The organism is Pseudomonas sp. LY-1, from assembly GCF_053502595.1.
Map to the genome: position 1 here is coordinate 2,792,762 of NZ_CP094353.1, position 461,373 is coordinate 3,254,134.

General features: G+C 62.4%; 378 protein-coding genes and 6 pseudogenes (2 of these 384 only partly in view). 214 read left to right on the plus strand and 170 right to left on the minus strand.

What is annotated here, in order from left to right:
- The 3 genes from MOQ67_RS12945 to MOQ67_RS12955 all read left to right on the plus strand — a co-directional run.
- A protein-coding gene (locus MOQ67_RS12945) for a benzaldehyde dehydrogenase (RefSeq protein ID WP_198718446.1) crosses the window boundary here: on the plus strand, window positions 1-936 show its 3' portion. It extends 540 nt beyond the left edge of the window; 936 of the gene's 1,476 nt are visible here — the last part of the coding sequence; its start codon lies off the left edge, out of view; the stop codon is at window positions 934-936.
- 57 nt (window positions 937-993) lie between these two features.
- Entirely contained in the window at window positions 994-1,761 is a 768-nt protein-coding gene (locus MOQ67_RS12950) for a coniferyl-alcohol dehydrogenase (protein ID WP_046383966.1), read from the plus strand.
- 81 nt (window positions 1,762-1,842) lie between these two features.
- Window positions 1,843-2,790: a SphA family protein gene (locus MOQ67_RS12955; RefSeq protein WP_104903483.1), complete on the plus strand. Its 948-nt coding sequence runs from the start codon at window positions 1,843-1,845 to the stop codon at window positions 2,788-2,790.
- On the opposite strand, the gene mhpT (MOQ67_RS12960) is transcribed toward MOQ67_RS12955, so the two are convergent.
- Complete coding sequence (mhpT, locus tag MOQ67_RS12960) at window positions 2,787-4,016, minus strand: 3-(3-hydroxy-phenyl)propionate transporter MhpT (protein WP_017847936.1); 1,230 nt, start codon at window positions 4,014-4,016, stop codon at window positions 2,787-2,789. The two genes, MOQ67_RS12955 and mhpT (MOQ67_RS12960), sit on opposite strands and share 4 nt — an antisense overlap.
- A 312-nt stretch (window positions 4,017-4,328) precedes the next feature.
- Here mhpT (MOQ67_RS12960) and MOQ67_RS12965 point away from each other — a divergent pair, with 312 nt between their 5' ends.
- Complete coding sequence (locus MOQ67_RS12965; RefSeq protein ID WP_057005581.1) at window positions 4,329-5,654, plus strand: OprD family porin; 1,326 nt, start codon at window positions 4,329-4,331, stop codon at window positions 5,652-5,654.
- A 4-nt stretch (window positions 5,655-5,658) separates the two neighbouring features.
- Here the strand turns inward: MOQ67_RS12965 and MOQ67_RS12970 are convergent, their stop codons facing one another.
- Entirely contained in the window at window positions 5,659-6,147 is a 489-nt protein-coding gene (locus MOQ67_RS12970; RefSeq protein ID WP_046483785.1) for a MarR family winged helix-turn-helix transcriptional regulator, read from the minus strand.
- A 213-nt stretch (window positions 6,148-6,360) separates the two neighbouring features.
- Between MOQ67_RS12970 and MOQ67_RS12975 the strand changes: the two genes are divergently transcribed.
- The 6 genes from MOQ67_RS12975 (at window position 6,361) to MOQ67_RS13000 (ending at window position 14,573) form a co-directional block, all read left to right on the plus strand.
- Window positions 6,361-7,191 carry a p-hydroxycinnamoyl CoA hydratase/lyase gene (locus MOQ67_RS12975; RefSeq protein ID WP_046483783.1) on the plus strand — a complete coding sequence of 277 codons (831 nt, stop codon included), beginning with the start codon at window positions 6,361-6,363 and terminating at the stop codon, window positions 7,189-7,191.
- Between the two features lie 108 nt (window positions 7,192-7,299).
- The gene (locus MOQ67_RS12980; protein ID WP_198717762.1) at window positions 7,300-8,748 is read left to right on the plus strand and encodes an aldehyde dehydrogenase; all 1,449 of its coding nucleotides are present in this window, start codon (window positions 7,300-7,302) and stop codon (window positions 8,746-8,748) included.
- 62 nt (window positions 8,749-8,810) lie between these two features.
- Window positions 8,811-10,685, plus strand: coding sequence for a feruloyl-CoA synthase (locus MOQ67_RS12985; protein ID WP_198717761.1), 1,875 nt, complete (start codon window positions 8,811-8,813; stop codon window positions 10,683-10,685).
- On the plus strand, window positions 10,682-11,923 hold the full coding sequence (locus tag MOQ67_RS12990) for a thiolase family protein (RefSeq protein WP_102617401.1): 1,242 nt from the start codon (window positions 10,682-10,684) through the stop codon (window positions 11,921-11,923). Before MOQ67_RS12985 ends, MOQ67_RS12990 begins: the two co-directional genes overlap by 4 nt.
- A 42-nt stretch (window positions 11,924-11,965) precedes the next feature.
- Complete coding sequence (locus tag MOQ67_RS12995; protein ID WP_198717760.1) at window positions 11,966-13,720, plus strand: acyl-CoA dehydrogenase family protein; 1,755 nt, start codon at window positions 11,966-11,968, stop codon at window positions 13,718-13,720.
- A gap of 139 nt (window positions 13,721-13,859) precedes the next feature.
- On the plus strand, window positions 13,860-14,573 hold the full coding sequence (locus MOQ67_RS13000) for a GntR family transcriptional regulator (RefSeq protein WP_046383958.1): 714 nt from the start codon (window positions 13,860-13,862) through the stop codon (window positions 14,571-14,573).
- 6 nt (window positions 14,574-14,579) lie between these two features.
- Here MOQ67_RS13000 and MOQ67_RS13005 read toward each other — a convergent pair whose 3' ends face one another.
- From MOQ67_RS13005 to MOQ67_RS13050, 10 genes are all read right to left on the minus strand, one after another.
- A complete protein-coding gene (locus MOQ67_RS13005; RefSeq protein WP_198717759.1) occupies window positions 14,580-15,530 on the minus strand; it encodes a PDR/VanB family oxidoreductase in 951 nt (316 codons plus the stop codon).
- Between the two features lie 29 nt (window positions 15,531-15,559).
- Window positions 15,560-16,621 carry an aromatic ring-hydroxylating oxygenase subunit alpha gene (locus tag MOQ67_RS13010; RefSeq protein WP_017847926.1) on the minus strand — a complete coding sequence of 354 codons (1,062 nt, stop codon included), beginning with the start codon at window positions 16,619-16,621 and terminating at the stop codon, window positions 15,560-15,562.
- A gap of 258 nt (window positions 16,622-16,879) precedes the next feature.
- Window positions 16,880-18,151 (minus strand): OprD family porin, encoded by a 1,272-nt coding sequence (locus MOQ67_RS13015; protein WP_046483770.1) that lies wholly within the window; start codon window positions 18,149-18,151, stop codon window positions 16,880-16,882.
- 75 nt (window positions 18,152-18,226) lie between these two features.
- Window positions 18,227-19,432, minus strand: a complete 1,206-nt coding sequence (gene mhpT, locus MOQ67_RS13020; protein WP_126586895.1) for a 3-(3-hydroxy-phenyl)propionate transporter MhpT — start codon at window positions 19,430-19,432, stop codon at window positions 18,227-18,229.
- An 84-nt stretch (window positions 19,433-19,516) separates the two neighbouring features.
- Window positions 19,517-20,527 carry a 4-hydroxy-2-oxovalerate aldolase gene (gene dmpG / locus MOQ67_RS13025; RefSeq protein ID WP_017847923.1) on the minus strand — a complete coding sequence of 337 codons (1,011 nt, stop codon included), beginning with the start codon at window positions 20,525-20,527 and terminating at the stop codon, window positions 19,517-19,519.
- Window positions 20,528-20,537: 10 nt separating this feature from the next.
- Window positions 20,538-21,473 carry an acetaldehyde dehydrogenase (acetylating) gene (locus MOQ67_RS13030; RefSeq protein WP_090234805.1) on the minus strand — a complete coding sequence of 312 codons (936 nt, stop codon included), beginning with the start codon at window positions 21,471-21,473 and terminating at the stop codon, window positions 20,538-20,540.
- A 32-nt stretch (window positions 21,474-21,505) separates the two neighbouring features.
- Entirely contained in the window at window positions 21,506-22,312 is an 807-nt protein-coding gene (gene mhpD, locus MOQ67_RS13035) for a 2-keto-4-pentenoate hydratase (RefSeq protein WP_079443509.1), read from the minus strand.
- Between the two features lie 14 nt (window positions 22,313-22,326).
- Window positions 22,327-23,190, minus strand: coding sequence for an alpha/beta fold hydrolase (locus tag MOQ67_RS13040; RefSeq protein ID WP_198717256.1), 864 nt, complete (start codon window positions 23,188-23,190; stop codon window positions 22,327-22,329).
- Between the two features lie 17 nt (window positions 23,191-23,207).
- Window positions 23,208-24,161 carry a 3-carboxyethylcatechol 2,3-dioxygenase gene (gene mhpB, locus MOQ67_RS13045; protein WP_046484029.1) on the minus strand — a complete coding sequence of 318 codons (954 nt, stop codon included), beginning with the start codon at window positions 24,159-24,161 and terminating at the stop codon, window positions 23,208-23,210.
- Between the two features lies 1 nt (window position 24,162).
- A complete protein-coding gene (locus MOQ67_RS13050) occupies window positions 24,163-25,821 on the minus strand; it encodes a bifunctional 3-(3-hydroxy-phenyl)propionate/3-hydroxycinnamic acid hydroxylase (protein ID WP_046383940.1) in 1,659 nt (552 codons plus the stop codon).
- Between the two features lie 133 nt (window positions 25,822-25,954).
- Between MOQ67_RS13050 and MOQ67_RS13055 the strand changes: the two genes are divergently transcribed.
- Window positions 25,955-26,737, plus strand: coding sequence for a DNA-binding transcriptional regulator (locus MOQ67_RS13055; RefSeq protein ID WP_017847917.1), 783 nt, complete (start codon window positions 25,955-25,957; stop codon window positions 26,735-26,737).
- A 19-nt stretch (window positions 26,738-26,756) separates the two neighbouring features.
- On the opposite strand, the gene MOQ67_RS13060 is transcribed toward MOQ67_RS13055, so the two are convergent.
- Window positions 26,757-29,156, minus strand: coding sequence for a DUF3772 domain-containing protein (locus tag MOQ67_RS13060; protein ID WP_198717255.1), 2,400 nt, complete (start codon window positions 29,154-29,156; stop codon window positions 26,757-26,759).
- Between the two features lie 199 nt (window positions 29,157-29,355).
- Between MOQ67_RS13060 and MOQ67_RS13065 the strand changes: the two genes are divergently transcribed.
- Window positions 29,356-30,042: a glycosyltransferase gene (locus MOQ67_RS13065; protein ID WP_046383938.1), complete on the plus strand. Its 687-nt coding sequence runs from the start codon at window positions 29,356-29,358 to the stop codon at window positions 30,040-30,042.
- A 134-nt stretch (window positions 30,043-30,176) separates the two neighbouring features.
- Window positions 30,177-30,953 (plus strand): ABC transporter substrate-binding protein, encoded by a 777-nt coding sequence (locus MOQ67_RS13070; protein WP_198717254.1) that lies wholly within the window; start codon window positions 30,177-30,179, stop codon window positions 30,951-30,953.
- 92 nt (window positions 30,954-31,045) lie between these two features.
- On the opposite strand, the gene MOQ67_RS13075 is transcribed toward MOQ67_RS13070, so the two are convergent.
- Genes MOQ67_RS13075 through MOQ67_RS13085 form a run of 3 tightly spaced genes read right to left on the minus strand, consistent with a single transcriptional unit; the run spans window position 31,046 to window position 33,774 of the window.
- Window positions 31,046-31,672, minus strand: a complete 627-nt coding sequence (locus MOQ67_RS13075; RefSeq protein ID WP_017847913.1) for a helix-turn-helix transcriptional regulator — start codon at window positions 31,670-31,672, stop codon at window positions 31,046-31,048.
- Window positions 31,672-32,805 (minus strand): NAD(P)/FAD-dependent oxidoreductase, encoded by a 1,134-nt coding sequence (locus MOQ67_RS13080; RefSeq protein ID WP_108525586.1) that lies wholly within the window; start codon window positions 32,803-32,805, stop codon window positions 31,672-31,674. Before MOQ67_RS13080 ends, MOQ67_RS13075 begins: the two co-directional genes overlap by 1 nt.
- Before the next feature lie 21 nt (window positions 32,806-32,826).
- Entirely contained in the window at window positions 32,827-33,774 is a 948-nt protein-coding gene (locus MOQ67_RS13085) for an ornithine cyclodeaminase family protein (protein ID WP_017847911.1), read from the minus strand.
- A gap of 174 nt (window positions 33,775-33,948) precedes the next feature.
- Here MOQ67_RS13085 and MOQ67_RS13090 point away from each other — a divergent pair, with 174 nt between their 5' ends.
- Entirely contained in the window at window positions 33,949-35,460 is a 1,512-nt protein-coding gene (locus tag MOQ67_RS13090) for a trypsin-like serine peptidase (protein ID WP_198717253.1), read from the plus strand.
- Between the two features lie 5 nt (window positions 35,461-35,465).
- On the opposite strand, the gene MOQ67_RS13095 is transcribed toward MOQ67_RS13090, so the two are convergent.
- Entirely contained in the window at window positions 35,466-36,404 is a 939-nt protein-coding gene (locus MOQ67_RS13095) for a LysR family transcriptional regulator (protein WP_102618279.1), read from the minus strand.
- 109 nt (window positions 36,405-36,513) lie between these two features.
- On the opposite strand from MOQ67_RS13095, the gene MOQ67_RS13100 reads away from it, so the two are divergent.
- Window positions 36,514-38,013, plus strand: coding sequence for a CoA-acylating methylmalonate-semialdehyde dehydrogenase (locus MOQ67_RS13100; RefSeq protein ID WP_198717252.1), 1,500 nt, complete (start codon window positions 36,514-36,516; stop codon window positions 38,011-38,013).
- A 129-nt stretch (window positions 38,014-38,142) separates the two neighbouring features.
- Here the strand turns inward: MOQ67_RS13100 and MOQ67_RS13105 are convergent, their stop codons facing one another.
- The 7 genes from MOQ67_RS13105 to xylA all read right to left on the minus strand — a co-directional run bounded on the left by MOQ67_RS13105 (window position 38,143) and on the right by xylA (window position 45,797).
- On the minus strand, window positions 38,143-38,451 hold the full coding sequence (locus MOQ67_RS13105; protein WP_057005912.1) for a DUF6124 family protein: 309 nt from the start codon (window positions 38,449-38,451) through the stop codon (window positions 38,143-38,145).
- Between the two features lie 448 nt (window positions 38,452-38,899).
- On the minus strand, window positions 38,900-39,208 hold the full coding sequence (locus MOQ67_RS13110) for a DUF6124 family protein (protein ID WP_448675933.1): 309 nt from the start codon (window positions 39,206-39,208) through the stop codon (window positions 38,900-38,902).
- A gap of 452 nt (window positions 39,209-39,660) precedes the next feature.
- Window positions 39,661-39,969, minus strand: coding sequence for a DUF6124 family protein (locus MOQ67_RS13115; protein WP_169881414.1), 309 nt, complete (start codon window positions 39,967-39,969; stop codon window positions 39,661-39,663).
- Window positions 39,970-40,432: 463 nt separating this feature from the next.
- The gene (locus tag MOQ67_RS13120) at window positions 40,433-41,569 is read right to left on the minus strand and encodes a sugar ABC transporter permease (RefSeq protein ID WP_198717251.1); all 1,137 of its coding nucleotides are present in this window, start codon (window positions 41,567-41,569) and stop codon (window positions 40,433-40,435) included.
- On the minus strand, window positions 41,570-43,114 hold the full coding sequence (gene xylG, locus MOQ67_RS13125; RefSeq protein ID WP_108526648.1) for a D-xylose ABC transporter ATP-binding protein: 1,545 nt from the start codon (window positions 43,112-43,114) through the stop codon (window positions 41,570-41,572).
- A gap of 135 nt (window positions 43,115-43,249) precedes the next feature.
- Window positions 43,250-44,248, minus strand: a complete 999-nt coding sequence (gene xylF / locus MOQ67_RS13130) for a D-xylose ABC transporter substrate-binding protein (protein WP_017847900.1) — start codon at window positions 44,246-44,248, stop codon at window positions 43,250-43,252.
- A gap of 232 nt (window positions 44,249-44,480) precedes the next feature.
- Window positions 44,481-45,797 carry a xylose isomerase gene (gene xylA / locus MOQ67_RS13135; protein ID WP_017847899.1) on the minus strand — a complete coding sequence of 439 codons (1,317 nt, stop codon included), beginning with the start codon at window positions 45,795-45,797 and terminating at the stop codon, window positions 44,481-44,483.
- A gap of 139 nt (window positions 45,798-45,936) precedes the next feature.
- Here xylA and MOQ67_RS13140 point away from each other — a divergent pair, with 139 nt between their 5' ends.
- The gene (locus tag MOQ67_RS13140; RefSeq protein ID WP_017847898.1) at window positions 45,937-47,112 is read left to right on the plus strand and encodes a XylR family transcriptional regulator; all 1,176 of its coding nucleotides are present in this window, start codon (window positions 45,937-45,939) and stop codon (window positions 47,110-47,112) included.
- Between the two features lie 50 nt (window positions 47,113-47,162).
- Here the strand turns inward: MOQ67_RS13140 and MOQ67_RS13145 are convergent, their stop codons facing one another.
- Window positions 47,163-48,206: an LLM class flavin-dependent oxidoreductase gene (locus MOQ67_RS13145; protein ID WP_198717250.1), complete on the minus strand. Its 1,044-nt coding sequence runs from the start codon at window positions 48,204-48,206 to the stop codon at window positions 47,163-47,165.
- 188 nt (window positions 48,207-48,394) lie between these two features.
- Between MOQ67_RS13145 and MOQ67_RS13150 the strand changes: the two genes are divergently transcribed.
- Window positions 48,395-48,670 carry a hypothetical protein gene (locus tag MOQ67_RS13150; protein WP_448675968.1) on the plus strand — a complete coding sequence of 92 codons (276 nt, stop codon included), beginning with the start codon at window positions 48,395-48,397 and terminating at the stop codon, window positions 48,668-48,670.
- Here MOQ67_RS13150 and MOQ67_RS13155 read toward each other — a convergent pair.
- From MOQ67_RS13155 to MOQ67_RS13195, 9 genes and pseudogenes are all read right to left on the minus strand, one after another.
- A pseudogene (locus MOQ67_RS13155) lies at window positions 48,667-48,750 on the minus strand (flavin reductase family protein); the annotation flags it as partial. The gene MOQ67_RS13150 and the pseudogene MOQ67_RS13155 overlap by 4 nt on opposite strands.
- A gap of 301 nt (window positions 48,751-49,051) precedes the next feature.
- Window positions 49,052-49,537 (minus strand): flavin reductase family protein, encoded by a 486-nt coding sequence (locus MOQ67_RS13160; RefSeq protein WP_448675934.1) that lies wholly within the window; start codon window positions 49,535-49,537, stop codon window positions 49,052-49,054.
- A gap of 595 nt (window positions 49,538-50,132) precedes the next feature.
- Entirely contained in the window at window positions 50,133-50,705 is a 573-nt protein-coding gene (locus MOQ67_RS13165) for a sarcosine oxidase subunit gamma (RefSeq protein WP_198718305.1), read from the minus strand.
- A gap of 3 nt (window positions 50,706-50,708) precedes the next feature.
- Entirely contained in the window at window positions 50,709-53,606 is a 2,898-nt protein-coding gene (locus MOQ67_RS13170) for a 2Fe-2S iron-sulfur cluster-binding protein (protein ID WP_448675935.1), read from the minus strand.
- On the minus strand, window positions 53,603-53,902 hold the full coding sequence (locus tag MOQ67_RS13175) for a sarcosine oxidase subunit delta (RefSeq protein WP_046383921.1): 300 nt from the start codon (window positions 53,900-53,902) through the stop codon (window positions 53,603-53,605). Before MOQ67_RS13175 ends, MOQ67_RS13170 begins: the two co-directional genes overlap by 4 nt.
- A gap of 13 nt (window positions 53,903-53,915) precedes the next feature.
- A complete protein-coding gene (locus MOQ67_RS13180) occupies window positions 53,916-55,157 on the minus strand; it encodes an FAD-dependent oxidoreductase (RefSeq protein WP_046383920.1) in 1,242 nt (413 codons plus the stop codon).
- Complete coding sequence (gene folD, locus MOQ67_RS13185) at window positions 55,139-56,044, minus strand: bifunctional methylenetetrahydrofolate dehydrogenase/methenyltetrahydrofolate cyclohydrolase FolD (protein ID WP_198718303.1); 906 nt, start codon at window positions 56,042-56,044, stop codon at window positions 55,139-55,141. The genes MOQ67_RS13180 and folD (MOQ67_RS13185) overlap by 19 nt, the downstream gene beginning before the upstream one ends.
- Entirely contained in the window at window positions 56,041-56,907 is an 867-nt protein-coding gene (gene purU, locus MOQ67_RS13190; protein ID WP_046383918.1) for a formyltetrahydrofolate deformylase, read from the minus strand. Before purU (MOQ67_RS13190) ends, folD (MOQ67_RS13185) begins: the two co-directional genes overlap by 4 nt.
- 343 nt (window positions 56,908-57,250) lie before the next feature.
- The gene (locus tag MOQ67_RS13195; protein WP_078834999.1) at window positions 57,251-57,850 is read right to left on the minus strand and encodes a helix-turn-helix domain-containing protein; all 600 of its coding nucleotides are present in this window, start codon (window positions 57,848-57,850) and stop codon (window positions 57,251-57,253) included.
- Between the two features lie 282 nt (window positions 57,851-58,132).
- On the opposite strand from MOQ67_RS13195, the gene glnT reads away from it, so the two are divergent.
- The 5 genes from glnT to MOQ67_RS13220 all read left to right on the plus strand — a co-directional run bounded on the left by glnT (window position 58,133) and on the right by MOQ67_RS13220 (window position 63,933).
- Window positions 58,133-59,467: a type III glutamate--ammonia ligase gene (glnT, locus tag MOQ67_RS13200; protein ID WP_104903461.1), complete on the plus strand. Its 1,335-nt coding sequence runs from the start codon at window positions 58,133-58,135 to the stop codon at window positions 59,465-59,467.
- A gap of 22 nt (window positions 59,468-59,489) precedes the next feature.
- Window positions 59,490-60,395 carry a class II glutamine amidotransferase gene (locus tag MOQ67_RS13205; RefSeq protein WP_198718302.1) on the plus strand — a complete coding sequence of 302 codons (906 nt, stop codon included), beginning with the start codon at window positions 59,490-59,492 and terminating at the stop codon, window positions 60,393-60,395.
- Window positions 60,396-60,406: 11 nt separating this feature from the next.
- Window positions 60,407-61,081, plus strand: coding sequence for a GltB/FmdC/FwdC-like GXGXG domain-containing protein (locus MOQ67_RS13210; RefSeq protein WP_046383914.1), 675 nt, complete (start codon window positions 60,407-60,409; stop codon window positions 61,079-61,081).
- A gap of 15 nt (window positions 61,082-61,096) precedes the next feature.
- Window positions 61,097-62,419 carry an FMN-binding glutamate synthase family protein gene (locus MOQ67_RS13215; RefSeq protein WP_102618270.1) on the plus strand — a complete coding sequence of 441 codons (1,323 nt, stop codon included), beginning with the start codon at window positions 61,097-61,099 and terminating at the stop codon, window positions 62,417-62,419.
- Between the two features lie 188 nt (window positions 62,420-62,607).
- Entirely contained in the window at window positions 62,608-63,933 is a 1,326-nt protein-coding gene (locus MOQ67_RS13220) for an ammonium transporter (protein ID WP_102618269.1), read from the plus strand.
- Between the two features lie 1,024 nt (window positions 63,934-64,957).
- Here the strand turns inward: MOQ67_RS13220 and folD (MOQ67_RS13225) are convergent.
- From folD (MOQ67_RS13225) to MOQ67_RS13265, 9 genes are all read right to left on the minus strand, one after another.
- On the minus strand, window positions 64,958-65,893 hold the full coding sequence (gene folD / locus MOQ67_RS13225; RefSeq protein WP_104903459.1) for a bifunctional methylenetetrahydrofolate dehydrogenase/methenyltetrahydrofolate cyclohydrolase FolD: 936 nt from the start codon (window positions 65,891-65,893) through the stop codon (window positions 64,958-64,960).
- Between the two features lie 63 nt (window positions 65,894-65,956).
- Complete coding sequence (locus MOQ67_RS13230) at window positions 65,957-67,636, minus strand: APC family permease (RefSeq protein ID WP_198718025.1); 1,680 nt, start codon at window positions 67,634-67,636, stop codon at window positions 65,957-65,959.
- A gap of 88 nt (window positions 67,637-67,724) precedes the next feature.
- Window positions 67,725-70,034: a DUF1989 domain-containing protein gene (locus MOQ67_RS13235; RefSeq protein ID WP_104904559.1), complete on the minus strand. Its 2,310-nt coding sequence runs from the start codon at window positions 70,032-70,034 to the stop codon at window positions 67,725-67,727.
- A gap of 13 nt (window positions 70,035-70,047) precedes the next feature.
- Window positions 70,048-71,415 (minus strand): NAD(P)-binding domain-containing protein, encoded by a 1,368-nt coding sequence (locus tag MOQ67_RS13240; protein ID WP_046383909.1) that lies wholly within the window; start codon window positions 71,413-71,415, stop codon window positions 70,048-70,050.
- A gap of 21 nt (window positions 71,416-71,436) precedes the next feature.
- Window positions 71,437-72,303, minus strand: coding sequence for a formyltetrahydrofolate deformylase (gene purU, locus MOQ67_RS13245; RefSeq protein WP_046383908.1), 867 nt, complete (start codon window positions 72,301-72,303; stop codon window positions 71,437-71,439).
- Window positions 72,304-72,333: 30 nt separating this feature from the next.
- Window positions 72,334-73,464 (minus strand): aminomethyltransferase family protein, encoded by a 1,131-nt coding sequence (locus tag MOQ67_RS13250; protein WP_104903457.1) that lies wholly within the window; start codon window positions 73,462-73,464, stop codon window positions 72,334-72,336.
- A gap of 40 nt (window positions 73,465-73,504) precedes the next feature.
- Window positions 73,505-74,521 (minus strand): heme-dependent oxidative N-demethylase family protein, encoded by a 1,017-nt coding sequence (locus tag MOQ67_RS13255; protein WP_198718026.1) that lies wholly within the window; start codon window positions 74,519-74,521, stop codon window positions 73,505-73,507.
- 11 nt (window positions 74,522-74,532) lie between these two features.
- Window positions 74,533-75,462, minus strand: coding sequence for a PDR/VanB family oxidoreductase (locus MOQ67_RS13260; protein WP_046383905.1), 930 nt, complete (start codon window positions 75,460-75,462; stop codon window positions 74,533-74,535).
- Window positions 75,459-75,905: a dimethylamine monooxygenase subunit DmmA family protein gene (locus MOQ67_RS13265; protein ID WP_102618262.1), complete on the minus strand. Its 447-nt coding sequence runs from the start codon at window positions 75,903-75,905 to the stop codon at window positions 75,459-75,461. The genes MOQ67_RS13260 and MOQ67_RS13265 overlap by 4 nt, the downstream gene beginning before the upstream one ends.
- A 182-nt stretch (window positions 75,906-76,087) precedes the next feature.
- Between MOQ67_RS13265 and MOQ67_RS13270 the strand changes: the two genes are divergently transcribed.
- Genes MOQ67_RS13270 through MOQ67_RS13280 form a run of 3 tightly spaced genes read left to right on the plus strand, consistent with a single transcriptional unit; the run spans window position 76,088 to window position 78,575 of the window.
- A complete protein-coding gene (locus tag MOQ67_RS13270) occupies window positions 76,088-77,200 on the plus strand; it encodes a sensor histidine kinase (RefSeq protein ID WP_307847655.1) in 1,113 nt (370 codons plus the stop codon).
- Window positions 77,169-77,828 (plus strand): response regulator, encoded by a 660-nt coding sequence (locus tag MOQ67_RS13275; RefSeq protein WP_046383903.1) that lies wholly within the window; start codon window positions 77,169-77,171, stop codon window positions 77,826-77,828. The genes MOQ67_RS13270 and MOQ67_RS13275 overlap by 32 nt, the downstream gene beginning before the upstream one ends.
- Window positions 77,829-78,575 (plus strand): PAS domain-containing protein, encoded by a 747-nt coding sequence (locus tag MOQ67_RS13280; protein WP_104903455.1) that lies wholly within the window; start codon window positions 77,829-77,831, stop codon window positions 78,573-78,575.
- Window positions 78,576-78,696: 121 nt separating this feature from the next.
- On the opposite strand, the gene MOQ67_RS13285 is transcribed toward MOQ67_RS13280, so the two are convergent.
- The 5 genes from MOQ67_RS13285 to ribBA all read right to left on the minus strand — a co-directional run bounded on the left by MOQ67_RS13285 (window position 78,697) and on the right by ribBA (window position 83,960).
- Entirely contained in the window at window positions 78,697-79,851 is a 1,155-nt protein-coding gene (locus tag MOQ67_RS13285) for an ABC transporter ATP-binding protein (protein WP_104903453.1), read from the minus strand.
- A 17-nt stretch (window positions 79,852-79,868) separates the two neighbouring features.
- A complete protein-coding gene (locus MOQ67_RS13290; RefSeq protein ID WP_046383898.1) occupies window positions 79,869-80,678 on the minus strand; it encodes an ABC transporter permease in 810 nt (269 codons plus the stop codon).
- A 6-nt stretch (window positions 80,679-80,684) separates the two neighbouring features.
- Window positions 80,685-81,602: an ABC transporter permease gene (locus tag MOQ67_RS13295; RefSeq protein ID WP_046383897.1), complete on the minus strand. Its 918-nt coding sequence runs from the start codon at window positions 81,600-81,602 to the stop codon at window positions 80,685-80,687.
- Window positions 81,599-82,624 (minus strand): ABC transporter substrate-binding protein, encoded by a 1,026-nt coding sequence (locus tag MOQ67_RS13300; protein ID WP_046383896.1) that lies wholly within the window; start codon window positions 82,622-82,624, stop codon window positions 81,599-81,601. The genes MOQ67_RS13295 and MOQ67_RS13300 overlap by 4 nt, the downstream gene beginning before the upstream one ends.
- Before the next feature lie 226 nt (window positions 82,625-82,850).
- Window positions 82,851-83,960 (minus strand): bifunctional 3,4-dihydroxy-2-butanone-4-phosphate synthase/GTP cyclohydrolase II, encoded by a 1,110-nt coding sequence (gene ribBA / locus MOQ67_RS13305; protein WP_079443541.1) that lies wholly within the window; start codon window positions 83,958-83,960, stop codon window positions 82,851-82,853.
- A 69-nt stretch (window positions 83,961-84,029) separates the two neighbouring features.
- On the opposite strand from ribBA, the gene MOQ67_RS13310 reads away from it, so the two are divergent.
- Window positions 84,030-84,323, plus strand: coding sequence for a DUF1330 domain-containing protein (locus tag MOQ67_RS13310; protein WP_104903452.1), 294 nt, complete (start codon window positions 84,030-84,032; stop codon window positions 84,321-84,323).
- Window positions 84,324-84,647: 324 nt separating this feature from the next.
- Here MOQ67_RS13310 and MOQ67_RS13315 read toward each other — a convergent pair whose 3' ends face one another.
- The 10 genes and pseudogenes from MOQ67_RS13315 to MOQ67_RS13360 all read right to left on the minus strand — a co-directional run bounded on the left by MOQ67_RS13315 (window position 84,648) and on the right by MOQ67_RS13360 (window position 93,067).
- Complete coding sequence (locus tag MOQ67_RS13315) at window positions 84,648-85,211, minus strand: NUDIX hydrolase (RefSeq protein ID WP_104903450.1); 564 nt, start codon at window positions 85,209-85,211, stop codon at window positions 84,648-84,650.
- A gap of 2 nt (window positions 85,212-85,213) precedes the next feature.
- Window positions 85,214-85,966, minus strand: a complete 753-nt coding sequence (locus MOQ67_RS13320; RefSeq protein WP_104903449.1) for a GntR family transcriptional regulator — start codon at window positions 85,964-85,966, stop codon at window positions 85,214-85,216.
- Between the two features lie 23 nt (window positions 85,967-85,989).
- Complete coding sequence (locus MOQ67_RS13325; protein WP_046383892.1) at window positions 85,990-86,379, minus strand: carboxymuconolactone decarboxylase family protein; 390 nt, start codon at window positions 86,377-86,379, stop codon at window positions 85,990-85,992.
- Between the two features lie 13 nt (window positions 86,380-86,392).
- On the minus strand, window positions 86,393-86,878 hold the full coding sequence (locus MOQ67_RS13330; RefSeq protein ID WP_104903448.1) for a flavin reductase family protein: 486 nt from the start codon (window positions 86,876-86,878) through the stop codon (window positions 86,393-86,395).
- A gap of 12 nt (window positions 86,879-86,890) precedes the next feature.
- On the minus strand, window positions 86,891-88,372 hold the full coding sequence (locus tag MOQ67_RS13335) for an aldehyde dehydrogenase (RefSeq protein WP_046383891.1): 1,482 nt from the start codon (window positions 88,370-88,372) through the stop codon (window positions 86,891-86,893).
- Window positions 88,369-89,202 (minus strand): alpha/beta fold hydrolase, encoded by an 834-nt coding sequence (locus MOQ67_RS13340; RefSeq protein WP_046383890.1) that lies wholly within the window; start codon window positions 89,200-89,202, stop codon window positions 88,369-88,371. Before MOQ67_RS13340 ends, MOQ67_RS13335 begins: the two co-directional genes overlap by 4 nt.
- Window positions 89,203-89,244: 42 nt before the next feature.
- Complete coding sequence (locus tag MOQ67_RS13345) at window positions 89,245-89,835, minus strand: amino acid synthesis family protein (protein WP_046383889.1); 591 nt, start codon at window positions 89,833-89,835, stop codon at window positions 89,245-89,247.
- 265 nt (window positions 89,836-90,100) lie between these two features.
- Window positions 90,101-90,643 (minus strand): annotated as a pseudogene (locus MOQ67_RS13350) (methyl-accepting chemotaxis protein); the annotation flags it as partial.
- Window positions 90,644-90,961: 318 nt separating this feature from the next.
- Window positions 90,962-92,044 (minus strand): annotated as a pseudogene (locus MOQ67_RS13355) (HAMP domain-containing protein); the annotation flags it as partial.
- A 132-nt stretch (window positions 92,045-92,176) separates the two neighbouring features.
- Entirely contained in the window at window positions 92,177-93,067 is an 891-nt protein-coding gene (locus MOQ67_RS13360) for a bestrophin family protein (RefSeq protein WP_104903446.1), read from the minus strand.
- A gap of 180 nt (window positions 93,068-93,247) precedes the next feature.
- Between MOQ67_RS13360 and MOQ67_RS13365 the strand changes: the two genes are divergently transcribed.
- Window positions 93,248-93,511 (plus strand): hypothetical protein, encoded by a 264-nt coding sequence (locus MOQ67_RS13365; protein WP_198718027.1) that lies wholly within the window; start codon window positions 93,248-93,250, stop codon window positions 93,509-93,511.
- The gene (locus tag MOQ67_RS13370; protein WP_104903445.1) at window positions 93,508-94,263 is read left to right on the plus strand and encodes a Fic family protein; all 756 of its coding nucleotides are present in this window, start codon (window positions 93,508-93,510) and stop codon (window positions 94,261-94,263) included. Before MOQ67_RS13365 ends, MOQ67_RS13370 begins: the two co-directional genes overlap by 4 nt.
- Window positions 94,264-94,307: 44 nt before the next feature.
- Here the strand turns inward: MOQ67_RS13370 and MOQ67_RS13375 are convergent, their stop codons facing one another.
- Window positions 94,308-94,607, minus strand: a complete 300-nt coding sequence (locus tag MOQ67_RS13375; protein ID WP_032804674.1) for an ArsR/SmtB family transcription factor — start codon at window positions 94,605-94,607, stop codon at window positions 94,308-94,310.
- 89 nt (window positions 94,608-94,696) lie between these two features.
- Here MOQ67_RS13375 and MOQ67_RS13380 point away from each other — a divergent pair, with 89 nt between their 5' ends.
- Window positions 94,697-95,788 carry an NADH:flavin oxidoreductase/NADH oxidase gene (locus tag MOQ67_RS13380; RefSeq protein WP_046383887.1) on the plus strand — a complete coding sequence of 364 codons (1,092 nt, stop codon included), beginning with the start codon at window positions 94,697-94,699 and terminating at the stop codon, window positions 95,786-95,788.
- A 181-nt stretch (window positions 95,789-95,969) separates the two neighbouring features.
- Here MOQ67_RS13380 and MOQ67_RS13385 read toward each other — a convergent pair whose 3' ends face one another.
- Both MOQ67_RS13385 and MOQ67_RS13390 read right to left on the minus strand, forming a co-directional pair.
- Window positions 95,970-96,692, minus strand: coding sequence for a FadR/GntR family transcriptional regulator (locus tag MOQ67_RS13385; protein WP_017847891.1), 723 nt, complete (start codon window positions 96,690-96,692; stop codon window positions 95,970-95,972).
- Window positions 96,693-96,739: 47 nt separating this feature from the next.
- Window positions 96,740-98,476 (minus strand): IlvD/Edd family dehydratase, encoded by a 1,737-nt coding sequence (locus tag MOQ67_RS13390; protein WP_017847890.1) that lies wholly within the window; start codon window positions 98,474-98,476, stop codon window positions 96,740-96,742.
- A gap of 193 nt (window positions 98,477-98,669) precedes the next feature.
- Here MOQ67_RS13390 and MOQ67_RS13395 point away from each other — a divergent pair, with 193 nt between their 5' ends.
- The 7 genes from MOQ67_RS13395 to araH all read left to right on the plus strand — a co-directional run bounded on the left by MOQ67_RS13395 (window position 98,670) and on the right by araH (window position 107,134).
- Window positions 98,670-99,992: an MFS transporter gene (locus tag MOQ67_RS13395; protein ID WP_017847889.1), complete on the plus strand. Its 1,323-nt coding sequence runs from the start codon at window positions 98,670-98,672 to the stop codon at window positions 99,990-99,992.
- A gap of 15 nt (window positions 99,993-100,007) precedes the next feature.
- Window positions 100,008-101,000, plus strand: coding sequence for an AraD1 family protein (araD1, locus tag MOQ67_RS13400; RefSeq protein WP_102618254.1), 993 nt, complete (start codon window positions 100,008-100,010; stop codon window positions 100,998-101,000).
- Between the two features lie 11 nt (window positions 101,001-101,011).
- Window positions 101,012-102,592, plus strand: coding sequence for an aldehyde dehydrogenase (NADP(+)) (locus tag MOQ67_RS13405; protein ID WP_198718028.1), 1,581 nt, complete (start codon window positions 101,012-101,014; stop codon window positions 102,590-102,592).
- A 36-nt stretch (window positions 102,593-102,628) separates the two neighbouring features.
- Window positions 102,629-103,492: an SMP-30/gluconolactonase/LRE family protein gene (locus MOQ67_RS13410; RefSeq protein WP_017847886.1), complete on the plus strand. Its 864-nt coding sequence runs from the start codon at window positions 102,629-102,631 to the stop codon at window positions 103,490-103,492.
- Between the two features lie 160 nt (window positions 103,493-103,652).
- Window positions 103,653-104,657: a substrate-binding domain-containing protein gene (locus MOQ67_RS13415; RefSeq protein WP_448675936.1), complete on the plus strand. Its 1,005-nt coding sequence runs from the start codon at window positions 103,653-103,655 to the stop codon at window positions 104,655-104,657.
- Window positions 104,654-106,156: an L-arabinose ABC transporter ATP-binding protein AraG gene (gene araG / locus MOQ67_RS13420; protein ID WP_090234823.1), complete on the plus strand. Its 1,503-nt coding sequence runs from the start codon at window positions 104,654-104,656 to the stop codon at window positions 106,154-106,156. Before MOQ67_RS13415 ends, araG begins: the two co-directional genes overlap by 4 nt.
- A gap of 9 nt (window positions 106,157-106,165) precedes the next feature.
- Window positions 106,166-107,134, plus strand: a complete 969-nt coding sequence (araH, locus tag MOQ67_RS13425) for an L-arabinose ABC transporter permease AraH (RefSeq protein ID WP_046489319.1) — start codon at window positions 106,166-106,168, stop codon at window positions 107,132-107,134.
- Between the two features lie 15 nt (window positions 107,135-107,149).
- Here araH and MOQ67_RS13430 read toward each other — a convergent pair whose 3' ends face one another.
- Window positions 107,150-107,938, minus strand: coding sequence for an AraC family transcriptional regulator (locus tag MOQ67_RS13430; protein ID WP_104903438.1), 789 nt, complete (start codon window positions 107,936-107,938; stop codon window positions 107,150-107,152).
- Window positions 107,939-108,023: 85 nt separating this feature from the next.
- On the opposite strand from MOQ67_RS13430, the gene MOQ67_RS13435 reads away from it, so the two are divergent.
- From MOQ67_RS13435 to MOQ67_RS13465, 7 genes are all read left to right on the plus strand, one after another.
- Complete coding sequence (locus tag MOQ67_RS13435; RefSeq protein ID WP_046488538.1) at window positions 108,024-109,022, plus strand: bile acid:sodium symporter family protein; 999 nt, start codon at window positions 108,024-108,026, stop codon at window positions 109,020-109,022.
- 95 nt (window positions 109,023-109,117) lie between these two features.
- Window positions 109,118-109,480 (plus strand): hypothetical protein, encoded by a 363-nt coding sequence (locus MOQ67_RS13440; RefSeq protein ID WP_102618585.1) that lies wholly within the window; start codon window positions 109,118-109,120, stop codon window positions 109,478-109,480.
- Window positions 109,481-109,603: 123 nt separating this feature from the next.
- A complete protein-coding gene (locus MOQ67_RS13445; protein ID WP_046488537.1) occupies window positions 109,604-110,788 on the plus strand; it encodes a sugar transporter in 1,185 nt (394 codons plus the stop codon).
- Window positions 110,789-110,909: 121 nt separating this feature from the next.
- Window positions 110,910-111,614, plus strand: a complete 705-nt coding sequence (gene aqpZ / locus MOQ67_RS13450; protein ID WP_046383876.1) for an aquaporin Z — start codon at window positions 110,910-110,912, stop codon at window positions 111,612-111,614.
- 377 nt (window positions 111,615-111,991) lie between these two features.
- Window positions 111,992-113,059 (plus strand): ABC transporter substrate-binding protein, encoded by a 1,068-nt coding sequence (locus tag MOQ67_RS13455; protein WP_169885458.1) that lies wholly within the window; start codon window positions 111,992-111,994, stop codon window positions 113,057-113,059.
- Window positions 113,046-114,035 (plus strand): ABC transporter permease, encoded by a 990-nt coding sequence (locus tag MOQ67_RS13460; protein WP_198718411.1) that lies wholly within the window; start codon window positions 113,046-113,048, stop codon window positions 114,033-114,035. Before MOQ67_RS13455 ends, MOQ67_RS13460 begins: the two co-directional genes overlap by 14 nt.
- Window positions 114,029-114,817, plus strand: a complete 789-nt coding sequence (locus MOQ67_RS13465; RefSeq protein ID WP_198718412.1) for an ABC transporter ATP-binding protein — start codon at window positions 114,029-114,031, stop codon at window positions 114,815-114,817. The genes MOQ67_RS13460 and MOQ67_RS13465 overlap by 7 nt, the downstream gene beginning before the upstream one ends.
- 433 nt (window positions 114,818-115,250) lie before the next feature.
- Here the strand turns inward: MOQ67_RS13465 and MOQ67_RS13470 are convergent, their stop codons facing one another.
- Window positions 115,251-115,793, minus strand: coding sequence for an acyl-CoA thioesterase (locus MOQ67_RS13470; RefSeq protein ID WP_079443558.1), 543 nt, complete (start codon window positions 115,791-115,793; stop codon window positions 115,251-115,253).
- A gap of 107 nt (window positions 115,794-115,900) precedes the next feature.
- Between MOQ67_RS13470 and MOQ67_RS13475 the strand changes: the two genes are divergently transcribed.
- Window positions 115,901-116,860: a GlxA family transcriptional regulator gene (locus tag MOQ67_RS13475; protein WP_046488531.1), complete on the plus strand. Its 960-nt coding sequence runs from the start codon at window positions 115,901-115,903 to the stop codon at window positions 116,858-116,860.
- Between the two features lie 60 nt (window positions 116,861-116,920).
- On the opposite strand, the gene MOQ67_RS13480 is transcribed toward MOQ67_RS13475, so the two are convergent.
- Both MOQ67_RS13480 and MOQ67_RS13485 read right to left on the minus strand, forming a co-directional pair.
- On the minus strand, window positions 116,921-117,385 hold the full coding sequence (locus MOQ67_RS13480) for a hypothetical protein (protein WP_169866090.1): 465 nt from the start codon (window positions 117,383-117,385) through the stop codon (window positions 116,921-116,923).
- A 144-nt stretch (window positions 117,386-117,529) separates the two neighbouring features.
- Entirely contained in the window at window positions 117,530-118,252 is a 723-nt protein-coding gene (locus tag MOQ67_RS13485) for a pirin family protein (RefSeq protein ID WP_198718413.1), read from the minus strand.
- Between the two features lie 180 nt (window positions 118,253-118,432).
- Between MOQ67_RS13485 and MOQ67_RS13490 the strand changes: the two genes are divergently transcribed.
- Both MOQ67_RS13490 and MOQ67_RS13495 read left to right on the plus strand, forming a co-directional pair.
- On the plus strand, window positions 118,433-119,383 hold the full coding sequence (locus MOQ67_RS13490) for a GlxA family transcriptional regulator (RefSeq protein WP_046383867.1): 951 nt from the start codon (window positions 118,433-118,435) through the stop codon (window positions 119,381-119,383).
- A gap of 150 nt (window positions 119,384-119,533) precedes the next feature.
- Window positions 119,534-120,985, plus strand: a complete 1,452-nt coding sequence (locus MOQ67_RS13495; protein WP_169885466.1) for a winged helix-turn-helix domain-containing protein — start codon at window positions 119,534-119,536, stop codon at window positions 120,983-120,985.
- On the opposite strand, the gene MOQ67_RS13500 is transcribed toward MOQ67_RS13495, so the two are convergent.
- Both MOQ67_RS13500 and MOQ67_RS13505 read right to left on the minus strand, forming a co-directional pair.
- Window positions 120,932-123,691 (minus strand): ATP-binding protein, encoded by a 2,760-nt coding sequence (locus tag MOQ67_RS13500; protein WP_198718414.1) that lies wholly within the window; start codon window positions 123,689-123,691, stop codon window positions 120,932-120,934. The two genes, MOQ67_RS13495 and MOQ67_RS13500, sit on opposite strands and share 54 nt — an antisense overlap.
- A 58-nt stretch (window positions 123,692-123,749) precedes the next feature.
- Window positions 123,750-124,145, minus strand: coding sequence for a helix-turn-helix domain-containing protein (locus MOQ67_RS13505; RefSeq protein WP_046383864.1), 396 nt, complete (start codon window positions 124,143-124,145; stop codon window positions 123,750-123,752).
- Window positions 124,146-124,351: 206 nt separating this feature from the next.
- Here MOQ67_RS13505 and MOQ67_RS13510 point away from each other — a divergent pair, with 206 nt between their 5' ends.
- The 5 genes from MOQ67_RS13510 to MOQ67_RS13530 all read left to right on the plus strand — a co-directional run bounded on the left by MOQ67_RS13510 (window position 124,352) and on the right by MOQ67_RS13530 (window position 129,528).
- Window positions 124,352-125,263 carry a LysR substrate-binding domain-containing protein gene (locus tag MOQ67_RS13510; RefSeq protein ID WP_046383863.1) on the plus strand — a complete coding sequence of 304 codons (912 nt, stop codon included), beginning with the start codon at window positions 124,352-124,354 and terminating at the stop codon, window positions 125,261-125,263.
- Window positions 125,264-125,371: 108 nt separating this feature from the next.
- Window positions 125,372-125,962, plus strand: coding sequence for an antibiotic biosynthesis monooxygenase (locus MOQ67_RS13515; RefSeq protein WP_057004840.1), 591 nt, complete (start codon window positions 125,372-125,374; stop codon window positions 125,960-125,962).
- Window positions 125,959-127,797, plus strand: a complete 1,839-nt coding sequence (locus tag MOQ67_RS13520) for an amidohydrolase (protein ID WP_448675937.1) — start codon at window positions 125,959-125,961, stop codon at window positions 127,795-127,797. Before MOQ67_RS13515 ends, MOQ67_RS13520 begins: the two co-directional genes overlap by 4 nt.
- Window positions 127,798-127,824: 27 nt before the next feature.
- Window positions 127,825-128,442, plus strand: a complete 618-nt coding sequence (gene ycaC, locus MOQ67_RS13525; RefSeq protein WP_198718415.1) for an isochorismate family cysteine hydrolase YcaC — start codon at window positions 127,825-127,827, stop codon at window positions 128,440-128,442.
- A 198-nt stretch (window positions 128,443-128,640) separates the two neighbouring features.
- Window positions 128,641-129,528 carry a LysR family transcriptional regulator gene (locus tag MOQ67_RS13530; protein ID WP_046488517.1) on the plus strand — a complete coding sequence of 296 codons (888 nt, stop codon included), beginning with the start codon at window positions 128,641-128,643 and terminating at the stop codon, window positions 129,526-129,528.
- On the opposite strand, the gene MOQ67_RS13535 is transcribed toward MOQ67_RS13530, so the two are convergent.
- A complete protein-coding gene (locus tag MOQ67_RS13535; protein WP_046383858.1) occupies window positions 129,515-130,552 on the minus strand; it encodes an AraC family transcriptional regulator in 1,038 nt (345 codons plus the stop codon). The genes MOQ67_RS13530 and MOQ67_RS13535 overlap by 14 nt on opposite strands.
- Before the next feature lies 1 nt (window position 130,553).
- Window positions 130,554-131,468, minus strand: coding sequence for a GGDEF domain-containing protein (locus tag MOQ67_RS13540; RefSeq protein ID WP_102618575.1), 915 nt, complete (start codon window positions 131,466-131,468; stop codon window positions 130,554-130,556).
- A 379-nt stretch (window positions 131,469-131,847) separates the two neighbouring features.
- Between MOQ67_RS13540 and MOQ67_RS13545 the strand changes: the two genes are divergently transcribed.
- The 5 genes from MOQ67_RS13545 (at window position 131,848) to MOQ67_RS13565 (ending at window position 138,344) form a co-directional block, all read left to right on the plus strand.
- Complete coding sequence (locus MOQ67_RS13545) at window positions 131,848-134,361, plus strand: TonB-dependent receptor (protein WP_102618574.1); 2,514 nt, start codon at window positions 131,848-131,850, stop codon at window positions 134,359-134,361.
- Between the two features lie 144 nt (window positions 134,362-134,505).
- Window positions 134,506-136,371 (plus strand): phytase, encoded by a 1,866-nt coding sequence (locus MOQ67_RS13550; protein ID WP_198718416.1) that lies wholly within the window; start codon window positions 134,506-134,508, stop codon window positions 136,369-136,371.
- A gap of 49 nt (window positions 136,372-136,420) precedes the next feature.
- Window positions 136,421-137,113, plus strand: coding sequence for a protein TolQ (gene tolQ, locus MOQ67_RS13555; protein WP_046383854.1), 693 nt, complete (start codon window positions 136,421-136,423; stop codon window positions 137,111-137,113).
- A gap of 14 nt (window positions 137,114-137,127) precedes the next feature.
- On the plus strand, window positions 137,128-137,574 hold the full coding sequence (gene tolR, locus MOQ67_RS13560) for a protein TolR (protein WP_046383853.1): 447 nt from the start codon (window positions 137,128-137,130) through the stop codon (window positions 137,572-137,574).
- Window positions 137,571-138,344, plus strand: a complete 774-nt coding sequence (locus MOQ67_RS13565) for a TonB family protein (protein ID WP_448675938.1) — start codon at window positions 137,571-137,573, stop codon at window positions 138,342-138,344. The genes tolR and MOQ67_RS13565 overlap by 4 nt, the downstream gene beginning before the upstream one ends.
- Before the next feature lie 100 nt (window positions 138,345-138,444).
- Here MOQ67_RS13565 and MOQ67_RS13570 read toward each other — a convergent pair whose 3' ends face one another.
- From MOQ67_RS13570 to MOQ67_RS13580, 3 genes are all read right to left on the minus strand, one after another.
- Window positions 138,445-139,623, minus strand: a complete 1,179-nt coding sequence (locus tag MOQ67_RS13570) for an acyl-CoA dehydrogenase family protein (protein ID WP_198718418.1) — start codon at window positions 139,621-139,623, stop codon at window positions 138,445-138,447.
- Between the two features lie 61 nt (window positions 139,624-139,684).
- Window positions 139,685-141,034, minus strand: coding sequence for an LLM class flavin-dependent oxidoreductase (locus MOQ67_RS13575; RefSeq protein ID WP_046383850.1), 1,350 nt, complete (start codon window positions 141,032-141,034; stop codon window positions 139,685-139,687).
- A gap of 12 nt (window positions 141,035-141,046) precedes the next feature.
- Window positions 141,047-142,021, minus strand: a complete 975-nt coding sequence (locus tag MOQ67_RS13580) for an ABC transporter substrate-binding protein (RefSeq protein ID WP_046488508.1) — start codon at window positions 142,019-142,021, stop codon at window positions 141,047-141,049.
- A gap of 286 nt (window positions 142,022-142,307) precedes the next feature.
- Here MOQ67_RS13580 and MOQ67_RS13585 point away from each other — a divergent pair, with 286 nt between their 5' ends.
- From MOQ67_RS13585 to MOQ67_RS13600, 4 genes and pseudogenes are all read left to right on the plus strand, one after another.
- Window positions 142,308-146,693: an RHS repeat-associated core domain-containing protein gene (locus tag MOQ67_RS13585; RefSeq protein ID WP_198718732.1), complete on the plus strand. Its 4,386-nt coding sequence runs from the start codon at window positions 142,308-142,310 to the stop codon at window positions 146,691-146,693.
- Window positions 146,694-147,155, plus strand: coding sequence for a hypothetical protein (locus MOQ67_RS13590; protein WP_198718733.1), 462 nt, complete (start codon window positions 146,694-146,696; stop codon window positions 147,153-147,155).
- Between the two features lie 37 nt (window positions 147,156-147,192).
- Window positions 147,193-147,298: pseudogene (locus tag MOQ67_RS13595) on the plus strand (RHS repeat-associated core domain-containing protein); the annotation flags it as partial.
- A gap of 838 nt (window positions 147,299-148,136) precedes the next feature.
- Complete coding sequence (locus MOQ67_RS13600; RefSeq protein ID WP_046488501.1) at window positions 148,137-148,562, plus strand: DcrB-related protein; 426 nt, start codon at window positions 148,137-148,139, stop codon at window positions 148,560-148,562.
- Between the two features lie 144 nt (window positions 148,563-148,706).
- Here MOQ67_RS13600 and MOQ67_RS13605 read toward each other — a convergent pair whose 3' ends face one another.
- Together MOQ67_RS13605 and MOQ67_RS13610 are read right to left on the minus strand one after the other, a co-directional pair.
- Complete coding sequence (locus MOQ67_RS13605) at window positions 148,707-150,290, minus strand: rhodanese homology domain-containing protein (RefSeq protein WP_198718109.1); 1,584 nt, start codon at window positions 150,288-150,290, stop codon at window positions 148,707-148,709.
- A complete protein-coding gene (locus MOQ67_RS13610) occupies window positions 150,287-150,898 on the minus strand; it encodes a cysteine dioxygenase family protein (protein WP_046383845.1) in 612 nt (203 codons plus the stop codon). The genes MOQ67_RS13605 and MOQ67_RS13610 overlap by 4 nt, the downstream gene beginning before the upstream one ends.
- 213 nt (window positions 150,899-151,111) lie before the next feature.
- Here MOQ67_RS13610 and MOQ67_RS13615 point away from each other — a divergent pair, with 213 nt between their 5' ends.
- On the plus strand, window positions 151,112-152,017 hold the full coding sequence (locus MOQ67_RS13615) for a LysR family transcriptional regulator (protein WP_198718110.1): 906 nt from the start codon (window positions 151,112-151,114) through the stop codon (window positions 152,015-152,017).
- Window positions 152,018-152,139: 122 nt separating this feature from the next.
- Window positions 152,140-152,760 carry a hypothetical protein gene (locus MOQ67_RS13620; RefSeq protein WP_046383843.1) on the plus strand — a complete coding sequence of 207 codons (621 nt, stop codon included), beginning with the start codon at window positions 152,140-152,142 and terminating at the stop codon, window positions 152,758-152,760.
- Here MOQ67_RS13620 and MOQ67_RS13625 read toward each other — a convergent pair.
- Window positions 152,747-153,100 carry a phosphomannomutase gene (locus MOQ67_RS13625; RefSeq protein ID WP_232591609.1) on the minus strand — a complete coding sequence of 118 codons (354 nt, stop codon included), beginning with the start codon at window positions 153,098-153,100 and terminating at the stop codon, window positions 152,747-152,749. The genes MOQ67_RS13620 and MOQ67_RS13625 overlap by 14 nt on opposite strands.
- A gap of 243 nt (window positions 153,101-153,343) precedes the next feature.
- On the opposite strand from MOQ67_RS13625, the gene MOQ67_RS13630 reads away from it, so the two are divergent.
- The 20 genes from MOQ67_RS13630 to MOQ67_RS13725 all read left to right on the plus strand — a co-directional run bounded on the left by MOQ67_RS13630 (window position 153,344) and on the right by MOQ67_RS13725 (window position 175,266).
- Window positions 153,344-153,784 (plus strand): low molecular weight protein-tyrosine-phosphatase, encoded by a 441-nt coding sequence (locus tag MOQ67_RS13630; RefSeq protein WP_173677819.1) that lies wholly within the window; start codon window positions 153,344-153,346, stop codon window positions 153,782-153,784.
- Window positions 153,785-154,004: 220 nt separating this feature from the next.
- A complete protein-coding gene (locus tag MOQ67_RS13635) occupies window positions 154,005-156,227 on the plus strand; it encodes a polysaccharide biosynthesis tyrosine autokinase (RefSeq protein ID WP_198718112.1) in 2,223 nt (740 codons plus the stop codon).
- Window positions 156,228-156,300: 73 nt separating this feature from the next.
- Complete coding sequence (locus MOQ67_RS13640; protein WP_046383840.1) at window positions 156,301-157,638, plus strand: UDP-glucose dehydrogenase family protein; 1,338 nt, start codon at window positions 156,301-156,303, stop codon at window positions 157,636-157,638.
- Between the two features lie 8 nt (window positions 157,639-157,646).
- Window positions 157,647-158,948: a lipopolysaccharide biosynthesis protein gene (locus MOQ67_RS13645; RefSeq protein WP_057004824.1), complete on the plus strand. Its 1,302-nt coding sequence runs from the start codon at window positions 157,647-157,649 to the stop codon at window positions 158,946-158,948.
- Window positions 158,938-159,531: an acyltransferase gene (locus MOQ67_RS13650; RefSeq protein WP_269432655.1), complete on the plus strand. Its 594-nt coding sequence runs from the start codon at window positions 158,938-158,940 to the stop codon at window positions 159,529-159,531. The genes MOQ67_RS13645 and MOQ67_RS13650 overlap by 11 nt, the downstream gene beginning before the upstream one ends.
- A gap of 1 nt (window position 159,532) precedes the next feature.
- A complete protein-coding gene (locus tag MOQ67_RS13655; protein ID WP_104903419.1) occupies window positions 159,533-160,765 on the plus strand; it encodes a glycosyltransferase family 4 protein in 1,233 nt (410 codons plus the stop codon).
- Window positions 160,743-162,065, plus strand: a complete 1,323-nt coding sequence (locus tag MOQ67_RS13660) for an O-antigen ligase family protein (RefSeq protein WP_046383837.1) — start codon at window positions 160,743-160,745, stop codon at window positions 162,063-162,065. The genes MOQ67_RS13655 and MOQ67_RS13660 overlap by 23 nt, the downstream gene beginning before the upstream one ends.
- 28 nt (window positions 162,066-162,093) lie before the next feature.
- The gene (locus MOQ67_RS13665; protein ID WP_102617947.1) at window positions 162,094-163,239 is read left to right on the plus strand and encodes a glycosyltransferase; all 1,146 of its coding nucleotides are present in this window, start codon (window positions 162,094-162,096) and stop codon (window positions 163,237-163,239) included.
- Window positions 163,236-163,823: an acetyltransferase gene (locus tag MOQ67_RS13670; RefSeq protein ID WP_046383836.1), complete on the plus strand. Its 588-nt coding sequence runs from the start codon at window positions 163,236-163,238 to the stop codon at window positions 163,821-163,823. The genes MOQ67_RS13665 and MOQ67_RS13670 overlap by 4 nt, the downstream gene beginning before the upstream one ends.
- 42 nt (window positions 163,824-163,865) lie before the next feature.
- Window positions 163,866-164,801 carry a glycosyltransferase family 2 protein gene (locus tag MOQ67_RS13675; protein ID WP_046488486.1) on the plus strand — a complete coding sequence of 312 codons (936 nt, stop codon included), beginning with the start codon at window positions 163,866-163,868 and terminating at the stop codon, window positions 164,799-164,801.
- Between the two features lie 69 nt (window positions 164,802-164,870).
- Entirely contained in the window at window positions 164,871-165,992 is a 1,122-nt protein-coding gene (gmd, locus tag MOQ67_RS13680) for a GDP-mannose 4,6-dehydratase (protein WP_046383834.1), read from the plus strand.
- Window positions 165,993-165,994: 2 nt separating this feature from the next.
- Window positions 165,995-166,972, plus strand: a complete 978-nt coding sequence (gene fcl / locus MOQ67_RS13685) for a GDP-L-fucose synthase (RefSeq protein WP_198718113.1) — start codon at window positions 165,995-165,997, stop codon at window positions 166,970-166,972.
- Complete coding sequence (locus tag MOQ67_RS13690) at window positions 166,972-168,180, plus strand: glycosyltransferase WbuB (RefSeq protein ID WP_198718114.1); 1,209 nt, start codon at window positions 166,972-166,974, stop codon at window positions 168,178-168,180. Before fcl ends, MOQ67_RS13690 begins: the two co-directional genes overlap by 1 nt.
- Window positions 168,181-168,185: 5 nt before the next feature.
- On the plus strand, window positions 168,186-168,644 hold the full coding sequence (locus MOQ67_RS13695; protein ID WP_046488483.1) for a GDP-mannose mannosyl hydrolase: 459 nt from the start codon (window positions 168,186-168,188) through the stop codon (window positions 168,642-168,644).
- Between the two features lie 22 nt (window positions 168,645-168,666).
- On the plus strand, window positions 168,667-170,076 hold the full coding sequence (locus tag MOQ67_RS13700; RefSeq protein WP_046383830.1) for a mannose-1-phosphate guanylyltransferase/mannose-6-phosphate isomerase: 1,410 nt from the start codon (window positions 168,667-168,669) through the stop codon (window positions 170,074-170,076).
- A gap of 240 nt (window positions 170,077-170,316) precedes the next feature.
- Window positions 170,317-170,556, plus strand: coding sequence for a hypothetical protein (locus tag MOQ67_RS13705; protein ID WP_046383829.1), 240 nt, complete (start codon window positions 170,317-170,319; stop codon window positions 170,554-170,556).
- Between the two features lie 88 nt (window positions 170,557-170,644).
- The gene (locus MOQ67_RS13710; protein WP_079443579.1) at window positions 170,645-171,757 is read left to right on the plus strand and encodes a polysaccharide biosynthesis/export family protein; all 1,113 of its coding nucleotides are present in this window, start codon (window positions 170,645-170,647) and stop codon (window positions 171,755-171,757) included.
- Window positions 171,758-171,770: 13 nt separating this feature from the next.
- Entirely contained in the window at window positions 171,771-172,430 is a 660-nt protein-coding gene (locus MOQ67_RS13715; protein ID WP_198718115.1) for a YjbF family lipoprotein, read from the plus strand.
- A complete protein-coding gene (locus MOQ67_RS13720) occupies window positions 172,427-173,194 on the plus strand; it encodes a capsule biosynthesis GfcC family protein (RefSeq protein WP_046383826.1) in 768 nt (255 codons plus the stop codon). Before MOQ67_RS13715 ends, MOQ67_RS13720 begins: the two co-directional genes overlap by 4 nt.
- A complete protein-coding gene (locus MOQ67_RS13725) occupies window positions 173,191-175,266 on the plus strand; it encodes a YjbH domain-containing protein (RefSeq protein ID WP_126586009.1) in 2,076 nt (691 codons plus the stop codon). Before MOQ67_RS13720 ends, MOQ67_RS13725 begins: the two co-directional genes overlap by 4 nt.
- A 38-nt stretch (window positions 175,267-175,304) precedes the next feature.
- Here the strand turns inward: MOQ67_RS13725 and MOQ67_RS13730 are convergent, their stop codons facing one another.
- From MOQ67_RS13730 to MOQ67_RS13745, 4 genes are all read right to left on the minus strand, one after another.
- Window positions 175,305-176,696, minus strand: a complete 1,392-nt coding sequence (locus MOQ67_RS13730; RefSeq protein WP_198718119.1) for an undecaprenyl-phosphate glucose phosphotransferase — start codon at window positions 176,694-176,696, stop codon at window positions 175,305-175,307.
- A gap of 254 nt (window positions 176,697-176,950) precedes the next feature.
- Window positions 176,951-177,622, minus strand: a complete 672-nt coding sequence (locus MOQ67_RS13735; RefSeq protein WP_198718121.1) for a winged helix-turn-helix domain-containing protein — start codon at window positions 177,620-177,622, stop codon at window positions 176,951-176,953.
- A 30-nt stretch (window positions 177,623-177,652) separates the two neighbouring features.
- Complete coding sequence (locus MOQ67_RS13740) at window positions 177,653-178,408, minus strand: hypothetical protein (RefSeq protein WP_198718123.1); 756 nt, start codon at window positions 178,406-178,408, stop codon at window positions 177,653-177,655.
- Window positions 178,401-179,129, minus strand: coding sequence for a winged helix-turn-helix domain-containing protein (locus tag MOQ67_RS13745; protein WP_046488460.1), 729 nt, complete (start codon window positions 179,127-179,129; stop codon window positions 178,401-178,403). The genes MOQ67_RS13740 and MOQ67_RS13745 overlap by 8 nt, the downstream gene beginning before the upstream one ends.
- Before the next feature lie 471 nt (window positions 179,130-179,600).
- On the opposite strand from MOQ67_RS13745, the gene MOQ67_RS13750 reads away from it, so the two are divergent.
- Genes MOQ67_RS13750 through MOQ67_RS13765 form a run of 4 tightly spaced genes read left to right on the plus strand, consistent with a single transcriptional unit; the run spans window position 179,601 to window position 182,845 of the window.
- Window positions 179,601-180,632 (plus strand): isopenicillin N synthase family dioxygenase, encoded by a 1,032-nt coding sequence (locus MOQ67_RS13750; RefSeq protein WP_198718125.1) that lies wholly within the window; start codon window positions 179,601-179,603, stop codon window positions 180,630-180,632.
- A 13-nt stretch (window positions 180,633-180,645) separates the two neighbouring features.
- A complete protein-coding gene (locus tag MOQ67_RS13755) occupies window positions 180,646-181,440 on the plus strand; it encodes a MetQ/NlpA family ABC transporter substrate-binding protein (RefSeq protein WP_198718150.1) in 795 nt (264 codons plus the stop codon).
- A complete protein-coding gene (locus MOQ67_RS13760; RefSeq protein WP_198718127.1) occupies window positions 181,437-182,183 on the plus strand; it encodes a methionine ABC transporter ATP-binding protein in 747 nt (248 codons plus the stop codon). Before MOQ67_RS13755 ends, MOQ67_RS13760 begins: the two co-directional genes overlap by 4 nt.
- Window positions 182,180-182,845, plus strand: coding sequence for a methionine ABC transporter permease (locus tag MOQ67_RS13765; RefSeq protein ID WP_046488453.1), 666 nt, complete (start codon window positions 182,180-182,182; stop codon window positions 182,843-182,845). Before MOQ67_RS13760 ends, MOQ67_RS13765 begins: the two co-directional genes overlap by 4 nt.
- 4 nt (window positions 182,846-182,849) lie before the next feature.
- Here the strand turns inward: MOQ67_RS13765 and MOQ67_RS13770 are convergent, their stop codons facing one another.
- Complete coding sequence (locus MOQ67_RS13770; RefSeq protein ID WP_198718129.1) at window positions 182,850-184,277, minus strand: aminotransferase-like domain-containing protein; 1,428 nt, start codon at window positions 184,275-184,277, stop codon at window positions 182,850-182,852.
- Window positions 184,278-184,419: 142 nt separating this feature from the next.
- Between MOQ67_RS13770 and MOQ67_RS13775 the strand changes: the two genes are divergently transcribed.
- The 3 genes from MOQ67_RS13775 to MOQ67_RS13785 all read left to right on the plus strand — a co-directional run bounded on the left by MOQ67_RS13775 (window position 184,420) and on the right by MOQ67_RS13785 (window position 187,197).
- Window positions 184,420-185,052: a LysE family translocator gene (locus tag MOQ67_RS13775; RefSeq protein ID WP_126586022.1), complete on the plus strand. Its 633-nt coding sequence runs from the start codon at window positions 184,420-184,422 to the stop codon at window positions 185,050-185,052.
- 82 nt (window positions 185,053-185,134) lie between these two features.
- Window positions 185,135-186,193, plus strand: a complete 1,059-nt coding sequence (locus MOQ67_RS13780; protein ID WP_198718131.1) for a diguanylate cyclase — start codon at window positions 185,135-185,137, stop codon at window positions 186,191-186,193.
- Window positions 186,194-186,330: 137 nt separating this feature from the next.
- Window positions 186,331-187,197 (plus strand): pirin family protein, encoded by an 867-nt coding sequence (locus MOQ67_RS13785; protein ID WP_198718132.1) that lies wholly within the window; start codon window positions 186,331-186,333, stop codon window positions 187,195-187,197.
- Window positions 187,198-187,397: 200 nt separating this feature from the next.
- On the opposite strand, the gene MOQ67_RS13790 is transcribed toward MOQ67_RS13785, so the two are convergent.
- Window positions 187,398-188,624: an MFS transporter gene (locus MOQ67_RS13790; protein WP_198718134.1), complete on the minus strand. Its 1,227-nt coding sequence runs from the start codon at window positions 188,622-188,624 to the stop codon at window positions 187,398-187,400.
- Between the two features lie 224 nt (window positions 188,625-188,848).
- On the opposite strand from MOQ67_RS13790, the gene MOQ67_RS13795 reads away from it, so the two are divergent.
- Window positions 188,849-190,294: a mechanosensitive ion channel domain-containing protein gene (locus tag MOQ67_RS13795; RefSeq protein WP_046488444.1), complete on the plus strand. Its 1,446-nt coding sequence runs from the start codon at window positions 188,849-188,851 to the stop codon at window positions 190,292-190,294.
- Window positions 190,295-190,299: 5 nt separating this feature from the next.
- Here the strand turns inward: MOQ67_RS13795 and MOQ67_RS13800 are convergent, their stop codons facing one another.
- The gene (locus MOQ67_RS13800; RefSeq protein ID WP_046383812.1) at window positions 190,300-190,737 is read right to left on the minus strand and encodes an Rrf2 family transcriptional regulator; all 438 of its coding nucleotides are present in this window, start codon (window positions 190,735-190,737) and stop codon (window positions 190,300-190,302) included.
- A gap of 143 nt (window positions 190,738-190,880) precedes the next feature.
- On the opposite strand from MOQ67_RS13800, the gene MOQ67_RS13805 reads away from it, so the two are divergent.
- On the plus strand, window positions 190,881-191,765 hold the full coding sequence (locus MOQ67_RS13805; RefSeq protein WP_198718137.1) for an NAD(P)/FAD-dependent oxidoreductase: 885 nt from the start codon (window positions 190,881-190,883) through the stop codon (window positions 191,763-191,765).
- 19 nt (window positions 191,766-191,784) lie between these two features.
- Here MOQ67_RS13805 and gudD read toward each other — a convergent pair whose 3' ends face one another.
- Both gudD and MOQ67_RS13815 read right to left on the minus strand, forming a co-directional pair.
- Window positions 191,785-193,134: a glucarate dehydratase gene (gudD, locus tag MOQ67_RS13810; RefSeq protein WP_198718138.1), complete on the minus strand. Its 1,350-nt coding sequence runs from the start codon at window positions 193,132-193,134 to the stop codon at window positions 191,785-191,787.
- 12 nt (window positions 193,135-193,146) lie between these two features.
- Entirely contained in the window at window positions 193,147-194,496 is a 1,350-nt protein-coding gene (locus tag MOQ67_RS13815; protein WP_046488440.1) for an MFS transporter, read from the minus strand.
- Window positions 194,497-194,814: 318 nt separating this feature from the next.
- On the opposite strand from MOQ67_RS13815, the gene MOQ67_RS13820 reads away from it, so the two are divergent.
- Both MOQ67_RS13820 and MOQ67_RS13825 read left to right on the plus strand, forming a co-directional pair.
- Window positions 194,815-195,516, plus strand: coding sequence for a FadR/GntR family transcriptional regulator (locus tag MOQ67_RS13820; protein WP_193039911.1), 702 nt, complete (start codon window positions 194,815-194,817; stop codon window positions 195,514-195,516).
- Window positions 195,517-195,594: 78 nt separating this feature from the next.
- The gene (locus tag MOQ67_RS13825) at window positions 195,595-196,182 is read left to right on the plus strand and encodes a LysE family translocator (RefSeq protein WP_046383807.1); all 588 of its coding nucleotides are present in this window, start codon (window positions 195,595-195,597) and stop codon (window positions 196,180-196,182) included.
- Here the strand turns inward: MOQ67_RS13825 and MOQ67_RS13830 are convergent.
- The 8 genes from MOQ67_RS13830 to MOQ67_RS13865 form a co-directional block, all read right to left on the minus strand.
- Window positions 196,124-197,017, minus strand: a complete 894-nt coding sequence (locus MOQ67_RS13830; RefSeq protein ID WP_198718139.1) for an AraC family transcriptional regulator — start codon at window positions 197,015-197,017, stop codon at window positions 196,124-196,126. The genes MOQ67_RS13825 and MOQ67_RS13830 overlap by 59 nt on opposite strands.
- 65 nt (window positions 197,018-197,082) lie before the next feature.
- Window positions 197,083-199,545, minus strand: a complete 2,463-nt coding sequence (locus MOQ67_RS13835; protein ID WP_198718140.1) for a TonB-dependent siderophore receptor — start codon at window positions 199,543-199,545, stop codon at window positions 197,083-197,085.
- A 97-nt stretch (window positions 199,546-199,642) separates the two neighbouring features.
- Window positions 199,643-200,593 (minus strand): FecR domain-containing protein, encoded by a 951-nt coding sequence (locus MOQ67_RS13840; RefSeq protein WP_104903401.1) that lies wholly within the window; start codon window positions 200,591-200,593, stop codon window positions 199,643-199,645.
- The gene (locus MOQ67_RS13845; protein ID WP_046383803.1) at window positions 200,590-201,111 is read right to left on the minus strand and encodes a sigma-70 family RNA polymerase sigma factor; all 522 of its coding nucleotides are present in this window, start codon (window positions 201,109-201,111) and stop codon (window positions 200,590-200,592) included. Before MOQ67_RS13845 ends, MOQ67_RS13840 begins: the two co-directional genes overlap by 4 nt.
- A gap of 209 nt (window positions 201,112-201,320) precedes the next feature.
- Window positions 201,321-201,746: a GNAT family N-acetyltransferase gene (locus MOQ67_RS13850; RefSeq protein ID WP_198718141.1), complete on the minus strand. Its 426-nt coding sequence runs from the start codon at window positions 201,744-201,746 to the stop codon at window positions 201,321-201,323.
- Between the two features lie 384 nt (window positions 201,747-202,130).
- A complete protein-coding gene (locus MOQ67_RS13855) occupies window positions 202,131-202,622 on the minus strand; it encodes a GNAT family N-acetyltransferase (RefSeq protein ID WP_102617916.1) in 492 nt (163 codons plus the stop codon).
- A gap of 297 nt (window positions 202,623-202,919) precedes the next feature.
- Window positions 202,920-203,213: a hypothetical protein gene (locus tag MOQ67_RS13860; protein WP_046383799.1), complete on the minus strand. Its 294-nt coding sequence runs from the start codon at window positions 203,211-203,213 to the stop codon at window positions 202,920-202,922.
- 288 nt (window positions 203,214-203,501) lie between these two features.
- Window positions 203,502-204,917: a purine-cytosine permease family protein gene (locus tag MOQ67_RS13865; protein WP_046488423.1), complete on the minus strand. Its 1,416-nt coding sequence runs from the start codon at window positions 204,915-204,917 to the stop codon at window positions 203,502-203,504.
- Between the two features lie 216 nt (window positions 204,918-205,133).
- On the opposite strand from MOQ67_RS13865, the gene MOQ67_RS13870 reads away from it, so the two are divergent.
- On the plus strand, window positions 205,134-206,045 hold the full coding sequence (locus MOQ67_RS13870; RefSeq protein ID WP_046383797.1) for a LysR substrate-binding domain-containing protein: 912 nt from the start codon (window positions 205,134-205,136) through the stop codon (window positions 206,043-206,045).
- Between the two features lie 83 nt (window positions 206,046-206,128).
- Here MOQ67_RS13870 and MOQ67_RS13875 read toward each other — a convergent pair whose 3' ends face one another.
- The 5 genes from MOQ67_RS13875 to MOQ67_RS13895 all read right to left on the minus strand — a co-directional run bounded on the left by MOQ67_RS13875 (window position 206,129) and on the right by MOQ67_RS13895 (window position 210,246).
- Entirely contained in the window at window positions 206,129-206,521 is a 393-nt protein-coding gene (locus MOQ67_RS13875; RefSeq protein ID WP_141123522.1) for a hypothetical protein, read from the minus strand.
- A gap of 133 nt (window positions 206,522-206,654) precedes the next feature.
- Window positions 206,655-207,797, minus strand: coding sequence for an acetylornithine deacetylase (gene argE / locus MOQ67_RS13880; protein WP_198718142.1), 1,143 nt, complete (start codon window positions 207,795-207,797; stop codon window positions 206,655-206,657).
- Window positions 207,794-208,471, minus strand: coding sequence for a DUF1028 domain-containing protein (locus tag MOQ67_RS13885; protein WP_198718143.1), 678 nt, complete (start codon window positions 208,469-208,471; stop codon window positions 207,794-207,796). Before MOQ67_RS13885 ends, argE begins: the two co-directional genes overlap by 4 nt.
- Before the next feature lie 10 nt (window positions 208,472-208,481).
- Window positions 208,482-208,892, minus strand: coding sequence for a RidA family protein (locus tag MOQ67_RS13890; RefSeq protein ID WP_046383793.1), 411 nt, complete (start codon window positions 208,890-208,892; stop codon window positions 208,482-208,484).
- Window positions 208,893-208,914: 22 nt separating this feature from the next.
- The gene (locus MOQ67_RS13895; protein ID WP_370737531.1) at window positions 208,915-210,246 is read right to left on the minus strand and encodes a flavin-containing monooxygenase; all 1,332 of its coding nucleotides are present in this window, start codon (window positions 210,244-210,246) and stop codon (window positions 208,915-208,917) included.
- A gap of 88 nt (window positions 210,247-210,334) precedes the next feature.
- On the opposite strand from MOQ67_RS13895, the pseudogene MOQ67_RS13900 reads away from it, so the two are divergent.
- Window positions 210,335-210,574, plus strand: a pseudogene (locus tag MOQ67_RS13900) (hypothetical protein); the annotation flags it as partial.
- An 18-nt stretch (window positions 210,575-210,592) separates the two neighbouring features.
- On the plus strand, window positions 210,593-210,922 hold the full coding sequence (locus MOQ67_RS13905; protein WP_046383791.1) for a DHCW motif cupin fold protein: 330 nt from the start codon (window positions 210,593-210,595) through the stop codon (window positions 210,920-210,922).
- Window positions 210,923-210,937: 15 nt separating this feature from the next.
- Here MOQ67_RS13905 and MOQ67_RS13910 read toward each other — a convergent pair whose 3' ends face one another.
- Window positions 210,938-211,405, minus strand: a complete 468-nt coding sequence (locus MOQ67_RS13910; RefSeq protein ID WP_046383790.1) for a copper chaperone PCu(A)C — start codon at window positions 211,403-211,405, stop codon at window positions 210,938-210,940.
- Entirely contained in the window at window positions 211,405-212,010 is a 606-nt protein-coding gene (locus MOQ67_RS13915) for an SCO family protein (RefSeq protein ID WP_046383789.1), read from the minus strand. Before MOQ67_RS13915 ends, MOQ67_RS13910 begins: the two co-directional genes overlap by 1 nt.
- A gap of 181 nt (window positions 212,011-212,191) precedes the next feature.
- Between MOQ67_RS13915 and MOQ67_RS13920 the strand changes: the two genes are divergently transcribed.
- The 6 genes from MOQ67_RS13920 (at window position 212,192) to hemN (ending at window position 218,045) form a co-directional block, all read left to right on the plus strand.
- Window positions 212,192-212,575: a DUF2946 domain-containing protein gene (locus MOQ67_RS13920; protein WP_198718144.1), complete on the plus strand. Its 384-nt coding sequence runs from the start codon at window positions 212,192-212,194 to the stop codon at window positions 212,573-212,575.
- A 62-nt stretch (window positions 212,576-212,637) separates the two neighbouring features.
- A complete protein-coding gene (locus MOQ67_RS13925) occupies window positions 212,638-213,183 on the plus strand; it encodes a putative natural product biosynthesis protein (protein ID WP_448675939.1) in 546 nt (181 codons plus the stop codon).
- Window positions 213,184-213,406: 223 nt separating this feature from the next.
- Window positions 213,407-214,723, plus strand: coding sequence for an OprD family porin (locus MOQ67_RS13930; protein ID WP_104903393.1), 1,317 nt, complete (start codon window positions 213,407-213,409; stop codon window positions 214,721-214,723).
- Window positions 214,724-214,818: 95 nt separating this feature from the next.
- A complete protein-coding gene (locus MOQ67_RS13935) occupies window positions 214,819-215,262 on the plus strand; it encodes a CopD family copper resistance protein (protein WP_108526471.1) in 444 nt (147 codons plus the stop codon).
- Between the two features lie 90 nt (window positions 215,263-215,352).
- Window positions 215,353-216,663: a coproporphyrinogen III oxidase gene (locus tag MOQ67_RS13940; protein ID WP_198718146.1), complete on the plus strand. Its 1,311-nt coding sequence runs from the start codon at window positions 215,353-215,355 to the stop codon at window positions 216,661-216,663.
- A complete protein-coding gene (hemN, locus tag MOQ67_RS13945; RefSeq protein ID WP_198718147.1) occupies window positions 216,660-218,045 on the plus strand; it encodes an oxygen-independent coproporphyrinogen III oxidase in 1,386 nt (461 codons plus the stop codon). The genes MOQ67_RS13940 and hemN overlap by 4 nt, the downstream gene beginning before the upstream one ends.
- Before the next feature lie 95 nt (window positions 218,046-218,140).
- On the opposite strand, the gene MOQ67_RS13950 is transcribed toward hemN, so the two are convergent.
- The gene (locus MOQ67_RS13950; protein WP_046488400.1) at window positions 218,141-218,833 is read right to left on the minus strand and encodes an NUDIX hydrolase; all 693 of its coding nucleotides are present in this window, start codon (window positions 218,831-218,833) and stop codon (window positions 218,141-218,143) included.
- Between the two features lie 145 nt (window positions 218,834-218,978).
- Here MOQ67_RS13950 and MOQ67_RS13955 point away from each other — a divergent pair, with 145 nt between their 5' ends.
- Genes MOQ67_RS13955 through nadE form a run of 3 tightly spaced genes read left to right on the plus strand, consistent with a single transcriptional unit; the run spans window position 218,979 to window position 221,669 of the window.
- The gene (locus tag MOQ67_RS13955; protein WP_104903391.1) at window positions 218,979-219,626 is read left to right on the plus strand and encodes a nicotinamidase; all 648 of its coding nucleotides are present in this window, start codon (window positions 218,979-218,981) and stop codon (window positions 219,624-219,626) included.
- A gap of 11 nt (window positions 219,627-219,637) precedes the next feature.
- Complete coding sequence (gene pncB, locus MOQ67_RS13960) at window positions 219,638-220,855, plus strand: nicotinate phosphoribosyltransferase (protein ID WP_198718148.1); 1,218 nt, start codon at window positions 219,638-219,640, stop codon at window positions 220,853-220,855.
- Between the two features lies 1 nt (window position 220,856).
- Window positions 220,857-221,669, plus strand: coding sequence for an ammonia-dependent NAD(+) synthetase (gene nadE, locus MOQ67_RS13965; protein WP_102617908.1), 813 nt, complete (start codon window positions 220,857-220,859; stop codon window positions 221,667-221,669).
- A gap of 186 nt (window positions 221,670-221,855) precedes the next feature.
- Here nadE and MOQ67_RS13970 read toward each other — a convergent pair whose 3' ends face one another.
- The 3 genes from MOQ67_RS13970 to MOQ67_RS13980 are packed head-to-tail and all read right to left on the minus strand — an operon-like array spanning window position 221,856 to window position 224,176.
- Window positions 221,856-222,944 (minus strand): DUF3396 domain-containing protein, encoded by a 1,089-nt coding sequence (locus tag MOQ67_RS13970; protein ID WP_193039900.1) that lies wholly within the window; start codon window positions 222,942-222,944, stop codon window positions 221,856-221,858.
- Window positions 222,945-222,959: 15 nt separating this feature from the next.
- Window positions 222,960-223,661 carry a VRR-NUC domain-containing protein gene (locus MOQ67_RS13975; protein WP_198717520.1) on the minus strand — a complete coding sequence of 234 codons (702 nt, stop codon included), beginning with the start codon at window positions 223,659-223,661 and terminating at the stop codon, window positions 222,960-222,962.
- Window positions 223,658-224,176, minus strand: a complete 519-nt coding sequence (locus MOQ67_RS13980; RefSeq protein ID WP_102617906.1) for a PAAR domain-containing protein — start codon at window positions 224,174-224,176, stop codon at window positions 223,658-223,660. Before MOQ67_RS13980 ends, MOQ67_RS13975 begins: the two co-directional genes overlap by 4 nt.
- 551 nt (window positions 224,177-224,727) lie before the next feature.
- Between MOQ67_RS13980 and MOQ67_RS13985 the strand changes: the two genes are divergently transcribed.
- The gene (locus MOQ67_RS13985; protein WP_226926238.1) at window positions 224,728-224,991 is read left to right on the plus strand and encodes a hypothetical protein; all 264 of its coding nucleotides are present in this window, start codon (window positions 224,728-224,730) and stop codon (window positions 224,989-224,991) included.
- A gap of 228 nt (window positions 224,992-225,219) precedes the next feature.
- Here MOQ67_RS13985 and MOQ67_RS13990 read toward each other — a convergent pair whose 3' ends face one another.
- The 7 genes from MOQ67_RS13990 to MOQ67_RS14020 are packed head-to-tail and all read right to left on the minus strand — an operon-like array spanning window position 225,220 to window position 231,659.
- Window positions 225,220-226,251: an ABC transporter substrate-binding protein gene (locus MOQ67_RS13990; protein WP_079443607.1), complete on the minus strand. Its 1,032-nt coding sequence runs from the start codon at window positions 226,249-226,251 to the stop codon at window positions 225,220-225,222.
- A 14-nt stretch (window positions 226,252-226,265) separates the two neighbouring features.
- A complete protein-coding gene (locus tag MOQ67_RS13995; protein ID WP_104903387.1) occupies window positions 226,266-227,363 on the minus strand; it encodes an NAD(P)/FAD-dependent oxidoreductase in 1,098 nt (365 codons plus the stop codon).
- Window positions 227,360-228,703: an FAD/NAD(P)-dependent oxidoreductase gene (locus tag MOQ67_RS14000; protein ID WP_198717519.1), complete on the minus strand. Its 1,344-nt coding sequence runs from the start codon at window positions 228,701-228,703 to the stop codon at window positions 227,360-227,362. Before MOQ67_RS14000 ends, MOQ67_RS13995 begins: the two co-directional genes overlap by 4 nt.
- Window positions 228,700-228,990: a (2Fe-2S)-binding protein gene (locus tag MOQ67_RS14005; protein ID WP_046383765.1), complete on the minus strand. Its 291-nt coding sequence runs from the start codon at window positions 228,988-228,990 to the stop codon at window positions 228,700-228,702. Before MOQ67_RS14005 ends, MOQ67_RS14000 begins: the two co-directional genes overlap by 4 nt.
- Window positions 228,990-229,784: an ABC transporter permease gene (locus MOQ67_RS14010; protein WP_198717518.1), complete on the minus strand. Its 795-nt coding sequence runs from the start codon at window positions 229,782-229,784 to the stop codon at window positions 228,990-228,992. The genes MOQ67_RS14005 and MOQ67_RS14010 overlap by 1 nt, the downstream gene beginning before the upstream one ends.
- A 4-nt stretch (window positions 229,785-229,788) precedes the next feature.
- Window positions 229,789-230,634 carry an ABC transporter permease gene (locus tag MOQ67_RS14015; RefSeq protein ID WP_046383763.1) on the minus strand — a complete coding sequence of 282 codons (846 nt, stop codon included), beginning with the start codon at window positions 230,632-230,634 and terminating at the stop codon, window positions 229,789-229,791.
- Window positions 230,631-231,659: an ABC transporter ATP-binding protein gene (locus MOQ67_RS14020; protein WP_102617901.1), complete on the minus strand. Its 1,029-nt coding sequence runs from the start codon at window positions 231,657-231,659 to the stop codon at window positions 230,631-230,633. The genes MOQ67_RS14015 and MOQ67_RS14020 overlap by 4 nt, the downstream gene beginning before the upstream one ends.
- 242 nt (window positions 231,660-231,901) lie before the next feature.
- Between MOQ67_RS14020 and MOQ67_RS14025 the strand changes: the two genes are divergently transcribed.
- The gene (locus MOQ67_RS14025) at window positions 231,902-232,732 is read left to right on the plus strand and encodes an IclR family transcriptional regulator (protein WP_046383761.1); all 831 of its coding nucleotides are present in this window, start codon (window positions 231,902-231,904) and stop codon (window positions 232,730-232,732) included.
- Window positions 232,733-233,004: 272 nt separating this feature from the next.
- Window positions 233,005-233,916 carry a DMT family transporter gene (locus MOQ67_RS14030; protein ID WP_198717517.1) on the plus strand — a complete coding sequence of 304 codons (912 nt, stop codon included), beginning with the start codon at window positions 233,005-233,007 and terminating at the stop codon, window positions 233,914-233,916.
- A 130-nt stretch (window positions 233,917-234,046) separates the two neighbouring features.
- Here MOQ67_RS14030 and MOQ67_RS14035 read toward each other — a convergent pair whose 3' ends face one another.
- Window positions 234,047-234,925: a GGDEF domain-containing protein gene (locus MOQ67_RS14035; RefSeq protein ID WP_057004789.1), complete on the minus strand. Its 879-nt coding sequence runs from the start codon at window positions 234,923-234,925 to the stop codon at window positions 234,047-234,049.
- A 396-nt stretch (window positions 234,926-235,321) separates the two neighbouring features.
- Between MOQ67_RS14035 and MOQ67_RS14040 the strand changes: the two genes are divergently transcribed.
- Together MOQ67_RS14040 and MOQ67_RS14045 are read left to right on the plus strand one after the other, a co-directional pair.
- Window positions 235,322-238,183 carry an ATP-binding protein gene (locus tag MOQ67_RS14040; protein WP_307847387.1) on the plus strand — a complete coding sequence of 954 codons (2,862 nt, stop codon included), beginning with the start codon at window positions 235,322-235,324 and terminating at the stop codon, window positions 238,181-238,183.
- Complete coding sequence (locus tag MOQ67_RS14045) at window positions 238,173-239,285, plus strand: HD domain-containing phosphohydrolase (RefSeq protein WP_079443613.1); 1,113 nt, start codon at window positions 238,173-238,175, stop codon at window positions 239,283-239,285. The genes MOQ67_RS14040 and MOQ67_RS14045 overlap by 11 nt, the downstream gene beginning before the upstream one ends.
- Here MOQ67_RS14045 and MOQ67_RS14050 read toward each other — a convergent pair.
- Window positions 239,282-239,980 (minus strand): response regulator, encoded by a 699-nt coding sequence (locus tag MOQ67_RS14050; protein WP_046383757.1) that lies wholly within the window; start codon window positions 239,978-239,980, stop codon window positions 239,282-239,284. The two genes, MOQ67_RS14045 and MOQ67_RS14050, sit on opposite strands and share 4 nt — an antisense overlap.
- Window positions 239,961-243,338 (minus strand): ATP-binding protein, encoded by a 3,378-nt coding sequence (locus tag MOQ67_RS14055; RefSeq protein ID WP_046488368.1) that lies wholly within the window; start codon window positions 243,336-243,338, stop codon window positions 239,961-239,963. The genes MOQ67_RS14050 and MOQ67_RS14055 overlap by 20 nt, the downstream gene beginning before the upstream one ends.
- A gap of 312 nt (window positions 243,339-243,650) precedes the next feature.
- Here MOQ67_RS14055 and urtA point away from each other — a divergent pair, with 312 nt between their 5' ends.
- From urtA to MOQ67_RS14110, 11 genes are all read left to right on the plus strand, one after another.
- Window positions 243,651-244,859, plus strand: coding sequence for an urea ABC transporter substrate-binding protein (gene urtA, locus MOQ67_RS14060; RefSeq protein WP_024074866.1), 1,209 nt, complete (start codon window positions 243,651-243,653; stop codon window positions 244,857-244,859).
- 169 nt (window positions 244,860-245,028) lie between these two features.
- Entirely contained in the window at window positions 245,029-245,946 is a 918-nt protein-coding gene (gene urtB / locus MOQ67_RS14065; RefSeq protein WP_010564283.1) for an urea ABC transporter permease subunit UrtB, read from the plus strand.
- A gap of 10 nt (window positions 245,947-245,956) precedes the next feature.
- Window positions 245,957-247,117 carry an urea ABC transporter permease subunit UrtC gene (gene urtC, locus MOQ67_RS14070; RefSeq protein WP_046488364.1) on the plus strand — a complete coding sequence of 387 codons (1,161 nt, stop codon included), beginning with the start codon at window positions 245,957-245,959 and terminating at the stop codon, window positions 247,115-247,117.
- Window positions 247,114-247,872, plus strand: a complete 759-nt coding sequence (gene urtD, locus MOQ67_RS14075; RefSeq protein ID WP_046383754.1) for an urea ABC transporter ATP-binding protein UrtD — start codon at window positions 247,114-247,116, stop codon at window positions 247,870-247,872. Before urtC ends, urtD begins: the two co-directional genes overlap by 4 nt.
- Before the next feature lie 10 nt (window positions 247,873-247,882).
- Window positions 247,883-248,572, plus strand: a complete 690-nt coding sequence (gene urtE / locus MOQ67_RS14080; protein WP_046383753.1) for an urea ABC transporter ATP-binding subunit UrtE — start codon at window positions 247,883-247,885, stop codon at window positions 248,570-248,572.
- A gap of 936 nt (window positions 248,573-249,508) precedes the next feature.
- On the plus strand, window positions 249,509-250,738 hold the full coding sequence (gene fmdA, locus MOQ67_RS14085) for a formamidase (protein WP_046383752.1): 1,230 nt from the start codon (window positions 249,509-249,511) through the stop codon (window positions 250,736-250,738).
- Between the two features lie 2 nt (window positions 250,739-250,740).
- Window positions 250,741-251,088, plus strand: coding sequence for an FmdB family zinc ribbon protein (locus MOQ67_RS14090; RefSeq protein ID WP_046383751.1), 348 nt, complete (start codon window positions 250,741-250,743; stop codon window positions 251,086-251,088).
- A gap of 15 nt (window positions 251,089-251,103) precedes the next feature.
- The gene (locus MOQ67_RS14095; protein WP_046488361.1) at window positions 251,104-252,147 is read left to right on the plus strand and encodes an aliphatic amidase; all 1,044 of its coding nucleotides are present in this window, start codon (window positions 251,104-251,106) and stop codon (window positions 252,145-252,147) included.
- 96 nt (window positions 252,148-252,243) lie between these two features.
- Window positions 252,244-252,816, plus strand: coding sequence for a DUF2239 family protein (locus tag MOQ67_RS14100; protein ID WP_198718773.1), 573 nt, complete (start codon window positions 252,244-252,246; stop codon window positions 252,814-252,816).
- Between the two features lie 25 nt (window positions 252,817-252,841).
- A complete protein-coding gene (locus MOQ67_RS14105; RefSeq protein ID WP_198718774.1) occupies window positions 252,842-254,197 on the plus strand; it encodes an MATE family efflux transporter in 1,356 nt (451 codons plus the stop codon).
- Between the two features lie 40 nt (window positions 254,198-254,237).
- Window positions 254,238-255,410 (plus strand): MFS transporter, encoded by a 1,173-nt coding sequence (locus MOQ67_RS14110; protein ID WP_046383747.1) that lies wholly within the window; start codon window positions 254,238-254,240, stop codon window positions 255,408-255,410.
- Here the strand turns inward: MOQ67_RS14110 and MOQ67_RS14115 are convergent, their stop codons facing one another.
- Window positions 255,411-255,776, minus strand: coding sequence for a type II toxin-antitoxin system HicB family antitoxin (locus tag MOQ67_RS14115; RefSeq protein ID WP_046488352.1), 366 nt, complete (start codon window positions 255,774-255,776; stop codon window positions 255,411-255,413).
- Window positions 255,773-256,024 (minus strand): type II toxin-antitoxin system HicA family toxin, encoded by a 252-nt coding sequence (locus tag MOQ67_RS14120; protein WP_027607491.1) that lies wholly within the window; start codon window positions 256,022-256,024, stop codon window positions 255,773-255,775. Before MOQ67_RS14120 ends, MOQ67_RS14115 begins: the two co-directional genes overlap by 4 nt.
- A 209-nt stretch (window positions 256,025-256,233) precedes the next feature.
- Here MOQ67_RS14120 and MOQ67_RS14125 point away from each other — a divergent pair, with 209 nt between their 5' ends.
- Together MOQ67_RS14125 and MOQ67_RS14130 are read left to right on the plus strand one after the other, a co-directional pair.
- Window positions 256,234-270,267: a non-ribosomal peptide synthase/polyketide synthase gene (locus tag MOQ67_RS14125; RefSeq protein ID WP_198718267.1), complete on the plus strand. Its 14,034-nt coding sequence runs from the start codon at window positions 256,234-256,236 to the stop codon at window positions 270,265-270,267.
- A gap of 3 nt (window positions 270,268-270,270) precedes the next feature.
- Window positions 270,271-280,758, plus strand: coding sequence for an amino acid adenylation domain-containing protein (locus MOQ67_RS14130; RefSeq protein ID WP_448675940.1), 10,488 nt, complete (start codon window positions 270,271-270,273; stop codon window positions 280,756-280,758).
- Window positions 280,759-280,922: 164 nt separating this feature from the next.
- On the opposite strand, the gene MOQ67_RS14135 is transcribed toward MOQ67_RS14130, so the two are convergent.
- A complete protein-coding gene (locus MOQ67_RS14135; protein WP_198718265.1) occupies window positions 280,923-283,355 on the minus strand; it encodes a TonB-dependent siderophore receptor in 2,433 nt (810 codons plus the stop codon).
- A gap of 109 nt (window positions 283,356-283,464) precedes the next feature.
- Window positions 283,465-285,117, minus strand: a complete 1,653-nt coding sequence (locus MOQ67_RS14140; protein WP_169885003.1) for a cyclic peptide export ABC transporter — start codon at window positions 285,115-285,117, stop codon at window positions 283,465-283,467.
- Window positions 285,118-285,316: 199 nt separating this feature from the next.
- Here MOQ67_RS14140 and MOQ67_RS14145 point away from each other — a divergent pair, with 199 nt between their 5' ends.
- Window positions 285,317-286,144, plus strand: coding sequence for a N(5)-hydroxyornithine transformylase PvdF (locus MOQ67_RS14145; RefSeq protein WP_104903373.1), 828 nt, complete (start codon window positions 285,317-285,319; stop codon window positions 286,142-286,144).
- 262 nt (window positions 286,145-286,406) lie between these two features.
- Here MOQ67_RS14145 and pvdO read toward each other — a convergent pair whose 3' ends face one another.
- Window positions 286,407-287,273 (minus strand): dihydropyoverdine dehydrogenase, encoded by an 867-nt coding sequence (gene pvdO / locus MOQ67_RS14150; protein ID WP_126587271.1) that lies wholly within the window; start codon window positions 287,271-287,273, stop codon window positions 286,407-286,409.
- A gap of 76 nt (window positions 287,274-287,349) precedes the next feature.
- Complete coding sequence (gene pvdM / locus MOQ67_RS14155; protein ID WP_448675941.1) at window positions 287,350-288,714, minus strand: pyoverdine-tailoring dipeptidase-like protein PvdM; 1,365 nt, start codon at window positions 288,712-288,714, stop codon at window positions 287,350-287,352.
- A gap of 142 nt (window positions 288,715-288,856) precedes the next feature.
- Between pvdM and pvdP the strand changes: the two genes are divergently transcribed.
- The 23 genes from pvdP to MOQ67_RS14270 all read left to right on the plus strand — a co-directional run bounded on the left by pvdP (window position 288,857) and on the right by MOQ67_RS14270 (window position 319,929).
- A complete protein-coding gene (pvdP, locus tag MOQ67_RS14160; protein WP_198718263.1) occupies window positions 288,857-290,485 on the plus strand; it encodes a pyoverdine maturation tyrosinase PvdP in 1,629 nt (542 codons plus the stop codon).
- A 474-nt stretch (window positions 290,486-290,959) separates the two neighbouring features.
- Window positions 290,960-291,463 (plus strand): type VI secretion system contractile sheath small subunit, encoded by a 504-nt coding sequence (gene tssB, locus MOQ67_RS14165; RefSeq protein WP_046487053.1) that lies wholly within the window; start codon window positions 290,960-290,962, stop codon window positions 291,461-291,463.
- A gap of 33 nt (window positions 291,464-291,496) precedes the next feature.
- Window positions 291,497-293,035: a type VI secretion system contractile sheath large subunit gene (gene tssC, locus MOQ67_RS14170; protein ID WP_198717707.1), complete on the plus strand. Its 1,539-nt coding sequence runs from the start codon at window positions 291,497-291,499 to the stop codon at window positions 293,033-293,035.
- A gap of 23 nt (window positions 293,036-293,058) precedes the next feature.
- Window positions 293,059-294,414 (plus strand): type VI secretion system baseplate subunit TssK, encoded by a 1,356-nt coding sequence (tssK, locus tag MOQ67_RS14175; RefSeq protein ID WP_198717708.1) that lies wholly within the window; start codon window positions 293,059-293,061, stop codon window positions 294,412-294,414.
- Entirely contained in the window at window positions 294,411-295,094 is a 684-nt protein-coding gene (gene tssL, locus MOQ67_RS14180; protein ID WP_198717709.1) for a type VI secretion system protein TssL, short form, read from the plus strand. The genes tssK and tssL overlap by 4 nt, the downstream gene beginning before the upstream one ends.
- Window positions 295,095-295,100: 6 nt before the next feature.
- Window positions 295,101-296,819 (plus strand): OmpA family protein, encoded by a 1,719-nt coding sequence (locus MOQ67_RS14185; protein ID WP_198717710.1) that lies wholly within the window; start codon window positions 295,101-295,103, stop codon window positions 296,817-296,819.
- Window positions 296,820-296,843: 24 nt separating this feature from the next.
- A complete protein-coding gene (locus tag MOQ67_RS14190; protein WP_046383733.1) occupies window positions 296,844-297,335 on the plus strand; it encodes an Hcp family type VI secretion system effector in 492 nt (163 codons plus the stop codon).
- Between the two features lie 155 nt (window positions 297,336-297,490).
- A complete protein-coding gene (gene tssH / locus MOQ67_RS14195; RefSeq protein ID WP_198717711.1) occupies window positions 297,491-300,145 on the plus strand; it encodes a type VI secretion system ATPase TssH in 2,655 nt (884 codons plus the stop codon).
- A complete protein-coding gene (locus tag MOQ67_RS14200; protein ID WP_448675942.1) occupies window positions 300,142-303,486 on the plus strand; it encodes a type VI secretion system Vgr family protein in 3,345 nt (1,114 codons plus the stop codon). Before tssH ends, MOQ67_RS14200 begins: the two co-directional genes overlap by 4 nt.
- A 13-nt stretch (window positions 303,487-303,499) precedes the next feature.
- Window positions 303,500-304,048, plus strand: a complete 549-nt coding sequence (locus MOQ67_RS14205; RefSeq protein WP_156176551.1) for a hypothetical protein — start codon at window positions 303,500-303,502, stop codon at window positions 304,046-304,048.
- Window positions 304,045-306,138: a lipase family protein gene (locus tag MOQ67_RS14210; protein WP_198718838.1), complete on the plus strand. Its 2,094-nt coding sequence runs from the start codon at window positions 304,045-304,047 to the stop codon at window positions 306,136-306,138. The genes MOQ67_RS14205 and MOQ67_RS14210 overlap by 4 nt, the downstream gene beginning before the upstream one ends.
- Window positions 306,139-306,365: 227 nt before the next feature.
- Entirely contained in the window at window positions 306,366-307,151 is a 786-nt protein-coding gene (locus MOQ67_RS14215) for a hypothetical protein (protein WP_232925716.1), read from the plus strand.
- 116 nt (window positions 307,152-307,267) lie between these two features.
- Entirely contained in the window at window positions 307,268-307,633 is a 366-nt protein-coding gene (locus tag MOQ67_RS14220; RefSeq protein WP_169883957.1) for a YceK/YidQ family lipoprotein, read from the plus strand.
- Window positions 307,634-307,689: 56 nt separating this feature from the next.
- Window positions 307,690-308,043, plus strand: coding sequence for a PAAR domain-containing protein (locus MOQ67_RS14225; protein ID WP_226926366.1), 354 nt, complete (start codon window positions 307,690-307,692; stop codon window positions 308,041-308,043).
- A gap of 2 nt (window positions 308,044-308,045) precedes the next feature.
- Window positions 308,046-309,206 (plus strand): hypothetical protein, encoded by a 1,161-nt coding sequence (locus MOQ67_RS14230; RefSeq protein WP_186357219.1) that lies wholly within the window; start codon window positions 308,046-308,048, stop codon window positions 309,204-309,206.
- Complete coding sequence (locus MOQ67_RS14235) at window positions 309,203-312,541, plus strand: ImcF-related family protein (RefSeq protein ID WP_448675943.1); 3,339 nt, start codon at window positions 309,203-309,205, stop codon at window positions 312,539-312,541. Before MOQ67_RS14230 ends, MOQ67_RS14235 begins: the two co-directional genes overlap by 4 nt.
- Before the next feature lie 73 nt (window positions 312,542-312,614).
- Window positions 312,615-313,394 (plus strand): sterol desaturase family protein, encoded by a 780-nt coding sequence (locus tag MOQ67_RS14240; protein WP_198717948.1) that lies wholly within the window; start codon window positions 312,615-312,617, stop codon window positions 313,392-313,394.
- The gene (gene tssA / locus MOQ67_RS14245) at window positions 313,391-314,977 is read left to right on the plus strand and encodes a type VI secretion system protein TssA (RefSeq protein ID WP_198717949.1); all 1,587 of its coding nucleotides are present in this window, start codon (window positions 313,391-313,393) and stop codon (window positions 314,975-314,977) included. Before MOQ67_RS14240 ends, tssA begins: the two co-directional genes overlap by 4 nt.
- 24 nt (window positions 314,978-315,001) lie before the next feature.
- Entirely contained in the window at window positions 315,002-316,771 is a 1,770-nt protein-coding gene (gene tssF / locus MOQ67_RS14250) for a type VI secretion system baseplate subunit TssF (protein ID WP_026139971.1), read from the plus strand.
- On the plus strand, window positions 316,735-317,832 hold the full coding sequence (tssG, locus tag MOQ67_RS14255) for a type VI secretion system baseplate subunit TssG (RefSeq protein ID WP_126585535.1): 1,098 nt from the start codon (window positions 316,735-316,737) through the stop codon (window positions 317,830-317,832). Before tssF ends, tssG begins: the two co-directional genes overlap by 37 nt.
- Window positions 317,813-318,349, plus strand: coding sequence for a type VI secretion system lipoprotein TssJ (gene tssJ, locus MOQ67_RS14260; protein WP_193040306.1), 537 nt, complete (start codon window positions 317,813-317,815; stop codon window positions 318,347-318,349). The genes tssG and tssJ overlap by 20 nt, the downstream gene beginning before the upstream one ends.
- Before the next feature lie 3 nt (window positions 318,350-318,352).
- Window positions 318,353-318,793: a type VI secretion system baseplate subunit TssE gene (gene tssE / locus MOQ67_RS14265; RefSeq protein WP_198717950.1), complete on the plus strand. Its 441-nt coding sequence runs from the start codon at window positions 318,353-318,355 to the stop codon at window positions 318,791-318,793.
- A 23-nt stretch (window positions 318,794-318,816) separates the two neighbouring features.
- Window positions 318,817-319,929 carry an OmpA family protein gene (locus tag MOQ67_RS14270; RefSeq protein ID WP_104903360.1) on the plus strand — a complete coding sequence of 371 codons (1,113 nt, stop codon included), beginning with the start codon at window positions 318,817-318,819 and terminating at the stop codon, window positions 319,927-319,929.
- A gap of 3 nt (window positions 319,930-319,932) precedes the next feature.
- On the opposite strand, the gene MOQ67_RS14275 is transcribed toward MOQ67_RS14270, so the two are convergent.
- Window positions 319,933-321,177: a methionine gamma-lyase gene (locus MOQ67_RS14275; protein WP_169884668.1), complete on the minus strand. Its 1,245-nt coding sequence runs from the start codon at window positions 321,175-321,177 to the stop codon at window positions 319,933-319,935.
- A gap of 123 nt (window positions 321,178-321,300) precedes the next feature.
- On the opposite strand from MOQ67_RS14275, the gene MOQ67_RS14280 reads away from it, so the two are divergent.
- Window positions 321,301-321,771 carry an Lrp/AsnC family transcriptional regulator gene (locus tag MOQ67_RS14280; protein ID WP_017846578.1) on the plus strand — a complete coding sequence of 157 codons (471 nt, stop codon included), beginning with the start codon at window positions 321,301-321,303 and terminating at the stop codon, window positions 321,769-321,771.
- A 114-nt stretch (window positions 321,772-321,885) separates the two neighbouring features.
- Window positions 321,886-322,323 (plus strand): carboxymuconolactone decarboxylase family protein, encoded by a 438-nt coding sequence (locus tag MOQ67_RS14285; RefSeq protein WP_046383718.1) that lies wholly within the window; start codon window positions 321,886-321,888, stop codon window positions 322,321-322,323.
- Window positions 322,324-322,341: 18 nt separating this feature from the next.
- On the opposite strand, the gene MOQ67_RS14290 is transcribed toward MOQ67_RS14285, so the two are convergent.
- A complete protein-coding gene (locus MOQ67_RS14290; protein WP_198717951.1) occupies window positions 322,342-324,486 on the minus strand; it encodes a TonB-dependent siderophore receptor in 2,145 nt (714 codons plus the stop codon).
- A 181-nt stretch (window positions 324,487-324,667) separates the two neighbouring features.
- Here MOQ67_RS14290 and MOQ67_RS14295 point away from each other — a divergent pair, with 181 nt between their 5' ends.
- Complete coding sequence (locus MOQ67_RS14295) at window positions 324,668-325,462, plus strand: acetoin reductase (protein ID WP_017846575.1); 795 nt, start codon at window positions 324,668-324,670, stop codon at window positions 325,460-325,462.
- Window positions 325,463-325,579: 117 nt separating this feature from the next.
- Here the strand turns inward: MOQ67_RS14295 and MOQ67_RS14300 are convergent, their stop codons facing one another.
- Window positions 325,580-327,448 carry a sigma-54-dependent Fis family transcriptional regulator gene (locus MOQ67_RS14300; RefSeq protein WP_198717952.1) on the minus strand — a complete coding sequence of 623 codons (1,869 nt, stop codon included), beginning with the start codon at window positions 327,446-327,448 and terminating at the stop codon, window positions 325,580-325,582.
- A 310-nt stretch (window positions 327,449-327,758) separates the two neighbouring features.
- Here MOQ67_RS14300 and MOQ67_RS14305 point away from each other — a divergent pair, with 310 nt between their 5' ends.
- From MOQ67_RS14305 to MOQ67_RS14315, 3 genes are read left to right on the plus strand one after another with little or no spacing between them, the layout of a single operon-like run.
- The gene (locus MOQ67_RS14305; protein ID WP_102618898.1) at window positions 327,759-328,736 is read left to right on the plus strand and encodes a thiamine pyrophosphate-dependent dehydrogenase E1 component subunit alpha; all 978 of its coding nucleotides are present in this window, start codon (window positions 327,759-327,761) and stop codon (window positions 328,734-328,736) included.
- A 39-nt stretch (window positions 328,737-328,775) separates the two neighbouring features.
- A complete protein-coding gene (locus MOQ67_RS14310; RefSeq protein WP_104903355.1) occupies window positions 328,776-329,795 on the plus strand; it encodes an alpha-ketoacid dehydrogenase subunit beta in 1,020 nt (339 codons plus the stop codon).
- Window positions 329,792-330,895, plus strand: a complete 1,104-nt coding sequence (locus tag MOQ67_RS14315; protein ID WP_046489018.1) for an acetoin dehydrogenase dihydrolipoyllysine-residue acetyltransferase subunit — start codon at window positions 329,792-329,794, stop codon at window positions 330,893-330,895. Before MOQ67_RS14310 ends, MOQ67_RS14315 begins: the two co-directional genes overlap by 4 nt.
- Before the next feature lie 1,094 nt (window positions 330,896-331,989).
- Here MOQ67_RS14315 and MOQ67_RS14320 read toward each other — a convergent pair.
- Window positions 331,990-332,886 (minus strand): helix-turn-helix domain-containing protein, encoded by an 897-nt coding sequence (locus MOQ67_RS14320; RefSeq protein ID WP_017846569.1) that lies wholly within the window; start codon window positions 332,884-332,886, stop codon window positions 331,990-331,992.
- A gap of 140 nt (window positions 332,887-333,026) precedes the next feature.
- Here MOQ67_RS14320 and MOQ67_RS14325 point away from each other — a divergent pair, with 140 nt between their 5' ends.
- From MOQ67_RS14325 to MOQ67_RS14335, 3 genes are read left to right on the plus strand one after another with little or no spacing between them, the layout of a single operon-like run.
- Window positions 333,027-334,385: a glutamine synthetase family protein gene (locus tag MOQ67_RS14325; protein ID WP_198717831.1), complete on the plus strand. Its 1,359-nt coding sequence runs from the start codon at window positions 333,027-333,029 to the stop codon at window positions 334,383-334,385.
- A 22-nt stretch (window positions 334,386-334,407) separates the two neighbouring features.
- On the plus strand, window positions 334,408-335,496 hold the full coding sequence (locus MOQ67_RS14330) for a polyamine ABC transporter substrate-binding protein (protein WP_017846567.1): 1,089 nt from the start codon (window positions 334,408-334,410) through the stop codon (window positions 335,494-335,496).
- Window positions 335,493-336,788, plus strand: a complete 1,296-nt coding sequence (locus MOQ67_RS14335) for an NAD(P)/FAD-dependent oxidoreductase (protein WP_198717830.1) — start codon at window positions 335,493-335,495, stop codon at window positions 336,786-336,788. The genes MOQ67_RS14330 and MOQ67_RS14335 overlap by 4 nt, the downstream gene beginning before the upstream one ends.
- A 71-nt stretch (window positions 336,789-336,859) precedes the next feature.
- On the opposite strand, the gene MOQ67_RS14340 is transcribed toward MOQ67_RS14335, so the two are convergent.
- The gene (locus MOQ67_RS14340) at window positions 336,860-338,116 is read right to left on the minus strand and encodes a hypothetical protein (RefSeq protein WP_198717829.1); all 1,257 of its coding nucleotides are present in this window, start codon (window positions 338,114-338,116) and stop codon (window positions 336,860-336,862) included.
- A 347-nt stretch (window positions 338,117-338,463) separates the two neighbouring features.
- Between MOQ67_RS14340 and MOQ67_RS14345 the strand changes: the two genes are divergently transcribed.
- Window positions 338,464-338,880: an SRPBCC family protein gene (locus MOQ67_RS14345; RefSeq protein WP_198717828.1), complete on the plus strand. Its 417-nt coding sequence runs from the start codon at window positions 338,464-338,466 to the stop codon at window positions 338,878-338,880.
- 81 nt (window positions 338,881-338,961) lie between these two features.
- Here MOQ67_RS14345 and MOQ67_RS14350 read toward each other — a convergent pair whose 3' ends face one another.
- From MOQ67_RS14350 to MOQ67_RS14360, 3 genes are all read right to left on the minus strand, one after another.
- The gene (locus MOQ67_RS14350) at window positions 338,962-340,353 is read right to left on the minus strand and encodes a sensor histidine kinase (RefSeq protein ID WP_104903351.1); all 1,392 of its coding nucleotides are present in this window, start codon (window positions 340,351-340,353) and stop codon (window positions 338,962-338,964) included.
- Window positions 340,331-341,014 (minus strand): response regulator transcription factor, encoded by a 684-nt coding sequence (locus tag MOQ67_RS14355; RefSeq protein WP_003219726.1) that lies wholly within the window; start codon window positions 341,012-341,014, stop codon window positions 340,331-340,333. Before MOQ67_RS14355 ends, MOQ67_RS14350 begins: the two co-directional genes overlap by 23 nt.
- A 187-nt stretch (window positions 341,015-341,201) precedes the next feature.
- Window positions 341,202-342,122: a MurR/RpiR family transcriptional regulator gene (locus MOQ67_RS14360; protein WP_017846562.1), complete on the minus strand. Its 921-nt coding sequence runs from the start codon at window positions 342,120-342,122 to the stop codon at window positions 341,202-341,204.
- A 284-nt stretch (window positions 342,123-342,406) separates the two neighbouring features.
- Here MOQ67_RS14360 and MOQ67_RS14365 point away from each other — a divergent pair, with 284 nt between their 5' ends.
- From MOQ67_RS14365 to MOQ67_RS14425, 13 genes are all read left to right on the plus strand, one after another.
- On the plus strand, window positions 342,407-344,344 hold the full coding sequence (locus MOQ67_RS14365; RefSeq protein WP_198717827.1) for a bifunctional 5-dehydro-2-deoxygluconokinase/5-dehydro-2-deoxyphosphogluconate aldolase: 1,938 nt from the start codon (window positions 342,407-342,409) through the stop codon (window positions 344,342-344,344).
- A 163-nt stretch (window positions 344,345-344,507) separates the two neighbouring features.
- The gene (iolE, locus tag MOQ67_RS14370) at window positions 344,508-345,401 is read left to right on the plus strand and encodes a myo-inosose-2 dehydratase (protein WP_046489005.1); all 894 of its coding nucleotides are present in this window, start codon (window positions 344,508-344,510) and stop codon (window positions 345,399-345,401) included.
- Window positions 345,398-346,186, plus strand: a complete 789-nt coding sequence (gene iolB / locus MOQ67_RS14375; RefSeq protein ID WP_046489003.1) for a 5-deoxy-glucuronate isomerase — start codon at window positions 345,398-345,400, stop codon at window positions 346,184-346,186. Before iolE ends, iolB begins: the two co-directional genes overlap by 4 nt.
- Window positions 346,187-346,196: 10 nt before the next feature.
- On the plus strand, window positions 346,197-348,128 hold the full coding sequence (iolD, locus tag MOQ67_RS14380; RefSeq protein ID WP_198717826.1) for a 3D-(3,5/4)-trihydroxycyclohexane-1,2-dione acylhydrolase (decyclizing): 1,932 nt from the start codon (window positions 346,197-346,199) through the stop codon (window positions 348,126-348,128).
- A 19-nt stretch (window positions 348,129-348,147) separates the two neighbouring features.
- Window positions 348,148-349,158: a Gfo/Idh/MocA family protein gene (locus tag MOQ67_RS14385; protein ID WP_198717825.1), complete on the plus strand. Its 1,011-nt coding sequence runs from the start codon at window positions 348,148-348,150 to the stop codon at window positions 349,156-349,158.
- Window positions 349,159-349,456: 298 nt separating this feature from the next.
- Window positions 349,457-350,485 carry a Gfo/Idh/MocA family protein gene (locus MOQ67_RS14390; protein WP_198717824.1) on the plus strand — a complete coding sequence of 343 codons (1,029 nt, stop codon included), beginning with the start codon at window positions 349,457-349,459 and terminating at the stop codon, window positions 350,483-350,485.
- Window positions 350,486-350,613: 128 nt separating this feature from the next.
- Window positions 350,614-350,793, plus strand: a complete 180-nt coding sequence (locus MOQ67_RS14395; RefSeq protein ID WP_079444050.1) for a hypothetical protein — start codon at window positions 350,614-350,616, stop codon at window positions 350,791-350,793.
- Window positions 350,794-350,841: 48 nt separating this feature from the next.
- Entirely contained in the window at window positions 350,842-351,777 is a 936-nt protein-coding gene (locus MOQ67_RS14400) for a sugar ABC transporter substrate-binding protein (protein ID WP_017846555.1), read from the plus strand.
- A gap of 65 nt (window positions 351,778-351,842) precedes the next feature.
- Window positions 351,843-353,396: a sugar ABC transporter ATP-binding protein gene (locus MOQ67_RS14405; RefSeq protein ID WP_017846554.1), complete on the plus strand. Its 1,554-nt coding sequence runs from the start codon at window positions 351,843-351,845 to the stop codon at window positions 353,394-353,396.
- Between the two features lie 58 nt (window positions 353,397-353,454).
- On the plus strand, window positions 353,455-354,477 hold the full coding sequence (locus MOQ67_RS14410; protein ID WP_017846553.1) for an ABC transporter permease: 1,023 nt from the start codon (window positions 353,455-353,457) through the stop codon (window positions 354,475-354,477).
- A gap of 345 nt (window positions 354,478-354,822) precedes the next feature.
- Window positions 354,823-355,227 carry a TraR/DksA family transcriptional regulator gene (locus tag MOQ67_RS14415; RefSeq protein WP_010564800.1) on the plus strand — a complete coding sequence of 135 codons (405 nt, stop codon included), beginning with the start codon at window positions 354,823-354,825 and terminating at the stop codon, window positions 355,225-355,227.
- A 546-nt stretch (window positions 355,228-355,773) separates the two neighbouring features.
- On the plus strand, window positions 355,774-357,006 hold the full coding sequence (locus tag MOQ67_RS14420; RefSeq protein WP_416146731.1) for a methyl-accepting chemotaxis protein: 1,233 nt from the start codon (window positions 355,774-355,776) through the stop codon (window positions 357,004-357,006).
- A 115-nt stretch (window positions 357,007-357,121) separates the two neighbouring features.
- Entirely contained in the window at window positions 357,122-357,325 is a 204-nt protein-coding gene (locus MOQ67_RS14425) for a hypothetical protein (protein ID WP_104903346.1), read from the plus strand.
- 6 nt (window positions 357,326-357,331) lie between these two features.
- Here the strand turns inward: MOQ67_RS14425 and MOQ67_RS14430 are convergent, their stop codons facing one another.
- From MOQ67_RS14430 to MOQ67_RS14440, 3 genes are all read right to left on the minus strand, one after another.
- The gene (locus tag MOQ67_RS14430) at window positions 357,332-357,568 is read right to left on the minus strand and encodes a DUF2789 domain-containing protein (protein WP_198717822.1); all 237 of its coding nucleotides are present in this window, start codon (window positions 357,566-357,568) and stop codon (window positions 357,332-357,334) included.
- A gap of 72 nt (window positions 357,569-357,640) precedes the next feature.
- Entirely contained in the window at window positions 357,641-357,871 is a 231-nt protein-coding gene (locus MOQ67_RS14435) for a hypothetical protein (protein WP_198717821.1), read from the minus strand.
- 110 nt (window positions 357,872-357,981) lie between these two features.
- The gene (locus tag MOQ67_RS14440; RefSeq protein ID WP_082118780.1) at window positions 357,982-358,257 is read right to left on the minus strand and encodes a hypothetical protein; all 276 of its coding nucleotides are present in this window, start codon (window positions 358,255-358,257) and stop codon (window positions 357,982-357,984) included.
- Window positions 358,258-358,671: 414 nt separating this feature from the next.
- On the opposite strand from MOQ67_RS14440, the gene MOQ67_RS14445 reads away from it, so the two are divergent.
- Both MOQ67_RS14445 and MOQ67_RS14450 read left to right on the plus strand, forming a co-directional pair.
- Window positions 358,672-359,121, plus strand: a complete 450-nt coding sequence (locus MOQ67_RS14445) for a hypothetical protein (protein ID WP_017846547.1) — start codon at window positions 358,672-358,674, stop codon at window positions 359,119-359,121.
- Window positions 359,122-359,253: 132 nt separating this feature from the next.
- Entirely contained in the window at window positions 359,254-360,270 is a 1,017-nt protein-coding gene (locus tag MOQ67_RS14450; protein ID WP_046383697.1) for an ABC transporter substrate-binding protein, read from the plus strand.
- An 89-nt stretch (window positions 360,271-360,359) separates the two neighbouring features.
- Here MOQ67_RS14450 and MOQ67_RS14455 read toward each other — a convergent pair whose 3' ends face one another.
- Both MOQ67_RS14455 and MOQ67_RS14460 read right to left on the minus strand, forming a co-directional pair.
- A complete protein-coding gene (locus MOQ67_RS14455; RefSeq protein WP_198717820.1) occupies window positions 360,360-362,486 on the minus strand; it encodes a TonB-dependent receptor in 2,127 nt (708 codons plus the stop codon).
- A 93-nt stretch (window positions 362,487-362,579) separates the two neighbouring features.
- Window positions 362,580-362,969 carry a DUF2946 domain-containing protein gene (locus MOQ67_RS14460; RefSeq protein WP_193040010.1) on the minus strand — a complete coding sequence of 130 codons (390 nt, stop codon included), beginning with the start codon at window positions 362,967-362,969 and terminating at the stop codon, window positions 362,580-362,582.
- A gap of 93 nt (window positions 362,970-363,062) precedes the next feature.
- On the opposite strand from MOQ67_RS14460, the gene MOQ67_RS14465 reads away from it, so the two are divergent.
- Window positions 363,063-363,500, plus strand: a complete 438-nt coding sequence (locus MOQ67_RS14465; protein ID WP_046383694.1) for a DUF3995 domain-containing protein — start codon at window positions 363,063-363,065, stop codon at window positions 363,498-363,500.
- Here MOQ67_RS14465 and MOQ67_RS14470 read toward each other — a convergent pair.
- Window positions 363,397-366,537, minus strand: coding sequence for a DUF6531 domain-containing protein (locus tag MOQ67_RS14470; protein WP_198717819.1), 3,141 nt, complete (start codon window positions 366,535-366,537; stop codon window positions 363,397-363,399). The genes MOQ67_RS14465 and MOQ67_RS14470 overlap by 104 nt on opposite strands.
- A gap of 349 nt (window positions 366,538-366,886) precedes the next feature.
- Here MOQ67_RS14470 and MOQ67_RS14475 point away from each other — a divergent pair, with 349 nt between their 5' ends.
- Window positions 366,887-367,216 (plus strand): hypothetical protein, encoded by a 330-nt coding sequence (locus MOQ67_RS14475; protein WP_026139966.1) that lies wholly within the window; start codon window positions 366,887-366,889, stop codon window positions 367,214-367,216.
- A gap of 191 nt (window positions 367,217-367,407) precedes the next feature.
- A complete protein-coding gene (locus tag MOQ67_RS14480) occupies window positions 367,408-367,692 on the plus strand; it encodes a hypothetical protein (RefSeq protein ID WP_102617591.1) in 285 nt (94 codons plus the stop codon).
- Window positions 367,693-367,908: 216 nt separating this feature from the next.
- Here MOQ67_RS14480 and MOQ67_RS14485 read toward each other — a convergent pair whose 3' ends face one another.
- Window positions 367,909-368,085 (minus strand): hypothetical protein, encoded by a 177-nt coding sequence (locus MOQ67_RS14485; protein ID WP_156179961.1) that lies wholly within the window; start codon window positions 368,083-368,085, stop codon window positions 367,909-367,911.
- A gap of 78 nt (window positions 368,086-368,163) precedes the next feature.
- Complete coding sequence (locus MOQ67_RS14490) at window positions 368,164-368,526, minus strand: NUDIX hydrolase (RefSeq protein ID WP_017846540.1); 363 nt, start codon at window positions 368,524-368,526, stop codon at window positions 368,164-368,166.
- Between the two features lie 126 nt (window positions 368,527-368,652).
- On the opposite strand from MOQ67_RS14490, the gene MOQ67_RS14495 reads away from it, so the two are divergent.
- Window positions 368,653-369,633 carry a Gfo/Idh/MocA family protein gene (locus tag MOQ67_RS14495; protein WP_046484474.1) on the plus strand — a complete coding sequence of 327 codons (981 nt, stop codon included), beginning with the start codon at window positions 368,653-368,655 and terminating at the stop codon, window positions 369,631-369,633.
- A 90-nt stretch (window positions 369,634-369,723) separates the two neighbouring features.
- A complete protein-coding gene (locus tag MOQ67_RS14500) occupies window positions 369,724-370,365 on the plus strand; it encodes a ribonuclease T2 family protein (protein ID WP_017846538.1) in 642 nt (213 codons plus the stop codon).
- On the opposite strand, the gene MOQ67_RS14505 is transcribed toward MOQ67_RS14500, so the two are convergent.
- Window positions 370,356-371,225, minus strand: coding sequence for an AraC family transcriptional regulator (locus MOQ67_RS14505; RefSeq protein ID WP_198717818.1), 870 nt, complete (start codon window positions 371,223-371,225; stop codon window positions 370,356-370,358). The genes MOQ67_RS14500 and MOQ67_RS14505 overlap by 10 nt on opposite strands.
- A 109-nt stretch (window positions 371,226-371,334) precedes the next feature.
- On the opposite strand from MOQ67_RS14505, the gene MOQ67_RS14510 reads away from it, so the two are divergent.
- Entirely contained in the window at window positions 371,335-371,745 is a 411-nt protein-coding gene (locus MOQ67_RS14510) for a hypothetical protein (protein ID WP_198717817.1), read from the plus strand.
- 98 nt (window positions 371,746-371,843) lie between these two features.
- Window positions 371,844-372,752 carry a glutaminase B gene (gene glsB, locus MOQ67_RS14515; protein ID WP_017846535.1) on the plus strand — a complete coding sequence of 303 codons (909 nt, stop codon included), beginning with the start codon at window positions 371,844-371,846 and terminating at the stop codon, window positions 372,750-372,752.
- Window positions 372,753-372,905: 153 nt separating this feature from the next.
- Here the strand turns inward: glsB and MOQ67_RS14520 are convergent, their stop codons facing one another.
- Together MOQ67_RS14520 and MOQ67_RS14525 are read right to left on the minus strand one after the other, a co-directional pair.
- Entirely contained in the window at window positions 372,906-374,150 is a 1,245-nt protein-coding gene (locus MOQ67_RS14520) for a saccharopine dehydrogenase family protein (RefSeq protein ID WP_017846534.1), read from the minus strand.
- Between the two features lie 28 nt (window positions 374,151-374,178).
- Window positions 374,179-375,276 (minus strand): carboxynorspermidine decarboxylase, encoded by a 1,098-nt coding sequence (locus MOQ67_RS14525; protein ID WP_079444044.1) that lies wholly within the window; start codon window positions 375,274-375,276, stop codon window positions 374,179-374,181.
- Between the two features lie 355 nt (window positions 375,277-375,631).
- Here MOQ67_RS14525 and MOQ67_RS14530 point away from each other — a divergent pair, with 355 nt between their 5' ends.
- The 8 genes from MOQ67_RS14530 to metE all read left to right on the plus strand — a co-directional run bounded on the left by MOQ67_RS14530 (window position 375,632) and on the right by metE (window position 385,112).
- On the plus strand, window positions 375,632-376,651 hold the full coding sequence (locus tag MOQ67_RS14530) for a LacI family DNA-binding transcriptional regulator (RefSeq protein ID WP_046484528.1): 1,020 nt from the start codon (window positions 375,632-375,634) through the stop codon (window positions 376,649-376,651).
- Complete coding sequence (locus tag MOQ67_RS14535) at window positions 376,635-377,639, plus strand: ABC transporter substrate-binding protein (protein ID WP_046484480.1); 1,005 nt, start codon at window positions 376,635-376,637, stop codon at window positions 377,637-377,639. The genes MOQ67_RS14530 and MOQ67_RS14535 overlap by 17 nt, the downstream gene beginning before the upstream one ends.
- Window positions 377,640-378,458: an ABC transporter permease gene (locus MOQ67_RS14540; RefSeq protein WP_198717816.1), complete on the plus strand. Its 819-nt coding sequence runs from the start codon at window positions 377,640-377,642 to the stop codon at window positions 378,456-378,458.
- Window positions 378,455-379,249, plus strand: a complete 795-nt coding sequence (locus tag MOQ67_RS14545; RefSeq protein ID WP_198717815.1) for an ABC transporter permease — start codon at window positions 378,455-378,457, stop codon at window positions 379,247-379,249. Before MOQ67_RS14540 ends, MOQ67_RS14545 begins: the two co-directional genes overlap by 4 nt.
- Entirely contained in the window at window positions 379,246-380,277 is a 1,032-nt protein-coding gene (locus tag MOQ67_RS14550; protein ID WP_198717814.1) for an ABC transporter ATP-binding protein, read from the plus strand. Before MOQ67_RS14545 ends, MOQ67_RS14550 begins: the two co-directional genes overlap by 4 nt.
- A gap of 10 nt (window positions 380,278-380,287) precedes the next feature.
- Window positions 380,288-381,121, plus strand: a complete 834-nt coding sequence (locus tag MOQ67_RS14555) for a phosphodiesterase (protein WP_046484483.1) — start codon at window positions 380,288-380,290, stop codon at window positions 381,119-381,121.
- A gap of 138 nt (window positions 381,122-381,259) precedes the next feature.
- Window positions 381,260-382,579, plus strand: coding sequence for an OprD family porin (locus tag MOQ67_RS14560; protein WP_046383684.1), 1,320 nt, complete (start codon window positions 381,260-381,262; stop codon window positions 382,577-382,579).
- 244 nt (window positions 382,580-382,823) lie between these two features.
- Window positions 382,824-385,112 (plus strand): 5-methyltetrahydropteroyltriglutamate--homocysteine S-methyltransferase, encoded by a 2,289-nt coding sequence (metE, locus tag MOQ67_RS14565; RefSeq protein ID WP_169884697.1) that lies wholly within the window; start codon window positions 382,824-382,826, stop codon window positions 385,110-385,112.
- Between the two features lie 58 nt (window positions 385,113-385,170).
- Here the strand turns inward: metE and MOQ67_RS14570 are convergent, their stop codons facing one another.
- Window positions 385,171-386,325: a DUF1624 domain-containing protein gene (locus MOQ67_RS14570; protein WP_104903336.1), complete on the minus strand. Its 1,155-nt coding sequence runs from the start codon at window positions 386,323-386,325 to the stop codon at window positions 385,171-385,173.
- Between the two features lie 119 nt (window positions 386,326-386,444).
- On the opposite strand from MOQ67_RS14570, the gene MOQ67_RS14575 reads away from it, so the two are divergent.
- Both MOQ67_RS14575 and yfcF read left to right on the plus strand, forming a co-directional pair.
- Window positions 386,445-386,996 carry a DUF924 family protein gene (locus MOQ67_RS14575; protein WP_046484530.1) on the plus strand — a complete coding sequence of 184 codons (552 nt, stop codon included), beginning with the start codon at window positions 386,445-386,447 and terminating at the stop codon, window positions 386,994-386,996.
- Window positions 386,997-387,092: 96 nt separating this feature from the next.
- Window positions 387,093-387,725 carry a glutathione transferase gene (gene yfcF, locus MOQ67_RS14580; RefSeq protein WP_104903335.1) on the plus strand — a complete coding sequence of 211 codons (633 nt, stop codon included), beginning with the start codon at window positions 387,093-387,095 and terminating at the stop codon, window positions 387,723-387,725.
- On the opposite strand, the gene MOQ67_RS14585 is transcribed toward yfcF, so the two are convergent.
- Window positions 387,700-387,966: a hypothetical protein gene (locus tag MOQ67_RS14585; RefSeq protein ID WP_017846521.1), complete on the minus strand. Its 267-nt coding sequence runs from the start codon at window positions 387,964-387,966 to the stop codon at window positions 387,700-387,702. The two genes, yfcF and MOQ67_RS14585, sit on opposite strands and share 26 nt — an antisense overlap.
- Window positions 387,967-388,098: 132 nt before the next feature.
- Here MOQ67_RS14585 and MOQ67_RS14590 point away from each other — a divergent pair, with 132 nt between their 5' ends.
- Together MOQ67_RS14590 and MOQ67_RS14595 are read left to right on the plus strand one after the other, a co-directional pair.
- The gene (locus MOQ67_RS14590; protein ID WP_026139963.1) at window positions 388,099-388,743 is read left to right on the plus strand and encodes a hypothetical protein; all 645 of its coding nucleotides are present in this window, start codon (window positions 388,099-388,101) and stop codon (window positions 388,741-388,743) included.
- 34 nt (window positions 388,744-388,777) lie between these two features.
- Window positions 388,778-389,119, plus strand: coding sequence for a hypothetical protein (locus MOQ67_RS14595; protein ID WP_046383680.1), 342 nt, complete (start codon window positions 388,778-388,780; stop codon window positions 389,117-389,119).
- Window positions 389,120-389,158: 39 nt separating this feature from the next.
- Here MOQ67_RS14595 and MOQ67_RS14600 read toward each other — a convergent pair whose 3' ends face one another.
- The gene (locus MOQ67_RS14600) at window positions 389,159-389,905 is read right to left on the minus strand and encodes a creatininase family protein (protein ID WP_104903334.1); all 747 of its coding nucleotides are present in this window, start codon (window positions 389,903-389,905) and stop codon (window positions 389,159-389,161) included.
- Between the two features lie 31 nt (window positions 389,906-389,936).
- Complete coding sequence (locus tag MOQ67_RS14605) at window positions 389,937-390,650, minus strand: murein L,D-transpeptidase catalytic domain family protein (protein WP_017846517.1); 714 nt, start codon at window positions 390,648-390,650, stop codon at window positions 389,937-389,939.
- A 39-nt stretch (window positions 390,651-390,689) separates the two neighbouring features.
- Between MOQ67_RS14605 and MOQ67_RS14610 the strand changes: the two genes are divergently transcribed.
- Window positions 390,690-392,273, plus strand: coding sequence for a L,D-transpeptidase family protein (locus MOQ67_RS14610; RefSeq protein WP_017846516.1), 1,584 nt, complete (start codon window positions 390,690-390,692; stop codon window positions 392,271-392,273).
- 25 nt (window positions 392,274-392,298) lie between these two features.
- Window positions 392,299-393,108 carry a diaminopimelate epimerase gene (dapF, locus tag MOQ67_RS14615; RefSeq protein WP_102617584.1) on the plus strand — a complete coding sequence of 270 codons (810 nt, stop codon included), beginning with the start codon at window positions 392,299-392,301 and terminating at the stop codon, window positions 393,106-393,108.
- A gap of 66 nt (window positions 393,109-393,174) precedes the next feature.
- Here dapF and MOQ67_RS14620 read toward each other — a convergent pair whose 3' ends face one another.
- Complete coding sequence (locus MOQ67_RS14620; RefSeq protein WP_017846514.1) at window positions 393,175-393,669, minus strand: DUF1543 domain-containing protein; 495 nt, start codon at window positions 393,667-393,669, stop codon at window positions 393,175-393,177.
- 105 nt (window positions 393,670-393,774) lie between these two features.
- Here MOQ67_RS14620 and MOQ67_RS14625 point away from each other — a divergent pair, with 105 nt between their 5' ends.
- Window positions 393,775-394,596, plus strand: coding sequence for an aldo/keto reductase (locus MOQ67_RS14625; RefSeq protein ID WP_017846513.1), 822 nt, complete (start codon window positions 393,775-393,777; stop codon window positions 394,594-394,596).
- A 30-nt stretch (window positions 394,597-394,626) separates the two neighbouring features.
- Here the strand turns inward: MOQ67_RS14625 and MOQ67_RS14630 are convergent, their stop codons facing one another.
- The 5 genes from MOQ67_RS14630 to MOQ67_RS14650 all read right to left on the minus strand — a co-directional run bounded on the left by MOQ67_RS14630 (window position 394,627) and on the right by MOQ67_RS14650 (window position 398,929).
- Complete coding sequence (locus MOQ67_RS14630; protein WP_046383675.1) at window positions 394,627-394,956, minus strand: DUF6388 family protein; 330 nt, start codon at window positions 394,954-394,956, stop codon at window positions 394,627-394,629.
- A gap of 22 nt (window positions 394,957-394,978) precedes the next feature.
- Window positions 394,979-395,209 (minus strand): hypothetical protein, encoded by a 231-nt coding sequence (locus MOQ67_RS14635; RefSeq protein ID WP_226927611.1) that lies wholly within the window; start codon window positions 395,207-395,209, stop codon window positions 394,979-394,981.
- A 430-nt stretch (window positions 395,210-395,639) separates the two neighbouring features.
- Entirely contained in the window at window positions 395,640-396,488 is an 849-nt protein-coding gene (locus MOQ67_RS14640; protein WP_198717813.1) for a metal-dependent hydrolase, read from the minus strand.
- A 15-nt stretch (window positions 396,489-396,503) separates the two neighbouring features.
- Window positions 396,504-397,394, minus strand: a complete 891-nt coding sequence (locus MOQ67_RS14645) for an SDR family NAD(P)-dependent oxidoreductase (RefSeq protein WP_104903332.1) — start codon at window positions 397,392-397,394, stop codon at window positions 396,504-396,506.
- Window positions 397,391-398,929: a flavin-containing monooxygenase gene (locus MOQ67_RS14650; protein ID WP_198717812.1), complete on the minus strand. Its 1,539-nt coding sequence runs from the start codon at window positions 398,927-398,929 to the stop codon at window positions 397,391-397,393. The genes MOQ67_RS14645 and MOQ67_RS14650 overlap by 4 nt, the downstream gene beginning before the upstream one ends.
- Before the next feature lie 257 nt (window positions 398,930-399,186).
- On the opposite strand from MOQ67_RS14650, the gene MOQ67_RS14655 reads away from it, so the two are divergent.
- The 11 genes and pseudogenes from MOQ67_RS14655 to MOQ67_RS14705 form a co-directional block, all read left to right on the plus strand.
- On the plus strand, window positions 399,187-400,185 hold the full coding sequence (locus MOQ67_RS14655; RefSeq protein ID WP_198717811.1) for an alpha/beta fold hydrolase: 999 nt from the start codon (window positions 399,187-399,189) through the stop codon (window positions 400,183-400,185).
- A 294-nt stretch (window positions 400,186-400,479) separates the two neighbouring features.
- Window positions 400,480-401,760 (plus strand): alkane 1-monooxygenase, encoded by a 1,281-nt coding sequence (locus MOQ67_RS14660; protein WP_104903330.1) that lies wholly within the window; start codon window positions 400,480-400,482, stop codon window positions 401,758-401,760.
- Window positions 401,761-401,895: 135 nt separating this feature from the next.
- Complete coding sequence (gene praA / locus MOQ67_RS14665; protein WP_017846505.1) at window positions 401,896-402,390, plus strand: alkane oxidation protein activator PraA; 495 nt, start codon at window positions 401,896-401,898, stop codon at window positions 402,388-402,390.
- 133 nt (window positions 402,391-402,523) lie between these two features.
- The gene (praB, locus tag MOQ67_RS14670; protein ID WP_079444031.1) at window positions 402,524-403,045 is read left to right on the plus strand and encodes an alkane oxidation protein activator PraB; all 522 of its coding nucleotides are present in this window, start codon (window positions 402,524-402,526) and stop codon (window positions 403,043-403,045) included.
- A 119-nt stretch (window positions 403,046-403,164) separates the two neighbouring features.
- Entirely contained in the window at window positions 403,165-404,622 is a 1,458-nt protein-coding gene (locus MOQ67_RS14675; RefSeq protein WP_026139961.1) for an outer membrane protein transport protein, read from the plus strand.
- Between the two features lie 280 nt (window positions 404,623-404,902).
- Complete coding sequence (locus tag MOQ67_RS14680) at window positions 404,903-407,428, plus strand: acyl-CoA dehydrogenase (RefSeq protein ID WP_198717810.1); 2,526 nt, start codon at window positions 404,903-404,905, stop codon at window positions 407,426-407,428.
- A 71-nt stretch (window positions 407,429-407,499) separates the two neighbouring features.
- The gene (locus tag MOQ67_RS14685; protein WP_198717809.1) at window positions 407,500-408,843 is read left to right on the plus strand and encodes a 3-oxoacyl-ACP reductase; all 1,344 of its coding nucleotides are present in this window, start codon (window positions 407,500-407,502) and stop codon (window positions 408,841-408,843) included.
- 3 nt (window positions 408,844-408,846) lie between these two features.
- Window positions 408,847-409,737: a MaoC/PaaZ C-terminal domain-containing protein gene (locus tag MOQ67_RS14690; RefSeq protein WP_046484513.1), complete on the plus strand. Its 891-nt coding sequence runs from the start codon at window positions 408,847-408,849 to the stop codon at window positions 409,735-409,737.
- Entirely contained in the window at window positions 409,734-411,032 is a 1,299-nt protein-coding gene (locus tag MOQ67_RS14695; protein WP_126585558.1) for an acetyl-CoA C-acetyltransferase, read from the plus strand. Before MOQ67_RS14690 ends, MOQ67_RS14695 begins: the two co-directional genes overlap by 4 nt.
- Before the next feature lie 31 nt (window positions 411,033-411,063).
- Window positions 411,064-412,767, plus strand: coding sequence for an AMP-binding protein (locus tag MOQ67_RS14700; RefSeq protein ID WP_017846498.1), 1,704 nt, complete (start codon window positions 411,064-411,066; stop codon window positions 412,765-412,767).
- A 672-nt stretch (window positions 412,768-413,439) separates the two neighbouring features.
- Window positions 413,440-413,651: pseudogene (locus tag MOQ67_RS14705) on the plus strand (long-chain fatty acid--CoA ligase); the annotation flags it as partial.
- 1,028 nt (window positions 413,652-414,679) lie between these two features.
- On the opposite strand, the gene MOQ67_RS14710 reads toward MOQ67_RS14705, so the two are convergent.
- Window positions 414,680-415,795 carry a Gfo/Idh/MocA family protein gene (locus MOQ67_RS14710; protein ID WP_126585560.1) on the minus strand — a complete coding sequence of 372 codons (1,116 nt, stop codon included), beginning with the start codon at window positions 415,793-415,795 and terminating at the stop codon, window positions 414,680-414,682.
- Between the two features lie 310 nt (window positions 415,796-416,105).
- Between MOQ67_RS14710 and MOQ67_RS14715 the strand changes: the two genes are divergently transcribed.
- Together MOQ67_RS14715 and MOQ67_RS14720 are read left to right on the plus strand one after the other, a co-directional pair.
- The gene (locus MOQ67_RS14715; protein WP_017846496.1) at window positions 416,106-417,146 is read left to right on the plus strand and encodes a WD40/YVTN/BNR-like repeat-containing protein; all 1,041 of its coding nucleotides are present in this window, start codon (window positions 416,106-416,108) and stop codon (window positions 417,144-417,146) included.
- Window positions 417,147-417,161: 15 nt separating this feature from the next.
- A complete protein-coding gene (locus tag MOQ67_RS14720; RefSeq protein WP_017846495.1) occupies window positions 417,162-419,537 on the plus strand; it encodes an efflux RND transporter permease subunit in 2,376 nt (791 codons plus the stop codon).
- Window positions 419,538-419,586: 49 nt separating this feature from the next.
- On the opposite strand, the gene MOQ67_RS14725 is transcribed toward MOQ67_RS14720, so the two are convergent.
- A complete protein-coding gene (locus MOQ67_RS14725; protein WP_198718223.1) occupies window positions 419,587-424,485 on the minus strand; it encodes a DUF6543 domain-containing protein in 4,899 nt (1,632 codons plus the stop codon).
- Window positions 424,486-424,626: 141 nt separating this feature from the next.
- Here MOQ67_RS14725 and MOQ67_RS14730 point away from each other — a divergent pair, with 141 nt between their 5' ends.
- The 3 genes from MOQ67_RS14730 (at window position 424,627) to MOQ67_RS14740 (ending at window position 426,411) form a co-directional block, all read left to right on the plus strand.
- Complete coding sequence (locus tag MOQ67_RS14730) at window positions 424,627-424,914, plus strand: DUF5629 family protein (RefSeq protein ID WP_079444024.1); 288 nt, start codon at window positions 424,627-424,629, stop codon at window positions 424,912-424,914.
- The gene (locus MOQ67_RS14735) at window positions 424,901-426,076 is read left to right on the plus strand and encodes a lactonase family protein (RefSeq protein WP_104903321.1); all 1,176 of its coding nucleotides are present in this window, start codon (window positions 424,901-424,903) and stop codon (window positions 426,074-426,076) included. Before MOQ67_RS14730 ends, MOQ67_RS14735 begins: the two co-directional genes overlap by 14 nt.
- A gap of 155 nt (window positions 426,077-426,231) precedes the next feature.
- A complete protein-coding gene (locus tag MOQ67_RS14740; protein WP_046490937.1) occupies window positions 426,232-426,411 on the plus strand; it encodes a hypothetical protein in 180 nt (59 codons plus the stop codon).
- A 39-nt stretch (window positions 426,412-426,450) separates the two neighbouring features.
- Here the strand turns inward: MOQ67_RS14740 and MOQ67_RS14745 are convergent, their stop codons facing one another.
- From MOQ67_RS14745 to MOQ67_RS14790, 10 genes are all read right to left on the minus strand, one after another.
- Window positions 426,451-427,053, minus strand: a complete 603-nt coding sequence (locus tag MOQ67_RS14745) for a glutathione S-transferase (RefSeq protein ID WP_193040387.1) — start codon at window positions 427,051-427,053, stop codon at window positions 426,451-426,453.
- Window positions 427,050-430,688, minus strand: a complete 3,639-nt coding sequence (locus MOQ67_RS14750; protein ID WP_198718222.1) for an AAA family ATPase — start codon at window positions 430,686-430,688, stop codon at window positions 427,050-427,052. Before MOQ67_RS14750 ends, MOQ67_RS14745 begins: the two co-directional genes overlap by 4 nt.
- A complete protein-coding gene (locus tag MOQ67_RS14755) occupies window positions 430,685-431,926 on the minus strand; it encodes an exonuclease SbcCD subunit D C-terminal domain-containing protein (protein ID WP_448675944.1) in 1,242 nt (413 codons plus the stop codon). The genes MOQ67_RS14750 and MOQ67_RS14755 overlap by 4 nt, the downstream gene beginning before the upstream one ends.
- 776 nt (window positions 431,927-432,702) lie before the next feature.
- Window positions 432,703-434,343 carry a BatD family protein gene (locus tag MOQ67_RS14760; RefSeq protein ID WP_017846487.1) on the minus strand — a complete coding sequence of 547 codons (1,641 nt, stop codon included), beginning with the start codon at window positions 434,341-434,343 and terminating at the stop codon, window positions 432,703-432,705.
- The gene (locus tag MOQ67_RS14765) at window positions 434,340-436,079 is read right to left on the minus strand and encodes a tetratricopeptide repeat protein (protein ID WP_198718220.1); all 1,740 of its coding nucleotides are present in this window, start codon (window positions 436,077-436,079) and stop codon (window positions 434,340-434,342) included. Before MOQ67_RS14765 ends, MOQ67_RS14760 begins: the two co-directional genes overlap by 4 nt.
- Window positions 436,076-437,164 carry a vWA domain-containing protein gene (locus tag MOQ67_RS14770; protein WP_126585567.1) on the minus strand — a complete coding sequence of 363 codons (1,089 nt, stop codon included), beginning with the start codon at window positions 437,162-437,164 and terminating at the stop codon, window positions 436,076-436,078. Before MOQ67_RS14770 ends, MOQ67_RS14765 begins: the two co-directional genes overlap by 4 nt.
- A complete protein-coding gene (locus tag MOQ67_RS14775) occupies window positions 437,157-437,651 on the minus strand; it encodes a DUF4381 domain-containing protein (RefSeq protein WP_017846484.1) in 495 nt (164 codons plus the stop codon). The genes MOQ67_RS14770 and MOQ67_RS14775 overlap by 8 nt, the downstream gene beginning before the upstream one ends.
- The gene (locus tag MOQ67_RS14780; protein ID WP_017846483.1) at window positions 437,648-438,580 is read right to left on the minus strand and encodes a DUF58 domain-containing protein; all 933 of its coding nucleotides are present in this window, start codon (window positions 438,578-438,580) and stop codon (window positions 437,648-437,650) included. Before MOQ67_RS14780 ends, MOQ67_RS14775 begins: the two co-directional genes overlap by 4 nt.
- A gap of 5 nt (window positions 438,581-438,585) precedes the next feature.
- Window positions 438,586-439,545 carry an AAA family ATPase gene (locus MOQ67_RS14785; protein ID WP_003218556.1) on the minus strand — a complete coding sequence of 320 codons (960 nt, stop codon included), beginning with the start codon at window positions 439,543-439,545 and terminating at the stop codon, window positions 438,586-438,588.
- Window positions 439,546-439,693: 148 nt separating this feature from the next.
- The gene (locus MOQ67_RS14790; RefSeq protein ID WP_079444019.1) at window positions 439,694-440,044 is read right to left on the minus strand and encodes a hypothetical protein; all 351 of its coding nucleotides are present in this window, start codon (window positions 440,042-440,044) and stop codon (window positions 439,694-439,696) included.
- A gap of 826 nt (window positions 440,045-440,870) precedes the next feature.
- On the opposite strand from MOQ67_RS14790, the gene MOQ67_RS14795 reads away from it, so the two are divergent.
- Window positions 440,871-445,739: an NAD-glutamate dehydrogenase gene (locus MOQ67_RS14795; protein WP_017846481.1), complete on the plus strand. Its 4,869-nt coding sequence runs from the start codon at window positions 440,871-440,873 to the stop codon at window positions 445,737-445,739.
- 128 nt (window positions 445,740-445,867) lie between these two features.
- Here the strand turns inward: MOQ67_RS14795 and MOQ67_RS14800 are convergent, their stop codons facing one another.
- The 3 genes from MOQ67_RS14800 to MOQ67_RS14810 form a co-directional block, all read right to left on the minus strand.
- Window positions 445,868-446,563 carry a GntR family transcriptional regulator gene (locus MOQ67_RS14800; RefSeq protein WP_017846480.1) on the minus strand — a complete coding sequence of 232 codons (696 nt, stop codon included), beginning with the start codon at window positions 446,561-446,563 and terminating at the stop codon, window positions 445,868-445,870.
- Window positions 446,564-446,579: 16 nt separating this feature from the next.
- Window positions 446,580-447,281: a FadR/GntR family transcriptional regulator gene (locus MOQ67_RS14805; RefSeq protein ID WP_198718219.1), complete on the minus strand. Its 702-nt coding sequence runs from the start codon at window positions 447,279-447,281 to the stop codon at window positions 446,580-446,582.
- 109 nt (window positions 447,282-447,390) lie between these two features.
- Complete coding sequence (locus tag MOQ67_RS14810; protein ID WP_173677810.1) at window positions 447,391-448,716, minus strand: C4-dicarboxylate transporter DctA; 1,326 nt, start codon at window positions 448,714-448,716, stop codon at window positions 447,391-447,393.
- A 216-nt stretch (window positions 448,717-448,932) separates the two neighbouring features.
- Between MOQ67_RS14810 and MOQ67_RS14815 the strand changes: the two genes are divergently transcribed.
- Window positions 448,933-449,562 (plus strand): DNA-3-methyladenine glycosylase I, encoded by a 630-nt coding sequence (locus tag MOQ67_RS14815; protein ID WP_169865334.1) that lies wholly within the window; start codon window positions 448,933-448,935, stop codon window positions 449,560-449,562.
- A gap of 14 nt (window positions 449,563-449,576) precedes the next feature.
- Here the strand turns inward: MOQ67_RS14815 and MOQ67_RS14820 are convergent, their stop codons facing one another.
- The 6 genes from MOQ67_RS14820 to MOQ67_RS14845 form a co-directional block, all read right to left on the minus strand.
- Entirely contained in the window at window positions 449,577-449,981 is a 405-nt protein-coding gene (locus tag MOQ67_RS14820) for a cupin domain-containing protein (protein ID WP_017846476.1), read from the minus strand.
- A gap of 83 nt (window positions 449,982-450,064) precedes the next feature.
- Window positions 450,065-451,498: a MocR-like pyridoxine biosynthesis transcription factor PdxR gene (gene pdxR, locus MOQ67_RS14825; RefSeq protein WP_046490964.1), complete on the minus strand. Its 1,434-nt coding sequence runs from the start codon at window positions 451,496-451,498 to the stop codon at window positions 450,065-450,067.
- A gap of 132 nt (window positions 451,499-451,630) precedes the next feature.
- Window positions 451,631-452,398, minus strand: coding sequence for an SDR family oxidoreductase (locus MOQ67_RS14830; RefSeq protein ID WP_017846474.1), 768 nt, complete (start codon window positions 452,396-452,398; stop codon window positions 451,631-451,633).
- 31 nt (window positions 452,399-452,429) lie between these two features.
- Window positions 452,430-453,497 carry a phosphotransferase family protein gene (locus tag MOQ67_RS14835; protein WP_017846473.1) on the minus strand — a complete coding sequence of 356 codons (1,068 nt, stop codon included), beginning with the start codon at window positions 453,495-453,497 and terminating at the stop codon, window positions 452,430-452,432.
- 129 nt (window positions 453,498-453,626) lie between these two features.
- Entirely contained in the window at window positions 453,627-454,580 is a 954-nt protein-coding gene (locus MOQ67_RS14840) for a 2-hydroxyacid dehydrogenase (RefSeq protein ID WP_017846472.1), read from the minus strand.
- Window positions 454,581-454,734: 154 nt separating this feature from the next.
- Window positions 454,735-455,259, minus strand: a complete 525-nt coding sequence (locus MOQ67_RS14845) for a cysteine hydrolase family protein (RefSeq protein ID WP_104903313.1) — start codon at window positions 455,257-455,259, stop codon at window positions 454,735-454,737.
- A gap of 487 nt (window positions 455,260-455,746) precedes the next feature.
- Here MOQ67_RS14845 and MOQ67_RS14850 point away from each other — a divergent pair, with 487 nt between their 5' ends.
- Window positions 455,747-457,024, plus strand: coding sequence for a serine/threonine transporter (locus MOQ67_RS14850; RefSeq protein ID WP_057004649.1), 1,278 nt, complete (start codon window positions 455,747-455,749; stop codon window positions 457,022-457,024).
- Window positions 457,025-457,167: 143 nt separating this feature from the next.
- Window positions 457,168-458,820, plus strand: a complete 1,653-nt coding sequence (locus MOQ67_RS14855) for a SulP family inorganic anion transporter (RefSeq protein WP_126585575.1) — start codon at window positions 457,168-457,170, stop codon at window positions 458,818-458,820.
- 51 nt (window positions 458,821-458,871) lie between these two features.
- On the opposite strand, the gene acnB is transcribed toward MOQ67_RS14855, so the two are convergent.
- Window positions 458,872-461,373 carry the 3' portion of a bifunctional aconitate hydratase 2/2-methylisocitrate dehydratase gene (acnB, locus tag MOQ67_RS14860; protein ID WP_017846468.1) on the minus strand. It continues 99 nt past the right edge of the window, so the window shows 2,502 of its 2,601 coding nt (coding positions 100-2,601); its start codon lies beyond the right edge, outside the window; its stop codon occupies window positions 458,872-458,874.

Here is a 461,373-nt window from a genome sequence, read left to right on the forward strand (position 1 = left end):
GTGCTCAAGCCCGACCCGCAGACGCCGGTCAGCGGTGGTTTTCTCATCGCCCGGCTGTTCGAAGAGGCGGGCTTGCCCAAGGGCCTGCTGCAGGTGTTGCCCGGCGCTGCGCCGGAGGGGGAGGCGCTGTGCCGCGATCCGAATGTGCGGATGATTGCGTTCACCGGATCCACCGCGGCGGGGCGCAAAGTCGCCGAAGTGGCGGGGCGACACCTGAAAAAAGTCGCGCTGGAACTGGGCGGCAAAAACCCGCTGATCATTCTCGAAGACGCCGACCTCGACCTGGCCGCGAGCAATGCCGCCTGGGGCGCCTGGATGCACCAGGGGCAGATCTGCATGGCGACCGGCTTGATTCTCGCCCATGAATCCATCGCCGAACGCCTCACGCGCAAGTTGGTGGACAAGGCCCGGGCGTTGACGGTGGGCAATGCCGCCCGGGGTGAGGCCGCGCTCGGCCCATTGATCAACCAACGGCAATTGCAGCGCGTACACGCAATCGTCAGCGACAGCCTGCAAGCGGGCGCGCGGTTGGAGGCGGGCGGCGAATATGACCGGTTGTTCTACCAGCCCACCGTGCTCAGTGGCGTGCGTCCGGGGATGCGCGCGTTTGAGGATGAAATCTTCGGCCCGGTGGCCACGGTGGTCAGCTTCGCCACGGACGAGGAGGCCATCGAACTGGCCAACCGCACCGAGTACGGCCTGTCGGCCGCCATCATCTCGCCGTCGGTCGGGCGCGCCATGGCCATCGGCGAGCGGCTTGACTGCGGCCTGCTGCACATCAACGACCAGACCGTGGCCGACGAATGCATCAACCCGTTCGGCGGGCGCGGCGCCTCCGGTAATGGCGGCAGCGTGGGCGGGCCGGCCGACTGGGACGAGTACAGCCAGTGGCAGTGGGTCACGCTGAAAAATACACCGCCTGCCTATCCGTTCTGAGCCCTGGCTCATCGGTTTGATCCACCCATGCCTATACAAAAACAAGAGGGCTTGAACATGAACCTGCAGAACAAAACCTTGATCGTCACTGGCGTCGCTTCCGGCATTGGCGCCGAGCTGGCGCGGCTTGCGCGCTTCCAGGGGGCCACGGTGATCGGCGTTGATCGCCATGCACCGCAACTGACCCTGGATAGCTTCGTCCAGGCTGACCTGGGCGACCCTGCCAGCATCGATGCGCTGGTGGCACGCCTGCCGGCGCGCATCGATGGGCTGTGCAACATTGCCGGCGTGCCCGGTACGGCGCCCTTGCAAGCGGTGGCCACGGTCAATTACCTGGGGCTGCGGCACCTGACCCAATCGCTGCTGCCACGCATGTCGGCGGGCGGCAGCATCGTCAATGTCGCCTCGGTCCTCGGTGCGCAATGGCCGCAACGGCTGGAGCGGCACAAGGCCCTGGCCGCGACGCCAAGCTTCGAGGCAGGGCAGCAGTGGCTGGCGGCCAACCCGGTGGAGCAGGACAACTGTTATCAGTACTTCAAGGAAGCGCTGATCGTGTGGAGCTTCCAGCAATCCCAGGGCTGGTTTCGCGATCACTCGGTACGCATCAACTGCGTCGCGCCGGGGCCGGTGTTTACCCCGATTCTCGGCGATTTCGTCAGCATGCTCGGGCCGGAACGGGTGGCCGCAGACAGCCAGCGCATGACCCGGCCAGCCCTGGCCGATGAGGTGGCGGCGGTGATTGCCTTCCTCTGCTCGGACGCTGCGCGCTGGGTCAACGGGGTCAATCTGCCGGTGGACGGTGGCTTGGCCGCGACCTACGTGTAGCGCTTGCAACGGCGCTAAACCCCGGCGCGGCGCCTCCGCGCCGGGGGTCTTGAACAACAACAAAAATACAGGACATCCAAGATGCTCAAGCCTATCTTGCGGACGGTTGCGGCCATGCCTTTTGTCGCACTGTCATCGATTGCACACGCTTACGACCTGCCCGGGCTCAACCTCGGCAGCACCAGTTTCTACGACGGCTCACCGGCTCCGGCCGGCCCTGGCTGGTACCTGGAGGAATACCTGACGTACTCCCGGGCCAGCCGCTTCAATGACGCCAACGGTCACAAGCTGGCGTTGCCCAGGCAGGACCTGGACGTGGTGGCGCCCACCACGCAGATCATCTACCTCGGGCAACCCCTGGCCAATGGTGCGATGCCGGGATTCACCCTGATCAACACCTCCTTGGTCCACGCAGATGTCGACGATGGTTTGAACAATGCGGCGCTGAGTTCTCGCGCCGGGTTTGGTGATGTGACTGTGGGGCCCTTCCTGCAACTGCCGACCCTGAGCCGCGCCGATGGCAGCCCGTTGTTGACCCAACGTGTCGAAGCCGATATCTCGGTGCCGGTGGGGGCCTATGACCGCAAGCGCTCGATCAACCCAGGCAGCAACTTCTGGTCATTCAACCCGTATTACGCGGCAACGTACTGGTTCAGCCCGAAGTGGTCGGCGAGCGGGCGTTTCATGTACCTGTGGAATGGCAAGAATGATGAGCCGCAGGCCGGTTTTGGGGATGTTTCCGATACCCAGGCCGGCCAGGCGTTGCATGCCAACCTGACCGTGCAATATGCCTTGAGCCAGCAACTGAGCGTGGGGGTGAACGGCTACTGGTTGAAGCAGATCACCGACACCCAGGTGGACGGGCACGCCGTGAGCGGGCGCCGGGAGAAGGTCTGGGCCATGGGCCCAGGCCTGTTATACGCCTTCAACAAGGAGAACGTGCTATCGGTGAACGCCTACTTTGAACAGCAGGCTGAGAACCGCACCGAGGGCAACAAACTGGTGCTCAATTGGCTGCACAAGTTCTAGGCTTTGGTGTGCCCGGCCGCTTCCGGGGTGGACAGGTTCAGTGGCGCCTTACGCACCATGACGGTGATGATGGCCAGCGCCGCGATCGCCAACCCGGGAGAGGTCGCCAGCAGGACGCCTGTGGTGCCCGCACCTGCGGCGAGCAGTTGTCCCGCCGCCAGCGGTCCGGCCACCGAGCCCAGCCGGCCGATGGCCACGGCCGCACCGACGCCGGTGGCGCGCACCGCCGTTGGATAGGAGGGCGGTGCCGACGCATAGAGCACCAACTGCGCGGCCATGACGAACAAGCCCGCGGCGAAACCGGCGATGGCCATGGGCACGATGCCCACCGACAGCCCGACCCCGGCCAGGGCCGCGAGCAGCCCGGCATACACGAACAGCACCACTCTGAGGGCATTGCAGCGGTCCAGCAGGACACCGCCGAGCAGCGAGCCAAGGGCGCCGCCGATGTTGAACAGCATCTGCACCATGCCCGCCTGGGGTTTGCTGAAGCCTTGTTCGAGCAACAACGACGGCAGCCAGTTGAGCAGCATGTACATCACAGTCAGGGTGAAGAAGTAGCTGAGCCACAAGGCCAGCGTGGTGCCTGCGCGCCCTTCGCCGAACAGCGCCTGGCGGGTGGAGGGGCGGGCACTGAGGGTATTGTCGAGCTGTTGGCGAAAGGCGTTGGACTCGGGCAGCAGCAGGATCATCAACGGCACGGCCAGCAAGGGCGCCAGGCCGCCGATGATAAAGGTGGTCTGCCAGTGTTCACTGGAAAACATCGCCACCACCGCCGCCAATGCGCCGCCCAACGGCACGCCGCAGTACATCACGCTGATGGCGGTGCCCCGGCTGCGTTCGCTGACCGCTTCGGCGCACAGCGCGATCAGGTTGGGCAGCGCGGCACCCAGCCCGAGGCCGGTCAGAAAGCGCACCAACAGCAGGCTCGAGTAGCTTTCGACAAACGCGGTGCAAAGCGAGAACAGCCCGAACAGCAGCACCGCGATCACCAGGATTTTCTTGCGCCCGATTCGGTCGGCGACCCAGCCACCGAAGAACGCCCCCGGCAGCAGGCCAATGATCCCGACGCTGAACACCCAACCGAGCATCTTCGGGTCCAGGGCAAAACTCTGGCGCAACCCCGCGGCGGCGGTTCCGGCGGCTTGCAGATCGAACCCTTCGATCAGCGCAACGATAAAGCACAACGCGATAGTCAGCGTCGAACGACGCGATGGACTGTCCATGGGCAAACCTCATTGTTGTTGTTTTTGTTGTGGTGGCGAGCGCAAGTGGCTGCTGCTGATTAAGATAACAAAGATAACTAAAAAATGAATGGCGTATTAAAAATGCTAAAAACAGTAAATAAGTGCTTTAAATTCATGGTGTTGTGATGCGTGTAAGTGTTCATCATAAAAATAGATAGCTTTATTAATGTTCGATTATCGGTCAGTCGCTGTTGACGAGTGCCGTCGGCTGTTTCCATTCTCTATTGGCGAAGCCGAACGGGCCGAGCGTGTGCCACCCCCAAAAACAACAACAAAAAATGGACAACGAACATGCCAAAACTCCCGATGGAGGACGCCGTTGCAGTGGCGTCCGTCTCCTGTGTGTCGAACCGCAAGCCAGGCCTGGTCATGGCGTTGCTGGCCTTGAGCGTGTTGCCCTCCCAGCTGTGGGCGGCCGGCTTTATCGACGACAGCCACGGCACCTTGACCCTGCGCAATTACTATCTGGATCGCGACTACAAGGACGACGGTGCAAAGACCGCTGCGCGAGAATGGGCCCAGGCGTTCATCCTCAACCTGGAATCGGGGTACACCCCGGGCCCGCTGGGCTTTGGCCTGGATGTGCGCGGGTTGATGGGGGTCAAGCTCGATTCTTCGCCGGACCGCAGCGGCACCGAGTTGTTGCCGGTGTCGGCCAGCGACAAGCGTGCCGCCGATGAGTACTCGCGCCTGGCGCCGACCGCCAAGATGCGGTTTGCCCAAACCACCGTGAAGACCGGTGACGTGTCGATCTTCCTGCCGTTCGCCTTTGCCAGCCCGTCGCGCCTGCTGCCGCAAACCTTTCGCGGCACCACCTTGAGCTCCAAGGACATCGACGGCCTGACCTTCAATACCGGCTATATCGACCGCATCAACAAACGCGACTCCACCAGCTACCAGGCCATGACCATCGCCTCGCCCAACCGGCGTTTCAATGCCACCGCCACCACCTCGCACCTGGCTTACGTCGGCGGTGACTACCAGGTCAACAAAGACCTCAGCCTGCGCGCCTATCACTCGCAGATAGCCGACCTCTACCAGCAGGACACCCTGGCGTTGCTGCACAATCTGCCCGTGGGCGATGGCGTGCTCACCAGCGACTTGCGCAGTTTCTTCAGTCGCGAGGACGGCAGTGCCAAGGCGGGGAACGTGGATAACCGCAACCTCTCGGCGTTGTTTGGCTACCGCCTGGGCGGTCACAAATTCAGCCTGGGCTACATGCATTCCAGTGGGGAGACGGCCACGCCCTATATCTCCGGGACGGAGCTGATGGGCATGAGCGAACTGACCATGAGTTCGGACTTTCTCAACGCCAAGGAGCGCACCTGGCAGGCGATCTACGACTACGACTTCGCGGCTTCCGGTTTACCGGGCCTGAAGGGCCGGCTGCGTTACGTGCGCGGCGATAACATCGAGCTGGCGGCATTCAACGCCGAGGATCGCAAGGAGCGCGAGTTCCAGATGGAGCTGGGCTACGTGATCCAGAGCGGCCCGCTGAAGAACGTCGGGCTGCTGGCGCGCAAGTCGATCTATCGCAATGACTTCCCGGCTGGCGCGGCATTTCGCGATGAAAACCAGACCCGTTTCCTGGTGCTCTACACCGTGGCGCTCTGGTAAGCCGTCAGTCCTGATACACCTTCTTCAGCAAGCGCAGCAGCTCTGCACGTTCCTCACCGTCCAGGGCTGCGGTGGAGTCCAGGTCACTCTGGACGGCGATCTCTTTGAGCGCCTTGAGCAGGGTTTCGCCGGTCTTGCTGAGGAAGATCCCATAGGAGCGCTTGTCTGGTTTGCAGCGCACACGCACGGCGAGGGCGCGGCTTTCCAGCTTGTTCAGCAACGGCACCACCTGGGGCGGCTCAATCGCCAGCGCGCGAGCCAGGTCGGTCTGCATCAGGCCGGGATTCTGCTCGATGATCGCCAGGGCCGAGAACTGAGCGGGGCGCAGGTCGTGCTCGGCAAGCCGACCGATCAGGTTCTGGAACAGCTTGAGCTGCGCACGCCGTATGGCGTAACCGATCAGGTCGTCCAGGGCCGAATCCAGCGGCGCACGCCCCTCGGTGGTGTCGGGCAGGGCCAGGTTGGCGTCGGCGATGTTGGAAGGCTTGGCCATTGACAGTGCAATCCTCAGAAGGTGGAGGTTAAGAAAGCTATCTAGTTTGCCGAGGTTCGCGAGCCATGGCTATGCCGGCTTTTCATAACGCCCGAGCGGCTTAGGTTTTACAAGGGGAAAATATTGGTTATCAAGGTTAATAGTTAATTGACATAACTATATTTGCGGTTTAATTTCGAATCATCTTCCAACCAAGAACAAGAGCGTACCGTCATGAGCAATTACGAAGGCCGTTGGACCACCGTCAAGGTTGAAATCGAGGAAGGCATTGCCTGGGTCATTCTCAATCGCCCGGAAAAACGCAACGCCATGAGCCCGACCCTGAACCGCGAAATGATCGACGTCCTGGAAACCCTGGAGCAGGACCCCGCCGCCGGCGTACTGGTACTGACCGGTGCCGGTGAAGCCTGGACCGCCGGCATGGACCTCAAGGAATACTTTCGCGAAGTGGATGCCGGCCCGGAAATCCTCCAGGAGAAAATCCGCCGCGAAGCCTCGCAATGGCAATGGAAACTGCTGCGCATGTACGCCAAGCCCACCATCGCCATGGTCAATGGCTGGTGCTTCGGCGGCGGCTTCAGCCCATTGGTGGCGTGCGACCTGGCGATCTGCGCCGACGAAGCCACCTTCGGCCTCTCGGAAATCAACTGGGGCATCCCACCGGGCAACCTGGTGAGCAAGGCCATGGCCGACACCGTGGGCCATCGTCAATCGCTGTACTACATCATGACCGGCAAGACCTTCGGCGGGCAGAAGGCCGCCGAGATGGGCCTGGTCAACGAAAGCGTACCGCTGGCGCAACTGCGCGAAGTGACCATCGAACTGGCGCGCAACCTGCTGGAGAAAAACCCGGTGGTGCTGCGGGCGGCCAAGCATGGCTTCAAACGTTGCCGCGAACTGACCTGGGAGCAGAACGAGGATTACCTCTACGCCAAGCTCGATCAGTCGCGCTTGCTCGACACCGAAGGCGGCCGCGAGCAGGGCATGAAGCAGTTCCTCGACGACAAGAGCATCAAGCCCGGCCTGCAAACGTACAAACGCTGAGGCTGGTCGGCGAATGGCGGGCGCATCCCGCTGTTCGCCGCCTCACCCTGGCGCTACTGTGACATCGCTTGAATGCATTCCCCATAAAGACAATAAAGAGGAATCACCATGCTGGACGTGCCCCTGTTGATCGGCGGCCGGTCGTGCCCCGCCCGTGACGGTCGAACCTTCGAGCGTCGCAACCCGGTGACCGGTGAAGTGGTTTCGCGGGTTGCCGCCGCGACCCTGGACGATGCCGACGCCGCCGTGGCCGCAGCCCAGGCGGCGTTCCCCGGCTGGGCCGCGCTGGCGCCGAACGAACGCCGCACCCGGTTGCTCAAGGCGGCCGAACACTTGCAGGCGCGCAGCGCCGAATTCATTGCCGCCGCCGGCGAAACCGGCGCCATGGCCAACTGGTATGGCTTCAACGTGCGCCTGGCGGCCAACATGCTGCGTGAAGCAGCGTCGATGACCACCCAGATCACCGGCGAAGTGATTCCCTCCGATGTGCCCGGCAGTTTCGCCATGGCCCTGCGTCAGCCGTGCGGCGTGGTGCTGGGGATTGCGCCGTGGAATGCCCCGGTCATCCTCGCCACGCGCGCCATCGCCATGCCGCTGGCCTGCGGCAATACCGTGGTGCTCAAGGCTTCGGAGTTAAGCCCGGCAGTGCATCGCCTGATTGGCCAGGTCTTGCAGGATGCCGGGCTGGGCGATGGTGTGGTCAACGTCATCAGCAACGCACCGGCCGATGCCGCCGCGATTGTCGAACGGCTGATCGCCAACCCGGCGGTGCGCCGGGTCAACTTCACCGGCTCGACCCATGTCGGGCGGATTGTCGGCGAGCTCTCGGCGCGTCACCTCAAGCCGGCCTTGCTGGAACTGGGCGGCAAGGCGCCGCTCCTGGTGCTCGACGACGCCGACCTGGATGCGGCGGTTGCCGCGGCAGCGTTTGGTGCCTACTTCAACCAGGGGCAGATTTGCATGTCCACCGAGCGCCTGATTGTCGATGCCAAGGTCGCCGATGCGTTTATCGCCAAGCTGACCGCCAAGGTCGCCAGCCTGCGCGCCGGTGACCCTGCGGCGGCGGATTCGGTCTTGGGTTCCCTGGTGGATGCCAGCGCCGGCACACGCATCAAGGCCCTGATCAACGATGCGCTGGGCAAGGGCGCACGGCTGGTCGCGGGCGGCCAGTTGGAGGGCAGCATCCTGCAGCCGACCCTGATCGATGGCGTCACCGAGAACATGCGCTTGTACCGCGAAGAATCCTTCGGCCCGGTGGCGGTGTTGCTGCGCGGTGACGGTGATGAAGCACTGCTGCGCCTGGCCAACGACTCCGAGTTCGGCCTGTCGGCGGCGATCTTCAGCCGCGACACCGGGCGTGCGCTGGCGCTGGCGCAGCGGGTGGAGTCGGGCATTTGCCACATCAACGGGCCGACCGTGCATGACGAGGCGCAGATGCCCTTTGGCGGGGTCAAGTCCAGCGGTTACGGCAGCTTTGGCGGCAAGGCGTCGATTGAACACTTCACGCAATTGCGCTGGGTGACCTTGCAGAACGGGCCGCGGCATTACCCGATCTGAGCAGGCGTCGCGACATAACAATAACAAGGCGGCTGTGATCCGCCTTGCTGGAGGACACCCTTGTGAGTTCCGAATTCAGACCGCAACCCCAGCCCGCACCGCGCTACCGCGAGGTCTCCATCGGCCACGCCCCGGTGGCGGTCACTGAAGAGCAGGGCGTGCTGCATATGCGTTCCCTGGAGCCATTGGCCGAGTTGCCGGCGCGCTTGCTCGATCGTCTGGTGCATTGGGCCCGGGTGCGTCCCGAGCAGACCTTCATTGCCGCACGCCAGGCCGATGGTGACTGGCGTCGCGTCAGCTACGCGCAGATGCTTGAGAGCGTGCGGGCGATTGCCCAGGCCTTGCTGAGTTACGGCCTGTCAGCAGACAAGCCGCTGGCGTTGCTGTCGGGCAACGACATCGAGCATCTGCAACTGGCCCTCGGCGCGATGTACGCCGGTATCCCTTACTGCCCGGTGTCGCCGGCGTATTCGTTGTTGTCCCAGGACTTCGCCAAGCTGCGGCATGTATGCGACCTGCTGCAGCCGGGGCTGGTGTTCGTCAGCGATGCGGCGGCCTACCAGCGCGCGATCGACGCGGTATTGCCGGCCGAGACGCCGCTGATCTGCGTGCGCGGCCATGTGCCGGGACGCACCCAGGTCAGCTTCGCGAGCCTGCTGCAAACCCCGGGCGGCAGTGCGGCCGATCAGGCGTTCAATGCCACCGGCCCGGACAGCATCGCCAAGTTTCTTTTCACCTCGGGCTCGACCAAATTGCCCAAGGCGGTGATCACCACGCAACGCATGCTCTGCGCCAACCAGCAGATGTTGTTGCAGACGTTTCCGGTGTTCGGCGAAGAGCCGCCGGTGCTGGTGGACTGGTTGCCGTGGAATCACACCTTCGGCGGCAGCCACAACGTCGGCATCGTGCTCTACAACGGCGGCACCTTTTACCTCGACGCTGGCAAGCCCACGGCCCAGGGGGTTGCCGAGACCCTGCGCAACCTCAAGGAGGTGTCGCCCACGGCCTATCTGACGGTGCCCAAGGGCTGGGAAGAATTGGTCAGCGCCCTGGAGCAGGATGCCGAGTTGCGCGAGTGCTTTTTTGCGCGAATGAAATTGTTTTTCTTCGCCGCCGCGGGCCTGTCGCAAAGTGTCTGGGACCGCCTCGACCGGGTGGCCGAACAGCACTGCGGAGAACGCATCCGCATGATGGCCGGGCTGGGCATGACCGAAGCCGCGCCATCCTGCACCTTCACCACCGGGCCGTTGTCCATGGCCGGCTATATCGGTTTGCCCGCGCCGGGCTGCGAGGTGCGCCTGGTGCCGGTGGACGGCAAGTTCGAGGGGCGCTTTCGCGGGCCGCACATCATGCCGGGGTACTGGCGGGCGCCGGAACAAACCGCCGAGGTGTTCGACCCGCACGGCTTCTATTGTTCGGGGGACGCGATCAAGCTCGCCGACCCGAATCGGCCGCAACTGGGGCTGATGTTCGACGGGCGCATCGCCGAGGATTTCAAACTGTCCTCCGGGGTGTTTGTCAGCGTCGGGCCGTTGCGCAATCGCGCGGTGCTGGAAGGCTCGCCGTATGTGCAGGACCTGGTGATTGCCGCGCCGGACCGCGAATGCCTGGGCGCCCTGGTCTTCCCCAGGCTCTACGAATGCCGCCGGCTGGCGGGCTTGAACGCCGACGCGAGCGACGCCGACGTACTCGCCAGCGTGCCGGTGCGCCAATGGTTCGGCGACTGGTTGCAGCGCCTCAATCGCGACGCCACCGGCAATGCCAGCCGTTTGGAATGGATTGCCTTGCTCGACGAGCCGGCGTCTATCGACCGTGGGGAAATTACCGACAAGGGGTCGATCAACCAGCGTGCAGTACTGCAATGGCGCGCGGCCAAGGTCGAGGCGCTGTATCGCGGTGAAGATGCTGCGATCCTGCGTGCCGAGCCCAAGCCTTGAGCGGCGTGGGGCAATATTCGGCGTTTGCCGACGTGGCGATTTACGAGGCGCTACGCACGCCGTGGGTCGACCTCGGTGGCGCCTTGTCCCTGGTCTCGCCCATCGACCTGGGGATCAAGGTCGGCCGTGAAGTCCTGGCCCGTGCCGGTATCGACCCGCTGGCGGTGGACAGCGTGCTGGCCGGCTCCATGGCCCAGGCCAGCTTCGATGCCTATTTGCTGCCGCGGCATGTCGGGTTGTACAGCGGCGTGGCGCAATCGGTCCCGGCGCTGGGGGTGCAGCGCATCTGCGCCACGGGTTTCGAGCTGTTGCGCCAGGCCGCTGAGCAACTGCGCGACGAGGTGCAACTGGCCTTGTGCGTGGCCAGTGAGTCGATGTCCCGCAACCCGATTGCGGCCTACACCCACCGGGATGGGTTTCGTCTCGGTGGCGAAGTGCAATTCAAGGATTTTCTCTGGGAAGCCCTATACGACCCGGCCCCGGGGCTGGACATGATCGCCACCGCCGACCACCTGGCGCGCCGCCATGGCCTGAGCCGCGAGGCCGTGGACCGTTACGCCTGCGCGAGCCATCAGCGTGCGTTGCAGGCGCAGCGTGACGGTGCGTGGGCTGAAGAGATCGTGACGGTCGATAACCAAGTGTTCGAGCTGGAGGGGTATCAGCCGCGTGGCATCAGCCTGGCACGCCGCGCCGCTGCCGTCACCCAGGACAGCCACCCACGGCCCACCGACCTTGCGGCCCTGGCACGCTTGCGCGCCGTGCATGCCAATGGCGTGCAAACCGCTGGCAACAGCTGCGCGGTGGTCGATGGTGCGGCGGCAGCCCTGGTCGGGCGCGCCTCGGCCTGCCCGCGTGTGCCCCTGGCCCGGCTGCTGGCCAGCGCGGTGGTCGGTGTGGCGCCGGAGTTCATGGGCATCGGTCCGGCGCCGGCGATCCGCTTGCTGCTGCATCGCAGCGGGTTGAGCCTGGATGACATCGGCCGTTTCGAGATCAACGAAGCGCAGGCGGCCCAGGTATTGGCGGTGGCCCAGGAACTGGAGCTGGACAGCGCCCGGCTCAACGTCCAGGGCGGTTCGCTGGCGGTGGGGCATCCATTGGCTGCCACCGGCCTGCGCTTGGTCATGACGCTGGCCGGGCAATTACGCCGGCACAACCTGCGCTACGGGATTGCCGCTGCGTGCGTCGGCGGTGGGCAGGGCATGGCGTTGTTGATCGAGAACCCGGCCTATCGCGGTTGAGCGTTCAACGGTGTAACTCCTTTTTATTCGATGAGGTTTGCCATGTGGAGCTATCAGGCGCCGCTGCGCGATATGCAATTTGTGCTTGAACATTGGCTGCAAGCCCCCCAGGCGTGGAGCCATGTTCCGGCGTTCGAAGCGTTGGACATGTCTCTCGCCGTTCAAGTGTTGGAGGAAGCGGCGCGCTTCAGCCAGGGGGTGCTGGCGCCCCTGAACAGTAGCGGCGATCGTCAAGGCTGTCGCTGGAACGCCGGCCAGGTCAGCACGCCGGACGGTTTCGCCGAGGCCTATCGCGCCTATGTCGACGGTGGCTGGCCGGCCTTGGCGTGCGCCGAAGGGCAGGGCGGCCAGGGGTTGCCGCAACTGCTCGACGCGGCGCTGCAAGAGATGCTCTACGCCAGCAACCACGCGTGGGCCATGTACACCGGGATCGCCCACGGCGCCTACCTCTGCCTCAAGACCCACGCCGCGCCCTGGTTGCAGGCGCGTTACTTGCCCGAGATCGTCAGTGGGCATGCCTTGCCCACCATGTGCCTGACCGAGCCCCAGGCCGGCAGCGATGTCGGGTTGCTGCGCTGTCGCGCGACCCCCGAGGGCGATGGCCGTTATCGCCTGCAGGGCAACAAGTTGTTTATCTCCGGCGGCGAGCACGACCTCACGCCCAATATCCTGCACCTGGTACTGGCGCGCCTGCCCGATGCGCCGCCGGGCAGTCGCGGCCTTTCACTGTTCCTGGTGCCCAAGCGACTGGACGACGGCCAGGCCAACGCAGTGCATTGCGACGGCATTGAACACAAGATGGGCATCAAGGGCAGCGCCACGTGCTCGCTGGTGTTCGACGGCGCCCTAGGCTGGCTGATCGGCGACGCCAACCGCGGCCTGGCGGCGATGTTCGTGATGATGAACTCGGCGCGCCTGCATGTCGGCCTGCAAGGCCTGGGGCATGTCGAGGCGGCTTGGCAGAACGCTGGGCAATACGCCGCCGAGCGCGTGCAAATGCGTGCGCCGTCGAGGCCGCAAGGGGCATCGGCCCAAGCGGCTGACCCTATCCGTTATCACCCGGCGATGCGCCGCGTGTTGCTGGAGTTGCGCACGGCCAGCGAGGGGATGCGGGCCATCGGTTATTGGACCGCGCATTTGCTCGATCAGGCCGAGCATGACCCGGACCCGCAAGCGCAAGCGTGCGCCGGTCAACTGGCGCAGTTGCTGACGCCGATCATCAAGGCGTTTTTCACCGAGCAGGGTTTCCGTCAGGCGAGCAATGCCTTGCAGGTCTTCGGCGGTTACGGCTACGTCGCCGAGTTCGCCATCGAGCAAACGTTGCGCGACAGTCGCATCGCGATGATCTATGAGGGCAGCAACGAGATCCAGGCCAATGACCTGCTGCTGCGCAAGGTGCTGGGCGATGAGGGGCGAGCCTTCGACTTGCTGCTGGCAGTGCTGCGCACCGAGGCCGGGCAGGGCGGCCAATGCGCCGCGTGTGCAGGTTTCGCCGACGCGCTGGGCAGCCTGTGTGACGCACTGGCCCGTGTGGTCGAGGCCATACGTGAACGGGCGCTGGAAGACAGCGAGTACCCCTATCGGGCCGCGCCGGACTTTCTCCAGTTATGCGGCGTGGCCCTGCTGGCCCTGGCATGGGCGCGGGCCGCTCGGGTTTCCCGGGCATTGCCCGAGGACGATCCGTTGCGCGCCGCCAAGCTGCAAAGCGCCGGGTTCTTTTTCGATTACCTGCCGTCCCGGTTGGCGCAGCACCTGGGCGCGATAGACGCGGCACGCGCGGCGTTGGCGTTCGTCTGACGCGGTCGGATGCTTACGGTACTACTTGCGGTACTACTAGCAGTACTACTAGCGGTACTACTTGCGGTACTACTAGCAGTACTACTAGCGGTACTACTAGCGGTACTATGGCGACCCACGTTTTCTGGAAGTTGCCTGGATGAGTAAACCCGGTCAATTGGTGCTGGTTGCACTGCGCAAGATGATCGCCAGCGGCGAGTTGGCGGCGGGCGAGCGGCTGATGGAGATTCCCACGGCGCAACTGTTCGGTGTGTCACGCATGCCCGTGCGTATGGCGTTCCGTACCCTTGAGCAGGAAGGGCTGCTGGTGCCGTTTGGCGGGCGTGGGTATCAGGTGCGTTCGGTCAGCCCGGACGACATTGCCGGCGCCGTCGAAGTGCGTGGCGTGCTCGAGGGCCTGGCTGCGCGTCAAACCGCCGAGCGCGGGTTGTCCGCCGCGGCGCGTGCCACCCTCGAGCGCTGCCTGGTGGAAGGCGATCAACTGTTCGACAAAGGGTACGTGACCGAGGACGACCTTGAGGTCTATCACGACCTGAACATGCGCTTTCACCGCGTCATTGTGGAAGGCAGCCACAACCCGGCGATCGCCGACGCTCTGGCACGCAATGATCACCTGCCGTTCGCATCGGTCACCGCGCTGGCGGTGGATCGCGACGACATGGTCCGCGAATACCGGCGTTTCAACTATGCCCACATGCAACATCACTCGGTCTTCGATGCCCTGGTCAATCGCCAGGGCGCGCGGGCCGAAGCGATCATGCGCGAGCACGCCAACGCGACCTTGCGTTATGCCGAGATCTTCGGTTCCGCGACCGCCAACGCGCGGATGAAGGTCATTTTGCCCACGGCGTGACGCCTTTCAGAGATCGAGCACCAGCAGCGGGGTTTTCGCGCGCGAGCAGCAGGGGGTGAACTGGTCGTTCAGCGCTTGTTCCTGCTCGGTGAGGAACAGGTCGCGGTGCTCCGGTATGCCTTCGAGCACGCGGGTCAGGCAGGTTCCGCAAATCCCTTGTTCGCACGACACGGCAATCTCGATACCGTGGCTTTCCAGGACCTGGACCACGCTCCGGTCGGCGGGTACGTCGAAGACCTGGCCGCTGCTGGCGAGCTTCACCGAAAACCCTGCGTCGAGGCTGCTGTCCAGCGGCGCCGCAGCGAAGTATTCGCGGTGCAGGCATTCCTCCTGCCAGCCCTGGGCCCGAGCGCTGTCGAGCACATGCTGCATGAAACCGCCGGGGCCGCACACATACAGGTGGACGTTGGCGTCGGGCGCCGCCAGCACCTGGGCGGTGTTCATTGCCGTATGGGGCTGCTCGTCGAAATGCAGGAACACGCGCTCAGCGAACGATGAGTCCTTGAGGCGTTGCACAAAGGCGGCGCGTTCACTGGCGCGGGCGCAATAATGCAGTTCGAAGTCAGCCCCGACATGGGCCAGGCGCTCGGCCATGCACAGGATCGGGGTGATGCCGATGCCGCCGGCGAACAGCAGGCTGCGTCGGGCTTCGTGCGCCAGCGGGAACAGGTTGCGCGGTTCGCTGATCTGCAGGTGGGCGCCCTTCTGTATGTGTTCGTGCAAGCAACGGGAGCCGCCACGGGAGGCCGGGTCGTTGAGCACGCCGATCAGGTAGCGATGCCGTTCTTCCGGGTGATTGCACAGGGAATACTGACGGACCACGCCGTCGGGCAGGTACACGTCGATATGCGCGCCAGCGCTGAAGGCCGGCAGCGCCTGGCCGTCGACGCGGGCCAATTCAAAGCTGCAAATGTCCTGGGCTTCGTTGTTGCGGGATACCACCACCACATCGATCATGTTCAGTCCTCGTAGCGTTAGCGCGCGGTTCAGGCGCGGGTCGTGGTGATCAGTTGCGGTGCGAGGGCGCGCTCCTTGGCGATCAGCCGTTCGAGGACCTTGCGTGACTGCACGCCACCGGCATCGATATTGAGCTTGAGCAGATTGCGCGTCGGGTGGGCCAGCAGGTTCTGTTGCTGGCGTTCAAGCATCTCCAGGTCTTCGCTGAAAATCTTGCCCTGGCCTTCGCGAATGCTGGCGGTCAGTGCCTGGTCCTGAGGGTTGAAGTTGCGCGCCATGCCCCAGAAGTACCAGATCGACGTCTCGGTTTGCGGGGTGATGAAGTCCACCACGATGCTCGCGGCCTTGTGCTCGGGCGCGGCGTGGTAGCCGCCCTTGCCGGCGTGGGCCACGCCGACTTCGATCAGCACATGGCTGGGCGGGGTGAAGCGGCAGATCTGCCAGCGGTCCACCGGCACGTCATCGGCGAGGTTATTGCCACGCAGGGCCATGCGCCAGAACGGCGGGGCCATGATGTTTTCCATGTGGCGGGCGGTGACGACTTCATCGCCTTCGACCGTGGTCACGGGCGGCGCTTCGTCGATTTCCTTCTGGCCGATGCTGGAGGCGTGGACGTAGGTTTCGTGGGTCAGGTCCATCAGGTTGTCGATCATCAGGCGGTAGTCGCACTGGATGTCAAACAGACCGCCACCATAGGCCCACTGGTCGCTCACGGCCCATTCCAAGTGGTGGATCAACGCCGGGTCGGCCTGGGCCTGATCGCCGGGCCACACCCAGATGAAACCGTAGCGTTCCACCGCGGCGAAGGTCTTGTTGCAGGGAAACCCGCGCACCCGCTGCCCGGGCATTTCGACGGTCTTGCCATCGTCCCCCATGACCAGGCCATGGTAGCCGCAGACCAGCTTGCCGTTCTCCACATAGCCCAACGAGAGCGGCGCGCCGCGGTGCGGACAGAAGTCCTCGACAGCCACGACGGCGCCTTCCAGCCCGCGATAAAACACCATTTTTTCCCCGCAGATCTGCCGACCCAGCGGCTTTTGCGCGATTTCATCGGGGGTGCAGGCGACATACCACGTGTTCTTGGGGTACATGGTGACTCTCCAGGCGAGTGATTGTTCTTATTTAATGGATCCATTAAATGAAGTGCGTCACTTTGAGTCAACATGCTCTGCGGTTTTATTGCGTTTTATTTGGGCGATTATCGATCATCTGTTTGTTATGGATCCACTGATTGCATTTTTGTCGGCTGATAACCCGGCCCGAGGCCGGGTTTGTGTTGCTCCAGAAGGCCTATGCGACGGTCACATTTGAACGATCCGCCCAGCCCAGGTGAATCACTGGGCGGTCATTCACCACAGCTTCCAGGTGTAATCGACATTCACCCGTAGCTCATTGTCGTCCCGATGGCTGGCCTGGGCGGCGAAATCATTGCGGTACCATGCGTTGCGCACGCGCAGATTCAGGCCTTTAAGGGGTGTGCTCTGAAGCACATAGTTCAGTTCGATATCTTTTTCGCTTTCCTTCAGGTTGCTGCCGCCCAGTTTGGGTAACTCAATGTTGTCGCCGCTGACGTAACGCAGCATGCCATTGAGCCCGGGCAAGCCCAGCGCGGCAAAGTTGTAGTCATAGCGCACCTGCCAACTGCGCTCCTTGGGGTTGAGGAACTCCGAGCTCAGCGTGCCTTCGGTGATCACCAACGGCTCGGTGCCGAACAGGTAAGGCATGGCGGTCTTGCCGGTCAGCTGCATGTAGCCGGCGCCGAATTTGTGCGCGCCCAGGCTGTACGTCAGCATCAGGGCGGCGTTGCGATTGTCCACGGGGCCGGCCTTGGCGGCACCGTTTTCAGCGGTGACGAACAGGCGCACGTCGCTTTTCAGGCGGCCGGGGCCCATCGGGCGATTGTCGACGAAACCGTAGAAATCCTTGCGATAAAGGTCAGCCAGTTCGGCGTGGTAGTACTTGAGCGTCAGTTGCGGCGACCAGGCATAGTCGCCGCCGAGGAAGGTAAAACGGTCGGATTCGGCGGCGCCATTGAAGCGGCCGTTGGGCGAGGCTACCGACATTTTCTGGTAGTGGGTGGCGTCGCGCAGGTTGATGCGGTCGAGCCAGCCGACGTGCAGGGTCAGGTTGTCGATTTCCTGGGACTTGAGGTACGTGCCGCGGAAGGTCTGCGGCAGCAGGCGGGTAGGGCTGGCGAAGGCGATTGGCAGAAACGTGCTGATGGTCCCCAGTTGCAACTCGCTCTTCGAGGCCCGGGCCTTGGCGGTCAGGCCCAGCTCCGAATATTCGCTGGCCGGTTCACGGGTCTGGTGGTTGTACGGTAGCAGGCCGGTGCCCGTGCGTGCGGGCGAGGAGTCCAGACGTGCGCCCAGCAAACCCTGGGCGTCCAGGCCGAAGCCGACAGGCCCTTCGGTATAGCCCGAGCGCATGTTGAGAATGAAGCCCTGCGCCCACTCGCGGGCAGCCGCCTGCGGTGTGGCGTTCACGTAATTGCGATCGAAGTAATAGTTGCGTATCACCAGATCGGCCTGGCTGTCGTCGACAAAACCGGCGGCGCAGGCCTGGTCTACGAAAAAAACACAGGTGCAGGCGCTGACGCCCCGAAAGAAGTTCCTGAGCATGGCAGTGTTCACTTTTATTGTTGTAGGGGTAAGCCCCGCGCCATCGTGGCGCGGAAGGCGAGTACGGATTGGCGCTCAGTCAGCCGGGCAGCGGTTGCGGCGTACCGACAGGTAAAACATCGCCAGCGCGGCGATGACAATGCCGGGTGCCGAGGCCATCATCACGCCGGTGGTGCCGGTGCCCAGTGCGAGCATCTTGCCGGCCACCAACGGGCCGCTCATCGCACCCAACCGGCCAATGGCGACGGCGCTGCCGACGCCCGTGGCGCGAATTGACGGACGATAGAAATGCGGGGCCAAGGCATACAGCACACATTGCCCGCCCGTGGCGAAGAAACCGGCGACGAAGCCGGCCGCCAGCATGCTGTGCAATTGGGTGGCCATGCCCAGCGCAGTCAGTGACGCGAGGATGCCGAGGTAAATCAACGCCGACAACGCCCAGGCCGGCAGGCGATCCATGACCCAGCCCAGCAGCAACGTGCCGGCCGCCGCGCCAAATTGCAGCGCGAGCATCACCCAGCTGGCCTGAGAACCGCTGAAACCCTGGCCGACCAACAGGCTCGGCAGCCAGTTGATCAGGATGTAAACCACCATGAGCGTAAAGAAGTAGCTGACCCAGATCATCACGGTCGGCCATGCCGCGCCCCCGCGGAACAGCCCGCTGGCCACACTGATCGGCGCGGCGTCGCGCACGCTGCGAAACGCCGCGGATTCCGGCAGATAAACCCCCAGCAGCGGCACGATCAGCAACGGCACGATACCACCGACGTAGAACACCACTTGCCAGCCGCCGGCCAGTTGCGCGATGCCAATGCTGGCCGCCAGCGCCGCGCCCAGGGGCACGCCGCAATACATCAGGCTCACGGCGCTGCCACGCAGGCGCGGGCCAGCCACTTCACTGGTCAGCGCGATCAGGTTAGGCAGTGCCGCGCCCAGGCCGACGCCCGTGAGGCAGCGCGCAACCAGCAGGCTGTTGAAGTCCCAGGCCATGGTCGTGACCAGCGAGAACAATCCGAATAGGGCCACCGAGGCCATCAACACCCGTTTGCGGCCGATGCGATCAGCCAGCAAACCGCCGAGAAACGCTCCGGGCAGCAGGCCGAAAATGCCGGCGCTGAAGACCCAGCCCATGTGTAGTTTGTCCAGTTGGAACGCTGCCGCCATGCCTTGGGCGGCGATGCCCGAGGCTTGCAGGTCGAGGCCTTCCATCAGGGCGACGAGGAAGCACAGACCGATGGTCCGCGCCATGTACAACGGTGTCAGCACGTTTAGCGATGTCATGGGAAATACCCGTTTTATTGTTGTAATGGGCACAGCAAAACCGTCCGGCCGCTGCGTGGGCGACCGGACGGGGGGATGCACGGTTCAGCGTTTGAGCAGGTCCAGCGCGACGTCGACGATCATGTCTTCCTGGCCACCGACCATGCGGCGTTTGCCCAGCTCGACGAGGATGTCCACGGTCTTCAAACCGTACTTGGCCGCAGCGATTTCGGCATGGCGCAGGAAGCTCGAATAGACCCCGGCATACCCCAGCGCCAGGGACTCGCGGTCGACCCGCACCGGCCGATCCTGCAACGGCCGCACGATGTCGTCCGCTGCGTCCATCAAGGTGTAGAGGTCGGTGCCGTGGTTCCAGCCCAGGCGTTCGGCGGCGGCGATGAACACTTCCAGCGGCGCGTTGCCGGCCCCGGCGCCCATGCCGGCGAGGCTGGCGTCGATGCGGTCGCAGCCTTCCTCGACCGCGGTGATCGAGTTGGCCACGCCGAGCGAGAGGTTGTGGTGGGCGTGCATGCCGGTTTCGGTTTCCGGCTTGAGCACGGCCTTGAACGCACGGAAGCGATCACGGATGTCCTGCATGTTCATCGCGCCGCCGGAGTCGGCCATGTACACGCAGGTCGCGCCGTAGCTTTCCATCAGCTTGGCCTGGGCGGCGAGCTGCTCGGCCGGGATCATGTGGCTCATCATCAGGAAGCCGACGGTGTCCATGCCCAGTTCGCGGGCGTATTCGATGTGCTGTCTGGAGACGTCGGCCTCGGTGCAATGGGTGGCGATCCGCACCACGCGGGCACCGGCGTTGTACGCCGCCTTGAGGTCATGCACGGTGCCGATGCCGGGCAGCAACAGCGTGGTGATCTTGGCGTGGCTGATCACGTCGGCGGCGGCTTCGATCCATTCCAGGTCGGTGTGCGCCGCGAAGCCATAGTTGAAGCTCGAGCCTTGCAGGCCGTCGCCGTGGGCGACTTCGATCGAGTCGACCTTGGCCTTGTCCAGGGCGCGGGCGATGTCCTGCACGTTTTGCAGCGAATACTGATGACGCACCGCATGGCTGCCATCGCGCAGGGTCACGTCGGAGATGTAGATTTTCTTACCGTTCATGTCGCTCTCCTCAGGCCTGTTGCATCGACTGCGCCATGCGCTCGGCGGTAGCCAAGGCTGCGGAGGTCATGATGTCGAGGTTGCCGGCGTAGGCTGGCAGGTAATGGGCGGCGCCTTCGACTTCGAGGAACACCGAGGTTTTCAGGCCGGAGAATTTGCCCAGGCCAGGAATGTTCAGCGGCGCATCTGCCGGGATCACGTCGAACTGCACGTTTTGCTTGAGGCGATAGCCCGGCACATAAGCCTGCACGGCCGCCGCCATTTCGACGATGGAGGCTTCGACCAGCGCCTGATCCGCCGCTTCGGACAGCACGAACACCGTGTCGCGCATGATCAACGGCGGCTCGGCCGGGTTCATCACGATGATCGCCTTGCCCTTGGCCGCACCGCCGATGACTTCGATGGCCTTGGAGGTGGTTTCGGTGAATTCGTCGATATTGGCGCGGGTGCCGGGCCCGGCGGATTTACTCGCGATCGAGGCGACGATCTCGGCGTAATGCACCTTGGCCACGCGCGACACCGCGGCGACCATCGGGATAGTCGCCTGGCCGCCGCAGGTGACCATGTTGACGTTGAGCTGATCGAGGTTCTGCTCCAGGTTCACCACCGGCACGCAGTACGGGCCGATGGCTGCCGGCGTCAGGTCGATCAGGCGGATGCCGGGCTTGATCGCGCGCAGGAACGCATCGTTCTGCACATGCGCGCCGGCCGAGGTGGCATCGAAGACGAAGTCGATGTGCTGGAACACGTCCATGCGGGTCAGGCCTTCGACGCCTTCGTGGGTGGTGGCCACGCCCATGCGCTGGGCGCGGGCGAGGCCGTCGGAGGCCGGGTCGATGCCGACCATGACCGCCATTTCCAGGTGTTTGGCGTTGCGCAGGATCTTGATCATCAGGTCGGTGCCGATGTTGCCGGAACCGATGATGGCGACTTTGAGTTTATTCATTGTTATTGCCTCATATGCACGCAAGTCGCCGATTACTCGGCGCGACTGTCTACCGAGAAGTTCACGCCGACCCGGCCGATGCCGTCGATCTCGGCCTCGAACCGATCACCGGCAGCGACCGCCACCATCGGCCCCAGCGCGCCGGTGAGAATGATGTCGCCGGCGCGCAGCGGATCGCCCAGGCGCGCCATGGCGCAGGCCAGCCAGACCGCCGCATTGAGCGGGTGACCAAGGCATTCGGCGCCACTGCCGCTGGACACTTCTTCAGCGTTGCGGGTCATCCGCATGCTGGCCTGGCGCAGGTCGAGCCCATCGAGACGTCGAGCCGGGCCGCCCAGTACGAAGCAGCCGCTGGACGCGTTGTCAGCCACGGTATCGACGAAGCGGATGTTCCAGCCCTGGATGCGACTGCCGACGATTTCCAGAGCCGGCACGACCCAGCCGGTGGCCGCCATCACGTCGGCGAATGTGGTGTCGGCGCGGGGCAGGTCGCGTTCGAGGATCAGCGCGATTTCAGCCTCGATCTTCGGTTGCAGTACGCGGCCGCTCGGCACGGTGGCGTTGTCGCCGTAGCACATGTCGGCAAACAGGGTGCCGAAGTCCGGCTGGTCCACGCCCAACTGGGCCTGGACCTTGGGGTTGGTCAGGCCGATCTTGCGCCCGACCACGCGGCGCCCGTTGGCCACGCCGTGGTCGACGTTGAGGCGCTGGATGGCATACGCGGCGGCGGCGTTGTCTGCACCGATCCGCTCGCGCAGCGGCCCGATGGCTTCGCCGTGGTCTTCGGCCTGGCGCAGGTCGGCGGCGAGTTGTTGCAGGGTGTCTTGAGTCAGTGTCATGTCAGCCTCGATGATCAGTGGGTCAGGAAGTCCAGGACCATGCGGTTGAACTTCTCGGCGTGTTCCCACTGCGCCCAGTGGCCGCAACGGTTGAACACGTGCAACTGCGCCCGGGGCAGGCCGGCCAGCAGGCGCAAGCCGGTGTCCATCGGCACGAAGCGGTCCTCGCGGCCCCAGACGAGCAGGGTGTCGGCGCTGATTTCGTGCAGGCGGTGGCTGAAATCCGGAAATTGCTTGGGGTTGAGCGTGCTGCTCTTGACGAAGTTGTCCAGGTGATCGCGGCGCGACAGGATGTTGTCCAGGCGGGTCTGGAACAGCTCGTCGGTGAGGCCGCTGGCGTCGAAAACGAAGACATTCATCATCTTCTTCAGGTTCTCGATGGTCGGGTCGCGGTACAGCGCGCCGATCAGCTTGATGCCTTCGGTGGGCTGCGGCACGAAGGCGCTCGGGCCGCCGGTGCCGCCGCCCATCAGGATCAGCTTGCCGATCCGCTCAGGGTATTCCAGGGCGAAGGCGACGGTGCTGTGGGCCCCCATCGAATTGCCGATGATGTGCACGCGCTCCAGCCCCAGCACATCGAGCAGGCCCTTGAGCGCTTGGGCATTGAGGTTCGAGCGCGAGCCTTCGCTGACGATCGTGTCGCTTTTGCTCCAGCCGGGGCAATCCATCAGGATCACGCGAAAACCGGCATTCACCAGCGGCTCGATATTGCGATTGAAGTTGGCCCAGCCGCTCGCGCCCGGCCCGGAGCCGTGCAGCATGACCACGGTTTCGGCGCCTTCGCCAAGGTCGTTGTAGTGCAGTTGCAGGTCCAGGTCGCCTTCCTTGATACGGGCAAAGCGGCTGGTGGAGGCTTCACTGAAAGCAGTGGCAGTCATGGCAGTGTTCCTTGAATTCATGGGTGAGGGGGCAGCGGCTGTGCGCCAAGCGCACCGAAACCTGCGATCCACTCGGGAATCGGGCGGTAGTAGCGGCCTTCGGTCTGATACGGGCCGAAGGCACTCAGGGCAGCGAAGGCGGCGACCCAGGTTTTGACTTCATGGGTCGACTTGCCGGCCAGCGCCGACAACGCGTCATTGCCCAAGCTGTCGAGGTCGCGCATGCGGCCCTGTTCGAGGCTGTCGAGAAACTGCTGATCCCAGGCCGGGTTCAGCGGGTGCAGGCTGTTCGGGTCTTCGACGAAAGCGCGGGCGGCTTGAATCACCCGGTTCTGGCGGGCCTGTCGTTCATCGGCGGGGAGCTGACGCCCGCTGCCCATCAGACGGTCAGCCATGCGCGCGTCGACCTTGGCCAGTTCCGGTACCGGTGGCTGATGGGACAAACCACCGGAAGCGAGGAACAGCACACGTTTATCCAGCGCTTTGGCCCATTGGCCGATCGCTTCACCCAGCAGTCGGGCGCGTTTGAAACTCGGCAGCGGCACCGCCACCGAGTTGATAAACACCGGAATCACCGGGCAGCGCTGCAAGCCGCCGAGCAACAGTTCCAACGGTTGCGCGAACCCATGGTCGACCTGCATGCGATACGACACCGCGGCATCGACACCGGCATCCAGCACCGCCTGGGCGCAGGATTCGGCCAGCGCTTTGGGCACGTCGAGCGGGCCGGCGGCGGTGTCGAAATCGCCAATCGCGTGGGCCGCCATGCCGATGCAAAAGGCCGGCATCACGTCGTAGAAAAAGCCGTTGTAATGGTCGGGAGCGAACAGCACCACCAACTGCGGGTCGAAGCGGGCGATACGCTCGCGCGCGGCGTCGATCACGCCGTCGACTTCAGCCAATACCTGCGGCGCCGGATCGACGTAGCCCACCAACGGCGTATGAGACAAACAATGCACAAAGGCGCTCATGTCACGCGACCTTGCTGACAACAGCGTTCGCCGAGGTCGGTGGCACGGCTTTGAGTGCCCGGGCCAGGTCATCGCAGGCCTGGCCGACGGTTTGCGGGATGGCCAGGCCGGCGAGGAAGCGGTCCGGACGCACCAGGGCGATGGACGAGGTGCCGAGCGCGAACCATTCTTTCAAGCGCCCGCTGCTGTCACCCACGCGGATCACGTCTTGGCCGGCATCGCTCGGTACTCGGAGCTGGACGTCCGGCAACACTTGGATGAAGCGCGTGCCCAGGGCTTTCCAATGGGCGATTTGCGTGGCCGACAGGCCCCAGGTCGGATCGCAGCCCCAGGCAATGATCGCAAAGTTGTCGCCAATCACTTCGTCCAGCAGCACAGTGGTGCCGGCGTCGGTCAAGACCTTTGGCTGAATGAACATCTTGCCCACCGGCGAGCCCGTTGCAGTCGGCACGATCAACGCGCCCCGGGTGTATTGCGGCATCGGTTTGAAGCGCATTTCGACGAAGTAACGCTTGACCGGCGGCAGGTAGTTGAGCAGCCACGACACCCCATCGCGCAGGGTGCCTTGCCAGCGTTTCGGCGGCGCCAATACGTGGCCGGCGAGTACGGAGAGGTTGATCATCGCCTTGGCGTGGTCGCGGCGTTCCTGTTCGTAGCTGTCGAGCAGGCTGTCGGCGGCCAGGCCCTTGATCACCAGCGCGAGTTTCCACGCCAGGTTCAAGGCATCGCGCATGCCGCTGTTGTAACCCTGGCCTTGCCATACCGGCATGATGTGCGCGGCATCGCCGGCCAGCAGCACCCGGCCCTGGCGGAACCGCCCGGCCAGACGCGCGTTATGGGTATAGACGCGGCTGCGGATCAGCTCGATGCGGTCGGGGTTGGGCAAGACTTTGCTCAGCAGCTTGCGCAGGTTCTCGGGCTTGCTCAGCTCGGTCTCGGTTTCGCCGGGCATCACCATGAACTCGAAACGACGCACGCCATGGGGCAGGGCGGCGGACACGTAAGGACGCACCGGGTCGCAGCACAGATAGACATGGGGCGTGGCCAGCGGGTCGTTGGCGATGTCGACCACGATCCACTGATTGGGCGCGGTCTTGCCTTCGAAACTGATGTCCAGGCTGCGCCGCACCAGGCTGTTGCCACCGTCGCAACCGATCAGGTAACGGGCATTCAGGCGTTCGCTGCGGCCATGCTGATCCTTGAGGTTGAGCACCACCGCGCTGTCGCTTTGTTCAAAGCTGTCTAGCTCGCGACTGAACAGCACCTTGACGTTGCTGAAGCGCTGCAGGCCGTCGAACAGCACGCGGTCGGCCAAAGGTTGAATGAACGCGTTGCGGCGGGACCAGCCGAACTCGTCGGTTTTCGGTTGGATATCGGCAAAGCAGCGACCCTTGGGCGTCAGGAAACGCATGGCGTGCCAAGGCGTGGTATGCGGCAGCACCTTGTCCGCCAGACCGACGGCCTGGAATGTGCGCAGGCTTTCATCGTCCAGGCCGATGGCGCGGGGGTAGTCGATCAGGGTGTCGAGCTTTTCCACCAAGGTGACGTTCACGCCACGTTGTCCCAGGTAATTGGCGATCATCAAGCCGACAGGGCCGGCGCCGACGATGGCAACGTCGGCGGTCAGCTCCAATGTGGAAGGAGCGGGTGCAAGACTCATGGGTATCTCCGTACAGCGTTTTTGGATTTCTTGTGGGGCGCAGTATGGAAATCACGAGGCTGGTGGACAACGAAAACCCCTGCTAGTGTGCACCAGGTGCACAGCGTTGATTTGAAACGATAATGGAGCGTCCATGAGCGAAACAGAATACAAAACCGTTCGTGGGCTGATGCGGGGTTTGGCCCTGATCAATGGCTTGAATCGTTTCGATGGCGGGGCCAGTACGGCGCAGTTGGCCGAGCAAAGCGGGCTGCACCGGACCACGGTTCGCCGGCTGCTGGAGACCTTGCAGGCCGAGGGTTATGTGCGCCGCAGCGAGTCGGATGACAGCTATCGCCTGACGCTGAAAGTCCGTGAACTGAGCGAGGGATTTCGCGACGAGCAATGGATTTCGTCGATTGCCGCACCGCTGCTCGGCGAGTTGCTGCAACAAGTGGTCTGGCCCACCGACCTGTGTACGCTGGACGGCGACGCCATGGTGATACGCGAGACCACGCATCGCTTCAGTCGCCTGTCGTTTCACCGCTCCATGGTCGGCCGGCGTTTACCCTTGCTCATGACCGCCATCGGGCGCGCGTACTTCGCGTTCTGCCCGCCGGCCGAGCGCGAAGAGCTGATCGAGTTGTTGATCAGCCGCGACGATGAACAGTCGGCGCTGGCGGCGGATCGCGGCTTTGTCGATCGGTTGGTCGAGCACACCCTCGGCAAGGGCTACGGCGAAAACAATTCCCACTGGGGCCTTGAGCGTAAAATCGCTGCGATTGCGATTCCGATCAGGCACGAGGAGCGGGTGATGGGCTGCCTGAATCTGGTCTACATCGCCAAGGCGATGTCAGTTGAGGAAGCCGCCCGCCGCTATCTGCCGGCCATGCAGGGCGTGGTGGAAAAAATCAGAACGCAATTGGCGGAGTGCTGATGCTTGGTTGTGTGGCGCTCTAATCGGCCGGCGAGGCTTTTTCCGCCGCCTCATTGATCAGCACCATACTCTGCGGCGATGACAGCGCCACGCCGAGTTCGCGCAGGCGCCCGAGGACGGTGAACAGCAGGTCGCTGCGGGCTGTTCCCACCGAGCGCGGGCTGTTGACGTAACCGCTGACGCCGATGACCAATCCGTTGGCGGTCAGGTCCTTGAACGTCACCGACGGCGCCGGCGTGTCCAGCACGTCTTCGTGTTCGGTGAATGCCGTCAACAGCAGTTCGCGGATCTGCAGCACATCGGTTTCCAGCGGCAGGGTCAGGGTGATGCCGACCACGCCCAGCGCATTGCCCATGGTCACGTTGCGCACGTTCTGGGTGATGAACTGCGAGTTGGGCACGATCACCGTTGAGCGATCGGACATCTGGATTTCCGTGGCGCGCACGTTGATGCGGCGGATATCGCCTTCGACGCCCGCGAGGCTGACCCAATCGCCGACTTTGACCGGGCGTTCGGTGAGCAGGATCAGGCCGGAGATGAAGTTCTGCACGATCGCCTGCAGGCCGAAACCGATGCCCACCGACAGCGCACTGACCACCCAGGTCAAGTTGGTCAGGCTGATATTCAGCGTGGACATCACCACCACCGCGACCAGCACGAAGCCGATGTAACCCACCAGGGTCACCAGCGAGGCGCGCATGCCGGCGTCCATGTTGGTTTCCGGCAGCAGCCGTTCGCCGAGCCAGTTCTTGAGCACGCGCACGCCGAACAGGCCGATCGCGAGCAGGACAAGGGCCAGCAGAATATCGCCAGGGGCGATGTTCAGGTTGCCCAGCGGCTTGCTGCCCAGGTCGAGTTGCGTCAGGCCCGCCAGCAGCTCGCCCGGGCTGGAGCCGGAGGGCAGGAACGCCAGCAGCACCGCGGTGAACATCAGCAGGGTGCGGCCCACGCCCGCGAGTATCGTGCTGGCCTGTGCCTGGTGGCGTTCGGACAGGCCCAGGGCCGAGCCGAGCGCCAGGCCGCCAGGCTGTTTCGGCGAGAGCAGGGTCTCGCAGAGGTCGCCGAAGCAGGCGATCAGCAGATAAGCCGTTGCCGCGACCACGCTCATCCACAGCAGCTTGACGGTGAGGAAGTAAGCCAGGGTCAGGTAGCCGCTCAACAGCGCCAGCAGGCTGATCCCGATCCAGGTCCCGGCGACAAACGGAATCAGCCCGGCGATGCCGCTCATGCGTTCAAGCGCGTATCGGCGGCGGGTGCGGCGGTAACGCAGCAGGCCGAAGAAGAACACCAGCGCGATGGCCAGCGCGGTCAGGCCGTTCACCGCCGTGGTCAGTGCCAGGCTGCTGGCGATGACGCTGTTGATGCGTTCCTGGGTGCCGATCAGCATCAAGGCCAGGCCCATCAGCACGGGGAAGGGGGCCAGGGCGACGGCGATCTGGTCGGGGATCTGGGGTAGGCGCCAGGACGGATGCGCGCGCATCAACAGGGCGCGACCGAGGCCGACAATGAAGGCGCAGAACACCACCAGGGTCTGCAATTGATCGAGCAGCGTTAGCATATCGGCGCTGGGCACGGTGTCGCGTAGCACGCCCCAGCGCAGCAGCGTGGCGGCCAGGCTGATGGTCAGCACGGTGGCCAGCCCCACCGCCAGCGCCAGCGCACTGCGACGCAGGCGGCCTTCGGGGATCCAGCGCACCGTCAGGCGGACCAGCGTGTGCTCCAACACCCGTCGTCCCGTCACCCAGACCAGCAGCGCACTGAACAGCATGCTCATGAAAAACCAGCGGTTTCCCGGCGCCACGGCGGTGTCCGTCACGCTGCGTACATCGGCGTACAGGCCGCGTAAACGGCTGAGATCGTCGTCGGTCGGGCGGATGATGTTGGACCAGAACACCACACTGATCGGGCTCGCCGAGCGGGTGCTGATCTGTGAGTCGAAGAGGCTGCGGCGCAGGCTGAAGATCTGCGCGGCCATGTCGCTGGCGGATTGGCTCAGGCTGCTGGCCTGGCGCTGCTCGTTGAGCAGGGTGTTCTTCTGCCGGGTCAATGCGCTGCGTTGTTGGGTCAGGCTGGGAGGCTCATTGACCTGTACCGGGCCAAGCACGTTGAGCTGGTCATCCAGGTGTTCAAGATCGAGGATTTGTTTGGCGGCCAGGGTGTCGGCCTGTTTTTGCACCTGCAAGGCGGCCTGGCGCAAGGTCGAGAGCAGGTCGTCGTTGGCGCTGCCCGTGACTTTCTGGCGGATCAGGTCGAGTTGGTCGTTGAGGTCTTGCACACTGGCGTCTTCAGCCAGCAGCGGCACACTGCGCGGGTCGCTGATCAGCGAAGGCGCAGCCTGCGCGAGGCTGGGCAACGTAGCGCACAGCATCAGCAGGGCGAACAGCCCGGTGAAAAAACGGCTCGTGGTGACTCGATGCATGCGCCTTGCCCTTTGACGGTTACCCAAATACCTAAGCGTCACCACTCTATGAGGCGAAGGCAAGCCATTCGTGCGAATTTTTTGGGGAGGCACGGCGGCAACGATGCGCGTCGTCAGGCGGCGGCACAAGATTGTTTAAACCTTCTGCCTCAGCGCTATGTCGATAGCTGGACATACTTCGCCAACTGAGGCAACGCCAATGATAGGAGTCGTGATACCCGCCCATAATGAAGAGCGGCAGATCAGCGAGTGCCTCGCTTCTGTGCGGCTCGCCAGTGAACATCCCGCGCTTGACGGCCGCCCGGTTGAGATACTCGTGGTTCTGGATGACTGTTCCGACCGCACCGACGCGTTGGCGGCGGCCCACGGTGCGGCGACACTCGACGTGCGTTTTCAGAATGTGGGCAAGGCCAGAGCCGTCGGCGCCGAGACGTTGCTCAAGCGCGGCGTGCAGTGGCTTGCCTTCACGGATGCAGACACGCGGGTTCCCCAGGATTGGCTGGTGCGCCAGCTCGGGTTTGGCGCTGATGCGGTGTGCGGCACCGTCGAGGTCGACAGCTGGAACGAGCACGGCGAACGGGTGCGTGCGCAATACCTGGAGCGCTACCGATTCATCGAAAACCACCGCCACATCCATGGGGCAAACCTTGGGTTGAGTGCCGAGGCCTATCGCACCGCCGGTGGGTTTCAGCACCTGGCCGCCGATGAAGACGTCCGCCTGGTGGCCGACCTTGAACGGACCGGCGCGCGGATCGCCTGGACGGCCACCATTCCGGTGATTACCAGCGCGCGTCGGGACTACAAGTGCCAGGGCGGGTTTGGCGAATACCTGGCTTCGCTGATCCCGCCATCCGCTCACGCCGAAGCCGATTCCCCCTGCACCTGAGCCCCGTGCGTGGGTTGCCTGGAAGCAATTGACGGAAAATACGCTAAAGTCCATTATGGATTTATAAGTACAAAAACCTGCCTGACTTTTTCTTCAATCTTGCCAAATCGACAATAACTTGCGAGACCACGACCATGAAGAAACGCTCCCTCATCACCGCCCTGGCCCTGAGCCTGTTCGCTTACGGCCACGCCCTGGCCGCCGAGAAAACCCTGCGCATCGGCATCGAGGCGGCTTACCCGCCGTTCGCATCGAAGACCCAGGAAGGCACAATCGTCGGGTTCGACTATGACATCGGCAACGCTTTGTGCGCGCAGATGAAAGTCAAGTGTGTGTGGGTCGAAGGCGAGTTCGATGGGCTGATTCCTTCGCTGAAAGTGAAGAAAATCGACATGGCCTTGTCGTCCATGACCATCAACGAAGACCGCAAGAAGTCGGTGGATTTCACCCACAAGTATTACTTCACCTCATCGCGCCTGGTGATGAAGGACGGCGCGGTGGTGGACGACCAGTACGCCAGCCTCAAAGGCAAGACCGTCGGCGTGCAGCGGGCCACCACCACCGACCGGTATGCTACCGAGGTGTTCGAACCCAAGGGCATCAACGTCAAGCGCTACAGCAATAACGAAGAAATCTACATGGACCTGGCGGCGGGGCGCCTGGATGCGATCTTTGCCGACACCATCCCCCTGAGTGACTTCCTGTCGCTGCCGCGAGGCCAGGGTTATGCGTTTGTCGGGCCGGAGCTCAAAGACCCGAAATACGTGGGCGAGGGCGCCGGCATTGCGGTGCGCAAGGGCAATAGCGCGTTGGTCAGTGAGTTGAATGCGGCCATCGACGGCATCCGCGCCAATGGCGAGTACCAGAAGATTTCCGCGCAGTACTTCAAGTCCGATATCTACGGCGACTGATGCTGAATACGCACTTGAAAACGCTGTAGGTCAGTGTGAGAGCTGTCGAGCCCTGGCAAGCCCGCTCTCACATTTGATCGCGGCTGCCGGCTTCAGCCCTTCAGTTCCTTCAAGTGCTTGTAGACCGTTGCCCGCCCCATGCCCAACACATTGGCCACGTAGTTCGAGGCGCTCTTGCCCTTGAACGCGCCTTCGGCGTGCAGCGCCAGCACCAGCTCGCGCTTGTGGTCGCGGGTCAGCAGGTTCAGGCTCAACTGGCGTTCGCGCAGCCAGGCGTGCAAGAAGGTGTTGATCCGTTCCTGCCAGTCATCGCGAAACAGTGAGTCCGGTTGCGGGATCAGCTTGCTGGGTGACAGAAACAGGTCCAGCGCCGCCTTGGCGTTTTCGAACAGCGAGATATTCAGGTTGATGCACAGCACGGCCAGCGGGCGACCTTTGTGGTCGCGCAGCACGGTGCTCAGGCTGCGGATTTTCTGACCGTCCCAGTTGAGCTTTTCGTAGGGGCCGATATTCACTTCGCGGATGTCGTCGCTCAGCATGTCTTCCAGCGCCGAATCGTCACCGATGGCCCGTTTCGACAGGTTGTTGGCGATGTAGTCGACCTTTTGCGTGCGCAGGTCGTGCAGCACCACTTCGGCGTGGGGGAAGAACAACGTGGCGATCGCATCGGCGATCGCACGGAAGTTCTGCAGGACCTTGTCTTGTTCAGCGGTGTTCATCAATGCGGCTCCAGGCGTTCGGGGGAGAGCATACCAGCGTCCAGGCCGAACCGCGTCAGTGGCTCCGGTAGCGCCGCGCCGCGCACCAAGGCCGCGCTGGCCTGGCCCATCGCGGGCGAGGTCTGGATGCCGTACCCGCCCTGTGCCGCCACCCAGAACAGCCCGGCCACCCGCGGATCGAAGCCGGACAGCAAATCACCGTCGTGGACAAAACTGCGCAGGCCGGCCCAGGTGCGGGTCGGGCGGCGGATGGTCAGGGTGGTGGCTTCTTCGATCTGGTGGATCCCCATGGCGATGTCCAGTTCTTCGGGCTGGATGTCCTGGGGTTCCACCGGGTCGGCGTTGGCCGGCGAACCGAGGAACATGCCGGCATCGGGTTTCATGTAGAACGCTTCGTCGAGGGCCACCAGCATCGGCCAGGCGTGGCTGTCCACGCCTTCGGGGCCGGCGAAGATGAACGCCGAACGACGCTTGGGTTGCAGGCCGACGGACGCGGCGCCGGCCAGCCCGCCGATATGGTCGGCCCACGCGCCGGCAGCGTTGATGATGATCGGCGCGGTGCAGGTTTCATGCTGGGTTTGTACGTGCCACAGGCCGTCGGCAGTGCGGTTCAGGCCCAGCACGTGGCTGTCGGTCCGCACTTCGCCGTGGTTGCGGCGGATGCCGCGCAGGTAGCCTTGGTGCAGGGCGTCGGTGTCGATGTCGCTGGCGGTCGGGTCGTAGATCGCCCCGTGGACTTTGTCACGCCGCAGGATCGGCAAGCGTGCACAGGCTTCGTCAGCACTCAGTCGTTCGACCTGCGACACGGTGGCCTTGGCGCTGAGGTATTGCTTGTCCAGTTCGGCCGGGTCGCCGCTGAAGTCCACAGTCATCTCGCCCCGGGGCGTGAGCAGCGGGTGTTCGCAGAAACCGGCGGGCGGGTTGTCGAAAAACGCCCGGCTGGCCAGGGTCAGTGCGCGCACTTGCGGGGTGCCGTAGGCGGCGCTGTAGAGCGCGGCCGAACGCCCGGTCGAGTGATAGCCGGGGTGGGCCTCACGCTCCAGTACCAGTACCTTGCCGTGGGGCGACAGCCAGAAACCCGTGGACGCGCCGGCAATCCCGCCGCCGATGATGATGAAGTCTGCGTGGCTCATGAACATCTCCTGAAGGTGGGGTTAGCGCTGCAGCTGGTACAGCGCGTTAGCCAGTGCAATGTCTTCCAGACCCAGCCCGATGGACCGGAAAAACACCGGGCGCTGGTAGTCCGGGCGCTGTGCCATGTCACTGAGTAGCTCGGGCAGGTCGCCCATCACCGCGCGTTTGTCCCAGCCGTGCTGTTCGCTGGCGATCAGCATTTCGCCGGCTGCGTCCGGAGTGGTCTGGCGATAGTCGCAGAATACCTGCATCGCGTTAAGGCTGTGGGGCGGCACTTCATGGGCGCGGGGCGCATTGGTGCTGATCGAAGTGATCAGCGCCGGTTTGCTCAGGTGCGCCGGGTCGAGCACCGGGCCGGCCGACGAGGTACACAGCATGATCACGTCGGCATCCGCCACGGCCGCCGCGCAGCTGTCGGCGATGCTCAGGCGCGGGTCGAGGCCGGTGAGCTGCGCGAGGGTGGCGGGGCTGGCGCTGGCCAGGCTCGGTGAAAACAGGCTGATGTGCTGCCAGTCCCGCAGGTTTTGCACGTAGCGCAAGTGCGCCTGGGCGACCTTGCCGCTGCCGATGATCGCCAGGCGCCGGGCGGCCAATGGCGCCAGGGCGTCCACCGCGAGGGCCGTGGTGGCGGCGGTGCGTGCGGTGGTCAGTTCATGGGCATCGCACAGCAGCAACGGTTGGCCGCTGTGCATCGACATCAACAGCGTCCAGGCCGTCACCAATGGCCCTTGCTCCCCTACGATGTACGGCGAAGTCTTGACCCCGTACACGCCGTCCTCGGCCAGCACGCCCAGGTAGTTGATGAAGTCGCCGGCGCCCTTCGGAAACGCCACTAACTGTTGCGGCGGTTGCACCGCCAGCCCGGCGGCGAGGTCGCGGAACAGCTTGTGCAGGATCTGGGGTACGTCGATCTGAGCGAGTAACTCGCGCGCTTGGGCCTGCTGGATGACATGGGGCGTGCTGGACATGGGGAACTCCGCTGTAAACTAATTTGTCCATTATGGACTTTTAGTCGTTGCTGGCAATATCCCGGCGAAAAAAATACGCTCAAGCCGGCCGCCCCCACATCTATGTAGGTCACCTGTTCGCCACGCCTCAAGTACGTTTCGGCACCACCCCTGTTGCCACCCGGACGTTCGACCATGCTGACCCGCTGCATTTTCCCCCTCGTGTTACTGCTGTTGCCTTGCCTTACCGGCCACACCCACGCCAGAGACCTGGCCGAGGGATTGAACGATGGCAGCGCCTCCCTGGCGCTGCAGAACCACGACCAGCGTTACGCGCTGTGGTCCGGTATCGGGTTGTTGAAAAATGCGATCGGCCAAACCTGCAACGCGGTGCTGCTGGACACCCGCAACCGCCAGAGCAAGGCCGTCGGCCCGGCGTATGTCTTGACCAGTGGGCATTGCGTGTACTTCAGCTTCGGCACGGCCCATGTCAACCAAGCCATCGAGGCGAGCATCACGTTCAATTATTTCCACGACACGCCGGCGCAACAGCGCACGTTTCGCATTAAAACGGCGCACTGGACCAGCATGGTCGGCACTGATCTGGCGGTGCTCGAACTGGATACCTCACTCGCCGGGCTGATCACCGACGGCATCATGCCGCTCAAGCTCGCCACCCATCAAAGTACCGGGGAACGTGAGGTCGTGAATGTCGGTTCGCCGAGCGGGTTTCGCCAGAAGGGCTTGCGTATGAGTGCCTGCAAGGAAACCGCGACCAACAGCTTTGTCGAGCATCCCGGGGTGTTTCCCGGTGCCCTGAAAAACCGCTGCAATGACCTGCAGTACGGCAGTTCCGGCAGCCCGATGCTGGACCGGCATACCAATGAAGTCACCGGCATTGTCAGCAAAGTCGCGGCGGTCATTAAAAAAGACATCCTCAACAACTGCCAGAACGTCTCGGCGTGTGAAGCGGCCAAGTTCAACTACAGCTATCCCGCCAACGACCTGCACCGTTGTTTTGTCGAGGGCCAATTCTCGAACGATACGCCTGCTTGCCAGCTCAAAGCCGTCGATATCCACCTTGAGGAACCCTGGAAGCTCAACCCCTATGTGCATATGCAACTGGGCGAATTCGGGCAGAGTGTGCAGCCCACCTGGAACATCAGGTTCTCGATCCAGGACCCGTTCTATCGCTTCAAGGCTGTGCGCAACGTCAATGAATGCAGGCTGCCCAATGGCTATCAACGTGCCATTGCGTCAACCCAGGGCTACATCAATCAGGCCATCGGCCCGGCGCTGGGGGCGTATGTGCTGTGCATCATCGGCGTCCAAACCCCCGGCGAGCCGTTGACGCCGGCCTTGCTGCACAATGCGTTCACCCACTCGGTGTTCTTGACCGACCCGGCGCCGGTCCCGCGCATCGGCCTGAACTACAGCGTCAACTGGGACGACCCGCAGACCGCCTTCAGCCACCATTACTTCTATGTGGACACCTCGGCGGAAGCTGCCTGCCGTGACAATGACGACGTCCGCTACATCCTCGCCACGGGCGGAACGAGTTACCCGCTCTCGCAACTGCCCGTCACCCTGTGCAGCTTTGCGCGTAACCCGGCGGGGCAACCTTCGGCGGTACGCACGGATGTGATCGAGCGATCCGCCTACCTGCCGCCCACCCAAACGCGCCAGCCGGCAGCGTCTCAGCGATGAGGCGGTCAACCCGTGACACGAAAGCCACCGGAGAGTTTTTCCTTCAGATAACCCACCAATGCACTTACGGACTTGGGTACATGGGGCGAGTAGGGCCGTATCAAGTAAATCTCATCGGCAAACGCGCCCTTGAGCGTCCAGCCCTTGAGCACCTGCACCAGCGTGCCGCCGGCCAGCGCCGCATGGGCGCTGAAATCCGGGAGCAGGGCGATGCCCAGGTGATTGAGCGCCGAGTCGCGCAAGGCTTCGCTGTTGTTGGTCGAGAAGCTTCCGGCGATCGGCACGGTGACCCGTTCGAGGGTTTTGCCGCCGCGCTCGAAGGTCCAGGCGGGCTGCTCGGTGCCGCGCGGGTAGTAGAGGCAGTTATGCGCGCTGAGCTCGCCGGGGGTGCGCGGTTCGCCGTGGCGTTGCAGGTAGTCGCGGGTGGCGACCAGCACCGAGGTGGTGTCGCACAGCTTCCATGCGACGTGGGTTTCCGGCACCTGAAAACCGTGGCGCACCGCCAGGTCGTAGCCTTCGGCGGCCAGTGAACTCAAGGCATCCGACACCTCCAACTGCACTCGCACCTGCGGGTACAGTTGCAGGAAGGCCGACAGGTGCGGCACCAGTTGCTGCCGGGCGAACGCGACCGGCGCGGTCAAGCGCACCAAGCCGCGGATTTCCCCGGCGGCGTCGCGCACCGAAGAAAAACTGCGGGCGATCTGTTCGTAGGCGCTGCGCACGTCCCGCGTCAGTGACTGCCCGGCGTCGGTCAGGCGCACGCTACGGGTGGTGCGGGTGACCAGGCGCGTGCCGGTGGCTTTTTCCAGGTCGCTGATGCGCTGGCTGACCGCCGACTTGCTCACCCCCAGGCGCGCCGCGGCGGCGGTGTAGGTGCCGTGTTCTTCCAGCACCGAGAGCCAGTGAATGTGGCTCCACAGCCCTTCGATCTCAGACTTTTCCATGGGGTTATTGTTCGCCTATAAGGACAATCAGTTCTGGATTCTGCTCTGGTTCGGAACAAATCGAAAGCCTATCGTGTGTCCCAACGCTACCCACCTGGGACCTACTGCCATGACCAGCACCGTCGAACACTACATCAACGACCAGCGCGTGAGCCGCGATGATCGCTATCAGGATGTCTACAACCCGGCCACCGGCGCCGTGACCGGGCGCGTCGCCCTGGCCAGCCGCCAGACCGTCGGCGAAGCCGTCGCCGCCGCCCAAGCCGCCTTCGCCAGTTGGGCCGATACCCCGCCGATCCGCCGCGCCCGCGTATTGTTCGAATACCTGCACCTGCTGCGCGCACGCAAGGACGACCTGGCGCGCATCATCGTCGCCGAACACGGCAAGGTGTTTACCGATGCCCAGGGCGAAGTCGACCGTGGCATCGACATCCTCGAATTCGCCTGCGGCATTCCCAACCTGCTCAAGGGCGAACACTCCGATCAGGTCTCGCGTGGCATGGATAACTGGACGATGCGCCAGCCCCTGGGCGTGGTCGCTGGCGTCACGCCGTTCAACTTCCCGGTGATGGTGCCGATGTGGATGTACCCGATCGCCATCGCGGCGGGCAACACCTTCATCCTCAAGCCCAGCCCGACCGACCCGAGCGCCGCGCTGTTCATGGCTGAGCTTTTGCGTGAAGCCGGTTTGCCCAGCGGCGTGTTCAACGTGGTGCAGGGCGACAAGGAAGCGGTGGACGCGCTGATCGAACACCCGGACGTCAAGGCCGTGAGCTTTGTCGGCTCCACGCCGATCGCCCAATACATCTACGAAACCGGTGCGCGCCACGGCAAGCGCGTGCAAGGCCTGGGCGGCGCGAAAAACCACATGGTGGTGATGCCCGACGCCGACATCGAACGCACCGTCGACGCGCTGATGGGCGCCGCCTATGGCAGTGCCGGCGAACGCTGCATGGCCATCTCCGTGGCGGTGCTGGTGGGCGATGTGGGTGACAAAGTCATCGCCGCCCTGACCGAGCGGGCCAAGCAACTGCGCATCACCGACGGCCGCGACCTCAAGGCCGAAATGGGCCCGATCGTCTCGCGCGCGGCACTGGAGCGCATCAGCGGCTATATCGAACAAGGCGTCCAGGCCGGCGCGCAACTGCTGCTCGACGGCCGCGATTACGTGCCGACCGAACCCGGCCTGGAAAACGGCTTCTGGCTCGGCGCGACCTTGTTCGACCATGTGACTCAAGAGATGAGCATCTACCGCGAAGAAATCTTCGGCCCAGTGCTGGCCTGCGTGCGCGTGAATGATTTTGCCGAAGCGGTGAAACTGGTCAACGACCACGAATTCGGCAACGGCGTCAGCTGCTTCACCCGCGACGGCAACATCGCCCGCGAATTCGCACGGCGTATCGAAGTGGGCATGGTCGGCATCAACGTACCGATCCCGGTGCCGATGGCCTGGCACGGCTTTGGCGGCTGGAAGAAGAGCCTGTTCGGCGATATGCATGCCTACGGCACCGAAGGCGTGCGCTTCTACACCAAGCAGAAGTCGATCATGCAGCGTTGGTCGGAGAGCATTGAGCAAGGTGCGGAGTTTGCGATGCCCGTCTCCAAATGACAGCCTAAGGAACACAGAGAAACCCATGTGGGAGGGGGCTTGCCCCCGATGACGGAGTAGCAGTCACTGCATGAGTGCCTGAACCACCGCTATCGGGAGCAAGCTCCCTCCCACATTTTTTGTGCGTGGTCAGGCAGTGGTCTTCGTGGGCTTGAGGCATTCGATGGAGCGGTCAACCGTGGTTTTGGCGATTTCCAGCAAATGCCACACCGCGAGGATCTTCGCCCGCTCCGGTTTCTCCAGCAGCTCCCCGCAATCCAGCGCCGTCGCCGAAGCGCTGTCCAGCAGACTGGCGGTGTAGAGCAGCGCGTCTTCGAAGCTCAGGTCTTCGTTGACGGCGTGGAAACCTTGGGTGGGCAGGTAATGGTCGATGGCGCGGTTGAAGGCAGCGCGGTCTTTGGTGGGATCGATGGGTGGGTCGGGTAGGGCTTTGGTCATGGTGAAACTCCTGTCTGATCAAGGAGACGGCACTCTTCGCGACTAAACGAAGGTGGCGGCTGTACGCAGGTTAGTCGACCGGTCAGAACAGGAACCCGGCGCGCCCGAAGGCGCCCTGCGCACAGCCACCATTGAGCTTCATGGGACCATGCGCCTGTTCTGAATCCGGGCGACTAAACCCGATCACTGATTTGGCAGTGACGGACCGCAGACTAGCCATCGATTCCAACAGGCACAAGGCGGCGCAGATTGTCTAGGAAACGTCCTGCAATTTAAAGCGACCCGGCTTGCTGGCCCTTTAAAAACCATGACCAAATGCCACTAACTCCAATGAAATGCGGTCCATGTGGGAGGGGGCTTGCCCCCGATGACGGAGTGGCAGTCACTGCATGAGTGCCTGAACCACCGCTATCGGGAGCAAGCTCCCTCCCACATTTTTTGTGCGTGGTCAGGCAGTGGGCTTCGTGGGCCTGAGGCATTCGATGGAGCGGTCAACCGTGGTTTTGGCGATTTCCAGCAAATGCCACACCGCGAGGATCTTCGCCCGCTCCGGTTTCTCCAGCAGCTCCCCGCAATCCAGCGCCGTCGCCGAAGCGCTGTCCAGCAGACTGGCGGTGTAGAGCAGGGCGTCTTCGAAGCTCAGGTCCTCGTTGACGGCGTGGAAACCTTGGGTGGGCAGGTAATGGTCGATGGCGCGGTTGAAGGCAGCGCGGTCTTTGGTGGGATCGATGGGTGGGTCGGGTAGGGCTTTGGTCATGGTGTAATTCCGTGATGGATTGAGATTCGCCACCCCGCCGCGACTAAACGTAGGGTGGCGGCTGTACGCAGGTTAGTCGACCGGTCATCACGAAAATCCGGCGCACCCGAAGGCGCCCTGCGCACAGCCACCATAAAAACTGATGGAAGACCGTGCACGTGATGAGAGGTCGGGCGACTAAACCCGATCACTGATTTGGCAGTGACGGACCGCAGACTAGCCATCGATTCCAACAGGCACAAGGCGGCGCAGATTGTCTAGGAAACGTCCTGCAATTTAAAGCGACCCGGCTTGCTGGCCCTTTAAAAACCATGACCAAATGCCACTAACTCCAATGAAATGCGGTCCATGTGGGAGGGGGCTTGCCCCCGATGGCGGAGTGGCAGTCACTGCATGAGTGCCTGAACCACCGCTATCGGGAGCAAGCTCCCTCCCACATTTTTTGTGCGTGGTCAGGCAGTGGTCTTCGTGGGCCTGAGGCATTCGATGGAGCGGTCAACCGTGGTTTTGGCGATTTCCAGCAAATGCCACACTGCCAGAATCTTCGCCCGCTCCGGTTTCTCCAGCAGCTCCCCGCAATCCAGCGCCGTCGCCGAAGCGCTGTCCAGCAAACTGGCGGTGTAGAGCAGGGCGTCTTCGAAGCTCAGGTCTTCGTTGACGGCGTGGAAACCTTGGGTGGGCAGGTAATGGTCGATGGCGCGGTTGAAGGCAGCGCGGTCTTTGGTGGGGTCGTGGGGTGGGTCGGGTAGGGCTTTGGTCATGGTGAAACTCCTGTCTGATCAAGGAGACGGCACTCTTCGCGACTAAACGAAGGTGGCGGCTGTACGCAGGTTAGTCGACCGGTCAGAACAGGAACCCGGCGCGCCCGAAGGCGCCCTGCGCACAGCCACCATTGAGCTTCATGGGACCATGCGCCTGTTCTGAATCCGGGCGACTAAACCCGATCACTGATTTGGCAGTGACGGACCGCAGACTAGCCATCGATTCCAACAGGCACAAGGCGGCGCAGATTGTCTAGGAAACGTCCTGCAATTTAAAGCGACCCGGCTTGCTGGCCCTTTAAAAACCATGACCAAATGCCACTAACTCCAATGAAATGCGGTCCATGTGGGAGGGAGCTTGCTCCCGATGGCGGTGGTTCAGGCACTCATGCAGTGACTGACCCACCGCCATCGGGGGCAAGTCGAACCGTCGCACCGCCCCTCCCACATGGGAGAGTGGGGCTCACCGCCGACCCGCCCGCGTACTCACATCCACCCACACCGCCAGCACCAAAATGCTGCCCTTCACAATCATCTGCCAGTAACTGTCCACATCCAGCATCGACATGCCGTTATCCAGGCTGGTAATCACCAGCGCCCCGAGCAGCGCGCCATACACCGTGCCCGAGCCGCCGCGCATGGAGGTGCCGCCGATAAAGCAGGCGGCGATGGCGTCGAGTTCGCCCATGTTGCCCGCCGACGGTGAACCGGCGGCGAGGCGTGCGGTGTTGACCAGGCCGGCGAGGGCGCACATCACGCCCATGATGCCGAAGATCCACAGTTTGACGGCCTGCACGTTGATGCCCGACAGGCGCGTGGCTTCCATGTTGCTGCCCACCGCATACACGCGGCGGCCGAATACGGTCTGGCTGGTGACGTAGCTGAACACGCCGAGCAGCACCAGCAACAGCAGCACCGGCACCGGGATGCCGTCGTAGCTGTTGAGGATGGTGACGAACCCGGCCAGCACCGCGCCGATCACCGCCACGCGCAGCACGTCGCGAGTCAATGAGTGTGAGGCCAAGCCATGCAGTGCACGGTTGCGCCGTTGTTTCCAGGTCAAAAACAGGGTCAGGGCAAACAGCAAAATCCCGAGGCCGATGCCCACCGCATGCGGCAGATAGCCCTGGCCCACGTACACCAGCGACGGCGACACCGGCGCGATGGTGGTGCCGCCGGTGATGCCCAGCAGAATCCCGCGAAACGCCAGCATGCCGCCCAAACCGACGATAAACGACGGGATGCGCAGGTACGCGGTCATGTAGCCGTTGGTTAAACCGATCATCAACCCGCACAGCGCCACCAGGCTCAGGTTGGCCAGCAGCGGCAGGTGATAGACCACGTCCAGAATCGCCGCGAGCCCGCCCAACAAGCCGAGCAACGAGCCCACCGACAAATCGATCTCGCCGCTGATGATCACCAGCACCATGCCGCACGCCAGAATCCCGGTGATCGACATCTGCCGCAGCAGGTTGGACAGGTTGCGCGGGGTGAGGAAACCGCCCTCGGTCTGCCAACTGAAAAACAGCCAGATGAACGCGACGGCGATCACCAACGCGAGCATTTTGTAGCGGGTAAACAGCTGTTTGAGCTGATTCATCTAAGCGGTCTTCCGATCATTATTATTTTGGCTGAGCGCAGCGGCGAGGACCTGTTCCTGGGTGAGGCCTTCGTTGATGAAATCCCCGCGCAACTGGCCGTCGCCGATCACCAGCACGCGGTTGGACACGCCGAGCACTTCGGCCAGTTCCGAGGAGACCATGATGATCGCCACGCCTTCGGCCGCCAGCGCGCCCATCAGTTTGTAGATCTCATACTTGGCGCCCACATCCACACCGCGCGTGGGCTCGTCGAGGATCAGCACCTTGGGCTTGGCCATGAGCATTTTCGCCAGCACGGCCTTTTGCTGATTGCCGCCGGACAGGCTGGTGATCGGCAAGAACGGGCTGGCGGTCTTGAGGTGCATGCGCGCGATCTGCCGGTCGATGCTGCCCAGTTCTGCCTCGGCGTCGATGCGCGTCAGGTGCGCGTAGGTGTCGAGTACCGCCAGGGTGATGTTCTGGCCCACGCCCAGGTCGGGAATGATGCCCTGGCGCTTGCGGTCCTCGGGCACCATGCACAGCCCGGCGCGGATCGATTTGAGCGGCGTGCGCGTGTCGATCAGTTGGCCATCGAGCCAGACTTCGGCGCTGTAGCGGCCGGGGTAGGCGCCGAACAAGGCCGAGACCAGCTCCGTGCGCCCGGCGCCGACCAGCCCGGCAATGCCGAGGATTTCCCCGCGCCTGAGTACGAAGGAGATGTCGTCCACGCGTTTGCGCTTGGGGTTGTCGACGTCGTAGCAGGTGACATGGCGCGCTTCGAACATCACCTCACCGATCTCATGCGGCTCGGTGGGGTAGAGGTTGCTCATTTCGCGCCCGACCATCTGCGTGATGATCCGGGGGATATCCATGTCGGCCATGGCGCTGGTCGCGATGTGCTGGCCGTCGCGGATCACCGTGATGGTGTCGCACACCGCCGCCACTTCATCGAGCTTGTGGGAGATGTACACGCAAGCCACGCCCTTGGCCTTGAGGCCCTTGATGATCTCCAGCAGTACCTCGATTTCCGAGCGGGTCAGGGCCGAGGAGGGCTCGTCGAGAATCAGCAGGCGCGCCTGTTTATTCAGGGCCTTGGCGATCTCCACCAGTTGCTGGTAGCCACCGCCATACTGCGACACCGGCAGCGCGACGTTCATGTCCGGCACCTTCAGCTCGCGCATCAACGCTTCGGCGCGGTGCAGCATCGCCGGGTAGTTCATGCGCCCGCCGGGCAGGGTCAGCTCGTGGCCCATGAAGATGTTCTCGGCCACCGACAGGTCCGGCACCAGGGTCAGTTCCTGGTGAATGATGACGATGCCGGCGGCCTCGGTTTCGCTGATCGACTGGGCCCTGAGCGGCTGGCCGTCCCAGAGAATTTCGCCGTCCCAGGTGCCATGGGGATAAACCGCCGACAGCACCTTCATCAAGGTGGATTTACCGGCACCGTTCTCGCCGCACAGGCCGACACATTCCCCCGGCCGTACCTTGATATCGATGCCGTTGAGCGCGTTGACACCGCCAAAGCGTTTGACGATGCCGTTCATTTGCAGCAGGTAGTGCGACATGGCGATGGCTCACACAAAAGGCCGAAGAAACGCGGTTTCCCGTAGGAGCGAGCTTGCTCGCGAAGAACCCCCAGGCAACGCGCACATCCAGGATGCCCGCGTCATCGTTGACGTTTTTCGCGGGCAAGCCCGCTCCTACAGGCCGATCTGCTCTTTGGTGTAGAAGCCGTCCTTCTCCAACAGGTCGATATTGGCCTTGGTCAGCGGGGTCGGGGTGAGCAGGATGGTGTCGACTTTCTTGCTGCCGTTGTCGTATTGCGAGCTGTAGGTGGGCTTCTCGTTGCGCGCCAGTTGCACCGAGAGCTTGGCGGCTTCGGTGGCGATCAGTTTGAGCGGCTTGTACACGGTCATGGTCTGGGTGCCGTCGATCACGCGCTTGACGGCGGCGAGGTCGGCGTCTTGCCCGGAGATCGGCACCTTGCCCGCCAGTTTCTGCGCGGCCAGGGCCTGGATCGCACCGCCGGCGGTGGCGTCGTTGGAGGCGACGATGGCGTCGATCTTATTGTTGTTCCGGGTCAGGGCGTTTTCGACGATGCTCAGGGCTTCGGTCGGGTTCCATTCCTTGACCCACTGCTGGCCGACAATCTTGATGTCGCCCTTGTCGATGGCCGGTTGCAGCACCTTCATCTGGCCTTCGCGCAGGACCTTGGCATTGTTGTCGGTGGGCGCGCCGCCGAGCAGGAAATAGTTGCCCTTGGGCGCCGCCTGCAGCACGCCATTGGCCTGCATCTCGCCGACCTTTTCGTTATCGAAGGAGATGTAGGCGTCGATATCCGCGTTGAGAATCAGGCGGTCATACGACACCACCTTGATCCCGGCCTTCTTGGCTTCGGCGATGGCGTTGGTCAGCACGGTGGCGTTGAACGGCACGATCACGATCACGTCGACGCCGCGGGAGATCAGGTTTTCGATCTGGGAAATCTGCTTTTGCTCGTTGGCATCGGCCGACTGCACAAACACCTTGGCATCGAGTTTTTCCGCCGCCGCGACGAAGTAGTCACGATCGCGGGACCAGCGTTCCAGGCGCAGGTCGTCAATGGAAAAACCGATTTTCGGATGGGCCGGATCGGCCATGACCGGCAGGGCGAGCAGGGCCAGGGCAGAGGCGAGCAGGGTGCGTTTAAATGACTTCATGGTGGTGCGTCCTTTTATTGTTGTTGGAAAGACACAGCGTGATGCGGGTAGAACTGTAGAGCGTCCCTCGACGCTCTGTGCGTAGATTTGTCGCGCAAATGTCACCGCCGCCCCCTGTGTAGGAGCGAGCTTGCTCGCGAAAATCGCGAACTCGACACGTTTATCCAGGCATCACGCGTCATCGTTGACGTTTTTCGCGAGCAAGCTCGCTCCTACACAGAGGGCTGCGTGATCAGGTGTAGATAAATCGATTCACGATGCCCTCCAGCATCTCCTGCCGACCACTCACGGCCTGCGGGTTGAGTTCGTGGGCAAACGCATGTTCGGCCAGGGATTCCAGGCTGAATTCGCCGGCCAGTACCGCCTGGCCCAACGGTTGCTGCCAGCCGGCATAGCGCTGGTCCTTGAACTGCTGCAACCGATCGTTCTGCACCATCGCCGCCGCGCGTTCCAGCGCCAGGGCGAGCACATCCATGGCGGCGACGTGGCCGTGGAACAGGTCGATCTCGTCCAGGCTCTGGCGGCGCACCTTGGAATCGAAGTTGTAGCCGCCATTCTTGAAGCCGCCGGCCTTGAGGATTTCATACGTCGCGAGGGTCATCTCCTCGACGCTGTTGGGGAACTGGTCGGTGTCCCAGCCGTTCTGCGGGTCGCCGCGGTTGGCGTCGATGCTGCCGAAGATCCCGAGGGACACGGCGGTGGCGATCTCATGATGAAAGCTGTGCCCGGCCAGGGTCGCGTGGTTGGCCTCGATATTCACCTTGATCTCGTGTTCCAGGCCGTACTCATGCAGGAAGCCGAACACCGTGGCGCTGTCGTAATCGTATTGGTGCTTGGTCGGCTCCTGGGGCTTGGGTTCGATCAGCAGGTCGCCCTTGAAGCCGATCTTGTGCTTGTGCTCCACCACCATGTGCATAAAGCGCCCGAGCTGTTCGCGCTCGCGCTTGAGGTCGGTATTGAGCAGGGTTTCGTAACCTTCGCGGCCGCCCCACAGCACATAATTGGCGCCCTTGAGCCGCAGCGTGGCGTTCATCGCGCTGCACACCTGGGCGGCGGCATAGGCGAACACCTCCGGGTCCGGGTTACTCGCGGCGCCGGCGGCAAAGCGCGGGTTGCTGAAGCAATTGGCGGTGCCCCACAGCAGTTTGACGCCGGTCTGTTCCTGGTGGCGTTCGAGGTGATCGACCATCTGCGCGAAGTGGTTGCGGTACTCCTTGAGCGAGCTGCCTTCCGGCGCCACGTCGGTGTCGTGAAAACTGTAGTAGTCGATGCCCAACTTGGAGAAAAACTCAAAGGCCGCCTCGGCCTTGCCGATCGCCACTTCCATCGGCTCGCCGCTGCGCTGCCACGGGCGCTTGAAGGTGCCCATGCCAAACATATCCGCGCCGGGCCAGACGAAGGTGTGCCAATAACAGGCGGCCATGCGCAGGTGTTCGCGCATCGGTTTGCCGAGGATCAGTTTGTTGGCGTCGTAGTGGCGAAAGGCGAGGGGGGCGTCGCTGGCGGGGCCTTCGAAGCGAACCTTCTCGACACCGGGGAAGTACGTCATGGCGTGTTCCTTATTGTTCTTGGCGGTGTCTGGATACTAGCAACGGCACTGGGCCCGGCGATTATGAAAATCGTCAAGGTGTAGTGCGATTTTGAGTGGCGGGGTCTAACCTGTGGCGACCGGCCTCAGGACAAAAACAATGAAAACCCTACCGCCCGTCCACCGCATCGCCTTGCTGTTCAACGGCAGCAAAATCTACGACCGCGGCATCATCACCGGCATCGGCAATTACCTAAGCAGCACCCGCGCGTCCTGGGATTTGTTCCTGGAGGAAGATTTTTTGTGCCGCCTCAAAGGCATCGAGCGTTGGCAGGGCGACGGCATCATTGCCGACTTCGACGACCCACTGATCGGCGAGGCACTGGCCGATATCAAGCTGCCGGTGGTGGCGGTGGGCGGTTCCTATGAGGATGCGCGTGCCTACCCCAGGGGCATCCCCTACGTGGCCACCGACAACCATGCGCTGATGAAGCTGGCGTATGAGCATTTGATCGAGGCCGGACTGACCCGGTTTGCCTGTTTCAGCCTGCCGCCAGCCCAGGCCAATCGCTGGGCCCAGGAACGCGAAACGGCCTTCAAGCGCCTGCTGCAACGTGATGGTTTGCCGGTGGAGGTGTACCGCGGCCTGGGCACCAGCGCGCCGTTGTGGGACAGCGCGGTGGAGCAGCAGATCGCCTGGCTGCAAAGCCTGCCCAAGCCCATCGGCATCATCGCCGTCACCGACGCCCGCGCCCGGCAATTGCTGCAGGCCTGCCTCACTGCCGGTATCGCCGTGCCGGAGGAGGTGGCGTTGATCGGCATCGACAACGACCCGCTGACCCGCACCCTCACGCGGGTGCCGCTGAGTTCGGTGATCCAGGGCACGGAAACCATGGGCCGCACGGCCGCCGCGCTGCTGCATCAGATGCTGCACGGCAAACCCTGCACCGGCACGCAGATCCTGGTGCCACCGGATGCAATCAATGTGCAGGCTTCCAGCTTGCATCAGCCGTTGGGCAATCCGTATGTGATGCAGGCGCTGCTGTTCATCCGCCAGTACGCCTGCCAAGGCATCAAGACCGCCCAGGTCGCGGCGTATGTCGGCGTATCGCGTTCATCCCTGGAATCGCACTTTCGCAAGACACGCGGGTGCAGCGTGCATGACGAGATCCTGCGCTTCAAACTCGCCGCCGCCGCCAAGGGCCTGGAAAACCACGCCCTGGCGATTGCCGATGTGGCGCAGCAGTGCGGCTTCAAGTCGGCGCAGTACCTGCATACGGTGTTTCGCCGTGAGTTTGGCTGTACGCCGCGGGAATACCAGCAAGGCGCGGCCTAGAAAAAAGCCGCTTGCTCCGTGAAGAGGCAAGCGGCTTGGTCATTCACCGATCAACGAAACGCTGGCACGACCTGCTCGATAAACAGCGCCAGGGACTTTTTCTTCTCGGCATGGGGCAGGCTGTTGTCGCACCAGAAGCTGAACTCATCCACGCCCAGTTCCTGGTAGTACTTGATGCGCGGGATGATTTCTGCGGCGGTGCCGATCATCGCGGTCTTGTGCAGGCTGTCCAGCTCGAACTCCGGGCGGCCGGCGAATTTTTCTTCTGGGCTTGGCGCCAGGAAGCCATTGACCGGCACTTCCTTGTTGCCGAACCAGGCATCGAAGGTGCGATAGAACTTGGAGATCGCCTTGGCCCCGACTTTCCAGCCTTCCGGGTCGTCGGCGGCGTGTACGTGGGTGTGGCGCAGCACCATCAATTGCGGGCGCGGCACGCCGGGGTTGTTGTCGAGGGCGGTCTGGAATTTGTTTTTCAGGTCCAGGACTTCTTCATCGCCTTTCATCAGCGGCGTGACCATCACGTTGCAGCCGTTGGCCACTGCGAAGTTGTGGGAGTCCGGGTCGCGGGCGGCGATCCACATCGGCGGGTTGGGCTTCTGTACGGGCTTGGGCACACTGGTGGAGATGGGGAATTTCCAGATGTCGCCGTCGTGGGCGTAGTCGCCTTGCCACAACGCGCGCACCACCGGGACCATTTCACGCAACGCCTGGCCGCCGCTGGCCGCGGGCATGCCGCCGGCCATGCGGTCGAACTCGACCTGGTAGGCGCCACGGGCCAGGCCGACTTCCATGCGGCCGTTGCTGATCACGTCAAGCAAGGCGCATTCACCCGCCACCCGCAGCGGGTGCCAGAACGGCGCGATGATGGTGCCGGCGCCCAGGTGAATGGTGGTGGTCTTGGCCGCGAGGTAAGCCAGCAACGGCATTGGGCTTGGCGAGATGGTGTATTCCATGGCGTGGTGTTCGCCAATCCATACGGTGCTGAAGCCACCGGCTTCGGCCATCAGGGTCAATTCGGTCAAGTCTTCGAACAACTGGCGGTGGCTGATGCTCTCGTCCCAACGTTCCATGTGTACGAACAGGGAAAACTTCATGACGCTTACCTCGGATCTATTGTGATCGGCCTGTCGACCGCGGGCCCCTAAGTGCTCTCGCCGTTGTAACGCTTGCCGGGGATAACGGCTGTTCGGCGGATTGATTGTTGGTATACCATAATATGGAATATCCACAAAACTTTTCTCTCCAACGGTTACACCCTCACCTCACAAGGAAGGCGAGCCTGATGAACATAAAACAAAAACTGATCCTGGCCTTTGCGGTGGTTGCCAGCCTACCGGTGATTCTGGTGGCTGTGCTGATCATCCTCAACGTGCATGAGGTTCTTCACCGAGCCGACCATGATCGCGTGGTCTCACGCCACTGGGAGGGGCTGACACCCCGCAATCAAACTGTGGGAGGGGGCTTGCCCCCGATAGCGGTGGTTCAGCTACAGATAAGCTGGCTGTTCCTCCGCCATCGGGGGCAAGCCCCCTCCCACATGATTGGATGTGTGGCTTAAGCCGGCATGGGCAATGCGCCCATCTTGCCGTGGCAATACACCAGTGGTCCGGCGTTCTGTTGGGGCACGATGAGGTTCTCAAACTGTGGGAGGGGGCTTGCCCCCGATAGCGGTGGGTCAGCTACAGATAAGCTGGCTGTTCCTCCGCCATCGGGGCAAGCCCCCTCCCACATGATTGGATGTGTGGCTTAAGCCGGCATGGGCAATGCGCCCATCTTGCCGTGGCAATACACCAATGGCGCGGCGTTCTGTTGGGGCACGATGAGGTTCTCAAACTGTGGGAGGGGGCTTGCCCCCGATAGCGGTGGTTCAGCTACAGATAAGCTGGCTGTTCCTCCGCCATCGGGGGCAAGCCCCCTCCCACATGATTGGATGTGTGGCTTAAACCGGCATGGGCAATGCGCCCATCTTGCCGTGGCAATACACCAGTGGTCCGGCGTTCTGTTGGGGCACGATGAGGTTCTTCACCGAGCCGACCATGATCGCGTGGTCGCCGCCTTCGTACTCGCGCCACAGCTCGCATTCGATCACCGCCGTGGCATTCGCCAGGATCGGATTGCCCCGCTCGCTGAGCGTCCATTCGAGGCCTTGGGCCTTGTCTTTGCCCTTGCGCGCAAAGGCATACGCTTCGGTTTGCTGGCCGCCGGAGAGCACATGGATGGCAAAGCGTTTGTTCTTGATCAACACCGGGTACGAGTCGGAGCTGTAGTTGGGGCAGAACAGCACCAGCGCCGGGTCCATCGACAACGAACTGAAAGCACTGGCGGTCAGCCCGACGATTTGCCCGTCGTCATCGAGCGTGGTGATCACGGTGACCCCGGACGGAAACGAACCCATCACTTGTTTGTAGATAGCGGCATCGATCATGGGACGGTCCTCGGCGGTGGAGCGGTTTTTATAAGCTTGTAGGTATGATGGTATACCGTAATACAAAGCATGCAACTGCTTTTTCAATCGCCCGATGAACGTCAATTCTTGGTCTTGTATCCAATAAATACTGGGGTAAAGGCGATAAATGGCTATTGGCCATGCGGCACATTAGCAGATCAGATTAGCGCCAGAGCTACGGATCAGTCGTGTGAAAAACTGGGGGGCGTGTGGCGCTGTCGGGCGTGATCCTCATCGATTGCTGCCTGGCGACGCGACAGCACACGCAGGCGGTCAGGGCGGGGCGGTTGGGGTATACCGACTGAACAGGTTTTTCTGGCGAGAGCGCGGCGTTGACCCTGGCTTACCGCGTCATCGTTAACGACCCTCGCGGGCAAGCTCCGCTCCTACGGCGACGGGGTCATCTGTAGGAGCGAGCTTGCTCGCGAAAAACCTGATGCCGCTGCGTTAATCCTGGCTTACCGCGTCATCGTTAACGTTCCTCGCGAGCAAGCTCCGCTCCTACGGTGACGGGGTCATCTGTAGGAGCGAGCTTGCTCGCGAAAAACCCGAGAGCGCCGCGTTGACCCTGGTTTTACGCGCGATCGGCAAGCCCCACCCCGCCAAACTCCTCCAACGCATCCCGCAACGCGCCGTCGAAGTAGTCCTTCGAGGCGCGGTCCCAGAGGATGTGGAACGCTGGCGCGTCCACGCTTCCCGAGTGGATGACGATCACATTGATCCGTGCCGCCGCCGTCTGCGCCACCGCTCCCGGCTTGAAGGCCGGAAAACTGAGATCGACGCCGCACAGCTTGGCCATCACTTGGGCAATCACCGCGCCGCTGAGCAGCACGCAAGCATGACTGTCCTGGCGCGGCAGCAGGTAGTGGGCGCGGTGGTCGAGTTCCCAGCGCGCTTCTTCATCGGCGATGCGCTGGCCCTGGTCCGCCGGGCTGCCCAGCAGCAGGTATTCGTTCTGTGACAGGCGCGCCACCCAGCTGCCGTCCGCCTGCGCGGTCGCTCGGTTGGGCGCGTCGGGCAGGGTGAAGCCGCGGGCCGTGAGGTACTCGGCGCTGTGTGCGCCGCGAAAGCCGACCCGGGGCAGGTCGGTCTGGTCGATCAGGCGGCAGGGCTGCGTGAGCAATTCGTGGGCTTTCAGACTGGTCATGGCTTAACCCTCCTGGCGTTGGTTGGCGGGATCGAAGAACGGCAACTGCACCACCTCGGCCTGGACGACGATGCCGCCCTCGACGCGAATCGGAATGCATTGCCCCGGTGTGCTCTGGTCGATCCCCGCATAGGCCAGGCCGATGATCCGGCCCAGGCTGGCGGAGTATTCACACGAGGTGACGTTGCCGCTGATGTCCGGGCCGTTGAGCACCAGGTGGCCTTCCAGCGGCTGCACGCTGCCCTTGGGCAAGCTGAAGCCGACCAGTTTGCGTTTCAGCGGCTGGGCTTCGAGGATGTCCACCGAGCGGCGGCCGACGAAGAACGGTTTGTTGCGGCTGACCGCCCAGCCCATGTCGATTTCCGCCGGGTGGGTCATGCCGTCGGTGTCCTGGCTGATGATCACGTGGCCTTTTTCCAGGCGCAGCAGGCGCTGGGTTTCGACGCCGAAGGGACGAATGTCGAAGGCTTTGCCGGCGGCCATCAACGCATCCCACAATGCCAGGCCATGACGTGCGGCAACGTGGATTTCATAACCCAGTTCGCCGACGAAACCGACCCGCAGCAGCCGCGCCTTGATCCCGGCCACCGTGCCCTGGCGCACGCCGAGGTAAGGGAAACCCTCGGCGCTCAGGTCGAGGTCGCTGCACAGTTGTTCCAGCACCTTGCGCGAATCCGGCCCGGCCACGTTCACCGCACAGATCGCGGCGGTGACGTTGGCCACATCCACGTCCAGGCGCCATTGCGCGTTCCACTTGAGCATCTGCTGGTAGATGCGGTCGACGCCGCTGGTGGTGGCGGTGACGTAGAAGTGCTTGTCGGCCAGCCGCGCGCACACGCCGTCGTCGATCACCACCCCGTGTTCATTGGTCATCAGCGCATAACGCGAACGGCCCACCGGCTGCTTGAGAAATGCGAAGGTGTACATCCGGTTGAGCAGTTCGGCGGCATCCGGGCCGCGCACGTCCAGGCCGCCGAGGGTGGACACATCGATCAGCCCGACCTTGTTGCGCACATGCAGGGCCTCGGCCTGCATGCAGGCGTCGCGGTCCTCGGCCTTGCCGTAATAGGCCGGGCGCTGCCAGATGCCGGCGGGCATCATCTTCGCCCCGGCCTGCAGGTGCCGCGCATGCATCGGCGTTTGCCGGTAGGGGTCGAAGGCGCGCCCGGCGACGTGGGCGAGTTTCTCCGCCACGAACGGCGGCCGTGCGGTGGTGACCCCGATTTCGCTGATATTGCGCTGGGTCGCCCAGGCCACCAGGCGCGCAGTCGGCAACGCCGAGTGGCGGCCCTGGGACGGGCCCATGCCGACGGTGGAGTAGCGTTTCACCAACTGCACATCGCGGTAGCCGATGCGGGTGGCGTTGACGATATCCGCCACTTGCAGGTCTTCGTCGAAGTCGACGAAATCCTTGCCCTTGGGGTGCGGGAAGATCGGCCAGTTGAAGTTGACCTGGGCTTCGCTACGCAGCGGGGTAGGCGCTGCGGCAGGGCTCAAGCCGAGGGCGAAGGCGATGTCGTGGGCGGCGTTGCTCGCGTTCGCCAGCACATTGTCCAGTTGGTGCCGACCGTGGACCGAACCGGCCACATTCAGGTTCTGCGGCAGGCCGCTGAGGCTGAACTCTGCACGCGAGTCCTCATAGGCCAATTTGCCGCCGGCCTGGCACAGCAGTTGGTACACCGGCATATAGCCGGCCGACATGCACAGCAGGTCGCAGTCGATCACCTGCCCCTTGTCACTGACCTGGCCCTGAGCGGTGATCTGGCGCACATCGACACCCTTCACATGGCGCAGGCCTTTTTCATGCAAGGCCTCGAACACCGTGCTGTTAGTCAGGCAACGGATCTTGCGCTGCGCCAGCGCGCCGGCCATGGCCTGGTCGGCGGGGGCGTGGCGCAGGTCGATCACGGCGGCGACGTCCACGCCCTGGTCATGCAGGTCGAGGGCGGCGAGGTAACCGTCATCGTTGCCGGTGAGCACCACCGCGCGTTTGCCGGGCTTGACGGCGTAGAGCTTGATCAGGCGTTGCGCGGCGCTGGTCAGCATCACCCCTGGCAGGTCGTTGTTGCGAAAGATCACCGGCTGGTCGAACGAGCCGCTGCACACCAGGCACTGCTGCGCGCGCACCTTGTACAGGCGCTTGCCCTGGATCACCGGCAGGTAGTTGTCGGTGAACCAGGCGTTGCAGGTGGCCTCGGTGAGTACCTGGATATTCGCGTGTTGCTGCACCGCGCTGAGCAATTCGCGGCGCAGGTTGTCGGCGCGGGTGCCGGCGATATCGAAGCGCGCATAAGTGAGCGAACCGCCGAGGATCGGCTGCTGCTCGATCAGCAGCACCTTCGCCCCGGCATTCGCGGCGGTCAGCGCCGCCTGCAAGCCGGCGGGGCCGGCGCCGATGACGGCGAGGTCGGTGAACAGGTAAGCCTTGTCGTAGTACTCGGGCTGGAAGTTCAGGTCGAGCACGCCCAGGCCGGCTTTTTTACGGATGATCGGCTCCCACACTTTCCACATGCCCTTGGGCTTGTAGAACGAGCGGTAGTAGAAACCCACCGGCATAAATTTGGAGAACTTGCCCATATAGGCATCGCGGTCGTGGTCCAGCGTGCCGTTGACGTTCTGCGCGGTCACCGCCAGGCCGTTGCTCAGTGCGTGGGCATCGGCCAGCACATTGGGTTCCTGGGGCAATTGCACCAGGCTGTTGGCGTCCTGGCCGGCCATGCTCAGCGGCCCGCGTGGGCGGTGGTATTTGAACGAGCGCGACATCAGAAAGCGCCCGTTGGCGAGCAGGGCGCTGGCGATGCTGTCGCCCTGCAGACCCTGGTAGGGGTGGCCGTCGAAACTGAAATCGAGTGGCTGATCGCGTTGGATCAGCAGGCCCATGGGGGCGGGGAGGCGGTTCATCCGGCGATCTCCTTGGCGGTGTTGAAGTCGACGCGCGTGTTGAACAATTCCCTGGGGTCGAAGGTGCGCAGGATCTCGTCGGTGACGGTGTGGCGCTCGGCGAGGAACCAGTAGCTGGACGGCGTGTGCATCCACCATTCACGCACTACACCGGCGAGGTTGTCGGTGTTGAACACGTAGTCGGCCCATTCGGCGTCGCTGCAGTTGACCGGATCGGGCATGGGCTTGAACTCGCCGCCGTAGGTGAACTCGCTGATATTGCGCGGCCCGTTGAGCGGGCACATCATGATTTTCATAGTCCGCTCTCCATCAGTGACTGGCCGCCGTGGCGCCCATCTCATTGACTTGCTGGAAGGTCGAGAAACGTTCCAGGCCAAAGGGTTTGATCAGCTCCGGCACCTTGCCGCCGCTGGCGACCAACTCGGCCATGGTCTTGCCGCAGATCGGCGTGGCCTTGAAACCCCAGGTGCCCCAACCGGCGTCGAGGTAGTAATTCTTCACCGGCGACAGGCCCATGATCGGGCTGTAGTCCGGGGTCATGTCGGTGATCCCGGCCCACTGGCGCATCAACTTGGCGTTGGCCAGGAACGGGAACATCTCGATGGCATGGGCCAGCAGGCTTTCCTTGAGGTCCAGGGTCGAGCGTGTGTTGAACAGCGGGTAGGGGTCGGAACCGCCGCCGAACACCACTTCGCCGCGACTGGTTTGCTGCACGTAGCAGTGCAGGGCCGAGGAACTCACCAGCGGGTCGAGGAACGGCTTGAACGGCTGGGTGACCATGGCCTGCAGCGGGAAGGTCTGGATCGGCGAGCGGATGCCGGCCTTGGCCATCAACAGTGAGCTGTGCCCGGCAATCGCCTGCACCGCGCAGCCGCACCGGATGGTGCCGCGATTGGTTTTCACCGCGGTGATGGCGCCGTTTTCAATGATCAGGTCTTGCACTTCGGTGAGCTGATGGATTTCCACGCCGCGCTTGGCCGCCTGCTTGGCGTAGCCCCAGGCCACGGCATCGTGGCGCGCGGTGGCGCCGTCGATGTGCCAGAGCCCGGCGAGCACCGGCAGGTGGCCGGGGTCGAGGTTGAGGCTGGGCACCAGTTCGCGGATCTGCTGGCGGTCGATCATCTCGGTGCGCCCGCCGAAGTGCTTGTTGACCTCGGCGCGCTGGCGGAACGAACGCACGGTGGCGTCCGTGTGGGCCAGGGTCAGTTGGCCGCGCTCGGAATACATGATGTTGAAATCGAATTCGTTGGACAGCGCCTGGAACATCTTCACTGACTCGGCGTAGAAGCGCACCCCTTCGCTGGTCAGGTAGTTGGAGCGGATCACCGCTGTGTTACGCGCGGTGTTGCCGCCGCCCAGATAGGACTTTTCCAGCACGGCAATGTTGCTGATGCCGTGGTACTTGGCCAGGTAGTAGGCGGTCGCCAGGCCGTGGCCGCCGGCGCCGATGATCACCACGTCGTAACTCGACTTGAGTTCTTTGGGCGGCGGCAGATCCACCTCCACCGGGTACTCCGAACTCAGCCCGTATTTCAATAGATTGAATGGCATACGGCCTCCGATTGGCTGCGTAGGGCGTGATGTTGCGCAAGGGCGGCGGTCACGGTGTTTTTCATCAGGAAGGCAATGGTCATCGGGCCGACACCGCCGGGGACCGGGGTGATGGCGGCGACGTGGGGCAGGGCGGCGTCGAAGTCGACATCGCCCACCAGGCGGCTGCGGCCGTCGTCATCGATACGGTTGATGCCGACGTCGATCACCACCGCGCCGGGCTTGAGCCAGCTGGCATCGATCAAGCGTGGGCGGCCCACGGCGGCGATCACGATGTCGGCCTGGCGGCACAGGGCCTGGGCGTTGTGGCTGCGCGAGTGCAACACCGTCACCGAGCAATCGGCCTTGAGCAGCAGCGCCGCCATGGGCTTGCCGACGATGTTCGAGCGGCCGACCACCACCGCGTGTTTACCGCGCAGGTCGCCACAGGTTTGCTCCAGCAGGTACAGGCAACCGCTGGGCGTGCAGGGCGTGAGCACGGCGCGCCCCTGGCTGAGGCCGCCGACGTTCTGGCTGTGGAAACCGTCGACGTCTTTCTGCGGCGCGATGGCTTCCAGGGCGCGCAGTTCGTCCATCTGCTTGGGCAGCGGCAATTGCAGGAGAATGCCGTGGATCGCCGGGTCGGCATTCAACTGGGTGATCAGGATCAACAGTTGTTCGGTGCTGGTGTCGCTGGGCAGCCGATGCTCCACGGAGCGGATGCCCACTTCTTCGGCGCGCAGGATCTTGTTGCGCACATACACCTGGCTGGCGGCGTCGTTGCCCACCAGGATCACCGCCAGGGCCGGTTGAATGGCTTGCTCGTGCAGGCGCGCCACGTCTTCGCGCACTTGCAGCAGTACCCGTGCGGCGGCGGCTTTGCCGTCGATCAGTTTGGGCGCGCTCACCGGAACACCACCGTTCTGTCCTGGTTGAGGAACACCCGATGCTCCAGGTGGTACTTGACCGCCTTGGACAGGGCCACGGTTTCGGTGTCGCGGCCGATGGCGACGAGGTCGTCGGGCTTGTACACGTGGTCCACGCGCTGCACTTCCTGCTCGATGATCGGGCCCTCATCCAGGTCGCTGGTCACATAATGCGCGGTGGCGCCGATCAACTTCACGCCACGCTGATAGGCCTGGTGATAGGGCTTGGCGCCTTTGAAACCGGGCAGGAACGAATGGTGGATATTGATCGCGCGCCCCGACAGTTGCCGGCACAGGTCGTCGGAGAGGATCTGCATGTAGCGCGCCAACACCACCAGTTCGGTGCGGGTGTCGTCGACGATCTTCATCAGCTCGGCTTCCTGCGCGGCCTTGGTGTCCTTGGTCACGGGCAGGTAGATAAAGCGGATGCCCTCGCGCTCGGCCATGGGCCGCAGGTCGAGGTGGTTGGAGACGATGGCGGTGATGGTCATGTCCATCTCGCCCTTGTGGTAGCGGTAGAGCAGGTCGGTGAGGCAATGGTCGAACTTGCTCACCATCAGCAGCACGCGCATCGGCTCGCGGGTGTCGTACAGCGCCCACTGCATGTCGAAGGCCTGGGCGACGTCGGCGAAACCGGCGCGGATCTGTTCCAGGTCGCCGGCGTGCCCATCGTTGAAACGGAACACGGCACGCATGAAGAAGCGACCGCTGAAGTCATCATCGAACTGCGCCATCTCCCCGATGTAGCACGCGTTGTCCGCCAGGTACGTGGTGACGGCAGCGACAATGCCGGACACCGCGGGACAAGTGACCTTGATGATGAAATGGTTTTTTTCGTGTTGCATGACACGTCCTCGGGATGATGGCGGCAGCTCATCGCATAGCGAAAAAACGTCAGAGGACAGCAGGCTCATTTCGTGAGCGCATTTTCTTATGAGGAATAAAATATTCCTGAAGTGGCTTTATAGGGGAATGGACGCGGGGCGTCTAGGGGTTTTGGGAAAGTTTTTTAACTGAGGGGAAATTTTCTACAGGCCCAGCGGCATCGAACGCTGTTAAAAATGTGGGAGGGGGCTTGCCCCCGATGAGGGAGTGTCAGTGAATGCATCTTTCACTGCCCCCCCTCATCGGGGGCAAGCCCCCTCCCACAATTGGATCTCTGTGCTTCAGGTGTATCGCGAGTCCGGATTATTCTTTGTCGTTGCCGTAGTTCATGATCGACAGCAGGCGAATCGGCACCCGCACCAATTGCTCCGGCCCATGGGGAATCTCGCCCTCGAACGTCAGGCTGTCGCCGGCTTCCATCCGATACAGCTGATTCCCATGCCGATAAATCAGCTCCCCTTCCAACAAGTGCAGAAACTCGGTCCCAGGGTGGGCAAAGGTCGGGAACTCCTCGCTGGCGTCATCCATGCTGACCATGTACGCCTCGAAGCTCTTCTTCGGCCCCCGGGTATGGTTGAGCAGATGGTAGGTATGCCCCTTTTCCGTCCCCCGGCGCACCACTTCCATGCCTTGGTCGGCCTTGACCAGCAAGGCACTGCCGTCCTGTTGATCGTATTCGGCGAACAATTTCGATAACGGCAGCCCGAGCACATCGCACAGGCGGCTGAGGGTGTCGAGGCTGGTGGAGACCTGGGCGTTTTCGATCTTGCTCAACATGCCCTGGCTGATATCGGCAATCTTCGCCACGTCGGACAGCTTCAGGTCCTGGGCCTGGCGCTGGCGTTTGATCTGCAAACCCAGGTATTGCTCGAGTTTGAGGCGGGGGGCGGTTTCGGTGGACATAGTCATCAGATCCTGCACGCTTTCCGTTCAGTAATATTAGTTTCGCACTAGGAAAGTGCAAGCAACGGCGCTTGGCGGCCGTGCCCAGGCACGTATTCCCACGGGGAAAACAATTTTCCCATATATACAGCACAAAAGCGCTTTCACCGGCACTTCAATCGGCCGCTCGCGAATCTGGCAAGGGTATTGCATTCCTGTGGAGAAACTAACTTTCTTTTTAGGAATAAAAAGACAGTCCAGGCCCACCCACACGGTTTTGCCTTTCGCGAGGAGTGACACGCAATGTTGCCAGCAGAAACCCAGCGCATCATCGACAAGTACGGCATCAAGTACGTGCTTGCGCAGTTTGTGGATATACACGGTGCGGCCAAGACCAAGTCGGTGCCGATTTGCGGGCTCAAAACGGTGGCCGAAGAGGGCGCCGGGTTTGCCGGGTTTGCCATCAGCGGCATGGGCATGGAACCCCACGGCCCGGACTTCATGGCGCGGGGTGACCTGTCCACGCTGACCCCGGTGCCCTGGCAGCCGGGTTACGGGCGCGTGGTGTGCGTCGGGCATGTCGACGGCAAGCCCCATCCCTTTGATAGCCGCTACGTGCTGCTGCAGCAGGTGCAGCGCCTGCAGGACAAGGGCTGGACGCTGAACACCGGCCTGGAACCCGAATTCAACCTGATGCGCCGCGACGAGCAGGGCAAGCTGCAACTGGTCGACCCCAGCGACAACCTCGACAAGCCCTGCTACGACTACAAGGGCCTGTCGCGCTCGCGGGTATTCCTGGAGCGCCTGACCGAAGCCTTGCAGGCGGTGGATTTCGAGGTCTATCAGATCGACCACGAAGACGCCAACGGCCAGTTCGAGATCAACTACACCTACAGCGACGCCCTGACCTCGGCCGACCGTTTCACCTTCTTCCGCATGGCTGCCGGCGAGATCGCCAATGACCTGGGCATGATCTGTTCCTTCATGCCCAAGCCCGACCCGAAGCGCGCCGGCAACGGCATGCACTTTCATCTGTCGATCAGCAGCGCCGAGAACAAGAACCTGTTCCACGACGCCAGCGACCCGAGCGGCATGGGCCTGTCGAAGCTGGCCTATCACTTCGCCGCCGGCCTGCTCGCCCATGGCCCGGCGCTGTGTGCGTTCGCCGCGCCCACCGTCAACTCCTACAAGCGCCTGGTGGTGGGCCACTCGCTGTCCGGCGCCACCTGGGCCCCGGCCTTTATCGCGTTTGGCGCCAACAACCGTTCGGCCATGGTGCGCGTGCCTTACGGCCGCCTGGAGTTCCGCCTGCCGGATGCCGGCTGCAACCCTTACCTGGTCAGCGCCGCGATCATCGCGGCGGGCCTGGACGGTATCGATCGCCAGCTGGAAATCGACCACGTCTGCAATGAAAACCTCTACAGCCTGAGCCTGGAGCAGATCGCCGAGCGCGGCATCAAGACCTTGCCGCAATCCCTCAAGGAAGCCTGCGACGCGCTGGAAGCCGACCCGCTGTTCGCCGAGGTGCTCGGCCCGCAGATCGTGGGTGAGTTCATCAAACTCAAGCGCATGGAGTGGGTGGAATACAGCCGCCATGTGAGCGACTGGGAAGTCCAGCGCTATACCGAATTTTTCTGACACCGTGTGACGGAGACTTGATATGTGTGGAATCGTAGGTCTGTACCTGAAAACCCCCCGGCTGGAACCCCAGCTCGGCCAGCTGTTTGAACCGATGTTGCAGGCTATGACCGACCGTGGCCCGGACAGTGCGGGCTTTGCCATCTACGGTGATGAAGTCGCCGACGGCTGGGTCAAGCTGACCCTGCAAGCGACCACCGAGGCCTTCGACTGGAAAGCCCTGATGGGCGAGCTGGAAGGGCGCCTGGGCTGTTCGCTGGACTGGTTTCAGAACGCCAGCGCCGCCGTGTTGAAGGTCCACGCCGACGAAGCCCCGGTACGCCTGGCCCTGGCCGAACTGGCGCCGAGCGTGCGCGTCATGAGCGCCGGGCAGAGCATCGAGATCCTCAAGGGCATGGGCCTGCCCCAGGAGATTTCCCAGCGCTTCGGCCTGGCGAGCATGCAGGGCAGCCACATCATCGGCCACACCCGCATGGCCACCGAAAGCGCGGTGACCATGGAAGGCAGCCACCCGTTTTCCACCGGTGCCGACCTGTGCCTGGTGCATAACGGTTCGCTGTCGAACCACTTCCGCCTGCGCCAGGAACTCAAGCGCGAAGGCATCCATTTCGAAACCGACAACGACACCGAAGTCGCCGCCGGCTACCTGACCTGGCGCCTGCAACAGGGCGACTCGCTCAAAGACGCGCTGGACCACGCCCTGGAAGACCTCGACGGCTTCTTCACCTTCGCCATCGGCACGCGCAACGGTTTTGCGGTGATCCGCGATCCGATCGCGTGCAAGCCGGCGATCCTCGCCGAGACCGACGACTACGTCGCCATGGCCTCCGAGTACCAGGCGCTGTCGAGCCTGCCAGGCATCGAGAATGCCCGCATCTGGGAGCCCGCACCGGCCACTTTGTACATATGGGAACGCCAGTCAGCTTAAGGAGCGCACACATGAAAACCATCGACCTTTCCACCGCCACCGTGCGTGACCTCAACCAGGCGCTGCACGCCCAGGCCATCGACAACGAGTGGCGCGTCACCCACTCCAACGGCAAGCACAACCTTGCGGTGGGGGTGAATCAGGCGGTGTCCATCGATATCGAAGGCCACGCCGGCTACTACTGCGCGGGCATGAACCAACAGGCGTCGATCACCGTACACGGCAACGTCGGCGTGGGCTGCGCCGAGAACATGATGTCTGGTTCGGTGCGCGTCAAAGGCAGCGCGTCCCAGGCGGCCGGGGCCACGGCCCATGGCGGCTTGCTGGTGATCGAAGGCGACGCGGGGGCGCGTTGCGGGATTTCCATGAAAGGCATCGACATCGTGGTCGGCGGCAGCATCGGCCACATGAGCTGCTTCATGGGCCAGGCCGGGCGTCTGGTCGTCTGCGGCGATGCCGGCGATGCGCTGGGCGATTCGCTGTACGAGACCCACATCTACGTGAAGGGCACGGTCGAGTCGCTGGGCTCCGATTGCGTCGAAAAAGAGATGCGCAGCGAGCACCTGCAAGAGCTGCAGGAGCTGCTCGATCGTGCCGGTTTCGCCCACCGCGCGGCGGATTTCAAGCGCTACGGCTCGGCCCGCCAGCTGTACAACTTCAAAGTCGATAACGCCTCCGCGTACTGAACCAGGAGCTACACCATGAGTGAAAAAAACCCTCCAGTGTTGCGCGAGTCGGCCACCTTCGACCGCCTGACCATCCAGGAAATCCAGCGTGCCGCCGAAACCGGCATCTACGACATTCGCGGCGGCGGTACCAAGCGCAAGTTGCCGCACTTCGATGACTTGCTGCTGCTGGGCGCCAGCGTGTCGCGTTACCCGCTGGAAGGCTATCGCGAGAAGTGCGGCACCGATGTGATCCTCGGCAACCGCTTCGCCAAGAAGCCGATCTACCTGAAGATCCCGGTGACCATCGCCGGCATGAGTTTCGGTGCGTTGTCGGCCAACGCCAAGGAAGCCCTGGGCCGTGGTGCGAGTATCGCCGGCACCAGCACCACCACCGGTGACGGCGGCATGACCCCGGAAGAGCGCGGCCAGTCCCGGCACCTGGTGTACCAGTACCTGCCGTCGCGCTACGGCATGAACCCCGATGACCTGCGCAAGGCCGACGCCATCGAGATCGTCCTCGGCCAGGGCGCCAAGCCCGGCGGTGGCGGCATGTTGCTGGGCATGAAGGTCACCGAACGCGTGGCCGGCATGCGTACCTTGCCGATCGGCGTGGACCAGCGCAGCGCCTGCCGCCACCCGGACTGGACCGGCCCGGACGACCTGGCGATCAAGATTGCCGAGTTGCGCGAAATCACCGATTGGGAAAAACCGATCTACGTGAAAATCGGCGCCAGCCGGCCGTATTACGACGTGAAGCTGGCGGTCAAGGCCGGTGCCGATGTGATCGTGCTCGACGGCATGCAGGGTGGCACCGCGGCGACCCAGGAAGTGTTTATCGAACACGTCGGCATCCCGATTTTGTCGGCGATCCCGCAAGCGGTACAGGCTTTGCAAGAGATGGGCATGCACCGCAAGGTCCAGTTGATTGTGTCGGGCGGGATTCGCAACGGCGCCGATGTGGCCAAGGCCATGGCGATGGGCGCGGATGCGGTGGCCATCGGCACGGCGGCGTTGATTGCCCTGGGCGACAACCACCCACGGCTGGACGCGGAACTGAAAAAGATCGGCTCGGCCGCCGGCTTCTACGACGACTGGCAGAACGGCCGCGACCCGGCCGGCATCACCACCCAGGACCCGGAGCTGTCGAAACGCCTGGACCCGGTGGAAGGCGGGCGTCGTTTGGCCAACTACCTGCGGGTGATGGTGCTGGAAGCCCAGACCATGGCCCGTGCGTGCGGCAAGTCGCACCTGCACAACCTCGACCCCGAGGACCTGGTGGCGCTGACGGTGGAGTCGGCCGCCATGGCCCGGGTGCCGTTGGCGGGGACCCGTTGGATACCGGGTTCCGGTTACTGAGTGACGAGCCGGCTTGCCGGCTGCTACGGCGTTCCACCCCTGTAGGAGCGAGCCTGCTCGCGAAGGTCGTTAACGATAACGCGGGCATCCTGGATGACCGCGTTGCCTGGACGTTTTTCGCGAGCAAGAACTAGGCGTCCCCCTCGCTCCTACATGCATCTCCCCTATCTTTTGCAGGAGCTTTGAACATGATCAATCGTCTTCTCGGCAAATCCCTCTTCGGCTTATTGGCCGCCAGTGCCTTCGCCCCCTTGGCCCAGGCCGCCGATGCGCCCACCTTGAACACCGGCAGCACCGCCTGGATGGTCACCGCCGCGGTGCTGGTGCTGTTCATGTGCCTGCCGGGGCTCGCGCTGTTCTACGGCGGGCTGGTTCGGGCGAAAAACATGCTCTCGCTGTTCACCCAGTGTTTTGGCGTCGCCGGGCTGGTGGGCGTGCTGTGGGTGATCTACGGCTACAGCATGGTGGTGGACACCACGGGCATGGTCGAAGGGCAGGTGACCTTCAACAGTTTTGTCGGCGGCCTGAGCCGCGCGTTCCTGGCGGGGATGACCCCCGAGAGCTTGGTGGGGGATATTCCGGAAGGCGTGTTCGTGACCTTCCAGATGACCTTCGCGATCATCACCCCGGCGCTGATCGCCGGCGCCTTCGCCGAACGCATGAAGTTCTCGGCGGCGCTGCTGTTCATGGCCATCTGGTTCACCCTGGTGTATGCCCCGGTGGCGCATATGGTCTGGGGCGGTTCGGGGGCCTTGATGCATAACTGGGGCGTGCTCGACTTTGCCGGCGGCACCGCCGTACACATCAACGCCGGTGTGGCCGCGCTCGCCGCATGCCTGATCCTCGGCAAGCGCAAGGGCTACCAGAACACGCCGATGCCCGCGCATAACCTGAGCCTGACCATGGCCGGTGCGGCGATGCTCTGGGTCGGCTGGTTCGGCTTCAATATCGGCTCCGGCGGCGGCCTCAACGGCACCTCGGGGATTGTCATGCTCAACACCCAACTGGGCGCGTGTGCGGGGATTCTCGGCTGGATGTTCACCGAGTGGTTCAAGGTCGGCAAACCCAGCGCCCTGGGCCTGGCCAGCGGTGCATTGGCCGGTCTGGTGGGGATCACCCCGGCGTGCGCTTATGTCGGCGTCGGCGGCGCGTTGGCCATCGGCTTGCTGTGCGGGGTGTTCTGCTACTTGAGCGTGACCGTGTTGAAGCGGCGCTTCGGCTACGACGACAGCCTCGACGTATTCGGCCTGCACGGCATCGGCGGCATGATCGGCGCGGTGCTCACCGGGGTGTTCTGCGTGCCGTCCATGGGCGGCCTGGTGGAAGGCGTGACCATGGGCGGCCAAGTCGTCGCCCAGATCAAGGGGGTGTTGCTGACCACGGTGTACTGCTTCGTGGTCAGTTGGATCATTCTCAAGGTGGTCAATGCCCTGGTCGGCCTGCGTGCCCATGAGTCGGTGGAAGAAATGGGCCTGGACCTGGCCGAGCACAACGAGCGCGCCTACAACCACTAACGGCCCACTGTAGGAGCGAGCTTGCTCGCGAAGATCGTTAACGATAACGCGGGTATCCTGGATGACCGCGTTGCCTGGGCGTTTTTCGCGAGCAAGCTCGCTCCTACAGGTACAGCGCCAGCGCCTGGGGCAGGGCTTTGTTCTTCAGCCTGCGTGCCCATGCGTCGGTGGAAGAGATGGGCCTGGACCTGGCCGCCTACAACCCCTGAGAACCCTGTAGGAGCGAGCTTGCTCGCGAAGGTCGTTAACGATAACGCAGGCATCCTGGATGACCGCGTTGCCTGGACGGTTTTCGCGAGCAAGCTCGCTCCTACAGGTGCGGCGCCAGCGCCTGGGGCAGGGCTTTGTTCTTCAGCCTGCGTGCCCATGCGTCGGTGGAAAAGATGGGCCTGGACCTGGCCGCCTACAACCCCTGAGAACCCTGTAGGAGCGAGCTTGCTCGCGAAGGTCGTTAACGATAACGCAGGCATCCTGGATGACCGCGTTGCCTGGACGGTTTTCGCGAGCAAGCTCGCTCCTACAGGTGCGGCGCCAGCGCCTGGGGCAGGGCTTTGTTCTTCAGCCTGCGTGCCCATGCGTCGGTGGAAAAGATGGGCCTGGACCTGGCCGCCTACAACCCCTGAGAACCCTGTAGGAGCGAGCTTGCTCGCGAAGGTCGTTAACGATAACGCAGGCATCCTGGATGACCGCGTTGCCTGGACGGTTTTCGCGAGCAAGCTCGCTCCTACAGGTGCGGCGCCAGCGCCTGGGGCAGGGCTTTGTTCTTCAGCCTGCGTGCCCATGCGTCGGTGGAAAAGATGGGCCTGGACCTGGCCGCCTACAACCCCTGAGAACCCTGTAGGAGCGAGCTTGCTCGCGAAGGTCGTTAACGATAACGCGGGCATCCTGGATGACCGCGTTGCCTGGACGGTTTTCGCGAGCAAGCTCGCTCCTACAAGTGCGGCGCCAGCGCTCGGGGTAGGGCTTTGTTCTTCAGCCTGCGTGCCCATGCGTCGGTGGAAGAAATGGGCCTGGACCTGGCCGCCTACAACCCCTGAGAACCCTGTAGGAGCGGCGCCAGCGCTTGGGGCAGGGCTTTGCGTTGCAACTGGCTCGCCACCAGGGTGTTTTTCAGCAGGTAGGCAATCGTCATCGGTCCCACACCACCCGGCACCGGCGTAATCGCGCTGGCCACGGTGCGTGCGCTGGCGTAGTCCACATCGCCCACCAACCGCGTACCGGTCTCGGTGCTGATGCGGTTGATCCCCACATCGATCACCACCGCGCCAGGCTTGAGCCAGCTGGCATCGATCAACTGCGGCCGCCCGACCGCGGCGACGACGATATCGGCCAAGCGGCACAATGCCTGAGCATCGACGCTGCGTGAATGCACCACGGTGACCGAGCAGTTGGCCTGCAACAGCAGGGTCGCCATCGGTTTGCCGACGATATTCGAGCGGCCAATCACCACCGCGTGCAAGCCACTCAAATCGCCGCAGGTTTCATGCAGCAGGCGCATGCAGCCGCTGGGCGTGCAAGGCGTGAGCACCTCGATGCCTTGCACCAGGCCGCCGACGTTCTCACGGTGGAAACCGTCCACGTCCTTGATCGGGTCAATCGCATGGATCACGGCCGCCTCGTCGATATGCGCCGGCAACGGCAACTGCACCAGCACGCCGTTGACCGAAACGTCGGCGTTCAACCGGGCCAGCAGATCGAGCACTTGCGCCTGGCTGGCGTCATCCGGCAGCCGGTATTCAAGGGAGCGAATCCCGACTTCCTTGGCCCGCAGCAGTTTGTTGCGCACATACACTTCGCTGGCCGGATCGTCGCCCACCAGCACGACAGCCAGGGCCGGGAAGATTTTTTGCGCGGCAAGCAGCAGGACCTCTTCGCGAACCTCGTCGAGAACCTGGGCAGAAATGGCCTTGCCGTCGATATCGCGGGCAAGGGAAGGGAGAGTGCTGGTCAAAAGCGTCACCGTTGTCTGGAGAAATAGGGGCGCTGAGGGATAAATCCCTCAGCAATAGGCAGCCCAGGGCATTCAGGCTACCAGTTGATGGCAGGCATACACCACCAGCACACCGGCGATCAGTGTGGCGTAGGGCAGCCAGCCGGCGCGGCGTTGGCCGTCATCGACCTGGATATACAAGTCACTGAGCATGGCCGCGGGGAAGCGGCCTTTGTCCTGCACATAGTGGCGGTAGCAGAACACCGGCAGGATCAACAGCGCCAGCAGCAAGCCGGTGACCAGCGTGCCTGCGCCCCAGATATCCGCACCCAGGCCCATGCACGCCAGGTTGACGAAGCTCAGCACGCCGCCGGCCGCCAGCAGCACGGTGGGGGCTTTGTACGGGCGCACCCAGTCGGGGCGGTCGAGGCGGTGGATCCAGCCGGCGTTGAGGTTGAGGAAGTTGAAAATGATGTAGCTGACGTTGGACGCCGCCAGCACGAACACATAGTCCGACATCAGCAACAACAGCAGGTTGAACGACAGGTCGGTCCACATCGCCGCCGTGGGCGCACCGTGTTCGTTGGTGCGCCCCAGGTATTTGGGCAGCCAGCCGTCCACCGACGCCTGATACAGGGTGCGCGACGAGCCGGACATCGAGGTCATGATCGCCAGCAACGTGGCGAGCACCAGCATGATCAGCACGATATTGGCGACCACCTTGCCGCCGCCGATGCTGTCGGCCATCACCTGGCCAACGCCCATGCCGCTGTAGATCGCCGGCGACAGCAGGCCGCTGTACACCGCCGGAGTCACTACCGCGCCGCTGGCGTCGAGCACCGCCGGGGTCACCAGTTGGCCCAGCCCCAGGCTGCCTTGAAACGCCAGCGGCACCAGGGTGAACACCAGGATGCACAGCAGGCCGGCGTAGAAGATCGCCTTGAAGGTGTCACGCTTGGGGTCCTTGAACTCGCGGGTGTAGCACACCGCCGTTTCGAACCCGTAGGTGGACCACGCGGCCATGAACAGCCCGCCGGCCATCAGCGACCAGCCGGACATATCCCACGGGCCGTCGATGACTTGCCCGGCCGCGTCATGGGCCAGCGGGAACAGCGGCAGGAAGTTGGCCTGGGTCGCGTCCCCGGTGAACAACGGCACCACGCCCACCAGCAACAGCGGGATCAGCGAGGTGACCCCGAGCACCAGCGTCAGCCGCGCCGAGCGCAGGATGCCGCCATGCTGCACGGCAAACACCGTGAGCAGAATCAACAGGCCAATGGCGAACGTCGCGTTGATGCGCAACGACAGGCCGCTCTTGACCCAACCCAGGTCAAGCAGGGTCAGTTGCCAGGTGTTGATCAGCGCATCGGCGGGAAACAGCGCGGTGAGGATATACCCCGCCGCCAGCCCCGAGCCGATGGACAGCACCGGCGACCAGGCCAGCCAGTTGCACCACACCGACACCGGTGCGATCAACTTGCTGTAGCGCACCCAGGCCACCGCGCCGTACACGGACGCGCCGCCGGACTTGTGCGGGAACAGCCCGGCGATCTCGGCATAGGTGAAGGCCTGGATAAACCCGAACAGGATCGACACGATCCACACGATCCAGGCCGGTTTGCCCACCGTGGCGGCAATCGCGCCGATGGAGAACAGCACCAGCGCGGGCACGCCACTGGCGACCCAGAATGCACCGCGCCAATCGATCTTGCGGTGCAGGCTGCCCACTGAGCGGGCAGCCTGCGGTACAGCCTCGAACGTCGTCGCTTCCATCTTCGTATTCCCATGTCTGAGTAGCGGTTAAGAAGGGCAATCAAAGTGGGCAGTCAAAGTGGGGTGGCACACATCGGTATCGGGACGATCAGCTACGCACGCGGCTCTTGTCCGGGTCATAGAAAATCGCTGCGCTGACCGTGGCGCTGATGCGCTTCTGTAGGCCATCGACTTTGCCAATCTCAAGCAGGGTGCCGGGCTCGGCGCAGCTCACGTCGACCCGGCACAGCGCGATATTGCTGGCCAGCAACGGTGAGCGGCAGGCGCTGGTGATGACCCCGACCTGGGCGCGGCCGTGGTACACCGGGTCGCCGTGGTGGGCCGCCTCGTTGCCGCCGAGGTGCAGGCCGACCAGTTTGTGGCTGGGATGGGCGCTGCGCCGCAACAGGGCGTCGCGGCCGATAAAATCATCGGTCTTGCTCTTGAGTGGCACGCTGAAGCCGATGCCGGCCTCGAACGGGTCGGTCTGGTCGTTGAACTCGTAGCCGGCAAAAATCAGCCCGGCTTCGATGCGCAACAGGTCCAGCGCTTCCAGGCCGAGGGGCACCAGGCCCAAGGGTTGGCCGAGTTGCCAGATGCGGTCCCACACCCGTTCGGCGTCTTCGGGCTGGCACCACACCTCAAAGCCCAGTTCGCCGGTGTAGCCGGTACGCGAAATCATCAACGGGCAGCCCTCGAAACCGTCCAGCCGGCCGACCAGGAAGCGGAACCAGCCGAGGCTGTCCACGCTCGGTTGGGTGGGCGGCGTCCAGACCATCTGCTTGAGCAGCTCGCGGCTGAGCGGCCCTTGCACCGCCAGGTTGTGAATCTGCTCGCTGGCGGACTTGACCCACACCTTCATCCCCAGTTTGTGGGCCTGCTCGCGCAGCCACACACCGGCGTAGTCTTCGCCGCAGATCCAGCGGAAGTTGTCCGGGCCCAGGCGCAGCAGGGTGCCGTCGTCGAGCATGCCACCGTGTTCGTGGCACATCGCCGAATAGACCACTTGGCCCACCGCCAGGCGCCGCACGTCGCGGGTCAGGCAGTATTGCAACAGGGCTTCGGCGTCGGGGCCGATGATCTCGAATTTGCGCAGGGCGGTCAGGTCCATCACGGCCACGCGTTCGCGGCAGCCGAGGTATTCCTCGGTGGCGCCATAACCGTCGTAGCGCAACGGCAGCCACCAGTTGCGGTAGTCGATGAAGCTGCCGGTGAGGGCGCTGGTGCGTGAGTGGAACGCGGTCTCACGGGTCAGTATCGGGTCGGCATCGGCCGTGGTTCGAGTGCTCATGGCGATGGAAAAACGCTCCTTCTCGCGGTAGATACGGACATGGATATCGGTCGGGTTCCAGCCATTGGCCGGGTCGATGTCATCCGGGCACGAGGTACTGCCGCACACCAGCTCGGTCATGGCCCGCAGCAGTACGTAGTCGCCGGGCCGCGACCAGGGCTCATCCAGGGTCATCTGCTGGTGTGCATCAATGCCGGTGTTGAAGAAGAAATTGATCGCCGGCCAGCCGTTGCGCGCTTGCACGCCGTAGGGCGCGAGTACGCGGCTGAGGTTGTCGCTGCAGTTGTCGTGCCCGAAATAGCCATGGGATTCGTAGTAGCGCGCCGCGCAGGCCAGGGCGAAGGCGTCGTGGCGCCCGACGGTGTCCTGCACCACCTCCAGCATCGGCTGCATCCGGCGGTCGAAAAACTTCGAGAACAGCCCCGGCGCCGGGTAGGCGCTGCCGTTCAGCGTGCGCGTCACGGTCTGGTCAAGGTCCAGCTCCATGCCGCGATCCAGGGCGCGGCGGTCGAGGGCGACGAAGTCCGAACACTGGCGGCCGGCGACGTCCAGCACCTGCACGTACTGGCCCTTGGCGACGCTGTAGCCGTGGGCCGTGCCCGCACGCACGGTGAACTCGTCCAGCACCTCGCCCAATGGCTCGGGCAGGGCAGGCACCAGCAGGGGCGACGGGTTGGCCCGTGTCACCAGCAGGCGCAGTTCGCTGGGCCGGTATTGCCGGTCGACGGCGGTGGGCCCGGCGGGAGCGGCGACGATCACCAGCAGGCGATCATGGGCGACAAACTGCCGAGTGTGACCGGGCGGGCTGGCGTCGTCCCACAGCGCGGCGGCCAGGGGCAATGCCTGCGCGTCGATACCGCGCCGCTTGAGCGCCTGGCCGACACGCGGTGGCACGCGGCAGGCGCTCGAGCCACTCAGCCCCCAGCTCGCCAGGGCGCTGCGGCCGCTGGCGTCGAGGGCCAGCAGTTCGCAGATTTGCCGGCCTTCGAGGTCGATCACCTGCAGGCCGTCGCCGGGCTGCAGGTCGACCAGCGTCACACCGCCGACGGCCACGCGGTAGCGTTCGAGGTTCGGCGCCCGGGCAAACAGCCCGGGTTCTCGCGGGTGGGAAACACGCGGAGCATTCATCATGGGCACCCGCTCAGCCGACTGATTTGATGGGCGTCACGGGCTCGCCCAGGTACGCCGCCATCGAGTCGTCCAGGGCCAGCAGCCACGGGGTGTGGTGCGGCGGCGACTGGGTGCCGGTCATCAGCGAGCGGTAGGACTTGTCGCGATAGCCCATGATGTTTTCGGCCTTGTCGTGCTTCCAGTGCAGAAAGGTCTCGTTGACGGCGGCGATGTCGAAATCCGGGTAGTCGGTGGCGTCCACCAGGTGCTGGATGTAGGCGCCCTGGAACTCGAACATCTGCTGGTTGGTTTCCAGGGTCAGTTCCCGTGCCTGCCATTGCTGGCTGTCGGCGATCATCGCGGCCTGGCTGGGCAATGGGATACGCCCCAGGATCACATCGCGGGCATACCAGGCCTGGGCGTCGAACATGTTGAACGAGTACCACTGGTCCTGCATGCCGAGGTAGATCAGCCGCGGGTTGGGTTCCCAGAACACACCCTTGTAGAGGTTCATCGGCCACAGGCGGTTGTCGGTCCTGAGGCTCAGCTCATCCGGCAGGAACGGGAAGTGGTGCTTGTAGCCGGTACACAGGATCACCGCGTCGATGTGCTTGCTGCTGCCATCGGCAAAGAACGCACGGTTGTTTTCCAGGCGTTGCAGCAGCGGTTTTTCTTCCCAGTTGTCCGGCCACGCATAGCCCATGGGCGTGGTGCGGTAGCAACTGGTGATGCTGCGCGCGCCATATTTGTAGCATTGCGAGCCGATGTCCTCAGCCGAATAGCTGCTGCCGATGATCAGCAGGTCCTTGTCCTTGAATTCCAGCGCCTCGCGAAAGTCATGGGCATGCAGGATGCGCCCGGCGAACTGCTCGAAGCCTTCGAAGTACGGCACCTTGGGCGTGGAGAAGTGGCCGCAGGCGTTGATCACGTAGTCGAATTCTTCACAGGTCAAGGTGTCGTGGGTGTAGTCGTGGGCGTACACGGTGAAGCGCTGGGTCTGTTCGTCGAAGGTGACCTGGCGCACCACATTGTTGAAGCGGATGTAGTCGCGCACGCCGGCCTTTTCCACCCGGCCCTTGATGTAGTCCCACAACACTTCGCGGGGCGGATAGGAGGCGATGGGCCGGCCGAAATGTTCTTCAAAGGTGTAATCGGCGAACTCCAGGCATTCCTTGGGGCCGTTGGACCACAGGTAGCGGTACATGCTGCCATGCACCGGCTCGCCGTTTTCGTCCAGGCCGGTGCGCCAGGTGTAGTTCCACATGCCGCCCCAGTCCTGCTGTTTCTCGAAGCACACCAGTTCGGGAATGGCGGCGCCCTTGTCGCGGGCCGACTGGAAGGCGCGAAGTTGTGCCAGGCCGCATGGGCCGGCGCCGATGATTGCTACACGTAAAGTCATGAGCGTGCCTCCTGAAGGGTTTCAGCGAAAGATCACTGTCTTGTCGTGGTTGATGAACACCCGGTGTTCCAGGTGGTATTTCAGGGCTTTGGAAAGGGCGACGGTTTCGGTGTCGCGGCCGATGGCGACCAGTGAATCGGGCAAGTGGGTATGGTCGACGCGCTGGATTTCCTGCTCGATGATCGGGCCCTCGTCGAGGTCGCTGGTGACGTAGTGGGCGGTGGCGCCGATCAGCTTCACCCCCCGGTCATAGGCCTGGTGATACGGCTTGGCGCCCTTGAAACCGGGCAGGAACGAGTGGTGGATGTTGATCGCCCGCCCCGACAGTTGCTGGCACAGGCCGTCGGACAGGATCTGCATGTAGCGCGCGAGCACTACCAGATCGGTCTGGGTGTCTTCGACGATACGCATCAGTTCGGCTTCCTGGCCGGCCTTGGTGTCCTTGGTGATGGGCAGGTAGATGAAGCGGATGCCCTCACGCTCGGCCATCGCCCGCAGGTCCAGGTGGTTGGAGACCACGGCGGTGATGGTCATGTCCATTTCGCCTTTACGGTGGCGGTAGAGCAGGTCGGTGAGGCAATGGTCGAACTTGCTGACCATCAGCAGCACGCGGGTCGGCTGGCGTGAGCTGAACAACTGCCACTGCATGTCGAAGCCGCCGGCGAGCTCGCCCAGGCCTTTGCGCAGGTCGCCGATATCACCGCTGACGCCCTTGTTGAAACGGAACACCGCGCGCATGAAAAACTGCCCGGTGAACTCGTCGTCGAATTGCGCCAACTCGCTGATGTAGCACTGCTGCCGGGCCAGGCAGGCGCTGATCGCGGCGACGATCCCGGACGCCGCCGGGCAGGTGATCTTGAGAATGTAATGTTCGCTTGAGGCGTCCATCGAAGGCTCCTGAATGCGGTGAAGGAAGGCTCAGCCCTTGGCCGTGCGCTTGGTTTTTTGCGGGTCGTCGAAGGGCAGGGCGTGGGTGGTGGCGGTGCCTTCGAAGCTGCCGCGCACCTGCAACGCGATGCCGGGTACGGCGCAGGCGACGCTCATGCGCGCGATGGCCATCGAGCGTTTGCTCAGGCGCGAATACATGCCGCAGGTGATCACGCCGACTTGCTGGTTGCCCTGCCACAAGGTGTCGCCAGCCTCGGCCGGGCGCACGCCGTCGAGCAGCACGCCGGTGATCTTGAAGCGCTCCTGGCCGCGCAGGCGCAGGTGTTCCTCGGCGCCTCGGAACGCTTGTTTGCCGGGCGAAACCGTGAAGTCCAGGCCCATTTCCCACAGGGTGTCGCCGGCCTTCTGGTCGGCGAAGGGGTACATCTGCGAGTTGTCGTAGGGGAAAAACATCAGCGAGCTTTCCACTCGCAGCCAGTCCAGGGCGGTGAAGGCGCAGGGAATGATTCCCAGGCTCGCGCCCTGTTCGAGGATGCTGTCCCACAGGAACGGGGCGTCCGCGGCCTTGCAGAAAATCTCGTAGCCGCGCTCGCCGGTGTAGCCGGTGCGGGAGATCATCACCGGGCGCTCGAACAGGCGCGTTTGCAGGTGATGGAAGTACGGCAGCTGGCGGATGCCAGGCACATGCTCGGCGAGAAAATCCACCGCCAGCGGGCCTTGCAGCGACAGGTCGTGCAGGTCGTCGTCGAACAGCACCGCCACTTGCCGGCCCTGGGCCGAGCGCACCAGCATTTCATGCCCGGTGCCGGCGCCATGCACGACCATGAACGCATTGGGCCCGGTGCGGTAGACGATGCAGTCATCGACGAATTTGCCGTCCTCGTCGAGCATCGACGCATACACCGATTTGCCGGGATAGAGCTTGGCGATGTCGCGGGTGGTGGCCCACTGCAACAGGCTTTCGGCGTGCGGGCCGACGTAGTGGACTTTTTTCAGGCCCGATACATCCATCAGGCCGGCGCGGGTGCGGATCGCTTCGTGGTGGTCGGCCAGCGCGCTGCGGTAGGTCCAGGCGGTGCCCATGCCGTTCCAGTCTTCGAGGTTCGAGCCGAGCGCGCGGTGCCGCTCAGCCAATGCAGAAATACGCCAGGAGTGGGTCATGTGAGATTCCTTGCTGTGAAAAGGAGCACCGGGAAATGGTTCAGGCGAGTGGATCGAACTGGCGCAGCCACTCGACCAGGGTGTGTCGATAGCGGGTCATGCCCTTGTAGTCGGCGATGGCATCGGGCAGGTCGCGCAGCACGCGGTGCAGGCGGCAGCCCCAGCCGGGGTGGCTGACCAGTTCGTCCAGGCTGATCAGGTAGGTGCGAATGCTGAACATCACTGCGTTGCTGCGCGGCAGGCGCGCCATCACTTGCAGTTCGACCCGCAGATGCACCTGTTGCCCGACGTTCTGCACGGTGATCCGGCCGCGGTCGGCGCCCCATTGATGGAAGGTTTCCGGCGACGAATCCAGGCGCGGGTTGATGGTCAGGGTCCAGTTCAGGCGCCGGACCGGCTGGCCGGCCTGCAGGTTGAGCAGGTACTTCAGCGCGCGCTCGAACACGCCCATCTGGTGGGCCATGGGCACCGGTGCATGCCACTGCTTGAAACTCATCCCGGCATCGAACGCCAGTGACCAGTCGGCCGGGCTGGTGACCAGGCCGGCGTCCATGTACAGGTCGCCGTCGCGCTGGTCGAGCAGGGCGAAATCCCCTTGCACCTGGCGGCCGATGTATTCCAGCGGTGCGCAGGGCAGGCTGGCGGCATCGCCGAAGATGAACGGTTGATCGATCTGCAGCAGGTGGTTGCGCCAGTGCCAGCGGTCGCCGTCACGCACCAGGCTGAACCACTGCGGGTAGTCGACGGCGAGGTTTTCCATGAGCATTTGCAGCGCATCCCAGGCCGCCGCTTGCATGTGCGGCATCACCAGGTAGCGGCGCGGGTCGTTGTCCAGGATCAGGGCGCGTTCGGCCATTTCCGAGCGGTAGTGCTCGTCGATGTCGAAGGCGTGCTCGTAGACGGAACCCGGGGCGCGGGAGGTGGCCGGTTCGATGTTCACCGAGTACAGGTAGCTGTCCTCGATAAACGGAAACGGGAAGCGACGGATCGCCGCCGGGCTGTTGCGAAAGCTGAAATCGTCGCGATAGCTCAGCACAGGGCTCGATTGCAGGGGCATGGCACTCACTCCTATAGGTCCAGCGAAACGCAGGGGCCGCTGCCGCGTGAGACGCAGGGCATCAGAAATTCGGCCTGCTCGGCCGGGCTGAGGAAACTGTCGCGGTGTTCGATGGCACCGCCTTGATGGCGCGTGATGCACTGGCCGCAGACCCCACCACGGCACAGGTTGGGCACCTGCAACCCCGCGTGCTCCAAGGCTTCGAGCAGGCTCTGCTCGGCCTCCACGCGCAGGGTGCGGCCACTGCGCAGCAGTTGCAGGTCGAACGGCTGGCCCGGTTGCGCGCCTTTGAACGCCTCGGCATGCAGCCGATTGCGCGGCCAACCGAGGCGATCGGCGTGTTGCTCGACCGCCTCGATCAAGGGTTGCGGGCCACAGGTGTAGACGTGGCTGCCCAGCGGCCGGTTGGCGAGGATGCGGCTCAGGTCCGGGCGGCGGTCGTAGGCGTGCAGGCGCGGGCCGAGGCGCTGTTGCAATTCATCGAGGTAGGCGTCGCTGAGGCCTGGCCGGAACAGGTAATGCAGTTCGAAGTCGGCCTGCTGTTGTTCCATCGTGGCGATATAGGCCATGAACGGCGTGATGCCGATGCCGGCGGCGATCAGGATGTGCCGGCGTGCGGTGCCATGGGGCGCGAACAGATTGGCCGGCGGCGAAATCCGCAAGGTGTCGCCGACCTGCACCTGGCGATGCAAGTACTGCGAACCGCCGCGAGACGCGTCCTGCAGGCGCACGGCGATGCGGTAGTGGCGAGTGTGCGCCGGGTCGCTGGTCAGCGAGTAGGCGTTACGCACCGTGCCCTCGGCCAGCGGCAGATGCACCTGTACGTGGCTGCCGGGCGAGAAAGCGGGCAGGGCACCGTCGCAGGCAGTCAGGGTGAACTCGCGCACCACGGGGGTGAGCATTCTGGCCGCACTGACCTGAACCTTGAGGGCGGCGCTCATGGCTGGAACCCCGCGTAGGGCTGGTCGGGGTTGATGCACACGCCGAGGTAAGCCCCCAGGCGCCGGGAAAAGTGTGCGCGCACTTCCAGCCCGACGTTGCAGCCGATGCAGTTCAACACCGGCTCTGGGCCTGCGGTCTGGGTCAGCCCGCAATGGGCGCAATACACCTGGCGCAGGCCGGGCATCGTGCAGGTCACGCTGATCTCGTCGTCTTCCAGGCCGGCGGCGCGGGCTTCGGTGTGAATGCGCCAGACAAAGGCCTCATCGCCCAACAGGTAGAGCCGACAACCCACGGTTGCGCTGGCCAATGCCTGTTGTAAACGTCGGCTGAAGTCGGGTTGTTCGCCGCTCAGCAGCAAAGGCTTGTGCAGGTCGGCGGCAACCGCCATGCCGGCGGTTGCCGATTGCATCACCACGATGGGGCGGTTGTGGGTGTGCGTCATGCGGGCTCTCCAAGGTGCGTTTTGTTTCCTGTTGGGAGAGATACTTTCCTATGAGGAAAATCTTCTCAATCTGGAAAAAGGGCTATGCCTTTGGAGATAAGCCTTGCCGCACTGGCGTTCGGGGCATGGAAGTTGCTGGTCTTGCAGTAATGCTCAGCAACCGGACGGGGAGTTATCGAAGAGTGCGAACGCGACCGAAGAGCTGGCCGCTCTGGTTGGGGCCTGTGCGCCCCGAACAGGCGCGCAGCGTGCGCAGGCTGTTGGCCGGGTTGCCCCTGCACGCTGACGGTGCCTTGTCGGGTTTTCTGGACCGTTTCGACGCACTGCTGCCCGCCGCCAGGCTCAACCTGATCCTGGGCGGCGAAGACCTGGGCCCGACGCGACGTGGCTTGATCGAGGGCTGCCAGAACGTGGCGCGCTGCCCCTGGCGCGACGCGAGTGCGATGGACACGCCCCAGGCCTGCGGCCCTTGCCGGCAGCGCGGGGTACACCGATTGGTGTGCGCCTTGCCCGAGGGTGAAAAAGGCGCGTTACTGCTCGACACCCCCCGACGGGCCGGTGCCAGTTGGCGCCAGTTGCTGGAGGAAGCGGCGCAAGCCGTGGCGGTCAGCGTGCGTCTGCGCAGCGACAACCGTGAGCAGCAGCGCAGGCAGGCAACGTCGCGCCACGGCGCGCTGGCCCGTGAGCTGCACGATTCGGTGGCGCAACAGTTGGGTTACCTGGCGTTCCAGGCCCACGGCTTGCAGTCACAGCTGGGCGCGCCTGCCCTGCAGGACCTGTGCGCCGGCCTCAGCCAGTTGCAACGCCAGGTGCGCGAGCTGATCACCAGCGCACGCCTGACCATGGACGGACGCTCACTGCGCCAGGCCCTGGCCGACTCCGTCGCGGAGTTTTCGCGGCGTTGCATCATCGTGTTCGAGTTGGATAACCGCCTGGCCGACAATGCCCTGAGCCCGGAAACCGAATTGCAGATCCTGCAGATTGTTCGCGAGGCCCTGGCCAATGCGGTGCGCCATTCCCACGCGCGGCATGTGCGTATCGAACTGCGCCAGACCCAGGACGGCGATGCCTCGGTGTCGGTGGAGGACGATGGCATCGGCTTGAGCCCGGCTTGCGATGAGCATAACCATTTCGGCCTGGCGATTATCCGCGAGCGCGCCGCCAGTATCGGCGCGCGGCTGAGCATTGAAGCGATCCGCCCGCACGGCGTGCGCGTGCATCTTGGCCTGCGCCGCCACCACGACCTGCCACACGGGAGTCTCGATGGACTGCACGACCTTATTACTGATCGATGATCACCCACTGTTTCGCAAAGGCCTGGCGCAACTGTTCGATGCCAGCGACGACTTCGAAGTGGTGGGGCAGGCGGCCAGTGGCCGGGAGGGCATCAATCTGGCCGTGAGCCTGACGCCGCAGCAGGTGTTGCTGGATCTGCACATGCCTGGCCTCAGCGGCCTGCAGGTGCTGGACGAACTGCGCCAATTGCGCCTGGACTGCCAGGTGGTGGTGCTCACCGCTTCGATGGACCGCGCCGAACTGCTCAGCGCCCTGCGCCTGGGCGCCAGCGGTTATGTGCTCAAGGAAACCGAGCCCGAGGCGTTGCTGGCGTATATGCGCAACTGCCACAAGGGCGCGATCATGCTCGACTCAACCCTGATCGCCTTGCTCGCCGACCCGGCCGAGCCCAGGCCACACGGTGAGACGCCGGGCGGTGAAAACCTCACCGAACGCGAAGGCCAGACCCTGGCGCTGATCGCCGCCGGCATGAGCAATAAACAGATCGGCAGGGAGCTGGGGATCAGCGACGGCACGGTGAAAATCTATGTGCGCAGCCTGTTGCAGAAACTCAACCTGCATTCGCGCCTGGAGCTGGCGGCCAGGGTACACAGCGGCGCCTTGCTCAAACACGAGGAGCGTCACTAGATGAGGGAAAGCCCTGACGCTTGGGGGCAGACATCGCCCGCGCACCTGATGGATTGTTTTCCCGCCGCCTTGCTGCACCTGCGCGACAACGGCCAGATCGCCCACTTCAACCTGGCCTGGGCCGAGTTGATGGGTGCGCCGGGCGCGGAACGCAACGTCGTCGACTACGTCCACCAGGAAGACCGCCCGCTGTGGCGCCAGGCCTTGCATGAGCTACGCCGGCGTCCCGAGACCTCGTTCAACCAACGCCTGCGCTTCGTGCATCCGTGCGGCGAGCTGCGCTGGTTCGAGGTCAGTCTCAAGCGCGGCCCGCAGGGCTTCTACCTGGTGGCCGGAGATATCACCGCGCACAAGCGCCGCGAAATCGCCCTGCAGGCCAGCCAACGCAGCAGCATGAGCTTGCTCGACAGCATGCCTGGGCTGATCTATCGCGGCCGTAACAACCGCGACTGGACCATGGAATTCGTCAGTGCCGGCTGCCTGCAATTGACCGGCTACCCCGCCGAGCGGTTGGTGGACAACCATGAGTTCACCTACAACAGCCTGATCCTCGCCGAGGATGCCGACTACGTATGGCGCGAGGTGCAATATGCGTTGTCGCGCCAGGAACCGTTCGAGCTCAATTACCAGATTCGTTGCGCCGACCAGTCGATCAAGCACGTATGGGAGAAGGGCGTGGGGATCTATGCCGATACCTGCGAGGTGCTGGGCATCGAGGGCGCGATTTTCGAGCGCAGAGTTCTGTAGGAGCCGGCTTGCCGGCGATGGTCGTCAACGATGACGCGGGAAGCCTGGATGCCCGCGGTGGTTGTGGGTTTTTCGCTGGCAAGCCAGCTCCTACAGGGGATGGTTCAGCTTTTTGTTTGGCTTAATGGGCGCCGGCGGCTTTGTTCAGATCGCTTTCGGCCCATTCGGTGTACACGCAGGCATCCGCCGTGGCCCAGCGCACGCGCACCGGGTCGCCGGCCTTGAGCGGCATGCCGGCGGCGGACAATGCCTTGACCGTCATCGAGGTGCCGCCCAGGGTTTTCACGCTGCAGGTCTGGCTTTCACCGAGGAACAGCACTTCGCCGACGATGGCCGACACTTCGTTCCAGCCTGCGGCCAATGGTTGCCCGGCGGCCTGTTCGACGCTCAGCGCGAGGGCTTTTTCCGGGCGCACCATCAGCAGCACGTCCTGCTCGCTGCGCAGGCCGCCGGTCAGGCGGATCGACAGGGATTGGCCTTCGAACGACGCCGCCGCGTTGCCCTGGGCCTTGAGCTTGAGGAAGTTGGAGTTGCCCAGGAATGAGGCGACAAACGCATTCGGCGGGTTCTGGTACAGGTCGAAACCGCTGCCCAGGCCGACGATCTTGCCGTGGCTGAAAATCGCGATGCGCTGGGACAGGCGCATGGCTTCTTCCTGGTCGTGGGTCACGTAGACAATGGTGATGCCCAGGCGCCGATGCAACTGGCGCAGCTCGTCCTGCAAGTCTTCACGCAGCTTCTTGTCGAGGGCGCCGAGCGGTTCGTCCATCAGCAGGATACGCGGCTCGTACACCAGCGCCCGGGCGATGGCGACGCGCTGTTGCTGGCCGCCAGACAGTTGCGACGGGCGGCGATGGGCGAACTGTTCCAGTTGCACCAGCTTGAGCATGGCGTCGACGCGCTTCTCGCGCTCGGCACTGGCCAGTTTGCGGATCGCCAGGGGGAAGGCGATGTTGTCGCGTACCGACAGGTGCGGGAACAGCGAGTAGCGTTGGAACACCATGCCGATGTCGCGCTTGTGCGGCGGTACGTTGACTAGCGATTGGCCGCTCACCAGGATCTCGCCGCTGCTCGGCGTTTCAAAGCCGGCGAGCATCGACAGGGTGGTGCTTTTGCCCGAGCCGCTGGAGCCGAGGAAGGTGAGGAACTCGCCGTCCTTGATGTCCAGCGAGATGTTGTCCACGGCGGCGAATTCGCCATAGAACTTGTTCAGGTTGCGCAGGCTGACCAGAGGTTGGCCAGGGGTCTGCGCGGCATCTTGGATCACTGCACTCATGTTCTGCTCCTGGGCGCTCAAGCGCGGGTTTCTGTGCGCCGGCGAACGGCGGCGGCGATGACCATGACCAGCACCGAGAGGCCGATCAGCAGCGTCGAGGCGACGGCGATCACGGGTGTCAGGTCCTGACGCAGGGTGGTCCACATTTTCACGGGAAGGGTTTGCAGGGTCGGGCTGGCCATCATCACGCTGAGCACCACTTCGTCCCATGACACGAGAAAGGCGAACAGCGCACCGGCCACCATCCCCGGGCGAATCGCCGGGAAGGTCACCTTGAACACCGCCTGCAGGCGCGACGCACCGCAGATCACCGCGGCGTCTTCAATCGACTGATCGAACAGTTTCAGCGAGTTGATGATCGAGATGATGGTGAACGGCAACGCGACAATCACGTGGCTGACCACAAAGGCGAACATCGTGCCGGTGTAGCCGAGCTTGAGGAACAGCGCGTACACCGCCACGGCGATGATCACCAGTGGCACGATCATCGGCAGGGTGAACAGGCCATAGAGCAGTTCGCGGCCGGGGAAGCGCCCGCGCACCAGGGCAAATGCGCTGGGCAGGCCCAGCGCCACGGCGAACACGGTGGTCAGCACGGCGACCTTGAGGCTGGCCAGCGCCGCGTTCATCCAGTCGGCGTTGGAGAAGAACTGGCCGTACCATTTCAGCGTCCAGCCCGGTGGCGGGAACACCAGCCATTGCGACGAGCCGAACGACAGCAGCACGATAAACACGATCGGCAGCAGCAGGAACAGCCCAATCAAACCGGTGGTGGCGTAGAGGCCCAGACGCATCCTGCGGCTCATGGCATTCGGAGTCAGCAGCATGACGGCTTACCTCGCATGGCTGGCGCCAACCGGGGATTCCGGCTGAAGCTTCAGGTAGAAGTAGAACAGCACCAGCGTGATGAAGATCAGCAACGCGGCACCGGCACTGGCCAGGCCCCAATTGAGGAACGACTGCACCTGCTGGATGATGAACTCGGGCAGCATCATGTTCTGCGCACCGCCGAGCAACGCCGGGGTGACGTAGTAACCGAGGGACATCACGAACACCATCAACCCGCCGGAAAACAACCCCGGCCGGCACAGCGGCAGGAACACCCGGAAGAAGTTGGTCCACGGGCTCGCGCCACAGATGGAGCCGGCCTGCAGGATCATCGGGTCGATGGCCTGCATGGTCGCCTGCAACGGCAGCACGATGAACGGGATCATGATGTAGCTCATGCCGATCACCACGCCGGTGAGGTTATGCACCATCTCCAGGGGCACATCGATGATGCCCATGGCCAGCAGCGCCTTGTTGATCACCCCCGAGGCTTGCAGCAACACCAGCCAGGAATAGGTGCGGGCCAGCAGGCTGGTCCACATCGACAGCAGCACGATATTCAGCATCCAGCGGCCCCAGCCGCGTGGCACCAGGGTAATCGCCCAGGCCAGCGGGAAGCCCAGCAACAGGCTGAACAGGGTCACCAGGCCCGCCACCGAAAAGGTGTTGAGCAGCACGCGGGCGTAGGCCGAGTTGGCGAACAGCTGTTCATAGTTGCCCAGGCCCGGCACGGGCTCCAGCACGCCGCGCAGCAACAGCCCGATCAGCGGTGCGAGGAAGAACAGGCCGAGGAACAGCAGGGCCGGGATCAGGTTGCCCGCCCCGCGCCAGCGCTGGGCCAGGGGCGGCGATACGGCTTTGCTGCAAACCGCGCCGGCAGCGCCGAGGGCGCTCCCGGTCGGTGTGGTTGCCGTCATTTTCATTTGACTAGCCATTCATTCCACCGTGTCGCAATGGCCGGACCGTTCTTGGCCCAGTAGGCGAAATCGAGGGTGATCTGGTCCTTGGCATACGCCGTCGGCAGGTTGGGCGCCAGGACTGAATCCAGGCGCTGCACGCTGTCGATATTCACCGGTGCATAAGCGGTCAGGTTGGAGAAATCGGCCTGGCCCTTGGCGCTGCTGGCACTGGCCAGGAACTTCATCGCGGCGGCTTTGTTTTTGGTGCCCTTGGGCACGACGAGGATGTCGGCCATGACCAGGTTCTGCTTCCAGCTGACGCCCACCGGTGCGCCATCTTCCTGCAGGGCGTGGATGCGACCGTTCCAGAACTGGCCCATGCTGACTTCACCGGAGGCCAGCAGTTGCTGCGATTGCGCGCCGCCGCCCCACCAGACGATGTCTTTTTTGATGGTGTCGAGTTTCTTGAAGGCGCGGTCCAGGTCCAGGGGGTAGAGCTTGTCGGCGGGTACGCCGTCGGCGAGCAGGGCCAGTTCGAGCACGCCAGGGCTTGGCCATTTGTAGAGGGCGCGTTTGCCGGGGTAGGTCTTGGTGTCGAACAGCGCGGTCCAATCCTGGGGCTTGGCGGCGCCGAGTTTGCTTTCGTTGTAGCCGAGCACGAAGGAGAAGAAGAACGAACCGACGCCATGGTCGGAGACGAAGCGCGGGTCGATCTTGTCGCGCTGGATCACCGAGAAGTCCAGGGGTTCGAGCAGGCCTTCGGCGGCGGCGCGCAAGGCGAAGTCGGCCTCTACGTCTACCACGTCCCACTGCACGTTGCCGCTTTCGACCATGGCCTTGAGCTTGCCGTAGTCGGTCGGGCCGTCTTGCACCACGGTGATGCCGCTGGCCTTGCTGAAAGGGTCGGCCCACGCCTGCTTCTGCGCATCCTGGGTGCTACCGCCCCAGCTCACGAAATTCACGCTTTCGGCCGCCAGGGCCGCGTGAGTGACCGTAGCCAATAAACCCGCGAACAGCACTGCGGTTGCACGTTTGTTCAACACCATTTTCACGCCCTCATTTGTTGTGTTTTTGAGCGGGCTTGGTAATGCCCGCCTATCGGGAGCAGTAGGTCCATCGGAGCCTCTAATCGAGGCCCAAAAGGCGACCGTGCCAAGGGCTGTTATTGGTGCTGTCCCTGGCGGGCGCACTTGGCGAAAGCGTTCGGTCTATGGAATATCATATTATGGTATTCCAAACTTTGTGCAAGCATTTTGCCTTACCGGTTATCCGTCACTCGGTGAAGGGAATGCTCTCGACTACCTCCAGGTCGTAGCCAGTCAGCCCGGCGTATTTCAGGGGCGGGCCGAGGTGACGCAGCTTGCCGACGCCCAGGTCCTGCAATATCTGCGCCCCGGTGCCGACTTCCGAATAAATCCGCGATTGTGAACGGTTGAACTGGCGCGGCGCCTGGGTCAGTTGCGGTACGCGCTCCAGTAATGCCTGGGACGATTCATGATTGGCCAGCACCACCACCACGCCACGACCTTCGGCCGCGACGCGTTGCAGGGCGGCCCACAGCGTCCAGTTGGACGGACCGCTGTAGTCGGCACCGACCAGGTCGCGCAGCGGGTCGATCACATGCACGCGCACCAGCGTAGGTTCATCGCGGCGCAACGGGCCCATCACCATGGCCATGTGTACACCACCGTCGATGCGGTCTTCAAAGGTGATCAGGCGGAACGTGCCATGCACCGTGGGCAGGTCGCGTTCGCCAATGCGCGCCACGGTGCGTTCGGTGCTGAGGCGGTAGTGAATCAAGTCGGCGATAGTGCCGATCTTGATCCCGTGCTTGCGCGCGAAGATCTCCAGCTCAGGTCGGCGGGCCATGGTGCCATCGTCGTTCATCACTTCGACGATCACCGAGGCTGGCGTATGCCCGGCCAGGCGTGCCAGGTCACAGCCGGCTTCGGTGTGGCCGGCGCGGGTCAGCACGCCGCCGTCTTTGGCGCGCAACGGAAAGATGTGCCCGGGCTGCACGATATCGGCCGGCCCGGCATTCACGTCCACGGCCGCCGCCACCGTGCGTGCGCGGTCGGCGGCAGAGATACCGGTGGTCACACCGCTGGCCGCTTCGATGGACACGGTAAACGCGGTGCTGAACGCGCTGCCATTGCTCGGTACCATCTGCTCCAGGCCCAGGCGCTGGCAGTGTTCGTCGGTGAGGGTCAGGCAGATCAGACCACGGGCTTCACGGGCCATGAAACTGATAGCCTCGGCACTGCAGCACGCCGCAGGCAGCAGCAGGTCGCCTTCGTTTTCCCGGTCTTCGTCGTCTACCAGGAGCACCATCTTGCCTTGGCGGTAGTCTTCGATGATGTCTGCGATGCTGTTGAAGGACATGTTGGGTGCTCGATTTGTTGGTTGTATGTATTATGGTATACCACAAAAATCAAGCAAGAGGATGTTGCGATGAAGGCCTACTGGATTGCCCATGTAGATGTGTCCGATGCAGAGCAGTACACGCAGTACACCCAACGCGCGCCGGCGGCGTTTGCGCAGTTTGGCGGGCGGTTTCTGGCCAGGGGCGGGCGCAGCGAAGCGATGGAAGGCGGGCCGGCGCGGCAGCGTAATGTGGTGATTGAGTTCGATAGCTATGAGCAGGCGGTGGCGTGTTACGAATCCGCCGAGTATCAGGCGGCGAAGGTCCACCGCGAGGGCGTGGGACAGGCGCAGATCATCATCGTGGAAGGCCTGGCGCCTTAGGTATATCAGTCCAAGTATTGTTCCCAATGTGGGAGGGGGCTTGCTCCCGACGGCAGTGGTTCAGTCACCTCATTCAGTGGCTGACACACCGCTATCGGGGGCAAGCCCCCTCCCACATTGGGTTCGGTGGTGTGGAGTAGGATGCGTTGCAGCGCCCTGGTTTCGACGATGAGCAGGGCTGATTCGTGGCTGAATAAACGCGCTTCAAACTGTGGGAGGGGGCTTGCCCCCGATAGCGGTGTGTCAGCCAACGACGATGTTGAATATGCCACTGCCATCGGGAGCAAGCCCTCTCCCACATTTGAACCGAGTTCAGCTTGAGGATCAGCGGATGAAGTGGATCTTGCCGCTGTCGTCATTCCCGATGTAGATGCCATACACCCCGGCCTGGCGTTCCTCGATGTAGCGTTCGAGGATCTGCCGGATCGCCGGGTAGTAGATGCTGTCCCAGGGAATGTCCTCGGGCGCGAAGAATTGATAGTCGAGGGTTTCCGGCCCGAACTGGCCGGTGATCTCCTGCGCGATGGCGCGGAAGATGATGTACACCTCGCTGATCTTCGGCACGCTGAAGATTGAGTAGGGCGAGACGATCTCGGCGCGCACGCCGCTTTCTTCCCAGACTTCGCGCAACGCGGCCTGTTCGGTGGTCTCGCCGCCTTCCATGAAACCGGCCGGCAGGGTCCAGGTGCCGGGGCGCGGTGGGATCGCCCGTTGGCACAGCAGGTACTTGCCGTCCTGCTCGATGATGCAGCCGGCGATGATCTTGGGATTGATGTAGTGGATATAGCCGCAACCGCGGCACATCAGGCGCTCATGCGTATCGCCCGGAGGCAACTGGTGACCGAGGTCACTGCCGCCGCATTTGGGGCAAAAGCTTGGCCTGAACACGGTCAGTGACCTATACGCGGTTCTTTGAGGGCGATGGGCAGGGTGATCTCGGGGATCTTGCCGGTCTCTTCCTGTTTGCGCTTGAGGTAATCCAGGGCCACGGCCGCCGCCGCGCGCACGTGGTCGACGCAGGCCTGGTGGGCGGCGAGCGGGTCGCCGCTCTTGATCGCCTGGACCATGCGTTCCATTTCCTGATTGCTGGTGCCGCGACGGTTTTCCTGGGACACCGACGTGGCGCGCAGGTAGCTGATGCGCGCCTGCAATTGACGCAACTGGGTGGCGGCCACGCGGTTGCCGGAGCCTTCAAGCAACACGTCGTAGAAACCCTGTACCGAATCGATGACCTGTTGCAGTTCGCCGTCCTTGAGGGCCTTGCGGTTTTCCTCCAGGGCTTTTTCCAGGGCCTTGATGTCCTTGGCCTTGGCGCGCAGGGTGAACAGCTGCACGATCAAACCTTCGAGCACGCAACGCAGTTCATAGATGTCGACGGCATCGGCCAGGGTGATGATCGCCACCTGGGGCCCCTTGGCATCGGCGAATTCCACCAGACCTTCGGACTCCAGGTGACGCAAGGCTTCGCGCACCGAGGTACGGCTGACGCCGAGGCGGTCGCACAGGTCGCGTTCCACCAGGCGATCACCCGGCAGCAGCTGGAAGTTCATGATGGCGCTGCGCAGTTTCTCCAGCACGATTTCGCGCAGGGTGACCGGGTTGTGATTGACCTTGAAGCTGTCGTCGAGGGGCAGGCGTTTCATGGGGGCTGCTCTGAATGGGGCGGTTAACGGGATGCCTCGGCATCGGCTTCGGCGAAGGCTTCCCGGGCCAGCCGGAAGCTGTCCACGGCGGCGGGAACCCCGCAATAGATGCCGACCTGAAGCAGAATTTCGCGTATTTGTTCACGACTCAGGCCGTTACGCAAGGCGCCGCGCACATGCAGCTTGAGCTCGTGAGGCCGATTGAGGGCCGAAATCATTGCCAAGTTTATCATGCTGCGTTCTTTAAGCGACAAACCCTCCCGGCCCCACACATGGCCCCAGCAGTATTCGGTGACCATCTCTTGCAAGGGGCGGGTGAAGTCGTCGGCGTTCTCGATCGAGCGCTGCACATAGGCTTCGCCCAGCACCTGGGTGCGGATCTTCAGGCCCTGCTCATACTTTTCGTTGCTCATTGCACACAGCTCCTCAAGCCAGGGTGGGCAGCGGGCCCAGCTTGCCTTTGTGATAGATCATCGGCGTGATCGGTTGCTCGGGCAGGATCAGGTTCTTCACGGCGCCGACGATGATCGCGTGATCGCCGCCGTCGTATTCGCGCCACAGCTCGCACTCGATGATCGCCGTGGCCTTGGCCAGCAGCGGGTTGCCCAATTCGCTCAGGTGCCACTCGATGCCCTTGGCTTTTTCCTTGCCTTTGCTGGCGAAGGCATAGGCTTCGGCGGTCTGGTCGGCGGACAGCAAGTGAATCGCAAAGCGCTTGCTGTCACGCAGGATCGGGTAGGTGTCCGACGCATAGTTGGGGCAGAACAGCACCAGGGCCGGGTCGATCGACAGCGCGCTGAACGCGCTGGCGGTGATGCCGACGATGCCGCCGTCCGGGTCGAGGGTGGTGACCACCGTGACCCCGGACGGGAACGAGCTCATGACGTCTTTGTAAATGCCGGGTTCGATCATGGTTGTGGACTCTTAACGCATCACAAAAGGATCAGGCATGGGCGCCTGGGAGAGGTTGATCCACACCGTCTTCAGCTCGGTGTAGGCCAGCACCGAATCGATGCCGCTTTCGCGTCCGTAGCCGCTGTTCTTGAAGCCGCCGATGGGGGCCATGGCCGAGACCGCGCGGTAGGTGTTGACCCAGATGATCCCCGAGCGCACATCGCGCGCCAGGCGGTGGGCGCGCCCGAGGTCGCGGGTCCAGATACCGGCAGCGAGGCCGAACTGCGAGTCGTTGGCGATGGCCAGTGCTTCGGCTTCGTCCTTGAAACGGATGACCGAGGCCACCGGCCCGAATACTTCCTCTTGCATGATCTTCATCGAGTTGCGGTCGCACTCGAACAGCGTCGGCTCATAGAACCAGCCTTCGCCGAGGTTCTGCGGGCGCTTGCCGCCGGTGCGCAGGCGTGCCCCTTCGGCGATGGCGTCCGCCACCAGGCCTTCGACCACGGCCAGTTGCTGCGCGGTGGCCATGGGGCCCATTTCGCTGGCGTCGTCTTGCGGGTTGCCGATGCGGATGCGTTGGGCGCGCGCTACCAGGCGCTCGACGAATTCGTCGTAGATAGCGTCCTGCACCAGCAGGCGCGAACCGGAGACGCAACTCTGCCCGGACGCCGCGTAGATGCCGGCGATTGCACCATTGATGGCGCTGTCGAGGTCGGCGTCGGCAAAAATGATATTCGGCGACTTGCCGCCCAGTTCCAGGGAGAGTTTGGCGAAGTTCTCCGCGCTGCTGCGCACCACATGCCTTGCCGTGGCCGCGCCGCCGGTAAAGGCGATCTTGCGCACCAGCGGGTGGCGGGTGAGGGCGGCGCCGGTGCTGGGGCCAAAGCCTGTGACCACGTTGACCACGCCCGCTGGAATGCCGGCTTCGAGGGCCAGGCGCGCCAGTTCCAGGACGGTCGCCGAGGCATGTTCCGACGGCTTGATCACGATGGTATTGCCCGCCGCCAGGGCCGGCGCGAGTTTGATCGCGGTCAGGTACAGCGGGCTGTTCCACGGAATGATCGCAGCGACTACGCCCATGGCTTCATGCACGGTGTAGGCGAACAGGTCGGGCTTGTCCAACGGCAGGGTGCCGCCTTCGAGCTTGTCGGCCAGGCCGGCGGTATAGTGGAAAAACTCCGGCAGGTAGCTGACCTGGCCACGGGTTTCGCGGATCAGCTTGCCGTTGTCACGGCTTTCCAGCTGGGCCAGGTGTTCCTTGTTCGCGGCGATCAGGTCACCCAGGCGGCGCAGCAGTTTGCCCCGCGCGGTGGCGGTGAGGCCGCGCCAGGCCGGGCTGTCGAAGGCGCTTTGCGCGGCCTGCACGGCGCGCTCCACGTCGGCTTCGTCGGCGTCGGGCAATTGCGCCCAGGGTTCGGCCAGGGCCGGGTTGAGGCTGTCGAAGGTCTTGCCGGAGAGGGCATCGACCCATTCACCGCCGATGCACATCTGGAAGCGTGCGAGTGTCATGCAACGATCCCCTTGATTGGAGTGTTTTGGGCGTACACCGTGTCGAGGAACCCCAGCAGCAACTGGTTGACCAGGCGCGGCGATTCTACCGGCATCATATGCCGTTGCTCGGCCAGCACCGCAACGCTGGCGCCGGGAATGCGATCTGCCAGTTGCCGGGCCATTTCCGGGGTCGAGCCAGGGTCGAGTTCGCCGGTGGCGACCAGGGTCGGTGCGCGCAACCCCGGGAGGTCGTCGGCACGGTACATGTCCTGGGTCGCAAACAGTTCATAGGTGGTCAGGTAACCCTGGGGGTCGTTGCCCGCCAGGGTTTCACGCAGCGCGGCGATCTGCGCCGGGTTGGCCGCCTGGTATTCACGGCTGAACCAGCGCGACAGTGCGGCTTCGGCATTCGCGTCGGGGCCGTGTTCGGCGGCCTGGGCGGTACGTGCGATGACCCCGGCACGCTGTTCAGGGCTGCGGTTGAACACACTGTTGAGCACCACCAGGCCCTTCAGGCGCTCGGGGTAATGCAAGGCAAACGCCCGCGCGACCAGGCCGCCCATGGAAAACCCGATCACCGTGGCCTGGGGCAGTTGCAGGTGGTCGAGCAGTTCCAGCAACTGGTCGGCATAGCCGAGCAGCGGGGTGTCGGCGGCCGGGCGCGGGCTGGCGCCATGGCCGAGCATGTCATAGGTGATCACGCGGTAGTTCGTGGCCAGGCCAACGACTTGCCCGCCCCACATTTCTTTATTCAGGCCCACGCCGTGGATCAAAACCACAGGCTGGCCTTGGCCGGTCGCCAGATAACTGGTGCCAGCCGGGGTGCGTTCAGCGGTGAGCCGAATCATGGAGCGCTCCTGCATGCTTTTTGTTGGGGTGGCCGGTCTTGCTTACTGGGCTTTTTCAGCCGCCAGCTCTTCCAGGTCGATATAACGGTTGCCGATGCGCGGATGCAGGCGGCCGCCATCGGCGCAACCCAGGACCACGACGATTTCGTCGGCACGCGGCGCATCTTCGATCTGCATCTCCAGGGTGATGTAGTGCGAACGCAGGCCTTCGTCGTCCTTGTGCATCATCGGGATCTGGATCGACGTGCCCGGGCCGCCGCGCTTGTTGGTAAAACTCAGGTAGCTCTTGGCCTTGACCGCCTCACGGTAGTGGTTGCCGAAGCGCAGGGTGTGGATGATCGCGCTGGCATGTTCGATCTCGCCGTCGGCACCGACCACTGCCGCCTTGCCGTAGGCCTCGATTTTTTCCGCGCCGCCGATGATGCCCACCAGGCGTTCGACCATCAGCGCGCCGAGGTCGGAGCAATTGGCACGGATCTCAGGCTTGAGGTCTTCGACGAAACCGCGACCCAGCCAAGGGTTTTTCAGCACCACGGCCAGGCCGACCATGGTCACGGGAGTGTCCGCGGCTTTACCGCCTTCGATAAAGGTTTCTTCTACGTAGCTGACGATCTTGCGGATTTCGAAACTCATGGGCTGCTCCGTCTGATGTGAGAGGTATGCGTATGATGGTATACCATAATACGAGAATCGCAATAGACGTCAGCACGTTCGAATGATCGGCGGTTGCACGCCAGCCTTATCCGCGGATGCGGACAGTGACGCCGAGGTCGGCGGGAGGTATTGGCGTATTGATGCACCTCAAGGCGACCGGTTGCGCGGTCGGGCTCAAGGTAGAGGCTGGCGTGGGGTAAGCAGCAGAGGCGGTGAGTGGCTCACCGCCTTGCATTGGCGGGGGTTAGAACTTGAAGCGGCCTACCAGGCCTTTGAGCTGCCCGGAGATATCCGTCAAACGGCCAGAGCCGGTCTGCGCCGAGTGGGCAAAGTCTTCCACCAGTTGGGCATCGGCGTGGATTTGCGCGATGTGCTGGTTGATCTGTTCGGCGACCTGGTGCTGTTCCTCGGCGGCGGTGGCGATCTGGGTGTTCTGGTCGCGGATCGAGTCCACCGAGCCTTGGATCTTGTCGAAGCTGTCGCGGGCCTGCTGGATGCGTTCCACACTGGTTTGCGACACCTGCAGGCTGCCTTGCATCTGCAGGGTGACTTCCTGGGTGCGGCGTGCGAGGTTGCCGAGCAGGCTGTCGATCTCGCCGGTGGAGTCGGCGGTGCGGCGGGCCAGGGCGCGCACTTCGTCGGCGACCACCGCGAAGCCGCGGCCCTGGTCACCGGCGCGCGCGGCTTCAATCGCCGCGTTGAGCGCCAGCAGGTTGGTCTGCTCGGCAATCGAGCGGATCGTGTCGAGGATGGTGTTGATGTTTTTGCTGTCCTGCTCCAACTGCTGCATGGTCTGGGTCGACTTTTGCAGGTCTTCGCTCAGTTTGAGCACGCTGCCGGTGGCTTCGCCGATATGCTGCTGGCCGTCGTGTACATCGCGGTAGCCTGCGTCGGCGCTGGACGCGGCGGCGCTGCAGGAGCGGGCGACTTCGTTGGCGGTGGCCACCATTTCGTTGAATGCGGTACTCACCAGCTCCACGGCTTCACGTTGGCGACCGGCGGCCTGGTTCAGGTTGTTGGCCACTTCGCGGGTGTCGGCGGCGGCGCTTTGCAGGTCGGAGGATGCGCTGCCGATGCGCTGTACCAGCTGGGCGATCATGCCCAGGAACTGGTTGAACCAGCCGGCCAGGCTGGCGGTTTCGTCCTTGCCTTGCACCTTGAGTTGGCGGGTGAGGTCGCCTTCACCTTCGGCGATTTCTTGCAGGCCGTCGGCGACCCCGCGAATCGGGCGCACGATCATGCTGGCGAAGCTCGCGCCGACAATTGCGAAGACCACGGCGAGTACCGCTGCGATGGCTGCGATCAGCCAGGTCAGGCGGGTGGCGTCGGCCATGACTTCGTCGCGCTTGATCAAGCCGATAAAGCGCCAGCCCAGGTCTTTGGAGCTGACCACGTTGGCCATGTAGGCCACCCCATCAATATCCACTTGGGTCACGCCGTCGCCGCGCTTGGCCAGTTCGGCGTAGTTGGCGCCGAGTTCGGCCATCGGCTTGAAGTTGTGCTTGGCGTCGCTGGGGTCCACCAGCACGTTGCCGTTGGCCTCCACCAGCATCAGGTAGCCGCTGTCGCCCAGCTTGATGTTGCGCACCAGTTCGGTGAGCTGTTTGAGCGAGACGTCCAGGCCGACCACGCCGAGCAGGGTGCCGCTGGCGTCGACCACGGTGTGGACCGTGCCGATCAGCACCACATCGTCCGGTGCCCAGTAATAGGCCCCGGTCCGCACGGTGGTGCCCGGAGCGGCCACGGCGGCTTTGTACCAGGGGCGTACACGCGGGTCGTAGTTGTTCAGTTTGGTGTCGTCAGGCCAGCTCGCATAACCGCCGTCGCTCAGGCCCAGGGACAGGTAGGCGGTGCTTGGGTGGCTTTTGGCGAACTGCTCGAATATCGCCAGCAGCTCTTTATTCGTCGGCGTCAGCGGGATTTGTGCGGCGTCGGCACCGGCGTAGTTCTTCAGCTCCTTGGCCGCGACAACGCGAGGGTCTTTGGCCACGTACTCGACGTTCTGGCTGATGCCGTCGAAGAACTGCTTCATGCCGTTATCGATCTGACGGATCTCGCGGCCGCTGCTGTCGAGGAAATTGGCCACAGCCGCCTCGCGCAGGTTCAGCACCACCAGCACCGCCACCAGGATAACCGGCACGCACGCGATGGCCGCAAACGCCCAGGTCAGCTTTTGCTTGATATTCATGACTTCTCCCGCGGGTATTTATAGTTTTGGCAAGGGGAAAACAGTAGCGTCGCATGTATTGTTATGAGGGGTGCGCCCATGCGTACCCCTTATATCGACCGTCGGGGCACGCACTTGAGGCCGTGGAGGCGTTCAGCCGATACGGTTGCCGCCCAGCGCATCGCGCTGCATCGACTGCAGGTTGTTCTCGATGGTTTCGCAGATGGTTTCCATCTGGATCTGATGTTCGCTGGAGTGAAACGGGCTTTGCAGGTCGGTGCCGATGCGCTCGATGGCCAGCAGCATGAAGCCCACCACCGTGGAGGCCAGCGGGGTGAACCAGCCCAGGGATTCGACCAGGCCCACCGGCACGATCAGGCAGAACAACGAAATGAACAGGCGCGGGAAGTACACGTAAGGGTAGGGCAGCGGGGTATTGGCGATGCGTTCCATGCCGCCCTGGGCGTTGGACAAATCCACCAGCGTCGACTCCAGCCGCGCCAGGCGGATGCTGTCCAGGTGCCCGGCCTTGTATTCCCTGGCCAACAGCGCCGCCGAGCCGGTGAGGATGTCATTGGCGAAATTATTGGTGGCGCCGTTGCGCGCAAATTCCTCGGCCGGAATAAATGCTCGCACCTCGTCCGGGCACGACCGGCCCTTGAGATGGGCGGCCAGGCAGTTCACATAGGCCACATGGCGGCGCAACAGGGTGGCCTTTACCGGGTTCACGTCGTTGCCGAGGTCATCCAATAGCGTCAGCACCTGCCGCGCGAAACTGCGCGAATTGTTGACCATCGCGCCCCATAAGGTGCGCGCTTCCCACCAGCGGTTGTAGGCGCTGCTGTTACGAAAACTGATCAGCACCACCAGCGCTGAACCGAGCAAGGTCAGCGGCATCAGCGGCAGGTTGATCTTGGTGGTGAGAAACAGCATGAAGTCCACGGTGACGGCGACGTCCCACAGCAACAGCCAGAACAGGGCCCAACCGACATAGCCCATGGTTTTGATGATCAGGCGGTATTTTTTGACGATGGCGGCTTTCAAACGGAGACCTCGCGGCGAGCGGTAAGCAACAGTGCCTAAGCTCGGACGTTGGTTTGCCGTGAAAGGTTCGGTGAAGGAGGGCGGTACACCGGATCAAATCAATGATTGCGCCCGTCGAGCTGGGTAGAGAGCAAGGATCACCACCATGCTATGCTCGAAAAGCTAACAGAGGGATTCCAAATGACGAGTACAACCGATGTCAGTATTGCCAGCAAAGTGCGCAGGCTGGCTAAAGTGCATCATGTCACCGCTGAACGTGACAGCATCAGCCGAATGGCGGTTGCCATCACCGGACTGGCTGGTGATGCGGTCGAATTGGATGGCGTGGAACAGTTATTGGTCAACCTTAAGCGCAAGGGTATTTTGAGCAAGTCGGAAACCCTTGCACTTCAAGGCAGTTATCTTCAGGAGAAGCGCCGCGCCAAGAAGAAACTCAGCGCATGAGTTTTGATCCTTTCGGAGATTTTGATACCGCTGGATATCTTCAAAACGCGTTACAGCTTAAAGATCCTATGGAGGTCAAGGAGTCCGAGCATCTGTCCTTTGAGTTGAGCGTGGAAGATGCACTGGGTTATTTGGCCAAGAAAAAACCGATTGATTACAAGTCGGTCCTCAAAGTACACGAAATCTTGTTTTCTGATTTCTATCACTGGGCGGGTAAAGATCGAAATGATCTGGTGCCGCATCTTGCCGTATTCAAGGGTTCCCACGACGATCCTTGGCACACTGTCTTTGAACATCCTGGCTCGATCAAGCGCTCCATTGACTATGCGCTTGAACTGGCGTCGAACAAGAAGCGCTTCAGAGAGCGTCCTGGCGATGTGATGGGGCAACTAGCATTTGCGCACCCTTTTCTTGATGGTAATGGGCGCACGATTCTGCTTGTTTTCATGGAGCTTTGTTATCGCTCCAAGTTCGCCATTGAGTGGTCGAAAACGAACAAGGACGATTATCTTCGGGCACTTAGCGAAGAGCTCAGGGCACCGTTCAAGGGGCATCTGAATAATTACTTGAAACCCTTTGTCGTCGATATTGCCCACCGTGATGAATGGCCGGGCATGATAGGTGGCATCAAGGGATTGGATGGCCTGGATAAAGAAGGGATAACTTACGAAAATCTGGACGATCCTGAGGTTCAACAGATCTACAAAACCTATCGAGCACAACTGATCGATACGCCCCCGTCCGCAAAATAGAGCAGTGACGTAATACGTTCGGATCGCTGTCCTGATCCTATCGTTTACCGCTGAGCCAGAACACTCGCCAGCAACCCGGGAAAACGCGCCTCAAGCACATCCGCGCGCAACGAATTCAGATGCGTGGTGCCGACGCTGCGGGTGTGGACCAGCCCGGCATCGCGCAGCACGCGGAAGTGGTGGGACATGCTGGATTTCGGCCGCCCGCCGTCCAGTTCGCCGCAGGTGGCCTCGGGCACGTCGGCCAGGTAGCGGATGATTTCCAGGCGCACCGGGTCGCTCAAGGCGTAGAGCACGCGTTCGAGTGTCAGGTCTTGCAGGGCGGGGTGTTTGAAGGCTCGCATAAAACAAATGATAACAGGGCTGGTGTTGAATACCATAGTTCGAATACCATCGAACTATCGAATCAATCACTCGCTCCTGGAGGTGCCTGATGGCTGCCTTGTTTGAACCCTACAAACTCAAAGACGTGACCTTGCGCAACCGCATCGCGATCCCGCCGATGTGCCAGTACATGGCCAACGACGGCATCGTCAACGACTGGCACCACGTTCACCTGGCCAGCATGGCCCGTGGCGGCGCTGGTTTGCTGGTGGTCGAAGCCACCGCGGTGTCCCCTGAAGGCCGTATCACTCCCGGTTGTGCGGGTATCTGGAGCGACGCCCACGCCCAGGCGTTCGTGCCGATGGTCAAGGCCATCAAGGCTGCTGGCGCGGTGCCAGGCATTCAGATCGCCCACGCCGGTCGCAAGGCCAGTGCCAACCGCCCATGGGAAGGCGACGACCATATCCCCGCTTCCGATGCGCGCAGCTGGGAAACCATTGCGCCTTCGGCCATTGCGTTCGGCGCCAACCTGCCTAACGTGCCGCGCGCCATGACCCTGGACGACATCGCCCGCGTGCGCCAGGACTTCGTCGACGCCGCCCGCCGTGCCCGCGACGCCGGTTTTGAATGGATCGAACTGCACTTCGCCCACGGTTACCTGGGCCAGAGCTTTTTCTCCGAACATTCCAACCAGCGCACCGACGCCTACGGCGGCAGCTTCGACAATCGCAGCCGTTTCCTCCTGGAAACCCTGGCCGCCGTGCGCGAAGTCTGGCCGGAAAACCTGCCGTTGACCGCGCGTTTCGGCGTGATCGAATACGACGGCCGTGACGAGCAGACGTTGACCGAATCCATCGAACTGGCCCGTCGCTTCAAGGCCGGTGGCCTCGACCTGCTGAGCGTCAGCGTCGGCTTCACCATTGCAGACACCCAGATCCCGTGGGGCCCGGCGTTCCTCGGGCCGATCGCTGAGCGCGTGCGTCGCGAAGCCGGCATCCCGGTCACTTCGGCCTGGGGGTTTGGCACGCCGCAATTGGCGGAAGGTGCGTTGCAGGCCGGGCAGGTGGATTTGGTCTCGGTGGGGCGCGCGCATCTGGCTGATCCGCATTGGGCGTACTTTGCCGCCAAGGAACTGGGGGTAGAGAACGCCTCCTGGACCTTGCCTGCGCCGTATGCCTATTGGTTGGAACGCTATCGCTGAGGCGGCCGCTCAGCCCGACCTGTGGGAGATGTCACACCGATGCCGGCAGGCCCGCCGCCATCGAAGCCTCGCTGGGGCTCGACATCTCCCACATTTGATCTCCAGGGCTGACAGAAAGTGTTCTTGCGCCCCTACCTTGCGGGTGCCGTCGAGCCTCACGGTTGTCGAACGAGGGTGTGGCTTATAACGGCGTCAGCACATTCATCACCGTATCCAGCGCCACCCGCGTGTCGTCCAGTTGCACCAGCGAGGCATGCCGGGCGCCGAGGGCGTCGCGGTTCTGGATCGCGGTGAGGATCGCTTTGTGCCGGGGCAGGCTCAGGCCCTGGATATCCGGGCGGCGGTTGGTGATGTTGATCGACTCGCGCAGCGGCAGCGACAGCATGTTGCACATATACGCCAGCAGGTCGTTGCGCGTGGCGTCGGCAATCGCACGGTGGAAGTCCAGGTCGGCCTGTAGCAGCGCGTCGTGGGTCTGCGCGGTTTCCATGCCGAGGTAGGCTTTTTCGATGGTGGCGATGTCTTCAGCGGTCGCGGTGGTCGCGGCCATGGCGGCGATTTCCGGTTCGAGGATGCGCCGCACGCCAGCCAGGGTGTTGAAGAACTCGCTATGGGGGGTGGACTGCATCAACCAGGACAGTACGTCCGGGTCGAGCAGGTGCCACTTCACCCGCGGCCGCACCACCGCGCCCACCCGTGGCTTGGAATACACCAGGCCCTTGGCGCTGAGCACCCGGGTCGCCTCGCGCAATACCGAGCGGCTGACCTTGTATTCCTCACACAGCGTGGCCTCCATGGGCAGTCGTTCTTCTGGCTTGAAGCGACCGGAAACGATGTGCATGCCCAAGTCCTGGACGATCTGGGCATGCATGCTCTTGCGCGGCTTGGACGGCTGGTGATCCATAACGACAGGGATGCTCTGGCTAAATAGGCGGCATCATAGCATCCCAATTAGTGGGAATGACGTGGGACTTCGGCCCCGCGGCAACCCACCAGGAAATCGAAGTCGCAGCCCTGGTCCGCCTGCAGCACATGGTCGATGTACAGCTGGCGGTAGCCGCCGACGATCAGCTTCTGCGGTGGTTTCAGGTCAGCCATGCGTGCCGCCAGCTCGGCGTCGGGGATGTCCAGGTGCAAGCGCCCGTTGGCGCAGTCGAGTTCGATCCAGTCGCCTTCGCGCACCGCGGCCAACGGCCCGCCGGCAGCGGCTTCCGGTGCGACGTGCAAGACCACCGTGCCATACGCCGTGCCGCTCATGCGCGCATCGGAGATCCGCACCATGTCGGTCACGCCCTGGGCCAGCAGCTTGGCGGGCAGGCCCATGTTGCCGACTTCGGCCATGCCCGGATAACCCTTGGGCCCGCAGTTTTTCATGACCAGGATCGAGTGGGCGTCCACCTCCAGTTCCGGGTCGTTGATGCGCGCCTTGTACATGTCGAAATCCTCGAACACCACGGCGCGGCCACGGTGCTGCATCAGCTCCGCGCTGGCGGCCGACGGCTTGAGCACCGCGCCCAGCGGGGCTAGGTTGCCGCGCAGCACACAGATGCCGCCGTCGGCGCGGATCGGGTTGTCGAGGGTGCGGATCACTTCGTCCTGGCCGTAGATCGGCGAGTCCTTGGTGTTCTCGCCCAGCGACTTGCCGTTGACGGTCAAGGCGTTCGGGTGCGGGATCAGGTTGGCTTCACCGAGCCGGCGCAGCACCGCCGGCAGGCCGCCGGCGTAGTAGAACTCTTCCATCAAGAAACGCCCGGACGGTTGCAGGTCGACGATGGTCGGCATGCCGCGCCCGATGCGCGTCCAGTCGTCCAGGTCCAGCTCCACGCCGATGCGCCCGGCGATGGCTTTGAGGTGGATCACCGCATTGGTCGAGCCGCCGATGGCCGCGTTCACGCGGATCGCGTTTTCGAAGGCTTCCTTGGTGAGGATCTTCGACAGCTTCAAGTCTTCGCGCACCATCTCCACCGCACGCATGCCGGACATATGCGCCAGCACATAACGCCGTGCATCCACCGCCGGGATCGCCGCGTTGTGGGGCAGGGAGGTGCCGAGTGCCTCGGCCATGCAGGCCATGGTCGACGCGGTGCCCATGGTGTTGCAGGTGCCCGCCGAACGCGACATGCCGCCCTCGGCCGCGAGGAAGTCATCCAGGCTGATGGTGCCGGCCTTGACCTGTTCGCTGAGCTGCCACACCACCGTGCCTGAGCCGATGTCCTGGCCCTTGTGCTTGCCGTTGAGCATCGGCCCGCCGGTGACCACGATGGCCGGCACGTCGCAACTGGCGGCGCCCATCAGCAGCGCCGGGGTGGTTTTGTCGCAACCGGTCAGCAACACCACGCCGTCGATGGGGTTGCCGCGAATCGCTTCTTCCACGTCCATGCTCGCCAGGTTGCGCGTGAGCATGGCGGTGGGGCGCAGGTTCGATTCGCCATTGGAGAACACCGGGAATTCCACGGGGAAGCCGCCGGCCTCGATCACGCCGCGTTTGACGTGCTCGGCGATCTGGCGGAAATGCGCGTTGCACGGCGTCAATTCCGACCAGGTGTTGCAGATACCGATGATCGGTTTGCCATGGAACTGATGGTCGGCGATGCCCTGGTTCTTCATCCAGCTGCGGTACATGAAGCCGTTCTTGTCGGCGGTACCGAACCACTGGGCGGAGCGTAGGCCGGGCTTTTTATCAGGCATGATGGTTTCTCTTATTGTATGACTATATGTTCTATGCGTGCTTAAACATAAGCGCAAAATCGAAGCTTTGGAAGAGTTGTTTTGCAAATAGTCCTACTATATAGTCTGGCTTAACTGAGGTATGGCCCTGGCGGATTTTCGCGAGAGGCGTCCCCCGAGCTTCTATAAAAACAACAATCGGAGATCGACCCCCATGAGCCAGGAACTGCGGCTTATACGGCGCATCACGCTGAAACTGATTCCCTTCCTCATCCTGCTGTACCTGATCGCCTACGTGGACCGCTCCGCCGTGGGTTTCGCCAAGCTGCACATGGGCGCCGACGTCGGCATCGGTGATGCGGCCTACGGTTTGGGCGCGGGTCTGTTCTTCATTGGCTATTTCCTGTTCGAGATCCCCAGCAACCTGATGCTCGATCGCTTCGGCGCGCGGCGCTGGTTCGCGCGCATCATGCTCACCTGGGGCGCCATCACCATCGGCATGGCGTTCGTGCAGGGGCCACACAGCTTCTATGTGATGCGCTTTCTGCTCGGCGCGGCGGAGGCGGGGTTCTTTCCCGGCGTTCTGTACTACATCACCCAGTGGTTCCCGGTGCGCCATCGCGGCAAGATCCTCGGGCTGTTCATCCTCTCCCAGCCGATCGCGATGATGATCACCGGCCCCGTGTCCGGCGGCCTGCTGGGCATGGACGGCGTCCTCGGCCTGCACGGCTGGCAATGGCTGTTCATCGTCATCGGCACCCCGGCGCTCCTGCTCACCTGGCCGGTGCTGCGCTACCTGCCGGACGGCCCCAAGCAGGTCAACTGGATGAGCGAGGACGAAAAAACCTGGCTCACCGGCGAACTGGCCAAGGACCTGCAAGCCTACGGCCAGACCCGCCACGGCAATCCACTGCACGCCCTCAAGGACAAGCGCGTGTTGCTGCTGGCGCTGTTCTACCTGCCGGTGACCCTGAGCATCTACGGCCTGGGCCTGTGGTTGCCGACCCTGATCAAGCAGTTCGGCGGCACGGACCTGGTTACCGGCTTTGTGTCGGCGGTGCCGTATATCTTCGGCATCGTCGGGCTGTTGATCATCCCGCGCAGTTCCGACCGTTTGAACGACCGCTATGGCCACCTGGCGGTGCTCTATGTACTGGGTGCCATCGGCCTGTTCTGCAGTGCCTGGCTGAGTGTGCCGGTGCTGCAAATGGCCGCGCTGTGCCTGGCGGCGTTCGCACTGTTTTCCTGCACGGCGGTGTTCTGGACCCTGCCGGGGCGGTTTTTCGCCGGTGCCAGTGCGGCAGCGGGCATTGCGTTGATCAACTCGGTGGGCAACCTCGGCGGCTATATCGGCCCGTTCGTGATCGGCGCGCTCAAGGAATACACCGGCAACCTGGCTTCGGGCTTGTACTTTTTGTCCCTGGTGATGGTGTTCGGGCTGGTCTTGACCGGCGTGGTCTACCGCGTGCTGGAGCGCAAGCATGTGCTGCCTGCCGAGCAATTCGCCGCCAGTGCCCGTGGCGCCACACGTACTTAATCGAGGAGAAGTTTCATGCGTTTAGTTCAGTTCGAGGTGTCCAACGGCGAGCGCCGGGTCGGTGTGGTGGAGGGCAGCCAGGTGCGCGAAGTGCTCAGCGCCCACAGTGTGCGCGAGTTGGCGCTGGCCGCGATCGAAGCCGGCGTGGGCCTGGTGCAGCAGGTGCAGAGCCTCGGCCTGGGCGACAGTCATCATTACGCCGAGCTGCTGGCCGCCCTGAAGATCCTGCCACCGCTGGACCACCCGGACCCGGCCCATATGCTGATCAGCGGCACCGGCCTGACCCACCTGGGCAGCGCGTCGGCGCGGGACAAGATGCACCAGCAGGCCGGTGACGACAGCGCGTTGACCGACACCATGCGTATCTTCAAGTGGGGCGTGGAAGGCGGCAAACCGGCGGCCGGCCAGGCGGGCGTGCAGCCGGAGTGGTTCTACAAGGGCGACGGCAGCATCGTGGTGCGCCCCGGCGCGGCGTTCCCGGTGCCGCCCTTTGCCGAAGACGCCGGCGAAGAGCCGGAGATCGGCGGACTGTATGTGATCGGCCACGACCGCAAGCCCTATCGCCTGGGTTTCGCGGTGGGCAACGAGTTCTCCGACCATGTGATGGAACGCAAGAACTACCTGTACCTGGCCCATTCCAAACTGCGCAGTTGCAGCTACGGCCCGGAGTTGCGCGTGGGCGAGTTGCCCCGGCATCTTGCGGGCACCAGCCGCATCCTGCGTAACGGCGAGGCGATCTGGCAGAACGAGTTCCTCAGTGGCGAGGCCAATATGTGCCACAGTCTGGAAAACCTTGAGTACCACCACTTCAAGTACAGCCAGTTCCTCAAACCCGGCGATGTACACATTCATTTCTTCGGCACCGCCACCCTGTCATTCGCCGACGGTATACGTACTCAACCGGGCGATGTGTTCGAGATCAGCCAGGCCGAGTTCGGTGCTCCGCTGGTCAATCGTGTCGGCAGTGCCGACGCCGTCTTCGAACCCGGCGACGTCATCACCCTTTAAAGGAGAGCCACATGCCCCAGTTCCTTGGTCACAACTACATCGGCGGCCAGCGCAGCGCCAACGGCAGCGTCAAGCTCCAGAGCATGGATGCTGCGACCGGCGAAGCCTTGCCCCAGGATTTTTACCAGGCGACCCCGCAAGAAGTCGACGCCGCCGCCCAGGCTGCCGCGGCGGCTTACCCGGCCTACCGCGTCTTGAGTGCCGCGCGGCGTGCGCAGTTCCTCGACGCGATCGCCGACGAGCTGGATGCCCTGAGCGATAACTTCATCGACCTGGTGTGCCGCGAAACGGCGCTGCCCGCCGCGCGAATCAAGGGCGAACGCGGGCGCACCAGTGGGCAGATGCGTCTGTTCGCCAACGTCTTGCGTCGCGGCGATTTCTACGGTGCGCGCATCGACAAGGCCCTGCCGGATCGCCAGCCCCTGCCACGCCCGGACCTGCGTCAGTACCGCATCGGCCTGGGCCCGGTTGCCGTGTTTGGTGCGAGCAACTTCCCCCTGGCGTTTTCCACGGCGGGCGGGGATACCGCCGCCGCGTTGGCGGCCGGCTGCCCGGTGGTGTTCAAGGCCCACGGCGGGCATATGGCCACGGCCGAACGCGTCGCCGATGCGATCATTCGCGCGGCCGAGGCCACCGAGATGCCGGCGGGCGTGTTCAACATGATCTTTGGTGGCGGCGTCGGTGAAGCGCTGGTCAAGCACCCGGCGATCCAGGCGGTCGGCTTTACCGGCTCGCTCAAGGGCGGGCGCGCCCTGTGCGACATGGCGGCGGCGCGTCCGCAGCCGATCCCGGTATTCGCCGAGATGTCGAGCATCAACCCGGTCATCGTGTTGCCCCAGGCCCTGCAGGCGCGGGCCGAAACCGTGGCACGCGAGCTGACTGCCTCGGTGGTGCAAGGCTGCGGCCAGTTCTGTACCAACCCCGGTCTGGTGATCGGCCTCGCGTCGCCGGCCTTCAGCGCGTTCACCCAGCAGGTGGCGCAACTGATCGGCGATCAGCCGGCGCAGACCATGCTCAATGCCGGCACCTTGAGCAGCTATGACAAGGGCCTGCAAAAACTGCTGGCGCACCCCGGCATCCAACACCTGGCCGGTCAGGCTCAAGCCGGGCAACAGGCGCGGCCGCAGTTGTTCAAGGCCGATGTCAGCCTGCTGATCGACGGCGATGAAGTGCTGCAAGAGGAAGTGTTCGGCCCCACCACGGTGTTCGTCGAAGTCGCCGACCAGGCCCAGCTCAGCGCCGCCTTGCATGGCCTGCACGGCCAGCTCACGGCGACGATCATCGGCGAGCCGGCCGACCTGCAACAGTTCGCCGAACTCACGCCGCTGCTGGAGCAGAAAGTCGGGCGTATCCTGCTCAACGGTTACCCGACCGGCGTGGAAGTCTGCGATGCGATGGTGCATGGCGGGCCGTACCCGGCGACGTCGGATGCGCGTGGCACCTCGGTCGGCAGCCTGGCCATCGACCGCTTCCTGCGCCCGGTGTGTTTCCAGAACTACCCGGACAGCCTGCTGCCCGACGCGTTGAAAAACGCCAACCCGTTGCGTATCCAGCGCCTGGTGGATGGCACTCCGTCACGCGACTCGCTGTAACGCGCACCTGAGAACAATAACAATCCAGGAGGCAACATGTCGTTTCACGCCGTCAGCGCACACCGTGCGCAACTGGGGGAGGGCCCGTTCTGGGACGTGCCCACCCAGGCCCTGTATTGGGTCGACATCGCTGGCAAACAGGCGCTGCGCCTGCTGGACGGGCAGTTGCAGGCCTGGCGGTTGCCGGAGCATGTGTCCGCGTTTATCCCGTGTGAACGCGGCGATGCGCTGGTGACCTTGAGCAGCGGCGTCTACCGACTGGACCTGGCGAGCGCCGCCTTGAGCCTGTTCTGCGTGGCCGACCCGCACGCGGGCAACCGTGGCAATGAAGCGCGCTGCGACGCCCAGGGCCGCCTGTGGCTGGGCACCATGCAGAACAACATCGGCGAGCACGGCGAAGACCTGCCCGTTACACGACGTTCCGGCGGGCTGTTCCGTGTGGATGCCGATGCGCGGGTCACGCCGTTGCTGCACGGCCTGGGTATTCCCAACACCTTGCTGTGGAGCGACGACGGGCGCCAGGTGCATTTCGGCGACAGCCTCGACGGCACGCTGTATCGGCATGCGATCCAAGCGAACGGCCAACTCGACCCCGCCCAGCCCTGGTTCGGCCCGCATGGGCGCGGCGGGCCGGACGGGTCGGCGATGGACAGTCAGGGCTACATCTGGAACGCGCGCTGGAACGGCAGTTGCCTGCTGCGCCTGACGCCGGACGGTGAAGTCGATCGCATCGTCGAACTGCCCGTCAGCCGCCCCACCAGTTGCGTGTTCGGCGGGCCCGACCTCACGACCCTGTACATCACCAGCGCCGCCAGCCCTCTCGAACACCCCCTGGATGGCGCGGTGCTTGCCATCGAGGTCGATGTGCCCGGTAAACCCTGTCACCGCTTTGCCGGATAAACGCTATACCGCTTCACCGCTTTACCCCTGTAGGAGCGAGCTTGCTCGCGAAAAACGTTAACGATGACGCGTGCATCCTGAATGCACGCGGCGCTCTCAGGCTTTTCGCGAGCAAGCTCGCTCCTACAAAAAAAGAAAACAACAATAAGGAGTCAACCGTATGAATCGTCGTCGTGCTATCCGTTCCTTGTGCTGCGCCGCTGTGGCGGTCTCGGCCATCAGCTTGAGTGGGCTGTCGCTGGCCGCTGAAGCAGTAAAAATCGGCTTCCTGGTCAAACAAGCCGAAGAACCCTGGTTCCAGACCGAATGGGCCTTCGCTGAAAAAGCCGGCAAGGAACATGGTTTCACTGTGATCAAGATCGCTGTGCCCGACGGCGAGAAGACCCTCTCGGCCATCGACAGCCTGGCCGCCAACGGCGCCAAGGGCTTTGTGATCTGCCCGCCGGACGTGTCCCTCGGCCCGGCCATTGTCGCCAAGGCCAAGGTCAACGGCTTGAAAGTCATGGCCGTGGATGATCGTTTCGTCGACGCCAAGGGCAATTTCATGGAAGACGTGCCGTACCTGGGCATGGCCGCGTTCGAAGTCGGTCAGAAGCAAGGCGCGGCGATGGCCGCCGAGGCGAAAAAGCGCGGTTGGGACTGGAAGGATATCTACGCGGTGATCAACACCTTCAACGAACTCGACACCGGTAAAAAACGCACCGACGGTTCGATCAAATCCCTCGAAGAGGCCGGCATTCCTAAAGACCATATCCTCACCGCCGCGCTCAAGACCCTCGATGTGCCCGGCAGCATGGACGCCACCAACTCGGCGCTGGTCAAGCTGCCCAGCGGCGCGAAGAACCTGATCATCGGCGGCATGAACGACAACACCGTGCTCGGCGGCGTGCGCGCCACCGAAAGCGCCGGCTTCAAAGCCGCCAACGTGATCGGCATCGGCATCAACGGCACCGACGCCATCGGCGAGTTGAAGAAAGCCAACAGCGGTTTCTTCGGTTCGATGCTGCCCAGCCCGCACATCGAGGGCTACAACACCGCGCTGATGATGTACGAGTGGGTCACCACCGGTAAGGAACCGCCGAAGTACACCGCGATGGACGAAGTGACGCTGATCACCCGCGCCAACTTCCAGGAAGAACTGACCAAGATCGGGCTGTGGAAATGACCGCAGCGGCACTGCGCTTTGACGGCATCGGCAAAACCTTCCCCGGGGTCAAGGCGCTGGACAACATCAGTTTCACTGCCCACCCGGGGCAGGTACACGCGTTGATGGGCGAGAACGGCGCGGGCAAGTCGACGCTGCTGAAGATCCTCGGCGGCGCCTACATCCCGAGCAGCGGCAGCGTGCAGATCGGCGCGCAGACCATGGCCTTCAAATGCGCGGCCGACAGCATTGCCAGCGGCGTCGCGGTGATCCACCAGGAGCTGCATCTGGTGCCGGAAATGAGCGTCGCCGAGAACCTGTTCCTCGGGCATTTGCCGGCGCGTTTCGGCGTGGTCAACCGCAGCCAGCTGCGCCAGCGGGCGCTGGCGTGCCTCAAGGGCCTGGCCGATGAAATCGACCCGCAGGAAAAGCTCGGGCGCCTGTCCCTGGGCCAGCGCCAACTGGTGGAAATCGCCAAGGCGCTGTCGCGTGGCGCGCATGTGATTGCCTTCGATGAGCCCACCAGCAGCCTGTCGGCCCGCGAGATCGACCGGCTGATGGCGATCATCACGCGCCTGCGCGACGAGGGCAAAGTGGTGCTGTACGTGTCCCATCGCATGGAAGAAGTGTTCCGCATTTGCGACGCGGTCACGGTGTTCAAGGACGGCCGCTACGTGCGTACCTTCGACGACATGCGTGCGCTGAGTCACGACCAGTTGGTCACCTGCATGGTCGGTCGCGATATCCAGGACATTTACGACTATCGGCCGCGCGAGCACGGCGAGGTGGCGCTCAAGGTCGACGGTTTGCTCGGCCCGGGCTTGCGTGAACCGGTCAGCTTTGAGGTGCGCAAGGGCGAGATCCTCGGCCTGTTCGGCTTGGTCGGCGCCGGGCGCACCGAGTTGTTTCGCCTGCTCAGCGGCTTGCAGCGCGCCACGGCGGGGCAGTTGGAACTGTGCGGGCAAGCGCTGCAATTGCGCTCGCCGCGCGACGCCATCGCCGCCGGCGTGCTGCTGTGCCCGGAGGACCGCAAGAAGGAGGGCATCATCCCGCTGGGCAGCGTGGCCGAGAACATCAACATCAGCGCACGCGGCGCCCATTCCCGGTTCGGCTGGCTGCTGCGCGAGGGCTGGGAGCAGGGCAACGCCGAGCAGCAAATCCGCGGGATGAAGGTCAAGACGCCGAGCGCCGCGCAGAAAATCATGTACCTGTCCGGCGGCAATCAGCAGAAGGCCATTCTCGGCCGCTGGCTGTCGATGCCGATGAAGGTGCTGCTGCTGGACGAGCCGACGCGGGGCATCGACATCGGCGCCAAGTCGGAGATCTACCAGATCATCCATGACCTGGCGGCGAGCGGCATCGCGGTGATTGTGGTGTCCAGCGACTTGATGGAGGTGATGGGGGTTTCCGATCGCATTCTGGTGCTGTGTGAAGGCGCTTTGCGCGGCGAACAACGGCGCGAACACGCCACTGAATCCAACTTGCTGCAACTGGCCTTGCCGCGTGGCCTGGCGAACTGAGAGACGACTATGACGACCCAACACAACGCGTTGCCGACGGCACGCAAACCTGTGGACCTGCGCGCGCTGCTCGACAACTGGGCGATGCTGCTCGCGGCGCTGGCGATTTTCCTGCTGTGTGCCTTGCTGATCGACAACTTCCTCTCGCCGCTGAACATGCGCGGGCTGGGCCTGGCGATTTCCACCGTGGGCATCGCCGCCTGCACCATGCTGTTCTGCCTGGCGTCGGGGCACTTCGACTTGTCGGTCGGTTCGGTGATCGCCTGCGCCGGGGTGGTGGCCGCGATTGTGATGCGCGACACCGACAGCGTCATGCTGGGCATCGGCGCGGCGCTGCTGATGGGCCTGATTGTCGGGCTGATCAACGGCATCGTCATCGCCAAGCTGCGGGTCAATGCGCTGATCACCACCTTGGCGACCATGCAGATCGTGCGCGGCCTGGCCTATATCTTTGCCGACGGCAAGGCGGTAGGAGTGTCCCAGGATCAGTTCTTCGTGTTCGGCAACGGCCAGTTATTGGGCGTGCCGGTGCCGATCCTGATCACCATCGTCTGCTTTGTGTTCTTCGGCTGGCTGCTCAACTACACCACCTACGGGCGCAACACCATGGCCATCGGCGGCAACCCGGAAGCGGCGCTGTTGGCCGGGGTCAACGTGGACCGCACGAAGATCCTGATCTTTGCCGTGCATGGCCTGATCGGCGCATTGGCCGGGGTGATCCTCGCGTCACGCATGACCTCGGGCCAGCCGATGATCGGCCAGGGCTTCGAGCTGACGGTGATTTCCGCTTGCGTGCTGGGCGGGGTGTCGCTCAGCGGCGGCATCGGCATGATCCGCCATGTGATCGCCGGGGTGCTGATCCTGGCGATCATCGAGAACGCAATGAACCTGAAGAACATCGACACCTTCTACCAGTACGTGATCCGCGGCTCGATCCTGCTGCTGGCGGTGGTGATCGACCGCATGAAGCAACGCTGAGCTCCTTCCTTTGCATTAGCGGAAGAACTCGCCGGGAGTGGCGTCGAATTGCTGGCGAAACGCGTTGATAAACGCCGACGTGGATTCATACCCGCACGCCAACGCCACATCCGTCACCCGCTCGCCTTGCTCCAGGGCGGGCAGGGCGCCGAGCAGGCGCAAGCGCTGGCGCCAGGCGCGGAAGGTCAGCCCGGTGTCACGCAAAAACAGGCGGCTGAGGGTCTTCTCGCTGACCGCCAGCTTGCGGCTCCAATCCTCCAGCGTGGTGGGTTGCTCCGGGTGCAGCTCCAAACTGCGATAGATCTGCCGCAAGCGCGGGTCGAGGGGCAACGGCAGCATCAAATCCACCTGGGGCGCCGCCGCCAGTTGGTCCAGCACCACCTGGGCCAGCCTGCCGTCCGGGCCCTCTTCGGCATATTCCACCGGCAGTTCGCTGAAGCGGCGGATCAACTCGCGCAACAAACTGCTCACCTCCAACACCTGGCAACGTTCGTCCGCCCAGGCGGTGACGCTGCAATCCAGGTACAGGCTGCGCATCTCCGTGTGCGGCGAGCTGTAGACCCGGTGCGGCATGCCCGCCGGAATCCACACCGCGCGCTGCGGCGGCGCGACGAAGCGGCCGACGCTGGTCTGGATCTCCAGCACCCCGGAAATCGCGTAGGACAACTGCACCCACGGATGGCTGTGCCGACGGGTCAAGGCGCGGTTGGGCAAGGATTCGGTGCGTCCGTACACCGGGCGTGGCAGGCTGGAAAGCCCGGGCACGCTGCGGCGGACGGTCTTGTCATGTCCTTTAGGCGGCATTTACTGGCTCATTGGCGTTAGTCGGTAATAAAGCGTTACGTTAGAGTCGCGATGACGTTCTTGGCAACCCCGGAAGATCCTGCTTATGACTCGCCCGCGTTTTCTGCCCGACAATTTCACCCTGACCCTGATTGCCACCGTGCTCCTCGCGTCCTTGCTGCCCGCCAGCGGCCAGACCGCCGTGGCTTTCGGCTGGGTGACCAACCTGGCCATCGCGCTGTTGTTTTTCCTGCACGGCGCCAAGCTGTCACGCCAGGCCATCGTCGCCGGGGCCGGGCACTGGCGCCTGCACCTGCTGGTGTTCAGCCTGACCTTTGTGCTGTTCCCCTTGCTGGGCCTGGCGCTCAAACCGCTGTTGTCGCCGCTGATCGGCAAAGACCTGTACATGGGCATGCTCTATCTGTGCGCGTTGCCGGCCACGGTGCAGTCGGCGATTGCCTTTACGTCCCTGGCGCGCGGCAATATCCCGGCGGCGATCTGCAGCGCGGCGGCGTCGAGCCTGTTCGGGATCTTCCTCACGCCGCTGCTGGTGACGCTGTTGCTGAATGTCCACGGCGAGAGCGGTTCGACCGTCGACGCCATCCTGAAAATCAGCGTGCAACTGCTGTTGCCGTTCATCGCCGGGCAGATCGCCCGCCGCTGGATCGGCGAGTGGGTCGGCCGCAACAAGGCCTGGCTGAAGTTCGTCGACCAGGGCTCGATCCTGTTGGTGGTCTACGGCGCGTTCAGCGAAGCGGTCATCCAAGGCATCTGGCAGCAGATTCCGCTGTGGGAGCTGGGCGGCCTGGTGGTGGCCTGCTGCGTGTTGCTCGCCCTGGTATTGCTGGCGTCCACGCTGCTGGGCAAAGCTTTCGGCTTTAATCAGGAGGACCGCATCACCATCCTGTTCTGCGGTTCGAAGAAAAGCCTGGCGACCGGAGTGCCGATGGCCCAGGTGCTGTTCGCCGGGGCGACCATGGGTGTGTTGATCCTGCCGTTGATGCTGTTTCACCAGATCCAGTTGATGGTGTGTGCGGCCTTGGCGCAACGTTATGCGCAGCGCCCGGAAAGCATTCCGGAACTGATGGGGCAGGTGGATCCGTGATCGGTCTATCAGACATTTCTTAAAGCGACGAAAGGCCTAAAGCCTGCGTCAAAACGGACGACTCACTTCTTGTCAACCCAAGAAGGAGCGTCGACATGAACGTTATACGTTTGTCACTGGTTACAGGCTTCCTCGCTGTATGGACGGGGACGTGCATGGCGGCGCCGCAGGGTGGCGTCGTCCGATTCTACGGCAGTATCGTCGAGCCGGGCTGCACCACGGCGGCGGCGAGCGGCTCGATAATGGACTTGAAAGGCTGCCCGCAGGCCAGTCGCGGCAACCAGCTCGCGGTGCAGCCGGTCCGCAGCGTCAAGGCGGTGGGCGCACCCAACGCCCATGTGCGGTTGATGGCCGACACCCCCAACGGACGTTATTACGACCAGCGGTATGTCCTGGTGGACGCCTTCGATAAGCCCATTCAGACGGGTAGCTACTTGATCACCCTGACCTCGCCCTGATCGATCCGCAGGCGATTTGCTCCGGATGAGCGTCAACAGCCGCCCGAGAAACCTATAGAATGCTCGGCGGCGGCGCTTGTCCTGGGTGGCCGTTTGATCATCGTCAGAGTGCCGCGCCCTTCAATGAGCCTTTCAACCGCAACGCCCCGTGCCAACTGGCAACCGGTCATCGCCCTCGCGCTGGCCGCCTTTGTGTTCAATACCACCGAATTTGTGCCCGTCGGCCTGCTCAGCGCTATCGGCGCCAGCTTCGACATGCCCATTGCCAGCGTCGGCCTGATGCTCACCATCTATGCCTGGATCGTGTCGCTGACCTCGCTGCCGGTGATGCTGCTGACGCGCAACATCGAACGGCGCAAGCTGCTGATCGTGTTGTTCGGCCTGTTCATCGCCAGTCATATCCTCTCCAGCGTCGCCACCAGCTTCGGCCTGCTGATGGTCAGCCGGATCGGCATCGCCTTGTCCCATGCGCTGTTCTGGTCGATTACCGCGTCCCTTGCGGTACGCCTGGCGCCGGCCGGCAAACAGGTGCAAGCCCTCGGCCTGTTGGCCACCGGCACGTCGCTGGCGATGGTGTTGGGCATTCCCCTGGGCCGCCTGCTGGGCGAAGCGATGGGCTGGCGCACCACGTTCCTGGTGATTGCGGCCTTCGCCGCCGGCCTGGTGTTCTGGCTGGCGCGCACCTTGCCGCTGTTGCCAAGCCAGAACTCGGGCTCCCTGCGCAGCCTGCCGCTGCTGTTCAAGCGCCCGGCGCTGGTGGCGCTGTACGTGCTCACCGCCATGGTGGTCACCGCGCAATTCACCGCCTACAGCTATATCGAACCGTTTGTCGAACGTGTCGCTGGCCTGAGCGGTAACGTCGTGACCCTGTTCCTGCTGGTGTTCGGCGGCGCGGGCATCATCGGCTCGCTGTTGTTCAGCCTGGTACACCGCTTCAACCCGCATCTGTTCGTGGTCGGCGCGGTGTTCCTGCTGGGCGCGTGCCTGGCACTGATGCTGCCGTTGAGCGGGGCCGAATCCTACCTCGTCGGCCTGAGCGTGTTCTGGGGCATGGCGATCATGGGCTTCGGCCTGGCCATGCAGTCCAAGGTCCTGGTCCTCGCCCCGGACGCCACCGACGTGGCCATGGCCATGTTCTCCGGCATCTACAACATCGGCATCGGCGGCGGCGCGTTGCTGGGCAGTTGGGTCGGCAGCCACTTCGGCTTCGCCTGGATCGGCGCGGCGGGCGGGTTGTTGGCGGCGCTGGCGTTGATCGGTTATTGCCTGGCGATCCGACGGTTCGGCCAGGGTGTCGCGCGCGACTGAAATCAGACAAGTCTTACAGGGCAATTTGATGCCTGTTGCTACCGTCTCCCAGGACCTCCCACATCCTGTGGTGACGGCGATCACCACGCCCTTCGATCAGGGCCGTGGTGTTTGAAAAGCAATGGAGTCGATTGTGCAAAAGCGTTTGACCGCAGAGTTTGCAGGTACCTTCTGGTTGACGTTCGGCGGGTGTGGCAGTGCCATCCTGGCGGCGGCATTCCCGACGCTGGGGATCGGGTTTCTGGGGGTGTCCCTGGCGTTCGGGCTCACCGTGCTGACCATGGCCTACGCGGTGGGCGGTGTCTCAGGCGGGCATTTCAACCCGGCGGTGACCATCGGCCTATGGGCCGGGCGCCGCGTTCCCGGTGCCGATGTGCTGCCTTACATCGCCGCCCAGGTCGCAGGAGCGATTGTCGCCTCTGCCGCCCTGTACGTGATTGCCAACGGGCAGTCGGGTTTTGAGCCGGGTGGTTTTGCCGCCAACGGCTATGGCCCGCTGAGCCCCGGCCAGTTCGACATGAAGGCGGCGTTGCTGGCCGAACTGATCGCTACGTTCTTCTTTGTCCTGATCATCATGCGCGTGACCGCACCGGGCGCGGTTGCCGGCTTTGCGCCGATTGCCATCGGCCTGGCGCTGACCTTGATTCACCTGATCCTGATCCCCGTGACCAACACCTCGGTCAACCCGGCGCGCAGCACTGGGCCGGCGTTGTTCGCCGGGGTCGAGTACCTCGCGCAACTCTGGGCGTTCTGGCTGGCGCCGATTGCCGGCGGGGTGTTGGGGGCGTTGGCGGCGCGCGGGTGGGAGGCGCGCAGCCCGGCTTGAATCGAAAAAGGGGGGAATCAAGCGCATTCCCCCTGCATCACTTCCAGGTCTGCACGTCCTGTGCATCCACCGCCTTGAAGAACGCATCCGCGATCTTCTGCTGCTCAGCCAACTGATCGATCGTCCCCGGTTACAGGTGCGGTTTCACCCATTTCCCGGCCTGTACCCACTGCGCGTACACCCCCGATAAATACTGTTCCGATCTGAGCTTAGGGCGCTTTTTGTGCGTTTCGAGGCATCGGGCATAACCATAGAATTATATGGTTCTTTCATAATTGTCGCTGATTAATATAATCAAATTGTAGTTTTGTCGCAGGTGCCCTGCATGACGCAAGGCGCGCAATCTACCTAGCGAACACAATCATGGGAGTTTTTGCATGGCCGCTTTCGATCCTTTAACCCGCCGCCGCCTCCTGGGCATGGCCGGTATTACCCTGGCCAGCCCCTTGCTGCTGTCGCTGCCCCGCCTGGGCTTCGCCGCCGACGAGCACGCCGCGCACCACACGCCCCAGGAGCCCGCCGGCACCGGTGAGTTCATCCGCCTGGATGCGCCTCGCGCGCTGAAACTGGCGGTCAACCTGAATGCCGTGTGCCTGGCCCCGGTGGTGATCGCCCACGGTCAAGGTTTCTTCAAACAGCACAACCTGGATGTGGAACTGGTCAACTTCGGCAATTCCACCGAGGTGCTGCTGGAAGCCATCGCCACCGGCAAGGCCGATGCCGGTGTGGGCATGGCGCTGCGTTGGCTCAAGGCCCTGGAGCAGGGCTTCGACGTCAAGCTGACCGCCGGCACTCATGGCGGCTGCCTGCGTTTGCTCAGTGCGGCGAACGGCGGCGTAAGCACACTCGAAGCCCTCAAGGGCAAGACGATCGGCGTGACGGACATGGCCAGCCCGGACCGCAATTTCTTCTCGATCCTGCTCAAGAAGCACGGCATCGACCCGGTGCGCGACGTCGAATGGCGCCTGTACCCGGCCGACCTGCTCGGCACCGCCCTGGAGCGCGGCGAGGTGCAGGCGGTCAGCGGCAGCGACCCGTTCATGTATCGCCTGATCAAATCCGGCGTGGCGCGGGAACTGTCCACCAACCTGGTGGAGGCCTACGCCAACCTCAGCTGCTGCGTGGTCGGTGTCACCGGCAAGCTGGTGCGCGAAGACAAGCGCGTGGTCGCGGCGCTGACCCAGGCGATCCTCGAAGCCCATGACTATTCCGTGCAACACCCCGAGGTCGTCGCCAAGGGTTTCCAGGCCTATGCGTTGAACACCTCCACCGAAGAAGTCCAGGCGATTCTCCACGACCACACCCACGGCCACCATGCGGTCGGCGCCGCGCTGACCGCGGAAATCACCACCTACGTCACCGACCTGAAAACCGTGGAAGTGATCAGCCAGGGCACCGACCCGCTGGCGTTCGCCCAGGAGATCACCGCCGATGTCTTCAGTTGACGCGACCACCCTCAACCCACCCGTGGCGTTCAAGGTCTGGTGGCCGGGCCTGGCGGTGGTCGGCGCCTGGTTGGCCGTGGCGCTGCTGATCAGCTACTGGCCCAATGCGACGCGCGACTGGCCGATGACCCAAGGCTTGGCCCATCTCTGCGTGGGCGTGGCGGCGGTGTTCGGGGTGTCGAGTGTGGCCGGGCGCCGGTTCGCCAGGCTCGGCCTGCGCCTGCGCGGAGCCGCGTCATGGCTGATCGCTTTACCGCTGCTGTTGGGCATTTGGGAGCTGCTCACGGCGAAACTCGCGCTGCTGCCGGTGCCGTTCTTCGCGCCGCCCCAGGCCCTGCTCGCGGTGTATGTCGAAGACTACGCGCGCCTGGCCGACAGCCTGCTGCATTCGGCGTTGCTGCTCGGTGCGGGCGTGGCGTTGGGCGCGGCAACCGGGTTTATCGCCGGCGTGGCCATCGGTTGGTCGACGCGTATCGGCTATTGGCTGCATCCGGTGCTGCGCATCCTCGGCCCGGTGCCGTCGACGGCGCTGTTGCCGTTGTGCTTTTTCCTGTTCCCCAGCAGTTGGAGCGCCAGCGTCTTCCTGATCGCCCTGGCCACTTGGTTTCCGGTCACGGTGCTGACCTGGTCCGGCGTGGCCAGTGTCGATAAAGCCTATTACGACGTGGCGCGCACCCTTGGTGCAAAACAGCCTTTCCTGATCTTCAAGGTGGCGATTCCCGCCGCCTTGCCCCATGTGTTCGTCGGCCTGTTCATGGGCCTCGGCGCCTCGTTTTCGACTCTGGTGGTGGCGGAAATGATGGGCGTGAAATCCGGCATCGGCTGGTACCTGCAATGGGCCCAGGGGTGGGCGGCCTACGCGAATATGTATGCAGCGTTGTTAATCATGGCGCTGGCCTGCTCGGGGTTGATCAGCGGCTTGTTCCGGCTGCGCGACCACTTGCTGGCCTGGCAGAAAGGAGCGATGAAATGGTAGCCCTGGCAACCGCAGTAGAAGCCGCGGTGGGATTGACGCTGCGCATCGAAAACCTGAGCCACGGGTTTGCCTTGGACGGTGAGCATCTGCCGGTGTTGCAGCGGGTTTCGCTGGACGTGGCAGCGGGGGAGTTCGTTGCCTTGCTCGGGCCTTCGGGGTGCGGCAAGTCCACCTTGCTGCGTCTGGTCGCTGGGCTGGAACCGGCGGATTCCGGGCGCTTGCTCGCCGATGGTGAGCCGATCAGCGGCCCGGACCCGAGCCGCGTGGTGGTGTTCCAGGACCCGACCTTGTATCCGTGGCGCCGCGTGTGGGACAACGTCGCCCTCGGCCTCGAAGCCCAGGGCCTGCTCAAGACCCATGCCGCCAAAGTCGATGAAGCCTTGGAAAAAGTCGGCCTCAGCCAATTCGCCCGCGCCTTCCCTCGGCAACTGTCCGGCGGCATGGCGCAGCGGGTTGCGCTGGCCCGTGCGCTGGTGAACCAGCCGCGCCTGCTGATCCTCGACGAGCCCTTGGGCAAACTCGATTCCCTGACCCGCATCACCATGCAAAAGGAACTGATCGACCTGTGGCAACGCCAGGGCTACACGGCGTTGCTGGTGACCCACGATGTGGAAGAAGCCTTGCTCCTGGCCAACCGCGTGATCGTGTTCAGCGACCGCCCGGCGACCCTGCAGGCGCAATTGACCGTCGAGCGGCCATACCCCCGGCACCGCGACGATCCTTATCTGGTGGACCTGCGCCGGCAGATACTTGGCTTGCTGGGGTTGGGGGAGAGCTGGTAGGTATGACTTGATCAGTCTGAGCAGCGCCTGGCGACTCAATCTATAAAGCTGTCGATGACTAGGGCCGGTATCTGCATTGGGACGAGTTTCGTCGATATCCAGCGCCGGGTCTCAAGAAAGAGGCCGCATGGGCAGCTATCAAGATGTCCCGGGCTTGCGCGAGTAAGACCCTGGAGCTTCGCAGCGAGTGCGGCAGTGCGTTTTTTTTGTGCATCACTGACTTTTGTGAGGCGGTTGTTCACGGCGTCGAGTCGTTGACGTCCAGCTTGGGCGGGGCAGTGGCGTCTTCTCCCCAATACCGCGATAACACTCGGTATCTGGTGGACTCCTATATCCAGCGCGCAGTTGGAAGGCGCCGCGACGACTCGTAAAATCGCCAAGGACATGTTGGCCAAGGCGCGCATGCCTCAAGACGATGATGAGCGGATGATCCTCAATCCTGTTCCTCACCTCGCAACTGCACGCTCATCGCCTCGCAACTCTGCGCCCAGTCGCTCAGCCACTGCGGCAGGGGCGGCGATGTTTCGGCCAGCCCCAGCTCCCGCAGGAAATCCGCCGGGGGCAGGGTGCCCTTGGCTGAGCGGAACAGCCCGCGCATCACCACCACGCCGACCACCCGACCCTTGCTGACGAAACGGTGCTCCATCAGGCTCCACTTGTGGTCCCAGCCGAGTATGCGGGTGTGTACCTCGAACACTTCGAACACCTTGAGTTCGCGGCGGAACTTGCCCCAGGTATCGCCCACGATCGGCAGCGCCTTGTTGCGCAGGGCCACGCGAAAAGCGCCAGTGCGCAAGACAAAATCCATCCGTGCAACGTCCGCCAGGGTGAAGTAGCGGCCATTGGTGACATGCCGGTTGAGATCCAGGTCCAGCGGCCATACCCGCATGCGTACCACGGTGGTGGCCAGGCCATGGGCAGGCTTGCGCCAGGGGCGACGGCAGAGCATGTAGAGCAATCGAAACCAGAGATTCATAAAGACGCCACAGAGTTGAACAGTGGCAGCACTGTAAGGGCGCCAAATCGGCTAAGGTAGGTGCGCAAATGACTTATTTAATGCGAAAAGCGCAAAAAGGTCCGTGAATGCACATTACCTTGCTCCTGGCCGATCACTGCTCCGCCGCCAGCGCCACCCTGGCCCTGGAAATGCTCAGCGCCGCCAACCTGTTTGCCGACCATCCGCCCTTCGAGATCGTGGTTGCGTCCCTCGACGGCCAGGCCGTGAATGCCTGGGGCGGGCAGCGTCTGCAAGTGGCCTGTTCGACCGCGCAGATCGCACAGACCGACCTGGTGTTGATCCCCGGCTTTCTCTTCACCTTGAAAGAGGCTTTGCCGACGTTTGCCGCCTTCGGCCCCTGGCTGCGCGAACAGCATGGGCGCGGCGCCGTGCTGGCGTCGATGTGTACCGCCGCCTTTCTGTTGGCTGAAACTGGTGTACTGCAAGGCTTGCGCGCCACCACCCACTGGGCGTTTGCCGAGCTTTTCCGGCGACGCTACGCAGACGTAAGCCTCGATGACGCGCAGATGCTCTGCGAAGAAAACCGCGTGATCACCTGTGGTGGCGCCAGTGCGGCAATGGACTTGATGCTCCACCTGATCCGCCGCTTCGGCTCGCCGGAACTGGCTCACACCTGTGGCAAATACCTGCTGATCGACACGGTGCGGACGGTGCAGTCGGTGTACGCGATGTGGTCGTTGCCCAAGAGCCACGGCGACGCGCAGATACTGCGCGTGCAGCATTGGCTGGAGCAGCACTGCGCCGAGGCGCTGGTGATTGACGAGGTGGCCCGGCACTTTGGTTTTGGGGTGCGCAATTTCAAGCGACGTTTCAAGGAAGCCACCGGCTATACGCCGATCGCTTATGTGCAGACCCTGCGCCTGGAGCGCGCCAAGCAGATGCTGGAGTCGACGCGCATGACCCTCGAAAGCATCACCTATGCGGTGGGCTACGAAGACAGCAACTCGTTCCGGCGCCTGTTCCAGCAGCGGGTGGGGATGCTGCCGGCAGCGTATCGCAAGCGATTTCAGGCCAGTACCCGATAAGCAGGCGAAAAAAAACCGGCTGATCAGGCCGGTTTGGGGTGCCGCGCACACAGCGCGGGGTCAAGCGTTGTTGCCCTGCAGGCGATCAGCACCGCCTTCAGCCAGGCCACGTTCCTGCAGACGATCCGCACCGCCTTCAGCCAGGCCGCGTTCCTGCAGACGATCCGCACCGCCTTCAGCCAGGCCACGTTCCTGCAGACGATCTGCACCGCCTTCGGCCAGGCCACGTTCCTGCAGACGATCCGCACCGCCTTCAGCCAGACCACGTTCCTGCAGACGATCTGCACCGCCTTCGGCCAGACCACGTTCTTGCAAGCGATCCGCACCGCCTTCAGCGACGCGACGTTCCAGCAGGCGTTCAGCACCGCCTTCGGCGACACGGTTGCCTTGCAGACGCTCGGCACCGCCTTCGGCGACGCGGTTTTCGTTGAGGCGATCAGCGCCGCCTTCAGCGACGACTGGGTGGGCAAAAGCGTTTGCAGCAAGTACCGAGAAAGCGAGGCTAAGCAAGAGTTGGCGTTTCATGAGAGTGTGCTCCGAGTGTTTGATTAGGGTGTTGCCTGGTGTGGGTTTGATGTTACGCGTTGGCATTTTTAAGAGAACTTCATTGGGCTGATGTTGACTATCGACGCCAGCGATAGCCCGCGTCGGCGGGCTATCGTGCAGCCGTCATGGCATCTGCGGCAGTTCCAGAGGGCGCAGGTCAAATACCAGCACCTCGGCATCGTCACCGTGGCTCAGGCGGATCTGGCGCTCATCGCGCACGCGGGCCCCGTCGCCTTCCTGTAGGCGTTGGCCGTTGATCTCGATGCTGCCGCGGGCCACATGGATGTACACGTGGCGGTCCGGCGCCAGGTCCAGGCTTGCGCTTTCGTCAGCGTTGAACAGCCCGGCATAGACCCGTGCATCCTGGCGCACGTGAAGGGAGCCTTCGGCGCCATCCGGCGAGATGATCAACTGCAAGCGTCCACGTTTCTGCGCTGCGCTGAAGTGCTCCTGCTGATAGCGTGGCTCGGCGCCGGAGACATTCGGCACGATCCAGATCTGCAGGAAATGCACGCCACGGCTCTGGCTATGGTTGAACTCGCTGTGGGCCACGCCGCTGCCGGCGCTCATCAGTTGCACATCGCCGGGGCGGATCACCGAGCCGGTGCCCAGGGTGTCCTTGTGTTCCAGGGCGCCTTCGAGCACATAGGAGAAAATCTCCATGTCGCGGTGCGGGTGCTGGCCGAAGCCACGGCCTGCGGCGACGCGGTCATCGTTGATCACCAGCAGGTCGGAAAAACCCTGTTCGGCGGGGTTCCAGTAGTTGGCGAACGAGAAGGTATGGAACGACTTCAACCAACCGTGATTGGCGGCGCCGCGGTCGGAGGCTTTGCGAAGGGTCAGCATGGTGGTGTCCTCAAGTCAGAGCGGGCTGCGAAATGCAGGGCGCTTGCGTTGAGAAGAAGGTTACTGGTTACTGGAATATTCATTAAGAAGCTGATATCTGAATAACTGTCGCATTGAGGTTGACAGTTGCGGACGTGGCATAATACCCGCTGCCTTCCTTCCTGATGGACGTCTCCCTCTATGAACACCGTGGCCATGGCGCTGTTTCCGGACTTCCTCCTGCTCGACATGGCTGGGCCGCTTGAAGTGTTTTCGATTGCCAACCGCTACCTGCCAGCGGCGCAGCACTATCGGATCCTGATCGTCGGCACCGAGCCCGGCCCGCTGCGTGCGTCCAATGGCGTGGTCGTGCAGCCCGACCTGCTGCTGGCCCAGGCGCACGAGGCCTATGACCTGCTGCTGGTGCCCGGTGGTCCCGGTGCCTATAACGAATGCCACCCCGACCTGTTGCCCTGGCTCCAGGCCGCGGCTCCACGCGCGCGGCGCTTCGGCTCGATCTGCACCGGTGCCTTTGTGCTGGGGTATGCCGGGTTGCTCGACGGCCACCGCGTGACCACCCACTGGCATTACACCGAGCGGCTGATCAAGGCCTTCCCCCAGGCCGTTGTCGAAACCGACCGCATCTACCTGCAGGACGGCCGCCTGATCACGTCCGGCGGGGTGACGGCGGGTATCGACCTGGCGCTGTCGGTTGTCGCCCAGGACCACGGCAAGCAGGTCGCGGTGGACGTGGCCAAAGTGCTGCTGGTGGTGATGAAGCGCCAGGGCGGGCAGGCCCAGTTCAGCCCGATGACCGCCGCCGTGGCGCCCCAGGAAACCGCGATCACGCGGGTGCAGAGCCATGTGCTGGCGCATCTGGACCAGCCGTTCACCATCGAATCCATGGCGGCACTCGCCGGCATGAGTGCGCGGCACTTTGCGCGGTTGTTCGCCAAAGAGGTGCAGATGACGCCGATGGCCTTCCTGCAGGGCGCGCGCATCGACCGCGCCCGGCACCTGCTGGAAACCACCGACCTGCCGCTCAAAACCGTGGCCTTTCACGCAGGCTTCGGCAGCGTGCGGCATATGCGCTTTCTGTTCAGTGAAAAACTCGGCCTCAACCCCACCCAATACCGACAGCAGTTCAGTTAACGACAGGATGTCCGTCTCGCGCACCCGATTGTCCGTATCGCTCCCCGTGCCAGCATTGTCCTGTTACAACGAGCTGGCAAGATAACGGCAGGCCCATGGAAGAAGGATGCGCGGAAGCCCAAGCTCGGGTGTTTCAGCGCTTTTACGCAGATGAACAACGACCATGCGATGCGCTTTGGCCCTTACACCTTTCATCGCCAGCAGCGCCTGGTCAGCAAGGCAGGCATGCCCGTGCCGTTGGGCGGGCGCGCGCTGGACATCCTGGCGGTGCTGCTCGAAACGCCCGGGCAATTTGTCAGCAAGGACACCCTGATCGCCCGCGTCTGGCCGTGCAGCGTGGTGGAAGAGAACAACCTGCGGGTGCATATCGCCGCCCTGCGCCGTGCGTTGGACGGTCGTCGCTACATTCTCAATGAACCCCAACGCGGCTATTGCCTGGTTGCGCCGCTGCAGGAGGCCGCTGGGAACGCGGCACCGCGGCACAACCTGGCGACCCGGCTCAGCCCGCTGATCGGTCGCGACGAACTGGTGGGGACGCTGGTCCGACGCCTGTCGGGGCAACGCCTGATGACCCTCACCGGAGGCGCTGGCGTCGGCAAGAGCAGCCTGGCGCTGGCGTTGGCCGAGCGTGTGTCGCCGCGTTATCGCGACGGCGTGTGGTGGCTGGATCTGGCCGGTGTCGATACGCCCACGGCAATGCTGCGCCACTTGGCCGAGACCCTCGGGCTCGACGCGGCTGACAGTGGCGCGGCACTCTTCCGTCAATTGGCCTCGCGCCAGTTATTGCTGGTGCTCGATGGCGCCGACGTGTTGCTCGGCGCCTGCCGTCATCTGGTGCGCGCGCTGCAGGCCAGCGCGCCTGGGGTGACGCTGTTGTTGAGCAGCCGCGAAGCCTTGCGGGTGCCCGGCGAGTGGGTGCAGCGCGTGCCTCGCCTGGCGCTGCCGATGCCGTCCGCCTGGGGCAGCGTCGAGCAGGCGATGGCCTACTCGGCGGTGCAGGTGTTCGTCGCGCGCGTGCGCGCCAGTCAGCAAGGGTTTGCCCTGCGGCCCCAGGACTTGCCGGCGCTGCGCGATATCTGCCGCCGGCTCGACGGTATTCCGTTGGCCCTCGAACTGGCGGCGGCCCAGGTCGATGCTCTCGGCGTGCAGGGCTTGCAGGTGCAATTGCGCAGCGGCCTGCAAGTGCTGGCGCGCGGTCGGCGCACGGCGCTGGAACGCCACCGATCCCTGGCGGCGGCCCTGGACTGGTCATACGAGCGCCTGAGCCTGCCGGAGCGTTGGCTGTTCCTGCAACTGGGCCTGTTCAAGATGGCGGTGAGCTTGCCCGTCCTGGGGCAGTTGATCGCCGGCACCGAGCTGGCTCACGCCGACCTGCCATACCTGCTGCGGCGACTGGTCGACATCTCGCTGCTGAGCGTGGAGCCCGGCCTCGGTCCCGAGCGTTACCGCCTGCTCAACAGCGTGCGCAGCTACGCCCTGGCGCAACTGCGCGACCCGCTGCAAGTGGCGCGTCTGCAGCAAGGGTATGGGCATTATCTGGGGGCGTTTTCAGGCCGGCCGTTTGTCCTGCAACTCGTCGAGCAGGCGGCGCACGCCGATTAGCTCCTGGGTGGCGAACCCTTCGCTGAATCGCCCGTAGACCGAGTCCAGCAACTCGCGTGCCGCTTGCCGGCGGTCTTGGCGCTGCCACAGCCGCGCCAGCGCGGTCGCACTGCGTAACTCCCAGGCCAGGGCGCCTTGCTGGTGCGCCAGGCCGAGTGCCTCGAGCAACAGCGCTTCTGCCGGGATGTCGTCACTGTGCTCGGCGCGCACCCGCAGGATCTCTGCCGAACACCAGCCGGCCGCGCCGCTTTTGGCGCGTTCGAACATCGCCGCGTCCACCGCGCCCGCGTTGAAGGTCACCAGGGTATCCGCGATCAGGCCGAGCCCGGGCATGGCTTGCGTCGGCGTTGCGCCCGCGTAGTGTCGGGCCCAGGTATGAAACAGCTGCACCGAGTGCTTTTGCGCTTGTTGCAACAACAGTTCCTGCAGCGAATGGGCCGCGGCCGCGTCGCCGTTGTAGCGGGCGATGACCACCCCGGCCAGGGCCAGGGTGTAGCAGATCGAGGTGCCGTGGTTGATCTGCAGCGCCAGTTCCAGGGCCTGGTTCGCGGTGCGCCAGGCCCGCTCCGGGAACCCCCGCAGCCACAGGATGCGAGCGAGGATCGTCAGCGAGGCCACGCCCTGGTCGTACTGCACGCCGAAGCCATGGGTGAACCGGTTCAGATGGCCGCTGTGGGCCATGCGCTGGATCACCTGTTCGGCATTGCGCAGGGCCAATGCCTGGTGACCGGCAAAGTGCTGGGCCAGTACCCGCAGGCGCTGGGCGCTGAGGTCGAGCAAGGGGTCGGCCTGGGGGCCGAGTTGATCGAAGTGCAGGCTTTGCGCAAGTGCCTGGCGATAATTGCCGCAGCACAGGTTGACCGCCATATGGCCCGACACCGCACGCAACTGGCCGCTCAGATCGTTGTTCGCTTCGGCCAGGCGCCGCGCGTAGGCAAAGGCGTCAATGGTCTGCGGCGTACCGCCCTGGGTGTGATACGAAAAACTGCCCAGCGCCAGTTGCAACGCCATGTGCAAGTGCGGGTTCGGCGCGGGCGATTGCGCCAGCCGTGCGAGCGCCTTGCCCACGTACAGCCCGTGTTCCCCCAGCAATGACAGTTCCTGCCACAAGGGCATCGCGCTGACCGTCAGGCGAATACCCAACAGGTGCGTGCCCTGGTCGCCCAGGCCCCAATCCAGTGCGGCGCGGATGTCTTCGCGCAGGGGCGCGTAGCGGTCGATCCAGGGCTGCGTCGCGGTCAGTTCCCAATCGTCCCGGGCCTGTTCCATCAAGGCCAGGCAGCGTGCGGCGTGGCGCTCGCGGGTGGTGTCGAGTTCAGCGGCCACGCTGAGCTTTTCCAGGGCGTAGGTGCGGGTGATGTCCAGCAGGCGGTAGACCATCTCGTCATCGCCGGGCTCGACATTGAGCAAGGACTTGGCCACCAGTTGGGTGATCGAACCCAGCACCTCGGCCGGCGCGATCTGTTCCCCGGCGATCACCGCCGCCGCGCTGGCCAGGCTGAAGCCGCCGCGAAACACCGCCAGGCGGCGCAGGCAGATCTGTTCGCACGGCGCGAGCAGGTCGAAACTCCAGTCCAGCGTGGCGCGCAGCGTCTGTTGACGGGGCAGGGCACTGCGGCGGCCACGGGTCAGCAGGCGAAAGTTGTCTTCCATCTGCACCAGCAGGCCTTGCAGGCCGAAACGTTCGATCTGCGCCGCCACCAGTTCAATCGCCAGCGGGATACCGTCGAGGCGCTGGCAGATATCAATCGCCAATGGCAGTTCGGCTTCGCTGAGGGCGAAGCTGTCCTGATGGGACATGGCGCGCTCGATCAACAGTTGCAGGGCCGGATAGCCCAGCGCCTGGGCACGGTTGCCGGTGGCGGGCGGGCAGGCCAGCGGCTCCAGGCGCTGCACGTATTCACCCTCGGCGCGCAGTGCTTCACGGCTGGTGGCGAGGATGTGAACGTTGGGGGCGTGGCGCAGCAGGGTCTCGCTGATCAGGGCGATGTCATCGAGCAGGTGTTCGCAGTTGTCGATCACCAACAGCAACTGGCGTGTGTGGAGACTGCGCGCGAGGGTCAACAGCGGCGCGTGTTCGTCGGGGGTGAGGTCGAGCAGGGCGGCGAGGTTGGGCAGGATCATCGACGGCGCGCTGAGGGGGGCGAGGTCGAGCAGGCGAATGCCGTCGCGGTAATGCCCGATCAACAACTCGGCGACACGCAGCGCGACCGTGGTCTTACCGATGCCTCCCGCGCCGGTCAGGGTGATAAAGCGTTGTTGCGGCAGTTGCTGCACCAGCGCATCGATCAGCGCCTGGCGGCCGATCATCCGCGTGCTGCGCAGCGGCAGGTTATGGGCCTGGCTTTGCGCACTGCCGTCGGTTGGAAGGGCCATCGGTTCGATGCTCAGTGGCGCAACAAAACTGTAACCGCGCTGGGCCACGGTGACGATGTAGCGCTGCCCGGCCTGGCCATCGCCCAGGGCCTTGCGCAACGCCGCCATATGCACGCGCAGGTTGCCGTCTTCGACCACGCTTTTGGGCCAGACCCGCGCGATCAGTTCCTGCTTGCTCACCACATTGCCGGCCTGTTCCAGCAGGATCAGCAGGATGTCCACTGCCCGCCGTCCCAGGCGCAACGGCCGGCCAGCCTCCAGCACCAGGCGTTGGCGCGGGTGTATCCGATACGGACCGAAGTGTACGGCCTGTTCGCTGAGGTCGTTCATGCCAGCCCGAGCTCTGAAAAAAGGGTTCGCCCAGCATATTCCACGCTTGCGCTGACCACTAGGCGGCAATCGCCTGCTTGCGACGCAATTGGTGATTGCGCCAGGTCATCGGGTTGACGCCTTCGCTGCGCGTGAACATATGGCAGAAGTGCGCCTGGTCGCAGAAACCACATTCGAGGCTGATTTGCGTCAGGCTCAAGGACGTACCGGTGATCAACTCCTTGGCGCGCTGGATGCGCTGTTGGCGAATCCATTCCTGCGGCGACAGCCCGGTGGTGCATTTGAAGGCGCGGGAGAAATGGCTGCGCGACAGTGCGCAGGCCTGGGCCAGGTCGGCAATCGCCAGGCTTTCGCCGAGGTTGGCGAGGATCAGTTGCTTGGCGATACGCTCGCGCCGGGGGCAGAGGCCGCCGGTCGCGCAGAAGCTTGGAGCACCGTGCTCAAGTCGGGCCATGACGAAATATCCGCAGTCGATGGGAGCGTTCCCGGTGAATGGATGCAGTGTAGACGGCCTCATTCTTGGTGCCGTGCCGTCCGACTGACGAGTTAATCGTTGTTAATTTCGCCAGTTGTTGGCGTGGAAAAGACAGCACAGGTGTGCAATCGCGCTCGCCGCGCCGCGTGCTTAGCTGGTGCTCTGTCAACTGTTTGGGGACCGCCATGAACCGCAACGACCTGCGCCGCGTCGACATGAACCTGCTGGTGATTTTCGAAGCGCTGATGTTCGAGAAGAACCTGACCCGGGTCGCCGAAAAACTGTTTATGGGCCAACCGGCGGTGAGCGCGGCCTTGGGCCGTTTACGCGATTTGTTCGACGACCCGTTGCTGCTGCGCAATGGGCGCGGCATGGAGCCCACACCACGCGCAATGGCAATACTCAAGGAGCTGCAACCGGCCATGGACACCATCTCGAGCGCGGTCAGCCGCGCCAAGGATTTCGACCCTTCCACCAGCTGTGCGGTGTTCCGCATCGGCCTGTCCGATGACGCCGAATTCGGCCTGTTCCCGCCGTTGCTCAGCCAACTGCGCGACGAGGCACCGGGGATCGTGGTGGTGGTGCGCCGCGCCAATTACCTGTTGATGTCGTCGCTGCTGGCCAGTGGCGAGATCACCGTGGGAGTCAGCTACACCACGGATCTGCCGGCCAATGCCAAGCGCAAGAAACTGCGCGACATTCCGTGCAAGGTGCTGCGCGGCGATGGCGGCACCGCACCGCTGAGCCTGGACGAATACTGTGAACGGCCGCATGCCATGGTGTCGTTCTCGGGGGACTTGAGCGGCAATATCGACCTCGACCTGGCGCGCATCGGTCGGGCGCGCCGGGTGGTGCTGGCGGTGCCGCAATTCAGTGGCTTGCGGGCGTTACTGGCGGGCACGCAGATCATCGCGACCGTGCCGGACTACGCAGCGTGCGCCTTGACCGAAGGCACCACGTTGCGCGCGCAGGACCCACCGTTTGCGATCGACGCCGCAGAGCTGTCGATGGTGTGGAGCGGGGTGCATGACAACGACCCGGCGGAGCGCTGGTTGAGGAGCCGGATCAGCGCGCACATGTCCAGCTTCCCCGCGTAGGCGGCCTCGCAGGTCACCACGCCAAACAGCACAAACATCCAATTTCGAATCGCCCGTCGCCGCCAAACTCGCCTCATCGCTCAGCTCTCCAGGGGGGAAGAACACACCATGGACCCAACACCTGAAACCGGTTCCGACGAAGTCGTCACCCTGATCGTCAAACACCGGATCAAATCCGGCAGCGAGGCCAACTACGAAGCGTGGCTACGCCGCATAGTACGCATCGCCGGCGAACGCCCGGGCCACCTCGGCGTCGACGTCGTGCGCGGTAAACACGACGGCCTGTCGCTGTTCACCTGCGTGTTGCGCTACCGCTCCACCGACGACCTGCAACGCTGGCTCGACTCCCCCGAGCGCAAAACCCTGATCGAAGAAGCCGCGCCGATGCTGGCCGACGGCGACCACACCGAAATCGGTGCGGTCAACGAGTTCTGGTTCACCCCCCAAACCGACAGCGTCGCCAAACCGCCGCGCTGGAAACAGGCCGTGGTCACCCTGTGCGTGATCCTGCCGCTGACCCTGCTGGTACCGATCGTGTGGGGCCCGATATTGGGCCTGCACCCGTTCCTGTCCAACTACGTGGTCGCCACCTTCCTGATCACCCTGACCATCGTGTTGCTGGTGGTGTACCTGCTGATGCCGGCGGCTACCCGCCTGTTCGCTCCCTGGCTTGAAGCCTCTGTAAAGGAAACCCTATGAACGCCGATCTGATTTTGTTCAATGGCCAGTTCCACACCGTGGACCGTGAAAACCCACGCGCCACCGCCGTCGCCATTCGCCAGGGGCGCTTCGTGGCCGTGGGCACCGATGGCGAGGCCATGGCCCTGCGCGGCAGCGGCACCCAGGTCATCGACCTCAAGGGCCGCACGGTGATCCCCGGCCTCAACGACTCGCACCTGCACCTGATCCGTGGCGGCTTGAACTACAACCTCGAACTGCGCTGGGAAGGCGTGCCGTCCCTGGCCGATGCCTTGCGCATGCTCAAGGATCAGGCCGATCGCACCCCGACGCCGCAATGGGTGCGCGTGGTCGGTGGCTGGAACGAATTCCAGTTCGCCGAAAAGCGCATGCCGACCCTGGACGAGCTCAACCAGGCGGCGCCGGACACGCCGGTGTTCGTGCTGCACCTGTACGACCGCGCCTTGCTCAACCGCGCCGCCCAGCGCGTGGCCGGCTACACCAAGGACACGCCCAACCCGCCGGGCGGCGAGATCGTGCGTGACAGCAACGGCAACCCCACCGGCATGCTGGTGGCGCGGCCTAACGCAATGATTCTCTACGCGACCCTGGCCAAGGGCCCGAAACTGCCGCTGGAATACCAGGTCAACTCGACCCGCCAGTTCATGCGCGAACTCAATCGCCTCGGCCTGACCAGTGCGATCGACGCCGGCGGCGGCTTCCAGAACTACCCCGATGACTACGCGGTGATCGAGCAACTGGCCAAGGATGAACAGCTGACGGTACGTATCGCCTACAACCTGTTCACACAGAAGCCCAAGGAAGAACTCAGCGACTTCAAGCACTGGACCGGCAGCGTCACCCTGCACCAGGGCGACGACTACCTGCGCCACAACGGCGCCGGCGAGATGCTGGTGTTCTCCGCCGCCGACTTCGAAGACTTCCTCGAACCGCGCCCGGACCTGCCGCTGAGCATGGAGCAGGAACTGGAGCCGGTGGTGCGCCACCTGGTCGAGCAGCGCTGGCCGTTCCGCCTGCACGCCACCTATAACGAGTCGATCTCGCGCATGCTCGACGTGTTCGAGAAGGTCAACCGCGACATCCCGTTCAATGGCCTGCCGTGGTTCTTCGACCACGCCGAAACCATCACCCCGCACAACATCGAGCGTGTGCGCGCCCTCGGCGGCGGGATTGCGATCCAGGACCGCATGGCGTTTCAGGGTGAGTACTTTGTCGAGCGCTACGGCGCCAAGGCCGCCGAAGCCACGCCGCCGATCAAACGCATGCTCGCCGAAGGCGTACCGGTCGGCGCGGGCACCGACGCCACGCGGGTGTCGAGCTACAACCCGTGGACCTCGCTGTACTGGATGGTCAGCGGCCGTACCGTAGGTGGCCTGGAGCTGCACGCCGAAGGCCTGCCGCGCCTGACCGCGCTGGAACTGTTCACCCACGGCAGCGCCTGGTTCTCGTCCGAGCAGGGCAAGAAGGGTCAGATCAAGGTCGGCCAGTTGGCGGACGTCGCCGCGCTGTCGGCGGATTTTTTCAGCGTCGATGAAGAGGCCATCAAGTGGATCGAGTCGGTGCTGACCGTGGTCGGCGGCAAGGTGGTGTATGGCGCCGGCGACTTCGAAGATTTCGCACCGCCGCGCGTGCCGGTGCTGCCGGACTGGTCGCCGGTGGTCAAGGTGCCGGGGCACTGGCGTCCCGCTTCGCCGCTGCAGGCGCAGGCTCACCACTGCAGTGGCCCGTGTGGCGTGCATGCTCATGGCCATGAGAAAGCGCGTCTTTCCAACGTGCCGGTCAGCGACTTCCAGGGCTTCTGGGGTGCGTTTGGCTGCTCGTGCTTTGCGTTCTGATACCTAAACCCACAAAGGAGTTAACCCATGACTTACAAGCGCTTGAACAAAGATGACGCCGTGGTGCTGTTGGTGGATCACCAGACCGGCCTGATCTCCCTGGTGCAGGATTTCTCCCCCAACGAATTCAAGAACAACGTGCTGGCCCTGGCCGACGTGGCGAAGTTCTTCAACCTGCCGACCATCCTCACCACCAGCTTTGAAAGCGGCCCCAACGGCCCGCTGGTGCCCGAGCTCAAAGCACTGTTCCCGGACGCGCCGTACATCCCGCGCCCTGGCCAGATCAACGCCTGGGACAACGAAGACTTCGTCAAGGCGGTGAAGGCCACCGGCCGCAAGCAGATCATCATTGCCGGTGTGGTGACGGATGTGTGCGTAGCGTTCCCGACCCTGTGCGCTCTCGCCGAAGGCTTTGAGGTGTTCGTGGTCACCGACGCTTCCGGTACCTTTAACGAAACCGTGCAACAAGCTGCCTGGGCCCGTATGACCGCGGCCGGCGCGCAACTGGTGAACTGGTTCTCCGTGGCCTGCGAGCTGCAGGTTGACTGGCGCAACGACATGGAAGGCCTGGCCAACCTGCTGTCGCCGCGCATTCCCAACTACCGCAACCTGATGAACAGCTACTCGGCGTTCACCACCAAGTAACCCGACCTCGGGAATCTCGGTAATCCCCTGTGGGAGGGGGCTTGCTCCCGATAGCGGTGGATCAGTCATGCATGTAGTGGCTGACATATTGCTATCGGGGGCAAGCCCCCTCCCACTTTTGATTGTGTTGGCACATTAGGTTTGTGGTGTAGCACCTGACAGGCTATAAATCAGCAAAATGTCCACCGAGACGCGACAATGAATCCCTTCGAAGACATGCGCCTGTTTTGCCAGGTCATGGAGTCCGGCAGTTTCACCGCCGCCGCCGAGCAATTGGGTCTGTCCAAGCAATTCGTCAGCCGCCGCCTGATCCAACTCGAAGACCGCCTCGGCGTGCGCCTGCTCAACCGCTCGACCCGCCGCCTGGATGTCACGCCCCTGGGGCAGAGTTACTACGAATCGGCCTTGCGCCTGCTCAGCGAAGTCGAGCAAGTGGAGCAGGGCATCGCCGGGCAGAACAGCGAACCGCGCGGCACCATTCGCCTGAGTGCGCCGTTGTCGTTTGCCATGGCCCATCTGGGTTGCCTGCTGCCGCTGTTTTTGCAGCGCTATCCGCAGGTGTCGGTGGAAGTCGATCTGAGCGACCGCCCGGTGGACTTGATCGGCGAAGGCTACGATCTGGTGTTGCGCATCGGCATCCTCGAAGACTCCACCCTGATCGCCCGGCGTATCGCCAGCGTGCAGCGTGTGTACTGCGCCAGCCCCGAGTACCTTGCGTTGCGTGGCACACCGCAGAAACCCGACGACCTGACCGACCACGATTGCCTGCCCTACGGCCACGGCCGCCAGGTGCAATGGCGGTTCCAGAGCAAAGGCAAGCCGCAGTCGCTGAACGTCAGCGGGCGCATGCGCGTCAATAATGGCGAGTTGCTGCGCGACGCCGCCATCGCCGGGCTGGGCGTCACCTACCTGCCGACCTTTATCGTCGCCGATGCCTTGGCGGACGGGCGCCTGGTGACGCTGTTACAAGACTTCGCCCCCGAGGCCCTGACGCTGTCGGCAGTGTACCCGCAGCACCGGCAGAGTTCGAGGCCGGTGCAGGCGCTGGTGGAGTTCCTGCGCGAGCGCCTGGCTAACGGCTGTTGAACAACTGACGGATCAGGTTCGGCGTGGTGCCTGTCCAGCGCTTGAACGAACGCCGGAAGTTCGCCGCATCGTTGAAGTTCAGGTACGCGGCCACTTCATCGTTGCTGAACCCCTTGACCTGATACAGGTGCAACGCGACGTGCTTGCGCACCCGATCCACCTGCTGCTGAAAGCCGGTGTCGTGCTTGTGCAGTTTGCGCTTGAGGGTCGCCGGGCTCATGGCGAACGCCTGGGCCGCCTGTTCCAGGCTGGGCGGCTGGCGCACCTGTTCGCGCAGGTAGTCGTAGAGGCAATCGAGAAAACTGTCGGCAAAACCGAGCTGTTCGATCTGCTCGCGGGCCTGCTGGCGCGCGACTTGGCCGGCGGTGGCGGACGCGCCGGGCCAGGCCATGACCAGGTATTCGCGCGGGATGCACATCATGTCCAGCGGGCGTGCGAAGCGCGTGTGTTCGCCCAGGTGAACCCAGTATTGTTCGACGTAATGCGGCTCGCCATGGCTGAAGCTGCATTGCCACGGCAGGCGCTGGCCGCTGAGCCAGCGGCTCATGGCGACCAGCGAGGTCATGCTGGCTTCCAGCAGGAACCGCCAGTGTTCGCCGGCGCCGCAGCTGTCCCGCCAGTACAGGTAGGCATGGTGTTCATCCCGCTCCAATTGCAGCGTCACCAGCGGGCTGAGCAGCACCTGTTGCTGGATCAGGATCTCCAGCGCCTGATCCAGGTTCTGCGCGTGGCCCAGGGCATGGCTGGCGGCGCCGTAATAGCCGGGCAGCAGGCGTTGGCCAAACAGGAAGCTGCTCTCATCGGCAGCGAGCAGGCGCCGGCTGTTGCCGATCAATCCGAGAAACTGCTGCGGGCTCAGTTGTGCTGTACCGGCGAGGATGTCCTCGTGGAACAACCCGGTGCCGCGCAACAGGCGATGGCTGTCGATGTCGCGGGACAAGGCCAGGTCGATCAACGCGGCGGGTTGGTAATGCCCTGGGATGAAGCGGCTGTCGGCCTCATACCAACGGGTTTTCACGGCCATCTCAGGCGCTTTTCGCAAGCGGTTGTTTGGCCCGGGCGAGCGTCAGGTTCAGGCGCTTGAGCAAGTCCTGGGGCGGCTCGTCCAGGGCCATCACCACGGCCGTGCTCGCCGCCAGTTGCAGGCGCTCGCCGTGTTGTCGCGTCTTGTGCGCCAGGCTGCGCACCGCTTGCTCCAACTCCAGCGCCAACGCCTGGGCCTGGCGCTCGCCGGTGTTGGGCAACACCACCACAAAGCGGTCGCCGGCCAGGCGGCAGAGTAAGTCCTGGCGGCGCAGATTGAGCAGTAGCACATGGCTGAGGGCCTGCAATACCGCATCGCCCTCGGCGTGGCCGTAGGCCTGGTTGATCGCAGTGAAATTGTCCAGGTCCAGGGCCAGCAGCGACAGCGGTTGTTGCTGGTCGCGGCTGTCTTGCAGGCTGTCGGCCAGTTGGCGCTTGAGGTAATCGGCGCCGCCCAGAGGCGTGAGTGTGTCGAACAGCCGGTGCTCGCGAAACAGCCGCTCGCGCTTCTCCATTTGCGCGCTGATCGCCAGTTGTTCGCGGTGCCAGTGGTAGATACCCAGGGTCAGCAGGATCATGCCCACCGGCATCGGCCCGGACTCCAGCCAGTGATCCCAGGTGATGCTGGCGGGCAGGCGAATGAATTCGTCAAGGCTGTCGATCCACCAGGAGAAAAAGATGCACGACAGGCCCAGTGCCAGGTAATTGGTGACGCGCCCGGCGGGGCGGCTTTTCAGCACCAGGCCCAGCCATACCAGGGCGAGCAGGGCGGAGCCGCCTTCGCCGATGATATCCAGCCATACCCACTCGCTGACGTTTTTGAGCTCGCCGCAGGCCAGGTGCAGGATCAGCCCCAGATTGGCCGCGAGCAGCAGCAGGGCGAGTTTCCAGCGGTGGGGTTTGAGCACGCAAAACATGGCCGCGAGTCCTCTGGCGAATGAGCGATGGGCGCCAGCACAGCAGATGGATGTGACGATTGGATGACGCTGGGGGAGGGTCGAATCAGCTCACCCCACACGCGATGAAAACCAACGGTGGGAGGGGGCTTGCCCCCGATTGCGGTGTGCCAGATGGCTTATCTATTGACTGACCCACCACTATCGGGGGCGAGCCCCCTCCCACCGTTGACCTCCAGAGGTCATTTCGGCTCATTCCACGTTGAGAACCAGGCAAAACTCCCGGTTTACGGGCCTTGCGGCCAACCCCTGTCACAGAACCGTCATCCCCCGGCCCTAGCGTGCCCTCCCAGTTGCCGGGCCTCTTGCCTGGCGCCAACGGACTCTTGGGGAGGACTTCATGTACAAGCGCACCGGGCTCGTCAGCTTTACGCTCACCGCCTTGGCCCTGGCGATGGCCAGCGAGCGGCTCCAGGCCGCCGACGCCACCCACACCGAGCACGTCGACGTGGTCGGCCAGGCGGCCGCCATCGACCAGGCGCTCAAGGAGCAGCGCTCCTCCGACAGCATCAAGAGCGTGGTGCATGCCGACGGCGTGGCGCAGTTGCCGGATGAAAACGTTGCCGAAGCCGCGCAGCGCCTGCCCGGCATCAGCGTCGAGCGCGACCAGGGCGAAGGGCGGTTCGTCAGCGTGCGCGGCCTCGGCCCGGACCTCAACAGCGTGACCATCAACGGCACCCTGGTGCCGTCGCCCGAAAGCGAACGTCGCGCCGTGGCCCTCGATGTGCTGCCCTCCGAGCTGGTGCAGTCGCTGTCGGTGATCAAGACCCTGACCCCGGACATGGACGCCAACTCCCTCGGCGGCACCGTCGATGTGAAGAGCCTGTCGGCGTTCGATCACAAAGGCCTGTTCTACACCGGCAGCACCGAGGCCAGCTACGACAAGAACACGCGCCAGACCAGCCCGAAATTCTCCGGCGCGGCAAGCAACCGCTTCAGCCTCGGCGATGGTATCGACAACTTCGGCGTCGCTGCGGCCCTGAGCTGGCAGAAGCGCGACTTCGGCTCGGACAACGTCGAAACCGGCGGCGCCTGGGACTTCAGCCAGGGGGCCAAACTCAACAAGTTCGAACAGCGTGACTACGACATCAGCCGCGAACGCGCTGGCGGTGGCCTGAACTTCGACTACAAGCCCGATGACCTCAGCAGCTACTACCTGCGCACCCTCTACAGCCGCTACACCGACACCGAGACCCGCAACGCCGCCAGCCTCGAGTTTGCCGACCCCCAGGCCCCTGGCGAGCTGGGTGTGGCCGAGGGCAAGCGCAAGTTGAAGAACCGTGAGGAAACCCAGGAAATCCAGTCCTACGTGTTCGGCGGCGAACGCATGCTCGGCCTGTGGACCCTCAGCGGCCAGGCCGGCTACAGCCAATCCAGCGAAGACAGCCCGGCGCATATCGCCGGCGCCACCTTCGATGGCGGCGACTTTGCCGACAGCGGCTTCTACGACAAAGACAAACCGCGCCCGATCGTCGGCGCCGGCTTCTACGACGCGAGCAACTTCACCCTGGACAAGGTCGACTGGGAAAAACAGAACACCCAAGACACCGAGAAAAACCTGCGCCTGGACCTGGCCCGCGACTACGACCTGAGCGGCTACGCGTCCCAGATCAAGTTCGGCGGCAAGGTCAGCCGTCGGCACAAGGACAACGACCTGGAAGCCTGGGTCTACAAGAACTTCGACGACCTGGGCTTCACCGACGAACAACTCAACCTCACCCGGTTCCAGAAGGGCAGCGTCGACTATCGTCTCGGCAATTACGGCCCGGGTATCAGCGCGGGGAGTATCAAGCAGCTGATCGGCAGCCTCAACCGTGATGACTTCTATGACGAGACCGAATCCCGGGTCAACGACTTCACCATCCGCGAGGACATCAACGCCGGCTACCTGATGAACACCATCGACATCGACGACTGGCGTTTCATCGCGGGCATGCGCTACGAAGGCACCGAGTTCGAAGCCAAAGGCACCGGCGCCACCGACGGCCAGTTCAGCGCCACCGAGACCAAGCGGCGTTATCACCATTGGTTGCCGGGCCTGCATGCGCGTTACCAGATCGACAAGAACACCCAGGTGCGCGCGGCCTGGACCAAGTCCGTGGTGCGCCCGACCTTTGGCCAACTGGCGCCGGGGTTCGTGATCGACGATGACGAAGCCACCTTCGGCAACCCGGACCTTAAGCCCCTGGAGTCGAGCAACCTCGACCTGGGCATCGAGCACTTCATGGGCCGCGCAGGCACCGTGTCGGCGTTCGTGTTCTACAAAGACATCAAGCACTTTGTCTACAACACCGACGTGGCCGGCACCGGCGCCTGGACCAACTTCGCCGAGGCCCACACCTACGCCAACGGCGACAGCGCCAAGCTCTATGGCCTGGAACTGGCCTACTCACAAAAGTTCGACTGGCTGCCCGCGCCGTGGAACGGCCTGTTGGTCGGTGCCAACACCACGTTCAGCCGCTCCAGCGCCGATATCGAAGGCTTCGACGCGGCCAGCGGCGGCAACCGCACACGCAACATCAGCTTGCCCAACCAGTCGGACACTGTCGGCAACCTGATGCTCGGCTGGGAAAACGACAAGCTCAGCCTGCGCGTGTCGGCCAACTACAAATCGGCCTACCTGTATGAGTTGGCCTCGATCAACGACAAGGCCCACGACCTGCACGTCGACGCACAGACTTTTGTCGACTTCAGCGCACGCTACTCGCTGACCAAGAACCTGCAAGTCAGCTTTGAGGCGCAGAACCTCACCGACGAGTCGTACTTCGTCTACACCGGCCACCGCAGCTACAACGGCCAGTACGAAGAGTACGGCCCGACCTACAAGCTCGGCCTGACCTTCACCCATTTTTAACCAACACCTCAATCCGAATGTGGGAGGGCGCTTGCCCCCGATAGCGGTATGTCAGTCGCCGGATTCATTAGCCGAACCACTGCCATCGGGAGCAAACCCCCTCCCACATGGGTTGTTCATCGTTTTCGAAGGATTTGCCTGTTCATGAGATTTTCCAAGCTATACCTGCTGATGGCCCTGGCCACCTGCGGCCATGCGCTGGCCGCCGACCTGGCCCTGACGCGTTGGGCGCCGAACCTGAACGCCGAGGCGCTGGCCTTCCTGCCCAACGGCCCCGAACGCCTGGCCGCCAGCACCCGCGACGGCCTGTTGCTGCTCGACGAAAAAGGCGCCGAACTGGCGCGTTTCAAGGGCAACTTCAGCAGCCTCGACAGCCGTGCCGCCGGTGCCCAGGTGCTGGTGGCGACCCTGGATAACCAACGCCAGCAGGCCATGCTGATCAGCCTGGATAGCGCCGGCAAACGCTGGGGCACGCCGCTGTACCTGCCGACCCGCGACTATCCGGTCAACGGCGTGTGCCTGTATCGCGACTCGGCGGCCAACCTGTTTGTGTTCCTGGTGGGCGAAGAGGGCAAGGGCGAGCAATGGCTGGTGGGCAATGGCCCGACGTTGCTGGCCCGACCCCAGCGTGTGCGCGGCTTGCCGCTGCCGCCGTCGGCGCAGTTCTGCCAGGTGGACGATGCGACCCATCAACTGGTGGTGAACGAAGAAAACGTCGGCTGGTGGGCCTACCCGGCGCACCCGGAAGCCGAGGTGAAACGCACCCCGGTGGCGCTGTTCGACAATCCCGGGCGCGCCGCCGGGGCCATGGCGCTGGTGCCGGGTGGGCTGGTCGCGCTTGATCCGAAGACCGCGCAACTGCAGCTGTTCCAGCAGGACGGCGAGCGCTGGGTGGCCCAGCCGAGCCTGCACCTGCCGGGTGTGCAGGAGGCGGAAAACCTGGCAATCAAAGGCCGGCAACTGTTGCTGCGCGACGACGACAGCGGCAACCTCTATCAGGCCGAGTTGACGTGGCAGGCTACGCCCGTCGCGCCGCTGCCGGTGCTGCCGGAAGTCGCCGCCCAGCGCCAGACCGACCCGGTCGGGCGCCAAGGCGATGCGGCGGACGACCCGGCGATCTGGATTCACCCGCAACGACCGGCGCAGAGCCGCGTGCTCGGCACCAACAAAAAACAAGGCCTGCTGGCCTACGACCTCGACGGCAAGCTGTTGCAGGAGCTGGCGGTGGGGCGCCTGAACAACGTCGATGTCCGCCCCAACTTCAAGCTCGGCCAACAGACCGTCGACCTCGCCGTGGCGAGCAATCGCGATCACAACAGCCTGAGCCTGTTCAGCATCGACCGTCAGAGCGGCGAGTTGCGCGAAGCCGGCGAAGTGCCGACGCCGCTCAAGGAAATCTACGGCATCTGTCTGTTCCAGCCGGCCAGCGGTGAACTGTACGCAATCGCCAACGGCAAGGACGGCACCTTCCTGCAATACCGTTTGAGCGCGCCGGCTGGCCGCGTGCAGGGCGAGTTGGTGCGCCAGTTCAAGGTCGACAGCCAACCCGAAGGCTGCGTCGCCGATGACCAGCGTCAGCGCCTGTTCATCGGTGAAGAAGATGTCGGCGTCTGGGCGGTGGACGCCCGAGCCGATCAGCCGGCGACGTTGACCAGCGTGATCAAGGTCGGCGCGCAACTGCACGCGGATGTCGAGGGCCTGGCGCTGTACCAGAGCGGCGCGCGCGATTACCTGGTGATCTCCAGCCAAGGCAATGACAGCTACCTGGTGGTGGATGCCGAACCGCCGTTCGCCGCCCACGGCGCCTTTCGCGTCGGTTTGAACGCTGAGGCCGGGATCGATGGGGCGTCGGAAACCGATGGCCTCGAAGTCACCGCCGTCAACCTCGGCGGGCCGTGGAGCCAAGGCATGCTGGTGGTGCAGGACGGGCGCAAGCGCATGCCCGAGCAAACCCAGAACTTCAAGTTCGTGCCCTGGCGCGATGTGACCCGCGCGCTGAAATTGCCGTAAGCCGTCATCACCCGGTCATCACTTTTTAATCGAATAGGAGTTCACCACCATGCACGCGACGATGGAACATATGACGATCTGGGGGTTGATCAGCGACGCCAGCCTGTTGGTCAAGGCGGTGATGGTCACGCTGCTGTTGGCGTCCTTGCTCAGTTGGTACTTGATTCTCCAGCGCGGCAGTGTGCTGCGGCGCCTGGAGCGCCAGTTGAACGGGTTTTTGCCGCGCTTTCGCGCGGCTCCGGACCTGCAGGCGCTGTACCGCGACACCGTGCAGGCGGGCGAGGGCGGCGTGGCGCCGATCTTTATCGCCGGGGTCGAGGAATACCAGCACCTGCACAGCCACGATCCGGCGGTGCTCGAAGGGGTGGAGCGCGCCTTGCAGGTGGCGATCACCGCGCAGGAAATCGAGTTGGAAAAGGGCCTGCAGTTTCTCGCCACCGTGGGTTCGGTCAGCCCGTACATCGGCCTGTTCGGCACGGTGTGGGGCATCATGAATTCCTTTCTCGGCTTGTCCCAGGTGCAACAAGCCACGCTGTCCACGGTGGCGCCGGGCATCGCCGAAGCCTTGATCGCCACGGCCATCGGCCTGTTTGCCGCCATCCCGGCGGTGATCGCCTACAACCGCTTTTCGGCGCGCAGCCAGACGCTGCTCACCCGCTACTACGCCTTCGGCAATGAACTGCAAGTGCGCCTGCATCGCAGCCTGAGCGGCATGCCGACCCACCTGGCCACGGCCGCCTGAACAGGAGCAAGCCCATGTTAACCAGGCCGCAACGCAAGCACGGGCCCAAGGCCGAGATGAACGTGGTGCCGTATATCGATGTGATGCTGGTGCTGTTGGTGATCTTTATGGTCACCGCACCGATGCTGACCCAGGGCGTGAAGATTGACCTGCCCAAGGTCGCCGCCGAGGCGCTGGCCACCGACACCCGCCAGCAGATCCTCACGTTGTCGGTAAAGGCCGACGGCAGTTACTACTGGAACCTCGGCGACGAGCTGGACACGCAGCACCAGACCGACAGCGCCGTGAGCCTGGAGGACATGGGCGCCAAGGTCATGCAAGTGGTGGCGGCGCGCAGTGACACCCAGGTCTATATCCGCGCTGACGAAGACGCCGGGTATGGGCGCGTGGTCGCGGCGATGGCGGTGTTGCAAAAGGGCGGCGTCAGCCACCTGGGGCTGGTGACCGAGGCCCCGCAATGACGGCGATCATCATGCACAGTCCGAGCCTGGTGATGGCGCCTCGGGATTGCAGCGGGTGGTGGCGCAAAGGCTTGGCGGCGAGCCTGGCCGTTGCGCTGCATGTGGGTGTGGTGGCCGGGCTGATGTTGGGCTGGTCACCGCAGAAGCCGATGGTGCAAGCGCCGCAGGTGATGCATACGCAACTGGTGATGCTGCCGCCGGCCGCGGCCCCCGTGCCTGAACCGCTGCCTGAAGCGCTGGCGGTGGCGCCGCCACCGCCGGAGCCCGTGGTGGTGCCGACGCCGGTGAAACCCACCCTCGACCCGCAGATCCAGGCGCAAAAACTGGAGAAAGCGGCCCTGGCGCGTAAGCGCGTCGAGCAAAAGCGCCTTGAACAGCAACAGGAACGCCAGGCCACCGAACAGCACAACCGCGAGCTGGAGCAACAACGGCTGAACCAGGCGCGGCTGGCCGCTGAAACCGCGCGGGTTGCCACACCTGCTCCAGCCCCGGCGTTCGACAGTCGCCAATACTTGCCGCTGAGCAAAGAAGCACCGCAGTACCCCGAACGCGCCCTGGACAAAAACATCGAAGGCGATTGCTCGGTGGAGTACACCGTCAACTCCCTGGGCCGCGTGGAAAACCCCAAGGTGCTGGACGGCTGTCATCCGCTGTTTATCCGGCCTTCATTGGCGGCGGCGAATACCTTCCGCTACCAGCCGAGGATCGTTGACGGCAAGGCGGTAGCGGTGCCGGCGGTGCGCAATACCTTTCACTACCGCATCAAATGAGATTGGCCAGCCGACACAAGGCCTCAGCCACATTTTTTTAACCGAGTCAGGCGTTGGCCGAGCGCACCTCAGACGAGGATGCTCAGGGTGGTGCCCTTGCTCATGTGCGTTCCTTCTGCCGTTGGGCGAAGGCCGCCTTGCCGACGCCTTGCAGCACGGCATCGTTCTGCGGGGTGTGGACGCGGCTGCACAACACGTCGCGGTAGTGGCGCTGCAGCGGGCTGTGGCGGGACAGGCCGGGGTTGCCCGAGGCTTCGATCGCCAGCTCCACGGCGCGGATCGCGTTGCCGGTCACCAGGTACTTCAACTGCGCCGCATTGCCGGCCGGGGTATGCCCTTCGGCGGCGGCGTCGAGCAGGCTGCGGTTGGCAAACAGCAGGGTGTCGATATGCCCGACGGTTTCCTGGAAACGCGGCAATGTCGCCAGCGCGGCGCCGAGGTTGGACGGCTGGCGCGTTTGCAGCCAGTTCACCAGCCAATCGCGCGCGGCCTGGGCCACGGCGTCATACACCGACGACAGCAGCACTGACATCCACAGCAACCCCTCGGCATCCAGTTCCGGCTGCGGTGCGCTCCAGGGGCTGACGCTGACGGCGTGGTCGAGCGGCACCAGCACGTTGTCGAACACCACGTCATGGCTACAGGTAGCGCGCATGCCCAGGTGGTCCCAGCTGTCGATGATGCTTATGCCGGGGCTGTTTTTGGGGACCAGCCAGGCGCCTACCAGCGGGTCGGCATCGTCACTGCGCGCCCACACGCTGAACCAGCTCAGGCCGTGGCTGCCGGTGGAGTAGAGCTTGCGCCCGCTGATGCGCCAGCCTTCAGGGCTGCGCACTGCGGTGGTCGCCGGCAGGCCGCCGCGGGCGGGGGTGCCGAGGTCCGGCTCGACGCGCAGCGCGTTGATCAACGCACCGTGGCGCACCGCGTCTTCGGCGACTTTTACACGCAGGTGCGCGGGCCAGGTTTTGCTGTCTTGCAGGCGCGTGTGTTGCAGGTACTGCATCACCAGGATCAGCGCGGTAGAGGGTTCGCCCTTGGCAATCGCGCTGATGGCTTTGCGTGCCTGGGCCAGGCTGGCGCCGCCGCCACCGAGGGCCTTGGGCACGGTGAGGGCGAGCAGGCCGTGTTCATGCAGCCGTTTGAAGTTGGCGTGGGGGAAGGCGCTGCTCTCGTCGAAAAGCTGAGCGCTGCCGGCCAGTTCGGCGCTGAGACGGTCGAGCAGGGCGTCGAAGTTGGCGACTTCCACGGCGCGCAAGGACGGTGGCGAGGATGACGTCATGATGCGTGGACTCGGTCAGAAATCGGGGCGCGGGCTGGCTCCCCGTTGTGGAAGGATTCGCTCATGCCAATGCCTCCTGCTGTGCTTCGACCTCGGCGGCGACGCTGTAGCGGTTGGCCGGTACGTCCAGGCCGAGGTTGTCGCGCAGGGTCTGGCCGCTGTATTCGCTGCGGAACAGACCGCGCTGTTGCAGCAGTGGCACCACCCGTTCGGTGAAGTATTGCAAGCCATCGGGCAGCACCGAATTGACGATGAAACCATCGCTGGCGCCGGTCTCGAACCAGGTCTGGATCGTATCGGCGACGTGCTCCGGGGTGCCGACAAAATCACGCTTGGGCCGCGAGAAATGCAAGGCCACTTCGCGCAGGGTCAGGCCTTTGTCCCGGGCCAGTTGCTTGATGTGGTCGGAGCCGCCTTTCTGGCTGTTGGAACCCAGCTCGCCCAACTCGGGGAACGGTTCGTCCAGCGGATACTGGCTGAAGTCGTGGTCGTTGAACGGGCGACCGAGGGCGACAATCGCATCTTCCACGGTTACCAGGTCCACTGCCTGCTGATAGCGGCGTTCCACTTCGGCGGCGTCGCGGCCGACAATCGGGCGGATACCCGGCAGGATCGACAGGCTGTCGGCGTCGCGGCCGAAGCCTGTGGCGCGGCGTTTGAGGTCTTGGGTGTAGGCCAGGCCGTCTTCGATGCTGTCGACATGCACAAAGATCGCATCAGCATGCTCGGCGGCGAAGTTGCGCCCGTCCTCCGAGGTGCCCGCCTGGAAAATCGCCGGCTGGCCCTGGCGCGAACGGGCGATGTTGAGTGGGCCTTTCACCGAGAAAAACTCGCCCTGGTGATTCAGCGTGTGCAGCTTGTGCGGGGTGAAGAACTCACCGCTTTGCTTGTTGTAGGCAAAGGCGTCGTCTTCCCAGGAGTCCCACAACCCCTTGACCACATTCAGGTGTTCCCTGGCGATGCGATAGCGCACCGCATGCGGCGGGTGCTCGGCCTTGCCGAAGTTATCGGCGGTGCCGCTCAGCCACGAGGTGACCACGTTCCAGCCGGCGCGGCCGCCGCTGATGTGGTCCAGCGAGGCGAACTGGCGTGCGACCTGGTAGGGCTCGGTGTAGCTGACGGTGACGGTGGCGACCAGGCCGATATGCGTGGTCAACGCGGCCAGGGCCGAGAGGATGGTCAGCGGTTCGAACCGGTTGAGGTAATGCGGGCTGGATTTGGCATGGATGTGCAGGCTGTCGGCGATGAACACGAAGTCGAACTTGGCGGTTTCGGCCAGTTCAGTCTGCTGCTTGTAGAACGCAAAATTCGTACTGGCATTCGGTTGCGCCTGTGGGTGGCGCCATTCGCCCCAGCCGTGGCCGACACCGTGGACCATGGCGCCGAGTTTCAATTGACGTGGCTTGCTCATGTTCTGCTCCTGTTAACGCGATGCTTGGTTTTGGGGGGCACGCTTGGCGTTAAAGCTCTTGTCGAAACCCTGCGATACGTCGATGTGCCGGGGCAGCAGGCCTTCTTGTTGGTAGGTGTCGGCGGTCGCTTGCAGGCCGCTGATCACGGCGTCGTCAATCAGCACCGGGGTCAGGTGGGTTTCTTTGGCCACGGCCACATGCACAGCCAGCGGCAGCCCGGTGATTTTGCTCTGGGCGGCGGCGTACTCGTTGGGGTGCGTATTGGCCCAGGCGTAGGCGCGGTCGACGCGTGCGACAAAGTCGTCGAGCTGCGCGCGTTTTTCGCTGATGGCCTGGCTGGTTGCCGCGAGGTACAGGTGGTTGCTCAACAGCGTGTTGCCGCTGGCCACGATCCGCGCCTGGCTTTGTGAGGTGACCACAGTGGTGTAGGGGTCCCAGGTCGACCAGGCATCGGCGCTGCCATTGTCCAGCACCAGGCGCGATTCGCTGGGCAGCAGGAAAATGAACTGCACGTCCTGGGTGGTCAGGCCGGCGCTGGCCAGCGCCTTGATCGCCAGGTAATGCCCGATGGAGCCACGGCCTGTCACGATGCGCTTGCCTTTGAGGTCCGCCACGGTCTTGATGGGTGAGTCCTTCGGCACCAGCAGGGCGGTGGTGCTACGCCCGTCGGCGTGGATGATGCTGACCACCTTGAGCGCCGCACCGGCACCGAGGGCGAACACATACGGTGCATCGCCCAACGCACCGATATCCACGGCGCCGGCATTCAAGGCTTCACCCAGCGGCGAGGCGGACGGGAATTCCGCCCACTGGATTTCATAGGGCACATTCTTGGCTTCGCCGGAGACTTCCAGCAGCGCCTTGATCGTCGATTTCTGATTGGCCACCCGCAGCGGTTGCAGGTCGGCGGCATGGGCGCCGGTGCTCAGGCCGAAGGCCAGTGCGGTGCCCAGGAGCAGGCGTTTGAACGGGGAGGCAAAGACCATGGGATACAGGCTCCAGGCAGATCAAGAAAGGGTTCGGCTACCTCCGCCTGGAGAAGGGGTCGGTGAGGGGTTAACGTTATTCCCATAAAAACCTGCTGTGAAGTTCTTTTTGGTTATATGGTAATTATTAAAATAACTGATTATATTGTTTATGATTATTCCTTTGATGCATTTAGTTTGGCTGCTGATTCGGAGTATTCCTACGAGCGCATCGGAAAGTCTCACCTGAGCAAGGCAACCACCGCGTGATTTGATCCGGGTCTTTTTCAAACACGGATCGTTGCGCATGACTGACACGCCTTGGGCTGCCCGCGAGGGCGATGCGCTTCTGCACAGTTCCATGCTGGCCGACGTTTTAGGCGGCGTCCTGGAAATTGCCGCCAATGTGGCCGTGACCGCATTGGCGACAGCGGCGGTGGTTGCGGCGGCGGGTGTCACCGTGGCGACTGGCGGCCTCGGCTGCGTTGTACTCGGCGCCGTGGTGGGTGCGGTGGTCGGCGTCGGCATGAGCAAATCCGGCGCGGATAAAGGCCTTTCACGATTATGTGAGTATTTTGCCAATGCCCTGTTTCCTCCCGTCATCGACGCCTTCATCAGCAGCGGTTCGCCCAACGTATTCATCAACGGCAAACCCGCGGCGCGGGCGGCTGGCAAGATCTCGGATGTAATCGCGGCGCCAGAGGGTGAGCCTACTTATCTGGATATCGCTGAAGGCTTTTTCTCTCAGCTATGGCGCCCGACAGTCGCTACGCCAGCCTTGGGCGCCGTGCCTTGTCCTGGCGATAAAGTCGACTGCGATAAACACCCGCCGATGCCAGAGCAGTACATGGCCGAGGGTTCCAGTCGCGTATTTATCAACGGCCAGCCCGCCGTGCGCAGTGGGGATCGCAGCACCTGCGAGGCCAAGGTTGGGACGGCGCAGGTTTCGCCGAATGTAATCATCGGCGGCGCCCCGGTCGTCGTCCGCGAAATCCGCAGCGGCAAGACGCCCGGTGTCGGGCTGGCGGTGACGGCGCTGCTGACCTTGCGCGGCGGTGGCGCGAAGTTTTTCAGCAAGCTGCCGTGCATGGCGGTGAGCGGGCTGGTGTCGTGGGGCAGCAGCCAGGTGAGCAATGTCATTACCTCGGCGGTCGCCGGTTCGCCCAACCCGGTACACAGTGCCACGGGCGCGAAAATTCTCGACGGTGAAGACGACTTGGACTTCACCCTGCCTGGCCTGTTGCCGATCGAGTGGCAGCGCTACTACAGCAGTCGGGACGAACGCCGCGATGGCCTGTTCGGCGCCGGTTGGAGTGTGATCTACGAGGTTTTCGTCGAAATGCAGGGGCTTGCTGAGTGCGGCGAGCGCCTGATCTACACCGACGAGCAGGCCCGGCAGATTGACATGGGCGTCATCCCCCTGGGCGGTGCGGTGTTCAGCGCGGGCGAAGGCCTGAGCGTGCGGCGCCATGCCAACGGGCAGGTGCTGATTGAAAGCGTCGACGGTATTTATCGGCTGTTCGAACCAACGCCAGGCAACCCGTCGCACCTGCGCCTGGGCCAGCTGGGGGACCGCAATGACAACCGCATCCTCCTCGACTACGACGCCCAAGGTCGCCTGAGTCAGTTACACGATTCCTTCAATGATGTACGAATTGAACTGGGCTACAGCCGTCAATGGACCGGGCGCGTGGAACAGATCGAACGGCTGTTCCCGGATCAAAGCCGCGAAGTGTTAGCCAGCTATCACTACGATGCCGCTGGCGACCTGGCCGAAGTTCGCGATGCAATTGGGCATGTGCAGCGCCGCTTTGCCTACGACAGCGGCCAGCGCATGGTCGAGCACCAACGGCCCACCGGACTGCGTTGCTATTACCAGTGGGCCTGTGTGGAAGACGCCGAATGGCGCGTGGTCCGACACTGGACCGACGAAGGCGATGACTACCAGTTCGACTATGACCTACACGCTGGGATCACGCAGATTACCGATGGTTTGCAACGGGTCAGCACACGCCAATGGAATCCGCAGTACCAGATCACCGAGTACACCGACAACCTCGGCCAAACCTGGCAATTCGACTGGAATGACGAGCGCCAGTTGCTCGGCGCCACCGATCCTCAGGGCGGTCAGTGGACGTTCGGTTACGACGAGTCCGGCAACCTGTGCGAGACGCAAGATCCGTTGGGGCGGATCGAATCCACCTTGTGGTTGCAGCATTGGTCGCTGCCGTTGGTGGAAACCGATGCCGCCGGACAGGCTTGGCAATACCGGTACGACCCGCGCGGCAACTGCGTCAGCGAAATCGATCCACTTGGTCAGACAACGCGCTATCGATACGACCGCTTTGGCCAAGCAGTGGAAATCATCGACGCCACCGGCAAAAGTAAAAAGCTGCGCTGGAACCCGTTCGGGCAACTGGTCGAGCATGTCGATTGCTCAGGCTACCCCACGCGCTTTCGCTACGACGAGCGCGGCTATTTGCAGGTCATCACCGACGCCCTCGGCGAGCGCACTCAATTTGGCTACAACGCTCAAGGACGCTTGCTCAGCAGCCAACTGCCGGACGGGCGCACCGAGCAGTATCAGCGCGATGCCAGCGGTCAGTTGGTGGGCTATACCGACCCCGCCGGTCACACCACGCTCTACCAGCACAACCGTCGCGGCCAGGTACGCCAGCGCACCGACGCCCATGGACGACAGGTGCAATTCAGCTATGACAGCTATGGGCGGCTGCAAGCGCTGGTCAACGAGAACGGCGAAAGCTATCGGTTCGCGTGGGATGCCGGGGATCGGCTGACCCAACAACAAGACCTCGACGGCAGCGCCAAGCGCTACACCTATGACCTGCTGGATAACATCACGGCGGTGACCGCCGTTGCGGCGACTTATGGCAATGACTTGGCGATAGTTCCCGAGGAGCCACCGGCCCCCATCATTCATCGGCTGGAGCGCGATGCGGTTGGCCGGTTGATTGCCAAGACCACCGACGATGGCCGCACCGACTACAGCTACGATGCGGTGGACCAGCTAACCGCCGTCACCTTCACCGACTTGCAGGGCAATACCCAGGCTCTTGGTTTCGCTTACGACGTCCTTGGCCAGTTGCTTGCCGAACAGAGTTCGGCGGGCAATCTGCACCACCACTACGACGAACTCGGCAACCTGATCCAGACGCAACTACCGGACGGCCGCTGGCTCAATCGCCTGTACTACGGCAGCGGCCACCTGCACCAGATCAACCTCGACGGCCAGGTCATCAGCGACTTCGAGCGCGACCGCCTGCACCGCGAAGTGCTGCGCACCCAAGGCCAACTCAGCACCCGCAGCGAATACGACCGCAGCGGCCGCCTGCGCCAGCGCAAACGCAGCCCCACCGGCCAGCCCTGGCAACTGCCGCCGACCCACCAAAAGAACTTCGAATACGACCCGGCCGACAACCTGATCGGCCGCCGGGAAGGGAGCCAGCACCAGTTACTGCATTACGACGCGACCGCTCGAATCATCGCCAGCCAGGACAACGTAAAAGGCCAGCGCGAAACCTTCGTCTACGACGCGGCCGCCAACCTGCTCGACGGCCCGCAAACCTCTGGCGGCTTGGTGCGCCATAACCGATTGCTGACCTATCAGGACAAGCGTTACCGCTACGACGGCTTTGGCCGAATGATCGAAAAGCGCAGCGCTGCGCGAGGTGTGCAGCATTTCGCCTACGACGCCGAAAGTCGGCTGATAGAAGTACGCAGCCAGAGAAACGGGCGAGAAACGGTCGTGAACATGACCTACGACCCGCTCGGTCGACGTATCACCAAAACCGAACACGACAGCCGGGGTTATGCGCTGGGAGAAACCCGATTCACCTGGGATGGCCTGCGTCTGTTGCAGGAGCATAAACACAGCCAGACCAGCCTTTACGTCTACGCAGACGAAGGCTACGAACCCTTAGCGCGAGTCGACGGCATCGGCCCGCTGCAAAAAATCCGCTACTACCACAACGACCTCAACGGCTTGCCGGAACAATTGACCGAAGGCGACGGGCACAACGTCTGGCGCGCGACTTATCGGGTGTGGGGCAATACGCTGGAGGAGGTGCGTGAGCCTTATTACATCGAAGAACAGAACCTGCGGTTTCAGGGGCAGTATCTGGATCGGGAGACGGGGCTGCATTTCAATACGTTCAGGTTTTATGATCCGGATGTGGGGCGGTTTACGACGCCTGATCCGATTGGGTTGATGGGTGGGGTTAACTTATACGTATATGCACCAAACCCTTTTGGATATGTCGACCCTATAGGATTAAACTGTGGCTCATCGAAGGGTTTTTCCAGGAAATCTACGATAGCCAAACGCTGGATTGATAAGTTGACAGGCAAGAAATCTGCTGACCTTGACGGCTATCTAAGCACTCGTGGCTGGACTAAAAGTTATCCTCAAGCTGGCAGACCTGATGCCATTCAGCACGTTCAATTTTCTCGAACTACAAAATCCGGGTCCATGTATAAGCTGGATTATCACCCGGGTGGAAATAAAAGCCAAAAAAATATTCACGGTAACGACTACTGGAAGATTTATAAAGTAAATAAATCGGGGGAAGATGTGGTTTTTGGCCGAATCGGTCACGGGGGATTTAAAAATTACGATTTAATCAAAGATTCTCCAGTCTATGTCGATGGCGCACTAATGAACGGGAGTTTATAAATGATTGACTTCAATGCTGAAATAAAATCCGGGGAGTCTCTCGCAAACATTGTACTCGATAGCAATGTTTCTATTTACCTTAAAGAGCTGCATAAGCATCATGAGGTCGTAGTTAAAAACTATACTTTGCCTGATAATGAAATCAGGACGGCTTATTGGGTGGATAATACAATAACTATTACCACCAAGGCTGACGGTGCTATATGTTCGCTGGGTTGCAATAAAAACTATAAGGGTACGTACCGGAAAACATTCAGGACTGGCATGTTTTTTTATGAAATAGCTGAGCTATCAAAAAGACAACGCATTTTCAATGGCTCCCTCATCCTAGAGGAAGACTTCGGTATTTCATACGTAATACCTTCACCTTTCGATGAAATTGCCGACAGTATTCAAGATATCCCCGCAAATCTAAGATTAGATGAGATCTATATTTCTGATTTTTCCTCATGGGTAAAATAGTGTGTACGATCGGCCAGGTAAATTATTGACTTCTAGGGGGCGGTTTACGACGCCGGATCCGATTGGCTTGGCGGGGGGGCTAAATCTATACCAATTCGCGCCTAACCCGATTGAATGGGTAGACCCTCTCGGGTTAACTTGCATTAAAGCCCTTAATGGAGGGAAAAACATTTCTAAAAAGTGGGCGAGCAAGCTTTTCGGCAAAACGCCTCAGCAAGTTGAAATGTCGTTATTGAAAAAAGGCTATACCAAAAGCATCACAAATTTTAACACCAACAAGACTCAGCAGACGCAGTTTACTAGGATCACAAAATCCGGAAACAAAGATGTCCCGGACTACCATCCGGGTATTGTAAGGTGTACCGAAATGGGGAAGTCCAAGGACGCGTAGCCCCAACAGATTTTGTAAAATACGAAAAAATTGTCGATAGCCCAGTTTTTTTAGGCAGGGCATTAGTGAACGCTCCGAAATAGAGGTGGTTATGAATTTGACTAACGCAATAGTACCAAAAGTTTCGAACGGTGGAATAACCATTGGAGAAAGCATTGCACAAGTACAAGCACGTCTGTCAGATAAGTACAAAACCCATAACAGCCCCAATTCGTTCACCATCGACAACGGGTTTGTTGCTGCGTATCAGGTGTATGATTTTTAGACTCAATATCCATCAGTACACACCTAATCCATTCATGTGGATTGACCCCTGGGGTCTTGAAACCTGCTATCAGAAGAGAACGAAAAGTGAAATCAAGAAGATGCGTGCCAACCTTGGAAAAAAGGCGGAGCTAAGGAAAAGTATCTGAAGAAAGTGGCAAAAGATCCAAAATTGCTTAAAAAACATGGCCGGGCAGGGGTAGATAGAATGACAAAAGGCCAAGTCCCTGATGGCTTTGACGTGCATCATAAAAATCCGAATTGATATTACTGCCAACTCGATATCGCCCAAGCCAATCTACTACTGACAGGCAGAGCAACCCACCATGACCTATCGACTCAACGAACTGCAATTCACGCTGCCCACTGATGATGTCCAAGACTCATCCATCAACATTCTGAAATTCGCCGACCTGAGCACTTCATTGATCATCACCCGTGCCGTGCTCGCTGATGGAGAAACCCTGCGCAGTAACTTTACAGAGCAACTGAAAAAGCTTGAGCAGCAGGTTCAGGAACTACGCTACCAACCACTGCAAAATGTTCGCGTCGGTGCCAGGCAAGATGTTGACGCCCTCGAGGTCCACAACCAGTTCAGCAGAGGTGGCGAACGCATTTATCAGTATCAGTTAGGGCTGATCGTACCTGGCACTCGCCAACTGCTTGCCCTGAGTTACATCAAGGCCCAGCCCATGGGCGACCTCGAAAACGCACAGTGGACGGGCCTGAAAAACACACTGGTGCTTAACTAACAACCTACAAGCCGTTCTTCCATGTCGACGCACATTTGGCGGCTCGCCCGGACATCAACGTCGACGGCGCGTCATCAGCGATTTCGAATGCGGCCGCGTCTGCCTATGCACACGCAGCCAGCGTAGCCCGCGCTGATGGCAGACTCAGATCACATAAAACCCATGTGTCCCATCCCGAGCCAATTGCTCCACCAGCCCGAACTCCCAATCCAGATAGGCCTGCATGGCTTCCTTGGGATTGTCGGTGCCTTCATACGGCCGGCGGTAGCGGTCGATGCGCGGCGAGGCCAGGCGGGTTTCACCTGCTTCCAGCGGCAGTTGGGCGGCGATCCAGCCGGCGGTGCCGTCTTGCAGCAGAAACACGTGTTTGCCGGTGAGGGCTTCGACTTCGGCCACGGCCAGGCGTGCCAGTTGGCTGCTGCCGCAGGTCAGGACGTAGCGCTCGGCGTTCGGCACCTTGGCCAGGGCTTGCGGCAGTTGCGCGCGCAGGGACCACCAGGCGCCGGGGATGTGGCGCTTGACGTAGTTGGCGCTGGCGGTGAAGTCCAGCACCACGGTGTCGCCATGGGCCTGCCACTCGGCCAGGGTTTGCGGGCTGATCAGTTCGGCCTGGGGCGCGGCGGGCACCGGGGCGACCCAGGCGCCGGTTTCACTGAAGTGTGCCGGTTGCAGGTCATCCAGCACATGCACTTCCCAGCCCAGTTGGGCCAGCCAGGATGCAGACATATTCGCCCGCACGCCGTCGTCATCGGCCAGCACCAATCGCGCACCGCGCACGCTGGCGACATGGTCGGTTTCCTGGACCAGTTGGCCGCCCGGGGTGGAACGGGCGCCGAGCAGGTGGCCGGTGTCGAATTCTTCCGGGGTGCGTACATCGAACAGGTAGGTGGTACGCGTCGTGTCCTGTTGCCAGCGTTGCAGGTCGGCCAGGCTTGCGCGGCCGACGCGGGCGCGGTCGGCCACTCGGCGTGCATCCTGGGCGGCGAGTTGGCGGTGGGCTTCGCCGGTCGGCGCAAAGCGGCGCGACTGGCCGTGGGCGAGTGTCTGCCCGGCCAGGGTCCAGCCGATGGTGCCATTGCGCAGGGCCGACACGGGGTTGGCTACGCCGGCATTGATCAGCGACTGGGTGCCGATAATGCTGCGGGTGCGTCCGGCGCAGTTGACGATGATGCGGGTGGCCGGGTCGGGCGCCAGCTCACGGGCGCGCAACAACAGCTCGGCGCCGGGCACGCTGATGCCGGTGGGGATGCTCATGGTCTGGTATTCGTCGAAGCGGCGGGCGTCGAGCACCACCACATCGGCCTGGCTGTCGAGCAGGGCCTGCACCTCTTCGGCAGCCAGGGACGGCGTGTGGCGCTCACTCTCCACCAGCTCGCCGAAGGCCTTGCTCGGCACGTTGACGTCGATAAACAGCTCGCCACCGGCGTTGCGCCAACCGTCCAGGCCGCCCTCCAACAGGCTGACTGCGGTGTAGCCCAGCGCAACCAGGCGTTCGGCGGCGCGGCTGGCGAGCCCTTCGCCGTTGTCGTAGACCGTCACCTGGGTATTGCGCCGCGGGATGCGCGAGTACACCTCCAGTTCCAGCTTGGACAGCGGGATGTTCGCGGCGAACAGCGGGTGGGATTCGGCAAACGGCGCTTCTTCGCGCACGTCCACCAGGGCGACTTCTTCGCGGTCCAACAGAGCCTGGCGAATCTGGGCAAAGCTGCGGTGCGATACGGTGCTCATAGGGCAGGGCTCTTTTCTTTGGACAAGTCCCAGATGTTCGGGAGAAAGGCGTTGGAATAACCGGAGATAAACAGCTTCTCGCTGCCGTCAGGCTGGTACACCGCGCGGCGCACGGCACCGATATTGGCGCCGTACACATGAATGCTGATCGACACCTGATCGGGGTGAGCATTGCTGACCTGATGGATATCGCCGACCTTGGGCGACACGGCCTCGACCTGGCCCGGCACCAGTTGGATCGGCTGGCCCGCGGCGACCAGGCGCCCGTCGGTGGCGCGCGCGAAGCCTTGGGAGAATTCCGAACCGCGCAGCATGCCGATCAGGCCCCAGACCCGATGGTCATGAATCGGCGTGCTTTGCCCCGGCCCCCATACAAAACTGACGATGCTGAAGCGCTGGCGCGAATCGGCATGCAGCAAAAATTGCTGGTAGCGCTCGGGGTCGGGTTGGGCGTATTCGTCGGGGAGCCAGTCGTCATGGCTGACCAGTTGCGCGAGCAGCTTGCCGCCACGGTGCAACAGGTCGCCTTCGCGTGGATTAGCGTCAATCAATTCCGCCAGGGCGCCTATGAAGGCCCTGAGTCTTTCGGGGTGCTTGGCCTGGGTCATGACACTTCCATCGGCTACTGTTGATCGGTTTATCTAAGCATAATGTTTGTAGTTAATATGCTATTTTTTAATGATTAGCTTATAGCCGAAGGTGATTTAGAACTGCTCTGCATCGTGTTAGGCGTTATCGAACGCAGCCCGGGCTATCCAGAAAACGTGCCTGCAACTATGCTTCGCACACATCTTAATGACTGTTTTCTATGTGCGGCCCAAATGAAAATTGACGATATCGATGCTTTTGTCGAAGTGATTCGGTGCCAGTCCATCAGCCATGCCGCCGAGTCGTTGCAACTGACCCAGCCGGCCATCACCCGCCGTGTGCAGAACTTCGAGCAGGCGTTGGGCGTGGAGCTGTTCGACCGCAACACCAAGCCCCTCAAGCCTACGCTGATCGGCACGCGCGTCTATGAGCAGTGCCGGCTGATCCTGCGTGAGATGGATGCCCTGCGCGAACTGGTGGCCACCGATGCGCCGCCCACCGGGCTGTTGCGCCTCGGTGTGCCGCAAACCATCGGCGACGTGGTGCTGCTCGATGCGCTCAAGCACTTGCGCACCGAATACCCTGACCTGCGCGCCCAGGTAGCCACTGGCTGGGGCAGCCAATTGGTCGGCAAGATCGAACGCGGCGAGCTGGATGCGGCGGCGGCGTTGTTCCCGGCGGGCAAGATTTTCCCGGACAACGTGGTGGGTGAATCCATCGGCAAGATGGAGTTGGTGGTGGTCTGCGCCAAGGCACAGTTGCCGAAGAAACCGTGCAAGCTGGCCGATGTGTACCAGAACGGCTGGATCCTCAACCCGGACGGCTGCGGCTTCCGTGCCGGCTTGCAACGCACCTTGTCCGATCAGGGCCTGGCGTTGCGGGTGAACCTGGAAACCTTCGGCACCGAGCTGCAACTGGGCCTGGTGGCGGACGGCCTGGGCCTGGGCCTGATGCCGCGCCCGTTGCTGGAGCGTAGCGCCCACCGCGAGCAACTGGCAGTGATGCCGCTCAAGGACTTCAAGCCGGTGATGAACCTGTGGCTGATCTACCCGCACTTCCTCGGTAACCTGCAAGGGCCGGTGGATGCGTTCGGCAAGTGGGTGGCGGACGCCTTGCACAAGATCCGCAACGCCGCTTGACCCCTGTGGGCGTGTAGGGGCGCGGGCGGCAAGGGCTTTAACCTGACCGTAGATAACGTTGTGTTTTCCCTGGGCCTGAGGTCTGATGGGCGCGGAAAATTGCTGGGTCAGGTGGGTCACTCATGCGCGAAGAACTCGCACACTATGGCGGTATTACCGTCATGATTCCGGCCGCGCTGGTCATCGCTGTGTGGCTGCGCTATTCGTCGCCGCGGGCGCTCAAGGGATGGCTCATCACCGTCGCTTGCACTTATTCAATCGTGGCGTTCAGCAAGTTGCTGTTCAAGGGCTGGGGCGTTTCGTTTCAACACCTTGATATTGCCGTGCTCAGTGGCCACGCCATGAACACATGCCTGGTGGTCACCGTGGCAATGAGTTTGGTGGCGCGCCAGTTCAACCCGGCCTTGCGCTGGCCCGCGGCGCTCGCCGGATTGATCGCCACCGGTTGGTTCAGTGCTTATTGTGTCGCGCCGTACATCCACCCTCTGAACGAGGCGCTGGCGGGCGGGTTATTGGGCGCGGTGGCCGCGCTGACGTTCTTGTGGCGAATAGATGTCGCGCAGGTCAATGTGTCGCCATCGCTGATCGGCGCTGGGGCAGTGGTCGTGTTATTGAGTGCGCTGGTGCCCAAGTACAACGCCGAGAACCTGCTTAACCATGTCGCCGTCAGCGTCTCCGGGGCGTCACGCGCCCATCAGGAGCCCGCGTGGCGCGTCGGCTCCGGGCCGATCAAGGCGCAATGAGTGGAGGCGTGTCTTGAACGGGCATACCGGTTGATGGGCGTCCCTCGGTGCTGAAGATGTTCGCCAGCAGCTCGTCGGTCTTGGTTTGCATGAAATGGCGGTCGCCACGGCTCTCTACGCACAGGCAGACGGACAGGGCATTACTGACTTGCAACTTGAAGCGCCAGTCGGCGAAGACCATGGACAGCCCGGAACCGGATTCGTCGAAGTCTAAAGAGTTGCTGGCATATAACATGTGCATTCGCTCAACCACCGTTGTCGAGTTGTCGACATTGACATGAATGTTTCCCGAAGACGGGAACAGGCCAATACGCTCTACCAGTAACTTTGAACTTTTCATGGCCGTGCCTCGTTGCTGTGCTCGGTGGGCACTTTATTATGAAGAGGCGCAAAAGTAAGGGAATGTTATTTTTAGTCGGTCAATAGGCAATTATGTTATTTATTGTCCGGCTGAAGAGATGGTCGAAACTTATTGCCTGTGAACATAATTGCCTGGCTTGTTTCAGGGTGCTATTGGCTGGCGTTGATGTTATTTATTCTTTGCTTTGGCTCATGAGTACTTTGCGGCGCGTGGGAGATGGCGGTGTTTAATAAGATTTTGATTGTGTGTGTCGGCAATATTTGTCGCAGCCCCATGGCGGAAAATCTACTGCGTGCCGCACTTGCTTCCAGCGATATACAGGTGAGTTCGGCGGGGTTGGCGGCGCTGCATCAACACCCGCTGGAAGCCACGGCTTCGCGGGTACTGGAAGAACACGGGCATGCTTTTCAGCCCCACCAGGCACGGCAATTGACGAGCGGGGCGGTGAGTGAAGCGGACCTGATTCTTGTGATGGAACAGTGGCAGATCGAGGAGGTGCTCAAACTCGCGCCGGTGGCTCGGGGCAAAGTATTCCTGCTGGGCAAGTGGCAGTGCAATAGAGAAATCAAAGACCCTTACCGCCAAGGCAAACCTGCATTTCTACAAGCGTATGGCTTGATTGAAGAAGCGACGGGTGCGTGGGCGCAGTTGTTGGCGGGTTGAGGTTGTTTGAATGTTATTTAAGGTCGGACATGATCGCTTGAACCCTCTACTGGAATATTGGGAAAGTGACTCGTGAATTGAGCGTCAAGTGTTGAGAAGATTGTGTTGTCAGGCTCTAGTGAGCGTTTGTGTGTCGAGTATAGCCGTTGTACGTGCATGGAGCCGGGCGTCTTGCACCCTGTGCCATTCCTAGACTATCTGTAAGAAAAAGAACTGACTTATGCAATCAGCAACTGCGGTAACTTCACACCATTCGGATGACACTGATTTAGACTTTATGGCGCTGGTGGGTACTCTACTGGATCATAAATGGCTGATCGGTGGAATCAGTATTGCCTTTATGGCCCTTGGCGCGGCCTATTCGGTATTGACGCCGCCGATCTATCAAGCGACCGCGTTAGTTCAGGTCGAACCGAAGAAGGGCGACATGCTGGGCTTCTCGGATGTCGGCAGCCTGCTCGGTAAAGAATCGCCGACGGTGACCGAAATCGAACTCATCCGCTCGCGGATCACCATCGGGACCGCCGTCGATAACCTGAACCTGGACCTTGACGTCAAACCCAAGCGTTTCCCATTGCTGGGGGACTTTATTGCCCGTCGTTTCAAACCCACCGAACAGGAGGCAGTGGCTGCACCGTGGTTGGGGTTGAGCAGCTTTGCCTGGGGTGGTGAGGAGCTGAAGTTTTCCGAGCTGCGCCTTCCCACCAAACTGCTGGGCCAGGAGCTGACGTTGACCGCCGGCAATGGCGGCAGCTTCACGCTGTCGGACCAGGACGAGGCTGTTTTGCTTGAGGGCCAAGTGGGGCGCGCCTACGACAGCAATGGCATCAAGCTGCGTGTCGAACAGCTTCGGGCCAACCCCGGCGCCACTTTCAGCGTGGTCCGTTCACCGCGCCTGAGCACCATTTTGCGCTATCAGAAATTGCTGGATGTGGCTGAACGCGGCAAGGAATCGGGGATTATCGGGCTGGCCCTGGAAAGCCCGCGACCTGCCGACGCGATTCAAGTGCTCAATGAGGTCGCACGCATCTATGTGCGGCAAAACATTGACCGCACCTCGGCAGAAGCCGCGCAAAGCCTGGCGTTTCTCAAGGGTCAGTTGCCGCAAGTGCGCAAGGATGTCGAGCAGGCGGAAGCGGCGTTGAATCAATTTCAGATCCGCAACAAGACCATCGATATCAGCCTGGAAGCGAAAGCCATCCTGGATCAGATCGTCGCGTTGGATGCCAGCATCTCCGAACTCAAGATGCAGCAGGCGGAAATAGAGCGCAAGTTCACCCCTCAGCATCCCGTGTACCGGGCGTTACTGACTCAATTGGCAGAGCTGACCGAGCGCCAGAATGAGTTGGCCAAGAAGGTCGAGAGCCTGCCCACCACCCAGCAGGAGCTGCTGAGCCTGACCCGCGATTTGAAGGTCAGCACCGAGATCTACACGCTGCTGCTGAACAAGTATCAAGAGTTGGACGTGATGCGCGCCGGCACCGTGGGCAATGTGCGGCTCATCGATACCGCCGATGTTGATTTGCGAAGCCCGGTCAGGCCGCAGAAAGCGCTGATCATCGTGATTGCGACACTGCTCGGTGCCTTTATCGCGATCGCATTGGTGATGTTCCGCAAAGCGCTCAACCGCGGTGTTACCAACCCGAATGACCTGGAAAAGCTCGGCTTGCCGGTCTATGCCGCGATCCCGTTCAGCACGATACAAAAAGAGCTGGATCAAAAAACCTTTCGTAAAGACCAGCTCGGTGGCGCACGACTGTTGGCCATGACTCACCCCTCGGACCCAGCGATCGAAGGCTTGCGCAGCCTGCGTACCAGCTTGCATTTCGCCATGCTGGAAGCCGCTAACAATCGCCTGATGATCTCCGGGCCGAGCCCGCAGGTCGGCAAGACATTTGTGTCGGCGAACCTGGCGGCGGTGGTTGCCCATTCAGGGCAGCGGGTGTTGTTGGTCGACGTGGACATGCGCAAAGGCTATTTGCACAAGGTCTTCGGCGTATCGGTTGAAAACGGCTTGTCTGACGTGCTGGCCAAAAACTGCGAACTCACCGCAGCCATCCACCACACGGCCGTGGACAACCTCCACTTCCTCGGGCGCGGGCAAGTACCGCCGAACCCCTCTGAACTATTGATGCACGCCAATTTCAGCGCGTTCCTCGAACAGGTCAGCGCGCTGTATGACCTGGTGATTCTGGATACCCCGCCGTTTCTCGCGGTGACGGACGCAACCATCGTGGGGCGTCAGTCGGGCACCAACCTGATCGTGGCTCGCTTCGAAGTGAACTCCGTGCGTGAAGTGGAGTTGACGATGCGTCGCTATCAGCAAAGTGGCATCGAGCTCAAAGGCGCGATTTTCAATGGCATCGAAAAACGCTCATCCGCCAAATACGGCTATGGCGCCTACAGCTATTACAACTACGACTACAAGTCAGACAGCGTTTGATCTTGCGCTACCGGCAATCGACGTCCAACGAGCAGCCTTTTTACCACTGGCCGCAGGTTCAAAGAGAAACGCTATGAAAGTTACAGTTTTTGGCATCGGTTATGTCGGCCTGGTCCAGGCCGCGGTACTTGCTGACGTCGGTCACGACGTGCTTTGCATCGACATCGACGTTTCGAAGGTCGAACGTCTCAATCAGGGGCATATTCCGATCTATGAACCTGGCCTGGAGGCGCTGGTCAGGGATAACCGTGCTGCCGGTCGCCTGAACTTCACCGCCGATGGCGTGGCCGCGGTCAAGCATGGCGAAGTGCAGTTTATCGCCGTGGGTACGCCTCCCGACGAAGACGGTTCCGCGGACCTCAAGTACGTGCTGGCGGTGGCTGAAACCATCGGTCTGCATATGGACGCGGCGCTGACGATCATCGACAAATCCACCGTCCCGGTGGGCACGGCCGATAAGGTCAGCGCGCGTATCGCGGCCATGCTGGCTCAGCGCGACCGCAGCGATTTGAGCTTCGAGGTGGTGTCCAACCCGGAGTTTCTCAAGGAAGGCTGTGCGGTTGCCGATTGCACACGGCCAGACCGCATTGTCATCGGCACGGCCAGTCCACAGGCCGAAGCGGTCATGCGCGAGCTGTATGCGCCGTTCAATCGCAATCACGACCGAATCATCGTGATGGATGTACGCAGCGCCGAGCTGACGAAGTACGCAGCCAACTGCCTGCTCGCCACCAAGATCAGTTTCATGAACGAGATGGCCAACCTGGCCGAGCGCTTGGGCGCCGATATCGAGATGGTTCGCCAGGGGATCGGCTCCGACCCGCGCATCGGCTATCAATTTCTTTACGCGGGCGTCGGTTACGGCGGCTCGTGCTTCCCCAAAGATGTCCAGGCGTTGATCCAGACCGCCGACGGCATCGACTTCGATGCCACGCTGCTCAAGGCCGTGGAACGGCGTAATGCCGAACAGAAACAGACGCTGTTCAACAAGCTTTCCAGTCGCTTCAACGGCGAGCTGGCGGGTAAGACCTTTGCGCTCTGGGGGCTGAGTTTCAAACCCAACACCGATGACATGCGCGAAGCACCCAGCCGGGTGCTGATGGAGGCCTTGTGGCGCGCGGGTGCCAAGGTGCAGGCCTATGACCCGGAAGCCATGGAAGAAACCCAGCGCATTTATGGCGACCGCGACGACTTGCGCTTGTGCGGCACCCAGGAGGCAGCCCTCAAAGGTGCGGATGCGTTGATGATCGTCACCGAGTGGCAGGCATTCAAGGCGCCGGATTTCAACGTGATCAAACGGCAACTCAAACAGCCGTTGATTTTTGACGGACGCAACCTGTTCGATCCCGGCAGCGTGCTGAAGAAAGGCATTGAGTACATTTCCATTGGGCGACCTCTCAATACGGTATAGGTCCTCCCATGAGTGTGCTTAAAAGAGTCGTCAACGGCATTGGCGCCAACTCGTTTGGTCAGGTGGTCAATCTGCTGATCCAACTGGTGAGTGTCCCGGTCCTTATCGCCAGTTGGGGGTTTGGCGCCTACAGCGAATGGGTCGTGTTGTCCGCGATCCCCACCTACCTGGCGTTATCCGACCTGGGGGTAACCACCGCCGCCTCGAGCAAGGTGGTGATATGGCATGAGCGAGGCCGGTTGAAGGTTGCCAGTGCGGTCTACAGCACCAGCTTTGCGTTTTTACTGTTGGTGGGGGTTAGCGTGTTATTGCTGGCTGTTGGCTCTCTGGCGTTTTTCGACCTGTTCAGCCTGCTCAATCTCAAGTCCATCCGGAGCGGCGATGGGGTGTTGATCCTTTCGGCGTTGACTGGGTATTCGTTGCTGTGCCTGCTGACCAACATGGTTTCGATACGTTACCGCGCATCCAAGGCGCTGCCTTTGTCGTCCTTCATCATGAACGTGATCAGGATGCTGGAATGGTCGGCCGCCTTACTGTGCGCGTATCTCACCCATAGCCTGGTTGCCACCAGCCTGGCGCTGTTGATCGTCCGTTCGAGCGGAATTGTGGTCAAGAATCTGCTGGCCGACCGGCTGGGTATCAGTTTGCGCTTCGATCCTTCGGTGGTCGGGAAGCGGGCGTTCATCACCTTGATCAGACCCTCGCTGGCGTCTTTGGCCTTTCCGATCGGGCTGGCGCTGAATGTTCAAGGGCTGACGATTTTGTTGTCGATACTGCTGTCACCGGCCCATGCCGCGATATTCGGTCTTTACCGAACGATCTCAAGGGTGTTGGTGCAGTTTTCCACGGTGGTGAATCAGTCGATCTGGCCGGAAATCTCTTATGCATTCTCCGTCGGTGACAACCAGTTGGTCAGGAAAATGATTCGTTATGCGCTGAGGTTTTCACTGCCCATTGCCTGTGTGATGGGTGCGCTGATCGTGGTATTCGGCGGGTCGATATTCGATGTCTGGTCGGGCAGAAAGGCGGATTACTCGGCTACCGTCATGCTGGTACTGATTGTCGGCGCACTGACGCATGTGGCGTGGCAGGTTTACTGGGTGGCCATGATGGCAACCGCTTCCTACTCGGCGTTTGCCGTGGTGTTCATGTTGGTGTCGATGGTCAGTGTGCTCGCGGTTTTTTGCCTGGCTCAAGACTTCGGACTGCTGGGTGTCTGTTATGTGCTGGTGGCCACGGAAGGGGTGTTGTTCTGCTTTGCCAAACGCGGGTTTTATCGTCTTGAACAGAGGATGGCCCGTGTTAATTAATTACCTGTTCCAGCACCGGCTGAAGGTGAGCCCGTTCAAGCTCGTCGGGTTGAAATACCTGGCCAAGCGTGCGCTGCTGCTCAGCCGATTGCTCCAGGCCAACCACCGCCAGTGCCGGCTGCGCCGACAGGGCGCGACCATCGGTGCGCTGGTGATGATCAACGATGCGGAGTTTGAAGGCGCCGTCGGCCGTTTCAGCATCGGCGCGGGCAGTTTTATCGGCAAGCGCACGTTTATCCAATTGCACGCCCCCGTGAAGGTTGGCGGGCATGTTGCGATCAATGACGGTGTGCGAATCCTGACGGGCACGCACGGCGTGGACGATCCCGCTTGGCGGTTGAAGGTCGCGCCGGTGGTGATTGGCGATTACGCGTGGATTGCCACGGGCGCGATCATCTTGCCGGGGGTGACCATCGGTGAAGGCGCCGTGGTCGGTGCGGGCAGTGTCGTTGCCCGCGATGTAGCGCCTTTCACGATCGTCGCCGGTAACCCGGCGGTCGCGATCAAACGTCGCGCCGAGTGCGCGTTCACCTACAGCCCGGTCAGGTCGAGTGCCGTGGTTGAAGCCTGGATGGGTAAATAAGATGATCCTGGTCGCTCATCCGGTGGGTAATCAAAACGTTCGCGCGCTGTTGGGGGCGTTGAATCAACGGCGCCTGCTGCATTCGTTCCATAGCTCGCTGGCGTTGCATAAAGACTCTTGGCTTTGCCGTCTTCCGGTCGTTGGCAAAGAGTGCCTGCGGCGCACGTTCGACATGGTCGACGGTGCGTTGCTGCACAGCTACCCGCGCTACGATGTGCCTCGCGTGCTCTGTGACAAGTTGAAGTGGTACAGCCTTACGCAGCGCAACATCGGGATGTTCTGCCCGGAAAATGTGTACGAACACATTGATCGGGCCAGCGCGCAGTTCTTGTACAACACCGTGCGCAAACCCAGCCAGGTGTACGGTTATGACGGCAAGTGCAAGGCCCTGTTCACCGCCGCCAAGGCGGTTGGCGGGATCACGCTCAATTATGAGGCGGCCTTCGGCTCCATTTCCTACGCGTGCGGGATGCTGGACCATGAGCGTGAAGCGAACCCCGCGTGGCGGGCGAGCATTCCCAACCTCAGCGAAACCACCATTCGCAAGCAGACCGCCGAACTGGCGTTGGCGGATCGGATCATCGTGGCCAGCACGTTTGCCAAACGCACCCTGGGTGAATCCGGCATCGCCCACCAAAAAGTTGCGGTGACCCCCTATGGCGCACCCGCACCGATGGTCCACAAAGAGGTGAATGTCCGGGCCGGGGGGCCGCTCAAAGTGATTTTTGTCGGTGCGCTGACCCAGCAGAAGGGCATCTCGTATTTTTTCGAGGCGCTGAAGATCGCCTCGGGCAGCGTTGCCCTGGATGTCACCGTCATCGGTGCCGACTATGCCAATGGGCGTAACCAGGCGCTCAATAGCGAGCTGAAGAAGTATCGCTGGCTCAGCTCGGCGCCCCACGATCAGGTCATCCGCCAATTGCTGGCGGCCGACGTGCTGGTCTTGCCTTCACTCGCCGAAGCGTTCGGCCTGGTGGTGGGCGAGGCACTGTCCACGGGGACGGCGGTCATCGTTTCGCAGAATTGTGGCGCGGCGGATTTGATCATCGACGGTTTCAACGGGTATGTGGTGCCGATCCGTTCCGCCGAGGCCATTGCTGCCCGTCTGGTCGAGCTGGCCGATGACAGTGAAAAACTCAGTGCGCTGAAGCACAACGCGGTGTTCTCGGCAGGTAGGACGACCTGGGACACCTACGCCAAGGAGGTGCTGGATGCAATCCTTGGCCAACCCTGAGCTGTCCAGCCTGAAGGAGCGTTACAGAAAGCGCGTGGTCAGTGCGTTTGTCCTGATCTATCTGTTCATTTTGTTTGAAGGGGTTTTGCGCAAGTGGCTGCTGCCGGGCCTGAGCTCGGCCATCTATTTCATCAAGGATCCGATCGTTCTCTATATCTATTGGTACGCGTTCAGGTTTGGCTTTTTTTCCAAGAACCTGCTGTCGGCGTACTTCGTCATGTTGTTGGTGGTGTTCTTTGTTCTGGTCTCCGCATTTTTGTTGAGCAGCCCTGAAGGGCTGGTCATCTACGGCTATGGCGTCAGGAACTACTTGCTGTATTTCCCCCTGATATTCGTTGCCGGAAAAACCCTGCAGTTGGCCGATGTCTACCGTTTTGCCCGGATCACGCTGTTTGCGGCGATTCCCATCAGCGTGCTGGTGGTCATGCAGTATTCGTCTGGGCCGCAAGCCTTCGTCAATAAAGGCATTGGGGACGATGACTTCATTTTCATGATCGCCGACGGGGTTGTCCGGCCGTATGGGACGTTCACGTTCACCGCCGGGCACGTTGTTTACGTGTCCGCCTGCTTTGCTTTCCTGGTGGCGGCGATTTTCGACCGGGCCTTGTTCCGCGCAGTGTTTGCCGGGCGATACCTGTTGTTCCCGGTGTCGGCCATCTCGGTGGCGGTGATGTGTTTCTTGACCGGATCGCGGGCCATCTATGCGTATGCCGCCATCGTGCTGTTGGCGGCCTTGATGGTCGCCTTGATCAAGAAATCGCAAAGAAACCTGTTGTCGCTGTTTTTCCTGGTGGCGGCACTGTTTGTCAGCCTGCTGATTTTCATGTCGTCCGACAGTTACCAGATTCTCGTCGAGCGCAACCGGAGTGCCGTCGCCAGTGAAGGTTCGCCGGTGACCCGGGCGTTCTCCAGTCTGTATGCGTTCACTCGCGTGATCGACGATGCACCGCTGTGGGGACACGGCATCGGCTCGGGTACGAATGCCGCCTCAGCGATATTGCGCGCAGGGCGCGAGCAAGGCGCGGGGTTTTTGCTGGCCGAAGATGAATGGTCGCGGATCATCCTGGAACTGGGCCTTCCCATCGGGGCGCTCTTTATCCTGTTCAGGATCTTCTTGCTGATCTGGTTACTGCTCAAAGCCTATAAAGCGCTGATCAGGCAGGGCACCGGCGTTCCATTGCTGCTGTGCGGTTTCCTGGCGCCGATTTTATTCAATGGGGTCATGACCATGCAGGGCACGTTCCTGGCCTTTGGCGTGTTCTACGCCTGCCTGATTCTTGCCGCTTGCAAGAAGACTTGAATCAATTCAACGGATGAGCGGACAGCACTTGAAGTTATTAAGAATCATCTCTTCGGTTAAACCGGAAAAGGGCGGCCCCATCAACGCTGCCCGTGAAATCGACAAGATTCTCCAGCAGAACGGGCATCTCGTGGATGTCTTGACGCTGGATGCGGACTTCGCCGTCGACTACCCGGGAACCGTTCACTTCATGGGGCCGAGCCTGTTTGGGTATGGCGTAAACGCCAGGATCCGCCAATGGCTGGAACAACACGCCAGTGACTACGATTTTTTTATCGTCAACGGTTTGTGGCAGTACCACGGGTTTATTGCGCGCCAGGTCCTGCACAAGTTGGGGCGGCCTTACATCGTTTATACCCATGGCATGCTCGACCCCTGGTTCAAGCACGCATATCCGCTCAAGCATTTGAAGAAATGGCTGTACTGGCCATGGGGTGAATACCGCGTATTGAGGGATGCCCAGCGCGTGGTGTTTACCAGTGAAGAAGAGAAAATCCGTGCGCGCGAGTCATTTTGGCTGTACCGCGCCAAAGAGACGGTCACCGCCTACGGCACCGCCAGCCCACCTGCGGGCGGTGCAGCGCTGGCGCAGCGCTTTGTTGATGAGCATCCGGTGTTGAAGGGCAAACGGGTGCTGTTGTTCCTGAGCCGCATCCACGAAAAAAAGGGCTGCGACCACCTGCTGCAAGCCTTTGCCCAAGTGGCTGGCGAAGACGAACGCTTGCACCTGGTCATGGCCGGGCCCGATCAAGGCGGCTGGGTGCAGGCGCTGCAGGCGCAGGCCGTGGAACTGGGAATCGCCGACCGCGTGACGTGGCCGGGCATGTTGCAGGGCGCCGCGAAATGGGGCGCCTTTTACGCCGCCGAGGTGTTTTGCCTGCCGTCCCATCAGGAGAATTTCGGCGTGGTCGTGGCGGAGGCGCTGGCCTGCGGCAAACCGGTGCTGATCAGCAACAAGGTCAACATCTGGCGCGAAATCGAAGCCGACGCGGTTGGCTTTGTGAGCGACGACACGGTGCTGGGCGCCGTGCATAACCTGCGCCGTTGGTTGCGGCTCGACCCGCAGCAGTATGCGGACATGTCCGGGCGCGCCCGCCGCTGTTTTACCGAGCGCTTTCATATCCAACGCGGCGCGCAGCGTTTGCTGGAGATCGTGCGGGAGTGCCTTGCATGATTCTCCAAGGCAATGATCCGTATCGCGCCGCTTCATTTTCATTGTCCCATCGGTTGCGGCGGCAGCTGTGGAACACGGTCTATGTGCTGCTATTCCGTACCAGCCCGCGTCCCTTTCATGGGTGGAGGGCGTTTCTGTTGAGGCTGTTCGGCGCGCGCCTGGGCAAGGGTGTGCATGTTTATCCGCGGGCCAAAGTGTGGGCGCCGTGGAATCTCGAGCTGGGTGACCATGTCGGCATTGCCGATGACACCAATATTTACAACATGGCGCTGATTTCTATCGGGCGTTACAGCGTGATTTCCCAGGGCGCGCATTTGTGCGGCGGGTCGCATGACTACAACAGTCGCAACTTTCAACTCTACGCCAAACCGATCGTGCTCGGAGAGCACGTATGGGTGTGTGCCGATGCCTTTATCACGCTGGGCGTGTGTATTGCCGATGGCGTCGTAGTGGGCGCCCGCGCGCTCGTCATCAAAAACATCGCGCAAGCGTGGACCGTGCATGCCGGGCATCCGACCCGGCTTATCGGCCAGCGTACCCAGCATCTGCAAGAGCCTGCACCACGACAAGGGAGTCAAGCCTGATGACCGCACCGCATAACCTGCCTCACCTGCACGGTGGCTGACATGAAACGCGAAACCGTCAGTGTGATCATCCTCACCTACAACGAAAGCCTGCATATCGCCCGCGCGATCGAGTCGGTGCGCGCCTTCAGCGACGAAGTGCTGGTGGTCGACTCGTTCTCCAGCGACGACACCTGCGAGATCGCCCGGCGCCACGGCGCCCTGGTGGTGCAGCACGCGTTCGTCAACCAGGCCAAGCAGTTCCAGTGGGCGCTGGATAATTTGCCGATCACCGGTAACTGGACGATGCGCCTGGATGCCGATGAAATCATTGAGGCCGACCTGGCGGCGCAGATCAACACGCGGCTGCCGACGCTGGACCAGGGCATCACCGGCATCAACTTCAAGCGCAAGCATATTTTCATGGGCCGCTGGGTGCGCCATGGCGGCCGTTACCCGTTGAAGATGCTGCGGCTGTGGCGCACGGGGCAGGGGCGCATCGAAGATCGCTGGATGGACGAGCACATCTCGGTGGCCGAGGGTCGCACCATCACCCTGGAGGGCGGGTTTGCCGATCACAACCTGCACGACTTGACGTTCTTCACCCACAAGCACAACCAGTACGCGACCCGTGAAGCGATTGAGATCATCAACTCGCGCCTGGGGTTGTTTGCGGTGCGCCATGAATTGAATGAGGGCCACAGTTCGTTCCAGGCCAAGCTCAAGCGCCTGGTTAAAAACCGGGTGTATAACCGCGTGCCGTTTACCTTGAGTTCGACGGCGTACTTCCTCTGGCGCTACATCGTTCAACTGGGTTTTCTCGATGGCCGCAGCGGCCTGGTTTATCACTTGCTGCAAGGTTACTGGTACCGCTTTCTGGTGGGCGCCAAGGTGCTTGAACTGGAAACCGCGATCGCTCACTTAGACGATAAGGACTCAATCGTCCGCGAACTTTCAAAGTTGACCGGACATAACTTGACGCTGCCCATACCGAAATAACTGACCGTTTTTAACAAACACCCAAGTTCGGGTGTCGGCCTTCGCTCGCCTATTATTTGGGAGATAGACATGAAAAAAGTCGCGCTTATTACCGGGATTACCGGGCAGGATGGTTCTTACCTGGCGGAACTGTTGCTGGAAAAAGGCTACGTCGTGCATGGTTTGAAACGCCGCTCTTCGTCGTTCAATACCCAGCGCATCGATCACATTTACCAAGACCCCCAAGCCCTGCATAAAAACCTGATCCTGCACTATGGCGACCTGGCGGACTCGTCCAACCTGACGCGCATCATCCAGCAGATCCAGCCGGACGAGATCTATAACCTCGGCGCCCAATCCCATGTGGCCGTCAGCTTCGATTCGCCGGAATACACCGCCGACGTAGACGCCCTCGGCACCTTGCGCATCCTCGAGGCCATCCGTCTGCTCGGCCTGGAAAAGAAGACCCGCTTCTACCAGGCCTCCACGTCCGAGTTGTACGGGCTGGTGCAGGAAACCCCGCAAAAGGAAACCACGCCGTTCTATCCGCGCTCGCCCTATGCCGTGGCCAAGCTGTATGCCTACTGGATCACCGTGAATTTCCGCGAAGCCTACGGGCTGTATGCCTGCAACGGCATCCTGTTCAACCACGAGTCGCCCCGTCGTGGCGAAACCTTCGTCACCCGCAAGATCACCCGCGCCTTGACCAACATCGCCCTGGGCCTGGAGCAATGCCTGTACATGGGCAATATGGACGCCTTGCGCGACTGGGGCCATGCCAAGGACTACGTTCGCATGCAGTGGATGATGCTGCAGCAGGACAGTCCCGAAGACTTCGTGATTGCCACCGGGGTGCAGTATTCGGTGCGCGATTTCATTCGCTGGTCGGCGGCGGAACTGGGGCTGCGCTTGCGCTTTGTCGGCGAGGGCGTGGAGGAAGTCGGGGTGGTCGAGCACATCGACGGCGACCTGGCGCCCGGCATGCTGGTGGGTGACGTGATTGTGCGGGTGGACCCGCGTTACTTCCGCCCGGCGGAAGTCGAGACGCTGCTGGGCGACCCGTCCAAGGCCAAGCAGAAGCTGGGCTGGGTGCCGGAAATCAGCGCCCAGCAGATGTGTGCGGAGATGGTCCGCGAAGACCTGCAAATCGCGCGGCGCCATGCGTTGCTGCGCCTGCACGGCCACGATGCGCCGATTGCCGTGGAGAACTGAGCATGGCACGTGATCTGAACGCACGGATCTTTGTCGCCGGCCATCGCGGTATGGTCGGCTCGGCCATCGTGCGCCGCCTCTGGGCCTTGGGTTATACCCAGATCCTCACCGCCGGCCGCGATCGACTGGACCTGTTGGACCCCGCGGCCGTGGACGCGTATTTCGCCGAACAACGGGTCGACCAGGTGTACCTGGCGGCCGCCAAGGTCGGTGGGATTCACGCCAACGCCACGTACCCCGCCGATTTCATCTACCAGAACCTGATGATCCAGGCCAATGTGATCCACGCCGCCCACACTCATGGGGTGTTCAAGTTGTTGTTCCTCGGATCGTCGTGCATCTACCCGGTGCTCGCCGCCCAGCCGATGACCGAGCAAGCGCTGCTTGCCGGCTCGCTGGAACCGACCAACGAGCCCTACGCCGTGGCCAAGATCGCCGGCATCAAGTTGTGCGAAAGCTACAACCGCCAGCACGGGCGCGATTACCGCAGTGTGATGCCGACCAACCTGTACGGCCCGGGCGACAACTACCACCCGGACAACAGCCATGTGATCGCCGGCTTGCTGCGCCGTTTCCACGAGGCGGTACAGCGCGGTGACGAAGAAGTGCTGATCTGGGGCAGCGGCGCGCCACGGCGCGAGTTCCTGCATGTGGATGACATGGCGGCCGCCAGCGTGCATGTGATGGAACTCAGCCAGAAGGGCTATGGCGAACACACCGAGCCCATGCGTTCCCACGTCAACGTCGGCACTGGTGTGGATTGCACCATCCGCGAACTGGCCGAGGCGCTGGCCCGGGTCACGGGCTTCAAGGGCCGTTTGCGGTTCGATACCAGCAAACCCGACGGTGCGCCGCGCAAGTTGCTCGATGTCAGCCGTATCAACGCCCTCGGCTGGGAAGCCTACGTGCCGTTGGAGGAGGGGCTGCGCGATGCCTACAACGCGTATCTCGCGGCCCTCGAACAGCCTCGGGGCCATTAATGAAGATCCTTTTGTATGGCATCAACTACAGCCCCGAGCTGACCGGCATCGGCAAGTACAGCGGTGAACAGGCGCGCTGGCTCGCCAGCAAGGGCCACGCGGTGCGGGTAGTCACGGCGCCGCCGTATTACCCGCAATGGCAGGTCGGCGAGGGCTACTCGGCGTGGCGTTTTCGCACCGAACAGGTCGACGGCGTGACGGTGGTGCGCTGCCCGTTGTACGTGCCGCGCAAGCCCACGGCGCTGAAGCGCTTGCTGCACCTGATCAGCTTTTCCGCCAGCTCGTGCCTGGCGGTATTGGCGCAACTGCGCTGGAAGCCGGACCTGGTCATCCTGGTGGTGCCGACCTTGTTCTGCGCGCCCCAGGCCTTGTTGTTGGCCAGGCTGTGTGGCGCCAAGTCCGTGCTGCATATCCAGGATTATGAAGTCGATGCGATGTTCGGCCTGGGCCTGGGCGGCAGCCCGTTACTGCGGCGACTCGCGTGGGGCGTGGAGCGCGGCTTGCTGCGGCGCTTTGACCGGGTCTCGACGATATCCAGCGGCATGCTGGAGAAGGCGGCCGGCAAAGGCGTCGAGGCGCAGCGCCTGCTGTTCTTTCCCAACTGGTCGGAGACCAAGCGTTTCCTCGATGTACCGCGCAACAGCGGGCTGCTGGAACGGCTCGGCGTGCCGGCGGGAAAGCGGGTGCTGTTGTACTCGGGCAACATCGGCGAGAAGCAGGGGCTCGAACTGATCCTCGATGCCGCCCAGGCTCACGTCCATCGCCCGGAGCTGGTGTTTCTGATCGTCGGCCAGGGCGCCGGCCAGGCCCGCCTGCTGCAGCGCGCGCACAGCGAGGGCCTGCACAACGTGGTCTTCGCCCCGTTGCAGGCCTATGAAGACTTGCCTGCGCTGCTGGCCTCGGCGGACGTCCACCTGGTGATCCAGAAACGCGGCGCGGCGGATTCGGTATTGCCCTCCAAGTTGACCAATATTCTGGCCGTCGGCGGCAATGCAATCATCACCGCCGACCCCGACACCACCCTTGGCCGGCTGTGCGACGAGCATCCGGGCATTGCCGTGCGGGTCGAACCCGAATCGGTCAGCGCCCTGAATGCAGGGATCGAGCGGGTGCTGGCATTGCCTGTGCGCAACGTAGTGGCGTTGAACTACGCCGCGGATTTTCTTGATAAAGAGCGTGTCCTCCAACGCTTTATGGCACAGGTCTGACGCTTATGTGGCTTGATTTACCGACCTTCAATACGGTCGTGATGTCGACGCCGTTGGTGGCCATCGACTTGATCGTGAGGAAACCCAACGGCGATACGTTGCTGGGCTTGCGGATCAACCGGCCGGCCTATGGCTTCTGGTTCGTCCCCGGCGGGCGCATCCAGAAAAACGAAACCCTGGACGACGCCTTCCGCCGCCTGACCCACGAAGAACTCGGCCACACCTTCGAACGCGCCGATGCGCAGCTGCTGGGCGTGTTCGAGCACTTCTACGACGACAGCGTCTTCGCCAACGCCGGGAACGGCCCGGACACCCACTACGTGGTGCTGGGTTATTGCCTGACCCTTGCCGAGAATCAGGTCCTGGAACCGCCCACCGAGCAGCATCGGCACTACCGCTGGTGGCCGCTGGATGAGCTGCGCTACAGCCCACGTGTACACGAGAACACCCGTGCCTATTTCTGACCCTCTATCGAAGGACGCGTTCATGTTATTACCGGTGATCTTGGCGGGCGGTTCGGGTTCGCGCCTGTGGCCGCTCTCGCGGCAACTGAACCCCAAACAGTTCTTGCGCCTGACCCATAAAAGCCTGTCGATGTTGCAGCAGACCATCGGCCGGCTGGAGGGCGCGGATGTCGCCTTGCCGCAAGTGATCTGCAATGAGCAGCACCGTTTTCTGGTGGCCGAACAATTGCGTCAATTGGGCATGGAGCAGGCGAGCATCCTGCTCGAACCCATGGGGCGCAATACCGCGCCAGCGATTGCGCTGGCGGCCTGCAAGGCGCTCGACGAGTCCCGCGACCCGATTCTGCTGGTGCTGGCGGCGGATCATCTGATTGAAGATGTTCCCGCGTTTCATGCCAGCCTCGCGGTGGCGCTGCCGCTGGCCGAGGCCGGCAAGCTGGTGACGTTCGGCATCACGCCGACCAGCGCGCACACCGGGTACGGCTATATCGAGCAGGGCGAGGCGGTGGGCGAGGGCGGGTATGCGGTGAAGCGTTTCGTCGAGAAGCCGGATGCCGCCACCGCTGCCGACTACGTGGCGCGGGGCGATCATTACTGGAACAGCGGCATGTTCATGTTCCGTGCCAGCCGTTACCTGGACGCCTTGGCACGCTTGCAGCCGGCGATTCTCACGGCCTGCCGCGCGGCGTTGGCCGCGGGTAGCCAGGATCAGTTGTTCACCCGGGTCGATGAGGCGCTATTCGCCGCCTGCCCGGACGACTCCATCGATTATGCGGTGATGGAAAAAACCAGCGACGCGATCATGGTGCCGTTGCAGGCCGGTTGGAGTGATATCGGTTCCTGGTCGGCGTTATGGGAAGCCAGCGAGAAAACCGACGGCGGCAACGTGCTGCAGGGCGATGTGCTGCAACTGGATACCCGCGATACCTACGTGAACGCCGACAGCCGCCTGGTCGCCACGGTGGGCGTGCAGGACCTGATCATCGTCGAAACCAAGGACGCGGTGTTGGTGGCGCACAAGGACCAGGTGCAGCAGGTCAAGGGCATTGTCGACCAACTCAAGCGCGACGGGCGTCATGAGCACCTCAACCATCGTGAGGTCTACCGGCCCTGGGGCATGTATGACGCCATCGACAGCGGCCACCGCTACCAGGTCAAACGCATCACCGTGAAGCCCGGCGCCAAGCTGTCGGTGCAGATGCATCATCACCGTGCGGAGCACTGGATCGTGGTCAGCGGTACGGCCAAGGTCACCAATGGCGAACAGACGTACCTGGTCTCGGAGAACCAATCGACCTACATCCCCATTGGCCAGGTGCATGCCTTGGAGAACCCTGGCGTGATTGCGCTGGAATTGATCGAAGTGCAGTCGGGTTCTTATCTGGGCGAGGACGATATTGTGCGTTTCGAAGACAAGTACGGCCGGGCCTGAGGTTTTCCGACAATTAATAACATTTGCTCCGATGTTAAACCGCCAGCCTTGTTAGTTTCGCGGCCTCAACGTGTTGATACACGGGGGCTGGCTTCGAGAAATGTTATTTTCGAACGAATACGTTCAACTTTCCGGGTAATGTCCGGGCTGGTGCGTTGTTTACTTGAGTGGCACTATCAAGGTGTATTTCAGCGGCACACGCTCGTTTGCTAAATGCTCACTATCGATAAGGAGTCTGATATGAGAAAACAACTGGCTATTATTGTGCTCAGTCTCTTGAGTACTTCTGCCATGGCTGCCGAGTTGCCGCTTGGCCTGAGTACCGCGGTGGTCGGCTCTGTGACGGTGGGGGAAACCCTGCTGGTCGGCGCGGCCCTGGTCGCGGGCGTCGCCGCTGCGTCCAGCAGCGGTGGCAGCGCCAATGGAGGCACCACCACAGGCACCACTGGCACCACGGGTACCACCGGTACCGGCAACTAACAGAACGCCTTCCGCTTTATAAGACTGCTTGGAAACCCCTCCCAAGTAGTCTTTTTTTCTTGTCGTTTATCGCGAGTGTCTTAGCACTATGATGCGTATTTTTTCTGTGGCGGTCGTGGCCTCCGCATTGTTACAAGGCTGCATGTTTGCGCCCGGTCAATATATGGACACCGAGGCAATGACCAAGGAGGGCGGTGCTGAAAGCAGTCGCGTGGAGTTGATCCCGATTACTCCAAAGTTGCTGGCCATGGACGCGGCGACTCAAGTCTCTTATGCGCTTCCCAAAGAACTGCTCGATTATAAACCCGGGCCCTATTTGATCGGCCCAAATGATGCGTTGTACATCACGGTCTGGGACCATCCGGAATTGACTGCGCCTTCCGGTCCGCAGCAGCAAATCGATGCCAACGGGCGCCTGGTCAACCCCGACGGCAACCTGTTCTACCCCTACGTGGGCGAAGTGGTTGCCAAGGGCCGCACCCTCGCGGCGCTGCGCAGTGAAATCACCGATAAGCTCCGTCAGTACATCGACAGCCCCCAGGTGGATATCAGTGTGCTGCGTTTTGCCAGCCAGCGAGTGGTGATCACCGGGGCAGTGCTCAAGGCTGGGCCTGTACCGATCACCACCACCCCGATGAGCGTCATGGAGGCCATCGGTGCTTCCGGCGTCGATCCGATCAATGCCGACCTCTCGAACCTCACGCTGACCCGCGGCGGCAAGCGCTACACACTCGACCTGGACACGTTCAATCTCAACCCGTCGCGCTTGAACGATATCTACCTCAAGGACGGTGACCAGTTGTACCTGCCCTACAACGACCGCAAGCGCATCTATGTGATGGGCGAGGTCATGCAGCCCCGCGCATTGAGTTTCAAGACACGCAGCATGAACCTCACGGATGTGTTGGGCTCGGTGGGCGGCATCAACCAGAACACCTCGAACGCCGATGCGATCTACGTGATCCGCGGCGCACAGAACCTGGACACGCAACCGGCCAAGGTCTTCCATCTGCAAGCCGGCTCCCCGGCAGCTATGGCCCTGGCCACGCGCTTCGATGTGCAGCCCCAGGACGTGGTGTTCGTCGGCCCCGCCAATATCACCCGCTGGAACCGGGTCATCAGTCAGTTGATACCTTCCGCCTCGATCATCGGTACCGGTGCTTCCACCCAAAACAACCTGAGCGAAGCCAACAGCCGATAAGGGTGGAACCTGCGTGAACAGTGTGAAAACCGGTATTTACGTGTGCCTTGCGTGGCTGTTGTGCGGCTGCAATCCACTGATGCAGGCCTCGCTCGATACCTTCAAGGCGGCCGTCGTCGGGCCTGCGCCATTGGTGCTGAGCCAGGCCCAGGTGGACGCCGTGCCGTTTCCCCAGATCAAAGTGACCACGGTGTCCAGCGAAGGCGTGATGGCGTTGATTCGTCAGCGCGACGACCTGCAGTTCTGGGTCGCCTCCGGCAAACAGGTGCTATTGATGCGCGATGGCCTGGTGGTGCGTACCGTTGGCCTCGGCACTGATCTGGATGGCACGCGCTGGCAAGGGCAGTCGCCGTTCCAGCAGGGGCTGCACCGCGTGCCGGACGGCTACCGCAGCCGCCGGCAGATCGACCTGGTGGATGGCTATCGCGTCGGCATCACCGTCACCAGCCGCCTGACCCGCGAGGGCATGGAGACGCTCGAGATCCTCGACAAGCCTTACACCTTGTTGCGCGTCGATGAGGACATCGAAGCCGAGGCGCTGGGGTTTCGTGCGCGCAACCGTTATTGGGTCGACCCCACTGACGGCTTCATTGTGCAAAGCGAACAGCACCTCAGCCCGCGCCTCACGTTGAAAATCACCCAACTGCAACCCGCCCGCAAGGAGGCCCGATGACCGCCCGCAAACGATGGGCGCTGGCGCTGTTGTGGAGTTGTGCCAGTGCATGCCACGCCGCCCTGACGGTGAGCGGCCAAGTCCTGCACCCCGGGCCGATCGCCCTGCCGCCCGAGGCGCGCTTGCTCGACGCGATCATCGCGTCACAACCGGATGCCCAGGGCTATTGGCTGGCGGCGGCCTGGCTGCACCAGCCATTGATCGAGCCCCAGGCCCGGCTCAAAGCCGGTGTGCTGTTTGACCTGGATACGTTGCGCCAGGCTGCCTTGGCCGCCGGGTACGACAGCCGGGCCGACTTGGCGGCGCGCGTTTATCGACAGGTGCAGGCCTTGCCGGTGACCGGCCGGCAACGCGCGATGCTGGACCCGGTGGCGGTGGAGGTCGGCTTTGCGCCCAACCTGCGGGTCAGCGACGGCGATCGACTGATCTACCCGCCCAGGCCGGCAGGTGTGCGCGTCCTGGGCGCGGTCGCGCAGCCTTGCACCCTGGTGTTCCAACCGATGCGGGCGGCACGCGATTATCTCGACGAATGCCCGGCGGTGGCGGGGGCCGACGTCGACTACCTGTGGCTGATCCAGCCCGACGGCCTGGTCACGCGCCTGGGCATTGCCCCCTGGAACCGCGAGACGGCGGCCGCGCCGGCACCGGGCAGCACGCTGCTGGTGCCGCTGCGCAGCGACGACCTGGAACCGCCCACCCCTGAGCTGAACCAACAACTGGCCGAGTTTCTTGCCACCCAACCCCTGGCTGAGGTCACGCCTTGAAATTATGTATTGCAGCCGTGCTGCTGGTGCCCTGTGGCGTCGCGCACGGCGATCCGCGTTACACCCAGAGTGATTTTGGCGGGGTCGGGCTGTTGCAAACCCCGACCGCACGCATGGCCCCGGCCGGCGAACTCAGCGTCAATGCCAACCGCACCGAACCTTACAGTCGCTACAGTTTTTCCGCGCAACCGCTGGACTGGCTCGAAGGCACCTTTCGCTACACCGCCATCACCAACCGCCCCTATGGCCCCGAATCGTTCAGTGGCAGCCAGAGCTACAAGGACAAGGCCGTCGACGCCAAAGTGCGTCTCTACGAGGAAAGCCACTGGTTGCCCCAGGTCGCGCTGGGGATGCTCGACCTGGGCGGCACCGGGCTGTTTTCCAGCGAGTACCTGGTGGCCAACAAGCGTTATGGCGAATTCGATTTCAGTGCGGGCATCGCCTGGGGTTACCTGGGCAGCCGGGGCGATTTCGGCAACCCGCTGGGCGCGCTGAGTGATCGCTTCAACGAGCGGCCCACCGCCGAAGGTTCCGGCAATTTCTCCAACGGTTACTTCCGCGGCCGGCCCGCGCTGTTTGGCGGCGTCGCCTACCAGACACCCTGGGCGCCGTTGAGCCTCAAGCTGGAATACGAGGGCAACGACTACCAGAACGAGCCTCGAAACAACCATCTGCGCCAGGACTCGCCGGTCAACCTCGGGCTGGTTTACAAGGTGGCCGACTCCGTCGACCTGAGTGCTGCCTGGGAACGCGGCAACACGGCGATGTTCGGTATCACCCTGCACACCAATTTCGTCAGCCGCAAGGCGCCGGTCAAAACCTACGACCCGCCGGCCCCCAAGCTGCCCGCCCAGGCGCCGAGCGTCGCGATGGATCAAGTGGATTGGGCCGCGGTGTCCAAGCGTTTGCAGGACAATGCCGGCTATAACGTGCAGCGGATTGCCCAGCGCGGCCCTGAGTTATTGGTGTATGGCGAGCAGCAGCGCTATTTCTACAGCGCCAAGGCCGTGGGGCGCGCCAGCCGTATCCTGGACGACAGCGTCAATGACCAGATCAGCTGGTTCACCCTGGTGAGCGAGCGGTACGCCATGCCGATCGAAGAAACCAGCGTGCCCCGCGAGACGTTCCGCGAGGTGGTCAACCAACGCGAGCCCCTGCAGACCCTGCATCGCCAGACCGAAGTCAACCCGCCCAGCGCCCAGGCGCAAACGCTGCTTTACACCCAAGCGCCCAAGCCCCTGAGCTACGGCGTCGGGCTGGGTTACAAGCAGAACGTCGGCGGGCCGGATGGCCTGCTGTATCAGATTTCCGCCGACCTCGACGCCGAATATCGCTTCACCCGCAACACCTGGTGGAGCGGCCTGCTCAGCGTCAACCTGCTGAACAACTACGATGGCTTCACCTACGACGCGCCCAGCGGCTTGCCGCGCGTGCGTACCGATCTGCGCAAGTACATGACCAGCTCTGACGTGACCGTGCCGACGTTCCAGCTCAACCACGCGGTGCGACTGGATCAGGACCTGTATGGCATGGTCTACGGCGGGTTGCTGGAATCGATGTACGCCGGTGTCGGCAGTGAGGTGCTGTACCGGCCGATGGGCCAGCGCTGGGCCTTGGGCGCCGACCTGAACTACGTGCGCCAGCGCGGGTTCGAACAGGACTTCAGCCTGCGCGACTACCGCACGGTCACGGGGCATATTACCGGCTACACCGACTTGCCGTTCAACACACAGGGTGCGCTGAGTGTCGGTCGCTACCTGGCCCGGGACTGGGGCGCCACCCTGGACTTGTCGCGCGAGTTCAACAATGGCGTGCGGATTGGCGCCTGGGTCACCCGCACCACCGCGTCAAAAGAAGCCTTTGGCGAAGGCAGCTTCGACAAAGGCCTTTACCTGTCAATTCCCTTTGATGAGCTGATGAGCCTGTCGACGATGCGCCGCGCCAATCTGGTGTGGGCGCCGCTGACCCGCGATGGCGGCGCGCGCCTCAATCGCGCGTATTCGCTGCATACGATGACCGATGGCCGCGACAGTGACCTGTTCTATCGGAACTTCGAGAAGATCACTGAATAGACAAGGAAAGGGGGACGTGAAGTCCCCCTTTGTTTGCCTCAGTAAATGTCTTTGGACAGCAGTGTGAACGGCGTTTTCAGCAGGATCTTGATGTCCAGCCACAGTGACCAGGTGTTGATGTAGCGCAGGTCGATGTCGACGCGCTTTTGCATCTTCTCCAGGGTCTCGGTCTCGCCCCGGCACCCATTGATCTGTGCCAGCCCCGTGATACCGGGCTTGATACGGTGGCGCGCCATGTACGCGTGAATCTTCCCTGAGTAGTAGTCATTGTGCGCGACCGCATGGGGCCTTGGACCGACCAGGGCCATGTGCCCTTGCAGCACGTTGAACAACTGCGGCAGTTCATCGATGGACGTGCGGCGCATGAAACGCCCCACGGGGGTGATGCGTGAATCATGGCGGCTGGCCTGGCGTACTTCGTGGTCGTCATGCACGCGCATCGAGCGGAATTTCCAGACCTTGATCACCTGACCGTTCCAGCCGTGACGGTCCTGCTTGAAGATCACCGGACCGGGGGAGGTCAGTTTGATCAGCACGGCGAACAGCAACAGCAGCGGGCTCAGCAGGATGAGCGCAAGCAAGGCCACGCTTTTGTCCAGCAGCGACTTGCTCAGTGCGGCGGTCGGACGGCTGGTCAGCGGGCTTTCATTGAGGAAAATCGCCGGCAGGCCATCGACCTCGGCCACGCAGTGATTGAGCAGCAGCATGTTGTTGAGGTCGGGGACCCAGATGACATCGACGCTGATCTCCAGCAGGTTGATGTACAGCGCCTCGATATGGGTGGCTTCCTGCAGCGAATGGGTGATGTACAGCCTGCGGATACCGTGCTGCCGGATCAACTGCGGGAGGTCCGGCAGCTCGCCGAGTATCTGTGATTGCACGCCCGGGGCTGCGGTCGCCGTGGCGCCGACGAGGCCGACCAGCGGTGAGCGTTTTTGCCGGGAAAGTGTTTTCGCCAGGTCGGCGGCAAGTTTACCGGTACCCACGATCAGCGATTTATGTCGCTCGTGAAGTTGCCCGTGGTAATAGCGGGAAAGACTGTGGATAGGGATGTAACAGAGCGCCAGCACGGCATAACTAATCGCCGCCCACAGTAGCAGGATTTCGACGGGGAACAACCCGTTAGCATTGCAGGCGATACCCACCGCAACCAGTATCAGCAGGGTAAGTAACCAGCCCATGAAGAGTCGGCCCAGTCCCACTGCGTAATCATCTTTCTTGCTGTAGACGTCACATAACATATAGGCCGGGATCGAGGCCAATATGCTAAAGGCAGCCAATACCCGGTAGGGATATTCCAGCTGGCCAGTCTTTGAAATAACCAATGCAAATAACAGTGTGACGACCAAACTTGACGCCAGCGTCCACTGTCCCCAAAAGGTCAGACCTTTGGGTGTTAGGTTACGATGCATTCTCCGGTTATTCAGCATACTACTGCTCCCAGTGGTGACCACTCATGGTGGCAGGCTTAAGCGAGGCGTGGCATTGAAACAGCCAAATAGACAGGCACGCGTAGGCGCGCACAGATTGATATTAATCAACGGCAGGGGGCAGTAGCTGACGAGTTATAACAGGCACATAGCGATAGTTAAGTGGCTGCTGGGTGAGACGGATTGTTATAAAAAGGCAGATAGTGGAGCGTGATCAACGCCAAGATTAACGACTCTGGAATTATTATATTTTTTCAGCGAAACTGCTGGGCGAGTTCCAGGGGGTTTTTTATCCTCTGGGTCAAGCAATAGCCCCGATTTCTCACTGAACGGAACAAACGCTCGCCATCGTTGACGCGCTTGAATTTTTCCTGAAGTCGGCTGAGGCACATTTCCAGGCCGCGATACAACTCGGGTTCGCGACCAATATTGCGAATAAGTTCTTCTTTACTCACCACGCGTTCTTCATGGTGTAACATTTTTTTGATAAGTGCTGACTCGATCGTGGTCAAGGAAATGCGTAAACCACCCTTGACCAACATTCGGTCATGTTGTGTAAAGGTCCAGTAGTCGGGTGCCTGTAGCGGAGGTTTTTCGGTGAGGGTCGCCAGCGCTTTTTGAGGCCTGTCGGTGCTGTGGAGTTGAACATTTAGTTCCAGTTTATTGTAGGGTTGCAATGTTTTGTAAATGACCGGCGTTGATGCGTTATTGGCGCTGTCGGGTTTTTCGATCGTTGAATTGTTAGTGTAGTGCGAATTGAAATACTGGTTGCCAAACAATGGCGTGCTGGTTGCCTGGGTTTCTGCTGTCTTGGTTCGCGGCGGGCAAGCGATATCGCCATAGAGTAACTCCACATTCGACGCAAAGTCGGGCAGCGGAATAAAGATGGGCGTAGCGGTGGACAGGTGTTTTTTGAGTGAGCTCATAGTGGTTACCATGGTCCTGTGGGTTGAGTGTTATAAATTTTCGGCCGGCGAGTAGTAACCGCCCTGAAAGTAATTGAAAGGCAAGCGTTTGGCGAGTGTTGCACTGTCAGAGAATTCAACTTTGTCTGCAATGAATGAGACTCGGCTGGCGCTTATCAGCTCTAACATGCGGTCGTAGAGCCGGTCGAAAAAATCCGAGCGTATATTCAGACTCAGTCTCAGGGGCGCATCCGGAAATGGCATTTTTATATAGTCATAGAGTTTCAGTTCGATCAACAGGTCGGCCTGCTTTGTATCCAGTGTGTAGTTATTGTAGGCAAGCTTGATACTGCTGCGGTCTTTGAGGTTATACAGTTGGCGCACCATCGCGCGGCGCTCCGTGGGGCCGGGAAGTGCATCCAAGGGGTTTTCTATAGTGATAACGAGTTGCTGCTTATAGCTTTCCAATACATGCGCGACCTGGATAAGTTCCTTGAGCGTGTCGTCGGACATAAGCGCTGATTGCTCGATGCGCAGAAATTTATGAGTCGCCGGCTGTGCAGAAGCAAGTGGTAAGTGACTGAAATCAGCAGTCATGCGTGGGTCGATGCGCGACAGGGCGTCACGGTAGGCGCATTTAAGTTGAGCGCTATACAAAGGCTGCGAATGCTCTGGGAGATTGAGCAGATTATGTGCGCTGGTTACGCGAATCTCATTGCCCCAAAGTGCGCAGCTGCGTTCAACTATCGCTTGCCTGAAGAGCTTGGGTTGGGCTATTGCGACAGGCGATATTTTCTCGTTATTCACGATGCTGTCTCTCTTGGGCTGGGTGCAAATACTGGGCGGAAATAATCCCACGGCTCAACTTGTAACCGTAGCCACGGATGTTCTGAATGATATTTTCGCCATAGCGCGCCTTGATTTTGCTGCGCAGGCGGCTAATGGATTTCTCCAGGGCTCGAGAGTCGTAGAATTTGGTGTTGAGCCCCATAACATTGGCGATTTCATCGTGACTGAGCAGTCGGTTATAGATCAGCGCCTCGAGAACTTTCATTTCGATGAAGGAAATTTCAAGTTTCTGGTCGTTGCCGTAAATGCACATCCGGTCTTGATCGAGAATAAGTTTGCAGCAGTCCAAGCGATACGTTTCATTGAGAAATGCCTCGACTAAACTCAACTTTTCTTCAGGGGAAGTTTCGGTGGCTTTTAGGCAGTAGTCCGCGCCGGCCAAATAATATTTGGTTTTACTTTGAGTAGAGGCAAACGTGATGAAGACAACTATCAGGCAGGTCGGGTTTTTGTGCCTGGTTTTTTTTATGATGTCCAGGGTTTGATTGCTGGCAGAAGGTGTGTCGATTTCTATGACGATGGCGCGATAGTCGACGTGATCTTCATGATGACCGACTAGTTGACCGTAGCTGCGTGTATCGACTTTTAAATCATTCGGTACAGTACGAACTATAAGTGCTCTGAAATCCTCAGTTTTAGACGCAGTCCGTGCAATAGCGAGGACGTTGGAAAAATGCATCACCTACTCCCTTTTCTGGCATGCAAGGCCGACAGTTCAATCGCTGCTAGCGTTAGATACTAATCGAATTGATTCCGCCAAAACGTGACAAATTTTAACATTCGTAGCTTTATTCTAAAGGCGGCGGCGGGGTGAGAGGGAGGTGTTGCGGGTGCGGCGTTTGCATGGGTGTACACATATGCTAGTGCAGATTGTTAGTGTGCAATAAGTATCTTAGGTCAATTGGTTTTTAGGCCTGTGGCGATTTAATTTTTTCTATACATGAGGCCAGGTGACGGGGCGACTAATTGCCTTAAACCGCGAGGAATTTGCCATCGACGCCAGCCCGGTGCTGTCGATTCTGCGCTTTACTTGCGCGGTCCTCCCGGATCCGACGACGGCTTAAGCTAATTCTAAAAAGGTATTTATTGCCGATTTTTAAGATCGTTTAGCTTGATCGCTCCCCCAAGACGTTCATGGAGTGAGCCGCCGATGCTGCAATCAATCACCGCCTTGCCGCTGCTGGACCTGTCGTTGCTCGATGGCAGCCCGGCGCAGCGCAGCGCGTTTCTCGATGAGCTGCGTTTTGCCGCGCGGCATGTCGGCTTCTTCTACCTCACCGGTCACGGTATCGCCCCGGCGTTGCTGGCCGAGGTGCAGCAGCAGGCGCGGGCTTTTTTCGCCTTGCCCGAGGCAGACAAGCTGGCCGTCGGGATGATCAACTCCCCGCACTTTCGCGGCTATAACCGCGCGGCCTCGGAAATCACCCGGGGCCAGCCGGACCTGCGTGAGCAGTTCGACGTCGGTGCCGAGCGCGAACCCTTGGCCGTTGAGCAACACCCCGCGGCCTGGGCGCGCCTGCAAGGCCCCAATCAATGGCCGGCGGCGTTGCCCGAGCTCAAACCTCGGGTGTTGGCCTGGCAGCACGCGATGACCCGGATGTCGTTGCGCCTGCTGCGCGCGTTCGCCCAGGCCTTGTCCCTGCCCGAAAATGCGTTCGACGCGCTGTACGGCGACAAGCCCAACGAACATATCAAGCTGATCCGCTACCCCGGTCGCCACGCCGGGCAGAGTCGCCAGGGCGTTGGCGCGCACAAGGACTCCGGCTTCCTGAGTTTCCTGCTGCAAGATCAGCAGGCCGGTTTGCAGGTGGAAGTGGAGGAGGGGCGCTGGATCGACGCCGCGCCGCGGCCCGACACGCTGGTGGTGAATATCGGCGAATTGCTCGAGCTGGCCAGTAACGGCTATCTGCGCGCCACGGTCCACCGCGTGGTGTCGCCGCCGGTGGGCAGCGAGCGCGTGTCCCTGGCGTTTTTCCTCGGCGCGCAGCTGGATGCGGTGGTGCCGGTGTACCCGCTGGCGCCCGAACTGCTGCGCGATGCCCACGGCCCCACCAGCGACCCGCGCAACCCGTTGCTGCGCGACGTCGGCTGGAACTACTTCAAGGGCCGCCTGCGTTCCCACCCGGATGTGGCCCAGCGTTTCTACGCCGATGCCACACTGCCCCATGCACTGTCCGCCTGATCAGGAGATCACTCTGTTGAAGACATTCACACTTACCCTGGCGACCTTGCTGAGCGCTTTCAATGTGGCGGCCGCCGATGCCTTGCGCGTCGCCGCCGACCCGATTCCCCATGCGCAAATCCTCGAATACGTGCAGAAGCTCGACCCGGACCTGAAGCTGAACATCATCGAGATCCCCAGCGGCGTGAACTCCAATGAGTTGCTGGCCCATGGCGATGTCGACGCCAATTACTTCCAGCACCTGCCGTACCTCAAGGCCCAGGAACAGGCGCTCGGCCAGACGTTCGCGGTGGCGGCCACCGTGCATATCGAACCGTTGGGGATCTATTCGCACCGCCACACCCGCTTCGACCAGGTGCCGGACAAAGGCATCGTCGCCGTGCCGAATAACGTCACCAACCTCAGCCGCGCCCTGTACCTGTTGCAAGCCAATGGCCTGATCACCCTCAAGCCGGGCTTCAACGATGCGTCCAAGGACCAGGCCACGCCCAGGGACATTGCCGAGAACCCCAAGCACCTGAAGATCCTGGAAATCGAATCGCCGCAGATCCCCCGGGCGCTGGAGGATGTCGACCTGGCAGTGATCAATGGCAACTTCGCCCTGGAAGCCGGGCTGCAACCGGCCAAGGATGCGCTGGGGCTGGAGAAGGCTCAGGGCAACCCTTACGCAAATATCCTGGTGACCACGCCCAAACTGGCGCAGGACCCGCGCATCCAGCAACTGGCCAAAGACCTGCGCTCGCCGGCGGTGGCCAAGTTTATCAGCGAGACATATGCCGGTTCGGTGATCCCGGTGGCGCTCGAATGATCGTCGTCGAGGGTGTCAGCAAAACCTACGCCGACGGCCAGCCGGCGGCGCTGGACAACGTGTCGTTGCAGATCGCCGATGGTTCGATCTTCGGCATCGTCGGCCGCAGCGGCGCCGGTAAAAGCACGTTGCTGCGCTGCCTTAATCTGTTGGAGCGGCCGACGTCCGGGCGCATCCTCATGGATGGCCAGGACCTGACCCGGTTAACCGGCAAGGCGCTGCGCCAGCAACGCCAGCGCATCGGCATGATCTTCCAGGGGTTCAACCTGCTGCACTCGCGCAACGTGGCGGATAACGTCGCGGTGCCGTTGGAGATTGCCGGGGTGCCCAAGAACGAGCGCGTCGCGCGGGTGGCGCAGTTGCTGGCGTTGGTTGGCTTGAGCGACAAGGCGGCGGCGTTTCCGTCGCAACTCTCCGGTGGGCAGAAGCAGCGTGTCGGCATCGCTCGCGCACTGGCCGCGCGCCCGGCGTATTTATTGTCGGATGAAGCCACCAGCGCCCTGGACCCGGAAACCACCGCTTCGATCCTGGCGCTGTTGTGCGATATCAACCGGCAACTGGGGGTGACCATCGTGTTGATCACCCATGAGCTGGACGTGGTCAAGGCGATCTGCGACAGCGCGGTTTCCCTGGCGGCGGGGCGCGTGGTGGAAAGCGGCACGCTGCTGCAACTGCAGGCCGACCCGTCCTCGCGCCTGGGCCGCGCGCTGGCGCCCAACCTGCAGGTGGTGAGGGCGGGATGAAAACCGACTGGAATGAAGTTCTCCAACTGCTGCTCAACGCCACCGGCGAAACCCTGTACATGGTGCTGCTGGCAGGGCTGTTCACCTTGTTGATCGGCCTGCCATTGGGCGTGCTGCTGTTTATCAGCCGCGCGGGTGGGCTGTTCCCGCTGCCAAGGCTCAACCGTGCGTTGGGTGCGGTGATCAACCTCGGGCGTTCGCTGCCGTTTGTGGTGATGCTGATCGCGCTGATTCCGCTGACCCGCCTGATTGTCGGCACCACCCTGGGCAGCACGGCGGCAGTGGTGCCGATCACCATCGGTGCTTTTCCGTTTTTCGCACGCATCGTCGAGACCGCCCTGGATGACGTGGACAAGGGCCGCATCGAGGCAATCGTGGCCATGGGCGGCGATATCCGCCATGTGATTTTCAAGGTGCTGCTGCCCGAAGCCTTGCCGGCGCTGGTGGCCGGGGTCACGTTGACCCTGGTGATGCTGATCGGGTTTTCTTCCATGGCCGGGGTGATCGGCGGCGGTGGGTTGGGCGACTTGGCGATTCGCTACGGCTACCAGCGTTTCAACAACCAGATCATGGTGGTGACGGTGGTGGTGTTGGTGGTGCTCGTGCAGGGCGTGCAAAGCCTGGGCGATCGCTGCGTCAGGTCGTTGGCGCATCGCCGATGAGCCTTCATGTCGATAGTGATCGCGGCTCGCGCACAGCCTTGAGCAACAGCGTTTCGAAGGCTTGTTGCACCCCGGGCCCGTCACTGTGGGCCACATTGAAGCGCATCGAATCAGGCCGCGCCGGGTCGTAACCGAACAATGCCCCCGGTGCCAGCACCATGTTCTGCTTCAACGCCTCCTGGGCCAACTGTTCGCCGTTCACCCCCGGCGGCAGGCGGGCCCAGATGAACATGCCGCCTTCATACGCCATCGGCAATTGGCAGCCGCAGCGCTTGAGCCATTGTTCGACACGCGCACCGGCTTCCAGCAAGCGCTGCACTATGCGCTTGCGGTGCCGGGCGTAACTGCCTTCGCTGAGCATGCGGTAGACGATCTGCTCGAACAGCTCCGAGGTCACGCCGCCGCTCATCAACTTCATATGGGTCAGGTTGGCCGCCAGTTGCGGCGCGGCCACCACGTAGCTGACGCGGGTGTTGGCGCTGAGGATTTTCGAGAAGCCCGACAGGTAGGTGACCTGGTCCAGGCCGGCGATGGTGGCCAGGCGCGGCGGCGGGTTGGGGTGCAGGTCGCCGTAGAGGTCATCCTCGACGATATGGCAGTGGTACTGGCGGGTCAGTTGCAGCAGACGAAACGCCTGGCTGGGGCTGAAAGAGTGCCCGGTGGGGTTATGCAACACACTGGTGGTGAGGTACAGGCTGGGGCGATGTTCGGCCAGCAACTGTTCGAGGGCGTCGAAATCGAAGCCATCCGGGCGCCGCTCGATCGTCATCACCTTGACCCCGTGCAGAGCCAGATTGGCGTGGAAGTTGAAGTAGCAGGGCGCGTCGAGCAGCACCGTGTCGCCGGGGCGGGCGAGCAGGCGCATGAGCATGTCCAGGCCTTGCAGGGTGTTGGGCGTGGTGATGATTTGCTCCACCGGCACCGACAACCCTTCGGCATGCAGTCTGTGTTGCAGTGCCTGGCGCAACGGCAGGAACCCGGCCGGCGTGCCCATCCCGGCAAGGCGCAGCGACGGCGCGCGCACCACGCTACGCATGGCTTGGCGAAGCGCCTCGCTGTTCAGCCACTCCTCCGGCAAATGCCCGCCACCGGGGCGCAGATCTCCATTGACGGTGACCAGCGGCCGGCGTAACACGCTGAGCAAGTCCTGGGGCAACAGGTCGACCCAGCTCGTCGAGGCAGCGCGGATGATGTCTGTTGTCACAAAGTGGCCAAGGCCCTGGCTCGAGGTCAACAGGTTGCGCCCGCGCAGGCGGTCCAGCGCTTCATTGAGGGTGAACTTGCTCACGCCCAGAGTTTGGGTCAGCTCACGCACCGACGGCAACTTGCTGCCGGGCGCCCATTCGCCGTTCTCGATGGCCTGGCTGAACGCCTCGACGATCTGTTGCACCTTGGGTGCGCCAGCCCGAAAGGCGATGGCGGATACAAACATGCGGCTTCCTTGTCTTTGCTGGTGATTTTACCGGTGAAGTAGGGCCGGATTAGGCCTTACTTTACCTGCCCTGCGCAATGCCGCGGCCCTAGACTGCCGGCTATCCGGCCACTTTCCGGCTGTCTTCCCAAGGTCCAAGGCTATGACAAGCGCGTTGACGCTCTCTTCGTTTCTCTACTTTCTGCTGTTTTGCGCCACCGTGACGTTCAGCCCCGGCCCCATGACCTTGCTGCTGCTGAGCCTGGGCTTGAAGGACGGCTTGCGCGGCTCGATCCCGGCGCAGCTCGGCGCCAGTGTGTCGTACCTGGTCTCTATCCTGATCTTTGCCGTGGGTTTCTCGGAGTTGATCAAAGGCAACCTCGCCATTACCCAGGGTATCCAGATGGTCGGCGTCGCCTACATTCTCTACCTGGCCTACAAACAGTGGACCGGCAGCGGCGTGTCCATCGACGGGGTCGTTGCCGTGGAAGGCGCACGCAGTCTGTTCGGCAAGGGCTTGCTGACCGGGTTTTCCAACCCCAAGGCGATCATTATGTTCAGCGCCGTGTTCCCACAATTCGCCGGGACCGGGGAGCACAACTCGATGTCGGACATCGCTATCCTCGGGCTGACCTTTCTATTGCTGCAGTTCGCCAGCGGCTGCCTGTATGGCTATTTTGGCCAGCGCATCAAGCCGGTGCTGGAAAACCCCCGGCGGCGGGTCTGGTTGCAACGGATCACGGCATTGTTGTTGCTGGGCGTCGCCGGGATGCTGGCGCGGGGCTTTTCCCACTGACGGCGCTGAGCTTACAAGGGGTAGTGGCGATATGCTGTTGCCCTGATAGACTCCAGGCACCTACCCAGGATCGCACCTCACCATGCCAGCCGCCGGAGGAAATGGAGTTCCGCTCGCTACCCGCTTGTACAAAACCCGCACGTTGGGGCTGACACTTGGCTTTGCCTGCGTGGCCTTCGGCATGTCTGCGTTGAACCCACCGCTTTGGGTGTGGGCGTTGATGCTGATCAACGGCTTTGTCTGGCCGCACCTGGCTTATCAATGGGCACGCCGCACCGCCAACACATTGCGTTGCGAGCGCCACAACCTGCTGTTCGATTCGTTTTGCGGTGGCTTCTGGGTCGGTGCCATGCACTTCAACCCACTGCCCAGCGTCACCACGTTGTCGATGATGACCATGAACAATGTGGCCATCGGTGGTCCCCGTTTCATGCTGGCGGGCTGGGTGGCGCAGGCGTTGGGTGTCGGCGTGTCGCTGCTGATCTTCACCCCGGCCTTCATCGGCATAACCAGCCAGGCGCAGTTGTATGCCTGTTTACCGATCCTGGTGCTGTATCCGCTGGCCCTGGGCTGGATTTGCTATCGCCAGGCCGTGTCCCTGGCCGGGCACAAGCGTGAGCTGCTGGCCCTGAGTCGCACCGACAGCTTGTCCGGCCTGCTCAACCATGGCGCGTGGAAGGACCATCTGGACATCGAGTTCCAGCGCTGCCACGGCGGGCAGCAGGGCGCGGTGATTGCCCTGATCGACATTGATCATTTCAAAGTGATCAACGACACCTACGGCCATGTCACCGGCGATCTCGTCCTGCGCCAACTCAGTAAAGTGCTGCGCCAGAACCTGCGCGCCACCGACCTGGCCGGACGCTACGGCGGTGACGAGTTCTGCGTGATCCTGCCGGACGTGCCGCTCAACCGCGCCACGCAAGTGATGGATACCCTGCGCGATCGCTTCAATGCGCTGGCCTATGCCCAGGACCCGACCCTGCGTGTCAGCTTGAGCATCGGCCTGGCGCCTTATCGGGTCGGGCATAGCGATTCGACCAGTTGGCTCAACGATGCCGACCAGGCGTTATATGACGCCAAGAGCAGCGGGCGCAATCGGGTCAGCGCGGTGCAGGGGCCTTGGTTGAGGTCGGTCTAGCGGGACGGCGTCCCCAGCCAGCAAAAACAAACTGAGGACGTGTTGATTGTCCTATGCATAGAACGAACAACGCCGCGTTTGCCGGCTAGTCCCCAAGACCCGTGGGACTTATGGTGTAGGCACTTTGGAGGTACACCATGAAAAAACTCATCGGCATCTACACCAGCCCCCGCGCCCACTGGGTCGGCGACGGTTTTCCGGTACGCACGCTGTTTTCCTACGACACCCTGGGCAAGCACATCAGCCCCTTCCTGTTGTTGGACCACGCGGGCCCGGCCGATTTCACCCCGACCACACAGCGTCGCGGTGTCGGCCAGCACCCGCATCGCGGCTTTGAAACCGTGACCATCGTCTACGACGGCGAAGTCGAGCACCGCGACTCCACCGGGGCTGGCGGCACGATCGGCCCCGGCGACGTGCAATGGATGACCGCCGCCAAGGGCATCCTCCACGAAGAGTTCCACTCCGAAGCCTTCGCCCGTAGCGGTGGGGTGCTGGAGATGGTGCAACTGTGGGTCAACCTGCCGGCCAAGGACAAAATGGCCGACGCCGGTTACCAGACGATTGTCGACAGCGATATTCCGCTGCTGCCGTTGGCCAATGAGGCTGGCCAGCTGCGCCTGATTGCCGGTGAGTTCGCAGGCACCAAAGGCCCGGCGCGCACCTTCACGCCGATCGACGTGTGGGACCTGCGCCTCAACGCCGGCAAGGCGTTGACCCTGGACCTGCACGCCGGACGCAACACCGCGCTGGTGATCTTGCGCGGTACGGTGCTGGTCAATGGCGCAGAAATCGCGCGCCAGGGGCAATTGGCACTGTTTGAGCGCGACGGCACGCAACTGTCGCTGGAATCCAGCGACGACGCGAGGGTGCTGCTGCTCAGTGGCGAACCAATCGACGAGCCTATCGTCGGCCATGGTCCGTTCGTGATGAATACCGAACAGGAGATCCATCAGGCGTTTGCTGATTTTAACTCCGGTCATTTCGGGCAGATGCAGCGCTGAAAGGTTGACACCAAGCCTAATGTGGGAGCGGGCAAGCCCCCACATGCGCAATTGCATGGACTTGACCCGTGAGGCCGAGAGTGGTCGTTATGCTGTAAACGTTCGGCGGCGATCATGAGTTCGAACCGGCAGACTCTTCTTTGCGGACATGATCCGTATGCTTCCTTGGAATATGCTTACAAGCCTGCCGACGCAACTTTCTATTTTCCGGCTTCTTGGTCAGCTTCGAGAATCAAGCTCGGGGATGGGCCGTGAGCCTTTGCGAACCACCACAGGGCAAATGTCCCAAGAATAGTCGTTAACACGGCCAAAATCAGGATTACGGTCTGGGTGCCCAAGGGCGCAGCTAACAAAGCCACCAGTAAACCTGCCAGAGGCTGGGACATGTTGTTCAGCAGCGTGATCACACCTACCGTCTTGCCGAAGTCCTGAGGCGGTATCACCCGCTGCCGGATAGTGCGTATGTAGACGTTGAACATTTTGTCGAAACCTGCGATCAACAGGAAACCCAGCACATAGCCGAGCAGACTCGGACTCAGGGCGCTGATGAATGCCCCCGTTGCGATCATCGAATATCCGACACCCCCGAGGACTCGCAGAGGCAGCACCACCCGAGCGAGAAGGAACAGGATCACGATTGTTGTCACCGCACCCGCCGCCTGAAGCCCTGCATAGCTATCCTTGCCGGCGCTGTACTGGCCGATCACCATGGCCGCCGAAGTTGCCAAGGTGACACCAACGATCAGGTTGACGCCTACCGCCAGAATGATGATTTTTTTCAATTCCGCCAGGCTACGGATATGCCCAAAAGCGATCCTCAAGGGCTGCAGCCAGATGTCTTGATGCTGCTCGAACACCTCTAGCGTCATACGGCCAAGACGTTGCCACGCCAGCATGCTCAGGTCTGCCAGCAGGAACAATCCGGCGATCCAAAGCACCACCCAGTGCCAAGCCAAAACCTCAAGCATCAGTGCCGCCACCAGAGGCCCGAGGACCAGTCCCGCCTGGTCGGCGATCTGGGAGTAGGACAACGTCTTGGTGTAGCTGTAGTGCTGGAAGATATGCGGCATCAGCACTTCGCGAGCCATGATGCCTTGCGTGGTCAGCACTCCGCACAGTGCCGACAGCACCACTATCCAACCGATGCCACCAAAGATTCCGTAGAGCACCACCCCCAGCACACAGAGCCATGCCCGGTAGACCTGACTGATATGCAGGATCTTAATAGGCGGGTACTTGTCGCACAGCGCGCCGCACAGCGGGAACGCGAGAAATCGCGGCAGCGATTCGACGAAAAACGCTAGCCCTGCCCATGAAGCGCTGTTGGTGGTCTGGAACACCACCAGCGGCACAATAAACAACAGGATCTGATCCGCCAGCCTCGATAGAAAGAGCGCGATAAAAAAGGCGAGGTAATCCTTACGCATAGGGAACTCCTTTGTGTAAGCGACGTGGCATAGCGGTCTGAAGAAACATCAGTATGAGTTTACAAGGTGTCTAGATAATCCGGCGCGATGCAAACGCCTGGTCAGTGCTGATGCAATCAGGTGGTCAGATACGGTGCAATTTCCCACCCGCATTTTGCTCCGCGCTATACCCCCACATCCCCATTTCATGCGATCTTCTCGGCATTCACCCTGGAGTCGCCTGGATGCCCTCATTTATCGCTGATCACCCCATGTTGTGCGCCCTGGCGCTGATCTTTATCGACATCGGTGTGTGGCGCTTGATTTCCGCTGAGCTGGCCAATTGGAAGCTGGCGGCGCGGTTGGTGATTTTTGCGGTGTTCAGCGCCGTGTTGTTCAACGACGGCATGAACCCGATGCTCGTCGCGCCGTATGCCGACAACACCGCGCTGCACCTGGCCGCCACCGCGTTGCAGATCGGTTGGTGGCTGTTCGCGGCGCGGACCCTGACGGTGTTGCTCGGCGCGGTGATGATGCAGCGCGTGGGCCACACCGGTCGGCTGTTGCAGGACCTGCTGGGCGCGGTGATTTTCTTGATTGCGATCATCGCCGCCATGGCCTACGTGCTCGACCTGCCGGTCAAGGGCGTGCTCGCCACCTCCGGTGCGGTGGCGATCATCGTCGGCCTGGCGCTGCAAAGCACCCTCAGCGATGTGTTTTCCGGGATCGTGCTCAACACCACCAAGCCGTACCAGCTCGATGACTGGATTTCCATCGACGGCACCGAGGGGCGCGTCACCGATATCGATTGGCGCGCTACGCGGTTGCAGACCTCCCAGGGCAGCATGGCGGTGATCCCCAATTCGTTGGCGGCCAAGGCCAAGATCGTCAACTTTTCGCGCCCGGCGGATATGTTCGGGCTGTCGGTCAGCCTGCAAGTCAGCCCCCACGCCCGCCCGCAGACGGTGATCGAGGCGCTGGAGCGGGCGATGCAAGGGTGCCGGCTGCTGCTGGCCAAACCGGCGCCGAGCGTGGCGTTCAAAACCTCGGCCAGCGACGGCGTGGAGTATGAAATCAGCGGCTTTGTGCCGTCGATGCCGCTCAAGCGCGAAGTGCGCAACCAGCTGTACGACCTGGCTTTCCGGCACTTGCAGGCGGCGGGCGTCGGTTTGCTGTCTGCCACCGAAAGCAGCGCGCCGCCGGCGCTGTCGGGGGCGCGGGCGTTGCTGGAGCGCTCGTCGATTTTCTCCACCCTGCGCCAGGAAGAGAAAGACACCTTCAGCCAGAACATGACCCTGCACAGCTACCGTGCCGGCGCGGTGATCCTGCCGGCGGGGGAGGTCAGCGATCATTTGTTTATCGTCGAATCCGGCGTGGTCTCGGTGATGCTGGAGAAGGCTGGGCACATGTTCGAAGCCGGGCGCATGGGGCCGGGGGAGGTGATCGGCGAGGCTGGGATCTTGTCCGACGAGGCCACGCTGGCGGACTTTCGCGCCAAGACCTTCTGCACCCTCTATCGCATCGAGAAGGAATACCTCAAGCCGTGCCTGGATGCGCGGCATGACATCGGCGAAGCGATGAAAGCGCTGCTGGATTTCCGCATACATGCGGCGCAGACCCTGGCCCAGGAAGCACCGGTGGTGCCGGTGAAGAAGGGGTTCCTGCAGTGGTTGCGCAAACGCCGGCTGTAGTGCGATCAGGGTGCCGGGGCAAGGCGGCAACGCTCGTCGAAATCCTCGGCCAACTGCGCCAGCGTCACATCCCCCAGCCGCGCCAGTAACAGTGCCTGGGCCTGGTCGAACGCGTCGCTCAGTGCCGCGTTCACTGCCTGTTCCACCAGGCATTGCGGGTGGTCGGTGGACAAGCCGATGGCGAATATCGACGGCGTGCCCAAGGCATTGTGGATATCCAGCAAGGTGATTTCACTCAATGGTTTGCCCAGGGTCCAGCCGCCCTGATGGCCTTTTTCCGAGCGGACATAGCCTTTTTCCTTGAGCAGCCCCAGTGTGCGCCGCACCACCACCGGGTTGGTGCCGAGCATCTGCGCGATGGTCTCCGAGGTGGCGCGCGCTTCATGGCGGTCCATATGGATCAGCACGTGCAGCATGCGCGAGAGGCGGGTGTCGTTTCTCATCAAAAAACCTCAAGTCGATTCGGTCGAAAGTATCCTTCGTAACCCAAAAAGTTGCGAGACACTTGACGTGCTATTTTTACGTAACTTATGGTGTGTCGTGAAGGCGCGCGGATAACCGCGCGCACCTGACAAGGGGCACTTTCATGATGCATGACGTCATTATCGTGGGCGGCAGCTATGCTGGCTTGTCCGCCGGCCTGCAACTGGCGCGGGCGCGACGCAAGGTTCTGGTGATCGACGCGGGGCAGCGGCGCAATCGGTTTGCCGCCACCGCCCATGGCTTTCTCGGCCAGGACGGCCAGGCGCCGGACGTCATTGCCGCCGAAGGTCGCAGCCAACTGATGGAGTATCCGAGCGTCACCTGGGTGCAGGACAGCGTATTACAGGCGGCAACGGCGCCGGGCGGTTTCAGGGTGCACACGCAATACAACGGCGGATTCGAGGGGCGGCGCCTGATCCTCGCCACCGGGGTGGTGGACGAATTGCCCGCCCTCGAAGGCTTGGCGGAACGCTGGGGCAAGCACGTGTTTCATTGCCCTTACTGCCACGGCTATGAGCTGGATCAAGGCCGCATCGGTGTGTTGGCCACCTCGCCGCTGGCGATGCACCATGCGCTGATGTTGCCGGACTGGGGCAGCACCACCTTGTTCACCAATGGTGTGTTCACCCCGGATGCCGAGCAACAGGCGCAGTTGGATCGGCGCGGGGTTCGTTTGGAGCGCACGGTGGTGACACGGATCAGCGGTGAGCGCGTGGCTCTGGAACTGGCTGATGGCCGCGTGATTCAGCTGGACGGCGTATTCACGATGTCCCGCACTCGCCTCAGCCCCTTGGCCGAGCAGTTGGGCTGTGTGCTGGCCGACGGCCCCACCGGCCCGTACCTGCACACCAACGAAACCCGCCAGACCTCCGTGGCCGGCGTGTTTGCCTGTGGCGATGCGTCCCTTGCCGCCGGTTCCGTGGCGCTGGCGGTGGCCGAGGGCGTGCGCGCCGGGGTGGGCGCGCACGTTTCGTTGATTCACGGTTGAGGCTGGCCGCGATCGGCGCTCAGCGCACCAGGCACGGGCGCTTGTTATCGAAACTCCAACCGGGGATCAGGAACTGCATGGCCACGCTGTCATTGCGCGCACCCAGGCCCATGTCTTTGTAGCGTTCGTGGGCCTGGGCCACCGCGTCCATGTCGATCTCGACGCCCAGCCCCGGCTTGGTCGGCACCTGGATGTGACCGTCGACAATCTGCAACGGCGCCTTGGTCAGGCGCTGGCCGTCCTGCCAGATCCAGTGGGTGTCGATCGCGGTGATGTCGCCCGGTGCGGCGGCGGCCACCTGGGTGAACATCGCCAGGGAAATATCGAAGTGATTGTTGGAATGCGAGCCCCAGGTCAGGCCCCATTCATGGCACATCTGCGCCACGCGCACCGAGCCTTGCATCGTCCAGAAGTGCGGGTCGGCGAGGGGGATGTCCACCGATTGCAGCTGGATCGCGTGGCCCATTTCGCGCCAGTCGGTGGCGATCATATTGGTGGCGGTGGGCAGGCCGGTGGCGCGGCGGAATTCAGCCATGACTTCGCGGCCCGAATAGCCGTTTTCCGCGCCGCATGGGTCTTCGGCGTAGGCCAATACGTGATGCTGGTCGCGGCACAGGGCGATGGCTTCCTTGAGTGACCAGGCGCCGTTCGGGTCCAGGGTGATGCGTGCGTCGGGGAAGCGCTCGGCGAGGGCCGTGACCGCTTCGATTTCTTCGGCGCCGCGCAACACGCCGCCTTTGAGCTTGAAGTCGTTGAAGCCGTACTTGGCCTGGGCGGCTTCGGCCAGGCGCACGATGGCGTCCGGGGTCAGGGCCGGTTCATGGCGCAGGCGGCACCAATCGTCACCATCGGCTTCGCTGCGGTAGGCCAGGTCGGTCTGCTGGCGGTCGCCGATGTAGAACAGGTAGCCGAGCATCTTCACCGCGTCGCGCTGCTGGCCTTCGCCGAGCAGGGCGGCCACCGGCACTTCAAGGAACTGGCCGAGCAGATCGAGCAGCGCCGCTTCCATCGCGGTGACGGCGTGGATGGTGATGCGCAGGTCGAACGTCTGCAGGCCACGGCCGCCGCTGTCGCGGGCGGCAAAGGTGCGGCGCATGGCATTGAGAATGCTCTGGTACGCGCCGATCGGCTTGCCGATCACCAGGCTGCGCGCGTCTTCCAGGGTTTCGCGGATGCGTTCGCCGCCCGGTACTTCGCCCACGCCGATGTGCCCGGCGCTGTCCCTGAGGATCACGATATTGCGCGTGAAAAACGGCCCGTGGGCGCCGCTGAGGTTGAGCAGCATGCTGTCGTGGCCGGCCACCGGGATCACTTGCAGGTGGGTGACGATGGGGGCATGGCTGGCGTGGTGCTGGTGTTCTGTATTCATCAAAACGCTTCCTTATTTGCTCAGGACGGGGGCGGGGTGCAGCACGCTCGGGCTCTGGGCGCCGGGCCGGGTCTTGGCGAAGAACACCAGGATCGCCGCGAGGATCGAGGTGCCGGCCAGCCCATACAAACCACCCTGGATCGACCCGGTGGTCTGCTCCAGAAAGCCGAAGGTGGTGGGCGCGACAAACCCACCGAGGTTGCCGATGGAGTTGATCAGCGCGATCACCGCCGCGGCGATGCGCGCATCCAGGTAGCCCTGGGGGATCGGCCAGAACAGCGACGATGCCGACTTGAACCCGATCGCCGCAAAACAGATGGCGACAAAGGCAAAGATCGGCCCGCCGGTGGTGGAGAAAAACATTCCCGCCGCAGCAATCAACAGCGCCGTGGCCACCCACGCCTGTTGATGCTTGTACTTGCCGGCCAGGGCCGCGAACGAATACATGGCGATGATCGAAATCAGCCAGGGAATGGAATTGTAGAAACCCACCTGGATGTCACTCAGGTCGCCCATCTTCTTGATGATGCTCGGCAGCCAGAATGTGGCGGCATAGATAGTCAGCTGGATGCAGAAATACAGGGCGCAGAACAGCATGATCTGGCGGTCCTTGAGCAGCGTGCCCAGGCTCGGCTTGACGGTGGTGGCGGCGTCACGCTCGCGTTGTTCGCGCTCGATCTCGCCCACCAGCGCGTCCTGTTCGGCGCGGCTGAGCCACTTGGCGTCATGGGGTTTGGAGTCGAGCCAGAACCACACGAAAAAACACAACAGCACCGAGGCCATGCCTTCGATGATGTACATCCATTGCCAGCCGTGCAGGCCCAGCCCGCTGATTTGCAGCAGCACGCCGGACAGCGGGCCGGAGATCAGCGAGGCCAGGGCCGAGCCACTGAGGAAGATCGCAATCGCCTTGCCGCGCTCCACCCCGGGCAGCCAGCGGGTGAAGTAGTAGATCACCCCCGGAAAGAACCCGGCCTCGGCCACGCCCAGCAGAAAACGCAGGATATAGAAGTGGGTTTCGTTCTGGATAAAGGCCATCAGCGTCGCGGTGATGCCCCAGGTGAACATGATGCGGGTCAGCCAGATACGCGCGCCGACTTTTTGCAGCAGCAGGTTGGAGGGCACTTCGAACAACGCATAGCCGATGAAGAACAAGCCGGCGCCGAAACCGTAAGCGGCCGCGCCGATGCCCAGGTCGTGTTCCATGTGGGTGCGGACAAAGCCGATGTTGACGCGGTCGATGTAGTTGACGATGAACATGATCACGAACAGTGGCAGCACATGCTGCTTCACCTTCTTGATCGCGCGGGCCAGGACGGGGTCGAGGGCAGGCGCAGCTGTCGCAGGGTTGGAAGCGGTCACGGGGTAGAACTCCCACGGATTATTGTTGTGCGGGGATGGGTTCAGGGCTGCCGGGGGTGCCTGGCAACTTGATAGACATCATACAACTGCTTTTTTCCGCGTCGCAACGTAAATTTTGGCTGTACGAGCACGCGACAGGGCTGGTAATCCTGTTTTACAGGCGTCATAGCGCATGAAATCAATCGCGCCGATGCAATCGCAGGCAATCCAGCTTCCATGAAAACGCGGCGCGGTTGCGGCGTAATTTGTTTGTTGTCATACAAGTTGGTGGCGGAGGGGGATGTTAGTATTGACCGGGCCCAACCGATGGAATGACCGATGCACAACGACACCCCCCGCAAGCGCTCCCAGGGCCTGGCCCATGACATCGTGACCACGCTGACCCAGCGCATTCTCCTCGGCCAACTGGCGCCGGGCGAGAAGCTGCCCTCCGAGTCGGCCATCGTCGGCGAGTACGGTGTCAGTCGCACGGTGGTGCGTGAGGCGCTGTCGAAGTTGCAGGCGGCAGGGCTGGTGGAAACCCGGCACGGGGTGGGCACCTTTGTGCTGGCGCGGGACCAGCGCCAGGGCCTGCACCTGAACCACGACACCGCCGTCAGCGTGCGCGGCATCCTCGAGTTGCGCCTGGGCCTGGAAACCCAGGCCGCCGCCCTGGCCGCGCTGCGCCGCAGCGAGGCGCAGTTGCAGCACATGCGCGAGGCCCTCGACGACTACCAGGCCTCGCTGGCCAACAACGACAGCAGCGTCGAACCCGACGTGCGCTTCCATCAGTTGATTGCCCAGGCCACCGGCAACACCTACTTCACCGATGTGATCCAGCACCTGGGCAACTCGGTGATCCCGCGCACGCGCATCAACGCCGAAGAGCGCGGCAATACCGACCTGATGAAGCTGGGCCAGTTGGCCAACCTGGAACACGAGGCGATCCTCAACGCCATCCGTCGCCAGGACCCCGACGCCGCCCGCGCCGCCATGTTGTTGCACCTGAGCAACAGCCTGGAACGCATGACCGGCGAGTAGCAGGGGCATTTTCTTCAATACCCGGCTCGCCGGGGTGTTTACCGTGGCCCCTGTTCATCACCACAACAGGGAACCGCAATGAGCTTGATCCTTTCCATGGCCGCCTTCGCGTTGGCCACCTCCATCACACCGGGCCCGGTGAATGTGGTCGCCCTCAGTTCGGGCGCGCGCTTCGGTTTTGTCGCCAGCCAGAAACACGTGTTCGGTGCCGCCACCGGCTTCACGCTATTGCTGGTGCTGATCGGCCTGGGGCTGCATGAAGTGCTGCTGCGCTGGCCCATTCTGACCCAGTTGATCCAGTGGGGCGGGGTCGCCTTCCTGCTGTACATGGCCTGGAAACTTGCGGTGGACGATGGCCGGCTGGACGCCGAAGGCACCGCAACGGCACCGTCGATGCTCTACGGCGCGATCATGCAATGGCTGAACCCCAAAGCCTGGCTGGCCTGCGTGGCGGGGATGGGGTTGTTTGTCGCGGATGGCGACGCCCGGCAAGTGTGGCTGTTTGCGGCGCTCTACCTGGTGATCTGCTACCTGTCGGTAGCCTGCTGGGCCTACGCCGGCACGTTTTTGCGCCGTTACCTCGGCAACGCGCAGGGCGTGCGGGTGTTCAACCGTTCGATGGCCGCGTTGCTGGTGGCCAGTGTGGGTTATTTGCTGATGGCTTGAGCAAGTCGCGGTACTGCCCCGGCGTGGCGGCGAAGTGCTGCTTGAAGGTGCGCTGGAAGTGCGCCTGGTCGGCAAAGCCGGCGGCCAGGGCGACGTCGGCGATCAGTTCGCCGTTGCGCAATTGGGTGCGGGCGAACTGGATGCGCCGGTTCACCAGAAACGCATGGGGCGTCAAGCCGTAATACTGCTTGAAGGCGCGGATCAGATAAGACGGCGACAGCTCGGCCGCCAGGCAGATGTCTTCGAGTTTCAAGGCCTGGGTGCAGTGTTCGCGGATGTATTCGGCGGCGCGTTCCAGCTTGTGATTGACCTCCCGCACCGGCGTGTTCGAAGGGTTCAGGCGCTGCTGCACCTCACTGAAATAACTCACCAGCAGGCTCTGTTTTTGCAGGAGTTCGGCGTGCTCATCCAACAGCATCCGGTACAGCTCGATCAGGCCGTTGTACAGCACCGGGTCGCGGGTATAGGGCGTATTGAACGGTCGATAACCCTGGTCGGTGCTGAAGCCCAACTGGTATTGCAGGTCCGTCAGCCAGGGCGTGTCGAGGTAGAGCATGTGATACGACCAGGGTTGGTCGTGGATCGGGTTGCACGCATGCACATCGCCGGGGTTCATCAGCACCACCGTGCCGGCGCTGATCTGGAAGGTGTCCGCGCCGTAGTGGTAATAGCTGCGCCCGGTGGTGATCGCGCCGATGGAGAAATGCTCGTGGGCGTGGCGGGTGTAGGTGACCTTGCGCCCATCGGCGATGGTCCGCGCTTCGATGAACGGCAAGCGCTCGTCGCGCCAGAAGCGCGGCGCTTGCGCGGGGTGAGTGGCGGTGTTCAGCGACATGGCGGCGGCTCCATCCCTCGGGAGATCGAGGGAGGATCATTGCACAGACTGCCGGGGCCGTCAGCCTAGAAGTCCCATTTAGTCGCCAGTTGCAGGCTGCGCGGTTCGCCGTAGAAGCCGGTGCCGAAGTTGCCCAGGCCCGTGTAGTACTTTTTATCGAACAGGTTCTTCACGTTCAGCGTGGTGCTCAGGTGCTCGTTGAAGCGGTAGCGGGCCATCAGGTCGACCAGGTAGTAACTGTCCTGGGTGATGCGTGCGTTCTGGCCGAAGTTGACCGTGTCGTTCGGGTCGGGTTGGAACACGTTGCCGAAAAACTCGCTCTGCCAATTCACGCCGCCGCCCACGGTGACATGCTCCAGCGCGCCGGGCAGGCGATAGCTACTGAACAGGCGCACCACCTGCTGCGGCGTGGTGGTTTGCAGCACCGAGCTGTACACATAACTGTTGTTGGCATCGCGGGTGTGCTGGTAGGTGTAGCCGGCCGAGATGTTCCAGCCGTCCAGCACTTCACCCGACAGTTGCGCCTCGAAGCCCTTGGTGGTGGCGCCGGCAATCGGGCGGTACACCGAATCGGTCTCGAAGCCCGACACGTACTCGGCGACATTGTCCTGCTCGATGCGGAACGCGGCAAAACTGGCATTCAGGCGGCCGTCGTAGAACGCTGCCTTGAGCCCGGCTTCATAGGTGGCGCCTTCGATCGGGTCGAGCAGTTTGCGGTCGGCGTCCTTGCTGCTTTGCGGGCGGTAGATCTGGGTGTAGCTGGTGTACACCGACCAGGTGTCGTTGAGGTCGTAGACGATCCCGGCATACGGCGTGACCACGCCGCTCTGGCGATAGGTGGTGCGGTTGTCGGCCTTGGTCGGGTCATAGAAATCGGTGGTGTCGGTGCCGCTGAACGTGCTGACGCGCGTGCCGAGGATCACTGACAAATCGTCCGTGGGTTTCAAGCGCGTGGCCAGGTAGGCGCCGGTCTGGCGTTGCACGATATCGTTCTGGCCGCTGCGCGGGATATCCGGTTTGGCGTACTCGCCGTGCCAGTCGAAAATGCTGCCGCCCACGGCGGGGTAAATCGAACCGTAGACCGGCACGTCCTGCTTCGAGCAGGTGGCCATAAAGCCCATGATCAGCTCGTGCTCGCGGCCAAACAGGTTGAACGGCCCGCTGAGATTGACGTCCAGGGTGTTCTGTAACTGGTCGCCCTTGTACTTGCCCATGAACATGTACATGCCGTCGCCGCTGACCGGGTCCGGGTTGCCGCCGCTGGCGGAGGCGAGCAGGGTGTCGTGCTGACTGCGCTTGCGGTCGAGGCTGACCTTGAGCGACCAGTCGTTCGCCAACTGCTGTTGCACCGAGGCGAACAGCGTCTGGTTCTGGAAGTCGCGGCGGCTCCAGTCGGCCGCCGGGTTGAACGAGCGCGAGAAGTGCGTGCGCGAGCCGTCGCTGAAGAACATCGGGAAACCGGTCCAGCTGGCGCCACGGGAGCGGGTGTCTTGCTGGTCGATACCGAAGGTCAGCAGGGTGTCGGGCGTAAGGTCCGCTTCAAGGATGCCGTAGCCGATGTCCTTGGTGTGCTGGTAGTGATCGAGATACGACTGGCGGTCCTGATACACGCCGACAAAGCGTCCGCGCAGATTACCCGACTCGGTCAAGGGGCCGGAAATATCGCCTTCGGTGCGGTAGTTGTCCCAGGAGCCGAAGGTCTGGGTGACCGAGGCCTTGAATTCCCGCGTGGGCTTTTTGCGGATCAGGTTGACCGTGGCCGACGGGTCGCCGGAACCGCTGAGCAGGCCGGCCGAGCCCTTGATGATTTCCAGGTGGTCGTACACTGCCATGTCGGTGCTGGTGGTGCCGTAGTCGTACACGCCGTCATAGGTGGCGTTGACGCCGTCGTACTGGAAATTGGTGATCGGCAGGCCACGGCTGGAGAACTCCCAGCGTTCGCTGTCGTAGTTCTGCACGCTCACGCCGGGGGCGCGGCGCAGGGTGTCGGCGATGCTGTTGGAGCCCTGATCGTCCATCTGCTGGCGGGTGATCACCGTGACCGACTGCGGGGTGTCGCGCATCGACAGCGGCAAGCCGGTGGCCGAGGCCATGACACCGGTAGTGTAGGCATGGGTGTCTTCGGTGATAGCGCCCAGGCCCTGGCCGGAAATCGTCGTGGCGCCCAGCTCCAGCGCGCCGCTGTGGGCGGGGATCAGCTCCAGCACGTAACCGTTGTTGCCTTGGGGCAGCGCCTGCAAACCGCTGCCCTGCAACAGGCGCTGCAAACCGCTGGTCGGGGTATAGCTGCCGTTCAGGCCGGGGCTGGTTTTACTGGCGGCGAGGCTGTTATGGCCGGCGATGAACATTCCGGACTGTTCGGCGAAGCTGTTCAGCACGGCGACCAGGGCGCCGCCAGCGATGCGATAACTGCGCGCGGCTTCCTGGGTCGAGGTCGGCTCGGCGGCGTACAGCGTCGGTGCGCCGAGGCAAAGCAGGGAGGTGGCCAGCGCCAGTGGGCGCAGCGCGAAACGAGCAGGTTGCGGCATGGAGGTGTCCCTTTGGATCAAGTCGATCGGCGAGTTGAAAGCGTCTGCAGGGTTAACCGAACGAGTGTCGAAAAAGGGAACTGGCGGGTGAAATTTTTTACTGCGGCCCGACGCTGACCCACCACGGCATCGGCCGCTCGACCCGAATCGGCAGCGCGGCTTGCAGCAGGTGCAGGGCCTGGTCGCTGTCCTTGAGCGGGAACGAACCCATCACCGGCAACTGCGCCACGGCCGGATCGCAGCCCAGGTGGCCGGGGCTATAGCGGTTGAGTTCGGCGATCAACTCGCCGAGCGGCAGGTTGTCCGCCAGCAGCACGCCACGGCTCCAGGCTTCACGGGCCGGGGAGGCGACGCTGGCGGTGTTGAAGTGGTTGCGGGTAAACGTCAGCTGTTGGCCGGTGTCGACAATCCGTGGGTGCGGGTTGAGCGTACTCACCCGCACCCGGCCCTCGAACACCGTGAGCTGGGTATGTTCATCACCTTGCACCACGCTGAAGCGCGTGCCCAGCGCCTGCAGCCGGCCTTGTTCGGTGTCCACCAGGAACGGACGGTTGGGGTCCTTGGCGGTGTCGATCAACACTTCGCCAAAGCGCAGGCGCAGCAAGCGTTGCGCGGCATCGAAGCGCACATCCAGCGCGCTCAGTGCGTTCAGCCACACGTGGCTGCCATCGGTCAGCAGCGCGTCGCGGGTCTCGCCGTTGGCAGTCGCATAGTCGGCACTCCAGCCGCTTGCCAGGCGGGGCAGGGGGCTGTGGCGCCAGGTGCCCCAGGCCAGTGTCGAGCCGACACCCAGCACCAGCAGGGTCTTGAGCGTCTGGCGCCGCGAGCTGCGCAAGGCCCGGCTGGCGCCATGGGGTTGCTCCAGCAACGGCGCAAAACGCTGGCTGACGCGCTGCACGTACTGCCAGGCCGCCAGGTGCTCGGGGCTTTGCGCAACCCAGGTTTGCCAGCGCAACTGTTCGAGCGCACCGCCTGGGGCCTGCAGGCGCACGTACCAGTGCGCAGCCTGCTCCAGGCTGGCGTGGCTGAGCTGGCCGGGGCGGCTCATTGCACCAGCATCCCGTCGAGTTCGGCTTCCAGAATCGCGCAGTGCAGCAGGGCCTGGGCCATGTACTTCTTGACCATGCGCTCGCACACGCCAAGCTGTACGGCGATCTGCTTGTAGGGCAGGCCGTGCAAGTGCGCGAGTAAAAAGGCCTCGCTGACCTTCTTCGGCAGGCGCGCGAGCATCGTGTCCACTTCGTAGAGGGTTTCGACGATGATCGCCCGCTGCTCCGGCGACGGCTGCTGCGCTTCCGGGCGTTCGGCCAGGGTTTGCAGCCAGGCGCGTTCCAGTTGGCGGCGGCGCCAGTGGTCGATGCACAGGCCACGGGCGATGGTGGCCAGGTAGGAGCGTTGGCCGACGTGATCGGTCTCGGCCAACGGGCGGCCGAGGATGCGGATAAACGTGTCGTGGGCCAGGTCGGCGGCATCCCAGCGGTCGTTCAGGCGCCGCCGCAGCAGGCCGAGCAGCCAGCTGTGGTGGGTGCCATAGAGGTGGGTGAAGGAGGTCGACACACTGTCCATCCAGCGCAAAGGCTTTGGTGTAAATAAGAATTGCTCGCGATTAAACCAAAGCGTCGGGTTGTGCGCAAATGATATTGGTTTGCTTTTGTGAGGCTGTATCGATGGATTGAAGAAATCAGCTCGGGCATCAAGAACCTGGATACCCAGGCCATCATCTATTCACCCGTCGGTACCGGCACGTTGATCTCCAACCAGTGAACGCCTGAATCTCACAGCTGTTTCGACAGAAACACCCGGCTGTTGCCCTCGGGTTCACAGGCGATTTCGCCAAACCGCACCCAACCGTTCTTCTCATAGAACCCCGGCGCCTGGAAGCTGATGGTGTAGAGCACGGCATTGCGACAGCCGCGGCGTCGGGCTTCGTCTTCGAAGGCGCGCAGCAATCGGCTACCGATGCCGGAACCGCGCAGGGTCTCGGGCAAGTGGAAGAGGTCGAGGAAGGCCGTGCCGAATGCGCTCCGGCCGGTGATGCCGCCGAGCACCTGCTGGGTGTGCGGGTCTTTGACCAGCACGCTCAGCGGGCGTCGGTCATGGTAGCCGGTGGCTTGTTCGTTGAACGCCGCCAGGCCGTTGCCGAGGATGCGTTCGGCGTCGGGGTTGGGCTGGTCGCTGATTTCAATGAGAGGAGGCTGCATCGCGCTGGATTCCTTGTGGCCCGTTGTCCGACAAGCGTCTAGACAGTTCTTTATACGATTGAGTGTGGGCGTGATCAGGGTTTTTCGACCAATAAAGCGCGTACCTCCTCTTCCTGCAACTGCTTTTCCCTGGCTTCCTGGCGCGCCTGCTCCTCGGCGCGTTACTTGGCCTCCCGGCGGAACTGGTCGACGGATAAGTTTCGGAGGTGCTCGATGTCCTGCGCAGTGGCACCGAATGCAACCGGCACCATGGCCATCAACGGGGCTGCGATCAAAGAGGAGGTCAACAAGCGGCTGATACGTGCCCTGGACATCAAAGCACTCCGAGTCAATTCGTGGTGCCTTGTTGGGCGCTGCAACAAGGATAAGTTCCCAGGGTGGCTATTAAAAAGCCATCACCATCTCATGCCACGCCATCCCGCCATGATCCGACGCTGACGGCTGCACGTAGCGGTAGCCCAGGCGGGTGTACAGCGCCACATGGCGGTCCTTGCACATCAAGTGAATCGTCTGCTTGCCCAACGCGCGCATGCGCTGCACAAACTCGCGCATCAACGCGGTGGAATAGCCCTTGCCTTGGTGCGCCGGGGCGACCACCACCGACATGATCACCACATTCGGCGCCTCGGCCGCATGGCCGACCAACTCCTTGAACGCTTCATCCGACATCACCACCTTGTGGGCGCAGCCGCTGTTGATGAAGCCCACCACCTCGCCATCTGCCTCCAGGATCAAAAAGCCTTGCGGGTATTGCGCAATGCGCGTGGCGATCTTTTCCAGGGTCGCGGCTTCGTCGCCTTCGTAGGCAGTGGTTTCGATGTCGAAGCAATGGGCGGCGTCGCTGGGGAGGGCGTTGCGAAAGGAGAGGGCGGGCATGCGGTTTCCTCGGGGGGTAAGCGAAAGGCCACATGATAGCCGGGTGTCTATAGCGCCGCCATTGTGGCCTCTGGGTCGACCAGGATGTTCGGCCAGCGTGGTTTAACGGGGCCAAGTGACGGGGCTTGGTGAACGTCCAACTGCTGGAGGCCGGACTCGGTCAACGGTGGGAGCTGTCGAGCCCCAGCGAGGCTGCGATGGCGGCGGTACAAACACCATCAAATCCACTTCCCCCGCCAACTTCCAGTTCACCAGAAACCAGAAAACCCGCCAAAGCGGGTTTCCTCAGCACTTACATCAACTCACCGCAGGCGAATCAAACCCACGCCGCTCCATCACCGTAAACACATCCGCCACATCCTGGACCATGATCCGGGCGGTGTTGGCGACGGTATTGATGTCGTGCTCGGCATAGTCGGACACTTTGGAACAGGCCATCAGGTGCAGGTAGGCGAGCGCGGCATTGAGGCGCTCGCTGGCGCAGGCGTGCAACTCGCTGAGCGGGGCGTCGCTGTCGATCAGCAGGACCGGGTAGTCGGTTGCGGTTTGGGACATGGGGGTGAAGCGGCGGGGCGGATTTTGATTGGTCATGAGGTTCGATTCTATTTGGGTAAAAAGAATCACCACCTTGCTGCTGCGAAACAGATTGGGTGGCAACTGTGCGCGGGTTCGCAGACCAGGAAGAATCACCCCCGGCAGACCCGAAGGTCTCCCACGCACAGCCGCCATAAACGAGGCGCAGGCGGACTTCGCCTGAGGGTCTGATGACTGTGCAGGTTGATTCTATTGTGTAGGGCTGCGAAACCCTGTCGCCGACCAATGCCAGCGACGGGGCGAACTATAAGGTGCGGTTAATCGAGGCGCAACCGACAGGCTGTTTCAAACTCCACCCACCAGCGTCCCCTCCGCCATCCGCCGCTTATACGCACTGTCCCGACTCGCCAACCAGAAATACAACGGCGACGTCACCACCAACCCCACCACCCACGACAAATCCGCGCCGTTGATGTGCTGCGAAATCGGCCCCACGTACAGCGGTGTGTTCATGAACGGAATCTGCACCGCGATCCCCACCGCATAGGCCAGCAGCGCCTGGGGGTTGTAGCGCCCGTAGATCCCGCCGTCCACGCGGAAGATCGATGCAATGTCGTACTTGCCTTTATGGATCGCGTAGAAGTCGATCAGGTTGATCGCCGTCCACGGCACCAGTACCACCAGCAGCACCAGGACCATGTCGACGAAATGGCCGATAAAGTCTTTCGAGGCGAATACCGCGGCCACCGAACAGGCCGCGAGTACGATGATCGAGATCACGGCGCGGCTTTTCGCGGTGGGGATCCAGCGGTAGGCGAAGGTCTGCACCAGGGTGATGATCGACAGCACCGCACCGTACAGGTTGAGGGCGTTGTGGCTGATCACGCTGAGCAAGAACAGCACCAGCATCAATGGGCCGATGGCGCCGGTGGCGAGTTTGACCGCGTCCATGGTGTCCATGCCCACCGGGGTGGCGAGCACCGCGACGGCGCCGAAGATGAACGACAGGCTCGAACCCAGCGCCGAGCCCAGGTAGGTGGTCCAGAAGGTCGACGCGACGGGTACGTCGGCCGGCAGGTAGCGCGAATAGTCGGAGACGTAGGGCGCGAACGCGATCTGCCACAGCGCCGCCAGGGACACGGTGGCCAGCCAGCCGGAGAGGTTGAAGCTGCCGCGGGTCAGAAAGTCGCTGGTCTGTATATGGCTGAAGATGTAGCCGAAACCCAGCACGATCCCCGCGCCCAGCACCCAGGTGCCGATGCGGTTGAGTACGTGGATGAAGCGGTAGCCGATGATGCCGATGATCCCGGAACCGATGGCGCCGATCACGATGCCCACCGGCACGGGCACGCTGTCGACCACACCATGCAGGGATTTACCGGCCAGCACGATGTTGGAGGCGAAGAAGCCGATGTACATCACCCCGGCGATCACCACCACCAGCAACGCGCCGAGGGAGCCGAATTGTGCGCGGCTCTGGATCATTTGCGGGATGCCCATCTGCGGGCCCTGGGCCGAGTGCAATGCCATCAGCACGCCGCCGACCAGGTGGCCGACGAGGATGGCGACGATGCCCCAGATCAGGTTGAGGTGGAACAGTTGCACGCCCAGCGCACCCGTGACGATCGGCAACGGCGCGATGTTGCCGCCGAACCACAGGGTGAACAGGTCTCTTACCTTTCCGTGGCGATCTTCCGGGGGCACGTATCCAATCGTGTGTTTTTCGATAAGCGGGGCGCTGGATGTTGCAGTGGTAACCATGACGAGCTCCAAGGCAAGGTGAGTACGTTGACGTACTTCGCTGTACGCCGCTCAGCGGCGCTTTGTTGTTGGAGCGATCATCTGCAATGGGGGCGGGGAGGTAAATTAGTAAGTTTGTTGCTATAGACCTTAAAAAAAGTATCTCGCATGGCCACGCGCTCCGGTATGTTGCCCGCTTGTGTCCTGGGGCGAAGTCCCACATTTGCGGAGGGCCCGATGGCTGCCTATAACCTGCGCCAGCTCAGATATTTCGTCACCACGGCCGAGTGCGGCAGCGTCGCCGAGGCGTCGCGCAAGCTGTATATCGCGCAACCGTCGGTGTCCACCGCGATCAAGCAACTGGAAGACAGCTTTGGCGTGCAGCTGTTTATCCGCCATCACGCCCAGGGCGTGTCGCTCACCCCCAGCGGCGCGCGCTTTTATCGCAAGGCGCTGGAGCTGCTGCGGGTGGCCCACGAGTTCGAGCAGAACGCGCTGGCCGACAATGACGTGGTGGCGGGGCAGATCGATATCGGCTGCTTTGAAACCGTCGCGCCGCTGTACCTGCCGCGTTTGATCGCCGGTTTCAAGGCGCGCTGGCCGGGGGTGGAAATCCGCATGCGCGATGGCGAGCAGCAGGAGTTGGTGCAGGCGCTGACGGCCGGCAGTATCGACGTGGCGATGCTGTTCGAGCATGACCTGGGCGCGACCATCGAGACCACGCCGTTGATGCCGCCGCAGCAGCCGTATGCGCTGTTGCCGGCCGATCACCGCTTTGCGCAGCAGGCCAAGGTGTCGCTCGCGGACCTGGTGCTGGAGCCGATGATCCTGCTGGATGTACTGCCGAGCCGCACGTACTTCGTGAGCATCTTTGAAGAGCGCGGCTTGACGCCGAACATCGTGTTCAGCTCGCCGTCGATCGAGATGGTGCGGGGCATGGTGGGGCGCGGGTTTGGCTTTTCGATCCTGGTGACCAGGCCGTTTACCGAGTACACCTATGATGGCCAGAAAGTCGTGTGCCTGCCGCTGGCGGAAACCGTCACCGGCTCGGGCTTGTCGGCCGTGTGGTTGCGCCGCGCACCGTTGACCAAGCCGGTGCAGTTGTTCGTCGATTACTGTCGCGAGGAGCTGGCGCGTTTGCTCGCCTGATCGGCGTGCTCAAGCCTGGGCCAACAACGCATCGGCCCGGCTGTCCTGGGTCACGCAGGCGTCAACTCTGATCGGCGCTGGGATTACTCCTCGGGCCCGACATTCCGGATGTTCAGTTGCTTCAACCGTGCGTCGAGTTGTGTGCCGAAGTTGTTGACCGCCTTCAAGTGCCCTGGGCTGTAAGTGTCATCCGGACGGTCCGGGCGGAAGTGGACGGACAGCGGCACCACGTTGCCCGGCGGGTTCAAGTTGTTATCGAGGTAGGGCCTGCCGTGGCTCGGGTTCAGATCCTTGATACCGTTAGCTTCTGCCACGTCAAAAAAGACATCCAGCGTGCGGTATGCATCCTCTTCTCTTACGCCCATGCGTATGCTTTCCCTGTCAGGTACACCCGCTTCGGGGCGCTGACGCAACTCTTCAGGCGGCGCAGCGTTGAGCGGGTTGTTCAACGGCGAGTGCGGTGGAATTCCTATCATGGTCAATACTCAAAGGCTGTTGAAGTGAAAACGGCTATTAGCCGTTTTCCTATGTGGGCCGCCTTCAAGTACGGTTCCATCAGCTGCGGGTAGCGATTGATGCAGGGTATGTCGCCGGCACAGCCGAGGGTCGTCAACGCAGCGCGTTCAGCATGCTGTGCAACATCTGATCGCACTGTGCCAACTGCGCCACACTCACAAACTCGTCCGGTTTATGCCCCTGGTCCATGCTGCCGGGCCCGCACACCACCGTGGGAATGCCCACCGCGTCGAACAACCCGCCCTCGGTGCCGAACGCTACCGTGCCGAACGCCCGCGAGCCACAAAATGCCGCGATCAACTCGGCCGCCTCGCTATGCTGATCGGTCATCAGCCCCGGATACGCCGACAGCTCGGTAAAGCGAATCGCACTCTGCGCGCTCACCGCCTGCATGCGCGGCAATACCTGCTGCTCGGCGTAGGCGCGCAATTCATCCGCCACCGCTTGCGGGGCCTGGCCCGGCAGCGCGCGGACCTCAAAATCAAACCGGCAGTCGGCGGGCACGATGTTCAACGCCTTGCCCCCGCCAATCACCCCGGTTTGCACAGTGCTGAACGGCGGATCAAAGCGCGCATCCTGCTTATCGCGCAGCCGTTGGCCGATGCGTCCCAGTTCGCCGATCAATTCGGCGGCATGCTCGATCGCATTCACGCCATGGGGCGCATACGCCGAATGACAGGCCGCGCCATGCACATCGCAGCGCATCGCCAGCTTGCCTTTATGGCCGAGCACCGGCTTGAGTTCGGTCGGTTCGCCGATGATGCACAGCATCGGCTTCACCGGCCGCTGCGCCAGCACGCTGAGCAACGAGCGCACGCCCAGGCAACCGACTTCCTCGTCGTAGGAGAGGGCGATATGCACCGGCCGGCGCAACGTCGCTGCGACCAGCGCCGGCACCAGGGCCAGCACGCAGGCGATGTAGCCCTTCATGTCCGCAGTGCCCCGGCCGAACAGCCGGCCGTCGCGTTCGGTCAGTTCAAACGGCGGCACGCTCCACGGTTGCCCATCCACCGGCACGACATCGGTATGCCCGGACAGCACAATCCCGGGCACCTCCACCGGGCCGATGCTGGCAAACAGGTTGGCCTTGGTGCGGGCCTCGTTGTAGATCAGTTCGCTGGCCACGCAGTGACTCGCCAGGTAATCGCGCACAAAGGCGATCAACTGCAGGTTGGACTCGCGGCTGGTGGTATCGAACCCCACCAGCGTCTGCAGCAATGCGCGGCTGCGGCTCATCGCTCGTCCCCGGCGACGCCATAGCCGGGCGCGTGGTCGGGGGCCAGGGCGCGGTCGATGTAGGCCTGCACTTGTGGGCGATAGGCATCCCACAGCGTGTGCAGTTGGCCGATCGGGTTGGCGTCGGCCCAATCCACCCGCAGGTCGATGATCGGCCAGGTCAGCTCGCCCACCACCTGCAACGCGGCCGAATGCACCGGGCCGGCTTCGCCACCGGCGGCGATGGCGGCATGCATCGCGGCCAAGAGTCGATCGGCCAGTTGGCCTTCGCCTTGCTCGAAGGCCTGGACCATCGCCTCGATCACTGCGCGGTCGGCGAGCATATTGCCGGCCGCGACGCACTGTTCGCCCGACACCGCGTGGTGCTTGCCGAGGGTTTGGCTGCCGCTGAAATGCACGCTGCGGCCCAGGTGATCGATCGCGGTCAGTTGGCGGTATTGGCTGTAGCCGTTGCGGGTCAGCGCCAGGTCGATTGCGGCGGCGGGGGCCAGGCCTTGTTCCAGCAGGTCGAGCACGTCCGGGCCGAGGGCCGGCAGCGTGATGTTCTGGGTCGCGACCGCACCGACACCCGGCCGCAGCCAGGGGCAGCGTGCGCCGACGGCGATGCTCGAAGAGCTGATGGCGATGCCCAGTTGGCCGGTGTCGGCGCAACGGCCGACGATTGAAAAGGTCATGTACGGCTCCTTACTCGGGAATCACGGCGATCACATCGATTTCCATCAGCCACTGCGGCTGGCCCAGGGCCGATACCACCAGCCCGGTGGAAATCGGGAACACGCCCTTGAGCCATTTGCCGACTTCCTGGTACACCGGCTCGCGGTAGCGCGGGTCGATCAGGTAGGTGGTGGTCTTGACGATATGGCTGAGGTCGCTGCCGGCTTCTTCCAGCAGTTGCTTGACGTTGCGCATGGCCTGCTCGGCCTGGGCACGCGGGTCGCCGAGGCCGACCAGGTTGCCGTCGAAATCGCTGCCGACCTGGCCGCGCACATACACGGTGTTGCCGGCGCGCACGGCCTGGCACAGGTCATTGTCCAGGCTCTGGTTGGGGTAGGTTTGTTTAGTGTTGAACATGCGGATGCGCGTGTGGGTAGGCATCAAAAAACTCCGGGAAAAATGATCAGGCGCTGACAGGAGACGGGCGCACGAGCGGGGCCGCGACGCGATATTCGAGGTACTGACGCTGGGTGGCGATATGGTCGGCGAGGTATTTGGCGTCATGCCACACGCCCCAGATAAACGACGAGCCACGGCGCGACTGCCAGGGCAAACCGAGGAAGTAGATGCCGGCCTCGCTGGACACGCCGCGCTGGTGCTGCGGCTTGCCGGCAGCGTCGAACGCATCGACCTTTAGCCAGCGGTAATCCACGGCAAAGCCGGTGGCCCAGATGATCGAGGTGATGCCGGCGCGGGCCAGGTCCAGTTGCAGGATCGGCTGTTTCACGCACTCGGCATCGGCGAAGACGCGCCGGGCTTCGGGCTCCACGGGCAGGTCGAGGCCGTTGCGTTCGATATACGCATCCGCCGCGTCCAGCAGGGCCAGGTAGTTTTCGTCGCCGCGTGCGAGGTTCTCCAACAGGGTGGGTTGGAAGGTGGCCACGCCGCCATGGAAAGACTCGGTGGGCCCGACCAGGGTCATGCCGCGCAGGGCCAACTCGCGGAAGTCGATGGTCTTGCCGCCGTGGGCGCCGCTCACGGCAATGGTCACGTGTTCGCGGCCGGGCTTGATCGCGGCCTGGTCCCATTCGCCCAGCACACCGAGCCACCAGCAGAAATCACGCTGGCGATAGGCACGCGGCGGGCGGTCGTGGGCGCCGACCGACAAGTAAACCTGACGGCCGCTGCGCTGCAGTTCATCGGCGATCTGCACCCCAGACGAGCCGGCGCCCACCACCAGCACCGCGCCTTGGGGCAGTTGGCCGGGGTTGCGATAGTCGGCGGAATGGATCTGATGCAGTGCCGTGTCTGTCGGCGCGATCGCCGGGATCACCGGCGTCTGGAACGGCCCGGTCGCCGCCACCACGCGGTTGGCTTCGATCACGCCGTCGCTGGTGTGTACGGTAAAACCGGGGCGGCCGACATTGCGCAGCACCGAGGTGACTTCCACGCCGGTGCGGATCGGCGCATTGAACTGGCGTGCATAGGCTTCGAAGTAATCCGCCACGCGCTCTTTCGGCGCGAAGGCATCCGGGGCGAGCCCTTCGAAGGCGAGGCCGGGAAAGCGGTCGTGCCAGGCCGGCCCGTTGGCCACCAACGAATCCCAGCGGCCGCTGCGCCAGCGCTCGGCGATCCGGCTGCGTTCCAGCACCAGGTGCGGCACGCCGTGCTTGCTCAAATGCTCGCTCATGGCCACGCCGGCCTGGCCGGCGCCTACCACCAGGGTGTCTGTTTGGGTGATTGCTTGCGTCATGTGTCTGTCCTTGCGTAATGCAGTTGGATTCAGCTTGGGCATGACTTCAAGGTAGGGGGCGGGCGGTTTTTAATAAAATATTATTAAGCTGGGAAGTGAGCATAAATATCGGATGCAAAGGGCCTCGGCAGGCGATGGCAAGGCGATGCTGGATCACCTCGAAGCGCTGGCGAGGACGCTCAGGATCGAGGAGTTGGTGCTGGATGCGAGGTTGAATGCGGCCACCCGTTACCGGCGGTGCGGGTAGGTGGGGCACGATGAGGCGATTTACCACTCGCCGTCGGGGTTGCAGTGGGCGTGTATCCCAAAAAAGCCGGCGATCTGTGTCTGTCGTGCAGCATTCCAGACGGTTAGGGTCGGTTCACGTTAACTGACGACCGAGCCCACCATGGAACTCACTGCTGTCCCGTTTGGCATCACCGACTGGTCCACCCTCGAACCCGAGCTTCATCCAGGTATCACCGGCAGTGCCTGGTGGCGCACTGGCCACTTCGGCACCACCCGTGTACGCATGGTCGAATACACCCCCGGCTACCTGGCCGATCACTGGTGCTGGCGTGGGCATGTGCTGCTGTGCCTGGAAGGCGAGCTGCACACGGAACTGGAAGATGGCCGTCAATTCACGCTGACGGCCGGGATGAGTTATCAGGTGGGAAACAACATGGAAGGGCATCGCTCCTCGACGCGGGTTGGCGCCAAGCTGTTCATTGTGGATTGAACCGGCGCCAGCCCATCAATGCATCTTGCCAGGGGCCATGCCATCCAACCCGCGGGCAGCGGCCTTGACCTCGACGGTCTGCCGCTCGCCCTTGGCGTTTTCCACGGTCAAGGTCAGCGGCACCTGGTCGCCTTCCTTGATCTGCCCGGTCAGGCCCATCAGCATCACATGATAACCGTCCGGGTCGAGCTTGACCGGGGTGCCTGCGGGCAGGGTGATCGAGTCCACCGGGCCCATTCGCATCACGTCGTCCTTCATGCTCATTTCATGGATCTGCACGTCCTTGGCCACCGGCGAGGCGACGCGCAGCAGTTTGCTGTCGCTGTCGGCCGTCACGGTCATGAACGCGCCACTGGATGGCTGGCCCGGCACCGTGGCACGCACCCACGCGTCGCTGACCTGGACCTGGGCGCTGGCGTGCGCGGCGAGGCCCAGCAGGGACAGGCCGATCAGGGTGCGCTTGAGGTGTTGAACGGCAGTCATTAGCAGACCTCCATGACGGTGAGCAGGTCTTCTGCACACTCTTTAGCGTTAAGGGATGCCGACAGGCCCAGGCGCAGGTTGCCGCGGGTGTCGAACACGAAACTGGTGGCGGTGTGGGACAGGGTGTAGGTGTCGCCGGCGGGGACCTTTTCATAAAAGATCCCGAATTCCTTGGCGGCCACGGCGATCTCTTCCGGGGTGCCATACAGCGCTTCGAAGCTGGGGTCGAAGGCCTTGACGTAGCGGTCGAGGATCTCTGGCGTGTCGCGCTCGGGGTCGAGGGTGATAAAGATCACCTGCATGATCTCGCCGTCGCGGCCCATCAGTTTCTTGGCCTGGGCGGCGCGGGCGAGGGTGGTCGGGCACACGGCCGGGCACTGGGTGAAGCCGAAAAACACCACCGGCATCAGGCCACGGTACGAACTCAAGGTGACGGTTTCACCCTGGGTATTCTTGAGCTTGAAGGTGCGGCCCATGATCTTGTCGCTCAAGTCCTTGCCGTACTTGAAATTCAACTTGGGGCTGTTGTCACAACCGGCCAGCAGGCCCAGACCCAACAGGCCCATGCCGGTCAGGACCTTGCGGCGGGTGAATAACGTACTCATCAACTGTGCATCCTGTGAAGCGCCTGCCTTGCTCTGGATCTATACGCCAGGCGTTGAAAAGGAGTAAACGCGGAGGGCGCCAAGTCTACCAACCCTGGCCGATGCGCGTAATCTGCGACGTTCTGCCACAGGGGCGCGCCGCGCTTCATCCCTGCGGGGCTTCGATGGTAGAGTCGCCGCCATGAAACTGCGCCGCTCGGACCGTTCGCTGATCGCCTGGACCCTGTACTTCTGTGTCCTGCTGAACCTGTTTGTGTGCGGTTTGGGCCATGGCCAGATGCTCGGCCAGCAGCTCAATGGTGTCGGTGGCGCGTTCTGTTCGGTGGACAGCAACCAGGCGCCACTTTCCGACAAAGGGTTGGGTAGCCCGGCTTCCAGCGATATCTGGAACTACTTTGCCTGCCCGCTGTGCGCTGCCGCGAGCGTGGCCATCGTGTTCCTGATCGGCCTGGCCTGGCTGCTGGGCCTCGGCCAGACCCCGCGGCCGGCCCACGAACGGCGCAACAAGGCGCCGCCGCGTTATTCCTGGCCCTCGGCCAACCCCCGCGCATCCCCCGCATTCTGACGTGTGCTTTGGGCTTCCTGTGATCAGGAGGCGTTTTATCGTCACGACTGTGAGTGCGTTTTATGAACCCTCTATTGCCTGCCGGCGCCAGCCGCCTGGTCAGCAAGGCGTCGCGCCGCCTGCACACGGAGCCGGCGCGGCCGGAATACCCGAGCAATTCGCGTAGCTTCGTGCATCTGGATGCACGCCTGTTGCCCTATTGGCACACCTTGTTCGACATCTGCCCGGCGCTGCTCAAGCTCGACCCGCCCGAAGGCTTGAACCTGTTTCGCAGCTTCATGACCTGGGCCTACCGCAACCAGCTGGCGCAGGACTGGACCTGGCACCTGAACATCGGCCGCTGGCTGCTGGGCTCGCCGTACCGCGCGCAGATCGACGATGAACCGATCGACACGTTCATGGCCGCGGCGGCGGCGCGGTGGGTCGACACCGATGACAGCCAGGCCCAGGGTGTGGTCCTGGTCTGGCAGGGTTCGGAAGTCTTCGATTGGAAGGGCAGCGCGTTTGCGCTTGATGAACAGCCGCCGTTGCCGCCTCCCGCCTGGGACTTCGCCTGGTGCCCGTTGACCCGGCGTGGCGGTTTCAGCGCTTGGTTGCCGGTGCCGTGAAGTGCCCGCCGCCGACGCCCCGTGGAGGCTTGCACGCCCCGGCGAGGCTGGTGGGCTCCGGCGATTGTTACAAAAAGTGAAAAACTGAATAACGGTTTTAGCGACTATTTCCCGGCTGCCCAACGCTATACCGTGCGCGCACCCGTTAGATGCAGCACCACCCGACCAACAAAGAACAGGGTTGGGCTGTGACGGGTCGCCTCAATTACTTTCAGGAGCCTTCATGAACCACAAGACTTGCATGGCGCTCGCCGTCTCACTGGGCGCCGCGCAGCAGGTGGCTGCGTCGGGTTTTATCGACGACAGCAAAGCCAGCCTCGACCTGCGCAATTTCTACTACAACCAAGACACCCGTAACGCCAAAGCCCCTACGGATAAGGAGTGGGGCCAGGCGTTCATGTTCAACTACCAGTCCGGTTTCACCGAGGGACTGGTTGGTTTTGGTCTGGACCTGCAAGCCATGTATGGCCTGCGCCTGGACGCCTCGGGGCGCGCGGGCAAGGCTGGTGAAGACAACACCCCCGGCAGTGTTTTCCCGTTGTCCGATGGCAAGGCCGCCAACGACTTCAGCAAGACCGGCGCCACCGGCAAGATGCGTATCTCCCAGACCCAGTTCAAAGCCGGCACGCTGATGCCCAAGCTGCCCGTGCTGACGACTGAAGACGGCCGGCTGTTGCCGCAGACGTTTCGTGGCTATCAAGTGGACTCCAAGGACCTGCAGGGCTTCAACCTGATCGCCGGTAAAATCGAGCAGGTACTGGACCGTAACTCCAGTAACGGCCAGGGCATGTCCATTGTCGGTGCGAATGATCCGGTCAAGGGCAAGTCCAGCAACCAGTTCTACTACGGTGGGGTGGATTATGCCGTCAGCAAGCAACTGCAACTGCAGTACTACTACGCCAACCTGGAGAACTTTTACCAGCAGCACTTCTTGGGCCTGATCCACAACTGGCAGTTGCCGGTGGGCCAGTTCAAGACTGACCTGCGCTATTTCTACAGCACCGCCGACGGCAAGAACGCCAGCGCCGCCGGGCGTGGCGAAGGCTATGTCAGCTCGGGGTATTACGGCGCGGGCGTCAACGCCGGCAAGGTCGACAACCGCCTGTGGAGTGCGCTGTTCACTTACGGCCTGTACGGGCATTCGCTGAGTCTCGGTTATCAGAAGACCACCGGTGAAAGTGACTTTCCGCATATCAACCAGGGGCAGGGCCGTTCGCTGTACCTGATCACCAACTCCCAGTCGCTGAAGTTCGTCAATGCCGGGGAACAGGCCACGGTAGGCAGCTACGCCTACGACTTCAGCAGCCTTGGCCTTCCGGGCCTGCGCTCGAGCGTGACCTACATCCGCGGCAGCCACATCCAGACGGCCGGTCGCGACAACAGCGAGTGGGAGCGCGACCTGCGTGTCGATTACGTGATCCCCTCGGGCACGTTCAAGGGCCTGGGCCTGACCTGGCGCGGTGCGGTGTGGCGCGGTAACGACTCGGCCGACAAGGACGAGACGCGACTGATCGTCAGCTACAGCATCCCACTGCTGTAAGCCGCACTCTCGCAACGCTTGATCGGTATCAAGGCCACGCGTTGCGCCAGGCCGCACACTGAAGTCCCAACGGCCGGTCCCCTTGAGAGGCCACCATGCTTTACCCCGTGTTTTTAGTGGCCCACCTGTTCGCCGCGCTGATCTTCATCGGCACGGTGTTTTTCGAGGTGCTGATCCTGGGGCACCTGCACCGGCAATTGCCGGCGCGGGTGATGGTGTTGGTGGAGCAGGGCGTCGGCCAGCGTGCCCGGGTATTGATGCCGTGGGTGTTGCTGGTGCTGTTCGGCGCAGGCCTGGGCATGGTCTGGCTGCGTTACCTGCCGGTGCTGGCTGCGCCGACGGCCTCGGCTTTCGGCACCTTGCTGACCCTCAAGCTGATCCTGGCGGCCAGCGTGCTCCTGCATTTTCTGCTGACCATGGCGCGCATGCGCTGGGGCTCGGTGAGTGCGCGTTATGTCCGCTGGGTGCATCTGAGCCTGTTCGCGCACATGGTCGCCATTGTGCTGCTGGCCAAGGGCATGTTTTACCTGAACTGGTAGACGGGCGGGGCTGCGACCTTGATGCACATCAAGGCGTGTGGCCCAAGCGCACCGGACAATGCACCACCGCCGCCCGAACCGGAGTCCGTCATGCGTACCCTTCTTCATCCCGCTCGCTTTCGTCACGATCAAGGCGTGTTGGACTTGGCTTGCCAAACGGACACCCGTCGCTTCCATGCCGGTGTCGGCTCCCTTGACCTGTTGCGCGCCTTGCGCAACAGCCGCCAGTGCCAGCGGCCCCTGGCATTGAACCTGCGCTGGCCGGCGGGCGACCTTGGCGCTGAGTATTTGCACAGCCTCACCCAGGAAATCCAACTGATCGGCTGCCAACTCGGCGGCCGCCAGCCGGTCGATCACTTTCACCTGCGCGGCACCACACCGGCGTTCGCCCAGGTGCAGCAGTTGATGGCGCAGTTGCACGAGCGCTTCAATTTTCTCGACCACGACCGGGGTGACTACTGCGTCGACCTCGACCCCGGGCACACGGACTGGGCCACCATGGGCCTGCTGCGCGAACAAGGCTTCAACCATGCAAGCATCGGCGTGCCGGACGCCAACCGCGAGGGGCCGCTGTGCCAGGCGCGGTATCAGGACCCGGCGCCGATCGAATCGCTGGTGGATGCGGCCCGCACCTTCGGGTTTCGCTCGGTGAACATCGACCTCGGCTACGGCCATGCCTGGCAGACCCCGGCCAGTATCGAGCTGAAACTGGCCAGCCTGATCGCTCTGGAGCCGGATCGCTTGCAGGTATTCGATTACGCCCATGCGCCTGTGCGCTATCAATCCCAACAACCCCAGGCGTTCAGCAGCGAGGCGGATAAGAGCGCGATGCGCCGTATTTGCTTCCAGCTCCTGGCCGCGGCGGGCTATCACTACATCGGCCTGGGGCAGTTCGCCCGGGCCGACGACGACCTCAAGCAAGCCCAGGAACGCGGGCGCCTGAGCCGTAACTGCGAAGGCTTCACCCTGCACGGTTACTGCGACCACATCGGTTTCGGCGTGGGCGCCATCAGCCAGATCGACACGTTGTGCGCGCAGAACACGGCCGATGCCCGCGAGTACCGTGAGCAATTGGGCAATGGTCAGCTCGCCACATGCCGGGGCTGGTTCCGCGAAACCTCTGACCCGGTGCGCCTGCACGTGGCCGAACGCCTGGCCTGTGACCTGGAGCTGGATGTGCAGGCGGTGGAACGGCGCTACGGCCTGGTGTTCGCACGCTATTTCGCCTACCTCTGGCCGTTGCTGGAAGCGCTGCACCGCGACGGTCTGATCGAGCTGTCCCCGACGTTCATCTGGTTGCTGCCCGCCGGCCTGCCGCAGGTGGACGGTATTTGCGCATTGTTTGAACGTGCCGTGCTCGCCACCCCGGTCAGCGCCAACGACGAGGTGATCGACACATGAGTGCTTTTGAATTCGACCGTGCCCTGGTCCACAAATACGACCGACCGGGGCCACGCTATACCTCGTACCCGACCGCGCCGCAGTTCAACAGCGCCTTTGCCCTGGATGACTATCACCAGGCGGTCCGCGCCAGCCATGAGGTGGCCGTGCCCAAGGCGTTGTCGGTGTACATCCACATCCCGTTTTGCCAGAGCCTTTGCTATTACTGCGGTTGCCACAAGATCATCACCCGCAAGACCCATCGGGCCGTGGAGTACCTGGCGTATCTCAAGCGTGAGATCCAGATGCAGGCGGCGCTGTTCGAGCGTTCCCGGTGCCTGACCCAGTTGCACCTGGGCGGCGGTACGCCGACCTATCTGGACGACGCGCAATTGGCCGAGCTGATGGCCTGCCTGGCCGAACACTTCACCCTGGATGACAGCGATGCCCATGAGTTCTCCATCGAGGTCGACCCGCGCACCATCAGCGTTGAGCGGATCAACACGTTGCGCGGCCTGGGCTTCAATCGCCTGAGCTTCGGCGTGCAGGACTTCGACCCCGACGTGCAGGCGGCGGTCAATCGGGTGCAAAGCGAAGCGCAGATCCTGCAATTAGTGGCCGCGGCGCGTGAGGCGCGCTTCAAGTCGGTGAGTGTCGACTTGATCTATGGCCTGCCGCTGCAAACCGTGGACAGCTTCGACGTGACCTTGAGCAAGCTGATCGCCCTGCGCCCTGATCGGGTGGCGGCCTACAGCTACGCACACCTGCCGAGCCAGATCCGCGCCCAGCGCATGATCCGTCCCGAAGACATGCCGCCGCCGGCGCGCAAGCTGGAACTGCTGGAACTGACCATCCGCCGCCTGACCGAGGCCGGTTACGTCTACATCGGCATGGACCACTTCGCCTTGCCCGACGACGAACTGGCGCTGGCCCGTGCCAACGCCACCTTGCAGCGCAACTTCCAGGGCTATTCGACCCATGCCGACTGCGACCTGATCGGCCTCGGCGTGTCGGCCATCGGCAAAGTCGGCGACAGCTACAGCCAGAGCGTCAAGGAACTGTCCCAGTACTACGCCCGACTCGACGCGGGGATGCTGCCGGTGCAGCGCGGCTATCGGCTCAACCCGGATGACGTACTGCGCCGCGAGGTGATCAATGGCCTGATGTGTGATGGTCGAGTCGACTTCCCACAGATCGAGGCCACCCATGGCGTGCGCTTCAACGACTATTTCGCCGAGGCACTGCTGCAATTGGACGAGCAGGTGGCGGACGGGTTATTGCTGATCCAGGCCGATGCGCTGCAACTGTTGCCCAAGGGCCAACTGATGGTGCGCAGCGTGGCGATGGCCTTTGACGCCTACCTGGGCGGCGCGCACAAAGGCCAGTTTTCCCGCACGGTTTAAGTGAAGAGGCCTGTATCCGCTGTGGGAGCTGTTGATCGCCATGTCCGCCCGCAGCGCGGTCCTACATTTGATCGTGGTTGTTTTTGAATACCGAGCTAGTCGGCAAAACTGCGATCGAAGAAATAAATCTTCCCAGGCTTCAAGTTCTCCATCGTCGCCTGGGGCCTGCCGCCTTCGCCTTGTTTCTTGCGCCCCGTTTCCCGCAAATACCCCAGCTCAGCCAGCTTCAGCAAACGCTGGCGAATGCTGGTCTTCAACACCGGCCGCGCGAGCACCAGTGAGAAGATCGCCGTCGCTTCCGGGGCGCTGAATTCCTGGCCCAGGAACATCAGCGGCAAGCTGCTGTACAGCGACTTGGACAGTAACCGCTCCTGCACGGCGGCCACGATGGTGTTGTGATCGAACGGCAACTTGATGCGGCCGTCGGCTACCGCATCCAGCGAAAACCAGCCTTGATGCTCGCCCAGCGTCACCTCATCCGCGATGATCGCCAGGTAGAACGTGGACGACGACCAGCAACGCGGGTCGCGGAACGCGTCGCCCACCGTACCTACTTGCTCGCTCCACACCAGGTCGAGGCCGACTTTGTCACTCGCGCGCAGGCGCTCCACGGCATCCGTGAGGCTCAGGTCCTGCACGCCGCCATTCACCACCACACCCGGCAGGGCCCAATGCCCGGCGAAGGGTTCGGCGTCGCGCTTGTTCAGCAGCAGCTTCAGTTCCCCTGCCGCGCGGCAGTAGAACAGCACGCACAGGTCGACGGTGTGGAGGTAGGCGCTAAGTGGCATGTGCAGTCCTTCTAAACAGCGGGGGGCACAGTCTAACGGATCGAACAAATATGTCATGTACTGACTAAAGCCTAGATAAACAAATCTTTCTTGCAATGAAAGTACATGACGTGTACTTTTGTTTTCAGGCCACAGGAGACCCGCCATGACCCTCTCGAAACATGCCATCGCTTCATTCGACGTCGACGCCCAGAAGAGCTTTACGCCGCTGTGCCCTAACGAATTGCCAGTGGCCGAAGGGGACCTCATCGGTGCCGAACTCAACTACATGGCCAGCCTCGCGGGCTACCGTGTCGGCAGCAAGGACGCCCACACTCCGCATGCGCCGTGGGTGGTCAAGCAACACAGCGAGATGCTGCAACCCACCGGCCTGGCTCACGCCGATGTCACCTGGGTCAGCCACTGCGTGCCGGGCACCGAGGGCTTCACCCTGCTCGACGAACTGCCCGCCCCGTATGACTACGATTACTTCATCTGGAAAGGTGTCGAACCCGACCTGCACCCTTACGGCGCCTGCTACCACGACCTGCACGACAAGCTGTCCACGGGCGTGATCGAGTACCTCAAGGCCCAGGGCGTAAGCCGCGTGATCGTCGGCGGCCTGGCCCTCGACTACTGCGTCAAGACCACCGCGTTGCAACTGCTCAAGGCCGGCCTGGAAGTGGTGCTGCACCTGCCGGCGTGCCGCGGTATTACGCAGGAGGGCGGCGTACAGGCCGTCAACGAGTTGCTCAAGGCCGGTGCCGGCATCAGCCGCACCCGCGAAGAACTGGCCGCGATGGCCACGCGTTAAGGAGATACGCCATGGAAAGTGCCTACGACTACGAAACCCCGGTGATCCAGGGTTTGCTCGACACCGACTACTACACCTTCACCATGATGCAGGCTGTGTTGCACCAGCATCCGAATGTCGACGTCGAGTACAACTTCATCGTCCGTTCCAAGGAAAAACTGGGCCACTTGATCCCGCAACTGCGCGATGAACTGGAAAAACTCGCCGGCCTGCAGATGCGCGAAGGCGAGCTGCGCTTTCTGTTCAACCCACGCTTTCGCGAATACCTCACGCCGGATTACGAGCGCTTCCTCGGCCTGTTCCGCTTCAACCTGCGCTATATCCACGTCAGCGAAGTCGACGGCCAACTGAACATCCGCGTCGTCGGCCCGATGTTGCACTGCATCATGTTCGAACAGCCGGTATTGGCGCTGGTCAGCGAGCTGCGCAACCGTGACAAATACCCCGATGTGAGCCTGGAGGACGTCACCCGCAAGCTCTACCAGAAATTCGACTGGCTGGAGAAAAACCTCAGCCGCGACGAACTTGCCGACCTGCGCGTCTCCGACTTTTCCACGCGCCGGCGCCTGTCGTTCAAGGCCCAGCGCGAAGTGGTGGACATCATGCGCCGCGACTTCCCCGGCCAGTTCGTCGGCACCAGCAACGCGCACCTGGCCTACGCGTTCGACCTGCCGCTGATCGGCACCATGGCCCACCAATGGTTGATGGTACACCAGCAACTGGGCCGCCTGCGCGAAAGCCAGAACGCCGCCCTGGAAAACTGGGTACGTGAATACCGCGGCCGCCTGGGTATCGCCCTGACCGACTGCATCAGCACTGACTTCGTCCTGAAGGACTTCGACCTGTACTTCGCCAAGCTCTACGACGGCCTGCGCCAGGACTCCGGCGACCCTATCGTCTGGGCCGATAAAGTCCTGGCCCGCTACAAGCAACTGGGTATCGACCCGATGACCAAGGACCTGATGTTCTCCGACGGCCTGAACTTCGAGAAATGCCTGCCGATCCTGCGCCACGTGCGCGGCAAGGCCAGGTTCGGCTTCGGCATGGGCACCAGCCTGGCCTGCGATGTGGAAGGCGTTGAGCCGCTGAGCATCGTGATGAAACTGGTGCGGGTACACGGTGAGCCGGTGGTGAAATTCTCGGATGACCCGATCAAGAATGTCTGCGAAGACGCCTCGTTTTTGCGGTACGCAACGCAAGTCTTCAACGTCGGCAGCGTGGAGGTGTGACATGCAAACCCAGGACCGTATTGCCCTGGAACTGAATATCAACCGCTCGTTGGTCAAGGGGGGAGCGCCCCGGGAAATCCAACGGCGTATCGACTTCATCAAAACCACCCTGCGCCATTCCGGTTGCAAGGCTCTGGTGCTGGGCATCAGCGGCGGCGTCGATTCGCTGACGGCCGGGCGCCTCTGCCAACTGGCGGTAGAGCAACTGCGCAGCGAAGACTACGCCGCAGGCTTTATCGCCCTGCGCTTGCCCTACAAAACCCAGGCCGACGAAAGCGACGCCCAGGCTTCCCTGGCCTTCATCACCCCCGACCACATCGACACCCTCAACATCGCCGCCAGCGTCGACGGCCTGATGGCCTGCCTCACCGCCACCGAAGCCAGCGCCGCACAGGTCGACTTCATCAAAGGCAACGTCAAGGCCCGCACCCGCATGATCGCGCACTACGCGATGGCCAACCTGCACAATGGCCTGGTGGTCGGCACCGACCACGGCGCCGAAGCATTGATGGGGTTTTTCACCAAGTTCGGCGACGGCGCGTGCGACCTGGCCCCGTTGTCGGGCCTGACCAAGACCCAGGTGCGCCTGTTGGCCAGTGCCCTTGGGGCTCCGACGAACCTGGTGCACAAGCAGCCCACTGCCGACCTGGAAGAACTCGTACCGGGCAAACTGGATGAACATGCCTACGGCTGCACGTACGAAGAGATTGATGCGTACCTGATGGGCGAGCCAGTGAGTGAGCGGGTGAGGACGATTGTCGAAGGGGCGTACAGCAAGACAGCGCACAAACGCGCGCTGCCGATTGCTCCTTGATTTCTGCAATGCATTTTTGACACCTCTATCGCTAGGGATTGGGAGGAGGCGTGTTTGCTTGGACTTATCTACAAATGGGCTTCAAACGGGGGGAGAGGAGGATGATTGTAGAGTGGCTGCGACCAGAGGGAGCTGCGACAGCAGCCAGATTATTTGTTACGTCGGCAGCCGCGCAGTCCATCTATTCTACAAACGCCCTGGCAGAGTATTTGTAGCATCCAGGCAGGGTTCGTCGCGAAGTAACTTGGCACGCCAGCCGGGTATGTCGTCTGCATCCACATCCAAGCGCTTGAGCCACTGGTCAGCCGACCAGTCCACCAGGCGCAACTCGCCATCATGAGAGCCACCGTGCAATGAACCCACCGTCTCGTAGCGAATGCCCTTGAGTACATGGTTCAGTAATACATAGGCAGCGGGCTTCGGATCATCGGCATCACCGGCAAGGTACGGGTATGCACCGGCCTGAATCACGACGCCGTTACCGTAGTCATAGAAGGCAAAATGGCTTGAGGGTAGCTGCGCACGCAGCCCCTCCAGGCCGCCAACAAGATCCAGGCGCGCTTGGTCGAGCAAGGTCAGCCAACTGACCGTCTTGATTTTTGTAGGTTTGAACTCGGGGATATTGGTCAGCAGACCTGCTGTTCCCACATCCAAGCCAGGCATGCGCGCCGCCATAAAAGCTTCGGTAGGCTCGTTGCCATCTCGGTTGGTGACGGAAAGGTTGAAGGCATGTCCGGCGTAGCCCTGCTCTGGAGCCAGTCGGCGTGCTGAGTCAAGGAACAAACGCAGGAAACTGAGTGGGTTCTGCTCTTGGTACAGAAGTGGTATTGAGAACTCCAGAGCGCTTAGGTCATCTCCCATCTTTGCCTTCCATCCCCGCATACCAAAAACATCGAAGAGCCAAGCGCTGGCGTCATTTGGTTGCTTGCCACTGAGGTAGTAGAAGCTGAGAAGATCATCTTCATCCATTGCTTCGACCATATCGCGCAATGGCTTTGCGTCAGCATAAGCTGACAGCGGTTTACCCTGAGGAGGTTCTTCGCGCCAGAGCCACGTGAGGTAGGGCTCAGCCAAGCGCTTGAAATCGTCGAAGCACTGGCATAGTGACTCGCGTACCAAGCGTGTGTGTGCATCCCTGAAATAAAGCGTCCCGCGCAGACATAGCACTGCGCCAATATAGTTCTGGCTCCCGCCCTTCATTAGCAAGTGGCCGGGTATTTCCAGCAGGTGTGGTTGCTTGGCAAGTTCTTCGGCTACATTGAATTCCGGTTCCATGGGTGTTCCTTAGAATCAGTAAGCGGGGATCATTGGCCGAGGGGAGCGGCCACGCGTCAGGATAAACATCACACTCCCAGCGATGGCTGCGGCCCACCCGAGCTGTTCCACTGGCACATTGGACTGCTGATTTTCCTGGCTACAGTCGCATTCGGTGGATGTCATCTCAACGACCTTGTTTTTGTTGCCGGCAATTTTTGCATAATCCTGCGCCTGCTCCACTTTCGGTGGGTCAGGTGGAAACTTCATCTCGACAACTTGTTTGATATTGTCCTGAGTTGGCGGCTTGCTCGCAGCCTTGACGATCACGACATCAGGCCGCCGAATCATCCCTTTCCCAGGCTTGAACGGTGGATGCTCTGGGTCCTCATTCCAATACTTGTTGATCCAACCCGGTATCCAGCCATGAGGGCTGTTCCCTGTTTGGCTGTCGAGGATTGGCTGTGGTGGATTCTTGGTCATGTCGTAACTGACCTCGGGCTTATACGGACTGCGCCTCTGGAGAATCTCGTCAAGCTCCCCAAGGCGCTGGGCCACACAGCCCTGTTTGAGATGCTTGCCATCCTGGCTGATGTTGGGTGTGCTGCTGCAATAGCAAATTGCCGAGCAAAGTACGTTCTTGTCCTGGGGATCGAGCTTCGGCTTCAGGATGCCGACAGGGTTAGTTTTTCCTTCGGGGCTCATGCCACCCTGAGAAAGGCCGGGTTGATCATTCATTCTTCGCCTTCCTGCACCAAGTCAATATAGATAGACTCCGACGCAGCATGGCTAACCCACGATGTCATGCCTTCGATATTCGTGGTGTCGAGCGTGCTCCAACCGGCACTAGACCAGACCTTTACCTTGCGGCCAACAATGGGTTTGCCGGTTTCCTGATCTATGAGTTGAAAGCGTCCGGAGTAAGGGGCTGTGGAACGGCTCAATGGCACGATGGGGGTGAATGGGGTCGGTGTGAATATGTCGCCGATAATCACTGTTCCCGATCCACCGATGATCACGTTGCCATGTTCACCGACACTGCCGAGCGTTGCGGCAGGTTTTCCGTTGATAAAAACCGTCGATGATACGGCCGAGCTGATCGGGCTCCCGCAAGCAGATACATCACCTTGGCGCGCTGCGGGCAAGCCATCGAAGAAGACGTCAGGAGAACCTTCGATGATAGGGTTGGTGCCGTGCTCCGGCATTGGACATGCCGTAGGGTCAGTAACGCGGGCGGCGGGCTTTCCACTCATAATGCCTATCCTTGCAAAAGTGGTTGGAGGTCAAGAAAACGTGCTGAGTTAACGAGTCGCTTCAAAAACATATCAATTGCCATACTCGTTCCTTGTCTGATCGTTCGCCGGTAGTGACGAATGGCGTACTTTTCCTATTCCTCCGATTAACTACAAGATGCTTAGCCGAGAACGGGAAGTGCCTGTCAAGAAAAAGGAAAATTTCCTACATTGTTGCGGGATATTGAGTCTTTACGCTCTGCACTCTTATGAGTTCGGGAGTAAAGGAATGGCAGTTGGCATATTCAAGGATGTTTCCCCTGCACTCATCTCACTACCCGTGAGTGCATTGAAGGCAATATCAATCTGCGTCGGCTGTTTGCTTCCATCGATGCCGATCCGGCGATTGCCGGGGCAGGGGTGATTTGCCAAAGAGGTTCGCCCAAGTCGAGCTGCGACAAGCAACTCTCGTTCAAAACAAGGATGTGGTGGGGCTCACCGGTCGCGATAGGCAGCGCCATGACCGGTAACTTTCGAACAACCGCAGTGGGGCTCTACGAGGAGTTTGACGAATGATATTTCTGATGAGCCTGGAGGAGCTTTGGCGTCTTCTGAAATGTTATTTTCCGGTCTTTGCTGCGGCAAACTTTTCTCAGCTATTTGCTTTGGCAATTGGCATTCCGATGATGTTTGACCGTTACTTCGGCGCTTTGCCCGTTAACGTAAATCTCAAATACACATTTTTTTTACTATCGGCTCCGCCGTTCCTATTGCTCACTGCAACTTCATGGTCGTCCGTGGCTATCCAGGCTGGATATGGATCCCTGTCATCTTGATGCTCTTGTGCTTGCTGGGCGTTTTACCCACCATCGAATATGGGCCCCACAAAGTACTTTATGCATCAGGCATTCTGTTCCCGCTGCTGGCTCTATTACTGCTCAACAGCAAACGCCACCGCGAAGCCCGCAACGAATGGGTAAAACTGCGCCAAAAACGCCAGCGCATCAGTAGGATAATCCGTACCCAGCGCCAAAGAGTTCGGCGCCGAGCAGGCTTATGAAACGCTACCGCTCAATCGACCGACTCCACCGCGCATTCCACTCCGGCCGCGCCTGGTTCACCTGGTCCCAATCAATCGAAATCGCCGTCTGCAAATAACCCTGCATCGCCTCCACTCGGGCGCGGGTCTTGTCGCTGGTGGGCGTGGTCGGGTTTGACGGGATCTGATCACCTTCCTCCAGCGCCGGTGCCTGGGCTTCGGCGGTCAGCAGGAAGGCCGCGAGTTTCTGCGCCAGTTCCGGTTGGTCGTTACGCGCGATCACGCATTCGGCGACGTTCAACACCACGGCGCCTTCCTTGGGTTGCGCGTATTCCATCGGCACGCCGAGCAGTTTCTGGGTGGCGACCTGGGTCGGGGTGAGGGGGAAGATCGCCGCTTCGTCGGTTTGCACCATCTCGGAGATTTTCGCGGAGCTGGCGATGTACTCCAGCACGTTGGGGCCGACGGTTTTGGGCCAGGCCTTGAAGCCCGGTTCCACGTTGGTCTCTGAGCCACCCTGGAGGCGGTTGAACATCAGGAAGCCGTGCAGGCCGAAGGTCGATGAGGCCAGGGACTGGAACACCACTTTGTCCTTGAAGCGTGGGTCGGCCAGGTCCATCCACGAGGTCGGTGCAGCCCAGCCTTTCTCTTTGAACAGCCTGGCGTTGTAGCCCAGGCCGGTGACGCCGAGGGTCACAGCCACGGCTTGGTCCTTGATTTTCGCCTTGGCCGGGATCTGCTCCAGGGTCGGGCTCGGCGCCAGTTTGTCGCACAGGCCCATGGAGATGGCGCGGTACATGATGCCGTCGTCGAGGAACATCACATGCATCTGCGGGTTGTCTTTGTTGGCCTGGACCTTGGCGAGGATGTCCGACGACGTGCCGGGCACGATCACCACCTTGACGTTATTGGCCTTTTCGAACGCGGGCAGCACCTTGTCGGCATACACCCGTTCCATGGTGCCGCCGTTCATGCCCAGGTACAGCGTCGGGGCGGCATGAGCGGTGGAGGCGAGCAGAGCGAGGGACAAGCAGGACAGCGCAATACGAGTATTCATGGATGTTTTTCCTCTCAGGCTTGGAAACGACGGATGGAAAACGCTTCGATGGGTTGCCGGCTGGCCCCTGTGCAGACGATCTCTGCCAGGGCTTCACCGACCGCCGGGCCCAGCTGGAACCCGGCGCCGGCAAAGCCGAAACCGTGGAGCAGGCCAGGCTGGGTGCTGCTGGGGCCGATCACCGGTTCATGATCGGGTAGGTAACCTTCGGTACCGCTCCAGGTGCGAATCGCCTGGGCACCCTTGAGAAACGGGTACAGCTCGCCGGCATGGCGCAGAATCTCCAGCACCGCCGCTTGCCCGGGCCGCGCCTGCCGGGGGCCAAGCGCAAAACCGCGACCGCCGCCGAGGATGCAATTGCCCCGGGCCACCTGGCGCGCATAAATCCCGCCGCCTTCGACGCCGGTGCTGACGTTCATCACCACGGGCAGCGGCTCGGTGACCAGCATGGCCGGGTGCGCAGATGTCATGGGGACCGGCTCGCCGAATTGCGCGGCGACGGTCCCTGCCCAGGCGCCGGCGCAATTGAGCAGCCATGGCGCCTGCAGGTGCAGGCCGTTGGCGCAATCCACCTGGAACTGGCGGCTGTCATGTTCGATGCGGATCACCTCGGCCTGCTCGTAGACACACGCGCCAAGGCGCTGCGCGGCACGGGCGAAGGCGGGGGATACCAGGCGCGGGTTGGCATGGCCATCTTCGGGGCATAACGACGCACCCACTGCGATATCCCCGACCCACGGAAAACGTGCGCGCAGTTCGGCGTAATCGAGCAACTGCAAGCCCAGGTCAAAGCCCCGCGTGTGTTCGGCATACGCCTGCAACGCGGCAAAATCCCCATGACTGCGCGCCAGTTTCAAATGCCCGGAGCGCACGTATTCGCCGTCGATACCGATCAAGCCGGGCAGGTCGGCCCACAACTGATGGGCGCGCTGCGACAACGGCAACTGATGCAACGGGCGTCCCTGGCGCCGCACGCCGCCATAGTTCACGCCACTGGAGTGCGAGCCGCAGAAGTCCCGTTCCACCAACGCCACACGCTGACCTTTGTGCGCCAGCATCAAGGCCGCCGACGCACCGACAATCCCGCCGCCGAGGACGATGACGTCGATCATGGCTGCACCTCCACGCCAAACGGCAGCGGCTTGATCGGGGCCTGGCCACGCAAACGCCCGACGTCTTCTATCCCGCGACCACTGCGCTCGGCGACGATTTCAGCCGCCGCCAGCCCGCACATGCGCCCCTGGCAGCGGCCCATGCCCACCCGGCAATGGGCCTTGACCCGATTGATTTCCCAATGACCTTCATCCACCACCGTGCGGATATCGCCAACCCGGACTTCTTCACAGCGACACAGCATCAAGTCGTCCGGCGCCTGCGCGGCCCAGTCTGCCGGGAAGGGAAACGCAGTCTCCAGGCCCTGGCGAAAGCGCTGGATGCGCGCCAATTGCCGCTCAAGCAGGGCCGGGCGCTGATGATCGATCGCGACGCCTGCATCTTCCAGCACCGCCAACGCCGCCCGCTCACCGGCCATCTGCGCGGCATCGGCACCCATGATCCCGGCACCGTCGCCCGCCAGGTACACACCGTCGACGCTGCTGCGCCCGGCACCGTCCCGTTGCGGCAGCCACGCACGGTTCAAGGCATTCCAGGCAAATTCACAACCGAGCAGGTCCGCCAACTGCGTCTCGCTGCGCAGCGCATGGGCGAAGGCCACGGCGTCGCAGGCCAGGGTGTGGTCGCGCCAACGTATGCCGCTGACCCGTTGTTCGCCGTCGATCTGCTGCAGCGTCACGCCCTGATGCACGGGAACGCCGTGGGCCGTGAGCCAGGCGCGGTAATACAAGCCCTTGGCCAAGGTCGCCGGTTGTCCGAGCAGCGCCGGCAAGGCGCGGCATTGGGCGCTGAACGGCGCGCTGTCGAGCACGGCGACCACATTGGCGCCGGCCTTGGCGTATTGATACGCCACCAGATACAGCAACGGCCCGCTGCCACAAAACGCCACGCGTTCGCCGATGGCACAACCTTGGTACTTCAAGGCGATTTGCGCCGCACCCAGGCTGTAGACACCGGGCAAGGTCCAGCCCGGCACCGGCAGGATACGGTCGGTGGCGCCGGTGGCGACGATGATCCGCGAATACTCCACGCTGGCTGCGTGACCGTTGTTCAACAAGTCCAGGCGCCGATCCTCGGCATTCCACACCAGGGTCTCGGGTCGGTAGTCGATCAGCGGCGCCAGTTCATCCAGGGTGCGATGCACGGCCTCGGCCTTACCCGCCTCGAATCCGTATATTTGCCTGGCGGTGCGTTGGAAGCCTGGGGGTTGGCGGCGATAGATCTGCCCGCCGCCGCGCAGGCTTTCGTCCACCAGGCAAGGCGTTACGCCGTGGTCGAACAGGGTGCGCGCGGCACTGATCCCCGCCGGGCCTGCGCCCACGATCACCACCGGCTTCATAGCTGGCGCCCCGGGTCGCGGCTGATCGCCTGGCCTTCTTCCAGCAGGGTCGAACAGGCGCGCACGCGTTGTCCGTCCGCCAGGCGCACCCAGCAGTCCTGGCAGGCGCCCATCAAGCAAAACCCGGCGCGGCGTTCGGCACTGAAATCGCTGCCGCGCAGGTGCTCGGCGCAGGTCAGTACCGCCGTCAGCAGGGTGTCGCCGAGCAAGCCTGTGGCCGGTTGCCCGTCGAGGGTAAACGCCAGGGCAGGGCGTGCGGTTTCGGTCAATCGTTTGAACAAGGCCATCAATGTTTTCCCACCAGCACGCGATCCAGGCCGTAGACCCGGTCGAGCACAATCATGGCCGCCGCCGTGAGGGCAATCACCAGCGCCGACACTGCAGCCATCATCGGGTCGATGGATTCGGTGGCGTACACGTACATACGCACCGGCAAGGTTTGCGTGGCCGGCGAGCTGACGAAGATCGATAAGGTCACTTCGTCGAAACTGTTGATGAAGGCCAGCAACCAGCCGCCGGCCACGCCGGGCAGGATCATCGGCAACGTCACCAGGCGAAACAGCGTGAAGCGTTCGGCACCGAGCGATTCGGCCGCCTGCTCGGCACTGCGATCGATCCCGATCGCTGCTGCCAATACCAGGCGCAGCACATAGGGCGTGATGATCACCACGTGCGCCAGCATCAGCCAGGTGAAGCTGCCGTTGACGCCCATCAAGGCGAACAACCGCAGCATCGCCACCCCCAACACCAGGTGCGGGATGATGATCGGCGACAGGAACAACGCACTGAAGAAGTTACGTCCCGGGAACTGATACCGGCTGATCGCAAGCGCCGCCGGCACTGCAATCAGCGTCGCCAGGGTTGCAGCGGTAAATGCCAGGATCAGGCTGTTGTAGAACGCCTGGATAAAGTCGGCACGCTCGAACACCGCGCGAAACCAGCGCAGGGAGAAGCCCGACGTGGGCAGGCTCAAGGTATTTTCCGGGGTGAAGGCCACCAGGCACACCACCACCAGCGGCGCCATCATGAACACCACCACCAGGCCGTGGAAGCCAAGGGCCAAAGGACCGTTTCTGGACATGCGCTTAAACCCCCAGGGACTTTTTGTAGCGGCCTTCGACCATGCGGTTCCAGCTCAGCATGATCAGCAGATTGACCAACAGCAGGACCACCGCGATGGTCGCGCCCATGGGCCAGTTGAGTTCCGAGAGGTACTGGTCGTACACCACGGTGGCGACCATTTTCAGGCGCCGCCCACCGAGCAGGCCGGGGATCGCAAAGGAGCTGGCGGCCAGGCCGAACACGATCAGGGTGCCGGACAGCACGCCCGGCATTACCTGGGGCAACACGATCTTGCGCATCACCGTGGCCTGGCTCGCGCCGAGCGACAAAGCCGCCTGTTCGGCCGAGGGGTCGAGCTTTTGCAGGGAGGTCCACACTGGAATGATCATGAACGGCAGCATCACGTGTACCAGCGCAATGATCACCGCGAACGGCGTGTACAACAGCTTCACCGGGCGCCCGCCCAGTGCCTGGATCACCTGGTTGACCAGCCCGTCGGCGCCGAGCAGCAGGCTCCAGCCGAACGCTCGCACCACCACCGAAATCAACAACGGCGTGAGGATCAGGATCAGGAAGATCGAGCGCCACGGCGTGCCCATGCGGCTGAGGATGTAGGCTTCGGGCACGCCAATCACCACGCAGAGCAGCGTCACTAGCGCGCTGATCCAGAAGGTGCGCCAGAAGATTTCGTAGAAGTACGCGTCGCTGAACAACGCCAGGTAATGAGCCAAGGTCCACTCATCGGCCTTCACCCCCACTTGGTAGTCGAACACGTTGAACGACAGCACCAGGGTCAGGCCCAGCGGCAGAATCAGCAGCCCGGCGAACAGCAGCAACGCCGGCAGCGAGAGTAGATAGCCGCGACTCATGGGTGTACCTCATCCGCCGTCAGCACCCGCAGCAACTCGGCTTGCCAGTCCAGGCCGACTGCCGCGCCGCAACCCAGCGGCGCGCTGCCGTCGTTGCTGCGCACCACGGTGATTTCGCCCAGCGCGGTATGGATTCGGTACAGCCACTGGCTGCCGAAGAAGTAGCGGTCGAGCACCTGGCCTTGCAGGCGACCTTCGCTTGCGCCCACCAGCTGGATTTTTTCCGGGCGCAGGCTCAAGACCAGTTCGCCGTCACCCGCGGCGTGGCGCACCTGCGGGATGCCGCGTGCGTCGTAATCGCCGGCCAGCAGGTTAGCCTTGCCGACGAAGTCCGAGATAAAGCGCGTCCGCGGGTGTTCATACAGCTTGTAGGGCACGTCGATCTGCGTCACGCGCCCGGCCTGCATCACCACCACACGGTCGCTGATGGACAGCGCCTCGGCCTGGTCATGAGTGACCATCAGGGTGGTGATGCCCACCGCGTGCTGGATGCGGCGGATTTCAAACTGCATCTCTTCGCGCAGGTTCGCGTCGAGGTTGGACAGCGGCTCATCCAGCAACAACACCGGCGGCTCGATCACCAGCGCGCGCGCCAGGGCCACGCGTTGGCGCTGGCCGCCGGACAATTCCCGGGGGTAACGGTCGGCGTGGGGGGCCAGGCGCACCAGCTCCAGCACGGTCTTGACCTTGGCGGCGATCTCGGCGGCCGGCACTTTGCGCATCTTCAGGCCGAAGGCGATGTTGTCGCGCACGGTCATGTGCGGGAACAGCGCATAGCTTTGGAACACCACGCCCAGGCCACGGCTGGCGGGCTTGGCGTAGGTGATGTCGCGACCGTCGAGCAGGATCTGCCCAGCGCTCACGTCGACGAAGCCGGCGATCATTTGCAGGGTGGTGGTCTTGCCGCAGCCCGAGGGGCCGAGCAGGGAAACGAACTCGCCTTTTTCCACCGCAAGGTCAGTGGCGACCACCGCGTCGACGGCGCCGTAGCGTTTGCTCAAGGCGTTGAGTTGGAGAAATGCCATGTCTGCGTTCCACCTTTTTTGAGTCGCGTCGAAACGCGCTTTTTTGTTTTGGGCAGATGCGAAAAGGGTGTTGCGGGTGCGTTGGCGCTCGATCTTGAGTCGGCTGCCGGTTGTTGTTCATTTCGCCCCTGTGGACGCAGATTAGGACGAAGACTAGGATGGGCGAAAGATAGAATTTCACTGAATGGAGTGTTTTTTTCAGTTTTATTCACTGACAAGAATTATTGATGAGATAACACGCTATGAATTCTACTGAGCGGAATGAAAATACCAAGGAAGTGGGTGCGGGCGGCGTGTCTCGCTTGTTCGCATTGCTGCGTACCTTGGGCGGCGTGCCCGACGGCGGCGAACGCGTGACTCAGCTCGCACAACAGGTCGGCCTGTCCCAACCCACCACCCACCGCCTGCTGCGCAGCCTGATGGATGAAGGTATGGTCGAGCAGGACGCGCGCAGCAAACGCTACCGCCTGAGCCTGGAGTTCTTCGCTCTGGCGGCGAACGCGGGCAAGACCGGCAACCTGCGCGACCTGGTAAGGCCGAGCATGCTGCGCCTCAGTGCGTCCCTGGGGGATTCATTGTTTTTGCTGGCGCGCAGCGGCTTTGATGCGATCTGCCTGGACCGCAGCGAAGGCCCGTACCCGATTCGAACTTTCACGGGTGATATCGGCGGGCGCGTGGCATTGGGCGTGGGGCAGGGCAGCCTGGCGATCCTGGCCTTTTTGCCGGAGGAAGAGCGCGAGACGGTGATCCGCTACAACTTGCCAAGGCTCAAGGATTTTCACCTGTATGACGAGGTGCTGTTGCGTTCGGAAGTGGAGAACGTGCGCAATCTGGGTTATGCGGCGCGCAATACCGGCGTGCTGGAAGGCATGGCGGGATTGGCGGTGCCGATCCTGAACCGGGACGGCCATGCGGTGGCAGCATTGAGCGTGGCGACCATCAGTGACCGATTGGGGCCGAGTCGCTTGCCGATGGTGGTGGAGTTGCTCAAGCGCGAAGCGGCGGCGATCGGGCCCCGGATCAATCCGTTTGATCCGACGCTGCGCCGGCCCTCACAGACCTTTGGTGGGTAGGTCATCCAGATACCGAGACCCGCTGCGCGCCAGCTCCAGAGCGTAGCGTCCAAGCCCCTTGCCGCACATCCGTTTTCGGCAGCAAGAATCGGAGTGCGGGTACATTTCGAACTCCCTTACGGTGAGACTCCAAACTTAGAGGCGTCCACCATGGCTTCCGTATAACTGGCCTTTTCCCCTTAACTACTGCAACAACTTTTTGGATTGCCCGACATCAGCGATGCAACTCTCGAGTCATCTTTTTAGTTAACGAACAGCGCCGGAGGCAACCCATGAAATTATCCGATTATGTTCGACTACTTGCGCTGGCGGCGATCTGGGGCGCCAGTTTTCTCTTCATGCGTATCTCGGCTCCTGTTCTGGGCGCATTGCCGACGGCATTTTTCCGCGTGTTGTTGGGGGCCATTGGCTTGGCCGTCATTCTTGCCATTTTAAACACCAGCGTCGACTTCAACGGCAAGCTCCGGCAGATCATGGTGTTGGGTGTTATCAATTCGGGCATCCCATTTTTGATGTATAGCGTGGCGGCACTGCTGTTACCTGCCGGCTATTCAGCCATTTTCAATGCGACCACACCGATGATGGGCGTCTTGATCGGTTGGATGTGTTTCAACGATCCGTTGACACTGAAAAAAGCCGCCGGCGTGTTGATCGGGATTATGGGCATTACGTTGCTGACCAGCACCGGCCCCGTCACACTTTCAATGAGCGTGGTCATGGGCGCGCTGGCGTGTTTAGTCGCCACCGGTTGTTACGGCGCAGCCGGATTTCTGGCTAAACGATGGGTAGCTGACAAGGGGGGGCTGGACGCGAAACTCGTAGCTTTTGGCAGTCAGATTGGCGCGACGCTGTTTCTCGTGCCGTTCTTTGGAATCTCAACCGCGATAAACCCACCGACGACCTGGGGTAACCCGCAGGTTTGGATAGCACTGGTTGCGCTGGGTTTCATCTGCACTGCGTGTGCGTACATTCTGTATTTCCGCCTGATCGCGGATATCGGGCCGGTGCGTTCGCTGAGCGTGACCTTCCTTATCCCTCCCTTTGGCGTGCTGTGGGGGGTGATGTTCCTTGGTGAACGTCTTTCGGCGGCACATTTGTACGGCGGCGGGCTTATTTGTTTAGCGGTGTGGTTCGTTCTCAGCAAGAGCAAACCGAAGCAAGAACCCGCACCTGCCTCGGATTGATCCAACCACTCAACTGCCCTCAACGATTTCTCATCTGATGGGCGGGTGACTACGTAAGTGAATACCATGTCTCGTTTTTGCGCCGTCCGCTGGATGACTTGGCCGGGCGGACGCACTTCTTGAGTTTGACTTATGTACCGGGCTCTTTATTGTCTAAAAAACGATGCCTTTTCATCCGGTACATTTCATTATCCGAGTAGGTGAGCAATGTGTCGGCATCCTTGCCGTCCTCGGGATAATAGGCAACGCCGATACTGCACGACGGCATCTTGAGTGCGCCGAATTCAGGCGGTAGTGGCGCAGCCATGACGTCGTGAATCTGTTCTAACTTCTTGGAAATGGCGTCTCTCGACTGGATATCGGTCAACAGCACCGTAAATTCATCGCCGCCCATCCGGGCCACGGTATCCGTCTCACGTATGCAGCTTTCTAGACGTCGAGCAATCATGCAAAGAATACGATCCCCCGCGGCGTGGCCATGGACGTCATTGATACTCTTGAAGTCATTGATATCCAGAAACAGCAAAGCCAACTGACTATTGTGACGGTGCGCGACGTGCAGGGCAGATTTCAGTCGATCACTGAAAATCGAGCGGTTGGTTAGTTTTGTCAGCGGATCATGATGCGCGAGGAAACGTAACTCCTCCTCGGCCTGAGTCAAAGCCGTCACGTTGCGTGCGACGCCAATCCTTGCACCAACCTCTTCCGACCAGAATGCCGCCCACAGGATGTACACGACGCCTCCGTCCTTGCGGATGTAACGGTTGCGGAAATCGAAGTGGAATTGACCATTCATGACGCGGGCAATCGAGTCCCGTGTGCTAGCCAGGTCTTCAGGATGCATATAGCGGGTGATAGGGGTGCCGTTCAGCTCGTCAGGACGGTAACCCAGCAGGGCCTCACAGGCATCACTCACAAAAACAATGTGGTCGTCTCTATCAACCACAAACACTGTATCCAACATCAGATGGATCAGTTTGGGGTAGAGCGCTTGTAGGTCAACGGCCATAAGTCATGGGGGATATCCGATTCATAGAGCGCGATCATAGCCTGATCGATAAGGCCAGCGGCGAGTAATCTTACCGGCAAGTATGGGAGCACGTATGCCAGGCGAATACGACCTCATGCCACTCTTGCTTGGTGCGATGGTGTCTGCCTAAATGCGGAAGCTGTTTGCCCTGGATTTATCCGCCTTGATGCGAGCCAAGCCCAGTCAGCAGACGATTGACCGCCGCGCTTGATTCTTCCATTTCGCTTGCGGCGCGCAGTACAGCGCTCCAGTCATTTTCAATGATTGCCCTCATAAAAAGTATGGAAACGTTTCACCGAATGAGCTATCGTTTTTTTGACATCGTATTGCCACTATACAAATAACAGGCTGATGCCATTTGCAGGAGTGCTGGTAGTGAATGAAAGCTCTTCTCAAATAGGCTTGCGTCAGTGGATCTGGCGGGCGTTCATGCAGAGTGCATTAATCCCGTTGGTCCTGGTGGAGACGATTCTGATTGCTTGTTACCTGCTGACCAATCAGGCGATCCGTGTATCGCAACTCGATTATTTGGAACGCAGTGCAATTGAAAGCCTTGGCGCAACTGCCGACCAAAACACCCGAATCATCCAAGATCAATTAACCCACATCGCCGATGTCACTCAGCTATTTGCGGATATGACGGCTAACTCACTGCGTGCCGCTTCAACACCCTTGAGTGAAACATTAAGCACTTCTGCTGATGGGGCTCTTTACAGTGGAAAAGACCTGGGCGGAGCGGCGTCGTTCTACTCGTCGGTCACACCTGTCGCGCAACAGAACCTGGGTAAAGTGCAGAAGTTGTCCAGCCTCGACCCATTGATGCGTGCGATCAAAGATCATGAAGCGATGGTCGCCAGTGTCTATTTCAATACGTGGGACAGTTACAACCGGATTTATCCGTGGATTCGTGCCGATGAACAATATCCGCATGATATGCAGATACCCGGTTATAACTTTTATTATCTGGCCGATGCCGAACATAACCCGCAGCGAGGGGTTCGCTGGACTGACGTCTACCTCGACCCGGCGGGTCATGGCTTGATGATGTCCGCGATCGCGCCTGTTTATGAGCGCAACTTTCTCGAAGGCGTGGTCGGGCTGGATATCACCGTGGGCGATCTGCTGAAAGAAATTTCCACGCTTAAGGTGCCGTGGGGCGGGTACTTGATGCTCGTCGGCGCGGACATGAAGATCATGGTGTTACCGCCCGAAGCCGAACATGACTTTGAAAAAGGCAACTGGAGTGGTACGGGGGCAAAGGCCACGAATGAAGGCGCGGTCAACCTTGCGGGTTCAAATCTGATCGATGCGGTGGACCCTCGGGAGTTGGCGGCCGCTGTCGCGCGCAATAGTCGTGGCAGCGCCGAAATCGTGCTCAACGGGCGCTCCCATCTGGTCGCATGGGCCGAAGTGAAGCCGGCGGGCTGGCGATTGCTGGCGGTCGCCGATGAAGAGGACGTCATGGCGGCCACGAACAGCTTGGCGCTCCATTACCGCAACATCGGCTATTTGATGATTGCCGGCCTGGTGATGTTTTACCTCGCGTTCTTCAGTTACATGTGGATTCGTGCGCGCAAATTGAGCCATAGCCTGCGGCGGCCGATCCGCGATATCAGAGACATGCTGCAGCAAATTGGTCACGGCCAGTGGCTCCCGCAGCGCGCGCGTTCGAGCATTCGTGAGCTGGATGAAATGGCGGGCAACGTGCTGTCAATGGGCGCCCAACTGTCATCCAGTGAAGCACGGCGCAACGCGGCGCAGAACCGCCTCAATCTTGTCGTTGAAAGCATCACCGCCGGGCTCTGGGAATACCGCCTGGATACTGATCGCCTGTCGTTGAGCGAAGCGTTCTGCACGCGTTTCGGGGTGCCGGCGTGCCAACTGGAGCGCTTCTGTTTTTACGATCACGTCGACCCCGAAGATGTGCAGGCGCTTGATCAGGCGCTCAACGCGTTGCGCACCGGCACCGCGTCGGTGATCGACCTGGAGTTACGTTTATTGCGGCCCGATGGCTCGCCAATCTGGTTTTTGTGCCGTGGACGCCTGATCGAGTCTCCCGATGCGCGCATGCGTTTATCCGCGGGTACGTTTGTCGATATCGACACGCTTAAACAGGTTGAAGAGGATCTGCGTCGCCGTACCCTTGAAGCGCAAGGGGCGAGCAAGGCGAAGTCGCGTTTTATCTCCAGCATGAGCCACGAATTACGCACACCGCTGAATTCGATTCATGGATTCGCCCAGTTATTGCGCCTGCAAGTGGCCGATGGGCAGGAGGAGGCCAAATCCCTTGATGAGATCCTGGGCGCCAGCCAGCACCTGGCTCACCTGGTCGACGATTTGCTCGACTGGTCGAGCCTGCAGGCGGAGGCGCCGCGCTTGCAGATGCGTGTCCTGGAGGTCGACGGACTGATGCGCGAATGTGCCGAAATGGTCCGTTCCCAGGCCAAGGCTGCGGGTCTTGACCTTGAGTTGCAGTCGACGAGCCCCGCGCTGAGTGTGCTGGCCGATGCCAGACGCCTGCGCCAGATCCTGCTGAACCTGCTGTCCAACGCCATCAAGTACAACCGCCCTCACGGTCGCTTGTTCATGGGGGCTGAACTCCATGACAAGGGGCGCGTGCGGGTGTTTGTCGAAGATGGCGGCGCAGGTATTTCCGCGGCCCTGCAAGGCGCGCTGTTCGAGCCGTTCCAGCGTTTGGGCCAGGAAAACACTGCGATCCAAGGCACCGGTATCGGCCTTGCGTTGTGCCGAGAACTCGCCACGTTGATGAACGGCAGCATGGGGCTTATCAGCGAAACGGGTGTCGGCAGTCGCTTTTGGGTCGATCTGCCCCAAGGCATCGCGGCACCCAAGGTCCACAAGCGCTTGCTCTCGCTGTGTTTCGTGGGGCAGGACGACAAGACGCTGCGCTGTCTTGAAGACACGTTGACGGGCATGGTGGACCTGCGCCACGGAACGCTTGCGCAGTGTCTGGAGCAGGTACGGCGCGACACGGCGCCGGACGTCATGCTGATTGACTGTGACTTACTGGGAAATGACTTGATCGACGCGCTGTCGCGGTTACGACGTTTGCCAGGTGGCGATCAAATCCTCCTTATTCTGCTGTGTACATCACCACACATGCTCGCGACGTTGGGGTGTGAGTTTCAAGCAGTGCTTAAACAACCGCTGGAACCCAATGAGCTACGCGAACTCATACGCGCGATGATGCAAGTGGAGAAACCGAATGTTCAGTGATATCCCCGCCGATACCCGAATTGTGATTATCGATGATGTGGCTGCGAACCTGCGCTTGCTGGAGTCCAGCCTGAAAGCCTTCGGTTTGCGCAACGTCTTGAGTTTCGCCGACTCGGCCAGCGGGCTGGTTTGGCTCAAAGAGCAACCGTGGGATCTGCTGCTATTGGATCTGGATATGCCCGCGCCCGATGGGTTTGAGATTCTGCGCCAACTCAGTGATCGCAATCGCTCAAGGTCTCCCGTGATTATCTTGACGGCATTGAGCGAGCCGCAAAGCCGCCGTCTCGGCCTTGAACTGGGGGCCAACGATTATCTGACCAAACCGTTGGATTTGCCTGAGCTGCTATTGCGCATACGCAACGCTCTGCGCTTGTCCCATGCCACCCGCCAGTTGCAGGACCTGAACAGCGAGTTGGAGCAAAGGGTGTTTGAGCGCACCGCTCAGTTGCAGGAAAGTTATTGCGCCATGATCCGCGCATTGAGTCGCGCGGCCTGCTATCGCGATGATGAAACGGGCGCCCATGTATTGCGCATTGGCGAAACCGCGGCCTTGATGGCCGAAGCAATCGGTATGCCGCAGAGGTGGTGCGAGCTGATTCGATTGGCGGCGCCGATGCATGACTTGGGGAAAATCGGCATTCCTGATCGGATCTTGCACAAGGAAGGCCCATTAACCGTGCCGGAACGTCAGCAGATGATGGAGCATCCGCGCATCGGCCATGCAATCCTGCAAGATGCACACGCCACGGACCTGACCGATATGGCCGCGGACATTGCCTATGGTCACCATGAAAAATGGGACGGCAGCGGCTATCCGCAAGGGCTTGCCGGAAAGGACATTCCGCTGTCGGCAAGGATTGTCGCGTTGTGTGATGTCTATGACGCGTTGCGTATGGAACGTCCCTATAAGCGGGCCTGGAGCCCTGAACGGGCGCAGGCCTATATTCTTGAACAATCGGGCGTGCATTTTGATCCGGAGCTGGTGACGGTGATGCGCCGCTGTTTCGGCCCGGTTGAACAACTCATCGAGGATGACGCCGAACTGGCTGGCGTACACAAGCAACGACAAGCCGATGCGGGCACTGGCCAGCCCCCACATTAAAGCGTCGCCAACATGGGCGCTCGGCTCGGGCTCATCGCGGCCAAGGCCACCGACGTCGCCGCCGTGCGCGTCTCCACACCCAACTTCACATACACATGTTCCAGGTGCTTGTTCACCGTCCGCGGGCTCAGCCCCAAGATATCGCCGATGTCCCGATTGGTCTTGCCGCACGCCACCCAGCGCAGCACCTCGACCTCGCGCTCGGTCAGTTGAAAGCGTGCCGACAACAGCTTGTGCGCCGGCTCATCCTCCAGGGTCAACACACTCGGTTGCGTCGCCGCCCGCGCCGACAGCAGGATGCGCGAGGTGCGTAAATGCGCCGCCACCCGCGCCAGCACCTCGTCGGTCTGGATCGGCTTGGTCACGTAGTCGCTGCCGCCCACTTCAAAGCCTTGCACCACATGCTTGCTGTCGGTCAGCCCAGTCATGAACACCACCGGGATGTCCGCGCTGGCAGGTAACGCCTTGAGCCGGCGGCAGGTCTCGAAACCGTCCAGGCCCGGCATCATCGCGTCCAGCAGGATCAGGTCCGGGCGCCGGCGTTGCACGCGGTTCAGCGCGCTGAGCCCGTCGAGCGCCACCAGCACCATGTAGCCGGCGTCGTCGAGGGCGTCGGAGAGCATGGCCAGGTTGTCCGGGGTGTCGTCGACGATCAGTACCACGCCGGGTTCAGTGCTACGGGTGAGTACATTCATCTTCGGCCTCCTTGAGGGTTCGGTTGAGTTCATCCAGGCGGAAACCCTTGAGCAACCCGCGCACTTTGCTGATGAACGGTGCGGCGTCCGGGCGGTGTTCGAGGATCGTGTCGAGTTTTTCGTGCAGCCCCCGCACGTAGCCGATCGCGCTGAGTTCGGCGAGCACGGCGAGGTCGTCGGCGCTCGGCAGCACGCTGGGTGGTGGCGGTGCGACGAAGGTTTTGGTGCGTCGCAGCCATTGCAGGCCGAGGTGTTGTTGCAGGCGTCCGAGCAGTTCCGGGGTACGCACCGGCTTGGCCAGGTAGTCGTTGCAGGCGGCGGCGATGCTGCGCTCGCGGTCGTCGGTAAAGGCGTTGGCCGAGATCACGATGATCGGCGCGGTGGACAGCGCATTACGGCGGATCAGCCGGCTGGTTTCCAGGCCGTCCAGGGTCGGCATCGACAGGTCCATCAGGATCAGGTCCGGCGCCAGCAGCGCGACCTGGCGAATTGCATCCTGGCCGTTGCTCGCCTGGATCACCTCAAAGCCCAGAGGTGTGAGCATGCCGCTGAGCACCTTGCGGTGGTCCACATGGTCGTCCACCACCAGAATGCGCCGGCGTGCGCCCTGGTAGCCGATGATGTCGTGTTCCACATGCACCACCGCCTGCGGCGCGCGTACCTGGGACAGGAACAGGCGCACCTGGAAACAGGTGCCCTTGTCCAGCTCGCTGGTAACGCGTAGCTCGCCGCCCATCAGCGCGGTGAGCATGCGCGTGATGGTCAGCCCCAGGCCTACGCCTTTGTCCTGGCGCATCAGGTCGCCGCGCTCGAACGGTTGGAAGATCCGCTCGATCTGCCCGGGGTCGATGCCGATGCCGGTGTCGATGATTTCAAAGTTGGCGGTCTCGCGCATGTAGCTGACCCGCAGGCACACTTCGCCGCTGTCGGTGAAGTTCACCGCATTGCCGAGCAGGTTGATCAGGATCTGGCGCACGCGTTTTTCATCACCGCGCACCACGGCGGGGATCTTGCCGACGCAGTCCAGGCGAAAGCGCAGGCCCTTGTCCTGGGCTTGGGGGGTGAACATCTGCTCCAGGTCGTGGATCAGTTCGGGGAAGGGGATTTCGGTGAGTTCCAGGCGCAATTTGCCGGCCTCGATCTTGGCCACGTCGAGCAGGCCGTCGATCAATGACAGCAAGTGCGAGCCGCTGCGCAGGATGGTCGCCAGCGCGTCCTGGTGTTGCTCGGGCATGGCGCTGTCGCGCTGCAGGATCTGGGTGAAACCGAGGATGCTGTTCAGCGGTGTGCGCAGCTCGTGGGACAGCCCGGTGACGTAGCGGCTCTTGGCGGCGTTGGCGGCTTCCGAGGCTTCCTTGGCCTGTTGCAGGGCCTGGTCGGTGAGGCTGTGGGCGTCGATTTCCTGCATCAGCAGCAGGGTCTGACGGTCGGATTCCTGCTGGGCGACGCGGCGGCTTTCGCGGGTCAGCACCACCCACCAGGCGAGCACGGCGGCCAGCACCGACAGGGTCAGGAACGCTTTGAAGAACGCCTGGTACAAGGTCTCGGAATGCGGCAAACCCTGGGCCGCCTGCACGTAGATCAAGGCCAGGGCGCCGGCGAGCAGCAGCACCAGCACCGATAACAGCCCCAGGTAATGGGCCAGCCGCGTATGCAGGCGCGGCATCAGGCTGTTGGGCAGCAACCGGCGCAGCACGCCTTCGAACTGGCTGACCAGCCGCGCATGGGGTTTGCAACGGTCGCCGCAGCGCGCATCCAATGAGCAACACAACGAACAGATGGGCGTGCTGTAGGCCGGGCAGAACGCCATGTCCGCCGTCTCGAACGGGTTGCTGCACAGCCCGCAGACCGCATGGGTGGCGGGTGCCACTGGGTGAATCAATTGGGCGTCGCTGGTGCGTGCGATGTAGTACTTGCCCTGGGTCATCCAGGCCAACAGCGGCGCCATCACCAGCGCCGTGCCGAGGGCGACGAAGGGCGGCGCGGCCTGGGCCAGGGCGCCAAACAGGCCGAAGTGGGCGAGGATCGACAGCAGCGAGGCAATCAGCATCGAGCCGACACCCACCGGATTGATGTCGTAGAGGTGCGCGCGCTTGAACTCGATGTGTTTGGGCGACAGTCCTAGGGGCTTGTTGATCACCAGGTCGGCGACCAATGTACCGATCCAGGCAATCGCAATATTCGCGTACAGCCCCAGCACCTGATCGATCACGTCGAACACGCCCAGCTCCATCAGCATCAACGCAATGGCCACGTTGAACACCAGCCACACCACGCGCCCGGGGTGACTGTGGGTGACGCGGGCGAAGAAGTTCGACCAGGCCAGGGAGCCGGCGTAGGCGTTGGTCAGGTTGATCTTCATCTGCGAGATGAACACGAACAGCACCATGGCGCCGAGGGCCCATTCCGGCGAGCTGAACACATAACGGAAGGCGACCAGGTACATCTGGGTCGGCTCGGCGGCGCGTTCCATGGGGATTTCATGTTGCAGGGCAAGGAACGCCAGGAACGCGCCGCCAAACATCTTCAACGCGCCGGGGATAATCCAGCCGGGGCCGGAGCAGAGCAGGGCGGCCCACCAGCGCTTGCGGTTGGCGGCGGTCTTTTCCGGGAGAAAGCGCAGGTAGTCCACTTGCTCGCCGATCTGCGTCACCAGCGACAGCGCCACGGTACAGGCGGCGCAGAACGCCAGCAGGTTGAAACCGCCGCCATCGCCGCTGCGCCCGACAAAGCTGGTCCAGTCGCTGAACGCGTCGGGGTTTTTCCACCACACGAAGCCATAGGGCAACACCAGCAAAAACAGCCACAGCGGTTGGGTCCACAGTTGCAGGCGACTGATCAGCGTGACGCCGTAGGCCACCAGCGGAATCACCAGCAGCGAGCAGATCACATAGGCGAAGGCCAGCGGGATATGAAAATACAACTCCAGTGCCAGCGCCATGATCGCCGCTTCCAGGGCGAAGAACAGGAAGGTGAAGCTGGCGTAGATCAGCGAGGTGATGGTCGAACCGATATAGCCGAAGCCGGCGCCACGGGTCAGCAAGTCCATGTCCACGCCATAGCGGGCGGCGTAATAGCTGATGGGCAGGCCGGTAAGGAAGATCACCAGGCTGATGGCCAGGATCGCCCAGAAGGTGTTGGTGAAGCCGTAACTCAGCACCAAGACGCCGCCGATCGCCTCCAGCGCCAGGAACGACACCGCGCCCAGGGCGGTGTTGGCGATGCGCAGCTCCGACCACTTGCGAAAGGATTTGGGGGTGTAGCGCAGGGCGTAGTCTTCCATGGTCTCGTCGGCGACCCAGGAGTTGTAGTCGCGGCGGATCTTGACGATGCGCTGGGTGCCGGGAGGGGATTGCACGATGGTGAGGCTCCGCAGAGTGGACGAAGGGAGTGAGCAAGTTCCATGCCCTCGACTGCGCTGGGAGCCAAATGTGGGAGGGAGCTTGCTCCCGATAGCGGTGGGTCAGTAGCCAATCAGTTGACTGACCCACCGCTATCGGGAGCAAGCTCCCTCCCACATGGGATCGCAGTGGCCAGGGGAGCGCGATCCTGCCCTGCATTGGTGCGCAACGGCATACGTCAAATGACGTACTGCGTTACGTCAGGCTGCGTATACCCGCGCTGGCCTGCTGCCGCCATGCTGGAGCCCTCATTGCAGAGGAGTCGCCCCATGGAACCACGATTGATCCGCTCCAAACCGTTGTTGGCCCTGTCGTTGCTGGCGGCCGCGCTGTTCAGCCAGGGCGTGCTGGCCGACAACGAAGGCCTGGCCGTGACGCCGACCGAAGTCACCGTCGGCCAGTTGCACTCGGCCACCGGCACCATGGCTATCTCCGAGACCGGCTCGATCCAGGCCGAACGCCTGGCCATCGAGCAAATCAACGCCTCGGGCGGGATTCTGGGACGCCAGATCAAAGTGATCCAGGAGGACGGCGCCTCCGACTGGCCGACCTTCGCCGAAAAGGCCAAGAAGCTGTTGGTCAACGACAAAGTCGCCGCCGTGTTCGGCTGCTGGACCTCGGCCTCGCGTAAAGCCGTGCTGCCGATCTTCGAGAAAGAAAACGGCCTGCTCTACTACCCGACCTTCTACGAAGGCCTGGAACAGTCGAAAAACGTGATCTACACCGGGCAGGAAGCCACCCAACAGATCCTCGCCAGCCTGGATTGGATCGCCAAGACCAAAGGCGCCAAGACCTTCTACCTGGTCGGCTCCGATTACATCTGGCCGCGCACGTCGATGAAGATCGCGCGCAAGCACATTGAAAACGTACTGCACGGCACCGTGGTCGGCGAAGACTACTACCCGCTGGGCAACACCCAGTTCGGTTCGCTGATCAACAAGGTCAAGCTGAAAAAGCCTGATGTGGTCTTCGCCGCCGTGGTGGGCGGTTCCAACGTGGCGTTCTACAAACAGCTCAACGCGGCGGGCGTGAATGCGTCCAAGCAAACCCTGTTGACCCTGTCGGTGACCGAAGACGAACTGCTCGGCATCGGCGGCGAAAACATGGCCGGCTTCTATGCCTCGATGAAGTACTTCCAGAGCCTGGACAACCCGAACAACAAAGCCTTCGTCGAAGCCTTCAAGGCCAAGTACGGCAAGGATGCGGTGATCGGCGACGTGACCCAGGCGGCTTACCTCGGCCCATGGCTGTGGAAAGCGGCGGTGGAGAAGGCCGGCAGTTTCGACGTGGATAAAGTCGTCGCCGCCTCCCCGGGCATCGAACTGAAAACCGCGCCCGAAGGCTACGTGAAGATTCACGAGAACCACCACCTGTGGAGCAAGTCGCGCATCGGTGAAGTGCAGCCCAACGGCCAGTTCAAGGTGATCTACGAGTCGGATCTGATCGAACCGAACCCGTTTCCAAAGGGTTACCAATAACCTTCAAGCACACCGATTCAAATGTGGGAGGGGGCTTGCCCCCAATAGCGGAGTGTCAGTCGACATTTCTATAACTGAGCCACCGCTATCGGGGGCAAGCCCCCTCCCACATAGAGCAAAAGCACATCGCATTCCAACTATCACCTCCCGCTCTCAGGAGACCATCATCATGGAATGGCTATCGGAATTTGGAGCCATCGCGGCGATGCAGGGGTTCAACGGCTTGTCCGTGTTCTGCGTGCTGTTGCTGATGGCGTTGGGGCTGGCGATCATTTTCGGCCAGATGGGCGTGATCAACATGGCCCACGGAGAATTCCTGACCATCGGCGCCTACACCACCTACGTGTGTTCCAGCCTCACCGCGCACTTTGCGCCGAGTTTTCAACCCTATTACTTCTTCTTCGCCATTGCCCTGTCGTTCCTCGTTGCCGGCGCGGTGGGCTGGTTGGTGGAATGGGCGATGATCAGCCGCTTGTACAAGCGGCCGCTGGATACCTTGCTGGCAACCTGGGGCCTGTCCCTGGTGATGCAGCAAACCTTCCGCTCGGTGTTCGGCGCCCGGGAGGTCAGCGCCGAGCCGCCGGCCTGGCTGATGGGCTCGGTGAACTTCACCGACGCGATTGAAATCCCGCGTAACGGCCTGTTCATGATGGCCCTGACCGTGCTGCTGACGGCGGCGATCTTCCTGATGCTGTACCGCTCGCGTTGGGGCCTGCAGGTGCGTGCGACGGTGCAGAATCGCCTGATGAGCCGCGCGGTCGGGATCAATACGCGCAAGGTCGACCGCATGACCTTCGCCCTCGGTTGCGGCGTGGCCGGGGTGGCCGGTGCGGCGTTCACCACCATCGGTTCCACCGGGCCGACGGCGGGTTCGCAGTACATCGTCGACACCTTTCTGGTGGTGGTGTTCGGCGGCGCGCAAAGCCTGTTCGGCACCATTGCCTCGGCGTTCGTGATCGCCCAGACGCAATCGCTGTCGGAGTTTTTCCTCAGTGGCTCGATGGCCAAGGTGCTGACCTTGTCCTCGGTGATTCTGATCCTGATGCTGCGCCCGCAAGGGTTGTTCTCCATCAAAGTGCGCAAGTAGAGGCGAGCAGATGAAGGCTTTAGACAAGCTGCTGGGCGGCCAGCAAAACCTGATCGGCATCGCGCTGCTGGCGCTGCTGATTCTCGTGGTGTTCCCCCTGACCCTGGATGCGTTCCGGCTGAACATGGTCGGCAAGTACCTGACCTACGCGTTTGTCGCGGTGGGGCTGGTGCTGTGCTGGGGCTATGGCGGCATTCTCAGCCTGGGGCAGGGCGTGTTCTTCGGCGTCGGCGGCTACTGCATGGCGATGTTCCTCAAGCTGGAAGCGTCCGACCCGGAAAGTACCAAGATCCAGTCCACGCCGGGCATCCCGGACTTCATGGATTGGAACCAGATCACCGAGCTGCCCTGGTTGTGGCAACCGTTTCACAGTTTCAGCTTTACCCTGGTGGCGGTGATTGCGGTGCCGGTGCTGCTCGCATTCATTATCGGCATGGCCTTGTTCAAGCGGCGCGTGGGCGATGTGTATTTCTCCATCGTGACCCAGGCGATTGCGCTGATCCTCACCGTGCTGATCGTCGGCCAGCAAGGGCTGACCGGCGGCGTCAATGGCATCACCGACCTCAAGACCCTGCTCGGCTGGGACCTGCGCACCGACAGCGCGAAGCTGCTCCTGTACTTCATCAATGCCGGGTTGCTGTTCGGCTGCATCTTCATCGGCCGCTTCATCCTCGCGTCCAAGCTTGGCCGGTTGTTGATGGCGATGCGCGACAAGGAAGAGCGCGTGCGCTTTTCCGGGTATGACGTGGCCAGCTTCAAGATCTTCGTGTTCTGCGTGGCCGCGGCGTTCTCGGCGATTGGCGGGGCCATGTTCGCGTTGCAGGTGGGCTTTATGTCGCCGTCGTTCGTGGGCATCGTGCCGTCGATCGAGATGGTGATCTTTGCCGCCGTGGGCGGGCGCATGTCGCTGCTCGGCGCGGTGTACGGCGCGCTGCTGGTGAACTATGGCAAGACCTACTTTTCCGAGTCCTTTCCCGAGCTGTGGCTGTACCTGATGGGCGGGCTGTTCATCGCCGTGGTCATGTACTTCCCCAATGGCCTGGCCGGCTTGTGGGACAGCCATGGTCGGCAGGCATTGGCCCGGCTGCTGCGCCGTCAACCACCAGTGAAAGCCGTGGCGCCGCTGGTCAAGCCCAAGACTGAAAGCAAAATCCTGGAGACCCAGCCATGACCGCCGTCGGCTTTGAAATGAACAAACCGGTGCTGGCCATCGAAGGTCTCACCGTGTCATTCGACGGCTTCAAGGCGGTCGACAACCTCAACCTGTATATCGACCGCAATGAAGTGCGCGTGGTCATCGGCCCCAACGGTGCCGGCAAGACCACGGTGCTCGACCTGATCTGCGGCAAGACCCGCGCCACCAGCGGCAGCATCCAGTTCGACGGCCAGGAACTGACCACGATGCGCGAATACAACATCGTGCGCGCCGGGGTCGGACGCAAGTTCCAGAACCCGTCGATCTACGAAAACCTCACGGTGTTCGAGAACCTCGAGATGTCCTACCCGGCCGGGCGCAAGGTCTGGGGTGCGCTGTTTTTCAAGCGCAATGCCCAGGTGATCGCACGGGTGGAGGAGGTGGCGCGGGAGATCTTCCTTGGCGATTTGCTGCAACAACAGGCCGACCTGCTGTCCCACGGGCAAAAGCAGTGGCTGGAGATCGGCATGCTGTTGATGCAGGACCCCGAGCTGCTGATGCTCGACGAACCGGTGGCCGGCATGAGCGTCAACGAACGCGCGCAAACCGCCGAGCTGCTCAAGCGCATCAGCCAGGGCCGCTCGGTGCTGGTGATCGAGCACGACATGGAGTTTGTCAAAAGCATCGCCCACAAGGTCACGGTGCTGCACCAGGGCAAGGTACTCGCCGAGGGCAGCATGGAGTCGGTGCAAAGTAATCCGAAAGTCATCGAAGTGTATTTGGGCCACTGAGGAGTCCGGCATGTTCAAGATCGACCAGTTGTCCTGCGGCTACGGGCAGAGCCAGATCCTCCACGACCTGGACCTGAACGTGGCCAAGCGCGAGATCGTCGCGGTGATGGGCCGCAACGGCATGGGCAAGACCACGTTGTTCAAGAGCTTGATGGGCATCCTGCCGCAGTGGAAAGGCCAGGTCAGTGTGGACGGGCACGATGTGTCGGCGCTGGAAACCCATGAACGGGTTGAACGCGGGATTGCCTACGTCCCCCAGGGCCGCATGATTTTTCCGAGCATGACGGTGCTGGAAAACATCCAGACCGGCCTGCCTGCCTCGGCGCGGGGCAAGGTGCCGGAGGACTTGTACGCGCTGTTCCCGGTGCTCTACGACATGCAGTCGCGCAAGGGCGGCAACCTGTCCGGCGGGCAACAGCAACAGTTGGCGATTGCGCGGGCGCTGGCGACCAACCCCAAGGTGCTGCTGCTGGATGAACCGACGGAGGGCATCCAGCCGTCGATCATCAAGGACATCGCCCGCACGTTGAAGGAGATTCGCAACTTAAGGGACCTGACCATCGTGGTCTCGGAGCAGGTGCTGTCGTTCACCCTGGAAATCGCCGACCGCTTTTTGGTGATCGAAAAGGGCCGGTTCGTGATCGAAGAAACCCGGGATCGGGTGGACGAGGCAACCATCAGCCGCTACCTGTCCGTCTAGCAGCGACCGATTGTAGGAGCCGGCTTGCCGGCGAAAAACGCCCAGGCACCGCGTTCATCCTGGCGACGCGCGTCATCGTTAACGACCTTCGCCGGCAAGCCAGCTCCTACAGAAACGCGCACCTGCGAACCTGCCGGCGAAAAACGCCCAGGCACCGCGTTCATTCTGGCGACGCGCGTCATCGTTAACGACCTTCGCTGGCAAGCCAGCTCCTACAGAAACGCACACCTGCGAACCCACCGGCGAAAAACGCCCAGGCACCGCGTTCATCCTGGCGATGCACGTCATCGTTAACGACCCTCGCTGGCAAGCCAGCTCCTACAGAAAAGCAGGGCTGCGAACCCACCTGTAGGAGCCGGCTTGCCGGCGAAAAACGCCCAGGCGCCGCGTTCATCCTGGCGATGCGCGTCATCGTTAACGACCTTCGCTGGCAAGCCAGCTCCTACAGAAAAGCACACCTGCGACCCCCCCTGTAGGAGCCGGCTTGCCGGCGAAAAACGCCCAGGCGCCTCGTTCATCCTGGCGATGCGCGTTATCGTTAACGACCTTCGCTGGCAAGCCAGCTCCTACAGAAAAGCAGGGCTGCGAACCGACCTGTAGGAGCCGGCTTGCCGGCGAAAAACGCCCAGGCGCCGCGTTCATCCTGGCGATGCGCGTTATCGTTAACGACCTTCGCTGGCAAGCCAGCTCCTACAGAAACGCAGGGCTGCGAACCCACCTGTAGGAGCCGGCTTGCCGGCGAAAAACGCCCAGGCGCCGCGTTCATCCTGGCGATGCGCGTTATCGTTAACGACCTTCGCTGGCAAGCCAGCTCCTACATTTTTGTTTGGGTTTCACTCTCTGGCAGAGCCATACGTCATCCAACGTATTTCCCGTTTTACCTCGCTCCACGAGACTGGTTTCAACGCCACAAGCCATCCGTCCAGGAGCCAGTCCATGACCGAAACGCTGATCAAAGTCGACCTCAACCAACCCGTCACCGAAAACGAGCAGATCCACAACCGTTGGCACCCGGATATCCCGATGGCCTGCTGGGTCAAGCCGGGCGATGACTTCATCCTCGAAACCTACGACTGGACCGCTGGCGCGATCAAGAACAACGACGACGCCAGCGACGTGCGCGATGTGGACCTGTCCACCGTGCATTATCTGTCCGGCCCGGTGGGTGTACACGGCGCCGAACCGGGCGATTTGCTGGTGGTGGACCTGCTCGACATCGGCGCCAAGGCCGATTCCCAGTGGGGCTTCAACGGCTTTTTCTCGCGGCAGAACGGCGGTGGCTTTCTCACCGATCACTTCCCCAGTGCGCAAAAGGCGATCTGGGACTTCAAGGGCATGTTCACCAGCTCGCGGCATATTCCAGGGGTGAACTTCGCCGGCCTGATCCACCCTGGCCTGATCGGCTGCCTGCCGGACCCGGTGATGCTCGCCGACTGGAACCGTCGCGAACAGGAACTGATCGACACCAACCCGACCCGTGTCCCGCCGCTGGCCAACGCGCCGCTGGCCGCCACCGCGCACATGGGCAAGCTCAAGGGCCAGGCCCGCGACGATGCCGCCGCCACCGGCGCGCGCACCGTGCCGCCGCGTGAGCATGGCGGTAACTGCGATATCAAGGATTTGTCCCGCGGCTCGAAGATCTTCTTCCCGGTCTATGTCAAGGGTGCCGGGCTGTCGGTGGGCGACTTGCACTTCAGCCAGGGCGACGGCGAAATCACCTTTTGCGGCGCCATCGAAATGGCCGGCTGGGTGCATATGAAGGTCGAGCTGATCAAGGGCGGCATGGCCAAGTACGGGATCAAGAACCCGGTGTTCAAGCCGAGCCCGATCACGCCGAACTACAAGAATTACCTGATCTTCGAAGGCATCTCGGTCGACGAGCAGGGCCAGCAGCACTACCTGGACGTCAACATCGCCTACCGCCAGGCGTGCCTGAATGCGATCAACTACCTGACCAAGTTCGGCTACTCACCGGCCCAGGGCTATGCACTGCTTGGCTCGGCACCGGTACAAGGGCATATCAGCGGCGTGGTGGATATTCCGAATGCATGCGCGACCTTGTGGCTGCCTACGGAAATCTTCGAGTTCGACATCAACCCCAACGCCAACGGTCCCACCAAGTTCCTCGACGGCAGCGTCGACCTGCCCATCGCACCGGACCTGTAGCCATGCCGACCTACGAATACGCCTGCGAGGCGTGCGGCACGTTCACGATGTTGCGGCCGATCGCCCAGCGCAACGAACCCAGCCAGTGCCCGTACTGCGCCGGGCCGGGAGGGCCGTTGCAGGTGTCGGCCCCGGCCTTGCAACTGCTGTCGACCAACCAGCGCAAGGCCATCGCCGGCAACGAGCGCAGCGCCAACGCGCCGCAAACGGTCGGCGAGTACCAGGAAAACCGTCGCCACCCGGCCGGTTGCAGTTGCTGCGGCACCAGCAAAAAGGTGCTGCCGAGCAAGGCCAACCCGCTGGGCCTCAAGACCAAGACCGGTCCACGGCCGTGGATGATCAGTCACTAGACCAGGAGCATTGCAATGCGTCATGGCGATATTTCCAGCAGCCCGGACACCGTCGGTGTCGCGGTGGTGAACTACAAGATGCCGCGCCTGCACAGCAAGGCCGAGGTCATCGAGAACGCGAAGAAGATTGCCGAGATGATCCTCGGCATGAAGCAGGGCCTGCCGGGCATGGACCTGGTGGTGTTCCCGGAATACAGCACCATGGGCATCATGTACGACCGCGACGAGATGATGGCCACCGCCGCAAGCATCCCCGGCGAAGAGACCGCGATCTTTTCCGCCGCGTGTCGCCAGGCCAACACCTGGGGCGTGTTTTCCCTGACCGGCGAACGCCACGAAGAGCATCCGCACAAGGCGCCCTATAACACCCTGGTGCTGATCAATAACCTCGGCGAGATCGTGCAGCGTTATCGCAAGTGCATTCCCTGGTGCCCCATCGAAGGCTGGTACCCGGGCGACCGCACCTACGTCTGCGATGGGCCCAAAGGCATGCAAATCAGCCTGATCATCTGCGATGACGGCAACTATCCGGAGATCTGGCGCGATTGCGCGATGAAGGGCGCCGAGTTGATCGTGCGCTGCCAGGGCTACATGTACCCGGCCAAGGAGCAGCAGGTGCTGATGTCCAAGAGCATGGCCTGGGCCAATAACTGCTACGTGGCGGTGGCCAACGCCGCCGGGTTTGATGGTGTGTATTCGTACTTCGGTCACTCGGCGATCATCGGTTTTGACGGGCGCACGCTAGGCGAATGCGGCGAAGAGGAGATGGGCATCCAGTACGCCCAGCTATCGGTGTCGCAGATCCGCGATGCGCGCGCCAATGACCAGTCGCAGAACCACCTGTTCAAGCTGCTGCACCGCGGCTACACCGGTATGCATGCTTCGGGAGACGGCGACAAGGGCGTGGCCGATTGCCCGTTCGAGTTCTACCGCACCTGGGTGCTCGATGCGCAAAAAGCCCAGGAGAACGTGGAGAAAATCACCCGCGGCACCGTGGGCGTCGCCGCCTGCCCGGTCGGGCAATTGCCCCATGACGGCCACGGAAAAACCGCGAGGTAACGCATACGCTGGGTAGTTCTGCGCAATAAGACTTGCAGTCTGAAAATTCCCCTCTAATATAACCCGGGTAAAACAAATACTACCCGGGTATAAATCATGGACTCTCAACATCCCCCTCGTTGCACCGCTTTCGTTCACCACCGACGTGTGGCGGACGGTCCCTATGCCCACGTTGCCCAGGCGTTGGCAGACCTTGATCTGCCGGCCGGCAGCTTCCTGGTATTCGACGATGCCACCGGCACCCAGGTCGATTACCCTTGGCCCCCGGGTTATGCACCCGAGCTGCCCGCGCCCGCAGAGGCACCAGATGAGCCGCCGACGTCCCCTGCGGTCGGGCGCCCCAAGCTGGGCGTGGTCGCCCGCGAAGTGACTTTGCTACCGCGCCATTGGGAGTGGTTGAGCCAGCAGCGTGGCGGTGCGTCGGCCGCGTTGCGGCGCTTGGTGGATGAAGCGCGCAATGCCCATGCCAGTCGTGATCAAATGCGCCAGGCCAAAGAGGCCAGCTATCGCTTCATGAGCGCCATCGGCGGTGACCTGTCGGGTTTCGAAGAGGCTTCGCGGGCGCTGTTTGCCCACAACGCCGCAGACTTTTCCAACAAGATCGCGCTCTGGCCGGTGGACGTGCAGACGTACCTGGCTTGGCTGTCGCGCAACGCTTTCACTGCCTGATCATCATCCAGGGACTCGAACTACCATGGAAGTGACCCAACAACGCCCGCTATGGCAGATCTACCTGATCTTCCTCGCACCGATGGTGCTGTCGAACTTTCTGCAGAGCTTTACCGGCACGCTCAATGGCATCTATGTCGGGCAAATGCTCGGTACCCAGGCGTTGGCGGCGGTGTCGGGGATGTTCCCCATCGTGTTTTTCTTTATCGCCCTGGTGATCGGCCTGGGGGCGGGGGCCTCGGTGTTGATCGGCCAGGCCTGGGGAGCCCGGGAAACCTCGATGGTCAAGGCGATCACCGGCGCCACCCTGACCCTTGGCGCGCTGGTGGGTTTGGTGGCGGCGGTGCTTGGCAGCCTGTTTGCGCGTCCGGCGTTACTGGCGCTGGGCACGCCGCTGGATGTGCTGGATGACGCGGTAGGTTATGCCCAGGTGATGATGCTGATCATGCCGCTGTTGTTGGTGTTTATCCTTTACACCCAACTGCTGCGCGGCGTCAGCGACACGATTTCGCCGCTGCTGGCGCTGATGGTCTCGACATTCGTCGGTCTGCTGCTGACGCCGGCGCTGATCCGCGGCTGGTTCGGCCTGCCGCCCATGGGCATCCAGAGTGCGGTGTATGCCGGCCTGGTGGGTAACGCCGCGGCGATGCTGTTTCTGGTGCTGCGCCTGCGGCATAAAAACCACGTGATGGCGCCGGACCGCGCATTGCTCGCGGCCTTGCGGCTGGACCGGGTGATTCTCGGCAAAGTCCTGCGCATCGGGCTGCCCACCGGGCTACAGATGGTGGTGCTGTCATTATCCGAATTGGTCATCCTGGCCTTGGTCAACAACCACGGTTCCCAGGCAACGGCGGCCTATGGCGCGGTGACGCAGATCGTCAACTACGTGCAGTTTCCGGCGCTGTCGATTGCCATCACCGCCTCGATCCTCGGCGCCCAGGCCATCGGTGCCGGGCGCCTGGAACGGATCGGGCCGATCCTGCGCACCGGGTTGCTGATCAATACCTGCCTGACCGGCGGCCTGATCCTGCTCGGCTACCTGTTGTCGCCCTGGTTGCTCGGCCTGTTCATCACCGACGACGCCGCGCGGATCAAGGCCGAACACCTGCTGCATATCATGCTGTGGAGCATCCTGGTGTTCGGCTTCCAGGCCGTGATAGGCGGGATCATGCGCGCCAGCGGCGTGGTGCTGATCCCGGTGGCGATTTCGATCTTCTGTGTGCTCGGCGTGGAATTGCCGGTGGCCTACCTGCTCAATGCGCGGTACGGCCTGGAAGGGGTGTGGATGGCGTTTCCGGTGACGTACCTGGCGATGCTCGGCTTGCAGACCGCGTATTACCGGTTGGTGTGGCGGCATAAACAGATCACACGGCTGGTGTGATAAAAGGTTGCGCAAATCAAGGAAAGAAGGCGTTTCAATCATGGCAAACCCCTACGCCGAGTTGTTCCAGGCGCCCGGCGCCCGGGCGTTCGTACTGGCCGGCATGCTCGCACGCATGCCCATCTCCATGACCGGCATCGGCTTGATCACCATGCTCTCGCAGGTGCATGGCGGCTACGGCCTGGCCGGCTCGGTGGCGGCGGTGTTTGCCTTGGCTACGGCATTTTGCGCGCCGCAGGTATCGCGGCTGGTGGATCGCTACAGCCAGGGCAGGGTACTGCCGATCGCCGCGCTGATCGGCGGCGGTGCGTTGTTGTTGCTGTTGTTGTGTACGCGTTTGCAGGCGCCGAACTGGGCGTTGTTCGTGTTCGCCGCGCTGGCCGGTTGCATGCCCAACATGTCAGCCATGGTCCGGGCGCGCTGGACCGAGCTGTACCGCGGCCAGCCCAAGCTCCAGACCGCGTTTGCCCTGGAGTCGGTGCTCGATGAGGTGTGCTTTATCATCGGCCCGCCGATTTCGGTGGGGTTGTGCGTGGTGCTGTTTCCCGAGGCCGGGCCTTTGCTGGCGGCGTTGCTGTTGGCGGTCGGTGTCACGGTGTTCGTGATGCAACGCCAGACCGAGCCGCCCGTGCATGAGCGCCATGATCATCACGGGCGCTGGCTGATCGCTTCGCCCTCGGTGTTGATCCTGATGATCCTGCTGCTGGCCATGGGCGTGATTGTCGGGGTAGTGGATGTGGTCAGCGTCGCTTTCGCCCAGCACCAGGGCCAACCGGCGGCGGCGAGCATTGTGTTGTCGGTGTATGCCATCGGTTCGTGCCTGGCGGGGTTGGCGTTCGGTACGTTGAAACTCAAGGCGCCGTTGCCCCGGCAGTTCCTGTGCTGTGGTGTCGCCACGGCGCTGACCACCTTGCCGTTGCTGCTGGTCACCAACATCCCCGGCCTGGCCGTGGCGATCTTCATCTCCGGGCTGTTCTTCGCCCCGACCCTGATCGTGTCCATGGCCCTGGTGGAGCGGATCGTGCCACCGAGCCGGTTGACCGAAGGCATGACCTGGCTGATCACCGGCCTGAGCATCGGCGTGGCCATCGGCGCCGCCAGCTCCGGCTGGATGATCGACCACTTCGGCGCGGCCAGCGGGTTCTGGGTGGCGCTGGCGGCGGGGGCGGTGGTGTTGGGTTCGGCGGTGTTGGGGTATCGGCGGCTGGGATAGTCAGCCGATCGCGGGGGTGGGTTTGGCGCAGTGATGTAGCAGGAACTCACTCAGCGCTTGGCGTGTCAGGTCGTTCAGGGTCACCTTCTTGCGTGTAGCTTCCAGGGCTGCGGCCAGATGAAGGTCATGCCCGACCCGCACGTTGAATGAACCCTTGCATGGTTTTTCCGGTGTTTGCCCAAGGGCCAGGCAGGTGGCGAGATAGTCGTCCACCGCCTCACGAAATGCCGCATCCAGTTCGGCGACGGTTTTCCCTTCGTAGCTCACCAGCGCCTTGATAAACAGGATCTTGCCGAACAGGCAGTTGTCTTCGAGGCTGGCTTCGATGGAGCCGATGTAGCCTTGGTGTTTCAATTGGTTGTTCACTGAATCAGTTCTCCTGATTTCAATTGTTCGATGATCTGGCGCCGAATGTAGTGTTTCAGTTCATTGCCGGGGTGAGGCTTGTGCAAGGTGATCATTGCACTGGGGTCGCCGATGTCGAACTTGACGCGGCTTCCCGCCCCTTCAATCTGTGTGTAGCCAAGACGACGCAGCAGCGTGACGAGCTCGGGCCAGGTAAATGCCATTTGCTCGTTGAGCAGTTTGGCGAGCAGCTTTTCATTTTTGGACACGGCGTTCCCTGCGTGTAACTAAATGTAGTTGCAAAAAGTGGTGTCCGTCAATGCTAGCTCGGGTTCCTCTGTCGTTCCTGGGATTGATGTAACCCTTGATGACACCTCGCTCCGCGCCGCCATCCCCCCGCTAATTTTTCCCTCTCCGGTTCGTTTTATAGGGACGACGTGCCTTTGTGCTTCCCGCCTATTGCTCCGGACTCCAAGAAATGAATGCTGAAGACTCCTTGAAACTTGCTCGCCGGTTTATCGGGTTGCCCCTGGAAAAACGCCAGCTGTTCCTCCAGGCGTTGCAGAAGGAAGGGGTGGATTTTTCGCGGTTTCCGATTCCTGCCGGGGTGGATGTGGAGGACCGCGATGCGCTGTCCTACGCACAGCAACGCATGTGGTTTCTCTGGCAGTTGGACCCGGCCAGCGGCGCCTATAACCTGCCGGGCGCCGTGCGGCTCAAGGGCGCGCTGAACCTGGGCGCGATGCAGCAGGCGTTCGCCAGCCTGGTCGAGCGTCATGAAACCCTGCGCACGGTGTTCCAGCGCCAGGCCGACGAGCGTCTGGCGCAGGTGGCGGCACAGCCGGCGCTGGCGATCGAGCAGCACGACCTGAGCGACCTGGCCCCCGCCGAACGCGAGCAGGCCGTCAACGCCGCGGCCACCCGCCAGTCGCTGCTGCCGTTCGATCTGGAGCACGGTCCGCTGCTGCGCGTGCAGCTGTTGAAACTCGACGAGCAGGAACACGTGCTGCTGCTGACCCTGCACCACATCGTCTCCGATGGCTGGTCGATGAACGTCTTGATCGACGAGTTCATCCGTTTCTACGACGCGCATGAGTGCAACGAGGCGCCGCAACTGCCGGCGCTGCCGATCCAGTACAGCGACTATGCCCTGTGGCAACGCCGCTGGCTGGAAGCGGGGGAGCAGGCGCGTCAGCTGGAATACTGGCAAGCGCGGCTGGGTGATGAGCATCCGGTTCTGGAATTGCCCAGCGACCGCCCACGCCCGGCCATGCCCAGCTACAGGGGCACGCGCCACACCTTCGCGATCGATCCGGATCTGGCCGCGCAACTGCGCAGCTGCGCGCAAACACACAACGTCACGCTGTTCATGCTGCTGCTCGGTGCGTTCAATGTGCTACTGCATCGCTACACCGGCCAGGGCGACATCCGCGTCGGCGTGCCGATCGCCAACCGCAACCGGACCGAAGTCGAAGGGCTGATCGGTTTCTTCGTCAACACCCAAGTGCTGCGCACCGAACTGACCGGGCAGACCCGCGTCAGCGAGCTGCTGCACGCCATCAAGGAGCATGCCCTGGGCGCCCAGGCCCATCAGGACTTGCCCTTCGAACGCCTGGTGGAAGCGCTGAACGTCGAGCGCAGCCTGAGCCATACGCCGTTGTTCCAGGTGATGTACAACCACCAGCCGGTGGTGGCCGACATCGCCTCGATCCGCACGGCCTCCGGCCTGGAGCTGGCCGCGGTGGAGTGGCAGGGCCGCACCACCCAGTTCGACCTGACCCTAGACACTTACGAACAGTCCGGCACCCTGCATGCCGCGCTGACCTACGCCGACGACCTGTTCGACGCGCCATCCATCGCACGCATGGCACGGCACTGGATCAGCCTGTTGCAGGCCATGGTCGCCGATGGCGAGCAGCGCGTCGGTGAGTTGCCGATGCTCGCCGCCGATGAGCAGCAGGTCCTGGTGAGCGCCTGGAACCAGACCGCGCAGGCCTATCCGAGCGAGCGCGGCATTCATCAGTTGATCGAAGACCAGGTGCGCGCCACGCCGGAGGCGCCGGCGCTGGTGTTCGGTGCGACCACGCTGACCTACGCCCAGCTCGACGCCCGCGCCAACCAGTTGGCCCATGCCTTGCGCGAGCAGGGGGTTGGCCCCGATGCCCTGGTGGGTCTTTGCATCGAGCGCTCGATCGAAATGGTGGTCGGCCTGCTGGGGATTCTCAAAGCCGGCGCTGCCTATGTCCCGCTCGACCCCGAGTATCCCCCGGAACGCCTGGCCTACATGATCGAAGACAGCGGCATCCAGCTGCTGCTCAGCCAGCAAAGCCTGCTGCCGTCGCTGCCGGTCGCGGCTGTCCAGGTGATTGCCCTGGACCAGCCCGCGCTGTGGCTCGACGGCTACAGCTGCGAAGCCCCCGCCGTGGCGATTCACGGGCTGAACCTCGCGTATGTGATTTACACCTCCGGCTCCACCGGCCAACCCAAGGGCGCCGGCAACAGCCATCGCGCGCTGGTCAACCGCCTGTGCTGGATGCAACAGGCCTACACGCTGGAGGCCAGCGATGCGGTGCTGCAGAAAACCCCGTTCAGCTTCGACGTGTCGGTGTGGGAGTTCTTCTGGCCGTTGATGACCGGTGCGCGCCTGGTGGTCGCGGCCCCTGGCGAACACCGCGAGCCGGCGCGCCTGATCGCGACCATCGGCCGACACGCGATCACCACCGTGCATTTCGTGCCATCGATGCTCCAGGCGTTTATCCATGAGCCGGGCGTGCAGGCCTGCACTGGCCTCAAGCGCATCGTCTGCAGCGGCGAAGCCTTGCCGTTGGATGCACAGAGCCAAGTGTTCGCCAAACTGCCACAGGCCGCTCTGTTCAACCTCTATGGCCCGACCGAAGCGGCCATCGACGTGACCCACTGGAGCTGTGTCGATGAAGGCGCCGACAGCGTGCCCATTGGCCGTCCGATCGCCAACCTCCACACCTACGTGCTCGACGCCCAGCTCAACCCGGTGCCGGCCGGCGTCTCCGGCGAGCTCTACCTGGGCGGCAGCGGCCTGGCGCGCAGTTACCACCGGCGTGCGGCCCTGACCGCCGAGCGTTTCGTGCCCAGCCCGTTCGCTGACGGCGCACGTGTGTACCGCACTGGCGACCGCGTGCGCCAGCGGGCCGACGGCGTGATCGAGTACCTCGGCCGTCTCGATCATCAGGTCAAACTGCGCGGTCTGCGCATCGAACTGGGCGAAATCGAGACGCGCCTGCTGCAGCATCCCGGCGTGCGTGAGGCGGTGGTGCTGGTGCAGGGCGGCAAGCAACTGGTGGCCTACCTGGTGTTGGAAGGCGAAGCGCCCACCGACCTCAAGGCGTGGCTGCTCGGCAGCCTGCCGGAGTACATGGTGCCGACCCACATGCTGCACCTGGACCAATTGCCGGTGACCGCCAACGGCAAGCTGGATCGCAAAGCGCTGCCCGTGCCGGACGCCGCCGCGCAGCAGGCCTATAGCGCCCCGCAAAGCCCCGTGCAGCAGGCGCTGGCCGCAATCTGGGGCGATGTGCTCGGCATCCCGCAGGTCGGCCTGGACGACAATTTTTTCGAGTTGGGCGGCGATTCGATCATCTCCATCCAAGTGGTCAGCCGCGCGCGCCAGGCAGGCATTCGCCTCAGCCCGCGCGACCTGTTCCAGTACCAGAGCGTGCGCAGCCTGGCGTTGGTGGCGACCTTCGAGCAGGCCGCGAGCATCGACCAGGGCCCGGTCAGCGGTGAGGTGATGCTGACCCCGGTGCAGCAGAGCTTCTTCGCCCAGGCCATCCCGGTGCGCGAGCATTGGAACCAGTCGTTGCTGTTGATCCCGCGCGAAGCCCTGGAGCCTGCGCGTCTCGACGCGGCCTTGACCCAGGTGATCAATCATCACGACGCTTTGCGCCTGCGCTTTGTCGAGCAGGCCGAAGGCTGGCAGCAAACCCATGCCGCGCCGATCACCGCGCCCGGATTGTGGCAATCCCACGCCAGCGACGACACGGAACTGGTCGCACTCTGCGAGGCGGCCCAGCGCAGCCTCGATCTTGAACAAGGCCCGCTGCTGCGCGCCGCCCTGGTGAGCATGGCCGACGGTACCCAGCGCCTGTTGCTGGTGGTCCATCACCTGGTGGTGGACGGCGTCTCCTGGCGCATCCTGCTCGAAGACCTGCAACAGGCTTACGGCGCTGCGCCGCTGCCGGCCAAGACCTGCGCCTACCAAGTGTGGGCCCGGCAGTTGCAGGCCCATGCACAGACCCTCGACGCGCAACTGGCGTACTGGCAGGCGCAGACGGCCGACACCGATTTGCCTTGCGACAACCCGCAAGGCGGCCTGCAAAATCGCCTGGGCGCCAAGCTGGAAATCCGCCTTGACGCCGAACACACCCGTCAACTGCTGCAAGACGCCCCGGCCGCCTATCGCACCCAGGTCAACGACCTGCTGCTGAGCGCATTGGTGCGGGTGATCTGCCGGTGGAGCGGCCAGACGGCTGCGCTGATCCAGCTGGAAGGCCATGGCCGTGAAGACCTGTTCGACAATGTCGACCTGAGCCGTACCGTCGGTTGGTTCACCAGCCTGTTCCCGCTGCGCCTGCAGGCCGAGGGCGGGTTGGCGGATGCGATCAAGTCGGTCAAGGAGCAACTGCGGGGCGTGCCCGATAAAGGCATCGGCTATGGCCTGTTGCGTTACCTCGGCACACCGGACGCCCGCGAAGCCCTATCAAGCCTTGCCGCGCCGCGCATTACCTTCAACTACCTGGGCCAGTTCGATCGCCAGTTCAACGAATCGGCACTGTTCGTACCCGCCACTGGCGGCAGCGGTCAGGCCCAGGACCCCGAAGCGCCGCTGGCCAACTGGTTGACGCTGGAAGGGCAGGTGTACGGTGGGGAATTGACCCTGCAATGGGGCTTCAGCCGTGAGATGTTCGAGGCGTCGACGATCCAGCGCCTGGCGGATGACTATACGGCGGAACTCAAGGCCCTGATCGTGCATTGTTGTGCCACGCCGGCAGGGCAGGTCACCCCGTCGGACTTCCCGCTGGCGCGGCTGACCCAGCGCCAGTTGGATGGACTGCCCGTCGCGGGACCGGCCATTGCCGATCTCTACCCGCTGTCGCCGATGCAGCAGGGCATGCTGTTCCACAGCCTGTACGAGCCCGAGGCCCAGGCCTATATCAACCAGTTGCGCCTGGACATCGGCGGCCTTGATCTTTTGGCGTTCGGTCGCGCCTGGCAGGCCGCGCTGGAGCGGCATGACATCCTGCGCAGCAGCTTCCACTGGCTGGGCCTGGACAGTGCCCATCAGTTGATCCAGCGGCAGGTCGACTTGCCGTTGCAAGTCATCGAAGACCTCGACGCCGACGTCGAGGCTCTCGCCGCAGCCGAGCGCGACAAGGGCTTCGCGCTCGACGCGGCGCCGCTGTTTCGCCTGTTGCTGGTACGCGGTGCCGGCGCGACCTGGCAGCTGATTTTCACCAGCCACCACATCCTGATGGATGGCTGGAGCAACGCCCAATTGCTGGGCGAAGTCATCGCCCACTATGCCGGCCATACCGTGCCGGCACCGCTGGGACAGTTCCGCGATTATCTGGGTTGGCTGCAACAACAAGGGTCGGGCGAAGCCTTCTGGAAAGCCACGCTGGCGCCGTTGCAAGCGCCCACCTTGCTGGCGGAGGCGCTGCGCGTGCCGGCCCACGCCACAGGGATGGCCGACCATCAGGTGGTGCTCGACAGCGACTTCACCCAAGCGCTCGGCGAGTTTGCCCGCCGCCAGAAAATCACCCTCAACACCCTGCTGCAAGGGGCGTGGAGCCTGTTGCTGCAGCGCTACACCGGCCAGGATTGCGCGGCGTTCGGTGCCACCGTCGCCGGGCGTTCGGCGCCGCTGCCGGGGATCGAGCAGCAACTGGGCCTGTTTATCAACACCTTGCCGATCGTCAGCCTGGCCGCGCCGGCCCAATCGGCCGCGTGCTGGCTCAGCGAGCTGCAAGCGCTGAACCTGAGCCTGCGCGATCACGAACATGTGCCGCTCTACGACATCCAGGGCTGGGCGGGCCAGCAGGGCGCGTTGTTCGACACCTTGCTGGTCTTCGAAAACTTCCCGGTGGCCGAAGCCCTGAAACAGGGCGCGCCCGCAGGCCTGACCTTTGGCCGCCTGCACAACCATGAACGCACCCACTACCCGCTGACCCTGGGGATTGAGTTGGGGGCCAGCCTGCGCCTGGAATGGAGCTACGACCGCGCGCGTTTCAGTGCCGATCAGGTCGCGCGATTGAGCGCCAACCTGCAGCACCTGCTGGTGCAACTGCTCGTCGATGCGCAGGCGCCGCTCGGCAACTTGCGCCTGCTCGACCCCACCACGCAGCGCGACATGCTCGCCCTGGGCCGGGCACCCGGCGCGGCCCTACGTGAGCTGCACGTGCATCAACGCATTGCCGCCCAGGCCGCCGCCACCCCGGATGCGCTGGCGGTGCAGGCCGGCGAAGCGCGCTTGAGCTATGCCCAGCTCAACGACCACGCCAACCGCCTGGCCCATCGCCTGCTGGCGCTGGGCGTGGGGCCTGGGCAGCGCGTGGGCCTGGCCTGCCGACGTGGCCCGCAGTTGATCGTCAGTCTGCTGGCGGTACTTAAAAGCGGCGCCGCCTATGTGCCGCTGGACCCGAAATACCCCAACGAACGCCTGGCCTACATGCTGGCGGACAGTCGTGTGGACCTGCTGCTCAGCGAAACCGGGCTGCTCGCCGACCTGCCGCTGCCGCAAGGTCTGATCCGTGTGGACTTCAGCGCATCCGGCGCTGAGTTGGCCGCTTACCCGCGCGCCAATCCGCCCAGCCACGTGGGCGCCGCCGACCTGGCCTACGTGATCTACACCTCCGGCTCCACCGGCCAACCCAAGGGCGTGGCCATCGATCACGCCGCCCTCGGCCAGTTCTGCGACAGCGCCGCGGTCTACAGCCGGCTGTGTGCAGCGGACCGTGTACTGCAGTTCGCCACGTTCAGCTTCGACGGCTTTGTCGAGCAGTGCTACCCGCCGCTGTGTATAGGCGCTGCGTTGATCATGCGTGGCGATGAACTGTGGGACGCCGGGCAACTGGCGCGGGAAATCGTCGAGCAGGGCGTGACCCTCGCTGACTTGCCGGCGGCGTACTGGTACCTGCTGGCCAAGGAATGTGCGGTCGAACACCGCGCCCTGGGCAATCTGCGCCAGGTGCATGTGGGCGGCGAAGCCATGTCGGTGGAAGGCCTGCGCGCCTGGCACGCCGCCGGCCTGGGCCACGTGCGGCTGGTCAACACCTATGGGCCGACCGAGGCCACGGTGGTGTCCAGCGTGCATGACTGCCAGTTGCTGGATGCCAGTGACGCGTTCGGCGTGCCCATCGGCCAGGCCATCGAAGGCCGTTCGCTGTATGTGCTCGACAGTGCGTTCGAGCTGTTGGCCACCGAGGGCGTCGGCGAGCTGTGCATCGGTGCCGAGTACGGCCTGGCCCAGGGCTATTTCGACCGCCCGGCGCTGACGGCCGAGCGCTTCCTGCCGGACCCGTTTTCCGCCGTGCCGGGGGCGCGGCTCTACCGCAGTGGCGACCTGGCCCGTTACAACCAGGCCGGTGCGTTGGAGTACGTCGGGCGCATCGATCATCAGGTGAAGATTCGCGGTTTCCGTATCGAAATCGGCGAAATCGAGGCCAGCCTGCAAGGCTTGCCGCAGGTGCGTGAGGCGGCAGTCATCGCGCAGCCGGGCGCCGTGGGTGCGCAGTTGGTGGCCTACGTGGTGCCGACCCAGGGCCAGCGCCTGGACACCCAGGCGCTGGCGGCGACCTTGCACCGTGCGTTGCCCGACTACATGGTGCCGGCGCAGTGGGTGGTGCTCGATGCCTTGCCGTTGAACAACAACGGCAAGCTGGACCGCCGCGCACTGCCGGCACCGGACCTGAACCAGCCCCGACAGGCCCACCGCGCCCCGCACAGCCCGCTGGCGATCCAGTTGGCAGCGATCTGGCAAGCGGTGTTGCAGGTCGAGCGCGTGGGGCTCGATGACCATTTCTTCGAGCGCGGCGGCCATTCGTTGCTGGCCACCCAGGTGATCTCCCGCGTGCGCCATGACCTCAAGCTGGAAGTGCCGTTGCGCGCGTTGTTCGAGCAGCCGACGCTGGAGGCCTTCGCGGCCGCGTGCGCCGGCGTGCAGGGCGATACGGCACCGACGCTGCAGGCGGCCGGGCGTGACCGGCCGCTGGCGTTGTCGTTCGCCCAGGAGCGCCAATGGTTCCTCTGGCAACTGGACCCGACCAGCGCCGCCTATCACGTCCCCGCCGCACTGCAGCTGCGCGGCCCGTTGGATATCGCTGCGCTGGAACACGCTTTCCACGCCCTGGTGCAGCGCCATGAACCGCTGCGCACCACCTTCGTGGAGGAGGGCGAGCAGACTTGGCAGGTGATCCACCCCCACCTGGCGATTGCACTGGCGCATCAGCACATCGCCGCAGCCGCGATCGAAGCGACGGTGGCACAGGAGATCCAGCGCCCGTTCGACCTGGTCAACGGCCCGCTGATGCGCGTCACGTTGCTGCACGTCGAAGCGGAGCACCATGTGCTGGTAATCACCCAGCACCACATCATCTCCGATGGTGGGTCGATGCAGGTGATGGTCGACGAACTGCTGGCCCTGTATCAGGGCCAGGCGCCGTTGCCGGCGTTGCCGCTGCACTATGCCGACTATGCCCAGTGGCAACGCGAGTGGATGGCCGCCGGGGAGAAACAGCGCCAACTCGATTATTGGTGCGCCCGCCTGGGCAGCGAACATCCGCTGCTGGAGCTGCCCCTGGACCACCCGCGTCCGGCGCTGCAAAGCCATCGCGGCGCGCGCCGACAACTGCATCTGGACGCCGCGCTGGTCGCCGAACTCAAGGCCCTCGCCCAGCGTCAGGACGTGACCCTGTTCATGCTGCTGCTCGCCGCGTTCCAGACCTTGCTATTTCGCTACAGCGGCCAGTCCGCGATCCGTGTCGGGGTGCCGATCGCCAACCGCAATCGCCTGGAAACCGAGCGGCTGATCGGCTTCTTCGTCAACACCCAGGTACTGCAGGCCGAGCTGCATGGGCAGATGGGCTTCGACCGCTTGCTGGCCCAGGTCAAGCAACGTGCGGTGGAGGCCCAGGCCCATCAGGACTTGCCCTTCGAACAACTGGTGGAAGCGCTGCAACCGGAGCGCAGCCTCAGCCATAACCCGTTGTTCCAAGTGATGTTCAATCACCAGGACAACCTGCGTGCCGGCCCGCTGCAGTTGCCTGGCCTGGACCTGCAACCGGTGGATTGGGCCGGCCACAGCACCCAGTTCGACCTCAACCTGGAAACCGAGGAGTCGGCCGATGGCCTCTGGGCTGCGTTGACCTACGCCACCGACCTGTTCGAACCGGCGACCATCGAGCGCCTGGCCGAGCATTGGCAGAACTTGCTGCGCGCCGTGGTGCGCGATGCCTCCCAACCCCTGGACGAGCTGGCGCTGCTCAGCGCGCCGCAGTGGCGGCAGATGCTCGAAGCGTGGAACCACACGGCCTTCGATTACCCCCGCGAGCGCTGTGTGCATCAGCTGTTCGAAGCGCAGGCCCTGGCCCAGCCCGACGCCATCGCTGTGCAATTCAACGACGACGCCTTGAGTTATGCCGAACTCAACCGCCGCGCCAATCGCCTCGCCCACCGCCTGATCGCGGCGGGTGTCGGCCCGGACGTGCTGGTGGCGGTGCATGTAGAGCGTTCCCTGGACATGGCGGTCGGCCTGCTGGCGACCCTCAAGGCCGGTGGCGCCTATGTGCCGCTCGACCCGCAGTTCCCGGCGGAGCGCCTGGCGTTCATGCTCGAAGACAGCCGCGCCCGGGTGCTGCTGACCCAGCCAGCGCTGATCGGCCGACTGGCGCAACCGCAAGGCCTGCACGTGCTGCTGGTCGATGACAGCGACGCTGGCGAACACAACCCGCAAGTGGACGTCAGCCCGGAACACCTGGCCTACGTGATCTACACCTCCGGCTCCACCGGCCAGCCCAAGGGCGTGATGGTGCGCCACCGCGGGCTGTGCAGCTTTACCAGCGGCATGGCCGCCAGCCTGGATATCGACCGGGAGGCGCGAGTGCTGTCGCTGACCACGTTCTCGTTCGACATCTTCGCCCTGGAGCTGTACGTGCCGCTGACGGTTGGCGCCACGGTGCTGCTGAGCGAGCAGGCCCTGGCCCTCGACCCGGAGGCGATTATCGACCTGGCGCACCACCAGTGCGCCAATGTGCTGCAAGCCACGCCGTCAACCTGGCGCATGCTGCTGGACAGCCCGCGTGCCGAGCGGCTGCATGGCATCAAGGCACTGTGCGGCGGCGAAGCGCTGCCGGCCGACCTGGCCCAGCGCCTGCTCGACCTGCAGGGCCCGGTGTGGAACCTGTATGGCCCCACGGAAACCACCATCTGGTCGGCGGCCCATCGGCTGTTGGCGCCGCAGCCTTTTGTCGGGCGGCCGATTGCCAATACCGCGTTGTTCATCCTCAACGCCGGGCTCAGCCCATGCCCGTTGGGCGCGGCCGGTGAGCTACTGATCGGCGGTGTCGGCCTGGCGCGCGGTTACCACGCACGGCCAGCGCTCACCGCCGAACGCTTCGTGCCCAACCCTTATGGCGCGCCGGGCGAACGCCTGTACCGTACCGGTGACCTGGCGCGCTACCGCGACCACGGCGTGGTGGAGTACATCGGCCGGGTCGACCAGCAGGTCAAGGTGCGCGGGTTCCGTATCGAACTGGGCGAAATCGAAGCCTGCCTGCGCGAACACCCCTGTGTGCGCGAAGCCGTGGTGCTGGCCGACAACGACCGCTTGATCGCCTATCTGGTGACCTCCGCCCCACAGACGCCGCAGGTCTACCAAGCCGCCTTGCGCGAGCGTTTGCCGGACTACATGGTGCCGGCGTACCTGATGTGCCTCGACAGCCTGCCCTTGACCCCCAACGGCAAGCTCGACCGCAAGGCTCTGCCCCGCGTGGACGCCAGCCTGTTGCTAAAAGGCCATGTCGCTCCCGTCACGCTGCGCCAACAGCAGGTGGCGGCGATCTGGGCCGAGGTGCTGGGCGTACCTCAGGTCGGCCTCGACGACCACTTCTTCGAACTGGGCGGGCATTCGCTGCTGGCCACCCGCGTGGTGTCGCGGGTCCGCCAGGCGCTGGCGCTGGAAGTGGCGCTCAAGACCCTGTTCGAACACCCGGCGCTGGGTGACTTCGTCGCGGCGCTGGGCGAGGAGGGCGTGGTTGCGCCGGCGATGCTCAAGGCCGACCGCACCCAACCGTTGCCACTGTCCTATGCCCAGGAACGTCAATGGTTCCTCTGGCAACTCGACCCGCACAGCGCCGCGTACCACATCCCCAGCGCCCTGCGCCTGAAAGGCACGCTGGACCTGGCGGCGCTGCAACGCAGTTTCGACACCTTGCTGGCGCGTCACGAAAGCCTGCGCACCCATCTGCATCAGGACGCCAGCGGCACACGGCAAGTGATTGAAGAATCGGGCCTGATCGACGTCGACCAGGCCGACAGCGACGAAGCCGGGCTCAAGGCGCAGGTCGCTGCCGAGGTCGCGCGTCCGTTCGACCTGCTGCGCGGGCCGTTGCTGCGGGTCACGTTGCTGCGTCTGGCTGAGGATGACCACGTGCTGGTGCTGGTGCAGCACCATATCGTCTCGGATGGCTGGTCGATGCAACTGATGGTCGAAGAACTGGTGCAGCTCTACGCCGCGTTCAGCCAGGGAACCACGCCGCACCTGCCGGCCTTGCCGATCCAGTACGCCGACTACGCCCTGTGGCAGCGTCAATGGATGGAGGCCGGTGAGACCGCGCGTCAACTGGCTTACTGGCGTGAGCAACTGGGCGGTGTGCAACCGGTGCTGGAATTGCCGGTCGACTACCCGCGCCCAGCGCTGCAAAGCCACCGTGGCGCGCGCCTGGGTATTGAGCTGGCGGCGCCGTTGCTCGCCGGTTTGCGCAGCCTGGCACAGCGCACCGGGGTGACGTTGCCGATGGTGTTGCTGGCGTCGTACCAGGCCTTGCTGCACCGCTACAGCGGTCAGGAGGACGTGCGCGTCGGCGTGCCGATTGCCAACCGCAATCGCCTGGAAACCGAAGGGTTGATCGGCTTCTTCGTCAACACCCAGGTGCTCAAGGCCGATATCCACGGGCAGATGAGCGTCGAGCACTTGCTGCACCAGACGCGTCAACGCTCCCTTGAGGCCCAGGCCCATCAGGACCTGCCGTTCGAGCAGTTGGTGGAGGCCTTGCAGCCCGAGCGCAGCCTGAGCCTGAGCCCGCTGTTCCAGGTGTTGTTCAACCACCGCGTGACGTCGGTCGACAGCCATTGGCAGCGCCTCACCGAGCTTGACGTCGAGGTCCTGAGTTGGGATGAAGGCGTCGCCCAGTTCGACCTGGCGCTGGACGTCGAGGAAAGCCAAACGCTGTTGCGTGCGTCCCTGAGCTACGCCACCGACCTGTTCGCCCCGACGACCATCGCACGCATGGCCGGCCACTGGCAGAACATGTTGCAGGCGATGGTCGCCGATCCGCAGCAGACCCTCGGCCAGTTGAACCTGCTGGACGGGGATGAACAGCGGCACATCCTGCAGTTGTGGAATCAATCCGACGCCGGCTTCCCGGCCGGGCGCCTGGTACACAAGTTGGTGGCCGAGCGTGCGCGGGAAAACCCGCAGGCAATCGCGATCAAGTTCGACGCACAAACCCTGACCTACGGCGTGCTGGACCGCCAGGCCAACCAGTTGGCCCACGCGTTGATCGCCCGGGGTGTCGGCCCGGAAGTGCGCGTGGCGATTGCCATGCCGCGCAGTGCCGAGATCATGGTGGCGTTCCTTGCGGTGCTGAAAGCTGGCGGCGTGTATGTGCCGCTGGACGTCGAATACCCGCGTGATCGCCTGCTGTACATGATGCAGGACAGCCGCGCCAAGCTGCTGTTGACCCATACCGCCGTGCAGCAGCAACTGCCGATTGCCGAAGGCCTGGATACGCTCGCTATCGACCGCACCGAAGCCTGGAGCGGCTTCAGCGACACTGTGCCGTCGGTTGATCTCGACGGCGACAACCTCGCCTACGTGATCTACACCTCGGGCTCTACGGGCATGCCGAAAGGCGTGGCGGTGGCCCACGGTCCGCTGGTGGCGCATATCATCGCCACCGGCGAACGCTACGAAACCGGCCCGGCCGATTGCGAATTGCACTTCATGTCCTTCGCTTTCGACGGCTCCCACGAAGGCTGGATGCACCCGCTGATCAACGGCGCCAGCGTGCTGATCCGCGATGACAGCCTGTGGCTGCCGGAATACACCTACGCGCAAATGCACCGTCACAACGTGACCATGGCCGTGTTCCCGCCGGTGTACCTGCAACAACTGGCCGAGCATGCCGAGCGCGACGGTAATCCGCCGAAGGTGCGCGTGTATTGCTTTGGCGGTGACGCGGTGGCGCAAGCGAGCTATGACCTGGCCTGGCGTGCGCTGAAACCCACTTATCTGTTCAACGGCTACGGCCCGACCGAAACTGTGGTCACGCCGTTGCTGTGGAAAGCACGCAAGGGCGATCCCTGCGGCGCCGTATATGCACCGATCGGCACGCTGTTGGGCAACCGCAGCGGCTACATCCTCGACGCCCAACTCAACCTGCAACCCATCGGCGTCGCTGGCGAGCTGTACCTGGGCGGCGAGGGCGTGGCGCGTGGTTATCTGGAACGTCCGGCACTCACCGCCGAACGCTTCGTCCCCGACCCGTTCGGCAAACCCGGCAGCCGCGTGTACCGCAGCGGCGACCTGACCCGTGGCCGCCCGGATGGCGTGGTGGATTACCTCGGCCGTGTCGATCACCAGGTGAAGATCCGCGGTTTCCGTATCGAGCTGGGCGAGATCGAAGCGCGTCTGCGCGAGCAGGACAGCGTCGGCGAAACCGTGGTGGTGGCTCAGGAAGGCCCGACCGGCAAGCAACTGGTGGCCTACGTGGTGCCGGCAGATGCCAGCCTGGCCAACCACACCGAGTGGCGCGACACCCTGCGCCGCGCCCTGAAAACCCGCCTGCCGGATTACATGGTGCCCGCGCACTTCATGTTCCTGGCGCAAATGCCGCTGACCCCCAACGGCAAACTCGACCGCAAGGGCCTGCCCGAGCCGGACGCGAGCCTGATGCAACAGGCCTACGTCGCCCCCGAAACCGAGCTGGAACAGCAGATCGCCGCGATCTGGGCCGAGGTGCTGCGCCTGCCGCACGTGGGCCTGAACGACAACTTCTTCGAGGTCGGCGGCCACTCGTTGCTGGCGATCCAGATCACCTCGCGGGTCCAGGCCGAACTGGGCCTGGAAGTGCCGCTGGTGGAAGTGTTCCAGACCGAAACCCTGCGCGCCTACGTGCAGGCCGCTGCCACCTTCCGCGCCGGCAGCGCGCAAGATTTCGACGACCTTCGTGACTTTTTGAGCGAACTAGAGGCGATTTGACCCATGCGTTCCAACCCTAATATCGATCTGGTTTCGCGCTTTCTTCGCCTGCCGCTGGAACAGCGCCAGCAGTTTTACCAGCGCCTGCAAAGCCGTGGCATGAGCTTCGCCCAACTGCCGATTGCCTCGATCCGCGAGGACGGCCAACGCCTGCCGCTGTCCTATGCCCAGGAGCGCCAGTGGTTCCTGTGGCAGTTGGACCCGGACAGCGCCACCTACCACATCCCCGGCGCATTGCGCTTGCAGGGGCGCCTGGACCTGGCGGCGTTGCAGCGCAGCTTCGACAGCCTGCTGGCGCGCCACGAAAGCCTGCGCACCCGGCTGATCCAGGACGGTGAGCAACTGTTGCAAACCATCGAGCCCGAGGCGCGTGTCGAGATCCGGCAGGAGGTTGTTCACGAGGCGCAACTGATGGCGCGGGTCGAAGCCGAGGTCGCCCGCCCGTTTGATCTGCAACAAGGGCCGCTGTTGCGCGTGACCCTGTTGCAACTGGCGGAAGATGAGCATGTGCTGGTGATGGTGCAGCACCACATCGTTTCCGATGGCTGGTCGATGCAAGTGATGGTCCAGGAACTGGTGCAGTTGTATGCCGCCTACAGTCAGGGCCAGGACCTTAGCCTGCCGGGCCTGCCGATCCAGTACGCCGACTACGCGCTGTGGCAACGCAACTGGATGGAGGCCGGGGAGAGGGCCCGCCAGTTGGCGTACTGGCAGGACCTGCTGGGCGGTGAGCAACCCGTGCTGGAATTACCCCTCGATCACCCGCGCCCCGCGCAGCAAAGCCATCGCGGCGCGAGCCTGCAGGTGCAGCTGCAGGCGGACCTGGTGGCGGGCCTCAAGCGCCTGGCGCAGCAAGAAGGTGTGACGCCGTTCATGCTCCTGCTGGCGTCGTTCCAGACCCTGCTGTTTCGCTACAGCGGCCAAGCGGATATTCGCATCGGCGTGCCGAATGCCAACCGCAACCGCGTCGAAACCGAGCGGCTGATTGGCTTTTTCGTCAACACCCAGGTGCTCAAGGCCGACCTCGACGGGCAGATGACGTTTGCCGAACTGTTGCAGCAGACCAAGCATCGTTCCCTGGAAGCCCAGGCGCACCAGGACCTGCCGTTCGAACAGTTGGTGGTGGCGTTGCAGCCTGAACGCAGCCTGAGCCACAACCCGTTGTTCCAGGTGATGTTCAACCACCAGACCGACACCCAGGCCAGCGGTGACGGCCAGCACCTGCCCGGCCTGCGCGTGACGGAACTGGACTGGGACAACCAGACCACCCATTTCGACCTGAGCCTGGACACCCATGAATCCGATGAAGGCCTGTGGGCCGCGCTGACCTATGCCACCGACCTGTTCGAGGCGGCGACCATCGAGCGCTTTGCGCAACATTGGCAAAACCTGCTCCAGGCGCTGGTGGGTGCGCCGCGCAGCCGTCTTAGCGCGCTGCCGATGCTCGACCGTGCGCAGCAGCAGACGATGCTCCAGGATTGGAACGCGCCGGCCAGCGTCGCCGTCGCACAAGCCGTACACCACCGGTTCGAGGCCCAGGCCCGCCAGCATCCTGAACGCCAGGCGCTGGCCCTGGATGACCAGACGCTCAGCTATGGCGAACTGAACCGCCAGGCCAATCGTCTGGCGCACTACCTGATCGACCAGGGGATCGGCCCGGACAGCCTGGTCGGTATCGCCGTCGAGCGTTCCTTTGCCATGGTGGTCAGCCTGTTGGCGGTGCTCAAGGCGGGCGGTGCCTACGTGCCGCTTGACCCTGAGTATCCGCGCGAGCGCCTGGTGCATATGCTCGAGGACAGTGGCGTGCGCCTGGTGTTGACTCAGTCTCACCTGCGTGAGCGCCTGCCGTTGGCCGGGTCGTTGACCTGCCTGGATATCGACCTGGCCCACGCGACGTTGGCGCCGTATGCCGAACACGCTCCGACGCTCGACGTCGAGCCGCAGAGCCTGGCCTACGTGATCTACACCTCGGGCTCCACCGGCAAACCCAAGGGCGTTGCCATCAGCCACGCGGCGCTGAGTGAGTTCGCCGGCATCGCGGCCGACTACTCGCGCCTGGTCGCTCAGGATCGGGTGCTGCAGTTCGCCACCTTGAACTTCGACGGCTTCGTCGAGCAGCTGTACCCGGCGCTGACCCTGGGCGCCACCGTGGTGTTGCGCGGCCCGCAGTTGTGGGACGGCGCCGACCTGTACCGGCAGATCATCGATCAGGGCATCACCCTGGCCGACTTGCCGACGGCTTACTGGAAACTGTTCCTGCACGATTGCCTGGCGGCGGGCCCACGGTCTTACGGGGCCTTGCGCCAGGTGCATATCGGCGGCGAAGCCATGCCCCTGGACGGCCCGGCGATGTGGCGCCGAGCCGGGCTGGGGCACGTGCGGCTGCTCAACACCTACGGGCCCACCGAGGCCACGGTGGTGTCCAGCGTGCTCGATTGCAGCGCCGACGATGGGGTGATCGGCGGCAGCGCCAGCCCGATTGGCCGCGCGTTGCCGGGGCGGGCGTTGTACGTGCTGGACGGCGACCTCAACCTGTTGCCGGTCGGCGCCGTGGGCGAACTCTACATCGCCAGTGCCAGCGGCTTGGCGCGTGCTTACCTGCAACGCCCGGGCCTGACCGCCGAGCGCTTTGTCGCCGACCCGTTCGGCGGCCTGGGCGAGCGTCTTTATCGCACCGGCGACGTGGCGCGTTATCGCGCCGACGGGGTGATCGAATACGTCGGCCGTGTCGATCACCAGGTGAAGATCCGTGGGTTCCGTATCGAGTTGGGTGAAATCGAGGCGCTGCTGCTGGCCCAGGATGCCGTCCGTGAGGCCTTCGTGCTGGCCGCCGACAATCAGTTGGTGGCCTATCTGGTGGCGACGCAGCCACTGTCCGAGCCGCAGCAGGTGAGCGCCGCCGAACAGCTCAAGGCCACTTTGCGCGAGCAACTGCCCGATTACATGGTGCCGGCGCACCTGATCTTCCTCGAGCGCATGCCCTTGAACCCCAACGGCAAGCTCGACCGCCAGGCCCTGCCGACACCCGTCGGCGGCTCGGCACAGCAGGCATGGTTGGCACCGGTCACGCCGCTGCAGCAACAGATCGCGGCGATCTGGGCCGATATCCTTGGCGTCGAGCGTGTCGGCCTGGCCCATCATTTCTTTGAACTGGGCGGGCATTCCCTGCTGGCCATGCAAGTGGTCTCGCGCATTCGCCAGGCCCTGGACCTGGAAGTCCCGCTCAAGACGCTGTTCGAGCAGCCGCGCCTGGCAGGCTTTGTCGCTGCCTTGACGACCTCCGATCCCGCCGCCCCGAAAGCCCCGGCCCTGCTGCCGGCCGGGCGCGACCAGCCGTTGCCGCTGTCGTATGCCCAGGAGCGCCAGTGGTTTCTCTGGCAGTTGGAGCCGCACAGCGCGGCGTACCACATCCCCAGCGCGCTGCGCCTGAAAGGCCAGCTCGACCACGCGGCGTTGCAGCGCAGTTTCGACGCCTTGCTGGCCCGTCATGAAAGCCTGCGCACCTCCCTGCGCCAGGAGCGCGAGCGCACGGTTCAAGTGATTGAACCGCAGGTGTCGTTGCACATCGCATGCGCCGATGTCGATGAAGCTGTGCTGAAGGCCCGGGTAGAAGCCGAGATCGCCCAGCCCTTCGACCTGCAACAAGGGCCGTTGCTGCGCGTCTGCCTGCTGCGCCTGGCCGCCGATGAGCATGTGCTGGTGCTGGTGCAGCATCACATCGTCTCCGATGGCTGGTCGATGCAACTGATGGTCGAGGAACTGGTGCAGCACTACGCGGCTTACAGCCAGGGTCAGACCCTGGTATTGCCGGCGCTGCCGCTCCAGTACGCCGATTACGCCGTGTGGCAGCGCCGCTGGATGGAGGCGGGCGAGAAGGATCGCCAACTGAACTACTGGCGCGACCGGCTCGGCGGTGAGCAGAGCGTGCTGGAGTTGCCGTTCGACCACCCGCGCCCGGCGGTGCAAAGCCACCGTGGCGCACGCCTGCCGATCGAACTGGCGCCCGCGCTCGCCCACGACCTCAAGGCCCTGGCCCAGCAACAGGGCGTGACCCTGTTCATGCTGTTGCTGGCTTCGTTCCAGACCTTGCTGCACCGCTACAGCGGCCAGGAAGACATCCGCGTCGGCGTGCCGATCGCCAACCGCAACCGCAGTGAAACCGAGCGCCTGATCGGCTTTTTCGTCAACACCCAGGTGCTCAAGGCCGACATTCACGGGCAGATGAGCGTCGCGCAAGTGGTGCAGCAGACCCGGCAACGGGCGCTGGAGGCGCAGGCCCATCAGGACCTGCCGTTCGAGCAATTGGTGGAGGCGTTGCAACCCGAGCGCAGCCTGAGCCACAACCCGTTGTTCCAAGTGATGTTCAACCACCAGACCGACGTCGGCCAGGCCCAGGTCCAGCACCAATTGCCGACGCTGCGGGTAGAAGGGCTGGAGTGGGAAAGCCGGACCGCGCATTTCGATCTGGACCTGGATATTCAAGAATCTACCGAAGGTATCTGGGCCACATTGGGGTATGCCCAGGACCTGTTCGAAGCGTCGACCGTGCAACGTATGGCGCGGCATTGGCAGAACCTGTTGCAGGCGATGGTCGCCGATCCGCAGCAGACCCTCGGCCAGTTGAACCTGCTGGACGGGGATGAACAGCGGCACATCCTGCAGTTGTGGAATCAATCCGACGCCGGCTTCCCGGCCCAGCGCCTGGTACATGAATTGGTGGCTGAGCGTGCGCGGGAAAACCCGCAGGCGATCGCGATCAAGTTCGACACACAAACCCTGACCTACGGCGAGCTGGACCGCCAGGCCAACCAGTTGGCCCACGCGTTGATCGCCCGTGGCGTCGGCCCGGAAGTGCGCGTGGCGATTGCCATGCCGCGCAGTGCGGAGATCATGGTGGCGTTCCTCGCGGTGCTGAAAGCCGGCGGCGTTTACGTGCCGCTGGACGTCGAATACCCGCGTGATCGCCTGCTGTACATGATGCAGGACAGCCGCGCCAAGCTGCTGTTGACCCATACCGCCGTGCAGCAGCAACTGCCGATTGCCGAAGGCCTGGATACGCTCGCTATCGACCGCACCGAAGCCTGGAGCGGCTTCAGCGACACTGTGCCGTCGGTTGATCTCGACGGCGACAACCTCGCCTACGTGATCTACACCTCGGGCTCTACGGGCATGCCGAAAGGCGTGGCGGTGGCCCACGGTCCGCTGGTGGCGCATATCATCGCCACCGGCGAACGCTACGAAACCGGCCCGGCCGATTGCGAATTGCACTTCATGTCCTTCGCTTTCGACGGCTCCCACGAAGGCTGGATGCACCCGCTGATCAACGGCGCGAGCGTGCTGATCCGCGATGACAGCCTGTGGCTGCCGGAATACACCTACGCGCAAATGCACCGTCACCACGTGACCATGGCCGTGTTCCCGCCGGTGTACCTGCAACAATTGGCCGAGCATGCCGAGCGCGACGGTAACCCACCGAAGGTGCGCGTGTATTGCTTTGGCGGTGACGCGGTGGCGCAAGCGAGCTACGACCTGGCCTGGCGTGCGCTGAAACCCACTTATCTGTTCAACGGCTACGGCCCGACCGAAACCGTGGTTACGCCGTTGCTGTGGAAAGCACGCAAGGGCGATTCCTGCGGCGCCGTGTACGCACCGATCGGCACGCTGTTGGGCAACCGCAGCGGCTACATCCTCGACGCTCAACTCAACCTGCAACCCATCGGTGTCGCTGGCGAGCTGTACCTGGGCGGCGAGGGCGTGGCGCGCGGTTATCTGGAGCGTCCGGCACTCACCGCCGAACGCTTCGTCCCCGACCCGTTCGGCAAACCCGGCAGCCGCGTGTACCGCAGCGGCGACCTGACCCGTGGCCGCCCGGATGGCGTGGTGGATTACCTCGGCCGTGTCGATCACCAGGTGAAGATCCGCGGTTTCCGTATCGAACTGGGCGAGATCGAAGCGCGGCTGCGCGAGCAGGACAGCGTCGGCGAAACCGTGGTGGTGGCCCAGGAAGGCCCGAACGGTAAGCAGTTGGTGGCCTATGTGGTGCCACTGGATCCGGTGCTGATGGACGATGCAGTGGCCCAGTCCACCTGCCGTGAAAACCTGCGCCGCGCCCTGAAAACCCGCCTGCCGGATTACATGGTGCCCGCGCACTTCATGTTCCTGGCGCAAATGCCGCTCACCCCCAATGGCAAGCTCGATCGCAAGGGCCTGCCGCGTCCTGATGTGAGCCAGATGCAGCAGGTGTATGTGGCGCCACAGAGCGAGCTGGAGCAGGACGTGGCGGCGATCTGGGGTGAAATCCTGGGCCTGGAACGGGTTGGCCTGGCCGACCACTTCTTTGAATCTGGGGGGCACTCGTTGCTGGCGATGCAGGTCATCTCCCGTCTGCGCCAGTTGCTGGGCCGGGAAGTTCCCCTCAGAACCCTGTTTGAACACCCGCGGTTGCAGGGGTTTGTCGAGACGCTGCAGCGTTCGGCAGCCGAGACGGACAGTGCGCCGGCGATTCTGCCCGTCAGCCGCCAGCAGCCGTTGGCATTGTCTTATGCCCAGGAGCGCCAGTGGTTCCTCTGGCAACTGGACCCCCAGAGCGCCGCGTACCACATCCCCAGCACCCTGCGCCTGCGTGGCTGGCTGGACCAGGCCGCGCTGCAACGCAGTTTCGAAACGCTGGTGGCACGCCATGAAAGCCTGCGCACCCAGGTGTACCAGGACGCAGGCCGCGCCCTGCAAATGATCCGGGATGCGGGTGCCGTGGAGATCCTGCATGCCAATGCCGACGAAGCGGATGTGCAGCGCCTGGTGCAAGCCGAGATCGCGCGACCGTTTGACCTGCAACAAGGCCCGCTGCTGCGGGTGACCCTGCTGCGCCTGGCTGACGACGAACACGTGCTGGTGCTGGTGCAGCATCACATCGTCTGCGATGGCTGGTCGATGCAGGTGATGGTCGACGAGCTGGTGCAACTGTACGCGGCCTACAGCCAAGGCCAGGAGCTGCAACTGCCGGCGCTGCCGATTCAATACGCCGACTATGCGCAGTGGCAGCGCGACTGGATGGCGGGCGGCGAGCGCGAGCGTCAATTGGCTTACTGGCAAACGCTGCTGGGCGGTGAACAGCCGGTGCTGGAACTGCCCGCCGAGCGGCCGCGACCTTCGGTGCAGAGCTATCGCGGGGCGAGCCTGGATGTCGTCCTGGACCCGGCGCTGGTGACGGGGCTCAAGGCCCTGGCGCAGCGTGAGGGGGTCACGTTGTTCATGGTACTGCTGGCGTCGTTCCAGACCCTGTTGCACCGTTACAGCGGCCAGCAGGATATTCGCGTCGGTGTGCCGATCGCCAACCGCAGCCGGGTCGAAACCGAGCGGCTGGTGGGGTTCTTCGTCAATACCCAGGTGCTCAAGGCCGATATCGATGCTCAACTGACCGTCACCCAATTGTTGCAGCAGGCCAAGCGGCGGGCCCTGGATGCCCAGAGCCATCAGGACCTGCCCTTCGAGCAATTGGTCGAGGCGCTGCAACCCGAGCGCAGCCTGAGCCATAACCCGTTGTTCCAGGTGTTGTTCAATCACCAGAGCGAAGCGCGCCTGGCCAACAGCGGCCAGCAGCTTGCCGACCTGAGGGTTGAAGGGTTGGAGTGGGGCACGCAGACCGCGCAGTTCGACTTGAGCCTGGACACCCAGGAGACCGCCGAAGGGCTGTGGGCGACCCTGACCTACGCCACCGATCTGTTCGACGCCGCGACACCCAAACGCATGGCCCGCCATTGGCAGAACCTGTTGCAGGGCATGCTCGGCGATCCGAATCAGCGGGTCACCCAGTTGCCGATGCTGGAGCGTCTGGAGCAGCAGGTGATGGTCGAGCAGTGGAACGACACGGCGCAGGATTACCCGTTGCAGCAGAGCGTGCAGCAGTTGATCGAAGCGCAAGCCGAACGCACGCCGGATGCCCAGGCATTGCTGTTTGATTGCGAAGTGCTCACTTACGCCCAACTGAATGCTCGTGCCAACCGCCTGGCGCACCGCCTGATACAGGCCGGTGTCGGGCCAGACCTGCTGGTGGGCGTGGCGATGGAGCGCTCGGTGGAGATGGTGGTGGCGCTTCTGGCCGTGCTCAAGGCTGGCGGCGCCTATGTGCCGCTGGACCCGGAATACCCGCGCGAGCGCCTGGCCTACATGCTGCGGGACAGTGGGGTGCAACTGCTGTTGACGCAGGCGCATCTGGTAGCGTCGTTGCCCATCGGTGACTGCGTACAGTGCCTGGTGGTGGAGCAGGGTGACAGCTGGCTGGCAGGGTTTGCCACCTTCAATCCCGAGGTCGCCGTCGAGGCCGAAAACCTCGCTTATGTCATCTACACCTCCGGTTCCACCGGGCAGCCGAAGGGCGCCGGTAACCGCCACTGTGCATTGACCAACCGATTGCTGTGGATGCAACAAGCGTATGCACTGGATGCCAGTGATACGGTGCTGCAAAAGACGCCGTTCAGTTTTGACGTGTCGGTCTGGGAGTTCTTCTGGCCGTTGATGAGCGGCGCACGGTTGGTCATGGCGGCTCCGGGTGATCATCGAGAGCCGTCGCGCCTGGTGACGTTGATCAATCGACATCAGGTCACCACTTTGCACTTCGTGCCCTCAATGTTGCAGGCGTTCCTCCAGGACTCGCAGGCCGGCAGTTGCCAGGGCCTGCAACGCATCATTTGCAGCGGCGAAGCCCTGCCGGTGGACGCCCAGCAACAGGTGTTCGCCAAACTGCCCAAGGCCGGGCTGTTCAACCTGTACGGCCCGACCGAGGCGGCCATTGATGTGACCCATTGGACGTGTGTCGATGAAAACCGCGACAGCGTGCCGATTGGCCAGCCGATCGCCAACCTGCGCACCCATGTGCTGGATGCGCAGTTGCAGCCGGTTGCCGCGGGTGTTGCCGGTGAGTTGTACCTGGGCGGGGTCGGGCTGGCGCGCAGTTACCATCGCCGTCCCGGCCTGACCGCCGAACGCTTTGTGCCGTGCCCGTTCCAGCCTGGCGCGCGGTTGTATCGTACCGGGGACCGGGTCCGTCAGCGCAGGGATGGCGTGATTGAATACCTGGGGCGCCTGGATCATCAGGTCAAGTTGCGTGGTTTGCGGATCGAGCTGGGCGAAATCGAAGCGCGCCTGCTGGAGCATCCGCAGGTGCGTGAAGCATCGGTGCAAGTGCAGGATGGCAAGCATCTGGTGGGCTACCTGGTGTTGCACGACCCGGCCGCCGCCTGGCGTGATGCCCTGAGTCATCACTTGCTGGCGCATTTGCCCGACTACATGGTGCCTGCGCAATGGGTCGTGCTGGATCGCATGCCCTTGAGCCCCAACGGCAAGTTAGACCGCAAGGCCCTGCCGGCGCCGGACGCCAGCGTGCATCAGCGGCACTTCGTTGCGCCGAGCAACCCGCTGGAGCACACCGTTGTGCTCGCCTGGCGCGAGGTCCTGGGCCTTGAACAGGTGGGGGTGGAGGACAACTTCTTCGAGCTGGGCGGGCACTCGTTGCTGGTGTTGATGCTCAAGGAGCGTATCCGCAAGGCTACCGGCGTCGAGCTTTCGGTGAGTCAGCTGATGCTCAACCCGACGGTTGCGGGGCAGGTGGCTTGTGTTAATGGTCAGGCCGGCAACTCGTTGATCGTCAGGTTGAACAGCCAGACCCGTGGCACACCGTTGTACCTGTTTCACCCCAGCTATGGTTCGGTGCATTGCTACAAGGCCATTGCCCTGGCGTTGCGCGAGCAGCGGCCGGTAATGGGCGTGATCTGCCGGGCGTTGGCCGAGGAGGGCAGTGAAGTGCCGGCCTGGCACGAGATGGTCGAGGACTACACCGCGCAATTGTTGACGGCGCAGCCGGAGGGGGCCTTCCGTCTGGCGGGCTGGTCCCTGGGCGGCAACCTGGCGATGGAAGTTGCCCATGGCCTGGAGCAGGCTGGGCGGGAAGTGGAGTGCGTGGGCTGGATCGACGCATCGCCACCCCAGTGGGTCAAGCCCTTCTGGGACACGGCGGTGATGGTCGATGAGCGCGAAATATCCGCCAATGACCGGCGCGTGGAATTGTTGGGCGCGATGTTCCCTGAGTTCACGGCGCAGATCCATGCCAAGTGGTCGGGCCAGCAGGCCACGGTTGACGGCGACGATGAGCAATGGGCCGGGTTCAACCAGTGGGCTGGGGATGTGCTGGGTGAGCGCTTCCATGAACTCAAGGAAGAGTTGCTCAGCGGCCATGAGGCGCAAATCTCGTGGGAGGTCGACCGCATGCTGGGGCAGCGCCTGCATGATGCCGATTTCAAGGCGATCAAGGCGCCGATCAGTTGCTGGTGGGCGACCTTGAGCCGCACGGGTGTGCATCATCGGTTGATTGAGGCGAGCATGCTGGAGGTCGCCAGCCAGTCCCGGATTGAACGTTCGGTGCTGATCGAGACCAGTCATGATCGGTTGATCGACAACGCAGCGTTCGTGCGCAGCTTCGCCGACGCGATGGCGTAACACCGGGCCTGAACGAACAAGCCCCCGGCCACTGATGGTGACCGGGGGCTTTTTCGTGGGGTGGGGTTCAACGACCGGCCCCTGCAAAAACGCCCCGGGCAATGAATGCACGGGGCGTTAGGGGTGGAACCCTCAGTAGCCGCCAGGGCGGCTACGAGCAGGTCTTAGAAGTCCCAGCGGGTGCTGAGCATGAAGTTGCGTGGCTCGCCGTAGGCGGCAGAGTTATAGAAGCCGATGTTGGTGTAGTAGGTCTTATCGAAGATGTTGTTGACGTTCAACGTTGCCGACACGTTCTTGGTGAACTGGTAGCGGGTCATCAGGTCCACCAGCCAGTAGTTTTCCTGGGAAAACTCCTCGTAGCCGCCTTTCGGGCTGTTGTAGATGTCCTGCCAGCCAACACTCTGCCAGCGAGCGCCGCCGCCGACGGTCAGCTTGTCGAGGTTGCCCTTGAACTTGTACGAGGTGTAGACGCTGACCTGATCTTCCGGCTCGAAGGTCGAGATCTTGATGTCGTTATCGTCGCGCACAACCTTGTGGGTATAGCCACCCTGGAGCTGCCAGCCCGGTGCCAGTTCGCCCGACATTTCGACTTCGTAACCCTTGGTCACGGCCTTGGTGCCCTTGAACGCATAGTTCGACGGTGTCGGCGTGCGGTTGTTGTATTCGTCGTCGGACACGGAACGGTTGGTTTCGTGGATCTCGAAGTAGGCGGCGCTGGCGTTTACACGACCGTCCAGGAAGTCTGCCTTGACGCCCAGTTCCCAGTTCTGGCCTTCATCCGGCTCGACCAGCTTGTTGTTGCGGTCGCGGTTGTAGCTTTCCTGCGGCATGAAGATATCGGTGTAGCTGGCGTAGACCGAGTACGTGTCGTTCAGGTCGTAGACCACACCGGCATACGGCACGAACCGTCCGGTTTCCTTGTAGGTCGGGTTGTTGCCGGTGACGGTGTAGTCGACCACGCGGCCGCCGAGCAGCAGCTTGAGGTCGTCGGCGAGGTTCAGGCGGGTGGTCATGTACGCGCCGGTCTGGCGCACGGTGTCGTCGATCTTCGACTGCGGTGTGCCCCAATCCGGTTCGGTCGCGTTGCCGTGCCAGTTGTAGAAGTTCACCAGGTTGGGGGCGAGGTTCCAGTAGCCATTGCCGTTCCACTCGGAAGAACTGATGGAGCCGCCGAGGACCAACTCATGCTCGCGGCCACCCAGGCTGAACGGGCCGCTCACATATAGGTCGGCGGAGTCGCTGACGGTTTCGCCGGTGTACTTGCCCGATGTCAGCTGCGAAGTGCCGTCCAGGTTGGGAGTGCTGCCCTGGATCGAGCCCATCTTCGCGTGGTAGCCGTTGATCTTGTGGTCCAGTTGCAGCTTGGTGACCCAGCCATCGCCGAGGTCGTGCTCGACTATGGCGAATAGGGTGCGGGTGTACTGCTCCCAGCTGCTCCAGTCGGCGGCGTTGTTGAACGAGCGCTTCACCTTGTTGCGATTACCCTGGGCGTCGATCAGCGGGAAGCTGCCGGACCAGGACGAGCCTTTTGGCAGGCTGTCCTGGTAGTCGCCACCCACGGTCAGCATGGTGTCCGGGGACAGGTCGAATTCCATGATGCCGTAGTAGACCGGGCTTTGGCGCTCATAGCGGTCCATGAAGGAATGCTTGTCCTGGTAAGCCGCCACCGCCCGACCCCGGACATTCCCGGTTTCGGTCAGCGGGCCGCTCACATCCAGCTCGCTGCGGTAGTTGTCCCAGGAGCCGGCGCCCACGCTGGCGTGGCCCTGGAACTCTGCGGTGGGCTTTTTGCGCACAAGGTTGATGGTCGCACCCAGGGAGCCTGCGCCAGTGAGCAGGCCTGTGGCGCCCTTGAGTACTTCGACCCGGTCATAGATCGCCATGTCGCTCAGGGTGTTACCCGCTGAATAGGCCACGTTGCGCGCAGTGGACGGAATGCCGTCGTACTGGAAGTTGTTGATGGAGAAACCACGGGCGTAGTAGTTGCTGCGCTCGGTATCGAAGGCCGAGACGGTGATGCCCGGCGTGTGGCGCATCACGTCGTCAACGTTGTTCAGGCCGAAGTCGTCCATGTGCTGGCGGGTGATGACGGTCACCGACTGCGGCGTCTCCTTGGGCGTCAGCACCAGGCGGGTCGAGGTGGCGATGTAGCCTGGGGTATAGGAACCGGTGTTTTCGGTCACGCTGCCCAGTTGGTTGGCGGTCACCTGGGTCGGGCTCAGTTCCAGCCCGGCGGAGGTACCGGCGGCGGTGACGGTCAGCGAATTGCCATTGAGGCTGTGGGTGGTCGACGTTCCTGACAGCAGGGTATTGATCGCCTGTTGCGGGTCCAGTTTGCCTTTGACGGCGGTGCTGTTCTTGCCTTGCACGTCGGTCGGGCTGTAGAGCACCTGCATGTTGGCCTGATGACCGAAGGCCTGCAGCGCGCTCCCCAGCGGCTGCGCGGGAATGTCCAACTCGATCTCTTGTGCCTGCACATAGCCGGCCACCGGCAGTGATATGGCCAGGGCCAGGGCGTTCGGCAGGAGGTTGATGTTCAGGGCCCGACGCATGGATAGCGCTTTGCTCAGTGGGCTGAGACCGAGTCGTGCTGGCATGGGTGTTTTCTCTTCTATGTTTTAAGTGGGCAATTATAAGTGTTTATTGAGTCTGGTTCTCATTACCACTAGTGAGACGTTCCTATCCCGGGAAACCGGAAAAGAAAATTCACGCTGGCGTCATTTCGCGCACGACCTGGCCGGCGCGCAGGCGCACCAATTGGTCGGCGATATCGAAATAGCGGTCGTCGTGACTGATCACGATGATGGTCTTGCCCAGGCGCTTGAGGTCCGGCAGCAGCTCGGTATAGAAGATCCGGCGGAAGGCCGGGTCCTGGTCGGCGGCCCACTCGTCGAACACCAGCACCGGGCGTTCTTCCAGCCAGGCGTTGACCAGCGCCAGGCGCTTGCGTTGGCCGGTGGACAGATCGGTGGTGCTGAACACACCGTCCTTGACGCTGACCTTGTGGGCGATCTCCAGGCGTTCCAGGTATTTTGTCGCGCTGTCGAGTGACTGGGCGGCGCTGCCCTGGACCAGGTCGTCGAACAGGTAGTAATCGGCGAACACCGTGGTGAACAGTTGGCGATAGTCGTCGCGCTCGGGGTCGCTCACAGCGTTGCCGTTGAGCAGGATTTCCCCGGCCTGCGGCGGGTACAGCCCCAGCAGCAGCTTGATCAGGGTGGTCTTGCCGCTGCCGTTTTCGCCGACGATGAACACGATATCGCCCTGGGTGATGTTCAGGTCGATCGGCCCCAGGTGGAACGGTTCGCTGCCTGCCACTGCCGGCGGGCTGTAGCGCACACCGCGCAATTCCAGGCTGTTGACCACCGGTTGCGGGGCTTCGCTGTCATCCATCAGCAGGTGCGGTTCCGGCGAGGAGAAGCGCTGTGACAGCTCACTGATACGACCAAATGCAATCTTCGCCTTGCCCACCACAGGCAGGTAGCCGAGCAGGTGTTCCAGCGGGCCTTTCATGTACAGCAGCACCAGGACGAAACCGGTGATCACGCTAGGGTCGGGGTTGGGGTTATAGGCCTGCATCGCCAGGGCCAGGCCGATCACCACGAAGAACAGCATCGAGCCAAAGGTCTTGGCAAGGATGTAGATGTTCACGGAACGCACCTGGATGTCGGCGATGCGGTCCGCGGTTTCCTGAATGCGCTGGGTGTTCATGCGAAAGCGCCGGGGCCGGTGCATGCGCAGTTCCTTGGCGCCGGAGGCAATGGCGTTGTAGTAACGCTGCAGCTCATCCTCGTGGCTGCGCGCGAGGTCGAAGCCCTGGATGCCTTTGCCGCCGGCGATGAACTGCACGGCACTGCCGATCACGATGGCGACCACCATCATCAGGAACATCGGTACCGACAGGTAGGCCAGGTAGCCCAGGCAACCCAGGGTCACTGTGGCCGCAATGGCCAGCGGTGTGAACGCGAAGGAGAAATCGCTGATGGTGTCGACGTCGTGGGTCAGTACCGGGATCAGCCGGTGGGAGCGATAACCCTCGATCTGCCCGATCGGCGCCGACAGCACCTTTTCGCCGAGGTCCTTGCGCAGGGCGGCAATGATCCGTTGGCCGACGTAATTGGTGCCGATATCGGAAATGATCGAACTGACCAGCGCCAGCACACACAGCGCAGCAAACGTCAGAATCACCCCCTGGGTCATCCCGGCGGCGGAGTGCAGCGCATTATTGATAGTCGCCAGCAGCAGCGTGATGGCCAGGCCACCGGCCATGCCCAGGGCGACGGAGACGCTCACGATGGCGCGAAAGGGCCTGAGCAATGCGAGCAAACCGCTGAAGGCGCCGCGCTTGGGGTCGGTCATAGGTACTTCCCGGAAAGTGAATGGAGGGGGCTGGGCACACAGACCCTTACCCATGACAAACGAAGCGTCGGCGCGAGTATTTAGCGCGGCGTGCCCGGCGGTGGCGGTGGCGGATAAATTGCCCGCTGCCTGGTTCGTTCTTGTTGGGTAGGCGCACGCGTAGGGTCGCGTGCCGGATCTATCCAGTGAGAGCGAACCAATGACGAAAAAGAACCTGGTGTATGTGTGGTCCCTGAGAAATGCCGCCGCCGACAAGGCCGGGCAGCCAGTGGCCTATAAGGACCACGAGCGCTACATGAAGTCGGTGCTGGAGTTTCTGGTGGGCTCGCTCAACGATACGTCGCTGGGCGAGGCCTATAACCTGGTGGGCGTGGTGTATGACGACGACGAGCAAAACCCGCGTGACCGGCAATTGGTCGCCGACTATGGCTTTGCCTATGCGCCGGGCCGCCAGTGGCTGTACCCGGCGGACCTGCGGGTGCAGGGGCGTCTGGTCAACGATTTGCTGCTGAGCGTGCCGTCCACCTACCGCCGCCTGCCGCGTGGCAGCGCGCAACACATCGCCGGCAAGCAGGACTTCGAACGCCGCCTGCACGACACGCTGGTGGAGCTGAAGGCCGATATCGTGGTGCTGGACGGCCTGTTGGTGATCCTCGATGAGCTGGTGCGCCCGGGTGCGCCATTTGCGCGGCGGATCATGAACATTCACCCGGGCATTACCCGTATCGAATCGCCCTACGAGCGCCGGGGCGCCTACGCCACCTGGAACGCCTTGTACGGTGCCCGTGGCCAGGCGGTGGTGGATTGGACGACCAAGGAGACGCAGCCGTGCGAGCCGCTGTACCTGACCGGTGCGTCGTTCCACTACGTGGACAACGGCATCGACTCCGGTGAAGTGTTCCACGACGTGCTCAAGACCGAGATTTCCCCGGACGACACCATCCTCGAATTGCGCTGGAACAACTTCAACAACAGCCTGTTTCCGGCGTTGCATGAAGGTTTGGAACGGTTGGCTCGACAGGGCTGACGCACGCCCCCTGTAGGAGCGGGCTTGCCCGCGAAAATCGCCAACGATAACGCGTTTATCCTGGATAAACGCGGCGTACTCGGGGGCTTCGCGAGCAAGCTCGCTCCTACAGTGGGTGCAGCGGGTGCAGCGGGTGCAGCGGGTGCAGCGGGTGCAGTAGGTGCAGTAGGTGCAGCGGGTGCAGCGGGTGCAGTAGGTGCAGTAGGTGCAGTAGGTGCAGCGGGTGCAGCGGGTGCAGTAGGTGCAGTGAGGGGATTTGTTGTTACAGGTCGCGCACTACCCGAAAACCGATCCAGTCCCCGCGTGTCTGCGGGTAGATGTTGTTGCGATTGCCCGAGCGCGAGAACACTGGCGCTTCGCCCCAGTCATTGCCACGGATCTGGTAGCTCTCGCAGTTCGGTTCCACCCAGGCGCTGCCGTCGGTCGGTGCGCCGATGTAGTTGGGGTGTTCGCAGTCGGCCACGCGCTCGTAGACGTTGCCGTGCATGTCGTACATGCCGAATGCGTTCGGCGGGTAGCTGCCGGCCGGCGAGGAAAAACTGTAGCCATCCGCCGGACCGTAAGTGTTGGCATGTTCGGCAATGCTGTAACCCTTGCCCTCGTCGAACGGAAACGGGAAGGGCCCGCTGGAGCCGGCGCGCGCGGCGTATTCGCGCTGGGCTTCGCTGACCATGTGGTACGGCTGCCCGGTCTTTTTCGACAGCCAGGCCACGTAGTGTTTGATGTCGTCCATGTCCATGCACACTGCCGGCTGACGCGGGCTCTGGGGGTAGCGCGGCTTGCTGGCGATGCATTCGCGGCCGGGGCGGGTATCGCCGTCGGCGATCTTGACCCCGGTCTGGCGGATATAGCTGTCCCACTCGCCAGCGGTGATCTGGAAGCGGCTCATGGCGAACGGCTTGGCGAAGGTCACGGCATGCATCGGGCTTTCGTCCGGCTCGCGGCCGACCTCATCGTCGGGCGTGCCCATGGTGAAAGTGCCGGCGGGCAGCACGACCATTTCCGGGCAGTCCTTGCAGTCCTTGAACACTTTGCCGGGTTGCGGCGTGGCGGCCTCGGCCAGGTTGGGCAGCAGCGCTGCGCACAGGGCGGTGAGGGCCAAAGCGGTCAGGGGGGCGGATGGCGTCATGTGGGCCTCTCGTTCAAAGGGCAAAGGGCGTGCGTCGCCACCGCTGGCTCAGCACGGTCATGTTGTGCTCACGGGCTTACGTCGAGGGTGATGAGCGGTTGGCCAAGGGCCTGGCGGCTTTTTGTACCTGTTCCCACACCCGCAGAAAGTTGCCGCCCCACAGCTTGGCGATGTCGGCTTCGGAGTAGCCGCGCTGGATCAGCTCGGCGGTGACGTTGCGGATTTCGCCGACGTTGTTCCAGCCGTCGATACCGCCGCCGTCGTTGAAGTCCGACGCCAGGCCGACATGGTCGATGCCGATCTTGCGCACGGTGTAGTCGATGGCATCGCCCAGGTCCTTGAGGGTGGCCTTGGGTTCGTCATCGAGGATCGCGTACAGCGCGCTGGCGTACTCGCCGAACGTGTGCTCGGGCCAGGCGGCGATGATTGCGTCGCCCGGCATCAGGGCCACGGCCAGGTTGGGCAGGGGGGGCAGGTCGAAGCGGGCGCGCAGGGTGTTGAGCTTGTCCTGGGTCGGCTGGCTCAGCGGGCGCAGGTAGGCGGAGAAGGCCACGATCTGTACCACGCCGCCGCTGCGCTTGATCAGTTGCAGTTCCTTGTCACTGAGGTTGCGCGGGATATCCACCGCCGCGCGTGGCGCCGAGTGGGAGGCCACCAGTGGCGTGCGGCTCAACTGCGCAACCTGTTCCAGGGCCTTGGTCGACATTTGCGACACATCGATGATCACCCCCAGGTCATTGAGGCGGTGTACCGATTGCTGGCCGATGTCCGAGAGGCCGTCGAGAGCGTCGGTGGAGTCATTGAAAAATGGCAGTGGCCGCGACGAGTCGGACCAGGCGTTATTGCCGATATAGCTGAAGCCGAACATACGCATGCCGCGTGCTGTCCACAGGTCCAGCTGGTTCAGGTCGCTGCCCAGCGGGTAGGCGTTGAGCATGCTGATAAAGATCGCGAATTTGCCTTCGCCATGCAGGCGCCGGAAGTCATCCGGGGTGTAGGCGATGCCCACTTCGTTGGGGAAGTCGCGCACCATGCCGGAGATGATTTTGTAGCGCACCTCCTGCTCGTGGCGGGCTTCCTCGACAAAGCCGTCGCTGGGCCTGTGGGGAGCATTGGCGCCGTTCCAGATTTCCGGCCAGCCGAAAACCGTCAGCGCCGCCCCGGACAATCGCCCGCGACGCGCCTTGGCCAGGTCGAACTGGCCACCGCCGTCGTGGTCGGCCTCATTGCCGGCAGTGCCGAAATCCAGCGGCACGGTGATATGGCTGTCGAACGACAACAGGCGCTCCTGCAGGTCATTGGCCTGCTTGATCACCGCCAGCGGGTAACCGGCATTGCCTCGGAACCAGTGATCCCAGGCCAGGAAACCGGCCCCGGCGCCGATGGCCAATGCCAGTGGCAGGCCGATAAACAGCGCCTTTTTCGAACGTGGTTTTGTCATTGCCGTCTCAGTCAGTTGAGGCCTTTGCTATCTGGGAAGAACGAGCGATGAGCGCGGAAATTTAGACCTCGGCGACGGCGCGGTAAATTTCCCGCGCGAGTAAACGTTCTAGCTCTGATAACGCCGTTTCCTAAGGTAGACAATGACGATCTCTCGACGTGGGTTCATCGCAGGCCTGGCGCTGACCGGCGCCGCCGTGCCGGCGGCCTTATATGCCCATCGCGAGTGGACGCGTGAAGAATTCCCCATCACCCCCGGCGAAGCCACGGTGGATCTTGCCGATACCGCCGGCCAGCACCTGGCGAACACATTGCGCGGGGTGTGGAACCTGCGCCTTGAAGGCCGCGATGCCGGCCTCAAGGGTTTGCCCGCGCAGGGCCTGGCGTTGCTGCTCGATGTCGCGCCGCGTGGGCGTGGTTTGCGTGGTTATCTCGACACGGCCGAGCACCTGCGCGGCGATGGCGAACCCCGTTATCGCGTGTTGGGTGACTTGCTCACGGGCGAGGGCACCGAGCTCTATTGGCGGCTGATCGACCGTGATGCCGCCGACGGCGCGCCGGCCTATGAATTCAGCATGACCGTCGATGAAGTCTGGGGCGTCTTCGGCAACGCCGGCAGCGGCACCCTCAGCGGGCAGATCCTCGACCTCGACCGCCCCCTGGCGCTGACCGCGCCGGATAATCGCTTTGTTGCCCACAAACAGCCGTTTCCCGAAGCCCGCCAACGCATCGGTCTCAACCCTTCGCTGCTGGCCTGGCTGATTTCCCCCGAGCACCGCCTGTTCCACCAACTGTGGCACGCCACGCGCGACCAATGGCACAAGCTCTCCGAGGAAAAACGCGACGCCTTGCGTGGCATCGGCTGGCAGCCCGGCCCACGGGGCAAGGAGCGCGACGCGCGGGGCAAGCTCAAGGATCGCAACGGCTCGGGCATCGACTTCTTCTTCATGCATCGGCATATGCTCGGCACCGCACGTTCGATGCAAGACTTGCCGTCGTGGTCCGCCTTCCCCGAACCGCAACCGGCCCTGGAACGTGATCGCCTGGGCTTCCTGCGCTACTTCGACAACCATGACGGCTTTGCCCTGCCACCCACCTGGCTGGCGCCGGACGACGGCGACTACACCCAATGGGTCAGCGATATCAAAGCCGCCGAGACCTACCACAGCAACTTCCAGGTCTGGGAATCCCAATACCGCGACCCGCGATACCTGGCCAAATTGACCCTGGGCCAGCTCGGCTCCGAAATGGAACTGGGCCTGCATGACTGGCTGCACATGCGCTGGGCCTCGGTGCCCCGCGACCCCTCCAACGGCGCCCCCGTGCCCTTCGCCCGCGACCCGGCAGACTTTGCCGCGCGTTGGTATGCGCCCGAGAACGACTTTCTTGGCGATCCGTTTTCCTCCCACGTCAACCCGGTGTTCTGGCACTTCCATGGCTGGATCGACGACCGCATCGAAGACTGGTTCCGCGCCCATGAGCGCTTCCATCCCGGCCAGGTCAGCCGCCTGGAGGTCAATGGCGTGGCATGGTTCGCGCCGGGGCGGTGGGTTGAAGTCGGCGACCCGTGGCTGGGCCCGGATACCCATGGCTGCAGCACCACGCCAGGCTTGCAGAGGGGGCGTTCGATGGAGATGGACCCAGAGATCATGAAGCTCGCCCTGCGAATTACGTTTGCTGCGCAAGACGAAGCGCTGCAGGGTTTGTTCAAACGGGTGCCGAAGCGGCCATGGTATGCGCGGCATTTGAAGGTCAAGGCGCGCGAGGTGTAGGCGTTTTTTGCTGAAGTTCAATGTTTATGATGTAAAGCTGAGACGGAGATGGTTTATCTTCTGGTCGGCACGTGGGTGTTTTTTATAGGTTTTAGTACTATAAACAATGGAGGATGTTGAAAGAAATTCATATGGGTTTGTATATTTCTACTGATCTTTTATTGGGCGCCGTCACGGTTAAGAAATATCCGACAGCGAGATCCCTGTCTGTGGTTTAAATCTTCAATAATCTTTGCAAGAAAGATAATCTTTGTGCTTTGTGGGAAATATCCCTGATGCGCAATGGAAAGTTCCCGTCCGTGATCCGGGGGCTGGTAAGTTCCGGCAGTGATACTTCATTCTAGTGAGCAAGCGGACGCCATGTGCCATGTAGCGCTTTGGTTTCCGGAAAGGGAATTTAAGTTGATTGGATTCCGGTTTTAATTTCCATCTGACCGCAGATCAATGCTGTTGGATAACTCACGGAATGAAACGATGACGCTAAGCAGCTTTCAAAATGAAGTGCCCAAGGCCAGGGTTAATATCAAGCTCGACCTGCATACCGGCGGTGCGCAGAAAAAGGTTGAGTTACCTTTGAAACTGATGGTGCTGGGTGACTACAGTAACGGTAAAGAACAGCGTCCGCTCTCCGAGCGCGGCAAGGTTGATATCAATAAGAACAACTTTGACAGCGTCCTGGGCGAGTTCTCGCCGGGTCTGAAGCTGGCTGTCGACAACACCTTGGACGACGATGCGTCCGACACCGCTGTCGAACTGAATTTCCGGTGCATGAAGGACTTCGAGCCTGAGCAGGTCGCACGGCAGATTCCACAACTGCGTGCGTTATTGGCGATGCGCAACCTGTTGCGTGATCTCAAATCGAATCTGCTGGACAACGTGACCTTCCGCCATGAGTTGGAGCGCATCCTCAAGGATGACGCGCTCAGTGACGAACTGCGCGCTGAGTTGGCTGCCTTGGCGCCTGAAGAAGAGCGTTAATTCATAGCGGTAATTTAAAAGGGAAGTTAAAGCATGTCCTTAGAACATTCCAACGTGCAAGCGCGCGGCGCCACAGTGTTGTCTGAAGAGTCTGCGGGTGTTTATGCTGCGCTGTTTAACAAGATCAATTTAAGTCCTGTTGCTGAATTGGCCGGTATTGATATCTTCCAGAACTCGGATGCGCTGTCCGAGGTGTCCGCCGATGAGCGGGTGACGGCAGCGGTCAGTGTGTTTTTAAAGTTGCTTAAGCAATCGCCGCAAAAAATCGAGCGTTTGGATAAAGTCCTGTTGGATGAGCATATTGCTTCGTTGGACCGGCAGATTGGCCGTCAACTCGATGCGGTCATGCACCATCCGGACTTCCAGCGCGTCGAGTCAACCTGGCGCGGTGTGAAATCGCTGATTGATCAGACGGATTTCCGTCAGAACGTTCGCATAGAACTATTGGATGTCAGCAAGAACCACCTAGTGCAAGACTTCGAGGACGTGCCTGAAATTGCCCAGAGCGGCTTGTACCTGCATACCTACACGCAGGAGTACGACACACCGGGGGGCGAGCCGATTGCGGCGGCTATTTCAAACTACGAATTCGATCGCAGGCCTCAGGACATCGCGCTGCTGCGCAATATTTCCAAAGTCGCCGCCGCCGCCCACATGCCGTTTGTGGGGGCTGTAGGCCCAGCGTTCTTCGGCAAGGAAACCATGGAGGAGGTGGCCGCGATCAAGGACATCGGCAACTATTTTGATCGTGCCGAATACATCAAGTGGAAGTCATTCCGTGACAGTGACGACGCGCGTTACATCGGCCTGACCATGCCGCGCGTCCTGGGGCGCTTGCCCTACGGGCCCGACACCGTTCCCGTGCGCAGCTTCAATTACGTCGAGAATGTCAAAGGGCCGGATCACCACAAGTACCTGTGGACCAACGCATCGTTTGCCTTTGCCGCGAACATGGTCAAAAGCTTCATCAGCAACGGTTGGTGCGTGCAGATACGTGGGCCGCAGTCGGGTGGTGCGGTCACTGAACTGCCTATCCATTTGTATGACTTGGGCACTGGCAATCAGGTCAAGATTCCTTCCGAAGTGATGATTCCGGAAACCCGTGAGTTCGAGTTCGCCAACCTCGGTTTCATTCCGCTCTCGTACTACAAGAACCGCGACTATGCGTGTTTCTTCTCGGCCAACTCCGCGCAAAAGCCGGCGCTGTACGACACGGCCGACGCCACCGCGAACAGTCGAATCAACGCACGCCTGCCTTACATTTTTCTGCTGTCACGCATTGCTCACTATCTGAAGCTGATCCAGCGCGAAAACATTGGCACCACCAAGGACCGGCGTTTGCTGGAACTGGAGTTGAACAAGTGGATCGGCGGGCTGGTCACCGAGATGACTGATCCGGGCGATGACTTGCAGGCCTCACACCCGCTGCGGGAGGCGAAGGTCACGGTGGAAGACATCGAGGACAACCCCGGTTTCTTCCGCGTCAAGTTGTATGCCGTGCCGCACTTCCAAGTCGAGGGCATGGACGTGAACTTGTCGCTGGTTTCGCAGATGCCCAAGGCCAAAGCCTGATTCAGTCGTAGGGAAACGATGCCATGAATATCGATCGCCCTCTGTGGGCCGCCGGGGCGTTGCTGTCGCCGCAACAATTCCAGCAACAGGCGCGCTGGGAGGCTTGGACCAACGAACAACTCGCGCACCTGGCCCTGGCACACCCCTGGGGTGTCCAGGCGGTAGGGTTCGACCTGGATGCATTACGGCTGGGTAAGCTCAAGGCGACTCAGTTGCGGGTCCGTATGCCCGATGGCACCTGGATCGACACCGAGCAGGTCGACCGTCTGCCTCCGGCCTTGGAGCTGGCGCAGTTGCTGGCCGACGAAGATCAGGACGCGTTATTGCACTTGGCCTTGCCTCTGGAACAGGCGAATGGCGACAACTGCCTGTTCGACGGTGGCAGGGCCGATCGGCCCACACGCTATCGCCAGTCTTGGCGCGACGTACAGGATATGTATGCCGATGAGGTGCAGTCGATAGGCGTGCTGGAGCATGCTCTGAGCCTGCGTCTGCAGCGCGACGATAATGCGGACTACATGACGTGTCCGGTCGCGCGCCTGGTGCGCGACGGGCAGGGCGCCTGGAGCCTCGACCCGGGCTATGTGCCGCCGTTGCTGAGCTTCGCCGCGCACCCGGGGTTGCTGAACCAGCTGGACAACCTGTTGACGCAATTGTCCGCCAAGCGGCAACGGCTCATGGGCATGCGGCGGGAAAGCAATCAGCGCATGGCCGACTTTGCCGTCGCCGACGTGTCGCTGTTCTGGCTGCTCAATGCGTTGAATACCTACCAGCCGGTATTGGCCGATCTTCGGGAGTTTCCCGCGCGCCACCCCGAGCAGGTTTACCAGCAACTGATCAAGCTCGCCGGTGGCCTGCTCACGTTTTCGCTGGAACACGACGTGGACAAAATCCCCGCTTATCGGCACACCTCGTTGGAGGCGGTATTCCCGCCGCTGATGCACACCCTGTCGCTGTTGTTGGAGGCCAGTCTGCCGTCGCGGGTCATTGCTTTGAACCTGGAGGTGCAGGGGGCCAATCGTTGGCAAGTCACGCTGAATGATCCGCGCTTGCGCGAGCGTGAGGGGGCCGATTTCTATCTGTCGGTGCGCAGTCGGCTACCGGCGGCGCAGGTGCAGGACCAGTTCCCGCGCCTGTGCAAGATCGGTACGCCGGATGAGGTCGATTATCTGATCAACGCGGCGCTCGACGGGGTGCCGTTGCAGTCCCTCAGCCATGTGCCGGCGGCGATTCCATTGCGCCTGGAAAATCAGTACTTCGCCCTGGATCTCGGGCATTCCAAGGGGCAGGCGGTGCTGGACGAAGGGGTCTGTGCTTTCTACGTTCCCAGCAGCTTGGTCGACGTCAAGTTGGAATTGTTTGCGGTGCTGCGCTCATGAAACCGACGCCTTCCAACGAGCAAGCCGCAGCAGCGGTGGATATCGACGCGCTGTTACAGGACACCTATCTATTGGTGGTCGAGTTGCGCCAGGGCGCCTCGGTGCAAGCTGGCCGGGAGTTGGGCCAGCTTTGTATCGAACAGGTTGAGCAAGCTCGGCAGCACCTTGAACGGGCGGGCCTGAGTCAGCGCAACATCGACCACATCAGTCATGCTCAATGCGCGTTACTCGACGAAACGGTGCTGACCTGCGCCGACGCAGATGCCCGCGCTGCCTGGGCCAGCGAACCGCTGCAGGCCAAGTTCTTCAATCGTCATCAGGCCGGTGAGTTTCTGTACGAGGCCATGCGTGACGTGTTGAGCGAACCCGCGCCGGACCGGCATGTGTTGACGGTATTTCAGCGCGTATTGATGTTGGGTTTTCGCGGGCGCTATCGTGATTTGAGCGACCCCGGACGCGAGCAACTATTGGCTGCTCTCAACGCACAGGTGGCGCCGTTCAAGGTCAGCCAACACATGCCGACGCAGGTGGTCGGTGGCGAACTCAGCGCGGGTTTTGGCTGGCTGCGCTCGCCCTTGATTCATCTGCTGACAGTGGCCCTGTTGCTGGTTGCGACGTGGTGGGGATTGGATCATCTGCTGAGCGATGCAACTGCCTCGCTCTTGCCTGATCAGGGGTAAGTGCGGATGACCTTCAATCTGCATCGCATCCTTTACCTGTGGGCCGGTGTACTCGTCCTCGCGTTGCTGCTCATCATTCCGCTGGCGATGTGGGCGCGTGTGCTCGGCGCGCTGATCGCGGTGTGTTGTGTGACGTGGGCCTGGGTATCGCTGCGCCTGCGCGCCGAGCGGCAGCTTGGGTCGGTGAGGTTGGCCGAGGGCATGGTGCTGCCCGCTGCGGGGTTTCGTCAGCCGGTGGTGCTGGTCTGCGGTGATGGCCTGGATGGGCTGTTCGGCGGGGTTGCCGCCGGGCAGTTGGCCCTGCGGGTAACCGAGCGAGGGTGCTACGTGCGCGTACCGAGCCTGGAGCAACTGCCGGCTATCACCGATCACCTTCTGGCCTTGCGTCCTGGCTGGGCCGGGCAACTGGGCGTGATGTTCAGCGTCAGCCCCGGCGCGCACAGTGATGGGGCGATACTCGCCGGTCAGATGCGCGCCTTCAGTCATCAACTGGCCTTGGCCCGCAAACGCGGGGTTGCGCTGCCGCTGTTGCTGGTGAGCTACCTGCAAACCCTGCAGGACGAGGCACCCTGGTTCTGTTGGGGCAGCGGGCAGGCCGAGGTCCGTGTGTGTGATGCGGGTGCTTGCGTCAGCCTGGATGACTGGCAACAGCAATCCGCTGACTCGCCCAGGCAGGCCGCTCGGATGCACGCCAGCATTCAACTGAACAGCGCTGTGGCCTGGCTTCACGAAGCGGTACTGCCGCACCTTGTCATGCGTAGCGCTTCTGGCCTAGTGGCGATCTGCGCAGTTACGTGGGTGCCGGCATTGGCGCATGCCGTGAACGGGAACCTGTGGCAGCAATGGTTACGCAGCAAAGTCGCGCTGGCGGATCACAGGGCGGTTGTGGCCGATGCGGTGTTGCCGGTCCCGGACCCTTTGCTCAACCTGCTGCCGCTCGGCCCGCTGCGTTCCCCGGTGCAACGCGCGAGCGTTGTTGCGCTGTGGTTGTTCGCCGTCGCCGGTGTTGTCGCACTTGCCAGTTCGGCGTGGCAGAACGCCCTGTTGCTGCGCCAAGTCAGTGATGACCTGCGACGTTATTCGGCGATCCCGCAACCGACCCAGCGTAATCAGCGCGAGTTTCTTGGGCGTGAAAATGCCGTGGGCGTGTTGCGCCAGGACGCCCAGCGTCTGGACGCGTACTACCGGCACGGTGCGCCCCCGGCATTCGGCCTGGGCCTGTATCGCGGCGAACGCCTGCGCGCTGCGCTGCTGGCGGTACTGGCTGCTCACGTTGAGCCGCCACCGGCCGCATCGCCTGCGCGGGCTGCCAGCCCGGTGCGGTTGGACAGCCTGTCGCTGTTCGCCAGCGGCAGTGCCCAGCTCAAGGCGGATTCAGCCAAGATCCTGATCAATGCGCTGGTCGATATCAAGGCCCAGCCCGGCTGGCTGATCGTGATCTCGGGGCATACCGATGCCACTGGCGACCCCGAGAACAACCTTCGACTGTCCCGCGCCCGCGCCGCTGCCGTGCATGACTGGATGCAACGCATGGGCAGCATTCCCGACAGCTGCTTTGCCGTGCAAGGCTTCGGCGCCAGCCAGCCGATTGCCGGTAACGACACCGAGGCGGGGCGTGCAGCCAACCGCCGCGTTGATATCCGTCTGGTGCCTGAGGCGGGGGCCTGCGCGCTTCCCGTTGCAAGCCCGGACAGGCAACCCCCGGTCGCATTCCGCGACATTTAAATCTACGAGAAAAAGGAGCTTCACATGGCAATTCCCGTTTACCTCTGGCTGCAAGACGACGGCGGCGCAACTATCAAGGGTTCGGTGAACGTGCAACAACGCGAGGGCAGCATCGAGGTGGTTGCCCAGGATCACAGTCTGTACATCCCCACCGACAACAACACCGGGAAATTGACCGGTACGCGGGTTCACACCCCGTTTCTGTTTTCCAAGGAAATCGATGCCTCCAGCCCCTATCTCTACAAGGCGGTCACCACCGGGCAAACCCTCAAGAGTGCCGAGTTCAAGTGGTACCGCATCGACGATGCGGGGCAGGAGGTCGAGTACTTCATCACCAAACTCGAAGAGGTCAAGGTCGTGAAAGTCGCGCCGAAAATGCACGACGTCAAAGACCCCAGCAAAGAGAAGCACAACCACCTCGAGCAGGTGGAGTTGCGTTACGAGAAGGTCACCTGGACCTACAAGGACGGCAACATCATCCACTCCGATTCGTGGAATGAACGCCAAAGCGCTTGATACGCCCGGAGCAGCAGGTGGGTCTTTGCCTGCTGGCTCCCGGTGTGCTGGGTTGAGCGTCCGTTCGCGGGCGTTCAGCCAAACACATCGAGTTTCCAACCCGTGGCTGGTGTTAAAGATCACGTACCACCATCACCGAACAAGGATGTAGCCGTATGGCCCAGAATTCCACGCGCTTGCTTCGTCGTCTCAACCCTTACTGCGCCCAGGCGTTGAGTGCAGCGGCCACGCTGTGCCAAAGCCGTGCCCACGCGCAGATCACCGTTGAACACTGGCTACTCAAGTTGCTGGGGCAAGGTGAAGGCGACCTGACCGTGATCGCACGTCGCTATGAGTGGAATATGGAGACGTTGTGGTATGGCTTGCTGGAGCACATCGATCGTCTGCCGCGTAGCGTGCAGAGCAAGCCGCAGCTGTCGGCGCCATTGCAGCAACTGATCAAAAATGCCTGGTTGCGTGCCTCATTGGACGAGCACAACGACAGCCTGCGTTCCGTACATCTGCTGAGCGCGTTGATGGAGACGCCCAACCTGCTGGCGTGCGAAGCCGTATGGCCTTTGCTCAGCCTCAGTGAGGTGCAGTTGCAGCGGCTGCAGGTGCTGCTGGACCAAACCTCCGAAGAGCGCCCCGCGGTGCAGACGTCAGTGACCGCGGGGCCTTCAAGTGAACTCGCCATACTCCCGCCCAGCGTGTCGAAAGACGACGCGTTAGCGGCGCTGCTGGACAGGTTTACCCAGGACCTGACCGCCAAGGCCGCGCAAGGGAAGATCGACCCGGTGTTCGGCCGCGATGATGAAATCCGTCAGGTCATTGACATCCTCAGCCGTCGGCGCAAAAACAATCCGATCCTGGTGGGCGAGCCTGGTGTCGGCAAAACGGCGCTGGTCGAAGGCCTGGCGTTGAGCATTGCCCAAGGCAAGGTGCCGGACAGTCTCAAAACAGTCAGTGTGCGTACCCTTGACCTGGGATTGTTGCAAGCCGGCGCTGGCGTCAAGGGCGAGTTCGAACAACGCCTGAAAAACGTGATCGACGCCGTACAGCAGTGCGAACAACCGGTGCTGTTGTTTATCGATGAGGCCCATACCCTGGTCGGGGCCGGCAACCAGGCCGGCGGCGCCGATGCGGCCAACCTGCTCAAGCCCGCTCTGGCCCGTGGCGAGTTGCGCACCATCGCCGCGACCACCTGGAGTGAATACAAGCAGTATTTCGAGCGTGATGCCGCTTTGGAAAGACGCTTTCAAATGGTCAAGGTCGAGGAACCGGACGACGCGAATGCTTGCCTGATGTTACGCGGGCTCAAGGCGCGCTACGCCAGCCATCACGGTGTGCATATCCAGGATGCGGCAGTGCAGGCGGCGGTCAGCCTGTCGAGGCGCTACCTGACGGGGCGCCAGTTGCCGGACAAAGCCGTCGACCTGCTGGACACCGCTAGCGCCCGGGTGTGCATGAGCCTGGACTGCGAACCGCAGGCGTTGCGCCGTCTGAGTGCCCTGCAAGTGGCCCTGGAACTGGAGGGCCAAGCGCTGGAGCAGGATCAGCGGCTTGGCGGCCACAGCGTGGATGAGCGTCTGGCGACGATTGCCGCGCAACACGCCGATCTGCAACGTCAGCACGCCGATCTGGAACAGCAATACCGCCAAGAACTCGATCTGGCCCAACAATTGATTGCTGCGCGCCAGGCGCAGCCACCGCAGCGGGATACCTGTGCACAGTTGCAACGGCAGTTGAGTGACATTCAAGGCAGCCAGCCACTGCTGTCTTTGGATGTCGATGCACGTAGCGTGGCGCAAGTCATCGCCGACTGGACCGGCGTGCCACTGGGCAGCTTACTCAAGGACGAGCAGGCCAATCTGCTGCTGCTCGAACAGCAATTGCAAGCGCGCGTGATCGGCCAGGCTCCGGCCTTGAGTGCCTTGGCTCAGCGCCTGCGTGCGGCCAAAACCGGGCTCACCGATGAGAAGGCGCCGTTGGGCGTGTTCCTGCTGGTCGGCACCAGCGGCGTAGGCAAGACCGAAACGGCGCTGGCCTTGGCCGACAGCCTGTTCGGCGGCGAAAAATCACTGATCACCCTCAACTTTTCCGAGTACCAGGAAGCCCACACAGTCAGTCAACTCAAAGGCTCGCCACCCGGCTACGTCGGCTACGGCCGGGGCGGTGTATTGACCGAAGCCGTGCGCCAGCGGCCCTACAGCGTTGTGTTGCTCGACGAGGTGGAAAAGGCGCATCGCGATGTGCTTAACCTGTTCTACCAAGTCTTCGATCGTGGGTTTATGCGCGATGGCGAAGGGCGCGAGATCGACTTCCGTAACACGGTCATTCTGATGACCTCCAACCTTGGCAGCGATCTGCTGCACACCAGCGTGCAGGAACACCCGGAGATACCGGACAGCGTGCTGCATGAACGACTGCGTCCGATCCTGCGCGAACACTTTCAGCCAGCGTTGCTGGCGCGCTTTCAAACCCTGATCTATCGCCCGCTGCAAGCCGACGCACTCAAAGGCATTGTTGCGATCAAGCTGGCCCAGGTCGCTAAGCGCCTGCAGCGTCATTACGGTCTGGATTGCCGGATCGACGACACCCTGAACGACGCCTTGGTTGCCGCCTGCCTGCTACCGGATTCAGGCGCACGCAACATCGACAGCTTGCTTAACGAGCAGCTCCTGCCGGTCCTCAGTCAACACCTGTTGGCGCGTCGAGCGGCGCAACTGCGCACCCACGGCGTGAGCTTGGGCTATAGCGAGGATGAAGGGATCAGTCTGCATTTCAGCGATGTTCAAGACACGGCGCAGGCCGTCGCCCTGGAGGTGTGAACGTGCAGGCTTTCTTCGACCACAGCCGGCACACCTTGAGTGTGCGCAACATCGAAGCCCGTCTCGACGTGTTGGCCTTTGAAGGCCACGAACACCTGAGCCAGCCCTTCACCTATCGCGTGGAATTCACCAGCACCGAACGTGACCTCGCCGCCGAAACCCTGCTTGGCCAGGACGCCCGTTTCAGCCTGCACGCCGCCCCGCAAAAACCACCGGCCTCAGGCTTCAGCGCGCCCGCGGTCAAACCGCTGCGCACCTTGCACGGCGTGGTCACCGGCTTCAAGCGCCAATCCGGCTCGAACGACCAGGCCCGTTATGAAATCACTCTGCAGTCGCGCCTGGCCCTGCTCGGCCAAGGCAGACAATTTCGCATCTACCAGCATCAATCCGTGCCGCAGATCGTCGAAAGCATCCTGCGCAGCCGCCACGACTTTGAAGGCCAGGACTTTCTGTTCAGCCTGAAACGCGACTACCCCAGGCGCGAGCAGGTCATGCAATACGGCGAGAGCGACCTGGCCTTCATCGACCGCCTGCTCGCCGACGTCGGCATCTGGTACCGCTTCACCAGCGACGAACGCCTGGGTATCGATGTGGTCGAGTTCTGCGACGATCAGCGCCTCTACCAGTTTGACATCGCGCTGCCGTATCGCCCGCAATCCGGGTTGGGCAGCAGCGGGCAGGACGCGGTGTGGCACCTGCAATCGAACCACCGGGTGGTCGAACAACAGGTGCATATCCGCGCCTACCACCCCCGCGACGCCGGCGCGCACCTGAGCGGCGAGATCGACCAGAGCCGCGGCTCCAGCGGCACCTACGGCGAGGCCTACCACTACGCCGAGCCCTACACGACCCTCGGCGACCGGCTGGATCAGGACGAAGACCTGCTCAGCGAAAGCGGCTACTTCTACGCACGCCTGCGCCATGAGCGTTACCTCAACGCCCAGACCCAACTCAGCGGCATCACCAGCAGCGCCACGTTAGCGCCGGGGCAGGTGCTGCACATCTCCGGTGGCGCGCCCCAAGCCTTCACACCGGGCGCGGTGATCACCGGCCTGACCACCACCGCCGCCCGCGACAGCAGCTTGGTCGCCACCTTCCAGGCCATACCCTATTCAGACACCGTGTGCTTTCGCCCCGCACTGCAGCCCAAACCCCAAATCGCCGGCACCGTCCCGGCCCGCGTCACCAGCCCACAGGCCAACGACCCCTACGGCCACATCGACTTCGAAGGGCGCTACAAGGTCAACTTCCTGTTCGACCGCGACACCTGGAAACCCGGCGAAGAAAGCCTATGGCTACGCCTGGCCCGCCCCTACGCCGGAGATACCCACGGCCTGCACCTGCCGTTGATTGCAGGGACCGAAGTGGCGATTGCGTTCGAGCAGGGCGACCCGGACCGGCCCTACATCGCGCACGCGTTGCACGATAGCCAGCATGTCGATCATGTGACCTTGCGTAACTACAAACGCAACGTGCTGCGTACCCCGGCGAACAACAAGCTGCGGATGGATGACACGCGGGGGCGGGAGCACGTCAAGCTGAGTACTGAGTATGGAGGTAAGAGCCAGCTGAACCTGGGGCATTTGGTGGATGCCGCGAAACAAAAGCGTGGGGAAGGTTTTGAGTTGCGCACGGATAGTTGGGGCGCGATTCGTGGGGGGAAAGGTTTGTTTATCAGTGCGGATGACCAAGGCCAGGCTCGGGGTGAACAACTCGACATGGTGGCTGCCATTGAGCAACTGAAAAGTGCGCTATCGCTGGCGCGCTCTCTGGCGCAGGCAGCTCGTAGTGCTGGAGTGCAGCCTAGCGATATTGAGAGCCAACTGGATTTGGTTCAGTCACTCATAGGATTGGCGCAATCGGGATTACTGCTGCATGCCCCGGCGGGTATCGGCGTAATGAGTCCTAAAGCCGTGTGTCTGTCTTCCGGAGGAGAGAGCGTGGGTATCATCGCCGCGCACAACGCCGACATCAGCGCCGGACACGATATCACCGCAGCCGCCGAGGGTGGCGTCAGCGTGCTTGCGCAAAGTGCTGACCTGCAATTCAAGGCGGCCCAAGGCAAAGTTGAACTGCACGCTCAAGGCAGTTACCTCCATGCTTTGGCAAAGACCGACGTTAAGATCGAAAGCGTGGAAGGTCGTATAGAAATCAACGCCCCGCAAGAACTGGTGCTCAACTGTGGCGGTGCCTATATCCGTTTAAAGGGCGGTGATATAGAACTAGGGGCGCCAGGCAATATTTATCTAAAAGCTAACCATGTGCAAAAGTTTGGCAGCGCCAGCCTCAATACACCGGCGTCACTGTTGCCGGCGGGTTACTCCGGCGGCTATACCTTGAAAGACGACACGGAGACACCACTGCCATTTAGTCGCTACCGGATAACCACCCAACAAGGTGAGGTATTCAATGGCGTGACGGATAAGCATGGGCAGACGATGAGCGTTCATACCTTATTGCCCGGAGACCTGAAAATTGAATTGCCAGAATCAGTAACACGCTATGACGAACAGCTTCGCTTGATCGGGCCTGATGGCGAGCTTGTAAGTAACTTTAAATATTCGGTCACTCTGGCAGATGGACATGTATTTGAGGGGGTGACAGGTGCGCAGGGTTTTACCCAGCGCTTCGAAACTCAGGAGCCGACACGGATCACGCAAATAGAACTTTTTCTTACGGAGGGTTTCGGGGCTTTCTGCTGCGCTGCGGAAAGCATTAAAACCCCAATGGTCATTGATCTTACGTCAAGTGATGTATCAACTAACGAGGTAGCAATAGGTAGCTCGGTAAAGGAGGTTTCTCTACCTAGAGGCAAGAAGCGCTCTTTGACGCTTGGGGAAATTGCCATGGCAGGAACAATCTTTAAGGATGCTATTGATTATACAAAAGTTGAGGTGCATCACGCTGGGTGGTGGGGGTTCCTGGGGCGGCAGAATACGGCTGCAACTCCTAACGGTAATATGTATTACCCTTCAAGTACTGGGTACTATAGGAATGATTTTTCCGCTACTGATGATGATCGAGATAAAGCGCTATTCATACATGAGATGACCCATGTATGGCAGTACCAGTTGGGTTATCCGGTCAAGCGAATGGGGTTGGTGGTTACGAGTCGTGGCGCACCTGCTTATCGCTATGCTCTGACAGAACAGAGCGTCTTGTCGGACTACAACATGGAGCAGCAAGGTGAAATTATCTCGGATTATTATTTGATTTGTGTGGTGGGCAATCCGCACGGTGTGTGGAATGAACGCAACTTCACCAAAAGTCCAGAGCTTCTTGCGTCGACACTCGAGTCGTTTCTTAAAAAGCCAGTCGACAAAAAACATCTTCCAAGTTGAAAAGGAGGGTTGTATGAAACTTGCACTGTTTTTAACGCTCAGCTTGCCATGGTTAGTAGTCGAAAGTGTTTATGCTGCATCATATGGCCGCAGAGAGGCTGGGAATGTGGTTTCGGTTAATGGTAAACCGGCTATTTGCGTGCCTAGCAATGCTAAGGGCGTCTTTGCAGTGAGCCGCGTATCATTAACAGAAAGCTATATACGAAACCCTCCTACTTGGGGGGCGTCCCTTTTGCCGGGATTTAAACCATTGGAGCTGAGTCCAGGTGCCTGTATCGTTTTAGGTGCCGTGCCTGAGGGGTACGAGTACGACAACTACAAAATCAAAGCCCGCCCTCTGCTGCTTGAAGTTAATCAAACTTATATATTCAGTCTGCGTAATGCATATCGCTCTACTGATAGTTACGACGCCGTCTTCTGTGTCAATAAAACTGCGACCGGAGTCATGGAATATCTTCAGTACACCCGGCTGGCCGATGGAAGCCAGATCATTCCTTCGTGCGGTGGCAACCGTAACACTGATCCATCGAGTCAGGATGGCACAGGAGATATTGATAAATGAATGATTCCCTGCACCGCACGGATACGCTCAATTCGCGCAAGGAGTTTACTGGCGGTAAACAGAAACAGCATTGGATTGAATTCCAGTTGGTGGACGAGCAGGGGGCCCCCCTGGCGAATATGCCTTATCAGGCGATCAACGACGCCATCCGACAGAGGTGCTTCCCCGAATGCTCCGGGCTCAGCGATGCTCAGGGCGTGATTCGTATCGAGGGGCTGCACCCCATCCCCATCACCCTGAAGGTGCAGGCCGATCCTTTTGCCGAGTTGCTGCAAACCCGTCGCTTGCGTGCCCTGCGTGCCGAACCGCATCGGCCTGTAATCGGCAACTGCACCCCATTGTATGGCCCGCAGCGTTCGGGTTTCTCGCCCGTCGAGAAGCAGGCACTCGCGGCAGGTCACCGCTACCACTACCTGCGTATCGGTCAGTTATGCGACCGATTACCGACCCTTGATCCGCCTTTGGAGGACCCGAAGCGGCCTCCGGCCTTTCACTTCCCGGACACGGCATTCAGCGGTTTCACCGTTGAGTACGAAGCGCTGAATCACCGCCACGTGTTGGAAGTTTGCCCCTTCCGCGCCTGGTCGTTGGTGCTGCATCACCAACCCGAATACAGCATGGCCAATGCCTATAACCTTGGGCTGATGGCTAACCTGTCCTACAGCATTGTCGCCCAGAACATGTTGAAGCAACGACCGGGCACCGATCCCAGTATCGTCTCAGGCTCGGTGGAGGAGTTCTTTTTACGTCAGTGTCTGGATCTGTCGCGCACGCCGGTGATGATTGACTCTGGAGGGACGCGTCTGCCAGCACTGGTGGTAGACGTCCCCTTCAACCAGCGCTACACCACGGCGGTTATGCTGGATTCGCTGGAGGCCAAGCGACCATCGGGGGCCTCCGAGATTCCGCGGCTCATCATCGAAAACACCCAGTTGTTCTATTGCATCAACCAGACACAAGTGGTTGTGGCCTGGCGCGGGACACAGGAACCCAAGGACTGGCTGACGGATGTGCTGTACCGCCCGATGCCGGCCGATGGCAGCGGCTGTGACTTGAAGTCTGCGTGTACGCCTTTGACTGATGTCGGCAGTGTGCATTATGGGTTTTTGCATGCGTTTGAGGTGGCTAAGAGGTTGTTTCCTAAGCGCTTTGATGACATTCAAAAAGCGGTAGTTGAACAAAAGTTATTTATTTGCGGCCATAGCTTGGGTGGTGCCCTGGCTCTAATCCACTCTGCCGAGCTTATAGATCGCAGCCCTCTACTCTATACCTATGGTATGCCTCGCACCTTTACGGCCAAGGCACTGGAGCGCCTGAAAACGGTGACCCACTTTCGCCATGTCAACGACGCCGACACCATCACCAGCGTGCCACCCGAGGCGGAATTGGATAACTGGCTTTACGATGCCCTGGGGCCGCTGGGCCACGACCTGGGCTACATATGGTCCGTGGGTGAACTGGTGGCCGGCAAACTGGTGCGCTTTGGCGACCCCTACTGGCATCACGGCCAAATCGCCATGTTCTACCGTGCCGACCAGCATGTGGAGTCACGGGCCTCAAATAACCCCGCCGAGCGGAGTAGAGAAGGCCTGGGCGCGCCTTACCACACCACCATTCTTAAGCGTTTGCCACACCGAACCCGCCTCTATCTGGTGCCCAGTCTGAACGATGAGTTCAGCCGCTTCGCCCGTGAAGAGCAGAAGACCCTCATTCGCTCGATGAGCCGGGAAAGTCTGACTCGGTTCTTTCCGTCACACACCAATCCTGAACGCAGCACTCTCCGCAGTAACCCGATGGATCACTCGATGGTCGCTGCCTACTTACCCTTCTTGCACAACCAGTTGCTGGAGTTGAGCGATCCCGACCGGCCACTGGAGCGCAAGGCGCAACGGGCGAAGTTCGAGACGCAGATGCATGGGGTGGGCGTCCCCGAAGCGGAAAAACACCGCAACGAGCAGTTCCTTGCCTTGCAGAAGTTGTTACCCATGGCCTTGCGCATGACTCAAGACCTGGAAGGCGGTCCTGAAGCCCTGCAGCGCTTCTGCCGCGAGCGCGAATTTGGCGTGATGATCGAGATCACCCAGGCCTGAATCTACGCATCCGGGGTGCAACAGCCCACCCAACACACTAGCCATAAGGGAAGACATAAAACCATGAACATTCTGATCCACCCTGCGCAGGGGCCAGTGCAACACGTGAACTATCACGTAGTCGAGGAAATTGGGAGGGGCAGCCAACCCATTCCCTCCCGTTACCCAGATGCGAGAACCGTCGAGTTTCCCGACGCACTGCCAGCGATCACGGAGGAACACAGCCTATGAATGCTCGCCTAAGCCCCATGAGCGGCGCTTTGTTGCTGTTGCTCAGCCTAAACGGTTGCGCCCAGAACCAGGCCTTGGCACCGCCACCGGGTGGAGAGCAGGTCAGCATCGTGGTGAAGGTCCCGCAGAACCTCGCGGCGGAACCCATGCAGGTGATGTACCGCTCGGAGAAATGCCCGATCAAACGCTCCGGGCCAGACTGGACCACTTATGAAGAGGACGGTTACTTGTCCACTACGGTTCAACCGCAACAGCAGGGGCAGAGCGACCTGTATGAGGCCAAGTTGCCCATCAATGGTGGTAGCCGATGCCAGTGGCAACTGAGCAATGTGACTTTTGGCGTTACCTACGCCAATACAACGCACTTTGGCGAGAATGTTAAAGCGGGCCCTGGGGGCGGGGTGATCGTGATGTTCGATCAGCATCTGCCACAACAACGTTCTGCTTTTGAGCCGACGATAGAGGTCAGTGGCGACTTGCTGATCCGTAAGGATTACTACCCTTGGGTAAACGAACAGTTTCTGGGCCGACATGAAAAGCTCGCTTGGATAGTCGGACAGGGTGAAATGTATTCGTATTATCGAGCTCCAACGACGCGAAAGGTGGTTTTCGAGCCTCTGCTACATGCCGACTACGTCGTTTATTCGGTAGGGCCGAAGGTGAAAAAAGAGGGTAATCGCAACATCTTCACCTATTCTGACGGCAGTGTTGTGGTTGGTGGCAGTGACCCAAACTTCAAGAAGCTGCAATCCATTCGCCTGACTGCGGAGAAGGTTCGATGAATCGCATGTTTCCTTCTGCTCAGGCCTTACCGTTAACTCTTTATGTTTTATTCCGGATATCGGATGACGTGAGTCTTAGATAAAGCCTAGTCATGTACTTGTATTGGGTGGTTGCGATGATTTATTTGAGTTTAATTGCGGGTGCTTGCCAGTCTCGCTTTAAAAATATTGCCGGGGTTAGTCTGGGTAGTGGCTGTGCGAAGCGCTTAAAGTTCGGGGTTTTAGGACTTTTTGCCGGACTGCATTCGGGCTGTGCGGCAATAGGGGCGGCAGTTATGAATGGCCCGACTTGCCCTTATCAAGGCGTTCAGCTGGATTTTCATGCGGCGACTGATTGGACCCTGATCAAGGGGAGTAATGGACTGATTATTCCGTTAGCTATTATCGACTTACCTTTTTCTTTTGTTCTCGACACGTTGACTCTTGGGAATGCATTAGATGCTGACAGCGGTGAGCTGAATTGTCCGCGAAAGTTTACGTAGCGCTTGGGCGCTGGCCAGCTAAAAGGTAGTGCGTTTTTGGGGGGGAGTAGTTTTTATTGGTCGAGATCATTTCTCTAACGAATGTTCTGATCGTTTTTATGGAAGCCTGTTTTTCAATGGGCGAGTTTTGGATTGTTTTATTTATGTCCCAGGGATTTGTTTTATTGGGTGATAAAACCACCCACGGTGGAGAAGTGATATCAGCCTCATCCACGATGATCGTAAATGGCAAGCGAGTAGCACTGGTCGGAGACGAGGTTCGTTGCCCGCTGCCGGGGCATGGCGTCAACCGGATTGTCGATGGCTGCCCGGACTGGTCTGAGGGGGATCGGGCGATGGTGATCAACGGCTGCCGCTGCGAGTGCGATTGCCAGGTGATTTCCAGCGCTCTCGATTGCGGGGTGGGTTAGTCATGGGCTGGGATCGTCAGGCACCTCATGTAGTGGAAGCTCCAAAACCGCCTGTGCCGGGTCGTTGGCTATTGGCTGCACTCATAGCGGTACTGGTCTGCGTGCTGCTGTTTTTGCTGCATACCTCCGAACGGATGCCGTTACTGAGTACGCTCAACATTTGGGCATTGTCCGCTTCGCCATTGGTGGTCTGGATCCTGGCGTTCGCTGCGCGTGCCTATGCCTATGGGACTGCGTTGAGCCATTGCCAGTTTCTGGAGGAGGAGGCGCAAAGTGTGCAGCGTTCCTGGCAGGCTTGGGCGCAGCGCTACTTGGCAGTGTCTGCCAGTTGTGTGCTGCTGCCTGATCAGGTGTCTGCAAGTGTATTAACTCAGGGTTCCTTTGATTTGCTTCCCCGCACAGGGCAAGCGCGGCGTATTGCGGCTTTGCCTGTAGGGCCGGAACGTACTCAAGCCGGACTGCAGATGTTGATTCAGGCATTGGTGCCGGCACTGCATGCGTTGCCGACGGGGCGGGAACTACGGGTCACCCTGCTGAGCGATGCCGATCCCCGCGAATACGAAGCCTTGCGCGATACCTGGCAGCAGAGCTTGGTCATCACGATGAGGCTGCCGCTACCCGTAACGGTCACATTGATTAGCGAATTGTCGTACCGGTGGATCGATGAAACGTTGAAGGCCGCCACCGCAGTCATCGACTTGATCCTGGTGCTTCAGGTTCACGGTGAAGACTCTTACTCCGACGGGCTTGCCGCCTTGCTGCTATGCCCGGACAGCCTGGCAATCGCCTTGGAGCTACCGATCACCGCTGGTTTGTTGCGGCCAATGCCATTGGATATCGATGTACTGGACAGTGAATTACCGTTGTTTCTGCAAACCCAAGTGAGTGCTTGCCGGGCAACCGGCATGTTGGCCGACGCCGCCGACTGGCAGCCACTGACCGGAAAAATGCTTGCTGTAGCAGGCGCCCATGGTGCTTCGCTCAACGTGGAGCAGCAGTGGATTCAGGAAAGTCTGTGCGGGCTATCTGGTCCGTTCGGTCACTGGCTAGTAGCTGCGCTGTGTGTGGAAATTGTCCGGCATCAGCGCGAGCCTTTGTTGGTATTGGCACGAGAAGAATCGCGGCACTGGATGAGCACTGTTGTCACGGGAGAGTTGGCATGAAAGTTTGGAGTAATTCATGGCGCCGTGTGGGGGCAGCAGTCTGGGTCATTGTGCTGGTAGCCGCTCTGGGCTGGGTGATCTGGCGTTTTGGCGATCAGATCGGGCTAGCTGAGAATCACCACAAACTGTTGGTTTTTCTACTGATCATCGCCATCGCAATGGGCGGCGTTCTGGCACCACGGTGGTTAGCGCATCTCAAACGTCAAAACCACCGCGAGCAGGGACGTGTGGGTAAGGTCTATCCCCCGGCGGACTCACAGATAGTTTTGCCTCACTCACCGACTACTCACCTCTTAGAGCTGCGCGAGCACCTACGCGAGCACTACGGCCTCTTCTGGCGCCACAAAACCCGCCTGCTGCTCATCATCGGCGAACCCACCGAAATCGAAGCCATCGCCCCCACCCTGGCCGCTCACCAATGGCTCGAAGGCCAAGGCACCATCCTGCTGTGGGGCGGCAGTGCCCAGGCCGCGCTGGATCAGTCTTTCCTCAAACGATGGAGCGGCCTCAGCCGCTGGCGTGCGCTGGACGGAGTCGTCTGGGCGCTAAACGAAACCCAGGCCGCCGACGATGTCGCGATGGGCAAAGGTGTACGCCAGGTGCAGCGCCTTGCCCGTGACTTGCGCTGGCAGTTGCCGTTATCTCTCTGGCAGGTCTGCGGCAGTGCGTGGGCGCAGGACACGCGCAAAGCGCAGCCGGTGGGCTGTCAGTTGCCCGAGCGCTTCTCGGCGGCGGTATTGGACGCCGCGCTGAATCGTTTGCTGGAGCCTTTGCGTCGCGCGGGTTTGGCGCAGATGAACGCGGTGATGAAGGATGATTTTCTGCTGCGTTTGTCGCGGGATTTAAAGGGCGAGGGCATTGATCGTTGGCGTCACACCTTGGCGCACCTGGCCGGCGAATTTGCCCGTGGCGTGCCGTTGCGGGGGGTGTGGTTCAGCCTGCCGGTCCAGCGCTCGCCGCATGATAGCCAACATGAGTGGTCGGTGGCCCCGGTGTGGCATGGCGTACTCGGCGATAACCCCCGTGGCCGTCGGCTGGGCTGGAGCGTGCCGCGAGTTGGCTACGCATTGGCTTTCGGCCTAGCCATGCTGTGGAGCGCAGGACTGCTGCTGTCATTCATCAGCAACCGCACGCAGATCGCCCAGTTACACAGCTCGTTGTCGACCTTGCAGCGCGCATCACAAGGCGACGAACAGCTCCAGGCCCTTCATGAACTGGTCCGCGAATTGGCGCGTCTGGATGATCGCGTTCAAGGCGGCGCTCCGTGGTATCAGCGCTTCGGCCTGAATCAAAACCCAGTTTTGCTTGAAACCGTGTGGCCGCGCTACGTCGAAGCCAACAACCGCCTGATCCGCGACCCGGCCGTCGCCGCTTTACGCCAGCAGCTCACGGCCCTGGTCAAGCTGGCCCCGGACAATCCCGAGCGCGCCGAACGCGCCCGTGCTGCCTACGACCAGCTCAAGGCCTACCTGATGATGGCGCGTCCGGCAAAAGCCGACGCCAGTCTGCTGGTGAAAACCCTCGGCGAAGTCGAGCCTTCCCGTGCGGGCCTCTGGCAAGCCCTGGGCCCCACTTTGTGGCAGTTTTACGCTGAACACCTGGCGGAAAACCCAGCTTGGCGCATCGACACTGACGCACGGCTGGTCGCGCAAGTCCGGCAGGTCCTGCTCGGCCAACTGGGCCAACGCAATGCCGAAGCCAATCTGTACCAACAACTGCTCGATGACGCCGCCCATCACTACCCGGCCCTGGGCCTGCAGCAACTGGTCGGCGACACCGACGCCCAGGCCCTGTTCACCACTGAGGCCAGCGTGCCCGGCGTGTTCACCCGCCGGGCCTGGGAAGGCACGGTGCGCCACGCCATCGATGCGATCGCCGAGGCGCGCCGCGAGGAAATCGATTGGGTGCTCAGCGACCAACCCGCCGATGTCGACACCCGCCTGAGCCCTGACCAACTGCGCGCCCGCCTCACCGAACGCTACTTCCAGGACTACGCCAGCGCCTGGCAGGATCTGCTCAACAGCCTGCGCTGGCAGCAGGCCGCGAGTCTCGATGAGTCAATCGACCAATTGACGCTGATGAGCGACGTGCGCCAATCGCCCTTGATCGCGCTGCTGAACAGCGTGGCCTACCAGGCGCAGGCGGGCAGCCGCCCCCAGGCCCTGGCCGACTCGCTGGTGCAGTCCGCGCAAAAGCTGATCGGGCCGGACAAGGCTCCAGCGATCGAACCGTTGGCCCAGGCCGCCACGGGGCCGCTGGCGGCGACCTTCGGCCCGTTATTGGCGCTGCTGGACAAGTCCAACACGGACGGCCTCAGTCTCCCGGCCTTCCTCACCCGCGTGACACGGGTGCGTTTGAAACTGCAGCAGATCAGCACCGCGCCCGACCCGCTGGAAATGACCCAGGCCCTGGCACAAAGCGTGTTTCAAGGCCGCAGCATCGACCTCACCGACACCCAATCCTATGGTGCCCTGCTGGCCGCCAGCCTGGGCGCGGAGTGGGGTGGGGCGGCGCAGACGCTGTTCGTGCAGCCGCTGGAACAGGCCTGGCAACGCGTGTTGCAACCCTCCGCCGCCGGCCTCAACAGCCACTGGCAGCGCTCGATCGTCAGCCATTGGAACGCCGCCTTCGCCAGCCGCTACCCGTTTGCCGCCACCACCAGCGACGCGTCGTTGCCGATGTTGGGGCAGATGATCCGCGCGGACTCCGGGCGCATCGCACAGTTTTTACAGCAGCAATTGAGCGGCGTGCTGCGCAAGGAAGGTAGCCGTTGGGTAGCCGATCCGCGCCATAGCCAAGGCCTGCGCTTCAACCCGCAGTTTCTGCGCGCGATCAATCAACTGAGCGAACTGGCCGATGTGCTCTACACCGACGGCGGCATGGGGCTGAGCTTTGAACTGCAAGGCAAACCCGTGCGCGACGTGGTGCAAACCACCTTCATCCTCAACGGCGACCGGCACCAGTACTTCAACCAGAAAGAAAACTGGCAGCGTTTCAACTGGCCGGGGCGCAGCGACTATCCCGGCGTGAGCCTCAGCTGGACCAGCGTGCATGCCGGCGAGCGGCTGTTTGGCGACTACCCCGGCCCCTGGGGCCTGATCCGCCTGCTGGAAAACGCCCAGGTCACGCCACTGGACGACGGCAACAGCCGCTACCGCCTGGCCCTCAAGGCGCCCGACGGCCTGAGCCTGACGTGGCACCTGCGCACTGAATTGGATGCGGGGCCGCTGGCGTTGCTCAAACTGCGTGACTTCAGGTTGCCGCAACAGATATTTCTCAATGAGGGCGCCGCAGAAGAACCCTATGCGCAGAACGGGAGTTTCGAACTCCGGTGAATCACTGCCGCCATCGGCGCGCTGACCTAACCAAGGAACACCCTTAACAGGTATTGGATACAAAGGATGTGTAATGCAAAAAATTAAAACTTATCTTCGGGACCATGGCCACGCTCCATTCAAATTCGGCGAGGGGCGTATCAGCGGTTATATCTGCGCTGCACTCGGGCTGTTGAGTCTGCTGGCCGTGTTGTGTTTCTTGCTTCCCGAGTGGCTGACCACGACCGAACTGCGCAAGGTTTACAACGAACAATTGGCGCGTAGCCTGCTACTGCTCGGATTGGCGCTCCTCATCTCCGCGGCGGTCTTTATTCCGCTGGAAAAGCTGTATGCCAAGAATGCGGTGCCGTGGTTATGGCGCTTCCGTGCAGTACACCATTCGAGTACAGCGATGGATTGGCTGGCCGGTTCGCGTGTCCACTTTGTCGAAGTGCTATTGACGCGCACCGCCGTACTGATGCCGCTGATGTTGCTGGGCTTTTCTGCGCAGGCATTGAATGCCTATGTGGTGCTGGTCGGCGTCCAGGCGGTGCTGGCTCATGCCAATGTGTGCATCAAAGGTGGTTGGCTGGAATACGTATTGGTACTTCCACGCTACCACCATTGGCACCATGCCCGTCATCCAGACTACCGCTACAAAAACTATGCGATTCACCTGCCGCTGATCGATAGGGTGTTTGGAACATTCAAATTGCCCGCAAAGGACTGGCCAACGCGCTACGGAGTGTTTGGCGAACCGTTGCCGGACGGCATTCTGCGCCAGCATCTATATCCATTCCAAAAGCGTGTGCAGAAGTGCGGCAAGCATGAGGGTGTAACACAGCCCGCTGGCGTGAGTGAGGGGGCCGAATGAGCCTGCGCACCTTGATCGCCCGCTGCCTTGGGGAGCGTGACGCACTGTCTGTCGCACACGAACACGCCGCCCACTGGCAACCCTGGCTACACCCCATCAGCACCGAATCCCCTGTCGGCGACGACCCCGGCTACGACGATGACTTCCAACGCATGCGCGAAGAAGTCAACAAACTGTCGGGTGCCGATGCCGAGCAGGTTGCCCAACTGGCGCAGAAGCTGCTGACCCAGCGCTGCAAGGACCTGCGCGTCGCCACGTACTACCTGTGGGCGCGCTTGCACAAAGACGGCGAACTCGGTTTGGCGGATGGCTTGAGCCTGTTGGCCGCGCTGGTGGAGCGCTTTGCCGACGCGGTGCTGCCCAGCCGTCCGAACAGCCGCAAGATGGCCCTGGAATGGTTGGCCAGTGGCAAGGTGTTGGACACGCTGTCGCTGTACCCGGAAGTGGTCAAGGCCGAAGCCGAGCGCACCGCCGCCGCGCTCGCCTGGCTGGAGCGCGGCTTGAGTGGGTGGGCGCAGGAGCAGCGTCCGGATCTGCAGCCGCTGTACGCGGCATTGTCGGCGCGACTGGCGCAGTCCGGCGGGATGGACGCATTGGTCCCGCAACACACCGCCAGCCTTGAGTCGACTGTGCATGCCAATGCGTCGCCGCCGACGATGATCAAATCCGGACGGGACCTGTTGGACAGCGGCCGGGCCCTGACGAGCTACCTGCGCGAGCAACCCTTGGGCTGGCTGGCCGCTCACCGACTGATGAAGAGCTTGCGCTGGGACACCGTGCATCAGACGCCGCCTCAGGAGGCCAACGGCAACACGCGCCTGGCGCCGCCGCGTGCAGACTATCGGGCACAGCTCAAGCGTTTGTACCTGCAACAGAACTGGGCGGAGTTGATCGAACAGGTCGAGCGGATGTATGCCGAAGGCGTGAACCATTTCTGGCTCGACCTGCAATGGTACCTGTATCAGGCCTTGAGCAAACAACCCGCACCGCAGGACCGCTGGGCCGCTATCACCAAACGTGACCTGGGCATGTTCCTCGAGCGCCTGCCGGGTCTGGAGGTGCTGTGCTGGAGTGACGGCACCCCGTTCGCCGACGAAACCACCCGCGAGTGGATTGCCCAGCACGTCAGCGGCAACCAACCCCAGCAATGGCTGCCCGTGCCCTCGGCGGTCGTGGCCAGCAGTGATGCGGACATCTTGTCCCTGGAAGGTGAGGCCGTGGCCCAGGCCGACAGCGACGGCGTGGATCACGCGCTGGCGTGGCTGGCTGCGCGGCCCGGTATCGACAGCGGGCGCCAGCGCTGGCTGCTGCGCCTGCTGATGGCGCGGGTGGCCGAACAGCATGGCAAGAGCGACCTGGCCATTCACCTGCTGGGGGAATTGGACACCACCGCGCAACGCCAGGCCCTGACCGACTGGGAGCCGGCGCTGCATTTCGAGGTCAAGGCGCGCCTGCTCAAGCTGCTGCGCGTGAAAGCCCAACGCAACGACGCCGACAAACCCAGCCTGGCGCGGCGCATGGAAACCCTGCTGGCGGCGCTGTTCGCCATCGACCCGGTACGCGCCGCCGTGCTGTGCGGCTAACCCTTATCTATCAGGAGTCGTTCTGTGAACATGGACAATCTCACACTGCGCTATTTCGATGCCGAAATGCGCTACCTGCGCGAGGCCGGCAAGGAATTCGCGGAGGCCTTCCCGGATCGGGCGGCACAGCTCAACCTGGACAAACCGGGGGCGCAAGACCCCTATGTGGAGCGCCTGTTCGAGGGCTTCGCGTTCCTGATGGGCCGCCTGCGGGAAAAACTCGACGATGACCTGCCGGAATTGACCGAAGGCCTGGTCAGCCTGCTCTGGCCACACTATCTGCGCACCATCCCGTCGCTGTCGATCGTCGAACTGGTGCCGGAACTGGCGCAGATGAAGCACAGCGAGTTGATCGCGCAGGGCTTTGAAGTGCTGTCGCAACCCATCGGGCCCCAAAGTACCCGTTGCCGCTACACCACCACCCAGGACCTGGCCCTGCGCCCGCTGGCCCTGGCCTCGGTCGGGCGCGGCTTCGCCCCGGATGGTCGCTCCGTGTTGCGCCTGCGTTTTGCCTGCGGCGCGTTGACCGACTGGAGCCAGATCGACCTGAGTCGCGTGCCGCTGTACCTGAATGCCGAAGCCCCTTTGGCCAGTGCTTTGCATCAGGCGCTGACCTTGAATGTGCAAGCGATGTTCGTGCATTGGCCCGGCCAGACCGAACGCCAGCCGGTGGCCGGGCATTTTGCGCCCAAGGGGTTTGCCGATGAAGACCGGCTGTGGCCCAAGGGCGACAGTGCGTTCAGCGGTTATCAGTTATTGCTGGAGTATTTCAGTTTCCGCGAAAAATTCATGTTCGTGACCCTGTGTGGCCTGGAGCATCTGCAGATTGCTCCCGACGCCGCCTGGTTCGAGCTTGAAGTGGTGTTGCGCGAACCCTGGCCGGCCGATTTCGACCTGAGCCGCGAGCATATCCGCCTGCATGCGGTGCCGGTGATCAACCTGTTCGCGCTGGAGGCCGACCCGCTGACCCTGGCACCGTTGCAAAGCGACTACCTGCTGCGCCCCATGCGTTTGCAGGACGGCCATACCGAGATCTATTCGGTGGACCGCGTGACCGCCTCGCGAAACGCCGAGCGCCAGGACTATGTGCCGTTCAGCAGCTTTCGCCACAAAGGCGGCATGCTGCGCGACGAGGCTCCCGAACGCTACTTCCATACGCGCCTCAAGCGCGCCGCCAATGGCTTGCATGACACCTGGCTGATCCTCGGCGGCGAGGGCTTCGACAGCGACCGCCTGCGCACGCGTGAAAGCCTGTCGTTGCGACTGACCGGCACCCACGGCCAATTGCCGCGCAAGGCGCTGCAAAGCACCGTGCTCGACACGCTGGTGCAAAGCCCCCAGGCCGGTTTGCGGGTGCGCAACCTGTGTGCGCCGAGCTTGCCGTGCTACCCGCCGAACCGCGACCGCTTTCACTGGCGGGTGCTGAGCCACCTGGGCTCGAACTTCCTGCCGATGCTCGACAACGCCGAGGTGTTGCGCGGCACATTGGCCTTGTACGACTGGACGGGCAGCGAACTCAACCGTCGTCGTCTGGCGGCGATCGTCGAGGTCCGTCATCACTTGGTCCAACGTTTCGAGAAAGGCTTTTTGCTACGCGGCGTGGATATCGAGATCACCCTCGATGCCAACGGCTTTTCAGGGGAGGGCGACATCAGCCTGTTCGGCGAGATGCTCAATCGCTTCTTCGCCTTGTATGCCGACATTCATGTGTACACCCAGCTCACGCTGATCCTGCAACCTACTGGAAAGTGCCTGCGATGGAACGAGAATCACAGTCAGCGTATTCCCGGCTGAAAGCCAGCGGTTTGCTGGATGCCTTACAGGGCCAGGTGGCCGAGGCCAATCTGCAGCGTTTTTGCCAGTTGCTGGAACAGGCCTTGCCCGACCATCCGCCGCTGGGCAGCACCGCGCACCCGGCGGATGACGCCGTGCGCTTTCGGCCCGATCCGGGCATGGGCTTTCCGGCCGGCGAGTTGAAGTCGATTGAAATCGATGAAGCGCACCCGGAGCGAGCGGCGACGGTACGCACCCGCTTGCTTGGGTTGTACGGGGTCGATTCGCCGATGCCGACCGTGTACCTGGATGACATCGCGCAGCGTCGGGAGGGGCATGAAGCGCTGGAAGCCTTCCTGGATATGTTCAATCACCGGATCTTCACCCAGTTCTACCGGATCTGGCGCAAGTACTCCTACCCGGCGACGTTCGAAGCGGGCGGCACCGATGCCACCTCGCAATGCCTGCTGGGCCTGATCGGCCTGGGCATTCCCGGCACCGCGCAACAGGTCGCCACGCCGGTCTCGCGTTTTCTGGCCTTGCTCAGCGTGATGCGCCTGCCCACGCGGAATGCACAAGGCATCGTCGCACTGGTCAAATTGCTCGCCCCCGACACCCAGGTGCAGGTGACTCCGCATTGGCCGCAGAACATTACGTTGGCGGTGCCGGCCAGCCTCTCCCGGCAACGTCCGGTGAGCCTGGCCCAGGGCACGCCGCTGGGGCGTATCGGCCGCGACGCCAACAGCCAGTTCGGTCTGACGCTCTATACCGAGCACGCCCAGGAAGCCCGTGGCTGGCTCCCCGACGGCCAGCTACACCGCGACCTGCGGGTGCTGTTGCGCGTTTACCTGGGGTGGCGTTGCACGGCGAAACTGCGCTTGTCGCTGCCGTTGCACAGCCTGCCTGCGCCGGTGTTGGGGCTGGCCACCCTCCGGCTCGGCATGACCGGTGTGCTGGGCTTGGGAGGCAGCGCTTGGCGCACGACGGAACGCGAGACCCTCACGATCAACCTGGGGCGCTACCAAGGCCTTTCGATTAACCCGCGCAACAGGGAGACACAGCATGTCGCGTACCGTTTTTAATCTTGTGCTGCTGGCGGCTTTCACGCTACCGCTCGGCGGTTGTGGGTTGGCCCAGACCGTGGCGGATGGCACGGCATCCACCGCCAAGGCGATCTTCTACAAGCAGGTCAACACCCTGCATCTGGATTTCAGCGCGCGCACGGCGCTGAACACCGATGCCACGGACATGCGTGCGTTGTCGGTGCCGACCCTGGTGCGGGTTTACCAATTGCGCGACAGCAAGGCGGTGGAGCTGGCGACCTACGAAGGCCTGCTGGGCGATGACGAGCGCTTGCTCGCGCGTGCGTTACTGGACAAACACTCGGTGGTGGTAAAGCCCGAAGAAGGCGCTCAGCTGAACGTGCCGATGGACAAGGACACGCAGTTTGTCACGTTGGTGGCGTTGTTTCGCGACCCCGATACCCGGCAGAACAGCTGGCGCCTGACATTGACGCGTGACGACCTCGACCCGGATCGCGCACGGGTGATCGAACTGGGCGATAACCGCTTGATCCTGCGCCCATTGACGAAGGATTGAGCCATGACCGAGTACACCCCTTCGCTCTACGAACGCCTGTTGCAGAATTTCGCCGGTGAACTGGACCTGCCGCGGGTCTGCGAGGCGGACCAGCACACCCTCTCGGTGCTGGACAACCTGCAGCGCATCCTCAACAGCCGAGCGGGCGCGCTCAGCCATCTGCCGGATTACGGGCTGCCGGACATGGGCCTGATCCTGCAAGGGTTGCCCGCCACGGCCCAAGGCCTGATCGGCGTCATGACCGACACGTTGCTCAAGTACGAGCCACGTCTGGCGGCGATCACCATCGAGCTGCTGCCCCAGGTGCTGCCGGGGCATCTGGAGTATGCCCTGGACATGCAATTGAAGGATGGGCAGCACGTGACCTTCGGCACCCGCCTGACCCCCGAAGGCCGGGTGCTGGTGCGTCACTTGAAGCGACAGCATTACCTGTCGAAGCCTTGAACCGATAACGCAAGGGAAACCCGATGACGGCGTTGTTTGAGATGCGTATTCAAGTCGGCGGTGATCCGCGCGGCTTCAGTGAGTTCATCGCTTTGCGCGAGGAATTGGCCAAGCTCAGCCATCCCGCCTGCCCGGATGTGGACTGGGCCAAGGTCGAGCAAGGCTGCCTTGCGCTGTTCCAGCAAAACGGCGCGGAGTTGCACAGCGCGTGCTTTTACACCTTGGCTCGCGGCCAGCGTCATGGGGTCGAGGGCATCACCCAAGGTGTGGCGTTGATCGAGGCGCTGGGCGGCGAGTGGGTGCGCCTGTGGCCGCCGATGGCGTCGGCGCGCGTGGACTTGCTGGGATGGTTGTTCGAGCAACTGCAACTGGTGCTGCGCAGCCGGGCGATGACCGCCCACGGCGTGCCCGCGCTGGTTCAATTGGACCTTGAGTTGGCCCGTTTGCAGGTGCGTTTGCGGGCTCATCTAGACCACCCTCTACAACCGCTGCACGCCCTGCGCTATCAGGTCGGCGGCTTGATCCAGCGCCTGGAGCAAAGCCCCGCGCCGGACGGCACGATGCTCGCGCCGCTCAGGTTGCCGGCGCCGGCGCTGGTGAGCCCCGTGGTGATCCTGCCGCCACCCGCAGTGGTGGCGCGCCGGCCACGCATCGCGCTGTGGGGGCTGGTCGGGGCGCTGATCGTTGCCTTGCTCGCAGGGTTCGGTTGGCGCATGTGGTTGGCCGGTCCAGGCACTGAACCCCTTATGCCCGATCCCGTTCGACTGGACAGCCTGTCGCTGTTCGATGCCGGCAGCGCCACGCTCAAGCCAGGCTCGGCCAAGGTGCTGATCAATGCCCTGGTCGACATCAAAGCCCAACCCGGCTGGCTGATCGTGGTCGCCGGGCATACGGACGCGACCGGTTCCGTCGAACAGAACCTGGCGCTGTCCCATGCCCGCGCCTCTGCCGTGCGCGACTGGATGCAGCGCATGGGCGACATCGCCGACAGTTGCTTTGCCGTCCAGGGCTTCGCGGCCAGTCAGCCGATTGCCAGCAATGAAACCGACGTCGGGCGCGCCGCGAACCGTCGCGTGGATATTCACCTGGTGCCGCAGACAGGGGCCTGCGGCGAGGCCACGGTGGCCGTGGACTGAGCGCTATTTCATCGCATGCTCGACCACTTGTGTCGCACGCGGCGCAGCCCGCAGACACTTGGCCAAAGCCTGCTGCACATCCGCCAGCAGGTCGGCGATGTCCTCCAGCCCAACCGACAGACGCACCAACCCCTCGCTGATCCCGTGGGCTGCCCGCTCCTCTGGGGTGTAGGTGGAGTGGGTCATGCTCGCCGGGTGTTGGGCCAGGGACTCGGCATCGCCCAGGCTGACCGCGCGGCTGAACAGCTTGAGTGCGTTCATGAAGCGTCGGCCGGTCGCGATCCCGCCTTTGAGCTCGAAGGCAATCATCCCGCCGGGCATCCGCATCTGCCGCGCCGCCAGCTCGTACTGGGGAAATGAGCGCAACCCCGGGTACGTCACGCGCTCGACGGCGGGGTGGGCCTGCAAGGCTTCGGCTACTGCCTGGGCGTTGCTGCAATGGCGGTCCATGCGCAGGGCCAGGGTCTTGAGGCCGCGCATCAGCAGCGATGCGTCCTGCGGGGACATGACCGCACCGGTCAGGTCTTTGAGCCCTTGCAGACGAATGCGCTGCGCCAGTGCGTGGTTGCTCACCGCAATGCCGGCAGTGATGTCGCCATGCCCGCTGAGGTACTTGGTGGCCGAATGCACGACCACATCGGCGCCCAACTCCAGGGGCCGTTGCAGGTACGGCGTGCAGTAAGTGTTATCGACCACCACGATGACGTTGGGCTGCTGGTGCGCCAGCGTGGCGACGGCGGCAATATCGACCAGTTGCAGGTTGGGGTTGGCCGGGGTTTCGCAGTAGATCATGCGCGTGGCCGGGGACAGCGCGGCGTGCAGCGCATCCAGGTCGGTGAGGTCGACATGGCGCACCTTGATGCCGAACTCCGCGATGCCATGGTGCAGCAGGGCGAAAGTGCAGCCGTAGAGTGTCTGGCTGACGATCACCTCATCGCCGGGGCGCAGCAGGGTCCAGAAGGTGGCGGCAATCGCGCCCATGCCGGAGCTGAAGGCGACGGCGGCCTCGCCGTTTTCCAGGGTCGCCATGCGCGCTTCCAGCAGGGCCAGGGTCGGGTTGGAAATGCGTGTGTAGAAGTGCCCGCTTTCTTCACCGGCAAAACACGCGGCGCCGTATTCGGCGGTGGGGAAGGCGAACGTGGCGCTGAGATAGATCGGCGGTACGAGGGCGCCATGGTGGTCCTTGGGGTCGTAACCGTGGTGGATGGCACGGGTGGAAAAGCCGAATGCATTGTGTTTATTGTTCATGTCGGACACTCCTTATTTCCTACAATGCTATGCTCATAACCACAGCTGAACTTTGCAATATTTGCTGACAAATCCCGCGCAATGGGATGAAACCTTCCTAAAAATAATGATTAGAGGCACGTTATGCCCCTCAGTCTGGATCGCACCGACAAGGCGCTTTTAAACGCACTGCAAGGCAACGCCCGCTTGACCGTGGCCGAGCTCGCCGAGCGCGTGTCCCTGACCACCTCCCCGTGTTGGCGGCGGGTCAGGAACCTGGAAGAGAGCGGGGTGATCAGCGGTTATCAGGCGATCCTGTCGCCCAAGGCGTTGGGCTATGGGGTGACGGCGTTTGTCAGCATCATGATGGAGAGCCATACCCAGGAAATTGCGCGGGCGTTCGAGCAGCGCTTGCTCGACATTCCGGAAATCGTCGCCTGCCATAACGTCTCGGGGCGCTATGACTTCCTGCTGGAAGTGGTGGCCAAGGACCTGGAGTCGTTTGGCGAATTCGCGCGGGAGGTGTTGCAGACATTGCCGTGCGTCAAAGAGATTTACTCGAGCTTTTCCTACAAATCGGTGCGGCCTTTGCGCGTGATTCCGTTGCCGCGCTGAGGGGCTGAGCCCGTGGGCACATTGGCTACCTGATCTTTGCCGGAATTGGCTATTTCTCCTGAGTGCTGCGCTGACTAATCTGGCCACCAATTTCCAGTGTTCAGGAGCTCTACCATGCAACCCCGTACCGATTTCTACACCGCTTCCCCAGACGCCATGAAAGCCATGCTCGCCCTGGAAACCGCAGTGGGCAAACTGTCCATCGAACTGCCCCTGCTGGAACTGGTGCGCCTGCGCGTGTCGCAGATCAATGGCTGCGCCTTCTGCCTCGATATGCACACTGCCGATGCGCGCAAGGGCGGTGAGACCGAACGCCGCCTGTACACATTGTCGGCCTGGCGCGAAACGCCGTTCTTCACCCCGCGTGAACGCGCCGCCCTGGCCTGGGCCGAAAGCCTGACCCTGGTCAGCCAGACCCGCGCCGCAGACGAAGACTACAACGCACTCGCCGCCGAGTTCAGCCCCCAGGAACAGGTCGATCTGAGCGTAGCCATCGCCACCATCAACAGCTGGAACCGCCTGGCGGTGGGCTTTCGCAAAATGCCCAAGTAAGCCAGGGGCCGTGGGCGGTCAGAAGTTGACCGAGGCACTCAGGCGCGCTGTCAGCGGCGCGCCCTGGAACAGGTAGTCATCGCCCATGTACTCGCCCGCGTCGCGCCAATAGCGTTTGTCGAACAGGTTGTCGACGCTCAGGCGAAACACCGTTTCATAGCCATCGACTTTGGTGGTGTAACGGCTGCCGACGTTGACCACCGCATAGTCCCCGACCTCGACGTTGCCGCTGCGGTTGGCGTACTTCTTGGCGCTGTATTGCACGCCGCCCAGGACCGCCAGGCCGTTGACCCACGGCAGCGCATAGTCGGCGTAGACACTGGCGCGCAGCTTGGGCACGTTGATCGCCTGGTGGCCTTGGTAGTCCGGCGTGCCGCTGCCGCTGACCCGCGCCCGAATCGCCGCGACGCTGGTGGCGATCTGCAGGCGGTCGGTGGCCCAACCATTCGCCGACAGTTCCAGCCCGGTGTTCTTCTGTTCGCCTTGTTGCACGTAGGTGAAACTCCCGGCGCCATCCGGCTTGGCGTACTGGTAGGCCTGGCGCGTCTGGAACACGGCCGCGGCGAAGCTGATGCGGCGCCAGTCGTATTTCACGCCGGCTTCGATTTGTCGCGACACGGTCGGGGCCAGGGTCTCGTCCGCGTTGTTCGCGAACCACGGCGCCGTGCCGCCCAGGGACAGGCCCTTGCTGTAGCTGGTGTACAGCGAGATGTTTTCAATCGGCTTATAGATCAGCGAGGCCTGGGGCAGGAACACGTATTGCTGAGTGTGGCGCGCCTGGTTGCCATTGCTGTCAAAGGCTTGTTCATCGAGGCGCACTTCGCGACCGCCGAGGAGGGTTTGCCACTGCTCGTTGAAGCGGATGCGGTCGGTGACGAACACGCCGTACTGGCGGCTGTCGAGGGTGCGATGGCTGTCGTTCAGCGGTACGTTGGTCGGCGCAAACGTCGGCGCGTCCTGATTGATATTGCCGCTGCCGATGTACTCGTTGACCGCCTTGCGCTTGTCGATCACCCGGCGAAACGCGCTGGTGCCGAAGGTCAATTCATGGCCCAGGCCGGCGGTGTCGAACAGCCCGGTCATGGCCGCCTGCACTTCATCGTCGCGGCGGGTGTCGTCGGGGCTGCGGTAGTCGTAGATGTCGTAGTTGCCGTCTGAGCCGAAGTAGTTTCCGACCCCGTTCGTGTCGCCGCCCCAGGCGAACGAACTGTAGTCATCGATCACCACCTTGCTGCGCGCCGCGCTGACACTGCCTTTCCACTGGTCGCTGAAGCGGTATTCGAACTTGCCGTTGAGGTTCAGCGAATCGATACCGACCTGCTTGGAACCGCTTTGATGGCCCAGCAGCTGTTTCGGCGATGCATCGTGGGGCACTTCACTGCCGCCCAGCAGTTGGTAGCCCGGCACCGAGCGCTGTTGTTTGTTCTGGTATTCGGCATCCAGTTGCAGCACCGCGTCGGGGCTGATGTTCCAGTCGAACGCCAGGGACAGGAAGTCGCGCTGGCCGTTGGCGTGTTCCACGTAGGAATTGAGGTCTTCATGGGCCACGTTGGCGCGCAGGCCGAACTGCCGCTCGCTGCCGAACCAGCCGCCGACGTCGGTGGCGATATAACCGCTGCCGCGGTCGTCGCTGGACACCGTCACCGAACGCACGTCTTGCGGGCGCTTGGTCACGTAGTTGATCACGCCGCTGGGCTCGGAGATCCCGCTTTGCAGGCCGGCCAGGCCCTTGAGTACTTCCACCTGCTGTTTGTTTTCCAGGGCGACGTTCTGCTCGCCGGTGATGGTGCGCCCGTTGATCTTGTAGCTGCTCGCCGCGTTCAGCGAGAAGCCGCGCACCACGAAGTTTTCGTAGTAGCCGATCGGTGCGTAGCTGTCGCCCACCGAGGCGTCGTTGCGCAGCACTTCGCTGAGCAGGCGGGCTTGCTGGTCCTTGATCAGGGCGGCGTTGATCACGCTGATCGAGGCGGGAGTGTCCAGCAGCGGCGCTTCATTGAAACCGCCGACCGAGGCGGTTTCACTGCGATAACCGGACTCATCCTGGCCCTGGACCTGTACCGCCGGCAGTTCAATTTCCGCCGCCAGGCTGCTGCCGATGCCACCGCTGAGCAGCAGGCCGAGGGCGAAACGTGACGTGACGACGGGGCGAAAACGCAGAACCATGGGGCAAGGCCTTAAAGCGCAGGACGGGGGGCGCATAAGCTAGGCATAAGTGCGTGCATTTACAAGGATTCGCGCATTGAGACATCCGGTCTCAGCGCGCACGCCGATTCATGTGCGCCTCGACAGCCCTGGCGTGCATCTGCGATAGACGAGGCTTCTCTCATCGTTGCAGGAGGTCGTCATGAGTACCGCTGGAAACCTCATCGCTGGAAAAGTTGCGCTGGTGACTGGCGCCGGGCAGGGCATCGGCCGCGCCATCGCCCTGCGCCTGGCACGGGACGGTGCCGATATCGCGCTGGTGGACATCAATGGCGCCAAGCTCGAAGCCGTGGCTGCTGAAATCGTCGCGGCAGGGCGCAAGGCCTCGGTGTTCATCGCCGACGTGTCCAAGCGCGAACAGGTGGTGGCCGCCGTCGAACACGCATACCAGACCCTCGGTGGTTTCGACATCATCGTCAACAACGCCGGGGTGGCGCAGATCGATTCACTGCTGGACGTCAGCCCCGAGCAGGTCGAGCGCACCCTGGGCATCAATGTGCAGGGTGTGTTGTGGGGCATCCAGGCCGCCGGCAAGAAGTTCAAGGCGCTCAAGCAGAAGGGCAAGATCATCAACGCCTGCTCGATCGCCGGGCATGAAGGTTTTGCCCTGCTGGGCGTGTACTCGGCGACCAAGTTCGCCGTGCGCGCCCTGACCCAGGCGGCGGCCAAGGAACTGGCCAGCGCCGGGATTACGGTCAATGCTTATTGCCCGGGCGTGGTCGGCACCGATATGTGGGTCGAGATCGACAAGCGCATGGCCGAGATTACCGGCGCCGAAGTCGGTGCGACCTATAAGAAGTATGTGGACGGGATTGCCCTGGGCCGTGCGGAAACGCCTGAGGATGTGGCCGGGCTGGTGTCTTACCTGGCGGGGCCGGATGCGGACTACATGACCGGCCAGTCGCCGTTGATCGATGGTGGGATTGTGTACCGATAACGCGGTTCAAAGGTGGGAGTGGGCTTGCCCGCGAAGGCGGCGGTTCAGTCACGGCATCGGTGGCTGATACACCGCCTTCGCGGGCAAGCCCGCTCCCACATGTTTGACCGTGCTGGGTCAGATATGTTTGCCCGGCATGTCGATGCCCAGTTGGTTGACCCGGCGATACAGGGTCGCCCGCGAAATCCCCAGCGCCTGGGCCGTCGGCGACGGCTTCCAGCGATGCCGGATCAGTGCATCCAGCACCACCTGGCGTTCCGGGCTGACACGTTGTTCCACGTCGGCCTCGAGCCGCTCGCCGCGCACCTCCACGGGCAGGTCAGCCAACTGGATGGTGCCGCCGTCGCACACCGCACAGGCATACGCCAGCACATGGCGCAGTTGTCGCACATTGCCCGGCCAGGCATAGCCGAGCAGTACCTCCAGCGCGGCGGGGCTGATGCCCACGGAGATTGCGCCGCTGTGCGCCTGCTGTTCCAGCAGCCGATTGATCAAGGCCAGCTTGTCGCTGCGCTCGCGCAAGGGCGGCAGGCAGAACCGTGCGCAGCCCAGGCGAAAGTACAGGTCTTCGCGAAAGCGCCCCTCGCTGACCAGCACCGCCAGGTCGCGGTGGCTGGCGCAGATCACCTGGATATCCACCGCACGGGTTTTTGCCGCACCCAGCGGCGCGACTTCACCTTCGGCCAATACCCGCAGCAAGCGCGTCTGCAGAGCCAGCGGCATATCGCCGATTTCATCGAGGAACAGCGTGCCGCCATCGGCCTGCAACAACAGCCCGGGCATGCCCTTGTTCGACGCGCCGGTAAAGGCCCCGGCGACATAGCCGAACAGCTCGCTTTCGATGAGGTTTTCCGGGATCGCCGCGCAGTTCACCGCCACGAAGGGTCCGCCGCGACGAGCGCTGCGCTCATGCAGTTGGCGCGCGAAGACTTCCTTGCCGGCGCCGGTTTCACCCTGCACCAGCACCGGCAGGTTGCGGTCCTTGACCCGCAAGGCCAGGCGCAGGTGTTCTTCCACCCGGGGGTCGACCTGATTGTTTACGGCCTTCGCAGGACGCGCCGGCTTACGCCGCGGCGCGCTGACCCGCACATGCAATGCGCCGGGCTCGCCCAGCCAGTGCAACTGTTGCGCCGATTGATCGGTGACCGCGCGCAACGCATCCAGGTCGAAGACCTCGCCGATATGCGTCGGCACCTGGCCAAAGCGCCGACGCAGGGTCTGGCGCGCCTTGCTGTTCAACGCATGCAGGCGCCCATCCTGGTCCCAGGCCAGCAGCAGGTCGGGCTGGCTGTCGACATAGCCGGGCGTACTGTGGGCCTGGAGCACCCAGTGCTGACGGGCGCTGTGCATGAAGAAGGCATTTTCGATGGCTTGCGCGCTCTGCGCCACCATCTGCCGTACCAGATGCTGGCTGCGCCGGTCATCCGGGGATTTGAGCGCCGAGGCGTCCATCACCCCCAGCAGGTTGCCCTGGGGGTCGAAGATCGGCGCGGCGGAGCAGGTCAGCCCGATAAATGCCGCGCGAAAGTGATCGCGCTTATGCACCGTCACGGCAGCCTTGCTGGTCAGTACCGTGGCCACGCCGCAGGTGCCTTCTTCGGCTTCCGACCAGCAGGTGCCCAGGTATAGGCCGGCCTTGCGGCAATCGGTGCGAATCGCCGTGTCCACGCGGTGGTCGATGGTCTGGCCCTGGGCGTCGGTGAGCATCACGCAGTAGTCGGCATGGCGCACGCGGTGGTGGAGTTGGCCGACTTCTTCGCTGGCGATGTGCATGAACAGTTCGGCGCGCTCACGGCATTCCTTGAGCAGCGGTTCACTGAGAATGCGTGGCCCTTGCAGCGAGCCAGGGTCGAGGTGGTGTTGCTCCATGGAACGGCGCCATGAATCGAAAATCAGCGACGGCACCGGAGCCTGGGGCAGGCGATCGGCATTGCGGACCACGCGACTGACGCAGTCGACATGGTCTTTGGAGTTCGCGGCGAGCATAAGGCCTCCGGTTCTCGATCTTTTGTTGTTATGCCCGCCATTAAGCGCGCATGCGCGCAGGCGGACAAGGGCGGCCTGACCAACTGCCCGGTGTGAGACGCAGCGTCTCATCCGGCCACGCACGCCACGGGCAGGTTGCAATGGCGCGTCTCATTCTGTGGTTGGCGGTCGCCGCCGCACAACCGCGTGGCACTGCTCTAGATCAAGTCTATGCGAGGTTTATCGAGGCGTTGGCACAGGCTGTGCTGAAGGTCTTGCAACTGGCTGCAGCCAGCCTTTTGTGTGTCGAGACAACCTGGAGAACAACAAGATGTCCACTCACCTGTCCACTGATCAACTGCTCCATGCCTACACCGTGATGCGTACCATCCGCGATTTCGAGGAACGCCTGCACGTGGAATTCGCCACTGGCGAGATCCCAGGTTTCGTCCACCTGTATGCCGGCCAGGAAGCCAGCGCCGCCGGGGTCATGGCCCACCTCAACGATGAAGATTGCATCGCCTCCAACCACCGTGGCCACGGCCACTGCATCGCCAAGGGCGTGGACGTGTTCGGCATGATGGCCGAGATCTACGGCAAGAAAACCGGGGTGTGCGGCGGCAAGGGCGGTTCCATGCACATTGCCGACCAGGAGAAAGGCATGCTCGGCGCCAACGGCATCGTCGGTGCCGGCGCGCCCTTGGCGGCCGGAGCGGCGCTGGCGTCCAAGCTCAAGGGCAGCCAGGGCGTGGCCGTGGCGTTTTTCGGCGATGGCGGCTCCAACGAGGGTGCGGTGTTCGAGGCCATGAACCTGGCCGCAATTATGAAACTGCCGTGTCTGTTCGTGGCTGAAAACAACGGCTACGCCGAAGCCACCGGCTCGGGCTGGTCGGTAGCGTGCAAAGACATCGCCGAGCGCGCCGTGGGGTTCGGCATGCCGGGGGTGATCGTCGACGGCAATGATTTCTTCGCCGTCCACGCGGCTCTGGGGGTAGCCGTGGAACGTGCGCGCAGCGGCCAGGGGCCGACGCTGGTGGAGGTCAAGTTGAGCCGTTTCTACGGCCACTTCGAAGGCGACGCGCAAACCTATCGCGGCCCCGACGAAGTGAAGAACCTGCGCGAATCCCACGATTGCCTGGTGCTGTTTCGCCAACGCTGCAGCGCCGAAGGCTGGCTCGATGCGGCGCAGTTCGAGCGCATCGACGCGGAGGTCGCGCAACTGATCGAAGACGCCGTGCGCCTGGCCAAGTCCGATCCCAAGCCCCAGGCCGCAGACCTGCTCACTGATGTCTACGTCGCTTACCGCTAATCGCCACCCACTACAAAAATAATCCGTGGAGAATTGATCATGGCTCGCAAAATCAGTTATCAGCAGGCAATCAACGAAGCCCTGGCCCAGGAAATGCGTCGCGACCAGAGTGTGTTCATCATCGGCCAGGACGTGTCCGGCGGCACCGGCTCCCCCGGCGAGCAGGATGCCTGGGGCGGCGTGCTCGGCGTGACCAAGGGCCTGTACCCGGAGTTTCCCGACCGCGTCTTGGATGCACCGTTGTCCGAAATCGGTTACGTCGGCATGGCGGTCGGCGCGGCCACCCGCGGCATGCGCCCGGTGTGCGAGTTGATGTTCGTCGACTTTCTCGGCTGCTGCCTCGACCAGTTGCTCAACCAGGCCGCCAAGTTCCGCTACATGTTCGGCGGCAAGACCGCCACGCCGCTGGTGGTGCGCGCCATGTACGGCGCCGGCCTGCGCGCCGCCGCGCAGCATTCGCAGATGCTCACCTCGATGTGGACGCACATCCCCGGCCTCAAAGTGGTGTGCCCGGCCACGCCCTATGACGCCAAGGGCATGCTGATCCAGGCGATCCGCGACAACGACCCGGTGATCTTCCTCGAACACAAAATGCTCTACAGCCTGCAGGGTGAAGTGCCGGAAGAGCTGTACACCGTGCCTTTCGGCGAAGCCAATTACGTGCGCGAAGGCAATGACGTGACCCTGGTCACCTACGGGCGCATGGTGCATATCGCCCTGGAAGCCGCTGCCAACCTGGCGCGCCAAGGCATCGACTGCGAAGTGCTCGACCTGCGCACCACCAGCCCGCTGGACGAAGACAGCATCCTGGAAAGCGTGGAGAAGACCGGCCGCCTGGTGGTGATCGACGAGTCCAACCCGCGCTGCTCGATCGCCACCGATATCAGCGCGCTGGTCGCGCAGCGCGGGTTTTCGTTCTTGCGCACACCGATCGAAATGGTCACCGCGCCGCACACGCCGGTGCCGTTCTCCGATGCGCTGGAGGATCTGTACATCCCCAACGCAGCGAAGATCGAAGCCGCGGTGTTGAAGATCGCCGATAAGAGGACTGCCGCATGATCCATATCTTGACCATGCCCAAGTGGGGCTTGTCGATGACCGAAGGCCGCGTGGATGTCTGGCTCAAACAGCCGGGCGACCGGGTGGAGAAGGGCGAGGAAGTGCTCGACGTGGAGACCGACAAGATCTCCAGCAGCGTCGAGGCGCCGTTCAGTGGCGTGCTGCGCCGCGTGCTGGCGCTGAGCGACGAGACCTTGCCGGTGGGCGGGCTGCTCGGGATCGTGGTGGAGGGCGAGGCCACGGAAGCCGAGATTGATGCGGTAATCGAGGGTTTCCAGGCCAGCTTCGTGTCGAGTGCGGCCGAGGCGCAAGCGTCCGGGCCCAGCGCGCAGAAAGTCGAGGTGGGCGGGCGGCTGTTGCGTTATCTCGATCTCGGTGAGGGCGGCACGCCGTTGGTGTTGGTCCACGGGTTTGGCGGCGACTTGAACAACTGGCTGTTCAACCACCCAGGGTTGGCGGCGCAGCGCCGGGTGATCGCCCTGGACCTGCCGGGCCATGGCGAGTCGGGCAAGCAACTGCGCAGCGGTGATGCCGACGAGTTGAGCCAGGCGCTGCTGGCGTTGCTCGATCATCTCGCGCTCGACCGCGTCCACCTGGCCGGCCACTCAATGGGTGGCCTGGTCAGCCTGACCGTGGCGCGCCAGGCCCCCGCGCGGGTCGCCTCGCTGACCCTGATCGCCAGCGCCGGGCTCGGCGAAGAGATCAACGCGGACTACTTGCACGGCTTCACCGACGCGACTAACCGCAACGCACTCAAGCCGCACTTGATTCAACTGTTCAGCGACCCGGCGCTGGTCACGCGGCAGATGCTGGAGGACATGCTCAAGTTCAAGCGCCTCGAAGGCGTGGATCAAGCGTTGCGCCAGCTCAATGCCCAGCTGTTCGAGGGCGGGCGGCAGCGCCTGGATCTGCGCAATATTGTCGGGCAGCAGCCAAGCCTGGTGATCTGGGGCAGCGACGACGCAATCATCCCGGCCAGACATGCTGAGGGGCTCGAGGCTCAGGTGGAAATCCTGCCGGGGCAGGGGCATATGGTGCAGTTGGAGGCGGCGGAGCGGGTCAACCAGTTGATGGCAACCTTCCTCAACGCCCAGCCTTGATGCAATCCAATGTGGGAGGGGGCTTGCCCCCGATAGCGGTGTCTCAGTCAATATTCCTGGTGACTGACCCATTGCCATCGGGGGCAAGCCCCCTCCCACCATTTAGAGTGCATTTCAAAAGTTGGAGGCGGCGGAGCGGGTCAACCCGTTGATGGCAACCTTCCTCAACGCCCAGCCTTGATGCAATCCAATGTGGGAGGGGCGGTGCGACGATTCGACTTGCCCCCGATAGCGGTGTCTCAGTCAATATTCCTGGTGACTGACCCATTGCCATCGGGGGCAAGCCCCCTCCCACCATTTAGAGTGCATTTCAAAAGTTGGAGGCGGCGGAGCGGGTCAACCCGTTGATGGCAACCTTCCTCAACGCCCAGCCTTGATGCAATCCAATGTGGGAGGGGCGGTGCGACGATTCGACTTGCCCCCGATAGCGGTGTCTCAGTCAATATTCCTGGTGACTGACCCATTGCCATCGGGGGCAAGCCCCCTCCCACCATTTAGAGTGCATTTCAAAAGTTGGAGGCGGCGGAGCGGGTCAACCCGTTGATGGCAACCTTCCTCAACGCCCAGCCTTGATGCAATCCAATGTGGGAGGGGCGGTGCGACGATTCGACTTGCCCCCGATAGCGGTGTCTCAGTCAATATTCCTGGTGACTGACCCATTGCCATCGGGGGCAAGCCCCCTCCCACCATTTAGAGTGCATTTCAAAAGTTGGAGGCGGCGGAGCGGGTCAACCCGTTGATGGCAACCTTCCTCAACGCCCAGCCTTGATGCAATCCAATGTGGGAGGGGCGGTGCGACGATTCGACTTGCCCCCGATAGCGGTGTCTCAGTCAATATTCCTGGTGACTGACCCATTGCCATCGGGGGCAAGCCCCCTCCCACCATTTAGAGTGCATTTCAAAAGTTGGAGGCGGCGGAGCGGGTCAACCCGTTGATGGCAACCTTCCTCAACTCCCAGCCTTGATGCAGTCCAATGTGGGAGGGGCGGTGCGACGATTCGACTTGCCCCCGATAGCGGTGTCTCAGTCAATATTCCTGGTGACTGACCCATTGCCATCGGCGGCAAGCTCCCTCCCACCATTTAGAGTGCATTTCAAACGGCGCGCTTGAGAGTTTCGCTCGGCAGCTCCTTGAACAACGCCCGGTAGCTATTGGAGAACCGCCCCAAATGCCAGAACGACCAGTTCATCGCCACTTGCGCCACTGTGGCCGCGGCTGAACTCAACAACTCCCGCCGCGCCCCGTTCAAGCGGCGCAAACGCAACCACTGCGCCGGGCTCATTCCGGTGTAGGTCTTGAAGCCTTGTTGCAACTGGCGCAACGGCACGCCGGCGATCTGCGCCAGTTCCAGTAGGTTGACGGTGTCATCCGGTGCATCGACCGCCCATTCGCCGATGCGCGTCATCAGCCGGCGCTCTTCGCTGCGGCGCTGCAATGACTGGCGGTCCAGGCATACGCAGGCGTTGTCGAGAATGAACAGGCAATCGTCGAGCAACTGCTGGGTGAGGGCATCGCGGCTGATCGGGTCGGTGGTGCCGGACAACCGTGTGAGCGTGCCACTGAGCCAGCGGCTGAATAACGCATTCTGCTGGCAGGTCAGCGGCGCCATGAACAACCCTTCGAGTTTCGCCACATCCAACCGATGGCGCTGCACGAACTGTGGCCCGAATACCACCGCCACTTCACGGTAGTTCTCCGGGGTGATCCAGGTGTTGCGGCTCTCGCCATTGAGCAGGTACAGCGTGTTGTCGCTGCCGTCGAAACAGAACGCCAGGGCCCCCGGCGGCGCGTTGAAATGCTGCTCCACCCGGGTGTTCATGCTCTCTTCGTAGACCTCCACGCCGTGCAGGTCGAGGTAGCGAATCTGCCCGGCAAAATGCCCGGGGGACATCTGCTGGTAGTGCTGCACCCAGCCGGGTGTTGCACGGCATTGAGCGGCCACATCACCGGTGGTGAAGGCCTGTACGCGCAAAGCGGTTGCCTGTGTCATGGGGGGAACCTGCTCGCACTCTATTGGTGCGTTGTGTTCGGAGCAAAGTGGATAGATGCCGTGGCGCGGCGAGCCCAAGATAGACCTCAATGCGCCAGGAGTACAAGCCGGTGCAGTCTCCCACCCATGACGAGGTCCTTATGAACGCCCCCTTCGATCAGCTGTCCGCCTGGCTGAAAGAACACAAGATTACCGAGGTCGAATGCGTGATCAGTGATTTGACTGGCATCGCACGCGGCAAGATTGCGCCCACCAACAAGTTCCTGCATGAGCGAGGCATGCGCCTGCCGGAAAGTGTGTTGCTGCAAACGGTAACCGGGGACTTTGTCGACGACGATGTCTACTACGACCTGCTCGACCCGGCCGACATCGACATGGTCTGCCGCCCGGTGGCCCACGCGACCTACGTGGTGCCATGGGCGATTGAACCGACCGCCATCGTGATCCACGACACTTTCGACAAGCAGGGTAACCCCATCGAACTGTCGCCGCGCAACGTGCTGAAAAAGGTGCTGCAGCTCTACGCCGAGCAGGGCTGGCAGCCGATTGTCGCGCCGGAAATGGAGTTCTACCTGACCCAGCGCTGCGATGACCCGGACCTGCCGCTGAAAACCCCGGTCGGCCGCTCCGGGCGGGCCGAAACCGGTCGCCAGTCGTTCTCCATCGACGCCGCCAACGAGTTCGACCCGCTGTTCGAAGACGTCTACGACTGGTGCGAAGCCCAGGGCCTGGACCTCGACACGCTGATCCACGAAGACGGCCCGGCGCAGATGGAAATCAACTTCCGCCACGGTGACGCCCTGGATCTTGCCGACCAGATCACCGTGTTCAAACGCACCCTGCGCGAAGCCGCGCTCAAGCACAACGTCGCCGCGACCTTCATGGCCAAGCCGGTGGCCGACGAGCCGGGCAGCGCCATGCACCTGCACCAGAGCGTGGTCGACATCGCCACGGGCAAGCCGGTGTTCGTCGACGCCGACGGCCAGATGAGCACGCTGTTCCTGCACCACATCGGCGGCCTGCAGCAGTACATCCCCAAGCTGCTGCCGATGTTTGCGCCCAACGTGAATTCGTTCCGCCGCTTCCTGCCGGACACCTCGGCGCCGGTCAACGTGGAATGGGGCGAAGAAAACCGCACTGTCGGCCTGCGCGTGCCGACATCGAACCCCGACGCCATGCGCGTGGAAAACCGCCTGCCCGGCGCGGATGCCAACCCGTACCTGGCGATCGCCGCTAGCCTGTTGTGTGGCTACCTGGGCATGATCGAAAAGATTGAGCCGAGCGCACCAGTGGAAGGCCGCGCCTATGAGCGGCGCAACCTGCGCCTGCCGATCACGCTCGAGGATGCGCTGGTGCGTATGGAGGAGTGTGCGACGGTCAAGCAATACCTGGGCGACAAGTTCGTGCGCGGCTACGTCGCGGTCAAACGCGCCGAGCATGAGAATTTCAAGCGGGTGATCAGTTCCTGGGAGCGTGAGTTCCTGCTGTTGAGCGTCTAAACAATCATAAAGGGGTGTCGATATGCGTCTGATGAAAAAACTTCTCCCGCTGGCCCTGGTGGCAGCATTCAGCAGCGCCGCGCAGGCGGAGCCGACGGTCAGTGTCTACAACTGGACCGACTACATCGGCGAAACCACCTTGGCCGACTTCCAGGCCAAGACGGGGATCAAGGTGATCTACGACGTGTTCGACTCCAACGAAACCCTGGAGGGCAAGTTGCTGGCGGGGCGCACCGGGTATGACGTGGTGGTGCCGTCCAACCACTTCCTGGCCCGCCAGGTCAAGGCCGGCGCGTTCCTCAAGCTCGACCGCGCGCAGTTGCCCAATTTCAAGAACCTCGACCCCAAGCTGCTCAAGCTGCTTGAGAAAAACGACCCGGGCAACGCGCACTCGGTGCCGTACCTGTGGGGCACCAACGGCATCGGCTACAACGTCGACAAGGTCAAGCAGGTGCTCGGCATCGACCATGTCGATTCGTGGGCGGTGCTGTTCGAGCCGGAGAACCTCAAGAAGCTCAACCAGTGCGGCGTGGCCTTCCTCGACTCGGCGGATGAGTTGTTCCCGGCGATCCTCAACTACATGGGCAAGGACCCGCGCAGCGAGAACCCTGAAGACTACAAACAGGCGCAAGCCAAGCTGTTGACGCTGCGGCCTTACATCACCTACTTCCATTCCTCCAAGTACATCTCGGATTTGGCCAACGGCGATATCTGCGTGGCGTTCGGTTATTCCGGCGACGTGTTCCAGGCCGCCAACCGCGCCAAGGAAGCCAAGAACGGGGTGAACATTGCCTATTCGATTCCCAAGGAAGGCTCCAACCTGTGGTTCGACCTGCTGGCGATCCCCGCCGATGCGAGCAACCCAAAAGCAGCCCACGCGTTTATCAACTACCTGCTCGACCCTGAAGTCATCGCCAAAGTCAGCGCCTCGGTCGGCTATGCCAACGCCAACCCGGCAGCCAATGCCTTCATGGACCCGGAACTGGTGAACAACCCTGAGGTGTACCCGTCCCAGGCCGTGCTCGACAAACTCTATATTTCCACCACGCCGACCCCGGCGACCATGCGCCTGATGACCCGCGCCTGGAGCAAAGTGAAGACCGACAAATGATCCAATCGAACGACCACGCCCGGTCCTATTACCGGGCCTCGGCCAATGCCATGCCCGAGCGTCCGGCCTTGGCCGCCGACTTGAGCGCGGATGTGTGTGTGATCGGCGGTGGGTTCACCGGGGTCAATACCGCCATCGAACTGGCCCAGCGCGGGCTGTCGGTGATCCTGCTGGAGGCGCGGCGCATCGGTTGGGGCGCCAGCGGGCGCAACGGCGGGCAATTGATTCGCGGCATCGGCCACGATGTGTCGGGCTTTGCCAAGTATGTGGGCGAGGAGGGCGTGCGTTATCTGGAGCGGGCCGGGATTGATTCGGTCACGTTGGTGGGCGAACGCGTTCGCACGCAGGGTATCGACTGCGACCTGCGCTGGGGCTTTTGCGAACTGGCCAATACCGCGGCGCAGTTCGCCGCGTTCAAGGGCGAGCAGGAGCGCCTGTTGGCGCAGGGCTACAACCATGAGGTCCGTGTGGTAGGTCCGCAGGATATGCACCAGGTCGTCGGCTCGCAGGTCTATGCCGGCGGCCTGGTGGACATGGGGTCCGGGCACCTGCACCCATTGAATCTGGTGTTGGGCGAGGCGCGGGTCGCCGAGTCCCTGGGGGTGCGGATTTTCGAGCAGACCCCAGCGTTGGAACTGCTCCACGGCGACACCGTGCAGGTACGCTGCGCCGGCGGCACGGTGCGCGCCAGCAACCTGGTGCTGGCCTGCAATGCACACTTGGAGGCGTTGGAGCCGCGCTTGAGCGGCAAAGTACTGCCTGCCGGCAGCTACATCATCGCCACCGAACCGTTAACGGAAGGGCTGGCCGAGCAATTGATCCCGCAGAACCTGGCGCTGTGCGACCAGAAAGTCGGCTTGGACTACTACCGACTGACCGCCGACCGACGCCTGTTGTTCGGCGGCGCCTGCCATTATTCGGGGCGTGATCCGCAGGACATTGCCGCGTATATGCAACCGAAGATGCTCACGGTATTCCCGCAACTGGCCAATACCGCGATCGAGTTCCAGTGGGGCGGCAAGATCGGCATCACCGCCAACCGCTTTCCCCAGGTCGGGCGGCTAAAACAGTACCCGAACGTGTTGTATGCCCAGGGCTATTCCGGCCATGGGCTGAACGTGAGCCATTGGTGTGCGCGGCTGCTGGCTGAAGCCATCCATGCCGGGCACAGCCAGGGCCTGGAGGCGTTCAGCCAGGTGCCGCACATGACCTTTCCGGGCGGCAAGCTGTTGCGCTCGCCGTTGTTGGCGTTGGGCATGCTGTGGTATCGGTTGCGGGAGACCCTGCAGTGATGAGCTGCCGCCGCATGGGGGCGGTTGGATTGAGCCGCACCTAAGGCCGCAAGAAAAACCGCTTTTCCTCGTCATGGCAAGGTTGCGCCTACGGCCCTGTAGTTGAGCGTGGAATCGGTTGCTGTGCCATACACGATCGCCCCGGAGCGCGTAATGCCCTCTAGCCGGCTCATCCGTCCGCCCAAAAGCGGGGCCATCGCTACGGTGCTGTTGACGCCGTCCCAGTAGGCGCCGCTGGGGTATTGGTTGGCATCGAAACTGTTCAAGGCGACGGTGTCGTTATCCGCCAAACCCACCGCGTTGGTCTGGGCGCTGCCAGGCAGCGGCTGGATCGACTGCACGCTGAACGAGTTGGTGGGGTCTGGCCAAAAGAGTGCTTTCTCGAAACCCGACGGGTCCCTGCCATACGCGAGTATATGCCCGGGGTTGTTGATCGACACCGCGTAATTCTGCGCATTGAGGGGCATGGTCAGCAGCAGGGGCGCGCTGCTGGGTGTTCCCCAGAATGCCGTTTGCGGCACATCGCCGGTAGCGCCGCTGAACACGCAGGTACCGACCACCTGAAGCTGATCGTTCATGCCCACCGCCCAGCAATAGCTGGCGCCGGAGGGGCTGGCCAGCGCGGTCAACACGTAGCTGCTGCCGTTCCAGGTGGCGACGGTGGGTTTGGGCGTGGCATTGGCCCCCGGACAGTTCATGACGACACTGGGATAGCCGTTGATCAAGGTGTTGTTCACGTCGACCCCGGCACAGTTGTCGCCATAGCTGGAAACGCGCTGCGGCGTGGCATTGCCCGGGGTATACAGCACCACGGTTGCCTGTAACGTGGCGCTGATGCTTTGAGCCAGGGCAGCGCCTAGCGGGTTCAGGGCGGTGGGTACGGTCTGGACATCGGCGGGTCGCAGCAGGGGAAATAGCAAGGTGCCAGGCAAGGGGGCCGTCGCCGTCGGCAGGCCACTGGGCGTCGCTGCATTCCAGAACACGGCAAAACTGAGATTGGCGGCGTTGGCGCAACTTCCCAGCATCCAGCCACTGTTAGCGATTGCCTCGACGCTGCACGGTTGCCCGTTCACCAGCGGCGGCAAGACCTGTTGAGGGCCGCTCAGCGATGCGGCGTACCAAGGATTGCTGTTGGCGCTGACCGTAGCGGATGAACAATTGCCCACGGCCTGCGCGCTATCGTTGACGCTACTGGTTGAACATTGCGCCCCGGCCGCACTGCCCGAGTCGACGTATGTGGCGGCACTGGCGGTTACACCATAGCCGTACAGCAGCGAGGCGCCGAGCAGTGTCAGCGCAGTGATCGAGGTTTTGAAATAACGCGGCATGATGAGTCCCTCCCTGGAGTGTTTTACCTGTCGGTGCCGTATGGGCAGGCGCCGGTTGCGTACCAGTAAACGCTGGAGATGGGGGCGTTACAACTGTCATTTCTAACAGGTACAGAACGAGTGGCTGTGCGTTAGCATCGGTGTTTTTGTGCCCTGCGGGCCGTCCAGGCACGCAGATGATTTCAGTGGTCCGGGACGGCATGGCTTCAATCTCGAGCATCCATCGCGCCACGAATAGGGGGTGAAGTGACGAATCGGCTGGCGTACATTGTTCAACCCCGGTCGCCAGCAACTGTCGGTGCGACAGATCTGGCGATCTGAATTGTTTATTGTCTGGAGTATTGATTGTGCCTACAGCTTCTTCTGTCATTGAAGTTCCGGTTTCGGCCGATCAGGTGTGGCAATTGGTCGGCGGTTTTGACGCGCTGCCGGACTGGCTGCCATTGATCGTCGAGAGCAAGCCGGGCGACGGCGGGCGCCTGCGTCACCTGAAGACCGCCGATGGCGGCGTGGTGGTGGAGCGCTTGCAGACCTTTGATAACGTGGCCCGCACTTACAGCTACAGCATCGAGGAGTCGCCGTTTCCGGTGAGTGCCTACCTGGCGACGTTGCGGGTCGAAGCCCTGACGGAATCGTCGGCGAAGGTGACGTGGTCGGGCGTGTTCACCCCGGTGCCGGACACCACCGACGAGGCGGTGGAGGCTTTGTTTGCCGGCGTGTACCGCGGTGGGCTTGAGGCGCTGCGCGGCAACTTCCCGGCTTGACCTGATCGATCGGGCAACCGACACCCAATGTGGGAGGGAGCAAGCCCCCTCCCACCGTTATCGATTGGTGTCGTGTCTGGTTTATTTGGGCATCAGTTGCTGGCGACACTCCAGCACCAACCGCGCACCGCCGCGTTGGCTGGTGCCAACGTCCAGATTGAAACCGTGCAGGTTGATGATCGCCGCGACAATCGACAAGCCCAGCCCAAACCCACCTTGCTGGTCGCTTTCATCCACGCGATAGAACCGCTGGAACACCGCCTTGCGTTCCGCTGTTGGGATGCCGGGGCCGGAGTCGTGGACTTCGATACGCGTGCTGCCCGCATCGTTGACCGCGCGCAAAATCACTTCGCCGCCCGCTGGGGTGAACTTGATCGAGTTGCTCAGCAGGTTGGCCAGGGCCTCGAACAGCAAGGCCCGGTCGCCGGTGATCCAGGGCAGGGATGGCGGGGTGTCGAGCACCAGTTGCAGTTCGCCTTCCTCGGCCAGGGGCAGGTAGAAGTCGTGCAGTTCGCGCAGCAGCGGCAGTGGGTCCATCACCAGGAAGCCCGAGCGGCGTTGGTGGTCTTCCAGTTCCGAGATCCGCAACAACCCGCGAAAGCGCGCCATCAGCGTGTCGGTCTCCGCGATGGCGTCGTCCAGCTGCACCGCGTGGGCCGAGTCGTGTTCGGCTTGTTGCTTGATGCGATAGAGCTGCGCGCGCAAGCGGGTGAGCGGGGTGCGCAGGTCGTGGGCGATGTTGTCGCACACGCCTTTGACCTCGTTCATCAGCTTCTCGATGCGGTCGAGCATGGCGTTGACGATGGCGGCGAGCATGTCCAGTTCGTCACGTCGGTTCGACAGCGGCAGGCGATGGGTGAGGTCGCCGGCGACGATGGCCTCGGCGCTGGCCTGGATCCCGCGAATCCGTCGCAATGGGCGGCGGCGCAGCAAATGCCAGCCGGCGGCGCCGGGGATGATGGTCAGCGACACCGCCCACAGCAGCGCGTGCCAGATGATCCGGGTTACGCCGAACAGCGAACCGTTGGCGCGCACCAGCACCAGCCAGCGGCCATCGGCGGTGTGGGTGACCACGGCGTCGCAGCTGTCTTTGGGCAGTTTCGGGTCGTCGGAGTCGACGCAATTGGCCAGGGCGTGGATCTTGCCGTCCAGGGGCAAGTCGGGTGGTATCGCCTGGATCGGTCCGTTCAATGGGCGAAATTGCGCATCGAACAGGCCATAGGCGTCCACGCCCTTCATGTCGAAGGTCATGCTGGTGGTCAGGGCTTCCAACAGTTCTTCGCCGTCGAACCGCTGGAACAGGTGCTGGCGCTGCATCAGCGAATGGCGCGAGAGGTCGCTGAGGTAACCGGACACCTCGTAATACAGCACCCCCATGAGGATGCAGCTCCAGGCCACGAACAGCGAACTGTACAGCGCCAGCAAGCGGCTGCTGGAGGAACGCCAGCCCTTAGAGGGGTTCAGCAATGACATACCCGGAACCTCGTACCGTGCGGATCAGCGGCGTGAGGCCCGGTGGATCGATCTTCTTGCGCAGGCGACCGATGTGGACATCGATCAGGTTGGTCCCGGGGTCGAAGTGATAACCCCAGACTTCCTCGAAGATCATCATCCGCGACAGGATCTGCCCGGTGTTGCGCATCAGGAATTCCAGCAGTTTGTATTCAGTGGGCAGCAGGCTCAGCGGCTGCTCGGCGCGGCTGGCTTCACGGCTGATCAGGTTCAGCTCAAGGTCGGCCACGCGCAGGGCGGTTTCGAATTCCTTGACCGTGCTTTTGCGCCGCAGCAGCACTTCGACGCGGGCGGCCATTTCATCGGAGGCGAACGGCTTGGTCAGGTAGTCATCCCCACCGGCGCGCAGGCCGCGCACCCGCTCGTCGACATCGGAGAGCGCGCTGATCATCAGGATCGGCGTCGACACGCCGATGGTGCGCAGGGTGGTGACGATGGCCAGGCCATCAAGTTCCGGCAACATACGGTCGAGGGTGATCAGATCGTAATCACCACTCACGGCGCGGACCAGGCCTTCGCGGCCGTTGTCCACCCAATCTACGTCCAGTCCATGGCTACTCAGCTCGGCGACGATCTCGCGGGCCGTTACGGCGTCATCCTCAATGGTCAAAATGCGGGTCATAGGATTACCTGGTGAGCGATTCACACTAGAAGTGTGGGCATTTTGCCAAGAAATGGCTGAACGCTTCCTAAATAAAACTTCATGTTGGCAAAACTGACACAGTTTTCATAAAACCCGCCTACTCCGATGTGCGGGCTTGCCTGCGATGAAGGCGTGTCAATCGGCGGCTACGGTGACGGATCCTCCGTCAGTCGTCGAAGCCCACCTGCTCATGAATCTCATCCACCTTCAACTCCAGGCGATACGCCACCGCAATGAACAGCGCCTGGCACAGGCACAACGTGGCGCTCAACGAACGGAAGGCAAACGACGAGCCTTCATTGACCAACAGCACTGCGTTCGCGCGCTTGGCCAGGGGCGACAGGTTGCTGTCGGTAATGATCAGGGTCTTGGCCTGGTGGTGCTGGGCGATACGCAGGCAGTGCTGGGTTTCTTTGCCGTAGGGCGTGAAGCTGATGGCGATCACCAAGTCATTGGCGCGCACGCTGCGCATCTGCTCGCGGTAGCTGCCGCCCAGGCCTGAGATCAGGTGGATGCGCTTGTTGGTGTGTTGCAGGTTGTAGACCAGGTAATCGGCCACCGCAAACGAACGGCGCACGCCAACCACGTAGATGTTGTCGGCGTTGACCACCAGGTCGACGGCTTTTTCGAACGCCGCGTCATCCAGTTCCAGGCCCAGGCGCTCGATGCCCGAAAGCGTGGCATTGACACACTCGCGCGCCAGGTCGCCGCCGCTGGCCTTCTGCGACTTGTTGGCGATCATGCTGCGGATGCGCTGCTGATAGTTCTGCACCGGCGTGGTCTTGTGGGTGTACGCCTCGCGAAACAGCGCCTGCATCTCACTGAACCCGCTGAAGCCGAAACGCTGGGAGAACCGCACGATGGCCGACGGATGCACTTCGCATTCGCGGGCGATGTCGCTGATGCGGTCGACCATGATCCGGTCGCTCTGCTGGCTCATGTAGCTGGCGATGCGCTTGAGCTGGCGTGGCAGGCTTTCGTATTCGTCGGTGATCAGCTGCAACAGGCGTTCGGCATTGATCGCAGGGCTGGCGAGAGTGTCTTGGGAAGCGGTCTCGGGCGTGGCCGGCTGATCGGTGCGGGACATGGGCAATCCTTCTGGCGGGTTCATCTGGTGCGCTGATGGTGGGTGCAAGTCTACAGGGTAGGCGCAAAAAAATACCCCGGCATGCGCCAGCGAGTGGGCGGCTGAAACGATGCACTGTCGCTGGCGTGCCCCTATCCTGACGTATTGGAAAAAATATTCTACCAAAAATAATTATGGAATAAATATTGATTGGGCTCGCTGAACGTTCTAGTCTGCTCCCACCAAGAGCGTGTGCCGTCGCCACGGCGGCACAACGCAGGCTGATAAAAATAACAGGAGCCAGCATGGGCCAGACTCGTTTTGCCAGTGGGCGTCAATTGGATCTGATTTGCCTCGGGCGCCTAGGCGTCGACCTCTATGCGCAGCAAGTCGGTGCGCGGCTTGAGGATGTGTCCAGCTTTGCCAAGTACCTCGGCGGTTCTTCCGCCAACATTGCCTTCGGCACCGCGCGCCTGGGCCTCAAGTCGGCGATGTTGAGCCGGGTAGGGGACGACCATATGGGCCGGTTCCTGACGGAATCCCTGGTCCGTGAAGGCTGCGATGTCAGCGGCATCAAGGTCGACCCGCAACGCCTTACCGCGCTGGTGCTGCTGGGCCTCAAGGACCGCGAAACCTTCCCCCTGGTGTTCTACCGCGAAAACTGCGCCGACATGGCCCTGCGCGCCGAAGACATCAGCGAAGCCTTTATCGCCTCGAGCAAGGCCCTGCTGATCACCGGCACGCATTTCTCCACCGACGCTGTGTACAAGGCCAGCGTCCAGGCCCTGGATTACGCGACCAAACACAACGTCCAGCGCGTGCTCGACATCGACTACCGCCCGGTGCTGTGGGGCCTGGCGGGCAAGGCCGATGGCGAAACCCGGTTTGTCGCCGACCAGAGCGTCAGCCAGCACGTGCAGAGCATCCTGCCGCGCTTCGACCTGATCGTCGGTACTGAAGAAGAGTTCCTGATCGCCGGCGGCAGTGAAGATTTGCTCAGCGCCCTGCGCACCGTCCGTGAACTGACCCCGGCGACCCTGGTGGTCAAGCTCGGCCCGCAGGGCTGCACGGTGATCCACGGCGCGATCCCGGCCCGTTTGGACGAGGGGGCGATCTACCCCGGCGTGCGCGTTGAAGTGCTTAACGTGCTGGGCGCCGGCGATGCGTTCATGGCGGGCTTTCTCAGCGGCTGGCTGAACGATGCCAGCGACGCGCGATGCAGCCAGTTGGCCAATGCCTGCGGCGGCCTGGTGGTGTCGCGCCACGCCTGCGCACCGGCCATGCCGACGCCGGCCGAACTGGATTACCTGTTCAACAGCCCGGTGCCGATCACCCGCCCCGATCAAGACGTGACCCTGCAGCGCCTGCATCGGGTCACGGTGCCACGCAAGGCCTGGAAGCAACTGTTCGTGTTCGCCTTCGACCATCGCTGGCAATTGATCGACCTGGCGCAACGCGGCGGCCAGGACCCGAGCCGCATCAGCGCGATCAAGCAGCTGTTTATCCAGGCCGTCGAACGCGTGGAGAAGACGCTGCGCGGGCAGGGCGTCGAGGCCGATGTCGGTTTGCTCGCCGACCAGCGCTTCGGCCAGGACGCGCTCAACGCCGCCAGCGGTCGCGGCTGGTGGATCGCACGCCCGGTGGAGGTGCAGAACTCGCGGCCCCTGGCGTTCGAACACGGCCGTTCGATCGGCAGCAACTTGATCGCCTGGCCCCAGGAGCAAATCATCAAATGCCTGGTGCAATACCACCCCGATGACGAACCGCTGCTGCGCCTGGAACAGGAAGCGCAACTCAAGGCGGTGTACGAGGCTTCGCTGGTCAGCGGGCATGAACTGTTGCTGGAAGTCATCCCGCCCAAGGATCACCCCTCGACCTACCCCGATGTGCTCTACCGCAGCCTCAAGCGCCTGTACAACCTGGGTATCTACCCGGCGTGGTGGAAAATCGAGGCACAGTCGGCCGAGGACTGGACAAAACTCGACGAACTGATCGAGGAACGCGACCCGTACTGCCGCGGTGTGGTGCTGCTGGGCCTGAATGCGTCGGCCGAACACCTGGCCGAGGGCTTCCGCCAAGCCAGCCAGAGTCGCACCTGCCGTGGTTTTGCCGTGGGACGCACGATTTTCCAGGAGCCGAGTCGCGCGTGGATGGCGGGGGAGATTGATGACGAGACCCTGATCCGCCAAGTCCGGGCCACTTTCGAGCAATTGATCAGTGCCTGGTGCAGTGCCAGAGGCTGAACGCAGTTCTTAATTTGAAATGTAATCCAATGTGGGAGGGAGCTTGCTCCCGAAGGCGGTGGTGCAGTTACAGAAGTGTTGCCTGACACACTGCCATCGGGAGCAAGCTCCCTCCCACATAATGCAGATCTCAGTGATACCTGAAAATAATAAAGGTGCAGCCATGCCCGCAATCCGAATTGGCATCAACCCGATCTCCTGGAGCAACGACGACCTGCCGGCCCTGGGCGGCGAAACGCCCCTGAGCACGGCGTTGAGCGAAGGCAAGCAGATCGGCTACGAAGGTTTTGAACTCAACGGCAAATTCCCCAAGGACGCCAAGGGCGTCGCCGATGTGTTGCGCCCCTACGACCTGGCGCTGGTCTCCGGTTGGTACTCCAGCCGTCTGGCCCAGCGGTCGGTGGCGGAGGAAATCGAAGCCATCGCCGCTCACGTCGAGTTGCTCAAACACAATGGCGCCACGGTGTTGGTCTACGGCGAAGTGGCCGATTCGATCCAGGGCTCCCGCATCCGCCTGATCGAACGCCCGCGTTTCCACAGTGAGCAGGCCTGGCAGGACTATGCCGACAAGCTCACCGAGCTGGCGCGCTTTACCCTGTCCCAGGGCGTGCGCCTGGCCTACCACCACCATATGGGCGCCTATGTCGAATCGCCGGAGGACATCGATCAACTGATGCGCCGCACCGGCCCCGAAGTCGGCCTGCTGTTCGATTCGGGCCATTGCTACATGGGCGGCGGCGAACCCCTCGACGTACTGCGCAAACACATCGACCGCGTGTGCCATGTGCATTTCAAGGACGTGCGCAAAGCGGTGGTGCAACTGGCGCGCAACCAGATGTGGAGCTTCCCCGACTGCATCGTCAACGGCACCTTCACCGTGCCGGGTGACGGCGATATCGACTTTGCCGCGTTGCTCGACGTGCTGCTGGCCGCGCATTACCGAGGCTGGCTGGTGGTCGAAGCCGAGCAGGACCCGGCTGTCGCGCCGAGCTATATCTATGCGAAAAAAGGTTATGACACCTTGCGTGCGCTGCTGAACGAGAGGACGGGGCAATGAGCTTGCTGGTCAAGAGCAATAAGCGCGGGCAAACCATGGTCGCCCTCGAAGCGGGCCGCCTGGCCTACGTCGGCTTTGCCGCCTACCGCCTGAGCCTGGGCGAAACCCTGCCAGTCACCGCCGGCGACCAGGAGCTGTGCCTGGTGCTGCTCAGCGGCCGGGTGACGATCGAAGGCGACGGTTTTAGCTGGCAGAACCTCGGCGATCGTCAGTCGGTGTTTGAAGACAAATCGCCCTTTGCCGCTTACCTGCCGCCGGGCACCGACGCCCAGGTGACGGCATTGAGCGACGTGCAGCTCGCGGTCTGCGCCGCGCCTGGCGCGACGGGTTTCGCGCCACGCTTGATCCGCCCCGAACAGTGCAAGCGCAGCGTGCGCGGCAAAGGCGCCAACACCCGTTACGTGTGCGACATCCTGCCCGACAGCGAGCCCGCCCACTCCTTGCTGGTGGTGGAAGTCCGCACGCCGTCCGGGCATTCGTCGAGCTACCCGCCGCACAAGCACGACACCGACGACCTGCCGCACCAGAGCTTTCTCGAAGAAACCTATTACCACCAGGTCAACCCGCCCCAGGGCTTCGTGTTCCAGCGGGTGTACACCGACGATCGCAGCATCGATGAGGCCATGGCCGTGGAAAACAGCGACCTGGTGGTGGTGCCCAAGGGGTACCACCCGGTGAGCGTGCCGTATGGCTACGAGTCCTACTACCTCAACGTAATGGCCGGCCCCAAGCGCGCCTGGCATTTTCATAACGACCCGCAGCACAGTTGGCTGCTGGACCTTTAAGGGGCGCGACATGACCACCACTCGTTTGACCATGGCCCAGGCCCTGGTGAAATTTCTGGATAACCAATACATCGAAGTTGATGGTGTGCAGAGCAAGTTCGTGGCCGGGGTGTTCACGATTTTCGGCCACGGCAACGTGCTCGGCCTGGGTCAGGCGCTGGAGCAGGACAGCGGCGACCTGGTGGTGCATCAGGGCCGCAACGAGCAAGGCATGGCCCACGCCGCCATCGGGTTTGCCAAACAGCACCTGCGCCGCAAGATCTACGCGTGTACCGCGTCGGTCGGCCCGGGGGCGGCGAATATGCTGACCGCTGCCGCGACTGCCACGGCCAACCGCATTCCGTTGCTGCTATTGCCTGGCGATGTCTACGCCAGCCGCCAGCCCGACCCGGTGCTGCAACAGATCGAGCAGTTTCATGACCTGAGCATCAGCACCAACGACGCCTTCCGCTCGGTGAGCAAATACTGGGACCGCATCAACCGCCCCGAGCAATTGATGAGCGCGGCGATCCATGCCATGCGCGTGCTCACCGACCCGGCCGAAACCGGTGCCGTCACCCTGGCGCTGCCGCAGGACGTGCAAGCCGAGGCCTGGGATTACCCGGATTACTTCCTGCAAAAACGTGTCCATCGCCTCGATCGGCGCCCGCCCACCGAGGCGATGATCGGCGATGCCGTGGCGGCCTTCGAGGGCAAGCGCAAGCCGTTGATCATCTGCGGTGGCGGGGTCAAGTACTCCGGGGCGAATGCGGCCCTACAGGCATTTGCCGAACGCTTCGAGATTCCCTTCGCCGAAACCCAGGCGGGCAAGAGTGCGGTGCTGTCCAGCCATCCGCTGAACGTCGGCGGGATCGGCGAAACCGGCTGCCTGGCCGCGAACCTGTTGGCCGCCGAGGCCGACCTGATCATCGGGATCGGCACGCGCTACACCGATTTCACCACGTCGTCGAAGTCGTTGTTCAAGCACGCCGAGGTGCGGTTCCTCAACCTCAACATCAGCTCCGGCGATGCGTTGAAACTCGATGGCGTGCAAGTGCTGGCGGATGCACGAGTCGCCCTTGAGGCATTGGCCGCAGCGCTGGGCGATTATCGCGCCGGTTGGGGCGAGCAGGTGCGCGATGCCAGGGCGCAACTGGATGCTGAAGTCGACCGGGTGCATCAGTTGGAATACGCCGGCGACGACTTCGTCCCCGAGGTCGACGACCACCTCGACCGCGGCGTGCTACGCGAATTTATCGAGCTGACCGGTTCGTGCCTGACCCAAAGCCGGGTCCTCGGCGTGCTCAACCAGGTGCTGGCCGACGACGCGATCATCGTCGCCGCCGCCGGCAGCCTGCCCGGCGACCTGCAGCGCAGCTGGCGCAGCAAGGGCGTCAACACTTACCACGTCGAGTACGGTTATTCGTGCATGGGCTACGAGATCAACGCCGCCCTCGGCGTGAAACTCGCCGAGCCGACGCGCGAGGTCTATGCGCTGGTCGGCGATGGCTCCTACATGATGCTGCACTCGGAGCTGGCCACCTCGATCCAGGAGCGCCGCAAGATCAACGTGGTGCTGCTGGACAACATGGCTTTCGGTTGCATCAACAACCTGCAGATCGGCAACGGCATGGACAGCTTCGGCACCGAGTTCCGCTACCGCAACCCCGAGAGCGGCAAGCTCGACGGCGGCCTGGTGCCGGTGGATTTCGCCATGAGTGCGGCGGCCTACGGTTGCAAGACTTACAAGGTCAGCAGCGTCGAACAGCTCGAAGCGGCGCTGGCCGATGCGCGCACGCAAACGGTGTCGACGCTGATCGATATCAAGGTGCTGCCCAAGACCATGATCCACGGCTACCTGTCGTGGTGGCGGGTGGGTGTGGCGCAGGTCTCCACCAGCGAACGCACCAACGCGGCGGCGAAAAAACTCAATGAACAGCTGGCCAAGGCCCGGCAGTACTAATAACAAGAGGAGTGAATGTATGTCGTTGAAGCTGGGTGTTATCGGTACGGGCGCTATCGGCCGGGACCATATTCGTCGTTGCAGCCAGACCTTGCTCAACAGCCAGGTGGTGGCGGTGACCGACATCGACCTGGAGCAGGCCGCCAAGGTGGTGGCGGATCTGAAACTGGACGCCGAGGTGTATCCGGACGGCCATGCGCTGATCCGTTCGCCTCAAGTCGAAGCCATTCTCGTCACTTCCTGGGGCCCGAGCCATGAGGCATTCGTGCTCGCCGCCATCGAGGCGGGCAAACCGGTGTTCTGCGAAAAACCCCTGGCGGTCACCGCCGAAGGCTGTCGCAGGATCGTCGAGGCCGAAGTGGCGAACGGCAAGCGCCTGGTGCAAGTGGGCTTCATGCGCCCCTATGACGAAGGTTATCGCGCCCTCAAAGCGGTGATCGACAGCGGCCGGATCGGCGAGCCGCTGATGCTGCACTGCGCGCACCGCAACCCGCGGGTGGGTGAGAACTACAAGACCGACATGGCGATCACCGACACCCTGATCCACGAGCTGGACGTGTTGCGTTGGCTGCTCGACGACGACTATGTGTCGGTGCAAGTGGTGTTCCCGCGCAAGACCAGCAAGGCCCTGGCCCATCTGCGCGATCCGCAGATCGTGCTGCTGGAAACCGCCAAGGGCACGCGCATCGATGTGGAAGTGTTTGTGAACTGCCAGTACGGCTACGACATTCAGTGCGAAGTGGTGGGGGAGACCGGTATCGCCAAGCTGCCGGAGCCGTCGCAGGTGCAATTGCGCAGCGAGGCCAAGCTGTCCAATGCGATTCTGATGGACTGGAAAGACCGCTTTATCGGCGCCTATGACGTCGAGTTGCAGGCGTTCATCGACAGCGTGCGCGCCGGGCAAGTGGGCGGGCCGTCGGCGTGGGATGGGTTTGCAGCGGCAGTCGCGGCGGATGCGTGTATCGAGGCCCAAGGCAGTGGGCAAATTGTCCAAGTCAGCCTGCCTGAGCGTCCGCGCTTCTACGGCTGACACGCGGTCAATGTGGGAGGGGGCTTGCCCCCGATAGCAGCGGGTCAGCTAATGAATCTGGATCTGATCCACCGCCATCGGGGGCAAGCCCCCTCCCACAGTTGGACTGGGTTTGCACTTCAATGAAGGAGTGAATGTATGCGAATTGGACTGGTCGGCTATGGCCACGGAGGGCGCTTCTTTCATGCGCCACTGACTGCAACCCTGCCTTCTACGGCTAACACTCGGTCAATGTGGGAGGGGGCAAGCCCCCTCCCACAGTTGGATTGGGTATGCACTTCAATAAAGGAGTGAATGTATGCGAATTGGACTGGTCGGCTATGGCCATGGAGGGCGCTTCTTTCATGCGCCACTGATTGCAACCCTGCCCGGCGCTACTTTTGTTGGTGTGGTGACTCGCTCACCCGAGCGCCGTCAGCAATTGAGCACTGATCTTCCAGGGGTTAAAGCCTTTGACAGCATCGGCCAGATCGTCGAGGCCGGCGTTGACGCCCTGGTGATTTCCACCACGCTTAAAGGTCGCCCGGCGCTGGTGCTGGAGGCCATCGAGCACGGCGTCGCCGTGGTCAGCGATAAACCTTTCGCCGCCAACGCCGAGCAGGCCCGGGTGCTGATCACCGCGGCTGAACGCCAGGGCGTGTTGCTCAGCGTCTACCAGAACCGGCGCTGGGATTCGGATTTCCTGACCTTGCGCAAACTGATCGACGCCGGCGCCCTCGGCGCTGTCACCCGGTTTGAATCCCGCGTCGAGCGTTTCAGCCCGCAATCGGTGGGCAATGCCAGCGGCGGCGGCTGGCTGCGTGACCTGGGCAGCCATCTGGTGGATCAGGCGCTGCAACTGTTCGGCCCGGTGGATCGGGTTTTCGCGCAACTGCACTACAGCGCCGAACACCCCAGCATCGACCACGGCTTCTTTGTCTCCCTGACCCACGCCAACGGGGTGATTTCCCACCTGTGGGGCAACGCCTTGCAGAACAGCCCCGCACCGCGCTTGCGGGTCAGCGGCGCCCTGGGTTGCTACACCGTCGACGGGTTGGACGGTCAGGAAGACGCCCTGATGGCCGGCAAGTCGCCCAAAACCGAGGGCGAGCACTGGGGGGCCGAGGAGCACCGCCGCTGGGGCTGGTTCGAACAAGGCCCCGAGCGCGAGCGTGTGCCGTCGGAAAAAGGCTGCTGGACCCAGTTCTATCGCCAGTGGCAGGCCGCCGTGCAAGGGCAGGGGCCGCTGCCGGTGGACGCCTACGAGGCGTTGGAAACCACAAGGATATTGGACGCCGCACGCCTGAGCGCCGAGCGCCAGCAAGTGGTTTCGACAAAAATAGAATAAAATTCTAAAACAGGTTGATATAGAAATTATTTTCCAATAAAGTCTTTTCCAGGTTGCATAAAGTACGTTCCGGACTCGATCCCGACGACTCAACAAAAACAAGATCAAAAACAACCAGGTACCGTCAGATGAAAATCTTCAACGCTGTACTGCGAGTTTTACGCCCAGCCCTTGCGCCACGCGGTCTGCCCCGCACCCGGCCGTTTTACTTCTCCTTCCTCAACGTGCTGTGCGTCGAAAACCAAGGCGCCCTGGTGTGCTGCATTCCGGGAGCACCGCTCGTCCGCCTGCCGTCATCCTCGCTCTGAAAAACGCAACGTCCAAAAAACCAACAAGAAAGTGGAGACAGACCGTTCATGAAGACCCCGATCCGTTTTACCGCGCTGGCGTTGTCCCTGCTGCTGGCCAGCGGTTTTGCCATGGCTGCCGATCTGAAGATCGGCGTGAGCATGTCGCAGTTCGATGACACCTACCTGACCAATGTGCGTGAGTACATGGACAAGCAAGCCAAGGCCTACCCCAAGGGCGATGGCGTGCAACTGCAGTTCGAAGACGCGCGCGCCGACGTGGTCAAGCAATTGAGCCAGGTCGAGAACTTCATCAGCCAGAAGGTCGACGCGATCATCGTCAACCCGGTGGACACGGCGTCCACGGCGCGGATCAGCAAGTCGGCGCTCGAAGCGGGTATTCCGCTGGTCTATGTCAACCGCCGACCTGACCAGAAAGACCTGCCCAAAGGCGTGGCGGCCGTGACCTCCGATGATGAAGAGGCCGGCAGGCTGCAAATGCAGTACATCGCCGAAAAACTGGGGGGCAAGGGCAAGGTGGTGATCCTGCTCGGTGACCTGGCGAACAACTCCACCACCAACCGGACCAAGGGCATCAAAGAAGTCCTGGCCAAGTACCCGCAGATCAAGATCGAGCAGGAACAGACCGGCATCTGGCTGCGTGACCGCGGGATGACCCTGGTCAACGATTGGTTGACCCAGGGCCGCGAATTCAATGCCGTGCTGGCCAACAACGACGAAATGGCGATTGGCGCGGCCATGGCGTTGAAGTCGGCCGGCACCAAGCCGGGCAGCGTCTTGATTGCAGGGGTCGACGGCACGCCGGACGGCTTGAATGCGATCACCAAGGGCGAAATGACCGTGTCGGTGTTCCAGGATGCCAAGGGCCAGGCAGTCGGCTCGGTGGAGGCGGCGCGCAAGATGGCGAAGAAGGAAGCGATCGAGCAGAACATTGTCATCCCGTTCAAGCTGATCACCCCGGACAACGTCAAAGACTTCAAGTAGCCCTTACATCACAACAATAAGCCGGCAGGGCGGTCGTGCCCGCCCTGTCGATGGAGTACCGCCCTATGCTTGCTCAAGCCACTGTCTCGCAGCCGCCCGGTATCCAGCCGTCGCTGCTGGAAGAACCGTACCTGCTGGAAATCCTCAACATCAGCAAAGGCTTTCCCGGTGTGGTGGCCCTGGCCGATGTACAACTGCGTGTGCGCCCAGGCTCGGTGCTGGCGCTGATGGGCGAGAACGGCGCGGGCAAGTCGACCCTGATGAAAATCATCGCCGGCATCTACCAGCCCGACGCTGGGGAAATCCGCCTGCGCGGCAAGCCGATTGTGTTTGAGACGCCGCTGGCCGCGCAAAAGGCCGGGATCGCGATGATCCACCAGGAACTCAACCTGATGCCGCACATGAGCATCGCCGAGAATATCTGGATCGGCCGCGAGCAGCTCAACAGCCTGCGCATGGTCAACCACCGCGAAATGCACCGCTGCACCGCCCAATTGCTCGCCCGCCTGCGCATCAACCTCGACCCCGAGGAGCAGGTGGGCAACCTGAGCATCGCCGAGCGGCAGATGGTCGAGATTGCCAAGGCGGTGTCCTACGATTCCGACATCCTGATCATGGATGAGCCGACGTCCGCCATCACCGAGAAGGAAGTCGCCCACCTGTTTTCGATCATTGCCGACCTCAAGGCCCAGGGCAAAGGCATCGTCTACATCACGCACAAGATGAATGAAGTGTTCGCCATCGCCGATGAAGTGGCGGTGTTTCGCGACGGCCAGTACATCGGCCTGCAGCGCGCCGACAGCATGAACAGCGACAGCCTGATCTCGATGATGGTCGGCCGTGAACTGAGCCAGTTGTTCCCGGTGCGCGAAACGCCCATCGGCGAGTTGCTGCTGTCGGTGCGCGACCTGGGCCTGGACGGCGTGTTCAACAACGTCTCGTTCGACCTGCATGCCGGCGAGATCCTTGGCATCGCCGGGCTGATGGGCTCGGGCCGCACCAACGTGGCGGAAGCCCTTTTTGGCATCAGCCCAAGCACTCGCGGGCAGATAACCCTCGATGGCAAGGCGCTGCGTATCACCGACCCGCACATGGCCATCGACAAAGGCTTTGCGCTGCTGACCGAGGATCGCAAGCTCAGCGGGCTGTTCCCGTGCCTGTCGGTCCTGGAAAACATGGAAATGGCGGTGTTGCCGCATTACTCGGGCAACGGGTTTATCCAGCAGAAAGCCCTGCGTGCGCTGTGCGAAGACATGTGCAAGAAGCTGCGGGTGAAAACCCCGTCCCTGGAGCAATGCATCGACACCTTGTCCGGCGGCAATCAGCAGAAAGCCCTGCTGGCGCGCTGGCTGATGACCAACCCGCGCCTGCTGATCCTCGACGAGCCGACCCGTGGCATCGATGTCGGCGCCAAGGCCGAGATCTACCGTTTGATTGCGTTCCTCGCCAGCGAGGGCATGGCGGTGATCATGATTTCCTCGGAGCTGCCTGAAGTGCTGGGTATGAGCGACCGGGTGATGGTGATGCATGAAGGCGAACTGATGGGCACCCTGGACCGTGCAGACGCGACCCAGGAAAAAGTCATGCAGCTGGCCTCCGGTATGACCGCGGTCCACTGACGAACAGCCGCGCGGGCCTGCGGTTGGCCCGCGCCATAGAATAAAAAGGTGATTGGCTATGAACGCAATAACAGACAACAAGCCTGCCACGGCAGCGGTCAAGCACCGTCGGCGCTTGCCCACCGAGCTGAGCATCTTCCTGGTGCTGATCGGCATCGGCCTGGTGTTTGAGCTGTTTGGCTGGATCGTGCGAGACCAGAGCTTCCTGATGAACTCCCAGCGCCTGGTGCTGATGATCCTGCAAGTGTCGATCATCGGCCTGCTGGCCATCGGTGTGACCCAGGTGATCATCACCACCGGGATCGATTTGTCTTCCGGCTCGGTCTTGGCATTATCGGCGATGATCGCTGCCAGTCTTGCGCAAACATCTGATTTTTCCCGTGCGGTGTTTCCGTCCCTGACCGACCTGCCGGTGTGGATTCCGGTGGTGGCGGGGCTCGGCGTGGGGCTGCTGGCGGGCGCGATCAACGGCAGCATTATCGCGGTGACCGGTATCCCGCCGTTTATCGCAACGCTGGGGATGATGGTGTCGGCCCGTGGCCTGGCGCGTTACTACACCGAAGGCCAGCCAGTGAGCATGCTCTCGGATTCCTACACGGCCATCGGGCATGGCGCGATGCCGGTGATCATCTTTCTGGTGGTGGCGGTGATCTTCCATATCGCCCTGCGCTACACCAAGTACGGTAAGTACACCTACGCCATCGGCGGCAATATGCAGGCGGCGCGCACCTCGGGGATCAACGTCAAGCGCCACCTGATCATCGTCTACAGCATCGCCGGGCTCCTGGCGGGCCTGGCCGGTGTGGTGGCCTCGGCGCGTGCCGCCACCGGCCAGGCCGGCATGGGCATGTCCTACGAACTGGATGCGATTGCCGCAGCGGTGATCGGCGGCACCAGCCTGGCCGGCGGAGTAGGGCGCATCACCGGCACCGTGATCGGCGCGCTGATCCTTGGGGTGATGGCCAGCGGGTTTACCTTTGTCGGGGTCGACGCGTATATCCAGGACATCATCAAGGGCCTGATTATCGTGGCGGCGGTGGTGATCGACCAATATCGCAACAAGCGCAAGCTAAAACGCTGACGCAGTGCAAAATGTGGGAGGGGGCTTGCTCCCTCCCACATTCAGGCCTGTATTCGTCAGATCCAACCGTTTGTCTTCTATATAGCTCCACAACACTGAATTTCTTGCTATAAACACACTCCGATGACCATTCGCCAAGCCCGTCCTGGTGCCTTTGGGGGTTATCTTGGAAAAAATGCCTGTCTTTTCAGTTGCTGCGCCCTCAAGTCGGCCTTAGACTGCCGCCCCTCGTAAATTGAGTGCCGGGTGGCGCTTGGAATGGATGGCGCCTTTCCGAGACCTGCAGAGGTTGACCGGAACGCTCCCTTATTCGCCTTAATGCACGTATTTTTTATAGAGAAATCAATGACAAAGGAAAAGTTGCTGGCCATGCCGGCGGATGACTACATGAATGCCGAACAGCACGCTTTTTTCGAGCAGTTGCTGCAAGACATGAAAGTGGAACACCACGAGCGCATTGAACAGAACCGCATCGCCATTGAGAGCCTGGACACCCCGGCCGACCCGGCGGATGCCGCCTCCGTGGAAGAAGAGCGCACCTGGTTGGTGAATGCCATTGATCGCGACCAGCGCATGCTGCCGCAACTGGAGCGCGCACTGGAGCGCATCAAGGAAGATTCCTTTGGCTGGTGCGATGACAGCGGCGAGCCTATCGGCCTCAAGCGCCTGCTGATCAGTCCGACCACCAAGTACTGCATCGAAGCGCAAGAGCGCCACGAGCAGATCGACAAGCACCAGCGTCAAGCCTGATGCGCTGAAGCTGGGGGGCGAGTACTGCGCTCCCCAGGGAAAATACCCGTTACGCCCGCTATATTGATCTGTTGCAAGCTCCCCCACTAAAGGCCCATGGATAATGGCCTGATAGTGGCGTTTAATGCAGAGACAATAATGACAAGCAGTGGGGTGACGAAGATGGCTGGAGACGGATCTCTGATGGGCGCAGCAGTGCCACCGCACGCGGTGGTGCGCGGGTTGCCCGGCTGGCTGACGCCGCTTTTGCAGAGCACCGCCGTGGTGCTGGTCCTGCTCGGCCTTGCGTTTGCCAGCCTGCCGATTTATCTCTGCCTGACACTGGCCTTGCTGGTGATCTGGCTGCCTCGCCTGAAAAAACGCACACCCAGCGCGGCGCCGTCCGAAGCGGTCGATGCGATTGGCGACCTGACCCGCGACCTGTCCTATACCACCAGTCATAACGCCTTGTCGGCGGCCGGCGTGGCCTATTCGGTCAAGCAACTGGCTGCGCGCCTGCAGTCGCAGTTGAGCGCTGCCCAGCAGATCGTCAACAGCGCCGAAGTGATGATCGGCACCGAACAAGTCACCTCCCAACTCAGTCACCAGGCGCTGGGCGCCGCCAGCCAGGCGCATCAGCGCAGTACCGAGGGCCGCGAAGTGCTGGCCCAGTCGATCACCCGCATGCACCAACTCAGCCAGCGCGCGAATGCCAGCCGCGAGATGATTGAAGCCCTGAGCCAGCGCAGCGAGGAAATCCAGCGGGTGACCCTGGTGATCCAGTCCATCGCCAGCCAGACCAACCTGCTGGCCTTGAACGCCGCCATCGAAGCCGCGCGTGCTGGCGAGCATGGGCGCGGGTTTGCCGTGGTGGCCGATGAAGTCCGCGGGCTGGCCGGCCGTACCGCCACCGCCACCGAGGAAGTCGGGGTGATGGTGGCCGATATCCAGCAACGCACCGGCCAGGTGGTGGAGCAGATTCGCCAACTGTCGGCGGACCTGCACACCGGCGTGGAGCAGGTGGAACACGCCGGTGAGCAGTTGCAGAACATCGCCAGCCTGGCCGCGGATGTCGAAGCGCAGGTCAACGAAATCGCCCAAGGCACCGAGACCAATCGGGCGCAACTCGACAGCCTGTTCCATGCCGTGGAGCAAATGCGCAGCGACCTGACGGTGAGCGACGAGCAAACCCGTCAACTGGCCGATGCCGCCGTGCAAATGGAAGGGCAGGCCGAAACCATCAGCGAACGCCTGGCCGCCGTCGGGCTGGATGACTATCACCAGCGCGTCTACGACCTCGCCCGCGAAGGCGCGAGCCGCATCGCCGAACAGTTCGAGGCCGATGTACTGCAAAACCGCGTCAGCCTGGAGGATCTGTTCGACCGCAACTACGCGGCGATCCCCAACACCCACCCCAGCAAGTACCACACGCGTTTTGACAGCTACACCGATCAGGTTTTGCCGGCGATTCAAGAGGCGCTGTTGCCGCGACACGAAGGTTTGGTATTTGCCATCGCCTGTACGCAACAGGGGTATGTGCCGACACACAACAAGGCGTTTTCCCAACCCTTGACCGGCGATGTACAGGTGGATGCGTTACAGAATCGCACCAAGCGCAAGTTCGACGACCGTACCGGGATTCGCTGTGGCAGCCATCAGCAAGCGGTACTGTTGCAGACTTACACCCGCGATACCGGTGAGTTGATGCACGACTTGTCGGTGCCGATCATGGTCAAGGGCCGGCATTGGGGCGGGTTGCGCCTGGGCTATAAACCCGAAGGCACGAACGCCAGGCACTAGAGATTGTTGCTGTTTGCGCAATAGAGCTATCCAGGGGATAGCTTTTTCTGACGGGAGGAAAAACGTAGCATGGCCGCCGTTGTTAGTTAGCTAACGATTGTTGCGGAGAAGCTCCATGCAAAACAAAGTCGATGTCGCTGTGATGATTGGCAGTGGCGTACCCAAAACCCTGCGTGCGTTGGGTCAGAAGGCTTGTTGGGTCGTGCTGCTCAACGGTGAGCAGCGTGGCACCGCCTTCGCCAGCCGTGATGAAGCCGAGGAGTGCAGGGCCGCCTGGCAAGCGCTGTTGCGCATGGAACAGTCAGACAGCCTGCATTGAGGGGCGTTATTGCGCTTGGTGCAGACGCTGGTTCAGTTCATCCACGGCCATCGCCCATTCAGCGTCTTCCCGAAGTTCTTCCTTGAGAAACCGAGCCTGCTGGGGCGTCCAGAAGGGCGCGTCGATCAGCTTGACGTCGTCGGCCAAAGGATGGGCAGCGATAAACGCGTCGATGTCCTTCGGGGTGGAATCCAGGCCCAGTTGATCAAACAGGGTTTCAAGGGTTGGTACTGGCGCATCCATATCGTTCTCCATGCCGGTTTTTGGGGGGGTATGCATCGGAGGCTTGTCGCGCAGTAGAGTTCTATCGGATTCTCAGGAGGTCAACGCCCCTGAGTCCACCGCTGTCTTGAGGGCCCTGGCGGCTTCTTTTGCCGCGACGGCGGCGGCGTCCGCGGTCTTGAACCAACGATCTTTTTCCACTTGGTGCGTTGTGATCGTGGTCAAGGGGGGCTTGGCACGCATTACGATAACTGCTTGGAATTCTCCGTCTACTTCCTTGGCTTCGCCATGGATAAAAAATTCGCCAATATCAAATTCCGTCACGTATAACCTTCCCTTCAAGGTAACTGCACTGATGAAACCTGACCCGCACGGGGCAAACTTCAATGGACGGGCCAGTATGGCAGTTGTTGAGGGGCGACGGCGCGGTAAAGTCATCCAGGTGACGAAACGATCCCGCCGTGCGGGGCGTGCAGGGCGGCCTCGAGGGTTTTTGCCAGTTCGCAGGCGCGGATATGATTGCTGCGAAAGCCTTTGATCCTGCCGCTGGTGACTTCCATAATATGAAAGAAGTTGCGCCCGGCCGGTACAACTTGATAAAGCACGGAGTTTGAGTACCCATCATGGCTGTGCAAGCAGTAGTATTGGCGCTCGTCTTGATAGGATGAGTGAGTGCTGGAAGACGTAGCGTTGTGTTGACGTCGTTGCATGGTCAGCTCCTGTCGATCGATCTGGTTGGCCCGCCAGCAGCGGAACGGGTGGTTTTGACCCGTGTTGCTGTTTTAATATTGTCGTCGGCGATCGGTACTCGGTTCCATTCCAGGTGTTTTGTTTTGTGCAGGTTGTCGGAAACTGCGCTTTTTAATTGGGTTATTCTCTGAAGCTGGTCGACCCGTCTTCTCGGGCTGTTAAACCTGTGATTTGCTGTGAAGATCGATGGCCTGCATAAGGCTCGTCGTGTATGCCTGTATTAGTCTTACGGCACCGCAGGGGCGTTTTTTCAGGGTTTTTAATCAATGCGTTGTGTCAGCGTGCCGGTATGGCCGCTTTTTTGTGCTGCCCGTTCCGGCGGACAGTGCTTTTTTTGATCTGGGGGCGTTTCCTTGGCAGTCAGTAATCTGGATATGCACGCGTTATTCGTGCTGGGTGATTTGCGCGCAAAGTTGGTCAAGCAGTTTCAATCCCGTTTTGTTTACATCACTGAACAGACACCGGAAGGCATCTATATCGCCGAGATCGATACTGAATCGGCATTGGTCGTGGATGACAAACAACGCCTTGAACTCAAGGTCGGTGATCATTTTCGTGCCGCGGTATTGCCCAGTCGCGAAGGTGGCAAGTTTGAATTGAAGTTCCGCGATATCAAGTTGACGGTGTATGGCTTGGGCGACTATGCCTTTGTTTCCTCGGCCGAAGGCCAGGGCATTGTGTTCAAGGAAGGTCACAGCGTGATGCTGGTGTTTGCCGCCAACGAACAATTGCAGGAAGGCTTGACCAAAACCCTCAAGGCCGTGACCGGCAAGGCCGCCAAGTGGCGCAAGGGTGAACTGGTGACCTTCAAGGCCAGCGAATAACCCGCTCGTACAGCAAACAGCCTTTATCTCCCGGAACCTCTACTACAGTTGAGTTGACTTAACTATTCAGAGGCTTCGCGCAGTGGCGGCCAAGCCGTCCGTTATTGCAGCGAACACGTGAGGTGCAAAGGCATGAAAGGATTGAGATCCCTGTTGGCGGCGTCCCTGGCGAGCCTGAGTCTGTCGGTGGCTTCGTTGCCGGTTTCGGCTGCACAGGCGCCTGTGCATTTCGCCGACCTGAACTGGGAAAGCGGCAGTCTGATCACCGAAGTGCTGCGCTATATCGTCGAGAAGGGCTATGACCTGCCCACCGACACCTTGCCCGGCACCACCATCACCCTGGAAACCGCCCTGGCGAAGAATGACATTCAGGTGATCGGCGAAGAATGGGCAGGCCGCAGTCCGGTGTGGGTCAAGGCCGAGGCCGAAGGCAAGGTGGCCGGGGTGGGCGATACGGTCAAGGGCGCCACCGAAGGCTGGTGGGTGCCGGAGTACGTGGTCAAGGGCGACCCTGCCAAAGGCCTTAAGCCCCTGGCGCCAGACCTCAAAAGTGTCGCGGACCTGGCGCGTTACAAGGACGTGTTCAAGGACCCCGAATCCCCAGGCAAAGGGCGCTTTCTCAACAGCCCCATTGGCTGGACCTCGGAAGTGGTCAACAAGCAGAAACTCAAGGCCTACGGCCTGGACGACAGCTATGTGAACTTCCGCAGTGGCTCGGGGGCGGCGTTGGATGCCGAGATAACTTCCTCGATTCGTCGCGGTAAGCCAGTGCTGTTCTATTACTGGTCGCCGACGCCCTTGATGGGGCGCTACAAGTTGATCCAGCTGGAGGAGCCGGCGTTCGACGCCGAGGCGTGGAAGACGCTGACGGATGCGGACAATCCCGATCCGAAGCCGACACGGTCTTTGGCGTCCAAGTTGAGTATCGGCGTGTCCACGCCGTTCCAGAAAGAACATCCGCAGATTGTCGGGTTCTTCGAGAAAGTCGAGTTCCCGATCGAGCCGCTGAACAAAGCCTTGGCGACCATGAGCGAGAATCACACCGCGCCACGCGACGTCGCGCTGGCGTTTCTCAAGGCGCATCCTGATGTGTGGAAGGCCTGGTTGACGGAGGATGTGGCGCAGAAAGTTGAAGCCAGCCTGAAATAGCGTCCCATCCTGCGGCAGAACGCGGGGCAAGAATGTGGAAGCGGGCTTGTCAGCGTGTGCCCGCTTTCACATTGGCTAGCATTCCAGGCTCAGAAGCGGGTTTGCACCGCCACTTCAAACGTGCGCGGCGACCCCAGGTAATACGCCGGCGACACATGGGCAAATTCGGCATACACCTCGTTGGTCAGGTTGCGCACGCGGCCGGTCACCGAGGTGTGGGCGTCCACCTTGTAGCGCAGGAATGTGCCGAACAGGGTGTAGGCCGGCACTGTCTGGGTGTTGGCGTTATCCGCATACACCTGGGCCACATACCGCGCATCCACGCCGCCTTGCCAATCCTCGGAAAAATCATAGGTCAGCCACAGGTTGCCGACGCGCTTGGGCACATTGGTCGGCGTATTGCCCTTGCGCGAGACCACCGCGCCGCTGGCGATTTTTTCGTTGAACTCGTCGTACTCGGCGTCCACCCAGGCGAAGTTGCCTTCGGCGAGTAGTCGCGGCGTGATGCGCAACGAACTGGCCAACTCAATGCCCTTGGACGACTGTGCGCCTACCGGGATGCTGTTGGTGGGGTCCAGCGGGTCGGTGACGGCAAAGTCCTTGCGCTCGATTTTGTAAGCCGCGACGGTGGCCGAACCGCGACCGTCCAGGTAATCGAATTTACTGCCCACCTCCCACTGTTTGCCGGTCGATACGTCGAATACCTGGGTGGTGGTACTCGGCTGTTCGGCGGCCGTGCTGTATTGCACGTACACGTTGGCCGTCGGGATGAACTGGTAGGTCAGGCCCGCGCGCCCGGTCACCGGCTCCCAACTGCGCGTGAAGTGCCGTGGACTGCTGGCGGTTATCGCGCCGTGGTTGGTGACATCCAGGTCGATGGCGTCGTAGCGCAGGCCCGTCAGCAATGTCAGTTTATCGGTCAGGCCCAGGCGATTTTCCACGAACAGCGCTTTGGTGGTGACCTCGTTGGTCTTGTCGCTGATAAAGCCCGGTCGGGTGCCTGGGATGTCGTAAAAGGACCCCGGGTCGTAATGGTCAGGATCGACCGTGCTGTTGCCCGCGGCTCTCAGCGGGCTATTGGTCGTGCTGTTGACCTTGTATTCGAAGCCGCCGGACCAGGTGGTGGCGAGGCCGACGAAGCGGTCGTCGTGGCGCAGCTCGAACTGGTTGCCATTCTGCTCACCCTGATGACGCACCTGGTACGCGGTCGAGCGGTTCACCGCGCTGTTGTCGGCGTTGTATTGGTAGGTCTCCAGGTTGCGGTAATCGCGCTGGCTGTCCAGGTGATACAGGGTGTTTTTCAGTGTAGTGCTGTCGTTGATCCGGTAGTCGATGATCGAACGCGCCCAGAGCGTGCGCTGTTCGTAACGACCGTCGGCGACGTTGTAATTGTTGAAACGGTTGTGTTTATCGATCTTCAGCTCGCCGGCCTTGGGGTTCAGCACCGGCGTGCCCCAGTACGGGCTGTCTTCATGTTCGTCCTGGTATTCCAGGGCCAGGGTATGGGACAGGTTGGGGGTAAGGTCGCTGAGCAGGGAAAACGCTACGCTCCAGGCGTCGCGCTGGTCGCGGTCGATGTAGCTGTGGTTGGTGTTGCGGCTGACGTCCAGGCGTGCGTAATGCTGCACGTCGGCGCTGGGGTCGGTCAGCGCGTGGTTCAGGCCGAATGCCATGCCGGCGGTGTCGTAGCTGCCGTAGGTCAGTTGGCCTTCGGCGGCCTGTTCTTCGCGGGTGGCCAGCTTGGTCACGTAGTTCAGCGAACCGCCCACGGAGCCGGCGCCGTTGATCAAGGACGAGGGGCCGCCGACCAGTTCCACCCGATCATAGATCCACGCATCCACCGGCCGGGCCAGGCCGGTGGCGACGTTGATGCCGTTGAACATCTGGGTGATCTGGCTGCTGGTAAACCCACGATACGAGACAAACCCCCCAAACCCCGGCGGTGCGCTGGCGTTGACACCGGGCAAGGTATTGGCTGCATCCCGGAACGTCTTGGCGCCATGGCGCTCGATGTCATTGCGGTTGGCGATCGCCACCGAGGCGGGCGTTTCGCGCACGCTCAACCCCAGCCGCGAGGCCACGCCGCTGGACTGGTCCAGGGCCAGGCCGGGTTCGTGGGAGGGTTCGCCATCGATGGTGGTCGGGGCCAGTTCGAGCGCCCAGGCACAGACTGGCAGGCAGCCGAACAGGCCTGCCAACAGAGGTAAATGTTTCATGCTTGAATCCTGAAAAACCTGCTTGAAAACAACGCACAGTCGCCCGTACTTCCTTACGGAAACGGTGTCAGTGCAGATCAGAAAGCGCGAGGATCAGGCGAGGGCGGGCGGCGCCCGTGGGTGGGCCGTGGGCCAGGTGAAGCGAGCAGGAATGTCAGCCGCCAGTACGATAGCCGGCGGCGGTGCGTGGGGTTGCGGCAACACCGCGACGTTGAGGCTGGAGTTCAGCGCCGGGCCCATGCCGCCGGTCGAGCACAGCGGGCAACCAAACGCCTTGGACAGCGTCGGCAGGCTTTCCTCGGCGGGGGTGGACGGCTTGGGCGCCTGGGTGCGTGGGTCGACGGTACAGAACTGCCCGCCGATGCCGTTGAGCTGCATGCCCACCATCTGCCCATGACCAATGCTGCACGCGAACACATTGAACAGGACGCTGCAGTAGAGCATCCAGGCAATGAGCGAGCGGTCGGCACGGGTGATTTTCATGGGGTGGCACTTTACCATCGGCCGCCGACGAAATGCCTGCAAAAAATCTCAGGGGGACTATCCTACTTCGCACAAATTCCGGGAGAGGCCGCCATGAGCTTTATCGTCGCACGATGGATCGTCGGTATTTTCACCTTTGTCAGCATGGTGCATTTGTACTGGGCCGCCGGTGGCAAGCTCGGCAGCCTCGCCGCCATCCCTCAACTTCCCGGCGAATTCGCCAGCGGCCCCCGCCTGGCGTTCAAGCCTTCGGCATTGGGCACCTTGCTGGTGGCGATGGGCCTGGTGGCAATTGCCTTGCTCGTTTGCCTGCGGGCCGGGCTGTATTTTTCGCCGGTGTCCCATGGCGCATTGCAATGGGGCATCAGCGCGATTGCCGTGATCATGTTTGCCAGGGCAATCGGCGATTCGGAGCTGGTGGGTTTTTTCAAAAAGGTCGGTGGTTCGCGGTTTGCACGGTGGGATACGTATTTTTATTCGCCGTTGTGCCTGTTGTTGGGCGCCGGGTTGTTGGTGGTGGCGTGGAGTTGATCGCCTGATCGCGCCGCGAGCGTTCACCCGCCTGCAGACCCGCTCCGTGGGGTTGGGCGCTTACCGATAGGCGTTGATCCTGCCCACCCGTCAGGCAGCGACCGTTATCCGGATCGTAGTAGCGGTGGCGATGGTAGTGCAGCCCGCTTTCCCGGTCGAAGTATTGACCTTGGGAGCGCAGCGGGTTTTCGATTTTTTCGACGTCCAATCGCGTAGTCCGGCCATCGGCGCGGTAGTGCGCGGACCACACGATTTCGCCGTCGGGGGTGGTGAGTTCCTGTGCGGTGCCAAGGTGATCCAGTTGGTAGTGGAAAGGCGTGGTGCGGTGTGGGCCGAAGCCTTCCAGCAGGGCCAGTGGGCGGACACTGTCGGGTTCGTAGACGTAGCTGCGATGCCGTTGCGCGTGGTGCTCGGCGATCAGTCTGTCGCCTTGCCAGAAAAACTCGGTGGTCGTGCCGGCGACGGTTTTGCTGATGCGGCGACCAAACGGGTCGTAGCGGTAGTGGACGGTTTGGCCGTTGGGGCGGGTGAGGCCGATCAGACGCTGCTGGCAGTCGTAGCGGTATTCGGTAACGACAGAGTGGGCCTGGCCACGCCGTTCGCGGATGAGATTGCCAAAGGCGTCATAGTCGTAGTGGCGGTCATCCTGGAGCGTCAGACGGTTACCCGCTGGCGTGTAGGTGAAACGTTCCTGTGCGGCCTGGGAATGATCGGCGCGGACCAGGCGGTTTAGCGTGTCGTAGTGGTAGCGGTGCTCGCCTTTGCGGGTGTCGAGCAAGTACCTGAGGTTGCCCGCTTTGTCATAGCTGTACTGGCGGCGGTAGCGAGTGCCTTCGATATCGCAGATGCCATGGTTGAACAGGCGTGCATGCTCATCGTATTGGTAACTGCTGAGCAGTTTGCCTTGGGCGCGTTGGTGTTCTCGGCCGGCGTCGAACAGGTGAGACGTCAACAGCGCGCCATTGAGTTCAACGGTCGCAAGGTGGCCGACCTTGTCATGGTTGAACCCTAGCTGGTTGTTGTCCGGCAGGCGCAGGTATTTGAGTCGGCCGCAGGCGTCGTAGCCATAACGGAGTGTGCCCCAGCCCTGGTGTTCGGCGATCAGGCGGTTTTGCGGGTCGTATTCGTAGGTAAGGGGGCGGTAGCCGTCGTCGACGCTGAGGAGGTTGCCCTGGCGGTCGTAGGTATATTCAACAATGCCGCCATCGGGCAGGGTTTTCCTGACCAACCGGCCGGCGTGATCTCGCCGGTAACGGGTGACGAGCTGACTGCCGTCGGTGCCGTGTGCGGTTTTTTCCAGCAGCTTACCGTTGAGGTCGTAGGCATAGGCGGTGCGTCGGCCGTCGAAGTCGATTTCCTGCTGGAGCAGGCCGTTGGGGTGATAGTCGAAGCGGTAGATTTCGCCGACTTCGTTTTCGATTTCGGCGAGCAACAATCGCACGTGGTCGTAGCGGTAGTTGACCTGGGTGCCGTCCGCATTGATGCGCCGGCTGATCAGGGGCAGACCGTCGGTGTATTCGTAGCGAGTGACGTGCCCCAGTTCATCGCGTTCGGCGGTGATTCTTCCGTAGGGGTTGTAGCTGTATTCCCGCGTGCCACCGCCGGGCATGACCACACGAACCAATCGTCCGACACCGTCCCACTGGTACTGGGTCGCCACCCCATGCTTGTCCTCTTGCGCCACCCTCCGACCGAGATCGTCATAGCGATAGCGCTTCACACTGCCGTTTGGCCAGTGTTCTTCAAGCAACTGCCCACGCTCATTCCACCACCGCCGCAGGCAGCTATGGTCGGGAAACCAAACCCCGATCAGTTGGCCATACTGGTTGTAGCTATAGTCGGTAACGTTGCCATCGGGGTCGGTCTGACGAATGACATTGCCTTGGTCGTTATGCGCGTAGTTCCAAACTGCCTGGCCACGACGTACAACTCTTAAGAATCCATTGTCATACTCGTAGGACGTTGGCTCATCTTCCCCCGGAAAAAACGCGACCAAGCATCCAGCGTCGTCGTACTGATACGCCGTTACCGCGCCGAGGGGGTCTTGCTCGACCGTGAGACGGCCCTTGTCGTCATAGGATCTGAAATGCTTGGCGCCATCCGGACCCACCCGCTGCACCCGCCGTGCCTGCGGGGCATGAACATAGGTTTCCTGGCTCCCATCGGCGTTGTGAAGGGTCACGCTGCCGTCGTCCCCCCAGGCATACCGCGTGTCGATCTGCAAGAAACTCGCCCAATGTCGGACACATCGCGCCGCCTTGCCAGCCCGTTCCCAAGCCCAAAAGAAGCGCGCGCCGCCGGCCAACTGGCGTTCAAGGATCAAGTGTTGCTCGTCGTACCGATAGGTCTCGCTTTCCCCTACGGCATTGGTCGCCGAAACCAGTCTTCCAATGTCGTCATAGGTGTAGGAAACCACGGTCTGTTCGGTCATCCAATCCCCGGCCGCACGGCCCTCGGGCCGCTGAACCTGGTAATCGAGGGCCACCAAGCGGCCGCGCTCATAACGGAAAAACAGCGAGCGACCGACACCGTTATCCAGGCGTTCAATGTGCCCCAACACATCGCGGACAATTCGCAGCCGGTTGCCGTAGGCATCGCTGATCGCGGTCAGCACACCGTGGCAGAAGTGGTAGAAGCGCGATGCCTGGCACAGCACCAGCTCATCCGGCCGCGCCCCCCGGTAGATCGCGGCGTCGGCCTGGCGATTGCCGGTTGTCGGTCGCGTCTCGGTCGGCAAGGGCAGGGCGGTCGATCGGTGCTCATGCTCGATCCACATCGCCGAGGCGTCCGTCAGCGTCAGCCGATGCGCCAGCGAGTGGCTCCAGCCAACCCCCAATCCGCAGTCCACATCCACCGCACGGGGGTGGTAGCACCGCGTCCATTCGAACGGCAGGAGCCCGTCCAGTGCGGCATCGGTCAGCCTCAGCGAATCCAGTGCGCCATACCCGGCGTTGACCTGCTGGGGATACTCGGCCCGGCGTTGATGCACGCCATCCAGCTCAGGTGTGATAAAGGCAATGTGGGAAGCGTTAGTCATCCGTGACGTCTCGGCAAAGGGTAAGACGTCGGAGTCTGCCGCTGAAAAAAGACGCTGGACGAACGGCTGGAAAAATCAGAAGGGGCTGACACGCCCAGGGAAAATCCCGCGAAAAAGCAATTGAAAGGGCTACCCAAAAAGTCGATCCGACCGATTGCGAGACCGCCCGTCATTGTTCGCGCAAATAAAACCACTTGTCTTGCCGCCCGGTTTCCAGATATCGGCCGGCGAGTTGAGCCCGCGTTGTGGCGATCCTTCAATCCGTGCGATAAGGCAATTTAGTGGCCCCTTTGTAACAAAATTCTCGCCAGAATCGCTTTTATTTTCAGCTGGTTAGGTGAGGAAGCAAATGCGCAATGTAGGAATCATGCTGATCGCCTGTTCCCTGGCCGGCGGCGCGGCTGCCGTACAGGCACGGGAGTTGCGCGAGGGCGACAAGTACATGTGCAGTTGGGGCGCGGGTACGGCCGCCAGGGCACAGGAACTCAAGCTGTCGGGCGTTTCACTGTATGCCGCGCGGCAGAAGATCCAGACCATCAAGTTCAACAAGTCATGGATGCGGATGATGGCCATGGGCATCACCGAGCAGACCTATGACAGCCGTTCACGGCTCAAGCCCGAGGCGATTCGCCAGAGTTTCTATCAGGATTGCGTGCGCTACAAAGTGGCGCGCAAATAAGGCGCTTCTTGCTGGTCGAGCAGCGCGGTTTACAAATCCACGACAATCTCAGTGTTTCTATTTGCATACAATTGCCCCCGTCATTGAGGAGACTGGTATGCAAACGCTTTTTCCCGGGGCGACGTCGGATGATGTCGCCGCGCTGTTCCTGATCGCCGACGTTCGCTGCCAGAAGAGCAGGGCGCATTAAAATGATGACCCCTCCGGAGCCCCGGTCGCCCGACAGCTTGCGCTACTTCGCAGTCGCGGTGTTGTGCGTTGCGGTGTTGCTGGGGATCTATTTTGTACAACTCAATGCCAAAGTCGACCGCCAGCGTGAACAGACCGTCGAGTACCTGGCTCTCTGCAGGCAAGTGGAGCGCGTGGCCAGTGCCGCGTCGGCAAACAGGATTGAACTTAGCGATACGTGCAAACAGTTGAGCGGACAGTCATCGAAAAGTCTGACGCCGAAATCGATTGATAACCCTTCTTTATAAAGGGAAATAGTACTTAAAAGTCACGATGGTATTTGCACCAAAAAGTGGCACCTATATACCTCCCTACCTTGATAAATGTGTGGTTATTGAAGGACTTACGATTGTTTTATTCCGACGAAAGGATTAAAACCATCTTGTTGCGGAATTAGGCAATCGGTACTATAGCCGGGCGTTCACCTCCCACGGTTTATGCATTTTTTAAATCCCAAGTTTCCATCAGCTACTTGGGATTTTTTTTGCCTGGGATTTGTTGTCGGCATCAACAAGCTCCGCGCGCATCCGACCATTGTGCTTGGCTTGGTACAGCAACTCGTCGATGTTCTCGACAAACTCGAGCATCACACTGTTCCATCCAACTCGCTGGATGAGATTACCGATTTCGGTGGCGAGCAAGTCGATAACCTGCCTGAGCACATTCGAGTGAAGCGCCCTGACGCAGAATCTGCACAGGTCGCCGGACAGAGCGCGGAACTACAGGCGTCGCAGAAAGGATTTGACGATGTGCCGGGTGGTATCGGTAGTGTCCAGCTCGTCCATCGCACCGTAGGCGTGCCAGCGGCAATCGATGATTTCGTTGCACGGCCGTGCTTGCGCGATGTTCACCACCGACGCCTCGAACACATGGTGCAGCGTGTCGCGCGCCTTCAATTCCTGCAGGTACAGCAGTCCGTCGACGTTCAACCCGGTTTCTTCTTCCAGCTCCCGTTCGGCGGCGCCGACCGGGCGCTCATCGCGTTCGACCTTGCCGCCCGGCAACGCCCATTTCGATCTGGCTTTGCGCACGAAGAGGATATGCCCCTCGTGTTCGCAAATCACCGTTGCGCGTATTTTCATCGTCTGTGCCCCGCAGCGAGATGTCTGTCATAAAAGTGTAATGCAAATGTCATGCTGGATGGTGGTGGCGTATCTGCGTGAGGATATAGATACTGGTCGATTGACGACAACGCACGAGGGGAGCAGATGAAGACGGTACGTTGGGGCATGATCGGCTGTGGCAGCGTCACTGAGTTAAAGAGTGGACCTGCTTTCTACAAAGCGCCAGGTTCGGCCCTGGTGGCCGTGATGGGGCGCCGCGAAGAGGCTGTGCGCGATTATGCGGCACGCCACGGCATTGGCCGTTTCTATACCGACGCCCAGGCACTGATCAACGACCCTGAGGTGGACGCGGTGTACATCGCTACACCGCCCGACAGCCACCTCGAATACAGCCTGATGGTCGCGGCCGCCGGCAAGCACTGTTGTGTCGAAAAACCCATGGCGCTGAATGCCGAGCAGGGCGCATTGATGCAGCGCACTTTCGAACGTGCCGGGCTGCATTTGTTTGTGTCCTACTATCGCCGCTCGCTGCCGCGCTTCCAGCAAGTGCGCGACTGGTTGCGCGATGGACGCATCGGCCAACTGCGTCACCTGACCTGGTCCCTGTGCAAGCCGCCAGCCATCGAAGACACCAGTGCCGCCAACTGGCGCACCGACCCGGCCATTGCCGGCGGCGGCTACTTTGCCGACCTGGCCAGCCACGGCTTTGATCTGTTCCAGTACCTGGCCGGCGACATTGTCGAGGTTGCCGGGTTTAGCGCGCGACAGGCCGGACAGTATGCGGCGGAAGACGCGGTGACCGCCTGCTGGACTTTCAGCTCCGGCGCGCTGGGCATGGGCTGCTGGAACTTTGTCGCGGACCGCCATGAAGATCGCGTCGAGCTGATCGGCACCCTGGGGCGGATCACGTTTGCGGTGTTCGACGACCAGCCGTTGCGGCTTGAAGGGGCGGTCGCCGAAGTGCTGGAGGTGCCTTGCCACACGCATATCCAGTGGCACCATGTGCTGGGCATGAATGCCCATATTCGCGGCGAAGCCGAGCACCCCTCACTGGCGATTGAGGCATTGAAGACCGACCGGATTCTGGACAAGGTGCTGCAACGCAATCCCTATCATCCTGAGTAGTTTTCCTGGCGCCGGCGTTGCATTCACCACTTTCGCCGGACCCTGGCCTGCACTCACAATGCGGGCTTATTTTTTTCAAGGAACAGACGGATGAAATACAAGGCAGCCTGGCTGGCCGTGGGGTGGGTACTGGCAAGCATGGCGACGCAGGCGGCGCCACGCGAGCAACGGCCGGCGGGGGACTTTGATTTTTATGTGCTGTCGCTGTCGTGGTCGCCAACGTTCTGCCTGGCGCACCCGAACAACGAGCAATGCAGCGGCAAAGGCTACGGGTTTGTATTGCATGGGCTATGGCCGCAATACGCGCGGGGTGGCTGGCCGGCGTCGTGCGATACGCAGTCGCGGCTGTCGGCGGATGAGCTGGCCAAAGGCGCGTTGATATTCCCGACGCAGGCACTGCTCAAGCATGAATGGTCCAAACATGGCACCTGCAGCGGCCTGGAAGCCACGCGTTACCTGCAGGCCACCGATGCGGCCTTGGCCACGGTGCAGATCCCACAGCAATTGCAGCCATTCAACGTGCCGGGTCACTTGGAGGCACGGGAGATCGAGGCGCTCTTTCGCGAGAGTAACCCGGCCATGGGCAACCATGGCGTGGCGGTGATCTGCAAGGGCAAGGTGCTGTCCGAAGTGCGCGTGTGCCTGAGCAAGGAACTGCGTTTTGCCGGCTGCCCCAAGAGTGTGAAAACCCAGTGCCGGGACGGTGATATCCGCATTCCGGTTCAGCGCTGATCGAGCGCCTGGAGCGAGTGCAATGCGATGGCCGCCGGGGCCTCGGTTGACGTCGACACCCCGACGCGGCCCGCCAGGTAACGCGCTGGCGGCTGGCCCACGGCCTTGCGGAACATGGTGATAAAACCGCTGGCATTTTCATAGCCCAAGTCCAGGGCGACCCGCTGCACACTTTCGCCCCTGGCCAGTCGTTGCAACGACAGGATCACATGCAACTGCCGACGCCAGCGGCCGAAGCTCAGGCCAGACTCCTCTAGCAACAAGCGCGTCATGCTGCGCTCGCTCATGCCGATGCGCGCCGCCCATTGGCCGAGCGTGGCCTTGTCGCCGGGGTTGGCCAGCAGGCTGTCGGCCAGGCGACGCAGCCTCGGGTCCTGGGGCATCGGCAGGTGCAGGCCTTCGATGGGCGCCTGGGCCAGCTCGTCCAAAAGCGTGTCGATCAAACGCCCCTGCGCACTGTTCACGTCGTACAACTGCGGGAAGCTCACCGCCTTGCTGATCAACTCATGCAACAGGCCGGATACCGACAGGGTGCAGCATTGCGAGGGCAGGGCGCCGGCAGCGTCCGGGTCGATCAGCAGGCAATACAACTCAGCTTCGCCGGCGCCACGCGCGGCGTGGGGCATGCCGCCGGGAATCCACAGCGCACACTGGCGCGGCACAATCCAGATGCCGGCCTCGATTTCGCAATGAATCACCCCGCGCAGCGTGTACATCAACTGGCCTTTGCGGTGGGTGTGCTGAACATGCTCCCAACGCTCGGACGTACTGGTCGCGCTCACGGCCACCACCGCACGCGGGACCAGATCGGCATCCTTGGCTAACAACGGATCATGCAGGTCCAGGCGATGGCGTTTCATGGTGAGCTCGCAGCTTGGCTGAATTGCGAAACATTCTGGCTATTCTGTGCAATGCCGTCCAGCTTCGTCAGCCTTATAGTGAGATTCTCTCTCATTAAGGAACTCTGCCATGCGACTCGACAGTTCAGCATTTCCCGTGGTGAAGATCGTTTTTGATGCGCCGAATGAAGGCGGGTCGCAGGACAGCTTCGTGATGTTCGAAGGCCTGCTGGCACGTCAGCAATCTTTTGTGTTGCTGTATGAAAAAACCTTGGACGAACTGAATCACGCGCACTCCTACGAAGAGCGCGAGCACGCCTCGCACTGGATGAAGACACACCGGCAGGCCCTGCGTGCGTATGTCAAAGGCATGATCCAGGTGGAGCCCTGCGCGGCCAAGCGCCGGGCACTCAAGCCGTTCGCCGCGACGTTTGGCAATGCCTGGGGTTATCCGCTGCTGATGGTGGCGTCCAATGACCAGGCGTGGGCGCTGGCGCGGGATGTGCTGGATGAGCAGGTGTCGGATGTAACGTATTTCTAAGCGATGCACCGCCTCCCGCCAGTGGGACTGCCGAGCGCATTGAAGTATCCTCCGCGCCCCGCTTACCACTGATTCAAAGAACGATGACAGGACAAGACATGCAGGCGCTGTTGGAGTCGATTCTCGACGAAGTTCGTCCACTGATCGGCCTCGGCAACGTCGCCGACTACATTCCCGCGCTGGCCGACGTACCCGCCGATCAACTGGGGATCGCCGTGTACGGCAACGACGGCGCAGCCTACTGCGCCGGGGATGCCGATACCCTGTTCTCGGTGCAGAGTATTTCCAAGGTGTTCAGCCTGGTGCAAGCCATCGACCACGGCGGCGAAACCATCTGGGAGCGCCTCGGCCACGAGCCCTCGGGGCAACCGTTCAACTCCCTGGTGCAGCTGGAATTCGAACGCGGCCGCCCGCGCAACCCCTTTATCAATGCCGGCGCGCTGGTGATCTGCGATATCAACCAGTCACGCTTTGCCGTGCCGATTCTGTCGATGCGCGACTTTGTGCGGCGCCTGTCGGGCAACCCGCAGATCCTGGTCAATAGCGTCGTCGCCGAATCGGAAGCACAACACGGCGCGCGCAACGCGGCCATGGCCTACCTGATGAAGTCGTTCGGCAACTTCCATAACGACGTCGACGCGGTGCTCCACAGCTACTTCAACTACTGCGCGTTGCAGATGAGCTGCCTGGACCTGGCCAGGGCGTTCAGTTTCCTGGCCAACGAGGGGGTGAGTGCCCACAGCGGCGAGCAGATCCTGACCGCGCGCCAGACCAAGCAGGTCAACTCGATCATGGCCACCAGCGGGCTGTATGACGAGGCGGGGAACTTCGCCTATCGCGTGGGTTTGCCGGGCAAGAGCGGGGTCGGCGGCGGCATTGTCGCGGTGGTACCGGGGCAGTTCACGGTGTGCGTGTGGTCGCCGGAGTTGAACGCGGCGGGGAATTCGCTGGCGGGGATCAAGGCGTTGGAATTGTTGAGTGAGCGGATTGGGTGGTCGGTGTTTTGAGGCCGCTCCCGTGTGTGCAGGAAGCATCACGAATCCACATGTGGGAGGGGGCTTGCCCCCGATTACAGTGTGTCAGTCAATACAGCTGTGACTGATCTACCGCTATCGGGGGCAAGCCCCCTCCCACATTTTGGTTCGGTCTGCTATCGCCTGTCAGGCAATCGCATCCCAGGCCCGATCGCCGTGCTCGTCTTTGATCCGAGTCGGCAGGCCCATCACGTCCAGCGCTTTCAGGAACGGCTCGGCCGGCAGTTCCTCGACGTTGGCCATGCGCTTCACATCCCACTCACCACGCGCTACCAGCAGCGCAGCGGCGACCGGCGGCACGCCGGCGGTGTAGGAGATGCCCTGGCTGTCGGTCTCGGCGTAGGCTTCTTCATGATCGGCCACGTTGTAAATGAACACCTCGCGCGGCTGGCCGTCCTTGGTGCCTTTGACCAGGTCGCCGATGCAGGTCTTGCCGGTGTAGCCGGGGGCGAGCGAAGACGGGTCGGGCAGCACGGCCTTGACCACTTTCAACGGCACCACTTGCAGGCCTTCGGCGGTGGTGACCGGCTTTTCGGAGAGCAGGCCGAGGCTGTTCAGCACGGTGAACACGTTGATGTAATGCTCGCCGAAGCTCATCCAGAAACGCACGTTGGGCACGTCGAGGTTTTTCGACAGCGAGTGAACTTCATCGTGGCCGGTCAGGTACAGGTTCTGCGAACCGACCACAGGCAGGTCGTCGGTGCGTTTGACTTCGAACATGGTGTTGCTGGTCCACTGGCTGTTCTGCCAGCTCCACACCTGTCCGGTGAATTCGCGGAAGTTGATTTCCGGGTCGAAATTGGTGGCGAAGTATTTGCCATGGGAGCCGGCATTGACGTCGAGAATGTCGATCGAATCAATGCGGTCGAAATGCTGTTGCTGCGCCAGCGCGGCATACGCGTTGACGACACCCGGGTCGAAGCCCACGCCAAGGATGGCGGTGATGTTCTTCTGTTTGCACTCTTCCAGGTGGTTCCATTCGTAGTTGCCGTACCACGGCGGGGTCTCGCAGATTTTGCCCGGCTCTTCGTGGATGGCGGTGTCGAGGTAAGCCACGCCGGTATCGATGCAGGCACGCAGCACCGACATGTTGAGGAAGGCGGAGCCGACGTTGATGACGATCTGCGATTGTGTCTCGCGGATCAGGGCCTTGGTCGCTTCCACGTCCAGGGCGTTCAGCGCGAAGGCTTGGATGTCGGCGGGTACTTTGAGGCTACCCTTGGCCTTGACGCTGTCGATGATGGCCTGGCATTTGGAGATGTTGCGCGACGCAATAGCAATACGACCGAGTTCGTCGTTGTGCTGCGCACACTTGTGGGCCACCACCTTGGCGACACCTCCTGCACCAATGATAAGAACGTTCTTTTTCAATTGCTTTATCTCTCCTTTATCCGCCAGCTTACGAAAGGCTGGACAGGTAGTCGTCGTAACCAAATTCACGAACCACCTCGACTGTACCGTCGAGTTGTTTCACTACGATGGACGGCATTTTCAGGCCGTTGAACCAGTTTTTCTTGACCATGGTGTAGCCCGCGGTGTCGATGAACGACAGCCGATCGCCGATGGCCAACGGACGATCAAATTGATACTCGCCGAAAATGTCCCCGGCCAGGCAGGATTTGCCGCACACCATGTAGGTGTGTTCACCCGTGCTCGGCGCCAGCTTGGCATTGAGGCGGTAGATCAGCAGGTCCAGCAGGTGGGCTTCGATGGAACTGTCGACCACGGCCAGGTGTTTGCCGTTGTACAGCGTGTCGAGCACGGTGACTTCCAGCGAGGCGCTGTTGGTGATCGCCGCTTCGCCGGGTTCCAGGTACACCTGCACGCCGTACTTCTCGGAGAACGCCTTCAAGCGCGCACAGAATGCGTCCACGGCGTAGTCTTCACCGGTGAAATGGATGCCGCCGCCGAGGCTGACCCACTCGACCTTGTGCAGCAGCGCGCCGAAGCGTTCTTCGATGGTGCCGAGCATCTTGTCGAACAGGCTGAAGTCGTCGTTTTCGCAGTTGTTGTGGAACATGAAACCGGAGATCTGCTCGATCACGCCTTCGATCTTCACCGGGTCCCATTCGCCCAGGCGGCTGAACGGACGCGCCGGGTCGGCCAGCAGGTAATCCGAACTGCTCACCTGCGGGTTGACGCGCAGGCCGCGGGTCTTGCCTTCGCTACGTTCGGCAAAACGCTGCAGTTGGCTGATGGAGTTGAAGATGATCTTGTCGCAGTTTTCCAGCATCTCTTCGATTTCATCGTCGGCCCAGGCCACGCTGTAGGCGTGCGCCTCGCCTTGGAATTTCTGGCGACCGAGCTTCAATTCATACAACGACGACGACGTGGTGCCGTCCATGTATTGCTGCATCAGGTCAAACACCGACCAGGTGGCAAAGCACTTGAGCGCCAGCAACGCCTTGGCGCCGGACTGTTCGCGCACGTAAGCAATCTTCTGCATGTTGATCAGAAGTTTCTGTTTATCGATGAGGTAGTACGGCGTTTTGATCATTTTTGAGAGCCTGCGGCGGTGCCTGCCAAAAAAGGACACGCATTGTGCCCGCACTTGGAGCAGATCGAAAGGTTAGCGGGCGGATTTTGCGCGTCGGGTTTCCAAGCATAGCCCCGGAATATGACTCTCCAACGGCATGCATCGACCCAATGTGGGAGGGGGCTTGCCCCCGATAGCGTTGTGCCAGACGCCCGATAGGCCAGCTGATCCACCGCCATCGGGGGCAAGCCCCCTCCCACATTCGGATCGCGGTGTGTCCAGGGCGCTGACATCAAACCGTCATCTGTCCACCACGTTCCTGCCACATTGCGTCGCTAATGTCCTCGCCAATGAGATCGATCTCAAGCGAGTGACCATGACTGATTTGAAAGACGTTGCACGACTGGCCGGGGTCTCCCGTGCGACCGCTGCCCGCACCTTTGCCTCTCCCGACCAAGTACGCCCGGCGACGCGTGAACAGGTGTTCGCCGCTGCCCGCGAGCTGGGTTTTCGGCCTAACTTGCTCGGCCGCCAACTGCGCCTGCAAACCACCAACCTGATCGGCGTGGTGGTGCCCAACCTGCTCAACCCGGTCTTCGCCGAGCAATTGCAGGCCATGGAGCGAGCGGCCCGTTTGCGCGGCTATAGCCTGTTGCTGGCAACCACCGACTACAACAGCGAGCGCGAAAGCATTGTGGTGGAGGAGTTGCTGCGCCAGCGCGTCGACGGCCTGGTGCTGACGGTGACGGATGCCGAAAGCAACAGCGTGCTGCACAGCCTGGCTACCGAGCAGACGCCGTTCGTGCTGGCCTACCACCAACCGAGCAACCCCGACTACAGCGCCGTGTCCGTCGACAACCGCGCCGGTATGGCCCTGGCGACGCGCTATTTGCTCGAAGCGGGGCACCGGCGCATCGGCATGGTCGCCGGCCCCGCGTTGCAGTCCGACCGCGCACGTCTGCGTTACGCCGGTTATTGCGATGGGATGAAAGAGCATGGCCTCCAACCCCGCCCGGTGATCGAAATGCCGGCCCACACCCAGGCCGAGTTCGCCGCTATTGCACCGTTTCTCAACGGCCCTGATGCACCGACCGCGCTGGTGTGTTCCAACGACTTCCTGGCGATCAGCCTGATCGCCGAGCTGCGCCGCAACGCCTGGAACGTACCCGAGCAACTGTCAGTGATGGGCTTCGACGGCATCGCCCTCGGCACCCAGATGCACCCGACGCTGTGCAGCGTGGTGCAGCCCATCGCCTTGCTTGCCAGCACCGTGATTGACCAGTTGCTGGCGCAGATCGCCGGCAACGCCCCGATTTCCCATTGCCTGCCTTGCCATATCCGGCCGGGTGAAAGCACTCAACCCCATGAGGAGACCCTTGATGCGCGTATTCAGTAAAACCCTGGCCGCCGTGCTGCTGTGCGGCATGGCCAGCCTGGCCCAGGCCGCCGACACGGCGATTTGCTACAACTGCCCGCCGGACTGGGCCGACTGGGGCACCCAGCTCAAGGCCATCGCCGCCAGCACTGGCGTGCAGGTGCCGCTGGACAACAAGAACTCCGGCCAGTCCCTGGCGCAGTTGGTGGCGGAGAAAGCCGCTCCGGTGGCCGACGTGGTGTATTACGGCGTGACCTTCGGCCTGCAGGCGCAAAAGGCCGAGGTGGTCGATGGCTACAAACCCAAAGGCTGGGAGCAGATTCCCGCCGGCTTGAAAGACCCGACCGGCCACTGGTTCGCGATCCACTCCGGCACCTTGGGCATCATGGTCAACGTCGATGCGCTGGGTGGCTTGCCGGTGCCGCAAAGCTGGGCCGACCTGCTCAAGCCTGAATACAAAGGCATGGTCGGCTACCTCGACCCGTCCAGCGCTTTCGTCGGCTACGTGTCGGCGGTGGCAATCAACCGCGCCCTGGGCGGCGACCTGGACAACTTCGCCCCGGCCATCGACTACTTCCAGAAACTGGCGAAAAACGCCCCCATCGTGCCCAAGCAAACCGCCTATGCGCGGGTGTTGTCCGGTGAGTTGCCGATCCTGGTGGACTACGACTTCAACGCCTACCGCGCACGCTACAAAGACAACGCCAACGTCGCGTTCGTGATTCCCCAGGAAGGCAGCATCAGCGTGCCCTACGTGATGAGCCTGGTGGCCAACGCACCGCACCGCGCCAATGGCGAAAAAGTGCTGGATTTCGTGCTGTCCGATGCCGGCCAGGCGCTGTGGGCGAAGGCTTACCTGCGCCCGATACGCCCGGTGCAGATGCCGACCGAAGTCGCCGCGCAGTTCCTGCCCGACAGCGATTACGCCCGCGCCGGCGTGGTGGACTACCAGAAAATGGCCGCCGTGCAGGAAGCCTTTGCCGCTCGTTACCTGAACGAGGTCAAGTAAGTGGCCGCATCGGCAAGACATACCGCCTGGGCCCTGGCCCCGGCCTTTGCGGTGCTGCTCGCGTTCTGGCTGTTGCCGCTGGCGCACCTGATGGTGCTCGGCGCCGAGAGCCGCGACAGCAACGGCAGCGGTTACTGGCAGGTCCTCAGCAGCGCGCAGTATCTAGGCAGCCTGACGCAAACCTGTGCGCTTGCGGTGTTCGTCACACTCGTGGCGTTACTGATCGGCGGCATCAGCGGTGTATTCCTGGCGCGCCAGCAGTTTTTCGGGCGTTCGGCGCTGGTTGCGTTGCTGACGTTTCCGTTGGCATTCCCGGGTGTCGTAGTGGGCTTTTTGGTGATCCTGTTGGCCGGGCGCCAGGGTCTGCTGGCGTCCCTGGGCCTGCAGTTGGCCGGTGAGCGCTGGATCTTCGCTTACTCGCTGGCCGGGTTGTTTATCGGCTATCTGTACTTCTCGATCCCGCGGGTGATCCTCACGGTGATGGCCGCCTGCGAAAGCCTCGACCGCAGCCTGGAAGAAGCCGCGCACTCGTTGGGCGCAGGGCATTGGCGCGTGGTGTGCGATGTGATCGTGCCGGGCCTGGCACCGGCGTTGGCGTCCTGCGGGGCGATCTGCTTTGCCACGTCCATGGGCGCCTTCGGTACGGCGTTCACCTTGGGCACGCGGCTGAACGTGACCCCGGTGGCGATCTACAACGTGTTCACCAACTACGCCAACTTTGCCGTCGCCGCGGCGCTTTCCGTGGTGTTGGGCGCGCTGACCTGGGCAGTGTTGCTGCTCACCCGGCGCTGGGTGAAAAACGCGGGGACGGTCCTGTGAAGCGCTCATCGCTGTTCGTGATGCAATTGCTGTTTACCCTGCTGGTGTGCGCCTTCATGTTGGTGCCGGTGTTGATGTCGTTGCTGGCTGGGCTCACGCGCAATTTCTTTGTGGGCCTGTCAAGTGGCTTGACCTTCGATTGGTTGATTCAGGTCTGGCAGGCCTATTCGCCGACGGTGTGGTTGTCGCTGCAACTGGCCCTGGCCTGCGCGGTGTGCGTCTGCGTGATCGGCGTGCCGGCGGCCTACGCCCTGGTGTGCATGAACAATCGCTTCAGTCGCGCCTTCGAGGAATTGATGGTGCTGCCGGTGGCGATGCCGGGGCTGGCCAGCGCGCTGGCCTTACTCTTGACCTACGGCCAGTTCGGCGCGTTTCGCAGCAGTTGGCTGTTCATTTTGGTCGGCCATGTGCTGTTCACCTTGCCGTTCCTGGTGCGCCCGGTGATGGCGGTGATGCAACGCCAGCAACTGCCGGTGCTGGAGGAGGCGGCGGCGAGCCTGGGGGCAGGTCCCATCAAGCGCTTTTTCAGCGTGGTGGTGCCCAACTGCCGGGCGGGCATTCTCGCCGGTGTGCTGATGGTGGTCACCTTGTCGCTGGGTGAATTCAACCTGACCTGGATGCTGCATACGCCCATGACCAAGACCCTGCCGGTGGGCCTGGCCGACAGCTACGCCTCGGCGCGCCTGGAAATCACCAGCGCCTACACCCTTATCTTTTTGCTGATGATCGTGCCGCTGCTGATTGCGTTGCAGGCCATCAGTGCTCGTTTGTCCCGTGGAGAGCGTCGATGACCGCTATCACTATCCGCCTGCAAGGTTGCCGCAAGGCGTTCGCCGACGGCACCGTCGCCGTGCATGACTTGGACCTGACCGTCGAAGGCGGCGAAACCCTGGCCATCCTCGGCCCGTCCGGTTGCGGCAAAACCACGACGTTGCGCTTGATCGCCGGCCTGGAACGCCCGGACGTGGGCCAGGTGTTCTTCGGCGACCAGGACGTCACGCGCCTGCCCATCGAGCGCCGCGATGTGGGCATGGTGTTCCAGAACTATGCGCTGTTTCCCAACCTGGATGTGGCCGGGAATATCGTCTATGGCCTGAAGATTCGCGGCGTGTCGCCAGCGGAGCGCAACAAGCGCTGCGAGGAACTGCTGGAACTGGTCGGTTTGCAACACCACGGCAAGCGCAGCATTCATGAACTGTCGGGTGGGCAACGCCAGCGCGTGGCCTTGGCCCGTGCGTTGGCGCCGCGCCCCAAGGTGCTGTTGCTGGACGAACCCCTGGCCGCCCTCGATGCGCAATTGCGTGAGCGCCTGCGCAGTGAGTTGAATCAACTGTTGCGCGGCCTCGGTATCACCTCGGTGTTTGTCACCCACGACCAGGGCGAAGCCATGGCCCTGGGGGATCGCATCCTGGTGATGGAACACGGCCGCGTCGCGCAACTGGCCAGCCCGCGGGACATCTACCAGAAGCCGGCCAACGCCTTCGTCGCAGGCTTTGTCGGCAACCTGAATGCCTTCCAGGTCATTGAGCCGTCGCCCCATGGTTTGAAAGTCTGCGGCGGCGAATTGCCGTGGCATGCAGCGCAGTTGCCCGGCACCGTGTATTGCCGCCCCGAACACTTGCGGGTGATGGAAAACGAAGGGCATCTGCACGGCCATCTGTTGGCGCAGTTTTTCCAGGGCGCGCAAAGCCGCCTGCTGGTGGATGTGGGCGGCCCGCAACCGTTGCTGGTCGACAGCAGCGACAACCAGCTGTACGCCGTCGGCGCGCCGATTGCCTTGGCCATCGCGCCGCACATGTTGTTCACCCTGAATGCGTGAGAGTTGCCTTTTGAACCGTCCGTTTCTTGTTGCGCAGATCAGCGATCTGCACCTTAAAGCCGGCCAGCGCCTGACTTACGGCGTGGTCGACACCTTGGGCGCGCTGCGCCGTGCCGTCGACCATCTGAACGCCAGCCACCCACGCCCCGATATCGTGGTGATCAGCGGCGACCTGGTGGACTTCGGCCGCGCCGATGAATACGCCGTGCTGCACCCTGAACTGGCGCGCCTGCACATGCCTTGCTACCTGGTGCCCGGCAACCATGACACGCGCGGGCCGTTGCTGGATGCGTTCCGCGATCACACCTACTTGCCGAGTTCGGCGGCGGGCCCGTTGGATTGGGTGGTCGACGCCCACCCCCTGCGCCTGATCGGCCTCGATTCCACCATCCCCGGCGGCCATGGCGGCCAACTGCTGGACAGCCAGTTGCAGTGGCTCGACCAACAGTTGGCACTGCGTCCGCAAGTGCCGACCGTGCTGATCCTGCATCACCCGCCGTTTATCAGCGGCATCGGCCATATGGACCGCGAGCGCTTTATCAATGCCGCCGCCCTCGAAACCGTCGTGGCGCGCCACCCGCAGGTGGAACGCTTGCTGTGCGGGCATTTGCACCGGTCGATGCAGCGGCGTTTCGGCGGCAGTTTGAGCTGTGTATGCCCTGGCACGTCGCATCAGATCGTGCTGGACCTGCAAGACGCCGCACCGGCGCATTTCAACCTGGAACCGGCGGGTTACTTGTTGCATCGCTGGGATGCGCAACAGGGGTTGGTCAGCCACAACGGCGTATTCGGGGACTACCCGGGGCCATATCCGTTTTATGACGCTCATGGATTGATTGACTGAGGTTTTACGGAGGTTCACTTCACCCAACCAAGTAACTGAACGTTAGTTAACGCAACGGCCAACTCACGTGTGGCCGTGTGCTTCCTGCTGTCCATTTTTAGCGCCCGGAACTTGGATTCCGCGCCGGAGTTCGTCCTGATGAAAGCTACTTTGAATGTATTAAGCCTATTGACCGGCAGCCTGGGCATCGCCCTGAGCCCCCTGGCGTCGGCCGATTTCTTGAGCGACAGCAAAGCCAACTTGAGCATGCGCAACTTCTACTTCAACAACGACAACCGTGACGGCAGCGCCGCACCGTCGAAGACTGAAGAGTGGGGCCAGGCGTTCATACTCAATTACCAATCGGGCTTCACCGACGGCACCGTCGGCTTTGGTCTGGACGCGGTCGGCATGCTTGGCATGACCCTCGACAGCAGCGCCGGCCGCCATGTGGGCAGCTCGATGATCCCTACCGACGACGGCAAGGCCGTGGACAACTGGGCTCGCGGCGGCGCCACCGCCAAGGCACGCTTCGCCAAGACAGAAGCGCGCTACGGCTACCTGCGGCCGAACCTGCCGATCCTGGTGAGCAACGATGGCCGCCTGTTGCCGCAATCGTTCGAAGGCGGGCAGGTCACCAGCAAAGACATCGACAACCTGACCCTGATCGGCGGTCAGCTTCAACACACCACCGGGCGCGGCTCCAGCGACCGCAGCGGCCTGGCGGCGGCGGGCGGCACCCAGGAAAGCAATAAATTCACCTACGCCGGTGCCGACTACCAACTGACCAAGGACCTGATGGTCCAGTACTACTACGCCAACCTCGAAGACTATTACCAACAACACTTTGCCGGCTTGATTCATGTATTGCCGCTGGGCGACTACGGTTCGTTGAAAACCGACCTGCGTTACTTCAAGACCACCTCCGACGGCAAAAACAGCAGCGCCGCCGGGCGCGCCGAAGGCTACAAGTTCAGCGGCTATACCAAAAACGGCAGCGGTGAAATCGACAACAACACCTGGAGTGCGGCCTTCATCTACTCCCTGGGGTCTCACGCGATTACCGCCGGTTACCAGCAAGTGTCCGATGACAGCAACTTTGCCCAACTCAACCAGGGCGGCCTGGTGAACAAAGGGGAGGGCGGCTCCAGCCTGTACCTCTACACCGACCGGACAGTGCAAACCTTTATCCAGGCCGGCGAACGCACGGCCTTTGCGCAGTACGCCTATGACTTCGCGGCGTTGGGCGTGCCGGGCTTGAAGGCGTCGATGATGTATTTGAAAGGCGACCATATCCTCACCGCCAGCGGGAACAACGCCAGCGAGTGGGAACGGGATATCTCGTTGGATTATGTGGTGCAGAGCGGCACCTTCAAGAACGTCGGGTTCGGCTGGCGCAACGGTATGTCGCGCAGTGAGGTCGCGCGGGACCAGGATCAGAATCGGCTGTTCGTGAGCTATTCGATTCCATTGATGTAACAGCCTGTAGGAGCGAGCTTGCTCGCGAAGAACGCCAACGATCATGCGGGCTATCTGACGGTACGCGGCGCACTTGGGTTTTTCGCGAGCAAGCTCGCTCCTACAAGGGTCAGGTGTTCAGGCGACGTGAGCGCGGTATTAACATGAGTAGATTTTGTGATCATCAGGAATAAAATGAGTTTGTCTCACTATCGTCATCTGCCGACAATGGCTGCCATTACTACCTACAGTGGAGTTGTAAGTCATGGCAGTCGCTCATTCCCTCGGATTTCCGCGCATTGGACGCGATCGTGAACTGAAAAAAGCGCAGGAAGCGTTTTGGAAGGGCGAACTCGACGAAGCCGGCCTGCACGCTGTCGGCCGCGATTTACGCAAGGCGCATTGGGCCTTGCAAAAACAGGCTGGCATCGAGCTGTTGCCCGTCGGTGATTTTGCCTGGTACGACCAGGTACTCACCCATTCGCTGATGTTCGGTGTGATCCCTGAGCGTTTCCGCCCGGCCGATGGCAAAGCCACCTTGCAGACCTTGTTCGGCATGGCGCGTGGCGTCAGTGACAATTGCTGCGGCGGGGCGCACGCCCAGGAAATGACCAAATGGTTCGACACCAATTACCATTACCTGGTGCCTGAGTTCAGCGTCGACCAGCACTTCCACCTCGGCTGGGACCAGCTCTTCGACGAGGTCAAGGAGGCGCTTGACCTGGGGCACACCGTCAAACCCGTGGTGATCGGCCCGCTGACCTACCTGTGGCTGGGCAAGGCCAAGGGCGGTGATTTCGACAAACTCGAGCTGCTCGACCGCCTGCTGCCCCTGTACGGCCAGATCTTCCAGCGCTTGGCTGACCTGGGCGTGGAGTGGGTGCAGATCGACGAGCCGATTCTGGTACTCGACCTGCCGCAAGCCTGGAAAAACGCGTTCGAGCGTGCCTACAACCTGATCCAGCGTGACCCGCTGAAAAAGCTGGTCGCGACTTACTTCGGTGGCCTGGAAGAAAACCTCGGCCTGGCCGCCAACCTGCCGGTGGATGGCCTGCACATCGACCTGGTGCGCGCACCGGAGCAGTACCCGACCATTCTCGACCGCCTGCCGGCCTACAAGGTGTTGTCCCTTGGGGTCGTCAACGGGCGTAACGTCTGGCGTTGCGACCTGGACAATGCCCTGGCCACCTTGCGGCACGCCCATGAAAAATTGGGCGAGCGTCTGTGGGTGGCGCCGTCCTGCTCGTTGTTGCACAGCCCGGTCGACCTGGGCCGTGAAGACCAGCTCGATAGCGAGTTGAAAAGCTGGCTGGCGTTCGCCGTCCAGAAGTGCGCCGAAGTGGCCGTGCTGGCCCAGGCCGTCGACCAGCCCGACGCGCCGAACGTGCTCGCCGCACTCGCCGAAAGCCGCGCCGTACAGGCGGCCCGTGCCGCATCGCCGCGCATTCATAAACCGGCGGTGCAAGCCCGCGTGGCGGCAATCACCGCTCAGGACAGCCAGCGCCAGTCGCCGTTTGCCCAGCGCATCGAGACACAACGCGCCGGTCTCAAGTTGCCGCTGTTTCCGACCACCACCATCGGTTCGTTCCCACAAACCGCGTCGATCCGCCTGGCGCGTCAGTCCTACAAACAAGGCAAGTTGAGCGAAGCCGAATACGTCGAGGCGATGCACAGCGAGATTCGTCACGCCGTTGAGGTGCAGGAAAACCTCGGCCTGGACGTATTGGTGCATGGTGAAGCCGAGCGCAATGACATGGTCGAGTACTTCGCCGAGCAATTGGACGGCTACGCCTTCACCCGCTTCGGCTGGGTGCAGAGCTACGGTTCACGCTGTGTGAAACCGGCGGTGATTTTCGGCGACTTGAGCCGCCCGCAGGCGATGACCGTGGCGTGGATCCGCTACGCCCAAGGCCTCACCCGCAAGGTGATGAAAGGCATGCTGACCGGCCCGGTGACCATGCTGATGTGGTCCTTCCCGCGTGAAGACGTGAGCCGTGAAGTGCAGGCGCGTCAACTCGCCCTGGCGATCCGTGACGAAGTGGTCGACCTGGAAGCCGCTGGCATCCAGATCGTGCAGATCGATGAAGCCGCGTTCCGTGAAGGCTTGCCGTTGCGCCAGGCGCAGTGGCAGCACTACCTGGACTGGGCCACCGAAGTGTTCCGCCTGTGCGCCTGCGGTGTGCGTGACGAAACCCAGATCCATACGCACATGTGCTACAGCGAGTTCAACGATGTGATCGAGTCCATCGCGGCGATGGATGCCGACGTGATCACCATCGAAACCTCGCGCTCGGACATGGAACTGCTGGACGCGTTCGAAGCCTTCGCCTACCCGAACGACATCGGCCCGGGCGTCTATGACATCCACTCGCCACGAGTGCCGGACGCCTCGGAAATGGCCAACCTGCTGCGCAAGGCCGCCAAACGCATTCCAGCAGAACGCTTGTGGGTGAACCCCGACTGCGGCTTGAAAACACGCGGCTGGCCGGAGACGGAAGCGGCCCTGATCCATATGGTCGCGGCGGCGCGGCAACTGCGCGCCGAACTGGCGTAACACGGCCTGACAAGGTGCTAGGGCGCTTGCGCCCTTTCACCGCAGGCGCAGTGACAGGTCACAGGTATTTAAGCCACGCCACATCCCGCCGCCGCGCCTTCAGCCCGGCAAACCAGCGCACCGGCCAATACAGCACCATCGGCAAGAGCAGCGCGACCAGCCATACCGCGCCGACACTGTCGAAGCCGAAGTAGGCGCCATGGTTGAGGCCCAACAGCGCCACGCACGCGACATAGAGCATCTTCAGCACATACAGGTGCAACAGATAAAAGAACATCGGGGCTGCGCCGAATACCGCGAGCACGCCGATCCAGCGCCGCTGCCCCACGCGTTCAAGAGCCAGCAGCAATAACAGGCCAATGCCCAGCGTCAACGCGAGGAACAACAGCGACGGCGGATACTTGGTGACATTGAAAAAGCTCATCAACGTCAGCACGCCGCTGTCATACGCGTGCCACGGCTGCTCGCCATAGCCATTGGCCGCCCGCAACACCACGAATCCCAGCAATGCACCGAGCCCCGCCCGTAACAGGTAACGCTGGCGCAGGGCCGGCGCCATGGCCGTGGCAAACCATGGGCCCAGGCCGTAACCCAGCGCGATCACACCGATCCATGGCAACACCGGGTACGTGATGCGCAATCGCAGGTGATCGGACACCTCGATCCAACTACGCTCATGCAGGAGCGCCCACACAGTCTGCAGCGCTGTCCCTGGAGCGAAGTGCAGCGCGTCCAGCAGGTTATGCCCGGCCATGATCACCAGTGCCAAGCTGATCAGCAGCGGGCGCGGCAACCACAGCAGCGCGGCGAGGGCGATCATGCTCAGGCCAATCGCCCAGATCACCTGCAGGTAGATGACGCTGGGCGGCAGTTGGAAGGTCCAGGCAAAGTTGACCAGGCTGAACTCCAGCACGATCAAGAACAGCCCGCGCTTGAACAGAAAGGCCGACACATCGCCACGGCCCTGGTATTTTTGCCCGTACAACCAGGCGGACAGCCCGGTGAGCAACACAAACACCGGCGCACACAGGTGGGCGAGGGTACGGCTGATAAACAGCGCGGGCTCGGTGCTGTCGAGGCTCATCGGGTCGCTGACCTGACGGTGCAGCAGGAAGGTTTCGCGCACGTGGTCCAGCAGCATGAACAGGATCACCAGGCCGCGCAGGGCGTCGATGGAAAGCAGGCGTTGGCGCAGGGGAGCAGCATCGGTCATGGGCGTGGATCACAAGGGCAGGATGGAAAACGGATGTTATCCTATAACGCATGCGCGCGCCGCTGCGCGAAGTCATCGAGAGCGAACAGGTTCGCGCCTGGCATCGGGAGAGGCTGATCATGAGCAAACCACACAACGACACCCCGCACGCCGTCGTCGATTTCTGGACGCAGGCCGGTCCCAAGCGTTGGTTCGCCAAGGACGCAGCGTTCGACGCGGCGTTTCGCGACACCTTCCACACCACCCATTTGCAAGCGGCGCGGCGTGAGCTGGAGGGCTGGCTGGACTCGGCGCAAGGTGCGCTGGCCTTGCTGATCCTGCTCGATCAGTACCCGCGCAACGCGTTTCGCGGCACAGCGCATATGTTTGCCACGGACCCGTTGGCGCGCTTGTATGCGCGGCGCATGGTGGATGCTGGGCTGGATCAATTGGTCGAACCGGCATTGCGTGCGTTTTGCTATCTGCCGTTTGAGCATTCCGAAGACGCGCAAGACCAGCAACGCTCCCTGCTCCTCAACCAGCAGTTGGATGCCAACACTTACCGTTGGGCCAAGGAACACGCGCGGATCATCGAACGTTTCGGGCGCTTTCCCCACCGCAACGAGGTGCTGGCCAGGACGACCACGGAGGCGGAACGGGCGTTTCTGGAGCAGGGCGGGTTTGCCGGTTGAGGCGCTATTCCGCCGGGGAATGCCCCCATAAAAACTGCGCATTGTCTTTATCGCCGCCGATCTCGTAGCGTGGGGTTTCACTCAAGGAGATCCACCATGAATCAAGCTGCGCTGCGCCTCTACGTTGATTCGCTGTTCACCAGCCCCTACGCGATGTCGGTGTTCGTCACCCTGCGCGAAAAAGGCCTGGCGTTCGACACCGTGCCCCTCGACCTCGATGCCGCGCAACACCAGATGGCGGGCTTTGCCCAACTGTCCATGACCCAACGCGTGCCGACGCTGGTGGACGGCGATTTCTCCCTGTCGGAGTCCTCGGCGATCAGCGAATACCTCGACGAGGCCTACCCCGGAACGGCGGTGTACCCGGCCGACCCGAAGCAGCGGGCGCGGGCGCGGCAGGTCCAGGCGTGGTTGCGCAGCGATTTGCTGCCGATTCGCCAGGAGCGTTCGACGTTGGTGGTGTTCTATGGGCAGAAGATGCCGCCGTTGTCGCCATTGGCCGAAGCTGCCGCCCATCGCTTGATCAGTGCGGCGCAGGTGCTGTTGGCGGGGAATCCGGCGTACTTGTTCGGGGAGTGGTCAATTGCCGATGTGGACCTGGCGGTGATGCTCAACCGCCTGATCCTCAACGGCGACCCTATGCCGGCCGACTTGGTGAGCTATGCGCAGCGCCAATGGCAGCGGCCATCAGTGCAGGAATGGGTCAATCTGCCAAGGCCCGCGCTTTAGGCCATTCCTGCGCGACGCGTCGGTCCAGCTCTTCCCAGTCCGCCATGCCCAGCACGCGGGTGGTGTTCAAACCGCGCAGGTAACCGAGCAATTGCTGGGCGATGGCGTAGGCCTGGTCCGGGTCGGCGGCCTCGTCCAGCAGCACATCTTCATAGACAACCAGGTAATCGGCGACCCGATCGCGAAAATCCGGCAATACGGCTTCGCGGATGCGGTCGAAGGTTTTCTGGTGGGGTTTCATAGCGTGGTCCTTATAGATTTTATGTAAGCACTATTGATTCAGATAATAGTCAGCATCAGAGATTGCAAGTTCTGTTTTTTCCACAAAGGCGGAAAATCTCCCCATCAAGACGCAGTTCAAGGAAATCGCGCGATGAGGACGTTTATTCAACTGGCTTTAATGACCCTGATGATGAGCACTGTGGTCATGATCAACCCGGTAATCGCCGATGAACTGCGTGCAGGCCATTTGCTGTCACTCGGCGCTAGCGTAGACTCGCTGCGGCACGAGCAGTCAGTGGGGGTGCTGTACAGTGAAAACACGGTCGACAACCTCAGCTACCTTGAACGCTACCACGCCACAGCCTTGAATGGCGCCAGAGATGCCCTTGATGGGCGCATCCGGGCGGCGTTCGTCAACAGTTCCGACCCGGAGTTGGCGATTGACTGGTTGATGAATTCGTTGCAAGGCACGTTTTTGTCGGTGACCGTTTACGACACGCTGGATGCGCTCGTGCAGGCTCACCCCGATGTGGTGGTGATGCTCGACACCCATAACCAACTGTTGACCCCGCGTAACGACCTGGTCGAAGCGCATTTTATCGCGCGCTTCTATGACGCGGACCTGCAGTACATCGCCAAGGCCGAAGGCTCGGTGCATAAGCAAGTGCCGTCGGTGTGGACGCATGACAAGGCGGCCCCGGAGATTGCCGCGCAGATCGAGCAGCAGCGCGATGTACAGCTCGATGCCTTGAAACAATTTGATGCGTCGCTCAAGGCATTAGTCCGAGCGGGTTGATGTGAACTTTTCCTTTTATATATTCAGGATTTCTATGCGCTCTTTTTTTGCCCCGGCCCTGGCTGTCGCTTCTTTGTTACTGGCCGGTTGTGTTTCCGCTCCGAATGCTCCGACATTGACCCTGCATACCGCCAAGACCCCCGAAGGTTATATGCAATGCGTGTTGCCCAAACTTGAAAAACACAATCTCACCTCGACCGTGACGCAGAATTCGCGCCACGCCAAGGTGGTGTTGACCAGCAAGGTTGCCGCCGATGATGTACTGGAGGCCTACAAGAGCCAGGACGGCACCAAGGTGTTCCTGTATGAGCGCAAGCCGCTCGCGTCGACCATCACGCCGTCGCGCCTGGAATTGACGGCGCAAGAGTGCAAGTAACCGCAGGCCACCCCTAACTCGGTGGGCGCGAGGGTTGGCTCAAGGGGTTGCTTCGTGGCTGAAGCTGTCGACAACCCTGACCAGCCCTTGAGCCGCCAACGCCACCAATTCAGCGCCTTTCTCCACGGTCGCCAGGGCCGGGTCCGAGCCCATGCGCCCGTCGGGGAAGCGCGCGCGGAAGTCCAACGCTTCACGGATCGGCCCGGTGTTGGCGATCTGCGGCGAATAATCGGCAGACTTGATCGACTCCGGATAAGCCCATTGCGTCACGGCAATTTCCGACGGCGTGGCATGGCTGCCGTGGCCGACCGGGAACTGCCGGTGAGCCAACTCGTTGACGCCGTCCAGATCCCACCAGTTCACCAGCTTCAGCGCAAACCCGGCCGGTTGGCGGGCGAAGCTGGCGGCGGCATACAGCTCGGAAAACGCCGCTTCGATCGTGGCGATGTTGCCGCCATGGCCATTGAGAAACAGGATCTTCTCGAAACCATGCCCGGCCAGCGAACGCACCCAGTCGCCAATCGCGGCAATAAAGGTGGAAGGGCGCAGCGAAATGGTGCCGGGAAAGCCCAGGTGGTGCTGGGCCATGCCGATATTGAAGGTCGGGCCGATCAGGATGTCTGCGTGTAGCTGCGCTTGGTGGGCGATGATTTCCGGGCACATCCAGTCGGTGCCCAGCAGGCCGGTGGGGCCGTGTTGCTCATTCGAGCCGATCGGGATCACCACCGTGCGGCTGCGCTCCAGAAACTGCCCGATCTCGATCCAGGTGGACTTATGTAGAAGCATGCGACGCTCTCTTTATATCGGTGGGGACAGGCTAACCGCCACGGATTGTACGACTACTCGCCACCTGTTGGGGTTTGCAGTTGAGGTAGGTCGAAGACTTCAGCCAGCGCTGGTCCGGGTACCACGAGAACATGAACTGCCCATCCTTGAGTTTGTCCACCACCTGGCGCGCCACCTGCGGACGCACCGCCGGGCAACCCTGGCTGCGGCCGATGCGGCCTTCGCGCTTGCTCCACAACGGGTTGACGTAGTCGGCGGCGTGAATCACCAGGGCACGGTCGCGCGCCTGATCATTGAAGCCTGGCTCCAGGCCGTCCATGCGCAACGAATAGCCATGGGTGCCCAGGTAACTTTCCTGGGTACGGAACAGGCCCAGGCTGGACTGGTGGCTGCCTTCACGATTGGAGAACTGGGTGGCGAAGTTTTCCCCGGACTTCGCCCCGTGGGCCACCAGGTCGCGCAGCACCAGGGTCTTTTTGCGCAAATCGAAAATCCATAGCCGACGAGCGGTCGAAGGCTGGGAATAGTCAATCACGGCCAGGCGCTCGGAACGCTCTTCACCATTATTGACCGCGCACTGCACCGCGTTCAGCGCGCTTTTGAGTACAGTGGGATTGAGTTCTGGAGCCGAGCGCGCCAGGCTGCTATACAAGGAAACAGGGTTGCCGTCGGCGGCGAGCACAACGGTGCTCAGCGTAGCCACGGTCAAGGTCATCAGGCCGAGGCGGCACATAAAAGTCAGCATCTACAGTACATCCCCCCACTGTGGATTGGAGCAAAGCTATTGTTCAAAAAACACGCATGTTACTTGAGCATTTGCTTGCTCGTTGCACCGCTGGTCGCTACAGCCGACGAAGTACCGATGGGCACGTTACCGGTGATTCCAGCCAGCCCGGTCCAACAGGCCCTCGCGCAGTTGCCCAGCGTGTGCCCCAGCCTTGCGTCGCGCATCGACGCGGCGACATTGGCGCGTCTGCAGGCGTTCTATCGGCAGCAGGGCGATGTGCCGCTGTGGGTCGCCGAACGCCGCCAGGCACTGCAAGCGCAGTTGCTGATGCTGGCCGACGACGGCCTGGACCCCACCCACTATAGCCTGCCCCCGGCGAACGCCACGGACAACGTGCTGTGCAGCGATATCGGCAGCAGCGAACAGTACCTGCAAGCCCTGCAGGATTTGCATTACGGGCGCCTGCAGCAATCGCGCTTCGAACCGCTGTGGCATTTCCAGCCACCCACCCGCGACCTGGATACCGAGGTGTTGGCCTTCGCCGCCACCGGGCTGCACGACATGGCGCAAGCCTTCGACCAGGCCCGGCCCAGCACGGATTTATACCGCAGCCTGCGCAACGTCTATTCCACGCTGCGTAAGCAGCCATTACCGCATTGGGACGCGGTCGCCGGCGGGCCGCTGTTGCGCCCCGGCATGGAAGACCCGCGCGTGCCGGAACTGGCGCGGCGCCTCTACCGCGGCGGTTACCTCGCCAGCGAACCCAAGGACAACGGCAAGCAGTACCGCGACGAACTGGTCAAGGCGGTCAAGGCCTTCCAGGTCGGTCACTCATTGCAATCCGACGGCGTGATCGGCGCCGGCACCGTGGCCGAACTCAACATCAGCCCGGCGGTGCGCCGCGAGCAGTTGCGCATCAACCTGGAGCGCTTCCGCTGGCTGAGCCAGGACCTGGAGCCCGAAGGCGTGGTGGTCAACGTCGCCGCCGCGCAATTGAGTGTCTATCAGAGTGGCATCCCGGTGTGGCAAACCCGCTTGCAGGTCGGCCGCGCCGAACGCCAGACACCGCTGCTCAAATCACGCATCAACCGGTTGACCCTCAACCCGACCTGGACCGTGCCGCCCACCATCATGCGCGAGGACAAACTCCCGGCCATCCGCCTCAACCCCGAATACCTGCGCCAGCAGAACCTGCAAGTGCTCGACCCCGAAGGCCGCCCGCTGGCCCCCGAACACATTGACTGGGCCCGCCCCGGCAACATCCTGCTGCGCCAGGGCGCCGGCCCGCGCAACCCGCTGGGCAAGATCGTGCTGCGTTTCCCCAACCCGTACTCGGTGTACCTGCACGACACGCCCAGCCAACCGCTGTTCACCAAAGGCCCGCGTGCGTTCAGCTCGGGTTGTGTGCGGGTCGAACAACCGTTGCTGCTGCGCGACCTGCTGGTGAGCCCGGCGGAGCGCGTTCGCACCGATGAATTGCTGGCCACCGGCGTGACCCATGAATTCCGCCTGGCGACGCCGGTGCCGGTGTTGCTCGGGTACTGGACCGTGGAAGTGGATCGCCAGGGCGAGTTGGTGTATGCGCCCGATATCTACGGGCGCGACCCCGTGTTGATGAAAGCCATGGGGAGTGTGCTCTGATTTGTCACCGCCCACAGCACACGCCATGACGCTGCCTTTCGTGAAGATGCACGCCCACGGCGACGACTTCCTCATCATCGATCGCCGTGGTCTGGATGATCCGATCAGCGCGCAGGTCGCTCGCCGTCTCGGCAATCGTCACACCGGCATCGGCTTCAATCAGTTGGCGGTGGTGCTCGATTGCGCAGACGCTGCCGCACGGATCAAATTCTGGAACCCCAATGGCACGCCCCTGCAAACCTGCGGCAGCGCTACGCGCGGTGTGGCCGAGCGGCTGATGCATGAAGCCGGCACCGATACCATCGTGCTGCGTACCGACCGCGGTTTGCTGACCTGTGTGCGTGAGTCGGGGCAGCGGGTGTCGGTGAATATGGGCGCGCCATCGCTGGGCTGGGCCGCGGTGCCGCTGGCCGAGTCGATGGACACACTGTACTTGCCCCTCGAAGGCGACCCGGCGGCGTGCAGCATGGGCAACCCCCATTGCACCTTCTTTGTCGCGGACCTCGCCGCTGTCGACGTGGCGACCCTGGGCCCAGCCCTGGAAACCCACGTGCTGTTCCCCGCCAGGACCAATGTGCATTTTGTCCAGGTCATCGATCGTGGGCATATTCGCCTGCGGATCTGGGAGCGCGGCGGCGGCGTGCCGCTCGGGTCCGGCTCGTGCTGCTGCGGCGCGGTGGTGAATGGGATTCGCCGCGGCTTGCTCGACGACCGCGTCGAGGTGCAATGCGACGGCGGCACAGTCACCGTGCAGTGGGACGGGCAGGGCGGCGTGGTGTTGACCGGGAGCGTGGAGCCGATCATGCAGGGCATCGTCTATGTGCCCATAGGGTAAATTGAGTTCCGGCAGCGGTTCATCCGGTGCCGGCGGTTGAGCGTCGGCGGAGCGGGTAAAGCCGGTTCACCCCAGCACAATGTAGTCGTTCTGCTGGAGCACCGGCCGGTGCGGGGCTTGGACGAGGTGAAGGTAACGGCCGTCGACCAGATCGATGGGCAGGCAGTCGTCGATGTCCAGCACGCCGTCGGTGTGGGCCTGTGACCAGTGACGCAGCAGCTGTTGCTTGCCTTTGCCCGTCGCTTCCTTTTTGTCGCGGGCAACCACCAGCAGGTAGTGATGCGCCTCGCCAAAGCGGTTGGTCTCATAGCCGCCCAGGTTGATGAAGTACAGGTGCGGCGCGCCGGCCTGGGGCGCCAGGTGGCTGAGTTCGACTTTCCAACCGTCGACGCCATCGACCGCCATCCACGAATCGATATGCACGCCCTTGGGGCTGCCAAACCAGGCATCGCGTAACTGTGGGTAGGTGGCTTCCAGCGTATCCGCCACGGCGAATACCACGTCATGCACTTCGATCCTGGCCCGTGGGTGCTTGCCCCCGAGCATCACGACAAACAGCATTGCAGGCCCTTCCGGCGATTTGGCAAAAGGCAACCATACTTCGATTGAACCCTTTTGTCCGGTGAATGCCACACTGTTAACCCGCGAACGCATCAGGAGATTGTCATGCGAACCATCGATCTGGCCGGTGTTCCGGTCCCTGTCATCGGCCAGGGTACCTGGCGCATGGGCGAAGACCCGGACCGGCGCCGCGCCGAAGTCGCGGCGTTGCAGTGCGGTATCGACGAGGGCATGACCTTGATCGACACCGCCGAAATGTACGGCGAAGGCGGCGCCGAAAGCGTGGTCGGCGAGGCCATTCGCGGCAAGCGCGAGCAGGTGTTCCTGGTGAGCAAGGTCTACCCCCGCAACGCCAGCCGCCGGGGCGTACCGCGCGCGTGCGATGCCAGCCTCCAGCGCCTGGGCACCGATTACATTGACCTGTACCTGCTGCACTGGCGCGGTCAGTACCCGCTGGCAGAAACCGTCGAGGCGTTCGAGCGCTTGCGCGAAGCCGGCAAGATCGGCCGCTGGGGTGTTTCCAACTTCGATGTGGCCGACCTGCAGGAACTTGCGTCACCGGCCTGCGCCACCAACCAGGTGCTCTACAACATCCAGGAGCGCGGCATCGAATTCGACCTGCTGCCGTGGTGGCAACAACATCACTTGCCGTTGATGGCTTACTGTCCGATCGCGCAAGGCGGCGAATTACTGTCCAGCCCGACCCTCAAGCAGATCGCCCATCGGCATCAGGCAACGCCCGCGCAGGTCGCGTTGGCCTGGGTAGTGCGTCAGGACGGGATGATCGCCATCCCCAAGGCCGTCACGCAAGAGCATGTGCGGCTCAACGCCGCCGCCGCTCAACTGGTGCTGGACGAACACGACCTCGACGCCATCGACCGGGTGTTCGGAGCGCCCAAGCGCAAGCATCCGTTGGCGATGGTGTGAGGTGATAAAACCAGCATGGGGCGTGCCGCGTCAGCCGCTCACGCCATGCAACTCGCAGTATTCGTCCCAGCTCATCCCCGCCATCTGCGCCACTTCCTTATGCACTTCGAGGCGTTGCGCTTCGAATGCCTGGGCGGATTCGGCCGTCAGCTTGAGGGTCAGCTCCCAGGCAAACAGCCCCAGGCGCTCGGCTTCGGCTTCGAACGCCTCATGCAGGCGTTCGGCGCGGTATTGCGCAAGGGTTTCGCCTTTGGCCTGGGCGGCCAGCGGGTTCAGAGTGTCCAGTTGGGTGAGGACATCCGGGTGTGCCTGCAGAAATCGGTCCAGCGCGAGTTGATGGGTATCGCCGGGTTGGGACACAGGTGGGTTCCTCGAAAAAAAGTCAGGCATCTGCGCCGGTGTCTTGGCAAGCCTGTCTACGCCGGGCGCGTTTGCGCATGCGGCGGTTTATCCGGGTGCGTATGGGGTCGAGGACGAAAAGTAACAGGTACGCGGTCAGCACCAGCGTCAGGTCGATCCAGGTTTCGCTGATCGGCCCTAAAAACAGCTCCATAACCGCCTTGGCCAGGTAGAGCAAAGCAACCCCACATAACCACAACAGTGCGTTAAACATCAATGGGTGCATAGTATTAGACCGTTTGTGTTGCATCTCAAGCCAAGCTCCTTGCTGCTGGCGATTTCAGCGTGTTTCCCTTGCTGCGCGATCCGGGAACCCTGAAAAAGTCGCAGATATTACATCTTGAAACAGGCTTAGGGGCTGCTTCTTATCAGAAAGTTCCGTCGCTAAAGCGCAAGCGCGCACATGAGCGTGCTGAGGAACCTGAAAAATCAACTGGGCGACCGCAACGGCTTTTCGCGCCGCGCCTGGTCATGTGTGGCGTTGGCCGGTGTGTTCCCGGCCCTGTCTTCGAGGGGCTGCGCGCCGGCCGCGAGGGCGCGCTGTGTGTTATTCGGCGTCAGCGGCGTGCGCCTCGACGCCGACCCGAGCACCCACGGCGATCACGGTGGCCGGGGTGCTGTACCAGGTTGCGTGCGCGGCGGGTCTAGGCCTGGGCCGATCGGTATTCGCGCTGGGTCTGTTCGATCTCTTCGACCAAGCCCTCGATCCTCGCCAGGCGCGCACGGTTGTCGTGGTCCCACGGATGAAAGCCCGGCTTGAAGTAGTGCAGCCACGGCCGCAGCATCCGCGGGAACACGCCCTTGGGTCCATACAAAAACTTGAGCACGCGCCAGAACCCTTGCACATGCCCGCCGGCCTTGCGGTCGGCAATCAGCAGGCGCAGGTGGAAGTCGAACACCACCAGCCAGAAGAGCAGCGTCGTGGTCAGCATGCTCCCGGTGCGCAGCAGGTAGCGCAGGGGGCCCGGCTTGATCACGCGGTTCCACACGTCAAACGCTACCGCCTTGTGCTCGGTTTCTTCGAGGGCATGCCAGTACCACATCTGCTGGTAACCCTTGAGTGAATCGCCGAAGCGCGAAGGGTCGCTCAGGAGGATTTCCGCGAGCATCGCGGTGTAATGCTCCAGGGCGATGGTCACCGCCAGGTTGAACGCCGGCGGCAGGTGTTTTTTCTGCAGGTCGAGGAAGAATTTCAGGCGCCGGTCCAGGCGATGTGCCGGCAGGCCTGCGGCTTGCAGCAAGTCGTTATAGGCGAGGTGTTCGCGGCTGTGCATGGCCTCCTGGCCGATAAAACCCTGGATCTCCTGTTTCAGCGCCGGGTCATCGATGCGTTGGCGGTAGTGGCGCACGCTGTCCATGAAAAACAGCTCGCCCTGGGGAAACAGCAACGACAACGCATTGAAAAAATGCGTGATGAACGGACCTTGTTCGTGCCAGTCCTTGATGCGTTCGGCCGGCAAGGCAAAGCGGATATCGCGACGGATTGGTAGCATGGGGCTTGCTCCTGTTCAGAGACGGCTCTCGTCATTGCTGTCAAACAGCGGCGTTGGGCGTTTGGGGACCATGCGCTTGCTGGCGAACACCACCAGCGCTTGATAGGCCGCCGGCAGGCAGCGGGTGAGCAGGTCGAGAACATACGCATCGCGGCCGATGAGCACGCGGCGTTTATTCTTGCGCACGCCCTGCAGGATCACTTTGGCGGCCTGGTCGGCGTCGGTGATGAACAGCTTTTCGAAATCGGCGCGGGCCTGCTGTTCGCTGTGGATCAAAAAGCCGGTCATGTTGGCGTCGATGCGGCTGCTACGGCAGATATCGGTGCGGATGCCGCCGGGGTGGACACAACTGGCCGAGACGCCGCAACGTTGCAGGTCCAACTCCTGGCGCAGGGCTTCGGTAAAGCCGCGCACCGCGAATTTGCTGGCGTTGTAGCCGCTCATGCCGGGCTGGGCAAACAGCCCGAACACGCTGGACGTGTTGACCACATGGCCGTCGCCGCTGGCCTTGAGATACGGCAGGAAGGCCTTGGTCCCGTACACCACGCCCCAGAAGTTGATGCCGATGATCCATTCCAGATCGCTGTAGTCCACGCCTTCGACGGTGCTCGACAGCGCCACTCCGGCGTTGTTGAAGATCAGGTTGACCTGGCCGTGCTCGGCAGCGCAGCGCGCCGCCCAATCTTGCATGGCGTGCCGGTCGGACACATCCAGCACCTGGGTGGTCACCCGCACCGGCGCCAGGGTGGCGGTTTGAATCAACGCCACGGTCTGTTCCAGGCCTTGGCTGTTCTTGTCCGCCAGCGCCAGGTGACAACCTTCGCGCGCCAGGGCCAGGGCCAATGCGCGGCCCATGCCGGATGCCGCGCCGGTGATCGCCGCCACGCGGCCATTGAACGACTTCATGACAGGCTCCCTTCTGCGGTGGAATGTGGCGCAGCCATTGCGCGGGGCGCCGCGTCAATCGGTGCCATGCTGGCGACATAATCCTTGAGCGCAAAATGCCGGGTGATCTGCTTGAAGCGCCAGGTCGAGCCGGGCCACAGGGTGGTGTTCTTGCCGGTGCGAGGGTCGAGGTACCAGCTCCGGCAGCCGCCGGTGTTCCAGATGGTGCGCGTGAGTTTGTCCTGCAATTGGTGGTTGTAGGCTTGTTCCACCGCGGGTTTGACCTCCACCGTGGCAATGCGGTGGCGCTGCATTTGTTGCAGCGCATCGAGGATGTAAGCGACCTGGGCTTCGATCATCAGGATCATCGAGTTATGCCCCAACCCGGTGTTGGGGCCGATGATCAGGAACAGGTTCGGGTAGCCCGGCACCGTGCTGCCTTTGTAGGCATGGGCGCCGTCATGCCAGGCGTCCATCAGGTCGACGCCGTGACGCCCGATGATGCAGTCGCGGGGCAGCGGGTCGGTGGCCTGGAACCCGGTGCCGAAGATCAGGCAATCGGCCGGGTGCTTGACGCCGTCGGCGGTGATCACTCCATCGGCTTCGATGCGCAGCACGTCGTCGGTCACCACCTGCACATTGCTGCGCGACAACGCTGGGTAATAGTCGTTGGAGATCAGTACGCGCTTGCAGCCGAGGGTGTAGTCCGGCGTCAGCGCCTTGCGCAGGGCAGGGCGGGTGACGTGTTTGTGCAAGTGGCGCAGGGCGACTTTCTGCACCATTTTCATCAGCCGTGGGTGCCGGGCAAAGCCCACCACGCGGCCTTCCAGCGCCCAATACAAGGCGCCGCGCACCAGCCGTTGGGTGAAGGGCAGGTGCTTGAATGCCCAGCGCTCAACGCGGGAAATCGCTCGGTCGGGCTTGGGCATGATCCATGGCGGGGTGCGCTGGAACAGGTCCAAATGGGCGACCTGCGGCGCGATCTGCGGCACGAACTGAATGGCACTGGCGCCGGTGCCGATCACCGCCACGCGCTTGCCCTTCAGGGTATAGGCGTGGTCCCACTGCTGGGAGTGAAAGCGCTGGCCTTTGAAGCTGTCCAGCCCCGGGATATCCGGCAGCGCCGGGCGCGACAAGCCGCCCATGCCCGACACCAGCACCCGCGCGCTGACCTGGCGCCCATTGCTGAAGCTCAACTGCCAGCGTTGTTGCTGCTCATCAAACACCGCACGTTGCAGGCCCATGCCGAAGCGCAGATACGGCGCCAGCGCGAAACGTTGGGCGCATTGCTCCAGGTAGGCGCGGATCTCCGCTTGCGCGGCGAATTGGCGGGTCCAGTCCGGGTTGGGCGCAAACGAAAACGAATAGACGTGGGACTGCACATCGCAGGCGCAGCCAGGGTAGTGGTTGTCGCGCCAGGTGCCGCCGAGTGTCTCGGCCTGTTCGGCGATAAAGAAGTTGCTAAAGCCGGCTTCCTTGAGCTTGATCGCCATGCACAGGCCGGCGAAGCCTGAGCCGATGATGGCGATGTCGATGGAATCACTGTGGGCATTCATAGGCGGGCCTGCGTGGGCATCGGATGTGCTCCTGTTTTTGTTTTGTCTTTTAGATAGAACACCATTGCAAAGGAAAATTGAATTACTTATTTTAAAAAAGATTTTAAATAATCTACCTGAAAATATCGCCTAGGCTAGTCCCTGGCTCCTTATGTGCGACGGTATGCACGAAGTTTAGGTCCAGGGTGTGGGCGATGGCTGAGGCCTTGATCAATTCCGGTCGGGCGGTCGGCAGCAGGGAAGCAGAGGACCGAGCTATGGCTGTCGAATGGGTTATTGCTGCGGGTGTGCTGGTCGGTGCGAGCGTGGTGGCATGGGGCTTCAGTGCCTGGATGACACGGCGCATCGAAGCGGCCGTTCCAAGTAACGGGCGCTTTGTGGACGTCGATGGTGAGCGCTTTCATTATCTCGACGAGGGCAAGGGCCCACCGCTGGTGATGATTCACGGGCTGATGGGCAGCAGTCGCAACCTGACCTACGCCTTGTCGGGGCAGTTGCGCGAGCATTTCCGGGTCATCACGCTCGACCGACCTGGCTCGGGCTATTCGACCCGGCATCCCGGCACGGCGGCGGACCTGCCGGCCCAGGCCCGGCAAATCGCGGCTTTTATCCAGGCGCTGGGCCTGGATCGACCGCTGGTGCTGGGGCATTCCCTCGGCGGCGCGGTGGCCCTGGCGCTGGCCCTCGACCATCCCCACGCGGTCTCCGGGTTGATCCTGGTGGCACCGCTGACCCATCCCCAGCGCCTGTTGCCGCTGGTGTTCCTGTCATTGGCGGTGCGCCCGGCGTGGCTGCGTCGCTGGCTGTCGCACACGCTGACGATGCCGATCGGCCTGCTGACCAAAGGCTCGGTGGTCAAGGGCGTGTTCGCCCCCGATCCTGCACCAGCGGACTTCGCTACACGCGGCGGCGGGCTGCTCGGCATGCGCCCGGCCAACTTCTACGCGGCCTCCACCGAGATCAACCAGGTCAACGATCACCTGCCGGGCATGGTCAAGCGCTACCCGCAACTGACCCTGCCCATCGGCCTGATCTACGGCGCAAAGGACAAGGTGCTGGACTTTCAAAAGCACGGCCAGGCCCTCGCGAGCCGGGTGCCCGGCCTCAAGCTGCAACTGGTGGAGGAGCGCGGCCATATGTTGCCGATCACCGCGACGGAGCGTGTTGTGGCGGTGGTGGAACAGGTGGCCAAACGGGCCCGATCACCGCAAAACACCACCGTCCTGCATCCACCGTTGGCCCTGGCGGACAAATAATCGGGCCATCCGAGTCGCGGCACAACGGCGTCAATGCGCGCTCTAGACACCTGACCAGCCAGCTGAAAAAGAGACTGATCGGTCACGCAAAAAAGGGCTCGATAAACTAGTTGACGACCTAACGATTCCGCGTTATTTATTTAAAAAAATATTTCAATGTTTGTTTTGAAATGATTTTTGAAATGCCTAAGAGCGAATAACAATGAAAAAAACGTCTTTTATCGCATGGTTGATTTCCCGGAGCCTTCCGCGCTCCTCGAACCTGTTTTGCACCAGCCTCGTCCGGAGGTTGCCATGAATCAGACCCTGGCCACCCCGCAGGTCTGGGCCGACGGCAAACGCCACCTGTGGTGGCTTGGCATCCTGCCCCTGGCAACGCCTTTACTCTCCGGCACACTGGCAATCACCAGCGGCGTGCAACAACTGTGGTGGGTTGGCGTATTGGTGATCTTCGGCCTCATCCCGCTGATCGATGGCCTGTTGGGCGAAGACGTGAGTAACCCGCCCGAGTCCGCCGTCAACCACCTCGAATCGCAACGCTATTACCGCTGGATCATCTACACCGGCGTGCTGTTCGTCATCGCTTCGGTGGTGATCACCGGTTGGCTGGCGGCCGGCGGTATCGACTGGATCATCAACGGCGGTTTGCTCCAGGCCACCGCCGCGCTGGAACCTTCGAGCTGGCTGGCGAAAACGGCCGCCTATCTCACCTCACGCACCCAACTGCACGGCCAGGTCAGTGCGTTCACGTACCTGGGCATGGCCATGTCCACGGGCGCGGCGACTGGCATCGCGATCAACACCGCCCACGAGCTGGGGCACAAACCCAAGCCGCTGGAAGTGTTCCTGGCCAAAGTCACTTTGGCGCCGACGTTCTACGGGCACTTCTATACCGAACACAACCGGGGCCATCACGTCCGTGTCGCCACCCCGGAAGATCCGGCCAGCTCGCGGCTGGGGGAAAGTTTCTGGGCTTTCCTGCCGCGCTCGGTGTGGTTCAGCGCACGCTCGGCGTGGAACCTGGAGCGCGAACGCCTGCGCAAACTCGGCCTGCCGGCCTGGCACTGGAAAAACGCCGTGCTCAGCGCTTGGCTGTACAGCGTGGTGTTGTGGGGCGCGATGATTGCCTGGTTGGGGGCGGCGGTGATTCCGTTCCTGATCATCCAGGGCATCTACGGCTTCTCGCTGCTGGAAGTGGTGAACTACGTCGAACACTACGGCCTTAAACGCCAGAAGTTGCCCAACGGCCGTTATGAGCGTTGCTCGCCGCGACACTCGTGGAACAGTAACCGGATCGTGACCAATATCTTTCTGTTCCAACTGCAACGGCACTCCGATCATCACGCCAATCCGACGCGCAGTTATCAATCGTTGCGTCACTTCGATGAATCGCCGCAACTTCCCTACGGTTATGCAAGCATGATTGTCTGGGCTTACGTGCCGTATTTGTGGCGACGACGGATGGACCATCGTGTGCTCAGGCATTATGCCGGGGATATCACTCTGACCAATCTTCAACCGTCCAAGCGTTTGCACTATCTGAAACAATACGGCGGCAATAGCAAAACGTTCTGAGATGAACTGAAAAAGTTACCTGGCGTGCTCGGGATCTTTGTATCGCGCGGTTTCTTATCGCCCAGCGTTTATCGATTTCATTGCAAGAGAGTTGTTTGACCCCACAAAAATAAAAGCAAGGGAAGGACGTTCACCATGCAAACACCTGCCAAGTTCACCGCCCATATCTTATTGGCGGCATTGGGTCTGATTGTCTATCAGCAAGCCCAGGCTGCCCGTATTGAACCTGCCGGCAGTGCGTTTACTGCCCAAGGGCCCATCAGTTTTTCCAAAGGCAAGCTGATCAGTGCCGACTGCACCATCAAGGTGGCGGGCAAGGTTGCCGCCGACGGTTCGTCCGTCAATGTCGACAAGGTCGAATTCGACGGCGGCCTCAAGTGCAGCCGGGTCGAAGCGATCAACCTGCCGTGGATCTTGGTGGCCAAAGACACCCAAAGCGGCTCGATGTCGAAGATCAGCGTGGACGTCCACGCCTTCGGCCTGGGCGGCAAGTGCGGCCCCTCCACGGCCGACGGCACCTGGGATAACGCCACCGGCAAGTTGGAAGCCGTCAATGTACCGATTGGCGAAGACTGCAAGATCAAGACGGTGTCGATCAAGATGCCGGCCAACTTCAAAGTTGTCGAATAGATATATCCGATAGTTGCAGCGGTAATTGAATTGAAATTTGGCTGGAAAGGGAAGTTCTGCAGTTTCTCCGTGACCTCTCGTTCATGGCCATTACCCCTGGCGAATGACTCGCCATAACATGTGAGGAAAAATAATGAAAAGTTTGAAAACTCTCGTGTCGTTGTCTGCTTTGGCCGTGTGCATGGGTGCGGCCTCGATGGCTAATGCTGTCAGCATTAGCCCAGATGGAGCTTTCAGTACCTCCAGCGGTACTATTGTAGTGAAGTCGCCATCTTCATTTGGTGCTGCAGTGACTTGCGGTATTACCTTTAAAGGGAACGTTACATCTGGCGTGGCGACCATCAACGACGCGAAGCTCACCGGTGGGGGGCTTTGCGATTTGCCGGTACTGAAGAATATTCCCACCCCTGGCTGGGTATTGACTGCCACTAGTCTTTCGGGCGGCACAGTAACCAACGTTGGCTACACCATCACCAAGCCACTGATTCCGCTAACTGATTGCGGCCCTGACACTATCAACGTGACTTGGAACAACAGTACTCACGCATTGACCGCAAACAACCAGACGTTGACTGGCCACACATCCGGCACTAGTCCGAACTGCGTTGTGCAGTCTCTGACTGTGACGGCGCCAAGTCTGACCATTGTTCCTTGATGCAGTAACTCCATAAAGGGCTGATCACCCGTAGAAAGTGGGTGCCTTTTACCAGGCACCTACCGGGCGGTGACGCAAAGGCAACGCGTAGAGCGGCAGATAATAATAAGGATTGGAGCATGAATAATAAGAAACAACAGGTGCGGGTGACCGCTGGGTTTGCTCTTCTGAGCAGCTTGATCGTGGCCGGCTCTGTTCAGGCCGGTGGCTTTTCAACTCCAACTTATGGTGCTCCCGGCTGGGGGAGAGCGTTCGGGGGTGGTTCGTTGTTCAAAAATGACCCCAGTTCGGCGTACAACAACCCCGCCGCGATGGCGTTTGTGGACCAGAACGTCGCACAAATGACGGTCGACTACGCGCGCATCAAAATCAAATATAAGGGCGCGGCTAATGATTATCTGGGTAACCCTGTCTCGAACAGTCCAATAGGTGCGGATGGTTTCCCTGACCTTTCATCGCCAACGGTCAACAACAATGATGGTGGCGAGGGTGGTTTCACTGCCTGGTTGCCGACCGGGTTCATGGTGATGCCCCTGGGGGACCGGTTCGCTTTTGGCTTGAGCCAAGTGGTGCCACAAGGGATGCGCTCAACTTGGGACGAAGACTCCAAACTTCGCGATTTTGCTGTAGACACCAAGATCGAAACCGTGGGATTGACCGGTTCGCTTTCGTTCAAAGTCAACGATCAGTTCGCCATCGGCGGTGGGCTTATTGTTCAACACAGTAAAGGGTTTGTGAGTCAGAACATCGATTTGTTGGCGGCTGCTGCCAACTCCCAGGACCCATTACTGGGCAGTATTGATTTGCCGGCAGGGGTCGGAGGCGCGCTGATACGGGTCAAGGTCGACAATATCTCCACCGGCTGGTTTACCGGTATTACCTGGAAACCTACTGACCAAGACACCTTGGGCCTGAACTATCACGCCAAGATCAAGAACAAGATGACGGGCAAGTACAACATTCGTTCAGACTCGTACAGCTATGCCCTGATGACTCAACCGAACCCGTTCACTGGCACTGGCACGCTGGTTGGGTCGGCTTATCCTGGGCTGGCGTTGTACCCGGATGGCGCACATGCCAGTACCCAACTGGATATTCCCGCGACTGCGGGCTTTGACTGGGTGCATCAGTTCAATGACCGATTCACCTTGGGCGCAAGTGTGAACTGGACGCAGTGGTCGTCGTTCAAGGACCTCACGCTCAAGTCCGGTGATATCACCATCGTCTCAATCCCCTACAACTACAAGGACTCGTGGATGTACTCCCTCGGCGGTGACTTCCGTGCCACCGATGAACTGACGCTGCGTGCCGGTGTGGCCCTTGACCAGACACCAACCCGCAACTCGACCCGTGACCCCCGTATCCCGGATGGTGATCGTACGTTCTTGTCGTTCGGTGCGGGTTACGAGGTAAAGGCTGTAAAGGGCTTGAGTCTTGACTTGGCGTATTCCCATCAGTTCGTGCAGGAAGTGAAGCTGAAAACCAAAAACGTTGACCGCTTGGGTGGCGCCAGCCTGGACGGCAAGGCTGAGTCGTCAGGCGATGTGGTCAGCGTATCGGCCACCTACAAGTTTTAACAGATATCGAGGGCTATGGAGGAAGGCACTAAGCGCATCTGAATGCCTTCTTCCTGCTGTTTGCCCTCATTTACGGGTCGCCATGTGACCTATTCCGATGTTCGTATTCGTGACCCCGGCTGACGTGCTCAGCCCAGTATTTTTTTGCCCAGGAGTTAAATAAAAATTTCAAAACATAATTTGAATCTAGCTTTCCAAATTTGTAGTGTTGCCCTATGCCGCAGTTCATATCGATCTGCGCCAGCGTTTGCTACGCCCTGAATCGAGTAGAGGTATCCCCATGGTGATCTGGTTATTGGTGGGTTTCGCAGCCGCGATTGCCCTGGCGTATCGACAAGCCGCCGCTGTCCACTGGCTGGGCGCCGGCCTGGCCTGGCTGGCGGCCGGCTACCTGTTCAACGTGGTCGCCGTTTTCGGCACCACCGTCGTGGCGCTGCTAGTGGTGTTGCCGGCGTTGCTGATGACAATCAAACCGCTGCGTCGCCGCCTGTTGACCAGCAAGGCTCTGAGCCTATTTCGTACAGTTATGCCGGCAATGTCCGACACCGAGCGCGCGGCCATCGAGTCCGGCACCGTGTGGTGGGATGCCGAACTGTTCAGCGGCCGACCCGACTGGCAGCGCCTGCTGCAAGCCGCGCCGGCCAGCCTGAGTGCCGAGGAGCATGCCTTCCTCGACAACGAAGTCGAAACCCTGTGCGACATCGCCAACGACTGGGAAACCACCCAGGTCTGGCAAGACATGTCCCCCGAGGGCTGGCAGTACACCAAGGACGCCGGTTTCCTTGGCATGATCATTCCCAAGCAGTACGGCGGCAAAGGCTTCTCCCACTACGCGCATTCGCAAGTGGTGATGAAGCTGTCGACACGCTGCTCGGCGGCGGCGATTTCGGTGATGGTGCCCAACTCCCTGGGCCCGGCGGAACTGCTGCTGCATTACGGCACCGATGCCCAGCGTAATTACTACCTGCCGCGCCTGGCGCGTGGCGAAGACATTCCGTGTTTCGCGCTGACCAGCCCGTATGCCGGTTCCGACGCTGGGGCGATTCCGGACCTGGGCATCGTCTGCAAAGGCCTGCACGAAGGCGAGGAAGTGCTGGGTTTCAACGTGACCTGGGACAAGCGCTACATCACCCTTGGCCCGATTGCCACAGTGCTTGGCCTGGCGTTTCGTGCGCAAGACCCGGAAGGTCTGCTCGGCCAGCCGGGTTCGCTGGGCATCACTTGCGCGTTGATCCCAACCTCCCATCCGGGCGTGAACAGCGGTCGTCGGCACTGGCCGCTCAACGCGGTGTTTCAGAACGGTCCTACCACCGGCAAGGATGTGTTCATTCCCCTGGAGTGGGTCATTGGCGGCCGCGAACAGGTCGGCAACGGCTGGCGCATGCTGATGGAATGCCTGGCGGCCGGTCGGGCGATTTCCCTGCCGTCGGCCAACGTCGGCCTGGGCAAGGTCGCAGTACGCGGCACCAGCGCCTATGCGGCGATGCGCAAACAGTTCGGCCTGCCCATCGGCAAGTTCGAAGGCGTGCAAGCCCCGTTGGCGCGCATGGCTGGGCATTTGTATGCCTGCGACGCAGTGCGCAAGGTGTCGGTGGCATCGCTGGATGCCGGCGAGAAACCTTCAGTGATCTCCGCCATCGCCAAATACCACGTCACCGAGCGCGCGCGGATGATCGTCAACGACGGCATGGACATCGTCGCCGGCAAGGGCATCTGCATGGGGCCCAACAACTTCCTGGCTCGCGCTTATCAACAAAGCCCGATTGCGATCACGGTGGAAGGCGCGAACATCATGACCCGCTGCCTGATCATCTTTGGCCAGGGCCTGATCCGTTGCCATCCCTATGTGTTGCGCGAGATGGAAGCGGCGCGCAACCCCGATCGGCGCAAGGCGCTTGAAGCGTTTGACAGCGCAATGTTCGGCCATGTGAGCTTTGTGCTGGCCAATACGGTGCGCGCCGCAGTGCATTCGCTCACTGGCGGGCGCCTGATTTCCGCACCCGCCAAGACCGAGCCGGCGTTGGCGTCCTACTACCGTCAGGCCAATCGGCTGTCGGTGGTGTTGGCTTTGATCTCGGACGTTTCCATGGGCGTGCTCGGCGGTGCGCTCAAGCGCAAGGAAAGTATCACCGGGCGCCTGGGCGATATTCTTTCGCAGTTGTACATCTTGTCCTGCGTGCTCAAGCGCTTTGAAGATGACGGCCGGCCCCAGGCGGATTTGCCGCTGGTGCATTGGTCGGCCCAGGATGCGTTGCTGCGCGCCCATGAAGCCCTCGCCGAAACACTCGATAACTATCCGTCGAAAGCCGCGGCAGCGGTGGTGCGCGGCTTGAGTTTTCCGTTCGGTATTCCCCTGCGTAAACCCTCGGACCGGCTGTTGGCCCAGGTGGCGGATGTGGTGCAGACCTCCGGCGAAACCCGTGAGCGCTTGCTGGCCAATTCCTATATCCCACGTCCGGAAATCGACAAGCTGGCCTACGGCGAATTGGCTTTCCGCCTGTTGCCGCAGGTGGAGCTGATCGAAGCACGGCTCAAGCCTGCGATCAAACAGGGCTTGCTCGAACCGATGCCGATCGCCGCCACGGCCTTTGCCGCCTGGCGCGTCAAGGCGCGGGCGCTGGACTTGATCAGCAGCGATGAAGACGCCTTGCTCGCGCGCTATGTGGAATATGCCGACCACGGCATCCAGGTCGACGACTTCCCGCAGGACTTCGGTTTGCTGGAGGCGTTGCAGCAGCGTAAGCACGTGCTGCAACCATCTACCCAGCGTCGTACCAGCCAGGGCGAGAATGCTTCGGTCAATTGAGTGGCACTGAATGAACGCGCCTACATGGCTCGGGCGTTCATACCGATACCGTATCGTGAGTGGATGTTTATATGAGTGACAGCTACCTATCGTTCGTCAATTCTCCCTGGGGCCGACGCCTGGCCCAGGCCATCGGCCTGCCGCAACCGTTGCTGTTGCAACGTCATCGCCGTGGCCAGCAAGGCCTGGCCAACCCGGTGATCGTCGCGGGGGCAGGGCGCCTGGCTGTGCAAGTGCAACAGATTTTCAGCGCCACCGACACGGTCGCCGCCACTGCGGCGACCCTCAAGGCGCCGTCTACGGTCAAGGTGCAGGGCGCGGTGTTCGATGCCACTGGCGTCGTCGACCTGCAGCAGCTCGATGAGCTCTACGTATTTTTCCACACCAACGCCAAGCGCCTCGCCCAGCATGGCCGTGTGGTGGTGCTCGGCACTGCTCCCGAAGACTGTCGGGATTTGCCCCAGGCCATCGCCCAGCGCGCCCTCGAAGGGTTGGTGCGTTCGCTGGCCAAGGAACTGCGCCGGGCGATCACCGTGCAATTGATCTACGTCGCGCCGGGGGCCGAACACGCCCTGGAGAGCAGCCTGCGCTTCTTTCTGTCGCGTCGTTCGGCCTATGTGTCGGGGCAAGTGGTGCGCCTGGAAAAACCGCTGGACGGCCCTGTCACGGTCAACTGGGACACCCCCTTCGCCGGCCGCCGCGCGCTGGTCACCGGTGCCTCCCGCGGCATCGGCTTGGCGATTGCCCAGGTATTGGCCCGCGACGGCGCCCATGTGGTGTGCGTGGATGTGCCCCAAGCCGAGGACGCGCTGCAACACGCCGCCGCCAGCGTCGGTGGCTCGGCGTTGCCACTGGACATTACCGCAGCAGATGCGGCCTCGCTGTTGCAGGCCCATGTCAGCCAATCCGGCGCCTTCGACGTGGTGGTGCATAACGCCGGGATCACTCGCGACAAGACCATCACCAGGATGACCGAAGCGGCGTGGCGCAGTGTGCTGGCGGTCAACCTGCAAGCGCCGTTGCAACTGAGCCACGCGTTGCTGGAATGCCAGGGCCTGAACCCGGGCGGGCGTATCGTCTGTGTGTCGTCGATTTCCGGCATCGCCGGCAACCTCGGGCAAAGCAACTACGCCACTTCCAAAGCCGGGGTGATCGGCCTGGTCCACGGCCTGGCACCGTTGGCGGCGGCGCAGCAGGTCACGGTGAACGCGGTGGCGCCGGGGTTCATCGAAACCCAGATGACCGCGAAGATCCCGCTGCTGATCCGCGAAGCCGGGCGGCGCATGAATTCGCTGTCCCAGGGCGGCCAGCCGATCGACGTGGCCGAGACCATCGCCTGGCTGGCCCACCCGGCGTCCGGCGGCGTCAACGGCCAAGTCGTGCGCGTGTGCGGCCAAAGCCTGCTGGGAGCTTGAGCCATGGACTACGTGACGCAGATCATCGATCCGCCGCCGTCGCAGCCCCAGTTGTTGCTGGACGGCCTGCGCGCCTTGCGCAAACCCAAGCTCGACGGCGCGCCTGAGTTGCCCAAGGCGCGTCTGGTGCGTTCGGCGGTGGAATTGCCGGCCACCGGCATCGCCGCGTATGGCCGCGCCTGTGGTTTCCGGCATGAGCAGGGCGTGCCGCTGGCCTACCCGCAGGTGCTGGCGTTCCCGTTGCACCTGATGCTGCTGACCCGGCCGAGTTTCCCGTACCCGGCCAGCGGCATGGTCCACCTGGCCAATCGCATTCGTCAGCACCAGCGCTTGCACGCGGGCCAGGCCCTGCGCCTGGAGGTGTACTGCGAGCGTTGGGTGGCGCACCCCAAGGGCCAGGCGCTGAGCATCGCCACCCGGGCCTACGGTGCGGACACGCTGCTGTGGGAAAGCGACAGCCTGTACCTGCGGCGCGACGTGAAAAACCCGGTGGGTGAGCCATGGGCGGACGTGCTGCCCTTGCAGGAAGAAGGCCTGTTGCGCACCCAGCGCTGGGTCCTGCCCGCCGACCTGGGCCGGCGGTTTGCCAAGGTCTCGGGGGATTTCAACCCGATTCATACCTCGCTGATCGGCGCAAAACTCTTTGGCTTTCGCCGCGCCATCGCCCACGGCATGTGGACATTGGGACGCGCATTGGCCGCCGAGCAACCGCCGGGTGGCCTGGATCAGGCGCAAGCGCATTGCGACTTCAAGCTGCCGATCTTCCTGCCCGGCCAGGTCGCGCTGTGGCGCCGCCCCGTGAGCGGCCCGCGGCGTGAGTTCGAAGTGCGCAACTTCGCCGGTGACAAACCGCACATGCGCGGGCTTTTTATCTGGAACGAGCGTCTTAAATGAATGACTACAGCTTCAACCCGGCCCCGGCCCGCCGCGTGGCGATCATCGGCGGCAACCGCATTCCGTTTGCCCGCTCCAACACGGTGTACGCCCACGACAGTAACCAGGATTTGCTGGTGGCCGCGCTGCAAGGCCTGGTCGACCGCTACAACCTGCATGGCCAGCGCCTGGGCGAGTTCGCCGCGGGCGCGGTGATCAAGCACTCGCGGGATTTCAACCTGGCGCGTGAGTCGCTGTTATCGACCACGCTGTCTGCGCAAACCCCGGCCTACGACCTGCAACAAGCCTGCGGCACGGGCCTGGAAGCGGCCTTGCTGGTGGCGAACAAGATCGCCCTCGGCCAGATCGATGTGGGCATCGCCGGCGGCGCCGACACCACGTCCGACGCGCCCATCGGCCTCAATGAAGCGCTGCGCCACACCTTGCTTGCGGCCAATCGCGCCAAGGCCATGGGCGACAAGGTGAAGGCGCTGCTGAAGGTGCGTCCGTCGATGTTCTTCAAGCCGCTGCTGCCGCGCAATGGCGAACCGCGCACCGGCCTGTCGATGGGCGAGCACTGCGAAGAAATGGCCAAGCGCTGGCAGATCAAGCGCCTGGCCCAGGATGAATTGACCCTCAGCAGCCACCAGCGCCTGGATGCCGCCTATCAACGCGGTTTCTTCGACGACCTGATCAGCCCCTATCGCGGCCTGGCGCGGGACAACAACCTGCGCGCCGACACCAGCCTGGAGAAGCTCGCCAGCCTGTCCCCGGCCTACGACCGCCAGAACGGCACGCTCACGGCGGGCAACTCCACACCGCTGACCGACGGCGCCTCGGTGGTGCTGTTGGCCAGTGAAGCGTGGGCCGCCGAACACGGCTGGCCGGTGTTGGCTTACCTGCGCACCGGCGAGACCGCGGCGGTGAACTTTGTCGACGGCAGCGAAGGCCTGCTGATGGCGCCGGCCTATGCCGTGCCGCGCATGCTCAAGCGTGAGGGCCTGGGCTTTGCCGACTTCGATTTCTTCGAGATCCACGAAGCGTTCGCCGCTCAGGTGCTCTGCACGCTCAAGGCCTGGGAAGACGCCGACTACTGTCGCGAACGGCTGGGGCTGGACGCACCGCTGGGCACCATCGACCGCGCCAAGATGAACGTCAACGGCGGCTCCCTAGGCTGCGGGCATCCCTTCGCCGCCACCGGGGGCCGGCAATTGGCGGCGTTGGCCAAGGCGATCCACGAGCGTGGCGGCGGGCGCGGCCTGATTTCGATCTGCGCGGCGGGCGGGCTGGGCATTACCGCCATCGTCGAAAAGTAGCGCTATCCCAAACAACAACAAGGAAACTGCCATGAACGCTATCAGCCTGGAACACACCGAACGCATCTGGTTGAACGCCTACCTGCCTGGCGTCCCGGCGGACATCGATGCCGGTATCGAGGACTACCCGTCGCTGCGCGAGGTGTTCTTGGAGCACCTGGAAAAATTCCGCGAACGGGTGGCCTACGTCAGCATCGGCACCGAAATGACCTATGCCGACTGGCACATGCAGGGCATTGCGTTTGCCGCCTGGTTGCAAGGCCAGGGTGTGAAGACCGGCGACCGCGTGGCGCTGATGATGCCCAACTGCTTGCAGTACCCGATCTGCCTGCTGGGGACGATCCTGGCCGGTGCGGTGGTGGTCAACGTCAACCCGCTGTACACCGCCCATGAACTCAAGCATTTGCTCAAGGACAGCGGCGCCGAGACGGTGGTGATCTTCGAGAACTTCGCCCACACCCTGGAAAAAGCCATGCCCGGCAGCAGCGTCAAGCGCGTGGTGGTGGCGGCCATCGGCGACTTGCTCGGCACCTTCAAGGGCGCGGCGATGAACTTCATCCTGCGCCGCGTGCAGAAACAGGTGCCGAGGTTCAACCTGCGCGGTTCGGTACGCTTCAATCAGGCGCTCAAGCAAGGACGGGCGCTGACCCATTTCCCGGTGGACATGCACCTCGACGACCTGGCCTTCCTGCAATACACCGGCGGCACCACGGGTGACGCCAAGGGTGTGATGCTCAGCCACCGCAACATCATCGCCAACCTGCTGCAAGCCAAGGCCTGGGTCGGCAACCAATTGGACCAGGACAAGCAGGAAACCAACGTCACCTTGTTGCCGCTGTATCACATCTTTTCGCTGACGGTGAACTGCCTGATGTTCATGTGCCTGGGCGGGCGCAACATCCTGATCGCCAACCCGCGGGACGTGAAGCGCGTGCAGATGATCCTGCGCAAGGAGCGCTTCAACGGGATTGCCGGGGTCAACACGTTGTTTAACGGCTTGCTGGAGAACCAGGAGTTCTGTGCGCGGGACTTTTCCGACCTGCGCATGGTGATCGCCGGTGGCATGGCCACGCACACGGCGGTGGCCAAGCGCTGGAAGGAAGTCACCGGGCTGCCGATCATCGAAGGCTACGGGCTGACCGAATGCTCGCCGGTGGTGAGCATCAGCCCCATCGATATTTCCCGCATGCGCGAGATGGAATTCACCGGCAGCATCGGCGTGCCCTTGCCGTCGACCTGGGTGCGTTTCATGCGCGAAGACGGCGAATTGGCCGACCTCGGTGAGCAGGGCGAATTGCAAGTGCGCGGCCCGCAGGTGATGCAGGGCTACTGGAAGCGGCCCAAGGAAACCGCCGAGGTGCTGGATGCCGAGGGCTGGCTGTCGACCGGCGATATCGGGGTGATGGATACGCGCGGTTATATCCGCCTGGTCGACCGCAAGAAGGACCTGATCCTGGTCTCGGGCTTCAACGTGTACCCCAATGAAATCGAAGACGTGGTGGCGCTGCACCCCGGCGTTGCTGAAGTGGCGGCAATCGGTGTGGAAGATGGCGTGACCGGCGAGAGGGTGAAGATCATCGTGGTGCGCAAGGACCCGAACCTGACCCAGGCACAGATCCTGGCCCATTGCCGGGAATACCTGACGGGGTACAAAGTGCCCAGGTACGTGGAGTTTCGCAGCACCGAGCTGCCCAAGACCACGGTGGGCAAGGTGCTGCGCCGCGCGCTGCGCTAACTTGAATCTCTAGGTGATCTAAATGTGGGAGGGGGCTTGCCCCCGATAGCGCGGAGTTGAAGTCACCGAGCCTATCGACTGATCCACCGCCATCGGGGGCAAGCCCCCTCCCACATTTCAGACCGAGTTCACATTGACCCAGCGTTGTTCTCGAGCCGCCATGTGGAGTTTCGCAGCACCGAGCTGCCCAAGACCACGGTGGGCAAGGTACTGCGCCGCGCGCTGCGTTAACTTGAATCTCTAGGTGATCTAAATGTGGGAGGGGGCTTGCCCCCGATAGCGGAGTTGAAGTCACCGAGCCTATCGATGATCCACCGCCATCGGGGGCAAGCCCCCTCCCACATTTCAGAGCGAGTTCACATTGACCCAGCGCTGTTCTCGAGCCGCCACGTGGAGTTTCGCAGCACCGAGCTGCCCAAGACCACAGTGGGCAAGGTACTGCGCCGCGCGCTGCGCTAACTTGAATCTCTAGGTGATCTAAATGTGGGAGGGGGCTTGCCCCCGATAGCGGAGTTGAAGTCACCGAGCCTATCGACTGATCCCCCGCCATCGGGGGCAAGCCCCCTCCCACATTTCAGCGCGAGTTCACATTGACCCAGCGCTGTTCTCGAGCCGCCACGCGAATCGCCGTCGCCAGCCGCCGCTTGAGCGCCCACGCCGCCCAAGGAAACCGCCGAGGGCTGGCTGTCGACCGGCGATATCGGGGTGATGGATACGCGCGGCTATATCCGCCTGGTCGACCGCAAGAAGGACCTGATCCTGGCCCATTGCCGGGAATACCTGACGGGGTACAAAGTGCCCAGGTACGTGGAGTTTCGCAGCTCCGAGCTCCCAAGCTGCCCAAGACCACAGTGGGCAAGGTACTGCGCCGCGCGCTGCGCTAACTTGAATCTCTAGGTGATCTAAATGTGGGAGGGGGCTTGCCCCCGATAGCGGAGTTGAAGTCACCGAGCCTATCGACTGATCCACCGCCATCGGGGGCAAGCCCCCTCCCACATTTCAGAGCGAGTTCACATTGACCCAGCGCTGTTCTCGAGCCGCCATGTGGAGTTTCGCAGCACCGAGCTGCCCAAGACCACAGTGGGCAAGGTGCTGCGCCGCGCGCTGCGCTAACTTGAATCTCTAGGTGATCTAAATGTGGGAGGGGGCTTGCCCCCGATAGCGGAGTTGAAGTCACCGAGCCTATCGACTGATCCACCGTCATCGGGGGCAAGCCCCCTCCCACATTTCAGAGCGAGTTCACATGACCCAGCGCTGTTCTCGAGCCGCCATGTGGAGTTTCGCAGCACCGAGCTGCCCAGACCACAGTGGGCAAGGTGCTGCGCCGCGCGCTGCGCTAACTTGAATCTCTAGGTGATCTAAATGTGGGAGGGGGCTTGCCCCCGATAGCGGAGTTGAAGTCACCGAGCCTATCGACTGATCCACCGTCATCGGGGGCAAGCCCCCTCCCACATTTCAGAGCGAGTTCACATTGACCCAGCGCTGTTCTCGAGCCGCCATGTGGAGTTTCGCAGCTCCGAGCTGCCCAAGACCACAGTGGGCAAGGTGCTGCGCCGCGCGCTGCGCTAACTTGAATCTCTAGGTGATCTAAATGTGGGAGGGGGCTTGCCCCCGATAGCGGAGTTGAAGTCACCGAGCCTATCGACTGATCCACCGTCATCGGGGGCAAGCCCCCTCCCACATTTCAGAGCGAGTTCACATTGACCCAGCGCTGTTCTCGAGCCGCCATGTGGAGTTTCGCAGCTCCGAGCTGCCCAAGACCACGGTGGGCAAGGTGCTGCGCCGCGCGCGCGTTAGCTTGAATCTCTAGGTGATCTAAATGTGGGAGGGGGCTTGCCCCCGATAGCGGAGTTGAAGTCACCGAGCCTATCGACTGATCCACCGTCATCGGGGGCAAGCCCCCTCCCACATTTCAGAGCGAGTTCACATTGACCCAGCGCTGTTCTCGAGCCGCCACCCGAATCGCTGTCGCCAGCCGCTCGACCGCCCACGCCGCCTCGAAGTCGCTGCCGTCCGCGCCCTGGCCGGCCACTGCCAGAATCAACTCGCGCACTTCCAGCGTCTTCAATTCGTTGTAGCCCAACTGATGGCCGGCGGCCGGGCTGAACGCCGCGTAGCCGGGCAGGGCGGGGCCGGCCAGCAGGCGTTGGAAGCCGTCCTGGCCCTTGCGGCACAGGCGCAGTTCGTTCAAGCGCTCCTGATCGAAGGCCAACGTGCCTTGCGTCCCGCTGATCTCAAACGCCAGGTGGTTCTTGTAACCGTGCTTGAGCCAACTGCTGCTCACCGTGCCGCGCGCGCCGTTGGCGAAACGCAGCAGGGCGTGTACCTGGTCGTCCACGGCAATCGACTTGAGTGTGTCGCCGCCTTTGACGGCGGGGCGCTGTGCATGCACGGTCTGCGTATCGGCGCACACGCTGACCACATCGCCCACCAGATAGCGTGCCATCGACAGCAAGTGGCTGCCCAGGTCTGCCAGGGCGCCACCGGCATGTTCCACCTCACAGCGCCATGACCAGGGTGAAGCCGGGTCGGCCATGAAGTCTTCGCTGAACTCACCCTGGAAACTGATGATTTCGCCCAATTCGCCGTTGGCGATGATCTGCTTTGCCCACCCGATCATCGGGTTGTGCTGGTAGTTGTAGCCGACCCGCGTCACCACGCCCGCCGCACTCGCGGCGTGGCGCATGGCGTCGGCCTGCGCCAGGCTGACCGCCAGCGGTTTTTCGCAGTACACCGCCTTGCCCGCCGCGAGCGCGGCCATGGCCATGGGGTAGTGCAAATGGTTCGGTGTGGTGATCGCCACCACATCGACCGTGGGGTCGTTGACCAGCGCTTGCCAGTCGCCATGGGCCTGGGCAAATCCCCAGGCATCGGCGCAGCGCTGGGCGCGTTCGGTGTCGGCATCGGCCAGGGCGGCCAGTTTGAGGCTGACCGGCAGCTCGAATACCGTGCGGGCGTTATTGAACGCCAGGGCATGGGCGCGGCCCATGAAGCCTGTGCCGATCAGGCCGATTCCGAGTTTGCGCATAGCCGTGGTCCTTTGGATTATTGTTTTCAGGGAGGCTATTAATGGAATATAAATTCTCATAATTCAATATGTGGAAAAAATAATTCATTTCTGAAGCTATATCATTGCAGTTGATGTGGTTATATTCAGCGCAGGGTTAAAAGCCGCCAGTTAACAAAAGATAACGTAGCGCCGATTGTCAGACGATTCGAAAGCCCGATAGGATGGCCCCTACTTCCTCCAGGCGCTCTAGATTGCAGGTTTCAGAGCCCGGGAAGGTAAGACGACCTAACAATAATAAATGGGAGAAAGGTCTATGAGTGAGCCTGTCATGGGTTGGGTTGTTTGCCGCCCACGCGCCGCACGCAGGGTTGCGTTGTTGGCCACAGCGCTCTCGTTGCTGGCCGGTGCCGCGTTGTCGCCACCGCTGTTGGCAGCCAGCGATACCGCCGCACAGCCGGTGTTTGCAATTGAATCCCCCAAGGCCGCCAAGGGCCTGATGATCGACGTGGTCCACGCGGGCTCGCGCCTGGTGGCGGTCGGTGATCGCGGGCACATCCTCTATTCCGATGACCAGGGCAGCACCTGGACCCAAGCCAAAGTCCCCACCCGCCAACTGCTCACGGCGGTGTTTTTTGTCGATGACAAACACGGCTGGGCCGTCGGCCACGATGCGCAGATCCTCGCCAGCGTCGACGGCGGCGCCACCTGGGCCCAGCAATACCAGGACCTCAAGCGCGAAGCGCCGTTGCTCGACGTCTGGTTCAACGACGCCAACCACGGCCTGGCCGTCGGCGCCTACGGGGCGCTGATCGAAACCACCGACGGTGGCAAAACCTGGGAAGACGTCAGCGAGCGCCTCGACAACGAAGACCAGTTCCACCTCAACGCCATCGCCGAGATCAAGGACGCCGGCCTGTTTATCGTCGGTGAGCAGGGCAGCATGTTCCGCTCCAGCGACGACGGCCAGACCTGGGAAAAACTCGAAGGCCCCTACGAGGGTTCACTGTTCGGCGTGATCGGCACCGCCCAGCCGCACACCCTGTTGGCCTACGGCTTGCGTGGCAACCTGTACCGCTCCACGGATTTCGGCAGCACCTGGGAGCAGGTCGAACTGAATGCGGCGCGCGGCGCCCTGGAGTTCGGCTTGTCCGGGGCGACCTTGCTCGATGACGGCGCGCTGGTGGTGGTCGGTAACGGCGGCAGCGTGGTGGTCAGCCATGACGACGGCCAGACCTTCAGCGTATTCAATCGCCCGGACCGTATTTCACTCTCGGCGGTGACGGCGGCGGGCAATGGCAACTTGATTCTGGTCGGGCAGGGTGGTGTTCGTGTTGCTACGCCAACCGGCGCCGAACCCACAAAACAATAAGAAGGCGGGGAAAGAATGAGCAGTCATCACAACGATAAAGCGACCTTTCTTGAGCGCCTGATCTTCAACAACCGCCCGGCAGTGATCGTCATCTGCCTGCTGGTGAGTATTTTCCTGTTCTGGCAGGCGACGTTGATTCGCCCCTCCACCAGCTTCGAAAAGATGATCCCGCTCAAGCACCCCTTCATCGAAAAGATGATGGAACACCGCAACGACCTGGCCAACCTGGGCAACACGGTGCGTATCTCGGTGGAGGCCAAGGACGGTGACATCTTCACCAAGGACTACATGGAGACCCTGCGGCAGATCAACGACGAGGTGTTCTACATCTCTGGCGTCGACCGCTCGGGCCTCAAGTCGCTGTGGAGCCCCAGCGTGCGCTGGACCGAAGTCACCGAGGAAGGCTTTGCCGGCGGGGAAGTGATCCCGCAGAGCTACAACGGCTCGCCGCAAAGCCTCGATCAACTGCGCAACAACGTGCTCAAGTCCGGCCAGGTCGGGCGCCTGGTGTCCAACGACTTCAAGTCGAGCATTGTCGACATCCCGCTGCTGGAGTCCTACCCGGACCCGCAGGACCAGGGCAAGTTGCTGGCGCTGGACTATCGGCAGTTCTCCCATGAACTGGAAGACAAGATCCGCACCAAGTTCGAAGCGCAGAACCCCAACGTCAAGATCCACATCGTCGGTTTCGCCAAGAAGGTCGGTGACCTGATCGACGGGCTGGTGATGGTCGTGCTGTTCTTCGGCGTTGCCTTCGTCATCACGCTGGTGCTGTTGCTGTGGTTCACCAACTGCCTGCGCAGCACCGTCGCGGTGTTGAGCACGACGCTGGTGGCGGTGGTCTGGCAACTCGGCTTGATGCACTTCTTCGGCTTCGGGCTCGATCCGTATTCGATGCTGGTGCCGTTCCTGATCTTCGCCATCGGTATTTCCCACGGCGTGCAGAAGATCAACGGTATCGCCCTGCAATCGAGCGACGCGGACAATGCGCTGACTGCCGCACGGCGGACCTTCCGGCAACTGTTCCTGCCGGGGATGATCGCGATTCTGGCGGATGCGGTGGGTTTCATTACCCTGCTGATCATCGACATCGGGGTGATCCGGGAACTGGCCATCGGCGCGTCCATCGGCGTGGCGGTGATCGTGTTTACCAACCTGATCCTGCTGCCGGTGGCGATTTCCTACGCGGGCATCAGCAAGCGCGCCGTGGCCAGGAGCAAGAAAGACGCGAATCGCGAACACCCGTTCTGGCGCCTGCTGTCGAATTTCGCCAACCCGAAGGTCGCGCCGATTTCCGTCGCCCTGGCGCTGGTCGCGTTCAGCGGCGGCCTCTGGTACAGCCAGCACCTCAAGATCGGCGACTTGGACCAGGGCGCGCCGGAGCTACGCCCGGACTCGCGCTACAACAAGGACAACAACTTCATCATCAGCAACTACTCCACCAGTTCCGACGTGCTGGTGGTAATGGTCAAGACCAAGGCCGAAGGCTGCTCGCGCTATGAAGCCATGGCGCCCATCGACCAGTTGATGTGGAAGATGCAGAACACCGAGGGCGTGCAGTCGGCGATCTCGCTGGTGACCGTGTCCAAGCAGATGATCAAGGGCATGAACGAGGGCAACCTGAAATGGGAAACCCTGTCGCGCAACCCGGATGTGCTGAACAACTCCATCGCCCGCGCCGATGGCCTGTACAACAACAACTGCTCCCTGGCGCCGGTGCTGGTGTTCCTCAACGATCACAAGGCCGAAACCCTCGACCGCGCCGTGCATGCGGTGCAGGACTTCGCCAAGGAAAACAACAAGGACGGCCTGGAGTTCATCCTCGCCGCCGGTAACGCCGGGATCGAGGCCGCTACCAACGAGGTGATCAAGGAGTCGGAGCTGACCATCCTGATCCTGGTGTACCTGTGCGTGGCGACCATGTGCATGATCACCTTCCGCTCCTGGGCGGCGACCCTGTGCATCGTGCTGCCGCTGGTGCTGACCTCGGTGCTGGGCAACGCGCTGATGGCGTTCATGGGCATCGGCGTCAAGGTCGCGACCTTGCCGGTGGTGGCCCTTGGCGTGGGCATCGGCGTGGACTACGGCATTTACATCTACAGCCGTCTGGAAAGTTTCCTGCGCGCAGGCCTGCCGTTGCAAGAGGCGTACTACCAGACGCTCAAGTCCACAGGCAAGGCGGTGCTGTTCACCGGGTTGTGCCTGGCGATCGGCGTGTGTACCTGGATCTTCTCGGCGATCAAGTTCCAGGCCGACATGGGCCTGATGCTGACCTTCATGCTGCTGTGGAACATGTTCGGTGCGCTGTGGCTGCTGCCGGCGCTGGCGCGGTTCCTGATCAAACCGGAGAAGTTGGCCGGGCAGAAAGGCAACTCGCTGTTCGCCCACTGAGTGCGGCGGTGGGGGCGGTTGCGCCCCCACCGGCAACGTCAGGCTGCGCTCACCGGCTTGCGCGCGGTATGGGCGCGATCGCCAGGAACAACTGATCCACCGGCGGCGTGATCAATACGTAGACAATCCGCCTGATCGGCTCGGCGCCCGGCTCCTGGGGGTTGCGCAAGCTGCTCTGGACGTGTTGCTTGAGCAAATCTTTCTGCGTGTATTTGCGCTGCTCCGCCAGTTTCAGATGGGCGCGGGTATAGCGCGCGGGCGGGGCGTCGGCGCTGGCGTAATGGAAGTGGGCATACCACAGCACCGTCGGCGGTTTTTTCGCTTTGTCATACACCGCGTATTCGGTGAAGAAATCGCCACTGAGGGTCGGCCGTTGCGGGTCGGCCAGGCTGGTCAGGTTGATATCGATCTGCTGGTGTTGCCACAGATACTCGAGGCTCTCCTGGGTCGGCCATTGACGCTTGTAGCCCTCGCTGCACACCCGTTCCGCCAGCCGCAGCATATCGCGGGCCTGGGCCTGGTACTCGTCGATCAGGTCCTGGGCCGAGGGTTTGTCGAGGTGGTCGCGCTGGATTTCCTCGGCCAGCGCGGTGAGCTTGTCCGCGTGCCCGCTGAGCAGTTCATCCCAGTCGCCCGGGTTGACCTGTTGGCGTGTGCGCGGCGAGTCGAGTTTTTGCCGGTCGGCGGTAATGACGCGTTCAATGTCGCGGCGCTGTTCGATCAGCGTCTGGGCCAAACCTTTGAGGGTCGCCAGCGTGCGGCCTCGCGGGGGCTGCGTGGGGGCTTGGGAAGGCGGCTCGGCGGTGGTCGCCCAGCCGTCCGCGTGCTTGTTGAAAGAGGCAACGGCTTCACCGGTCAGCGTATCGGTGAGGGTGAAGTGCTCCTCGGCGTTCTGCGCATCGGCCGGCTTGAGTTCGCCGATCAAATACTCTTTTTTGCGGGTCTTGAACACGCGCTTTGTCGGCGCCTTGGCGCGCAGGGTTTTCGACAGCGGCAGCACCACCTCCAACGCTTCCTGCTTGCGCACCACCGATTCCAGCTCGCTGTTCGCCAGCGCCTGGGCGTATTCGAGGCCCGCCAGCAGACGTTCGGCCTGCGGGCGCAGGCGGCTCGGGTTGAGCGCCTTGAGTACGCGGATCGCCTCTTCATAACGGCGGTACTTTTTCAGCACGCTCTCGTACACCTGCCGTTGTTCGACCAGGGTGTATTCGGTGCTGCTGCGCACTTCGACGTGAGACAGCAGCGCCGCGCTCAGGTCGGTTTGCTCCAGGCGTTTGACGTACAGCTCTTCCTGCGGCGGCAGGCGTACATCGGTCATCTCCACGCTGCTGACGGCCAGGTAGTCGAGGGCGTTGAGCCGCAGGTTGTCGGGGAAAAAGTTCTGCGGGTATTCGATCTGTGTCAGCAACTCTTGGCGTATCGTGCGCCCCGCCAGCGAATCGTTTTCCAGCTGTTCCAGGGTGGTTTCCATGGCAACGGAAACCTCGGCCATGTGCTGGCGGATGTTCGCTGACTCGATGGCGTTGCGCACGTATTCGTCGTAGACCGTCGAGTCGCCGAGCAAGTTATTCACGAACATGCGGCGCGCCATTCGTGCCATGGGTTCGCCCGCGCCGGAAAAACGCATGGCATTCAACCGGCCCAGGAGCATCTCGTGGATAAACAGTTGTTGGTCCCAGACCGTCTTGAGGATTTTTGCGCGGTCATGCACATGCACGCCGGCGCCGCCGACTTTTTCCAGTTCTACGCCGAGCTTGACCATCTCCAGGCGCGGCGCCAGTGATTGGGCAAACAGCAATTCCAGGTTCTCCAGCAGAATCTGGAATTCGGTGCGCAATTGCTGATGCTTGAGGGTTTCGCGCTGGTGCCGTGTTTCCAGGGCGGGCCTTTGCTGGTCGCTGGCTTTTTGCAGCAGGTTCCACACCAGCTGCGCGGTTTTGCGTTGTTTGACCAAGGCGTCCAGGGCGGGTGATATCTGCGTGCTCGCTGCCTGGAATGGCGCCATCAGGTGCTGCATGTCTTCACTGAGCACTTGCACCCGGGCGAGCACTTCTTGTTTCTTGCGCAGGTTTTCTTCGCGCAAGGCGGCCAGGCGCTTGGGCCCGCCACCCAGCAGTTTGAGCCCGCGGTCCAGCGACCAATGGCCGTTGCCATCGGTTCTCAGCAAAATCCCGGGATGTTCGGGTTTTTGCGGATGAACGATGAACACGTCAGCAAAACCCGGGACGATGCTCACCCTGAATAACAGCCCGGCCACCGAGGCATGCCACTGGCCGTTGATGCGGTACAAACCTTGGTGAGGCCCGGTGTCGAGTGGCGCGGGAGCGGGCACGGGCACGGGCCACGGCATGTTGACGGCGCGCAGTTTCTCCAGCAGCGCGGCCGCGGCGGTGTCGCCGGCCAGCGAATGGTCGAAGTCCAACGGCGTGCGGCCACCGCCGGGTGGTTCGCTGGGCAGGCCGATGACGCCGCGTTCGACCGCCGCTGCATGGCGGGTTGCCAGGCCGGGCGGGCGTCGGAAGGGCGTGCGCGTGACGGGCTGTTCGTCGAGCGGCAGGCTGGCGCTGTGCGCGCTGAGGGGGCCTTGATGCACCAGCAGCATGCCGATGTTGAGCAGCAGGTCGACCCACGCCAGCTCTTTCGCCATAGGGTCAGGGCTCTCCAGCGCCGGCAGGTCCTGGGTCAGGCTTTGCGTCGCCTGGATCAGCCAGCCGATCGTCGCCAGGGGCCCGCGCACGGCCATCAACAAGGTGTTGAAGCCCAATTGCATGCCTTCGAGGATCAACGCCCAGCGGCTTTGCGCGTTCGAGGTCGACTCGCGCTCGGCCTGGTCCAGCAACTGGCGGGTTTCGCAGCCGAACAGATAGTCCATCAGGCTGCCGTGGTTGAGCGCTTGTAGGATTTCGTCGCCGCTCGCATCGCCGGCCGGCGCCAATTCGGCGGGTTTGGGCACCTCGGGCAGCCGGTCGAACTCCGAGCCGATGCCGATGCGCAGGATGTGCGGCTGGCTGAACCCGCCGTTGCTGTAGATCGCCCTGGCCGGGTCGGGCAGCCAGGTCAGCACGCTGTCCTGTAGCGCACCGGGTTGCACAATGGCCGCCAGCAGGTGTTCGCGGCTGCTGTACTCGAGCAGCGCGTCGCGATAGGCCGGACGGTACAGCAGGTGCGGCCCCAGCCGGGTGTCGAGCGGTTCGATGATGAACATGTTCTGCACCACGTCCGCTATGGCTGCCGGCGTGCGCAGAAAGGCCAGGGGGCGGATGACCATTTCGTCGCCATCGACCCGGCGTGCCAGCGGGTTGGTTGCGAGCAGTGCCCGCACACAGCGCGCGCCGCGCGCGGTCAGGCCGGCTTCGCCGCGGAGCGCGTGCTCCAGCGCCTGGGTTTTCAGGTGCAGGGGCCGCTGTTGGTTGAACAGCCGCTGGCGTTTGCGCGCGGCGGCGGTGTCGCCCATCAGTTCCCGGCGCAGGTAGGCGGGATAGTTGTTGCCGATGTCCACACGCTGGACCAGTTGCAGCACGTAGGCGGGCGTCAACCACGCTTCGAGCGCCCGGCCGCTGCGATGGCTGAGCGTCATGCGGCCTCTGGGGCTTCCCGACAGGTTCTTCAGCGCCAGGTCCACCAGGCTCATGGACACCGGTGCGAGGTAACCGCCTGCAAGGCTGCCCACCGCGACATGAAAGGTCAGGGTCAACTCGTCGGCCTGGTAGCCGGCGGCGCGTGCCGCGTCGTTGCAGGTACGCTGGCCGCCCAGGGCGACAGCGCGATCCAGGCACAGTTGATGGTTCAAGTGCTCGGCGGCATAGCTATGCAGGGTTTCCAGGCCATCGAAGTCGGAATCGCCGAGGGTCTGGCGCTTGATCCCGGCCTGTTCAAGCAGGCATTCGCGGTAAGCCAGGCGGTCGGCGGCGCTGGCGCGTTGCAGCCAGTCGGGCAGGGCGGCCTGGAGAGACGCCAGCGTGGCCAGCGCCGTGCCGCGGGCGCGGGCGAAAAACCGCGCCGGTTGGGTGATGTCGGCAAACTGTTGTTCCAAGGCCTGCACCGTGCTGTTGGCCGGGAGTTGCAGGGCGGCCAGGTCCTCCAATTGCTGGTTGAGGATCAGCGCGGCCTGGACCTCGAAAATATTGCCGTCGGGTTCGTACTGCTGCCAGGTGATGCTGTCGACGCTGAAGCGCTGTTGCAGGTGGTCGGACCAGGCCTGGCCGAAGGCGTCCAGGTCAGGGTAGGTCTCGATTGCGCCGGATAGACGGCACAGCAACACCTGCTCGCGGCACACCACCAGCAGGTCGCTCGCTTGCAGCGTGAGCAGGCTGCCTGCGCGCGTCAGGTGCGCCTCTAGCGTATAGGCATGAATCGCGTTGTCGGGGGCCGGGCGGCGTGCGCGGGTGGCACGGTCTGGGTAGCGCGCCAGCGTATTGAGGATGTCCAGCGGTTGGGCGTGGCGTGCGGCGGCGTCGAGCAGCGTGCCTTGCAGCACGTCGGCCAGCCATTTCCAGCGGCTGCCGCCGGCGTCGCTGTCTTCGCCCCAATAGCTGGCCATGGCGTCTTGGAAGCCGATAAACAGCAGCGACGGCAGTTCGCGAATGACGGCTTCGATGACGTCAAGATCATAGGCGTGGGCGCCATTGGCCGGATAACCGAGCCGCGTGCCGCTGGCATCGCTCAAGTAGCTATCCAGGCCGTGGCGCGTCGACACATCGGGAAAGCTGCCGTCGGCGAGATGGCTCAGCGCGACCTCCAGCAACGGCAGCAACGCCCGCCCGCCACCGTCACGGGGCACGGCCAGTCGCAGGTCGGCGAGGGGGTGTGTCAACGGCGGATATTTCTCCGCCAGGTTGCGCGCCAGCATCTGCGCGGTGACTGCGCGCAGTGTCGGGCGCTTGAGAAACTGGGCTTCAAGCGCTTCCCGCAGCGGGTCGGCGGCGAGGGGGGGATTGCGGTCTGGCATGGGTATTCCTTTACGTTGAATAAAGACGTGCCCGCGCACGGTAATCCGCGGTGTGGCGCCGATGCGGTAGCCGGTTATGGTTTTAGGTCCTGGCGGCAAAGTGGCCTATCATTAGCCCTTTGAACCTGATGAAAGACTGTGATGACTACTACTTTGACGGCCGTCCTTGCCACCAGCGACATGCTTGAAATCGACGGGCTGCATGCCTTCGAGTTCGCACTGGATGAAGAAAAGCTGCTGATCATCGCCATGGATGGCCGTGCGCAAAAACGCTGGAGTTTCAGTCTGGAACAGCTGCAGGCCGCGGTCTTCGATGAGACTCTGCAAAGCTGGACGCTGACCGGTGATGTGGGCGAGCACCGCCTGGTCTGCGTGAATGCCTTCACCGGCAATAACAATGACGAGGATGAAGCGGATGCTGATGCGTAAATTCTGGCCCTTGTTGATCGCGGGCAGCGTCGGGGCGATGTCGGTACAGGCTGCACCGGCCGACACCCATGAACTGCTGGTCGGCAGCTACACCGCCGGCAGCAGCGAAGGGATCTATCGCCTGCAATTCGACAGCCGCACCGGGCGGTTCCAGGGCAAGCCGGTATTGGCGGCGAAAACGGCCAACCCGTCCTGGCTGACCGTCTCCAAGGATCAGCAGCATCTGTTTGTCGTCAATGAAAACGGCCCCGGCCAACAGGACGCGGTCGGTCGCGTCAGCAGCTACCGCATCGACCCGCAGAACCATCAGCTCACGCTGATCAACCAGGTACAAAGCCTGGGCAGCGAGCCGACGCATTCCAGCGTAGCCGCCGATGGCCGCTACCTGTTCGTCGCCAACTATTCAGTGCTTGAAGACCCGGGCGGCAGCCTGGCGATTCTGCCGCTGGACGCCCAAGGCAAACTGGCGGCGCCCGTGCAGTTGAGCGGGCACCCGGCGAGCCGCGTCAACCCGCAACGCCAGGCGTCCAACCATGTGCATTCGGTGGTGCCGGCGCCGGATGGCAAGTATGTGTTTGTGCAGGATCTCGGCGCGGACAAGGTGTTTGCCTACCGCTACGATCCCAAGGCCAACCCTGAACAGCCCCTGACCCCGGCCAACCCGGCGTCGGTGCCCTTGCCGCCGGGCAGCGGCCCGCGGCATTTGCTGTTCAGCGCGGACGGCAAGCATGCCTGGCTGACCACCGAGATGAGCGCTCAGGTCGCGGTGTTCGATTACCACGATGGCACGCTCAACCAAACCCAACTGGTGGACTTCGCCGCCGGGCAACCGGTGTCCGACAAGGCCGGCGCGGCGCTGCATGCTTCCAGCGATGGCAAGTTCCTGTACGTGAGCAATCGCGGCACGGCCAATCAGTTGCTGGTGTTCAGCATTGATCCGGCGACCGCGCATCTCAAGGAACTGCAGCGCCGTTCCGTGGACGGCGACCACCCGCGCGAGTTCAGCCTGGACCCGAGCGGCAAGTTCCTGCTGATCGCCAACCAGAAAAGCAATGAAATCGTGGTGGTCGAACGCGACCCACACACCGGCCTGCTCGGCAAAACCGTGCAAAAACTACCGATCGATGCGCCCAGCGACCTCAAGTTTCTGGTGCGTCAATAAGCCACAGGCCCCGCACGTCGGGGCCTGATCCTCTTTATTAATTCGATTAATAACAGCTACTGTTTCAAAGCATTTCTAAGGCCCAACCCTCGGGCGTAAGTTGAGTTCCAAGGCCTCCCCGGCCACTCAACCAAACGAACACAAGGGTTACCGACATGAACTTCAATCTCTTCTCGATCATCGCCGCCTCCGCTGTTTCCGCCACTGTTGTACTGCCAGCTGCGGCCAGCGTGAACATCATCGGCAAACAATCCAGCACCAGCGCCTACACCCAGAAATACCTGCAACAGAGTGCCAACTTCTACGCCGCACTGGATCACAAAACCCAGTATTGAGCGACCTGTGGGAGCCGGCGCACCCGCTCCCACATCGATTCAGACAGATTCAGGCTTGGCCATCACCGCGATAAACAGCGGCGAGTCCAGAAACCACTGCAACCACGCCTGCACCCGTCGATATGAGGTGCGCGCAAACCACTCCCGATCGACATGGGCAAACTGCCGCACAAACGGCGCCACAGCCATATCCGCGAGGCTTGGATGCTCGGCGAGCAAATACGCACGGTCAGCCAGCAATGCCTCCAGCTTCTGCAAAAACACCTCACCGTCGGCCCGATACGCTTCCATCGGCCGCTCCGGGTAGCGCTCGGCATACTTGTAGCGATTCAAGTGATGTTTGAAGCCCAGGTCATTCTCGGCAATCAGCGCCAGCACCGCGGGATCACCCTGCAGCAACCAGTCTTGCGGATCGTTTTGCGCTAAGGCCCAGCGCATGATGTCCAGGCTTTCGTCGATTACCCGACCGTCGACGCTCAACACCGGCACCGTGCCTTTGGGCGACAGTGCGAGCATCTCGGCCGGCTTGGCCTTGAGGCTGACTTCGACAATCCGCAGCGGCACGCCGCAATAGCGCAGGGCCAGGCGGGCGCGCATCGCGTAGGGGCAACGGCGAAACGAGTACAGCAGCGCCTCGCTCACTTCACCTCCACGGTGCTCAAACCATTGCCCTGACGCTTGACCTGGATCTGCACCGGGATGCGCTCGTGCATTTCCTGTACGTGGGAAATCACCGCCACCTTGCGGCCCTGGGCTTGCAGGCCGTCCAGCGCGTCCATGGCCAATTGCAGGGATTCCGGGTCGAGGCTGCCGAAACCTTCGTCGATAAACAGCGACTCGATCTTCAAGGTGCTCGAGGCCATCGACGCCAGGCCCAGCGCCAGCGCCAGGGAGACGAGGAACGTCTCGCCGCCGGACAACGAATGCACCGAGCGCAGTTCGTCGCCCATTTCCGTGTCCATCACCAGCAGGCCGAGCATGCTGCCGCCGCGTTTGAGGCGGTAGCGGCGCACCAGTTGGCGCAGTTGCACGTTGGCGTGGTGTACCAGCAAATCGAGGTTGTAGGCCTGGGCGATCTTGCGGAAGGTGTCGCCGGTGGCCGAGCCGATCAGCGCGTTGAGGCGCGCCCAGCGTTGCCATTCTTCATAAGCCTTGGTGATCTGTTCGGCCAGGGCGTGGTTGGCATCCTGGCGGCGCTGGTCTTCGGATTGCCGCGCGCGCAGTTCGGCGCAGTGTTTCTCGCCCTCGGCCAGTTGCTGGTTGAGCGTGCCCAGTTGGGCGTCCAGTTGTTCGGCGTCGAGGTTGCCGTTGTGCAACGCCTGGTGCTCGGCCAGGCGTTGTTCGCGCTCTTGCAGCAGAACCCGGGCTTGCTCGACGGCTTTTTCGCTGTTGTGCAGTTGCTGGCGCAGTGCGCTGGCATGGGCCTCGTCCAAGGCCAGCAGGCGCTTGAGCCCGGCGTCGTCCAGGTCGGGGTGCAGGGCGCGCCACTCGGCCAAGCGTGTCGCGAGCGCGTGTTGTTCGGCGTGCAGCGTGTGCTGGCGGTCTTGCTGGGCCTTGAGGTCGGCGGCCAGTTGGATCAAGGCGTTGCGGATGTCCTGCAGCTGTTGATTGGCGTCGGCTTCGCTTTGGCGAGACTGCGCCACGGCCTGTTCGAGTTGCTGTTGCCAGTCTTCGGCGCGTGGGTGTTCACCGAGCAGGTGGGTGAGTTTTTCCTGGGCCGCGTGTTGCTGGGCGGCCAGTTCGTTGACCTGCTGGCGCAATGCGTCGAGTTGCTGCTGGCGATGTTGCTGATGGGTGTGTTCTTTCTCGATCGCCTGCTGACGCGTTTGTTGCTCGGCCAGTTCATCGCGCTGATGGGCCAACTGTTCGAGGCGCTGACCGACCTGTTGGTCCAACTGCATGAAGGTCGCCGCCGGTTCGCTGCGCAGGCCCTCGAGTGTCTCGGTCGGCAACAGGCTGGCGAACGCCTGGAGTTCTTCGTCGAGGCGTTCGCGGTCGTTGGCCAGTTCGCGTTGCTGGTCGATCAGCAACTGGCGGGCCTGCTGGCTGGCGTCCTGGGCGGCTTGCAGCTGTTGCTGCAGGCGCCCGGCGTTTTGTTGCAGGTTGAGCAGGGCGCCTTGGCGTTGCTCGTCCTGGGTGATGTTTTGCGTCAGTTGACTGAGCTGCTGGGCCAGCCAGGTGCTGCGCCGGGCAGCGTCCTGATTGAACAGCGCGGCCGTCAGCGGGTGCGCGTCCAGGCTCGGCGCCAGGGCTTGCTGTTGGATTGCCAGTTGCTCCTGTTGCTGCAGGAATTCCTTTTGCTGGGCGATCAAACCGCCGACTTCACCGCGCAGCTCGGTGAGTTTTTCCTTGAGGCTGTCGACGGCTTTCTGCGCCATCGCCTCTTCGTTTTCGTCGTGGCGACCGAGGCTGTGCAGCAACGCTTCGGGTTGGTGATACGGATGCGCTTGGCTGCCGCACACCGGGCAGGGCTGGTCATCCTGCAATTGCCCGCGCAACTCCTCGACGCTGGCACTGCGGGCCAGGCGCTGGCGCTCCAGCAGTTGCTTGGTCACCGTCAGGGTCTGTTCGGCGCGCGTAAGTTCGGCTTTGGTGTGCAGGCCGGTCTGGTTCAACTGATCGCGTTGTTGTTGCGCGTCTGCGAGTTTCTGCGTCAACACGCTGGCTTGCTGGTCCAGCTGTTGCTGGTTGTCCCACAGCCGGGTCAGGTCTTCGAAGGCGCGTTGCTGCTTGCGATTGTCTTGCAGCAGGCTGGCGAGTAACTGGATCTGCTCGGCGACGGCGTGAGGTTCGGCGCCGGCCTCCTGGTACAGCAGGTCGAGGGCATCGCGTTGTTGGGCGAACTTCTCGGCGGCGGCGGTGGCGCGCTGTTCAAGCTGCGGCAGTTCGGCCTGACCTTTGTTCAGGCGATTGCCGATCAGCATCAGTTGTTGCAGGCGGTCGCGGTAGGCATTCCAGGCCTCGCTCAACGGCGCGAGGGCGGCGCTGCGTTCCAGGCCGGCGGCCAGGCGTTGCAGGCGCTCGGCGACGAGGGTGTGTTTTTCCTGCAAGCCCTTGAGCAAGGCCTGACCTTCGGCGCAGGCCGTTTCGTGCTGTTGCTGGTCCTCGTCGCGCTTGGCCAGTTCCTTGGTCAGGTGGGCGAGGGTGTTCTGTTCCTCGAAGGCCTGGCGCAGCAAAGGCCCGGCGTCGGCCTGAGCTTGCAGGGCCGCGGCCAGCGCTGTTTGGGCCGATGCCTGCTGTTGTAGGGCTTGCTCCTGGCGGCCATGCAGATCGGTTTGCTGCTCGATCTGCGCTTGAATGTGCGCGGCCAGCGGCGTGAGCAAGGTGTCGAGCTCAGCCTGGCGCGCGAAGTGATGGCGCTGCGGCGCCAACTGTTCCAGGCGGCTCAAGTCCTCGCGCTGCGGGCCTTGGCTGTCCCAGTGTTGCTGGGCTTGCTGCAACTGTTCGACGGCACTGAGCTTGCGCTCCTGCCATTCGCGCAGTTCCTTGAGCCAGGTGTGCTGCAGCTCCAGTTGCTTGAGCTGGGCTTGCTCGGTCTTGAGCTGTTGCTGCGCGTTGGCCAATTGTTGGTCCAGCTCGGCGCGGGCTTGCGGGGCCAGGGGTTCCACGCCGGTGGCCTGGTCCTGCAGCTGTTTGTGGGCGTCCTTGGCGTCCTTGGCCTTGTCGAAGGCGCGACGGCCGAGTTGGGTGTAGAGCGCGGTGTCGGTGAGCTTTTCCAGCAGTTCGCTGCGCTCGTTGTCGTTGGCCTTGAGGAAGGCGCTGAACTCGCTCTGCGCCAGCAGCACCGCGCGGGTGAACTGTTCGAAGTTCAGGCCCAGGGCCAACTCCAGCTGGGTCTTGTATTCGGTTTTCTGGCTCGCCAGCAACTGGTCGCTGTCCAGGTCGATCAGGCTTTGCCGGCTGTTCTGCAACTTGCCGCTGGCTTTGTCGCGGGCGCGGTTGGCTTCCCAGCGCGCACGGTAGCGGCGGCCGTTGACGCCGACAAAGTCGACCTCGGCATACCCGCCGCCGGTGCCGCGTCGCAGCAACGTGCGCGGGTCGCCGATGGAAATATCGCTGTCGGCGTCGGGCATCTTGGCCTGGCCGGTATCGCCCAGGCGTGGCACGGCACCGAACAGCGCCAGGCACAGCGCGTCGAGCAGGGTACTTTTGCCGGCGCCGGTCGGCCCGGTAATCGCGAACAACCCGGCGCTGGCCAGGGGCTCGGCGGTAAAGTCGATCTCAAACGGGCCCGCGAGGGAGGCGAGGTTTTTCAGGCGGATGGCGAGGATCTTCATGGCTGTTCGCCCTCCTGTTGCACTTCCTGGAGCAGCACCGCGAAGTCCTTCAAGGTCTGTTCATCCACTTCACTGCCGTAGTTGTCCTGCCAGGCGCGGCTGAACAGCTCCTGGGGGGTGAGCTGGTCGAGTTCGATCAAGCGCTCGCTGTCGGTGTCGTCGCTGCCGCGTTTGCCGGCGTACTCGGCAGCGATACGCACCAGGCGCACGGCCTTGCCTTGCAGGGCGGTTTCGATTTGCTGGCGCAGGTCGGGTTGCGGCTCGTCGAGGCGCACGCGCACCTCCAGCCACGGCTGGCGTTGGGTTTCGGCGAGCAGGTCGATGTCCGGCAAGTCGCCGAGCTGCTTGAGGATATCGGCCAGCGGCGCCGCTTCCAGGCGTTGCAGGTTGACCGCGCGCGGGATCAGGCGCGGTTCGACGCTGAGCAGGGTTGCGCCGTCGAACGTCACGTCGAGAATCTGGTGCTGGTAGCCGATTTCGGAAAACGACAACGGAATCGGCGAACCGCTGTAGCGAATGCGTTCTTCGCCGTTGACCCGCTGCGGCTTGTGCAGGTGGCCGAGGGCGACATAGCTGACGCTGGCATCGAACAGGCTGGCGGGCAGCGCTTCGGCGTTGCCGATGATCAGGCTGCGCTCGGAGTCTTCCGACACCGAACCGCCGGCCATATGTGCATGGCTGATGGCAACCAGTGCCTGGCCGGGCTCGCGTTTGGCGTTGGCTGCGGCAATCAGCCACTCATGCACCTGGCCGATACCGCGCAGGTAATCGTCGCCCAGTTGCGCCCCGGTGACTTCCGCCGGGCGCAGGAACGGCAGCGCCAGGCACCAGGCGGCGATCTTGCCGTCGGCGCCGGGCAGCGGGATCAGCAACCGCTCGGTATCCAGTTGCCCGTCATCGAGCCACAACACCCGGCCCAGGGCATGGGTGCGCAAACGGCGCATCAACGGCGCGGGCAGTTCGATGCGCGAGCCGGAGTCGTGGTTGCCGGCGATCATCACAATCGTGAGGTTGGGGGTTTGTTCGTGGGCGCTGATGATGAAATCGTACAGCCGCTCCTGGGCCTTGAGCGGCGGGTTGACCGTGTCGAAGATATCGCCGGCGATCAACAGCACGTCCGGCGCGTGCGCGCCGAGCTGGCGCAGCAGCCACTCGAGGAAACAGGCGTGTTCGAAGTCGCGCTCCTGGCCATGCAGGTTTTGCCCAAGGTGCCAGTCGGAGGTGTGAAACAGACGCAAGGCGAGCTCCGTGGAGAAGATGAAAAGGAGGGGAGTTTACCTGTATTGCGCACACGCTGCTCCAGGCGACGCAGATCCAGTGTGGGAGGCGGTTTGCCTGCGATGGTGGTGGGGCCGCTTGCTGAGTGTTGTCTGGCCAATCGCCATCGGGGGCAAGCCCCCTCCCACAGGGGTATGCGGTGTGCGTTATGTCTTGGCGGGCAGGCAATTCAGGGCGCGCAAGGACAGGGTTCGGGCTATGTAGATCGGACGACGCAGATCCAGTGTGGGAGGTGGTTTGCCTGCGATGGTGGTGGTCCGCTTGCTCAGTGTTGTCTGGCCCATCGCTATCGGGGGCAAGCCCCCTCCCACAGGGGTATGCGGTGTGCGTTATGTCTTGGCGGGCAGGCAATTCAGGGCGCGGAAGGACAGGGTTCGGGCCATGTAGATCAGACGACGCAGCTCCAGTGTGGGAGGCGGCTTGCCTGCGATGGTGGTGGTCCGCTTGCTCAGTGTTGTCTGGCCCATCGCCATCGGGGCAAGCCCCCTCCCACAGGGGGATGCGGTGTGCGTTATGTCTTGGCGGGCAGGCAATTCAGGGCGCGGAAGGACAGGGTTCGGGCCATGTAGATCAGACGACGCAGCTCCAGTGTGGGAGGGGGCTTGCCCCCGATGGCGGCGTGTCAGCCGACATCATAATTGACTGATACACCGCTATCGGCGTGGTGGGTCCGCTTGCTCGGTGTTGACTGGCCCACCACCCGTCCCGACTTTCGATTCGTGACGTATCAGGGGGGCTATTTGGGATACAACGGCGGCAAGCTGGTGGTGTCGGTCGTCGGGTCTTGCTCGCGGTCGGCCATTGGAATGGCTTTTACCGCACGCCACAGTTCTTCGCCCAGCCAATAATGGCCGCTTTCGCTGTACAGCGCGCCGTTCAACCCATCCAGCGCGTCGGACAGCGGCACGAAGCGCGCCGCCATGTCGGCCAGGGTTTCCGGTTGTTGCCGGGCCCAGGCGTCGAGGGCCTGGCGCGTGGCCTGGGGGTCGTTGGCCTGGGTCGCGCGCTTGAGGTCGTCGAGCAGGGTGCGCGGGCTCGGGCCGGTTTGTGCCGCGCGTTGCACCGCCGGTTGGCGGCGTGCGCGCCACCACAGGCCGAAACCCAGCAACGTGGTGCAGGCAAGGAGCAGGGTGCTCAGTTGCCACAGCCACAGGCGGCTATCGTCGGGGGCGGTGATCACTGTCGGTGTCGCGGGTGTGTCCACCACCAGGCTCGGGTTATTCGCCACTTGCAGCGTGCGGGCGGGCAGGCGGGTGCGTTCGAGGTGGTCCTCATGGGTGTTCCACCACACCACTTCCACCGCCGGCAAGTCCAGCGCGCCGGCGCGGGTGGGCACCAGGGCTTCGCGGTCTTCTCGGCTGCCGATCAGGCCACGGTCGTTGTTCTGGTTGCCGACTACCGGCTGGTCCGGGTAGCGGCGCAGGCCATTGATCTCGGTGCTCGGCAGTGCCGGCAGTTGTGCGCTGGAGAGGCCCTCGGCCTTGACCGTCAGGCTGCGGGTCAGGGAATCGCCGACCTGCACGTGGTCCGGCTCGGGGTTCCAGTTTTCGCTCAGGGTCAGGCTGCGTGCCGGCAGCCACGGCGCCTCGGCGGGGTACAGCTCGGGCTTGGGCTTGACCGTCAGCTCGAGGGGCGCGGAGCTGACGTGGATCAGCTTGCCCGGCTTGGTGCCCTGCAGCGTGTTCTCCTGCGGCGGGCGCGATTCCACCAGGGTCGCGCTGAAGGTCTGGGCGGCAATCGTCAGGCTGCCGCTGTGCTGCGGGTAGATCGCGTAGCGGGTTTCGATCACGCCGTGGCGAATGCTGTTGATGACCTTCTCGTAGGTGCGTGATTCGCCCAGTTGCTCGATGCGCGCATCGGGAATCTGCAGCGGTGTGAGGCTGCTGTCGTCGTACAGCGACACCGAGTGATACACGCGTACCGTCAACAGGGCCTGGGCCTGCACGTACACGGTGTTCTGGTCGAGGTTGGATTCAACGAACACCGGCGCGAGTTCGGCGTTGGTGTCCTGGCTGGTGGTTTCCAGCACTTGCAGGCTGATCGGCTGGGTCGTGTATTCGCCCACTTGCAGCGGCGGGATCACCACGGTGCCGTTCTGCTTGGGCAGCAGGGTGATGATCCAGCGCGTGGTGGCGTGGTTATCGCCGCCGAGGGTGGTGAGTTGGTTGATCTGGCGCGTGCCGCTGACTTCGAACTGCGCCTCCAGCGGCGACAGGTCGGGTTTGCCGAACTGCGTGACGTCGCCGGATTCCACCGTCAGCTCCACCGTTTCCCCGGAATTGAGGCGGCTGCGGTCGACGCTGGCGACCAGGTTCGCCGCCTGGGCGTGGCTTGCCGACAACGCGAGCAGAAGCAGAAGGGTGGTGCGGCGGCTCATCGAGTCTTGTCCTGATGCTGTTGCTGTTCGTACCAGAATTTGCGCCGCAGCAGTTCGCCGGGGTTGTCCGGGATCTCCTGCAGCCATTGTTCCAGGGCCTGGCGATGTTCGTCGTCCAGGCTGGCGCCGCTGGGGCGCAACGGCGGGGTGGTGGTTTGCTCGTCCTCCAGCTCGCTGCCCGGCACGTCATTGCCGCCCGCTTGTGGCGTGGCGCCGGCCTGGGTCTCGGCGGTGCCGGCTTCGCCCGGGTTTTGCGGCGATTGCTCGCCACCCGTGGCACTTTGCGCGCTGGCGCCCGGTTGCGCAGTTTGGCCGGGTTGGGTGGTTTCGTCATCTTCGTTTTTTGCGGGCGGGGCCGGCTCGGGCTGCGACTGTTGTTGTATCAGGCTTTCCACCAGGGCCTTGTTTTTCAGGGCCGGCAGCAGATCGGGCTGGGCTTCCAGCGCCTGTTCGTAGGCATCGATGGCTGCTTCCAGCTCACCGGACCTGGCCAGCGCATTGCCGCGATTGTAGTGAGAGTAGGCGTCACTGCCCTCGGCAAAACGCTTGATGGCTTCGGCGTAGTTACCCGCTTCGTACAGCGCCACGCCTTGCCATTGCGGGTCTTGGAAGCGTTCGGCGGCTTCGGCGGGGCGTTTTTTCTTCAGCAGGTACTGGCCTTGCTGATCGGGGCGCAGCCACAAGTCCTGGAGTTCGAAGGCATAACTGGGCTGCGGTGCGCCAAGCAGCAGCAACGGCAAGCAGAACAACCAGCCACGTCGCCCGGCGCACGCGGCCAGCAGCAACAACGGCAGCAGCAGCCAGTAACCCTGGTCGGCCCAGGTGTCGAGGTGCAGCAGTTGGCCGTCGTTGCGCAGGGCTTGCGGCGCGTCGAGCATGCCCAGTTGGCGCAGGTCCTTGTCGTCCAGGCGCGCGGCACGGTAGCGGCCGCCCATTTCGCTGGCGAAGGCTTTGAGCGTCGGGCTGTCGAGGCGCGGCACGAGGATGGCGCCTTGGTCGTCCTTGAGGAATTCGCCGCTCTCCAGGGTCACCGGCGTGCCCTCGCGGCTACCGATGCCGAGGATCGACAGGCTTGGCGCCTGGCCGCCTTGCAGCAGCAAGCGGATGCCCTGGCGTTCCTGCTTGGACAGCGATGAACCGATCAGCAGCAGACGCCCCTGGCCGAGGCCGCCTTGCTTGAGCAGGCCGAGGGCTTTCTCCACGGCCAGGTCGGCGCGGTGCCCGGGCTCGGGCATCAACGAGGGGCGTAGCGCTTCGAGCAGGTTGCGGCTGGTGGCCAGGTCGTCCGACAGCGGCACCAGGGTGTGGGCGCTGCCGGCATACACGACGATGGCGGTTTGTGCGTCGCTGCGCGCCTGCAGTAAGTCATACAGCTTGCGCCGTGCCTGCTCCAGGCGGCTGGGCGGGCTGTCGGTGGCGAGCATTTCCGGGGTCAGTTCGAGCAGCACCACCAAGGGGTCGGAAGGCTTCTGGCTGGTCTGTTCCACCCGTTGCCAACTGGGGCCGAGCAAGGCCAGTACTGCCAGCAGCCAGGCGATACCGAGGAGCACCCACGGCGATTTGCTTTCACGGCCATTGCCACCGCTGAGCAGCACGGCATGGAACGCCGGCGGCAGGATCATCTGCCAGCGCCCGGCGCGCTTTTGCCGGTGCCACAGCTGCCACAGCAACCAGCCGAGCAGCGGCAGCAGCAACAGCCACCAGGGACGGAACCAGTGCGGCCACAGGTCGATCATCGACGCCTCCGCAAACGCAGGCGTTTGAGGCGCTGGCGCCATTCTGGGTGCTGTTGCAGAAAATGCCCCTTGGTCGACAGTTTGTTGAACAGCCGTTGCAGCGCGTTGTTCGGCCAGCGCTCCTGCACCACCAGCAACAGGCTGAGGATCAGCGCCAATGCCAGGGGGCCGCTGTACAGCGCCTGGGCCGGGCGCGCCTGGGTCGGTTGCTGTTCGACCGGTTCGAGTTGGTCGAGGGTTTCCTTGACCGCTTGCAACTCTGCGCCATCGCGGGCACGGAAGTAGCGGCCGCCGGTGGCCTCGGCGATGGCCTTGAGCGCCGGTTCGTCGAGGTCCAGGCTCGGGTTGACGCCCAGCACGCCGAGGGAACCGGTTTGTTCAGGATCGGCGCCGATACCGATCGGATAGATCTTCACGCCTTCTTCGGCGGCCAGACGCGCGGCGGTCAGCGGGTCGATCCGGCCGCCGTTGTTGGCGCCGTCAGTCACCAGGATCAGCACGCGGCTTTGCGCCGGGCGCTGGCGCAGGCGCTTCAAGGCCAGGCCGATGGCGTCACCGATGGCGGTGTTCTTGCCGGCGATGCCGATGCGCGCTTCATCCAGCCAGGTGCGTACCGTGTGGCGGTCGAAGGTCAGCGGCGCTTGCAGGTAGGCTTGGCTGCCGAACAGGATCAGGCCGACGCGATCGCCTTCGCGCCCTTCAAGGAAGTCACCGAGCAGGTGCTTGACCAAGGTCAGGCGGCTGACGTCTTCGTCCTCCCAGTGCATATCGGGGAAATCCATGGAGCCGGACACGTCCACCGCCACCAGCAGATCGCGGCCGCTGGCGGCAATCGGCAGCGGTTCGCCGAGCCATTCCGGGCGGGCGGCGGCGGTCAACAGCAGCAGCCACAGCACGACGAAAGGCGCCTGTTGCCGCCAGCCGGGCAGGTTCGAGCGTGCGCGGCGGCCCGCCAGGCCTTCGAGGTCGCTGAGGTAGCTGACTTTCAGCGCGGGCTCGCCGCTGTCGGCCGCCGGCAGCACCAGGCGCATCAACCAGGGCAACGGCAGCAGGGCGAAGATCCACGGCCAAGCGAACTCAAACATGTTTGCGAATCCAGGTGTCGACGGCCTGGGTCAGGCCGGCGATGGCTTTGTCGTCGAGTTTGCATTCGGGCTTATAGGCGCCTTCCACCAGCACCATCCAGCGTGTGAGGCCGGCGGCGGGGCAGCGGTTATCGAGAAACGCCAGCCATTTGCGGCCATTGAGGGTGTGGCTCTGGCTGTAGGGGTAGTCGTTGCGGCACAGGCGCTTGAGCAGGCCGTTGAGTTGCTGCAGCCAGGCCCCGGCGGGTGCGCCGTCGTAGGGTCTGGGCATCAGCGCCAGTTCGGCCAGGGCGGCGATGCGCAGCGGGTCGAGCGGTTGTTCGGCGCGGGACACGGGGCGCCGCGTGGGCAGGAAACGGCGCAGCCACCACACGCCCCAGCCCAGCAGCGGGATCACCAGCAGCAACAGCCACCAGCCTGGCGCAGGCGGCCAGAAACCGATCGCCGGTGGGGCGATCAGCGGTTGGAGTTGGTCGAGGCTGCTCATTGCTTTTTAACCGGGCGTTGCGGGTTGAGGTATTCGCGCAGTTGCTCGACCATTTCGCTCTGGGTGCTCAAGGGCATCAGCAATACCCGCAGTTTCTGCGCGAGCAGTTCCCAGCGGGCGCTGCGCGCTTCGGCCTGGGCCTTGTAGGCCTGGCGCAAATCGAAGTTCAGCGTGTCCAGTTCCAGTTGCGCACCGCGTTCGGCAAAGCGCAGCAGCCCGGCGGCGGGCAGGGCGTGGTCGAGCGGGTCGGAGATCGGTAGCAGCAGCAGGTCGCAATGGCGTGACAACAGGCTCAGCTGTTGTTCGGCACCTTCGGTCAGTGCGCGCTCGTCGCAGATCACGATCACCAGGCTGCCCGGGCGCAGCACTTCACGGCCACGGCGCAGGGCCAGGCCCAGGGCGTCGGTTTCGGGGCCGCTCTCGGTGCTCAGGCTCTGGTTGACCCGCACCAGGCGGTTGAGCAGTTGCAGCAGGCTCTGTTTGCTGCGCCGCGGTTTGATTTCGTAGTGCTCGTTGTCGCCGAAGACCAGCCCGCCGACGCGGTCGTTATGCCCCAGCGCCGCCCAGCCGATCAGGCTGGCCGCCTGGGCCGCGAGCACCGACTTGAACATCTGCCCCGAACCGAAAAACAAGCGGCAGCTTTGCTCCACCATGATGAAAATCGGGCGTTCGCGCTCTTCGTGGAACAGCTTGGTGTGCGGTTCCTGGGTGCGCGCGGTCACGCGCCAGTCGATGGTGCGTACATCGTCGCCGGCCTGGTAGACGCGCACCTGGTCGAAGTCGACCCCGCGCCCGCGCAGCTTGGAGTGGTGCAGGCCGATCAGCGGGCTGCGCTGGCTCGGCGTGGAAAACAGCTGCACTTCACGCACGCGGTGGCGCATCTCAATCAATTCACTGAGCGTGACGCGCACTCCATCGCTGGCGTTCATCGATTTCAAGCGACGGCTACGACGTCGAGAATGCGTTGTACCACGCGGTCCTGGTCGATCCCGGCGGCTTCGGCTTCGAACGACAGAATGATGCGATGGCGCAGCACGTCGAACAGCACCGCCTGGATGTCTTCCGGGCTGACAAAGTCTCGCCCGGCCAGCCAGGCGTGGGCGCGGGCGCAGCGGTCGAGGGCGATCGAGCCACGGGGGCTGGCGCCATAGGCAATCCACTCGGCCATTTCCGGGTCGAATTTGGCCGGGGTGCGCGTGGCCATGACCAATTGCACCAGGTATTCCTCCACCGCATCGGCCATGTACAACCCGAGGATTTCCTTGCGCGCGGCAAAGATCGCCTGTTGGCTGACGCGGCGTTCAGGCTTGGTTTCACCGTTGAGCGCCTCGCCACGGGCCTGCTGCAGGATGCGCCGCTCGACGGCCGCGTCTGGGAAACCGATCTTGACGTGCATCAGGAAACGGTCGAGCTGGGCTTCGGGCAGCGGGTAGGTGCCTTCCTGCTCGATGGGGTTTTGCGTGGCCATCACCAGAAACAGCGGCGACAGCTCGTAAGTACTGCGACCCACACTGACCTGGCGCTCGGCCATGGCTTCGAGCAAGGCCGACTGCACCTTGGCCGGGGCGCGGTTGATTTCGTCCGCCAGCACCAGGTTGTGGAAGATCGGCCCCTGCTGGAATACGAAGCTGCCGGTTTCGGGGCGATAGATTTCAGTGCCGGTGATGTCGGCGGGCAACAGGTCGGGGGTGAACTGGATACGATGGAACTGCGCTTCGATGCCTTCGGCCAACTCCTTGATGGCCTTGGTCTTGGCCAGGCCCGGAGCGCCTTCCACCAGCATATGGCCGTCGGCAAGCAAGGCGATCAGCAGGCGCTCGATGAGTTTTTCCTGGCCGAGAATCTGCGTAGAAAGAAAGGTTCGCAGCGCAAGCAGCGCTTCACGATGTTCCATCGATGACGGTTCCTGGAGAGATGAGCCCGAGCGTCGAGAAAAAACGCCGGGCCTGGGGGGCTTACTTTAATGCATCGGGGGGGGCGGCGACTAACGGCGCGCGGGGTATTTTTCGCAAAACGTGTAGGAATTTTGTGTGTCAGTAGCCTCAGGCACGGATATAAGTGCCTGTGCCCCTGAGAATGTTCTGCAGGGTTTCTTCAACTTCAGCCATATCCTCAGGGGCGGTGCTGTGCAGAATCTCCAAGTGATCCTTGCCGCCCAGCGCATCGGCATCGCCTGCCGCCAGCTCAATCAGCAACGTGCTGTCACTCAGCGTGACCTTCAGGCCCTCGAGGGTCGATGGTTCGTCGTCCCAGGTCAGCTCCACCTCGTCTTCATCCGGGTAACGGGCCAGTATGAACATCTCGCCCTTAGCGCTATGGCAGCAGAGCATGGCCATGTTGTCTTCTTCTTCGTCACATGGGTTGGCGATCAGGTTGGTAGTGATCAATTGCATGGCAGTCCTATGGGTTTATTGGCCGCAAAAGGGGGATTTTGCCACTGCCGCCATATTTATGTCGGTGTGAATTTCATCAGTGCATCATGGCTTGAGCACAACGATTTTGCCTTTTTTATAGGTTGACTATCTAAACGGCGGCACGCCTGTCGGCTGTGGCCTGGGGGCCGCCTGGTTATATTTATCCCATTGCGCAGAATATACGCCGCTGTCGGCGAACGAAATCGGCGGATTGGTGTTATCCGGTGACGAGGTGGGGTGCGAAATGATGGGCGAGGGTGCTGTTGGCGTAATCATGACGGGCCTGCAATGGATGGCGGTCGGTAAACCACGCTCCCTGTGTTTTTTTGATTGGCGGTTGGCGCAGGAAAAGTTCCCTGATGTTTGAGGTCCCTTGCTTGATGTGCCGTAGGTATGTGCCGACGGGCTTCGCGTGTGTTAGCTATCATTGGCTTGAAATCAGCGCCGGTGACCGGCTTTTTTGTAGTTCGGTGTGTGTGGTTGCCCTTTGTGCAACCCTTCGTTGCCAGCCGATGACCGAATATGTCGCAGCGCCGCAAGCAGCTGTCTTCCTACTCTCGTTAAGCTGCGCAACGGATGTGCTCACTGCTGGGAGCCTGACCTGCCCGTCACACCGTCGCCTGGCAAGGTGTATGTCCAATGGAAGTTGTATGTGACCTGATCGTCTTGTCCAGCTTCACCCACCTGTCACCCTGATTCGTTTATGGTGCTTGTATCGTTACCTGCGAACAGGGCTGACGGTCTCCCCGCAAGGGGATAACACGCGACGCTTCCATCAATAACAAGCCCAAGCGGAGTACCACAGATGGCGTTCTTCACCGCAGCCAGCAAGGCCGACTTCCAGCATCAACTGCAAGCGGCACTGGCGCAGCACATCAGTGAACAGGCACTGCCACAAGTGGCGCTGTTCGCTGAACAATTTTTCGGCATCATTTCCCTGGACGAACTGACCCAACGTCGCCTTTCCGACCTGGCCGGTTGCACCCTGTCTGCCTGGCGCCTGCTTGAGCGCTTCGACCACACCGAACCCCAGGTGCGGGTCTACAACCCCGATTACGAACGTCATGGTTGGCAGTCGACCCACACCGCGGTCGAAGTGCTGCACCATGACCTGCCATTTCTGGTGGACTCGGTGCGTACCGAGCTGAACCGCCGCGGCTACAGCATCCACACCCTGCAAACCACCGTGCTCAGCACGCGCCGTGGCAGCAAGGGCGAATTGCTGGAAATTCTGGCCAAGGGCACCCAGGGCGAAGGCATCCAGCAAGAATCGCTGATGTACCTGGAAATCGACCGCTGCGCCAACGCCGCCGAACTGAACGTGCTGAGCAAAGAGCTGGAGCAGGTACTGGGCGAAGTGCGCGTGGCCGTGGCCGATTTCGAGCCGATGAAAGCCAAGGTCCAGGAACTGCTGGTCGGTATCGACGCCAGCCGGTTCAGCATCGACGGCGAAGAACAAGCCGAGATCAAGAACTTCCTGGAATGGCTGGTGGGCAACCACTTCACCTTCCTCGGCTATGAAGAGTTCGTGGTACGTGACGAGGCGGACGGTGGTCATATCGAATATGACGCCGGCTCCTTCCTCGGTCTGACCAAGCTGCTGCGCGCCGGCCTTACCGCCGACGACCTGCGCATCGAAGACTACGCCGTGTCCTACCTGCGCGAGCCGACCGTGTTGTCGTTCGCCAAGGCCGCACACCCGAGCCGCGTGCATCGCCCGGCTTATCCGGACTACGTGTCGATCCGCGAGATCGACGCCGACGGCAAGGTCATCAAGGAATGCCGCTTCATGGGCCTGTACACCTCGTCGGTGTATGGCGAAAGCGTGCGGGTGATTCCTTATATCCGCCGCAAGGTCGCGGAAATCGAACGCCGCTCGGGCTTCCAGGCCAAGGCGCACCTGGGCAAGGAACTGGCGCAGGTGGTCGAAGTACTGCCGCGTGACGACCTGTTCCAGACCCCGGTCGACGAGCTGTTCAGCACCGTGATGTCGATCGTGCAGATCCAGGAACGCAACAAGATCCGCGTGTTCCTGCGCAAAGACCCCTACGGGCGTTTCTGCTACTGCCTGGCCTACGTGCCGCGCGATATCTATTCCACCGAAGTGCGCCAGAAGATCCAGCAAGTGCTGATGGATCGCCTGAAAGCCTCGGACTGCGAATTCTGGACGTTCTTCTCCGAGTCCGTGCTGGCCCGTGTGCAACTGATTCTGCGGGTCGACCCGAAGAACCGCCTGGACATCGACCCGCTGCAACTGGAAAAAGAAGTGGTGCAGGCCTGCCGCAGCTGGCAGGACGACTATTCCAGCCTGGTGGTCGAAAGCTTCGGCGAAGCCCACGGCACCAACGTGCTGGCGGATTTCCCGAAAGGCTTCCCGGCCGGCTACCGCGAGCGTTTTGCTGCGCATTCGGCGGTGGTCGACATGCAGCACTTGCTCAGCCTCACCGAAGCCAACCCGTTGGTGATGAGCTTCTATCAGCCGCTGGGCCAGGTGTCCGGCCAGCGTGAGCTGCATTGCAAGCTCTACCATGCCGACACCCCGCTGGCGCTGTCCGACGTATTGCCGATCCTGGAAAACCTCGGCCTGCGCGTGCTGGGTGAATTCCCGTACCGCCTGCGTCATGCCAATGGCCGTGAGTTCTGGATCCATGATTTCGCGTTCATTGCCGCCGAAGGCGTGAACCTGGATATCCAGCAGCTCAACGACACCCTGCAGGACGCGTTCGTGCATATCGTCCACGGCGATGCCGAGAACGATGCGTTCAACCGCCTGGTACTCACCGCCGGCCTGCCGTGGCGCGACGTGGCGCTGCTGCGTGCCTACGCGCGTTACATGAAACAGATCCGCCTGGGCTTCGACCTGGGTTACATCGCCAGCACCCTGAACAACCACACCGACATCGCCCGCGAGTTGACCCGGTTGTTCAAGACGCGCTTCTACCTGGCGCGCAAGCTCACCGCCGACGACCTGGAAGACAAGCAGCAACGCCTGGAACAAGCGATCCTCAGCGCCCTGGACGAGGTTCAGGTGCTCAACGAAGACCGCATCCTGCGTCGCTACCTCGACCTGATCAAGGCCACCCTGCGCACCAACTTCTACCAGACCGACGCCAACGGCCAGAACAAGGCGTACTTCAGCTTCAAGTTCGACCCGCGGGCCATTCCCGAGCTGCCCAAGCCAGTGCCGAAGTTTGAAATCTTCGTCTACTCGCCACGGGTCGAGGGTGTCCACCTGCGCTTCGGTAATGTCGCGCGCGGCGGCCTGCGCTGGTCCGACCGTGAAGAAGACTTCCGCACCGAAGTGCTCGGCCTGGTAAAAGCCCAGCAAGTGAAGAACTCGGTGATCGTGCCGGTGGGCGCCAAGGGCGGCTTCCTGCCGCGCCGTTTGCCGCTGGGCGGCAGCCGCGACGAGATCGCGGCCGAGGGCATCGCCTGCTACCGCATCTTCATTTCCGGCCTGTTGGATATCACCGACAACCTCAAGGATGGCGCCCTGGTGCCGCCGGTCAACGTCGTGCGGCATGACGGCGATGACCCGTACCTGGTGGTCGCGGCGGACAAGGGCACTGCGACCTTCTCCGACATCGCCAACGGTATCGCCATCGACTACGGCTTCTGGCTCGGCGATGCATTCGCCTCCGGCGGTTCGGCCGGTTACGACCACAAGAAAATGGGCATCACCGCCAAGGGCGCGTGGGTCGGTGTGCAGCGTCACTTCCGTGAGCGCGGCATCAACGTGCAGGAAGACAGCATCACCGTGGTCGGCGTCGGCGACATGGCCGGCGACGTGTTCGGTAACGGCCTGTTGATGTCCGACAAGCTGCAACTGGTCGCGGCCTTCAACCACCTGCATATCTTCATCGACCCGAACCCGAACCCGGCGACCAGCTTCGTCGAGCGTCAGCGCATGTTCGAGCTGCCGCGTTCGGCGTGGAGCGACTACGACACCAGCATCATGTCCGAAGGCGGCGGTATCTTCTCGCGCAGCGCGAAGAGCATTGCCATCTCGGCGCAGATGAAAGAACGCTTCGACATCCAGGCTGACAAACTGACTCCGACCGAACTGCTGAACGCCTTGCTCAAGGCGCCGGTGGACCTGTTGTGGAACGGCGGTATCGGCACTTACGTCAAGGCCAGCACCGAAAGCCATGCCGATGTGGGCGACAAGGCCAACGACGCCCTGCGCGTCAACGGCAACGAGTTGCGCTGCAAGGTGGTGGGCGAGGGCGGTAACCTCGGCATGACCCAACTGGGGCGTGTGGAATTCGGCCTCAATGGCGGCGGTTCGAACACCGACTTCATCGACAACGCCGGCGGCGTGGACTGCTCCGACCACGAAGTGAACATCAAGATCCTGCTCAACGAAGTGGTGCAGGCCGGCGACATGACCGACAAGCAACGCAACCAGTTGCTGGCGAGCATGACCGACGAAGTCGGCAGCCTGGTGTTGGGCAACAACTACAAGCAGACCCAGGCCCTGTCCCTGGCCGCCCGCCGTGCCTACGAGCGTGCCGCCGAGTACAAACGCCTGATGAGCGACCTGGAAAGCCGTGGCAAGCTGGACCGCGCCATCGAGTATCTGCCGACCGAGGAGCAGCTCACCGAACGCGCCGCCACCGGCAAGGGCCTGACCCGTCCGGAGCTGTCGGTGCTGATCTCGTACAGCAAGATCGACCTCAAGGAAGCCCTGCTCAAGTCGCAGGTGCCGGATGACGAGTACCTGACCCGTGACATGGAGACCGCGTTCCCACCGAGCCTGGTGGCCAAGTTCGGCGAGGCGATGCGTCGCCACCGTCTGAAGCGCGAGATCGTCAGCACCCAGATCGCCAACGACCTGGTCAACCACATGGGCATCACCTTTGTGCAGCGGCTCAAAGAGTCGACCGGCATGAGCCCGGCCAACGTGGCGGGCGCCTATGTGATCGTGCGCGACATTTTCCATCTCCCGCACTGGTTCCGTCAGATCGAAGCCCTGGACCATCAGGTCTCCGCCGACGTGCAACTGGAGCTGATGGACGAGCTGATGCGCCTGGGCCGTCGTGCCACGCGCTGGTTCCTGCGCAGCCGTCGCAACGAGCAGGATGCCGGGCGTGACACCGCGCACTTCGGTCCGCACCTGGCCGCACTGGGTCTCAAACTCGACGAACTGCTCGAAGGCCCGACCCGCGAAGGCTGGCAGACCCGTTACCAGGCCTACACCGAAGCCGGCGTACCGGAGTTGTTGGCACGCATGGTTGCAGGCACGACGCACCTGTACACCTTGCTGCCGATCATCGAAGCCGCCGACGTGACCGGGCATGACGCCGCCGAAGTGGCCAAGGCCTACTTCGCCGTCGGCAGCGCCCTGGACTTGCCATGGTACCTGCAGCAGATCAGCGATCTGCCGGTCGCCAACAACTGGCAGGCCCAGGCCCGCGAAGCCTTCCGCGACGACGTGGACTGGCAGCAACGGGCGATCACCATTTCCGTACTGCAAATGGCCGAAGCGCCACAAGACATGGAAGCCCGCGTGGCCCTGTGGCTTGAGCAGCACCAGGACATGGCCGATCGCTGGCGCGCAATGATGGTGGAAATCCGTGCCGCGGTCGGCACGGACTACGCCATGTACGCGGTGGCCAACCGTGAGTTGCTGGACCTGGCGTTGAGCGGTCAGTCGGTGCTGGCATCGGTTTGATCGAGCGGTAAACAACTGTGGGAGGGGGCTTGCCCCCGATAGCGATGGATCAGTCAACACCTGTATGACTGATCCACCACTATCGGGGGCAAGCCCCCTTCTTCATTGTGAGCACCATCGACTTGGGATCAGTGGTGCTTGAGTAGTCGGGTCTCCAGGTGATCCAGGTGCCGGGTCATCAAGTTCACCGCAATGCCAGAGGCCCGTTGCTCGATGGCATCGACAATCGCCACATGCTCCTGCCACGCACAATAGCTGCTGGCTTGCGCCTCGTACTGGGCAATGATCAGCGACGTCAACGGCACCAGGCTGTTGAGAAACTGCGCCAACGGCGCATTCCCCGCCATCGCCGCCAATTGCAGATGAAACTCCCCCGACAAGCGAATCGCCGGCCCACGCTGGTCGCGTTCAATACAATCACGCTCGCGGGCAATCAACTCGCGCAACTGGCGGATCTGCATCGGTGTGGCCTGGGCGCAGGCCAGTTGTACCACCGTGATCTCCGTCAACCGCCGCGCTTCCAGAATCTGCCGCGTCTGCTGGGCATCCGGTGCGGCTACCTGGGCGCGCTGGTTGGGGCGCAGGATGATCACGTGCTGGTGCGACAACTTGGCCAACACCCGGCGAATCACGCTGCGGCTCACTCCGAAGGTTTGGCCCAGGCTTTCCTCGGTCAACCGGGTGGACGGGGCGATGCGCTGTTCGAGAATGGCGTCGAACAGCCGTGGGTAGATGTCATTCACCGAGGGCTTTTTACCGGCCACCAGGCACATGGCGGGCAGGCCGGTGATGGGCAGGTCGCGTGGCAAGGCGTGGGCGGTCATGGCCGGTCTCCAAAAATCAACTGCCCAGATGGTCGTCCGGGATGGTCAAGCGAATGCCCATGCGCAGGCCTTCCTGGAGGATGTGCTTGCGCATTTCGGCACTGGCCAGGGCGCTGTTCTTGTTGCGGATGGCGCGCACCACGGCATCGTTTTCATGCAGGCGTTCTGCCAGGTGTTCCGGGGAGTTGCGCAGCACCTGTGCGCTTTGCTTGAGAGCGTTGCTGGTTTGTTGCACCACGTTCTGGAAGATCGGGTTGGAGGTGAGGGCGAACAGTTCTTCGTGGAAGGCAATGTAGGCATTCATCCCGGCTTCGGCGTCGCCAGCGTCGAGGGCTTCGCGCATGTCCATCAGGGTCAGGCGCAGTTGGCCAACCTCTTTGCTGCTGATGGATTGGGCTACCAGGCCGACAATAAACGGTTCGAGGGTGTAGCGCAGTTGCAGGATATCTTCGAGGCTGGCGTCGGCCACGGCGTCACTCGATTGCGCCTCGTTGACGTGGGTTTCGAGCACCACCACGCCTTTGCCGGGCATCGAGCGCACCAGGCCGAGGGTTTCCAGCACGATCACGGCTTCACGCAGGCTGGGGCGGCTGATGCCCAGCTGTTCGGCCAGTTCACGCTGACCGGGCAGCATTTCACCGCGCCGCCACTGGCCCCGCGCCAGGGAGGCGCGGAGTTTTTCTACGACTGAATTGACGACGGTTGAGGGGGTGACCACGTCGATTGCTCCTTGATGTTGCGAATACAATTGCCACAAAGGCGACGATTGAGTGTGGGAGGGAGCAAGCCCCCTCCCACTGGTGATCTGTGTCGCTCATGCCAATGGGTCAGAACTCCTGGTGCGCGGGCACTACCGGCTTTTTAGCCTGGAACGCATAACCCTGCTGGCCGGCGAGTACCTTGTTGGCGCGCTGGATATCGATGTCTTTTTCCCAGCGCGCAATGGCCACGGTGGCGACGCAGTTGCCGATCAGGTTGGTCAATGCACGGCCGATGCCCATGAACCAATCCACCGCCAATACCAGCACCAGGCCGACCACCGGAATCGCCGGGATGGCCGTGAGTGTCGCCGCCAGAATCACCAGCGCCGACCCCGGAATGCCATGGGCGCCCTTGGAGGTGATCAACGATACCAGCAGGATGGTCAGCAAGTCGGTCATCGACAGCGGTGTGCCGGTAGCGTTGGCGATAAACACGATGGCCAGGGTCAGATAGATCGAGAAACCGTCGAGGTTGAACGAATAGCCTGTCGGAATCACCAGGCCCACGGTGGAACTGCCGATGCCCAAGTGTTCCAGTTTACGCATGATCTGTGGCAGCACCGCGTCGGACGAGGCGGTGCCCATCACGATCAGCAGCTCTTCGCGCAGGTACTTGAGCAGCGGCAGCATGCGCAGGCCGGACAGGCGCATCACCAGGCCGAGGATCACCCCGACAAACATAAAGCAGGTCAGGTAGAACAGGCCTACCAGGCTGCCCAGGTGCTGCAGTGAGTCCAGGCCGTAGGTGCTGGTGGTAAAGGCGATCGCGCCGAACACGCCGATCGGCGCCAGGCGCACGATCATGCCCATGATGCGGAAGATCACGTGACTCAGCTCGTTGATCAGCCGCGAAATGCCCGACGCCGCTTCACCCACCAGGTTCAAGGCGCTGCCGAACAGCACCGAGAACAGCAGCACTTGCAGCACGTTGTTGTCGGCAAACGCACCGATCACCGAGTTGGGGATCAGGTCCATCAGGAACTGGCTGGTGCCCTTGATGTGTTGGCCCTTGTCGGCCAGTTCATGCAAGCCGGCGGAGGACAATTGCTCCAGGTGGATATTCGCACCGCTGCCGATGCCGGTGCTGAAGGCCATGAGCAGGCCGATCACCAGGGCGACGGTGGTCAGCACTTCGAAATAGATCACCGACTTGAGGCCGATGCGCCCGACCTTTTTCAAGTCGCCGGCGCCGGAGATACCGCTGACCACCACGCAGAACACGATCAGGCCAATCAACATCTTGATCAGTTTGATGAAACCGTCACCCAGGGGTTTGAGTTGCGAGGAGAATTCGGGAAGGGCCAGGCCGCAGAGGATGCCGAGCATCAGACCGATCACGACTTGCAGGAAAATCGAACGCGAGCACCATCTGAACATGGGAGGGATCTCTATTCGGTGCCCTGGTGGGTCCAAGGCTTAATTGTTGTGGTCATACCGGTAAGTCCAGTGCGTGGCCAGTCTACGCTGGGTTTTTTCCAGGTCACAAGTGATTTTCGCGGCTTGTCCGGTTGCGGTCTGACCAGTTGCTCTGCGAGGGCGGTGCTTGAGCGGTTGACGGGGCGCAAATTTTTTCGCTTATCATCCGCCGCTGAGTACGCGAGGTGACGGATGGACAAACCAGGACTGAGCACCAACGACGCAGGGCTGACCCATTGCAGTTGGCGTACCGCTGCGCCGGAATATCCGCACTACCACGACCATGAATGGGGCGTGCCGGTGGCGGATGACATTCAGTTGTACGAGAAGATTTGCCTGGAGGGGTTTCAGGCGGGGATGGCGTGGATCACCATCCTGCGCAAGCGCGAGCATTTTCGGCGGGCGTTCGACGGTTTTGATTTCCGCCGTGTGGCGCAGTACGGCGAAGCGGATATCGAACGCCTGATGGCTGACCCTGGCATTGTGCGCAACCGCGCGAAGATCGTCTCGACCCTCAACAATGCGCGCAGGGCGTGCGAGTTGGTGGCGGAAAGCGGTTCGTTGGCGAAATGGCTATGGTCGTTCGAACCGACGCCAGACGAGCGCCCGACGCGGGTGGATCTGGCGTATTGGACCGCCAACCCGACATCACCGGCTTCGGTGCGCTTGTCGAAGGCCTTGAAGAAACGCGGGTGGACCTACGTGGGGCCGACCACGATGTATGCGTTGATGCAGGCGACGGGGATGGTCAATGACCATCTTGAAGGTTGCGCCTGCCGCGAGCCGATCGAAGCACTGCGCCGTCGATTCAATCGCCCTTGAGTCTCGCAGCGGTGCTATTCGTGCGCCAGAGGGGTGAGCACCTCAGCCTTGTCATCCAGCACCATCACCACCAGCAGTTTCGCCGGTCGGGTCTGGCTGGCATTGCTCGACTCGAAGTGCCGCGAGCCCGCCGGTTCGTAGAATGACTGGCCGGCCGTGTAGGTGATCGCCGGTTCATCGTTGACCCGCGACGTGATGGCGCCCTCCAGCACGTAAGCCACGGCAGTGCCGGTATGGCTGTGGGGCACGGTGGCCTGGCCCGCAGCGTAATCGACGCTCAGCATGATGGTTTTCTTGCCGGGCACGTTGCTCAGGGCGTGCTCTTGCAGAACCTTGATCGACTCCTGGTTGTACACCGGTTCATGGGCGAAGGCACTGAACGAGGCCAGTATCAGGGCGGTTGCGAGTGAGCGTTTCATGGCGAGTTTCCGAGTCGTTCGAGAGGTCTTCACCCTACGCCGCGTGCTCCCGCCGACCAATGACCAATCCAGCCGAAAAACCTCTAGCCAATCTGCTGGAGAATGTCGCGCACCTTGTCCAGGGCCGGGTCGATGTCCAGGGTTTCGATCGCGCCGAAGCCGATGATCAGGCCCGGGCGTACCGGCGTGTCGTGAAAAAACACGTCGAGCGGGTACAGGCCCACGTCGACCTGGCGTGCCAGCTGCATCAACAACGCAATATTCACCGGCACCTTGCACAGGGCCGCCATATGAAAGCCGGCCACGGTGGGCACCGCTTCGAACCACGGCGCCAGGTCGCCCGCCAGGCGCTGCAGGATGCGCTCGCGGCGCCCGGCATACACGCTGTGGCAGCGGCGAATATGCTTGAGCAGATAGCCTTCGCTGATGAACTTGGCCAACGCCCATTGCGGCAAGGTGGAGCTGTGTTGATCGGTCAATTGCTTGGCCTTGAGCACCGCGCCATATAGGGCTGGCGGCAGTACCGCATAGCCCAGGCGCAACTCCGGCAGCAGGGTTTTGGAGAAGGTGCCGACGTAAGTCACCACGCCTCGGGTGTCCATGTTTTGCAGGGAGTCGGTGGGACGGCCTTCGTAACGGAATTCGCTGTCGTAGTCGTCTTCGATAACCATCGCCCCCAGCTCGAACGCACGGGCCAGCAAGGCTTCGCGGCGTGCCTGGCTCATGGGCATGCCGAGGGGGAACTGGTGGGACGGTGTCACATAGATCAGCCGCGCACCGTCGGGGATCCGCTCGACCTGAATGCCCTGATCGTCGACGGGCACCCCGATGACGTTTGCCCCCATCGCCATGAACAACTGGCGCGCCGGGGTGTAGCCGGGGTCTTCCATGGCGACGATGCTGCCCGGCTCCAGCACGACGCGGGCGATCAGGTCGAGAGCCTGCTGCGCGCCGTTGGTGACCACGATGTCGTCGGCGCTGCATTTGACCCCACGGGAAAACGCAATGTGCCCGGCGATGGCGCTGCGCAACGCCGGCAGGCCTTCGGTCTGGCTGTAGAGGCCACTGTTCTGGGCAATACGGCGCAGGGCGTCCTGGGTGCAGCGTCGCCATTCGTCCTGGGGGAATTGGTGGCGGCTGGTGGCGCCGCCGAGGAATTCGTAGCGCAGGGCACTGTCGCGCGTGGGGTGATGCATGGGCGAGGGCAGTGCCTGCCACTTCGCCAGGTTGGCGGCGCAGGCCAGGTCGGTGGCGGTTTGCAGGCGTTCGGTCGGCGGAGTGCGGCTGTTGACGAAGGTGCCGCGTCCGATCTTACCCACCAGCAGGCCTTCGTAGGTCAGGGTGGCGTAGGTGTCGGACACGGTCTTGCGTGACACGCCCAGCTGCGCGGCCAGCAGGCGGCTGGGCGGCAGTTGCGCCCCGGCGGCCAGGCGGCCGGAGTCGATGGCTTCGCGCAGTTGCTGGTAAAGCTGTTCGGCCAGGTCCTTGCGGCCGTTGATGATCACGTGCAGTTCCATGTTTTTCCTGAGGGGCTGAGTCGGTCCAAGACTACTCGCTGGCGACGTTTGCTCCAAAGGGGCTGTATGACAACGCGATAAAAAAAGTGGGAGCGGGCCTGCTCCCACCTGGGGATTGTGCTGCTTATGTGGTCAGGACAGGAAACCACCGTCCACGTTCAGCGACACCCCGGTGGTGTAGCTGGATGCATCGCTGGCCAGGTACAGCACCGCGCCGGCCATCTCACTCGGGTCCGCTACGCGCTTGAGCGGGATCTGCGCCAGGGCCATTTTCAGGATCGCGTCGTTCTTCACCAGCGCCGAGGCGAACTTGGTGTCGGTCAGGCCTGGCAGCAGGGCGTTGCAGCGGATGCCGAATTCGGCGCATTCCTTGGCGAACACCTTGGTCATGTTGATCACCGCGGCCTTGGTCACCGAGTAGATGCCCTGGAACACACCCGGCGAGATGCCGTTGATCGAGGCCACGTTGATGATGCTGCCGCCGCCGTTTTCGCGCATCAGCTTGCCGGCTTCCACCGACATGAAGAAGTAGCCGCGAATATTCACATCCACGGTTTTCTGGAAGGCGCCCAGGTCGGTGTCCAGCACGTTGCAGAATTGCGGGTTGGTCGCGGCGTTGTTGACCAGGATGTCCAGGCGGCCGAACTGCTCGCGGATGCCGGCGAAGACCTGGCTGATCTGCTCCATTTCACCGATATGGCAGGCAACCGCAGTGGCCTTGCCGCCGTCGGCGATGATCGCATCCGCTACGTGCTGGCAGCCTTCCAGCTTACGGCTGGACACGATCACGTGGGCGCCTTGCTGGGCCAGCAACTTGGCGATGGCCTCACCGATGCCACGGCTGGCGCCGGAGACAAAAGCGATCTTGCCGTCGAGGTCGAACAGGTTGGTCTTGGACATGGGGGTTCCTTGTGGGTCTTGGCTCGGTCGATCAGAGGGCGGATTTGCCGATGACATTCAGGCTCATCTGCTCCAGCAGCTTGTTCATCTGAATGAACTGCGCAAAGCGTTTGTCCTGGGTCTGTCCATGGAAAAAACGGTAGTAGATCTGCTGCACGATGCCGGCCAGGCGGAACAGGCCGTAGGTGTAGTAGAAGTCGAAATTGTCGATCTCAAGGCCGGCGCGCTCGGCGTAATAGTCGACGAACTGGCGACGCGTGAGCATGCCCGGTGCGTTGCTCGGCTGGCGGCGCATCAGTTGCACGGGCGCCGGGTCGGCGGCTTCGATCCAGTAGGCGAGGGTGTTGCCCAGGTCCATCAGCGGGTCGCCGAGGGTGGTCAACTCCCAGTCCAGCACGCCGATGATCTGCATCGGGTTGTGCGGGTCGAGGATCACGTTGTCGAAGCGGTAGTCGTTATGCACGATGCTGGAGGTGGGATGGTCGGCCGGCATCTTGTCGTTGAGCCAGGCGCGCACGGCCTCCCAGCGAGGTGCGTCGGGGGTCAGGGCTTTTTCGTAGCGGTCGCTCCAGCCGCGGATCTGGCGTTCCACGTACCCCTCGGGCTTGCCCAGGTCGGCCAGGCCGCAGGCGTTGTAGTCCACTTGGTGCAGTTCGACGAACTTGTCGATAAAGCTTTTGCACAGCGCTTCGGTCTTGCTCGCGTCCAGGCCCAGTTCGGCCGGCAGGTCGGAGCGCAGGATGATGCCGTTGACGCGCTCCATCACATAGAACTCGGCGCCGATCACCGATTCATCGGTGCAATGCACGTAGGCCTTGGGGCAGTAGGGAAAGCCGTCTTTCAGCTGATTGAGAATGCGGAACTCGCGACCCATGTCATGGGCCGATTTGGCCTTGTGCCCGAACGGCGGGCGGCGCAGCACGAATTCCTGGCCCGGGTATTCCAGCAAGTAGGTCAGGTTGGACGCGCCGCCGGGGAACTGGCTGATCTTGAGCGTGCCGCTCAGGCCCGGGATATGGGCCTTGAGGTAGGGATCGATCAGGCTGGCATCAAGTTCTTCGCCTGGGCGGATCTGGGTCGATTGGTCGTTCAGCGCCATGCTTATCCCTTCTGCTTATTCTAAAGGCCTCGGACTATTGGCTAATCTAATGCGCCCAGCCGCCCGGCCACAAGGTCGGGGCGGCTTAATAGGTTCGCGTGTTGGATGATGATCAGCGTGCCTGATCGGTCATTTTTCGGGCGGGGGCAAGGCGACCGGCGTCAGCACCGGCCGGCCGGCGAAGTACTCCAGCAGGTTGTCGGCCACCCGCTGCACCGTATCGTGGGCGGCTTCCGGCGACAGCCCGGCCACATGGGAGGTCAGCACGGTATTGCTCAGGCGCTTGAGGGCATCGGGCACCTTGGGCTCGTCGTCGAACACATCCAGTGCCGCGCCGCCGATACGGCGCTGTTCCAGGGCGGCGACCAGGTCGGCGGTCACCACCACGCTGCCACGGCCGATATTCACCAGGTAGCCGTTCGGCCCCAATGCATCCAGGGCATGCCGATCGATCAGGTGGCGCGTGCCCGGGCCGCCGGGCGTGGCCAGGATCAGGAAGTCCGAGGTGTGTGCCAGCTCTACGGCGGTCGAGCAATAGATGTAGTCCACGTCATCGCGCGGCTGGCGGTTGTGGTAACTCACCTGCATGCCGAACCCGAGGGCGGCGCGCTTGGCGATCTCCAGGCCCACCGCGCCGAGGCCGAGAATCCCCAGTTGCTTGCCGCCCAGGGAAGGTCGCATCACCTTGGGCCACTCGCCGTGGCGCACTGCCGCGTCCGTTTGCGGAATGCCGCGCACCAATGACAGCAGCAAGGCCATGGCGTGGTCCGCCACCGAAGGCGCGTTCACCCCGGCGCCGTTGGTCACCACGATCCCGCGGTTGCTTGCCGCCTGCAGGTCGACATGCTCATAGCCGGCACCGATCACGCAGATGATCTCCAGCAACGGCAGCGCGGCGATTTCTTCGGCATACAGGCCCAGCGGGCCACGCGTCAGTACGGCCTTGATCTGCCCGCCGTGGGCCTTGATGGCCTGGGCGCGTTCGGCGGGCGTCGGTGCCAGGATCACATGAAAGTCATTGCTTTCGATGATGGGCAGGTATTCGTTGATGGTTTCGACCAGGACCAGAACAGTGGTTGTCATCGGACGGCTCTTCCTGAAGGTTTTGAGAGCAAGAGTATGCGGGATTTGTCAGCAAAATCGCTTTGCCGTGGCAGAAAAATCGTCGTAGGGCCGAGCTTGCAGGTGTTGAGGGCGACGCGCGCCCAGCAAGCTCGTGCCTACGGTATTTGCGTTGTCAGAAACTGATCGCGGCGGCGCTCACGCGTTGCACAAACGCCCCGGCCAACGTGGCATTGTGATGTTCGATGATCGCCGCCGCCGACAGCGTTGCAGTGTCCATGCAGGTGTGGCCGTCTTCGGGCAGTATCACCGAGAACCCCAGTTCGACTGCGACGCGGCAAGTGGTATCGATGCAGAACTGGGTTTTCATCCCGACAATCACCAGCTCATTGAGCTGCATCGCGCGCAGTCGCTGTGCCAGATCGGTGCCGAGGAAACAACTGGGCCGGGTTTTGTTGAAGAACTGGTCACGCGCCTCATCGACATCCAGCTCATGCCACACCTGCCAATACGGGCTGCCCGCGGCAATCGCGGAACCCGCCGGGCCTGTGTGGCGGGCGACGAAGATCGGTGCGCCGGCGTGGCGTGCGCGCCCGATCAGTTGGTTGATGGTCTGCAGCACCCGTTCGCGTTCGAAGGGGTGGTCCGGGCCAGCGTACAGGCCGGTTTGCATATCGATGATCAGCAGGGCGTCAGCCATGGTGTTGCTCCTTTCGCGTGCCGGATGGCGGCGCAATAAAAAGGCCCCGTCCATTGCTGGCGGGGCCTTGGGTTGAATCCGTGAGGTGTCTAGTTCAAGCACCCACAGCAACCGCACGACCCGCCAGAAGCGGTCGTGGTGGTGGTGCGGGTGAGGTGCTGCTGAAAAAGGTTCATGGCCGATCATGCTGGGGCATAAGTTTGGCTGTCAAGCGTCGCAGGCAACTTCTTATAAGGCGTGACGATATTTCGGGCATCCACAAGGGACTCGTCTGACACGCGACTACCCAGGGGGCTCTTCACGCCAAGCGCGCAAAAAAATAGCCGACAACCTCGTCCTTGAGCCTCTGCACCGCTTAACCATTCCTCAGCTAAGCCTTTGCTTATTTAAAAGAATCCCGGACAATCGCGCCCCTGTTATAGCCGGGGCGCTGCCTGTCAGGTTTTTCTGACTCGTGCCGGCTGTGGAAATGCGGAGATCCGACTGGATGAATGATCAGGCCAATAGCGTCGACGAACGCTATGTCACGACACCTGTAATCCTTACAAGCTGGAGCCGTCAGGACACCACCTGGATGCTTGGCTTGTTTGGCACGGCGATTGGTGCCGGCACTTTGTTTCTACCTATCAACGCCGGCCTCGGCGGCTTCTGGCCGCTGGTGATCCTGGCGCTGCTGGCCTTCCCGATGACGTTCTTTGCCCACCGTGGCCTGACGCGTTTCGTGCTGTCCGGCCGTGAAGGTTCCGACATCACCGACGTGGTCGAAGAGCATTTCGGCGTCAAGGCCGGCGCGCTGATCACCTTGCTGTACTTCCTGGCGATTTTCCCGATCCTGCTGATCTACAGCGTGGCGCTGACCAATACCGTCGGCAGCTTCATGGAGCACCAGTTGCACATCATGCCGCCGCCACGGGCGATCCTGGCGTTTGTGCTGATCCTCGGCCTGCTGGCCGTGGTGCGTTGCGGTGAGCAGGCGATCGTCAAGGCCATGAGCCTGATGGTGTACCCGTTCATCGTCGCCTTGCTGTTCCTGGCGGTGTACCTGATCCCGCACTGGAACGGTGGCATCCTCAGCACCGCCAACGTGGTCCCGGCGCCTTCGGCGTTGCTCAACACCTTGTGGCTGGCGATTCCGGTGATGGTGTTCTCGTTCAACCATTCGCCGATCATCTCGGCCTTTGCGGTGGACCAGAAGCGCCAGTACGGCGCGCATGCCGATGAGCGCAGTTCGCAGATCCTGTCGCGCGCGCACCTGTTGATGGTGGCGATGGTACTGTTCTTCGTGTTCAGTTGCGTGCTGACCCTGTCGCCGGCGCAACTGGCTGAAGCGAAAGCACAGAACCTGTCGATCCTGTCGTACCTGGCCAACCACTTCGACAACCGGACCATCGCCTTCGCCGCGCCGCTGATTGCGTTCGTGGCGATTGCCAAGTCGTTCCTGGGCCATTACATCGGCGCCAGTGAAGGCCTCAAGGGCCTGGTCGCGAAAACCGGCCGGCGTCCGGCACCGAAGACCCTGGACCGCATGACCGCCGCCTTCATGTTGGTGGTGTGCTGGATCGTCGCCACGCTCAATCCGAGCATCCTTCGCATGATCGAGACATTGGGCGGGCCGATCATTGCGTCGATCCTGTTCCTGATGCCGATGTACGCGATCCGCAAGGTGCCGGCGATGGCCAAGTACCGCGGGCAGGCGTCCAACGTGTTTGTCACGGCGGTCGGCCTGGTGGCGATTACTGCGCTGATTTACTCGCTGCTCTCCTGACCGCACGCTGCACCGAACAGGGCCGATTCGCACGCGTGGCGAGTCGGCCTTTTTTTCGCTCGGAAAACCTGACACGGCGCAACCGCCGCACGGCAATGGGCGCTAAGCTGGAACACATTTTTAGCCAGGATGGATGGGGCCGATTGAACACTGAAACCGATACGCCCGTTGTCGCTGCGTCGAAGCGAACCCAGGACATAATTGCCGGCTTATCGATTGCCGGTTTGCTGTTGCCGGAGGCGGTGGCCTATTCCAGCATTGCCGCGCTCCCGCCCCAGGCCGGTGTGATTGCCTTGTTTGCCGGGCTGGTGTGCTACGGCCTGTTCGGCACCAGTCGTTTCGCGATCGTCTCGGCGACTTCGTCGTCGGCGGCGGTGTTGGCGGCGGCAACGGCCAGCCTGGCAGGGGATGACCCGGCGCTGAGGCTGTCCCTGGCCTTCGGGCTGGTGCTGATCATTGGCGTGTTTTTTCTGCTGGCCGGGCTGTTCAAGCTCGGTGGCGTCACTTCGTTTATTGCCAAGCCAGTGTTGCGTGGGTTTGCCTTCGGCCTGGCGTTGACCATCATCCTCAAGCAACTGGCCAGTGTGGTGGGCGTCCAACTGACCGATAACAACCTGATCCGCTTCCTGCCGCAGTTGCTGGAGCAGTTGCCGAACTGGAACTGGCCCGCCGCGCTGGTGGCTGCGGTGGCCCTGCTGGTGTTGTGGTTATGCGCCCGCGTTCCGCGCCTGCCCGGCGGGCTGGTGGTGATCGTGCTCGGCGTTATTGCCGGCCAGGGCCTGAACCTGCAGGCCCACGGCGTCGCGCTGATCGGCCTGATCGACCTGCGCCTGGAGCTGGGGCATTTGCCGGTACTGCCGTTTGCCGATTGGCTGCGCCTGGGTGAGTTGGCGTTTGCGTTGGTCATGATTTTGTACGCAGAGTCCTACGGGTCCATCAGTTCATTCGCTCTCAAGCACGGCGACCGGGTGTCGTCCAACCGCGACTTGCTGGCGCTGGGCGCGGCCAACCTGGTGTCTGGGTTGTTCCACGGCATGCCGACGGGCGCCGGGTATTCGGCGACCTCGGCGAATGAGGCGGCTGGCGCCTATTCGCGTTTGGCGGGGATCGTCGCGGCGCTGGTGATCCTGGCGATTGTGTTGACGGTGCTGCCGTATGTTGCGCTCACGCCGGAGCCGGTGTTGGCGGCGGTGGTCATCTATGCCCTGGGCCGGGGTTTGAGCCTGCAGCCCCTGGGGCGTTACTTCCTGTGGCGACGCGACCGTTTGCTGGTGGTGTGTGCGGTGGCGGCGGTGCTGGTGCTCGGCGTGCTGGATGGCTTGTTGTTGTCGGTCGGGATCAGCGTGGTGTTGATGTTGCGCCAGATGTCGGCGGCGGATATCCAGGTGCTTGGGCGCCTGGGCGACACTCATGACTTCGTGGACCGTCAACACCATGCCGATGCACTGACCGTTCCCGGCGTGTTGATCATACGGCCAAGCGAGGCGCTGTTTTTTGCGAATGCCGAGCGCATCCTCGGCGCCGCTCTGCGCCTGATGCGTCAGTCATCCGCGCAGACGGTGGTGTTGAGCCTGGAAGAGTCCCCCGACCTCGACGGCACCAGCGTCGAAGCGCTGGCCGCTTTTTTTGCCCAGGTGCGCGGGGAGGGCAAGCAACTGGTGCTGGCACGGGTGCGCCATGACGCCCATGAAGTCTTGCAGGCGCTGCCCGAGGCCCAGGCGCCCGAGGTGTTGCTCAGCGGCTTGAGCGTCGATGGTGCGGTGCAACTGGCGTTGCACAGCCATCCCCAGGCATAAAAAAACGCCGCGTATCTTGCGATACGCGGCGTCCTTTACATCAACACACCCTTAGGCTTGCAGCACCGGGATGTTGGCGTTTGCAGCGCTTTCACGGAACTCGGCGATCTGATCGAAACTCAGGTAGCGATACACATCGCTGGCCATGGTGTTGATCTTCGCGGCGTATTCCATGTACTCCTCGACGGTCGGCAGGCGACCCAGGATCGAAGCCACCGACGCCAGCTCGGCCGAAGCCAGGTAGACGTTGGCGCCATCGCCCAGACGGTTCGGGAAGTTACGGGTCGAAGTCGACACGACGGTCGAATTCGGTTCTACACGTGCCTGGTTACCCATGCACAGCGAGCAGCCCGGCATTTCCATGCGCGCGCCAGCCTTGCCGTAGATGCCGTAGTAGCCTTCTTCGGTCAGTTGGTGAGCGTCCATCTTGGTCGGTGGCGACAGCCACAGACGGGTTGGCAGCTGACCCTTGACCTGATCCAGCAGTTTACCGGCAGCGCGGAAGTGACCGATGTTGGTCATGCACGAACCGATGAACACTTCGTCGATCTTCTCGCCAGCAACGCTGGACAGCAGACGGGCGTCGTCCGGGTCGTTTGGCGCGCAGAGCACAGGCTCCTTGATGTCGGCCAGGTCGATCTCGATGATTTCGGCGTATTCCGCGTCGGCATCGGCCACCATCAGCTCCGGGTTGGCAACCCAGGCTTCCATCGCTTGGGCGCGACGTTCCAGGGTACGTGCATCGCCGTAGCCTTCGCCGATCATCCAGCGCAGCAGGGTGATGTTGGAGTTCAGGTACTCGGTGATCGACTCTTTCGACAGCTTGATGGTGCAACCGGCAGCCGAACGTTCAGCCGAGGCGTCGGACAGCTCGAAGGCTTGTTCGATGCTCAGGTTGTCCAGGCCTTCGATTTCCAGGATGCGGCCGGAGAAGGCGTTCTTCTTGCCTTTCTTCTCTACGGTCAGCAGGCCAGCCTGGATCGCGTAGTAAGGAATGGCATGAACCAGGTCACGCAGGGTGATGCCAGGTTGCATTTTGCCTTTGAAGCGCACCAGGATCGATTCCGGCATGTCCAGTGGCATCACGCCAGTGGCTGCGGCGAACGCTACCAGGCCGGAACCGGCCGGGAACGAAATGCCCATCGGGAAACGGGTGTGGGAGTCACCACCGGTGCCGACGGTGTCCGGCAGCAGCATGCGGTTCAGCCAGCTGTGGATGATGCCGTCGCCTGGGCGCAGCGACACGCCGCCACGAGTCATGATGAAGTCAGGCAGGGTGTGGTGGGTGGTCACGTCGATCGGCTTAGGATACGCCGCGGTGTGGCAGAAAGACTGCATCACCAGATCGGTCGAGAAGCCCAGGCACGCCAGGTCTTTCAGTTCGTCACGGGTCATAGGACCGGTGGTGTCCTGGGAACCCACGGTGGTCATCTTAGGCTCGCAGTAGGTGCCTGGACGAACGCCAGTCACGCCGCATGCCTTGCCGACCATCTTCTGCGCCAGGGTGAAACCCTTGGTGCTTTCGGCCGGAGCTTCCGGCTTCTTGAACAGGTCGGACGGTGGCAGACCCAGTTCGGCACGCGCCTTCTCGGTCAGGCCACGGCCGATGATCAGCGGGATACGGCCGCCGGCACGGACTTCGTCCAACAGCACCGGGGTCTTCATTTCGAAGGTGGTCAGGACTTCATCGGTACCGTGCTTGCAGACTTTGCCAGCATGCGGGTACAGGTCGATCACGTCGCCCATGTTCATGTTGGTGACGTCGAATTCGATCGGCAGTGCGCCAGCATCTTCCATGGTGTTGTAGAAGATCGGAGCGATCTTGCTGCCGAAGCAGAAGCCGCCAGCACGCTTGTTCGGCACGTAAGGAACGTCGTCGCCGAAGAACCACAGTACGGAGTTGGTTGCCGATTTACGCGACGAACCGGTACCGACCACGTCACCGACGTAGGCGATCGGGAAGCCTTGACCGCGCATTTCTTCGATCTGCTTCATCGGGCCGGTCTTGCCTTGCTCGTCCGGCACGATGCCGTCGCGAGCCATTTTCAGCATGGCCAGGGCGTGCAGCGGGATGTCAGGGCGGGACCAGGCGTCCGGCGCAGGCGACAGGTCGTCGGTGTTGGTTTCGCCGGAGACCTTGAACACGCGCAGGCTGATCTTGTCGGCCAGGGTCGGACGGTTCTTGAACCACTCGCCGTCGGCCCAGGACTGGATCACGGCCTTGGCGTGTGCGTTGCCGGCCTTGGCTTTTTCAGCCACGTCGTGGAACGCATCGAACATCAGCAGGGTGTGCTTGAGTTGAGCGGCGGCAACAGGCGCCAGTTCGGCGTTGTCGAGCAGCTCGACCAGGGTCACGATGTTGTAGCCGCCTTGCATGGTGCCAAGCAGTTCAACGGCGCGTTTCTTGTCGATCAGGGGAGAAGTGGCTTCGCCCTTGGCCAGGGCAGACAGGAAACCGGCTTTGACGTAGGCAGCTTCGTCAACGCCTGGTGGAATGCGGTTGGTGATCAGGTCAACGAGGAATTCTTCTTCGCCAGCCGGGGGATTTTTCAG

Excerpts from the sequence above, each read along its gene's own strand:
- MOQ67_RS12950 (WP_046383966.1), top strand. The coding sequence starts at position 994 with ATGAACCTGCAGAACAAAACCTTGATCGTCACTGGCGTCGCTTCCGGC.
- MOQ67_RS12955 (WP_104903483.1), top strand. The coding sequence starts at position 1,843 with ATGCTCAAGCCTATCTTGCGGACGGTTGCGGCCATGCCTTTTGTCGCA.
- mhpT (WP_017847936.1), bottom strand. The coding sequence starts at position 4,016 with ATGGACAGTCCATCGCGTCGTTCGACGCTGACTATCGCGTTGTGCTTT.
- MOQ67_RS12965 (WP_057005581.1), top strand. The coding sequence starts at position 4,329 with ATGCCAAAACTCCCGATGGAGGACGCCGTTGCAGTGGCGTCCGTCTCC.
- MOQ67_RS12970 (WP_046483785.1), bottom strand. The coding sequence starts at position 6,147 with ATGGCCAAGCCTTCCAACATCGCCGACGCCAACCTGGCCCTGCCCGAC.
- MOQ67_RS12975 (WP_046483783.1), top strand. The coding sequence starts at position 6,361 with ATGAGCAATTACGAAGGCCGTTGGACCACCGTCAAGGTTGAAATCGAG.
- MOQ67_RS12980 (WP_198717762.1), top strand. The coding sequence starts at position 7,300 with ATGCTGGACGTGCCCCTGTTGATCGGCGGCCGGTCGTGCCCCGCCCGT.
- MOQ67_RS12995 (WP_198717760.1), top strand. The coding sequence starts at position 11,966 with ATGTGGAGCTATCAGGCGCCGCTGCGCGATATGCAATTTGTGCTTGAA.
- MOQ67_RS13000 (WP_046383958.1), top strand. The coding sequence starts at position 13,860 with ATGAGTAAACCCGGTCAATTGGTGCTGGTTGCACTGCGCAAGATGATC.
- MOQ67_RS13005 (WP_198717759.1), bottom strand. The coding sequence starts at position 15,530 with ATGATCGATGTGGTGGTGGTATCCCGCAACAACGAAGCCCAGGACATT.
- MOQ67_RS13010 (WP_017847926.1), bottom strand. The coding sequence starts at position 16,621 with ATGTACCCCAAGAACACGTGGTATGTCGCCTGCACCCCCGATGAAATC.
- MOQ67_RS13015 (WP_046483770.1), bottom strand. The coding sequence starts at position 18,151 with ATGCTCAGGAACTTCTTTCGGGGCGTCAGCGCCTGCACCTGTGTTTTT.
- mhpT (WP_126586895.1), bottom strand. The coding sequence starts at position 19,432 with ATGACATCGCTAAACGTGCTGACACCGTTGTACATGGCGCGGACCATC.
- dmpG (WP_017847923.1), bottom strand. The coding sequence starts at position 20,527 with ATGAACGGTAAGAAAATCTACATCTCCGACGTGACCCTGCGCGATGGC.
- MOQ67_RS13030 (WP_090234805.1), bottom strand. The coding sequence starts at position 21,473 with ATGAATAAACTCAAAGTCGCCATCATCGGTTCCGGCAACATCGGCACC.
- mhpD (WP_079443509.1), bottom strand. The coding sequence starts at position 22,312 with ATGACACTGACTCAAGACACCCTGCAACAACTCGCCGCCGACCTGCGC.
- MOQ67_RS13040 (WP_198717256.1), bottom strand. The coding sequence starts at position 23,190 with ATGACTGCCACTGCTTTCAGTGAAGCCTCCACCAGCCGCTTTGCCCGT.
- mhpB (WP_046484029.1), bottom strand. The coding sequence starts at position 24,161 with ATGAGCGCCTTTGTGCATTGTTTGTCTCATACGCCGTTGGTGGGCTAC.
- MOQ67_RS13050 (WP_046383940.1), bottom strand. The coding sequence starts at position 25,821 with ATGAGTCTTGCACCCGCTCCTTCCACATTGGAGCTGACCGCCGACGTT.
- MOQ67_RS13055 (WP_017847917.1), top strand. The coding sequence starts at position 25,955 with ATGAGCGAAACAGAATACAAAACCGTTCGTGGGCTGATGCGGGGTTTG.
- MOQ67_RS13060 (WP_198717255.1), bottom strand. The coding sequence starts at position 29,156 with ATGCATCGAGTCACCACGAGCCGTTTTTTCACCGGGCTGTTCGCCCTG.
- MOQ67_RS13065 (WP_046383938.1), top strand. The coding sequence starts at position 29,356 with ATGATAGGAGTCGTGATACCCGCCCATAATGAAGAGCGGCAGATCAGC.
- MOQ67_RS13070 (WP_198717254.1), top strand. The coding sequence starts at position 30,177 with ATGAAGAAACGCTCCCTCATCACCGCCCTGGCCCTGAGCCTGTTCGCT.
- MOQ67_RS13075 (WP_017847913.1), bottom strand. The coding sequence starts at position 31,672 with ATGAACACCGCTGAACAAGACAAGGTCCTGCAGAACTTCCGTGCGATC.
- MOQ67_RS13080 (WP_108525586.1), bottom strand. The coding sequence starts at position 32,805 with ATGAGCCACGCAGACTTCATCATCATCGGCGGCGGGATTGCCGGCGCG.
- MOQ67_RS13085 (WP_017847911.1), bottom strand. The coding sequence starts at position 33,774 with ATGTCCAGCACGCCCCATGTCATCCAGCAGGCCCAAGCGCGCGAGTTA.
- MOQ67_RS13090 (WP_198717253.1), top strand. The coding sequence starts at position 33,949 with ATGCTGACCCGCTGCATTTTCCCCCTCGTGTTACTGCTGTTGCCTTGC.
- MOQ67_RS13095 (WP_102618279.1), bottom strand. The coding sequence starts at position 36,404 with ATGGAAAAGTCTGAGATCGAAGGGCTGTGGAGCCACATTCACTGGCTC.
- MOQ67_RS13100 (WP_198717252.1), top strand. The coding sequence starts at position 36,514 with ATGACCAGCACCGTCGAACACTACATCAACGACCAGCGCGTGAGCCGC.
- MOQ67_RS13105 (WP_057005912.1), bottom strand. The coding sequence starts at position 38,451 with ATGACCAAAGCCCTACCCGACCCACCCATCGATCCCACCAAAGACCGC.
- MOQ67_RS13110 (WP_448675933.1), bottom strand. The coding sequence starts at position 39,208 with ATGACCAAAGCCCTACCCGACCCACCCATCGATCCCACCAAAGACCGC.
- MOQ67_RS13115 (WP_169881414.1), bottom strand. The coding sequence starts at position 39,969 with ATGACCAAAGCCCTACCCGACCCACCCCACGACCCCACCAAAGACCGC.
- MOQ67_RS13120 (WP_198717251.1), bottom strand. The coding sequence starts at position 41,569 with ATGAATCAGCTCAAACAGCTGTTTACCCGCTACAAAATGCTCGCGTTG.
- xylG (WP_108526648.1), bottom strand. The coding sequence starts at position 43,114 with ATGTCGCACTACCTGCTGCAAATGAACGGCATCGTCAAACGCTTTGGC.
- xylF (WP_017847900.1), bottom strand. The coding sequence starts at position 44,248 with ATGAAGTCATTTAAACGCACCCTGCTCGCCTCTGCCCTGGCCCTGCTC.
- xylA (WP_017847899.1), bottom strand. The coding sequence starts at position 45,797 with ATGACGTACTTCCCCGGTGTCGAGAAGGTTCGCTTCGAAGGCCCCGCC.
- MOQ67_RS13140 (WP_017847898.1), top strand. The coding sequence starts at position 45,937 with ATGAAAACCCTACCGCCCGTCCACCGCATCGCCTTGCTGTTCAACGGC.
- MOQ67_RS13145 (WP_198717250.1), bottom strand. The coding sequence starts at position 48,206 with ATGAAGTTTTCCCTGTTCGTACACATGGAACGTTGGGACGAGAGCATC.
- MOQ67_RS13150 (WP_448675968.1), top strand. The coding sequence starts at position 48,395 with ATGAACATAAAACAAAAACTGATCCTGGCCTTTGCGGTGGTTGCCAGC.
- MOQ67_RS13160 (WP_448675934.1), bottom strand. The coding sequence starts at position 49,537 with ATGATCGATGCCGCTATCTACAAACAAGTGATGGGTTCGTTTCCGTCC.
- MOQ67_RS13165 (WP_198718305.1), bottom strand. The coding sequence starts at position 50,705 with ATGACCAGTCTGAAAGCCCACGAATTGCTCACGCAGCCCTGCCGCCTG.
- MOQ67_RS13170 (WP_448675935.1), bottom strand. The coding sequence starts at position 53,606 with ATGAACCGCCTCCCCGCCCCCATGGGCCTGCTGATCCAACGCGATCAG.
- MOQ67_RS13175 (WP_046383921.1), bottom strand. The coding sequence starts at position 53,902 with ATGAAAATCATGATGTGCCCGCTCAACGGGCCGCGCAATATCAGCGAG.
- MOQ67_RS13180 (WP_046383920.1), bottom strand. The coding sequence starts at position 55,157 with ATGCCATTCAATCTATTGAAATACGGGCTGAGTTCGGAGTACCCGGTG.
- purU (WP_046383918.1), bottom strand. The coding sequence starts at position 56,907 with ATGCAACACGAAAAAAACCATTTCATCATCAAGGTCACTTGTCCCGCG.
- MOQ67_RS13195 (WP_078834999.1), bottom strand. The coding sequence starts at position 57,850 with ATGTCCACCGAAACCGCCCCCCGCCTCAAACTCGAGCAATACCTGGGT.
- glnT (WP_104903461.1), top strand. The coding sequence starts at position 58,133 with ATGTTGCCAGCAGAAACCCAGCGCATCATCGACAAGTACGGCATCAAG.
- MOQ67_RS13205 (WP_198718302.1), top strand. The coding sequence starts at position 59,490 with ATGTGTGGAATCGTAGGTCTGTACCTGAAAACCCCCCGGCTGGAACCC.
- MOQ67_RS13210 (WP_046383914.1), top strand. The coding sequence starts at position 60,407 with ATGAAAACCATCGACCTTTCCACCGCCACCGTGCGTGACCTCAACCAG.
- MOQ67_RS13215 (WP_102618270.1), top strand. The coding sequence starts at position 61,097 with ATGAGTGAAAAAAACCCTCCAGTGTTGCGCGAGTCGGCCACCTTCGAC.
- MOQ67_RS13220 (WP_102618269.1), top strand. The coding sequence starts at position 62,608 with ATGATCAATCGTCTTCTCGGCAAATCCCTCTTCGGCTTATTGGCCGCC.
- MOQ67_RS13230 (WP_198718025.1), bottom strand. The coding sequence starts at position 67,636 with ATGGAAGCGACGACGTTCGAGGCTGTACCGCAGGCTGCCCGCTCAGTG.
- MOQ67_RS13235 (WP_104904559.1), bottom strand. The coding sequence starts at position 70,034 with ATGAATGCTCCGCGTGTTTCCCACCCGCGAGAACCCGGGCTGTTTGCC.
- MOQ67_RS13240 (WP_046383909.1), bottom strand. The coding sequence starts at position 71,415 with ATGACTTTACGTGTAGCAATCATCGGCGCCGGCCCATGCGGCCTGGCA.
- purU (WP_046383908.1), bottom strand. The coding sequence starts at position 72,303 with ATGGACGCCTCAAGCGAACATTACATTCTCAAGATCACCTGCCCGGCG.
- MOQ67_RS13250 (WP_104903457.1), bottom strand. The coding sequence starts at position 73,464 with ATGACCCACTCCTGGCGTATTTCTGCATTGGCTGAGCGGCACCGCGCG.
- MOQ67_RS13255 (WP_198718026.1), bottom strand. The coding sequence starts at position 74,521 with ATGCCCCTGCAATCGAGCCCTGTGCTGAGCTATCGCGACGATTTCAGC.
- MOQ67_RS13260 (WP_046383905.1), bottom strand. The coding sequence starts at position 75,462 with ATGAGCGCCGCCCTCAAGGTTCAGGTCAGTGCGGCCAGAATGCTCACC.
- MOQ67_RS13265 (WP_102618262.1), bottom strand. The coding sequence starts at position 75,905 with ATGACGCACACCCACAACCGCCCCATCGTGGTGATGCAATCGGCAACC.
- MOQ67_RS13275 (WP_046383903.1), top strand. The coding sequence starts at position 77,169 with ATGGACTGCACGACCTTATTACTGATCGATGATCACCCACTGTTTCGC.
- MOQ67_RS13280 (WP_104903455.1), top strand. The coding sequence starts at position 77,829 with ATGAGGGAAAGCCCTGACGCTTGGGGGCAGACATCGCCCGCGCACCTG.
- MOQ67_RS13285 (WP_104903453.1), bottom strand. The coding sequence starts at position 79,851 with ATGAGTGCAGTGATCCAAGATGCCGCGCAGACCCCTGGCCAACCTCTG.
- MOQ67_RS13290 (WP_046383898.1), bottom strand. The coding sequence starts at position 80,678 with ATGCTGCTGACTCCGAATGCCATGAGCCGCAGGATGCGTCTGGGCCTC.
- MOQ67_RS13295 (WP_046383897.1), bottom strand. The coding sequence starts at position 81,602 with ATGAAAATGACGGCAACCACACCGACCGGGAGCGCCCTCGGCGCTGCC.
- MOQ67_RS13300 (WP_046383896.1), bottom strand. The coding sequence starts at position 82,624 with ATGGTGTTGAACAAACGTGCAACCGCAGTGCTGTTCGCGGGTTTATTG.
- ribBA (WP_079443541.1), bottom strand. The coding sequence starts at position 83,960 with ATGTCCTTCAACAGCATCGCAGACATCATCGAAGACTACCGCCAAGGC.
- MOQ67_RS13310 (WP_104903452.1), top strand. The coding sequence starts at position 84,030 with ATGAAGGCCTACTGGATTGCCCATGTAGATGTGTCCGATGCAGAGCAG.
- MOQ67_RS13320 (WP_104903449.1), bottom strand. The coding sequence starts at position 85,966 with ATGAAACGCCTGCCCCTCGACGACAGCTTCAAGGTCAATCACAACCCG.
- MOQ67_RS13325 (WP_046383892.1), bottom strand. The coding sequence starts at position 86,379 with ATGAGCAACGAAAAGTATGAGCAGGGCCTGAAGATCCGCACCCAGGTG.
- MOQ67_RS13330 (WP_104903448.1), bottom strand. The coding sequence starts at position 86,878 with ATGATCGAACCCGGCATTTACAAAGACGTCATGAGCTCGTTCCCGTCC.
- MOQ67_RS13335 (WP_046383891.1), bottom strand. The coding sequence starts at position 88,372 with ATGACACTCGCACGCTTCCAGATGTGCATCGGCGGTGAATGGGTCGAT.
- MOQ67_RS13340 (WP_046383890.1), bottom strand. The coding sequence starts at position 89,202 with ATGATTCGGCTCACCGCTGAACGCACCCCGGCTGGCACCAGTTATCTG.
- MOQ67_RS13345 (WP_046383889.1), bottom strand. The coding sequence starts at position 89,835 with ATGAGTTTCGAAATCCGCAAGATCGTCAGCTACGTAGAAGAAACCTTT.
- MOQ67_RS13365 (WP_198718027.1), top strand. The coding sequence starts at position 93,248 with ATGACGAGTACAACCGATGTCAGTATTGCCAGCAAAGTGCGCAGGCTG.
- MOQ67_RS13370 (WP_104903445.1), top strand. The coding sequence starts at position 93,508 with ATGAGTTTTGATCCTTTCGGAGATTTTGATACCGCTGGATATCTTCAA.
- MOQ67_RS13375 (WP_032804674.1), bottom strand. The coding sequence starts at position 94,607 with ATGCGAGCCTTCAAACACCCCGCCCTGCAAGACCTGACACTCGAACGC.
- MOQ67_RS13380 (WP_046383887.1), top strand. The coding sequence starts at position 94,697 with ATGGCTGCCTTGTTTGAACCCTACAAACTCAAAGACGTGACCTTGCGC.
- MOQ67_RS13385 (WP_017847891.1), bottom strand. The coding sequence starts at position 96,692 with ATGGATCACCAGCCGTCCAAGCCGCGCAAGAGCATGCATGCCCAGATC.
- MOQ67_RS13390 (WP_017847890.1), bottom strand. The coding sequence starts at position 98,476 with ATGCCTGATAAAAAGCCCGGCCTACGCTCCGCCCAGTGGTTCGGTACC.
- MOQ67_RS13395 (WP_017847889.1), top strand. The coding sequence starts at position 98,670 with ATGAGCCAGGAACTGCGGCTTATACGGCGCATCACGCTGAAACTGATT.
- araD1 (WP_102618254.1), top strand. The coding sequence starts at position 100,008 with ATGCGTTTAGTTCAGTTCGAGGTGTCCAACGGCGAGCGCCGGGTCGGT.
- MOQ67_RS13405 (WP_198718028.1), top strand. The coding sequence starts at position 101,012 with ATGCCCCAGTTCCTTGGTCACAACTACATCGGCGGCCAGCGCAGCGCC.
- MOQ67_RS13410 (WP_017847886.1), top strand. The coding sequence starts at position 102,629 with ATGTCGTTTCACGCCGTCAGCGCACACCGTGCGCAACTGGGGGAGGGC.
- MOQ67_RS13415 (WP_448675936.1), top strand. The coding sequence starts at position 103,653 with ATGAATCGTCGTCGTGCTATCCGTTCCTTGTGCTGCGCCGCTGTGGCG.
- araG (WP_090234823.1), top strand. The coding sequence starts at position 104,654 with ATGACCGCAGCGGCACTGCGCTTTGACGGCATCGGCAAAACCTTCCCC.
- araH (WP_046489319.1), top strand. The coding sequence starts at position 106,166 with ATGACGACCCAACACAACGCGTTGCCGACGGCACGCAAACCTGTGGAC.
- MOQ67_RS13430 (WP_104903438.1), bottom strand. The coding sequence starts at position 107,938 with ATGCCGCCTAAAGGACATGACAAGACCGTCCGCCGCAGCGTGCCCGGG.
- MOQ67_RS13435 (WP_046488538.1), top strand. The coding sequence starts at position 108,024 with ATGACTCGCCCGCGTTTTCTGCCCGACAATTTCACCCTGACCCTGATT.
- MOQ67_RS13440 (WP_102618585.1), top strand. The coding sequence starts at position 109,118 with ATGAACGTTATACGTTTGTCACTGGTTACAGGCTTCCTCGCTGTATGG.
- MOQ67_RS13445 (WP_046488537.1), top strand. The coding sequence starts at position 109,604 with ATGAGCCTTTCAACCGCAACGCCCCGTGCCAACTGGCAACCGGTCATC.
- aqpZ (WP_046383876.1), top strand. The coding sequence starts at position 110,910 with ATGGAGTCGATTGTGCAAAAGCGTTTGACCGCAGAGTTTGCAGGTACC.
- MOQ67_RS13455 (WP_169885458.1), top strand. The coding sequence starts at position 111,992 with ATGGCCGCTTTCGATCCTTTAACCCGCCGCCGCCTCCTGGGCATGGCC.
- MOQ67_RS13460 (WP_198718411.1), top strand. The coding sequence starts at position 113,046 with ATGTCTTCAGTTGACGCGACCACCCTCAACCCACCCGTGGCGTTCAAG.
- MOQ67_RS13465 (WP_198718412.1), top strand. The coding sequence starts at position 114,029 with ATGGTAGCCCTGGCAACCGCAGTAGAAGCCGCGGTGGGATTGACGCTG.
- MOQ67_RS13470 (WP_079443558.1), bottom strand. The coding sequence starts at position 115,793 with ATGAATCTCTGGTTTCGATTGCTCTACATGCTCTGCCGTCGCCCCTGG.
- MOQ67_RS13475 (WP_046488531.1), top strand. The coding sequence starts at position 115,901 with ATGCACATTACCTTGCTCCTGGCCGATCACTGCTCCGCCGCCAGCGCC.
- MOQ67_RS13480 (WP_169866090.1), bottom strand. The coding sequence starts at position 117,385 with ATGAAACGCCAACTCTTGCTTAGCCTCGCTTTCTCGGTACTTGCTGCA.
- MOQ67_RS13485 (WP_198718413.1), bottom strand. The coding sequence starts at position 118,252 with ATGCTGACCCTTCGCAAAGCCTCCGACCGCGGCGCCGCCAATCACGGT.
- MOQ67_RS13490 (WP_046383867.1), top strand. The coding sequence starts at position 118,433 with ATGAACACCGTGGCCATGGCGCTGTTTCCGGACTTCCTCCTGCTCGAC.
- MOQ67_RS13495 (WP_169885466.1), top strand. The coding sequence starts at position 119,534 with ATGAACAACGACCATGCGATGCGCTTTGGCCCTTACACCTTTCATCGC.
- MOQ67_RS13500 (WP_198718414.1), bottom strand. The coding sequence starts at position 123,691 with ATGAACGACCTCAGCGAACAGGCCGTACACTTCGGTCCGTATCGGATA.
- MOQ67_RS13505 (WP_046383864.1), bottom strand. The coding sequence starts at position 124,145 with ATGGCCCGACTTGAGCACGGTGCTCCAAGCTTCTGCGCGACCGGCGGC.
- MOQ67_RS13510 (WP_046383863.1), top strand. The coding sequence starts at position 124,352 with ATGAACCGCAACGACCTGCGCCGCGTCGACATGAACCTGCTGGTGATT.
- MOQ67_RS13515 (WP_057004840.1), top strand. The coding sequence starts at position 125,372 with ATGGACCCAACACCTGAAACCGGTTCCGACGAAGTCGTCACCCTGATC.
- MOQ67_RS13520 (WP_448675937.1), top strand. The coding sequence starts at position 125,959 with ATGAACGCCGATCTGATTTTGTTCAATGGCCAGTTCCACACCGTGGAC.
- ycaC (WP_198718415.1), top strand. The coding sequence starts at position 127,825 with ATGACTTACAAGCGCTTGAACAAAGATGACGCCGTGGTGCTGTTGGTG.
- MOQ67_RS13530 (WP_046488517.1), top strand. The coding sequence starts at position 128,641 with ATGAATCCCTTCGAAGACATGCGCCTGTTTTGCCAGGTCATGGAGTCC.
- MOQ67_RS13535 (WP_046383858.1), bottom strand. The coding sequence starts at position 130,552 with ATGGCCGTGAAAACCCGTTGGTATGAGGCCGACAGCCGCTTCATCCCA.
- MOQ67_RS13540 (WP_102618575.1), bottom strand. The coding sequence starts at position 131,468 with ATGTTTTGCGTGCTCAAACCCCACCGCTGGAAACTCGCCCTGCTGCTG.
- MOQ67_RS13545 (WP_102618574.1), top strand. The coding sequence starts at position 131,848 with ATGTACAAGCGCACCGGGCTCGTCAGCTTTACGCTCACCGCCTTGGCC.
- MOQ67_RS13550 (WP_198718416.1), top strand. The coding sequence starts at position 134,506 with ATGAGATTTTCCAAGCTATACCTGCTGATGGCCCTGGCCACCTGCGGC.
- tolQ (WP_046383854.1), top strand. The coding sequence starts at position 136,421 with ATGCACGCGACGATGGAACATATGACGATCTGGGGGTTGATCAGCGAC.
- tolR (WP_046383853.1), top strand. The coding sequence starts at position 137,128 with ATGTTAACCAGGCCGCAACGCAAGCACGGGCCCAAGGCCGAGATGAAC.
- MOQ67_RS13565 (WP_448675938.1), top strand. The coding sequence starts at position 137,571 with ATGACGGCGATCATCATGCACAGTCCGAGCCTGGTGATGGCGCCTCGG.
- MOQ67_RS13570 (WP_198718418.1), bottom strand. The coding sequence starts at position 139,623 with ATGACGTCATCCTCGCCACCGTCCTTGCGCGCCGTGGAAGTCGCCAAC.
- MOQ67_RS13575 (WP_046383850.1), bottom strand. The coding sequence starts at position 141,034 with ATGAGCAAGCCACGTCAATTGAAACTCGGCGCCATGGTCCACGGTGTC.
- MOQ67_RS13580 (WP_046488508.1), bottom strand. The coding sequence starts at position 142,021 with ATGGTCTTTGCCTCCCCGTTCAAACGCCTGCTCCTGGGCACCGCACTG.
- MOQ67_RS13585 (WP_198718732.1), top strand. The coding sequence starts at position 142,308 with ATGACTGACACGCCTTGGGCTGCCCGCGAGGGCGATGCGCTTCTGCAC.
- MOQ67_RS13590 (WP_198718733.1), top strand. The coding sequence starts at position 146,694 with ATGATTGACTTCAATGCTGAAATAAAATCCGGGGAGTCTCTCGCAAAC.
- MOQ67_RS13600 (WP_046488501.1), top strand. The coding sequence starts at position 148,137 with ATGACCTATCGACTCAACGAACTGCAATTCACGCTGCCCACTGATGAT.
- MOQ67_RS13605 (WP_198718109.1), bottom strand. The coding sequence starts at position 150,290 with ATGAGCACCGTATCGCACCGCAGCTTTGCCCAGATTCGCCAGGCTCTG.
- MOQ67_RS13610 (WP_046383845.1), bottom strand. The coding sequence starts at position 150,898 with ATGACCCAGGCCAAGCACCCCGAAAGACTCAGGGCCTTCATAGGCGCC.
- MOQ67_RS13615 (WP_198718110.1), top strand. The coding sequence starts at position 151,112 with ATGAAAATTGACGATATCGATGCTTTTGTCGAAGTGATTCGGTGCCAG.
- MOQ67_RS13620 (WP_046383843.1), top strand. The coding sequence starts at position 152,140 with ATGCGCGAAGAACTCGCACACTATGGCGGTATTACCGTCATGATTCCG.
- MOQ67_RS13625 (WP_232591609.1), bottom strand. The coding sequence starts at position 153,100 with ATGAAAAGTTCAAAGTTACTGGTAGAGCGTATTGGCCTGTTCCCGTCT.
- MOQ67_RS13635 (WP_198718112.1), top strand. The coding sequence starts at position 154,005 with ATGCAATCAGCAACTGCGGTAACTTCACACCATTCGGATGACACTGAT.
- MOQ67_RS13640 (WP_046383840.1), top strand. The coding sequence starts at position 156,301 with ATGAAAGTTACAGTTTTTGGCATCGGTTATGTCGGCCTGGTCCAGGCC.
- MOQ67_RS13645 (WP_057004824.1), top strand. The coding sequence starts at position 157,647 with ATGAGTGTGCTTAAAAGAGTCGTCAACGGCATTGGCGCCAACTCGTTT.
- MOQ67_RS13655 (WP_104903419.1), top strand. The coding sequence starts at position 159,533 with ATGATCCTGGTCGCTCATCCGGTGGGTAATCAAAACGTTCGCGCGCTG.
- MOQ67_RS13660 (WP_046383837.1), top strand. The coding sequence starts at position 160,743 with ATGCAATCCTTGGCCAACCCTGAGCTGTCCAGCCTGAAGGAGCGTTAC.
- MOQ67_RS13670 (WP_046383836.1), top strand. The coding sequence starts at position 163,236 with ATGATTCTCCAAGGCAATGATCCGTATCGCGCCGCTTCATTTTCATTG.
- MOQ67_RS13675 (WP_046488486.1), top strand. The coding sequence starts at position 163,866 with ATGAAACGCGAAACCGTCAGTGTGATCATCCTCACCTACAACGAAAGC.
- gmd (WP_046383834.1), top strand. The coding sequence starts at position 164,871 with ATGAAAAAAGTCGCGCTTATTACCGGGATTACCGGGCAGGATGGTTCT.
- fcl (WP_198718113.1), top strand. The coding sequence starts at position 165,995 with ATGGCACGTGATCTGAACGCACGGATCTTTGTCGCCGGCCATCGCGGT.
- MOQ67_RS13690 (WP_198718114.1), top strand. The coding sequence starts at position 166,972 with ATGAAGATCCTTTTGTATGGCATCAACTACAGCCCCGAGCTGACCGGC.
- MOQ67_RS13695 (WP_046488483.1), top strand. The coding sequence starts at position 168,186 with ATGTGGCTTGATTTACCGACCTTCAATACGGTCGTGATGTCGACGCCG.
- MOQ67_RS13700 (WP_046383830.1), top strand. The coding sequence starts at position 168,667 with ATGTTATTACCGGTGATCTTGGCGGGCGGTTCGGGTTCGCGCCTGTGG.
- MOQ67_RS13705 (WP_046383829.1), top strand. The coding sequence starts at position 170,317 with ATGAGAAAACAACTGGCTATTATTGTGCTCAGTCTCTTGAGTACTTCT.
- MOQ67_RS13710 (WP_079443579.1), top strand. The coding sequence starts at position 170,645 with ATGATGCGTATTTTTTCTGTGGCGGTCGTGGCCTCCGCATTGTTACAA.
- MOQ67_RS13720 (WP_046383826.1), top strand. The coding sequence starts at position 172,427 with ATGACCGCCCGCAAACGATGGGCGCTGGCGCTGTTGTGGAGTTGTGCC.
- MOQ67_RS13730 (WP_198718119.1), bottom strand. The coding sequence starts at position 176,696 with ATGCTGAATAACCGGAGAATGCATCGTAACCTAACACCCAAAGGTCTG.
- MOQ67_RS13735 (WP_198718121.1), bottom strand. The coding sequence starts at position 177,622 with ATGAGCTCACTCAAAAAACACCTGTCCACCGCTACGCCCATCTTTATT.
- MOQ67_RS13745 (WP_046488460.1), bottom strand. The coding sequence starts at position 179,129 with ATGCATTTTTCCAACGTCCTCGCTATTGCACGGACTGCGTCTAAAACT.
- MOQ67_RS13750 (WP_198718125.1), top strand. The coding sequence starts at position 179,601 with ATGCTGCAATCAATCACCGCCTTGCCGCTGCTGGACCTGTCGTTGCTC.
- MOQ67_RS13760 (WP_198718127.1), top strand. The coding sequence starts at position 181,437 with ATGATCGTCGTCGAGGGTGTCAGCAAAACCTACGCCGACGGCCAGCCG.
- MOQ67_RS13765 (WP_046488453.1), top strand. The coding sequence starts at position 182,180 with ATGAAAACCGACTGGAATGAAGTTCTCCAACTGCTGCTCAACGCCACC.
- MOQ67_RS13770 (WP_198718129.1), bottom strand. The coding sequence starts at position 184,277 with ATGTTTGTATCCGCCATCGCCTTTCGGGCTGGCGCACCCAAGGTGCAA.
- MOQ67_RS13775 (WP_126586022.1), top strand. The coding sequence starts at position 184,420 with ATGACAAGCGCGTTGACGCTCTCTTCGTTTCTCTACTTTCTGCTGTTT.
- MOQ67_RS13780 (WP_198718131.1), top strand. The coding sequence starts at position 185,135 with ATGCCAGCCGCCGGAGGAAATGGAGTTCCGCTCGCTACCCGCTTGTAC.
- MOQ67_RS13785 (WP_198718132.1), top strand. The coding sequence starts at position 186,331 with ATGAAAAAACTCATCGGCATCTACACCAGCCCCCGCGCCCACTGGGTC.
- MOQ67_RS13790 (WP_198718134.1), bottom strand. The coding sequence starts at position 188,624 with ATGCGTAAGGATTACCTCGCCTTTTTTATCGCGCTCTTTCTATCGAGG.
- MOQ67_RS13795 (WP_046488444.1), top strand. The coding sequence starts at position 188,849 with ATGCCCTCATTTATCGCTGATCACCCCATGTTGTGCGCCCTGGCGCTG.
- MOQ67_RS13800 (WP_046383812.1), bottom strand. The coding sequence starts at position 190,737 with ATGAGAAACGACACCCGCCTCTCGCGCATGCTGCACGTGCTGATCCAT.
- MOQ67_RS13805 (WP_198718137.1), top strand. The coding sequence starts at position 190,881 with ATGATGCATGACGTCATTATCGTGGGCGGCAGCTATGCTGGCTTGTCC.
- gudD (WP_198718138.1), bottom strand. The coding sequence starts at position 193,134 with ATGAATACAGAACACCAGCACCACGCCAGCCATGCCCCCATCGTCACC.
- MOQ67_RS13820 (WP_193039911.1), top strand. The coding sequence starts at position 194,815 with ATGCACAACGACACCCCCCGCAAGCGCTCCCAGGGCCTGGCCCATGAC.
- MOQ67_RS13825 (WP_046383807.1), top strand. The coding sequence starts at position 195,595 with ATGAGCTTGATCCTTTCCATGGCCGCCTTCGCGTTGGCCACCTCCATC.
- MOQ67_RS13830 (WP_198718139.1), bottom strand. The coding sequence starts at position 197,017 with ATGTCGCTGAACACCGCCACTCACCCCGCGCAAGCGCCGCGCTTCTGG.
- MOQ67_RS13835 (WP_198718140.1), bottom strand. The coding sequence starts at position 199,545 with ATGCCGCAACCTGCTCGTTTCGCGCTGCGCCCACTGGCGCTGGCCACC.
- MOQ67_RS13840 (WP_104903401.1), bottom strand. The coding sequence starts at position 200,593 with ATGAGCCGCCCCGGCCAGCTCAGCCACGCCAGCCTGGAGCAGGCTGCG.
- MOQ67_RS13845 (WP_046383803.1), bottom strand. The coding sequence starts at position 201,111 with ATGGACAGTGTGTCGACCTCCTTCACCCACCTCTATGGCACCCACCAC.
- MOQ67_RS13850 (WP_198718141.1), bottom strand. The coding sequence starts at position 201,746 with ATGCAGCCTCCTCTCATTGAAATCAGCGACCAGCCCAACCCCGACGCC.
- MOQ67_RS13855 (WP_102617916.1), bottom strand. The coding sequence starts at position 202,622 with ATGCCCGCCCTCTCCTTTCGCAACGCCCTCCCCAGCGACGCCGCCCAT.
- MOQ67_RS13860 (WP_046383799.1), bottom strand. The coding sequence starts at position 203,213 with ATGACCAATCAAAATCCGCCCCGCCGCTTCACCCCCATGTCCCAAACC.
- MOQ67_RS13865 (WP_046488423.1), bottom strand. The coding sequence starts at position 204,917 with ATGGTTACCACTGCAACATCCAGCGCCCCGCTTATCGAAAAACACACG.
- MOQ67_RS13870 (WP_046383797.1), top strand. The coding sequence starts at position 205,134 with ATGGCTGCCTATAACCTGCGCCAGCTCAGATATTTCGTCACCACGGCC.
- MOQ67_RS13875 (WP_141123522.1), bottom strand. The coding sequence starts at position 206,521 with ATGATAGGAATTCCACCGCACTCGCCGTTGAACAACCCGCTCAACGCT.
- argE (WP_198718142.1), bottom strand. The coding sequence starts at position 207,797 with ATGAGCCGCAGCCGCGCATTGCTGCAGACGCTGGTGGGGTTCGATACC.
- MOQ67_RS13885 (WP_198718143.1), bottom strand. The coding sequence starts at position 208,471 with ATGACCTTTTCAATCGTCGGCCGTTGCGCCGACACCGGCCAACTGGGC.
- MOQ67_RS13890 (WP_046383793.1), bottom strand. The coding sequence starts at position 208,892 with ATGCCTACCCACACGCGCATCCGCATGTTCAACACTAAACAAACCTAC.
- MOQ67_RS13895 (WP_370737531.1), bottom strand. The coding sequence starts at position 210,246 with ATGCCCAAGCTGAATCCAACTGCATTACGCAAGGACAGACACATGACG.
- MOQ67_RS13905 (WP_046383791.1), top strand. The coding sequence starts at position 210,593 with ATGGAACTCACTGCTGTCCCGTTTGGCATCACCGACTGGTCCACCCTC.
- MOQ67_RS13910 (WP_046383790.1), bottom strand. The coding sequence starts at position 211,405 with ATGACTGCCGTTCAACACCTCAAGCGCACCCTGATCGGCCTGTCCCTG.
- MOQ67_RS13915 (WP_046383789.1), bottom strand. The coding sequence starts at position 212,010 with ATGAGTACGTTATTCACCCGCCGCAAGGTCCTGACCGGCATGGGCCTG.
- MOQ67_RS13920 (WP_198718144.1), top strand. The coding sequence starts at position 212,192 with ATGAAACTGCGCCGCTCGGACCGTTCGCTGATCGCCTGGACCCTGTAC.
- MOQ67_RS13925 (WP_448675939.1), top strand. The coding sequence starts at position 212,638 with ATGAACCCTCTATTGCCTGCCGGCGCCAGCCGCCTGGTCAGCAAGGCG.
- MOQ67_RS13930 (WP_104903393.1), top strand. The coding sequence starts at position 213,407 with ATGAACCACAAGACTTGCATGGCGCTCGCCGTCTCACTGGGCGCCGCG.
- MOQ67_RS13935 (WP_108526471.1), top strand. The coding sequence starts at position 214,819 with ATGCTTTACCCCGTGTTTTTAGTGGCCCACCTGTTCGCCGCGCTGATC.
- MOQ67_RS13940 (WP_198718146.1), top strand. The coding sequence starts at position 215,353 with ATGCGTACCCTTCTTCATCCCGCTCGCTTTCGTCACGATCAAGGCGTG.
- hemN (WP_198718147.1), top strand. The coding sequence starts at position 216,660 with ATGAGTGCTTTTGAATTCGACCGTGCCCTGGTCCACAAATACGACCGA.
- MOQ67_RS13950 (WP_046488400.1), bottom strand. The coding sequence starts at position 218,833 with ATGCCACTTAGCGCCTACCTCCACACCGTCGACCTGTGCGTGCTGTTC.
- MOQ67_RS13955 (WP_104903391.1), top strand. The coding sequence starts at position 218,979 with ATGACCCTCTCGAAACATGCCATCGCTTCATTCGACGTCGACGCCCAG.
- pncB (WP_198718148.1), top strand. The coding sequence starts at position 219,638 with ATGGAAAGTGCCTACGACTACGAAACCCCGGTGATCCAGGGTTTGCTC.
- nadE (WP_102617908.1), top strand. The coding sequence starts at position 220,857 with ATGCAAACCCAGGACCGTATTGCCCTGGAACTGAATATCAACCGCTCG.
- MOQ67_RS13970 (WP_193039900.1), bottom strand. The coding sequence starts at position 222,944 with ATGGAACCGGAATTCAATGTAGCCGAAGAACTTGCCAAGCAACCACAC.
- MOQ67_RS13975 (WP_198717520.1), bottom strand. The coding sequence starts at position 223,661 with ATGAATGATCAACCCGGCCTTTCTCAGGGTGGCATGAGCCCCGAAGGA.
- MOQ67_RS13980 (WP_102617906.1), bottom strand. The coding sequence starts at position 224,176 with ATGAGTGGAAAGCCCGCCGCCCGCGTTACTGACCCTACGGCATGTCCA.
- MOQ67_RS13985 (WP_226926238.1), top strand. The coding sequence starts at position 224,728 with ATGATATTTCTGATGAGCCTGGAGGAGCTTTGGCGTCTTCTGAAATGT.
- MOQ67_RS13990 (WP_079443607.1), bottom strand. The coding sequence starts at position 226,251 with ATGAATACTCGTATTGCGCTGTCCTGCTTGTCCCTCGCTCTGCTCGCC.
- MOQ67_RS13995 (WP_104903387.1), bottom strand. The coding sequence starts at position 227,363 with ATGATCGACGTCATCGTCCTCGGCGGCGGGATTGTCGGTGCGTCGGCG.
- MOQ67_RS14000 (WP_198717519.1), bottom strand. The coding sequence starts at position 228,703 with ATGAAGCCGGTGGTGATCGTGGGCGCAGGCCCGGCGGGGATCAGTGCC.
- MOQ67_RS14005 (WP_046383765.1), bottom strand. The coding sequence starts at position 228,990 with ATGGCCTTGTTCAAACGATTGACCGAAACCGCACGCCCTGCCCTGGCG.
- MOQ67_RS14010 (WP_198717518.1), bottom strand. The coding sequence starts at position 229,784 with ATGTCCAGAAACGGTCCTTTGGCCCTTGGCTTCCACGGCCTGGTGGTG.
- MOQ67_RS14015 (WP_046383763.1), bottom strand. The coding sequence starts at position 230,634 with ATGAGTCGCGGCTATCTACTCTCGCTGCCGGCGTTGCTGCTGTTCGCC.
- MOQ67_RS14020 (WP_102617901.1), bottom strand. The coding sequence starts at position 231,659 with ATGGCATTTCTCCAACTCAACGCCTTGAGCAAACGCTACGGCGCCGTC.
- MOQ67_RS14025 (WP_046383761.1), top strand. The coding sequence starts at position 231,902 with ATGAATTCTACTGAGCGGAATGAAAATACCAAGGAAGTGGGTGCGGGC.
- MOQ67_RS14030 (WP_198717517.1), top strand. The coding sequence starts at position 233,005 with ATGAAATTATCCGATTATGTTCGACTACTTGCGCTGGCGGCGATCTGG.
- MOQ67_RS14035 (WP_057004789.1), bottom strand. The coding sequence starts at position 234,925 with ATGGCCGTTGACCTACAAGCGCTCTACCCCAAACTGATCCATCTGATG.
- MOQ67_RS14045 (WP_079443613.1), top strand. The coding sequence starts at position 238,173 with ATGTTCAGTGATATCCCCGCCGATACCCGAATTGTGATTATCGATGAT.
- MOQ67_RS14050 (WP_046383757.1), bottom strand. The coding sequence starts at position 239,980 with ATGAATGTACTCACCCGTAGCACTGAACCCGGCGTGGTACTGATCGTC.
- urtA (WP_024074866.1), top strand. The coding sequence starts at position 243,651 with ATGGAACCACGATTGATCCGCTCCAAACCGTTGTTGGCCCTGTCGTTG.
- urtB (WP_010564283.1), top strand. The coding sequence starts at position 245,029 with ATGGAATGGCTATCGGAATTTGGAGCCATCGCGGCGATGCAGGGGTTC.
- urtC (WP_046488364.1), top strand. The coding sequence starts at position 245,957 with ATGAAGGCTTTAGACAAGCTGCTGGGCGGCCAGCAAAACCTGATCGGC.
- urtD (WP_046383754.1), top strand. The coding sequence starts at position 247,114 with ATGACCGCCGTCGGCTTTGAAATGAACAAACCGGTGCTGGCCATCGAA.
- urtE (WP_046383753.1), top strand. The coding sequence starts at position 247,883 with ATGTTCAAGATCGACCAGTTGTCCTGCGGCTACGGGCAGAGCCAGATC.
- fmdA (WP_046383752.1), top strand. The coding sequence starts at position 249,509 with ATGACCGAAACGCTGATCAAAGTCGACCTCAACCAACCCGTCACCGAA.
- MOQ67_RS14090 (WP_046383751.1), top strand. The coding sequence starts at position 250,741 with ATGCCGACCTACGAATACGCCTGCGAGGCGTGCGGCACGTTCACGATG.
- MOQ67_RS14095 (WP_046488361.1), top strand. The coding sequence starts at position 251,104 with ATGCGTCATGGCGATATTTCCAGCAGCCCGGACACCGTCGGTGTCGCG.
- MOQ67_RS14100 (WP_198718773.1), top strand. The coding sequence starts at position 252,244 with ATGGACTCTCAACATCCCCCTCGTTGCACCGCTTTCGTTCACCACCGA.
- MOQ67_RS14105 (WP_198718774.1), top strand. The coding sequence starts at position 252,842 with ATGGAAGTGACCCAACAACGCCCGCTATGGCAGATCTACCTGATCTTC.
- MOQ67_RS14110 (WP_046383747.1), top strand. The coding sequence starts at position 254,238 with ATGGCAAACCCCTACGCCGAGTTGTTCCAGGCGCCCGGCGCCCGGGCG.
- MOQ67_RS14125 (WP_198718267.1), top strand. The coding sequence starts at position 256,234 with ATGAATGCTGAAGACTCCTTGAAACTTGCTCGCCGGTTTATCGGGTTG.
- MOQ67_RS14130 (WP_448675940.1), top strand. The coding sequence starts at position 270,271 with ATGCGTTCCAACCCTAATATCGATCTGGTTTCGCGCTTTCTTCGCCTG.
- MOQ67_RS14135 (WP_198718265.1), bottom strand. The coding sequence starts at position 283,355 with ATGCCAGCACGACTCGGTCTCAGCCCACTGAGCAAAGCGCTATCCATG.
- MOQ67_RS14140 (WP_169885003.1), bottom strand. The coding sequence starts at position 285,117 with ATGACCGACCCCAAGCGCGGCGCCTTCAGCGGTTTGCTCGCATTGCTC.
- MOQ67_RS14145 (WP_104903373.1), top strand. The coding sequence starts at position 285,317 with ATGACGAAAAAGAACCTGGTGTATGTGTGGTCCCTGAGAAATGCCGCC.
- pvdO (WP_126587271.1), bottom strand. The coding sequence starts at position 287,273 with ATGACGCCATCCGCCCCCCTGACCGCTTTGGCCCTCACCGCCCTGTGC.
- pvdM (WP_448675941.1), bottom strand. The coding sequence starts at position 288,714 with ATGACAAAACCACGTTCGAAAAAGGCGCTGTTTATCGGCCTGCCACTG.
- pvdP (WP_198718263.1), top strand. The coding sequence starts at position 288,857 with ATGACGATCTCTCGACGTGGGTTCATCGCAGGCCTGGCGCTGACCGGC.
- tssB (WP_046487053.1), top strand. The coding sequence starts at position 290,960 with ATGACGCTAAGCAGCTTTCAAAATGAAGTGCCCAAGGCCAGGGTTAAT.
- tssC (WP_198717707.1), top strand. The coding sequence starts at position 291,497 with ATGTCCTTAGAACATTCCAACGTGCAAGCGCGCGGCGCCACAGTGTTG.
- tssK (WP_198717708.1), top strand. The coding sequence starts at position 293,059 with ATGAATATCGATCGCCCTCTGTGGGCCGCCGGGGCGTTGCTGTCGCCG.
- tssL (WP_198717709.1), top strand. The coding sequence starts at position 294,411 with ATGAAACCGACGCCTTCCAACGAGCAAGCCGCAGCAGCGGTGGATATC.
- MOQ67_RS14185 (WP_198717710.1), top strand. The coding sequence starts at position 295,101 with ATGACCTTCAATCTGCATCGCATCCTTTACCTGTGGGCCGGTGTACTC.
- MOQ67_RS14190 (WP_046383733.1), top strand. The coding sequence starts at position 296,844 with ATGGCAATTCCCGTTTACCTCTGGCTGCAAGACGACGGCGGCGCAACT.
- tssH (WP_198717711.1), top strand. The coding sequence starts at position 297,491 with ATGGCCCAGAATTCCACGCGCTTGCTTCGTCGTCTCAACCCTTACTGC.
- MOQ67_RS14205 (WP_156176551.1), top strand. The coding sequence starts at position 303,500 with ATGAAACTTGCACTGTTTTTAACGCTCAGCTTGCCATGGTTAGTAGTC.
- MOQ67_RS14210 (WP_198718838.1), top strand. The coding sequence starts at position 304,045 with ATGAATGATTCCCTGCACCGCACGGATACGCTCAATTCGCGCAAGGAG.
- MOQ67_RS14215 (WP_232925716.1), top strand. The coding sequence starts at position 306,366 with ATGAATGCTCGCCTAAGCCCCATGAGCGGCGCTTTGTTGCTGTTGCTC.
- MOQ67_RS14220 (WP_169883957.1), top strand. The coding sequence starts at position 307,268 with ATGATTTATTTGAGTTTAATTGCGGGTGCTTGCCAGTCTCGCTTTAAA.
- MOQ67_RS14230 (WP_186357219.1), top strand. The coding sequence starts at position 308,046 with ATGGGCTGGGATCGTCAGGCACCTCATGTAGTGGAAGCTCCAAAACCG.
- MOQ67_RS14235 (WP_448675943.1), top strand. The coding sequence starts at position 309,203 with ATGAAAGTTTGGAGTAATTCATGGCGCCGTGTGGGGGCAGCAGTCTGG.
- MOQ67_RS14240 (WP_198717948.1), top strand. The coding sequence starts at position 312,615 with ATGCAAAAAATTAAAACTTATCTTCGGGACCATGGCCACGCTCCATTC.
- tssA (WP_198717949.1), top strand. The coding sequence starts at position 313,391 with ATGAGCCTGCGCACCTTGATCGCCCGCTGCCTTGGGGAGCGTGACGCA.
- tssG (WP_126585535.1), top strand. The coding sequence starts at position 316,735 with ATGGAACGAGAATCACAGTCAGCGTATTCCCGGCTGAAAGCCAGCGGT.
- tssJ (WP_193040306.1), top strand. The coding sequence starts at position 317,813 with ATGTCGCGTACCGTTTTTAATCTTGTGCTGCTGGCGGCTTTCACGCTA.
- tssE (WP_198717950.1), top strand. The coding sequence starts at position 318,353 with ATGACCGAGTACACCCCTTCGCTCTACGAACGCCTGTTGCAGAATTTC.
- MOQ67_RS14270 (WP_104903360.1), top strand. The coding sequence starts at position 318,817 with ATGACGGCGTTGTTTGAGATGCGTATTCAAGTCGGCGGTGATCCGCGC.
- MOQ67_RS14275 (WP_169884668.1), bottom strand. The coding sequence starts at position 321,177 with ATGAACAATAAACACAATGCATTCGGCTTTTCCACCCGTGCCATCCAC.
- MOQ67_RS14280 (WP_017846578.1), top strand. The coding sequence starts at position 321,301 with ATGCCCCTCAGTCTGGATCGCACCGACAAGGCGCTTTTAAACGCACTG.
- MOQ67_RS14285 (WP_046383718.1), top strand. The coding sequence starts at position 321,886 with ATGCAACCCCGTACCGATTTCTACACCGCTTCCCCAGACGCCATGAAA.
- MOQ67_RS14290 (WP_198717951.1), bottom strand. The coding sequence starts at position 324,486 with ATGGTTCTGCGTTTTCGCCCCGTCGTCACGTCACGTTTCGCCCTCGGC.
- MOQ67_RS14295 (WP_017846575.1), top strand. The coding sequence starts at position 324,668 with ATGAGTACCGCTGGAAACCTCATCGCTGGAAAAGTTGCGCTGGTGACT.
- MOQ67_RS14300 (WP_198717952.1), bottom strand. The coding sequence starts at position 327,448 with ATGCTCGCCGCGAACTCCAAAGACCATGTCGACTGCGTCAGTCGCGTG.
- MOQ67_RS14305 (WP_102618898.1), top strand. The coding sequence starts at position 327,759 with ATGTCCACTCACCTGTCCACTGATCAACTGCTCCATGCCTACACCGTG.
- MOQ67_RS14310 (WP_104903355.1), top strand. The coding sequence starts at position 328,776 with ATGGCTCGCAAAATCAGTTATCAGCAGGCAATCAACGAAGCCCTGGCC.
- MOQ67_RS14315 (WP_046489018.1), top strand. The coding sequence starts at position 329,792 with ATGATCCATATCTTGACCATGCCCAAGTGGGGCTTGTCGATGACCGAA.
- MOQ67_RS14320 (WP_017846569.1), bottom strand. The coding sequence starts at position 332,886 with ATGACACAGGCAACCGCTTTGCGCGTACAGGCCTTCACCACCGGTGAT.
- MOQ67_RS14325 (WP_198717831.1), top strand. The coding sequence starts at position 333,027 with ATGAACGCCCCCTTCGATCAGCTGTCCGCCTGGCTGAAAGAACACAAG.
- MOQ67_RS14330 (WP_017846567.1), top strand. The coding sequence starts at position 334,408 with ATGCGTCTGATGAAAAAACTTCTCCCGCTGGCCCTGGTGGCAGCATTC.
- MOQ67_RS14335 (WP_198717830.1), top strand. The coding sequence starts at position 335,493 with ATGATCCAATCGAACGACCACGCCCGGTCCTATTACCGGGCCTCGGCC.
- MOQ67_RS14340 (WP_198717829.1), bottom strand. The coding sequence starts at position 338,116 with ATGCCGCGTTATTTCAAAACCTCGATCACTGCGCTGACACTGCTCGGC.
- MOQ67_RS14350 (WP_104903351.1), bottom strand. The coding sequence starts at position 340,353 with ATGTCATTGCTGAACCCCTCTAAGGGCTGGCGTTCCTCCAGCAGCCGC.
- MOQ67_RS14355 (WP_003219726.1), bottom strand. The coding sequence starts at position 341,014 with ATGACCCGCATTTTGACCATTGAGGATGACGCCGTAACGGCCCGCGAG.
- MOQ67_RS14360 (WP_017846562.1), bottom strand. The coding sequence starts at position 342,122 with ATGTCCCGCACCGATCAGCCGGCCACGCCCGAGACCGCTTCCCAAGAC.
- MOQ67_RS14365 (WP_198717827.1), top strand. The coding sequence starts at position 342,407 with ATGGGCCAGACTCGTTTTGCCAGTGGGCGTCAATTGGATCTGATTTGC.
- iolE (WP_046489005.1), top strand. The coding sequence starts at position 344,508 with ATGCCCGCAATCCGAATTGGCATCAACCCGATCTCCTGGAGCAACGAC.
- iolB (WP_046489003.1), top strand. The coding sequence starts at position 345,398 with ATGAGCTTGCTGGTCAAGAGCAATAAGCGCGGGCAAACCATGGTCGCC.
- iolD (WP_198717826.1), top strand. The coding sequence starts at position 346,197 with ATGACCACCACTCGTTTGACCATGGCCCAGGCCCTGGTGAAATTTCTG.
- MOQ67_RS14385 (WP_198717825.1), top strand. The coding sequence starts at position 348,148 with ATGTCGTTGAAGCTGGGTGTTATCGGTACGGGCGCTATCGGCCGGGAC.
- MOQ67_RS14390 (WP_198717824.1), top strand. The coding sequence starts at position 349,457 with ATGCGAATTGGACTGGTCGGCTATGGCCATGGAGGGCGCTTCTTTCAT.
- MOQ67_RS14395 (WP_079444050.1), top strand. The coding sequence starts at position 350,614 with ATGAAAATCTTCAACGCTGTACTGCGAGTTTTACGCCCAGCCCTTGCG.
- MOQ67_RS14400 (WP_017846555.1), top strand. The coding sequence starts at position 350,842 with ATGAAGACCCCGATCCGTTTTACCGCGCTGGCGTTGTCCCTGCTGCTG.
- MOQ67_RS14405 (WP_017846554.1), top strand. The coding sequence starts at position 351,843 with ATGCTTGCTCAAGCCACTGTCTCGCAGCCGCCCGGTATCCAGCCGTCG.
- MOQ67_RS14410 (WP_017846553.1), top strand. The coding sequence starts at position 353,455 with ATGAACGCAATAACAGACAACAAGCCTGCCACGGCAGCGGTCAAGCAC.
- MOQ67_RS14415 (WP_010564800.1), top strand. The coding sequence starts at position 354,823 with ATGACAAAGGAAAAGTTGCTGGCCATGCCGGCGGATGACTACATGAAT.
- MOQ67_RS14420 (WP_416146731.1), top strand. The coding sequence starts at position 355,774 with ATGATCGGCACCGAACAAGTCACCTCCCAACTCAGTCACCAGGCGCTG.
- MOQ67_RS14425 (WP_104903346.1), top strand. The coding sequence starts at position 357,122 with ATGCAAAACAAAGTCGATGTCGCTGTGATGATTGGCAGTGGCGTACCC.
- MOQ67_RS14430 (WP_198717822.1), bottom strand. The coding sequence starts at position 357,568 with ATGGATGCGCCAGTACCAACCCTTGAAACCCTGTTTGATCAACTGGGC.
- MOQ67_RS14440 (WP_082118780.1), bottom strand. The coding sequence starts at position 358,257 with ATGCAACGACGTCAACACAACGCTACGTCTTCCAGCACTCACTCATCC.
- MOQ67_RS14445 (WP_017846547.1), top strand. The coding sequence starts at position 358,672 with ATGCACGCGTTATTCGTGCTGGGTGATTTGCGCGCAAAGTTGGTCAAG.
- MOQ67_RS14450 (WP_046383697.1), top strand. The coding sequence starts at position 359,254 with ATGAAAGGATTGAGATCCCTGTTGGCGGCGTCCCTGGCGAGCCTGAGT.
- MOQ67_RS14455 (WP_198717820.1), bottom strand. The coding sequence starts at position 362,486 with ATGAAACATTTACCTCTGTTGGCAGGCCTGTTCGGCTGCCTGCCAGTC.
- MOQ67_RS14460 (WP_193040010.1), bottom strand. The coding sequence starts at position 362,969 with ATGAAAATCACCCGTGCCGACCGCTCGCTCATTGCCTGGATGCTCTAC.
- MOQ67_RS14465 (WP_046383694.1), top strand. The coding sequence starts at position 363,063 with ATGAGCTTTATCGTCGCACGATGGATCGTCGGTATTTTCACCTTTGTC.
- MOQ67_RS14470 (WP_198717819.1), bottom strand. The coding sequence starts at position 366,537 with ATGACTAACGCTTCCCACATTGCCTTTATCACACCTGAGCTGGATGGC.
- MOQ67_RS14475 (WP_026139966.1), top strand. The coding sequence starts at position 366,887 with ATGCGCAATGTAGGAATCATGCTGATCGCCTGTTCCCTGGCCGGCGGC.
- MOQ67_RS14480 (WP_102617591.1), top strand. The coding sequence starts at position 367,408 with ATGATGACCCCTCCGGAGCCCCGGTCGCCCGACAGCTTGCGCTACTTC.
- MOQ67_RS14490 (WP_017846540.1), bottom strand. The coding sequence starts at position 368,526 with ATGAAAATACGCGCAACGGTGATTTGCGAACACGAGGGGCATATCCTC.
- MOQ67_RS14495 (WP_046484474.1), top strand. The coding sequence starts at position 368,653 with ATGAAGACGGTACGTTGGGGCATGATCGGCTGTGGCAGCGTCACTGAG.
- MOQ67_RS14500 (WP_017846538.1), top strand. The coding sequence starts at position 369,724 with ATGAAATACAAGGCAGCCTGGCTGGCCGTGGGGTGGGTACTGGCAAGC.
- MOQ67_RS14505 (WP_198717818.1), bottom strand. The coding sequence starts at position 371,225 with ATGAAACGCCATCGCCTGGACCTGCATGATCCGTTGTTAGCCAAGGAT.
- MOQ67_RS14510 (WP_198717817.1), top strand. The coding sequence starts at position 371,335 with ATGCGACTCGACAGTTCAGCATTTCCCGTGGTGAAGATCGTTTTTGAT.
- glsB (WP_017846535.1), top strand. The coding sequence starts at position 371,844 with ATGCAGGCGCTGTTGGAGTCGATTCTCGACGAAGTTCGTCCACTGATC.
- MOQ67_RS14525 (WP_079444044.1), bottom strand. The coding sequence starts at position 375,276 with ATGATCAAAACGCCGTACTACCTCATCGATAAACAGAAACTTCTGATC.
- MOQ67_RS14530 (WP_046484528.1), top strand. The coding sequence starts at position 375,632 with ATGACTGATTTGAAAGACGTTGCACGACTGGCCGGGGTCTCCCGTGCG.
- MOQ67_RS14535 (WP_046484480.1), top strand. The coding sequence starts at position 376,635 with ATGCGCGTATTCAGTAAAACCCTGGCCGCCGTGCTGCTGTGCGGCATG.
- MOQ67_RS14550 (WP_198717814.1), top strand. The coding sequence starts at position 379,246 with ATGACCGCTATCACTATCCGCCTGCAAGGTTGCCGCAAGGCGTTCGCC.
- MOQ67_RS14560 (WP_046383684.1), top strand. The coding sequence starts at position 381,260 with ATGAAAGCTACTTTGAATGTATTAAGCCTATTGACCGGCAGCCTGGGC.
- metE (WP_169884697.1), top strand. The coding sequence starts at position 382,824 with ATGGCAGTCGCTCATTCCCTCGGATTTCCGCGCATTGGACGCGATCGT.
- MOQ67_RS14570 (WP_104903336.1), bottom strand. The coding sequence starts at position 386,325 with ATGACCGATGCTGCTCCCCTGCGCCAACGCCTGCTTTCCATCGACGCC.
- MOQ67_RS14575 (WP_046484530.1), top strand. The coding sequence starts at position 386,445 with ATGAGCAAACCACACAACGACACCCCGCACGCCGTCGTCGATTTCTGG.
- yfcF (WP_104903335.1), top strand. The coding sequence starts at position 387,093 with ATGAATCAAGCTGCGCTGCGCCTCTACGTTGATTCGCTGTTCACCAGC.
- MOQ67_RS14585 (WP_017846521.1), bottom strand. The coding sequence starts at position 387,966 with ATGAAACCCCACCAGAAAACCTTCGACCGCATCCGCGAAGCCGTATTG.
- MOQ67_RS14590 (WP_026139963.1), top strand. The coding sequence starts at position 388,099 with ATGAGGACGTTTATTCAACTGGCTTTAATGACCCTGATGATGAGCACT.
- MOQ67_RS14595 (WP_046383680.1), top strand. The coding sequence starts at position 388,778 with ATGCGCTCTTTTTTTGCCCCGGCCCTGGCTGTCGCTTCTTTGTTACTG.
- MOQ67_RS14600 (WP_104903334.1), bottom strand. The coding sequence starts at position 389,905 with ATGCTTCTACATAAGTCCACCTGGATCGAGATCGGGCAGTTTCTGGAG.
- MOQ67_RS14605 (WP_017846517.1), bottom strand. The coding sequence starts at position 390,650 with ATGCTGACTTTTATGTGCCGCCTCGGCCTGATGACCTTGACCGTGGCT.
- dapF (WP_102617584.1), top strand. The coding sequence starts at position 392,299 with ATGACGCTGCCTTTCGTGAAGATGCACGCCCACGGCGACGACTTCCTC.
- MOQ67_RS14620 (WP_017846514.1), bottom strand. The coding sequence starts at position 393,669 with ATGCTGTTTGTCGTGATGCTCGGGGGCAAGCACCCACGGGCCAGGATC.
- MOQ67_RS14625 (WP_017846513.1), top strand. The coding sequence starts at position 393,775 with ATGCGAACCATCGATCTGGCCGGTGTTCCGGTCCCTGTCATCGGCCAG.
- MOQ67_RS14635 (WP_226927611.1), bottom strand. The coding sequence starts at position 395,209 with ATGTTTAACGCACTGTTGTGGTTATGTGGGGTTGCTTTGCTCTACCTG.
- MOQ67_RS14640 (WP_198717813.1), bottom strand. The coding sequence starts at position 396,488 with ATGCTACCAATCCGTCGCGATATCCGCTTTGCCTTGCCGGCCGAACGC.
- MOQ67_RS14645 (WP_104903332.1), bottom strand. The coding sequence starts at position 397,394 with ATGAAGTCGTTCAATGGCCGCGTGGCGGCGATCACCGGCGCGGCATCC.
- MOQ67_RS14650 (WP_198717812.1), bottom strand. The coding sequence starts at position 398,929 with ATGAATGCCCACAGTGATTCCATCGACATCGCCATCATCGGCTCAGGC.
- MOQ67_RS14655 (WP_198717811.1), top strand. The coding sequence starts at position 399,187 with ATGGCTGTCGAATGGGTTATTGCTGCGGGTGTGCTGGTCGGTGCGAGC.
- MOQ67_RS14660 (WP_104903330.1), top strand. The coding sequence starts at position 400,480 with ATGAATCAGACCCTGGCCACCCCGCAGGTCTGGGCCGACGGCAAACGC.
- praA (WP_017846505.1), top strand. The coding sequence starts at position 401,896 with ATGCAAACACCTGCCAAGTTCACCGCCCATATCTTATTGGCGGCATTG.
- praB (WP_079444031.1), top strand. The coding sequence starts at position 402,524 with ATGAAAAGTTTGAAAACTCTCGTGTCGTTGTCTGCTTTGGCCGTGTGC.
- MOQ67_RS14675 (WP_026139961.1), top strand. The coding sequence starts at position 403,165 with ATGAATAATAAGAAACAACAGGTGCGGGTGACCGCTGGGTTTGCTCTT.
- MOQ67_RS14680 (WP_198717810.1), top strand. The coding sequence starts at position 404,903 with ATGGTGATCTGGTTATTGGTGGGTTTCGCAGCCGCGATTGCCCTGGCG.
- MOQ67_RS14685 (WP_198717809.1), top strand. The coding sequence starts at position 407,500 with ATGAGTGACAGCTACCTATCGTTCGTCAATTCTCCCTGGGGCCGACGC.
- MOQ67_RS14690 (WP_046484513.1), top strand. The coding sequence starts at position 408,847 with ATGGACTACGTGACGCAGATCATCGATCCGCCGCCGTCGCAGCCCCAG.
- MOQ67_RS14695 (WP_126585558.1), top strand. The coding sequence starts at position 409,734 with ATGAATGACTACAGCTTCAACCCGGCCCCGGCCCGCCGCGTGGCGATC.
- MOQ67_RS14700 (WP_017846498.1), top strand. The coding sequence starts at position 411,064 with ATGAACGCTATCAGCCTGGAACACACCGAACGCATCTGGTTGAACGCC.
- MOQ67_RS14710 (WP_126585560.1), bottom strand. The coding sequence starts at position 415,795 with ATGCGCAAACTCGGAATCGGCCTGATCGGCACAGGCTTCATGGGCCGC.
- MOQ67_RS14715 (WP_017846496.1), top strand. The coding sequence starts at position 416,106 with ATGGGTTGGGTTGTTTGCCGCCCACGCGCCGCACGCAGGGTTGCGTTG.
- MOQ67_RS14720 (WP_017846495.1), top strand. The coding sequence starts at position 417,162 with ATGAGCAGTCATCACAACGATAAAGCGACCTTTCTTGAGCGCCTGATC.
- MOQ67_RS14725 (WP_198718223.1), bottom strand. The coding sequence starts at position 424,485 with ATGCCAGACCGCAATCCCCCCCTCGCCGCCGACCCGCTGCGGGAAGCG.
- MOQ67_RS14730 (WP_079444024.1), top strand. The coding sequence starts at position 424,627 with ATGACTACTACTTTGACGGCCGTCCTTGCCACCAGCGACATGCTTGAA.
- MOQ67_RS14735 (WP_104903321.1), top strand. The coding sequence starts at position 424,901 with ATGCTGATGCGTAAATTCTGGCCCTTGTTGATCGCGGGCAGCGTCGGG.
- MOQ67_RS14740 (WP_046490937.1), top strand. The coding sequence starts at position 426,232 with ATGAACTTCAATCTCTTCTCGATCATCGCCGCCTCCGCTGTTTCCGCC.
- MOQ67_RS14750 (WP_198718222.1), bottom strand. The coding sequence starts at position 430,688 with ATGAAGATCCTCGCCATCCGCCTGAAAAACCTCGCCTCCCTCGCGGGC.
- MOQ67_RS14760 (WP_017846487.1), bottom strand. The coding sequence starts at position 434,343 with ATGAGCCGCCGCACCACCCTTCTGCTTCTGCTCGCGTTGTCGGCAAGC.
- MOQ67_RS14765 (WP_198718220.1), bottom strand. The coding sequence starts at position 436,079 with ATGATCGACCTGTGGCCGCACTGGTTCCGTCCCTGGTGGCTGTTGCTG.
- MOQ67_RS14770 (WP_126585567.1), bottom strand. The coding sequence starts at position 437,164 with ATGTTTGAGTTCGCTTGGCCGTGGATCTTCGCCCTGCTGCCGTTGCCC.
- MOQ67_RS14775 (WP_017846484.1), bottom strand. The coding sequence starts at position 437,651 with ATGAGCAGCCTCGACCAACTCCAACCGCTGATCGCCCCACCGGCGATC.
- MOQ67_RS14780 (WP_017846483.1), bottom strand. The coding sequence starts at position 438,580 with ATGAACGCCAGCGATGGAGTGCGCGTCACGCTCAGTGAATTGATTGAG.
- MOQ67_RS14785 (WP_003218556.1), bottom strand. The coding sequence starts at position 439,545 with ATGGAACATCGTGAAGCGCTGCTTGCGCTGCGAACCTTTCTTTCTACG.
- MOQ67_RS14790 (WP_079444019.1), bottom strand. The coding sequence starts at position 440,044 with ATGCAATTGATCACTACCAACCTGATCGCCAACCCATGTGACGAAGAA.
- MOQ67_RS14795 (WP_017846481.1), top strand. The coding sequence starts at position 440,871 with ATGGCGTTCTTCACCGCAGCCAGCAAGGCCGACTTCCAGCATCAACTG.
- MOQ67_RS14800 (WP_017846480.1), bottom strand. The coding sequence starts at position 446,563 with ATGACCGCCCACGCCTTGCCACGCGACCTGCCCATCACCGGCCTGCCC.
- MOQ67_RS14815 (WP_169865334.1), top strand. The coding sequence starts at position 448,933 with ATGGACAAACCAGGACTGAGCACCAACGACGCAGGGCTGACCCATTGC.
- MOQ67_RS14820 (WP_017846476.1), bottom strand. The coding sequence starts at position 449,981 with ATGAAACGCTCACTCGCAACCGCCCTGATACTGGCCTCGTTCAGTGCC.
- pdxR (WP_046490964.1), bottom strand. The coding sequence starts at position 451,498 with ATGGAACTGCACGTGATCATCAACGGCCGCAAGGACCTGGCCGAACAG.
- MOQ67_RS14830 (WP_017846474.1), bottom strand. The coding sequence starts at position 452,398 with ATGTCCAAGACCAACCTGTTCGACCTCGACGGCAAGATCGCTTTTGTC.
- MOQ67_RS14835 (WP_017846473.1), bottom strand. The coding sequence starts at position 453,497 with ATGGCGCTGAACGACCAATCGACCCAGATCCGCCCAGGCGAAGAACTT.
- MOQ67_RS14840 (WP_017846472.1), bottom strand. The coding sequence starts at position 454,580 with ATGACAACCACTGTTCTGGTCCTGGTCGAAACCATCAACGAATACCTG.
- MOQ67_RS14845 (WP_104903313.1), bottom strand. The coding sequence starts at position 455,259 with ATGGCTGACGCCCTGCTGATCATCGATATGCAAACCGGCCTGTACGCT.
- MOQ67_RS14850 (WP_057004649.1), top strand. The coding sequence starts at position 455,747 with ATGAATGATCAGGCCAATAGCGTCGACGAACGCTATGTCACGACACCT.